Annotated in this window: 368 protein-coding genes, 3 pseudogenes and 1 riboswitch (2 of these 372 only partly in view); of the genes and pseudogenes, 162 read left to right on the top strand and 209 right to left on the bottom strand. The window is 73.0% G+C overall.

The genetic code is table 11. The features are described 5' to 3' along the window. The 9 genes from ACQ9ZG_RS32245 to ACQ9ZG_RS32205 all read right to left on the bottom strand — a co-directional run. Positions 1-4,151: the beginning of an amino acid adenylation domain-containing protein gene (locus ACQ9ZG_RS32245; RefSeq protein WP_499281520.1), read on the bottom strand. The gene continues 13,192 nt to the left of window position 1, outside the view; 4,151 of the gene's 17,343 nt are visible here — the first part of the coding sequence; the start codon lies at positions 4,149-4,151; its stop codon lies off the left edge, out of view. A gap of 286 nt (positions 4,152-4,437) precedes the next feature. After that, positions 4,438-6,480 (bottom strand): multicopper oxidase family protein, encoded by a 2,043-nt coding sequence (locus ACQ9ZG_RS32240; RefSeq protein ID WP_499281519.1) that lies wholly within the window; start codon positions 6,478-6,480, stop codon positions 4,438-4,440. Next, positions 6,477-6,695 carry an MbtH family protein gene (locus tag ACQ9ZG_RS32235; RefSeq protein ID WP_018487653.1) on the bottom strand — a complete coding sequence of 73 codons (219 nt, stop codon included), beginning with the start codon at positions 6,693-6,695 and terminating at the stop codon, positions 6,477-6,479. The genes ACQ9ZG_RS32240 and ACQ9ZG_RS32235 overlap by 4 nt, the downstream gene beginning before the upstream one ends. Before the next feature lie 154 nt (positions 6,696-6,849). Beyond that, complete coding sequence (locus tag ACQ9ZG_RS32230; protein WP_109916158.1) at positions 6,850-8,001, bottom strand: FecCD family ABC transporter permease; 1,152 nt, start codon at positions 7,999-8,001, stop codon at positions 6,850-6,852. Further along, entirely contained in the window at positions 7,998-9,062 is a 1,065-nt protein-coding gene (locus ACQ9ZG_RS32225; RefSeq protein ID WP_109916159.1) for a FecCD family ABC transporter permease, read from the bottom strand. The genes ACQ9ZG_RS32230 and ACQ9ZG_RS32225 overlap by 4 nt, the downstream gene beginning before the upstream one ends. A 101-nt stretch (positions 9,063-9,163) precedes the next feature. Further along, a complete protein-coding gene (locus ACQ9ZG_RS32220) occupies positions 9,164-10,045 on the bottom strand; it encodes a siderophore-interacting protein (RefSeq protein ID WP_109916160.1) in 882 nt (293 codons plus the stop codon). A 333-nt stretch (positions 10,046-10,378) separates the two neighbouring features. Then, positions 10,379-10,942: a type 1 glutamine amidotransferase domain-containing protein gene (locus ACQ9ZG_RS32215; protein ID WP_028417857.1), complete on the bottom strand. Its 564-nt coding sequence runs from the start codon at positions 10,940-10,942 to the stop codon at positions 10,379-10,381. Between the two features lie 57 nt (positions 10,943-10,999). After that, positions 11,000-12,091: a glutamate--cysteine ligase 2 gene (locus tag ACQ9ZG_RS32210; protein WP_499281657.1), complete on the bottom strand. Its 1,092-nt coding sequence runs from the start codon at positions 12,089-12,091 to the stop codon at positions 11,000-11,002. A 42-nt stretch (positions 12,092-12,133) separates the two neighbouring features. Continuing rightward, positions 12,134-12,361, bottom strand: a complete 228-nt coding sequence (locus ACQ9ZG_RS32205) for a DUF5133 domain-containing protein (protein ID WP_018487647.1) — start codon at positions 12,359-12,361, stop codon at positions 12,134-12,136. Positions 12,362-12,545: 184 nt separating this feature from the next. Here ACQ9ZG_RS32205 and ACQ9ZG_RS32200 point away from each other — a divergent pair, with 184 nt between their 5' ends. Beyond that, positions 12,546-12,797 carry a hypothetical protein gene (locus tag ACQ9ZG_RS32200; RefSeq protein WP_018487646.1) on the top strand — a complete coding sequence of 84 codons (252 nt, stop codon included), beginning with the start codon at positions 12,546-12,548 and terminating at the stop codon, positions 12,795-12,797. Between the two features lie 103 nt (positions 12,798-12,900). Here the strand turns inward: ACQ9ZG_RS32200 and ACQ9ZG_RS32195 are convergent, their stop codons facing one another. The 7 genes from ACQ9ZG_RS32195 to ACQ9ZG_RS32165 all read right to left on the bottom strand — a co-directional run bounded on the left by ACQ9ZG_RS32195 (position 12,901) and on the right by ACQ9ZG_RS32165 (position 18,741). Next, positions 12,901-13,104 (bottom strand): cold-shock protein, encoded by a 204-nt coding sequence (locus ACQ9ZG_RS32195; protein ID WP_003964323.1) that lies wholly within the window; start codon positions 13,102-13,104, stop codon positions 12,901-12,903. 273 nt (positions 13,105-13,377) lie between these two features. Next, positions 13,378-13,776 (bottom strand): DUF6221 family protein, encoded by a 399-nt coding sequence (locus ACQ9ZG_RS32190; protein ID WP_028417860.1) that lies wholly within the window; start codon positions 13,774-13,776, stop codon positions 13,378-13,380. A 95-nt stretch (positions 13,777-13,871) separates the two neighbouring features. Beyond that, complete coding sequence (locus tag ACQ9ZG_RS32185; protein WP_109917244.1) at positions 13,872-14,327, bottom strand: VOC family protein; 456 nt, start codon at positions 14,325-14,327, stop codon at positions 13,872-13,874. Positions 14,328-14,341: 14 nt separating this feature from the next. Then, positions 14,342-15,979, bottom strand: coding sequence for an MFS transporter (locus tag ACQ9ZG_RS32180; RefSeq protein ID WP_028417862.1), 1,638 nt, complete (start codon positions 15,977-15,979; stop codon positions 14,342-14,344). Between the two features lie 158 nt (positions 15,980-16,137). Next, positions 16,138-17,151: an NAD(P)/FAD-dependent oxidoreductase gene (locus tag ACQ9ZG_RS32175; RefSeq protein ID WP_499281518.1), complete on the bottom strand. Its 1,014-nt coding sequence runs from the start codon at positions 17,149-17,151 to the stop codon at positions 16,138-16,140. Then, positions 17,148-17,675, bottom strand: a complete 528-nt coding sequence (locus tag ACQ9ZG_RS32170; protein ID WP_109914204.1) for an isoprenylcysteine carboxyl methyltransferase family protein — start codon at positions 17,673-17,675, stop codon at positions 17,148-17,150. Before ACQ9ZG_RS32170 ends, ACQ9ZG_RS32175 begins: the two co-directional genes overlap by 4 nt. Positions 17,676-17,688: 13 nt before the next feature. Beyond that, positions 17,689-18,741 carry a type III polyketide synthase gene (locus tag ACQ9ZG_RS32165; protein WP_109914203.1) on the bottom strand — a complete coding sequence of 351 codons (1,053 nt, stop codon included), beginning with the start codon at positions 18,739-18,741 and terminating at the stop codon, positions 17,689-17,691. Positions 18,742-18,859: 118 nt separating this feature from the next. On the opposite strand from ACQ9ZG_RS32165, the gene ACQ9ZG_RS32160 reads away from it, so the two are divergent. The 4 genes from ACQ9ZG_RS32160 (at position 18,860) to ACQ9ZG_RS32145 (ending at position 24,534) form a co-directional block, all read left to right on the top strand. Beyond that, positions 18,860-19,729 (top strand): UbiA family prenyltransferase, encoded by an 870-nt coding sequence (locus ACQ9ZG_RS32160; RefSeq protein ID WP_499281517.1) that lies wholly within the window; start codon positions 18,860-18,862, stop codon positions 19,727-19,729. Positions 19,730-19,905: 176 nt separating this feature from the next. Beyond that, complete coding sequence (locus ACQ9ZG_RS32155; protein ID WP_109915429.1) at positions 19,906-22,857, top strand: CARDB domain-containing protein; 2,952 nt, start codon at positions 19,906-19,908, stop codon at positions 22,855-22,857. A gap of 121 nt (positions 22,858-22,978) precedes the next feature. Continuing rightward, positions 22,979-24,058, top strand: coding sequence for an NAD(P)H-dependent amine dehydrogenase family protein (locus ACQ9ZG_RS32150; RefSeq protein ID WP_109915430.1), 1,080 nt, complete (start codon positions 22,979-22,981; stop codon positions 24,056-24,058). Beyond that, complete coding sequence (locus tag ACQ9ZG_RS32145; RefSeq protein ID WP_018487636.1) at positions 24,055-24,534, top strand: carboxymuconolactone decarboxylase family protein; 480 nt, start codon at positions 24,055-24,057, stop codon at positions 24,532-24,534. Before ACQ9ZG_RS32150 ends, ACQ9ZG_RS32145 begins: the two co-directional genes overlap by 4 nt. An 89-nt stretch (positions 24,535-24,623) precedes the next feature. Here the strand turns inward: ACQ9ZG_RS32145 and ACQ9ZG_RS32140 are convergent, their stop codons facing one another. Continuing rightward, positions 24,624-26,267, bottom strand: coding sequence for a GMC oxidoreductase (locus ACQ9ZG_RS32140; RefSeq protein ID WP_258312161.1), 1,644 nt, complete (start codon positions 26,265-26,267; stop codon positions 24,624-24,626). 158 nt (positions 26,268-26,425) lie between these two features. Further along, positions 26,426-27,265, bottom strand: coding sequence for a transglycosylase SLT domain-containing protein (locus ACQ9ZG_RS32135; RefSeq protein ID WP_499281516.1), 840 nt, complete (start codon positions 27,263-27,265; stop codon positions 26,426-26,428). A gap of 3 nt (positions 27,266-27,268) precedes the next feature. Continuing rightward, positions 27,269-27,429: riboswitch (cyclic di-AMP (ydaO/yuaA leader) on the bottom strand. A 500-nt stretch (positions 27,430-27,929) separates the two neighbouring features. On the opposite strand from ACQ9ZG_RS32135, the gene ACQ9ZG_RS32130 reads away from it, so the two are divergent. Continuing rightward, positions 27,930-29,291 (top strand): FAD-dependent oxidoreductase, encoded by a 1,362-nt coding sequence (locus ACQ9ZG_RS32130; protein ID WP_499281515.1) that lies wholly within the window; start codon positions 27,930-27,932, stop codon positions 29,289-29,291. Positions 29,292-29,345: 54 nt separating this feature from the next. On the opposite strand, the gene ACQ9ZG_RS32125 is transcribed toward ACQ9ZG_RS32130, so the two are convergent. Continuing rightward, positions 29,346-31,958, bottom strand: a complete 2,613-nt coding sequence (locus ACQ9ZG_RS32125; RefSeq protein WP_499281514.1) for a SpoIIE family protein phosphatase — start codon at positions 31,956-31,958, stop codon at positions 29,346-29,348. A 97-nt stretch (positions 31,959-32,055) separates the two neighbouring features. Further along, a complete protein-coding gene (locus ACQ9ZG_RS32120) occupies positions 32,056-32,688 on the bottom strand; it encodes a hypothetical protein (RefSeq protein WP_499281513.1) in 633 nt (210 codons plus the stop codon). 207 nt (positions 32,689-32,895) lie between these two features. Between ACQ9ZG_RS32120 and ACQ9ZG_RS32115 the strand changes: the two genes are divergently transcribed. After that, positions 32,896-34,209: a helix-turn-helix domain-containing protein gene (locus ACQ9ZG_RS32115; RefSeq protein WP_499281512.1), complete on the top strand. Its 1,314-nt coding sequence runs from the start codon at positions 32,896-32,898 to the stop codon at positions 34,207-34,209. A gap of 114 nt (positions 34,210-34,323) precedes the next feature. After that, complete coding sequence (locus ACQ9ZG_RS32110) at positions 34,324-35,331, top strand: PHP domain-containing protein (RefSeq protein ID WP_109917187.1); 1,008 nt, start codon at positions 34,324-34,326, stop codon at positions 35,329-35,331. A 15-nt stretch (positions 35,332-35,346) separates the two neighbouring features. Here ACQ9ZG_RS32110 and ACQ9ZG_RS32105 read toward each other — a convergent pair whose 3' ends face one another. Beyond that, a complete protein-coding gene (locus ACQ9ZG_RS32105; protein WP_019761307.1) occupies positions 35,347-35,538 on the bottom strand; it encodes a DUF6381 family protein in 192 nt (63 codons plus the stop codon). A 202-nt stretch (positions 35,539-35,740) separates the two neighbouring features. After that, complete coding sequence (locus tag ACQ9ZG_RS32100; RefSeq protein ID WP_028417878.1) at positions 35,741-36,952, bottom strand: FUSC family protein; 1,212 nt, start codon at positions 36,950-36,952, stop codon at positions 35,741-35,743. A gap of 137 nt (positions 36,953-37,089) precedes the next feature. Here ACQ9ZG_RS32100 and ACQ9ZG_RS32095 point away from each other — a divergent pair, with 137 nt between their 5' ends. Continuing rightward, positions 37,090-37,272, top strand: coding sequence for a DUF6480 family protein (locus ACQ9ZG_RS32095; protein ID WP_028417879.1), 183 nt, complete (start codon positions 37,090-37,092; stop codon positions 37,270-37,272). Positions 37,273-37,362: 90 nt separating this feature from the next. Here the strand turns inward: ACQ9ZG_RS32095 and ACQ9ZG_RS32090 are convergent, their stop codons facing one another. The 16 genes from ACQ9ZG_RS32090 to ACQ9ZG_RS32015 all read right to left on the bottom strand — a co-directional run bounded on the left by ACQ9ZG_RS32090 (position 37,363) and on the right by ACQ9ZG_RS32015 (position 51,277). Further along, positions 37,363-37,755 carry a hypothetical protein gene (locus ACQ9ZG_RS32090; protein WP_028417880.1) on the bottom strand — a complete coding sequence of 131 codons (393 nt, stop codon included), beginning with the start codon at positions 37,753-37,755 and terminating at the stop codon, positions 37,363-37,365. A 207-nt stretch (positions 37,756-37,962) separates the two neighbouring features. After that, complete coding sequence (locus tag ACQ9ZG_RS32085; RefSeq protein ID WP_028417881.1) at positions 37,963-38,706, bottom strand: hypothetical protein; 744 nt, start codon at positions 38,704-38,706, stop codon at positions 37,963-37,965. 128 nt (positions 38,707-38,834) lie between these two features. Next, the gene (locus ACQ9ZG_RS32080; protein WP_018487623.1) at positions 38,835-39,029 is read right to left on the bottom strand and encodes a hypothetical protein; all 195 of its coding nucleotides are present in this window, start codon (positions 39,027-39,029) and stop codon (positions 38,835-38,837) included. A 117-nt stretch (positions 39,030-39,146) separates the two neighbouring features. After that, on the bottom strand, positions 39,147-40,037 hold the full coding sequence (locus ACQ9ZG_RS32075; protein ID WP_499281656.1) for a phosphatidylinositol-specific phospholipase C/glycerophosphodiester phosphodiesterase family protein: 891 nt from the start codon (positions 40,035-40,037) through the stop codon (positions 39,147-39,149). A 233-nt stretch (positions 40,038-40,270) separates the two neighbouring features. Further along, on the bottom strand, positions 40,271-40,510 hold the full coding sequence (locus ACQ9ZG_RS32070) for a hypothetical protein (RefSeq protein ID WP_109915412.1): 240 nt from the start codon (positions 40,508-40,510) through the stop codon (positions 40,271-40,273). A gap of 50 nt (positions 40,511-40,560) precedes the next feature. Further along, a complete protein-coding gene (locus tag ACQ9ZG_RS32065) occupies positions 40,561-41,235 on the bottom strand; it encodes an ABC transporter ATP-binding protein (protein ID WP_109915413.1) in 675 nt (224 codons plus the stop codon). Next, positions 41,228-42,229 carry an ABC transporter ATP-binding protein gene (locus tag ACQ9ZG_RS32060; protein WP_109915414.1) on the bottom strand — a complete coding sequence of 334 codons (1,002 nt, stop codon included), beginning with the start codon at positions 42,227-42,229 and terminating at the stop codon, positions 41,228-41,230. The genes ACQ9ZG_RS32065 and ACQ9ZG_RS32060 overlap by 8 nt, the downstream gene beginning before the upstream one ends. Next, positions 42,226-43,086 (bottom strand): ABC transporter permease, encoded by an 861-nt coding sequence (locus ACQ9ZG_RS32055; RefSeq protein WP_109915415.1) that lies wholly within the window; start codon positions 43,084-43,086, stop codon positions 42,226-42,228. The genes ACQ9ZG_RS32060 and ACQ9ZG_RS32055 overlap by 4 nt, the downstream gene beginning before the upstream one ends. Then, positions 43,079-44,044 (bottom strand): ABC transporter permease, encoded by a 966-nt coding sequence (locus ACQ9ZG_RS32050; RefSeq protein ID WP_026237446.1) that lies wholly within the window; start codon positions 44,042-44,044, stop codon positions 43,079-43,081. The genes ACQ9ZG_RS32055 and ACQ9ZG_RS32050 overlap by 8 nt, the downstream gene beginning before the upstream one ends. 23 nt (positions 44,045-44,067) lie before the next feature. After that, complete coding sequence (locus tag ACQ9ZG_RS32045; protein ID WP_109915416.1) at positions 44,068-45,684, bottom strand: ABC transporter substrate-binding protein; 1,617 nt, start codon at positions 45,682-45,684, stop codon at positions 44,068-44,070. Positions 45,685-45,840: 156 nt separating this feature from the next. After that, positions 45,841-46,356, bottom strand: coding sequence for a hypothetical protein (locus ACQ9ZG_RS32040; protein ID WP_109915417.1), 516 nt, complete (start codon positions 46,354-46,356; stop codon positions 45,841-45,843). A 134-nt stretch (positions 46,357-46,490) separates the two neighbouring features. Beyond that, positions 46,491-47,606, bottom strand: a complete 1,116-nt coding sequence (locus ACQ9ZG_RS32035; RefSeq protein ID WP_499281511.1) for an acyl-CoA dehydrogenase family protein — start codon at positions 47,604-47,606, stop codon at positions 46,491-46,493. Continuing rightward, positions 47,603-48,793 (bottom strand): acyl-CoA dehydrogenase family protein, encoded by a 1,191-nt coding sequence (locus ACQ9ZG_RS32030; RefSeq protein WP_084990439.1) that lies wholly within the window; start codon positions 48,791-48,793, stop codon positions 47,603-47,605. The genes ACQ9ZG_RS32035 and ACQ9ZG_RS32030 overlap by 4 nt, the downstream gene beginning before the upstream one ends. Beyond that, the gene (locus ACQ9ZG_RS32025; RefSeq protein ID WP_499281510.1) at positions 48,790-49,767 is read right to left on the bottom strand and encodes an NADPH:quinone oxidoreductase family protein; all 978 of its coding nucleotides are present in this window, start codon (positions 49,765-49,767) and stop codon (positions 48,790-48,792) included. Before ACQ9ZG_RS32025 ends, ACQ9ZG_RS32030 begins: the two co-directional genes overlap by 4 nt. A 114-nt stretch (positions 49,768-49,881) precedes the next feature. Beyond that, entirely contained in the window at positions 49,882-50,481 is a 600-nt protein-coding gene (locus tag ACQ9ZG_RS32020) for a helix-turn-helix domain-containing protein (protein ID WP_028417892.1), read from the bottom strand. 61 nt (positions 50,482-50,542) lie between these two features. Beyond that, the gene (locus ACQ9ZG_RS32015) at positions 50,543-51,277 is read right to left on the bottom strand and encodes a PIG-L deacetylase family protein (protein ID WP_018487610.1); all 735 of its coding nucleotides are present in this window, start codon (positions 51,275-51,277) and stop codon (positions 50,543-50,545) included. A 175-nt stretch (positions 51,278-51,452) separates the two neighbouring features. Between ACQ9ZG_RS32015 and ACQ9ZG_RS32010 the strand changes: the two genes are divergently transcribed. Beyond that, positions 51,453-52,028: a rhodanese-like domain-containing protein gene (locus ACQ9ZG_RS32010; protein WP_028417893.1), complete on the top strand. Its 576-nt coding sequence runs from the start codon at positions 51,453-51,455 to the stop codon at positions 52,026-52,028. A gap of 18 nt (positions 52,029-52,046) precedes the next feature. Here ACQ9ZG_RS32010 and ACQ9ZG_RS32005 read toward each other — a convergent pair whose 3' ends face one another. Further along, positions 52,047-53,339, bottom strand: coding sequence for an alpha/beta fold hydrolase (locus ACQ9ZG_RS32005; RefSeq protein ID WP_109916393.1), 1,293 nt, complete (start codon positions 53,337-53,339; stop codon positions 52,047-52,049). Positions 53,340-53,502: 163 nt separating this feature from the next. Between ACQ9ZG_RS32005 and ACQ9ZG_RS32000 the strand changes: the two genes are divergently transcribed. After that, the gene (locus ACQ9ZG_RS32000) at positions 53,503-54,666 is read left to right on the top strand and encodes a betaine/proline/choline family ABC transporter ATP-binding protein (RefSeq protein ID WP_499281509.1); all 1,164 of its coding nucleotides are present in this window, start codon (positions 53,503-53,505) and stop codon (positions 54,664-54,666) included. A 138-nt stretch (positions 54,667-54,804) separates the two neighbouring features. On the opposite strand, the gene ACQ9ZG_RS31995 is transcribed toward ACQ9ZG_RS32000, so the two are convergent. Further along, entirely contained in the window at positions 54,805-55,008 is a 204-nt protein-coding gene (locus ACQ9ZG_RS31995; RefSeq protein ID WP_136017033.1) for a hypothetical protein, read from the bottom strand. A 38-nt stretch (positions 55,009-55,046) separates the two neighbouring features. Next, complete coding sequence (locus tag ACQ9ZG_RS31990; protein ID WP_109916593.1) at positions 55,047-55,343, bottom strand: DUF2087 domain-containing protein; 297 nt, start codon at positions 55,341-55,343, stop codon at positions 55,047-55,049. Between the two features lie 38 nt (positions 55,344-55,381). Between ACQ9ZG_RS31990 and ACQ9ZG_RS31985 the strand changes: the two are divergent. Continuing rightward, a pseudogene (locus ACQ9ZG_RS31985) lies at positions 55,382-55,633 on the top strand (hemerythrin domain-containing protein); the annotation flags it as partial. 4 nt (positions 55,634-55,637) lie between these two features. On the opposite strand, the gene ACQ9ZG_RS31980 reads toward ACQ9ZG_RS31985, so the two are convergent. Genes ACQ9ZG_RS31980 through ACQ9ZG_RS31970 form a run of 3 tightly spaced genes read right to left on the bottom strand, consistent with a single transcriptional unit; the run spans position 55,638 to position 58,078 of the window. Continuing rightward, positions 55,638-56,678: an ABC transporter substrate-binding protein gene (locus tag ACQ9ZG_RS31980; protein ID WP_375138346.1), complete on the bottom strand. Its 1,041-nt coding sequence runs from the start codon at positions 56,676-56,678 to the stop codon at positions 55,638-55,640. Then, a complete protein-coding gene (locus tag ACQ9ZG_RS31975) occupies positions 56,675-57,346 on the bottom strand; it encodes an ABC transporter permease (RefSeq protein WP_028417899.1) in 672 nt (223 codons plus the stop codon). The genes ACQ9ZG_RS31980 and ACQ9ZG_RS31975 overlap by 4 nt, the downstream gene beginning before the upstream one ends. Positions 57,347-57,400: 54 nt before the next feature. Beyond that, complete coding sequence (locus tag ACQ9ZG_RS31970; RefSeq protein ID WP_084990443.1) at positions 57,401-58,078, bottom strand: ABC transporter permease; 678 nt, start codon at positions 58,076-58,078, stop codon at positions 57,401-57,403. Positions 58,079-58,226: 148 nt separating this feature from the next. Between ACQ9ZG_RS31970 and ACQ9ZG_RS31965 the strand changes: the two genes are divergently transcribed. From ACQ9ZG_RS31965 to ACQ9ZG_RS31890, 16 genes are all read left to right on the top strand, one after another. Then, complete coding sequence (locus tag ACQ9ZG_RS31965; protein WP_499281508.1) at positions 58,227-58,922, top strand: hypothetical protein; 696 nt, start codon at positions 58,227-58,229, stop codon at positions 58,920-58,922. Beyond that, positions 58,919-59,599, top strand: a complete 681-nt coding sequence (locus ACQ9ZG_RS31960) for a DUF4166 domain-containing protein (protein WP_109914826.1) — start codon at positions 58,919-58,921, stop codon at positions 59,597-59,599. Before ACQ9ZG_RS31965 ends, ACQ9ZG_RS31960 begins: the two co-directional genes overlap by 4 nt. A 137-nt stretch (positions 59,600-59,736) precedes the next feature. After that, positions 59,737-60,342, top strand: a complete 606-nt coding sequence (locus ACQ9ZG_RS31955) for a TetR/AcrR family transcriptional regulator (protein ID WP_499281655.1) — start codon at positions 59,737-59,739, stop codon at positions 60,340-60,342. Between the two features lie 103 nt (positions 60,343-60,445). Further along, a complete protein-coding gene (locus tag ACQ9ZG_RS31950; RefSeq protein WP_028417904.1) occupies positions 60,446-60,811 on the top strand; it encodes a VOC family protein in 366 nt (121 codons plus the stop codon). A 278-nt stretch (positions 60,812-61,089) separates the two neighbouring features. After that, positions 61,090-62,235, top strand: coding sequence for a tetratricopeptide repeat protein (locus ACQ9ZG_RS31945; RefSeq protein ID WP_109917345.1), 1,146 nt, complete (start codon positions 61,090-61,092; stop codon positions 62,233-62,235). After that, on the top strand, positions 62,232-63,281 hold the full coding sequence (locus ACQ9ZG_RS31940) for a polyprenyl synthetase family protein (RefSeq protein ID WP_028417905.1): 1,050 nt from the start codon (positions 62,232-62,234) through the stop codon (positions 63,279-63,281). The genes ACQ9ZG_RS31945 and ACQ9ZG_RS31940 overlap by 4 nt, the downstream gene beginning before the upstream one ends. Before the next feature lie 196 nt (positions 63,282-63,477). Continuing rightward, entirely contained in the window at positions 63,478-64,080 is a 603-nt protein-coding gene (locus ACQ9ZG_RS31935) for a cysteine hydrolase family protein (protein WP_109914513.1), read from the top strand. Between the two features lie 325 nt (positions 64,081-64,405). After that, complete coding sequence (locus ACQ9ZG_RS31930) at positions 64,406-65,572, top strand: glycosyltransferase (protein WP_032755802.1); 1,167 nt, start codon at positions 64,406-64,408, stop codon at positions 65,570-65,572. Further along, positions 65,569-67,050, top strand: a complete 1,482-nt coding sequence (locus tag ACQ9ZG_RS31925) for a sugar transferase (protein ID WP_499281507.1) — start codon at positions 65,569-65,571, stop codon at positions 67,048-67,050. The genes ACQ9ZG_RS31930 and ACQ9ZG_RS31925 overlap by 4 nt, the downstream gene beginning before the upstream one ends. A 2-nt stretch (positions 67,051-67,052) precedes the next feature. Next, positions 67,053-68,444: an O-antigen ligase family protein gene (locus ACQ9ZG_RS31920; RefSeq protein ID WP_499281506.1), complete on the top strand. Its 1,392-nt coding sequence runs from the start codon at positions 67,053-67,055 to the stop codon at positions 68,442-68,444. Beyond that, the gene (gene murJ / locus ACQ9ZG_RS31915; protein ID WP_499281505.1) at positions 68,441-70,321 is read left to right on the top strand and encodes a murein biosynthesis integral membrane protein MurJ; all 1,881 of its coding nucleotides are present in this window, start codon (positions 68,441-68,443) and stop codon (positions 70,319-70,321) included. The genes ACQ9ZG_RS31920 and murJ overlap by 4 nt, the downstream gene beginning before the upstream one ends. Then, a complete protein-coding gene (locus ACQ9ZG_RS31910; RefSeq protein WP_028417911.1) occupies positions 70,311-71,123 on the top strand; it encodes a polysaccharide deacetylase family protein in 813 nt (270 codons plus the stop codon). The genes murJ and ACQ9ZG_RS31910 overlap by 11 nt, the downstream gene beginning before the upstream one ends. Further along, a complete protein-coding gene (locus tag ACQ9ZG_RS31905) occupies positions 71,120-72,256 on the top strand; it encodes a glycosyltransferase (protein WP_070200285.1) in 1,137 nt (378 codons plus the stop codon). The genes ACQ9ZG_RS31910 and ACQ9ZG_RS31905 overlap by 4 nt, the downstream gene beginning before the upstream one ends. After that, positions 72,253-72,930: a YveK family protein gene (locus ACQ9ZG_RS31900; RefSeq protein ID WP_499281504.1), complete on the top strand. Its 678-nt coding sequence runs from the start codon at positions 72,253-72,255 to the stop codon at positions 72,928-72,930. The genes ACQ9ZG_RS31905 and ACQ9ZG_RS31900 overlap by 4 nt, the downstream gene beginning before the upstream one ends. Beyond that, positions 72,927-74,075 (top strand): GNAT family N-acetyltransferase, encoded by a 1,149-nt coding sequence (locus ACQ9ZG_RS31895; RefSeq protein ID WP_028417913.1) that lies wholly within the window; start codon positions 72,927-72,929, stop codon positions 74,073-74,075. Before ACQ9ZG_RS31900 ends, ACQ9ZG_RS31895 begins: the two co-directional genes overlap by 4 nt. Before the next feature lie 139 nt (positions 74,076-74,214). Beyond that, the gene (locus ACQ9ZG_RS31890; RefSeq protein WP_026237443.1) at positions 74,215-74,496 is read left to right on the top strand and encodes a chaplin; all 282 of its coding nucleotides are present in this window, start codon (positions 74,215-74,217) and stop codon (positions 74,494-74,496) included. 68 nt (positions 74,497-74,564) lie between these two features. On the opposite strand, the gene ACQ9ZG_RS31885 is transcribed toward ACQ9ZG_RS31890, so the two are convergent. Together ACQ9ZG_RS31885 and ACQ9ZG_RS31880 are read right to left on the bottom strand one after the other, a co-directional pair. Beyond that, positions 74,565-75,428: a tyrosinase family protein gene (locus tag ACQ9ZG_RS31885; protein ID WP_018487585.1), complete on the bottom strand. Its 864-nt coding sequence runs from the start codon at positions 75,426-75,428 to the stop codon at positions 74,565-74,567. Positions 75,429-75,519: 91 nt separating this feature from the next. Beyond that, positions 75,520-75,984 carry a tyrosinase family oxidase copper chaperone gene (locus ACQ9ZG_RS31880; RefSeq protein ID WP_499281503.1) on the bottom strand — a complete coding sequence of 155 codons (465 nt, stop codon included), beginning with the start codon at positions 75,982-75,984 and terminating at the stop codon, positions 75,520-75,522. 213 nt (positions 75,985-76,197) lie between these two features. On the opposite strand from ACQ9ZG_RS31880, the gene ACQ9ZG_RS31875 reads away from it, so the two are divergent. The 3 genes from ACQ9ZG_RS31875 (at position 76,198) to ACQ9ZG_RS31865 (ending at position 81,674) form a co-directional block, all read left to right on the top strand. Beyond that, positions 76,198-77,472 (top strand): cytochrome P450, encoded by a 1,275-nt coding sequence (locus ACQ9ZG_RS31875; RefSeq protein WP_109917343.1) that lies wholly within the window; start codon positions 76,198-76,200, stop codon positions 77,470-77,472. Between the two features lie 124 nt (positions 77,473-77,596). After that, a complete protein-coding gene (locus tag ACQ9ZG_RS31870) occupies positions 77,597-78,856 on the top strand; it encodes a glycoside hydrolase family 26 protein (protein ID WP_499281502.1) in 1,260 nt (419 codons plus the stop codon). A 262-nt stretch (positions 78,857-79,118) separates the two neighbouring features. Next, positions 79,119-81,674, top strand: coding sequence for a SpoIIE family protein phosphatase (locus ACQ9ZG_RS31865; RefSeq protein ID WP_499281501.1), 2,556 nt, complete (start codon positions 79,119-79,121; stop codon positions 81,672-81,674). Here the strand turns inward: ACQ9ZG_RS31865 and ACQ9ZG_RS31860 are convergent. The 11 genes from ACQ9ZG_RS31860 to ACQ9ZG_RS31810 form a co-directional block, all read right to left on the bottom strand. After that, the gene (locus ACQ9ZG_RS31860; RefSeq protein WP_499281500.1) at positions 81,565-83,607 is read right to left on the bottom strand and encodes an ABC transporter ATP-binding protein; all 2,043 of its coding nucleotides are present in this window, start codon (positions 83,605-83,607) and stop codon (positions 81,565-81,567) included. The genes ACQ9ZG_RS31865 and ACQ9ZG_RS31860 overlap by 110 nt on opposite strands. Then, positions 83,604-85,343, bottom strand: coding sequence for an ABC transporter ATP-binding protein/permease (locus tag ACQ9ZG_RS31855; RefSeq protein ID WP_109914087.1), 1,740 nt, complete (start codon positions 85,341-85,343; stop codon positions 83,604-83,606). Before ACQ9ZG_RS31855 ends, ACQ9ZG_RS31860 begins: the two co-directional genes overlap by 4 nt. After that, complete coding sequence (locus tag ACQ9ZG_RS31850; protein WP_499281499.1) at positions 85,340-86,713, bottom strand: nitroreductase family protein; 1,374 nt, start codon at positions 86,711-86,713, stop codon at positions 85,340-85,342. Before ACQ9ZG_RS31850 ends, ACQ9ZG_RS31855 begins: the two co-directional genes overlap by 4 nt. 13 nt (positions 86,714-86,726) lie before the next feature. Beyond that, positions 86,727-88,094 (bottom strand): YcaO-like family protein, encoded by a 1,368-nt coding sequence (locus tag ACQ9ZG_RS31845; protein WP_181398066.1) that lies wholly within the window; start codon positions 88,092-88,094, stop codon positions 86,727-86,729. After that, positions 88,091-89,665, bottom strand: a complete 1,575-nt coding sequence (locus ACQ9ZG_RS31840; protein WP_499281498.1) for a CocE/NonD family hydrolase — start codon at positions 89,663-89,665, stop codon at positions 88,091-88,093. Before ACQ9ZG_RS31840 ends, ACQ9ZG_RS31845 begins: the two co-directional genes overlap by 4 nt. Then, positions 89,662-90,534, bottom strand: coding sequence for a hypothetical protein (locus ACQ9ZG_RS31835; protein WP_499281497.1), 873 nt, complete (start codon positions 90,532-90,534; stop codon positions 89,662-89,664). The genes ACQ9ZG_RS31840 and ACQ9ZG_RS31835 overlap by 4 nt, the downstream gene beginning before the upstream one ends. A gap of 158 nt (positions 90,535-90,692) precedes the next feature. Next, positions 90,693-90,827: a streptamidine family RiPP gene (gene amiA / locus ACQ9ZG_RS31830; RefSeq protein ID WP_018487574.1), complete on the bottom strand. Its 135-nt coding sequence runs from the start codon at positions 90,825-90,827 to the stop codon at positions 90,693-90,695. A 68-nt stretch (positions 90,828-90,895) separates the two neighbouring features. Then, a complete protein-coding gene (locus tag ACQ9ZG_RS31825; RefSeq protein ID WP_084990463.1) occupies positions 90,896-91,819 on the bottom strand; it encodes an ABC transporter ATP-binding protein in 924 nt (307 codons plus the stop codon). 17 nt (positions 91,820-91,836) lie between these two features. After that, positions 91,837-92,892, bottom strand: coding sequence for a FecCD family ABC transporter permease (locus ACQ9ZG_RS31820; protein ID WP_499281496.1), 1,056 nt, complete (start codon positions 92,890-92,892; stop codon positions 91,837-91,839). After that, a complete protein-coding gene (locus ACQ9ZG_RS31815) occupies positions 92,889-93,995 on the bottom strand; it encodes a FecCD family ABC transporter permease (protein ID WP_499281654.1) in 1,107 nt (368 codons plus the stop codon). The genes ACQ9ZG_RS31820 and ACQ9ZG_RS31815 overlap by 4 nt, the downstream gene beginning before the upstream one ends. Positions 93,996-94,225: 230 nt before the next feature. Beyond that, positions 94,226-95,209: an ABC transporter substrate-binding protein gene (locus ACQ9ZG_RS31810; protein ID WP_109917556.1), complete on the bottom strand. Its 984-nt coding sequence runs from the start codon at positions 95,207-95,209 to the stop codon at positions 94,226-94,228. Between the two features lie 175 nt (positions 95,210-95,384). On the opposite strand from ACQ9ZG_RS31810, the gene ACQ9ZG_RS31805 reads away from it, so the two are divergent. Together ACQ9ZG_RS31805 and rpmF are read left to right on the top strand one after the other, a co-directional pair. Continuing rightward, positions 95,385-96,650: a hypothetical protein gene (locus tag ACQ9ZG_RS31805; protein WP_499281495.1), complete on the top strand. Its 1,266-nt coding sequence runs from the start codon at positions 95,385-95,387 to the stop codon at positions 96,648-96,650. A 146-nt stretch (positions 96,651-96,796) separates the two neighbouring features. After that, positions 96,797-96,967, top strand: coding sequence for a 50S ribosomal protein L32 (gene rpmF, locus ACQ9ZG_RS31800; RefSeq protein ID WP_109914470.1), 171 nt, complete (start codon positions 96,797-96,799; stop codon positions 96,965-96,967). An 81-nt stretch (positions 96,968-97,048) separates the two neighbouring features. Here the strand turns inward: rpmF and rpsN are convergent, their stop codons facing one another. Together rpsN and rpmB are read right to left on the bottom strand one after the other, a co-directional pair. Then, positions 97,049-97,354, bottom strand: a complete 306-nt coding sequence (gene rpsN / locus ACQ9ZG_RS31795) for a 30S ribosomal protein S14 (RefSeq protein WP_018487567.1) — start codon at positions 97,352-97,354, stop codon at positions 97,049-97,051. After that, entirely contained in the window at positions 97,354-97,590 is a 237-nt protein-coding gene (gene rpmB / locus ACQ9ZG_RS31790) for a 50S ribosomal protein L28 (RefSeq protein WP_109914471.1), read from the bottom strand. Before rpmB ends, rpsN begins: the two co-directional genes overlap by 1 nt. A gap of 69 nt (positions 97,591-97,659) precedes the next feature. Here rpmB and rpmG point away from each other — a divergent pair, with 69 nt between their 5' ends. The 5 genes from rpmG (at position 97,660) to ACQ9ZG_RS31765 (ending at position 101,285) form a co-directional block, all read left to right on the top strand. Continuing rightward, on the top strand, positions 97,660-97,824 hold the full coding sequence (gene rpmG / locus ACQ9ZG_RS31785) for a 50S ribosomal protein L33 (protein ID WP_018487565.1): 165 nt from the start codon (positions 97,660-97,662) through the stop codon (positions 97,822-97,824). 49 nt (positions 97,825-97,873) lie between these two features. Beyond that, positions 97,874-98,128 carry a type B 50S ribosomal protein L31 gene (locus ACQ9ZG_RS31780; RefSeq protein ID WP_028417931.1) on the top strand — a complete coding sequence of 85 codons (255 nt, stop codon included), beginning with the start codon at positions 97,874-97,876 and terminating at the stop codon, positions 98,126-98,128. Then, the gene (locus ACQ9ZG_RS31775) at positions 98,125-99,282 is read left to right on the top strand and encodes a CobW family GTP-binding protein (protein WP_109914472.1); all 1,158 of its coding nucleotides are present in this window, start codon (positions 98,125-98,127) and stop codon (positions 99,280-99,282) included. The genes ACQ9ZG_RS31780 and ACQ9ZG_RS31775 overlap by 4 nt, the downstream gene beginning before the upstream one ends. Positions 99,283-99,329: 47 nt before the next feature. Further along, a complete protein-coding gene (gene rpsR, locus ACQ9ZG_RS31770) occupies positions 99,330-99,581 on the top strand; it encodes a 30S ribosomal protein S18 (RefSeq protein WP_109914473.1) in 252 nt (83 codons plus the stop codon). Positions 99,582-99,647: 66 nt separating this feature from the next. Next, positions 99,648-101,285 (top strand): MFS transporter, encoded by a 1,638-nt coding sequence (locus ACQ9ZG_RS31765; RefSeq protein ID WP_109914474.1) that lies wholly within the window; start codon positions 99,648-99,650, stop codon positions 101,283-101,285. Here ACQ9ZG_RS31765 and ACQ9ZG_RS31760 read toward each other — a convergent pair. Beyond that, positions 101,273-101,716, bottom strand: a complete 444-nt coding sequence (locus ACQ9ZG_RS31760) for a subtilase-type protease inhibitor (RefSeq protein ID WP_109914475.1) — start codon at positions 101,714-101,716, stop codon at positions 101,273-101,275. The two genes, ACQ9ZG_RS31765 and ACQ9ZG_RS31760, sit on opposite strands and share 13 nt — an antisense overlap. Positions 101,717-102,116: 400 nt before the next feature. Here ACQ9ZG_RS31760 and ACQ9ZG_RS31755 point away from each other — a divergent pair, with 400 nt between their 5' ends. The 7 genes from ACQ9ZG_RS31755 to ACQ9ZG_RS31725 all read left to right on the top strand — a co-directional run bounded on the left by ACQ9ZG_RS31755 (position 102,117) and on the right by ACQ9ZG_RS31725 (position 127,365). Then, positions 102,117-103,049 carry an ABC transporter ATP-binding protein gene (locus ACQ9ZG_RS31755; protein WP_309076593.1) on the top strand — a complete coding sequence of 311 codons (933 nt, stop codon included), beginning with the start codon at positions 102,117-102,119 and terminating at the stop codon, positions 103,047-103,049. Positions 103,050-103,057: 8 nt separating this feature from the next. Then, positions 103,058-104,032, top strand: coding sequence for an ABC transporter substrate-binding protein (locus ACQ9ZG_RS31750; RefSeq protein WP_499281494.1), 975 nt, complete (start codon positions 103,058-103,060; stop codon positions 104,030-104,032). A gap of 2 nt (positions 104,033-104,034) precedes the next feature. Further along, positions 104,035-106,182, top strand: a complete 2,148-nt coding sequence (locus ACQ9ZG_RS31745) for an iron ABC transporter permease (RefSeq protein ID WP_499281493.1) — start codon at positions 104,035-104,037, stop codon at positions 106,180-106,182. A 739-nt stretch (positions 106,183-106,921) separates the two neighbouring features. Then, complete coding sequence (locus ACQ9ZG_RS31740) at positions 106,922-107,656, top strand: thioesterase II family protein (RefSeq protein ID WP_258312401.1); 735 nt, start codon at positions 106,922-106,924, stop codon at positions 107,654-107,656. A gap of 34 nt (positions 107,657-107,690) precedes the next feature. Then, positions 107,691-117,920 carry a non-ribosomal peptide synthetase gene (locus ACQ9ZG_RS31735; protein ID WP_109917251.1) on the top strand — a complete coding sequence of 3,410 codons (10,230 nt, stop codon included), beginning with the start codon at positions 107,691-107,693 and terminating at the stop codon, positions 117,918-117,920. 22 nt (positions 117,921-117,942) lie between these two features. Then, complete coding sequence (locus ACQ9ZG_RS31730; protein WP_499281492.1) at positions 117,943-125,916, top strand: amino acid adenylation domain-containing protein; 7,974 nt, start codon at positions 117,943-117,945, stop codon at positions 125,914-125,916. A gap of 147 nt (positions 125,917-126,063) precedes the next feature. Next, positions 126,064-127,365, top strand: a complete 1,302-nt coding sequence (locus ACQ9ZG_RS31725) for an IS630 family transposase (protein ID WP_181398251.1) — start codon at positions 126,064-126,066, stop codon at positions 127,363-127,365. A gap of 56 nt (positions 127,366-127,421) precedes the next feature. Here ACQ9ZG_RS31725 and ACQ9ZG_RS31720 read toward each other — a convergent pair whose 3' ends face one another. From ACQ9ZG_RS31720 to ACQ9ZG_RS31660, 13 genes are all read right to left on the bottom strand, one after another. Then, positions 127,422-128,612, bottom strand: coding sequence for an MFS transporter (locus tag ACQ9ZG_RS31720; RefSeq protein WP_499281491.1), 1,191 nt, complete (start codon positions 128,610-128,612; stop codon positions 127,422-127,424). Further along, the gene (locus tag ACQ9ZG_RS31715; RefSeq protein WP_499281490.1) at positions 128,609-128,788 is read right to left on the bottom strand and encodes a hypothetical protein; all 180 of its coding nucleotides are present in this window, start codon (positions 128,786-128,788) and stop codon (positions 128,609-128,611) included. Before ACQ9ZG_RS31715 ends, ACQ9ZG_RS31720 begins: the two co-directional genes overlap by 4 nt. 80 nt (positions 128,789-128,868) lie before the next feature. Beyond that, a complete protein-coding gene (locus ACQ9ZG_RS31710) occupies positions 128,869-130,488 on the bottom strand; it encodes an adenosine deaminase family protein (RefSeq protein WP_499281489.1) in 1,620 nt (539 codons plus the stop codon). A gap of 111 nt (positions 130,489-130,599) precedes the next feature. Further along, positions 130,600-131,175, bottom strand: a complete 576-nt coding sequence (gene ssuE / locus ACQ9ZG_RS31705; protein ID WP_109917468.1) for an NADPH-dependent FMN reductase — start codon at positions 131,173-131,175, stop codon at positions 130,600-130,602. A gap of 73 nt (positions 131,176-131,248) precedes the next feature. Beyond that, positions 131,249-132,013, bottom strand: a complete 765-nt coding sequence (locus tag ACQ9ZG_RS31700) for an alpha/beta hydrolase (RefSeq protein ID WP_499281488.1) — start codon at positions 132,011-132,013, stop codon at positions 131,249-131,251. A gap of 349 nt (positions 132,014-132,362) precedes the next feature. Next, positions 132,363-133,703, bottom strand: coding sequence for an NtaA/DmoA family FMN-dependent monooxygenase (locus ACQ9ZG_RS31695; RefSeq protein ID WP_028417947.1), 1,341 nt, complete (start codon positions 133,701-133,703; stop codon positions 132,363-132,365). A gap of 39 nt (positions 133,704-133,742) precedes the next feature. Then, entirely contained in the window at positions 133,743-134,612 is an 870-nt protein-coding gene (locus ACQ9ZG_RS31690; protein WP_109914991.1) for an ABC transporter ATP-binding protein, read from the bottom strand. Then, on the bottom strand, positions 134,609-135,526 hold the full coding sequence (locus ACQ9ZG_RS31685) for an ABC transporter ATP-binding protein (RefSeq protein WP_109914992.1): 918 nt from the start codon (positions 135,524-135,526) through the stop codon (positions 134,609-134,611). Before ACQ9ZG_RS31685 ends, ACQ9ZG_RS31690 begins: the two co-directional genes overlap by 4 nt. Further along, positions 135,523-136,416 carry an ABC transporter permease gene (locus ACQ9ZG_RS31680; RefSeq protein ID WP_109914993.1) on the bottom strand — a complete coding sequence of 298 codons (894 nt, stop codon included), beginning with the start codon at positions 136,414-136,416 and terminating at the stop codon, positions 135,523-135,525. The genes ACQ9ZG_RS31685 and ACQ9ZG_RS31680 overlap by 4 nt, the downstream gene beginning before the upstream one ends. A gap of 2 nt (positions 136,417-136,418) precedes the next feature. Beyond that, on the bottom strand, positions 136,419-137,447 hold the full coding sequence (locus tag ACQ9ZG_RS31675) for an ABC transporter permease (RefSeq protein WP_499281487.1): 1,029 nt from the start codon (positions 137,445-137,447) through the stop codon (positions 136,419-136,421). Positions 137,448-137,541: 94 nt separating this feature from the next. Continuing rightward, positions 137,542-139,116: an ABC transporter substrate-binding protein gene (locus tag ACQ9ZG_RS31670; RefSeq protein ID WP_499281486.1), complete on the bottom strand. Its 1,575-nt coding sequence runs from the start codon at positions 139,114-139,116 to the stop codon at positions 137,542-137,544. Positions 139,117-139,626: 510 nt separating this feature from the next. Then, entirely contained in the window at positions 139,627-140,571 is a 945-nt protein-coding gene (locus ACQ9ZG_RS31665) for a DsbA family oxidoreductase (protein ID WP_499281485.1), read from the bottom strand. After that, the gene (locus ACQ9ZG_RS31660) at positions 140,568-141,014 is read right to left on the bottom strand and encodes an RrF2 family transcriptional regulator (RefSeq protein WP_499281484.1); all 447 of its coding nucleotides are present in this window, start codon (positions 141,012-141,014) and stop codon (positions 140,568-140,570) included. Before ACQ9ZG_RS31660 ends, ACQ9ZG_RS31665 begins: the two co-directional genes overlap by 4 nt. Positions 141,015-141,154: 140 nt before the next feature. Here ACQ9ZG_RS31660 and ACQ9ZG_RS31655 point away from each other — a divergent pair, with 140 nt between their 5' ends. Continuing rightward, positions 141,155-141,676: a cupin domain-containing protein gene (locus ACQ9ZG_RS31655; protein WP_028417955.1), complete on the top strand. Its 522-nt coding sequence runs from the start codon at positions 141,155-141,157 to the stop codon at positions 141,674-141,676. A 304-nt stretch (positions 141,677-141,980) separates the two neighbouring features. Here the strand turns inward: ACQ9ZG_RS31655 and ACQ9ZG_RS31650 are convergent, their stop codons facing one another. From ACQ9ZG_RS31650 to ACQ9ZG_RS31635, 4 genes are all read right to left on the bottom strand, one after another. After that, positions 141,981-143,588 (bottom strand): alpha/beta hydrolase, encoded by a 1,608-nt coding sequence (locus tag ACQ9ZG_RS31650; protein ID WP_109916478.1) that lies wholly within the window; start codon positions 143,586-143,588, stop codon positions 141,981-141,983. Between the two features lie 334 nt (positions 143,589-143,922). Next, positions 143,923-144,444 (bottom strand): copper chaperone PCu(A)C, encoded by a 522-nt coding sequence (locus ACQ9ZG_RS31645; protein WP_258312279.1) that lies wholly within the window; start codon positions 144,442-144,444, stop codon positions 143,923-143,925. A 55-nt stretch (positions 144,445-144,499) separates the two neighbouring features. Next, entirely contained in the window at positions 144,500-146,812 is a 2,313-nt protein-coding gene (locus ACQ9ZG_RS31640) for a heavy metal translocating P-type ATPase (RefSeq protein ID WP_499281483.1), read from the bottom strand. Next, positions 146,812-147,036, bottom strand: coding sequence for a hypothetical protein (locus tag ACQ9ZG_RS31635; RefSeq protein WP_109914185.1), 225 nt, complete (start codon positions 147,034-147,036; stop codon positions 146,812-146,814). The genes ACQ9ZG_RS31640 and ACQ9ZG_RS31635 overlap by 1 nt, the downstream gene beginning before the upstream one ends. A gap of 255 nt (positions 147,037-147,291) precedes the next feature. On the opposite strand from ACQ9ZG_RS31635, the gene ACQ9ZG_RS31630 reads away from it, so the two are divergent. Next, complete coding sequence (locus tag ACQ9ZG_RS31630; protein ID WP_084990490.1) at positions 147,292-147,507, top strand: heavy-metal-associated domain-containing protein; 216 nt, start codon at positions 147,292-147,294, stop codon at positions 147,505-147,507. Between the two features lie 100 nt (positions 147,508-147,607). Here ACQ9ZG_RS31630 and ACQ9ZG_RS31625 read toward each other — a convergent pair whose 3' ends face one another. After that, positions 147,608-147,817 carry a hypothetical protein gene (locus tag ACQ9ZG_RS31625; RefSeq protein ID WP_028417960.1) on the bottom strand — a complete coding sequence of 70 codons (210 nt, stop codon included), beginning with the start codon at positions 147,815-147,817 and terminating at the stop codon, positions 147,608-147,610. A gap of 302 nt (positions 147,818-148,119) precedes the next feature. On the opposite strand from ACQ9ZG_RS31625, the gene ACQ9ZG_RS31620 reads away from it, so the two are divergent. From ACQ9ZG_RS31620 to ACQ9ZG_RS31600, 5 genes are all read left to right on the top strand, one after another. After that, complete coding sequence (locus tag ACQ9ZG_RS31620) at positions 148,120-148,911, top strand: hypothetical protein (protein ID WP_499281482.1); 792 nt, start codon at positions 148,120-148,122, stop codon at positions 148,909-148,911. A 137-nt stretch (positions 148,912-149,048) separates the two neighbouring features. Further along, entirely contained in the window at positions 149,049-149,636 is a 588-nt protein-coding gene (locus ACQ9ZG_RS31615) for a sigma-70 family RNA polymerase sigma factor (RefSeq protein WP_499281481.1), read from the top strand. Positions 149,637-149,980: 344 nt separating this feature from the next. Then, a complete protein-coding gene (locus tag ACQ9ZG_RS31610; protein ID WP_499281480.1) occupies positions 149,981-150,616 on the top strand; it encodes a metal ABC transporter ATP-binding protein in 636 nt (211 codons plus the stop codon). 26 nt (positions 150,617-150,642) lie between these two features. Next, positions 150,643-151,488 carry a metal ABC transporter permease gene (locus ACQ9ZG_RS31605; RefSeq protein WP_109917142.1) on the top strand — a complete coding sequence of 282 codons (846 nt, stop codon included), beginning with the start codon at positions 150,643-150,645 and terminating at the stop codon, positions 151,486-151,488. Next, positions 151,446-152,249, top strand: a complete 804-nt coding sequence (locus tag ACQ9ZG_RS31600) for a metal ABC transporter solute-binding protein, Zn/Mn family (protein ID WP_109917140.1) — start codon at positions 151,446-151,448, stop codon at positions 152,247-152,249. The genes ACQ9ZG_RS31605 and ACQ9ZG_RS31600 overlap by 43 nt, the downstream gene beginning before the upstream one ends. 49 nt (positions 152,250-152,298) lie before the next feature. Here the strand turns inward: ACQ9ZG_RS31600 and ACQ9ZG_RS31595 are convergent, their stop codons facing one another. Beyond that, positions 152,299-153,987 (bottom strand): AMP-binding protein, encoded by a 1,689-nt coding sequence (locus ACQ9ZG_RS31595; RefSeq protein ID WP_415737826.1) that lies wholly within the window; start codon positions 153,985-153,987, stop codon positions 152,299-152,301. Continuing rightward, the gene (locus ACQ9ZG_RS31590) at positions 153,984-155,768 is read right to left on the bottom strand and encodes a CoA transferase (RefSeq protein ID WP_499281479.1); all 1,785 of its coding nucleotides are present in this window, start codon (positions 155,766-155,768) and stop codon (positions 153,984-153,986) included. Before ACQ9ZG_RS31590 ends, ACQ9ZG_RS31595 begins: the two co-directional genes overlap by 4 nt. 166 nt (positions 155,769-155,934) lie before the next feature. Here ACQ9ZG_RS31590 and ACQ9ZG_RS31585 point away from each other — a divergent pair, with 166 nt between their 5' ends. Further along, on the top strand, positions 155,935-157,125 hold the full coding sequence (locus ACQ9ZG_RS31585) for an acyl-CoA dehydrogenase family protein (protein ID WP_109914257.1): 1,191 nt from the start codon (positions 155,935-155,937) through the stop codon (positions 157,123-157,125). Here ACQ9ZG_RS31585 and ACQ9ZG_RS31580 read toward each other — a convergent pair. Further along, complete coding sequence (locus tag ACQ9ZG_RS31580) at positions 157,112-158,197, bottom strand: sugar ABC transporter permease (protein ID WP_499281478.1); 1,086 nt, start codon at positions 158,195-158,197, stop codon at positions 157,112-157,114. The two genes, ACQ9ZG_RS31585 and ACQ9ZG_RS31580, sit on opposite strands and share 14 nt — an antisense overlap. Continuing rightward, positions 158,194-159,417 carry an MFS transporter gene (locus ACQ9ZG_RS31575; RefSeq protein WP_499281477.1) on the bottom strand — a complete coding sequence of 408 codons (1,224 nt, stop codon included), beginning with the start codon at positions 159,415-159,417 and terminating at the stop codon, positions 158,194-158,196. Before ACQ9ZG_RS31575 ends, ACQ9ZG_RS31580 begins: the two co-directional genes overlap by 4 nt. Positions 159,418-160,035: 618 nt before the next feature. Here ACQ9ZG_RS31575 and ACQ9ZG_RS31570 point away from each other — a divergent pair. Next, positions 160,036-161,934 carry a pentapeptide repeat-containing protein gene (locus ACQ9ZG_RS31570; protein ID WP_109914572.1) on the top strand — a complete coding sequence of 633 codons (1,899 nt, stop codon included), beginning with the start codon at positions 160,036-160,038 and terminating at the stop codon, positions 161,932-161,934. Between the two features lie 401 nt (positions 161,935-162,335). Here ACQ9ZG_RS31570 and ACQ9ZG_RS31565 read toward each other — a convergent pair whose 3' ends face one another. From ACQ9ZG_RS31565 to ACQ9ZG_RS31550, 4 genes are all read right to left on the bottom strand, one after another. Beyond that, the gene (locus ACQ9ZG_RS31565; RefSeq protein WP_499281476.1) at positions 162,336-169,625 is read right to left on the bottom strand and encodes a MupA/Atu3671 family FMN-dependent luciferase-like monooxygenase; all 7,290 of its coding nucleotides are present in this window, start codon (positions 169,623-169,625) and stop codon (positions 162,336-162,338) included. Beyond that, positions 169,622-172,963, bottom strand: coding sequence for a type I polyketide synthase (locus ACQ9ZG_RS31560; RefSeq protein WP_499281475.1), 3,342 nt, complete (start codon positions 172,961-172,963; stop codon positions 169,622-169,624). Before ACQ9ZG_RS31560 ends, ACQ9ZG_RS31565 begins: the two co-directional genes overlap by 4 nt. After that, complete coding sequence (locus ACQ9ZG_RS31555) at positions 172,963-174,219, bottom strand: MFS transporter (protein WP_109915336.1); 1,257 nt, start codon at positions 174,217-174,219, stop codon at positions 172,963-172,965. Before ACQ9ZG_RS31555 ends, ACQ9ZG_RS31560 begins: the two co-directional genes overlap by 1 nt. 845 nt (positions 174,220-175,064) lie before the next feature. Continuing rightward, positions 175,065-176,030: a pirin family protein gene (locus tag ACQ9ZG_RS31550; RefSeq protein ID WP_099220121.1), complete on the bottom strand. Its 966-nt coding sequence runs from the start codon at positions 176,028-176,030 to the stop codon at positions 175,065-175,067. A gap of 164 nt (positions 176,031-176,194) precedes the next feature. Here ACQ9ZG_RS31550 and ACQ9ZG_RS31545 point away from each other — a divergent pair, with 164 nt between their 5' ends. Continuing rightward, entirely contained in the window at positions 176,195-176,554 is a 360-nt protein-coding gene (locus tag ACQ9ZG_RS31545; RefSeq protein WP_109915335.1) for a tetratricopeptide repeat protein, read from the top strand. Positions 176,555-176,702: 148 nt separating this feature from the next. Beyond that, positions 176,703-177,395, top strand: a complete 693-nt coding sequence (locus tag ACQ9ZG_RS31540; protein ID WP_109915334.1) for a hypothetical protein — start codon at positions 176,703-176,705, stop codon at positions 177,393-177,395. A 45-nt stretch (positions 177,396-177,440) separates the two neighbouring features. Here the strand turns inward: ACQ9ZG_RS31540 and ACQ9ZG_RS31535 are convergent, their stop codons facing one another. The 4 genes from ACQ9ZG_RS31535 to ACQ9ZG_RS31520 all read right to left on the bottom strand — a co-directional run bounded on the left by ACQ9ZG_RS31535 (position 177,441) and on the right by ACQ9ZG_RS31520 (position 180,286). After that, the gene (locus ACQ9ZG_RS31535; protein ID WP_499281474.1) at positions 177,441-178,166 is read right to left on the bottom strand and encodes a TetR/AcrR family transcriptional regulator; all 726 of its coding nucleotides are present in this window, start codon (positions 178,164-178,166) and stop codon (positions 177,441-177,443) included. 40 nt (positions 178,167-178,206) lie between these two features. Next, positions 178,207-179,019, bottom strand: a complete 813-nt coding sequence (locus tag ACQ9ZG_RS31530; RefSeq protein ID WP_258311964.1) for an SDR family oxidoreductase — start codon at positions 179,017-179,019, stop codon at positions 178,207-178,209. Positions 179,020-179,217: 198 nt separating this feature from the next. Then, positions 179,218-179,985, bottom strand: a complete 768-nt coding sequence (locus tag ACQ9ZG_RS31525) for a CbtA family protein (RefSeq protein WP_109914456.1) — start codon at positions 179,983-179,985, stop codon at positions 179,218-179,220. A 70-nt stretch (positions 179,986-180,055) separates the two neighbouring features. Beyond that, entirely contained in the window at positions 180,056-180,286 is a 231-nt protein-coding gene (locus tag ACQ9ZG_RS31520) for a CbtB domain-containing protein (protein WP_018487511.1), read from the bottom strand. Between the two features lie 265 nt (positions 180,287-180,551). Between ACQ9ZG_RS31520 and ACQ9ZG_RS31515 the strand changes: the two genes are divergently transcribed. Next, on the top strand, positions 180,552-181,307 hold the full coding sequence (locus tag ACQ9ZG_RS31515) for a histidine phosphatase family protein (protein WP_499281473.1): 756 nt from the start codon (positions 180,552-180,554) through the stop codon (positions 181,305-181,307). On the opposite strand, the gene ACQ9ZG_RS31510 is transcribed toward ACQ9ZG_RS31515, so the two are convergent. The 3 genes from ACQ9ZG_RS31510 to ACQ9ZG_RS31500 form a co-directional block, all read right to left on the bottom strand. Continuing rightward, positions 181,295-182,023: a 4'-phosphopantetheinyl transferase family protein gene (locus tag ACQ9ZG_RS31510; RefSeq protein ID WP_109916797.1), complete on the bottom strand. Its 729-nt coding sequence runs from the start codon at positions 182,021-182,023 to the stop codon at positions 181,295-181,297. The two genes, ACQ9ZG_RS31515 and ACQ9ZG_RS31510, sit on opposite strands and share 13 nt — an antisense overlap. Beyond that, complete coding sequence (locus ACQ9ZG_RS31505; protein WP_181398336.1) at positions 182,020-182,994, bottom strand: metallophosphoesterase family protein; 975 nt, start codon at positions 182,992-182,994, stop codon at positions 182,020-182,022. Before ACQ9ZG_RS31505 ends, ACQ9ZG_RS31510 begins: the two co-directional genes overlap by 4 nt. Positions 182,995-183,146: 152 nt before the next feature. Next, positions 183,147-185,315, bottom strand: coding sequence for a phosphoinositide-specific phospholipase C-related protein (locus tag ACQ9ZG_RS31500; protein WP_499281653.1), 2,169 nt, complete (start codon positions 185,313-185,315; stop codon positions 183,147-183,149). Between the two features lie 133 nt (positions 185,316-185,448). Here ACQ9ZG_RS31500 and ACQ9ZG_RS31495 point away from each other — a divergent pair, with 133 nt between their 5' ends. Further along, a complete protein-coding gene (locus ACQ9ZG_RS31495) occupies positions 185,449-186,336 on the top strand; it encodes a glycosyltransferase family 2 protein (RefSeq protein ID WP_109914717.1) in 888 nt (295 codons plus the stop codon). A gap of 135 nt (positions 186,337-186,471) precedes the next feature. On the opposite strand, the gene ACQ9ZG_RS31490 is transcribed toward ACQ9ZG_RS31495, so the two are convergent. Beyond that, positions 186,472-187,701, bottom strand: a complete 1,230-nt coding sequence (locus ACQ9ZG_RS31490) for an MraY family glycosyltransferase (RefSeq protein ID WP_499281472.1) — start codon at positions 187,699-187,701, stop codon at positions 186,472-186,474. Positions 187,702-187,945: 244 nt separating this feature from the next. After that, positions 187,946-189,529, bottom strand: a complete 1,584-nt coding sequence (locus tag ACQ9ZG_RS31485; protein ID WP_109917498.1) for an amidohydrolase — start codon at positions 189,527-189,529, stop codon at positions 187,946-187,948. A gap of 214 nt (positions 189,530-189,743) precedes the next feature. Between ACQ9ZG_RS31485 and ACQ9ZG_RS31480 the strand changes: the two genes are divergently transcribed. Further along, entirely contained in the window at positions 189,744-190,688 is a 945-nt protein-coding gene (locus tag ACQ9ZG_RS31480) for a methionyl-tRNA formyltransferase (RefSeq protein ID WP_109917499.1), read from the top strand. An 18-nt stretch (positions 190,689-190,706) separates the two neighbouring features. Next, the gene (gene ddaH / locus ACQ9ZG_RS31475; RefSeq protein WP_028417985.1) at positions 190,707-191,519 is read left to right on the top strand and encodes a dimethylargininase; all 813 of its coding nucleotides are present in this window, start codon (positions 190,707-190,709) and stop codon (positions 191,517-191,519) included. Between the two features lie 1,121 nt (positions 191,520-192,640). On the opposite strand, the gene ACQ9ZG_RS31470 is transcribed toward ddaH, so the two are convergent. From ACQ9ZG_RS31470 to ACQ9ZG_RS31460, 3 genes are read right to left on the bottom strand one after another with little or no spacing between them, the layout of a single operon-like run. Beyond that, positions 192,641-193,627, bottom strand: a complete 987-nt coding sequence (locus tag ACQ9ZG_RS31470) for an NAD-dependent epimerase/dehydratase family protein (protein ID WP_109917501.1) — start codon at positions 193,625-193,627, stop codon at positions 192,641-192,643. Between the two features lie 16 nt (positions 193,628-193,643). After that, a complete protein-coding gene (locus ACQ9ZG_RS31465) occupies positions 193,644-194,957 on the bottom strand; it encodes an activator-dependent family glycosyltransferase (RefSeq protein WP_109917502.1) in 1,314 nt (437 codons plus the stop codon). A 4-nt stretch (positions 194,958-194,961) separates the two neighbouring features. Further along, the gene (locus tag ACQ9ZG_RS31460; protein ID WP_109917503.1) at positions 194,962-195,798 is read right to left on the bottom strand and encodes an SDR family NAD(P)-dependent oxidoreductase; all 837 of its coding nucleotides are present in this window, start codon (positions 195,796-195,798) and stop codon (positions 194,962-194,964) included. 226 nt (positions 195,799-196,024) lie between these two features. On the opposite strand from ACQ9ZG_RS31460, the gene ACQ9ZG_RS31455 reads away from it, so the two are divergent. Next, positions 196,025-197,281 (top strand): cytochrome P450, encoded by a 1,257-nt coding sequence (locus ACQ9ZG_RS31455; protein ID WP_109917504.1) that lies wholly within the window; start codon positions 196,025-196,027, stop codon positions 197,279-197,281. Positions 197,282-197,348: 67 nt separating this feature from the next. Here ACQ9ZG_RS31455 and ACQ9ZG_RS31450 read toward each other — a convergent pair whose 3' ends face one another. Continuing rightward, on the bottom strand, positions 197,349-197,765 hold the full coding sequence (locus ACQ9ZG_RS31450) for a nuclear transport factor 2 family protein (protein ID WP_499281471.1): 417 nt from the start codon (positions 197,763-197,765) through the stop codon (positions 197,349-197,351). Between the two features lie 161 nt (positions 197,766-197,926). On the opposite strand from ACQ9ZG_RS31450, the gene ACQ9ZG_RS31445 reads away from it, so the two are divergent. The 4 genes from ACQ9ZG_RS31445 to rfbA all read left to right on the top strand — a co-directional run bounded on the left by ACQ9ZG_RS31445 (position 197,927) and on the right by rfbA (position 201,709). Beyond that, positions 197,927-198,706 (top strand): cyclase family protein, encoded by a 780-nt coding sequence (locus ACQ9ZG_RS31445; protein WP_109917505.1) that lies wholly within the window; start codon positions 197,927-197,929, stop codon positions 198,704-198,706. A 71-nt stretch (positions 198,707-198,777) separates the two neighbouring features. Continuing rightward, entirely contained in the window at positions 198,778-199,488 is a 711-nt protein-coding gene (locus tag ACQ9ZG_RS31440) for a class I SAM-dependent methyltransferase (RefSeq protein ID WP_109917506.1), read from the top strand. A gap of 88 nt (positions 199,489-199,576) precedes the next feature. Then, the gene (locus tag ACQ9ZG_RS31435; RefSeq protein WP_109917507.1) at positions 199,577-200,686 is read left to right on the top strand and encodes a DegT/DnrJ/EryC1/StrS family aminotransferase; all 1,110 of its coding nucleotides are present in this window, start codon (positions 199,577-199,579) and stop codon (positions 200,684-200,686) included. Positions 200,687-200,818: 132 nt separating this feature from the next. Next, on the top strand, positions 200,819-201,709 hold the full coding sequence (gene rfbA / locus ACQ9ZG_RS31430) for a glucose-1-phosphate thymidylyltransferase RfbA (RefSeq protein ID WP_109917508.1): 891 nt from the start codon (positions 200,819-200,821) through the stop codon (positions 201,707-201,709). A gap of 96 nt (positions 201,710-201,805) precedes the next feature. On the opposite strand, the gene rfbB is transcribed toward rfbA, so the two are convergent. Continuing rightward, on the bottom strand, positions 201,806-202,840 hold the full coding sequence (gene rfbB / locus ACQ9ZG_RS31425) for a dTDP-glucose 4,6-dehydratase (RefSeq protein WP_109917509.1): 1,035 nt from the start codon (positions 202,838-202,840) through the stop codon (positions 201,806-201,808). 73 nt (positions 202,841-202,913) lie between these two features. After that, a complete protein-coding gene (locus tag ACQ9ZG_RS31420) occupies positions 202,914-203,348 on the bottom strand; it encodes an ester cyclase (protein WP_093751100.1) in 435 nt (144 codons plus the stop codon). Positions 203,349-203,517: 169 nt separating this feature from the next. On the opposite strand from ACQ9ZG_RS31420, the gene ACQ9ZG_RS31415 reads away from it, so the two are divergent. Together ACQ9ZG_RS31415 and ACQ9ZG_RS31410 are read left to right on the top strand one after the other, a co-directional pair. Further along, positions 203,518-203,838 (top strand): antibiotic biosynthesis monooxygenase family protein, encoded by a 321-nt coding sequence (locus ACQ9ZG_RS31415; protein WP_018487489.1) that lies wholly within the window; start codon positions 203,518-203,520, stop codon positions 203,836-203,838. Between the two features lie 55 nt (positions 203,839-203,893). Further along, complete coding sequence (locus ACQ9ZG_RS31410) at positions 203,894-204,661, top strand: SDR family NAD(P)-dependent oxidoreductase (protein WP_109917510.1); 768 nt, start codon at positions 203,894-203,896, stop codon at positions 204,659-204,661. Here the strand turns inward: ACQ9ZG_RS31410 and ACQ9ZG_RS31405 are convergent. The 3 genes from ACQ9ZG_RS31405 to ACQ9ZG_RS31395 form a co-directional block, all read right to left on the bottom strand. Then, positions 204,654-205,967 (bottom strand): activator-dependent family glycosyltransferase, encoded by a 1,314-nt coding sequence (locus tag ACQ9ZG_RS31405; RefSeq protein WP_109917511.1) that lies wholly within the window; start codon positions 205,965-205,967, stop codon positions 204,654-204,656. The two genes, ACQ9ZG_RS31410 and ACQ9ZG_RS31405, sit on opposite strands and share 8 nt — an antisense overlap. A 96-nt stretch (positions 205,968-206,063) precedes the next feature. Then, a complete protein-coding gene (locus ACQ9ZG_RS31400) occupies positions 206,064-207,011 on the bottom strand; it encodes an SDR family oxidoreductase (protein WP_109917512.1) in 948 nt (315 codons plus the stop codon). Between the two features lie 25 nt (positions 207,012-207,036). Continuing rightward, positions 207,037-207,657: a TetR/AcrR family transcriptional regulator gene (locus ACQ9ZG_RS31395; protein WP_219995648.1), complete on the bottom strand. Its 621-nt coding sequence runs from the start codon at positions 207,655-207,657 to the stop codon at positions 207,037-207,039. Positions 207,658-207,774: 117 nt separating this feature from the next. Here ACQ9ZG_RS31395 and ACQ9ZG_RS31390 point away from each other — a divergent pair, with 117 nt between their 5' ends. From ACQ9ZG_RS31390 to ACQ9ZG_RS31365, 6 genes are all read left to right on the top strand, one after another. Next, on the top strand, positions 207,775-209,601 hold the full coding sequence (locus ACQ9ZG_RS31390; RefSeq protein ID WP_109917514.1) for an ABC transporter ATP-binding protein: 1,827 nt from the start codon (positions 207,775-207,777) through the stop codon (positions 209,599-209,601). 85 nt (positions 209,602-209,686) lie between these two features. Next, positions 209,687-211,006: an activator-dependent family glycosyltransferase gene (locus ACQ9ZG_RS31385; protein ID WP_109917515.1), complete on the top strand. Its 1,320-nt coding sequence runs from the start codon at positions 209,687-209,689 to the stop codon at positions 211,004-211,006. After that, the gene (locus ACQ9ZG_RS31380; RefSeq protein ID WP_109917516.1) at positions 211,003-211,620 is read left to right on the top strand and encodes a dTDP-4-dehydrorhamnose 3,5-epimerase family protein; all 618 of its coding nucleotides are present in this window, start codon (positions 211,003-211,005) and stop codon (positions 211,618-211,620) included. The genes ACQ9ZG_RS31385 and ACQ9ZG_RS31380 overlap by 4 nt, the downstream gene beginning before the upstream one ends. Further along, positions 211,617-213,101, top strand: a complete 1,485-nt coding sequence (locus tag ACQ9ZG_RS31375; protein WP_109917517.1) for an NDP-hexose 2,3-dehydratase family protein — start codon at positions 211,617-211,619, stop codon at positions 213,099-213,101. Before ACQ9ZG_RS31380 ends, ACQ9ZG_RS31375 begins: the two co-directional genes overlap by 4 nt. 25 nt (positions 213,102-213,126) lie before the next feature. Further along, positions 213,127-214,341, top strand: a complete 1,215-nt coding sequence (locus tag ACQ9ZG_RS31370) for a cytochrome P450 family protein (RefSeq protein WP_499281470.1) — start codon at positions 213,127-213,129, stop codon at positions 214,339-214,341. 11 nt (positions 214,342-214,352) lie between these two features. Beyond that, the gene (locus ACQ9ZG_RS31365) at positions 214,353-215,636 is read left to right on the top strand and encodes an activator-dependent family glycosyltransferase (RefSeq protein WP_109914779.1); all 1,284 of its coding nucleotides are present in this window, start codon (positions 214,353-214,355) and stop codon (positions 215,634-215,636) included. A 76-nt stretch (positions 215,637-215,712) separates the two neighbouring features. Here ACQ9ZG_RS31365 and ACQ9ZG_RS31360 read toward each other — a convergent pair whose 3' ends face one another. Then, positions 215,713-217,062: an activator-dependent family glycosyltransferase gene (locus ACQ9ZG_RS31360; RefSeq protein WP_109914780.1), complete on the bottom strand. Its 1,350-nt coding sequence runs from the start codon at positions 217,060-217,062 to the stop codon at positions 215,713-215,715. A 49-nt stretch (positions 217,063-217,111) separates the two neighbouring features. After that, positions 217,112-217,948: an NAD(P)H-binding protein gene (locus ACQ9ZG_RS31355; protein ID WP_109914781.1), complete on the bottom strand. Its 837-nt coding sequence runs from the start codon at positions 217,946-217,948 to the stop codon at positions 217,112-217,114. A 306-nt stretch (positions 217,949-218,254) separates the two neighbouring features. Here ACQ9ZG_RS31355 and ACQ9ZG_RS31350 point away from each other — a divergent pair, with 306 nt between their 5' ends. Further along, positions 218,255-219,331: a nucleotide disphospho-sugar-binding domain-containing protein gene (locus tag ACQ9ZG_RS31350; protein ID WP_258312040.1), complete on the top strand. Its 1,077-nt coding sequence runs from the start codon at positions 218,255-218,257 to the stop codon at positions 219,329-219,331. A gap of 168 nt (positions 219,332-219,499) precedes the next feature. On the opposite strand, the gene ACQ9ZG_RS31345 is transcribed toward ACQ9ZG_RS31350, so the two are convergent. From ACQ9ZG_RS31345 to ACQ9ZG_RS31335, 3 genes are read right to left on the bottom strand one after another with little or no spacing between them, the layout of a single operon-like run. After that, positions 219,500-219,919 (bottom strand): ester cyclase, encoded by a 420-nt coding sequence (locus ACQ9ZG_RS31345; RefSeq protein ID WP_018487475.1) that lies wholly within the window; start codon positions 219,917-219,919, stop codon positions 219,500-219,502. Between the two features lie 38 nt (positions 219,920-219,957). Continuing rightward, positions 219,958-220,857, bottom strand: a complete 900-nt coding sequence (locus ACQ9ZG_RS31340; RefSeq protein WP_109914783.1) for an alpha/beta fold hydrolase — start codon at positions 220,855-220,857, stop codon at positions 219,958-219,960. A gap of 51 nt (positions 220,858-220,908) precedes the next feature. After that, positions 220,909-221,973 (bottom strand): methyltransferase, encoded by a 1,065-nt coding sequence (locus ACQ9ZG_RS31335; protein ID WP_018487473.1) that lies wholly within the window; start codon positions 221,971-221,973, stop codon positions 220,909-220,911. 223 nt (positions 221,974-222,196) lie between these two features. On the opposite strand from ACQ9ZG_RS31335, the gene fabG reads away from it, so the two are divergent. From fabG to ACQ9ZG_RS31315, 4 genes are all read left to right on the top strand, one after another. Beyond that, complete coding sequence (gene fabG / locus ACQ9ZG_RS31330; RefSeq protein ID WP_109914784.1) at positions 222,197-222,982, top strand: 3-oxoacyl-ACP reductase FabG; 786 nt, start codon at positions 222,197-222,199, stop codon at positions 222,980-222,982. Between the two features lie 54 nt (positions 222,983-223,036). Then, complete coding sequence (locus tag ACQ9ZG_RS31325) at positions 223,037-223,984, top strand: aromatase/cyclase (protein WP_109914785.1); 948 nt, start codon at positions 223,037-223,039, stop codon at positions 223,982-223,984. 51 nt (positions 223,985-224,035) lie between these two features. Beyond that, entirely contained in the window at positions 224,036-225,358 is a 1,323-nt protein-coding gene (locus ACQ9ZG_RS31320) for an activator-dependent family glycosyltransferase (RefSeq protein WP_109914786.1), read from the top strand. 328 nt (positions 225,359-225,686) lie between these two features. Beyond that, the gene (locus ACQ9ZG_RS31315; RefSeq protein ID WP_258312041.1) at positions 225,687-227,711 is read left to right on the top strand and encodes an AfsR/SARP family transcriptional regulator; all 2,025 of its coding nucleotides are present in this window, start codon (positions 225,687-225,689) and stop codon (positions 227,709-227,711) included. Between the two features lie 40 nt (positions 227,712-227,751). Here ACQ9ZG_RS31315 and ACQ9ZG_RS31310 read toward each other — a convergent pair whose 3' ends face one another. Beyond that, positions 227,752-228,969, bottom strand: coding sequence for a class I SAM-dependent methyltransferase (locus tag ACQ9ZG_RS31310; protein ID WP_109914793.1), 1,218 nt, complete (start codon positions 228,967-228,969; stop codon positions 227,752-227,754). A gap of 159 nt (positions 228,970-229,128) precedes the next feature. On the opposite strand from ACQ9ZG_RS31310, the gene ACQ9ZG_RS31305 reads away from it, so the two are divergent. Both ACQ9ZG_RS31305 and ACQ9ZG_RS31300 read left to right on the top strand, forming a co-directional pair. Next, a complete protein-coding gene (locus ACQ9ZG_RS31305; RefSeq protein WP_109914788.1) occupies positions 229,129-229,860 on the top strand; it encodes a class I SAM-dependent DNA methyltransferase in 732 nt (243 codons plus the stop codon). A gap of 44 nt (positions 229,861-229,904) precedes the next feature. Then, positions 229,905-230,702, top strand: a complete 798-nt coding sequence (locus ACQ9ZG_RS31300; protein WP_109914789.1) for a phytanoyl-CoA dioxygenase family protein — start codon at positions 229,905-229,907, stop codon at positions 230,700-230,702. A 70-nt stretch (positions 230,703-230,772) separates the two neighbouring features. Here the strand turns inward: ACQ9ZG_RS31300 and ACQ9ZG_RS31295 are convergent, their stop codons facing one another. Genes ACQ9ZG_RS31295 through ACQ9ZG_RS31285 form a run of 3 tightly spaced genes read right to left on the bottom strand, consistent with a single transcriptional unit; the run spans position 230,773 to position 234,237 of the window. Beyond that, positions 230,773-231,993, bottom strand: coding sequence for an acyl-CoA dehydrogenase family protein (locus ACQ9ZG_RS31295; protein WP_109914790.1), 1,221 nt, complete (start codon positions 231,991-231,993; stop codon positions 230,773-230,775). A gap of 19 nt (positions 231,994-232,012) precedes the next feature. Then, positions 232,013-232,756, bottom strand: a complete 744-nt coding sequence (locus ACQ9ZG_RS31290; RefSeq protein ID WP_109914791.1) for an NAD-dependent epimerase/dehydratase family protein — start codon at positions 232,754-232,756, stop codon at positions 232,013-232,015. Continuing rightward, entirely contained in the window at positions 232,756-234,237 is a 1,482-nt protein-coding gene (locus ACQ9ZG_RS31285) for an FAD-binding oxidoreductase (RefSeq protein ID WP_109914792.1), read from the bottom strand. Before ACQ9ZG_RS31285 ends, ACQ9ZG_RS31290 begins: the two co-directional genes overlap by 1 nt. Before the next feature lie 263 nt (positions 234,238-234,500). Between ACQ9ZG_RS31285 and ACQ9ZG_RS31280 the strand changes: the two genes are divergently transcribed. Next, positions 234,501-235,391, top strand: coding sequence for a class I SAM-dependent methyltransferase (locus ACQ9ZG_RS31280; protein ID WP_375138281.1), 891 nt, complete (start codon positions 234,501-234,503; stop codon positions 235,389-235,391). A gap of 17 nt (positions 235,392-235,408) precedes the next feature. On the opposite strand, the gene ACQ9ZG_RS31275 is transcribed toward ACQ9ZG_RS31280, so the two are convergent. The 6 genes from ACQ9ZG_RS31275 to ACQ9ZG_RS31250 form a co-directional block, all read right to left on the bottom strand. Further along, positions 235,409-236,344 carry an acyltransferase domain-containing protein gene (locus ACQ9ZG_RS31275; RefSeq protein WP_499281469.1) on the bottom strand — a complete coding sequence of 312 codons (936 nt, stop codon included), beginning with the start codon at positions 236,342-236,344 and terminating at the stop codon, positions 235,409-235,411. A gap of 76 nt (positions 236,345-236,420) precedes the next feature. Beyond that, positions 236,421-237,452, bottom strand: coding sequence for a ketoacyl-ACP synthase III family protein (locus ACQ9ZG_RS31270; RefSeq protein ID WP_109915915.1), 1,032 nt, complete (start codon positions 237,450-237,452; stop codon positions 236,421-236,423). A 10-nt stretch (positions 237,453-237,462) separates the two neighbouring features. Beyond that, positions 237,463-237,738, bottom strand: coding sequence for an acyl carrier protein (locus ACQ9ZG_RS31265; RefSeq protein ID WP_018487459.1), 276 nt, complete (start codon positions 237,736-237,738; stop codon positions 237,463-237,465). Then, complete coding sequence (locus ACQ9ZG_RS31260; protein ID WP_109915913.1) at positions 237,735-238,952, bottom strand: ketosynthase chain-length factor; 1,218 nt, start codon at positions 238,950-238,952, stop codon at positions 237,735-237,737. Before ACQ9ZG_RS31260 ends, ACQ9ZG_RS31265 begins: the two co-directional genes overlap by 4 nt. Continuing rightward, positions 238,949-240,220 (bottom strand): beta-ketoacyl-[acyl-carrier-protein] synthase family protein, encoded by a 1,272-nt coding sequence (locus ACQ9ZG_RS31255; RefSeq protein WP_109915912.1) that lies wholly within the window; start codon positions 240,218-240,220, stop codon positions 238,949-238,951. The genes ACQ9ZG_RS31260 and ACQ9ZG_RS31255 overlap by 4 nt, the downstream gene beginning before the upstream one ends. Positions 240,221-240,465: 245 nt before the next feature. Beyond that, positions 240,466-241,893 (bottom strand): dihydrolipoyl dehydrogenase family protein, encoded by a 1,428-nt coding sequence (locus ACQ9ZG_RS31250; RefSeq protein WP_499281468.1) that lies wholly within the window; start codon positions 241,891-241,893, stop codon positions 240,466-240,468. A gap of 114 nt (positions 241,894-242,007) precedes the next feature. On the opposite strand from ACQ9ZG_RS31250, the gene trxA reads away from it, so the two are divergent. Further along, positions 242,008-242,409 carry a thioredoxin gene (gene trxA, locus ACQ9ZG_RS31245; protein WP_018487455.1) on the top strand — a complete coding sequence of 134 codons (402 nt, stop codon included), beginning with the start codon at positions 242,008-242,010 and terminating at the stop codon, positions 242,407-242,409. A 114-nt stretch (positions 242,410-242,523) separates the two neighbouring features. On the opposite strand, the gene ACQ9ZG_RS31240 is transcribed toward trxA, so the two are convergent. Next, positions 242,524-242,790 (bottom strand): hypothetical protein, encoded by a 267-nt coding sequence (locus ACQ9ZG_RS31240; protein WP_028417987.1) that lies wholly within the window; start codon positions 242,788-242,790, stop codon positions 242,524-242,526. Between the two features lie 54 nt (positions 242,791-242,844). Further along, positions 242,845-243,867 carry a LacI family DNA-binding transcriptional regulator gene (locus ACQ9ZG_RS31235; protein WP_386697515.1) on the bottom strand — a complete coding sequence of 341 codons (1,023 nt, stop codon included), beginning with the start codon at positions 243,865-243,867 and terminating at the stop codon, positions 242,845-242,847. Between the two features lie 131 nt (positions 243,868-243,998). Between ACQ9ZG_RS31235 and ACQ9ZG_RS31230 the strand changes: the two genes are divergently transcribed. Continuing rightward, positions 243,999-244,466: a type II toxin-antitoxin system PemK/MazF family toxin gene (locus tag ACQ9ZG_RS31230; protein ID WP_109915731.1), complete on the top strand. Its 468-nt coding sequence runs from the start codon at positions 243,999-244,001 to the stop codon at positions 244,464-244,466. Between the two features lie 178 nt (positions 244,467-244,644). Here the strand turns inward: ACQ9ZG_RS31230 and ACQ9ZG_RS31225 are convergent, their stop codons facing one another. After that, on the bottom strand, positions 244,645-245,478 hold the full coding sequence (locus ACQ9ZG_RS31225) for a TIGR02452 family protein (protein WP_109915732.1): 834 nt from the start codon (positions 245,476-245,478) through the stop codon (positions 244,645-244,647). A gap of 148 nt (positions 245,479-245,626) precedes the next feature. On the opposite strand from ACQ9ZG_RS31225, the gene egtA reads away from it, so the two are divergent. From egtA to egtD, 4 genes are read left to right on the top strand one after another with little or no spacing between them, the layout of a single operon-like run. Further along, entirely contained in the window at positions 245,627-246,976 is a 1,350-nt protein-coding gene (gene egtA / locus ACQ9ZG_RS31220; protein WP_109915733.1) for an ergothioneine biosynthesis glutamate--cysteine ligase EgtA, read from the top strand. Continuing rightward, positions 246,973-248,340, top strand: a complete 1,368-nt coding sequence (gene egtB / locus ACQ9ZG_RS31215; RefSeq protein WP_109915734.1) for an ergothioneine biosynthesis protein EgtB — start codon at positions 246,973-246,975, stop codon at positions 248,338-248,340. Before egtA ends, egtB begins: the two co-directional genes overlap by 4 nt. Further along, a complete protein-coding gene (gene egtC / locus ACQ9ZG_RS31210; RefSeq protein WP_499281467.1) occupies positions 248,340-249,095 on the top strand; it encodes an ergothioneine biosynthesis protein EgtC in 756 nt (251 codons plus the stop codon). Before egtB ends, egtC begins: the two co-directional genes overlap by 1 nt. Then, complete coding sequence (gene egtD / locus ACQ9ZG_RS31205) at positions 249,092-250,054, top strand: L-histidine N(alpha)-methyltransferase (protein ID WP_109917670.1); 963 nt, start codon at positions 249,092-249,094, stop codon at positions 250,052-250,054. The genes egtC and egtD overlap by 4 nt, the downstream gene beginning before the upstream one ends. A 212-nt stretch (positions 250,055-250,266) precedes the next feature. Here egtD and ACQ9ZG_RS31200 read toward each other — a convergent pair. The 3 genes and pseudogenes from ACQ9ZG_RS31200 to ACQ9ZG_RS31190 form a co-directional block, all read right to left on the bottom strand. Beyond that, a pseudogene (locus tag ACQ9ZG_RS31200) lies at positions 250,267-251,163 on the bottom strand (lysophospholipid acyltransferase family protein); the annotation flags it as partial. Then, complete coding sequence (locus tag ACQ9ZG_RS31195) at positions 251,160-251,990, bottom strand: GNAT family N-acetyltransferase (RefSeq protein ID WP_109917028.1); 831 nt, start codon at positions 251,988-251,990, stop codon at positions 251,160-251,162. The pseudogene ACQ9ZG_RS31200 and the gene ACQ9ZG_RS31195, both read right to left, overlap by 4 nt. A gap of 315 nt (positions 251,991-252,305) precedes the next feature. Continuing rightward, entirely contained in the window at positions 252,306-253,559 is a 1,254-nt protein-coding gene (locus ACQ9ZG_RS31190; protein WP_028417996.1) for an extracellular solute-binding protein, read from the bottom strand. A 204-nt stretch (positions 253,560-253,763) separates the two neighbouring features. On the opposite strand from ACQ9ZG_RS31190, the gene ACQ9ZG_RS31185 reads away from it, so the two are divergent. After that, complete coding sequence (locus ACQ9ZG_RS31185; protein ID WP_018487443.1) at positions 253,764-253,979, top strand: dodecin; 216 nt, start codon at positions 253,764-253,766, stop codon at positions 253,977-253,979. 22 nt (positions 253,980-254,001) lie between these two features. Here the strand turns inward: ACQ9ZG_RS31185 and ACQ9ZG_RS31180 are convergent, their stop codons facing one another. Further along, entirely contained in the window at positions 254,002-254,490 is a 489-nt protein-coding gene (locus ACQ9ZG_RS31180; protein ID WP_109917027.1) for a phosphatase domain-containing protein, read from the bottom strand. A gap of 308 nt (positions 254,491-254,798) precedes the next feature. Between ACQ9ZG_RS31180 and ACQ9ZG_RS31175 the strand changes: the two genes are divergently transcribed. The 5 genes from ACQ9ZG_RS31175 (at position 254,799) to ACQ9ZG_RS31155 (ending at position 258,843) form a co-directional block, all read left to right on the top strand. Continuing rightward, the gene (locus tag ACQ9ZG_RS31175; RefSeq protein WP_028417998.1) at positions 254,799-255,050 is read left to right on the top strand and encodes an MbtH family protein; all 252 of its coding nucleotides are present in this window, start codon (positions 254,799-254,801) and stop codon (positions 255,048-255,050) included. A gap of 32 nt (positions 255,051-255,082) precedes the next feature. Continuing rightward, on the top strand, positions 255,083-256,234 hold the full coding sequence (gene sbnA, locus ACQ9ZG_RS31170; RefSeq protein ID WP_109916985.1) for a 2,3-diaminopropionate biosynthesis protein SbnA: 1,152 nt from the start codon (positions 255,083-255,085) through the stop codon (positions 256,232-256,234). Then, positions 256,228-257,250, top strand: a complete 1,023-nt coding sequence (sbnB, locus tag ACQ9ZG_RS31165) for a 2,3-diaminopropionate biosynthesis protein SbnB (RefSeq protein ID WP_109916986.1) — start codon at positions 256,228-256,230, stop codon at positions 257,248-257,250. The genes sbnA and sbnB overlap by 7 nt, the downstream gene beginning before the upstream one ends. 280 nt (positions 257,251-257,530) lie before the next feature. Beyond that, positions 257,531-258,151, top strand: a complete 621-nt coding sequence (locus ACQ9ZG_RS31160) for a helix-turn-helix transcriptional regulator (protein WP_109916987.1) — start codon at positions 257,531-257,533, stop codon at positions 258,149-258,151. Continuing rightward, positions 258,148-258,843, top strand: coding sequence for a response regulator transcription factor (locus tag ACQ9ZG_RS31155; protein WP_084990563.1), 696 nt, complete (start codon positions 258,148-258,150; stop codon positions 258,841-258,843). The genes ACQ9ZG_RS31160 and ACQ9ZG_RS31155 overlap by 4 nt, the downstream gene beginning before the upstream one ends. A gap of 79 nt (positions 258,844-258,922) precedes the next feature. On the opposite strand, the gene panD (ACQ9ZG_RS31150) is transcribed toward ACQ9ZG_RS31155, so the two are convergent. Together panD (ACQ9ZG_RS31150) and ACQ9ZG_RS31145 are read right to left on the bottom strand one after the other, a co-directional pair. Continuing rightward, complete coding sequence (panD, locus tag ACQ9ZG_RS31150) at positions 258,923-259,339, bottom strand: aspartate 1-decarboxylase (RefSeq protein ID WP_028418002.1); 417 nt, start codon at positions 259,337-259,339, stop codon at positions 258,923-258,925. 51 nt (positions 259,340-259,390) lie between these two features. Beyond that, a complete protein-coding gene (locus tag ACQ9ZG_RS31145) occupies positions 259,391-260,779 on the bottom strand; it encodes an MFS transporter (protein ID WP_499281466.1) in 1,389 nt (462 codons plus the stop codon). 297 nt (positions 260,780-261,076) lie between these two features. Here ACQ9ZG_RS31145 and ACQ9ZG_RS31140 point away from each other — a divergent pair, with 297 nt between their 5' ends. From ACQ9ZG_RS31140 to ACQ9ZG_RS31130, 3 genes are all read left to right on the top strand, one after another. Next, complete coding sequence (locus ACQ9ZG_RS31140) at positions 261,077-261,994, top strand: TauD/TfdA family dioxygenase (RefSeq protein WP_219995628.1); 918 nt, start codon at positions 261,077-261,079, stop codon at positions 261,992-261,994. Positions 261,995-262,062: 68 nt separating this feature from the next. Further along, complete coding sequence (locus tag ACQ9ZG_RS31135) at positions 262,063-268,539, top strand: amino acid adenylation domain-containing protein (RefSeq protein ID WP_499281465.1); 6,477 nt, start codon at positions 262,063-262,065, stop codon at positions 268,537-268,539. Further along, positions 268,536-275,759 carry an amino acid adenylation domain-containing protein gene (locus tag ACQ9ZG_RS31130; protein WP_499281464.1) on the top strand — a complete coding sequence of 2,408 codons (7,224 nt, stop codon included), beginning with the start codon at positions 268,536-268,538 and terminating at the stop codon, positions 275,757-275,759. Before ACQ9ZG_RS31135 ends, ACQ9ZG_RS31130 begins: the two co-directional genes overlap by 4 nt. 572 nt (positions 275,760-276,331) lie before the next feature. Here the strand turns inward: ACQ9ZG_RS31130 and ACQ9ZG_RS31125 are convergent. The 8 genes from ACQ9ZG_RS31125 to ACQ9ZG_RS31090 all read right to left on the bottom strand — a co-directional run bounded on the left by ACQ9ZG_RS31125 (position 276,332) and on the right by ACQ9ZG_RS31090 (position 289,664). After that, positions 276,332-278,638, bottom strand: coding sequence for a lantibiotic dehydratase (locus ACQ9ZG_RS31125; RefSeq protein ID WP_499281463.1), 2,307 nt, complete (start codon positions 278,636-278,638; stop codon positions 276,332-276,334). Then, entirely contained in the window at positions 278,631-278,927 is a 297-nt protein-coding gene (locus tag ACQ9ZG_RS31120; protein ID WP_018491019.1) for a phosphopantetheine-binding protein, read from the bottom strand. The genes ACQ9ZG_RS31125 and ACQ9ZG_RS31120 overlap by 8 nt, the downstream gene beginning before the upstream one ends. Before the next feature lie 62 nt (positions 278,928-278,989). Then, positions 278,990-280,015 (bottom strand): threonine ammonia-lyase, encoded by a 1,026-nt coding sequence (locus ACQ9ZG_RS31115; RefSeq protein WP_499281462.1) that lies wholly within the window; start codon positions 280,013-280,015, stop codon positions 278,990-278,992. Continuing rightward, complete coding sequence (locus ACQ9ZG_RS31110) at positions 280,012-281,583, bottom strand: amino acid adenylation domain-containing protein (RefSeq protein WP_109917030.1); 1,572 nt, start codon at positions 281,581-281,583, stop codon at positions 280,012-280,014. Before ACQ9ZG_RS31110 ends, ACQ9ZG_RS31115 begins: the two co-directional genes overlap by 4 nt. Further along, positions 281,577-283,928, bottom strand: a complete 2,352-nt coding sequence (locus ACQ9ZG_RS31105) for a lantibiotic dehydratase (RefSeq protein ID WP_499281461.1) — start codon at positions 283,926-283,928, stop codon at positions 281,577-281,579. The genes ACQ9ZG_RS31110 and ACQ9ZG_RS31105 overlap by 7 nt, the downstream gene beginning before the upstream one ends. 6 nt (positions 283,929-283,934) lie before the next feature. Continuing rightward, entirely contained in the window at positions 283,935-284,879 is a 945-nt protein-coding gene (locus tag ACQ9ZG_RS31100) for an ornithine carbamoyltransferase (protein ID WP_109916291.1), read from the bottom strand. 35 nt (positions 284,880-284,914) lie between these two features. Further along, a complete protein-coding gene (locus tag ACQ9ZG_RS31095) occupies positions 284,915-286,228 on the bottom strand; it encodes a diaminobutyrate--2-oxoglutarate transaminase (RefSeq protein WP_219995624.1) in 1,314 nt (437 codons plus the stop codon). A gap of 172 nt (positions 286,229-286,400) precedes the next feature. Beyond that, on the bottom strand, positions 286,401-289,664 hold the full coding sequence (locus tag ACQ9ZG_RS31090; RefSeq protein WP_499281460.1) for an amino acid adenylation domain-containing protein: 3,264 nt from the start codon (positions 289,662-289,664) through the stop codon (positions 286,401-286,403). Between the two features lie 311 nt (positions 289,665-289,975). On the opposite strand from ACQ9ZG_RS31090, the gene uvrA reads away from it, so the two are divergent. Further along, positions 289,976-292,429 carry an excinuclease ABC subunit UvrA gene (gene uvrA / locus ACQ9ZG_RS31085; protein ID WP_499281459.1) on the top strand — a complete coding sequence of 818 codons (2,454 nt, stop codon included), beginning with the start codon at positions 289,976-289,978 and terminating at the stop codon, positions 292,427-292,429. 46 nt (positions 292,430-292,475) lie between these two features. On the opposite strand, the gene ACQ9ZG_RS31080 is transcribed toward uvrA, so the two are convergent. The 3 genes from ACQ9ZG_RS31080 to ACQ9ZG_RS31070 are packed head-to-tail and all read right to left on the bottom strand — an operon-like array spanning position 292,476 to position 295,838. Next, entirely contained in the window at positions 292,476-293,222 is a 747-nt protein-coding gene (locus ACQ9ZG_RS31080) for a succinate dehydrogenase/fumarate reductase iron-sulfur subunit (protein ID WP_018487426.1), read from the bottom strand. Then, entirely contained in the window at positions 293,219-295,168 is a 1,950-nt protein-coding gene (locus ACQ9ZG_RS31075; protein ID WP_109916034.1) for a fumarate reductase/succinate dehydrogenase flavoprotein subunit, read from the bottom strand. Before ACQ9ZG_RS31075 ends, ACQ9ZG_RS31080 begins: the two co-directional genes overlap by 4 nt. A 1-nt stretch (position 295,169) precedes the next feature. Continuing rightward, positions 295,170-295,838 carry a succinate dehydrogenase cytochrome b subunit gene (locus ACQ9ZG_RS31070; RefSeq protein ID WP_109916036.1) on the bottom strand — a complete coding sequence of 223 codons (669 nt, stop codon included), beginning with the start codon at positions 295,836-295,838 and terminating at the stop codon, positions 295,170-295,172. A 131-nt stretch (positions 295,839-295,969) separates the two neighbouring features. Here ACQ9ZG_RS31070 and ACQ9ZG_RS31065 point away from each other — a divergent pair, with 131 nt between their 5' ends. After that, entirely contained in the window at positions 295,970-296,866 is an 897-nt protein-coding gene (locus ACQ9ZG_RS31065; protein ID WP_499281458.1) for a LysR family transcriptional regulator, read from the top strand. Between the two features lie 217 nt (positions 296,867-297,083). Here the strand turns inward: ACQ9ZG_RS31065 and ACQ9ZG_RS31060 are convergent, their stop codons facing one another. The 4 genes from ACQ9ZG_RS31060 to ACQ9ZG_RS31045 form a co-directional block, all read right to left on the bottom strand. After that, on the bottom strand, positions 297,084-299,258 hold the full coding sequence (locus ACQ9ZG_RS31060; protein WP_386698796.1) for a putative bifunctional diguanylate cyclase/phosphodiesterase: 2,175 nt from the start codon (positions 299,256-299,258) through the stop codon (positions 297,084-297,086). Then, positions 299,255-300,073: an SAM-dependent methyltransferase gene (locus ACQ9ZG_RS31055; RefSeq protein WP_028419251.1), complete on the bottom strand. Its 819-nt coding sequence runs from the start codon at positions 300,071-300,073 to the stop codon at positions 299,255-299,257. The genes ACQ9ZG_RS31060 and ACQ9ZG_RS31055 overlap by 4 nt, the downstream gene beginning before the upstream one ends. 237 nt (positions 300,074-300,310) lie before the next feature. Continuing rightward, the gene (locus ACQ9ZG_RS31050; protein WP_109915285.1) at positions 300,311-301,258 is read right to left on the bottom strand and encodes an SCO0930 family lipoprotein; all 948 of its coding nucleotides are present in this window, start codon (positions 301,256-301,258) and stop codon (positions 300,311-300,313) included. Between the two features lie 416 nt (positions 301,259-301,674). Continuing rightward, on the bottom strand, positions 301,675-301,923 hold the full coding sequence (locus tag ACQ9ZG_RS31045) for a hypothetical protein (RefSeq protein WP_499281457.1): 249 nt from the start codon (positions 301,921-301,923) through the stop codon (positions 301,675-301,677). Positions 301,924-301,964: 41 nt separating this feature from the next. Between ACQ9ZG_RS31045 and ACQ9ZG_RS31040 the strand changes: the two genes are divergently transcribed. The 3 genes from ACQ9ZG_RS31040 (at position 301,965) to ACQ9ZG_RS31030 (ending at position 303,644) form a co-directional block, all read left to right on the top strand. After that, positions 301,965-302,099, top strand: a complete 135-nt coding sequence (locus ACQ9ZG_RS31040) for a hypothetical protein (RefSeq protein ID WP_018487417.1) — start codon at positions 301,965-301,967, stop codon at positions 302,097-302,099. 28 nt (positions 302,100-302,127) lie between these two features. After that, complete coding sequence (locus ACQ9ZG_RS31035) at positions 302,128-302,892, top strand: bestrophin-like domain (protein ID WP_109914347.1); 765 nt, start codon at positions 302,128-302,130, stop codon at positions 302,890-302,892. A gap of 194 nt (positions 302,893-303,086) precedes the next feature. Continuing rightward, a complete protein-coding gene (locus tag ACQ9ZG_RS31030; RefSeq protein WP_499281456.1) occupies positions 303,087-303,644 on the top strand; it encodes a hypothetical protein in 558 nt (185 codons plus the stop codon). A 94-nt stretch (positions 303,645-303,738) separates the two neighbouring features. Here the strand turns inward: ACQ9ZG_RS31030 and ACQ9ZG_RS31025 are convergent, their stop codons facing one another. Next, on the bottom strand, positions 303,739-304,218 hold the full coding sequence (locus ACQ9ZG_RS31025; RefSeq protein ID WP_019763728.1) for a hypothetical protein: 480 nt from the start codon (positions 304,216-304,218) through the stop codon (positions 303,739-303,741). A gap of 348 nt (positions 304,219-304,566) precedes the next feature. On the opposite strand from ACQ9ZG_RS31025, the gene ACQ9ZG_RS31020 reads away from it, so the two are divergent. After that, positions 304,567-305,229 (top strand): class F sortase, encoded by a 663-nt coding sequence (locus ACQ9ZG_RS31020; protein WP_084990580.1) that lies wholly within the window; start codon positions 304,567-304,569, stop codon positions 305,227-305,229. Between the two features lie 63 nt (positions 305,230-305,292). Here ACQ9ZG_RS31020 and ACQ9ZG_RS31015 read toward each other — a convergent pair whose 3' ends face one another. Then, the gene (locus tag ACQ9ZG_RS31015; protein ID WP_499281455.1) at positions 305,293-306,144 is read right to left on the bottom strand and encodes a polysaccharide deacetylase family protein; all 852 of its coding nucleotides are present in this window, start codon (positions 306,142-306,144) and stop codon (positions 305,293-305,295) included. 140 nt (positions 306,145-306,284) lie between these two features. On the opposite strand from ACQ9ZG_RS31015, the gene ACQ9ZG_RS31010 reads away from it, so the two are divergent. Next, on the top strand, positions 306,285-306,746 hold the full coding sequence (locus tag ACQ9ZG_RS31010; RefSeq protein WP_028419244.1) for a universal stress protein: 462 nt from the start codon (positions 306,285-306,287) through the stop codon (positions 306,744-306,746). An 18-nt stretch (positions 306,747-306,764) separates the two neighbouring features. Here the strand turns inward: ACQ9ZG_RS31010 and ACQ9ZG_RS31005 are convergent, their stop codons facing one another. Then, positions 306,765-307,976 (bottom strand): CapA family protein, encoded by a 1,212-nt coding sequence (locus ACQ9ZG_RS31005; RefSeq protein WP_499281652.1) that lies wholly within the window; start codon positions 307,974-307,976, stop codon positions 306,765-306,767. Positions 307,977-308,255: 279 nt separating this feature from the next. Between ACQ9ZG_RS31005 and ACQ9ZG_RS31000 the strand changes: the two genes are divergently transcribed. After that, a complete protein-coding gene (locus ACQ9ZG_RS31000; protein WP_018487409.1) occupies positions 308,256-308,828 on the top strand; it encodes a sigma-70 family RNA polymerase sigma factor in 573 nt (190 codons plus the stop codon). Here the strand turns inward: ACQ9ZG_RS31000 and ACQ9ZG_RS30995 are convergent. Continuing rightward, positions 308,762-308,959: a zf-HC2 domain-containing protein gene (locus tag ACQ9ZG_RS30995; protein ID WP_084990582.1), complete on the bottom strand. Its 198-nt coding sequence runs from the start codon at positions 308,957-308,959 to the stop codon at positions 308,762-308,764. The two genes, ACQ9ZG_RS31000 and ACQ9ZG_RS30995, sit on opposite strands and share 67 nt — an antisense overlap. 113 nt (positions 308,960-309,072) lie before the next feature. Here ACQ9ZG_RS30995 and ACQ9ZG_RS30990 point away from each other — a divergent pair, with 113 nt between their 5' ends. Next, the gene (locus ACQ9ZG_RS30990) at positions 309,073-309,594 is read left to right on the top strand and encodes a hypothetical protein (protein WP_109914254.1); all 522 of its coding nucleotides are present in this window, start codon (positions 309,073-309,075) and stop codon (positions 309,592-309,594) included. 194 nt (positions 309,595-309,788) lie between these two features. Here ACQ9ZG_RS30990 and ACQ9ZG_RS30985 read toward each other — a convergent pair whose 3' ends face one another. From ACQ9ZG_RS30985 to ACQ9ZG_RS30970, 4 genes are all read right to left on the bottom strand, one after another. Then, complete coding sequence (locus tag ACQ9ZG_RS30985) at positions 309,789-311,009, bottom strand: sensor histidine kinase (protein WP_028419241.1); 1,221 nt, start codon at positions 311,007-311,009, stop codon at positions 309,789-309,791. Beyond that, entirely contained in the window at positions 311,006-312,508 is a 1,503-nt protein-coding gene (locus tag ACQ9ZG_RS30980) for a sodium/solute symporter (RefSeq protein ID WP_018487405.1), read from the bottom strand. Before ACQ9ZG_RS30980 ends, ACQ9ZG_RS30985 begins: the two co-directional genes overlap by 4 nt. Further along, a complete protein-coding gene (locus ACQ9ZG_RS30975; RefSeq protein WP_050451651.1) occupies positions 312,505-312,867 on the bottom strand; it encodes a hypothetical protein in 363 nt (120 codons plus the stop codon). Before ACQ9ZG_RS30975 ends, ACQ9ZG_RS30980 begins: the two co-directional genes overlap by 4 nt. 86 nt (positions 312,868-312,953) lie before the next feature. Then, a complete protein-coding gene (locus ACQ9ZG_RS30970; protein WP_018487403.1) occupies positions 312,954-313,706 on the bottom strand; it encodes a LytR/AlgR family response regulator transcription factor in 753 nt (250 codons plus the stop codon). 71 nt (positions 313,707-313,777) lie between these two features. Between ACQ9ZG_RS30970 and ACQ9ZG_RS30965 the strand changes: the two genes are divergently transcribed. After that, positions 313,778-314,419 (top strand): zf-HC2 domain-containing protein, encoded by a 642-nt coding sequence (locus tag ACQ9ZG_RS30965; RefSeq protein ID WP_386698799.1) that lies wholly within the window; start codon positions 313,778-313,780, stop codon positions 314,417-314,419. A gap of 97 nt (positions 314,420-314,516) precedes the next feature. Here the strand turns inward: ACQ9ZG_RS30965 and ACQ9ZG_RS30960 are convergent, their stop codons facing one another. The 4 genes from ACQ9ZG_RS30960 to ACQ9ZG_RS30945 all read right to left on the bottom strand — a co-directional run bounded on the left by ACQ9ZG_RS30960 (position 314,517) and on the right by ACQ9ZG_RS30945 (position 320,267). Beyond that, positions 314,517-315,377: an Fpg/Nei family DNA glycosylase gene (locus tag ACQ9ZG_RS30960; RefSeq protein WP_109914329.1), complete on the bottom strand. Its 861-nt coding sequence runs from the start codon at positions 315,375-315,377 to the stop codon at positions 314,517-314,519. A gap of 36 nt (positions 315,378-315,413) precedes the next feature. Further along, positions 315,414-316,793 (bottom strand): wax ester/triacylglycerol synthase family O-acyltransferase, encoded by a 1,380-nt coding sequence (locus ACQ9ZG_RS30955; RefSeq protein WP_499281454.1) that lies wholly within the window; start codon positions 316,791-316,793, stop codon positions 315,414-315,416. Positions 316,794-316,926: 133 nt separating this feature from the next. Beyond that, on the bottom strand, positions 316,927-318,993 hold the full coding sequence (locus ACQ9ZG_RS30950) for a SpoIIE family protein phosphatase (RefSeq protein ID WP_028419237.1): 2,067 nt from the start codon (positions 318,991-318,993) through the stop codon (positions 316,927-316,929). Positions 318,994-319,091: 98 nt separating this feature from the next. Beyond that, entirely contained in the window at positions 319,092-320,267 is a 1,176-nt protein-coding gene (locus tag ACQ9ZG_RS30945; RefSeq protein ID WP_499281453.1) for a DUF6777 domain-containing protein, read from the bottom strand. A gap of 192 nt (positions 320,268-320,459) precedes the next feature. Between ACQ9ZG_RS30945 and ACQ9ZG_RS30940 the strand changes: the two genes are divergently transcribed. The 3 genes from ACQ9ZG_RS30940 to ACQ9ZG_RS30930 all read left to right on the top strand — a co-directional run bounded on the left by ACQ9ZG_RS30940 (position 320,460) and on the right by ACQ9ZG_RS30930 (position 322,176). Beyond that, complete coding sequence (locus ACQ9ZG_RS30940) at positions 320,460-321,296, top strand: YndJ family protein (RefSeq protein WP_109917585.1); 837 nt, start codon at positions 320,460-320,462, stop codon at positions 321,294-321,296. Next, positions 321,293-321,805, top strand: a complete 513-nt coding sequence (locus tag ACQ9ZG_RS30935; protein ID WP_028419234.1) for a DUF1990 domain-containing protein — start codon at positions 321,293-321,295, stop codon at positions 321,803-321,805. The genes ACQ9ZG_RS30940 and ACQ9ZG_RS30935 overlap by 4 nt, the downstream gene beginning before the upstream one ends. A gap of 188 nt (positions 321,806-321,993) precedes the next feature. Further along, positions 321,994-322,176 carry a hypothetical protein gene (locus tag ACQ9ZG_RS30930; protein ID WP_109917465.1) on the top strand — a complete coding sequence of 61 codons (183 nt, stop codon included), beginning with the start codon at positions 321,994-321,996 and terminating at the stop codon, positions 322,174-322,176. Positions 322,177-322,196: 20 nt separating this feature from the next. On the opposite strand, the gene ACQ9ZG_RS30925 is transcribed toward ACQ9ZG_RS30930, so the two are convergent. Continuing rightward, positions 322,197-322,373: a hypothetical protein gene (locus ACQ9ZG_RS30925; protein ID WP_015612873.1), complete on the bottom strand. Its 177-nt coding sequence runs from the start codon at positions 322,371-322,373 to the stop codon at positions 322,197-322,199. A 381-nt stretch (positions 322,374-322,754) separates the two neighbouring features. After that, positions 322,755-324,239 (bottom strand): SDR family NAD(P)-dependent oxidoreductase, encoded by a 1,485-nt coding sequence (locus tag ACQ9ZG_RS30920; RefSeq protein WP_109917466.1) that lies wholly within the window; start codon positions 324,237-324,239, stop codon positions 322,755-322,757. A 228-nt stretch (positions 324,240-324,467) separates the two neighbouring features. Here ACQ9ZG_RS30920 and ACQ9ZG_RS30915 point away from each other — a divergent pair, with 228 nt between their 5' ends. The 5 genes from ACQ9ZG_RS30915 (at position 324,468) to ACQ9ZG_RS30895 (ending at position 329,540) form a co-directional block, all read left to right on the top strand. Next, complete coding sequence (locus ACQ9ZG_RS30915; protein WP_258312143.1) at positions 324,468-325,364, top strand: SigB/SigF/SigG family RNA polymerase sigma factor; 897 nt, start codon at positions 324,468-324,470, stop codon at positions 325,362-325,364. Between the two features lie 233 nt (positions 325,365-325,597). Then, a complete protein-coding gene (locus ACQ9ZG_RS30910; protein WP_109915259.1) occupies positions 325,598-326,830 on the top strand; it encodes a PP2C family protein-serine/threonine phosphatase in 1,233 nt (410 codons plus the stop codon). Continuing rightward, positions 326,827-328,548, top strand: a complete 1,722-nt coding sequence (locus tag ACQ9ZG_RS30905) for a sensor histidine kinase (RefSeq protein WP_258312142.1) — start codon at positions 326,827-326,829, stop codon at positions 328,546-328,548. The genes ACQ9ZG_RS30910 and ACQ9ZG_RS30905 overlap by 4 nt, the downstream gene beginning before the upstream one ends. Beyond that, positions 328,545-328,988, top strand: coding sequence for a response regulator (locus ACQ9ZG_RS30900; RefSeq protein ID WP_018487390.1), 444 nt, complete (start codon positions 328,545-328,547; stop codon positions 328,986-328,988). The genes ACQ9ZG_RS30905 and ACQ9ZG_RS30900 overlap by 4 nt, the downstream gene beginning before the upstream one ends. A 96-nt stretch (positions 328,989-329,084) precedes the next feature. Beyond that, the gene (locus ACQ9ZG_RS30895; RefSeq protein ID WP_028419228.1) at positions 329,085-329,540 is read left to right on the top strand and encodes an ATP-binding protein; all 456 of its coding nucleotides are present in this window, start codon (positions 329,085-329,087) and stop codon (positions 329,538-329,540) included. A 71-nt stretch (positions 329,541-329,611) separates the two neighbouring features. Here ACQ9ZG_RS30895 and ACQ9ZG_RS30890 read toward each other — a convergent pair whose 3' ends face one another. Further along, positions 329,612-330,787 carry a PP2C family protein-serine/threonine phosphatase gene (locus ACQ9ZG_RS30890; RefSeq protein ID WP_109915256.1) on the bottom strand — a complete coding sequence of 392 codons (1,176 nt, stop codon included), beginning with the start codon at positions 330,785-330,787 and terminating at the stop codon, positions 329,612-329,614. 86 nt (positions 330,788-330,873) lie between these two features. Here ACQ9ZG_RS30890 and ACQ9ZG_RS30885 point away from each other — a divergent pair, with 86 nt between their 5' ends. Together ACQ9ZG_RS30885 and ACQ9ZG_RS30880 are read left to right on the top strand one after the other, a co-directional pair. Then, positions 330,874-331,389 (top strand): MarR family winged helix-turn-helix transcriptional regulator, encoded by a 516-nt coding sequence (locus ACQ9ZG_RS30885; RefSeq protein ID WP_026237407.1) that lies wholly within the window; start codon positions 330,874-330,876, stop codon positions 331,387-331,389. A gap of 214 nt (positions 331,390-331,603) precedes the next feature. Continuing rightward, complete coding sequence (locus ACQ9ZG_RS30880) at positions 331,604-331,975, top strand: STAS domain-containing protein (RefSeq protein WP_375138300.1); 372 nt, start codon at positions 331,604-331,606, stop codon at positions 331,973-331,975. A 55-nt stretch (positions 331,976-332,030) separates the two neighbouring features. Here ACQ9ZG_RS30880 and ACQ9ZG_RS30875 read toward each other — a convergent pair whose 3' ends face one another. After that, entirely contained in the window at positions 332,031-332,726 is a 696-nt protein-coding gene (locus tag ACQ9ZG_RS30875) for an IucA/IucC family C-terminal-domain containing protein (RefSeq protein WP_499281452.1), read from the bottom strand. 302 nt (positions 332,727-333,028) lie between these two features. Between ACQ9ZG_RS30875 and ACQ9ZG_RS30870 the strand changes: the two genes are divergently transcribed. Continuing rightward, positions 333,029-334,264 carry a DMT family transporter gene (locus ACQ9ZG_RS30870; protein WP_499281451.1) on the top strand — a complete coding sequence of 412 codons (1,236 nt, stop codon included), beginning with the start codon at positions 333,029-333,031 and terminating at the stop codon, positions 334,262-334,264. On the opposite strand, the gene ACQ9ZG_RS30865 is transcribed toward ACQ9ZG_RS30870, so the two are convergent. After that, positions 334,234-335,610, bottom strand: coding sequence for a transglycosylase family protein (locus tag ACQ9ZG_RS30865; protein WP_499281450.1), 1,377 nt, complete (start codon positions 335,608-335,610; stop codon positions 334,234-334,236). The two genes, ACQ9ZG_RS30870 and ACQ9ZG_RS30865, sit on opposite strands and share 31 nt — an antisense overlap. Positions 335,611-335,910: 300 nt before the next feature. Here ACQ9ZG_RS30865 and ACQ9ZG_RS30860 point away from each other — a divergent pair, with 300 nt between their 5' ends. Beyond that, complete coding sequence (locus ACQ9ZG_RS30860; RefSeq protein WP_499281449.1) at positions 335,911-337,044, top strand: LacI family DNA-binding transcriptional regulator; 1,134 nt, start codon at positions 335,911-335,913, stop codon at positions 337,042-337,044. 157 nt (positions 337,045-337,201) lie between these two features. Here ACQ9ZG_RS30860 and ACQ9ZG_RS30855 read toward each other — a convergent pair whose 3' ends face one another. Next, positions 337,202-338,551, bottom strand: a complete 1,350-nt coding sequence (locus ACQ9ZG_RS30855) for an ROK family transcriptional regulator (RefSeq protein WP_386696259.1) — start codon at positions 338,549-338,551, stop codon at positions 337,202-337,204. A gap of 142 nt (positions 338,552-338,693) precedes the next feature. Between ACQ9ZG_RS30855 and ACQ9ZG_RS30850 the strand changes: the two genes are divergently transcribed. Genes ACQ9ZG_RS30850 through ACQ9ZG_RS30835 form a run of 4 tightly spaced genes read left to right on the top strand, consistent with a single transcriptional unit; the run spans position 338,694 to position 343,286 of the window. Beyond that, positions 338,694-340,004, top strand: coding sequence for an ABC transporter substrate-binding protein (locus ACQ9ZG_RS30850; protein ID WP_109915221.1), 1,311 nt, complete (start codon positions 338,694-338,696; stop codon positions 340,002-340,004). 12 nt (positions 340,005-340,016) lie between these two features. Continuing rightward, a complete protein-coding gene (locus ACQ9ZG_RS30845) occupies positions 340,017-341,027 on the top strand; it encodes a carbohydrate ABC transporter permease (RefSeq protein WP_028419219.1) in 1,011 nt (336 codons plus the stop codon). 40 nt (positions 341,028-341,067) lie between these two features. Then, positions 341,068-341,907, top strand: a complete 840-nt coding sequence (locus ACQ9ZG_RS30840; RefSeq protein ID WP_109915220.1) for a carbohydrate ABC transporter permease — start codon at positions 341,068-341,070, stop codon at positions 341,905-341,907. Positions 341,908-341,927: 20 nt separating this feature from the next. Beyond that, positions 341,928-343,286: a GH1 family beta-glucosidase gene (locus ACQ9ZG_RS30835; protein ID WP_109915219.1), complete on the top strand. Its 1,359-nt coding sequence runs from the start codon at positions 341,928-341,930 to the stop codon at positions 343,284-343,286. A gap of 364 nt (positions 343,287-343,650) precedes the next feature. Here ACQ9ZG_RS30835 and ACQ9ZG_RS30830 read toward each other — a convergent pair whose 3' ends face one another. From ACQ9ZG_RS30830 to ACQ9ZG_RS30820, 3 genes are all read right to left on the bottom strand, one after another. Beyond that, complete coding sequence (locus ACQ9ZG_RS30830; protein WP_499281448.1) at positions 343,651-345,423, bottom strand: discoidin domain-containing protein; 1,773 nt, start codon at positions 345,421-345,423, stop codon at positions 343,651-343,653. A gap of 153 nt (positions 345,424-345,576) precedes the next feature. Continuing rightward, on the bottom strand, positions 345,577-346,689 hold the full coding sequence (locus ACQ9ZG_RS30825; protein ID WP_499281447.1) for a DUF1996 domain-containing protein: 1,113 nt from the start codon (positions 346,687-346,689) through the stop codon (positions 345,577-345,579). A 518-nt stretch (positions 346,690-347,207) separates the two neighbouring features. Then, complete coding sequence (locus ACQ9ZG_RS30820; RefSeq protein WP_499281446.1) at positions 347,208-348,374, bottom strand: S1 family peptidase; 1,167 nt, start codon at positions 348,372-348,374, stop codon at positions 347,208-347,210. Between the two features lie 287 nt (positions 348,375-348,661). On the opposite strand from ACQ9ZG_RS30820, the gene ACQ9ZG_RS30815 reads away from it, so the two are divergent. From ACQ9ZG_RS30815 to ACQ9ZG_RS30780, 8 genes and pseudogenes are all read left to right on the top strand, one after another. Then, positions 348,662-349,693 carry an SCO7460 family lipoprotein gene (locus ACQ9ZG_RS30815; RefSeq protein WP_181398332.1) on the top strand — a complete coding sequence of 344 codons (1,032 nt, stop codon included), beginning with the start codon at positions 348,662-348,664 and terminating at the stop codon, positions 349,691-349,693. A gap of 379 nt (positions 349,694-350,072) precedes the next feature. After that, entirely contained in the window at positions 350,073-350,657 is a 585-nt protein-coding gene (locus tag ACQ9ZG_RS30810; RefSeq protein ID WP_109916765.1) for a DUF5709 domain-containing protein, read from the top strand. Between the two features lie 108 nt (positions 350,658-350,765). Continuing rightward, on the top strand, positions 350,766-352,208 hold the full coding sequence (gene gnd, locus ACQ9ZG_RS30805) for an NADP-dependent phosphogluconate dehydrogenase (protein ID WP_109916766.1): 1,443 nt from the start codon (positions 350,766-350,768) through the stop codon (positions 352,206-352,208). A 170-nt stretch (positions 352,209-352,378) separates the two neighbouring features. Then, on the top strand, positions 352,379-353,452 hold the full coding sequence (locus ACQ9ZG_RS30800; RefSeq protein WP_109916975.1) for a Dyp-type peroxidase: 1,074 nt from the start codon (positions 352,379-352,381) through the stop codon (positions 353,450-353,452). Next, positions 353,452-354,249 carry a family 1 encapsulin nanocompartment shell protein gene (locus ACQ9ZG_RS30795; protein ID WP_028419209.1) on the top strand — a complete coding sequence of 266 codons (798 nt, stop codon included), beginning with the start codon at positions 353,452-353,454 and terminating at the stop codon, positions 354,247-354,249. Before ACQ9ZG_RS30800 ends, ACQ9ZG_RS30795 begins: the two co-directional genes overlap by 1 nt. A gap of 83 nt (positions 354,250-354,332) precedes the next feature. After that, entirely contained in the window at positions 354,333-355,697 is a 1,365-nt protein-coding gene (locus tag ACQ9ZG_RS30790) for a type III PLP-dependent enzyme domain-containing protein (protein ID WP_181398355.1), read from the top strand. Between the two features lie 557 nt (positions 355,698-356,254). After that, a pseudogene (locus tag ACQ9ZG_RS30785) lies at positions 356,255-356,497 on the top strand (NUDIX domain-containing protein); the annotation flags it as partial. A gap of 168 nt (positions 356,498-356,665) precedes the next feature. Next, positions 356,666-357,421 (top strand): PIG-L family deacetylase, encoded by a 756-nt coding sequence (locus tag ACQ9ZG_RS30780; RefSeq protein ID WP_028419207.1) that lies wholly within the window; start codon positions 356,666-356,668, stop codon positions 357,419-357,421. Positions 357,422-357,485: 64 nt separating this feature from the next. Here the strand turns inward: ACQ9ZG_RS30780 and ACQ9ZG_RS30775 are convergent, their stop codons facing one another. Next, positions 357,486-357,839: a GNAT family N-acetyltransferase gene (locus ACQ9ZG_RS30775; RefSeq protein ID WP_084990611.1), complete on the bottom strand. Its 354-nt coding sequence runs from the start codon at positions 357,837-357,839 to the stop codon at positions 357,486-357,488. A gap of 49 nt (positions 357,840-357,888) precedes the next feature. Continuing rightward, on the bottom strand, positions 357,889-358,314 hold the full coding sequence (gene panD, locus ACQ9ZG_RS30770; RefSeq protein ID WP_018487362.1) for an aspartate 1-decarboxylase: 426 nt from the start codon (positions 358,312-358,314) through the stop codon (positions 357,889-357,891). 214 nt (positions 358,315-358,528) lie between these two features. On the opposite strand from panD (ACQ9ZG_RS30770), the gene ACQ9ZG_RS30765 reads away from it, so the two are divergent. Beyond that, positions 358,529-358,801: a DUF3253 domain-containing protein gene (locus ACQ9ZG_RS30765; RefSeq protein WP_028419205.1), complete on the top strand. Its 273-nt coding sequence runs from the start codon at positions 358,529-358,531 to the stop codon at positions 358,799-358,801. 24 nt (positions 358,802-358,825) lie between these two features. Here ACQ9ZG_RS30765 and ACQ9ZG_RS30760 read toward each other — a convergent pair whose 3' ends face one another. The 4 genes from ACQ9ZG_RS30760 to ACQ9ZG_RS30745 are packed head-to-tail and all read right to left on the bottom strand — an operon-like array spanning position 358,826 to position 363,669. Beyond that, positions 358,826-359,956, bottom strand: a complete 1,131-nt coding sequence (locus tag ACQ9ZG_RS30760) for an XdhC family protein (protein ID WP_499281445.1) — start codon at positions 359,954-359,956, stop codon at positions 358,826-358,828. Further along, positions 359,949-362,108 carry a xanthine dehydrogenase family protein molybdopterin-binding subunit gene (locus ACQ9ZG_RS30755; protein ID WP_109917326.1) on the bottom strand — a complete coding sequence of 720 codons (2,160 nt, stop codon included), beginning with the start codon at positions 362,106-362,108 and terminating at the stop codon, positions 359,949-359,951. The genes ACQ9ZG_RS30760 and ACQ9ZG_RS30755 overlap by 8 nt, the downstream gene beginning before the upstream one ends. Next, positions 362,105-363,097 carry an FAD binding domain-containing protein gene (locus ACQ9ZG_RS30750; protein WP_415743988.1) on the bottom strand — a complete coding sequence of 331 codons (993 nt, stop codon included), beginning with the start codon at positions 363,095-363,097 and terminating at the stop codon, positions 362,105-362,107. Before ACQ9ZG_RS30750 ends, ACQ9ZG_RS30755 begins: the two co-directional genes overlap by 4 nt. Continuing rightward, positions 363,094-363,669 (bottom strand): (2Fe-2S)-binding protein, encoded by a 576-nt coding sequence (locus tag ACQ9ZG_RS30745; protein ID WP_099218132.1) that lies wholly within the window; start codon positions 363,667-363,669, stop codon positions 363,094-363,096. Before ACQ9ZG_RS30745 ends, ACQ9ZG_RS30750 begins: the two co-directional genes overlap by 4 nt. A 197-nt stretch (positions 363,670-363,866) precedes the next feature. On the opposite strand from ACQ9ZG_RS30745, the gene ACQ9ZG_RS30740 reads away from it, so the two are divergent. Beyond that, a complete protein-coding gene (locus tag ACQ9ZG_RS30740; RefSeq protein WP_109914029.1) occupies positions 363,867-364,448 on the top strand; it encodes a TetR/AcrR family transcriptional regulator in 582 nt (193 codons plus the stop codon). A 309-nt stretch (positions 364,449-364,757) separates the two neighbouring features. Continuing rightward, positions 364,758-365,471: a hypothetical protein gene (locus tag ACQ9ZG_RS30735; RefSeq protein WP_109915058.1), complete on the top strand. Its 714-nt coding sequence runs from the start codon at positions 364,758-364,760 to the stop codon at positions 365,469-365,471. 31 nt (positions 365,472-365,502) lie between these two features. Here the strand turns inward: ACQ9ZG_RS30735 and ACQ9ZG_RS30730 are convergent, their stop codons facing one another. The 6 genes from ACQ9ZG_RS30730 to ACQ9ZG_RS30705 are packed head-to-tail and all read right to left on the bottom strand — an operon-like array spanning position 365,503 to position 381,604. Further along, positions 365,503-366,684, bottom strand: coding sequence for a cytochrome P450 (locus ACQ9ZG_RS30730; RefSeq protein WP_109915059.1), 1,182 nt, complete (start codon positions 366,682-366,684; stop codon positions 365,503-365,505). 52 nt (positions 366,685-366,736) lie between these two features. After that, positions 366,737-367,792: an MDR family NADP-dependent oxidoreductase gene (locus ACQ9ZG_RS30725; protein WP_109915060.1), complete on the bottom strand. Its 1,056-nt coding sequence runs from the start codon at positions 367,790-367,792 to the stop codon at positions 366,737-366,739. Beyond that, positions 367,789-369,513 (bottom strand): phytoene desaturase family protein, encoded by a 1,725-nt coding sequence (locus tag ACQ9ZG_RS30720; protein WP_109915061.1) that lies wholly within the window; start codon positions 369,511-369,513, stop codon positions 367,789-367,791. Before ACQ9ZG_RS30720 ends, ACQ9ZG_RS30725 begins: the two co-directional genes overlap by 4 nt. Beyond that, positions 369,510-371,213, bottom strand: coding sequence for a phytoene desaturase family protein (locus ACQ9ZG_RS30715; protein ID WP_109915062.1), 1,704 nt, complete (start codon positions 371,211-371,213; stop codon positions 369,510-369,512). Before ACQ9ZG_RS30715 ends, ACQ9ZG_RS30720 begins: the two co-directional genes overlap by 4 nt. Next, positions 371,203-380,583, bottom strand: a complete 9,381-nt coding sequence (locus ACQ9ZG_RS30710; protein WP_109915063.1) for a non-ribosomal peptide synthetase/type I polyketide synthase — start codon at positions 380,581-380,583, stop codon at positions 371,203-371,205. Before ACQ9ZG_RS30710 ends, ACQ9ZG_RS30715 begins: the two co-directional genes overlap by 11 nt. A 10-nt stretch (positions 380,584-380,593) precedes the next feature. Further along, on the bottom strand, positions 380,594-381,604 hold the full coding sequence (locus tag ACQ9ZG_RS30705; RefSeq protein ID WP_109915064.1) for a sterol desaturase family protein: 1,011 nt from the start codon (positions 381,602-381,604) through the stop codon (positions 380,594-380,596). 627 nt (positions 381,605-382,231) lie between these two features. Here ACQ9ZG_RS30705 and ACQ9ZG_RS30700 point away from each other — a divergent pair. Continuing rightward, positions 382,232-383,437: a cysteine desulfurase-like protein gene (locus ACQ9ZG_RS30700; protein WP_109915065.1), complete on the top strand. Its 1,206-nt coding sequence runs from the start codon at positions 382,232-382,234 to the stop codon at positions 383,435-383,437. 67 nt (positions 383,438-383,504) lie between these two features. Next, positions 383,505-384,041: a hypothetical protein gene (locus tag ACQ9ZG_RS30695; protein WP_109915066.1), complete on the top strand. Its 537-nt coding sequence runs from the start codon at positions 383,505-383,507 to the stop codon at positions 384,039-384,041. Here ACQ9ZG_RS30695 and ACQ9ZG_RS30690 read toward each other — a convergent pair. Further along, complete coding sequence (locus ACQ9ZG_RS30690) at positions 384,031-385,140, bottom strand: saccharopine dehydrogenase family protein (protein ID WP_109915067.1); 1,110 nt, start codon at positions 385,138-385,140, stop codon at positions 384,031-384,033. The two genes, ACQ9ZG_RS30695 and ACQ9ZG_RS30690, sit on opposite strands and share 11 nt — an antisense overlap. Positions 385,141-385,281: 141 nt before the next feature. On the opposite strand from ACQ9ZG_RS30690, the gene ACQ9ZG_RS30685 reads away from it, so the two are divergent. Further along, positions 385,282-386,280 carry a helix-turn-helix domain-containing protein gene (locus tag ACQ9ZG_RS30685; RefSeq protein WP_499281444.1) on the top strand — a complete coding sequence of 333 codons (999 nt, stop codon included), beginning with the start codon at positions 385,282-385,284 and terminating at the stop codon, positions 386,278-386,280. Here ACQ9ZG_RS30685 and ACQ9ZG_RS30680 read toward each other — a convergent pair. Further along, positions 386,267-387,247 carry a MerR family transcriptional regulator gene (locus ACQ9ZG_RS30680; RefSeq protein ID WP_499281443.1) on the bottom strand — a complete coding sequence of 327 codons (981 nt, stop codon included), beginning with the start codon at positions 387,245-387,247 and terminating at the stop codon, positions 386,267-386,269. The two genes, ACQ9ZG_RS30685 and ACQ9ZG_RS30680, sit on opposite strands and share 14 nt — an antisense overlap. A gap of 402 nt (positions 387,248-387,649) precedes the next feature. Between ACQ9ZG_RS30680 and ACQ9ZG_RS30675 the strand changes: the two genes are divergently transcribed. Together ACQ9ZG_RS30675 and ACQ9ZG_RS30670 are read left to right on the top strand one after the other, a co-directional pair. Beyond that, complete coding sequence (locus ACQ9ZG_RS30675; protein ID WP_499281442.1) at positions 387,650-388,246, top strand: RNA polymerase sigma factor; 597 nt, start codon at positions 387,650-387,652, stop codon at positions 388,244-388,246. A gap of 78 nt (positions 388,247-388,324) precedes the next feature. After that, the gene (locus tag ACQ9ZG_RS30670; RefSeq protein ID WP_499281441.1) at positions 388,325-388,909 is read left to right on the top strand and encodes a DUF4383 domain-containing protein; all 585 of its coding nucleotides are present in this window, start codon (positions 388,325-388,327) and stop codon (positions 388,907-388,909) included. A 152-nt stretch (positions 388,910-389,061) separates the two neighbouring features. On the opposite strand, the gene ACQ9ZG_RS30665 is transcribed toward ACQ9ZG_RS30670, so the two are convergent. Beyond that, entirely contained in the window at positions 389,062-389,904 is an 843-nt protein-coding gene (locus ACQ9ZG_RS30665; RefSeq protein ID WP_109915990.1) for a DUF1206 domain-containing protein, read from the bottom strand. A gap of 531 nt (positions 389,905-390,435) precedes the next feature. Here ACQ9ZG_RS30665 and ACQ9ZG_RS30660 point away from each other — a divergent pair. From ACQ9ZG_RS30660 to ACQ9ZG_RS30650, 3 genes are all read left to right on the top strand, one after another. Then, entirely contained in the window at positions 390,436-391,014 is a 579-nt protein-coding gene (locus ACQ9ZG_RS30660) for a fasciclin domain-containing protein (protein WP_018487340.1), read from the top strand. Positions 391,015-391,201: 187 nt separating this feature from the next. Beyond that, a complete protein-coding gene (locus tag ACQ9ZG_RS30655) occupies positions 391,202-391,717 on the top strand; it encodes a MarR family winged helix-turn-helix transcriptional regulator (RefSeq protein WP_109915988.1) in 516 nt (171 codons plus the stop codon). Positions 391,718-392,011: 294 nt separating this feature from the next. Continuing rightward, a complete protein-coding gene (locus ACQ9ZG_RS30650) occupies positions 392,012-394,162 on the top strand; it encodes an MMPL family transporter (protein ID WP_109915986.1) in 2,151 nt (716 codons plus the stop codon). Here the strand turns inward: ACQ9ZG_RS30650 and ACQ9ZG_RS30645 are convergent. Both ACQ9ZG_RS30645 and ACQ9ZG_RS30640 read right to left on the bottom strand, forming a co-directional pair. Next, positions 394,135-394,587, bottom strand: coding sequence for a DUF7144 family membrane protein (locus ACQ9ZG_RS30645; protein WP_028419185.1), 453 nt, complete (start codon positions 394,585-394,587; stop codon positions 394,135-394,137). The genes ACQ9ZG_RS30650 and ACQ9ZG_RS30645 overlap by 28 nt on opposite strands. Next, positions 394,584-395,114, bottom strand: a complete 531-nt coding sequence (locus tag ACQ9ZG_RS30640; RefSeq protein WP_028419184.1) for a DoxX family protein — start codon at positions 395,112-395,114, stop codon at positions 394,584-394,586. Before ACQ9ZG_RS30640 ends, ACQ9ZG_RS30645 begins: the two co-directional genes overlap by 4 nt. A 280-nt stretch (positions 395,115-395,394) precedes the next feature. On the opposite strand from ACQ9ZG_RS30640, the gene ACQ9ZG_RS30635 reads away from it, so the two are divergent. Next, positions 395,395-397,410 carry an NADPH-dependent 2,4-dienoyl-CoA reductase gene (locus tag ACQ9ZG_RS30635; RefSeq protein WP_084990632.1) on the top strand — a complete coding sequence of 672 codons (2,016 nt, stop codon included), beginning with the start codon at positions 395,395-395,397 and terminating at the stop codon, positions 397,408-397,410. Between the two features lie 57 nt (positions 397,411-397,467). Further along, positions 397,468-398,001 (top strand): PadR family transcriptional regulator, encoded by a 534-nt coding sequence (locus ACQ9ZG_RS30630; RefSeq protein ID WP_109917194.1) that lies wholly within the window; start codon positions 397,468-397,470, stop codon positions 397,999-398,001. A 328-nt stretch (positions 398,002-398,329) separates the two neighbouring features. Here the strand turns inward: ACQ9ZG_RS30630 and ACQ9ZG_RS30625 are convergent, their stop codons facing one another. After that, a complete protein-coding gene (locus tag ACQ9ZG_RS30625; RefSeq protein WP_499281440.1) occupies positions 398,330-399,364 on the bottom strand; it encodes a DMT family protein in 1,035 nt (344 codons plus the stop codon). Further along, on the bottom strand, positions 399,361-400,338 hold the full coding sequence (locus ACQ9ZG_RS30620) for a phosphatase PAP2 family protein (RefSeq protein ID WP_499281439.1): 978 nt from the start codon (positions 400,336-400,338) through the stop codon (positions 399,361-399,363). Before ACQ9ZG_RS30620 ends, ACQ9ZG_RS30625 begins: the two co-directional genes overlap by 4 nt. A 159-nt stretch (positions 400,339-400,497) precedes the next feature. Here ACQ9ZG_RS30620 and ACQ9ZG_RS30615 point away from each other — a divergent pair, with 159 nt between their 5' ends. From ACQ9ZG_RS30615 to ACQ9ZG_RS30595, 5 genes are all read left to right on the top strand, one after another. Then, a complete protein-coding gene (locus tag ACQ9ZG_RS30615; RefSeq protein WP_109914056.1) occupies positions 400,498-401,166 on the top strand; it encodes a TetR/AcrR family transcriptional regulator in 669 nt (222 codons plus the stop codon). A 258-nt stretch (positions 401,167-401,424) separates the two neighbouring features. After that, a complete protein-coding gene (locus ACQ9ZG_RS30610; RefSeq protein ID WP_499281438.1) occupies positions 401,425-402,207 on the top strand; it encodes an SDR family oxidoreductase in 783 nt (260 codons plus the stop codon). Positions 402,208-402,321: 114 nt separating this feature from the next. Continuing rightward, positions 402,322-403,359, top strand: coding sequence for an SPFH domain-containing protein (locus ACQ9ZG_RS30605; protein ID WP_084990638.1), 1,038 nt, complete (start codon positions 402,322-402,324; stop codon positions 403,357-403,359). Beyond that, positions 403,356-404,255: an NAD(+)/NADH kinase gene (locus ACQ9ZG_RS30600; RefSeq protein ID WP_109917144.1), complete on the top strand. Its 900-nt coding sequence runs from the start codon at positions 403,356-403,358 to the stop codon at positions 404,253-404,255. Before ACQ9ZG_RS30605 ends, ACQ9ZG_RS30600 begins: the two co-directional genes overlap by 4 nt. Before the next feature lie 184 nt (positions 404,256-404,439). Continuing rightward, entirely contained in the window at positions 404,440-404,970 is a 531-nt protein-coding gene (locus ACQ9ZG_RS30595) for a nucleotide triphosphate diphosphatase NUDT15 (RefSeq protein WP_109917145.1), read from the top strand. On the opposite strand, the gene ACQ9ZG_RS30590 is transcribed toward ACQ9ZG_RS30595, so the two are convergent. The 9 genes from ACQ9ZG_RS30590 to ACQ9ZG_RS30550 all read right to left on the bottom strand — a co-directional run bounded on the left by ACQ9ZG_RS30590 (position 404,933) and on the right by ACQ9ZG_RS30550 (position 413,534). Next, on the bottom strand, positions 404,933-406,288 hold the full coding sequence (locus tag ACQ9ZG_RS30590) for an ammonium transporter (RefSeq protein WP_109917146.1): 1,356 nt from the start codon (positions 406,286-406,288) through the stop codon (positions 404,933-404,935). The genes ACQ9ZG_RS30595 and ACQ9ZG_RS30590 overlap by 38 nt on opposite strands. Before the next feature lie 79 nt (positions 406,289-406,367). After that, positions 406,368-407,387 (bottom strand): urease accessory protein UreD, encoded by a 1,020-nt coding sequence (locus ACQ9ZG_RS30585; RefSeq protein WP_415742349.1) that lies wholly within the window; start codon positions 407,385-407,387, stop codon positions 406,368-406,370. A gap of 1 nt (position 407,388) precedes the next feature. Then, complete coding sequence (ureG, locus tag ACQ9ZG_RS30580) at positions 407,389-408,009, bottom strand: urease accessory protein UreG (RefSeq protein ID WP_018487324.1); 621 nt, start codon at positions 408,007-408,009, stop codon at positions 407,389-407,391. A 44-nt stretch (positions 408,010-408,053) separates the two neighbouring features. After that, positions 408,054-408,881, bottom strand: coding sequence for an urease accessory protein UreF (locus tag ACQ9ZG_RS30575; protein ID WP_499281437.1), 828 nt, complete (start codon positions 408,879-408,881; stop codon positions 408,054-408,056). 3 nt (positions 408,882-408,884) lie between these two features. Then, positions 408,885-410,609, bottom strand: a complete 1,725-nt coding sequence (gene ureC, locus ACQ9ZG_RS30570; RefSeq protein WP_018487322.1) for an urease subunit alpha — start codon at positions 410,607-410,609, stop codon at positions 408,885-408,887. Then, positions 410,609-411,208 carry an urease subunit beta gene (locus ACQ9ZG_RS30565; protein WP_109914229.1) on the bottom strand — a complete coding sequence of 200 codons (600 nt, stop codon included), beginning with the start codon at positions 411,206-411,208 and terminating at the stop codon, positions 410,609-410,611. Before ACQ9ZG_RS30565 ends, ureC begins: the two co-directional genes overlap by 1 nt. After that, positions 411,205-412,206, bottom strand: coding sequence for a sirohydrochlorin chelatase family protein (locus tag ACQ9ZG_RS30560; RefSeq protein WP_109914228.1), 1,002 nt, complete (start codon positions 412,204-412,206; stop codon positions 411,205-411,207). The genes ACQ9ZG_RS30565 and ACQ9ZG_RS30560 overlap by 4 nt, the downstream gene beginning before the upstream one ends. Positions 412,207-412,210: 4 nt before the next feature. Further along, entirely contained in the window at positions 412,211-412,516 is a 306-nt protein-coding gene (locus tag ACQ9ZG_RS30555; protein WP_018487319.1) for an urease subunit gamma, read from the bottom strand. A 55-nt stretch (positions 412,517-412,571) separates the two neighbouring features. Continuing rightward, positions 412,572-413,534: an urea transporter gene (locus ACQ9ZG_RS30550; protein ID WP_109914231.1), complete on the bottom strand. Its 963-nt coding sequence runs from the start codon at positions 413,532-413,534 to the stop codon at positions 412,572-412,574. Between the two features lie 262 nt (positions 413,535-413,796). Here ACQ9ZG_RS30550 and ACQ9ZG_RS30545 point away from each other — a divergent pair, with 262 nt between their 5' ends. The 3 genes from ACQ9ZG_RS30545 to ACQ9ZG_RS30535 all read left to right on the top strand — a co-directional run bounded on the left by ACQ9ZG_RS30545 (position 413,797) and on the right by ACQ9ZG_RS30535 (position 419,082). Beyond that, a complete protein-coding gene (locus tag ACQ9ZG_RS30545; protein ID WP_084990650.1) occupies positions 413,797-414,204 on the top strand; it encodes an SHOCT domain-containing protein in 408 nt (135 codons plus the stop codon). A 139-nt stretch (positions 414,205-414,343) separates the two neighbouring features. Further along, a complete protein-coding gene (locus tag ACQ9ZG_RS30540) occupies positions 414,344-414,709 on the top strand; it encodes an effector-associated constant component EACC1 (RefSeq protein WP_258311938.1) in 366 nt (121 codons plus the stop codon). After that, positions 414,706-419,082 (top strand): caspase, EACC1-associated type, encoded by a 4,377-nt coding sequence (locus ACQ9ZG_RS30535; RefSeq protein WP_109914225.1) that lies wholly within the window; start codon positions 414,706-414,708, stop codon positions 419,080-419,082. The genes ACQ9ZG_RS30540 and ACQ9ZG_RS30535 overlap by 4 nt, the downstream gene beginning before the upstream one ends. Positions 419,083-419,146: 64 nt before the next feature. Here ACQ9ZG_RS30535 and ACQ9ZG_RS30530 read toward each other — a convergent pair whose 3' ends face one another. The 6 genes from ACQ9ZG_RS30530 to ACQ9ZG_RS30505 all read right to left on the bottom strand — a co-directional run bounded on the left by ACQ9ZG_RS30530 (position 419,147) and on the right by ACQ9ZG_RS30505 (position 433,901). Beyond that, positions 419,147-419,965 carry a hypothetical protein gene (locus tag ACQ9ZG_RS30530; protein WP_109914223.1) on the bottom strand — a complete coding sequence of 273 codons (819 nt, stop codon included), beginning with the start codon at positions 419,963-419,965 and terminating at the stop codon, positions 419,147-419,149. Between the two features lie 160 nt (positions 419,966-420,125). Then, on the bottom strand, positions 420,126-422,099 hold the full coding sequence (locus tag ACQ9ZG_RS30525; RefSeq protein ID WP_499281436.1) for a hypothetical protein: 1,974 nt from the start codon (positions 422,097-422,099) through the stop codon (positions 420,126-420,128). Continuing rightward, a complete protein-coding gene (locus ACQ9ZG_RS30520) occupies positions 422,096-426,124 on the bottom strand; it encodes a vWA domain-containing protein (RefSeq protein WP_499281651.1) in 4,029 nt (1,342 codons plus the stop codon). The genes ACQ9ZG_RS30525 and ACQ9ZG_RS30520 overlap by 4 nt, the downstream gene beginning before the upstream one ends. Before the next feature lie 342 nt (positions 426,125-426,466). Next, complete coding sequence (locus ACQ9ZG_RS30515; RefSeq protein WP_415736960.1) at positions 426,467-427,699, bottom strand: ATP-binding protein; 1,233 nt, start codon at positions 427,697-427,699, stop codon at positions 426,467-426,469. Further along, entirely contained in the window at positions 427,696-433,044 is a 5,349-nt protein-coding gene (locus ACQ9ZG_RS30510) for a hypothetical protein (protein ID WP_499281435.1), read from the bottom strand. The genes ACQ9ZG_RS30515 and ACQ9ZG_RS30510 overlap by 4 nt, the downstream gene beginning before the upstream one ends. Then, positions 433,041-433,901 (bottom strand): DUF4132 domain-containing protein, encoded by an 861-nt coding sequence (locus tag ACQ9ZG_RS30505; RefSeq protein WP_018487309.1) that lies wholly within the window; start codon positions 433,899-433,901, stop codon positions 433,041-433,043. The genes ACQ9ZG_RS30510 and ACQ9ZG_RS30505 overlap by 4 nt, the downstream gene beginning before the upstream one ends. Positions 433,902-434,232: 331 nt before the next feature. Here ACQ9ZG_RS30505 and ACQ9ZG_RS30500 point away from each other — a divergent pair, with 331 nt between their 5' ends. From ACQ9ZG_RS30500 to ACQ9ZG_RS30470, 7 genes are all read left to right on the top strand, one after another. Further along, on the top strand, positions 434,233-434,367 hold the full coding sequence (locus ACQ9ZG_RS30500; protein ID WP_258312088.1) for a hypothetical protein: 135 nt from the start codon (positions 434,233-434,235) through the stop codon (positions 434,365-434,367). Continuing rightward, positions 434,364-434,453, top strand: a complete 90-nt coding sequence (kdpF, locus tag ACQ9ZG_RS30495) for a K(+)-transporting ATPase subunit F (RefSeq protein WP_019761714.1) — start codon at positions 434,364-434,366, stop codon at positions 434,451-434,453. The genes ACQ9ZG_RS30500 and kdpF overlap by 4 nt, the downstream gene beginning before the upstream one ends. 8 nt (positions 434,454-434,461) lie before the next feature. Then, positions 434,462-436,126 carry a potassium-transporting ATPase subunit KdpA gene (gene kdpA, locus ACQ9ZG_RS30490; RefSeq protein ID WP_109914946.1) on the top strand — a complete coding sequence of 555 codons (1,665 nt, stop codon included), beginning with the start codon at positions 434,462-434,464 and terminating at the stop codon, positions 436,124-436,126. Continuing rightward, the gene (gene kdpB / locus ACQ9ZG_RS30485; RefSeq protein ID WP_109914947.1) at positions 436,123-438,231 is read left to right on the top strand and encodes a potassium-transporting ATPase subunit KdpB; all 2,109 of its coding nucleotides are present in this window, start codon (positions 436,123-436,125) and stop codon (positions 438,229-438,231) included. The genes kdpA and kdpB overlap by 4 nt, the downstream gene beginning before the upstream one ends. A gap of 6 nt (positions 438,232-438,237) precedes the next feature. Next, a complete protein-coding gene (locus tag ACQ9ZG_RS30480) occupies positions 438,238-438,912 on the top strand; it encodes a potassium-transporting ATPase subunit C (protein WP_109914948.1) in 675 nt (224 codons plus the stop codon). A 70-nt stretch (positions 438,913-438,982) separates the two neighbouring features. Continuing rightward, positions 438,983-441,520 carry a DUF4118 domain-containing protein gene (locus tag ACQ9ZG_RS30475; protein WP_499281434.1) on the top strand — a complete coding sequence of 846 codons (2,538 nt, stop codon included), beginning with the start codon at positions 438,983-438,985 and terminating at the stop codon, positions 441,518-441,520. A gap of 144 nt (positions 441,521-441,664) precedes the next feature. After that, the gene (locus ACQ9ZG_RS30470; protein WP_441350819.1) at positions 441,665-443,074 is read left to right on the top strand and encodes an LCP family protein; all 1,410 of its coding nucleotides are present in this window, start codon (positions 441,665-441,667) and stop codon (positions 443,072-443,074) included. A 206-nt stretch (positions 443,075-443,280) separates the two neighbouring features. Here the strand turns inward: ACQ9ZG_RS30470 and ACQ9ZG_RS30465 are convergent, their stop codons facing one another. After that, positions 443,281-444,135 (bottom strand): isocitrate lyase/PEP mutase family protein, encoded by an 855-nt coding sequence (locus ACQ9ZG_RS30465; RefSeq protein ID WP_109916619.1) that lies wholly within the window; start codon positions 444,133-444,135, stop codon positions 443,281-443,283. A gap of 176 nt (positions 444,136-444,311) precedes the next feature. Here ACQ9ZG_RS30465 and ACQ9ZG_RS30460 point away from each other — a divergent pair, with 176 nt between their 5' ends. Then, positions 444,312-444,953, top strand: coding sequence for a GntR family transcriptional regulator (locus ACQ9ZG_RS30460; RefSeq protein ID WP_109916622.1), 642 nt, complete (start codon positions 444,312-444,314; stop codon positions 444,951-444,953). Positions 444,954-445,004: 51 nt separating this feature from the next. Here ACQ9ZG_RS30460 and ACQ9ZG_RS30455 read toward each other — a convergent pair whose 3' ends face one another. Together ACQ9ZG_RS30455 and ACQ9ZG_RS30450 are read right to left on the bottom strand one after the other, a co-directional pair. Next, positions 445,005-446,141, bottom strand: coding sequence for a bifunctional 2-methylcitrate synthase/citrate synthase (locus ACQ9ZG_RS30455; RefSeq protein ID WP_109916620.1), 1,137 nt, complete (start codon positions 446,139-446,141; stop codon positions 445,005-445,007). 76 nt (positions 446,142-446,217) lie between these two features. After that, a complete protein-coding gene (locus ACQ9ZG_RS30450; protein ID WP_499281433.1) occupies positions 446,218-447,735 on the bottom strand; it encodes an MmgE/PrpD family protein in 1,518 nt (505 codons plus the stop codon). Positions 447,736-447,946: 211 nt separating this feature from the next. Here ACQ9ZG_RS30450 and ACQ9ZG_RS30445 point away from each other — a divergent pair, with 211 nt between their 5' ends. Beyond that, the gene (locus ACQ9ZG_RS30445; RefSeq protein WP_499281432.1) at positions 447,947-449,479 is read left to right on the top strand and encodes a short-chain fatty acyl-CoA regulator family protein; all 1,533 of its coding nucleotides are present in this window, start codon (positions 447,947-447,949) and stop codon (positions 449,477-449,479) included. Here ACQ9ZG_RS30445 and ACQ9ZG_RS30440 read toward each other — a convergent pair. The 4 genes from ACQ9ZG_RS30440 to ACQ9ZG_RS30425 all read right to left on the bottom strand — a co-directional run bounded on the left by ACQ9ZG_RS30440 (position 449,473) and on the right by ACQ9ZG_RS30425 (position 452,927). Next, a complete protein-coding gene (locus ACQ9ZG_RS30440) occupies positions 449,473-450,552 on the bottom strand; it encodes an acyl-CoA synthetase family protein (RefSeq protein WP_109916794.1) in 1,080 nt (359 codons plus the stop codon). The two genes, ACQ9ZG_RS30445 and ACQ9ZG_RS30440, sit on opposite strands and share 7 nt — an antisense overlap. Next, positions 450,549-451,511 carry an ACP S-malonyltransferase gene (locus ACQ9ZG_RS30435; protein WP_109916795.1) on the bottom strand — a complete coding sequence of 321 codons (963 nt, stop codon included), beginning with the start codon at positions 451,509-451,511 and terminating at the stop codon, positions 450,549-450,551. The genes ACQ9ZG_RS30440 and ACQ9ZG_RS30435 overlap by 4 nt, the downstream gene beginning before the upstream one ends. Before the next feature lie 268 nt (positions 451,512-451,779). Continuing rightward, positions 451,780-452,004, bottom strand: coding sequence for a hypothetical protein (locus tag ACQ9ZG_RS30430; RefSeq protein ID WP_018487294.1), 225 nt, complete (start codon positions 452,002-452,004; stop codon positions 451,780-451,782). Positions 452,005-452,165: 161 nt separating this feature from the next. After that, positions 452,166-452,927, bottom strand: coding sequence for a thioesterase II family protein (locus ACQ9ZG_RS30425; protein WP_109916796.1), 762 nt, complete (start codon positions 452,925-452,927; stop codon positions 452,166-452,168). A 565-nt stretch (positions 452,928-453,492) separates the two neighbouring features. Here ACQ9ZG_RS30425 and ACQ9ZG_RS30420 point away from each other — a divergent pair. Then, a complete protein-coding gene (locus ACQ9ZG_RS30420) occupies positions 453,493-455,379 on the top strand; it encodes an AfsR/SARP family transcriptional regulator (RefSeq protein WP_499281431.1) in 1,887 nt (628 codons plus the stop codon). Positions 455,380-455,516: 137 nt separating this feature from the next. Further along, positions 455,517-456,179 (top strand): O-methyltransferase, encoded by a 663-nt coding sequence (locus tag ACQ9ZG_RS30415; protein ID WP_099218350.1) that lies wholly within the window; start codon positions 455,517-455,519, stop codon positions 456,177-456,179. Between the two features lie 42 nt (positions 456,180-456,221). On the opposite strand, the gene ACQ9ZG_RS30410 is transcribed toward ACQ9ZG_RS30415, so the two are convergent. The 4 genes in view from ACQ9ZG_RS30410 to ACQ9ZG_RS30395 are tightly spaced (at most 35 nt apart) and all read right to left on the bottom strand, a layout consistent with a single transcriptional unit that may run on beyond the window. Continuing rightward, the gene (locus tag ACQ9ZG_RS30410) at positions 456,222-457,322 is read right to left on the bottom strand and encodes an HAD-IIIC family phosphatase (protein WP_109916297.1); all 1,101 of its coding nucleotides are present in this window, start codon (positions 457,320-457,322) and stop codon (positions 456,222-456,224) included. A gap of 35 nt (positions 457,323-457,357) precedes the next feature. Next, positions 457,358-458,473, bottom strand: a complete 1,116-nt coding sequence (locus ACQ9ZG_RS30405) for an acyl-CoA dehydrogenase family protein (protein ID WP_109916298.1) — start codon at positions 458,471-458,473, stop codon at positions 457,358-457,360. Beyond that, positions 458,466-458,747, bottom strand: coding sequence for an acyl carrier protein (locus ACQ9ZG_RS30400; RefSeq protein ID WP_028419142.1), 282 nt, complete (start codon positions 458,745-458,747; stop codon positions 458,466-458,468). Before ACQ9ZG_RS30400 ends, ACQ9ZG_RS30405 begins: the two co-directional genes overlap by 8 nt. A gap of 22 nt (positions 458,748-458,769) precedes the next feature. Continuing rightward, on the bottom strand, positions 458,770-459,244 hold the 3' portion of the coding sequence (locus tag ACQ9ZG_RS30395; protein ID WP_099218362.1) for a 3-hydroxyacyl-CoA dehydrogenase family protein. 395 nt of this gene lie beyond the right edge of the window; only the last 475 of its 870 coding nucleotides appear in the window; its start codon lies off the right edge, out of view; the stop codon is at positions 458,770-458,772.

The following is a 459,244-nucleotide window of genomic DNA, read 5'->3' as shown; positions in this document are numbered from 1 at the left end:
GTGTTGATGAAGAAGCCGACGCTGTCCCGGAGCGCCTCGTCGTCCCGCCCGGCGACCGGGGTGCCGATCACCAGGTCGTCGCCGCAGCCGAGTTGGGCGAGCGTGGCGACGAACGCGGCGTGCAGCACCATGAAGGAGGTGGTGCGGGTCGAGTGCCCCAACGCCCTTATTCCTGAGTGCAGTTCGGCGCCGATGGTGAAGTCGTGGGTGCGGGCGGGGCCACCGGTCCGCTCGGGCCGGGGCCGGGCCCAGGGCAGCTGGAGCTGTTCGGGCGCCCCGGCGAGCCGGGATCGCCAGTAGGCCGCGTCGTCCTTCTCCACCGCTGCCACGACGTCCCGCTGCCAGAGGGCGAAGTCGGCGTGGTCCACGGGGAGTGCCGGGCGGTCGGCGGGCGTGCCGCCGAGCCGGGCGGCACAGAAAGCGGCAAGGTCGTCGAGGAGCGGGGGCAGGGACCACTCGTCCGCCGCGATGTGGTGCAGGACAAGGAGCAGGGTCTGGCGGTCCGGCTCCTCTTCCCCGTCCGGGACGACGGTGAACAGGGCCGCGCGCAGGGGCGTTTCGCTCTCGACGGCGAACGGCCGAGCGGCTTCCCGGACCAGATGTTCCGTCAGTTCATTTCCTGCGACGGTCTGTTCGGCCAGCTCCGGCAGGCCCGACACGGCATCCAGGATGTGCTGCCGAGGCTCTCCCCCGTCGGCGGGGAAGACCGTGCGCAGGATCTCGTGGCGTGCGGCCAGGTCCGCGAGGGCGAGGCGGAGCACGGCCGGGTCGAGCCGTCCGGTGAGGTCGAGGGCCAGCGGAATGTTGTACGAACCGTCCTCGCCGTCGCTCCGCCCGAGGAACCAGAGCCGCCGCTGCCCGAAGGAGAGCGGCAGTTCCCCGGTCCGTGGCCGCCGGGTGGGCGGGGGTACGGCGGCAGACTCCCGGGCCGCCTCCAGTACGGGAGTGAGCCGGGCCGGGGTCGGGTGGTCGAACACCGTGCGTACGGCGAGTTCGGCGCCGGTACGGGCGCGGAGCGCGGTGACCAGGCGGGCGGCGGAGAGCGAGTGGCCGCCGAGCCGGAAGAAGTCGTCGTCCGGCGAGGTGCCGGGCCGGTTGAGCACCTGGGCGAACAGCTCGCAGAGCAGCGCCTCGGCGCCGGGACGTGGATCGCGGCCCTGCCCGGGGCGGGGGTCCGTCCCGACGGCGGGGAGGGCGCCGCGGTCGGTCTTGCCGTTCGGGGTGAGCGGCAGCCCGGGCAGGGCGACGAAGTGGGCGGGCACCAGGTGTTCGGGGAGCGTGGCGGCGAGGGCGGCACGCAGGGGGTCGGCCCAGCCGCCGTCGGTACCCGTGCCGGTGTCCGCCGCCGTGGCGGTCCGGGCGTCGGTGTCCGTCTCGGTGCCGGTACCGGCGTCGGTGCCCGTAGCGGTCCCGGCAGCGGTGGCCGTCGGGACGCAGTACGCCACGAGCGTCGGCTCTCCGTGCGGGCCCGGGACCGCCGTGACCGCCGCCTCGGTCACGGAGGGGTGGGCCAGGAGCGCGGCCTCGATCTCGCCCGGCTCGACCCGGTGGCCCCGGATCTTCACCTGGTGGTCCGCGCGCCCGAGCACCTCCAGGGTGGAGTCGTCCCGGAAGCGGGCAAGGTCGCCGGTGCGGTACATCCGGGCTCCGGGCGGCCCGTAGGGGTCCGCGACGAAGCGTTCGGCGGTGAGCCCGGTGCGGCCGAGGTAGCCGTCGGCCACGCCCTCACCGGCGAGGTGGAGCTCACCGGTCGCGCCGACGGGGGCGGGGGCGAGGGTGCGGTCCAGAACGTAGGCGCGGGTGCGCCGGACCGGCCTGCCGACGTGCGGCGCGGCGGTGGCGTCCAGGGTGGTGGCGGTGGACCAGACGGTGGTCTCGGTGGGCCCGTAGAGGTTGACGAGCCCGTCCGCGTGGCGGGCGAGGGTTCGGGCCAGGTCGGCGGGGAGCGGCTCTCCCCCGCTGAGCACCCGCACCCCGCCGAGGGCGTCGGGGTCGGCGTCGGCGAGGACGCGCCAGAGCGAGGGGGTCGCCTGCATCACGGTGGGGCGGGCGGCCCTGAGCAGCGCGGCGAGGGCGAAGGGGTCGCGCTGCGCCTCCTCGTCCGCGAGGACGACGGTGGCCCCGCTGAGGAGGGGGACGAAGAGTTCGAGGGCCGCGATGTCGAAGGAGACGGTGGTGACGGCCAGCAGCCGGTCCTCACCGGACAGGCCGAGCAGCCGGCCCATGGCGGCGAGGAGATTGGCCAGCGCCCGCCGGGGCACCACGACCCCCTTGGGGCGGCCGGTGGAGCCGGAGGTGTGGATGACGTACGCGGGGTCGCCCGGGCGGGCGGCCTCGGCAGGGGCGGCGCGCCCGGCCGGCTGCGGATCGCGAGCGGTTCCGCCGGGATCGACGGTGAGCACGGGTGTGCCGGTGTCGCCGCCCGGGACCGGCCCGTCGTCGGGCGTCCGGTCGGTGACCAGCAGCAGGGGGCGGCTGTCGTCGAGCATGTACCGCAGCCGGTCCGCGGGGTAGCGCGGGTCCAGCGGCACGTAGGCGGCCCCGGCCGCCGCGACGGCCAGCAGGGTCACCAGCAGGGCTTCGCCCCGGGGCAGCGCGACGGCGATCAGGGTGCCGCGCCCGGCCCCCCGGGCCCGTAGGACTTCGCTCAACCGGCCGACCCGGGCGGCGAGTCCGGCGTACGTGAGGGTCTGCTCGCCGCAGCGCAGCGCCACCGCGAACGGGGTGCGCCGGGCTTGGTCAGCGAACCCCTCGAAGAGGTCGGGGGCGGGGGCGTCGTCGTCGGCCGGGGTGTTGAACTCCTCCAGGATCCGGTGGCGTTCGGCGCCGTCCACGAGGGCGAGGCGGCCGACCGGGGTGTCGGTGGCGCAGCGGGCGAGGCGGTCCAGCAGGGCGGAGAAGCGGTGGAGGTGGGAGTCCAGCTCCTCGGGGCCGTACACCTCGGGGTTGCCGTCCACGACGAGGCCGAGCCCGGTGAGGCCGTCCGGGCCGCCCTGCCCGCTCACGGTGACCGTCAGATCCTCCACCGCTCCGGCGGCGAGCGAGTGGACGGTCCCCTCGCACTCCCCGAAGGCGATGCGGGTGGTGAAGGGCTTGATGTTGAGCTGGGGGCCGACCAGGCGCTTGCCGTGGCCGAACAGACCGAGGTCCCGGCGCAGTTGCTCGCCGCGGTAGCGCTGGTGGCGGCGCTGCCGGCGCAGGGTCTTCACCACGCGGCGCAGGAGGTCCCCGACGGGCTCGCGTTCGTCGACGGCGATCCGGAGCGGGACGACGTTGACGGCGGTGACGGGGAGCCGTGCGAGGACGCTGCCGGTGCGGTTGCTGACGGGCAGCCCGATCACGGCTTCGCCGGTCCCGGTGAGGCGGGTGAGGTAGAGGGCCCAGGCGGCGGTGACGGCCTCCGGCCAAGTGGCGCGCGCCTGCGCGGCGAAGGCGGTGAGGCGTTCGGCGTCGGCGGCGGAGAGCCGGAGTCCGGTGCGCAGCGCCCGGTGCGCGGGCCGGGTGGGTTCGGTGCGGGCGGGGGTCGCGGGGTGCGGGCGGTCCGCGAGCAGGTCGTGCCAGAACGCGGCGTCGAGCGCGTGCTGTTCGGACTCCGCGTACCGCCGGTCCTCCTCCAGCGCGTCACGGACCGAACCGAAGGACGCGTCGGGCGGTGTGGTGCCCGCGCGCAGGTGTCCGTACAGCTCCGCGACCCGTTCCGCGAAGCGGGCGTAGCCGTAGGCGTCGAGGAGGATGTGGTGGCAGCGGTGGTACCAGAGCCACTGTCCGTCCCCGGTGCGCAGGAGGGCGTGCAGCTGGAGCGGGCCGTCCTCCAGGTCGACCGGAAGGGAGAGTTCGTGGGCCATCCACGCGTGGGCGGCGGCGTCCGGATCGTCGGCTTCGCGGAAGTCCAGCAGCGCGGGGCGGGCGGGCGGTACGGCTCCGGTCTCCTGGTGGACCGTGTCCCCGTCGGCGGTGAAGCGGACGGAGAGCCCGTCGGCCTCACCGATGGCCCGGGTGACCGCCGTGGCGAACGCCTGCTCGTCCAGCGCCCCGGTCAGTTCGACGTACTCCGCGGTGAGGTACGCCGGGTTCGCCGGGTCGAGTCGCTGCGCGGACCAGAGCCCGAGCTGGGCCTCGGTCAGCGGCAGGCGTTCGCGGTCGGTGGTCATGCGCAGTCTCCCGGCAGGAAAACTCACCGGACTCCGGTGAGGCGGACAGGGGCGTCGACAGGGCGTACGGAGGCAAGGACGTACGAAGGTCAGGGGCGGGGCGTGCGGAGGTCAGGGCGTGCGGGCGCGCCGAGGCGACCGTCGTCGGCGTGAGGACATGACGAAGGGTGAGGGGGTGGGGCCGGGCACCGCGGGGAGGGCAGGCCGGTGGGCGGCCGGGCGCGCCGGGGCCGGCCCGTGGGGCGGGCCCCGGCGTGGCGCCCTCAGGGCGCCGGTGCGGGCTCGGTCAGCCGGCGGATTTGCGGCCGTGGGATCTGTGGCCGTGGTGGGGGGCGAGCGACATGACGGCTTTCGGCTGTACGACGAAGGGGCGCATCATCATCATGTCCTCGTGCTCGTAGACGTGGCAGTGGTGCATGAACCGTCCGGGCGGTCCCTCGAAGGTGGCGCCGACGGTGATGAGTTGGGCGGGTGCGAGCGAGATGACGTCCTTGGGTCCCTTCTCCGCCGCGGTGAGGGGGGCGTGGCGGAGGTGGCGGATCGGGGTGGTGGTGCCCATCCCGTAGCCGCCGCCGTCCAGTTCGAAGGCGGTGAAGGAGCTGACGTCGTACACCTCGCGGCTCAGCCCCTGGAAGGCGACCGCGTGGAGGTGCATGGGGTGCGGGAAGGCTCCCGGGGACTTCTCCAGGCTGAGGAACCGCCACCGTTCGGTGGCGCCAGCGGCGACGGTGAAGCGCACCGGGTCGTCGAAGGTGGCGGCGACCCGCCGGAAGGTCCGTACGGTGCCGTGCTCGTCCTCGATCTGGACGATCCCGTCGACGGGCAGCGGCCCCTCGGGGGGATCGGTCTCCTCCATCTCCCAGAGTTCGGGGTCCTTGGGGTAGACGGGCGTGACCACCACGAGCCGTTCGGGGGCGGTGGCCGGGGGTCTGACCGGCTTGAAGGAGGTGGCGAGCTGCTTCGGCGGGACGAAGGAGCCCGGCGCGGCCCGGGAGGCGACGCGGAACTCCATCAGGTCGGGGCGGGCTCCGGGTTCCGGCAGGGCGTTGACCAGGCGCAGCTTCCGGCCGCGCAGAGCGGTGAAGTCCACCAGGAGGTCGGCCCGTTCGCCGGGGGTGAGCGGTACGCCCGCGGTCACCGGGTCGGGACGGGGCAGCAGCCCGCTGTCCGTGCCGATCAACCGGAAGGCGGAGGGCGGCAGTTCGGCACCGGACTCGTCGAGGATCTTGAGGAGGTAGGGCCGGTTGTTCGCGGCGTTGAGGGCCCGGAAGCGGTACCACCCGGCGTCCACGTCCAGGTGCGGCCAGATCACCCCGTTGACCAGGTTGAACGGTCCGGTGAAGGGGCGGACCAGTTCGTAGGGGTCGTTCGCGACGACGATGCCCTTGTAGAGGAGGTCGCCGGTGAAGGCCCCGGCGGCGTCCAGGTCGAGGTTGCGGTCGTAGATCACGAGCGGGATCTCGCGGTCCCCGGAGGGCAGGCGTAACCGCTTCTCCTCCTCGTCCCGGATCAGATAGGCGCCCGCGCCGAGGCCGGTCATCACGTTGAGATGGGTGATGTGCATGGCGTGGTCGTGATACCAGAGTCCGGCGGCCGGCTGGTCGTTGGGGTATTCGGCGAGCTGCGCCGAGCCCGGCAGGACGGCGTTCTCGGCCCAGCCGTCGTTGCCGCCGCCGGTGACGGCGCCGTGCAGGTGCACCACGGTCCAGGGCGGCAGGGCGGCCACGTCGGCGCGGGGCGTCGAGCCTTCGCGTCCGGGCCGGTCCCACATCAGCGGCAGTTCGGGGTCGTAGGCGAACGGGACCCGGACGGCGGGCAGCGGGAAGGCGCCGGAGAGGTCGTTCTCCCAGGCGATACGGAGCCGGCTGCCGCGCCGCGCCTCGATGGTCGGGCCCACGTGGGTACCCTCGTAGGTCCACAGCCGGGTGTGCGGGAGGCTGCGGTGGAGCCGTACGCGGGCCTGCCGCATGGTGACGGTCAGCTCCCCCTTGCGGCCGCTCAGCACCCGGGGAACGGGCAGCGGGTCGAGGAAGGGGGTGAGCGTACGGGCCGCTTCGGCTGCCCGGGCCGCCGACTTCGCGGCCTGTCCGGTGAGCCGGGGGCCTGCCTCGCGCGCCTCGCGGAGGGCGTCGGGAAGGTCGTCGAGGGGGGTGCCGAGTGCGGCGGTCATCAGGTCGGGGCGGGGCGGGGCGGGGGCTGCCACGGCCCGGCCGGCTCCGCCGGGGAGGGCGAGTCCGGTGCCGAGGGCCGCCCCGGTGCTCACCAGTCCGGCTCCGATGAGGAACCCGCGGCGGGCGACCGGGTGCGGCGGCTTCGGGGAAGGGCTCATGTCGGATCGGCCGCCATGCTCTCTATCAGGCTCTTGGGCCGCAGGTCGGTCCAGTTCTGCTCGACGTAGTCGAGGCAGGCCTGGCGGGTGTCTTCCGGGTGCGCCACGGTCCAGCCGGCGGGCACCTCCGCGAAGGCGGGCCACAGGGAGTGCTGGCCCTCGTCGTTGACGAGCACCAGATAGGTGCCGTTCTCGTCCTCGAACGGGTTGGTCATCGATCCTCCTTCAACTTAGGTAAGGCTATCTTTACCAAGCAACGATAGCGACCCTACCCACCTTGTTCTCGGTTGACTCATCGAATCCCACAACTCCCCTGCGTATCAGGAGTATGGATGGCCGAAATCGAGCGCTGCGATCCCGGCCATCCGCTCACGCGGAGCCCGTACCGCGCCGTTTGAACAGCACCCAGGCGAGGTAGACACCGCCCAGCACGGCCGTGGTGACACCGACCGGCAGCAGGTTGTTGCGCTGGGACTCCTCGACCACCCGGATCCAGCCGATCCGCTCGTCGGCCCACACCAAGGCGGTGAAGAACTGGCCGGAAGCGAGGTGCGCGGCCGAGAGCAGTCCCGCCCCCACGGCCCCCGCCGAGAGCAGGCTCACCCCCGGACTGCGGCTGATCATGACGGCGATCTGGGGGGCGGCCAGCGCGATGAACGGGATGGGCCCGGCGCTCGCCACGGCGACCCCGCAGAGCCCGATGCCCAGCACGGTCAGGGCGAGCCGCGAACGGTTCACCCGGACCCCCAGGCCGGTCGCCAGGTCGTCGCCCAGCTCCATCATCCGCAGCCGTCTGCCGAAGAGCAGCACCAGGGGAAGCAGCACGACCAGCGCCACCGCCATGGTCTGCACCGAGCTCCAGCCCCGCCCGTTCAGCGTGCCGACGAGCCAGATGTGCGCGTTCTGGGCGTCGTTGAGCGAGGACCTGGTCAGCAGATAGGAGTTGACCGAGCCGAGCATGGCGGTCACGCCGAGCCCGATGAGAACCAGCCGGATGCCGTGCAGCCCGCCCCGGCTCGCCAGCACGGAGACCACCAGGGCGGTGACCAGTCCCCCGGCGATCGCCCCGGCCGCCACGGAGGCGGCCGCCCCGCCGAACGTCACGATGACCAGGATCGCGCCGGTCGCCGCACCGCTGTTGAAGCCGATGACGTCGGGGCTGGCCAGGGCGTTGCGGGAGACGCTCTGGAAGATCGCACCGCTGATGCCCAGCGCGCAGCCGACCAGGATCGCCAGCAGCGCCTGCGGCAGCCGCTCCTGGTTGACGAAGTGGACGGCGAGCCGGTCACCCGTGCCGTAGAAGAGGGCGCGGGCCACCTCGGAGACCGGCACCGGGTAGGCGCCGACGCAGAGGCTGACCAGCAGGAACACCCCGGCCAGCAGCAGGGCGCCGACGACCACCGCGCCGGTGCGCCGGTGCATCCGGAAGCTGACCCGTCCCGCCCAGAGCCGTACGGGCCGGGCGGTCTCCGTCGTCCGTCCGACCGTCTCCCGGGCGGGCCGGACCCCGGTCGTCGTCACAACGACGCCTCCTTGCGCCGGCAGACCATGGCGATGAAGACCGGCGCGCCGATCACCGCGGTCACGGCGCCGACCTCCAGTTCGTCACCGGGCAGCGCGACCCGGCCGATGATGTCCGAGACGAGCAGCAGGACGGGGGCGAGCAGCATCGAATAGGGCAGCACCCAGCGCAGATCGGGTCCGGTCAGCCAGCGCGCCACCAGCGGAACGACCAGGCCCACGAAGGCGATCGGCCCGGCGGCCGCCGTCGAGGCGCCGCAGAGCAGGGTCACCACGACCACGGCGGCGAGCCGGGTCCGGGCGATGCGCGCGCCGAGCGCGCGGCCCAACTCGTCGCCCAGGGCGAGGGAGTTGAGCGAGCGGGCCAGCAGCAGGGCGATCACCAGACCGACCACGATGAACGGCAGGAGCTGCACGACGAGTTGGGGCTCCCGCCCGGCGAGCGAGCCGACCATCCAGAAGCGCAGGTAGTCGTAGGTGGCCGAGTCGAAGACGGTGAGCCCGGCGATGACCCCGCTCAGGCTCGCGCTCACGGCGGCCCCGGCCAGGGCGAGGCGTACGGGGGTGGGCCCGGCCCTCCCGGAGGCACCGAGGACGTACACGATCACGGTGGTGAGGGCCGCGCCCACGAAGGAGAACCAGACCAGCGAGCCGAAGCCCGCGAGGCCGATGACACCGATGCCGAACACCACGGCGGCGGAGGCCCCCGCGTTGACCCCGAGCAGCCCGGGGTCGGCCAGCGGGTTACGGGTGACGGCCTGCATCACCGCTCCCGCCACACCGAGCGCCGCACCGGTCATCAGCCCGACGAGGGTGCGCGGCAGCCTCAACTGCCGGATCACGTCGGTGGCGTAGGAGCCGTCGTCGTTCCAGATCGCCGTCCAGACCTGGCCGAGCGAGGTGTCCTTGGCGCCGATCCAGGTGCTCAGGGCGACGAGGAAGAGGAGCAGCGCCGCGAGGACGAGCAGTCCGCCGCCGCGCAGGGCGGTGCGGGCGGGGCTTGTCTCCCGTGGTTCACGGGCCGCCCGAGCAGGGCGGCCGAGGATGGACGTACCGGGCACTTCGGTCCCTCACCCACCCGTTCGGAGGCGGCCGGGCGCCGCTAACGCGCCCGGCACACGGCCCCCCGCGCTTGCCCGACGTGGCATGGTCATCACGCCCGTCACAGCCCGAGGTCGCTGAGGCGCGCCTCGTAGCGGATGGTGACGTCCTGCTCGTCGTCGGCCGGGGCGTCCCAGAGGGCCGTCAGCTCGGCGCGCACGGCGTCCGGCAGGGCCTCGTACCGCTCGTTCCAGCTGTCGGCGTTCGGTATCCAGTAGCCGACGACCTTGAACCGGGTGGCGGGCAGCCCCAGCTCCTTGCGGAGGTAACGGCGTACGGTGCGCAGCGCGTTGGTCTCCCCCGCGACCCAGATGTAGCCGCCGGCCATGTCCGTGCCCGCCGGGACGGCGGCCTCGACCAGCTCGGCCAGCCGGCTCGCCCCGTGGCCGTTGCCCCCGTAGGTCCAGGTGACCTTGGTGCCGGGGAGCGGCTGGACGGCCTCGGGGCCGGGCAGTTCGACGACCACGCGGGTGGCGACCGACTCCGGGGTGTTCTCCAGCAGACGGGCCACGGCGGGCAGGCCGGTCTGGTCCGCGATCAGCACCTGCCAGGCGAGGTCGTCCGGCGGGCTGTAGAGGCCGGTCGGGTCGTTGACCCCGAGTACGTCCCCGGGCTGCGCGCCGGCGACCCAGGTCGAGGCGATCCCGGTGTCGTGGAGCACGAAGTCGACGTCGATCTCGTTGGCCTCGGGGCGGGCCGCCCGGACCGTGTACGTACGCATCGGGGCGACGGGCGCGCCCTCGGGGGTCTCCCAGCCCTTCTCCGTGGTCAGGGGCAGGGAGACGTCCCCGCGGTCCGGGCCGTGCGGGAAGAAGAGGCGGATGTACTCGTCTCCGACCCCGGTGGACTCGAAGCCGGCCAGCCCTTCGCCGTGCAGCGTGACGCGGGTCATCGTCGGGGTGAGCGGCTGGACTCGGGCGACGACGGCTCGATGGATCGTCATGGGCGTGGCCCCTTCGTACGGAGTTCCGGGATCGACTTAGGTCAGCCTAACCTTCCATGAGGGGTTGTTCGATACCACCTGGCTCCCCCTCCTCGGGTGCGGACGCCCGCCCGGGTCCGGTATCAGCGGATGCGCGGCAGTTGCCCGCCGGACGGCACGTCCGCCGCCCGGGTTCCGCCGATGCCCGTGGTGGCCACGACCGGGAGGGCGATTACGGGATGGCGCCGTTGTCCCGGTGGACCCGTGCCGTCCCTTCCGTGCGCGGGCCGTGCGCGGGCGGACATGCCGACGGCCCCCGCCCGCGTGTGCGGGCGGGGGCCGTGGTTCCGGGCGTCAGGCCCCGGTGAGCACCGCGTCGATCTCCCGGAGGAAGTCCTCCAGGTCGTCGGGGGTGCGCGAGGTGATGAGCGGTCGGCCGCCCTCGTCGTCGCGGACCACCGGCTTGTCGACCCAGGTGCCGCCCGCGTTGGTGATGTCGGTCTTCAGGGAGGCGTACGAGGTCAGGGTCCTGCCCCGGACGTAGCCGCCCTCGACCAGCGCCCACGGGCCGTGGCAGATCGCCGCGATCGGCCGGCCGGAGGCCGCGAACGAGCTGACGATCCGGGTGGTGGCGTCCTGCAGGCGCAGGGTGTCGGCGTTGAGCGTGCCGCCCGGGATCAGCAGGAGGTCGTACGCGGCGGGGTCGACGTCCGCCAGGGTGAGGTCGGGCCGCACGGTGTCGCCGGGTTCGCGGTCGCCCACGAGGGTGCGGATCTCCTCGTCGGAGACCGCCGCCACGTCGACCCGGGCCCCGTGGTCGCGCAGGTGCTTCACGGGGACGACGAGTTCGTCCTGCTCGACCCCGTAGTTGGTGACGATCGCCAGGATCCGGCGGTCGCCGAGATCGGTGGTGGCCATGTGCTGCTCCTTTCCTCGAAGGTCGTGCGGTCGTGTCCGTACGGTGCGGCTTTCCGCTCAGCCGCCCGTGATCCGGACGCACTCCGCGACGGTCTCGCGGAGGCTGCCGGTCCGCTCCAGCAGTTCGCGCTGGACCCGGGCCCCGTTGCCGCGCCGCTCCAGGGCGGTGAGCGCCTTCTGCGCGGCCTTGAGGTCGCCGCTGTCCTCCAGGGCGTCCCGCACGTGCGCCAGCAGCGCCCGGAGTACGTCGGCGGCCGGCTCGGGCCGCAGGGTGCGGGGGTGGATGAGCCGGTCGTCGATGCCTGAGCGGGCCGCCTGCCAGGACGCCACCCGCACCAGGGCCACCTCGGTGTCCTGGGGCGGCTCCCCGGCCCGCCACTCCCGCGCGGCCGTCTCCACCAGTGCCCGGGTCAGCGTGGCGAGGAGCACGGTGTCCGCCGGGTCCAGGCAGACATCCGCGATCCTGACCTCCACTGTGGGGTAGCTGTGCGAGAGGCGCGCGTCGAAGTAGACCATCCCCTCGTCCTTGAGGACCCCGGTGGAGACGAGGGCGGCGACCTGCTGGTGGTAGCGCTCGGCGGAGCCGTGGAGTTCCACGGGCCCGGCCGAGGGCCACCGGCCCCACACCCGGCTGCGGTAGCTGGCGTACCGGGTGTCCTGTCCCTGCCAGAAGGGAGAGTTGCCGCTCAGGGCGAGCAGGACCGGCAGCCAGCCGCGGATCCGGTCGAGGATCGCGACACCTTCCTCGTCCGACTCCACGGAGACATGCACGTGGCAGCCGCAGGTCAGCTGCTCCTGGGCGGTCAGCCCGTAACGCTCGGCCAGCCAGCGGTACCGCTCCCCCGTGCCGATCGTGGGGCTGACCGGCAGCGGCGAGGTGGCCAGGGCCGCGACCGAGGCGCCCACGTCGGCGGCGTGGCGGCTCGCCTCGGCGCGCCACCGGTGCACCGCCTCGGCGATCTCGGCCATGTCCCGGCAGGGGTGCGTGGCGAACTCCAGCTGCTGGCGGTGCAGCTCCGACTCGAACGCCGAGTCGCCCTCCGCGCCCTGCTCGGCTCGGGCCAGCACGGCGGTGGAGAGGGCCCGCGCCTCCCCGCTCTCCGGGTCCACCAGCAGCAGCTCTTCCTCGACGCCCACGGTCCGCACCACTGCGTCCACCCCTTCGCTGTTCATCCTTCGGCCGCCGGTCGGTCAGGCCGTGAGGATGGAGTCGTCCTCGGGCCGGGCCCCGGGCAGCCGGTGCCGGGCGGCCACCAGGGCGCTGTCGACGTCGCCCGTGCCGGTCGAGACGCACAGGGTGTAGGCGACGTCGTCCATGCGCTGCCGCGCCTCGGTGCTGCCGCTCTGCGCGTGCAGCAGGCTCAGGGCCTCGTACTGCTCGACGAGGTTGCGCAGCACGGTGGGGTGGGCCATCAGCATGCGGGGGTCCTTCCGGGTGGTTCGTCGGGTGAACGTCCTGTGCCCGGTACGGGTGCTCGGGCACAGCCCCAGTACCCCCGCCGGTCCGGGCCACACCTGGGTGAATCGTTCCCTCGGTAAGGGGTACCCAGCAGGACGGACCCAACCTCCCGGACGTTCCGGGGCACCACGGAAGGACGCTCCCATGACCGACCGCAGGCCGGAAGGCATCGCCTACAGCGGGGCTCACCCCAGTCCGCCCCCTGTCGGGGCGGATCTGCCGGACCAGCAGGCCAAGGAGGGCGAGGACCCTCTCGACATACCGGTGCCGGAGCGGGTCGCCCGCGAGAGCGGTGACGGCCCCGATCCGGACGAGGCGGGCTCGGGCCGGGGGGAGCCGCGCAACGCCGGGGCGCACCCGGAGGAGCATCCGACCCCGGACGAGTCCACGGGGTAGCCGCCCGCCCGGGGCCGGGCCTTCCCGCGCCCGGCCCCGGAAACGCCCTTGGGCCCCCGGGACGCGGTGCGTCCCGGGGGCCCAAGGGGTGGTTCGCCCCGGATCAGGCGGTGGTGATGTTCTCCGCCTGCGGGCCCTTCTGGCCCTGGGTGATGTCGAAGGTCACCGCCTGGCCTTCCTGGAGCTCACGGAAGCCGGTGGAGTTGATGTTGGAGTAGTGCGCGAAGACGTCGGGGCCGCCGCCGTCCTGCGCGATGAAGCCGAAGCCCTTTTCCGAGTTGAACCACTTGACGGTTCCGCTGGCCATGCCTGTACCTCTCAGCAGTAAACGGATCCGCACCGCGCGGACCCGGAGGTGATCGCCCTGGTTCTCAGGCACTGCACAGCAAAACGCCCGCGCCAGGCGCGGGCAGGTACTGCGAACCACGACATCTGTCGGCGACGCTACACGGCGGGATCACTCCTCACCAGAGAGCAACGCCATTTTGGCGTGGATCTTCCCCCTCACGGTTGGCTCGAACTGTACGCACACCGTGCGATCAGGGCATTCGGCCGCGCGGGACGGGCGGGCCCGCCTCGGCTACTGGATGAACCGCGGCAGCCATCGCGCCTGGTAGTCCGGGTGCGCGGCGTACTCGGCGGCCAGCTGGCGAACGGCGAAGCCCAGTCCCACCGCACGGCCGGAGCGGAAGTCCTGCGCCGGGCGGTCGGTGTCCAGCTCGGCCACCTCCACGTACTCCCCCACCAGCACCCGGTGCGTCTCGATCCGCTCCAGGGTGCGCGCCGGGTCCTGGAGCGCGATGTGGCGGTCGAAGCCGCGGTCCCGCACCGTGAACGCGACGCCGCCCTTGCGGTCGTGGACCTCGCCGGGCACATCCGCCGGGCACCGCCATCGGTCCCCGCCGGCAGCCAGGGCGACCTGTTCCTCATCGGCGAGACGCGCCAGGACGAAGGCCACCATGTCTGTGTTGCCGGCCATTGGATGCTGCTCCCTCGTGTCCATGGATCACTGCGGTGATACGGGGAGCATTGTGGTGGACCGGAGCGGCGCGATCCACCAGGGCAGGCGGGCGGTCAGCCCGTGCTCTCCCCGTTCCCCCCGGCGGCCAGGTCGGCGAGGACCTTGTGGAGGGGTTCGGTGAGTCGGCGGCGGTACTCCTGCACGGCCCAGCCGTTGCCGTCGGGGTCGGTGAAGTACAGGAACGTGGCCCCGTCCTCGGGGGCGTACCGCTGGGGCTCGGAGACCTCGACCCCGCGGGCGACCAGCTCCGCGTGGGCGGCGTCGATGTCGGTGACGCAGAGCTGGAGCCCGTGGTACGTGCCCGGCTGCGGGTCTCCCGTGGGGTTGGGTACGCCGTCGGTGAGGGCGATCGAGCACCCCGAGCCGGGCGGGGTGAGCTGGACGACGCGGGCGCCCGGCATCACCTCGCCGTCGATGTCGACGTGGAAGCCGAGCCGGTCGCGGTAGAAGTCGCGGGCCCGGTCCAGGTCGGTCACGGGAAGCACGATCACTTCGAGGGTCCAGTCCATGGCTGCGGAGCCTTTCACTGTTCCGGGGGCGGGCGTGGGGTGTCGTCGGCCGCCTCGCGGACGGCCGGTTCCGGTTCCGTACCGTCCGGCGCGAGCGCTCCGGGGACGGTCTCCCCGGGGGTGGCGCCGCCCTGGAGCCTGGCCAGGTCGGACGCGCGCACCTGGATGACCAGCAGGGCGACCAGGGCGGCGAAGACGGCGAAGCAGGCCGCGACGACGAAGGCGCTGGAGACACCGGCGGCCAGGACCTCGTTGCCCCAGGGCGGTGGCAGCTCGCCGGTCCTGCGGAACTCCAGCAGCTGGGCCGGGGTGGCCTGCTCCAGGAAGCGCGGCACCTGGTCGGTGGCCTCGTGGCGGCTGGCCGTACCGAACATCGTCACCAGGATGGAGAGTCCGAGGGAGCCGCCGACCTGCTGGGTGGCGTTGAGGACGCCGGAGGCCGCGCCCGCTTCCCTCGGGGCGACGCCGGAGACCGCCATGAGGGTCAGGGAGACGAACTGCATGCCCATCCCGAGGCCGAAGACGAGCATCGGGCCGAGGATGGAGCCGAGGTACGTGCTGTGGACATCGGTCATCGTGAGCCAGCCGAGCCCGATGGCGGCCAGCAGCGCGCCGGTCACCATGAAGGGTTTCGGCCCCCACCGGGGCAGCAACTGGGAGGCGAGCCCCGCGCCGACGGCGATGATGACGCTGACCGGCAGGAAGGCGAGCCCGGCCCGCAGCGGGCTGAACTCCAGCACGTTCTGGACGAACAGGGTCAGGAAGAAGAACATCCCGAACATGGCGGCGGCCAGGCTGAGCATCATCGCGTAGGTTCCGGCGCGGTTGCGGTCGCGGAACATCCACAGCGGGGTGATGGGCTGCCGGGAGCGGCTCTCGATGAAGAGGAAGAGCGCCAGGAGCACGACGGCGGCGGCGAAGGCGCCGAGGGTGAGCGCGTCGCTCCAGCCGTCCTCGGAGGCGCGGATGAAGCCGTAGACCAGCAGCACCATGCCGGCGGTGGAGGTCAGGGCGCCGACGATGTCGAAGTGGCCCGGGTGGCGCTCGGACTCGCGGATGTAGCGGGGCGTCGCGAACGCGATGAGCAGGCCGATGGGGACGTTGACGAAGAGGACCCACCGCCAGTCGAGCCATTCGACGAGCATCCCGCCCGCCAGCAGCCCGATCGCGCTGCCGCCCGCCGAGACGGCGGCGAACACCCCGAAGGCCCTGTTCCGTTCGGGTCCCTCGCGGAAGGTCGTGGTGATCAGCGACAGGGCGGTCGGTGAGGCGATGGCCCCGCCGACGCCCTGGAGCGAGCGGGCGGCCAGCAGTTGCCAGGACTCCTGGGAGAGCCCGCCGAGCAGCGAGGCGAGGACGAAGAGCAGCACACCGAAGACGAAGACGCGGCGGCGGCCGAGGATGTCACCGAGCCGCCCGCCGAGCAGCAGGAGTCCGCCGAACGTCAGGGTGTAGGCGTTGACGACCCAGGAGAGGTTCTCGGTGGAGAAGCCCAGGGACCGCTGCATGTGCGGGAGGGCGATGTTGACGATGGTGATGTCGAGCACCACCATCAGCTGGCACGAGGCGATGACCAGGAGTGCCATGCCGCTGCCGCGGGACCGCCGGCCGGACGGGGCGGTGGGCGCGGGTGTCGCGTGGGAGCCCGTCATGAGTGGGTTCGTCTCTCGTTCCGAGGGTGACGAGGATGACGCGCCCCCGCAGGGGCGGTCGGCTGCCCCGCAGGCCCGGTGAGCGCGGGGCGTTCACCCGATCGACGTTATGACGGAACCCGTGACCCCGCCATTCGATCACCCGGGAGGGGGCTTCCCTACTGGAGGGCGCGCACCGCCGCGCGGAAGAGGGCGGGCGCGCGGTGGGCGGCGCCGACGATCAGGGGGCGGGCGGCGGGGTGGCCCGCCGCGCCCAGGAGCGCGTGGGTGAGCAGCCGGTAGCGGCGTGTCGCCCGGCGCCACCGGGCCGGGTACTCCTCGGGGCGGCCGGCGGCCAGGCAGCCGACGGCCGCCGACGCCGTGGCGACGGCCAGGGCGATGCCCTCCCCGGTGAGCGCGTCGGTGTAGCCGGCCGCGTCCCCGACCAGCAGGACCCGCCCGGCCCGGGGTGCGCGCGCCCGCTGCCGCAGCGGCCCGGCCCCGCGTACGGGGGTGGTCCCGGGTCCGGTCAGCCGGGCGGCGAGGGCCGGGAAGGCGGCCAGGTGGTCGGCGTAGGGGCGCCGGTCGCGGCTGAGGACGGCCACACCCACCAGGTGCTCGTCGACGGGGGTCACGTACGCCTCGGCGTGCGGGGACCAGTGCACCTCGACCAGGTCGCTCCAGGGGGCGGTGCGGTAGTGGCGGCGCAGCCCGTAGCGGCCGGGCCCGGGGACGGGGTGGTCCAGGCCGAGAGCGCGGCGCAGCGGGGAGTGGAGCCCGTCGGCGGCGATGAGCCAGCGGGCGGTGAGCCCGTCGGCGGTGACGGTGTGCCCGTTCTGGCGCACCTCCCGGACCTTGCCCTCAGCGATGCGTACGCCGAGCGCTTCGGCCCGCTCGTGGAGGGCGGTGTGCAGGGCGGTGCGGCGGACGCCGAGCCCGTACGCACCCCGGAAGGGTGCCTGGGCGGTGCGCAGCCCGTCGGTGTAACGGATGCCGCGCAGGGGGTGTCCGGCCGGGTGGACGCCGAGGGCGTGCAGGGCGGCGAGGCCGCCGGGCATGATGCCCTCGCCGCAGGCCTTGTCGACGGGTGCGGGCCGGGGTTCGACCACCACCGCCTCCAGGCCCGCCTCGGCGGCGCGGATGGCGGCGGCCAGTCCGGCCGGGCCGCCGCCCGCGATCAGGATGTCGATCACGCCCGCGCCACCGCCACCGGGAGGCGGGCCATCGCCTCGTCCTCGCACCGGACGCGGACGGCCATCAGGGCGGCGTTGAGCACGGTGAAGGCGACGGCGGTGATCCAGGCCCCGTGGACGAGAGGCAGCGCGATCCCTTCGGCTGCTACGGCCACGTAGTTGGGGTGGCGCAGCCATCGGTAGGGGCCTTCGGTGACCGGGGGCAGGCCGGGGACGACGATGACGCGGGTGTTCCAGCGGGGGCCGAGCGTGGTGACGCACCACCAGCGCAGCAGCTGTGCCGCGACGGTGACGGCGACCATGGTCCAGCCGAGGGCGGGCAGGAAGGGGCGGCCGGTGAGGTGGACCTCGGCCAGGCAGCCGGCCAGCAGGGCGGTGTGCAGGGCCACCATCGCCGGGTAGTGGCCGCTCCCCGCCTCCGTACCGCCGCGGGCCAGGCTCCAGCGGGTGTTGCGGCGGGCGACGACGAGTTCGGCGAGGCGCTCGACGGCGACGGCGAGGACCAGGGCGGTGTACCAGATCACGGTCCGTTCCTTCCTACCAGCGCAGCAGCACCAGTTCGCAGCAGAAGCCGGGGCCCATGGCCAGCAGGAGGCCGGGGGTGCCGGGTTCGGGGCGGCGGTGTTCGAGGGTGTCCCGCAGGACGTGCAGGACCGAGGCGGAGGAGAGGTTGCCGACGTCGGCCAGCGACCGCCAGGTGACGTCGAGCGCCCCGTCGGGCAGGTCGAGCACCTCGGTGACGGTCTCCAGGACCTTGGGGCCGCCGGGGTGGCAGACCCAGCGGGCGATGTCCTTCGGTTTGAGACCGTGCTCGTCGAGGAACTCCCGTACGTCGTCGGCCAGATACTGCCGTACGACGTCGGGCACGCCGGGGTCGAGGACCACGCCGAAGCCGGTGGAGCCGATGTCCCAGCCCATCACGTGCTCGGTCTCCGGGTACATCCGGCTGCGGGTGGCCACGATCTCGGGTCCGGCGACGGCCCGGCGGCCGCCGAGGGCGACGACCGCCGCCGCCCCGTCGCCGAAGAGGGCGGTGGCCACCAGGTTGGCGGGGGTGGTGTCGTGGCGCTGGAAGGTGAGGGAGCACAGCTCGACGGAGAGCAGGACGGCCACGTCGTCCGGGTGGCCGAGGAGATGGTCGTGGATCCGGGCCACCCCGGCCGCCCCGGCGACACAGCCGAGGCCGAAGACGGGCAGCCGTTTCACGTCGGAACGCAGGCCGAGGCGGTTCACCAGCCGGGCGTCGACGGAGGGCGCGGCGATGCCGGTGACCGAGGTGAACATCAGCAGGTCCACATCGGTGGGCCGCAGTCCCGCCGCGCGCAGGGCGCCGCGCAGGGCCTGGCCGCCGAGGTCGACGGCCGAGCGGATGAACACGTCGTTGGCGGCGCCGAACCCGTCCAGGCCCGCGTAGGCGTCGAGCGGCAGCACGGTGTGCCGGGTGCGGACGCGGGCGTTGCGGTGGAGCCGGTCCAGGACGCGGCGGTCGGCGCCGGGCGGCAGACAGGTGCGGGCCACCATGTCGGTGACCTCGCGCTGGGTGTGGCGGTGGGGCGGCAGGGCCCCGTGGACCGCGGCGATCCGGGTCATTGCGGCTCCTGCGTCGGGGATGTCATCGCCCCATCCTGACCGGAAAGTCCGGTGAATCCCGGTAAGGGACCCGCGCGGTCACCGTATTGACGGGCTGCCGGGTCCCTACGATCGCCCGATGGATGCCATGGACGGGGCAGCACCGGTCACGACGGCGGTCCGGTGGCCGGGCCGGGCGGCAGGGCTGGCGCTGGCCTGCCATCCGGGGCCGGTGCTGGCGGTGACCGCGCTCGCCTGCGCGCTGGCCGCCGGGGTGGGCCTCTCCCCCGGCCGGTTCGCCCTGGTGGGGGCGGCGGTGCTGGCCGGGCAGCTCTCGGTGGGCTGGTGCAACGACGCGTACGACGCGGGGCGCGACGCCCGGGCCGGCCGGCGGGGCAAGCCGGTGGCCGACGGCGCGGTGCCCGTCCGGGTGGTGTGGGGCGCGGCGGCGGTGGCGGGCGTGTCGTGCGTACCGCTCTCGCTGGCCTGCGGCCTCCTCGCCGGCACGGTGCACCTGGCCGCGGTCGCCGCCGCCTGGCTCTACAACCTGCGACTGAAGGCGACGGTGCTCTCCTGGCTGCCGTACGCGGTGGGGTTCGCCGCGCTCCCCTCGCTGGTGGCGCTCGCCGCCCCGGGTGCGCCCTGGCCCCGGTGGTGGACGGTGGCGGCGGGGGCGCTGCTGGGGGTGGCGGCGCATCTGGGTGACACCCTGCCGGACATCGAGGCGGACCGGGCCGCCGGGATCCGGGGGCTGCCGCACCGGCTGGGCGCCACGGGGACCCGGCTGCTGCTGCCGGTGCCGCTGCTCGGGGCGACGGCGGTGCTGGTGCTCGGCCCGCCGGGGCCGGTGGGCGCGGGGGCCCTGGCCGTCCTCGGCCTGGCAGGTGCGGCGGCTCTGGCGGGTCCGGCGTTGGGCCGCTGGTGGCGCAAGGCCGCGCTGGCGGGGGCGGTGGCCGTGGCGGCCGCGGATCTGGCGCTGCTGCTGGTGAGCGGCACCGCGCTGACCTGAACCACGCGCCGCCACAGCTTTTCTGACACATCGTCATATTGGCTGTCGTCATGACGTGAGCATGCGAGAACCGTTGACAAATCAGAAACAGACCAGAAATCTGTGCACCGCTGCTTGCAAAACATTGACTGCATGACTCAAATCCTGTGGAACACCCTGCAGAACAAGGGGACAGCATGAGATGGAAGCGACTCACCCGACGATCGATCACGGGCCTGCTCATAGCCGGGCTGGCCTCCGTCGGCCTTCTGCCCGTCCAGGCCGGGGCCGCTGAACCGACCGACCTGGCCCGGGGCAAGAGCGTCACCGCCAGCGGATCGCACGGCGGCTACCCCGCCGCCAACGCCAACGACGGCCAGGTGAACACCTACTGGGAGTCCAACGGGCACCCGGCGACCCTCACCGTGAAGCTGGGCGCCGACGCGGACCTCCACTCCGTGGTGGTCAAGCTCAACCCCGATCCGATCTGGGCCACGAGGACCCAGGAGTTCCAGGTGCTCGGCCGGACGCAGAGCGGGACCGGCTTCACCTCGCTCAAGGCCCGCGCCGGCCATGTGTTCGACCCGGCCACCAACGCCAACACGGTGACCGTCCCCGTCAGCGGCCGGGCCGCCGACGTCCAGCTGCAGTTCTTCTCCAACACCGAGGCGCCCGGCGCCCAGGTCGCCGAGATCCAGGTGTTCGGGACGCCCGCGCCCAACCCGGACCTGACCGTGAGCGCCCTGTCCTGGAGCCCCTCGGCCCCGTCCGAGACGGATGACATCACGGTCCGGGGGACGGTCCGCAACAGCGGGACGGCCCCCTCGGCCGCGACCACCGTCGATGTGAGCCTCGGCGGTACGGTCGTGGGGAGCGCCCCGGTCGGCCCGCTGGCGGCAGGTGCCTCCGCCCAGGTCTCGGTGGCGGTCGGGAAGCGGCCGCAGGGCTCGTACACCGTCTCGGCGCTGGTCGACCCGACCGACACCGTCGTCGAGTCGGACGAGACCAACAACAGCCGCACCACCGCCTCCCCGCTGGTGGTGGGCCAGAGCCCCGGCCCCGACCTGGAGGTCCGCTCCATCACCTCCTCCCCGGCCAACCCGGCCGTGGGCGCCGCGGTCTCCTTCACCGTCGCCGTGCACAACCGGGGCACCAGCGCGGTGAGCGCGGGCACGGTCACCCGGCTGACGGTGGGCTCCACCACGCTCAACGGCACCACCCCGGCGATCCCGGCGGGCGCCACGGTGAACGTCACCCTCGGCGGCAGCTGGACGGCGACGAGCGGCGGGGCCACCCTGACGGCCACGGCAGACGCCACCAACCTGGTGGCGGAGACCAACGAGAACAACAACACCTTCGCCCGCTCCATCGTCGTCGGTCGCGGCGCGGCGGTGCCGTACACGGAGTACGAGGCGGAGGACGCCGCGTACCGGGGCACGCTGCTCGTGGCGGACGCCGAACGGACCTTCGGCCACACCAACTTCGCCACCGAGTCCTCCGGCCGCAAGTCGGTCCGGCTCAACTCCACCGGCGAATACGTGGAGTTCACCTCCACAGGCGCCTCGAACTCCGTCGTCGTACGGAACTCGATCCCGGACGCGCCGGGAGGTGGCGGCCGCGAGGCGACCATCAGCCTGTACGCGGACGGCCAGTTCGTGCGCAAGCTGAACCTCTCCTCCAAGCACAGCTGGCTGTACGGGAACACCGACGACCCGGAAGGGCTGACCAACCGGCCCGGCGGTGATGCCCGGCGGCTGTTCGACGAGGCGAACGCCCTGCTCGACCGGACCTACCCGGCGGGCACGAAGTTCCGCCTCCAGCGGGACACCGGCGACGACGCCGCGTTCTACGTCATCGACCTGATCGACCTGGAGCAGGTGGCCCCGCCGACCTCGCGGCCCGCGGGCTGCGTCTCCATCACGGCCTACGGCGCGGTCGCGAACGACGGGATCGACGACACGGCGGCGATACAGCGCGCGGTGACGGCCAATCAGAAGGGCGAGATCGACTGCGTCTGGATCCCGGCGGGCCAGTGGCGCCAGGAGCAGAAGATCCTCACCGACGACCCGCTGGACCGGGGTCAGTGGAACCAGGTGGGCATCCGCGATGTGACCGTCCGGGGCGCGGGCATGTGGCACTCCCAGCTCTACACGCTGACCCCGCCGCACGAGGCGGGCGGGATCAACCACCCGCACGAGGGCAACTTCGGTTTCGACATCGACGACAACACGCAAATCTCCGACATCGCCATCTTCGGCTCCGGCACGATCCGCGGCGGTGACGGCAACCACGAGGGCGGAGTGGCCCTCAACGGCCGGTTCGGCAAGGGAACCAAGGTCAGCAACGTCTGGATCGAGCACGCCAACGTGGGCGTCTGGGCAGGCCGCGACTACACCAACATCCCGGAGCTGTGGAACCCGGGCGACGGCGTCGAGTTCACCGGGATGCGCATCCGCAACACCTACGCCGACGGCATCAACTTCGCCAACGGCACCCGGAACTCGACCGTGTACAACTCCTCGTTCCGCAACACCGGGGACGACGCGCTCGCGGTCTGGTCCAGCAAGTACGTCAAGGACCAGTCCGTCGACATCGGCCACGACAACAGCTTCCGGAACAACACCATCCAGCTGCCCTGGCGCGCCAACGGCATCGCGGTCTACGGCGGTTACGGCAACAAGATCGAGAACAACATCATCGCCGACACCATGAACTACCCCGCCATCATGCTGGCGACCGACCACGACCCGCTGCCCTTCTCCGGGCAGACCCTCATCGCCAACAACGCCCTGCACCGCACCGGCGGTGCCTTCTGGAACGAGGACCAGGAGTTCGGTGCGATCACCCTCTTCCCGCAGAACCTGCCCATCCCCGGCGTCACGATCCGCGACACCGACATCCTCGACTCCACGTACGACGGCATCCAGTTCAAGACGGGTGGCGGCCTGATGCCGGACGTGAAGATCCAGAACGTCCGGATCGACAAGTCCACCAACGGCTCCGGCATCCTCGCGATGGGCGGCGCGCGCGGCAACGCGACGCTGACGAACGTGACCATCACCAACTCGCGTGACGGCCATGTGCTGATCGAGCCCGGCTCGCAGTTCACCATCACTGGCACCCCGGGCGGCACCCGCGCCCAGCGCTAGTCCCCGCTGTACGTCGCCGGGCCGGTGGCCGTCCACCGGCCCGGCGACGCCCCTTACCGTGGCCCGGATTCCCCCCGTCACGGCTCTGGGAAGTGCGAGGTCCGGCCGCTACCCTCCGCGCATGATTCCCACGGTTGTCTGGGGTACCGGCAACGTCGGCCGGGCGGCGATCCGCGCCGTCGAGGCCCATCCGGCACTGACGCTCACCGCCGTTCTCGTCCACGATCCCGCCAAGGTCGGCCGGGACGCGGGCGAGTTGGGCGGACTCGGCCGCACGCTCGGCGTCGCGGCCACCGACGACATCGCCGCCGTCCTCGCCGCCCGCCCCCGCGCGGTGGTCTACGCGGCCTCCGGCGACATCCGCCCCGACGACGCACTCACCGACATCGGCCGGGCGATCCGGGCCGGGGCGGTCGTCGTCACCCCCTCCCTCTATCCGCTCTACGACCAGCGCAACGCCCCGCCGGAGCTGCGGGATCCGCTGGTGGCCGCCGTCGCGGAGGGCGGCGGCTCGCTCTTCGTCTCCGGCGTCGACCCCGGCTGGGGCAACGACGTGCTGCCGCTGCTGGTGAGCGGGCTGGGCACCGAGGTCGACGTGATCCGCTGCCAGGAGATCTTCGACTACTCCACGTACGACCAGGAGGACTCCGTACGCCATCTCATCGGCATGGGGCACCCGTTGGAGTACCAGCCGCTGATGCTGGCCGAGGGCGTCCCGACGATGGTGTGGGGCGGTCAGATACGGCTGATGGCCCGGGCGCTCGGGGTCGAACTCGACGCCTTCCGCGAGACGTTGGACCGGCGGGCGCTGGAGACGACCGTGACCACCCGGACGATGGGCGCGTTCGAGAAGGGCACCCAGGGCGCGGTCCGGTTCGAGGTGCAGGGCGTCGTGGGCGGCGAACCCCGCATCGTCATCGAGCACATCACCCGTATCCACGCCTCCTGCGCCCCCGACTGGCCCTCGCCGCCCGACGGAGTGGGCGCGCACCGGGTGGTGATCGAGGGCCGCCCCCGGATCGAGGTGACGGTCGAGGCCTCCGACGAGGGTGAGAACCGGTCGGCGGGCGGGAACGCCACGGCGGTCGGGCGGCTCGTCTCCGCAATCGACTGGCTGGTGGAGGCCGAACCGGGTCTGTACGACGCACTCGACGTCCCGCTACGGCCTGCGGTCGGCAGGCTGGGAAGGAGAACGGCATGATCATCGACATCCCGGAGGGCAAGGAGCCCATCGGCTACGTCTGGGGGGAGCTGGTCCCCGGCATCGGGACGGCCGCCGCGGCGTTCTCGATGTCCGTGTACGAGCACACCACGCTGGGGCTGCGCGAGTTCGAGGCGGCCCGGCTGCGGATCGCGCAGATCAACGGGTGTCTGTTCTGCCTGGACTGGCGGACCGATCGGGACGGGGAGAAGGTCGAGGAGGAGTTCGCGCGGGCGGTGGCCGAGTGGCGGACGGCCGAGGTCTTCGACACGCGGACCCGGCTGGCGGCGGAGTACGCGGAGCGGTACGCGCTGGACCACCACGGTCTCGACGACGCCTTCTGGCAGCGGATGACCGCGCACTACAGCCAGCCGGAGATCGTGGAGCTGTCCATGAGCATCGGCTCGTGGCTGGCGTTCGGGCGGCTCAACCATGTGCTGGGGATCGACGCGGTGTGTGTGCTGCCGGGCCATTAGGGGCGGCCCCTGGGCGGAGTCCGGGGCCGCCGGGTTGGCACTCCCGGCCCCGGGCTCTCCGTACACGCCGACCGCGGCGCCCTCGGCGCCTACAGGTCGGCGGCGATGATCCGCTCGATGTTGCGCTCGGCGAGCGCGGTGATCGTGACGAACGGGTTGACGGTGGTGTTGCCGGGGATCAGCGCCCCGTCGATGACGTACAGGCCCGGGTAGCCGTGCAGCCGCCCGTAGTTGTCGGTGGCCTTGTCGAGGACCGCGCCGCCCAGGGGGTGGTAGGTCAGGTGGTCGCCCCAGATCTTGTGGACTCCGAAGAGGTCCGTGCGGTAGATCGTCCCCTCCTTCTTGTTGATGCGGTCGAAGATGGTCTTCGCCGCGTCGATGGACGGCTGCTTCCACGCCGTCTGCCAGTCCAGCTCGGCCCGTCCCGCCGCCGCGTTCCAGGTGAAGCGGGCGCGGTGCGGGTTCTTGGTGATCGAGAGGTAGAACGAGGCCCAGGTCTCGATCCCGGTGGGCAGCGGGGCGACCTCGGCGAAGGCTCCGCCCGCGTCCCAGTTGTCGATGCCGGCGGTGGGGATGGAGGACTGCACCTTCCCCGTCGGGTCCCAGAGGTGGTTGGCCCGGCCGCACATGACGTTGCCGTTGTCGCCCCAGCCCTTGCCGATCTCGTCGTTGAGCAGCGGCAGCGCGCCGGTGGCCTTCAGCCCGACGAGGAGCTTGCTGGTGCCGACGCTGCCCGCCGCGAAGAAGACCTTGCCGGCGGTGACGGTCTTGGTGGCGGTGGTCCGGCCGGTGGTGTCCAGCTGGTCGATGAGGACCGTGTAGCCGCCGCCGGAGGCCGGGGAGACGCGGGTGACCTTGTGCAGCGGGGTGACGGTGACCCGGCCGGTGGCCCTGATCCGCTCGATGTAGGTCTTCTGGAGCGACTTCTTGCCGTAGTTGTTGCCGTAGAGGATCTCGGCGTCCAGCGCTGATCTCGGTACGGTCCCGGCGGCCTCCTGCTTCATGTAGTCCCAGTCGTAGACGGCGGGGACGAAGAGGAAGGGGAAGCCGGCGCGCTGGGCGTGCTTCCGGCCGACCCTCGCGTACTGGTAGCAGTCGACCGTGTCGAACCAGGCGGGGTCGATGGTGGAGACCCCGAGGTCGGCGTTGGCCCGGGGGTAGTAGGTGCGGTACATCTCGCCGGCGTCCACCGTCGGGAGGACGGCGGCGAAGTTCTCCCGCTTCGGGGTGACGGCCATGCCGCCGTTGACCAGCGAGCCGCCGCCGACGCCACGCCCCTGGTAGACGGTGATGCCGGCGAACTCCTCGGCGTCCAGGATCCCGGTGTAGCGGTTGACCTGTCTGTCGATCGGGAAGCCGAGGAAGTTGCTCAGCGGCTGCTTGGTCCGGGTGCGCAGCCAGAACGAGCGGTCGTCGGGCCGGGTGGTGTTGGCGAAGATCTTGCCGTCCGCGCCCGGGGTGTCCCAGGCCATGCCCATCTCGACCATGTGCACGTCCGTACCGGCCTGGGCGAGCCGGAGCGCGGCCACCGAGCCGCCGTAGCCGGTGCCGACGACCAGCACCGGCACATGGGCTCCGGAGCCGATGGGGGCCGCCGCCGTACGGGGCGCGGCCCAGACCGGGGCGGTGGGCCCGGCGAGCGCCGCGACCCCCAGAAGAGAACCTGTTCCCGTGATGAAACGTCGACGGGAGACGCCTTTCGAGACGTCGTTGTGCTGGACAGTGTCGCCCATATGACCTACCTCACTCTCGGCAGAATGCAACAGGTTCTACTGCTGATCGCGTGGTAAGTCACGAGAAACTTGGGGGTAACTTCCCGGCACGCGAGAGGGGCCCCGGACCGTGCGGTCCGGGGCCCCTCGGGCTGTCGTACGCCGGGTGCGCCCGGTGATCAGTAGGCGCCGAAGACGTTGTCGATCGAGCCGTAGCGGTCCGCGGCGTAGTTGCACGCGGCGACGATGTTGGCGACCGGGTCGTAGCTGTCGGTCGAGGTGCCGGGCACGTGGTAGGCGCGGAAGGTCGGGTCGATGACCTGGAGCAGCCCCTTGGACGGGGTGCCCTTGGCCGCGTTGGAGTCCCAGTTGTTGATCGCGTTCGGGTTGCCCGAGGACTCGCGGATGATGTTGCGGTGGATGCCCTCGTAGCTGCCGGGGATGCCGTGCTGGGCCATGACCGCCAGCGACTCCTTGATCCAGCCGTCGAGGTCGTTGGTGTACGCGGTCGGGGCGGCGGCGGCCGGGGCAGCCTGGGCGGCGGGGGCGGCGGCACGCGCGGAGCGGTCGGCACGCTCGGCCGAGGCGGCGCGGTCGGCGGTCGGGGCCGACTTGCCGGCCTTTCCGGCCTTGGCGTCTGACGGGGCGGCAGCCTTGGCGCCGACGGTGAGGGTGATACCCGGGTGAATAAGGTGCGGGTTCTCCCCGATGACCTTCCGGTTGCCTTCGTAGAGCTTCTTCCAGCCGCCGCTGACGGAATAGTCGCGGGCGATCTTGGAAAGCGATTCGCCGGACACCACGGAATGCTTGGCGGGCGCGGCCTTCGTCACGGAATTCGCCTGGGCGGTCACGGAGACGGATGTTACGGCCTTTTCCGCGACGGACGGAGCGGGGGCGGCGGAGGCGGTGGTGGCGCCGAGGACGGGAAGGGCCAGAACGGCTCCACCCGTGGTCACGGCGGCGATGCCACGGCCCAGCGAGACGGACTTGGGACGGCGGTGCTTACCCGGTGCGGGCATGGGGAATTTCCTCTCCGGCGCCTACGGGGTGAGCTGTCGGGTTCAGACGGGAGATGTCTGGCCGCACGGGACGTGCGACTTCACCCCTAGCCGCTCCGGAGACCGGATCGGCGACTTACCTGGGTCCCCCGCTCCTGCCGTACGTGAGTGGGTTGCGGATTCCCGGACGGCGGCAGGATTCGGCGTTCCATCCGGATTGACCGTGACCGTAGGCGAAAAACATCGGGCGGAACAAGCCCCGAATTCCGGATCTTCTTTTTCCGCAAGATCGAATGAGCGGAATTCCCGGCCGGCCCGGTTCCGTCACGGCGTCAACTCTCTTCACGGAGAAGGGAACCGAACGCTCCGCTTCTGCGTCCGCACCCCCGGGACGTGACGCTCACCACTCCGGGCGGAGGCGGCCGGAACGGGTAAGGCCAAAGCGACCCAAGGCACCCAATGGCCCTTTTATGGAATTCGGTAATCAAAGACCCAAATCACCCATAACGACCCGAAGAAACGGACTTATCGGGCGGTTCCGTAGGGTGGGTCGGGAGCCTCACGCGGCCTTGGCTTACCGTGTGGGGTGGACACTAGTAAGCCCACCCTTACTTGCCGCGTACTCTGTAACCTGCCCGACCTGCCTGACCTGCCCGCGTTCGCCCGCCTTAAGGATCAACACGCCATGACACGCCCCGTCCGCGTCGCCATTGTCGGAGCCGGCCCCGCCGGTATCTACGCTGCGGACGCGCTGCTCAAATCCGAGGTCTGCCAGGACCCGGGTGTCTCGATCGACCTGTTCGAGCGCATGCCCGCTCCCTTCGGCCTGATCCGCTACGGAGTGGCCCCCGACCACCCCCGGATCAAGGGCATCGTCAAGGCGCTGCACCAGGTGCTGGACAAGCCGCAGATCCGTCTCTTCGGCAACGTCAGCTACCCGAACGACATCGACCTGGACGACCTGCGCTCCTTCTACGACGCGGTGATCTTCTCCACCGGCGCCGAGGCCGACCGGGCGCTGGACATCCCCGGCATCGGGCTGGACGGCTCCTACGGCGCGGCCGAGTTCGTCTCCTGGTACGACGGCCACCCCGAGGTCCCGCGCACCTGGCCGCTGACCGCCGAGAAGGTCGCCGTCCTCGGCGTCGGCAACGTGGCGCTGGACGTGGCCCGGGTGCTGGCCAAGACGGCGGACGAGCTGCTGCCGACCGAGATCCCGGACAACGTGTACCAGGGCCTCAAGGCGAACAAGGCGCTGGAGGTGCATGTGTTCGGGCGGCGTGGCCCGGCGCAGGCCAAGTTCAGCCCGATGGAGCTGCGGGAGCTGGACCACTCCCCCAACATCGAGGTCATCGTCAACCCCGAGGACATCGACTACGACGAGGGCTCCATCGCCACCCGGCGGGAGAACAAGCAGGCCAACATGGTCGCGCAGACCCTGGAGAACTGGGCGATCCGCGATACCGGCGACCGTCCGCACAAGCTCTTCCTGCACTTCTTCGAGTCCCCGGTCGAGATCCTCGGCGAGGACGGCAAGGTCACCGCGCTGCGCACCGAGCGCACCGAGCTGGACGGCACCGGCAACGTCCGGGGCACCGGCAGGTTCACCGACTGGGAGATGCAGAGCGTCTACCGGGCCGTCGGCTACTACTCGGAGGAACTGCCCAAGCTCCCCTTCGACGTGGCCTCCGGCACGGTCCCGCACGAGGCGGGCCGGGTCGTCTCCGGCGACGAGCACATGGCCTCGGTCTACGTCACCGGCTGGATCAAGCGCGGCCCGATCGGTCTGATCGGCCACACCAAGGGCGACGCCAACGAGACGGTCGCCTGCCTCCTGGAGGACCTCGCCGCCGGACGGCTGCCCGAGCCGGCGACGCCCGCCCCGGAGGCCGTGGAGGCCTTCCTGGAGAGCCGGAACGTCCGCTACACGACGTGGGAGGGCTGGCACCGGCTGGACGCCCACGAGCAGGCGCTCGGCGCGGCCCAGGGCCGTGAGCGGATCAAGGTCGTGGAGCGCGAGGGCATGCTGGACGCCTCGGGCGCGTGATCCTCACGGCACCGGCCCCGTACGGGCACCTGACCTGTACGGGGCCGGTGCCCGTCAGGCCGGGTCCGGGGTGCTCCTCGCGCCGCCGGGACCCGGCCCGCGGAAGGTCCGCCACAGGCCGGGCGGGGCGGTTCCGGGAGCCGGTGGCGGCGGCTTCCGCGGCGGGTGCGTCCAGCGGGCCGCCAGCAGCAGGGCGATGTCGTCGGGGCGGTCCGTGGCCTGCCGGGCCTCCCCGATCACCCGGTTCGCGGTCTCGGCCAGCGGCGCGGAGCCGACCCCCTCGATCGTGGCGCGCAGCCGTTCGATGCCCTCGTCGATGTCGGTCCCGGGGCGCTCGATGAGCCCGTCGGTGAAGAGGGCCAGCATGGCGCCGGGTGCGAGGGTCAGCTCGGTGACCGGGTAGGTCGCCTGCCCGTCGATGCCGAGCACGATGCCGCCGGGCAGGTCGAGCACCTCGGTCCGGCCGTCGGCGTGGCGCAGCACCGGCTGCGGGTGGCCCGCCCGCACGGCACGGGCGCGTCCGGTGAGCGGGTCCAGCGCGATGTAGCAGCAACTGGCGAACTGTCCCGGGTCCAGGTCGATGAGCAGCCGGTTGGTGCCGCTCACCACCTCCTGCGGATCGTGGTTGCTCAGGGCGAACGCCCGTACCGCACTGCGCAGTTGTCCCATGGTGGCGGCCGCCGACACACCGTGTCCCTGGACGTCCCCGATGACCAGGGCGAGTTCGTGGCCGGTCTCGATGACGTCGTACCAGTCGCCGCCCACCTCCATGTGCTGGGTGCCGGAGAGATAGCGCCCGAGCGTGTCGACCCCCTCCGCCTCCGGCAGCCGGTGCGGGAGCAGGGCGTCCTGGAGCCCGCGGGCGAGTGCCGACTCGCTGTCGTACCGCTGCGCGCGTTGCAGGGCCTGGGCGATCAGCCCGGCGAGGGCGGTCAGAACGGTGCGCTCCTCCGGGCTGAACCCGCGCGGCCGGTCGAAGCCGAGGATGCACGATCCGACGGGCCGCCCCGAGGCGATCAGCGGCAGGAACGCCCGTGCCCCGACATCGGTCTCCATCGGGATCCCCGGGTAGGCGTCGGCCAGCCGCTGCATGGACTCGAAGAAGATCGGGCGGCCGGTGGTCAGGGTCTCCACACCCGGGATGGGGACATCGAGTCCGACCCCGTCGAACCGGTCGAGGAAGCCCTTGGGGAAGCCGGTCTCCCAGGCGAGGTGGAGGTGACGCTCGCTCAGGAGGTAGATGGCCAGCTGCCGGCCGCCGAACGCGGGCAGCAGCTCCTCGGTCACGACGGCGGAGACCTGACGGGCCGTGACCGCCTCGGTGAGCGCGATGGCCAGGGCGACCGGGCGGTAGAGCGCGGAGGAGCGGTCGGCGGTGGAGCCGATGCCCAGACCGGGCGCGGTGACGGAGCCGGGTGTGTACGCGGGCTGCTCGGTGGCCTGGAAGACCGCGCTCAGCCCGTCCTGGCCCGGGTAGAGGGAGACCGAGAGCCAGACGGAGGGGTCCCGGCGGGCGAGGAAGTGGACGGGTTCGTCGGCGACCAGGGCCGCCCGGCAGTGGTCCTCGTACGCGGGATGCCCGAACCACGGCAGCACCTCCCACACCACATGGCCCAACAGCTCCGCCCGGGGGCGGTCGAGCAGCTCCTCCGCGAGCGCGTTGGCGTAGGTGATACGGCCGATCCGGTCCAGCGAGACGATGCCCCGGGGCAGCCGGTCGGCCGCCTCCGCGATGACGGGCCCGGCGCCGAAGTCGACCACGAAGCCGGTCAGACGGCTCTCGGTGCTCCCGCCGTCCGGGTGGGTCCACCGGCCGGAGAGCTCCAGCAGGTGGTAGCGGCCGTCGGGCCCGCGCAGCCGCATCCGCCGCACCACCGGATCGGCGGATTCCACCGCCTGCCGGGCCAGTGCCCAGAGCCCGTACACGTCCTCCGGTACGAGGCGTTCCGCGAGGGCGTCGACGGTACCGGGGAACTCCTCCGGTTCGGTGCCGAAGATCGCGCACAGGTCGTCGTCGGCGGTGAGGCCCCCGGAGTACAGGTCCCAGTCGAAGCTGCCGACCCTCACGGGCGGCGCCGGGGCGGCCGGCAGCTGGACGGGGATCGGCTCGCCCTCCCAGAGGACGGGGAAGGACCGCGACTCCAGGTCCGCGAGTGCGGCTCCCAGCCGGCGGCCCAGGCGCATCAGCCGTTCCCCGACGGCCGGGGCGACCTCCTCGCCGGGGGTGGCGGTACGCAGGACGGCCAGCACCCCCATGCTGCCGTTCGGGCCGGTGACCGGGACCCAGAGCGAGCCGAAGGGGAACGGCAGCCCCGCCATCAGCTGCGGGAAGCGGCGCATGGCCTCCTCCGCGTCGGCGAGCAGCACGGGCCGCCCGGTGCGGTAGGCCTCGGAGACGGGGAACGGCCGGTTCACGTGCATCCGCCACCAGGGGCGGAACAGCGGCCCCGGCAGCCCGGCCAGCACGGCGAGGCGCAGCAGCCCGGGGGTTCCGGAGCGGAGGTAGACGCCGCCCGCGTACCCCTCGGCGGACTCGACGGCGCTCACGACCCCCTGGGCGAGTACGAGGGACAGCTCGTCCGGTACTCGGCCGCCGCCGTGGTCTCCCCCGGCCTCGGCCCCGCTGCCGGGGGAGCGGGTGGGCCGGGTCGCATCGTGCCGGGTCACACAGTCAGGATGCTCCAGGCCGAGGGGGCGGGCACGTCGGCGGACCGGCCGGGACCCCCTCCGGCCGGTCCGCCGCCCCCGTTCCGCCGCCCGCGCCTCAGTGCAGCTTGGCGACGGCGGTGGCGGTGGTCTTCCTGAACCCCTTCAGCGGGGCGGTGTCCAGGTCACCGAGCTGTCCCCACTCCAGGACGGTCACCGTGCGCCCGTCCCGGCCGACGGCGTAGAGGCCGATGTCGGTGGAGCCGGCCTCCGGGTACGAGGTGTCGATGCTGTAGACGTGCGCGCCCTCCTCCACGTTCACCCGGCCGTGGTACTTGCTGACGCCCTCGATGCCCGGGTCCTGCTCCTTCATCCGCTCCAGGCAGGTCGCCAGCGCGGTCCGCAGCTCGGCGGCGAGCGCCTTCGCCTTCGCGGTGGTGGGCGCGACGGTGATCGTCTGGCGGGCTCCGGTGTCCAGCTCGGTGCGGAAGTCCCGGTGGCGGGTGCCCGCGGCGGGGGTGGTGCCGGCCGTGCAGAAGGAGCCGTCCTCGGGCAGCCCCTTCCGTACCGGACCGGCGGTCCAGGGGGTGTGGGAGGCGGGCCACTGCGCGGCGGCGAGGAACGCCGGAGCGGCGGGGGCGGTCCGTGCCGCGGGGGCCGCGGCGACGGGCGCCGCGGGCAGCACGGTGGCGGCGAGCCCCGCGGCCGCGGCGGTCAGGAGGGCGGTGCGGAGCGTACGGGTGGTGCGCATGGTGGAACTCCCCGTTCAGGTGGTCACGGTCGGTCGGGCGGCCGGATCGACCGGCACGGCAACAGACTGGGGCGGGCGCCGGGGCACCGGCAAGGAGGACACGGGTTCCGGTCGGCACGGAACCGTCCCACCCCCGCTGACGTGGGTGTTCCCAGGGGGGTGGAACGCCCCTGGGACGGCCTGGGGAGGCCGGGAGGAGGCCGGCGGGTGTCGGACGAGGAGCGGGGCCCGGGCGGGGAGTGCGCGCGCGAGGCCCTGGCGGAGCGGCTGCACGGGCTGCGGGAGGGTTCCGGCCGGACGTACGCGTCGCTGGCCCGCCGGATCGGGGTGAGCGCCTCGACGCTCCACCGCTACTGCACCGGGCAGACCGTACCGGCGGAGTTCGCCCCGGTGGAGCGGCTGGCCCGGCTGTGCGGCCGCACACCCGAGGAGCGGGAGAGCCTGCTCCGCCTGTGGCTGCGGGCGGACGCGGAACGGGTGGAGCGGATCGAGGCGGGGGCGGAGGCGGGCGTGGGGACCGGGCCCGGGGCCCACGCGTCACCGGTGGCGGGGCCGACCCCGGGCACCGGTGCCTCAGCGGACGGGGGTCCGGTCAGGGGAGCGGGTCCGGTCACGGTTACGGGAGCGGGTGCGGGTCCGGTCACGGGAGCGGGAGCGGGTGCGGGTCCGGTCACGGGAGCGGGAGCGGGTCCGGTCACGGTTGCGGGAGCGGGTCCGGGAGCGGGTCCGGTCACGGTTGCGGTCACGGTTGCGGGTCCGGTCACGGGAGCGGGTGCGCCGTCCTCCGCCCGCCGCTGGGGCCGGGCGCTCTCGGTGTGCGGTGCGGTGGCCCTGCTGGCGCTCGCCCCGACCGGGTCGCTGCCGGAGCGGTCCGAGGGGCGGGCGGCCGTGTCGGCGCCGCCCGCTCCCCCGTTCACCTGGACCAGTGACGACCACGTCTGGAAGTACGGCTGCGGGCACTCCTACCTCGTGGCCCGGCCCCCGGCCGCCGTCCCGCCGCCCCCGGCCGAGGCCGACGCGGAGGGCTGGGCGTCGGCGCTCGGCGCGGTGCACGCGGGCGAGACCGGGGTGCGGATCACCCTCCAGGGCCGGGACGAGCGGGCGGTGGTGCTGGAGGCGCTGCGGATCCGGGTGGTCGGGCGGCGGGCGCCGGCCGACGGGCGGGTGCACCGGATGAGTTCCGGATGCGGTGGGGCGCTCACCCCGCGGACGTTCGACGTGGATCTCGACAGGGAGCGGCCCGTGGCCCGGTCGGTGCCGGGCAACGACACGGGCGAACCGATCCCGGCGGTCTCCTTCCCGTACCGGGTCTCGTCCTCGGACCCCGAGGTCCTCCTCGTCACCGCGCGCGCCGCCCGCTGCGACTGCGACTGGGTGGCGGAGCTGCGGTGGAGCGGCGGGGGCCGGTCGGGCACGGTGCGGATCGACGACGGCGGGCGCCCGTTCCGTACGAGCGGGGCGCCGGGACGGCCCGTCCACGACTACGACCACGGGGCCGGGCGCTGGGTGGTCGGCCCGTAGCAGCACGTCGGGGCCGGTGCGGTGGCCGTACGGGGTCCGGGGCGGCCATCCTGGGGGGAGGCGGCCCGGACGGGGGAACCTGCCGGGCGGCCGACGCTCCCTGTGGAGGTGCCGATGGACCCCGTCACCGCTCTCCGGCGGATCGCGTTCCTGCTGGAGCGCTCGCAGGCCGCCACGTACCGGGTGAAGGCCTTCCGCACGGCCGCCGAGGTCGTGGCCGCGATGGAGCCCGGCGAGGCGGCCGAGCGGGTGGCCGCCGGGACGCTGGAGCGGCTCCCCGGGATCGGTCCGCGTACGGCCGGGGTGATCCGGGAGGCCCGGGCGGGCGAGGTGCCCGGCTATCTGGAGCGGCTGGAGGAGGCGGCCGCCGCCGATCCGGTGCCGGAGGCGGGCCGGGAGCTGCTCGCCCGGCTGCGGGGCGACTGCCACCTCCACTCGGGCTGGTCCGACGGGGGCAGCCCGATCGTGGAGATGGGGCTCGCGGCTGCGGAGCTGGGGCACGAGTGGGCGGTGCTCACGGACCATTCGCCCCGGCTGACGGTGGCCAACGGGCTCTCGCCCGAGCGGCTGCGGGAGCAGCTGGAGGTGGTGGAGCGGCTCAACGAGGAGTGGGCGCCGTTCCGGCTGCTGACCGGGATCGAGTGCGACATCCTGCCCGACGGTTCACTGGACCAGGAGCCCGGGCTGCTGGAGCGGCTGGACGTGGTGGTGGTCTCCGTCCACTCCAGGCTGCGGATGGACCCGGCCCCGATGACGCGCCGCCTGGAGGCGGCCGTGCGCAACCCTTGGGCGAACATCCTCGGCCACTGCACGGGCCGGCTCCTGTCCGGGCGCGGCAGGCCCGAGTCACGGTTCGACGCCGACCGGGTCTTCGCCGCGTGCGCCGAGGCGGGAACGGCGGTGGAGATCAACTGCCGGCCGGAGCGGCTGGACCCGCCCCGCCGCCTGCTGCGCAAGGCGGTCGAGGCGGGCGCCCTCGTCTCGATCGACACGGACGCGCACGCCCCCGGCCAGCTGGACTGGCAGCCCTACGGCTGCGCGCGGGCCGAGGAGTGCGGCGTACCGGCGGACCGGGTGGTGACCACCTGGCCGGTCGAACGGCTGCTGGCGTGGGCGGCCTGAGCGCGCCCACGCCCGTCACTTCTGCGGATAGATGTCTCCGGCGGCCATGCCGCTCTGCTGCTCGCTCCGGTCCCGCATGGACCGGGACTTCTTCTCCAGCCGCTCGCGTTCCTGCGGGTCGCTCGCGCGTTCCGCGGCCTCCGCGAGCTGCTGGGCCTTCTCACGCATCTGCCGCGCCAGGTCGGCGGGTTCGTCGGAACCGCTCATCACCACTCCTCGGATTCTCGGGCCACATCGGTCCTTGACAGGCGTCCCGTGCTCGCTCGATCAGCGGGGACCGCTGTCCTCAGCGAACCAGCGACCGGGGCCTTCCGCATCCCGCGCGCCCCTTCCGGAACGGATCCCGCCGGGAACGGGTCACCGCCCGGGACAGGTCACCGCCCGGGACAGGCCACCTCCTTGGAACGGGTCACGTCCCGGTCCGGCTCAGCCGCCGTACCAGTGCGCGTACCCGGGGGTGGCGTGCGTGCGCCTCGGACGAGCGCCGGTCCAGTTCCTCGCCGAGCCGCTTCGTCCGCTCGTCGATGTCGAGTTCGTCCAGCACCCGGTCGATCTCCGCGAGCAGGGCCCCGTGCAGCTGCCACTGGCGCGGGTGCTCCTGGACGTCCTCCAGGAGCAGGTCGGCCACCCGGTCACGGGTGGCGCGGCTGCGGGCGAGCGCCTCGGCGAGCCGGTCCTCCGCCGCCTCGCCGTCGGTGGCGAGCGGGGTGGTGACGAGTACGGCGAAGGCCTCGATGGCGTCCGCGAGCCGGCCGAACAGCTCCTTCAGCAGCTCCGCCACATCCTCCGGGAAGAGCGTCTCCTCGGTGCGGGCCTTCGCCAGGTCGGTGAGGGTGCGGGAGAGGACGCGCAGCACGACCGCGCAGATCTCCAGAGTGTCGAGTCCGGTGCGCAGGACCACCCGGTTGAGCAGCCCTTGTCTCACCCTCGGGTTGAGGGTGAGACTCTCCTCCGCCTGGCGGAGCGAGGCGTCGACCTCGACGATGTCGTGGTCCAGCCTGCGGGCCTCGTGCAGCCGGGCCGCAGCCTGCGGGACGGGGTTGTTGCCCGTCACCTCCTCGCCCATGCTGCGGAGCATGGTGCCCATCCGGCCCGCCAGCGAGGCGATCGAGGCGCCCGCCGGCCCGACCCAGACGGGCGGGGCGAAGACCAGGTTGAACAGCAGCCCCACCACCGCCCCGATGAGCGTCTCCCAGACCCGGTCCCAGGCGGTGTCCGCGACCTGGGAGACGCCGAGCACGAGCATCGCGCTGATCGCCACCTCGGGGACGAACTCGTTGACCCGCACCAGCCGCCCGATCAGCAGCGAGGTGAAGATGGTCAGCCCGAGGCTCCACCAGCTGAGCCCCACCAGGGAGCTGAAGGCGATGGCGATGAGGACGCCCACGACGACGGAGTTCACGCGGCGGATGCCGGTGGTGAGGGTCGCGTAGAGGGTGACCTGGACGACCAGGAGCGCGGTGAGGGGTGCGGTGAGCGGGGCCGGTTCCGGCAGGGCCCAGACGGCCACGGAGTAGGCGATGACGGCGGCCGCGGTCGAGCGCAGCGTCTGCACGCCCGCCGGTTCGGTGGTGCGCTGCACGAGTTTGACGACGGGTGCGGGTGCGGAAACTGCGGGCATCCCTTGACGGTGCCCCGTTTTCGCCGCGGTCAGCGTTCTGCGGACGGGGTGCCTCCGTACGGCCCCGTACCGGTGGCGGGGCGGCGGCCGGGCCGGTACGGCGTGCGCCGGAGCGCGGACGGAGAGAGGCTGGAGTCATGGCTGTTCCGCTGAATCCCCCAGGAGAGACGCCCCCCGCCGAGGGCTCGATCGGCGAAGCCCATGAGGAGCGCCCCGACGGCGGTGTCTGGGAGCACCCGGCCGTCTGGATGGGCCTCATCGTGCTCGGTGCGCTGCTGGTCGCCGGGTTCTTCGTCGGACGGGTCTTCGGGCTGGTATGAGCGACCGGCGGGCTCCCCCGGCGCGCCGGACCGTCGCCGCGCCCGGGGCGGAGTGCGGGCCGACGGCCCGCGCCCCTGTCCCACGGACCGTCAGAGCGCCGGACCGCCGTCCTCGTCCTCGGGGCCGCCGGCCTCCACGCGCAATGCCAGGTCCTGGAGGACGTCGGCCGAGGAGACGTCCGTCTGCCCGGAGTCGTGCACCTGCGCCAGCATCGTGAAGGCGAGGGTGAAGGCGCTCACCAGTTGCTCGACCGCGCCGCCCACCTCCCGCCCGACCACGGTCACCACCTCCTCGACGGAGAAGTCGTCGGGGATGGCGATGTGGGGCATCGTCTCGTTCAGCAGGGCGGTGACGGCGCCCGCTCCCGCGTCCAGGTCATCCCGTTCGACGTCCGCCTCCAGCAGGCGCTGCATTTCGCGCGCCTCCGTGAGGATGCCGATCACGCGCTTCACGACTTCCCGTTGCTCCATGGCCGCGAGCATAGGGCGTACGGGCCGGTGACCACGTCCGATCAGCACACTCGTGGCCTGGGCAGGTGTCGCGTACGGCGGCGGGGGCCGCTCGGGACGCGCGCTCCCGCACGGTGCCTCAGCCGCTGCCGCAGGGCCGTCCGTCGGCGCGGACGGCACCGCCGCGACACACCGTGAGCCGCACCGCGGAGACGCACGGATGTGCCGGGACGGGTCCGTTCAGCGGGTCGGGGGCTTCCGGTGGCCGCGGTTCTCCACCATCGCCCGGCGGATCCGGGCCGCCGCCGCACGGGCGTGGTCCGGGTCGGCGGTGTGGCCCGCGACCGAGGTCACGAACCGGTGCAGCGGCCGGCGGCAGCGGGTGCACGGGGCGTCGGTTGTGGTGAGGTAGCCGTCCTCGCACTCCGGGTCGGGGCAGGAGCCGGGCATCAGCAGCTGCTCGGCGATCTCCTGGGCGCTCCAGCGGCGGCGGCCGTCCTCGTCGCGCTCGTTGAGGGCGTGGGACCAGCGCAGGTTCCAGCGGCGTTCGATGCGCTCGCGCAGGAGACCGGCGGTGCGCTTGCGCTCCAGCTCCTGGTGGATCAGCTCGTGGACGGTGCTCGGGATCCGGCCGCCGAGAGCCTGGACGAGCTGGTGCGGCAGGGCTTGGAGGACATAGCCGCGCGGGTTGCTCTTGGCGCTCTCCCGCCAGCGGTCGCAGCCGCAGCTGCCGTCGGGCCGCCTGGGGGCGTTGCAGCGCCCGCAGAGCCCGCGGCACTCGGCGCAGATCCCGCCGTCGAGCCCGTCCAGATGGGGCGCGGGGGCCCGGCCGCACGCCTGGCAGCAGGCGGCGCACGGCCCGCAGAGCCGCTCGTTGCCCGCCTGGGTGGTCCAGACGCGCATCTGGCAGCGGCAGCAGAGGACGGTGTTGCAGTGCTCGTGGTGGGCGGCGCCCGAGTGCCGGCCGGGGGACGGGAAGGACATCCGCCCATTGTGCTCGATCGCCGGGCGCCGTGCGGACGTCCTCGGGAGGCGCGTACCCCCGGGCCCGACAGCCCGGGGGTACGCCCGCGGAGCGGGGTCCTCCGGAGCCACGGGCCCGGGGGCGGTCGTCAGGGGTGCAGGCCGCTGACCAGGTTGGCGGTGGCGCCGATCCCGTCGTGGATGGTGGGCGCCATGCTCGTACTGGCCAGCAGGAAGCCCAGGAGGGCGCAGACGATCGCGTGCGAGAGCTTCAGCCCGCCGTTGCGGAGGAAGATCACCGCCAGGATCGTCAGCAGCAGCACCAGTGAGATCGAAATGACCACGGCCAACCTCCTCCGCCGCGCCTGATTTGCGGCATTCGGCCGCCAGTGTGGCGCAGCGGGGCGGCCGTTCGGCGCACTGGCGTGTCCGCCGAACGGGTACTTCCCGGCCCTGCGGTGTTACGGGATCCGGGGCGCCCCCGCACGGGCGCGCAGGAAGCGTTCGAGTCCGGCCAGGTCGTCGGTGTTGAGGTGGTCGGCCCCGGCGGCCAGGAGTTCGCTCCAGACGGCCTCCCGGGCGGGTCCCGGCAGGTCGGGGGTGGCCCAGAAGCGGATGCGGCGGCCCTCGTGGTGGGCGGTGGCGACGAGCGCGCGGAGCCGGTCGCGCTCGGCCCGGGGGAAGGGCCCGACGCCGGACCAGCCGAAGGTCTGGGTCCAGTTGGCGCTGATGAGGGGGGCGAAGGAGGCGGGGGCGGGCGTGCCGAGGTCGTCGAGGCGGCCGTCGTAGAACGCGAGGCGGGTGCGCTGGGCCTCCATCGGCACGCGGGCGGCGCGGTCGCCGGAGATGACGGCGGTGACGGCTCCGGGGCGGACGCGGCCGTGGTGGTAGCGGGTGAAGAGGGAGCCGTGGCGGGTGAGCTGCCGGTCGAGTTCCCGGTAGGCGGCGACGCCGTCGGCCTTGATGTCGATGAGGAGTTGGACGGGTGCGCGATGGTGCGGGTACACGCTGCCGTGGCCGGCGCGGACCAGGGCGCGCAACGGTTCGAGGTAGAGCGCGGCGAGTGTGCGGCGCGGGTCGAGTCCGGCGGGCTCGTGGGCGACGAGCAGCTCACCGTCGACGAGGAAGACGTCCGCCTCGACGCTGGTGAACCCGTGCGCGAGGGCGTCGTGGAGGGGACGGGGGTGGAGGTAGTCGTTGTGCGCGTGGGCGTGGCGCAGGGGCCGCGGGCGCGGGTGCGGCCGGGTCGCGGGGGCCGGGGACGCGGCGGCGACTCCGGCGGGGGTGGCGACGACCGCGGCGGCGGTGGCGAGCGTGACCGTGAGGGCGCGGCGGCGGGTCGGGGCGGGCAGGGCTGACGGGGCTGCCATGGGGGCTCCCTGGGGCGGTCGGCCGGGCGGAGGGCCCGGGGCGGGCCGGACGCGACGAGTATGGGGCCGGACACCCTGAAAAAGTCAGGTACCTGCCAAGTGTTGGCGCGATGGCCTCGCCCGCGTCGATCACGTCGCACGTTCTTCATGTCGCGGGCCCGGCCACCCATGGCGGCCGGGCCCGCGACCTGTGCCGGATCGGGGACCGCTCGGTCTCAGCGGCCGGAGTGGTCGATGACGTTGCCGTTGGAGCAGTTGTTCACGTGGTCGGAGACGTAGTCGCCCATGACCGGCACCACGGCGACCTCCTGGAGGCATACGGCGGCGGCCGTGAAGTTCCAGTTGTTCGCCGCGTTCACACCGCCCCCGAAGTTGGAGTCGTTGTCGGCGTGGGCCACGGGAGCGGCGAGGGACAGGGCGAGGACGGGCAGGGCCGCGATCATGATCTTCTTCATGGCCGGTCAACGATCATGGGACGGGGAGGTTCCGGTTCGGCCTCGTCCCGTCACCCCACCGGCATCCTCTCCACGCTCCGCTCGCCCCACCGGACCGTCCGGTCGCACCAGCGCTCCAGGAGGACCCGGTCGTGGCCCACGGCCAGCAGCGCGGCGCCGGACTCCGCCCGGTAGGCCTCCACCACCGCGACCAGGGCGGCGGTCGTCGAGGCGTCGAGCATCGCGGTCATCTCGTCGCAGATCAGCAGCTTCGGCCGCAGGACCAGCGCCCGGGCCAGGCAGGCGCGCTGGAGCTGGCCATCGCTCACCGCGTGCGGGCGGCGCTCCAGCAGTTCGGCGGAGAGGCCGACCAGGGAGGACAGCTCCGCCACCCGCTCGGGGACCTCGCGGCGGCGGCCGGTGGCGCGCAGCGGCTGGGCGATGAGTTCGCGGAGGCTGAGGCGGGGGTCGGCGGAGAGCCGGGGCTGCTGGAAGACGACGCCCACGGTGGTGCGCCGCTCCTGCGGGGCGCGGTGGCGCCAGCCTCGTACGACCGTGCCGTCCAGGGTCATGGTCCCGGCATCGGGGCGGTGCAGCAGTGCGGCGACCCTGGCCAGGGTCGACTTGCCGCAGCCGCTGGGGCCGAGGAGTCCGACCGCCTCGCCGTGGCCGACGCTCAGGGAGACGTCGCGGACGACGGGGTCGCGGCGGTCGTACCCGGCGGTGATGCCGGTCAGCTCAAGCATCGGCGGCCTCCTTCACGAGGGAGTGGGTGCGGCCGGTCAGCCCGTGGTGGCAGGCGAGCCGGTCCTCGAAGGCCGGGCGTTCGGCGGTGCAGCGGGCGTCCGCGCAGGCGCACCGGGCGGCGAAGGCGCAGCCGTCGGGGAGCGCGCCGAGTTCGGGCGGCATGCCGGGGACCGGCGTGAACTCCCGTTCGGGCAGGGCGTCCAGCAGCCCCTTGGCGTACGGGTGGCGGGGGCCGGGCCTGCCGAAGAACGGCCCGGCGTCGGCGATCTCCACGATCCGGCCCGCGTACATCACCGCGACCCGGTCCGCGATCCGCTCGGCCGCCGCCAGGTCGTGGGTGATGATCAGCAGCGCCCTGCCCTCGTCGGTGTGGCGGCGCAGCTCGTCCACGGTCCGCTCGACGAGGTCCCGGTCCAGGCCCGTGGTGGGTTCGTCCGCGAGAAGCAGAGGGGCGTCCCCGATCAGGGCGAGGGCGGTGGCCGCGCGCTGGGCGAGACCGCCGGAGAGTTCGTGCGGGTAGCGGTCCAGGTGGCCGGCCGGGAACGAGGCCCGGGCGGCGGCCTTCTCCGCCGCCTCCCGTACGGCCGCGGCCCCCCGCACCCCGGTCAGCTCGCGGAGGGTCTCCTCCAGCTGGGCGCGGACGGTGCGCACGGGCGTGAGGTGGGCGGCGGGGCTCTGCGGTACGAGGCCGATGCGCCGCCCCCGTACCGTACGGGCCAGCGTCCGCTCCCCCGCAGTCAGCAGGTCGGTCTCCCCGCCGAGCACGGCGCTGCCGGTGGTCCGCGCGTTGGCCGGGAGCAGGCCGAGCAGGGCGGAGGCGAGGACGGACTTGCCGCAGCCGCTCTCCCCGACGAGGGCCAGGCACTCCCCCGGCGCGACGGAGAACCGGGCGTCGGTGACGGCCGCGATGTCCCGGCCGCCGCGCATCCGGAAGCGTACGGAGAGGTCCCGGACATCGAGGACGGCGGGAGCCGGGGTGTGGTCGGCGGTCACAGCATCAGCTCCGATTTCCGGCGCGGGTTGATCCGGTCCCGCCAGGCTCCGGCCAGCCCCGCCAGGGCGAGGGTCGGGATGATCAGGAAGAGACCGGGGAAGAGCGTCGGCCACCAGTCCCCCGCGAGCAGCGAACCGCGCGCGGACTGGACGAGGTTGCCCAGGCTGGCCTGGTGGGCCGGGAGGCCGAGGCCGAGGAAGGAGAGCGCGGACTCGTGCCACATGGCGTGCGGGACCATGAGGACCGCCGCGAGCCCGGCCTGCGGGAGCACCCCGGGCAGCAGATGGCGGACGATGACCCGGCCCCGGGACGCGCCGCCGGAGACGGCCGCGTCGATGAAGGGGCGCGAGCGCAGCGAGAGCACCTCGGAGCGGACGATCCGGGCGGTGGAGATCCAGTGGGTGAGGGCCACCGAGATGATCACCGGCCAGACGCCGGGCCGGAACATGGCGACGATGAAGATGCCGAGCAGCAGGTGCGGGATGGAGGAGAGGGTGTCGACGACCCGCATCACGATCCGGTCCGGCCAGCCGCCGAACGCCCCGGCGAGCGCGCCGATGGCCGTGCCGACGACGGTGGCGGTGAGGGCGGCGACCAGGCCGACGAGCAGCGAGACGCGGAGCCCGTAGACACAGCGCAGCAGCAGGTCTCGGCCGACGTCGTCGGTGCCGAACGGGTGGGCCCAGGACGGCGGGCGGAGCTTGTTGGAGAGGTCGACGGCCTGCTCGTCGAGCTGGGCCAGCGGCGGCACGATCAGCACGGCGAGCGCGACGGCGACGACGATGGCCACGGAGGTGACCACCCGGACGCGCCGGGTGGTGCGGCCCGGTGGTGGGGCGAGCGCGGTCTCAGCCATCGAAGGCCACCCGGGGGTCGGCGAGCCCGTAGAGCAGGTCGGAGAGGAGGTTGCCGAGCAGGACGGCGGCGGTGGCGAGGACCGTGAGCGCGGCCAGCAGGGAGAAGTCCACCGAGGTGGCGGCCTCCACGGTGGCGGCGGCGATGCCGGGCCAGCTGAAGACGGTCTCGATGAGGAGTGCCCCGGTGATGAGTTCGGGGACGCGGGAGCCGATCAGGGTGAGCATCGGGAGCATCCCGGAGCGCAGGCCGTGGCCGAGGAGCACCGTGCGCTCGCTCAGTCCGCGGGCGCGCGCCCCGCGCACGGGGTCTTCCGCGAGGGCGTCGGTGACCCCCTGGCGCACGTACAGGAAGAACCAGGGCAGCTGGGAGATGCCGAGGACGGCCGCGGGCAGCACCAGGTGCGAGGCGACCTGGCCGAAGGTGACCACGTCGCTGCCCGCGTCGGTGAGCCCGCCGGCCGGGAGGACGCCCAGCTTCAGGGCGAAGAGCCAGATGGCGAGGAGGCCGAGCCAGAAGGCGGGGGCGGCCTCCAGGGTGTACGCGGCGGAGCTGACGGCCCGGTCGAGCCAGCCGCCGGGCCTGCGGGCGGCGAGGACGCCGAGCGCGGTGCCGAGGAGGATGGCGATGACGAAGGCGGTGGTGGCGAGCAGGGCGGACCAGCCCATGCGCTCGACGATCACATCGGCCACCGGCTGGCGCATCACGCTGGAGTCCCCCAGGTCGCCCTGGAGGGCCGAGGTCAGCCAGTTCCACCAGCGGGCGACGAGCGGCTGGTCCACACCGAGGTTGGCCCGGAGCTGGTCCAGGTTCTCCTGCGAGGCGGTGAGGCCCGCGGTGCCCGCGTACGCCTTGACCTGGTCGAAGGGGGACGCGGCCGCGACGGCGAAGACGCCGAAGGTGACGGTGAGTAGGACCGGGACGGCGAACAGGGCCCGCCGTCCCGTCATCCGTGCCATCGGCCCCCAGGGGAGGCGGGGCTTCACTTCTCCGTGTCTCCGGTGTTCTCGGTCTTCCACTTCTCGACGTTCCACCAGGGGCCGGAGGCCAGCCCGTGGTCGTGCGGCTCGACCTGGGTGGTGAGGGGGCCGAAACGGTCGTCGACGACGTAGAGGTGGTCGATGTGGGTGAGGAAGGTGTAGCCCGGGTTCTTCACCAGCTCGCGCTGGACGGTGTCGTACGCCTTCTTGCGCTCGGCCTTGTCCCCGCTCCTGCGGCCGGCCTCGATCGCGGCGTCGACGGCCTTGTTGTCGTACCAGGCCATGTTGTTGAAGCCGTCGCCCGCGAGGGAGGACTTCAGCAGGGTGTACTGGTCGAAGTCCGGGTCGGCCGGGGAGCCGCCGCCCGCGAGCACGGCGTCGTGCTTCATCCGGGGCTCGATGACCTCCCAGGTCCCGGCCTCGGTGCGGATGTCGATGCCCGCCTTCTTGGCGTCGGAGGCGTAGGCGAGGGCGTGCTCCTGGCGGAGCTTGTCGCCGCTGAGGTACCAGAGCGGGAAGGTGGCGCGGACGCCGTCCTTGACCCGGATGCCGTCCTTGCCGGGCTTCCAGCCCGCCTCGTCCAGGATCTTCTTCGCGGCGGCGAGGTCGTGGGTGCGCTCGGTGCCCCGGGTGAACCACTCGCTGTCGGTGGGGACCGGCCCGTAGGCGGGCTTGCCGCTGCCGTTGAGGATGGCGTCGACCATGGTCTGGCGGTCGACGGCGACATCGAGGGCGCGGCGCACGGCGGTGTCGCCCGCGACCTTGTTGTTGGTGGGGAGCGTCACCGTACGGTAGTCGTAGCTGTCGGCCGCGTAGGTCTTCCTGCCCTTGTCGTTCGCGAAGCCCTTGGCGAGGTTGGGCGGCAGGATCGCGCCGTCGAGGTCGCCGGAGCGCAGCCGGGTGGCGCGCACGTCGTCGTCCTTGATGATCGCCATGGTGAACTTCTTCACCTCGGGTTCGCCGCCCCAGTAGTGGGGGTTGGCGGTGAAGCTGAGCTTCTCGCCCTTGGACCAGTTGGTGAGGACGTACGGTCCGGTGCCGACGGGCCGGGTGGTGAAGGCGCCGGTGTTGACGTCCTGCTCGCCCGCGATGTGCTCGGGTGCGATGGGCAGGACGGTGCGCTGGGCGAAGGGCGCGTAAGGGTACTTGAGCGTGAAGACGACGGTGTCCTCGCCCTTCGCGGTGACGTCCTTGACGGCGTCCAGCTCGGTGCGGGAGGGGTTGTTGGTCTTGGCGTCCAGGATGGTCCGGTAGGTGAAGACGACGTCCTTGGCGCCGAACGGCTTGCCGTCGCTGAACTTCACGCCCTGGCGCAGCTTGTACGTGTACGTCAGCCCGTCGGCACTGACCTCGGGGAGGGCGACCGCCAGGGCCGGCTGGAGCTTCATGTCGGCGTCCAGCGCGAGCAGCCCGTCGAAGATCTTCGAGTTGCCGTCCTTGCCGTAGCCGAGCAGGGGGCTCAGGCTGTCGGGCTCGTAGGCGATGCCGACCACGGCCGAGGTGGTCGCGGTCCCGGAGCCGCTCTTGGGGCTGTCCGGGTTGGAGCAGGCTGCCGCGGTCAGGGACAGTGCGGTCACCAGCGTGGCGGCGACCGCCCCGCGTATCGCTCGGGCCGTCATACTCTGCACATCCCTGTTCAAGATCGACTGTTTTTGCGAACAGCATGCAATTAAACAGGATGTAAAAGGCCCTGGTACACCCCGCCTCGACAGACGAGACGGGTGCACCAGGGCCGGTCGGCAGGGGAGGTCCGTTCGGAGGCGGGCCTCGCCCGGCTACAGCGAGGTGTCGGCCAGGTCGACGGTGAGCAGGTTCTCGTCCCTCGTCAGGTGCTCGATCGTGATCGAACCGGCCGCGCCGACATAGGCCTCCGTCCCCCCGGTGATCGCGAAGACGTGGGACCACGGCCGGGCGTTCACCGGGGTCTCGGTCACGGCGGGAAGCGGCCGCTGGAAGGCCGTGGCCGCCGTGATCAGGCCGTCGTCGAGGCTCAGGACCAGCGTGGCCAGGACGGACGAGCCGTCCAGCCCGACGACGACCGGCAGGCAGTGCGCGCTCTCGGTGCCGACGCTGACGCCCTGTTCGTCCGACAGGTCGTACCGGACGAAGTACGGGACGCCGACCGTGAGGAGATCCGGGATGTTCGCGCCCGTGCGCCTGCCGGTCAGGACGATCCGGCGGGCCGCCCGGCGCGCCGCGTGGGCGGCCCCGCCCGCCCCGACGACCAGTCCCCCGGCGACGGCCGCCGCCGAAGTCAGCTGCAGAACGCTCCTGCGATCCATGGTCGCCATCACTCACACCCTTGCCGGTCGTGTCCGCCGGAGCGCACGCGCGCCCCACGGACCAACGCGCACCCGGGCGGAACGGGTCGCCTCCCGGGCGTACACCACCGGATCGGACGAGCGTGTCCGACGGCGGTCGCGCGTTACGGGGCGGGCAGCTCCACCAGCTCCGCGACGGCCTCACGGTGACCGCCCGCGGAGCCGAAGGCGATGGAGTCCGCCTTGGCGCGCTTCAGATACAGGTGTGCCGGGTGCTCCCAGGTCATGCCGATCCCGCCGTGGAGCTGGACGCACTCCTCGGCCGCGTGGACCGCGACACCCGAGCAGTACGCCTGTGCCACCGCGACCGCGAGCGGGGCGTCGGGGCTGCCGGTGGCGAGGGCATCGGCGGCGTTGCGGGCGGCGGCGCGGGCCGAGACGACCTCCAGCCAGAGCTGTGCCATCCGGTGCTTGAGCGCCTGGAACGAGCCCACGGGCCGGTTGAACTGGTGCCGTTCGCGGGTGTACCGGACGGTCTCGGTGAGACACCACTCGGCGATCCCGAGCTGCTCGGAGGCGAGCAGTCCGGCCCCGGCGAGCAGCCCGCGCCGTACGGCGGCGGCACCGGCCTCCGGCGGGGCCAGCGGGGTGCCGGTCGCCCCGGAGAGGGTGAGGGTGGCCAGGGGCCGGGTGAGGTCGAGCGGTACGAGGGGTTCCACCGCCGCTCCGGAGGCCGTGGCCTGGACCGCGTACAGCCCTTCGGCGGTCGGGACCAGCAGCACATCGGCCACGGCCGCGTCCGCGATCCCCCGGACCGTGCCGTCGAGCGTGGCGAGGGTGGCCGCCGGGCCCGCGGGCGGGGTGGCGAAGGGGACGGCGAGGACGGCCGTACGGGCCCCGGAGGCCAGCTCGCCCAGGAGGGCGTCGGCCGGTCCTCCGCCCCCGGCGAGGGCGAGCAGGGTCTCGGTGGCCACGACGGAGCTGGTCAGATACGGGGCCGGGGCGACGCTGCGGCCCAGCTCCTCCAGGACCACGGCGGCCTCCCGGTGGGACGCTCCCTGGCCGCCGAGCCGCTCGGGGACCAGGAGCCCGGCGGCGCCGATGCCGGTGGCGAGGGCCTCCCAGAGGCGGGGGTCGTACGGTGTGTCCGCCTCGGTCGCCGCGATCACCGTGGGCGCGTCGGCCCGGTCGGCGAGGAGGGCGCGGACGGCGGAGCGCAGGTCCTCCTCGTCCTGGGAGTAGAGCAGATCGGGGGCGGTGGGCTGGGCGGGCGCGGTCATCGGCTCAGGTCCTTCCAGGCGACGTCCTTGTCGTTACGGGGTTCGGCGGGCAGCCCGAGGACGCGCTCGGCCACGATGTTCAGCAGGACCTCGCTGGTGCCGCCCTCGATGGAGTTGCCCTTGGAGCGGAGGTAGCGGTAGCCCGCGTCCCGGCCGGTGAAGTCGACCAGCTCCGGCCGGACCATGGTCCAGTCGCCGTACAGCAGCCCTTCGTCACCCAGCAGTTCGACCTCCAGGCCGCTGATCTGCTGGTTGAGGCGGGCGAAGGCGAGCTTCATGCCCGAGCCCTCGGGGCCGGGCTGTCCGGCGACGAGCTGCTGGCGCAGCCGCTCCCCGGTGAGCCGGGCCACCTCGGCCTCCACCCACAGGGTGAGCAGGCGCTGGTGGGTGTCGTGGGTGCGCAGGTCGGGACGGTCACGCCAGGTCTGCGAGACCGGGCCGATCATGCCGCCCTCGCGGGGGATGCGGGAGCCGCCAATGGAGACGCGCTCGTTCATCAGCGTGGTCTGGGCGACCTTCCAGCCCTCACCGACCGGGCCGAGCCGGTGGCCGTCGGGGATGCGGACGCCGGAGAGGAAGACCTCGTTGAACTCGGCCTCGCCGGTGATCTGGCGCAGCGGCCGCACGTCGACGCCGGGGTCGGTCATGTCGCAGATGAAGTAGCTGATGCCCCGGTGCTTGGGGAGGTCGGGGTCGGTGCGGGCGATGAGGATCGCCCAGCGGGCCGCGTGGGCGCTGGACGTCCAGACCTTCTGCCCGTCCACCACCCAGTCGTCGCCGTCGCGGACCGCCCGGGTGGCGAGGGCGGCGAGGTCGGAGCCGGCGCCGGGCTCGCTGAAGAGCTGGCACCAGACCTCCTCCCCCACCCACAGGGGGCGCAGGAAGCGCCGCTTCTGCTCGTCGGTGCCGAAGCCGAGGATCGTGGGGGCGGCCATGCCCAGGCCGATGCCGATGCGGCGCGGGTCGTTGTCGGGGGCGTCGGCGGCGGCGAGTTCGGCGTCGACCGCCTGCTGGAGGGAGCGGGGCGCGTCGAGCCCGCCGAGGCCCACCGGGTAGTGGACCCAGGCGAGGCCCGCGTCGAACCGGGCCTTGAGGAAGTCGGTGCGGTCGGTGGTGGCGGGCGGGTGCGCGGCGAGCAGTGCGCGGGTGCGGCGGCGGAGTTCGGCGGCGTCGACGGCGGGGCTCATCGGGCGCCTCCGGCCACTCCTGCGGGCAGGACGACGATCCGGCCGGTGCTGGTGCCGTCCGCGACGCGCTGCACGGCGTCGGCGGCTCCGGCCATCGGGACACGCTCACTGACCAGCGGCTTCACGATGCCCTGCGCGGCCAGCTTCGTCAGCTCGTCGTGGCAGGCGCGGATGGCGGCCGGGTCGTGGGTGTTGTAGAGGCCCCAGTGGAGCCCGACGATCGAGTAGTTCTTCACCAGGGCGTGGTTGAGCGCGGGGGCCGGGATGCTGCCACTGGCGAAGCCGACGACGAGGACCCGGCCCTCGAAGGCGACGCACTTGACGGACTTGGCGTAGGCGTCGCCGCCGACCGGGTCGTAGACGACGTCGGCGCCGCGCCCGCCGGTGGCCTCCTTGACGGCGGCCACGATGTCCTCGCTGCGGCGGTCGATGACCAGGTCGCAGCCCAGCTCGCGGGCGACGGCCGCCTTCTCCGGTCCGCCGGCGACCCCGATGACGGTGGCGCCCGCCGCCTTGCCGAGCTGGACGGCCGCGCTGCCGACCCCGCCGGCCGCCGCGTGGACGAGCAGGGTCTCGCCGGGCTGCAGGCGGGCGCGGCGGTGGAGGCCGAACCAGCCGGTCTGGTAGCCGATGTGGAGCGCGGCCGCCTCGGCGTCGTCCAGCGCGTCGGGCGCGGGCAGCAGGGCCGCCTCGTCCGCGACGACGTACTCGGCGAAGCCGCCGTACGGCAGGGCGGGGGTGGCGAGGACGCGTCGGCCGTCCTCCGTGGTGCCGCACACCTCGACGCCCGGGGTGAACGGCAGCGGGGGCCGCACCTGGTACTGGCCCCGGCAGAGCAGGGCGTCGGGGAAGTTGACGTTCGCCGCGTCCACCCGGACGAGCGCCTGCCCGTCACCGGGGGTGGGCCGGTCCGTCTCCTCCAGGCTCATCACCTCGCCCGGCTCGCCGTTCCGGTGCACTCGCCATGCCTGCATGAGGGGGCCTCCACAACACTGTCGGCGCTTGTCGGCAGCCACCGCTGCCGCTGGGCATACTAAGCGGTCGCTTGCCTCCCTGGGAACACCCCTGCCCGGCCGACGGGAGGCCTCTCACCCCCGCTTCGGCTTCGCCCGTACGTGCATCCGCTCGCCCTGCGGCCCGAACAGGCTCAGGAACTCCACCGGCCCGTCCCCCGCGGGCCCGAACCAGTGCGGCAGCCGGGTGTCGAACTCGGCGGCCTCGCCCGGCTCCAGCACGAGATCGTGCTCGGCCAGGAGCAGCCGCAGCTTCCCGGAGAGCACGAACAGCCACTCGTACCCCTCGTGCGTCCGCTGCTCCGGCTCCTCGCCGCTCCCGGCCTCCTGCACCATCTTGTACGCCTGGAGTCCGCCGGGCCGGGCGGTCAGCGGCACCATCGTCCGCCCGTGCCGCACGATCGGCTCGGCCCGCACCCGGGGGTCCCCGACGGGCGGGGCGCCCACCAGGTCGTCGAGCGGGACCTCGTGGGCGCGGGCGATCGGGAGCAGCAGCTCCAGGCTGGGGCGGCGCCCGCCGGACTCCAGCCGGGAGAGCGTGGAGACGGAGATCCCGGTCGCGGCGGAGAGCGCGGAGAGGGTGACGCCCCGGTCCTTGCGCAGGCGGCGGAGCCGGGGGCCGACCCCGGTGAGCACGGCGTCGAGTCCGGGGTCGGCCCGGTCGTGTTCCTTCATACCGCCATTGCAGAATCGGCAACCCGCTTTGTCAATCCCGCTTCTCCGGCCGACCGCCCGGTCAGTGGGAGAAGACCTCGAAGGTGACGGCCGGACGGCCGCCGAAGCGGTCGGCCGCGGCGCCCACCATCCCCTCCAGGAAGGAGCGGCAGTACTTCTCCGGCGCCTGCTCGGTCAGCGCCTCGATGTAGGTGCGGTGTTCGAGCAGCGACTGCACGGAGCGCTCGAAGCCGGCCGTCGCGTCCACGGCGTGCGTGGGCCGGTCGCTGCCCGCCACGGCGCTCCAGCGCACCCCGCCCCAGGGCTCCAGCCCCTGTTCGGTCAGCTCCGGGAAGATCCACCGGTTGCCCGCGTCGGCCACCGCGTCCAGCGTGGCCCGGCCGACCGCCCGGTGGTCGGGGGTGTTCCAGGCGACACCGCCCCAGGTGTCGCGGTGGTTGAGGGTGACGACGAGTTCGGGGCGGTGGCGGCGGATGGCGGCGGCGATGTCGCGGCGCAGGGCGGTGCCGTACTCGATCACCCCGTCCCGGTGGTCGAGGAACTCGACCGTACGGACTCCGACGACGGCCGCGCTCGCCCGCTGCTCCCGCTCGCGCAGCGGGGCGCACTCGGCGGGCGGCAGGCTGTCGATCCCGGCCTCGCCCCGGGTGGCGAGGAGGTAGACGACCTCGCGGCCGCCGTCGGTCCACTCGGCGACGGCCGCGGCCGCGCCGTACTCCAGGTCGTCCGGGTGGGCGACCACCGCGAGGGCGCGGCTCCAGTCGGTGGGCAGGGGTTCGAGTCGCTGCTGGGTCATACGGGCAGGCTACCGACGATCATGCGAGGGGGCCGTGACCCGTGGGTCCGGGGGTACGAGAGGGGAATGCGGGTCGGCCGTACGGTGCTGGAGAAACGTAGTGGCCGGTCCGGGGACACGTACGAGTCCCCGGACCTCCCGCCGCCCGTCCGGCCGTCGAAAGGAACCCCCACCCGTGACCACCCCCGCCTCCCTCTCCCCCGCCCAGGCCGCAGCCCGTCTGGAGGAGTTCACCGTCATCGACGTACGGGCCCCCGGCGAGTACGCCGCCGGCCATGTGCCGGGCGCGCTGAACATCCCGCTCGACAAGCTGCCCGAGGCCCTGCCCGCCCTGAAGTCGGCCTCGGCACGTGGTTCGCTTCTGGTGGTGTGCGCCTCCGGGGTCCGTTCCACCCGGGCCTGCGAGATCCTGGCGGGCGCGGACATCGAGGCCGTGACGCTGACCGGCGGCACCTCCGCCTGGGAGGGCGACGGCCGTGGCCTGGACCGGCCGGAGGGTGCCCGCGCGGTCTGGCCGATGGAGCGGCAGGTGCGGCTGGCGGCCGGTTCGCTGGTGGTGGCCGGGCTGGTGGCGGGCATCCGCTTCCCGGCCGCGCGCTGGCTCTCCGCCGGTATCGGTTCGGGCCTGGTCTTCTCGGCCGTCACCAACACCTGCGGCATGGCCTCCGCCCTGTCGAAGCTGCCGTACAACCGGGCCTCGCGCTCCGGCACCACGGATCTGGGCGCCACGCTGGAGGCGCTCCAGCGCTGACGTCCGCCGCGCCGCCGGTCAGGCTTCGCCCCTGACCAGCGCCAGCAGCCGGTCGAGGACGCGCGGTCCGCCGGCCCGGACGCCGTCGTGCTCGTACTCGTTCGTCACCCAGGTGCGCAGCCCCCGGATCGCGGCGGCGGTGCGCAGCGAGTGGCCGGTGTCGACGTACATGTCGTCGTGGTAGACGGCCGCGGCGACGGGCACCTCGTTGGCGGCGAGCCGCTCGGGGTCGTAGAGGACGGGCCAGTCGGTCCGCGTCGCGAGGAGTTCGGCGGTCTCGCGCAGCGGGCGGAGCGCCGGGTCGGCCTCGAAGTGCCAGGGGTGGATGGTCTCCCCGGTGAAGAGGAGCGGCCCGCCCGCCAGGGCCGTGGCCGCGTCGAACCGGGGGAACTCGGCGCGTACGCGGTCGGCGGCCCAGCCGGTGGCGCGGGGGCCCTGTGCGTAGATCGCCTCGTGGAGCAGGGCGTAGAGCGGGTGCCCGGCGAAGGAGGTGGCGGAGCGCAGGCCCTCCTGGAAGGTGTCGGAGAGTTCGGTGCCGTGCGGGGTGCGGACGAACGCGTTCTCCAGCAGGTAGTGGAGCTGGTGGCTGCCGCTTCCGGTGCCGAGCAGGATGCCGAGCGACTGGAACAGCTCAGGGGTCAGCCGGTGGCCGGCGCTCTCGGGGCGGTGCTCGGCGAGGTGCCGGGCGATGGCACGGGCCCGGTCGACGTCCTGCGGGTAGCGGGCGTAGTGCGCGGCGACCTTCCGTTCGATACGGGGGTAGGCGGCCCGGTAGACGTCGTCCGCGTGTGCCTCCAGCGAGGGCAGTCCGCCCGTGATGAGGACCGCCGCGAGCCCCTCGGGTGCCGAGGAGAGATAGCGGACCGCGCAGAACCCGCCGAAGGACTGGCCGAGGACGGTCCAGGGGGCACCGCCGGTGACCTGCCGCCGGATGGCCTCGCAGTCGCGGACGATGGCGTCGGAGCGGAAGTGGGCCAGGTAGTCGGCCTGCTCGCGGGGGCCGCCGCGGAGCGGGAGGGTCTGCCGGTTGGCGGGGGTGGACAGGCCGGTGCCGCGCTGGTCGAGCAGGAGCACCCGGAACTCGCGCAGGGCCCGGCCGAGCCAGGCCTCGGTGCCGGTGAACCGGCGGGCGCCGAAGCCGGGGCCGCCCTCCAGATAGACGAGCCAGGGCAGGGCCTCACCGGAGCGCCCGGCGGCCACGGCCTCGCGCCCGTACACCTCGATCCGCTCCCCGCCGGGGTCGCTGTGGTCGAGGGGGACGGTGAAGCGCCGGTCGGTGAGGACGACGCCGGGCTGGCGGTAGCTGGTCACGGATGCTCCTGGGTCGGGGGCCGGGCGGTCCTGGTCGAAGGCCCAGTCCAGCACATGGCCGGTGGTGTACGGCGAAGGGGCGGCCACGGCGATGTGGCGGACGGGTGCCCCGGACGGTCCCGGCCCGTGTGCGCCGCGCCCGGGGCGCTCCTACTGTGCGGACATGATCCGGTTCGAGCAGGTCGGCAAGGTCTATCCGGACGGCACGACGGCGGTCGACGGGCTCTCCTTCGAGGTGGCGGAGGGCGAGCTGATGACGCTCGTCGGCCCGTCGGGGTGCGGCAAGACGACCACGATGATGATGGTGAACCGGCTGATCGAGCCGACCTCGGGCCGGATCCTGGTGGACGGCGAGGACATCGCCGGGGTCGACCCGGTGAGGCTGCGCCGCCGCATCGGCTATGTGATCCAGCAGGTGGGCCTCTTCCCGCACCGCACGGTCCTGGACAACACCGCGACCGTCCCCGCGCTGGTGGGCTGGAAGCGGGCGCGGGCCCGGGAACGGGCGGCGGAGCTGCTGGACCTGGTGGGGCTGGACCCGAAGACGTACGGCCCGCGCTATCCGGCCCAGCTCTCGGGCGGCCAGCGCCAGCGGGTGGGTGTGGCGCGGGCGCTGGCGGCCGATCCGCCGGTGCTGCTGATGGACGAGCCGTTCGGGGCGGTGGACCCGGTGGTGCGGGAACGGCTGCAGAACGAGTTCCTGGCCCTCCAGGAGCGGGTGCGCAAGACGGTCCTCATGGTCACGCACGACATCGAGGAGGCGGTCCGGATGGGCGACCGCATCGCGGTGTACGGGAAGGGGCGCATCGAGCAGCTGGACACCCCGGCCGCCGTGCTCGGCACCCCGGCGACCCCGTACGTGGCGCAGTTCGTGGGTTCGGACCGGGGGCTGAAACGGCTGTCGGTGACCGCGATCGAGGCGGAGGACCTGGAGGAGCCTCCGGTGGCCCGGCTGGACGAGTCGGCGGCGGTGGCCGCGGACCGGCTGCGGGCGGCGGGGGCCCGGTGGGCGGTGGTGCTGGGCACGACGGGCGAGCTGCACGGCTGGGTGGCGGCGGACGCGCTGCGGTCGGCCGGGGAGCGGGGGACGGTGGGCGCGCTGGCCCGCCGGATGGAGGCGTGGGTGCCGGTGGGCGCCCCGCTGAAGCAGGCGTTCAGCGAGATGCTCCAGCACGACGCGGGGTGGGTGGCGGTGCTGGACGGGGACCGGTTCCTGGGGGTCCTGACACCGGCGAAGCTCCATGAGGCGCTGCGCCGGTCGGTGGACGCGGACGCGCAGGGCGTGGGGCGCGAGGAGGTGGACTTCGACTCGGTGGCGGACGCGTGAGAGGGCGGCCGGCCGGGGTCCTGGGTGATCAGGGGCGGCCGGGGCGGAAGCGATCTCCGGGCTCCGGTCGCCCCTCGTGTCTCCTCTTGAGGGAGCCCTCGTGTCTCCCTTGAGGGGGGCGGTCAGTTGAGGGGGCGGTCAGTTGAGCAGGGCGCGGACGAGCGCACCGAACGCACGGCCTATCACCCCGAGCGCCCCGGTCTCCACCACGACCTCCGCCACATCGCTACCCGCGTCGGCCGCCTCCGCTCCGTGTTCCTTCAGCCGGCAACGGCGGCATACACCTCGCCGCAGCCGCCCCCGTCGCGTGCACCGGGTGCACGCCTTGCGCAAGATCCCCATGAGGTCAGGATCTCACCCGGGCCCACTGGGGCCGGACGTCACCCCACGCGCCGGTAGCTGCTGCCGTCCCGGGTACGGGCCAGCAGCCCGCCCTCGACCAGATGGCGCCGCAGCGCCGAGCAGTCCTCGTGGACGGTGAGCAGCGCCTCGTTGACCTCCCGCTCGGTGTACGGGCGGTCGGGCTCGAACAGCGTCCCGGCGAGGTGCGTCAGCAACTGCTCCAGCCGGGCCCGCCTGCGGGGGATCGTGGTCAGGCGGCCGTGCGAGAAGAGGGCGGTGACCTGGTGCGCACGGCGGACGGAGGGCTGCGGCGGGAGGGTCTCGTGGAGGGACATGCCCCGACCCTCGCAGCCGCCCGGCGAGCGGGCAACGCGTTTTCCCGGCGATGGAGGGGTACCGCCCCCACCTCCGCCCGGTCTTCGAACGGCTCCGGGAGGAGCACCGGTCCATCGCCGCCGTGCAGGCGGCGCTGGCGGCACTGCCGGCGGGAGTCGCCATCGCGGAGCCGGACCGCTTCCGCGCCGAACTGGAGCGGATGACCGAGCAGTTGACAGCTCATCTCGCCTATGAGGAGGCCGAGATCCTGCCCCTGCTGACGGACGTGCCGTGGCCGCCCGCGCCGTGAGTGCTCACTCCTTCGGGATGAGCTTCTTCGACTCCAGGTAGTTCCGCGCGACGTCTTCGGGCAGCCTGCGCCAGCTGTCGACCTGTTGGTTCATGGACGCCAGGTCGGCCGTGGTCAGGACGGTGTTGAGCCGGCCGAGGGCGTCGCGCACCCGGTCGCTCCCGGCGCGGGCCCGGTTGACGACCGGGACCACGTAGTCCGCGTTCTGGAGCTTCTTGTCGTCCGCCAGTAGGACCAGCCCGAACCGGTCGAGCGTGGCGTCGGTGGTGGTGGTCAGCACCATCTGGTCCTGGCCGTTCTGGACGGCCTGCTTGGCCGGGGTGGTGCCGACGCCCTTGGGGTCGACGGCGACGATGTCGATGCCGTACGTCTTCCGCAACCCGGGGGCGCAGTAGGGGCGTTGTACGCACTCGTCGCCCGCCGCGAGGCGCACCGGGAGCTTCGCCGCGCCGAGGTCGCTCAGCGTCCTGAGACCGTGCTTCCGCGCGTAGGAGGCGGCGACGGCGAAGGCGTTCTGGTCGACGGCCCGGCCGGGGTCGAGCACGGTGAGCCCGCGCGGGGCGGCGAGCGCCCGCAGCGCCTTCATGGTGGCGGCGAGGTCGGGCGACCCCACGGGGGTGGCGTCGGCCCCGTTGGCCTTGGCGTTCAGCCAGTCGGCGAAGGTCGCCGCGTACTCCGGCACGACGTCGATCTGACCGCTCTCCAGGGCGGGTTCGTAGATCTCCCGGTTGGTCACGGAGAGGATGTCGGCCGCGTATCCGGCGCGCTCCAGCAGCAGGGCGTAGAGCTGGGCCAGCAGGTCGCTCTCGGTGAATCCGGCCGAGCCGATGGTCAGTTCCCTGCTGTCGCCGGGCGGTGCGGTGACCTCTCCCCGGTTCTCCAGGCTGGGGCCCGTGGCACAGGCGGTGGCGGTGGCGGTCAGGACGACGAGCCCCGCGACCGCCCGCCGGGCGAGGGCGCGACTCAGGGTCGCGGCCCGGTCCGGGATCGTGGCGGGGCTCGGGGTCGTGGCTCGGTCCGGGGTCGTGGCTCGGTCCGGGGTCATACGGCCTCCCTGCCCCGGCGGGGCGCCAGCCGCTGCCCCGCCTCGAAGAGGCTCTCGACGAGCAGGGCGAAGACCGCGACCAGGATCGCCCCGGCCACCACCTGCGGGGTGGAGGCGAGGTTGAACCCCGCGGTGATGATCCGGCCGAGCCCGCCGCCACCGGCCAGGGCGGCGAGGGTGGCGGTGGCGACCAGTTGCACGGCGGCGATCCGGACGCCGGTGAGGATCAGCGGCAGGGCGAGCGGCAGCTCCACGCTCCACAGCAGTTGGCGGCCGGTCATGCCCATGCCCCGGGCGGCCCGCACGACATCGCGGTCCACCTCGCGCATCCCGACGTAGGCGTTGGTGAGCAGCGGCGGCACGGCGAAGAGGACGAGGGCGATGATCGTCGACCACTGGCCGTACGTGCCGATCGGGGTGAGCAGCAGCAGGACGAGGACGGCGAAGGTGGGGACGGCCCGGCCGATGTTGGAGAGGTTGACGGCGAGCGCGCCGCCCTTGCCGAGATGGCCGAGGACGAGGGCGACCGGCAGGGCGATCAGGCAGCTGATGAGCAGGCAGACGACGGTGAGGAAGAGGTGTTCGCCGAGCCGGCTCCCGATCCCGTCGGGGCCGGACCAGTGGGTGGCCGTGGTGAGCCAGGACCAGGTCTCGGAGAGCGTGTTCACGTCTGCCTCGCCTCTCGCGCGGCGCTCATGCCCGCCTCGCCTTCCGCCGCACGCTCATGCCCGCCTCCGCGTCCAGGGGGTCAGCAGCCGCTGTGCCCCCAGGAGGAGCAGGTCGGCGGCGACCGCGATGACGACGCAGAGCACGGAGGCGGTGAGCACCTGGGCCTTGAAGTAGGTGTTCATGCCGGAGTAGATGAGATTGCCGAGCCCTCCGTAGCCGACGATCGCCCCCACGGTGACGAGCGAGACGGCCGAGACGGTGGCGATCCGCAGTCCGGCCATGGCGGCGGGGAGGGCGAGCGGCAGCTCCACGGCGAGGAGCAGCCGCAGCGGCCCGTACCCCATGCCCCGCGCGGCCTGCCGGGTCTCCTCGGGTACGGCCCGGAGCCCGGCGAGGATGTTGCGGACCAGCAGGGTCAGCGAGTACAGGACGAGCCCGGCGACGACGAGCGCGGCGGAGAGTCCGTACAGCGGCAGCAGCAGCGAGAACATGGCCAGCGACGGGATGGTGTAGAGGACCGTCGTCAACCCCAGCACGGGACCGGCGGCCCATCGCCAGCGGCGGGCGGCGAGGGCGAGCGGGAGGGCGAGGGCCAGCCCGATGGCCACGGCGAGCACGGTGAGCTGGACGTGCTGGAGGGCAGCGTCCCAGAGGATCTCCCGGCGGCTGGAGAGGTAGGCGCCGCAGATCCACTCGTTGCGTGCGAGGCAGTCGTCCGGGGGTGCCGTCACCCGCCCATTCCAGCCCGGCCGGGGGTCCGCCGCTCCTCCTGTTCGCCCGTCCGGGGGTGGTTGAGCGAGTGCTCAACCACCTGGTAGCGTCCCGGGCACTAAGCGGTTGAGCACTCGCTCAACCCATCGCGGCCGTCGGGGGGCAGGCATGGGGCTGTACATCGAGGCGCTGATCCGCACCGATCCGGAGCTGCTGTGGGAGCGGACCCAGGAGCCCGCGCTCCACCAGCGGTGGGACCTGCGGTTCACCGAGATCAGCCCGCTCCCCGGCGGCCCCGGGGACGGGCAGCGCTTCCGTTACGCGACCCGGGTGCTGCCCTTCGTCACCGTGGCGGGGACCGGCACCAACGCGGGCGAGCGGCACCGGGCGGACGGCGAGCGGGTCTCGGCCCTGCGCTTCGCCTCTCCGCAGCGGCTCTCCCCGCTGGCCGAGGGCAGCGGTTACTGGCGCTACGTCCCCACGCCCGACGGCATCCGCTTCCTCACCGGGTACGACTACCGGACCCGCTGGGGCCGGTTCGGGGCGGTCGCGGACCGCCTGGTGTTCCGGCCCCTGATGGGGTGGGCCACCGCCTGGTCCTTCGACCGGCTGCGGCTCTGGTGCGAGCGCGGGACCAGCCCGGCACGCTCCCTCGCGTACGCCCTCGGTGAGGCGGTGGTGCGGGTGGCGCTGGTGGTGGCCGCCCTGCCGCTCGGCCCGGCCGCCGCCCTCCCCGCCGCACTCGCCGCGCTGCTCGTTCCACCGCTGCCCGTCACCCCGGCCGCCCGGCGCTGTCTGCGCAGACCGCCCGGCCGGACGGCCGCCGCACCCCCTTCCCTCCTCACCCGACTGGAGCGCCCGTGACCTCGATCTTCCGCCGCGCGATGGGCGACGACTTCGACCGGCTCCACCCCCAGCTGCGCCGGCGCTTCTCGGTCGGCCTGGAGAGCGGGGAGGCGTGCGTCGGGCGTGGTTCCATGGACCGGATCTGGCACGGCCGCGCCTTCGTGAAGCCGTTCCTGGCACTCGGCGCCACCCGCAACATCCTGGTGCCCCGGACCGGCCGCGATGTGCCGTTCACCATCGAGAACATCCCGTACGTCGACGGGTACGGCCGCGAGACCGTGACCTTCGTCCGCACGTTCGCGCTCCCCCGCGGCCCGCGCCGCTTCGACGCCACGATGGTGCACAGCCCCGAGCGGTCCTGCGTCCTCGACTACCTGGGCACCCACCAGCACCTCGCCACCGACCTGCGGCTCAGCGCCGAGCCCGACGGCTCGCTGCTGATCCGCTCGGGGGAACACCGTTTCCGCGAGGGCCCTTTCGATCTGCGGGTCCCGGAGCTGATCGGCGGCGAGGCCGAGGTGCGCGAGTCCTTCGACGACGCGACGGGGCGCTTCCGTATCCGGGTCCGGGTGGTGAACCGGCGCTTCGGGCCGCTCTTCGGCTACGAGGGAACGTTCCGCGCCCGCTACGTGGACGCGCTGCGCCACGGCGTGCGCGCCGGTCTCCGCCCCGTACGCGAGGAGGCCCGGGCGTGAGCGGCGAGGGAGGCGGGAACGGCCGGCCGGTGAAGGACGCGGCGGGGAACGGCCCGGGAGCCGCCGACGCCGGAGGGCCGGCCGGGAGCGCTCCCGGCACCAGGAGGCCGACCGGGGCCGACACCCGGGTCAAACTCCTGGAAGGCGCCCTGCGCACGCTCGCCGAGCAGGGCATCGCCAAGACCTCCGCCCGCTCGGTGGCGGCGGCGGCCGGGGTCAACCAGGCGCTGGTCTTCTACCACTTCGGCTCCGTCGACGAACTGCTCGCGGCGGCCTGCCGGTACGGCGCCGAGCAGCGCGTGGCCCTCCACCGCGACCGGCTCGCCGCCGTCACCACCCTCGCCGAACTGGTCGAGTGCGGTCGGGAGCTGCACGAGCGGGAGCGGGCGGGCGGCCAGGTCGCCTTCCTCGCCCAGCTCCTGGCCGGCGCCCAGACCCAGCCCCGGCTGGCACCCGCCACCGCGGCCGGGCTCGACCTGTGGACCGCCGAGATCGAGAAGGTGCTCGTACGCGTCCTGGCGGGCTCCCCGCTGGGCGAGTTCACCGATCCGGCGGGGCTCGCGCGCGTGGTGGCCGGGTCGTTCGTCGGCCTGGAGCTGTACGAGGGGGTCGACCCGGAGGGCGCGGTGCGGGCCTTCGACGCCCTGGAGCAGCTCGCCGGGCTGGCGGCCGTCCTGGACGAGCTGGGCCCGGTGGCGCGGCGCGCGGTACGCCACCGGCTCCGGCGCACGGGCACGGGGTAGCGGGCCGGGGCACGGCACTGCGCGGGCCGATCCGCCGCCGTACGGTGGAAGAAGGGACACACACGCCCCACCGGATACGGCAGACGGACGGCAGGTACCCGCGATGGCCGGTGAGATCTCGTTCTTCGAACTCGGGGTGGCCGATCCGGAGAAGGCCCGGGCGTTCTACGGCGCACTGTTCGGCTGGCACTTCGAGCCGGGCCCCTCGGGCGGGGGCGGTTACGCGATCGGGACGCCCAGCGGACAGGGCGGCGTCCACGGCGGCGATCCGGGGGCGGGGCCGTACCTCTTCTTTCGGGTCGACGACATGGCGGCCGCGGTGGCGCAGGTGCGTGAGCTGGGCGGCAGCGTGCAGGGCGGCGCCCCCGGCGAGGACGACGAGTCGGCCGCCCGGTTCGGGCGGTTCCGGCTCTGCCGCGACGACCAGGGCTCCCCCTTCGGCCTGCACGAACCGCCGGGCGTCCGCTGACGCCTGCGGGCCTCCACCGCGGCCGGAACACCGATGAGACGTACCGCGGAGGTTCCGGTGAAACGTGCCGGGAAGGTTCAGGCAACCTTCTGCGCGGTGCGAGCAACCCCCGGTGCCCCGCCGCCGTCTTGATCACTGACAGAACGGTTCGCCGCCCAGGCAGGGCGGCGTCCGCCCCCACCTGTACCGGGCCCGGAGAACCGGCCCACTATGCACTCCATGTATACACATGGGGCATAGTGGCCGCCGACGGCCCGGCCACCGCGCGGAAGGCCCCCATGCAGACCAAGGCACTGGCGCCCGAGTACCAGGGCGCGCTCACCAAGATGTCGGTGAACGCCTCCCTCACCGATGTCCTGGCCGAAGGCGTACGGCATCTGGAACAGGCCGAACGGTCCGGCTCCCAGGAGGAGGTGGCCCGGACCGGGCTCGCCGTGGCCGAGGCGCACCGCCGACTGGGCCAGGTGGAGGAGGCGGACCGGGCATGGAAGGCCAGCTATCGCGCCGCGCGCTCGGCCGGGGCGACCGGTGCGATGGCCTGGGCGCTGTGGAGCGGAGGCACGCTGGCGCGCCAACGGGGTTCGCTGCGGCTCGCGTTCCGGCTGCTGGGGCTCGCCGCCGAGCTCGGCAAGCAGGGCGGGGACGTGGTGGCGCGCGGCTACTCGCTCGCCGGGCTGGCCGAGACCGGGCGCATCCAGGGCGACTACGCGACCGTCGCCACCCTGCACGAGCAGCTTCTCTCGGAGGCCCGCGCCCGGGGCGAGGCGCGCCACACGGTGTGGGCGCTGGAGGGGATCGCGCAGATCCACCGCAACACCGGCCGGCTCGACTCGGCCCTGGCCATGTTCGAGGAGGCGGCAGCGCTCGCGGGCGGCGCGGACGACCGGCGGGGCCGGGCCTGGGCCCTGCGCGGCATCGCTGACATCGTTTCCCTCCGGGACGGCGGGACGGAACGCGCCCTCGCCCTGCTCTCCGAGGCCGAGGTCACCTGCCGGGAGATGAAGCTCTCCAGCGCACTCGCCTACAACCACAAGATGCGGGCGAACGTGCTCTTCCGCGCCGGGCGGTACGAGGAGGCCCGCGAGGTCTACGAGCAGGCGCTCGGGGAGTTCCGCGCGATGACCGAGCCCCGGGGCGAGGCGCTGGCGGCCCTCGGCCTGGTCAAGGCACGGGCCCGGCTCGGCCGGGACCGCGCGGCCACCGCCGCCGACCTCGACGAACTGCGCGGCAGGCTCAGCCGGATCGGGCTGCTCAACGCCCGGGAGATGGTGGAGAGGGCGTACGCGGAGCTGGGCGTGGAACGCGCGGGGGACGACGGGGACGGCGTCCCCGCCCCGGCCCGCTCCGACGCCCCCCACATCTCCGGGCGCCCCGCCCCCACCTCCTCCGCCTCCGCCGCCCACGAGGAGGCCCCGGTCCGATGACGCTGTCCACGACCCGTCAGGCGACCGCTCCCGAGATACTCGACCGGTGCCGTGAGCTGGTCCGGCCCGCGCTGGCCGAGTCGGTGCGCCGGCTCCACCCCTGGCACGCCGAGACCGCCGCCTTCTCGCTGGGGTGGAGCGGGGTCGACGGGTCCCCGGTCCCCGGTTCGCAGGGCAAGGGGGTCCGCCAGGCACTCGCGGTGCTGGGGGCCGAGGCCGCCGGGGGAAGCGGCCTGGACGGGGTCACCGGCGCGGTCGCCGTCGAGCTGGTCCACACCTTCTCCCTCATCCACGACGACATCATGGACGGCGACGAGACCCGGCGCCGCCGCCCGACGGTGTGGAAGGCGTACGGCACCGGGCCCGCGGTCCTGGCGGGGGACGCGCTCTTCGCCCTGGCCGTGAGCACCCTGGCCGAGGTCCCCGGGCCCTCCGGCCCGGCGGCGGTGCGGCGGCTGTCGGAAGCGCTGGGCGATCTGGTGCACGGTCAGGCGCAGGACCTGCTCTTCGAGTCCCGGCCGTGGACCGGGCCCGAGGCGGTGCTGCCGCACGAGTACCGGGCGATGGCCGCGCAGAAGACCGGCTCCCTGCTCGGCTGCTCGGCCGCTCTGGGCGCGGTGCTGGCGGGGGCCCCGGCGGCGACCGCCGACGCGCTGGACCGGGCGGGACGGCATCTGGGGGTGGCGTTCCAGGCGGTGGACGACCTGTTGGGGATCTGGGGCGATCCGCAGCTCACGGGGAAGCCGGTCCACAGCGATCTGCGCCGGCTCAAGAAAACCCTTCCGGTCCTGGCGGCCCTGTCCTCCCGCCACCCGGCGGCCCGGCAACTGGAGGCCGTGCTCACCGGGGCCGGCCCGCTCGACGAGGCGGGGCTGCGCCGGACGGCCGGGCTCGTCGACGAGGCGGGCGGGCGCCGGGCCACGGTCGCCGAGGCCCGGGAACACCTCCGGGCCGCCCGCGCCTGCCTGGACGGGGTGGATCTCGCCGAGGGCGCGCGGGGTGACCTGCTCACCCTGATCCCCTTCCTGGTCGACCGCACGGGGTGACGCGGGACCGGCGCGTGGTGGGCCCGGGGATGCCTCCCGGGCCCCCACCGTCTAGCTCTCCCTCTCCCCCTCCCTCTCTCCCTGGCAGCCGGGACCACCGGACGCCCCCGGAACCCCGCCCGGCTGAAAGGATGAACACCGCACCAGGAAACCCCTGCCGGAGCACCACGGACCACCACGAGAGGCCGGAGCCCGTATGAACCCCCTCCCCGCCCCCGTACAGGCTCTGATCGTGGTGGACCTCCAGTCGGCCTTCGTGGCGGGAGACCACCCGGTGCCCGACGCGCCCCGGCTGCTGGACCGGGTGGGCGGCCTGGTCCGCCGGGCCCGGGCGGCCGGGGCGCTCGTCGTCCATCTGCAGAACGACGGGCCGGACGGAGAACCCGACGAACCGCACACTCCCGGCTGGGAGTTGCACCTGCCGGTGCGCGTCGGCCCGGCGGAGAAGGTGATCCGCAAGGGCGAGGACGACGGCTTCGAGGGGACCTCACTGGCCGACGAACTGACAGCTGCCGGGGTCGGCTCGCTCGCGGTGTGCGGGGTGATGTCGGAGATGTGCGTCCTCGCGACCGCCCGCCGGGCACTGGAGCTGGGGTACCGGGTGGTGCTGCCGCACGACGCGCACGCCACGTACGACATTCCCGCCGCGCCGGGAATCAGCGAGGCCGTTCCGGCGGCCATGGCGTCCCGGGTGGCCGAATGGGCCCTGGGGGACGAGGTGGAGGTCGTCGCGCACGCCGAGGACGTACGTTTCCCGGCCATGCGCGCAGAGCCCTTTGCCGACAATAGAACTGCCTGACCGTCAACCGGATGGTGACGCCATCCACTACGGCAACCGGGCTCCCCCGAAGTGCGCGAACAGGGTGACACCTGACCGGAGCAATATTCTCCGGCCGTGCTCCGGAATTCTTGCCGAGCCCTCCCCGCCGCCCTTTGACCGCAGGAATCCGACTCCTCCCCGGCCACGCGGAGCGGCCTCGCGGGCCACCTGATCAGCGGAATCGTGTACGTAATCCTCACGTGGTCGTATGAGCGAGTCACGCGCACGATTTCGCCACATGTCTGCCAAAGTGCACTTCGGCTTTACTCACCGGATTGAACGAAGAGAGCCGTACGTGCTGCACATGCGTCGTGCCGAAGAAAGACAATTGACGGTCCTTCATTTGGTTCAGCCCGTGGACGGTGGAGTGGCCAGGGTCGTCACCGATCTCGTCAGGGCCCAGGCCGGGGCCGGACTGCGGCCCGTGGTGGCCTGCCCGCCCGGGAGCCCGCTGGCCGCCGGGGCGGCCGCCGCCGGGGCCCGGGTCCGCGGCTGGTCCGCCACCCGGGCGCCGGGCGCGCGGCTGGCCGGTGAGGTGGCCGCCGCGCGGCGGATCGTCCGCGACTGCGCCCCGCACGTGGTGCACGCGCACAGTGCCAAGGCCGGTCTGGCGGGCCGGATCGCCGTCCGGGGCAAGGTGCCCACGGTGTTCCAGCCGCACGCATGGTCCTTCGAGGCGGTGGCCGGGCGTACCGCCGAACTGGCCCTGGGATGGGAGCGGTTCGGGGCGCGGTGGGCCGATCACATCCTCTGTGTCAGCGAGTCCGAGCGGCGCACCGGACAGGAGGCGGGCATCGCCGCCCACTGGTCGGTGATCCACAACGGCATCGACCTCGACCGCTTCCGTCCCTGCGGACCGGCCGACCGCGCCACGGCCCGGGCCTCGTTGCCCCTGCTCGACGCCGTCGCCCCCGAAGCCCCCCTAGTCGTCTGCGTCGGCCGCCTGACCCGGCAGAAGGGCCAGGACGTGCTGCTCGACGCCTGGCGGCGCGTCGATGTCCCCGGGGCGCGGCTGGTCCTGGTGGGCGACGGCCCCGACCGGGCCGGCCTGGAGGGCGCGGCCCCGGCCGGTGTCCTGTTCACCGGGGCGAGCGCGGACGTCCGGCCCTGGATCCACGCGGCGGACGTCGTCGTCCTGCCGTCCCGCTGGGAAGGCATGGCGCTGGCCCCGCTGGAGGCCATGGCCTGCGGCCGGCCCGTGGTGCTGAGCGAGGTCGGCGGGGCGCGCGAGAGCGTGCCGCCGGGCGACGAGGACCGCCTTCTCGTCCCGCCCGAGGACCCCGTGGCACTGGCGGCCTCGCTCACCGCGCTGCTGACCGATCCGGAGCTGCGCGAGGCGGTGTCCCGCCGGGCCCTGCGCCATGCCCGGACGGCGTTCGACGTCCGACGGACCGCGGGGGCGGTTGCCGGTCTCTACCAGGAAATTGTCTCCCTGTCCGGCCCCACGATGAGGAAGCGCACCGAGCGATGACGATGGAGAGTGCACCGGTTCCCGGCGCCGGACAGGCAACAGCCGTACAGGCTCACACGGTTCACCCGCCGCGAAGAGGCGACGGCACCACCCGGGAGCTGGGCGGCGGGCGCTCCGCCGTGCGGCTCGGGCCCGCCGCGCGGCTGCTCGGCGCCGACGCGGCCGCACTGGCCGTGACCTTCGCCCTGTGCGCCCCGGCCGGAGCGCCCTGGGCCGTGATCGCCGCGCAGGCGGTGGTGCAGGTGCTGCTCCACGCGTACCGGGGGCTCTACCGGCTCGCGCTCTCCCCCTCGGTGCTCTCCGAAGTCCCCGCGCTCCTCGGTCTCGCGCTGCTCCAGTGGTACGTGACCATGGAGGTCCTCGACGCCTGGGCCCCCGCCCACGCGTTCGGCTGGGCGGTCCTCGCGTACGCGGCGGCGGTGCAGACCGTGCTCTGCGCCTGCGGCCGTGCGGTGGTCCACCGGCTCCGCCACCGCGCGGCGGTCCGCCACCCCCTGTCGACGCTGGTCGTGGGCCAGGGCACGGTGGCCCGCCAGGTGACGGCCGCGCTCTGCGAGCACCCCGAGTACGGGCTGCGCCCGGTCGGCCGGGTCGCCCCGTCCGCCGCCCCCGAGGAGGAGGTCCCGGCCCGGCCGGACGGTGCTCCGCTGCCGGTCCTGGTCTCCCCGCAGGAGGTGGGGCGGGCCGTGGTGCAGAACAGCGTGCGGCACGCCGTCTTCACCGCTCCGCCGGAGACCACGCCGGACGGTCCGGCCCTGTTCGCCCTGCTCACCGGCCACGGCTGCCGGGTCTGGCTGGTCACCGGCGACACCGCCGTCGCCACCCGGCCCGCCGGGGGCCGCCCGGACCACCTGTGGGGGTTCGCCGCCCACCCGCTCCAGGACGGCACGCACCGGCCGGTGAGCCATGCGGCGAAGCGGATGATGGATGCCGTCCTCGCGGCGGTCGGTCTGGTGCTGGTCGCCCCGCTGATGGCGGTGTGCGCACTGGCCGTGCGCGTCTCGGACGGGCCCGGGGTCATCTTCCGGCAGGAGCGGGTGGGGCGGCACGGGCGTCCGTTCGTCCTGCTGAAGTTCCGTACGCTGCGGCCCACCGACGCCCAGGAGTCCGCGACCCGGTGGAACGTGGCCTCGGACGGACGGATGAGCCGGGTCGGCCGGCTGCTGCGCCGCACCTCGCTGGACGAGCTGCCGCAGCTGTGGAACGTACTGCGCGGGGATATGAGCCTGGTCGGTCCCCGCCCCGAACGCCCCTTCTTCGTCGACCGGTTCAGCCGCACGCACCCCGGCTACCAGGACCGCCACCGGATGCCGGTGGGCATCACGGGGCTGGCGCAGGTGAACGGGTTGCGCGGTGACACCTCGATCGAGGAGCGGGCCCGGTTCGACAACCGGTACATCGAGACCTGGTCCCTGTGGCAGGACGCGTGCGTGCTCGCGCGGACCGCGGGCTCCTTCTTCCGGCTGGGAGGCAGCTGATCATGACCGCCACGCTCACCGCCCCGGTGCCCGGCGCCCCTCCCCGTACGGTCTCGCGGCCCCCCGCCGCCGGGTGGCTCCGGCACTGGCCGCTGCTCCCGCTGATCGCGACCGTCCTGCTGCCCGCCCTGCCGTACGGCCTGGGCGTCGGCGGCGGCGCGTCGGTCGGACCGGCCGACATCGCCTCCGGCATCGCGGTGCTGGTCTGTGCGGGGCGGCTGCTGTACCTGCGGCGGCGACCGCTGAGCGGGGCCGCCGCCCTGGTGCTGGGGCTGCCCGCCGTGGGCTTCGCGGTGGCGGCGGTGACGGCCGCCGATCCGGCCGCGGCCCTGCCGGGCCTGGTCCGCTACCTCCAGGTCTTCGTCCTGGTCCCGGCCGCCGTCTGCCTGCTCCTCAAGGACGCCCACGGATTCCGGATCGTCACCGCTGCGCTGGTGGTCCTGGCGCTCGTGCAGGGCGTGGTGGGGGTCGAGCAGTACGTCACCGGGACCGGCGCCTCGTACATGGGCGAGGAGATCCGGGCGGTCGGCACCTTCGGGCCCAGCGACATCATGGGGATGGCCACGGTCGTCGCGTACGGGCTGCTGGCCGCCGCCGCGTGCGCCCTGCGCACCCCGCGCACCGCTCCCGCCTGGCTGCGGCCCTGCGCGGCGGTGGTCGCCGTCGCGCTGATCGTGCCGCTCACGCTCTCCTTCAGCCGGGGCGTGTGGCTCGCCACGGCGGCGGCACTGCTCGTGGCGCTGGCCCTGGCCGGCCGCCGGCAGGCGCTGACGTCGCTGGCGGTGGTCGGCGCCTCGGCGGTCGTGCTGGTCGGCGGGTTCGGCATCGGCTCGCAGCTGATCACCGAGCGGGCCGCGTCCGTGACCCAGGTGACCCGGGCGCCGGACCGTTCGGTGAGCGACCGGTACGCCATGTGGAGCGCGGCGGGCTCCATGTGGCGGGAGCACCCCGCGACCGGCGTCGGCCTCAAGGGGTTCCCGGCGCACCGGGACGCCCATGCCTCGGTGGGTCTCTCGTCCGGCAGCGACACGGCGGGCGCGGGCCAGGAGTTCCGGCGGCAGGCGCTGCTCTCGCCACACAACATGTATCTGCTGGTCCTCGGCGAGCAGGGCCTGATCGGTCTGACGGCGGTGGTGGGGAGCTGGGCGGCGATCCTGGTCGGCGCCGTGCGGAGACTGCGGCACGCCCGGTCGCGCGGTGGCGCGGCCGTGGACTGCGGTCTGGTGGCGGTCGCCCTGATGACCTGGCAGTGCGTCAACTTCCTGTACTCCGACATCGGCGGGCCCACCACCGTGCTGGCCGGCGTCGTCCTCGGGCTCGCCGCCTGGTGGGCGCTGGCCGAGCCGGGGAAGGCGGGCACACCCGCCGCGCCGGGGAAGGCGGGCACCGCGTGAGCGAGACCGGTACGGGGACGGGGGCGGAGGCTCTCCCCCAGGCCGAGGCCCTCCCGCCCACCGAGGCCCTCCCGCAGACAGGGGCCCTGCCCCCGTCGGAGGCCCGCGCCCACGCCGAGCCCGCCCCTCCGCTGCTCCCGGCCCCCGGCCAGCCCCCAGGCTCCAGCCCCGGCGCACGCGGGACCACGGCCACCGGCCCCGCTCCGGACCCCGCCGACGGCGGCGAGGCACCGGGTCTCGGCGCGTTCCTCGCCCGGGCGGCGGCGGCCACGGCGGTGCTCACCGTGCTCGGGGCCGCGCTCGGGCTGGTACGGGACCAGGCGATCGCCCGGTACTTCGGCGCGAGCGACGCAAGCGACGCGTTCCTGATCGCCTGGACCGTGCCGGAGATGGCGGCCACGCTCCTCATCGAGGACGGGATGGCGCTGCTCCTCGTCCCGGCCTTCAGCCTCGCCCTCACCCGCCGCGCCGCCGGCCGGGAACCCGGGCAGCCCGACACCGGGTCCGCCGGGGGCACCGGGGAGCCCGGCGACGGGAAGGCCGCATCCGCCGAGGGGCCCGGACCCGACCCCGTACGGGAACTCGTGGCGGTCACCCTGCCCCGGCTCTGTCTCCTGCTCACGGCCGGGGCCGCCCTGCTGATGGCGGGCGCCCCCTGGGTGGTCGGCGTCCTCGCGCCCGGGCTCGCCGATCCCGGGCTCGCGGTGGACTGCACCCGGCTGACCGCCGTCACCGTTCTCACCTTCGGCATCACCGGCTACTTCAGCGCCGCCCTGCGCGCCCACCGCAGCTTCCTGCCGCCCGCCGGGGTCTACGTCGCGTACAACGTCGGCATCATCGGCATGACGCTGGCGCTGCACTCCGTGTGGGGCGTCCGGGCCGCGGCGGCCGGTGTCGCCGTCGGCAGTCTGCTGATGATCCTCACCCAGCTCCCCACCTTCCTGCGGCTGCTGCCCCTGGCCCGGCCCCGCCTCCGGCGCCCGGTGCGGCGCGGGCGGCGGGCCGCGCGGACCGCGCCGCTCCTGGGCATGACGGTCCTCGCGCCGATCGTGGTGTTCGTGGTGAGCCGCCAGTCTCAGGTACTGGTCGAGCGGTTCCTCGCCTCCACCCTCCCGGCGGGCGCGATCTCGCATCTGAACTACGCGCAGAAGGTCGCGCAGATGCCGATGGTGCTCTCGCTGATGATCTGCACGGTGACCTTCCCGGTCGTCGCGCGGGCGATGGCCGACGGGCAGCGGGAGAAGGCGCGGCGGCGGGTCGAGCGGGATCTCGCGCTGGCGGGCATGGTGGTGCTGCTCGGCACGGCGGTGGTGCTCGGCTACGCACCCCAGATCATCGACGTCCTCTTCCAGCGCGGCGCGTTCGACGCCGCCGACACCGAGGCCACCGCCCAGGTGATGCGGGTCTACGCGGCGGGGCTGCTCGGCCACTGTCTCGTCGGCGCGCTGAGCCGCCCGTTCTTCTCGTCGACCCGGCCCACCTGGTTCCCGGCGTTCGCCATGGGCACCGGGCTCCTGGTCACGATGGGCGCGGGCTACGCGCTCACGTACCGCTTCGGCGTGGACGGCATCGCCACCGCCAACGCCCTCGGGATCAGCACCACCGCTCTGCTCCTGCTGATGGGGCTCGGCACCCGGGTGGTCCCGATCCGGGCGCGGGCGGTCGCCGTGTCGCTCGGCCGCCTCGCGGGCGCCGCCCTGGTGGCCGGGGCGGCGGGATGGGCCGCCGCCCCGGTGCTGCCCGACCCCGTGCTGAGCCTGGCCGCCGGGTGCGTCCTCGTCCCCGCCGTCTTCTTCCTGACCGGGCTGGCCCTGCGCTCGCCCGAGGTCGTCTCCCTGCTGGCACTCATCCGACGGAGGTTCACTGATGGCCGCTGACCCCTCGGCGCCCTGCGCCGACGCTCCCTCGTCCCGGCTCCGCCCGCACACCCGCCGTCAGCCGTGGATCCTCACGTACCACTCGGTGACCGACACCGACGACGACCCGTACGGCATCACCGTCTCCCCCCACCGGCTCGCCGAGCAGCTGGCGTGGCTGCGGAGCCGGGGGCTGCGCGGGGTGGGGGTGGCGGAGCTGATGCGGGCCCACGCGGAGGGGCGGCGCGGGCTGGTGGGGCTGACCTTCGACGACGGGTACGCGGACTTCCTCCACGAGGCCCTGCCGGTGCTGCGCGGCCACGGCTGCACCGCGACCGTCTTCGTCCTGCCGGGGCGGCCCGGGGGCGTGAACGAGTGGGACCCGCTGGGGCCGCGCAAGCCGCTGCTGACCCACGACGGCGTCCGGGACCTCGCCCGGACCGGGATGGAGGTCGGCTCGCACGGTCTGCTCCACCGGGACCTCACCGCGCTCACGGACGAGGAGCTGCGCCACGAGACGGTCCGCAGCCGGGAGCTGATCGGTGATCTGACCGGCCGGCCGCCGGAGGGCTTCTGCTATCCGTACGGGACGCTCGACCGGCGGGTGATGGAGGCCGTCGGCGCCGCCGGGTACGGGTACGGCTGCGCGCTGGCCCCGGGTCCGCTGGTCAGCCGGTTCGCCCTCCCCCGTACCCACATCAGCCAGGCCGACCGGGGCGTCCGGCTCTGGGCCAAGGACCTGCGCCACGGGCTGCGGCACGGCGCGGTACCCGGCTCCCGGTCCCGGACCGCCTCCCCGGTGCGGGCGGGAGGCACCCGGTGAGAGCGCTGCACATCATCACCGGGCTCGGAGTGGGCGGCGCCGAGCAGCAGTTGCGGCTGCTGCTGCGCCATCTTCCGGTGGAGTGCGACGTGGTGACGCTCACCAACCCGGGCCCGGTGGCGGACGGCCTGCGGGCCGACGGCGTACGCGTCGTCCACCTGGGGATGCGCGGCAACCGGGACCTGTCGGCGGTCGGCCGGCTCACCCGGCTGATCCGCGACGGCCGCTACGACCTGGTCCACACCCATCTCTACCGGGCCTGTGTGTACGGGAGGATCGCGGCGCGCCTGGCGGGGGTGCGGGCGGCCGTGGCGACCGAACACTCCCTGGGGCGCGCCGAGATCGAGGGCCGCCCGCTGACCCGGGGCATCCGCGCCCTGTACCTCTCCACCGAGCGGCTGGGCGCGGCCACGGTCGCCGTCTCCTCCACCGTGGCCGGGCGGCTGCGGGACTGGGGGGTGCCCGCCGAGCGGATCCGGCTGGTGCCCAACGGGATCGACGCGGACCGGTTCCGCTTCGACCCGGACCGGCGGCTCGCCGTGCGGGCGGCGCTGGGGATCCCCGAGGGCGCGTTCGTGGTCGGCGGGGTGGGCCGGCTGGTTCCGGGCAAGCGCTTCGACGTGGCCGTACGGGCGGTCGCCGCGCTGCCGGACGTGTGGCTGCTGCTGGCCGGGGACGGGCCGGAGGCACCGGCGCTCCGCGCGCTCGCGGCCCGCCTCGGGGCCGCCGACCGCATCCGGCTGCTCGGGGAGTGCGGGACGGAGGGGGGCGGTCCGGTTCCCGGGGTGCCCGCGCTGCTGAGCGCCGTGGACACGTTCGTGTCGACCTCCCGTGAGGAGTCGTTCGGGCTGGCCGCCGTGGAGGCGCTCGCCGCCGGGCTGCCCGTGCTGCACGACGCCTGCCCGGCCATCGACGACCTGTCGGCCGCCCACGCCCCGGGGGCCACCCGGATCGCCGGGAGCCCCGACGAGCTGACCGCCGTGCTGCGGCGGCGGATACAGGCCTGTCCCGACCGCCGACCGCCGCCCCGGGCCGTCGGTCACTACGACATCCGGCGCAGCAGCGAGCGCCTGATGGATGTGTACGCGTACGCCCTCGACACCGCCCCACCGAACCGGAGAGCCCTTTCATGACCGACTCCCCCGAGAAGCAGCGACCCTCCGTCACGAGCCGTCGGCTGCGCACCGCCCTGACCCGGCTGCCCCAGTGGTGGCCCCTGCCCGCCTGTGTGCTGCTGGGCACCGTGTCCGGGCTCTCGTACGGGCTGCTGGCGAGCCCCCAGTACGAGTCCACCAGCTACGCCATGGCGGTCGCGGAGGACGAGACGAACCCGGCGGCCGCGCTCGGCTTCGCGCAGTCCTACGGGCGTCTCGTCACCAGCGACGCGACGCTCTCCTACGCGCAGGGCGCGGCCGGGGAGCCGGTGCGGGCACTCCGCTCGCAGGTGCGCTCCGAGACGTCCCCCGACTCGCCGATGATCGCGGTGACGGGCACGTCGGACAGGCCGGGCAAGGCGGCCGACATCGCCAACGCGGTGATCGAGGCGGTCATCGTGAGCAGCGGCCATGTCTCCAAGGACACCGGGGTGAAGCTGATCAAGTTCACCCACGCCATGAAGCCGGACCAGCCGGTCTCGCCGTCGGTGCCGCTGGGCACCGCCGTGGGGGCGGCCGCGGGCGGCCTGCTCGGCGGGCTCGTGCTGCTGGTGCGGCCCCAGCGCACCGAGCGGGCCGTCTCCGCCCCGGTGCCCGCGCCCGCCGCAGCCGAGGGCCACGCCCCCGCCGAGGAACGGGAGCTGGTGCGATGACGGCCGGCCGTGCGGGCCGTCTCTCGGTGACGCTCTGCCGGGACTTCCGGGAGTTCGGCGCGCTCGCCGGGGAGTGGGACGCGCTGCACCGGCGCTGCGCCACCGCCACCCCGTTCCAGAGCCATGCCTGGCTCCACTCGTGGTGGATCTCCTACGGCCAGGAGGGGCGGCTGCGGGTCCTGCTGGTGCGCCGGTCGGGGCGGCTGATCGGGGCCGCCCCGCTGATGCTGGTGCACCGCCCGATGCCGCTGCTGGTGCCGATGGGCGGGGCGATCTCCGACTTCTTCGACATCCTGGTGGACGAGGAGGAGGCCGGTTACGCGGTCGGGGCGCTCCAGCGCGGTCTGGACCGGGCGGCCCGGCACAGTGTGGTCGATCTGCGGGAGGTCCGCCCGGACGCGTCGGCGCAACTGCTGTTCGGCCGGTGGACGGGGGCCCGGAGCAGGCTCACGGACTCGACGTGCATGGAGCTGCCCGCTCGTCCGCTCGGCGACCTGGTGGCGCGGCTGACCGGCTCTCGCGGCCAGCGGCTGCGGGCCAAGCTGCGCCGGATCGAGGCGCTGGGGGTGGAGGCCCGCAGGATCCCGCAGGACGGGGTGCCGGCGGCCGTCGGCACGCTGCTGCGCCTCCACGAGCTCCAGTGGCGCGACCGGGGGGTCAACCCGGAGCATCTGCGGGCCCGGTTCTCCGACCATCTGGTCCGGTCGGTGGGCCGGATGGTGGGGGACGGTTCGGCCGCCGTCACCGAGTTCCGTATCGGGGGCGAGGTCGTGGCCGCCAATCTGTCGCTCCAGTCCGCGCGGCTGGCGGGCGGCTATCTGTACGGGGCGGACCCGGCGCTGCGGGAGCGGAAGGTCGATGTGTCGACCATGCTGCTGCGCGAGGTGTCCCAGCAGGCGTCGGACACCGGCCGGGAGGTGCTGAGCCTGCTGCGCGGCGCGGAGCAGTACAAGAACCACTGGCAGCCGGTGACGGTGGTGAACCAGCGGCTGCTGCTGGCCCGGCCGGGGCTGGAGCCGCTGCTGCGGCTGCGGGAGTCGCAGGTGGCGGTAAGGGAGCGGGCGGTGGAGACCGTGAAGGCGCGCTTCCCGGCGGCCCGGGACTGGCACGAGCGCCTTACCACGCTTCCGGTCATCGGGCGGTGAGGCGGGCGGCGACAGGCCGCGGGACGGCGCGGGTGATTCCGCCCGGGTGATGATCCGTTACCGTCCGGCGGCTCCCGCGTTGTCAGAGCGTGCGGGCCTCGTGCTCCGCATCAACCCCCCTTTCTCACAAGGAGTTCTCATGTCGCGTATGACGAAGGTTGCCGCTGTGATGGCGGGCACCGGTGCCCTGGTCGCCGGCGGCGCCGGCCTGGCCGTCGCCGACTCGGGCGCGCAGGCCGCGGCCATCGGCTCCCCCGGTGTCGCCTCGGGCAACATCCTGCAGCTCCCGGTCCACATCCCGGTCAACGTCTGCGGCAACACCGTCAACCTGGTCGGCGTGCTCAACCCGGCGTTCGGCAACACCTGCGTCAACGCCTCCGAGGGCCACGACGACAACGGTGACTACGGCTACGGCCGCTGATCCCCCGCTCCACAGCGCAACGGCCGGCCCCTCCGGGAGGAGGGAGCCGGCCGTTGCGCTGTGCGCGCTCAGGCGTAGCGGTAGACCTTGCCGTGGTCGAGGAGCGCGCGCGGGGTCACGTTCCAGGGGGGCATCGGATCGTCCAGCCCGAAGACGTGGCGGCGCTCCCGGCCCGGCGCGTCGGGCTTGCGGCCCGGCACATAGGCGGACTTGGGGTGCGCCTTCCGCCAGCGGTCCCAGAGCAGGTCGATGAAGGAGTGGTGGAGCCAGAAGACCGGGTCCTCGGGAGAGGCGGCCCCGGCCATCGGGCCGCCGACCCACTGGTGGACCCGGTTGTGGTTGGCGACCGGGCGCACCCGGTGGATGCCCCAGCCCTCGATCCGGTTGCGGAACCCCTCGGTGCTGACGCTGTTCCAGGGCCCGGTGTCGTAGACCGGGTCCTTCAGGGCCTGTGCCACGTCGTCGGCGGTGGGCAGGGAGACCGGGTCGCGGCCGGGCCGGCCGAAGTTGCGGGTCAGCCAGTTCTGGTCGGTGATCCCTGTGCCCACCTTCCAGTTGCCCGCGTCGTAGGCGAACGGGCCGGTCATGACGCGGCGGTCGCCGGCCCGGCCGTTGCCGCCGAGGAAGTCCTCCGCCCAGAGCGACGAGGTGGTCGAGCGGTCCTGGGTCCAGTCCCAGTAGGGCACGCTCACCCCGGGGTCGACGGCCTGGAGGGCCCGTTCGAACTCCAGCAGGTAGCGGCGGTGCCAGGGGAAGAACGAGGGCGTCATATGGGCGGGGCGCGACCGGTTCTCGGTGTCCATGACGTAGTACTCGCGGTGCATGACGACGAAGTCGTCGTAGCGGCCCGAGCGCTTGATCTTCAGGATCGCGTCGACGAGGCGGCGCTTCTCGGTCCGCGTGAGGTCGCGCTGGTTCTTGCGGGTGTACACCGGTTCTGGTCCTCCTGGTTCACATGCGGTGCGACGTTCACTTGCCGTCCGGCGCGCCCGGGGGGCGCGGTGCCTGCGTGCGGTGTGCCGCTCACCGGTGGTGCGAGGCGGGCAGCGCGAGGCGGGCGGTGCCCAGCTCGTCCACGGCGGCGCGGGCCGTCTCGCGGAGCGTGGGGAAGGACTCGTAGTGCGTGACGTCGCTGAGGTAGGTGCCGTCCGCGCGGCGCATGACGTGCAGCGGGCGGCCGTCGATGCGGATCTCGGCCACCGGCTCGGCGTGGTGCGTCCCGCCGCCCGGTCCGGCGGCCGGCACCAGGGCGCTCACGCCGCCGCGGATCTCCCGGCCCCGGTACATCTCGGCGAACTCCTCGGTCCCGGCGGCCCCCGCGGTGGTGCGGCCGGGGTCCTGTGCGGGCGCGGTGTCCTGCCGGTGGCCGTGGAGCGGGACGAGGACGGCGGCGGTGCCCGCGGCCGCGACGGCGGTGAAGCCGGTCCGCAGGAGGATCCGGCGGGACGGGCCGCGCGGTGCGTCGCCCGCATCGGTGGTTCGACTCATGGATGGCTGCCTCTCGTTGGCTCGTCCGAGGTGCTGTTGCTCGCGATGGTGGCAACGAGGGAGCGGCGAATCGGTTCTCTCGGGCGCTGCGTCGTCCGCGTTCCGTCAAACGCGTGACCGTGCACGGCCATCCGCGCCGGAGGCACGCGTCGCGCGGTCGGCCCCGCGCGCCGGAGCCGACGATGGCCTGGCGAACTCGTGGAGGTGGATGGGATGACCGTGACCGATCAGGTGTCCGACGACCGCGCGGCACACCGCGATCTCGCCGACCCGGCTTTCTGGCGGCTGCCGCGCCCGGAACGGCTGGCCGCCTTCGCCCGGCTGCGGGAGCGGGAGGCGCCCGTCCTGTTCACGCCCCGGCCGGGCACCGCCCGTACCTCCGGCAAGCCGTTCTACGCCCTGGTGCGCCACGCGGACGTGCTGACCGCGAGCCGCACCCCCAAGGTCTTCGCGAGCGCCCCCGGCGCCACCACCCCGGAGCCGGCCGGGTGGGCGAAGGCGCTGTTCGGGAACTCGATGGTGAACATGGACGGGGCCGAGCACGCGGCGCTGCGCCGGATCATCTCGCGGCGCTTCACGCCCCGGCTGCTGGCCGCCACCGAGGAGAACATCGGCCGTCTCGCCGGGCGTCTGGTGGACGAGATGATCGCCGAGCGGCCAACCGATTTCATGCCGTCGGCGGCCTCGCGGCTGCCGCTGGAGGTGATCTGCGACCTGATGGGCATCCCGGCGGAGCACCGGCCGCGGATCGCCGCGCAGATCGACCACGCCTCGGAGCAGGTGGGCGTCGAGCGCCGGGGCCGCCTGCGGATCCCCGGCCGGGGGACCGCGTCGCTCGCGATGATGCAGCTGGTCATGGCGCGGCTGGCCCGGGAGCGCCGCCGCCGCCCGCAGGACGACCTGGTCTCGGCGCTGGTGCGTGCGGACGTCGACGGCGAGGGGCTCTCCTCGCGGGAGCTGGGTGCCTTCTTCTCGCTGCTGCTGGTGGCCGGGGTCGAGACCACCCGCAACGCGATCGCGCACGGGGTGTCGCTGCTGGACCGGCACCCGGAGCAGCGGGAGCTGCTGCGGTCGGACTTCGGCCGGTACATCGGCGGTGCGGTGGAGGAAATCGTCCGCCATTCGACGCCCATCATCCAGTTCCGCAGGACCGTCGTCTCGGAATTCGAGCTGGGCGGCCGGACCTTTCTTCCCGGGGAGAAAGTCGCACTGCTCTACGCCTCCGCCAATCGCGATGAAGCCGTTTTCACCCGTCCGGATCTCTTCGACATCACCCGGTCGCCGAATCCGCACCTCGGTTACGGGGGCGGGGGCCCGCACCACTGCCTCGGCGCCCATCTGGCCCGGCTCGAAATGACGGCGCTGTTCCGGGAACTGCTCACCCGACGGACCGTCATCCGACGGACGGGCGAACCGGGACTGGTGGATTCGAATTTCGACAACCGGGTCGGTTCCCTGCCGCTCTCCATGGGCCCGACGGTCACCTGATCGGACCTTTAACGGCCGCGAAATGCGATAAATGGACCATTCTGTTCGCACGTCAGGCAGGATGGTGAAACTCTCGTCGCACCGGGCCGCACCGGCCGGAATTTCCTTTCAGCCAGGAGGAGTCATGCCGGCCAAGCGCCGACTCATCAGCACATGCATCGCCGCGGCCGTTCTCAGTCTGCTGGCAGGGGGCGGCATCGCGGGCCGGCTGCCACCGGGCACCGACTCCGTGGACAGCGCCTCCCCGGGGCCGCAGGGCAGCCGGGGACCCGGCACCACGGCCCACGGCGCCTATCTGGACTACGGGCCCGCCGGAGTGCGCAGGATGGACGAGCTGTCCCGCTGGCTCGGCGGCGCCGAGCTGCGGGTGGGCCACACCTACCTGCCGGGCGACCTGTGGGTGAACATCGAGGGCGCCCCCGAGTTCCTGGAGTCCTGGGCCGAGTGGCGCAAGGCGGACGAGGACCGGATGTTCGTCCTCAACGTCCCCATGCTGGAGCGGAACGAACAGCGCGTCCCGGACGCCCGGGTCCGCCGGCTGCTCCGGGCCGGGGCGGCCGGCGACTTCGACCAGCACTTCACCAGGCTGGCGGAGCGGCTGGTCTCGCTGGGGGTGCCGGACACGGTGATCGTGCTCGGCTGGGAGATGAACGGCACCACCTACACCCACCGCTGCGGCCCCGATCCCGCCTCCTGGAAGAGGTACTGGCAGCGGATCGTGGCGGCGATGCGGGAGGTGCCCGGGCAGGAGTTCCGTTTCGACTTCACGCCCAGCCGGGGCCTGGACGCGGTGCCCTGGACCGACTGCTATCCCGGTGACGACGTGGTCGACATCATCGGCATGGACTCCTACGACCAGCCGCCGGGCCGGACCTTCGACGACCAGGTCAACGATCCGTACGGGCTCCAGAAGCACGTGGACTTCGCGGCCGAGCGCGGCAAGCCGATCTCCTTCCCGGAGTGGGGGCTCTTCCGCAACGGCGACAACCCGGAGTACATGCGGCGCATGCTCGACTGGATCGACCGGCACCAGCCGGTCTACCAGACGATCACCGACTACTGCCCGCACGGGGTGTGGCAGTGCCGGAGCAACCCCCGCTCCACCCAGGTGTACCGGACGAAGCTGGCGGAGATGGCCGCGCCGGTGCGGCCTGCCCCGACTCCCACGCCCACGCCCACGCCGACGGCCCCGTCTCCGACGCCGACGGTGCCCCCGGTCGACCCGACGCCGCCCGCCCCGCCGACCGTGCCGCCCACGCCGACGGCTCCGCCGACGCCCGTGGGTCCCGAGCCGCCGGCGGACCGCGAATGGTGCGTCACGGTGCCGTTCGGGGACTGGCTGAGCCAGTGGCTCAAGGACCGGAAGTTCTGCTTCCGATTCTGACCGTGCCCAGGAGATACCCTCCGCGCCCATGAAAACGGCTCCGGCCTCCTCTCGGGGGCCGGAGCCGTCCACCCACACGGTCCAGCGCGGGGGCAGGGGGACAGAGCAACCGCTTGTCACTCCCCCAACGGGGCGGCGCCCTGCCGCGTCACGCCGCCGAACGGGCGAAAAGGGCCCCGTGCGGGGCCCGGTCGGCAGGCGGCCCGGTGCGCACTCGGGACGGACGCGCGACCATGGAAACCTACAGATGGTGGTGAGGTGCATGGCATCCGCCGACGAGGGCCCCCCGGCGGGGCCCGGCCCGCTGCCCTCCGCGGATCCGCGGGGCCCCGTGCGGCTGAGCGACGACGCGGTGGCCGTGGTCGCCGGGGACGGCACGGTCATCGGCTGGACCCGTGGCGCGGAGGCGCTCCTCGGGTACGCGGCGGCCGAGATCATCGGCCGCTCCGCCGCGCTGCTGCTGGCCGGTGACCCCGATCCCCGGCGCACGGCTGCGGTCGCCGCCCGGGCCCGTGGCGGGTCGGGGTGGAGCGGGCTGCTGACGCTGTGCGCCCGGGACGAGAGGCGGGTCGAGGTCGACGTACGGGTCTCCGCCTCCTTCCTCGTCGCCGGGCGCGAGGGCTTTCTGCTCTCGGGGCGGGAGCGCACCCCGCAGTGGACGGTGGAGGGGTCGGTGCTGGAGGGCTTCCTCACCCGGTCGCCGGTCGGCATGGCGGTGATGGATCCGGAGCTGCGCTACATCTGGCTCAACGACACCCTGGAGCGGTTCGGCGGGGTCCCCCGGGAGCAGCGCCTGGGGCGCCGGCCCGCCGATGTGCTGCCCGGACTGCTCGCGGCGCCCATCGAGCGGCTGATGCGGCAGGTCCTGGCGACCGGGGTGCCCGTCACGGACTACGAGTACCTGGGGTGGAGCTGGTCCGACCCGAACCGGCGCCGGGCCTATTCCAGCTCGTTCTTCCCGCTGGTGGACGCCCGGGAGAACGGGATCGGCATCGGTTACATGGTCCAGGACGTGACCGACCGGTGGAACGCGCGCAGACTGCTGGCCCTGGTGAACGAGGCGGGGGCCAGCATCGGCTCCACCCTGGACGTCCAGCGCACCGCCCAGGAGCTGGCCGATTTCGCGGTGCCCCGGTTCGCGGACTTCGTCTTCGTCGACCTGCTGGAGACCCCGCTCGGCCGGGAGCTGCCGGGCGGGCCGCCGCACGGGCCGGAGCTGCCGGACGGCGGTCCGTCGATGCGCCGGATGGGGATGAGTTCCATCCGCGAGGGATGTCCGGAGGCGGTCGTACGGATCGGCGAGAGCGTCGACTTCGTCCCGCCGCCGCACGACGCGCACTTCCTCCTCGACGGTGACCCGTACCTCCTGCCGCAGCTCGATGCGGACAGCCACCGGTGGGCCGTGGAGCAGCCGGTCCGCGCCGCCCGGATCCGTGAGTTCGGGCTGCACTCGCTCATCTCCGTACCGATGCGGGCGCGGGACACCGTCCTCGGGCTGACCACGTTCATGCGGTCGCAGAACCCGGTGCCGTTCGACGAGGACGATGTGGCGCCCGCCCGGGAACTGGTGGCGCGGGCGGCGGTCTGTGTGGACAACGCCCGCCGCTACACCCGGGAGCACACCGCCGCGCTGGTGCTCCAGGAGAGTCTGCTGCCGCACACCCTGCGCGGCGGCACGGCGCTGGACGTGGCCTCCTCCTACCTCCCGGCGGACGCGAAGGACGGGGTCGGCGGCGACTGGTTCGACGTGATCCCGCTCTCCGGGGCCCGGGTCGGTCTCGTCATCGGTGACGTGGTGGGGCACGGGATCAGCGCGGCGGCGACGATGGGCCGGCTGCGGACCGCCGTCCAGACCCTGGCCGACATGGACCTCGCCCCCGACGAACTCCTGGCCCGGCTGGACGACCTCGTGATGCGGCTGAGCGAGGAGGAGCCGGCGGCCGGGGAGGCGGACCGGGGCGGGACGACGGTGCTGGGCGCCACATGCCTCTACGCCGTCTACGATCCGGCGAGCCGCTGCTGCACGATGGCGCGGGCCGGGCATCCGCCGCCGGTGGTCGTCACCCCGCAGGGCCGGGTGAGCTTCCCCGACCTCCCCTCCGGTCCGCCGCTGGGCCTCGGCGGGCTCCCCTTCGAGGCCCTGGAGATCGAGCTGCCCGAGGGGAGCCTGCTCGGCCTCTACACCGACGGCCTCATCGAGGGCACCGACAAGGACACCGAGCAGGGCAAGGTGCGGCTGGGGCGGGCGATCTCCCGGGAGGGGCTGCCGCTGGACGAGCTGTGCGCCGCGGTCGTCAAGGAGCTGTTGCCCGTTCCGCAGCCGGACGACATCGCCCTGCTCCTCGCCCGCACCCACGCGCTCCCCGCCGACCGGCTGGCCTCGTGGGACGTGCCGCTGGACCCGGCCGCCGTCGGCACGATCCGGGGCAAGGTGGCGCGGCAGCTGGAGACCTGGGGGCTGGACGAGCTGACGATGACGACCGAGCTGATCGTCAGCGAGCTGGTGACCAACGCGATCCGGTACGCCTCGGGTCCCGTACGGCTGCGGCTGCTGCTCCAGTCCGTGCTGACGTGCGAGGTCTCCGACGCGAGCAGCACCACCCCGCGACTGCGGCACGCCCGGACGACGGACGAGGGCGGACGCGGTCTCTTCCTCGTCGCGCAGCTCGCCCGCCGCTGGGGCACCCGCTACACCCAACGGGGGAAGATCATCTGGGCGGAGCAGAGTCTGCCGTCGCCGCTGCCGGTCCCTCCGGCCGGGGCTTCTCCAGGATCTCCCCCGCCGCCCGGTCCGGAGTCTCCCCCGCCGTCCGGCTGAACAGCCTGCTGAACGTGGTGCCGGGCCCGGCCAGCTCGGACCAGGTGCCCTCCTCGACGATGCGTCCGCCCTCCAGCACGGCGATGCGGTCGGCCCGGCGGACGGTGGCGGGCCGGTGGGCGATGACCAGCGTCGTACGGGTACGGCCCTGGAGATCCGCCGCGAGCGCCCGGGCCAGTTCGGCGTCGCCCCGGTGGTCGAGGTGGGCCGTCGTCTCGTCCAGGACCAGCACGCGGGGGCGGCCGAGCAGCCCCCTGGCCAGGGCGACCCGGGCCCGCTGGCCGCCGGAGAGGGTGGCGCCGCGCTCCCCGACCGGGGTGTCCAGGCCCTGGGGCAGCGCGTCGACGACGGGGGCGAGGCCGCAGGTGCGGACGGCGGCGGCCAGCTCGCGGTCGGTGGCGTCGGGGGCGGCCAGGCGGAGGTTCTCGGCGAGGGTGCCGTGGAAGAGCGGGGCCTCCTGTCCGACCACGCAGACGGCTGCCCGCAGGTCCTCCTCGCTGAGCTCCCGCAGGTCGACGGGGTGGGCGGGGTCCCCCGGCACCAGCTCCACCGTGCCCTCCCGCGGGTCCCAGTAGCGGGCCAGGAGGTGGGCGCAGCTCGTCTTGCCCGCGCCCGAGGCTCCGACTAGGGCCACCGTCTCGCCCGGCCGGACCGTGAGGTCGAACCCGTCCAGGACGGGGGCGGCCCCGTAGCCGAACCGTACGCCGCGCAGCCGCAGCCCCAGCGGCCCCGGCGGAACGGGCACCGGCGCGGCGGGAGCGGGGGCGCCCGCGGGTGCGTTCACGGCCGCGCGGACGCGGGCGGCGGCGGCCCGCAGACTGCCCGCCCGGCCCAGCGCGGCCGCCGATTCGGCCACCGGGGCGAGCGCGCCGAGGGCGAGGGCCATGGCCGCCGGGGCCCAGGCGCCGTCCAGCCGCCCGCCGCCCGCCGCGTGGGCGGCTGCCGCGACCACCCCGATGACGGCGGCGACGACCAGCAGGTCGCGGGCGGCCCCGGCCCCCGTCTCCCAGGACTGTTCGGCCCGCTGGGCGCGGGCCAGCCGCCGTCCGCCTGAGCGCAGCCGGGCCCGGGTACGGTCCAGGGCACCCGCCGCCAGCAGTTCGCGCAGCCCGTCGACGGCCTCCGTGCTCTCGGCGGAGAGGTCCGCGAGCGCGGCCCGGGTCCGCGCACCGCGCTCGGCCCGGCCCCGGGCTTCCAGCAGGGGCGACCAGAGGAGCAGCAGGGCGACGGGCACGACGGCGAGCAGCAGCCAGGGCCCGAGGATGCCGAGCAGGGTGGCGGCCGCGGCGAAGACGAGTCCCGAGGCGAGGAGTTGGGCGATGGCGTGGGCGTAGAAGAACTCCAGCGCCTCCACGTCACCGAGCGCGGTCGAGGCGAGGTCGCCGCTCCGCCGCCCGGCGATCCGCGCGGGGGCGGACCGGGCGAGCCCGTCGAAGACCCGGACGCGCAGCTCGGCCAGGACCCGGTAGGCCAGGTCGTGCGAGAGGTCCATCTCCCGCCAGGTGGCGAGGGCTCGGAGCAGGACGAGCCCGATGAGCACGCCCACGGTCGCGGCCGAGGGCGCCCGGTGCTCGATGACCGCCGTGCCGACGGTGTGCGCCGCGAGGGTGACCAGGGCGACGAGGGCCGCCTGGTCGACGAGGGCGGCCAGGCAGGTGCGCAGGACGGTGACGCGGTGGGCACCGAGGACGGGGAGGAGGGAGCGGAGGGCACCGGTGCCGGAGGTGGGGGCGGGGGTGGTCTGGGGCGCAGGGGCGTGCGTGGCGGCGGCCACGGGGACCGACGCGGGTACGGCTGCCTTCTCCGCAGCGGCGGCGGCTGACGGACCGGGTGCGGTGGCCTTGCCGGAGGCGGCTACGGGAGCGCCACCGGGGGCCGACGCGAGTGCGGCGGCTTTCCCGGAAGCGGCGGGGGTGTTTTCGGGGGTGGTCATGCGGCGTGGTCCTCCTGGGCGGGGCGGCCGGCCGCGACGAGGGAGGCGTAGACCCCGCCGGCCGCGAGCAGCCCGCTGTGGTCGCCGGACGCCTCGACCCGGCCGCCGTCGAGGACGACGATGTGGTCGGCGTGGCGCACGGCGTCGAGCCGGTGGGCGACGACCAGGCAGGTACGGCCCCGGCTCGCGGCCACCAGCTCCCGTACGATCCGGGCCTCGCCGCGTTCGTCCACCGCGCTGGTGGCCTCGTCCAGGATCAGGACCGGCGCGTCGGCCAGCAGGGCGCGGGCGAGGGCGAGGCGTTGGCGCTGGCCGCCGGAGAGCGTGGCGCCGCGTTCGCCGACGAGGGTGTCGTACCCCTGCGGGAACGCGGTGATCTCCTGGTGGATGCCCGCCGACCGGGCGGCGCCCCGCAGTTGTGCGTCGGTGGCGGCGGGGCGGGCGATGCGGAGGTTCTCCGCGATGGTGGCGTGGAAGAGGTACGTCTCCTGCGAGACGACGGCGATCCCCCGGCGCAGCGAGGCGAGGCTGTGCGCGGTGGTGGCGGTTCCGGCGATGGTGACGCGACCCCGGTCCGGGTCGCGCTGGCGCAGGAGCAGGCTGAGCAGGGTGGACTTCCCGGCGCCGGAGGGTCCGACGATCGCCGTCGTGCGCCCGGCGGGTGCGGTGAAGGTGACGCCGCCCAGGGCGGGGCGCTCAGCGCCCGGGTGGGTGAAGTGGACGTTCAGGAAGCGGATTTCGGGGGCGGTGTCCCAGCGGGCCTCCACCGTGCCCCGGTCCGCGACGGCGGGTGGGGCGGTGCGCAGGGCGGCGATCCCGTCGGCGGCGGAGACCCCGAGATAGCCCGCGTGCCATTCGCGGGAGAGGTCCCGGACGGGGCGGAAGCACTCGGAGGCGAGCATCAGCAGGAGATACGTGCCCGTGGCGGCGGTGCGTCCGGTGGCCGCCGAGGTGCACGCCACGAGGACGGCGGCCGCGGTTCCGCCCTGGACGGCGAGGTCGGTGAGGCCGGTGTCGACGAGCGAGACCCGGAGTTTGGCGACGGTGGCCCGGTGCAGCGCCGCCGACCGCTTCTCCAGCCGCTCCCGTACGCGGCCGACGGCACCGGCCGCGCGCAGGGTGGCCATGCCCTGGAGAGCTTCCAGGTAGTCGGCGGCCAGGGCCTCGTAGGAGTCCCAGTGCTCCTTGCCGCGCCGGGCGAGCAGCCGGTCCCACCAGCGCGGTCCGAAGAGCGCGAGTACCAGGGCGAGGCCCAGCGCGAGGGCGGCGTACGGCTCGATCAGCGCGACGGCCACGAGCAGCAGCGGGGGGACGGCGGCGGTGACGAGCGCCTGGGGGAGGTAGCGGGAGACGTACGCGTCCACCCCCTCGACGCCGTCCACGAGCGTGGCGCGTACGGCTCCGGCCCGCGCACCGGTGATCGCGGTGGGGCCGAGCCCGCCGAGGCGGGCCAGCAGGGTGTCCCGGAGCCGGATGCGGACGGTGGCTCCCGCCGTGACGGCGGTCAGCCGCTGGGCGCGGCCGAGGGCGGTACGGACGAGGACGACGGCGAGCACGGCGAGGAGCAGCGGTGCGAGGGCGGCCGTGTCGCCGTGGGCGATCCGGGAGAGGACGACGGCGAGCAGGACGGCCTGGGCGAGGTGGGTGAGGGTGACGGCGGCGAGGAGCACGGTGGCCAGGCCGAGGGGACGGCGCGCGGTGCGGGCGGCGCGCAGGAGTTCGGGGTGGAGCATCATGGGCGTTCTTCCTTGCCCGACGGGGTCGGTGGGGTGGGGCGTTGGGTGCGCCGGTACGGGTGCGCGGGGGGTGCGGCCAGGGCCAGGCCGTGGATGATCCAGTCCTGGCCGGGGGCGTCACCGAGTGCGGCGCCCAGGTCGGCCTGTTGCCAGGAGCCGATGGGGCGGGAACGGAGCCCGAGGGCGGTGGCGTGGGCCTGGGCGGCACCGGCGGCGTACCCGGCGGCCAGGTGGCTGCGGCGGACCAGGGCCGGTGGGGCGTCGGCGGGGCAGCCGTGGGCGAGGAGCACCGCGCCCGCCGTGCCGATCCAGCGCTGGCCCGCCGCCCAGCTGGCGAGGGTGGGGCGGGCGTCGCCCGAGGCGAGGTGGCCGGTGGGCGTCCGGAGTCCCGGGGTGTCGCCACCGACCGCCGCGACCCACGCGGGGCCGTCCGGCCGGGCGGTGTGCGCGGTCGTCAGGACCTGGGCGAGCAGTTCCGGGGCGGGCGGGGGCGTCAGGTCGGCGGGGTCCGCGCTCCTTCGCGTACGGAGGGTGTCGTCGGTCACCGGGGCGGGCCGGTGGGCGGGGTGCCAGGTGGGGCGACTCGCCCGCGCCAGGTGGCCCAACAGGCTCTGCGTAGAAGCGAGTTCACCTGTCGGTGCGGTCCCGGCATCCGGTTGCGGCAGCGGGGCGGCGGGCCGGGGCCGGGGGTGGGCGGACCAGGCGGCCAGCGGGTCGCGTTCGCACGGGGGCGTCTGGGCCGGGGGCAGCCACAGGGCTACGAGCGGGAGTTCGGGCTCTCCGCCGGGCCGACAGGCCTCCCACTCGGCCCCCCGGGGCAGCCCGGCCGCCGCCGCGAGCTCCGTACCGTCCGCGTCGAGCGAGACCCGCACACCGCCCGGTGCGGCGGCGAGCGCCAGGGCGGCCGCCGCGTGGCCCGCGTCGAGCAGGAGCAGTGGCCAGGCGCGGTGTCCGTAGTGCGCGACGGTACGGGAGGCGACGACGGTGAGGACGGCCACGGTCCCCGGGGGCGCGTCGGCGGGGGCCGGGCCGCGCGGGTGGGCGCGGTGGGTGCGCGGGTCGTAGGCGTACCGCCCGGGCGGGAGGGAGCAGCCGGATCCGACGAGCAGGTGCGCCCGTACGGGATGGAGCGCGCCCGCCGACGGGACGGGGCGCAGACGGCCGCCCGCCTCCCGGGGGGCGGCGAGCGACAGGCGCAGGGCGCGGTCCAGATCCGCCGCTCCCCCGGGCCCGCCCAGGGGCAGCCCCGGGCCGCCCCAGGGGAGGGCGCGCTCCGGCACGTACGGAACCGTGCGCGGCACGCGGGGCGATCTGGCCTCGGCCAGGGCGCGGCGCAGGGGCGCGGAGGCTGCCGGAGGAGCCTGGGTCATGGGGCACGCTCCTTCACATGTGCGGCGGCGGCGCGAGGGTGAAGTCCGCCGGTCCGGTGGGGGGACGGGTGCGCCAGCCCCGGGTGAGGGCGGCCTCGGCGAAGCGCGGGCAGCCCAGGTAGGCGAAGGCGGCGGGGGCGTTGGGGATCAGGCCGGAGACCAGGACGCGGGCGACGCGCAGCGGGGTCTCCGCGATGTCCTCGGTGGTCAGGTCGGCCGTGATCACCCGGTGGCCGCCGGCGGCGAGCGCGGCGTCCAGGGCGGCGCGGCTGCCGGGCGCGATCCCGGTGACGGGGACGACACCGGCGGCCGGTTCGGTGAAGCGCCGGGCCAGCGGGGCCATGCGGTCGTCCAGCCACACCTGCACATGGGCGCCCAGATCCCGTACGGCGGCGAACTCCGGTCCGCAGTCGTCGAGATAGCGCCGGTCGGCCCGGTGGTCCAGGTAGAGGCCGCGAGCGAAGAGACCGGCCTCCACCGAGCGGTGGACCCAGCCGTCGGCGTCCACCGCGCCCTGGGTGAACACCCAGGTGTGCACGGCCTCCAGCACCGCCTTGCGGGCCGCCTCCGCCGGGTCGTAGCGGCAGGCGAACCCGGCGGCGTGGATGCCGCGTCGGCGGTCGTGGACCAGGGCGGCCGCGCAGGGGGCGAACTCGGAGGGCATCTCCACGATGTGGACGTCGAGTTCGGCCCCGGCGAGGTCTTCGGTGAGGCCGGGGACGCTCGCCGGGTCGATGCCCCGGGTGGGACCGTCCAGGTGCCACCAGAGCTCCAGGGCGTCGCGTTCGACGACTTCGAGCAGTCCTCGCTCCACGGCGTCGTCGAGGCCCTGGCCGGTGGCGATGCCCGCGTAGTTGAGGTGGTGGGTGCGCGGGAGTGAACGCAGTTCGCCCTGGCGCCAGTTGAGGTGCGTGAGGGAGACGGGCGCCCAGCAGGGCTCGCCGTTCTCGGTGGCCCGGGTCCACAGCGCCGGTGTGTCGGGGGTGAGTTCGGCGTACGGAAAGCGGGGGCGCCCGTACTGCCAGGAGGCATAGCGGGGCAGCGCCCCGGGTCCGTACGACCGCAGCCCCTCCGCCTCCAGTTCGGCGGCCGTGGCCCGGCGGGGTGCCTCCGGGTGGCCGGGCGGCGGGAGGCGGTTGCCGCAGTAGCGCTCGACGGCCTCCGCGACGGCGGCGATCCAGGCGCCCCGGGAGTCCCCGAAGGTCGTGCCGAGCGAGACCCGGTCGGCGGGCCAGGCACCGAGCCGCCGGGCGTCGGAGACCTCGGCGGTCATCGCGGTGTAGCGGGGCGGCGCTCCCGCGGGGTGCTCGACGGGCTCGACGCCACGGATCAGCCCGCAGACGGGATCGACCAGGGCTTCGACGGGCAGGGTGCTGGTCAACGGCATATCTCCGGTACGGGCTCGACGTAGTGGCGCCGGGCGACGACGGTCAGGTGCAGGGCGCTCCCCCGGGCCGTGACGGCTCTGCGGGAGGGGGCGAGGCGGGTCGCGGTCACCGGGTTCTCGCCGGTGTGCGGGTTGCGGGCGTGGGCGGGGAAGTGGTGTCCGGCGATCTCCGCGCGCAGCCGGGTCCCGGCGGGCAGCCGGCGGCCCAGGGTGCCGAGCGGCACGGTGATCTCCGCCGCGCGTCCCGGCGGGTCGGTGCGCCGGACGATGCCGAGGGCGAGCGGGTCCGCGCGGCCGGCCGGGTCGAGCGCGGTGAGCCGGACGGCCCAGTCGGCGCCGGGGGTGTCGGCGGTGGCGTGGAACCGGGCGGTGGCGGGTCCGGCGAGGTCGAGCGGGCGGGGCAGGGGCGGGGAGAGGAGGAGGAAGCGGTCGGCGGGGGTGCCGGCGGCGGGGGCCGGGGCGGTCAGCTCGTCGGAGCGGACCGGGCGGGCCGGGTCGGCGGTGAACTCGGCTCCGTGCAGCGGCCGGAGACCGGTGGGCGCGTCGAAGGGCCAGGTGGCGGTCCGGGTCGAGGCGCCTTCCGGGGGGCGTGGCCCGTCCTCGCGGATGCGGTGCCAACGGCCGCTGCCACCCAGGGAGATGACCCCGTGCCGTTCGGGATCCAGCCGTCCGGCGAGGGCGGCGCGGGCCCACCGTACGTACAGCGCACCGAGGTTGATGCGGTCGGCTGCTATCCCGGGCCGGTCGGCGGTGAGGCGGTGGCCCCAGGGGCCGAGCAGCAGCCGGGCGGGCCCGCCCCAGCCACGCCACAGCGCCACGGTGTCCTCGGCGAAGGGGTCGCGGGTGCCGCCGACGGCGAGCAGCGGCAGGCGGGAGGCGGAGCCGCGTGCGACGATCCTCCCGCGTACGCAGTCGTCCCAGAGCCCGGGCCAGGAGGGCAGGGGGCGGCCCAGGCGGTCGGGCAGCCGGGTGAGCGGGAGGTGTTCCAGCAGCCGGGGGTCGTCGGCCAGGGCGGAGGCCAGGGCGTCCGGGGCCGAGTCGGGGCGGTCGCCGTGGGCGGCCCACCAGCCGGCGCGCGCGCCGAGGCGTTCGGGGCCCGCCGGTTCGCGGGCGGTCTCGACGAGGCCGAGGGCGGGGACGGCGGCGATGACGGCGTCCGGGCGGCCGGCGCCGGGGGCGCCGAGCGCGGTGACCAGGGCGCAGTGGGCGGCGTAGGAGGAGCCGACCGCGACGACCGGCCCGCCACCGCTCCACCCCTGCTCGCGCACCCACGCCACGGTCGCGGCACCGTCGCTCTCCTCGTGGTCCCGGTAGGGGTGCCAGAGGCCGGGCGAGCCGTGCCGGCCGCGGACGTCCTGGGCGAGGGCGGCGAACCCGTGGGCCGCCCAGCCGCGCAGTTCGGCGTGGTGGGCGGTACGGCCGTAGGGGGTGCGGATCACGACGGCGGGGTGGGGTCCCGGCGCCTCCGGCAGGCAGAGGTCGGTGGCGAGGGGGGTGCCGTCGGCGGCCGGGATGCGCACGGTGGCGGTGCCCGTGCGCACGCCCGCACGGGGAGCGGCGCTCATGCCTTCGCCCCCGGTGCGGGGGCGGGCAGCGGGGCGACGTCCGGGACCGGGAGCACGGGGTGTTCGGTGACGGTCAGGTCGCGCAGGTCGATCCGGCGCAGCCTGCGGCGGGCGGGCAGGGCGGCTCCCCGGTGGCGCCCGTCGCCGGCCCAGGCGATCAGGTCGGCGGTGAGCAGCGCGGCGATCAGGGCGGCCGACGCCTCGGTGGGGTGCGGGCCGGTGTCGGGGGTGCGGTGGCCGGTCCAGTAGGCGGCGAGCTCCCGGTGGGCGGCGGTCGCCGCGAGTCTGCGCAGCCGTACGTGGGCGGAGGTGACGTCCCCCGGGGCGCAGGCGAGGGGCTCGATCCAGGCGTGGGCGCCCTCGCGGTGGCAGCGGAGCCAGGCGGTGCGGCGCGCGGGCAGCCGGTCCGCGTCGGCCCAGAGCCCCTCGGGGACGGGCGAGTCGAGGCACCAGACCACGGCGGTGTCCCGCCGCCCGGCGAGTCCGGCCAGGCTGTCGGCGGTGGCGGGGTGGACCTCGGCGCCTTCGGCCGCGGCGAACCGGGCGAGCGGTCCGGTGAGTACGGGGTCACCCAGGAGGTGGACGGTCCGCCCGGTGAGCGGCGGGCGGCGGGGTCCGGTCACCGCGTGGCCGGCCTCCTCGAACGCCGCTACCAGCCGGTCGAGTTCGGCGGAGGCGGAGGCGGATTCGGGGGCGGATACGGAGTCCTCCTGCGTCCCCTCCCCCGCCGTCAGCCGGTCGACCAGCTCCGCACCGCCGACGCGGCCGGTGTCGATGCGGAGGAAATGCCCGTCGGCGGTGCGGAGCACGGGCCGGTCACCGGGGACGGTGACGATCCCGGCGCCGGGAGCGAGTCGACTGCGGGTCACTGGGGGCCTCCGAGGAGCGTGGCGGTACGGGAGCGAGCGGGTGGTGCGTAACGGGACGGGCCCGTCCGGGGATCGACCGGACGGGCCCGCCACGCGAGGAGCGGGAGCCTGCCTCAGCGGCAGGTGCCGCTTAGGCCTGCCTCAGCGGCAGGTGCCGCTTACTTCTCGTCCGCGGTGTCGGCCTCGACCGCGTCGTCGAAGGGGTTCTCGACGAGGGCGTTCGAGTGGGTGGCGGAGAGGTGGGCGAGCTGGCCCTGGTCGGCGATCGGGCTGAACACCTTGTTCTGCTCCATGAGTTGAATCCTCCATATCGATGGATCGGGTGATGGTCGCGACGTCGTTCCGTGCCGCACCACAGACACTAATGAATATGATTTTCATTCCGCAATAGTTGAGGCGGGTCGAGAGGGTGATCTGGGTAACAGACGGGCCGGCCGCCTTCGGCATCGATCCCCACCCGCCCCCGCACGCCCAGGACTTCGGCCAGCAGCTGCTCCGTGACGACCTCTCCGGGCGGACCGTCGGCGGCGATGCGGCCCTCCCGCAGCGCGACGATCCGGTCCGCGAACCGGGCCGCGTGGTTGAGGTCGTGAAGCACCATCACCACCGTGAGCCGCCGCTCGGCACGCAGCCGTACGACGGTCTGGAGCACCTCCAGCTGGTGCCGCAGATCGAGATAGGTGGTGGGCTCGTCCAGGAGGAGGAGCGGGGCGTCCTGGGCCAACGCCATGGCGAGGCGCACCCGTTGGCGCTCCCCGCCCGAGAGCGCGTCCACCGGGCGGTCCGCCCAGCCGGTCACGCCGACGTCGGCGAGGGCCCGGGCCACCACCTCGTCGTCGCCGTCCCGGAGCATCCCGAGGGGCCCCCGGGCCGCGTACCGCCCCTGGCGCACCAACTGCCGTACGGTCAGGGCCGGTACGGCCGGTGCCGACTGGTGCAGCAGCGCCACCCGGCGGGCGGCGGCCCGGCGGGGCAGGCGCGCCACGTCGTCGCCGTCGAGCAGGACCCGGCCCTCGCCCGGGGTGAGCAGTCCGGCGGCCAGCTTGAGCAAGGTGCTCTTGCCGCAGCCGTTGAGGCCGACGAGGGCGACGAGTTCGCCGGCACCGACGCTCAGGTCGATCCCGCGCAGCACCTCACGCCCCGGATAGCCGAAGCCGAGCCCCTCCGCCCGGACCGCGACGGGCGCCCCCGCCGTGCGGCCGGTCCCGCCCGGTGGATCCGCCGTGCCGTTCGTCCCCGCCTCGCTCTTCGCGCCCACCGTCGTACCTCTCGTCCGTGCGGCCATGTCCGGCCTCCTCCCTGTCATCGTTCGTCCGCCCGTCGGCGCGCCACGACCAGCAGCAGCCCGGCCCCGACGAAGGTGGTCAGCGCGCCGACCGGCAGGGTCAGCCGGTCCGCGTCGAGCGCCACCGCCAGGAGCCGGGAGAGCAGTTGGGCCGCAGCGTCCGCCCCGCACACCACCACCGCGCCGAGCAGCGCGGCGCCGGGGATCGTGATGCGCAGGTCGGCGCCGAAGACGGCCAGCGCCAGATGCGGCACCAGCAGCCCCACGAAGCCGAGCGCCCCCACGGCCGAGACCGCTCCCGCCGTCAGGGCCACCGCGCACACGAGCGCGGCGGCCCGGCCCCGCCCGGCGTCCAGCCCGGCGGCGGAAGCCTGTTCGTCGCCGCAGCGCAGCAGGGTCAGCGGGGCCGCGAGCAGCCAGGCCGCCGCTCCCCACACCGCCGCCCACGGCCACAGCAGATGCCAGTGCTGCCAGACCCGGCCCTCGGTGGAGCCGATCAACCACTGCACGACACTGCCCAGTTCGCCGGGGGCCACCAGGAGGACCACGGCGGTGAGCCCGGCGAGGACCGCCGACACCAGGACCCCGTACACGGCGGTCTGCTCGGGGTCGCCCTTCTCCCGCCCCGCGAGCAGCCACAGCAGCCCGGCCCCCGCGAACCCGCCGAGGCAGGCCGCCGCGACGACCGCCGCCGGGGAGTCCCAGCCGGCCAGGCCGAGACCGGTGGCGGCGACCGCGCCGAGGACCGCGCCCGGGGTGACCCCGGTGACCTCGGGACCGGCCAGCGGGTTGCGCAGGGCCGACTGGAGGACGAGCCCGGCGACGCCCAGGCCCGCCCCGGCGACCAGGGCCACCAGGAGCCGAGGCAGCCGGAGTTGGAGGACGATGTGCTGGGCCATGGGGTCTCCGCCGCCCAGGAGCACGGCCCGAACTCCCCCGGCCGCCACACCCCGCCCCGCGAACAGGTCCGCACAGGCGACGGCGGCCACGAGCACCACCAGCACGCCCAGCCGCACGCCCGGTGAGCGCCATGCCCGCCGGGCCGTTCCGGGCGCCGCTTCCGACACGCTCATCGCTCCGCCTTCCGCAGAAGGGGTACGGACTCCGCGCCCCGTACGGGCTCCCCGGCCTGTCCGGGCACGGACAGGCCGGCATCGGATGCGGGCCCGGCGGACGCGGGCGCCCGGTCGCTCCGACGCGCAGCGCGCCGACCCCGCTTCAGCAGCACCACTCCGACCGGCACCCCGACCAGGGCCGTCCACGCCCCGACGGGCGTCTCGACGGGGGCGAGCGCCAGCCGGGCGGGCTGGTCCGCGCAGAGCACCACGACCGACCCGCACAGGGCGGACCGGACGAGCCACCCCGCCGCCCCGCCGTCCGGCTTCAGCCGCCGGGCGAGGTGGGGGGCGAGGAAGCCGACCCAGGCCACCGGGCCGCAGACCGCCACCACGGGGGCGATCAGGACGACGGCGATGCCGAGCGCGGCGACCCGGGCGCGTTCGACGCGTACGCCGAGGGCGCGGGCGTCGTCGTCACCGAGCCGCAGCACGCCGAGCACCGGCACACAGAGCACCAGCGCGGGGACGGCGACGGCCAGCCAGGGCAGCAGCCCGGTGACGTCGTCCCAGGTGCGGGCGGAGAGACTGCCCAGCAGATAGCGGTAGATGAGCTGGAGGTCCAGTTGGTCGGCCATCACCATGAGCACCAGCAGTCCGGCCTGGAGCGCGGCGGCGACCGCGGCCCCGGTGAGCAGCACGGACGACGGGCTGCGGCCGAACCCGGCGGCGACCAGCGTCAGCAGTCCGCCGAGCGCCGCCCCGGCCAGGGCCAGGAAGGGCTGGAGGCCGAGGGGCAGGGAGAGGGCCAGCACCAGCGGTGCCGCCACGCCGAGGGCGGCACCGGAGGAGACGCCGAGCATCTCCGGGACGGCGAGCGGATTGCGCAGCGCCTCCTGGAGCACCAGGCCCGCCGCCCCCAGACAGGCACCGGCGACCAGCGCCAGCACCAGGCGGGGCAGCCTCAGTTCGGTGACGACGATCCCCGCGAGGCCGTCGGAGCCGAGAGTGGCGGGGAGCCGGGCGGGGGGAACGTACGGCGTGCCGAGGCTCAGCGCGCACACCGCGCTCACCACCGCCACGACCGTCAGCGCGACCGGCACCACGCGCAGCCGCCTCACCGCGGGACGGCGCCCGCCCGCCGCACCGTTCTTCGCCACCCCACGGTGACCACTCACGGCACCGTTCTCCGCCGGGCGCCGTCCGCCCGGCGCGCCGCCCTTCACCACCGCACGGCGGCCGTCCGCCACACCGCCCTCAGCCGCAGGGCGGCGGCCTCCCGCAGCACCGTCCTTCGCCGGGCGGCCGCGGTCACTCACCGCGGCACAACCACCGTCTTCCGGAAGGCCGTTCACCGCAGTGCGGCCGTCGCCTCGTCGAGGACGATGCCCAGGGACCGGGTGCCGCGGCCCTTGGCCCAGACCTCGGAGTCGACCTCGATGACCTTGCCGTTCTTCACCGCCGGGATGCGCGACCAGAGCGGGTTCCCCGCGAGCTTGTCGGAGAGCTTGCCGTCCGGTGCGCCGAAGGAGAGCGTCTCCACGAAGAGGACGTCGACGTCCCGGGCGAGGATCTCCTCCAGGCTGTAGGAACCGTCGACTCCCCTGCTCTTCCAGGGGTACTGGGAGATCTTCGGGAAGAGTCCGGCGGCCACATCGGTCTCCGGGGTGGCGACGCCGAAGTTCTCGTCGCTGCCGAAGATGATCAGCGACGTCTTGTCGCTGCGGTTCTTCTCGGCCTCGGCCAGCCGGGTGCGGAACGTCCTCTCGGCCTTCTCCCCCTGTTCCGTACGGCCGGTGAGCGCGGCCAGGTCGCGCAGGTAGCCGACGCTGTCCTGCCAGGAGCCGGGCTGGACGGGCCAGAAGGCGGTGGCGCCCTTCAGGGCGGGGGCGAGCTTGCCGTGGGTGTCCTCCAGGCCGATCACCAGGTCGGGCCGGTGGGAGAGGATCGCCTCGACCTCGGGGCTGAGGAAGCCGCCGGGCACGACGGGGACCTTCGCGGCCTTCTCCTTGCCCAGGAACTCGGGGTGGGCGAGGACGGCGGAGTTGGTGGCGGTGGGGACCATGCCCAGCTCGACCAGGATGTCGTCGCAGAGGGCGACCAGGCAGACGATCTTCTGCGGGGGCTTCTCCAGCGAGACGGTGACGCCGTTGGCGTCGGTGATCCGGGTGGCGGCCTCGATGGGCCGCACCTCGGTGCTCGTACGGGCCTTGGCCCCGGCCGCCGGTTCGGCGGCGGACCCGGACGGCTCGCCGGTCGTGCCGCAGCCGGCCAGCAGCCCTCCCAGTACGGCGATCGCGGCCCAGCGGCGGACTCTCAGTGCGGTGCGTGGCATCGGCTGTCTCTCTCGGATTCTGTACGGCCCCGGGGAGGCGTCAGGCGCTGTGGCGGGGCCCCGGGAACCGCCCGCCACAGACCGGCACCTTACACATGATTATCATTTCCAATAAAGCGGGCCAAGACCCCGGCCCCCATGACCGAATTCCGCCGACCGACCCCAGGAGACCGCCATGCCCCAACCGCCCCGCCCGCACCCCCGCCTGCTGGTCGCCGACCAAGTCGCCGGACGCGTCAGCCTGTTGGATCTGCCGGGCGGCGAGGAGGTGGCGGCGCTCGACCACCGGCACCCGGCCGAGCACGCGGGGTTTCTCGCCCTGCCGGACGATCTGGTCGCCTGCGTGGACGACCGGGCGGGCGAGCTGCTGGTCCTCGACCCGTACGGCCCCGGCGCCGGCCGGCCCCTGGTCCGGCGGCGGATACCGGTCGCCGTACCGGCCGAGCATCTGGCGGCCGCACCGGACGGGCGCCGCCTGGCGGTGACCACCGGTCTCGGGCGGAACGAGGAGGCCTGGACCGGACTGCTGACCGCCGTCGACCTGGACGCACCGGACGGCGCCGTCGCCGTACGCGTACGGGGGCGGACCGGGGAGCCGGGCGTGACGGTCCTCGGCGGGTCGTCGCCGCTCGTGGTGCTGCGCCACCGGGAGCCCGGCGAACTCCTGGTCCACCGGCACCACGCCCTGATGGCCGCGCCCCCTTCCTGCCCTCCGGCGGAGCCCGTCCAGCGCATCGGGCTGCCGGACGCGGACGGGCACGGGGACGCCCACGACCCGGTCACCGGGCGGGTGTTCGCGGCGGCGGGCTCGGGCGTGCACCGGGTGCGGCACGAGGGCGAACGGGTCGCGCCGGAGCCGTCCCTGCCCTGGGACGCCGACGGGCGGACCGGCGGGCGCGGCTACTACCTGCGGCTCGATCCCGTGCGGCGCACGCTCTGGTCCTGCGTGCGCGGCGGACCCTCCGCGCCGGGCCAGTGGCCGGAGTGGACCAACGACGCCTGGTGGCACGGGCTCGACACCGGCACCACGGGACGGCTGGAGCTGGGGCCCGGGCTGGTGTTCCGGCTCGCGGTGACCGCCCGGCACATCGCGTACTCCCGCGTCCACCCGGACGGCGACGAGCTGATCCTGCTCGCCGCGCCCACCGCCCCCGGCACCCGGCCGCACATCGCCGCACGCCTCCCGCTGCCCGCGATGGCGGGGGCGCCGCGCCGGGGCGGCACACCGTGGGACGGCGTCCAGCGGCGGGCGATCGCCGCCTCTCCCGGCGCCGGGCTGGTCGCGGTGAGCCGGGGCGGCCACGGCGAGGTCCATGTCTTCGACGCCGACCGGGCGGAGCCGGTCACCACCCTCACCCTGCCCACCCCGCTCGACGACGGCGGGCACCTGACGCTGGTCACCCCAGGCGACGGCGCCCACGCCGACCCGGTGGGGCGGTGAGCCGGAGCTCTCCGTACCAACACCGGGCGAGCCGCGGCCCTCCACACCACCGCCGAGCAACCCCCGCACCACAACTTGGAAACGACAGTCATTTCCATATACGGTCGACGCCACCGACCGACCCCCACCACACCCAGGAGAGACCCATGGCCGTTCCGAAGCGGAAGACGTCCCGCAGCAACACCCGCCACCGCCGCGCCCAGTGGAAGGCCACGACGCCCCAGCTGGTACCGGCGACGGTCGACGGCGTGGTGCACCGGGTGCCGCAGCGGCTGGTGAAGGCGTACGAGCGCGGCCTGCTGCGACCGGAGAGCTGAACCCGCACAACAAGGAAGGGCGGGTGGTGGCGCGGCGATCGAGCCGCGCCGCCACCCGCCCTTCGGACGCTCAGACCGCTCTCACCAGGAGGACTTGGTCACCCCGGGCAGGAATCCGGCGTGCGCCTGTTCGCGCATCCGGACCCGGGAGAGGCCGAAGGTCCGCAAATAGCCGCGGGGCCGGCCGTCGACGCTGTCACGGTTGCGCACCCGCGTGGCGCTGGCGTCGCGCGGCTGGCGGCGCAACTCCTGGACCGCCGCGGCGCGTTCGGCCGCCGGAGTCGCCGGGCGGCGGATGACCTCCTTCAGCTCGGCCCGGCGGGCCGCGTACCGCTCGACGGTCGCCTTGCGCTTCTCGTTCTGCGCGATCTTGCTCTTCTTGGCCATCAGGCCTTCCCTCCCCGGGCGCGGATGCGCGCGACCGCGGCCTCGATGCCGATGACGTCGATCGCCTTGATCGCCCGGGCACTGAGGGTCAGCCGCACGTGGCGCCCCTCACCGGGCAGCCAGTACCGCTTGCGCTGGACGTTCGGGTCGAACCGGCGTGACGTACGGCGGTGCGAGTGGGAGATGGAGTTGCCGAATCCCGGCTGCGAGCCGGTCAGTTGGCAGTGGGCGGACACGGACGTTACCTGCCTCTCATCGATGCATCCATTATTGAAAATGGAAACCATTGCCATATAGTAGCGCCCATGGCTCGCAACGACGTACGCCCGGTCATCAAGCTCCGCTCCACCGCGGGGACCGGCTACACCTATGTCACCCGTAAGAACCGCCGTAACGACCCCGACCGGATGGTGCTGCGCAAGTACGACCCGGTCGCCCGTCGGCATGTCGACTTCCGCGAGGAGCGCTGAGGCCTCCGGCCCCCGCCCCGCAGCAGCCCCCGACCGCTAGGAACCCCGCATGAAGCCCGGAATCCACCCCGCCTACGGCCCCGTCGTCTTCCGCGACAAGGCCGCCGACTTCGCCTTCCTCACCCGCTCCACCCTGACCAGCGACAGGACCGTGGAGTGGGAGGACGGCCGCACCTACCCGGTGGTCGACGTGGAGATCTCCTCCGCGAGCCACCCCTTCTACACCGGTACCGCCCGCGTCCTGGACACCGCGGGCCGCGTCGAGCGCTTCGAGCGCCGCTACGGGCGCGGTGAGGCCCGGTGACGGAGGAACGGCGCCGGAAGCTGCCCGTCGTCATCGTCTGCGGGCTGCACTCCGAGGCCCGCCGCGAGGTGGTGGAGGGGCTGCTCGCCGCGGTCCCGCAGAGCGTCGCGCTCCACCACGACCTGTCGACGGCGACCGGCGGCACGGTACGCCGGATCCTGCGGGACGCCACCGGGGAGCTGTCCACGGGCGAGACGCCCCTGGTCAACGACTGCGCGTGCTGTGCGCTGCGGGAGGACCTGGTCCCCGAGCTGCGGCGGCTGGCTGACGGCGGGCTGACCCGGCTGGCCGTCCTGGAGCTGTGGGACTCCGTCGAGCCGAAGTCGATGGCCGAGGTCATCGCGGTCCACGGGGCCGACGGCTTCGAGGTCACCAATGTCATCACCGCGATCGACCCCACCCTGGTCCTGCCCTGCCTCACCAACGGCGACGACCTGGCGGAGGCCGGCCTCGCGGCGGCACCCGCCGACCAGCGGACCGTCGGGGACACCTGGGCCCGGCAGGTGGAGTACGCGCCCGTCCTGGCCCTCTCCGACAACCCGGTGGCCGACGACGAGGACCGGGCGCTGATCCGCCAGCTCAACCCGATGGCTCGTCAGATGCGTTCCGGCTCCGTTGAGCTGGCCCGGATCGCGGTCGCCGGGTTCGATGTGGGCGCCGCGGCCGCGGGCCAGCATCCAGCCTGTGCGCTGCTGCCGCAGGAGGCGGAGGAGGCCGGGGTCTCCACGCTCGTCTGGCGGCGGCACCGCCCCTTCCACCCCGAGCGGCTGTACCACGCGCTGGAGGACCTGTGCTGTGCGGCGGCCCGCAGCCGGGGGCGGTTCTGGCTGGCCGACCGGCCCGACACTCTGCTCTCCTGGGACGCGGCGGGCGGCGCGCTCTGTGTGGAGAACACCGGCCCCTGGCTCGCCTCCCTCCCGGACGCGGCCTGGGCGATGGTGGAGCCCTACCGTCGGGCCGCCGCCGCGCTGGACTGGCACACCGAGCACGGCGACCGCTGTCAGCACCTGGTCTTCGTCTCCCCCGGCCTCGACCGCGACGGGCTGACCGGGCTGCTGGAGTCGTGCCTGCTCACGGACGAGGAGTACCGGGCGGGCCGGGAGGCGTGGAAGAACCTGCCGGCCGCCTTCGACGCGCTCCTCGACCCGGTGTGAACCGGCAAGCCACCCCCGTACCCCGACCACTCACGCAAGGAAGCACGATGGCACGCAGGCAGGACCCCCGTAAGCCGCTCAAGGACCGGCCCAACCCGCTGGACGCGGCGGGGATCACGTACATCGACTACAAGGACACCGATCTGCTGCGGAAGTTCGTCTCCGACCGCGGCAAGATCCGCAGCCGCAGGGTGAGCCGGGTGAGCGCCCAGCAGCAGCGGCAGATCGCCGCGGCCGTCAAGAACGCCCGGGAGATGGCGCTGCTGCCGTACGGAACCGGCGCCGGTTCCGGGAAGTAGCCCGGCGCCAGGGGGGCGGGGGCGGCTCGGGATGCAGTGCCGTGGCAGGCCGAGCACCATGAACGTATGGGCACAGACACCTCCAAGGGGGACGGCCCGGAGCCGGCGTCGTCGGGCCCGGCGGCCCCGGGCCGCCGGGCCGGATCCCCGCATCAGAGCCTCGCTCTCGCGGCCATGCTGTTCGCCGTGTCGATGACCTTCATCGACCAGACGATCGTCGCCATCGCCGCTCCCGACATCATTCACGAACTGGGCCTCACCTCCACGCAGATGCAGTGGGTGGTCAACGCCTACCTGCTCACGCTGGCCGCGTTCTTCGCGCTGGGCGGGCGGTTGTCCGACATCTACGGGCACCGCCGGGTGATGCTGATCGGCACGCTCGTCTTCGTCATCTCCTCCGCGATGTGCGGTGCCGTGCCGGCCGGGGACTTCGCCCAGGCCTGGCTGATCGGCTTCCGCGCCGTGCAGGGCATCGGCGCGGCGCTGATGTTCCCGGCCGCGCTGGCCGTGGTCATCGCGGTGTTCCCGGTGGAGCGGCGGGGGCGGGCGCTGGCGCTGTTCTTCGGGCTCTCCGGGGCCCTGACGGCGGTGGGGCCGCTGCTCGGCGGCTGGCTCACCTCCTGGACGTGGCGCGCGATCTTCTGGGTCAACGTGCCCGTCGCCGTCATCGCCATCGTGCTGACGCTGCTGGCCCGCATCCCGGACCGGTCGAAGCGCGAACCCCTGGATCTGCCGGGGGCGGTGCTGGTCGCGGTCGGGATGGGGCTGACGGTGCTGGGCCTCCAGCAGGCATCCACCTGGGGATGGGACGCCGTCGCCACCTGGGCGTGCATCGTGGTCGGGGTGCTGGTGCTGGCGTTCTTCTGCTGGTTCGAACTGCGGGCGCGGGTCCCGCTCATCAGACTCCAGGTCTTCCGGGACCGGGCGTTCCAGATCGACACCGCGGTGCTGTTCTTCTCGATGATGGCGTTCGTCCCGGTCTTCTTCTTCGCCTCCGTCTACGCACAGGTCTCGTTGAGCGCGTCGCCCAACCAGGCGGCGCTCTACCTCCTCTACTTCTTCGTCGGTTTCGGTATCGCCTCGCAGTGGGGCGGCCGGATCCTGGACAAGCGCGGTGCCCGCCCGGCACTGAAGCTGGGCACCGCGCTCGGTGCGGTCGGATTCGCCCTGTGGGCGGGCAAGTTGACGACACTCTCCATGCACGACCAGTGGCTGTACGCGGCGTTGGCCGGTGCGGGGATCGGGTTCCTGCTGGCGCCGGCCTCGACCGACGCCGTGAACCGGGCGATCGGGGCTTCGTACGGGGAGGTCACCGGGATCACCCAGACGGTGCGGAACTTCGCGGCGAGCATCGGACTGGCCGTGTTCGGCACGGTGTTGACGCACCGGACGATCACCAACGTGGAGGGCACGCTGCGGGACAAGGGGGTGCCGGACGGTGCGGCGGGCGACGCCGCGGAGTCGGTCGCGCAGGCGGTGACCGGCCAGGCCGACACCCGGGGGCCCTCCGGGTCCGGTCCGGTGGCCGATGCGGTGAAGGACTCCATGCAGGCGATCCGGATGGACTTCGCCCAGGCCAACCAGTGGGTGTTCTACGGGATGGCGATCTGTCTGGCCGTCGCGTTCCTCTTCGCGCTGCGCCACCCGGGCACCCGGGTGACGCAGGATTCCCCGGAGGGGGCCGGCCGGGCTCAGAAGGAGTAGACGGCGCTCTCGTGCATGCTGCCGGCCAGCTCGCAGGCGTTGCCGTAGGTGGTCGAGAACGCGACGCGCCGGCCGTGCCAGACACCGTGGGCGGTGATCACGACCGGGTCCCACTGCCGGGTGCACATGCGGTCCGGCGAAGTGCGGGCGAGCGCGGTGAACTGTCCGCCCACCGCGTCCAGTTCGGCACAGGCAGCCCGGGGGGCGGGGTGGGTGCCCTCGGCGTTCGGGGCGCAGGTGAGCGTGACCGCCCGCTGGACCGTCGCCGTGAGCGGGTCCTCGCCCTGCGCCACGGTGAGCACGAGGGCGGAGGGCGCGTAGAGGCTCGCGGGCTTCGCCGGGGCCGCGTGGGCGGAGGTGGCGGCGAGAGCGCTGAGGGCGAGTGCGCCGGCGGCGACGGTTGCAAAGATTGCGTGACGGTTGTGTCGCATGAGTGAAAACTCCTCGCTCGGGTGCTGATTGCGGTCAGGAGTCTTACGCATGCGGAAAGTAGGCGCACATCGACAGCCCGCTTCCAGCCGCAGACGTTCGTTCGAGCCGACCGGATGGTCGTTCGGGCAGCTCACGCAGGGCACGGAGGGCGTCCAGCATATGGACGGCCTACGACGGTTCAACGGAAAACGACCCTCTGACCTGCGGTGATTCCCGAGTGCCCGAAAACCTCCGGAAGCCGCTTCGACCGGAAAGCGGCGCCCCACGGGCCCGATCCCCCCCAGCGGCCACCCCCGGAAGGCTTCGGGAGCAGACTCCACCCCCGCACCCCAGCCCCGGAGCTGAACATTCCGCATACCGGGTCGAGCGTCGAAATTAGGTGAGGCTACCCTCACTGTCGTGATCGCTCCTGCCCACGACCGTGAAGACAGCCCGCCGCCTCGGCCCACCGCGCCGGACGCCTCCGCCGCCCCCGACAGCAGCCCCGTCGGCCCCTCCGGCATCCCCGGCCCCAGCGGCCTCGACGCCCGCGGCCTGACCGTCGCGTACGACCGGGCCGATGTCGTCCACGGGGCCGACCTCCGGCTGGAGCGCGGTCGGGTCACCGCCCTGATCGGACCGAACGGCAGCGGGAAGTCCACGCTGCTCCGTGCCGTCGCCCGGCTCCACAAGGCCCGCACCGGCACGGTGGCGGTCCCCGGGCCGGACGGTTCCGATCCGGTCGACGCCCTCGCCCTGTCGCGCAACGACTTCGCCCGCCGCATCACCCTGCTCGCCCAGAGCCGTACCGCCCCGGCCGGGCTCAGCGTGCGGGACGTGGTGGGATTCGGCCGCCACCCCTACCGCGGGCGGCTGCGCGGCACGGACCCCGACGGTGCCCGGTCGATCGACCGCGCGCTCGCCGTCACCCACCTCACCGACCTCGCGGACCGGGCCGTCGAGAGCCTCTCCGGCGGCCAGTTGCAGCGTGTCTGGTTCGCGTGCGCTCTCGCCCAGGACACCGACGTCCTGCTGCTCGACGAGCCGACCACCTACCTGGACCTGCGCTACCAGGTGGAGGTCCTCGATCTCGTACGCGATCTGGCCGACACCCACGGCGTGACCGTCGGGGTCGTCCTGCACGACCTGGACCAGGCCGCCGCCGTGGCGGACCGGGTCGTCCTGCTCTCGGCGGGCCGGATCGCCGCCGCCGGCACCCCCGCGGAGGTCTACGACTCCGAGCTGCTGACCCGGACCTACGGCATCCGGATCGACGTCGAACCGGACCCCTCCACCGGCGTCCCGCGCACCCGCGCGGTGGGCCGCCACCACCTCCGTACCGAAAGGCCCTGAACCCCCTCATGAAGAACCAGTACCTGGCCTGGCCCGTCCTCGCCGCCACGGCCGCGCTCGTCCTCTCCGGCTGCGGCACCACCGAGGCCCCGAAGCAGGAGTCCGCCAAGCAGACCTCGGTGACGGTCACCGACTCCCGGGGCGAGAAGGTCACCCTCGACGGGCCCGCCAAGCGGGTCGTCGGCACCGAGTGGAACGTCGTCGAGACCCTGGTGACGCTCGGCGTGCAGCCGGTGGGCGTCGCCGACGTCAAGGGCTACACGGCGTACGACACCTCCGCGCCGCTCGCCGAGGGCGTCAAGGACATAGGCACCCGGGGCGAGCCCAGCGTCGCCACCGTGGCCGGTCTCAAGCCCGACCTGATCGTCGCCACCACCGACCTCTCCGACTCGGCGATCGCCCAGTTGTCGAAGGCCGCTCCGGTCGTCGTGGTGCGCTCGGCCGACGCGAGCCGGCAGATCGACCGGATGGTCGACAACGTCAACCTCATCGCGCGGGCCACCGGCACCGAGGAGAAGGCCAGGAGCGAGATCGCGTCCTTCCGCAAGGCGGTCGAGGACGGGAGGAAGAAGCTCGCGGCGGCCGGTCTCGGCGGCAAGGAGGTCGCCTTCGCGGACGGCTGGCAGGAGGGCAGCCAGGTCTCGGTGCGCCCGTACGTCAAGGGCTCTCTCATCACCGATGTGAACACCGAACTCGGCCTGGTCAGCCCGTGGAAGCTGAAGGGCGACAAGGCCTACGGGCTCGCGGCCACCGATGTCGAGGGACTGACGAAGATCGGTGAAGCGCGGTTCACGTACATCGCCAACGACGCCGACGGCGGCGACCCGTTCAAGGACGGGCTCAAGGACAACGCGGTGTGGAAGTCGCTGCCGTTCGTGAAGAACGACCAGGTCCACCGGCTGCCGGACGGCATCTGGATGTTCGGCGGCACCGCCTCCATGCGCGACTACATCGACGCACTCGTCGGCGCGCTGACCAACTGACGATGAGTACCCGCACCACTGACGCCCCGCCCGCCCCCGTGAAGCCGGCGGCGGGCGCGGCCGGTCCGGCCGGGACGCCGTCCCCGGCCGCTCCCGGCCCCCCGGCCCGCCACGGCCGGATGTTCCTCCTGGCGCTCGCCGCGCTGCTGGTCCTCACCGCCCTCGCCATCGTCCATGTGGGGCAGGGGACGGCCGCCGTCGACCTGCGCACCCTCTGGCAACTGCTCGTCGGCGCCGCCTCGGACCGGTCCGCCGACGAGCAGACCGCCGCCGTGGTCCTGGACTCCCGGCTGCCCCGGCTGGCGGCGGGGCTGCTGGTCGGCTCCGCGCTCGGCGCGGCGGGCGCCGCCCTCCAGTCGGTCTCCCGCAACATGCTGGCCTCCCCCGACACCCTGGCCGTCAACGCGGGCGCCTACCTCGCGGTGGTCTCCGTCGCCGCGTTCGGGATCACGCTGCCCGCGCTCCCGGCGGGCGGTACGGCGTTCCTCGGCGGCCTGCTGGCGGCGGGTGTGGTGCTCGGCCTGTCGCGGGCGGGCTCCGGGCCGATCCGGCTGGTGCTGGCGGGCTCGGCGCTCACCCTCGCGCTCTCCGGGCTGAGCGGGATGCTGCTGATCCTGCGCTCCCAGCAGACGACGGGGCTCTTCGCCTGGGGCAACGGGTCGCTCGCCCAGACCGGGATGCAGTCGATCGACCGGCTCGCCCCGCTGGCCCTGCTGGCCTTCGCCGGGCTGCTGCTGATGGGCCGCCGCCTGGACATCCTCGCGCTCGGGGACGACGGCGCGGCGGTGGTGGGGGTCAGTCCCCGGCTGACGCGGAGTCTCGCGGTGGTCCTCGCCGTGGTCCTGGCGGCGGTGGCCGTGACGGTGGCGGGGCCGGTGGGCTTCGTCGGGCTCTGCGCGCCCGCCGTGGTCCGGCTGCTCGGTACGTGGGTGCCGGGGCTGGTCCGCCATCGCGCGTTCATCCCGGCGTCGGCGCTCGCGGGGGTGCTCGTGGTGCTCGGCGCGGATGTGCTGCTGCGCGCGGTGTTCGGCGCGCAGGCGGGGGCGGAGGTGCCGACGGGGATCGTGACGACCTGCTTCGGCGCGCTGGTCCTGGTCTTCCTGGCGTACCGGTCGCGCGACCTGGGCACGGACGGCGGTTCCACGGCGTTCGCCCGGCTGCGCGGCCGGCGCGCGTTCGTCCTGACCGTGGTGGTCTCGGCCGTGGGACTGCTCGGTGCGGTGGTGGCGGCGACGCTGCTGGGTGATGCCACGCTGCTCCTGGGCGATGTGGTGAACTGGCTCGCGGGGCGGTCCGGGCAGTTCACGACGTACGTGCTCGACACCCGCGTCCCCCGGGTCGCCGCCGCCCTGCTGGCCGGTGCGGCGCTCGCCGTGGCGGGTGCGGTCGTCCAGGCCGTCTCCCGCAACCCGCTGGCGGAGCCGGGGGTCCTCGGGGTGGTCGGCGGGGCGGGGGTCGGGGCGGTCGCCGTCCTCACCGTCGTACCGCTGGCGAGCTTCTGGCTGATCGGCGGCTCCGCGCTGGCCGGTGCCGCGGCGGCCGCCACGCTGGTCTTCGGCCTGGCGGCCCGCCGGGGGCTGGAGCAGAACCGGCTGGTGCTGATCGGTATCGGCGTCCAGGCGGGCGGGGGCGCGTTCGTGAGCCTGCTGATCGTGCTGACGGACCCGTACAACGCGACGAAGGCGCTGGCCTGGCTGGGCGGGTCGACGTACGGGCGCACGTTCCCGGAGCTGGTCCCGGTGCTGGTGGCGTTCGCCGTCGCGCTGCCGGTGCTGGCCGTGATGCGCCGCGACCTCGATCTGATCGGGCTGGACGGCGACACGCCCCGGCTGCTCGGTGTCCGCCTGGGCGCGACCCGGCTGGCGCTGCTGAGCATCGCCGTCGTGCTGACCGCGGGGGCGGTGGCGGCGGTGGGGGTGATCGGCTTCGTGGGCCTGGTCGCGCCGCACGCGGCCCGCGCGCTGGTGGGCCGGCGGCATGTGCGGGTCGTCCCGGTGAGCGCGCTGCTCGGCGCCCTGCTGGTGGTGGTCTCGGACACGGTGGGCCGGACGGTGATCGCTCCGGCGCAGATTCCCGTGGGGCTGCTCACAGCCGTGATCGGTGCTCCGTACTTCATCTGGCTGCTCTGGCGGTCCCGGGGCGACGCCTAAAGGTTGCTGCGCTAGGCCCGGGCGATCTCCAGGTCCCACCTGCGGGCGCCGCCCGGGCCGGTGGAGAACGGTGCGCAAACGGACAGTTGATCATGTCCGGGGTGGCCGAATCCGGGCGTGATCGCCGTTGTGCAACAACCTTCAGGGGGTGTCCCGGGACTCCGGCCGACCGGAGACCCGGGACACCGTCGCCACGCAGCGTGATCACCCGGTAGCGTGCGCCGGAAGTTCCGGGGGGCCGCCCGTACCCGGTCGCCGGGCGGCGGACCGGCCGGCCGGACCCGTGACCACCCCGGCCCCACGGCGATTCACGCCCATGGGCCGGGACCGGCGCGCCCGCAATTCCTCGCGCCCCGCCGACGGGCGGTCGGCATAGCCGATCGCTCTCCGTCAGCACCTTATCAACCGGGCAGAAACTAACCCGCGAAACTTCCGGCGCGACGTACCGGCCGGTAACTCATTACCGGTTACCACCGGAAGAGGACCGGCCCACCCGATAAGAAACCCCGGACCCTCCGTGCGCACAGGGCGGACCTGGCCATTCCTCTCGCGGCTCTGCTAGCGTGCGGCTCAAGCCGTTGCAGGGGGATGCGTGTGGCAGGGGGGCCTCTATGCGAGTTATGAATAACTTCGCAGACCGTTCATATTTCAACCGGTCCGCTGTGAGAGTGTTGCCCACGGAGCCACCATGTCCCTTTCGCCGACAAAAGGGTGACGGCGAGCGCATCCGGCCGTACCGGTGAAACTTCTCTGCCTGCCCCACGCCGGGGGTACCGCGAGTCGCTATCACCGGTGGACATCCCTGGTGCCGCCGCACATCGACATCGTCCCGCTGGAACTCGACGGGCGTGGCGACCGAATGTCCCAGGGGTTCTACGCGTCTTTCGCGGAAGCCCTCGACGACCTCACCCGCCGAGCCGTCGCGGCACTGGAGCCGGGGAATTCGTTCGCGATCTTCGGCCACAGCATGGGCGCCTACCTCGCGCTGGAGCTCGAACGGCGCCTGGAGTCCCTGGGGCTCCGGGCCGACCGGCTGTTCCTCTCGGGGCGCGGCACACCGGACTACCGCCACGTCCTGAGCAGGCCCGTGCGGGAGCTGAGCGATCAGGAGCTGATCGCCGGACTCGACGTGTACGGCGGCCTTCCGGACGCCATCGCCCGCCATGAGCTGATGCGCACGCTGTTCCTGCCGATCATCCGCGCGGATTTCCACCTCCTGGAGGACGGCGCCCGCTCGATCGACGAGCACGTACCCGTACGGAGTCCCCTGACCCTTCTCAACGGCGAGGACGACGCCAGCGCACGACAGGCGCCGCCCGGCGTCTGGGAAGCACTCAGCACGTCCGGCGTGGAATTCCATTCCTACGCCGGGGGACATTTCTTCATCGATGAGAACCTGCAGAGCATCATCGAACTTATCGTGGAAAAAACAAAGAGGGGGCTGGAGAAAGATGGTGTCTCCTTCCAAGGATGACGCTGCAGCGGTTTCGTATGTCTCGGGCGGTGAGGTGGTTTCCCCGCCCCGCTGGAAGACCATATTCGGAGCCCTGGAAGAAGCCGCCGCACAAGCGCCCGGCACAAAGATTCATCTGTACGACGTCGACGGTTCGTACGACTTCACCACTTACGGCGCCCTGCACGAGGACGCCTTACGTCTCTCGCACTGGCTCACGGAACGGGCCGGGCTCCGTGCGGGCGACCACCTCATTTTCCAGCTGAACAACTCGCACGAATATCTGCGGGCCTTCTGGGCGGCCGTCCACGCCGGAATCGTCGTCGTCCCGCTCAACGTTCCCCATGTCATCGACCGGGGAAATCTGGAGGGCGTCTCCAACGTCCTCTCCACCCTCGGTTCCGGCCATGTGCTCATCGGCTCACGGCCGGCCGACGCCTACCTTCCGGCCGTCACCGGGGCCGGCGTCCCGCGCGACGCGGTCCTGGCCCTCCCCAGGGACGCCGAGCTGCCGGATCCCGGCAGCTCAGCCGCCACACCCGCCGCGGAGCCCGACGGAGCGGCGGTCATCTTCTTCACCTCGGGGAGCACGGGAGCGCCCAAGGGCGCCGTGCAGACCCATGCGGCGATCCTGGCCCGGGAGGCCGGGGTCATGCAGCTCGACGGCGGGGCCACGGACATCCAGCTCAATTGGATGCCTCTGGAACATGCCGCGGGCATTCTCATGTCGCATCTGCGCGGTGTCCGCCGACTCGGCGAACAGGTCCAGGTGGCGCCTGGACACATTCTGGCCGATCCCCTGGTCTGGCTCGATCTCATCGACAAGTACCGGGTCAATTACACGTGGGCACCGCAGTTCGCCTACTCCCTGCTCGGCAATCTCGTGCCGACCCGGAAAGATGCGTCCTGGGACCTGTCCTGCCTCCGGCAGTCCATCAATGCGGGCGAGATGCTCAACGCCCGCGCCGTGGCACAGCTGACCTCGCAACTGGCCGAGTTCGGACTGCGACCGGACGTCATCGTCCCCGTGTGGGGCATGGCCGAAACCTGCTCCGGGGTCTTCTACAACCTGGACTTCGCCCCCGCGGACGGGACTTCGGGCGTTGCCCCGGAGCCGGATGCCCGCGCGGAGGGGGAACGCGCCGGGCGCGCACCCAAGTTCGTCGCGCTCGGCCGGCCGATCCCCGGTCTGGACGTGCTCGTCGTCGACGACGAAGGCCGGGCCGTGCCCGAGGGGCAGGTCGGGCACCTCCAGGTGCGCGGGGCGTGCGTGACCCGGGAGTACTTCCGCAACCCCGCCGCGAACGGGGAGAGCTTCACCGCCGACGGCTGGTTCAGGACCGGCGATCTCGCCCATGTCCGGGACGGTGTGGTCACCATGACCGGCCGGGCCAAGCAGATCCTGATCGTGAACGGGCTCAACTTCGACCTCTCCGAGGTCGAGGCGGCCATCGAGGAACTCCCGGACGTGGAGACCAGTTTCACGGCCGCCTGGGCCCACACCGACCCCGCTACGGGCGAGGAGCAGGCCGTCGTCTTCTTCGTCGCCCGTGCCGGACGCCCGGCCGGGCCGGTGGTCGACGCCATCCGCGCCCAGGTGCTGCGCCGGATCGGGATCAGGCTGCACGCGGTCATCCCCGTCGGCCGGGAGGACATTCCCAAGACCAATCTGGGCAAGATCCAGCGGGCCAAGCTCGGCGCGGCCTACCGCGACGGCCTGTTCTCCGACCGCACGGCCGGTCAGGACGGCGAGGAGCGGAACCGTGCGGAGCTGACCGAGGCGCTGCGGCCGCTGATCGGCGCCGGGCGCTATCTCACTGCTTCCGTCCGGGAGCTGGGCCTCGGCCGGACCGCGCCGGACTCCCGCCCGGCGGGCGCCCTCGCGCTGGGCGGCCTCGGTTCGGGGTGGACCCGCAGCAGTGAGCTGGAGCACGCCGTCGACGCGGTACGGGGTGTGGCCGGCTCACGCGTCTGGACCGCCGACGTGCTGCTGCCCGGTGTGCCGGGTGCCGTCGTCGCCGTCGAGGCGCGCTCGGACCACGCCGACTACCGGGCGGCCGTCCATGAACGGGCCGTCCGGGTCCTCAAGGCCCACGGTGTCACCCACCACGCGGTCGGCTTCACCTCCGCGATCGCCTCGCACCCGGAAACGGACCTGCTCGAAGCGCTGCTCGGCGGCGCCCCCGCACCGTCCGGCCCGGCCGTGGACCCCGCCCCGGCGCGCCCCGTCGGTGTCTACGCAGACACGCTCGTCCGGGCCGACGCGGAGGCGTCCGGATCACGCCGGCCCGCCCCGGTGCTCGCGGTCCTCACGGACGACGAGCAGACCCTCACGGGCTTCCTGGGCTCCGCGGACCGGCGGGTCGTGTGGGTGCGCCCCGCCGCCCCGGGCGGGGGTGGCACAGTACGGCTGGAGAGCCGCGGCCTCCCCGGCGTGCTCACCGCCGAGGTCGACCCCGGCTCCCCGGAGGCGTACGCCCAGCTCGCCCACGCCCTGAGGGGTGCGGGCGTCGACTCCCTGGAGATCGCGCACCTGTGGGCCCTCGGCGCCCCCGGTGACGGGGACATCCTCGGCGCGCAGTCCCGGGGCGTGTTCAGCGTGCAGAACCTGCTGCGGGAGCTTCCGGCGGCCGGGGTCACCCTCACGTACGCGACCGTCTTCACCCGCGACGCGCTCGGTGTCCTCCCCGCCAACCCGGGCTACGGCTCCGCCCCGCTCGCCGGTTTCGTCCGCAGCGCGGTGGCCGAGGGGCACGCCCTGACGCACATCGACCTCTCCGGGCCGGGCGGCGACCTCGCCGCGCTCCACGAGATGGAGGCTTCTCAGCCGTACGACGGTCTCTCCACGCTCTACGTCGACGGTCTGCGCCACCGGCAGGCGGTCGAGCCGCTGGCGCTCCCCGCCACCGGGGCCTCCCTGGACGGTGAGGACGGCTTCCTCGTCGTCACCGGTGGGTTCGGCGGCATCGGAAGGATGCTCGTCGCCCTGCTGCTGCGCCGCTTCCGGCGCAACGTCCTGGTGCTCGGCCGCCGTGACGCGTCGGCGGTCCGGGACCGGATCAGCGAGTTCGAGGCCATCGCGCGCGAGCACGGCGGGGTCTTCGCCTACGCCCGGTCCGACCTCCAGGACGCCGCACAGCTCCGGGAGACCGTCCGGGACCACGCCACCACGTCCGGGCTGCCGCTGGGCGGGATCTTCCATCTGGCGGGCATGGTCCACGAGGCCCTGGTCGGCGAGCAGTCCACCGAGGAGCTGACGGAGGTCTTCAGGCCGAAGGTCGCCGGTCTGCACCTGCTGGGCGAGCTGCTCGTCCGGGAGCACCCGGGCGCCTTCCTCACCACCTTCGCCAGTGCGCGCAGCCTGGCGCCGGGGGCGACCGTCTCGGCATACGTCGCCGCCTCGGACTTCGCCGGGCACTACTCGGCCCACCTCCGCTCCCGGGGCGTCCGCGCGACGTCCGTGGCGTGGGGTGTCTGGGACGAGACGGGCATGAGCCGGAACCTCAAGGTGAACCGGGCCCTGCACCGGCGGGGCATCGAGACCGTCGAGCCGCTCCAGGCGCTCGGCGCCCTGCTCGGCGCGCTCCGCTCGGACCGGCCGAGCCTGTACATCGGTGTCGACGGCTCACGTCTCCCCCAGGGGCTGGCGGTCGAGGAGCCGGTGAACGAAACCGCCTGTGTCGTCACGGACTTCAGCGAGTTCGAGCGGCTCTTCGCGCCACACGCCGAGGCCGTGGAGAGCGCGGTCCGCGAGCGCGTCGGCGGTACGCGGCCGGTGCGGTACGCGATCCTGGACGAGCTGCCCGTGGACCGCAACGGGCAGGTGGACCGGGACATGGTCCTGGACCGGCTGGACGTGCTGCGCGGCGCGGTGACCGTCGAGGAGCCCCGGAACGCCACCGAGGAGCGCATACGCGACATCTGCCGGACGGTGTTCCGGGTCGGGACCATCGGGGTGACGGAGAACCTGTTCGACCTCGGTGCCGACTCGATCGCCACCATCCAGCTGCTCGCGAAGCTCCGGGACGACGGGGTCGCCGTGGTCTCGCACGAGGAGTTCTACCGGGAACCGACGATCCGTCACCTCGCTTCGCAGGCGGCGCCGGAGAGCGCTCCGGGCACGCCGGACGCCCTTCCCGCGACGGCCGTCGAGGTCACGGACGAGCTACCGCTCACCCCGCAGCAGCGTCGGCTCTGGTTCCTCTTCCAGGCCGATCCGACGAGCCCCTACTACAACAACACCGTCTCCATCGAGGTGTCGGGCGGTGTGGTCCGGCCGCTGCTGAAGACCGCGCTCATGACGCTGGTCGCCCGGCACGAGGCGCTGCGCGTACGGTTCCGGGAGGACGTCTCCGGGGCCGTACGGCAGCACGTCGTCCCGATCGAGGACGTGGACCTGCCGTTCGCCGAGCACGATCTGCGGGACCTTCCCGAGCACGAGCGGGCCCGCAGGCTGGACACGCTCATCGCGGACTCCGCCGCCACCCCGTTCGACCTGCTGGCCGAGCTGCCGGTGCGGGCCGCCATCGTGACGAGTACGGACGAGCACGTCACCCTCGTGCTGACCATCCATCACATCGTCTCGGACGGCTGGTCGATGGGGGTGATCCTCTCCGATCTCTCGGCGATCCACGACGACCTCCTGCACCACGGCGCACCGAAGCTGACGCCGGTGCGGGGGCTCTACGGCCGGTACGTCGCCGACGTGACCGCGTACGAGAACTCACCGGGCTACCAGCAGCAGCTGGCGTACTGGACGGACCAGCTCCAGGAGGTGGCGGTCCCCGCCGAGCTGCCGACCCGGGCGAACACGGCGGAGGCCCTTACCTCCGACGGCGAGCACCACGAGTCCACCGTGGGCCCCGAGGTGCTGCGCGGTCTGCGCAGGCTGGCGCGCGACCACGACGTCTCGCTGTACGTCCTGCTGCTCGCGGCCTACTCCGTCCTCCACCAGCGGCTGACGCTCAGTCAGCATGTCCGGCTGGGCACGCTGATCGCCAACCGGAGCCTGGGCAACACGTCGGACATGGTCGGATTCCTGGCCAACACCCTGCCGCTGGACATCGAGATCGACGACGACGCGCCCTTCTCCGCCCTGGTGCGGCAGGTCAAGCGCAAGGTCATCGGGCTGCACGACAACCAGGACGTCCAGTTCGACTCGCTGGTGCAGGCCCTGCAGCCGGAGCGGGTACACAACAAGAACCCGCTGTTCCAGGTGCTGTTCGTGCTCCAGAACGCCCAGATCGAGCGGATCTCCACCCCGCAGGCGGACTGGAGGCTGAAGATCTGGGAGAGCGACACCGCGAAGTTCGACCTCTCCGTCCAGGCCTTCGAGCGGGACGGGGATCTCGATCTCGTCTTCGAGTACCGCCGCGATCTCTTCGCCCGGCAGGACGTCGAACGCTGGGTGGAGGCCTACCACACGGTCCTGCGTGACCTCCCGTCCCTGGTGGACCCGGAGGTCGGCCGGATCGAGATCGTGTCGCCGGCCGAGCGGGAGCGCATCCTGTCGGTGAACGGCCCGCTGGACGCGCCCCTGCCGTCGTCGATCCCGGCGGTCCTCTCCGGCGTGGTGCGCGAGCGCGGTGACCGTACGGCCCTGGTCATGGGCGGGGAGTCGTACACCTTCGCGCAGCTCTGGGAGCGGTCGGCCGCCTACGCCGCGTATCTGCGGGCGGAGGGCGTCACGCCCGGCAGCCGCGTCGGGATCATGGCCCGCCGCTCGCCGCACGTGGTGATCGCGATGATCGCGGTGGCCCGGCTGGGGGCGGCCTACGTCCCCGTACGGCCGTCCGACCCGGAGGAGCGCCGCAGGCTGGTGCTCGCCGACTCCGAGGCCGTGGTCCTGCTCGACGACCGCGCGGATCAACCACTGGGTGCTGTACGACAGTTGCCGCTGGCGGTCTACGACACCCCGGACTCGGGGGCCGAGGACGGCCGGCACGCTCCGGATGCCGCGTCGACCCCGGCGTACATCATGTACACCTCGGGCTCCACGGGCCGGCCCAAGGGTGTGGCCGTCTCCGTCGAGAACGTCCTCAGGCTGGCGTACGAGCCGGACTTCGTCGAGCTCGGCGCCGGGGACGTGGTGCTGCAGACGGGTTCGCTGACGTTCGACGCCTCCACGCTGGAGGTCTGGGGTGCGCTGCTGAACGGGGCGGAACTCCATCTCGTCGACGAGCACGTGCTGTTGGACGTCACCGCGCTGCGCGAGGCGATCGACGGTTCGGGTGCGACGGTCATGTGGATGAGCGCGCCGCTCTTCAGCCAGATCGTGGACTCCGACCCGGGTGTCTTCGGCCGGCTGCGGCAGCTGCTCGTGGGCGGTGACGTACTGCCGCCCCGGCAGATCCGGGCGGTGATCGAGGCGTGCCCCGGCATCCGGATCATCAACGGATACGGGCCGACCGAGAACACCACCTTCTCCACGACGTACCGCATCCCCGACGACGTCCCGGCGGACCGGGCGATCCCGATCGGACGGCCCATCGGCCACTCCTCCGCGTATGTGCTGGGCTCCGGCGGGCGGCTCCAGCCCATCGGGGTCCCGGGTGAACTCCACGTCGGCGGGCGGGGCGTGGCGCTCGGGTACGTCAACCGGGACGACCTGACGGCGGCCTCCTTCACCGAGGACCCGTTCGCCGCGGGCGGCCGGATGTACCGGACCGGTGACCTGGTCCGGCTCAACGACGACCTGGACATCGAGTTCATCGGGCGCGCGGACCACCAGGTCAAGGTGCGCGGCTTCCGGGTGGAGCTGTCCGAGATCGAGCTGGCCGTCCGCTCACTCGCGTACGTCCGGGACGTGGCGATCGAGGCGCGGACGCCGGAGGGCGGCACCCTGCGGCTGGTCGCGTTCTACTCGGCCGACGGCGACGCGGACATCCGGGCCGACCTGGAGCGGCTGCTGCCGGACTACATGGTCCCCGCCGTCTTCGTCCGGCTCGACCAGCTCCCGCTGGACCGGAACGGCAAGGTCGACCGGCGGCAGCTCGCCACCATCGACGCCGTCGCCGGTGACACGGGCGGCGGGGCTACGGGTCCCGACGAGGACCTGGGGCCGCAGGGCGAGGAGCTGCGGCGCGTCTGGGCCGATCTGCTCGGCTTCGACACGTTCACCGCGGACGACAACTTCTTCAGCCTGGGCGGGGATTCGATCCAGGTCATCCAGATGACCAACCGGCTCCGCGGCGCCGGGTACCAGGTCTCCGCGAAGGAGGTCTTCGAGAACCAGTCGATCCGCAAGCTGGCCGCGCTGCTGGTCCCGCACGCCTCCGCGTCCCTCGCGGACCCGTCGGTGAACACCGTCGAGCGGGCGGAAACGGCCGAACTCGCCCCCGTACACGCGTGGTTCTTCGAGACGCTCGGCAACGACGACTGGCACGACCACTGGAACCTGCCGCTCGTCCTGGACCTCGACGAGGACTACCCGCTCCCCCGGATCGCAGGGGCGCTGCGGGCGGTGCAGGAGCAGCACCCGGCGCTGCGGGCCCGGTTCTGGCGGGACGGTGCCACCTGGCACTACCAGGAGGGGCTACCCGCCCACGACATCCCCGTGCGCGAGTGGACCACCGAGCGGGTGGCCGACATCCAGCCGCAGTTGACGGCGTTGCAGCAGGCGCTCAGCGTCGGCGAGGGCCGGATGCTGCTGGCGGGCAAGGTGAACGCGGGCGGCAGGGTCAAGCTCGTCCTGGCGCTGCACCACCTGATCAGCGACGGCGTCTCGCTGCGCGTCCTGGCCCGTGACCTCCGCACCGCGCTGCGCGAGGGCCCGGACGGGGTGCGGCTGCCGGCCGTCGCGGCGACCTTCTCGTCCTGGATCGCCGCCACCCACCGGCGGGTCGCCTCACCCGAGGTCCAGGGGCAGATCCCGTACTGGACCGAGGTCGCCTCGCAGGTCCGCAGCCCCTTCCCCCGTACCGTGCTCACGGAATCCGCCACGGTGGACCGGGAGTTCACGGTCGGCCCGGAGGCCACGGACCGGCTCGCCCGGATCGGCGCCTCCCTCGCCGGGGCCGAGCTGCAGCACGCGCTGCTGGCCGCGCTCACCCGGGCGTACGGCGAGGCGTTCGGCGAACCGGAGTTCCCCGTCCTCCTGGAGGGCCACGGCCGGTCGGACTCGCCCGGCTCCCCGGACATCTCCGGGACGGTGGGCTGGTTCACCAGCATGTATCCGACCGTGCTGCGGGGTGCGGGCGACGGAGGTCCGGTCGCGGACGTCCGGGCCGTGCGGGAGCAGCTGAAGGCGATACCCAACGGCGGGGACGACTACGGGGTCCTGGCCTATCTGGACCACTCCGTGCCGCCGCTCGTCTCGGCCGTGCCGGTCGCGTTCAACTACCTCGGGGCGATGCCCGGCGGGATGGAGCTGGCGAGTTCGGCGTACGGGGACTTCCGCTCGGGAGCGTCCCGGCGTGAGTGCGCCGTCGAGTTCAACATCTTCAAGTACGGCGACGACCTCAAGGTGTCGATGCGGGTGGACTACGCCTTCGCCGGCTCCCCGCAGGTGGTGGAGCTGCTGGAGGCGTACGAGCGGAATCTCCTCGCGCTCGCGGAGAGGCTCGACGGGCTCACGGCCCTGGTCCCGGCGACGGAGGAGCCGGGCGCCGCCGTGCCGGCCGCGGACCGGGAGGCCGTCCTCGCGTCGTACGGTGCCGACGCCCAGCACATCCTGCCCCTGACAGCTACTCAGGAGGGTCTGCTCTACCACCAGTTGATGCACCCGGACGGCAGCGACTACTTCGGCCAGGTGGTGACCACCCTCTCCGGGAATCTCGACCTCGCCGCGTTCGAGGCGGCGTGGAGCATCGTCATCGCCGAGAACGAGATGCTGCGGACCGTCTACGGCTGGGAGGGTCTCGCGCAACCCGTGCAGATCGTCCTGGACGCGGTGGACTTCCGGATCGACCACCGGGACCTGACGGACCGGAGCGGTGAGGCCGAGCGCCGGCAGGCGGTGGACGATCTCCTCGCCGCCGACATCGCGGCCGGGTTCGATCTCACCAGCGGCCCGCTGCTGCGGGTCACGGTCGTGCGGACCGCCGCCGACGAGCACGTCTTCGCCTTCAGCTTCCCCCATGTGTCGCTGGACGGCTGGAGCGTGTTCCGGATCCTCGCCCGGACGCTGGAGCTGTACGACGCCGGGGTGCCCGAGCCGGGCGCGGTCGAGCCCGCGCCGAGCTTCCGGAGCTACGCGGAGTGGCTGCGGAACCTCGATCTCACCGAGGCCCGTGACCACTGGGCGCGCTATCTCACGGACGCCACCCCCTGGGTGCTGCCGCCGGAGGCGCGGTCGACGGCCGAGGAGAACCGCTTCTCCCAGCTGGACCTGGTGCTCGACGAGGACGAGACCGCACTGGTGCGGGAGTTCGCGGCCGGGGCGCACTGCACCCTGAGCACCGTGCTCCAGACGGCCCTGGCCCTGACCCTGCGCATCGTGTCGGGCGCGGACGACGTGCTCTTCGGTGTCACGGTCTCCGGACGCTCCCCCGACGTGCCGGATGTGGAGCGGGTGGTGGGGCTGCTCATCAACACGCTGCCCATGCGGGTGCGGATGGCCGACGACCAGCCGGTGGAATCCCTCATGGGGCGCATTCAGACCGACGGTTTCAGTGCCATCGAGCACAGCGGGATGGCGACCACCCACATTCTGGAGAGTGCCGGGAGCGGAAAGAACCGTGCGCAGTTCAGCGTGCTGTTCATCCTGGAGAACTATCCGCTGGGTCCGGAGTTCCTGACCTCGAAGAATCTGCGGATCGGGCCGTTCGCGAGCCATGAGCGGACGAACTACGAACTGACCGTGGTCGCCATTCCGGGCGAGCGGCTCACCGTGCGGTTCTCGTCGATGACCGGCGTGGTGGAACCCACGTGGGTCTCCGCGTTCATGGGGCTGTTCCGCACCGCCCTCCACCAGGTCGCCTCGGGCCACCGGCTGGTGGCGGATGTGGACGGCGTCGACACGACGGAGCTGGCCGAACTGCTCCGGGGCGCGGAGGACGCGCCGACCGTGGAGGCCGAGCACGAGGACCAGCTGGAGTTCTTCGAGAAGTACCGCGGCCCGGTGTTCGTGCTGGACGAGAAGTCCCGCCCCTGCCCGATCGGCGTTCCCGGCCATATCCATGTGGCGGCCGACTCGGTCTCCGATCTCCCCGTCGACGGCGAATGGGCCCAGTGGATGGCGGAGGGCGAGATCGAACCCGGATTCCCCTCGGCCCACCGGCACCTCTATCCCACGGGTGATGTCGGTATGTGGACGAGCCGCGACTCCATCAAGCTTCTTGACTGATCCAAGGAAAACAGGGTTTATCATGCCGATTCGCAACACCCAGCGCGTATCCGAGCTGATTCGCCACCAGGGGCGGCGCTATCCCGTCGCCGTGGTGGAGGCACGCGTCCGGGAGGTCGCCGACGTGGCGGAGTGCGCGGCCGTGCAGCTGCGCACCGCGGGCGGCTCGACGCGTTCCGTGGCCTTCGTCCGGACGGTGTCGGGGCGGGCGCTCACCGTCGAGAGCCTGTCGGGGCTCCCGGTGGACGACGTGGTCACCGTCTCCTGCCTGCCGCTGGACGGCGGGGGCGCGGTGGACTACGCGTCACTGCGGCAGGCGGCGCTGGTGGACGCGCCGCAGCTGGCGGAGCTGGAGGCCGGGTGGCGGGAGAGCCACGGGCTGGGCGAGAGCGTCGTGCTGTACGGGGAGTCGTACGACTACGGCGCCCCGCTGGCCCGCCGCGCATACGCCCCCGCCGGCCCGGCGCCGGTGGAGGTCGGGTCCGAGCCGATACCGGGGGCGGCTGGCGCCGTGCCCGCGTACATCCAGGGGCCGCCGCTGCTGCCCGCACCCGGTGACGTGAGGACGCTGCCGGAGGCGCTGTACCGGGCCGCGCGCAGCGGTTCCGGGCGCGGGTGCCACTTCGTGGACGCGGCCGGCGGTGAGGTGTTCCTTCCGTATGCCGAGCTGCTGGGGCGGGCCGAGCGGGTGTCGGCCTTCCTCCGGGCCGACGGGGTCGCCCCCGGGGACCGGGTCCTGCTCCTCGGCTCCGGGCAGGAGGAGTTCGTCGTCGCGCTGTGGGGTGCGCTGCTGGCCGGGGCGGTGGCCGTTCCGGTGACGCCGTCGGCGGACTACCGGGAGCGCCGGGCCGAGGCCGAGAGCCTGCGGCGGATCTGGACGACGGCCCACGAGCCGCGGGTCCTGGCCTCCTCCGCGCTGGTGGAGGCGGTCCGGCCGCTGCTGGAGGGGGCTTCCCTGCTGTCGCTGGCCGAGGCCGAGCGGTGCGCCGCCGCGCCGGTCGTGGTGGACGTCGATCCAAAGTCGCCCGCGGTGATCCTGTTCACCTCGGGGAGCACCGGCACCCCGAAGGGGGTGGTGCAGTCCCATGTGAACATCGTGCACAAGCAGCGGGCGGCGGTGCAGCACAGCGGTTACGCGGCGGACGACGTCTTCCTCAACTGGCTGGCCATCGAGCACGTGGTCGGGCTCATCCACTCCCACCTGCTCCCCGTCCACCTGGACGCCGCCCAGGTCCACGCGGCCACCGACCACGTCCTGGCGCGGCCGACGCGGTGGCTGGACCTGGCGACCCGGCACCGGGCGACCATCACCTGGGGCCCGAACTCCATGCTGGCCCTGCTCGCGGACACCGTGGCGGGCGGCGAGCCGGGCGACTGGGACGTGTCGGCCCTGCGCCGCTGGATCAACGCGGGCGAGCAGGTCCACTTCACCACCTGCCAGCGGCTGTTGGGGCTGCTGGAGCGGTACGGGCTGCCCGCGCAGGCCATCAAGCCGGAGTGGGGCATGTCCGAGACGTGCAACATGGTCGTGGTCTCGGACGCGCTGGAGTACGGGAAGTCCACCGGCGTGCAGCACGTGGACCGGATCCACCCGGACGGCCGGATCACCTTCGCGGCCTCGGAGTCGACCGCGCCGAGCCGGTTCGTCGAGTGCGGCCGGGTCTATCCGGGCGTGGACGTGCGGGTCGTCGACGACGCGGGCGATCTGGTCGACGAGGGCGTGGTGGGCCACTTCCAGGTGCGCGGGCTGACCCGGCTGGTGGAGTACTTCAACAACCCCGAGGCGAACGCCGGGTTCTTCCGCTCCGACGACTGGTTCGACACCGGGGACCTGGCGTTCGTCCGGGACCGCAGGGTCACCTTCACCGGCCGTGGCGCCGACCTCATCATCGTCAACGGCGTCAACATCCAGAACGTCGACCTGGAGGCCGTCGTCGAGACGGTGGACGGCGTCCTGCCGTCCTTCGCCGCCGCCTGCTCGGTCCGCGACGAGGACGACGTCACCGACCATCTGGCGATCTTCTACGCCTCCGAACTGACCGCCCAGGACGCCCTGTTGCGGCAGATCAAGGAGATCCAAGCCGCGCTGCGCCGGGAGTTCGGCCTCTCCGCGCGCCATGTCGTGCCCCTGCCCGCCGGCGAGATCCCGAAGACGAGCATCGGGAAGATCCAGCGGAGCAAGCTGGTCGCCCGGCTCCAGGACGGCACGCTCGACGAGCGCCTCCACGCCGTCGGGCAGACGCGGGGTGCGGGGGCGGCGTTCGTGCCGCCGTGGTTCTTCGTGGAGACCGAGCAGCCGCGGGTCCTGCCCGCAGCGGACGGCCGGCCGGTGCTGCTCGACGTGGTGGGCGGCGAACCGGCGGAGCGCGCCGAGGTCACCCGCGTACTCTCCCGGGACCTTGCCGTGCAGGCACCCGGGGAGATCCCCGAGGGCACGCTCGACACGGTGGTCGATCTACGGCTGACCCGGGCCGGCTGGGAGAGCGGGGCGGTCTCCGAGCTGATCGCCGACACCACGGCGGCCGTCGCGGCACGCACCGCCGCGCGGAAGCTGCGGATCGCCCTGGTCACCGTCGCCGGACAGGCGCGGGACGATCTCGCGCGGGCCCAACTGGGCGCCCTCCAGGGCTATGTGCAGAGCGTCAACGCCGAGGCCGGTGAACCGGTGGTCGTGTGGGTCGACGCCGACACGGTCGACGAGACCAACGCGGGACTGCTGGCACGGGAGTTGGTGGCGTACGCCCCCGCCCCGGCCGTCGCGTACCGCGCGGGGACCCGTACCGAGCGGGCGCTCGCCCCGGCTCCGCGCGACCCCGGCGGGGTGGCGGCCGAGATCAAGCAGGGCGGCCGGTACCTCGTGACCGGTGGCCTCGGCGGGGTCGGGCGGGAGCTGTCCCGTTTCCTCGCGGAGAAGTACGGTGCCCGGCTCGTGCTCGTCGGCAGCACGCCGGCCGAGCGGCTCGACGAGGAGCGCGCCCAGGCGCTCAAGGCCCTGGAGGCCCGGACCGACGTCCGGTACGCCGCCGTCGACCTGGCCGCGGCCGACGCGCCGGACCGGCTCCGTGCCGCGCTGCGGTCGGTCACGGACGGGCGTATCGACGGGGCGTTCCACCTGGCCGGTCTCGGCAACTTCGGTGCGGACGAGGGGCTGGACGGGCTCGACGGCGCCCCGCGCCTCGACGCGGACCGGCTGGAGCGGTACACGGCCCTGAAGGTGCGGGGCATGGCGGCGCTGGCCGGGGAGCTGGCCAAGGACGCGCTGCTCGTCGGGTTCAGCTCGGTGAACGCCTACTTCGGGGGCGCCGGGTACACCGAGTACTCCGCCTCCAACAGCGCCCTAAACGCCTCCGTCCGGGTCCTGCGGGAGCAGGGGTACCGGCGCGCGATGTCGCTGGGCTGGAGCGCGTGGACCGGTACGGGCATGTCGGGCGGGGCCGGTGCGGGGATGCCGGTCGAGCGGCGCGGTTTCGTCTCCCTCGACGTCGACCTGGCACTGGAGTCGGTCGACATCGCGGTCCGGCGCAATCAGGCGGTCACCTACGTCGGCCTGGACGGTACGCACCCCGATGTGGCCTCGCAGGTGCGCCACAAGCCCGGCTGGGCCCTGGTGCCGCGCTACTTCTACGCGGCGGGGAGCGAGCTGCCCTCGGGTGAACTCACCAAGCTGTCAGCCGTGTTGGTGACGTCGAAGGTGGACGGGATCCCCCGGAAGGCCGACGGTCACATCGACACGGTCCGGCTGCTCCAGGCCGTCGGCACCACGGCCGCGGCCGCTCCGCCGGAGACCCCGACGGAGCAGCGGCTCGCTGCGCTGTGGGAGGAGATCCTCGGCACGGAGAACCTCGCGCGCGACGACGACTTCTTCATGCTCGGCGGCCACTCCCTGATGGCGGCCCGGCTGGCCAACGACATCCGGCGGGAGTTCGGGGTACCGATCGCGCTGCACGAGTTCTTCAGGAGCTCGCGGCTCTCCGCCGTGGCCGCCCTGATCGACGGGAAGGCGGCGGCGGACGCCCCCGAGGAACCCCGCCCCCGGGCCCGGGTGGCGGACGACGGCCTCTCCAGCGCCCAGCGGCGGATCTACTTCGCGGAGAAGGTGGAGCCCGAGCTGGCGCTCTACAACATCGTGGCCGCCTGGGAGTTGGACGGCGCGCTGGAGGCCAGGCTGCTGGAGAAGGCGCTCGTCCACGTCACCCGTCGCCATGAGTCGCTGCGTACGGCGTTCGACACGGTCGACGGCGCCCCGCGCGCCCGGCTGGTCGAGTCGCCCGCCGTCCCGCTGGACCATGTGGACCTGCGGGACCGGGAGGCGGCGGAGGCCGAGTCGGTGCTCAGGGAGACCCTGGACCGGGAGCTGGCGCACACGTACGACCTGGCGGCGGCGCCGCTCGCCCGCTACACCCTCGTAAGTCTCCCCGGCCCGAGGGACGTTCTGGTCGTCTCGCACCACCACATCGCCTCCGACGGCTGGTCGCTGAGCGTCTTCATGCGCGATGTGGTGACCGTCTACAACGCGCTGGTCTCGCAGGACATCCCGCTGCTGGCCGCGCTGCCGCCGGGCATCACCGAGGCAGTGGCCCGGCAGGACGCGGCCGGTGCCGCATCCGGGGCGGCGGCGGACCACTGGCGCGGGGTGCTGGAGCAGGCGCCCGAACCGCTGTCGCTGCCCACCGACTTCAGCCGCCCGCAGCTCCAGTCGTACGCCGGGGACACCCTCTTCCTCGAACTGGACCGGGACGAGGTGCGCCGGATCGCCGGGGCCGCCGCGTCGACCGGGGTGTCGAGCGCGGTGTTCCTGGCCACCGCCTTCAGCCTCTTCCTCTCCCGGCTGAGCGGTCAGCGGGAGTTCTTCGTCGGCATGCCGGCGATGCGGCGGGACGATCCGGCGCTGCTGGACGCGGTGGGCATGCTCGTCAACACGCTCCCCTGCCGGGTGTCGCTCGCCGACTCCGCGTCCGTACGGGATCAGTGCTCGGCGGTCCACCGGTCCATGACGGGGCTCCTGGAGCACCAGGACTATCCGTTCGACCACATGGTCACCAACTTCGCCGAGGGCCGGGACACTTCGCGCCCGCCCATCGTCCAGACCATGTTCAACTACGTCCCCCGGGAGGAGTTCCCGGAGTTCACCGGGGCCGCCCGGACGCCGCTGGACCTGCGGCACCGCATCGCCCGTTTCGACCTCTCCCTCCACGCGTACGAGCGCGCCCACGGGCTCACCCTGGCCTTCGAGTACGCGACCTCGCTCTTCCGCGAGGAGACGGTCGACGGCTGGCGCGCGCACTTCCGTACGCTGCTGTTCTCGATGGCCGACGCACCCACCGCCCCGGTACGGGAGTTGAGCGTGCTGACCCCCGCCGAGCAGGCGGAGACGGTGCGCCTGGCCGTCAACACACGGGAGGACGCACCCACCGGCTCCATCGCCGCGGCCTTCGCGGAGACGGTCCGGGCCCATGGCGACCGGACGGCCGTGGTGCACGGCGAAGAGGAGCTGACCTACCGGGAGTTGGACGCCCTCAGCTCCTCGCTCGCGGCCCGGCTGCGGGAGCGGGGCGTGGGCGTCGGTGACCGGGTCGCGGTGGACGCCGAGAAGGCCGCCACCACGGTCACGGGCATCCTCGGCGTGCTCAAGGCGGGTGGGGCGTACGTCCCGGTCGACCCCGAACTGCCGCCGGAGGTCGCCGCGTCCATCCTCCGCGCGGGCGGCATCCGCCACCGCCTCTCGGCCCGGGGCCTCACCCGGATCGACGCGGCGGGCGAGCCCGAGGGGGAGACGGTCGCGCTCCCCGTCCGGGAGACCGGGAGCGAGGCGTCCCCCGTCACCGGGGAGCACGAGGCGTACGTCATGTTCACCTCGGGCACGACGGGGCTGCCCAAGGGCGTCTCCATCGGCCAGTCGAGTGTGGTGGGGCTGGTCCGGGAGCCGGGCTGGATCACGCTCGACGAGAACGTACGGGTGCTCCAGACGGGCGCGCTCTCCTTCGACGCGTCCACCTTCGAGATCTGGGCGGCGCTCCTCAACGGCGGCACCCTGATCCTCACGGAGAAGGACACCGTCCTCGACGTCACCGCGCTCCGGCGGGAGATCCAGCTGCGCCGGCCCACCCTGATGTGGGTGAGCGCACCGCTGTTCCACCAACTGACGGACGCGGACGCCACGTTGTTCGCCGGGGTGGCGGAGCTGGTGGTCGGCGGCGACGTCGTCTCGCCCGCCCGGGTGAACCGTGTGCTGGAGGGGTGCCCCGGCATCCGCGTCACCAACGGGTACGGCCCGACCGAGAACACCACGTTCAGCACCACGTTCTCCACGGACCGGCCCGTGGACGGCGCCCTCCCGATCGGGCGCCCCTTCCCCGGCCGGATCGCCCTCCCGCTGGACGACACGGGCGCGCTCGTCCCGTACGGCGTGCTGGGCGAGCTGTACGTGGGCGGCGAGGGGCTCGCCCTCGGGTACGTCGGCAACGAGGAGGAGGCCGCCCGCCGCTTCGTGGAGGTGGCGGCCCTGCCGGGCGTTCGGCTCTACCGGACGGGCGACTGGGTCACCCTCGACCGTGACGGCCGGCTCCACTACCACGGGCGGCGCGACGGCCAGGTCAAGGTCCGGGGCCACCGCGTCGAGCTGAACGCCGTGCGGAGCGCGCTCTGCTCCCTGCCCGGGGTGCGGGACGCGTTCGTCGTCGCCGGTGCGGAGAGCGCGGGGGCCCTGACGGCCCATGTCGCCGCCGAGGGGCTGGGGGTGGCCGGGATCCAGGAGGGCGTGCGCCGGCTGATCCCGCCGTACGCGGTGCCGTCGGTCGTCCATGTCTACGACGCGCTGCCGCTCAGGAGCAGCGGCAAGGTGGATGTCGCACGGCTGCGTTCGGGAGACGCGGAAGGGGTGCCCGAGGCGCCGGGACGTTCCGCCGAACTCACCGCACGTGAAAGGGTGTTGCTCGACGCCTACCGGTCCGTCCTGGGGCGGGAGCACGTCGGCCCGGACGACTCCTTCTTCGACCTCGGGGGCGACTCGCTGCTGACCATCAAGCTGGTCTCGGTGCTCCAGGGCGAGGGCGTGCCGGTCGACCCGAAGCAGGTGTTCCTGTACCCGGAGGTCCGCGGCCTGGCGAAGGCGCTCGACGAGCGCGCGGCGGGCGGGAGTCCGGCCACGGGGGACCCCACGGCGAAGCTGGTGCGGCTCAACCCGCGCGGCGGCGACGGGCCGGGGATCGTCTTCGCACCCCCGGCCGGCGGGACCGTGCTCGGCTACATCGAACTGGCCCGCCATCTGCGGGGGTTCGGGGAGATCCACGGGGTGGAGGCGCCGGGACTCGGCGCCGGTGAGACCCCGGTCTACCCGTCGTTCGAGGAGATGGTCCAGTTCTGCTCCGACTCGGCGGCCGGGGTGGCCGGTGACGGCGTCTACATCGGCGGCCACTCCCTGGGCGGGCACATCGCCTTCTACCTCGCCACCATGCTGCTGGACCGGGGCATCAGGCCGAAGGGGCTCATCATCCTCGACACCCCGCCGAGGCTGGGCGACATCCCGGTGGCCGACGCGGACCTCACCGAGGAGGAGACCAAGGTCTTCATCCTCGCCATGGGGATCGGCGGGATGCTGGACCAGGACCGGGACGCGCTGAAGGACCTCCCGTACGAGGAGGCGAAGCAGCTGCTCCTGGACCGGGCGAAGAACGACCCGCGGGTCTCCGCATTCCTCAGCGAGGACTATCTGGACCGTTTCCTGCGGCTCCAGATGCACCAGCTGATGTACTCGCGGGACGTGGTCCTGCCCCAGCGGAAGCTGGACATCCCGGTCCATGTGTTCCGGACCAAGAACCACGCACCGGAGGTCGCGCGTCTGTTCTCGGCATGGGAGAACTACGCGGCGGGCGAGGTGACCTTCGTCGACATCCCCGGGGACCACGCCACGATGCTCAGGGCGCCCCATGTCAGCGAGGTCGCCCAGCTGCTGGACCGCCACTGCGGGCTGTCGTCCGAGGAGGGCCCGCGCGGCTAGCCGCGCGGGGCTCCCCCGCACCCTCTCCGGTGCCGTTCGGCACGACGCCGCCGACGGCACCGGAGGGGCGCCACCTCGATGGACATACGCGGCCGGGCCCGTACCCCCCACGGCCAGGCTCCGACCCAGGGACGCACGGACATTTCCATGATTGACCATCACTCCACAGCTCTGCCGGGACCGGGACCCTCGGCGGTGGCGATCGTCCTGTCCGCCGAGGAACGGGCGGAACTGAGGGCCCGCGCCGAGTGGCCGGACCGGCGGCGGGCCGAACGGGCCCGGATCGTCCTCGCGTGCGCCGACGGCATGTCGAACATGGGCGCTGCCCGGTCGCTCGGGGTCGCGGTCAAGACCGTCGCCAAATGGCGCCGCCGCTTCGCCGCCGAGGGGATGGCGGGGCTCGACGACGCCTGCCGCGCCGGCCGGCCCAAGGCCGATCTGGTGCTGGGCGAGGACGAGCGGGCGCAGCTCACCCGGTGGGCCAGGCGGGCGAAGACCGCGCAGTTCCTGGCGCTGCGCTCGAAGATCGTGCTGCGCTGCGCGGAGGGCGTGACGAACCGGCAGGCGGCGGCCGACCTCGGTGTCGACGAATCGACCGTGGAGCGGTGGCGGGCCCGGTTCATCGCCCGCCGTCTCGACGGGCTGCGCGACGAGCGCCGGCCGGGGCGGCCGCCGTCGATCCGGCCCGGTCAGATCGAGGACGTCATCGTGGCGACCTTACAGACCAGTCCGGGCGTGGACACGCACTGGACCCGGGCGCTGATGGCACAGCGCACCGGGCTGTCGAAGTCGACGATCGGGAGGATCTGGAAGAGGTTCGACCTCAAGCCTCATCTCCAGGACGCGTTCCGGCTCTCCGCCGATCCGCGGTCCGGCGCAGAGTCCGTGGGCCTGGCCGGTCTGTTCCACGCGCCGCCTCAGCGGACGGTGGTGCTCTGCGTCGGCGGGGACGGCGTCGGCGGCGACCGGACGCCGTCGCCGCCCGGTCCGCCCGGCCCCCGCCCGTACGCCACCCCTCTGCGCCACACGGTCGACCGCCTCTTCGCCACCGGGACGGCAGAGGTGGCCGGTGACGGGGTGGGCGGTGGGCGTCCGCCCACGCCGACCGCCGCGTTCCGGGAGTTCCTGGTCGCGGTGGAGCGGGCGGTGCCCAGGGGTCTCGACGTCCACCTGGTCTGCGACGGGCCCGCCGCCCGGAGCGCGCCCGAGATCGGCGCCTGGCTGGCCGAACGCCCCCGCTTCCACGTCCACCCGACCCCGGCCGGTTCGTCGTGGCCGGAGCAGCTCGACCGGTGGCTGGGCCTGCTCACCGACCGTTCCGTACCGGCGGAGTCCCTGGGGCGGCAGATCACGGCGTGGCACTCCGGCGGGACGCGCTCCCTGGGGCCGTTCGCCTGGACCGGACCGGCCGGGGAACCGCGCACGGGTTCCGGATCGCGGGCCGGGTGACGGTGTCGGTACGGTGACGGGTCCCCGCCCCCGTCACCGTACCGACGCCGTCGTCGTCACCGTGCGGATGCCCCGCCACCGGACCGGCGGAGCCCCCGGGCCAGATGGAGTCCGACCCCCAGGGCCAGGACCAGCACACAGCCGGAGAAGACCAGGCCCGCGTCGCGCAGCCCCAGCCACAGGGTGAGGGCGCCCACGCCCACCACCGGCAGCGAGATGCCCAGATAGGCGACGACGAAGAACGCGGAGACCGTGGCGGCCCGGTGCTCCGCCGGTGCCGCTCCGCTGATCGCCGTCACCGCGCCCCGGAAGGCCAGCCCCTGCCCCAGGCCGCCGCAGAGTGCCCCGGCGATGAGCAGGGGCAGCGAGGCGAGCAGCAGCGAGGCCGCCACCAGCACCAGTCCGGCGACCAGGACGAAGCACCCGCCCGGCAGGGCCCGCCGCTCCCCCACCCGGCCCATGAGCGCCTGCCCGGCCGTCGAGGCGAGGAAGACGGTGAAGACGACGAGCCCGGTCAGGGCCAGGTTGTGCACGTCGAGCGTCTCGGCCACGAACGCCGGGGCGACGGCGGTGAAGAGGCCCAGGAGGGAGAATCCGGCGAAGGCGGCCAGCGCGGAGGGGGCGAAGACTCCGCGCACCTGGGGCGGCACCGCGATCCCCTGCGGCCGGAGCCGGAAGCGCCGTACGCCGGAGGTGACCGTCTCGGGCAGCAGCCAGGTCAGCAGGGCGGCCACGGCGATCAGCGCCAGATGGGCCAGGAAGGGGAGCCGCAGGGGCCACGGCGCGTACTGGGCGAGCAGCCCCGCCAGCAGCGGCCCGCACCCGAGGCCGCCCATGTTGGCGGCGGTGGCGGCGAGTCCGGCTCGCGCCGCGCGCCCCGGCGGGGCGAGTTCCAGCACCGTGACGGTGGCGGCGCCGCTCAGCAGCCCGGCGGCGAACCCCGACAGCAGGCGGCCCGCGAAGAGGGCGGGGAGCCCGCCCTCGAAGAGGAAGCAGAGGGCGCTGGCCGCCGAGAAGCCGAGCGCGGCCAGCAGCACGGGCCGCCGTCCCGCCTCGTCGGAGACGTTCCCGGCGAGGAGCAGGGTGGCGATGACCCCCAGGGCGTAGACGGCGAAGACGATCGTCACCATCAGCTCGGAGAACCCGAGCTGTTCGCGGTAGAGGCCGTAGAGCGGGGTGGGCAGGGTGGTGCCGGCCATGCCGATCGCGAAGACGGCGGCCGCCGCCGGGTAGCCGGGGCGGCTCATGAACGCTGCGGGGGTGCGGCGGGGGTGGTCTGGCTGAGCACGCACCGCAGGTGGGCGGGATCGTCCGCGCGGCCGACGGGCACGGGGCCCGGCCCGCCGTCACGGTCGCCGTGGCCAGCGCTGTCGTCGTCACGGCCGTCCGGGGACGGCCCGGCGCGGTCTCCGCTGTCTGCCATTTTCCGAGCGTAGCCCCGGGGCGGGCGGCCCGCAGTTCATGGCCGCGGCCCGCCCGCCCCGGGTCATCGGCGGTGCCGGATCAGCGCGATCCGCCGTACCGCCGTTCGAAACCGGCGAACGCGGCCTCCTGGCGCCACTGGATCGCCGCCTTCGGGTTCTCCTCCAGGTGGCGGGCGCAGGCCGGGGCGGGCGGGGCGAAGCCCGGCCGGGATCCGGCGCAGGCGCGCACCGGGCGGTAGGCGGTGCGGCCGGGCCCGGTGGCCCAGAGGCCGGCCCCGTCGACGAAGGCGTACTCCAGCGAGGCGCGGGCCAGGTCCTTCAGCTCGGCGTAGCCCAGTCCGTAGGTCTCCCGGGCGTACTGGTACTCGTGGCTGATGTCGATGCGCGAGACGCCGGGGTCGTCGGTGGCGAGGACCACGGGGACGCCGTAGCGGCGGTAGGTGTCGAAGGGGTGGTCGTCGCCGGCCACGCCCAGGATCTGCTTGTTGCTGCTGAACGGCACCTCGACGGCGACGCGGCGCTCGGCCATCGTCCGGGCGAGGCCGCGCCAGTCGTCCTCGTGGACCAGGTCGACGCCGTGGCCGATGCGTTCGGCCCCGGCGACGAGCACGGCCTCGCGGATGTGGAAGGTGAGGTCCTCGGGCTTGACCAGGCCGGGGGTCAGTTCACCGGCGTGCAGGGTGAGCCGGACGTCCGGGTACTGGGTGCGCAGGTACTGGAGCATCCGCATCTGGAGGCTGTAGTTGCGCAGCGCGCTCTCCCCGTCCTCCGGCTGGACGAGGTTGACCGCGACGAACCGGGGGTCGCGCTCGGCGAGCCGGAGGCCGACGGCCATCTGGGTGAAGACCCGTTCCGGCGAACTGCCCCGGGAGACCTGGGAGATCCACCGTACGGGCAGCCGGCAGCCCGGTGCCGGGCGGCGGGTGTCGCACCGCGCGGCCTCGCGGAACTGGGCGTCGGCGGCGTCGGCCTCGCGGACCGCCTCGGCGACGACCTGGTCGAGCTTTCCGCCCGCGACGAGCTTGCGGTGGAAGGCGGCGAGGTCGGCGTCGTAGCCCACGGACTCGGCGAGCTTGCGCGCGCTGCCGGAGGCGGGGGTGACCAGGGTCTCCAGATAGAACTGGTTCTGGGCCACCACGGTGTCGGCGACGTTGGCGAGGAGCTTGCCCCGGTCGCGGGTCGCCTCCCCGAACTTGCCGAAGGTGTCGAAGAAGTGGTCGTGGCCGGACCGGTCGGCGGGGAAGTCCTGCATCGACCAGGCGCGGACGATGCGCAGGCGGAACTCGGCGTCCGTACGGGCGTCGGCGGCCGGACGCGTACCGGGCCCGCAGGGCGGTTGTACGGCGGTGTCCGTCGCGTCGATGCAGAGCCCGTTCTCGCCCGCGAGCTGGATCAGGTACTCGGTGGTGACCGCGCCCGACAGGTGGTTGTGCAGGTCGGCGCCCTTGGGCAGCGCGGCGAAGAAGCCCTTCAGCCGGGCGGGGTCGCCCTGCAGGGCGTCGAGCTGGGCGGAGGTCCGGCGCTCGGCCGGGGTGAGCGGGCGGTACGACACGGGCCCGGCGGCCGGGGCGGGCGGCTCCTGCGCGGGGGCGGCGGTGGCCGGGATCGCGGGCAGCACCGCGAGCAGGGCGAGTACGCCGATCCCGGCCGGGACAAGGGACTTGGGACGGCGTCGCGCCGTCCGGTTCGAGATGATCACCGCCAAATGATGGCTTCGGGTGGACGCGTTCCTCCTCCGGAGGCGGGGTTCGACAGCAAGATCCACTCGATCGGGCGGGAAGACTGTCTCATTCCCGTGGTAACGGCCTGATCAGGTGCTGGGGGCCAGCGCCGCGGCGCGGTCCAGGAGGGCCGGACGTTCCCGGAGGACCGCGGAGAACCGGTCCACCGCCTCCCCCACCGCCACCGCGGCGGCCGGGGCCAGGGCGACCGTGCCGTCGGGGCGGACGGTGATGTCCTTGTCCAGGGTGAACCACCCCGGCACGACGTGGGCGGCCCCCATCGACGTCAGGACCGGGCGCAACGCGTAGTCGATGGCGAGGACATGGGCCGTGCTGCCGCCCGTGGCGAGTGGCAGGACGGTCTTGCCGGCCAGCGCGTACTGGGGCAGCAGGTCCAGCAGCGTCTTGAGCAGCCCCGAGTAGGCGGCCTTGTAGATCGGGGTGCCGATGACCACCCCGTCCACCCGCTCGAACAGCGCGGTGGCCTCGACGACGGCCGGGTGCCCGAAGTCGGCGCCCAGCAGGGCTTCGGGGGGCAGCGTGCGCACGTCGAGGGAGATCACGTCGTGGCCCTGGTCCCGCAGCCGGTCGTCGAGGTGGAGCAGGAGGCGCGCGGTGCGGGAGGTGGCGGAGGGGCTTCCGGAGACGGAGAGAACGGTGGCCATGGGGTGACCTTTCGGGGTGCGGTCTTCGGGAACGGCTGGGGTGTCGGGGCGGTTCAGGGGCGGGCGCCCCGGCTCACCAGGCGGTGGACTCCACCGTGACGAGCGGGACGAGTTCGTTGCGCAGCGCCTCCAGGAAGCTGACGATCTCGGCGGCGACCGAGCGGTGCTGCATATCGTTGAGGACGTCGTGGTGGGCGTCGCGCACGACCGAAAGGCGGGCCCGGGGAAGGGACTTGGCCGTACGGGTGAGGGCGTCGCGGTCCGCCAGCGGATCGGCGTCGCCGGTCAGGATGAGCGCCGGGACGTCCGCCCCGCTCCCGTACGCCGCCGTGAGCAGGGCGTCCGGCACCGCCTCGTCGAGGGCGCCGCGGCGGAATCCGGAATCGCCGGTGAGCGTGGCGCGGTGGGCGGGGCAGAACGTACGGGCGTTCAGCTCGTCGTCCCAGTCGCCGGGGGCCGCGGCACGTGCCGGGAGCCCGGCGAGGACCACGGCGTCCGCCGCCGTACTCCCCCCGCCGCCCAGGAGCGCCGCCACCGCGACCGCCCCGGTGTCGGCGCCCACCAGGACCACGGGGCGGGCGACACCGTCCGGGCCGGCCGTGCCCTCGACGGCCTCCGTGATCCGGGCGCCGAACCGGATGAGAGACCCGGCCGGGTCGTCGGCGTCGAGGGGGACGGGGTCCACGACCCGGACCCGGTAGGCGTCGGCGGCGAGCCGTCGGCCCAGCCGGGCGTAGGTCTCCCGGGTCTCCCCCCGGCCGGGCACGACGACGACCGTGCCGCGGATGGCGGGCCCTTCGGGGCCGTGGTGGTCGGTGTACTCGGCGTGCTCGGTCATCTGGGGCTCCTGGCTCGGTGGGCTGCTCGGTGGGCTCGGTGGGGGGTCAGAGGACACGCGGGGGCGGGGGCGGCCCCGAGGGCCCGCGCGGCGGTGCCGGGCCGGTCCCGGCCCGGCAGCCGGTCGAGGACCGCCCGGGCACCGCCGTCCGGGAGCACGGAGCCGCGCCGGGCGACGTGCCGGTCGGGGCGGATCAGCACACGGGCGGTGCCGTGGACGGCGCGGGCGTCGGGGCCGGCGCCGGCGATGAGGACGTCGACGGTGGCTGAGGGTCTGCCGACCGGGAAGCGGGCCGTGTGGACGTCACGGCCCGCTTCCCCGTCGCGGGGAGGTCCGGCACGGCGGGGCATCAGCCGCCCGCGAGTTCGCGCTCGCGGGTGTGGCGGTTGGCGGGGATCGGCAGGCCGAGGTTGCCGCGCAGGGTGTCGGCCTCGTACTCGGTGCGGAACAGTCCGCGCTTCTGGAGCAGCGGGACCACGCCGTCGACGAAGAGGTCGAGGTCGTCGTTGTTGCGGAACGCGAGGTTGATGCCGTCGAGGGTGCCCGCGTCGTACCACCTCTCGATGGTGTCGGCGACGGTGTCCGGGGCACCGACGAACGGCGACTGCCGGAATGCGTTGGCCTCCTGGGCGACTTGACGTAGCGTCAGCTTCTGCTCCCGGGCGCGCTCGATGATCCTGGCGGCTCCGGTGCGGCCGCCCTTCTCGGCGAGGTGGGCGACGTCGGGGAAGGGGGCGTCCAGGTCGTGGACGCTGAAGTCGTATGCGCCGAAGGAGCGGCCGAGCAGCGCGAGGTTGCGCTCGAAGTCGTTGTCCTCCTCGAAGATCTCCCGTTCGCGGCGCCGCGCCTCCTCGTCGGTGGAGCCGACGACGGGTCCGCCGTGGATGAAGACCTTGATGTGGTCGGGGTCGCGGCCGTGGGCGGCGGTGCGCCGCTTGATGTCGGCGTAGTACTCCTGGGCCTGTTCCAGGGTGCCGCCGGGTGCGTAGATGCCCTCGGCGACGCGGGCTGCCAGGTCGCGGCCCTCGGCGGAGACCCCGGCCTGGAAGATGACGGGCTGCCCCTGCGGCGAGCGGGAGATGTTGAGCGGCCCGGCGACCTTGAAGTGCTCGCCCACGTGGTCGAGGGTGTGCAGCCGCTCCGGGTCGAGGAAGAGGTTCCGGTCCACGTCCGCGGGGAAGGCGTCGTCCTCGTAGGAGTCCCAGAGCCCCCGGGCCACCTGGACGAACTCCAGGGCGCGGCCGTAGCGGGTGGCGTAGTCGAGGTGCTCGTCGAGGCCGAAGTTCTTCGAGGTGCCGGTGTCGAAGCTGGTCACCACGTTCCAGCCGGCGCGGCCGCCGCTGATGAGGTCCAGCGAGGCGAAGCGACGGGCGAGGTTGAACGGTGAGTTGTACGTCGAACTGGCCGTGGCGACCAGGCCGATGTGGCGGGTGTGGGTGGCGACCGCGGACAACAGGGTCAGCGGCTCCAGGCGGTTGAGGTAGTGGGCGGGGTAGGTGGAGTTGATGAACTGGCTGTCGACGATGAACAGGGCGTCGAACAGGGCGTGTTCGGCTGCCTGCGCCTGCCGGATGTAGTAGTCGATGTCGATACTGGCGTCCTTGGCGACGCGCGGGTCCTTCCAGAGACCGTGCTGGCCGGGGCCGCCGACACCGTAGGGGTGCAGGGCGAGGTGGATTCTGCGGGACATGGCTGGTCCTTATCGTTCGTGGCTGGTTACGGGGTGCGCTCAGGCGCTCAGCAGGGCCCGCAGCGCCTCGCGTTCGGCACGGCCGGCGGGCCTTCCGCGCAGGGTGGGGGCGGAGCCGAGCAGCAGGCGGGTGTAGGGGTGCTGCGGCCGGCTGACGACGTCGCGGGCGGTGCCGGTCTCGACCAGTTCGCCCTGGTAGAGGACGGCGATGCGGTCGGCGGTCCCGGCGACGGAGCCGAGGTCGTGGGAGATGAGGACGAGGGCGACCCCGGAGGCGCGCAGCTCCTTGAGGATCTCCAGGACCTGGACGCGGTTGGCGGAGTCCAGGGCGCTGACCGGTTCGTCGAGGATGACGAGCCGGGGGCCGGTGACCAGGGCACGGGCGACGGAGACCCGTTGGCGCTGGCCGCCGGAGAGTTCACCGGGCAGTCGGCCGAGGAGGTCAGCCGTGAGGTGGACCCGGTCGAGGAAGGAGCGGGCCCGCAGGGAGGCTTCCTGGCGCCGGACGCCCTGGATGAGCAGGGGTTCGGTCAGGGAGTCCTCGATGGTGAGGTCCGGGTCGAGGCTGCGCAGCGGGTCCTGGAAGACGTACTGGATCACGCCGCGCCGCCGCAGGTCGCGCCACTGGCGGGGCCCGTGACCGCTCACGTCCTCCCCGGCGATACGGATCGATCCGGCCGACGCGGGGACGAGCCCGAGGACGGTGCGGGCCAGGGTGGACTTGCCGGAGCCCGTCTCGCCGATGACGCCGACGGCCTCGCCGGGGGCGACGTCCAGGGTGACGCCGTGCAGGGCGCGCCGGCGCTTGCGCCCCCGGCCGTAGTGCACGTCGAGGCCGGACACCTCCAGGACCGGGCCCGGCCCGTCCTCGCGTACGGCGTTCTCGGCCGCCGGTGCCGTGGTGGTCACGACGCCACCTCCGGCGCGAGGAACCTGTCCAGGCCGTAGCTGTCGTGCTCGGCGACGAGCAGGCGGGTGTAGTCGTGCTGCGGGTCGTGGAGCACGGAGCGGGTCTCGCCCCGCTCCACCACCTCGCCCTGCCGCATGACCAGGACCTCGTCGCAGAGGTGGGCGACGACGGCGAGGTCGTGGGAGACGACGACGAGGGCGAGGCCGGTCCGTGTGCGCAGCTCGTCGAGGAGGTCGAGGATCTCGGCCTGGACGGTGACGTCGAGCGCGGTGGTGGCCTCGTCGGCGATGAGGGCCCGGGGTTCGACGGCGATGGCGGCGGCGATCAGGACGCGCTGGAGCATGCCGCCGGAGAGCTCGTGGGGGTACTGCCCGTGAACAAGCTCCGGGTCGCGCAGCCGTACGGCCGTGAGCAGTTCGACGGCACGGCGGCGGGCGGCCCGCCGCCCGAGGCCCTGCTTGACCCGGATGACCTCGGCGATCTGGGCGCCGACCTTGATCGCGGGGTTGAGGTAGGAGGCGGGGTCCTGGAAGACGGCGCTGATGGTGGCGCCGCGCAGGTCCGTCCACTGCCGGGGGGTCAGCGTCGCGATGTCGGTCCCGGCCAGGTCGATGCGGCCGGCGGTGATCTCGAAGTGCGGGGGCAGGATCCCGAGCGCGGCCCGGCAGGTGAGGGTCTTGCCGCTGCCGGACTCCCCCACGATGCCGACCGCCTTGCCGGGGGGCAGTTCGAAGGTGACGCCGTGGACGATCTCCCGGTCGGTGACCCGGTCGGTGATGCGTACGTCGTGGAGGGCCAGGACGGGTTCGGCCGCCGGGGCGTCCTCGGCGTCGGCCGTCCCGGATGCGCCGGGGGTCTTCCGGCCGGTGTCGGGTGGGCGGGTGGTGAGGGTGTCGGGGGACAGCGGGCTCATCGGGAACCTCCGGCGGGGTGGGGTTCGGGGGCCGCCTCACGGCGGTTGGCGCGGGCCCTGCGGTCGTTGGCCAGCGCCCGGCCCGCTTCGCCCGAGACGTCGCGGATCGCGTCGGCGAGGAGGTTGCAGGCCCAGACGGTGACCATGATCAGCAGTGCGGGTGCCACCGGGGCCCAGGGGCGGTGGCCGAGGTAGCCCAGGTCGGAGGCGAGCAGCCCGCCCCAGGTGGGCTCGGGCGGCTGGACGCCGATGCCGAGGAAGGTGAGGCTGGAGACGATCACGAAGCCGACGCCGATGGTCTGGGCGAGCGCTACGGCGATCGGCGGGAGGACCTTGGTCCAGACGTGGCGCCGGACGATCCAGCCGACGGTGGCGCCGGAGACGATCGCGGCCTCCACGTACGGGGAGCGGGCGACGGCCAGGGTGGCGGCGCGGGAGACCCGGTAGAAGAGCGGGGAGACGAGTACGCCGGTGACGAGCATCGCCTGGGTGATGCCGTTGCCGAGCAGGGAGATCACCGCGATGGCGAAGAGCAGGAACGGCAGGGCGACCAGGGTGTCCGCGATACGGAGGGTGAACCACTCGAAGGCCCGGCCGAGGTAGACCGACAGGATGCCGGGGACCGCACCGACGACGAGGGCCACCAGGGCGACCTCCAGCGAGCCGAGGACGCTGATGCGGGAGCCGTCCAGCAGACGGCTGAGCACGTCGCGGCCGAGGTAGTCCGTGCCCAGCCAGTGGGCGCCGGAGGTGGCCGCGAGCGCGTTGTCGCTGGTGGCCAGGGGGTCCTGCGGGGCGAGCCAGGGGCCGAGGAGAGCGAGGAGCGCGATCACGGCGAGGATGGTGACGGCGATCCGTCCGGAGGTGAGTGCGAGAACGCGGCGCACCATGGTCACACCCCCCTCTGGGAGGCCGGCATCACACGGGCCAGCACCAGGTTGATGACGAGGTTGAAGGAGACGACCAGGGCGATGGAGACCACCAGGACGCCCTGGACGGCGGGTACGTCACCGGCCTGGGCGGAGTCGTTGGCGAACCGGCCGAACCCCTGGAGGCCGAAGATCCACTCGGTGACGACGGAGGCGCCGACCAGGGCGGGGAACTTCTGCCCGAGCGTGGCGAGCGTCGGGCCGAGGCCGTTGCGCAGGACGTGCCCGAAGAAGATCCGGCGCGGTCCCAGCCCCCGTACCACCGCGCCGGTCACGTAGTTCTCCCGGTAGGCGCCGACGAGACTGGAGCGCAGCTGGCGTGCCACGTCGGCGATGACGTCGAAGCTGAGCGCCAGGGCGGGCAGGGTGATGTGGGCGAGCCAGGGGCCGACTCCCTGTTCCGCCGGGACGTACCCGGCGGAGGGGAAGAGCCCGAAGCCGACGGCGAGGACCGCGACCAGCACGATGCCGACGACGAAGGCGGGCATCACCGAGACCACGGTGACGAACCCGGTGATGGCCCGGTCGACCGCGGTGGTCCGCCGGAGGGCCGCGACCGTACCGAGGACGAAGCCGACGGCCACTCCGATGACCAGGGCGAACGTGGCGACCGAGAGGCTCACCCCCAGCCCGAGGCCGATCAGGGTGGAGATGTCGGCGCCGTTGACCCAGCTGCTGCCCAGCTCACCGCGGAGCACGCCGCTGAACCAGTTCCAGTACTGGGTGAGGAAGGGCTGGTCCAGCCCCCACTGCGCCTCGATGCGGGCGATGGCCTCGGGGGTGGCGTCCTCGCCCAACTGGATGCGGGCCGGGCTGAGTCCGCTGAGTGAGCGGAGTGCGAAGGTGACGAAGGTCGCGACCAGGAAGACCGGGACGAAGATGGCGACCGACCGGGCGAGGACGGCCAGGACACGGGCGCTCGCGTGCTGTGTCCTGGCCACGGCGACCCCGCGACGGCGGGCAGGGGTGAGCGGTGGCTCGGTCGTCGTCATGGGGCTGCCCCCTCTCTGTGCGATGGGCTGACGGACAGGTGGGCTCATGGGCTGATGGGCGGTGCGGGAAGAAGTGATCGGCGCCGCGGGCAGGTCAGCCGGTGCCGGAGAGCTTCACGCCGGTCCAGTCGATGTGCCCGGGGTTCTTCGGGAGCGCGGAGAGCGCCTTCGTCTTGGCGAAGAGGTTCGGTGAGGCGTACGTGAACACCAGCGCCTTGCTCTCGAGTCCGGCCCGGGTGGCGGCCTGGAGGGTGGCGGCGTAGTCGGGCGAGTCCAGCGGGGTCTGGCGGACCTTGGCCACCGCCTCCTCGAAGCCGGCCGGCTCGTACGGGGTGGAGAGGTTGAGCGGGCCGTCGGGGCCGAAGTGCGCGGTGAGGGTCTGGACGGCGGAGTCGCGCCCGGTGGTCCCGTACAGGGAGAACGCCAGGTCCTTGGCGAAGAAGGGGGTGGACCAGTTCTTGTCGATCTTGATCGTGACCTTGATGCCGACGGCGGCCAGTTGCGACTGGACGATCTCGGCCTGCGGGTCCTCGGACGGGATGACCAGGTTCAGCTTGAGGTCACCGGGCCGGTGGCCCGCCTCGGCGAGGAGCTTCTTCGCCTTCGCCGGGTCGTAGGGGTAGGCGTTCTCGGACTTGGGGTCGTAGGCCACGTACGCCTTGGGGAACGGCTGGTCGGTCGCCTCGCCGTAGCCGAAGGTCAGCTTCCGCACGAACTCCTCGCGGTTGACCGCGTGCCGGACGGCGTCGACGACCTTGTCGTCGCCGAAGGGCGCCTTGTTGACGTTGAGGCTCAGGTTGGCGGCGTTGAAGCCGGGCTGGACGAAGACGTCGAGTCCGGCCTTCTTCGCCGCGTCCGCCTGGCTGGGGTCGATGTCGGCGAAGTTGTAGACGCCGGTGCGCAGTCCGGAGACGACCGTCGAGGTGTCGGGGGCGGAGACCAGTTCGACGTTGTCGAGGTGGATGTTCTCGGCGTCCCAGTAGTCCGGGTTCTTCTTGAGGACCGCCTTGGTACCGGGGATCAGCTGCTGGACCACGAAGGGACCGGCCCCGACCGGGTTCTGGTCCAGCTTCTCCGGGTCCTCCGCGGCCTTCGGGCTGGCGATCTGGAGCACCCGCTGACCGAGCAACTGCGGTATCTGGTAGTCGACCTGAGTGAGGTTCAGGGTGGCTTCGAGCCCCTTGGCCTCGACCTTCCCGATCGAGGTCAGGTCGCCGAAGAGGGCGGAGTTCTTCTGCTTCTGGGCGCGTTCGATGGCGGCCTTCACGGCGGCGGCGTCGATCGGTTCGCCGTCGCTGAACTTCTGGCCGGGGCGCAGCTTGAAGGTGATCCGGTCGCCCCTGTCGTTGTACTCCCAGCTCTCGGCGAGGTCCGGGACGGCCTTGCCCTCCTCGTCGGTGCGGGTCAGGGAGGCGTAGACGAGGGCGAGTTGACGGAACTGGGCGCCGCTGCCCGACACCACCGGGTCCCAGTGGGCCGGGAAGTAGGAGGAGGCCCACTTCAGCGTGGCGTTGCCGGTGGCGGAGGAGGCGCCTCCCCCGCAGCCGCTCAGGGCCGGGACGAGCAGGGCGGCGAGGGCGGCCCCGAGGGCGGGGGCCCGGAGGCCCCGGGCCCGGCGGGCGGGCCGGACGCGGAGTCCCGGGCGGAGGTTCGTCGGTCGTGCGGGCATCTCGGTGTTCTCTCTGTGATGGGCGCCGGCCGCGGTACGGGGCGGACGGAGCGGAACCAGGGCGGCCGGTGCCCGCGCCGGAGCCGGACGCGGGAACGTCCGGGCAGGCGGTGGGGCCTCGGCACGCCTCGGTGCGAGCGCGGTCCGGGACGGGTCGACGGCGGCGGTGACGGCAAACGGGGTCACGAACGGGGCGCACGGCGCGGGCCGTTGAAGGTGCGCGGGGTGGCGCAGGAGGGACGCGGAGGAGACAGGGGCCGATCGGTGCGACGACGGTCAGCGGGGCTGCCGTCGGCGATCGGGGTACGCCTGTGGGCCGAAGTGGCGGTCGGTCAGCGACAGAGAGCGCTGGAGGTGCGCCGCAGGTCCACGTAGCGGCACATCACGCCGGGGTGCGTCGTGAGCATGCGGCACATCCTGGTGCCGCGCGCCCCCGGATGTCAATGGACACCTTTTGGTGTCTCATTCGGCGGAACGGCCGCGGGCCGCAGCTCAGGGCGTTGCGGCGGTCTACTGCCGGGCGACGGGGTGGTGTTGGGCCTCGTCGGGGTGCAGCCACACGGGCCCCTGCGCGGTGTCCACCCGCACCGCGTCCGGCGGCGGCCAGGCTCCCCGGGTCAGCACCAGCCGCTCGGGGCCGGTCAGGCTCCGGTAGCGCTCCAGCGCCAGGTCCGGGGCGAGCGGCGCGGCCTCCCGGAGCAGCCCCGGGCAGAGGGCGTCGACGGCGGCCGCGTACGCCTCGTACGGCCGCCAGCCGGGCACCACGCGGTACGCGGCCGGGGTCCGGAACAGCAGCGTCGGCAGCGCGTACCGGACTTCGCCGCCGGGGGTCTCCTTCGCCGTCCCGGGGTGCGGCGACTCCTCGCGCACGGAGTGCACCTCGGGGACCGGACGGCGCGCCTCGGCCCGGTCGGCGCGCACGCTCTCCCGTACGGCGGCCGAGGCGGCGTCGCGCGCCAGCCGACCGGGATCCAGGCCCGGCACCCCGCGTGCGGACCGGAGCGCGAGCGCCTCGGTGTCGGCGGGCTCACCGAGGACGAAGACGCTCTCGCGCAGCCGCCGCAGCACCCGCTCGGCGGTCTCGGACCCTTGGGCCTCGGCGGCCCTGGCGACGAGCGAGGAGGGCCAGGAGCTGGCCGCCACCCGGCTCAGCCGGTGGGCGCGGGGCGCCCGCGTGAGTGCGCCGATGTCCGCCAGGTGACGTGCGTACCAGGCGGTTTCGGCGGCGGGATCGAGCGGCGGATCGTCCTCCGCGTCGTCGAAGAGGATGGCGTACGCACGCCGCCAGTGGACCCGGCCGGCCAGCGCCGCCCGGAGCCGGCGGAAGGCGGGTTCGGAGCCCCAGGCCCAGGGGCAGAGCGGATCGGTGTACTCCACCACCTCCAGCGGCGGCGGGCCGTCCGGGGCCGGTGCGGACTCCGGGGGCGGGCCGTCCGGGTCCGGCGTACCGCTCATGCGGCGCCGACCTCGGAACGCCGTTCCGGGGTGCCGGCGGACAGCCCGGCGGGCACCAGGGAGGCCAGCGTCAGCCCGCCCAGCACCGCCGCCGCGCCCGCCTCGATCTGCCGCCACACACCCGGCAGGGGCGCGGCGGCACCGGGGTAGCCGAGTCCGTCGAGCGGTTCGCCGCGCAGGGTGAGGACGTCGCCGTCGACGGCGCGGACCACGTCGAGGAGGGTGACCTCGTCGGCGGGCCTGCCGAGCCAGTACCCGCCCTCGCAGCCGCGCTGGCTCCGGACGAGACCGGCCCTGCGCAACTCGCCCACCACCGACTTCAGGAAACGGAAGGGAATCTCCTGCGCGGAGGCGATGGCTTCGCAGGTGAGCGGACGGCCGGGTTCACGGGCGAGTTCCAGCAGGGCCCGCGTGGCGTAGTCCGCTTTCGCGGAGATATGCATGGCGCTCATCATGCCCCAAGCCCCGTGCGGAGGCCGGGCCTCCATGGGATTGCACGCCTCTGTGTCAGCAACATTGCCGCAGATGAACCGCAAAGGACACCTCTTGACATCCTTTTCCGCGCCGCCCTAGCGTCCCCGGCATGAGCGAGCCCCTCACCACCGCGGGCGAAGGATTCCACCCGCACCTCCACGACGCCCCGGCGGAGCGCGCCACCGCCCCGCTGCACACCCGCCTGCACCACATCCGGGCCGATGCCCTGGACGGCGACACGGCCCAGACCGGCGGGATGCGCCGGTTCGCGGCCATCAGCGGGAAGACCACCGGTTCCGAGAAGCTGTGGATGGGCCAGACCCATGTGGCGCCGGCCACCTCCTCCTCCGACCACCACCACGGTGCATCCGAGACAGCCATCCATGTGGTCAGCGGGCACCCGGAGTTCGTGTTCCTCGACGATTCCGGCGACGAGCCGCAGGAGGTCCGTCTGCGCGCGTCCCCGGGCGACTACATCTTCGTCCCGCCGTTCGTGCCCCACCGCGAGGAGAACCCCGATCCCTCCGAGGAGGCCGTGGTCGTCATCGCCCGCTCGACCCAGGAGGCGATCGTGGTCAACCTGCCCCGGCTGTACGCGCTTCCGGCGGACGGGGGCGGCCGGGAGGGGTGATGCCCACCGGGCGCGGGACCGGGTCGCGGCAGGCCGGAACACGCCTCTGCGAGAGGCCCGCGTGACCTGGCAGCGGAACGGACGGGGCACACTTCGGAAGAGGTCCGCGGAACCCGGGGACGGGACACGCTTCGGAAGGGGTCCGCGAAACCCTGGGACGGGACACGCTTCGGAAGAGGTCCGCGAAACCCTGGCCGCAGCACGGACGGGGCAGGCCTCGCAAGAGGTCCTGCCCCGTCGTCAGCGCCCTCTCCGGGCCCCGGTCGCTACGACCGGGCCCACCGGCGCTGTCCCACGGCAGCGCTCAGAAGCGGTCCGGGGCTCGCTGCGGAAGCGGTGAGCCGGGGACGGTGTCCCGCTGCTGGTCCTTCCGGGCCTCCGCGTTCGACGCGGCGGTGGCGCGGCAGGTGACGTCCCTGGCCGGGAGCTTGCCGGACAGGAGGTAGCCGGTGACCGTGCCGTCCGTGCAGGAGTTGCCGCTCGGGTAGACGCCGTGGCCCTCGCCGCCGAGGACGGTGACCATCTTCGAGCGCTTCATGACGGTGTGCAGGGCCTGAGCGCTGGGCAGCGGGGTCTGGGAGTCCCACTCGTTCTGGACGATCAGGGAGTTGACCCTGTTGTCCACCTTGGTGGCCGGTTCCACCGACGCGTTCCAGAAGGCGCACGGCTTGATGCTGGAGGCGAAGTCACCGAAGAGCGGGTAGCGGCCCTTGTCGGCGATGGCGTCCTGCCGGTAGCGCTCGGGGTTCCGGGGCCAGGCGGCGGAGTTGTCGCCGCACACCACGGCCCAGAAGCCGGCCGTCATGTTGTCGTCCGGGACTCCGGCGGCCTGGCGCGCCGACCCCGCGACCCCGGTGAGGGCGGTGGCCTTCGCCGCGGAGGCGGGCCGGCCGTCCGCGGCCTTCTTCAGCTCCACGAACGCCTCGGTCGCGGACTTCGGGCTGAACACGGCCCCGCGCATCCCGCCCCGGATGTCGTCGCCGGTGAGCCGCATTCCGTCGAACTCGACGGGCTTCCGGTCGGCGCGCGCGATCAGCTCCCAGAAGGTCCGGTCGACCTTCTTCGGTGTGTCCCCGAGGCCGTACGTCTCCGAGCGCGCGGCGGCCCACTCGGTCCACCGGTCGAAGGCGGGCTCGGCGCCCTCCGCCCACCACTGGACCATGCCGCGCCAGGCGCGCGCCGGGTCGACCGCGCTGTCCAGCACGAACCGGTCGACGCGGCCGGGGAAGAGCTGGGTGTAGACGGCGCCCAGGTAGGTGCCGTACGAGTAGCCGAGGTACGAGAGCTTCTTCTCGCCGAGGACCGCCCGGAGCACGTCCAGGTCGCGGGCGGTGTTGCGCGTCGTGATGTGCGGGAGGACGCCGCCCGACTTCGCCCGGCACTTCTCCGCGACCTTGCGCGCCCAGGCGACGTCCTTGGTGAACGTCTCCTTCTTGTACGGGCGGAGCCAGTCCTCCTCCTCCAGGGTGAGGTTGCAGCTCACCGGGGAGCTCTCGCCCACTCCGCGCGGGTCGAAGCCTATGAGGTCGTACTTCCGCGTCACGGACGCGGGCAGTTCCTCCTGCAACGCCAGCGGCATGTAGATGCCCGGACCGCCGGGGCCGCCGGGGTTGGAGAGCAGGACGCCGTGGCGCTTGCCGGGCGCGGTGCTCTTGATCCGGGATATGGCCAGGTCGAGGCGCTTGCCGCCGGGGGCCCGGTAGTCCAGCGGGACCTGGATGGTGGCGCACTGGAACTCCACCGGGGCGGAGGCTTCGCACCGCTTCCACCGGGGCTTCTGCCGGGTGTAGGGGTCCAGCGCGCCCGTGGCCGTGGCCGGGGAGACGGTCGCCGACGGCGCGGAGGCCGGGGCCGCGGCGGCCGGGGTGGTGGCGAGTGCGGGAGCCAGCATGGCGGTGATGCTCACGGCCATGAGGGGCGCGAGACGTCGTCTGCGCACGATATCGGTCCTTCCGGTCACAGGGTGGGACAGAGAGATCATTCAGCAGCGGGCCGCCACTGCGGATCCCTCACCGGGCCGCACTTCCCTCCACCTTGGGAGGGATGCAACGGGCTTGCGTGATACCGGAGTTGTAGGGGGCGATGGCCCCCTTCCCGGCGTCCGGAACCGGTGGCGCTCACAGCGGGGGGCGGGTGTGGCGCGCAACCGGGTGTGCAGCGCTCCGTCCGCCGCCCGTCCGCCGTCCGTCCGGCCTGTCCGGTTCACCGGAAAGGGAGTTGGCGGAGGGGTGCGTACGGTCCCGTTATCAGGGTGGGGACCCCAGGGTGACCGGCCGGGCCACGGCGTCCACGGTCACTTCTCCGGCCCGCCGGAAGTCGAGCGTGAACGTGACGCGTTCCCCCGGTTGCCAGGCGGGGTCGGCCCCGAGGGTCACCGCCGAGCCGTGCGGCGACATATCCACCTCTCCGTACGCCGGGATGTCCACGGGGCCGGACCGTTCGCGGTAGGCACCGTTCGAGGTGTTCATGCGGTGCACGGTCAGTTCGGGGTCCCTCCCGGACCGTGCGGTGACCGAGAGGAGCCGGTCGGGGGAGCCGCCGGTGTTGACGATCCGGAAGTAGGCGTTGGTGGTCCGCCCCGGCACCACCGGCAGCAGAACCCGGCCTTCGCGCACCTCGATCCTCGCGGGGCTGCCCGCGTATCCGGCGGCGGTCCAGGCGGAGAGAGCGCCGACCGCGGCCAGGGAGGCCAGGGCCACCACCGCGCCTGTCGTCGTCGCTTCCCGTGTCCGGCGCCGGCGGGCGGAGGGGGTCGGGTCGTTCGTCACCGGACTTTTCCTCGCAGGAAGAGGGATATGAGCAGGGGTGGAGCGGTCGGGGAGGTCACGTCACGCTCCGCACGGCGGTACGGGTACGGGAGCGGGGCCGGCGCGCGGGGGCGGGCTGCCAGTTGCGCAGTCGGAGGCTGTTGGCCACGACGAGCACGGAGCTGAGGGACATCGCGACGGCAGCGACCATGGGGTTGAGCAGGCCGACCATGGCCAGGGGCATGGTCACGGCGTTGTAGCCGAAGGCCCAGGCCAGGTTGGCGCGGATGGTGCCCAGGGTGTGCCGGGCCAGCCGGACCGCGTCCGCGAGCGCCTCGATGTCGCCGCGTACGAGGGTGACGTCGGCGGCACCGATGGCCACGTCCGTCCCGGTGCCCATGGCGATGCCCAGATCGGCCCCGGCCAGAGCGGCGGCGTCGTTGACGCCGTCCCCGACCACGGCCACGCGCCGCCCCTCGGCCCGCAGCCGGCGCACCAGTTCGGCCTTGTCCTGCGGCGTGCAGCGGGCGTGGACCTCCGCGATGCCGAGGTCCCCGGCGACCGTTCGTGCGACGGCGGCCCGGTCGCCGGTGGCCAGGACGGGGCGGACGCCGAGCCTGCGCAGCCGGTCGACGGCACGGTAGCTGCCGGGCCGTACGAGATCGGTCACCTCCACCAGGGCGGCGGGGACACCGTCCACCCGCACCAGCACGGCCGTACGGGCGTCCTCGTCGGCCCGCTCGCGTGCGGTGCGCAGCGCGGTCGGCAGCTCGGTGCCGACCGGTGTCACCACCTCGACCCCGTGCCCCTCCACCGTTCCGCTCACCCCGTGCCCGGCGGTGGCGCGGAACCCGGTCACGGCGGGCAGACCGTCCTCTCCGGCCGTGCGACGGGCGTGCGCCGCGATCGCGTGGCCGAGCGGGTGTTCCGAGCCCTGCTCGACCGCGCCCGCCAGCCGCAGGACCGCCGCCGCGTCCGGCCCGTCGGGCGCGGCGGTGACCCGGCCGACGCTCATACGGCCCGAGGTGAGGGTCCCCGTCTTGTCGAGCACCACGGTGTCGATGTGCTGGAGCCCTTCGAGTGCCTGCGGCCCGCTCACCAGGACGCCCAGCCGCGCCCCGCGACCGGTGGCGGCCATCAGGGCGGTCGGGGTCGCGAGCCCCAGGGCGCACGGGCAGGCGACGACGAGGACGGCGACGGCGGCGGTGATCGCGGCCTGCCGGTCGGCGCCGGCGCCGAGCCAGAAGCCCAGCGTCGTGACCGCGAGCGCCAGGACGACGGGGACGAAGACGCCCGCGACGGTGTCGGCCAGCCGCTGGGCACGGGCCTTGCCCGCCTGGGCGTCGGTGACCAGCCGGGTGATCCGGGCCAGCTGGGTGTCCGCACCGACGGCACCCGCCCGCACCAGCAGCAGGCCTCCCACGTTGACGGAGCCACCGGTCACCGGGGATCCCGGACCCACCTCGACGGGCTCGGACTCGCCGGTGACCAGGGAGAGGTCGACGGCCGAACTGCCCTCGGCCACCTCGCCGTCGGTGGCGACCCGCTCCCCCGGACGGACGACGAACGTGTCGCCGGTGCGCAGTTGCTCGATCGGCAGGAGTGCGTCCGTGCCGCCCCGGCGTACGGTGACTTCCTTCGCGGCGAGACGGGCGAGCGAGCGCAGCGCCGCCCCGGTCCCCCGCCGGGCCCGGCCTTCCAGGAACCGGCCCAGCAGAACGAAGAGCGGTACGCCCACCGCCGCTTCCAGGTACACATGGGCCGTGCCGTCGGGTGCGGAGGGGATCAGGCTGAACGGCATCCGCATGCCGGGCAGACCGGCGCCTCCGAGGAACAGCGCGTACGCCGACCAGAGGAAGGAGGCCGCCACGCCGAGCGAGACCAGAGTGTCCATGGTCGCGGTGGCGTGCCGGAGACCGGCGAGGGCCCGCTGGTGGAAGGGCCAGGCGCTCCAGGTGGCGACGGGGGCGGCGAGCGCGAAGCACCCCCACTGCCAGTGGTCGAACTGGAGCGGCGGGGCCATCGACAGCAGGAGGACCGGAAGGGACAACGCGGCGGTGACGTACAGCCGTTGGCGCTCCTGTCGTGCGCCGTCCGCCTTCTCCCCCTCCGCCGTCGACCGCCGAGGCCCCTCCTGCGGTGGCGCGACCGGGTCGGCCGTATACCCGGCGGCCTCGACGGCCGCCGTCAACGTCTCGACCGGCACGCCGGCGGGATGGCTGACCCGGGCCCGGCCGGTGGCGAGGTTCACCTCCGCGGTGACGCCGTCGAGCCGGCCGAGCTTCCGCTCGACCCGCCGGACGCAGGCGGCACAGGTCATTCCCCCGACGGCGATGTCGGTGACGACGCCGATCCCCGTCCCGGTGGAAGGCGCCGCTTCCGCCGCCATCAGTGCCCGCTCCCGTGGTCCATCGGCGTCTCCCCGTCCCGCGCGGGTCCGTCGCCGATGAGGCCCGGACCGTGCATCCCCGGCGCGACCGGCCCCACCGCCTGTCCCACGGCACAGGCCCCCGTGAACAGGGCGCCGAGCAGGAACAGGAAAGCCCACAACGCGGGTGGCGGGGCGGACCGGGCGGCCTTCGTTCCGGGCCCGGGGGCTGCCTTCTGGTCCACAGGACGCTCCTCGCTCTGCATGCCGCCGGTGCGCGGCGGCTCCTGACGGTCCAGAAGTCGGGGGAGGTCCCGCACGAGTTCCGGGGCGTACGGGTGAACGAGGTCACAGCCCCGTACGGGTGATGGCGGGAGCGCATGCGGGCCGGCGCACGACCCGTGGAGTGACCGGCCGTCCGGAGGGGTCCGGCCCACGGCTGGTGAACACCGCCCCTTCGTCATCCGTATACGGAGGGGACCGACGACAAGGAGCAGAGCATGGACGAGAAGCGCTACCGCGTCACGGGGATGACGTGCGGCCACTGCGTGGCCGGTGTCATGGAGCAGGTGTCCGGGGTGCCGGGTGTGGAGGAGGTGCGGGTCGACCTCCTCGGGGGGACGGTCCTGGTCCGCGGCCGGGCCCTCGACGACACCGCCGTCCGTACGGCCGTCGTCGAGGCGGGATACACCGTCGCGGAACCCCTGCCGGTCTGATCCGGGGCCCTGCGGCCACGGCGGTCCGCGGGCCGTGCCGTCTCCTGCCGACGGACGGACGCGGGTCCGGGCGGCGCCGCTTCCCGGACCCGCGTGCCGGTCACGCCGCTGCGGCCGCGTCCAGGCGGCCGGCCTTGGCCTCCTCGATCAGGGAACCGAACTGGTCCGCGCTCATCTCCACCCGCTGCCCGAAGTCGTCGGTGATCACGATCCGGCGGTCGGCAGGGGCGCTCTCGTCCACGAACAGCTGCGGGCAGCCGCAGTTGCAGTTCCCACAGAAGGTGGCCAGGGGTTCGGGTGATCCGGACATCGCGTTCTCCTCAGCGTTCGTCGGCCCCCGGGCGGAGCCGGGTACCGGGGTACCGAGGTGATGCCCCGGGCCACCGGGCGGCACGCGCCTCCGGGGAGCGGCACGGGAGCACGGCGGTCCGGACGCGCGCACCTGATGCACCGGAAACCCCGGTGGCCGGGGGAACCGGGAAGCACTGCCGTACGACCACTCGGATGTCGGCCGCGCGGGACCCGGGGCCTTCGGACGGGAGACGGTCCCGGCCGGGGCACACCAGGGCCCCGGCCCGGGGAGACCGTGGGAAGGATGCCAGGATCGTCGGCATGTCGGTGGGATGGCGTCTCCGCGCCGCACGGTCCGCGCTCTTCGCGGTCGTGTGTGTGACGCTGGCCGCCCTCGGCCACGCCCTCATGTCCGATGCCCCGCTTCCCGGATGGGTTCTGGGGCTGGGCCTGGCCGGTGCGGCCGTGCCGGCCTGGCTGCTGGCCGGCCGGGAACGGGGCCAGGCCACCGTCGTCGCCCTCACGGTCGCGGCGCAGGCGTCCCTGCACGCGGTGTTCACCCTCGCCCAGACCGCTCGGCCGCCGGCAGCGGCCGACGGCGGGGGCCGCACGCCTGCGGCGCGGTGGGCCGAGGCCCTGCTCTGCGGCCCGTCGCACGACACAGCGGCCGCGGCGCGTGCCCATGACGTGGCCGCGCGGGCCTGGCCGGCCGACAGCATGCCGCTGCCCCGCCCGGACGGGGGTGCCTCGGCCATGGCGGCGCTCGGGCACACCGGCCACGGTGCCCGTACGGCGGGGACCGAAGTCGTCCTGTCCGGACACGACATGGCGGCGATGACCGGCACCGCCTCCTGGGGCATGCTCGCCGCGCACGTGGTGGCGGCACTGCTCTGCGGCCTGTGGCTGGCCCGGGGCGAGCGCGCCGCCTTCCAGGTCCTCCGCTCCCTGGCGGACCGCTTCCGCCTTCCGCTCGCCCTGTTCGAAGCCCTCCGGCCGCTCCCTTCCGCGCCTCCGGGATCCGCCGCCGACCGCTCCGTCACGCCCCCGCGCTCACGTCTGCTCGTCCACACCCGCGTCACCCGGGGACCGCCCAGGGAGATCGCTGTCCGCTGACAGCCGGATCACGTCGGCCGCTCGACCGCCGCCGACGTGCACCCGTGCGCCCACGCACCGGTGCGATCTCCCCCTCTCCGGACCGGGTACGCCCATGGGCTGCGCCCCGTCCGGACACCCGGAAGGAACCGCAGTCCATGCTTCCTGCCCAGAACGGGACCGGGGCGACGGAGGACGAAGTGACCGCCTGGGCTCTCGGCGCCGCAGCAGGCGACGCCGACGCCTTCGAGCACGTCTTCCGAGCCCTCCACCGCGACGTACGCCGCTATGTCACCGCCCTGGCCGACGACTCCCAGATCGCCGAGGACCTGGTCCAGGAGACGTTCCTGCGCGCCGTCTCCACCGTGCACCTCTTCCAGGGGCGCGGCTCGGCCCGCTCCTGGCTGCTGACGATCGCCCGCCGCACGGTGGTCGACAATCTGCGGCGCGCCGCCTCCCGGCCCCGCCTGGCCGACACCCCGGACTGGCAGTTCGTCGCGGAGTGCAGCCAGCCGCGGGACCTGCCCGGCTTCGACGAGGGCATCGCCCTGATGGCCCTGGTCGAGGCGCTGCCCGACGAGCGCCGCGAGGCGTTCGTCCTGACCCAGCTCCTGGACATGCCCTACGACGACGCCGCCCGGACCAGCGCGTGCCCCGTGGGCACCATCAGATCCCGGGTCTCCCGAGCCCGTACGGCGCTCTGCGCGATGCTCGACGAGAAGGCGGAGCCCGTACCGGTCGGCTGACCAGGAGGGCTCCCCACGGCCGCCCGGGGCGCCGACCGCGCCCCGGGCGGCGAGCCGGGAGCCGCCGAAGTCCCGGCTCCGCAAGGGCCGGTCGCCGATGCGCGGACCCGGCCGCTCCACGACGGGAACGAGGTGGACAACGCCGACGCGGACGGCGGACACCAGGAGATCGTCCCCGACGGGAAGCCCCGCCCCGCCGACCGCGCGAAGGACCGCCCTCCGCCGAACAGCACGGGAATTCGCGATGACGTACGGGAACTATGCCCTCGCACCTCCCGACTACTGGTGCGTGGGTGGTGGGCACCCGTCGCTCCGCATCGCTCGGGGCCGAGAAAGGTAGGGGGATGGGCGGGCTCGACATACGGATGAGAGGAGTGGGCTGTCGGCACGGTCGTGTCGCGGCGGTCTCCGACATCGACCTGGAGATAGCCGCGGGCGAGCGTGTCGCCCTGACGGGCACCAACGGCTCGGGGAAGTCCACTCTGCTCCGTGCGGTGCTCGGCCTGCACCGCCAGGTGTCCGGCACCATCGCGGTCGGGGGCCGGGAGGCCGGCTCCCCCGCCGCGTGGGCCTGGCGCCGCCGGGCCTGTGCCTGGATTCCCCAGAAGCCGGCCGCGGGCCGGTTCCCCCTTCTCGGCTCCGAGTTGCTGGCCAGCAGCGCGGCGCCCCGCGACGCCGGCGCGGCCGCCTCCGGGCTGGGCGTCGGAGACCTGGCCGACCGCCCGTTGCACACCCTCTCGGGCGGCCAGTTGCAGCGGATGTACCTGGCCCGGGCGATCGGCTGCGTCGCCGCGGGCGCGCGGGTGCTCCTGGCCGACGAGCCCACCGCCGCCCTGGACTTCGACGGCCAGGAGGAAGCCGCGGACGTCCTCACCTCGCTGCCGGTCACCCTCGTCGTGGTGACGCACGACCGGGCCCTGGCGAACCGCTGCGACCGCGTGCTCGAAATGGCCGCGGGCCGGCTGCGGGAGGTGCGGTGAACACGGTGCACCTGGCCACCGCGGACATGGGAGCGCTGCTCCAGCTGATGCCCGTACAGCGGGCCGGGGCGGCCCTGCTCCTCGCGGCGATCGGTCTCCCCGTCATCGGAGTGGTCATCGTCGGGCTCGACATCATGCCCGTCCGGTTCGCGATGATGCACGTGGCCCTCTTCGGCATAGCGATCGGCCTGCTCACCGGCCTGGACCCGGTGCTGTGCGCGCTCGTCGCCTGCGGGCTCGCCGGAGCCGGGGTCGCCCCGCTCGCCCGCACGCCGGACGGCCTGTCCGGGGCCATGGGCCTCCTGATGAGCCTGGCCGTCGCCGCCGCGCTGCTGCTGCTCGCCGTCTCAGGGGTCAACGCGTCCGGGGCCTTCGCCCTCCTGTGGGGTTCGATCCTCTCCGTCTCCACGTCCGACCTGGTCGTGCTCGGCGTCCTCGCGGTCGTGGTTCCCGCTCTCTTCTGGTCCCGGCGACGCGACATCGGCCTGCTCCTGCACGACCGGGAACTCGCCCAGTGCTCCGGCGTGCCCGTCCGAGCCCTCACCACCGTGCTCCTCGTCCTGGTCGCGGTCGCCGTCGCCGGGGCGATCAAACTCACCGGCGCTCTCCTCGTCGACGCGCTCACCCTCCTGCCGGCGCTCGCCGCCCGTCGGTTGGGCACCTCGCTGAAATCGATCACCCTCTGGGCGATCGGTATCGGGGTCGTCGTCAACGCGACCGGCTTCCTGCTGGCCCTGTGGCTGGACTGGCCGCCCGGTCCCGTACTCGTCCTGACGGCGGGGGCGGTCGTCCTCGTCGTGCATGCCATACCCGAACGGAGAATCAGCTCATGGCGCGCACCCGCGTCCGTATCTCTTCCCTCCTCGCACTGAGCGCGGGAGCCGCCCTCCTCGCCGGCTGCGGAAGCGGCGACGAACCCCGGTCCGCCGGCACCCCGGGGGCCCCGAAGGACAAGCCGGTCGTGGTCGTGACCACCACCTGGGAAGGAGCCTTCGCCAAGGCCGCCGGCGCGGAGGACATCCAGGTGATCGTCCCCCAGTCCGTCCACCACGCACCGGACTACGACCCCAAGCCCTCCGACCTCGCCGCCGTGGCCGAGGCGGACTTCGTGCTGTACGCCCCCTTCGAGCCCTACGCGGAGAAGATCAAGGAAGCCGCCGGCTCCCGGGCCGAACTCGTCGAGGTCAACCTCGACAACGACCCCGACAAGGTCCGGGCCGAGGTGGCGAAGCTGGGCGCGCTCTTCGGCACGGAGGACGCCGCCAAGAAGTGGGAGGCCGGTTTCGGGACCGAGTACGACCGGCTGAACAAGGAGGTCCAGGGCGCCTGGCCCGAGGGCGGGGCCCCCTCCGTCGTCTCCCAGGTCTTCACCGTCTGGGCCGCGAAGCTCGCGGGCGCCACCGTGGCGGGGACCTACGGGCCGGAAGCGGTGACTCCGGCGCAGCTCGCCGAACTCTCCGCGAAGAAGCCGGCGCTGGTGCTCGACAACGCCCACATGTCGACCGGGACCGTGCTCCCCGACTCCGGCGCCGAGCAGGTGAAGATCGTCAACTACCCGGGCGACGACCTCGATCTGATCTCCGTGTACCGCGACGCGGCCACCGAGTTGAAGAAGGCCATGGGCGCCTCCTGACCCAGGCCCGGTCAGGCCCCGGCGGCGACAGGCCGCCGGGGCCTCGGCGTCAGGGGGTACGGGCGAGAGGCACCGCCCCGGAATCACCGTGGCGCGCCGCCCCCGGGCCGCCGGTGAGGCGTTCCCGCAGGATGGCACGGTCCGGCTTGCCCGCGGCCGTCAGGGGTATCTCCGCCACCACGAGCAGCCGTTCGGGGTGCTTGCGCCGCTCCAGCCCCGCCGCCGCCAGGTGCCGGCCCAAGGCCTCCAGCGTGGGGGGCTCCTCACCCCGTGCCACCACGCAGACCGCCAGCCGTTCCCCCATCAAGGGGTCCGGGATCCCCAGGCACACCGCGTCCCGGACCTCCGGGTGGGAGCGGAGCTCCCGCTCGACCTCCGCCGGGCTGATGTTGGCTCCGCCGCGTATCACGATGTCCTTGAGGCGGCCCACGACGTGCAGGACCCCGTCGGCGTCGAGGCGGCCGAGATCTCCGGTGCGGACCCAGCCGTCGGGGGTGCGGTAGCGGGCGTCGAGGTCCGGGGCGCCCACGTAGCACAGGGGTGTCATGGGCCCGCGGGAGACGATCTCGCCGATCTCGCCGTCGGGCAGGGGTTCGTGGGTCTCGGGGGCGGCGATGCGGATCTCGGCGACCCGGGGGTCGGGGCGGCCCGCCACGGTTCCCGAGGTGCTGGTCGGGGGCACCTTGCTGCCCAGGCCCGTATGGCAGTTGACGCCGTCGGCGGAGCCGTAGAGATTGACCACGGGACAGCCGAAGGCCTCGGCGGCGGCCCGCGCGGTGGTCTCGTCGAGCGGGGCGCCGCCCAGCACCAGGGCGGTGGGGGCCGGCAGTGCCCCGTCCGTCGTGTCGAGCCGCTCCAGCATCATGCGGACCGCCGTGGGGACGCCGAGGACGTGGGTGGGCCGGTGCTCGCGCACGGCCGCGAGAGCCGCGTCGGGTGAGAAGTGGTCGAGCAGGACCAGTGTCCCCCCGTGCCGGGCCAGGGTGACGGCCGTACCGTTCGAACCGAACGCGGAGGCCAGGGGTACGAGGAAGAGGCAGCGCGGCGGCTTCCCGTCCGGGACCAGCGAGGCGAGGAAGTTCCCGCGCCCGCCGGCCAGTGCGTTGTGCGAGTAGGCGACCATCTTCGGCTCGGCCTCCGAACCGGACGAGACCAGGATGCGCACGGCGCTGTCGGGGTCGGGGCGCGCGGGGACGAATCCGCCGGGGTCGCTGCGCAGGAGCTCCGTCCACGGCGTCGTTCCCTCCGGTGCGGGGCCGGGGCCGACCGCCACCACGGTCCGCAGGGACGGCACCTTCGGGACGAGGGCCCGCAGGTCGGCCGCGTGCCGGCTGCCCCGGTGGTCCGTCGCGGCGATGACGGCGACGGCCTCGGCCCGGCGGAGCAGGCCTTCCGCCTCCAGGGGGCCGCGCCCCACGGGGAACGGCAGGGCGACGGCGCCGAGGGCGGCCAGCGCCAGATCGGCTATGACGGCGTTGCGGTTGTCGGGCAGTTGCACCCCCACCACGTCCCCCTCGGCCACGCCGAGGGCTCTGAGCCCGGTGGCCAGACATCGGACCTTGCGGTCCAGGGCGGTGTAGCAGAGCTTGCCCTTGGCGTCGAGGACGGCCGTGCGGTGCAGGTCGGCGATCTGCCGGGCCCGGAACAGGCTGTAGAGGTCGAGTCCGGGGCAGGTTCCGTCGACCACCCAGGAGCGGCGCAGTTCGGCGGGCAGCAGGTCGTTGAGGGTGAGGGTCACGCGAAGCTCCAGGGGTCGGGGACGGCAGGGGCACCGTGCGCGTCACGGCTGACGGCGCCCGGAAGGCGCGCGTCGTGGTGGAGGGTGGAGAGGTCGGTGGTGACGCGCGTGGCGGTGAGGCCGCGCTCGGCGAGGCGGGCCAGGGCGTCGCTCGTGGAGAGTGCCCGGAGGTCGTACGAGGCGGCCGCCGCGGCGCTCGCGTCGGAGGGGGCGATCCAGCCGTCGGCGGTCGGCAGCGGGTGCCGGAATCCGGCGGACCGCCTGGCGTTCCTTCCGGAGGCCGCCCGGCGGAGCGCGGGGCCGGTGAGGGTGTCGGCGGCCCCCAGGAGTGAGGACTCCACCCGTACGCCGTCGCCGGTGCGCTCGCGGGACAGCAGCCCCGCGAGTACGGCTTCGGTGCCCTGCAGTCCGCCGAGGACGTCCAGCAGGGTCATCAGCGACGGGGCGGGCGCCTCGCCTTCGGGACGGACCGCCTCGCCCACCCCGGTGCGGGCCTGCACCATGAAGTCGGTCCCCATGGGGGCGCCCTGGACCCGTCCGGCCCAGCCGCTGGTGTAGGCGTAGACGAGAGCCGGATTGACCTCGGCGAAGTCTTCCGCGTCGAGACCGAGCTGGGCGGCCTTGCCCGGGGCCCAGTTGTGCAGGAAGACATCGGCCTCCGCCGCCATCTCCCGCAGCCGGCGCCGGTCGCCCGCCGCCTTGATGTCGATCTCCACCGCCTTCTTGCCCCGGTTGAGCGCGAGCCAGCGGGCCGAGATCCCGGAACAGGCGGGGGGCATGCCCCGCAGCGGATCGCCGCCCGGCGGCTCGATCCTGATCACCTCCGCCCCCAGGAGGCCGAGGAGGTGGGCGGCGAGCGGCGCCTGGATACGCCGCCCCGCCTCCAGGACGGTCAGCCCCGCGAGCGGCCCGGCCGACGTGGGTACGGCCCGCGACCGGGAACTCGCCGGGGCCGGACGGTCGGTGAGGGGCCGGAGCGACCAGGGTGCCGCGCCGTCGTCCTCGGCGGCGCGTTCCGCGAGGGTCCGGAGTACACAGATCTCGGCGCCGGCTTCCGCGGCGGCCCGCCGGATCCGTGGGAGGGGGTGCGCCCGGGTCACGGCGTGGAGCGCTTCGGGGAAGGGTGCGCAGGCGGTGGCGTAGCGGAACTGGAACGGCCGCCAGCCCGCCCGCAGGGCGTCGGCGGGGGCGTCCAGGGCACGCCAGAACACCGCCCAGGCGGCCGGGTCGAGTGTCTCCAGTTCGAACAGCACGCCCTCGGCCGAGGTGAAGGGCGGTCCGCCCGGGGCGAGTTCGGTGGACTCGCCCTCGTCCGCCCCGGCCGCCGCGAGGTACTGGGACACCGCCAGCAGCCCGGCCCGGTCGGCGCGTGCCGTGATGTGCGGGGACGCGGTCCCCCGGGCCCGCCCGATGAGCCCTGCGAGCAGCCCCTGGACGGCGATGACGGCGGTGGCCGACGCCGTGTAGTCGACGGCGAGTCCGCGCGGGCTCCCCCCGCGTCGCCCGTGGACCGCCATCACGCCGGTCGCGGCCTGGACGGTCGCCTCGTCGACGAGCCCGCTCGCCGGATCGGCCCAGGCGACGGTGGCGCCGACCGGGCCCGGGCCGTCGCCGTCGAGCGCGATGCGGCCCGCCCGGTCTCCCCCTCCGGTCTCCTCCCCCCGTGCCCCGAGCAACCGGAGGTGGCGGGCGACGGCCTCGGTGAGCTGCGGGGGCCCTGACACGGTGAAATCCAGCCTGTCGAGCGGCCGGAGCGGCCGCCTGGTTGCGGTGGACGTCATGCCTCTCCTCTCTCGGCGCGGCCTCGGCCGTCGCCCAGGTCGAACGGGACACGGGAACTCGGCAGGGCGCTCACCCGACCAGTTCCACAGACAGAGAGTCGGACAGGGGTTCCCACAGGTTCCCGGAAATATGGGGAATGCAATGAAGAATTCAGCCATCACCCACATGAGCGCATTCCAACCGGAGTGCGAGTCGACGGAGTTGAGAGCGCGAGTCGACAGCTTCGTGCGTACGGAGGTGATCCCCGCCGAGGCCGCGCTGGACGCGGGCGGTGCGGACCGGGCCGTCGCACTCCGGGGGCTGCGTGACTCCGCCCGCGGCGCCGGGCTGTGGGCCCTGCCGCTCCCGGCCGAACTGGGCGGCGGCGGGCTGACGTTCCAGCAGTACGCGGCGTTGGCCGAGTCCGAGGGCGCCAGCGACCACGGCCCCGCCGCGCTGGGTTCGGCCCCGCTGCTCGATGTCCTGATGCTGGGCCGGTACGGCGGCGCCCGGGTACGTGAGGAGTACCTCGGAGGGCTTGTCTCGGGCGAGTTGCGCAGCTGCTACGCGATGACCGAGCCGGACGTACCGGGCTCCGCCCCGCTGCTCACCCGGACCCGGGCCGAGCCCCGGCCCGACGGCGGCTGGTCGGTGACCGGCCGCAAGTGGTTCACCTCGGGGGCCGACGGCGCCGATCTCGTCACGGTGATGGCGCGCACCGGGGGCACGGCGGGCGACCGCGAAGGGCTGACGCTGTTCGCCGTCCCGACCGGCTCACCCGGATTCCGCGTCGTGCGCGAGCTGCCCGTGTTCGGAGCCTCAGGTCAGTACGAGATCGCGCTCGACCGGGTCCTCGTCCCCGCCGACCATGTCCTCGGCAGGGGCGACGACGCTCTGGCCATCGCCGGCGAACGGCTCGCGCTCGGCCGCACCCTGCGCTGCCTGCGCTGGCTGGGGCAGGCCCAGCGCGCCTTCGAGCTGATGTGTGAACGCGCCGCCACCCGGGACGGATCGCACGGCCCGCTCGCCGGGAACCAGCTGGTCCAGCAGCACGTCTTCGACGCGCTCCTGGCCCTGCGCACCACCCGGCCGCTGGTCCACGAGGCGGTCGCCCTGATCGCGGCGGGGCAGGACGCCCGTACCGAAGTGGGTCTGGCCAAGGTCGCCGCCGCCCGGATGCTCCAGCAGGTCGCGGACTCGGCCATCCAGGTGTACGGCGCGGCGGGTCTGGGCCCCGACACCGCGCTGCCGTCCCTGTTCCGGGGCGGGCGGGCGGCCCGTATCCTCGACGGCCCGGACGAGCTGCACATCACCTCGGTGGCCCGCCGGGTGCTGCGCGACCACGGCTGGGCACCCGGTTCTCCTATACGCGGGTGACGTCGACCAGACCGTCGAGCACGGCCAGCCCCAGGGCCAGGAAGAAGTCGCCCCAGATCAGCTCATGGCGGACCGCCAGGCCCTTGGCCGCGTCGTAGCAGCCGTCGAGCAGCATGCCCGCCGGGCGCCCCGCTCCCGGTCCGGTGAGATGCTCCCCGGCCAGGCGGTCCAGGACCGCCTCCGCCCGGGCCGAGCACTCCTTCGACCACGGCGCCCCGGTGTGCGCGAGCTTCAGCAGCGCCACGGCGGTGATCGCCGCGGCCGAGGTGTCCGGCACTCCCCGGGGCACGCAGGTGTCGGCGGCCGGGACCAGCGGCCCGGTCAGCGCTCCCGTACGGTCCAGCAGCCGGCCGGCGTCCCGGGCGAGCCGCTCCGCCCGCGCGGCCGGTACCCCCGGGTCGAGCAGCGCGTCGGCGACCGCCAGCAGCATCCACGCCTCGCCCCTGCTCCAGCCCGGTGCGGGGTCGGTGCGGGGCTGCCATCCTCCTGCCGCGTCGAACCGCCAGGCCGGGTGCGGTCGTCGATCTCCCCCGGTCTCCGCCTGGCCGAGGAAGAGGCCGAGGTGGCGTTCCAGGTGCGCCGCGCCCGCGGCCGCCCCGTCGCCACCGGCTCCGGACAGCAGGGGAACCAGCCCCGGTACGGCATCCGCCCGGGCCAGCAGCCGCGGCCCGCCGAACGCCGCACCCCACGGCACGATCCCGGCCCGGGGGTCGAAGGCGGCGAGGCAGGCAAGGCCCGCCCTCGCGCGCAGCTCATCGGCCTCCGGTGTGTCGAAGGCCGGAGCCGTCCCGTACCAGAGGATCAGCCCCCGGGTGGCGGTGTCGGCCTCCACCCATGGCGCCAGCCGGGCCGTGCACCGGGCGGCGGCCAGCCGGTCCGCCGCCCGGCCCGTGGCCCGCGCGCGCAGCCACAGCAGCCCGGCCCAGAAGCCTCCGGTCCACGAACCGCGTGCGGTCGTCGTCCACCGCCCGTCCCCGGGCTCGGCGTACAACGGGAACCGCTCACCGACCTCAGCCTCGGTGACCGCCACCCGGCCGAGGACGGCCTCCAGCGCCCGGCCCCCGGCCCTCACGCCTCCTGCCCCTTCCCCGCCCGCGTCCGCCGGTCCCGTACGCCCCAGAGCAGGGCCACCACCCCGGCGGCGGCGAACTCCACCGCCACGAGCGACCAGCCCGCCCCGTAACCGGTCCCCTGGGCGAGCACACCGAACAGGGGCGGCCCCACGGCGAACCCGGCGAAGAACCCCGCCGCGACCAGCGCCGAGTCCGCTCCGGCCCGTCCGGGCGCGGCCCGCTGCATGACCAGGACCATCGACACGGCGTTCCCGGAGACGGCGAAGACCCCGACCGCGACGGCCCCCACCCACACCAGCGGCACCGCCACCAGCCCGCCCGCCAGCAGGCCCGCCGCGCCGACCGCGCCCACCGCCAGCAGCGCGGGCAGCCATTCGGCCCGCCCCGGACGGGCGGCCTTGGACCAGCAGATCCGCCCGAGTATGCCCGCCACCCCGAGGACCGCGACGAGGGCACCGGCCACGGTGGCCCCCATCCCGAGGCGCTCCGTCCCGTACAGGGCCAGGTAGGTGTTCACGGAGGCGATACCGGCGCCCAGGAAGAGGGAGAACCCCGCGAGCCAGGCCACCATCCCCCGTGGAACGTACGACGTCCGGGCGGGCGGGACCGACGCGGCGGGCGGGTCCGTTGGCAGAGCGCGCAGCACCCACACGCCGCCGAGCAGCGCCACCGCCGCGGCGGTCCAGACCGCGCCCCGCCAGCCGAGACCGCCCGCGAGCGCGGCGAGCGGCAGCCCCGCGACGAACGCCCCCAACTGCACACCGGACTGCTTGAGGCCGGTCACCGCGCCGCGCCGGGCGGGCTCGACGGTGGCCAGGATCGCCTTGTTGGTGGCCGGGTTGGCCAGAGCCTGCGGTATTCCCCCCAGGGCGACCGCCCCGAGGAGCAGCCCTGCCCCGGGAGCGGCCCCGATCAGCGCGAGGGCGGCGGCGGAGAGAAGGAACAACAGCACCAGGGCGCGCCGGGGGCCGATGCGGTCGACCATCCGGCCGCCGCCGGGCGACAGGACGGCCGCCGTGCCGAAGCCGACCGTGGTCGTCAGCCCCAGCATCGTGGGAGAGATGCCCAGCCCATCGACCAGTCGGGGCCCCAGAGCGCCGATCAGGAACAGCTGAAGCATCGAGAACGCCATGGCACAGGTCAGCAGCGCGGTCACCGTGCGGGGTTCGCGGTCCCGCGCACCGGACGAAGCCGCTGCCGTAGTTCCCTCTGCCACCACAGAAGTCTCCGTTCCTTCAGTACCAGGGGTCACGACCTACCGAGAAGACAGTCGGATGAACCGGCGCCCCGGTTCCCCCGTCCCATCCACTGGATCCGCCCGGGCAGCCTTCACCGTGGGCCGCCCTTCGGCCACTCGGCCGGAAAGGGCTCATCCCTCCGGGCGGAACAGCATCGCGCACCACATCCTCCACCTTCGGAACCGGCGGGCCTGCCGGCCACCTCGGCCGCAGCGAGCACGGCGCGGTACGGTCCAGGCCGCCGTCGGCCTGCTCCGACGCCAGCGGCCCCTGGAGCCGAGCCCGCGACGGCGGCCGTGAGCACCGGTGCTACCGACGCCCACGACACCTCACCCCGCCGCGAACGAGTTGCCTGTCCGCCGCCCGACGCCGACGCTGCAGCCGGTCCAGGCTGCCGAGCGGCCTGGCCGGCACCTCGGCGACGCCGACACCCGTGCTCGACTCCGTCTCGTCCCGGGCTCCACCGTCCCGAACGGCGACGAAGACCCTCCTCGGTGCCGGTCGATCTCGACGGGTGTGTCACAGACTCCCCGATCCGGCCCGTCGCTCCCCTCGTTCCCACCAGGCTCCCTCTTGTGACCAATCGTTTCCCTCGCCGCGTGAAGCAGGACGGCCGCCATACTCCCAACCTCTGGCCCGTCTGGCTCGTCGCCCCTGCCGCACTGCTTCTCGTCGGAGCCGCCGCCTACGGCCTCTACCACGGCGCGGAATCTCTCCTGGCCAGGGAGAGCACGGGGAAGCCGGCCAAGGTCCAGGACGTCATCAGCACCACCGTGACCACGCTGACCCTCATAGGCGCCGTTCTCGCCGCCCTGTATGCCTACCGCAAACAGCTCCTCGACGAAGGAACCTCCCACCGGGCGGATGCCACCCAGCTCACCGAGCGCTACGCCAAAGCCGCCGAGCAGCTTGGCCACGACCAGGCCGCCGTCCGGCTCGCGGGCGTCTACGCCATGGCGCGGCTGGCCGATGACTGGCCCGAACAACGTCAGGTATGCATCGACGTGCTCTGCGCCTACCTCCGCATGCCCTACAGCACGGACCCCGCCCAGCCCGGATTTCGGCATGGCGAACGCGAAGTCCGCCTGACCATCATCCGCATTATTCACGACCATCTCCAAGACCCTGCCACCAGCACCACGTGGTGCGGACTCAACCTCGACTTCACCGGAGCCACCTTCGACGGCGGTGACTTCAGTGGCTCGGTGTTCTCCGGCGGCCAGGTCTCCTTCAACGGCTCGGTGTTCTCCGATGGTCGGGTTTCCTTCAACGGCTCGGTGTTCTCCGGCGGCCGGGTCGACTTCAGCGGCTCAGTGTTCTCCGGCAGCCAGGTCTCCTTCAGCGGATCGGAATACTCCGGCGGCCGGGTCTCCTTCAGCCGCTCGACGTTCTCAGGCGGCCGGGTTGACCTCAGTGTCTCGGCCTTCTCCGGCGGCCAGGTTTCCTTCAGCCGCTCAACGTTCTCCGGCGGCGAGATCTCCTTCAGCGGCTCGGAACAATCCGGCGGCCGGGTCTCCTTCAGCGGCTCGGAATACTCCGGCGGCCAGGTCGACTTCAGCCGCTCGACGTTCTCCGGCGGTCAGACCTACTTCAGCAGCTCGGCGTTCTCCGACGGCCGGGTCGACTTCAGTGGCTCAGTGTTCTCCGGCAGCCAGGTCTCCTTCAGCGGCTCGGAATACTCCGGCGGCCGGGTCTCCTTCAGCGGCTCGACGTTCTCCGGCGGCGAGGCCGACTTCAGCTTCACGACCTTCTCCGGCGGCGAGGCCGACTTCAGCTTCACGACCTTCTCCGGCGGCCAGATCTATTTCAGCCGCTCGACGTTCTCCGGCGGCCAGGTCGACTTCAGCCGCTCGACCTTCTCCGGCGGCCGTTCCTACTTCAGCAGCTCGGTGTTCTCCGGCGGCCGGGTCTCCTTCAGCAGTTCGGAATACTCGGGCGGCCGGGTCTCCTTCAGCGGCTCCGTATTCTCCGGCGGCGAGGCCGACTTCAGCTTCATGACGTTCTCCGGCGGCCAGGTCGACTTCAACGGTTCGGAGTACTCCGACGGCCACGTTTCCTTCAGCCGCTCAACATTCTCCGACGGCCAGGTCGACTTCAGCTTCTCGACTCATTTCGGCGGCCGGGTCGACTTCAGCTTCGCGGCGCACTTCGGGGGCCAGGTCGACTTCAGCTTCTCGGAGTTCTCCGGAAGCGAGGTTTCCTTCAGCCGCTCGGCATTCTCCGGCAGTCAGGTGAGCTTCGCAGGTTCGTCGTACACCGGCGGCCAGGTCGACTTCAACGGTTCGGCGTTCTCCGGCGGCGAGGTTTCCTTCAGCCGCTCGGCATTCTCCGGCGGCCAGGTTTCCTTCGACCGATCGGCGTTCTCCGGCAGCCAGGTCAACTTTACCGACTCGACGTACACCACCGGTGTCGTCAGCTTCCGGCATTCACGTGTCCAGACGTCAGCACTGGTCCATTGGGGCCCCTTCCCTGCGATCGTTCCAGCCCCCCAGCCGTGAGCAGCTGTCCAACAGCGGCCGGCACAACGAGGCGGTTCGGTCCTCTTGGCCGTGTCCGCGTCAGGAGTTGGGCTTCGGCTCGGGCATGACGTGCCGGCGGAGGTTGCGGGACTGGCGATGCCGACGTCCGGCAGCAGCGCACGAAGCGCTGCTGCCGGACGCCACGCGGCGGCCCGCCTCGACCGGTCGCGGGCGGTGGTCGACTCCGGCCATGTGCGGGCCGCAGAAGAAGAGCGTCGGCGAAGAGTGCCCGGTCGCCCTCGAACGGTGCGCGCCCCAGGACCGCTGTCGATCTACCGGCCTTTCGAAGCAGAGCCTTCAACCATCCCGGCCGATCGCCGGAACGGAGGGCGTACGCCCTCCCGAGGAGGAGTGCGCCGGTCCGTCCCGTCGGCGGGGGACTACTCCTCCGCGCCCTCCCGCAGCAGCCGCACATAGTCCCGCGCCCACGCCTCGACCGTCGCCGGGTCCCAGAGATCCGCCGAGTACTCCACCGCTCCCTCCAGAACGTCACCAGCCGGGGACAGCACCATGATGAACTCGGACCGGGAAGCGGCAGGGGCGATCTCCGCCACCGTGATGGTGAGTCCCGGCATGTCGATGCCGGTGTCCAACGAACTCTCGTACGCCAGGCCGATGGCCAGACCCTCCGGTATGCGAATGCCCTTGCGCTGCCGCATCGCCGGGGCCACCCGGCGTGGCGGCATGGCGTGTTCCATGCCCAGGACGGTCGTGCTCGTGACCCGGTCCGTGAGCTCGGCGAAGGAGCCGGAGCGCGCGTCGCGGACCCGCAGGGCGAACCCCGTGGCCGTGCAGCCCACCAGGGACTCGAACTCACGGCTCTCCCGGCCCGCGTAGGAAATGTTCATCACCACGTCGTCCTGCTCGGCCTTCGTCGTCAGCAGTCGTCCGAGCGCGGCCGCCGCCACGACGAAGGGTGTGGTCGACCGCCGGGCCGCCAGGCCTTCCACAGCGGCCCGGACCTCGGCGGGAACCGTGAATCGGACGACTCCGCCCCGGCCGCTGAGCACGTCCGGCCTCGGCCGGTCCAGGGGCAGGTCCAGGGTGAAGGGGGCGTCGGCCAGCTCTTCCAACCAGTAGTCGGTACGGCGACCGTCGGTCGCCTCCTGATGGGCGGCCTGCCAGTGCGCGTACTCCACCTGCTGGGGCGCCACGGGTGACAGACCATGACCGGCGGCGGTGGTCGCGGCGCGGTAAAAGGCGCCGAGTTCCTTCAACAGCGTGGTCAACGCCCACCCGTCGCACGTGCAGTGATGCGTCACGAACAGCAGCACCCACTCCTCTTCACCCGTGCGCAGCAGACGGGTGGAGAGGACGTCTCCCGTGAAGGGGTCAAGGGGCGTCTCCACCGCCTGCTCCGCGAACCGGCGCAGCTGTTCACGCCGTTCCACTTCGCTGCGCGAAGTGAGGTCCTCGACGGGCAGGTCGAGCGACCCGGACCGGAGCACCTCCTGCCGCCAGGTGCCGGAGCTCTCGCGTACCAGACGTGTCCGCAGGGACTCATGACGCCGCACCAGGTCCTCCAGTGCGCCGTGCAGGGCTGCGCGGTCCAGTCGGCCCGTGAAGGTGATGCTCAGGGCCACGTTGAAGACCTGCGGCCTGGCGTGGCGGGAGTGCAGGGTGGCGAAGCGGGTCTGCTGTTCGGTGGCCGGACCCCGGCGGACCACCCGCCCCGACCGGGCCTCGTCCACGAACTCCGTCAGGGCACGGAGCGTGGGCTGCTGGTAGAGGTGTGTCAACGGGTACTCGACCCCCCACGTCTCCCGGATTCGATTGACCAGCCTCATCGCGGTCAGGGAGTGCCCGCCCAGGTCGAAGAGGGAGACATCCGGGTCGACACCCGCATCGGTGAGGTCGAGTTCGGCCGCCCAGAGGTTACGGAGTCCCTTCTCCACCGATGTGATGGCGGCATCCTCGGACGTCGGCCGGTCAGGATCACGGGTCTCACCGGTATCTGCCACGGCCGGGGGAACGGCCGGAGGGAGGAGTGCCCGGTCCAGCTTGCCGCTGCTGTTCAACGGCAGTTCAGGCAGAGTGCACCACAGGCGAGGCACCATGTACTCCGGGAGGCGGTGGCCCAGCTCCCGGGTCCATCGTTCCGTGCGGCGGGCCTGTACCTCCGGCTCTCCGGAGACCGGCTCGGTGGGCACCACGTAGGCGGCGAGAACCGCCTCACCATGGTCTCGGCGGCGGCTGATGACGGCTGCCTGGCGGACACCGTCGAGGCGGCCCAGAACCTGTGCGACCTCCTCCGGCTCCACCCGGAATCCGCGGATCTTCACCTGGTCGTCGGTACGGCCCACGAAGACCAGTCGTCCGTCCGCCGTCCAGCGGACCAGATCGCCCGTGCGGTAGCAGCGAGTCTCCCCGTCGCCTTCCGGCAGGGTCGTGAACCGCTCGTCTGTCAGGTCGGGCCGGTGCAGGTACCCCTGCGCGACGCCGGGGCCGCCGACGAGCAGCTCCCCCACCGTGCCGATGGGTACCGGCTTGTCCGAGGCGTCCACGACACGCACGGTGACGTTGTCCACGGGTCGGCCGATCGGGGCGACGTCCGCCCCGTCGACCGCGTCGGCGCTCTCCGCCAGGGGCAGGACCGTGTCGACGACGCACAGCACGGTCGCCTCCGTCGGACCGTAGACGTTGAGGGTCTCGTAGAGGGCTTCCGGCCTCGGCCGACGGTTGAGCGTCTCGCCGCCCAGCAGCAGATGGCGCAGCGGTGGCTGATCGGCCGCCGGCAGACGGAGCAGCTCCTCCCCCAGTGCCGTCGGCATGATGCTGAACGTGATCTTCTGGCCGGTGAGCCACCGGGCCAGAGCGAGCGGATCGCGGCGGGTCTCGTCGTCGGCGACCACCAGGGTGCCGCCCGCCGTCAGAGTCGGCCAGACCTCCATGAGCGATGCGTCGAAGCTCTGGCCGCAGACCATGGCGGCGCGGTATTCGTCGTCCGGCGCGCATCGTGCGTGATGCCACTGACAGAGATCCACCACCGCCCGGTGGGTGAGTACGGCCCCCTTGGGCGTGCCCGTACTGCCCGAGGTGTAGATGACGGCCAACGGGGAGGAGAGTGCGCTGTCCGGCGTCGGACGAGAACGGTGCCCCGTGTCGCCGGTCGGTACGGCGTCCGGGGGGACGACCTGCACGGACGCGGGAAGTCCCAGCTCCCGCGCCGCGTCCGGCCCGCTGACCACCAACCGGGCGCCGCTCTCCGCGATGACCTGCGCGGCACGGGCGGCGCCGAGTGCCGGGTCGAGAGGCACATAGGCGCACCCCGCCCTCGCGACGGCGAGCAGGGCGGTGACGAACTCCGGGCCGCGTGGCAGCCGGACAGCGATCACGGGTGCCGGGCCCTCGCCGGCCCCGGACTCCGTGAGCACGGAGGAGAGCCGTTCCGCTGCCTCGTCCAGCTCCCGGTACGTCAGCGCGGCATCCGCGCCCACCACCGCGGTCCGGCCGGGATGCTCGGCCGCGCGTTGGGCCACCCAGTCGTGGACGGTGGTGTCGAGGACCGGACGCAGGGGTCCTCTGCACCAGTTCTCCGGAACCTCGTCGCCGTCGGCCGGTTCCCGCGCTGTCACAGAGAGCGGTGTGCCCGGCCGCTCGACGGCAGCGGTCAGCAGATCGCGGAAGACCGCGAAGAACCGGTCGACGGTGGCCGGGTCGAACAGCTGCGCGTTGTACTCCAGATGGCACCGAATGCCCTCCGGCAGGTCGGTGAAGTAGACCGTCAGATCGGTCAGCGCCTTGTCGGGGCCCGCGTCCAGGGCCGCTGCCTCGACGCCGGGGAGGTCGAGACGGAACGGCTCGTCCGACTGGAACTCGGCAAGCGTCTGGAACACCGGTGTACGGTCCGTCCCGCGTGGTGGAGCCAGGGCTCGTACCACCTCGTCGAACGGCGTTGCCGCGTGGTCGTAGGCGTCGAGGGCCGCAGCCCGCACCCGGTCCAAGAGCGTCGCGAATGCCGGATCGCCGGTGAGGTCGACGCGGAGGGCCACCGTGTTGACGAAGAAGCCCACCAGCTCTTCGGCCCGCGCGGGCCGGTCGGAGACGGGGACCCCGATAACGATGTCCTCCTGCCCCGTGACGCGTTGGAGCATGGCCGCCCAGCCGGTCATCAGCGTCATGAACAGGGTGGCGCGGTGATGTCGGCCCAGCTGCCTGAGCCGGTCGCTCAAGCCTGCGTCGAGGGAGTGGAAGACCGCGCGGCCCTCGGAGGCCATCTCCGCCGGGCGAGCCCGGTCGGTGGGCAGTCGGAGGACGGGAAGGTCTCCGCCGAGCGCCCGCAGCCAGTACGCCAGATCGCGCTCGGTGTCGGGGCCGGCCACCGCCGCGCGCTGCTCAACGGCGTGCTGGGCGTAACTCCAGGCCAGCTCGGGCAGAGCGGCCTCGGTGCCGTCCAGCTCCGCACGGTAGAAGGCGGAGAGGTCCCGGCACAGCACGGTCGCCGACGCGGCGTCCACCACGATGTGGTGGAAGGACAGGACCAGGACGTGCTCGTCAGCGGTGGTACGGACGAGGCGGGTGACGAACAGGGGTCCGTTCTCCAGGTCGAAGCGGCGGTTGCTCTCCTGATGGAGTGCTTCGCGTACGGCGTCCTCGGCTTCCGTGGTGCCGTCCACCACGGCGAAGTCCGTTTCGCAGAAGGGCCGTACCACCTGGACCGCCGAGTCGCCGACTGCCCGGAAGACGGTGCGCAGCATCTCGTGGCGGGCGACGAGCCGCCGTACGGCGCTGCGCAGCGCCTCGGCGTCCAGGCTGCCGGTCAGCCGGATCGCCTTGACCTCGTTGTAGGCCGTGCGCCCGGGAAGCAGGCGTTCCAGGAACCAGATGCGCTCCTGGCCAGGTGAGAGAGGCGCCCCCGGCATGGACGGCTGCCGGTCCCGGTGGCGACGGCGGAGCGCGTCCAGCCGGGGCAGCCCGGCCCGCAGCTGATCCGGGCCGACGCCGAAGTCGACCAGCGCGACGATCTCGTCCGCGCCCGCGTCGGCGACCGCCTGGGCCACGGGCAGGGTGGAGTCCACGTCACCGATCAAGGCACGCTGGTCGCAGTACCGGCTGTAGGCCCGCCGGAAGACCACGTCCAGGTCGTCTTCGCTGAGCGACTTCAGGTCGGCGGTGACGCCGAGGCTGTTGGTGACGCCGCTGAAGAGGGAAAGGGACGCTCGCATGTAGCGGGCCATCGGCTCGAAGGCGTCGGCCCGGGCCGTGTCGTGGTCCGCGCCGAGGTAGGTGTGGAGCAGGACGGCGACCCGCCCGGCGTCCGGGTCGAGACCGTGGCGGGCGCGGGCCCGGCGATAGCGGGAGATGTTGTCCCTGAGCTGGTCGATGTCCTGGGTCATCAGGTTGGTCACGATGCCGAGGTCGTGCTCGGCGGCCCGTTCGTACGACTCCGGGTTGCCCACCACCGCCGTGTAGAGCGGCGGCATCGGCTGCACCGGTCGGGGGAAGAGCCGGATCTCCCGCTCTCCGTCGCCGGTCCTCCGGAGCAGGGCCTCGCCGCGCCAGAGGCGCCGCACGTCGGCGAGGCGGTCGTACATCTCCTGTTTGTGCCGTCCGAAGCGCTCGGGGAAGAAGACGAAGTCGGCGGCGTTCCAGCCGCTGGCCACACCGAGGCCGACCCGTCCACCGGAGAGGTTGTCCGCCATGGACCACTCCTCCGCCACTCGGATCGGGTCGTGGAGCGGCATGACGACCGAGCCCGCGTTGAGGCGGATGCGCCGGGTCTCGCGGGCCAGGGCCGCCGCGAGGACGGCGGGGTTGGGGAAGAGTCCGCCGAAGGAGTTGAAGTGCCGCTCGGGCATCCACAGCGCCTCGAACCCGTGCTCGTCGGCGAACCGTGCCGCCTCCATCAGTAGTTCGTAGCGGCCCTCCGGTGAGCCGGGGCCCTCCTCCGGATAGTCACCGAAGAAGTAGAGGCTGAAGTCCGCGCGTCGCGAGGGGAAGGCCGCGGAGGCGGTGGGTTCACAGGCCGGGGCGGTTCCGGTGGCAGGTGCCGCAGGAGATGTGGCCGTGCGCGCCGGGGCCGGGATTGCCTGGTTCTCCGCCGGGAGGGGCTGCCGGGTCCTGGGCCGCTGGGAAAGGGCCCTGGCCGAGTGGAAGAAGCCTGCCTGCCGCAACTCCCGCAATGACCCGCGCACGGCATCGGCCACCTGCTCGATGTCGCCGTCCGTGTGTGCCGTGGAGAGAAAGAAGTTGCGCCACTCCCATACGTGCACGCCGCGCAGCATCAGGTGGTGGTAGAGGAGTTCCATGTCGGCGCGGTGCTCGAAGCGGAACTGCGAGCCGAACCAGGCCATGCGCAGGGGGTACTCCTCGGCCTCGAAGAACCCGTTCAGCCCGGTGGCCAGGCGGGTCGTGCGCTCGTTGAGCCGTTGTTGCAGATGGGGGCTGTGGTCCCGGAGGTGGGTGAGCACGGCGTGGGCGGCGGTCATCGCCACGGGGTGCTGGAGGTAGGTCCCGCCGAAGAAGGTGGTGTCGGCGGTGGGGCCGCTGTCGTCCCCGTAACTCCAGTAACCGCCGTCGATGCCGTCCATGATGTCGGCGCGGCCCGCGACGGCGCCGATGGGGAATCCGCCGCCGAGGAGCTTTCCGTAGGTGGCGAGGTCCGGGCTGACACCATAGAGGTCCTGTGCGCCGCGCAGGGCGGGCCGGAACCCGGTGAGCATCTCGTCGAACATGAGCACGATGCCGTGCCGGGCTGTCAGCTCGCGCAGTCTGCGCACGAACTCGACCGGCTGGAGCGAGAGGTTCCTGCTCTGCACCGGCTCGACGATGACCGCGGCGATGCGTTCGGCGTCCCGCTCGATCGCGTGCAGAGCGTCCTCGCTGCCGTAGCGGAGGACCGTCAGCTCCTCGACCGCGCTGAGGGGGATGCCTCGGGAGACGGGCACGGTCTTCTCCCCGGACTGCCGGCCCAGGACCTGGTCCGCGTGGCCGTGGTAGGAGCTCTCGAAAGCGACGATGCGGTCGCGGCCGGTGGCGGCCCGGGCGAGGCGGATGGCCGCGGCGTTGGCTTCGGTACCGGAGTTGGCGAACGCCACCCGTTCCATCCCGGTCAGCTCGCACAGCAGCTCGGCGGCCTCGCCCGTCTCGACACCGCGTGGGCCGAGCCGGATGCCCCGGGAGAGGTGTTCACGTACGGCCTCACGGACGAAGTCGGGTTCGTGGCCGAAGAGGAGTACGCCGAACCCCATGGTGATGTCGGTGTAGCTGTTGCCGTCGATGTCCTCGATCCGCGCCCCCTGGGCGCGCCGGGCGGCGATCGGGTACAGCATCTCCTTGGTCGCCCTGCGGAAGCCCACGACGGCTCTGCTGTCAGCGAGACGACGGTGGTGGCGCTGGGCCAGGCGCCGGGAGGCCTCGGTCCGTGCCGTGTACCGGCGCAGAAGGTCGTCGAGGTGCTCCTGCTGGGAGGCGGGCGAGGCAGCGCCGACCATGCCCGTGCCGGGGGCGACCTCGACGCGCGGCCCGTGCACCCGGGCCTCCTCGGAGCCGCGCGCGGCGTCCGGGTCCGTGGCGGGCGCAGCGCCGGAACCCATGACCGGGGCGGCAGCGGCGACGGGGGCGGCGGCCGGTGGTCCGGCGTTCATCTGCGCGGTGACACGGTCGGCCAGCTGAGCCATCGCGGCCAGGTCGCGGTCCAGGGCGGCCGCGATCTCCTGCTGCTCGCTCATCGGGGCTCCCCGTCCCCGGCGAGAGGCGCTGCCGCGGTGCTGGCCTGGAGGGTGAGCAGTTGGGAGAGCTGGGAGAGCATCTGCAGCTGGATCTGGGACAGTTGGTGGACCCGCCGGGACAGCTCCAGGAACTCCTGCCGGGTGACGAACCCGTTGTCCTGCGGGCCGTTGACGGAACCGGAGACCGGAGCCGGGACGGCGTTCGGGACAGCGGCCGGGTGCGAGGGCTGAGCCGCGACGGAAGCCGGGGTGGCGGTGAGCGCCGAGTCGCCGGGCGGCCGTTGCTCCGGGGCCGGTGTCCGCGCGGTCACCGGCTCCGCCGCACGCGGCCGCGGGAGGGTCTCGGGCGCGCTCCCGTGCTCCCGGGGCAGCCGCGCGGCGACGAGTTCGGCGAGCAGTCGGGGGGTTCCCGTCTCGTCGAACAGCTCCCGCATGGTGACCTTGACCTGGTGCTCCTGCTCTATCTCCCGCAGCACGTTGATCATGAGGAGTGAGTCCGCGCCGAGGTCGAAGAACGGGGTGTCGGCCGCGAGCGTGGTCAGATCCTCGCCGAAGGCACGTGAGAGCACACCGAGAATGCCGTCCAACAGGTGCCGCGTTTCCATCGTCTCTGCCGTCACTGTGCGTTCCTCTCTTGCGGTGGACTCGGGTCCGGGGTTCCTGGGAGGTCTGCCGACCCAGTAGGGGCGGTGTTGGAAGCGATAGCCGGGCAGCGGGACGCGCCGCCCTCCGGTGCCCGCCAGGAAGATCTCCCAGCGGATGTCCGCTCCTGCGCTGTGCAGTGTCGCGGCGGCGCCGAAGAGCGCGCCGAGTCCGGTGCCGCGGTGCAGTGACGGGGTCACCCGCACGGTGGGCAGGGAGCGGCGGGCCAGACCGCTCAGCGTGGTGTGCGGGCCGATCTCCAGCAGGACGGCCGGCTGTTCGACTGCGACGGAACGCAGCGCGGCGTCGTAGCGAACGGGCTCGCGGGCATGGCGCAGGAAGTGGTCCGCGTCCGGAATCCAGCCCGGTTCGCGGGTCCGGCCGTCGAGTGAGCTGATGAAGCGGGTGTGTACGGGAGTGAGGGAGCTCTGGGCCAGGACCTTCCCGAACCGGTCGAGCATCGGCTCCACGGCGGCGGTGTGGAAGGCGCGGTCCACGGCGAGGCGCTCGTACGCGATGCGCCGTTCGTCGAGGACCGCGCACACCCGGCGGACCACCGGCTCGGGACCGGCCAGCACCTGGGAGCGCTCTCCGTTGACAACGGCCACCTCCAGGCCGGTGTGTGCGGCGCTCAGTTCCAGAGCGGACTCCCGTTCCAGGGCCACCGCCACCATCGTGCCCGGCTCACAGTGGTCGCGCATCAGGCGGCCTCGGTGCGCGCTGAGTTCGAGGCCGTCGGCCAGCGACAGGGCCCCGGCCGCGAAGAGTGCCGCGTACTCCCCGACGCTGTGGCCCGTCACGGCGCGGGGGCGGATGCCGGACTCCTCCCAGAGCCGGACCAGGGCGCATTGAAGGGCATACAGGGCCGGTTGCGCAGCCGCGGTTGACAGAAGACTCCCGGGGGCGTCCGTCCCATCGGCCAGCAGGTGCCGCAGCAACGATTCTCCGGTGAGGTGGCGGTGCTGTGCCTCGCAGGCATCGAGAACCTCGCGTACGACGGGGAACCGCTCGTACAGGTCGGCTGCCGCACCGGGGCGGAGAGCCCCTTGGCCGGTGAACTGGAACACCACCCCGGCGGTCCCCTCCGGCGATGGGCCGGGGTCGTCGGCGGAGGCGCGCGGACCGGGGCCGACGAGCCAGGCGTCGAGGGCGTCCGCCAGTACGGAGGGGCTCTTTCCCCTGAACGCGGCGCGGTGACGGCCGTGCGACCGGCCCAGAGCGGTGGTCGTGATCAGGTCGGCCAGCGGCAGAGCCGTCCGTCTGCGGAGGGCGTCGCGCAGGGACCGTACGTTGTCGGCCAGGGCTTCGTCGCTCGTCGCGGAGACCAGGAGGACGTCGGGCGGGGCGGCGGCCGCGTGACGCGGTAGAGGCTCGGGAGCCTCCTCCAGGACGAGGTGGACGTTGGTGCCGCCGATACCGAGCGAGGTGACCCCGGCCCGCCGGGGGGAGCCCGTCTCGGGCCACGGCCGCAAGGAGCGGGGGGCGTAGAACGGGCCGGTCTCAAGTTCGAGCAGCGGATTGGGCTCGGAGAAGCCGGCGATCGGAGGGATGACCCCGTGCTTGAGCACCAGCAGCGCCTTCACGAGACCGGCCAGGCCGGACGCCACGTCGAGATGGCCGATGTTGGTCTTGACGGCCCCGAGAGCGCAGTAGCCGGTGCGGTCCGTGTCCTGGCGGTACGCCGCCGTCGCTCCTTCCAGCTCGATGGGGTCGCCCTTGAGGGTCCCCGTCCCATGGGTCTCCAGATAGCCGATGGTGGCCGCGCTGACGCCCGCGTGGTCCAAGGCACGGCGTACGGCGTTCTGCTGGCCTCGCGCGCTGGGAGCCGCGTACGCCTTCTTGCCGGCACCGTCGTTGCACACGCCCCAGCCGCGGATCACGCCGTGCACGGTGTCCCCGTCCGCGAGCGCCCGGTCCAGTCGCTTGAGTACGACGGCCAGGACGCCGGTGCCGCCGACGGTGCCGTTCGCGGCCGCGTCGAACGCCCGCAGATCACCGGTCCTGGAGAGGATCGACCCCTTCACGTAGTGGTAGCCGAGGACCTGCGGGACATGGACGGAACCGGCGCCGACCAGCGCGATGTCGCATTCGCCGAGCAGTAGCGAGTGGGCGGCCAGCTGCACGCCGACCAGCGAACTGGAGCACGCCGTCTGCACGTTGACGGCGGGGCCGGTGAGGCCGAGCCGGTGGGCGACCCGGGTCGCGTTGAAGTCGGTGAAGTTGCCGACCATCACCTGCATACCGGCCAGCCAGTCACCGATGTCCTCGCTCGGCAGCACGTTGTTGAGCAGGTAGGACTGCATGTTGTAGAGGTGGTAGCCGGCGCTGGCGTAGACCCCGATCCGCCTCCCGCCCCGCTCGTCCGGATAGCCGGCGTTCTCCAGCGCGTGCTGCGAGCACTCCAGGAACAGCCGGTGCTGGGGGTCGGTGAGACGCGCCTCGCGGGCGCTCATCCCGAAGTGCCTGGCGTCGAAGCCGGAGATGTCGTCCAGGACGGCTGACGTTCCGATGAAGTCGTCGCGCCGGTAAAGCTCCTCGGGCACCCCCGCCGCCTTCAGCTCCTCCCGGCTGAACCGGGTGAAGCGCCGCTCTCCGTTGCGGATGACGCGCCACAGGTCCTCCGGCGTGTCCGCGCCGGGGAGCCGGAAAGCCATCCCGATGACGGCGAGGCGCGGGTCCGGTCCGCCGGTGCCCATCAGCCACGCTCCTTGCGCAGGACGCCACCACCGGGTGGTCGCACCCGGGCGTCCGGTTCGGCGGAGGGGCGGCGCAGCACGAGGTAGGCCAGCAGGGTGAGGCATCCGGCGATGGCGAGGCCGTGCAGGGAGGCGACCACTTGGAGCGGGGAGTAGCGGTCCAGGAGGAAACCGCTGACCAGCATGCCCAGCCCGAACCCGGCGTTCTCGACCGAGGCGGAGAGCCCGAAGATCCGGCCCCGCTCCGAGTCGGGCACCGTCTGGAGGCGGGACACGTAGACGACTTCGGTGAGGCCGTCCGCCGCCCCGGCGACGAGTGCCACCGCCAGGGTCAGCCCGGTCGGCAGACCGGTGAACACGACGATGAACGCCGCCGACATGACACAGGCGCCGATCGCGAAGGCCCGCTCCCCCAAGGTGCGGCCGCTCCGGCGGGTGTAGCGCGCCAGCACCTGCTGGGCGAGGATCGTGCCAACGGCCCAGGTGGCCCAGAACTGGCTGATGAAGGTGGCCGGGTGCTCGGGGTCGAGGATGCTGGAGTAGACGGGCAGCGCGACGTTGTGCGAGGACGAGCCCAGACCGTCCACGGCCCGCAGGGCGATCATCGCCATCAGTACCGGCACCGTGGCCCACAGCAGCCTGAGGGACCGTCGTCCGGCCCCGTCCCCGCTCTCCTCCGTGTCCGCGTCCTTCCCCGCCGACGCCCTCGTGCGGATCGGCAGCAGCATGAGGATGGTCGCGGACGCCAGGAAGGTGCATGCGTCCAGCAGGAAGGCCGCCGTGTAGCCCAGTTGCGCCACCACGACGCCCGCGGAGGAGAATCCGGCGATCATCGCCAGTGAACGGCCGGTCACCAGGAGGCCGTTGGCGTGGGCCCGCCGCTCGGGCCCGACGATCTCCGGGACGCTGCTCCGCAGGGCCACCTGGGAGAGCGTGGAGCAGAATCCGGTGACCACGGCGAGGCCGTACAGCAGAGGAAGCCGGCCCGCTTCCGGCGCGAGGAGCAGGGCCAGAAGCGCCACGGCCTGGCAGAGGTCCGCACCGATGATCAGGCGCTTCCGGTCGTAGGTCGAGACCAGACGCCCGCTCACGAAGCCCGAACCCACACTCGTCCCCAGCCGCACGGCCATGAAGAGCCCTGCGGCCAAAGCGCTGCCCGTGACGTCGTAGACGAAGACGTTCAGCGCCACCATGTTCAGGTAACTGCCGTACGCAGATAAGCCGTTACCGAGGACGAGCAGCCGGAAGTGCTTCATTCGCAACCTTTCGGAGACAGCGTCGGCAGCGCCACTGGCCACCCACCGGACCCTCGATAGATGCCGCAAAGACCCGGGGCGACGCCCCCTCCATACGGATCACGAGTCGTTCATGCACCTGCCAATTCCTCAAGCCATGCCCACCGGCCACGGGGTTCACACCAAGCCCTCAAAGCTCAGGCGCCACAGACTTCGCCCCCTTCCACCGGGGGCCCCAGCCGACCCCGACCGGGCGGAATGCCCTGCGCCATGGAGAGAGCGGCAGCCCTGACCCGGCAGGAGTTCAGTCGCCGGTGGTGGTCGGACAACTCCCCGGCGGCGATGGGCGGGCAGCACAGCGCGAGACAGGCCGATCGGGCCGCTCCGGCTCGCGCCCTCGCCGAAGCCGGGCATTACCGCAGCGGCCGGCTGCGACGGATGCTCACCGACGGGATACGCGCTTGCGGGCCCGGCGCAGCTCGGCGGAGTCACCCAACGACGTCGCGCCCAGCCGGCCGGACGAGTTCGCGCCCGGGCGCTACGGCACCCGGGCAGGATTCAGCACATCCGTCCGGGATGGGATTCCGGCATGTGGGCGGCAGACGGCTACCACAGCCTGACAGGTAATCAAGACAGTCAGCGGGAGGTCAGCAGGAAGTCAGCATCGATCCGATCGATCCCTGACACGCAAGCTCGAACGCGAGACTCGAGGTACCTCCTGCCACATCCACCAGACCCCCGAGCCCCGAGCCCCGAGCCCCGACCTACGGCGCCGGAGCCCGAGCCCTGGACAGCATGCGGATCGAGGCCCCGGAATGGAGTCCGCCAGTGGCGGCACGGTCAGCCCGTACAGAGGAATCTGCAGGTCAGCGCACCCTTCCGCGCGCCTTCAGCGGGGTAGCGGGCAGCTCCGGGGCAGGCAGGCGGGCACCGTCGTAGCCCTGCACCTCGCCGAACCGCGAGCCCTCCTCCCAGTCCTTTCGCGCCTGTGCGATCTCCTCGCCGGAGCGGCCGATGAAGTTCCAGAACATCACGATCTCCTCCTCGAACGGCTCGCCGCCCAGGAGCATCAGCCCCGCGTCGGAGAGGGCGCGCAACGGGAGTTCCCGGCGGCCGCAGCCCAGGTAGAGCATCGAGCCGGGCAGCACGGGTACGCCGTCGACCTCGGCCTCTCCCGACATCGACAGGACCGCGTACTCGAAGTCCGGGTCCAGCGGGAGGCGGGTCTCCGCGCCCCCGGTGAGGGCGAGGTCGGCGCCGACGATCGGGGTGTAGGCGGTGCCGGGGGACGCCGCGCCGTCCAGTTCGCCCAGGATCACGGTGGCGGTGAGGCCGGGGGCGGTGACGGCCGGGAGGTCGGTGTGGTGCTGGAAGTGCGGCTCGACATGGCGGTGCTCGTCGGGGAGGGCCACCCAGAGCTGGGCTCCGTGGAGGAACCTGGCGTGCGGCTTGGGGCTCTCCTCGGAGTGGCTGATGGCCCGGCCCGAGGTCATGAGGCCCAGTTCGCGGGGGCGTACGGTCTGGAGGCTGCCGAGGCTGTCGCGGTGCAGGACCTCGCCGTCGTGGAGCCAGCTGACGGTCTGGAGGCCCATGTGCGGGTGCGGCGGGACCTGCATGCCGGGCTCGTCCGCGATGTCGTCCGGACCGTAGTGGTCGACGAAGGCCCACGCGCCCACCATGCGACGGCCCAGGTTGGGCAGCAGCCGGCGCACCTCGGTGGACTCGCCGAGCGGTACGCGGCGGGGGGTGAGGAGTTCACGGACCGGCTCGGCGACGACGAAGCCGCGCCCTCCGCAGACGGAGGGTGTGGCCTGGCGATCGAGATTGCTCATGGCGCTCAACCTATTCCCGTACGGGCATGGAGCGTCGGCACCCACGCCGGAGCTTTAGTGGAATGTTCAACCATTATGGAGTGTTGTCACGGCTGAACGTACAGCGGGACGGCGGTTCGGGGTTCGCCCCGGGCGGGCGGACCGCCCGATGAGGAGGAGCGCACGTGAACGACACCTACTACGAGTTCGGCACGGCCGCCGACCGGTGGGACCGGGCGCAGCTGTTCTTCGAGGCCAAGGAGTACCTCACGGCCGCCCGGATTCTGGGCGGGCTCGTCGAGGAGGCGCCGGAGCAGGTCGCGCCGCGGCTGCTGCTGGCCCGCTCCTACTACCACTCCGCCCGGCTCGCGCGGGCCGAGGAGGAGCTGCGGGCGGTCCTGGAGCGCGACCCGGTGGAGAGCTACGCGCGCCTCATGCTGGGCCGGACCCTGGAGCGCCAGGGGCGGCAGGCCGAGGCGGCCACGCACCTGCGGCTGGCCGCCGCCCTCTCCGGCGACTTCGGGCAGTCGGGGAACGGAGCCTGATACGGGGAGCCTGATAGGAGGCCGGCCGCACCGGGGGACGAGGGCCGCACCGAACCGGTGCGGCCCTCGTCCCGTGCGGCCCTGTCCTGCTTTACCCGCCGGTACGAGCACCCGATAATGAGCTTTCCGGGACGAAGGGGCGGGGGACATGCGCAGATCCAGGGATGCCGCGTTACGCCGGGCGCGGGTGGCCGCGCTGATCGCATCGGCGGTGACGACGGCGGCCGTGGCCGTGTCCGGCTGCTCCGGCGGCGGCCCGGACGGGGGTGGCGCAGCCGGATCCTCCGGGAACTTCGTCGCCCGCACCCCGGGGGTGCACCGCTGGACCGGCACGCCCTGCGCACCGCTCACGGGCGAGCCGCTCGCGAAGGGGTTCGACATCGGCTCCGCCACCGACTCCGCCGACCCCGGTGTCAGGGAGGACATCGGAGAGGGCGGCGACCGGCCCCGCTATCGGCAGACGGGCTGCCTGGCCGGCCTCACGGGCCCGGACGGGGCGCCATGGAGGCTCTACACGAGCGCCGCCGTGTACGAGGAGAGCGCACCCGCCCACCGCGCGTACCGCACCAGGCACGATCTCGACCGGGTGCACGGACGTGGGCCGGAGCGGGTGCACCGGACCGCGTACGCGAAGCCGGTCCACGACCAGGGCCGCCCCGGCCGCGCCCTTCTTCTGTGGAACGGCGACCTCCTGCTCACGGTGACCGCGTACGGCCCGTACGGAAGCAAGGCCCACGACGTGCGCGAAGGGCTCCAGGGCCTCGTCGAGAACACCGCCCGCCTCATGGAGGACGCGCTGCGCGACGGCGACGCCCGCTCCCCCGTACCCTCAGCGCCCTGACCGCACTCCCTCGCCGCCCTCGGGCCCGCTCCCGCGGGTGCGGGCTCACTCCCCCGGGCGGGAGTTGGCCACCCGGTCGAGCCACTCCTTCATCAGTGCGGCCTCGGCCGTGCTCAGCCCCGGCCCCTGGGCCTCGCGCAGTAGAGCGCTCAACCGGGCCGCGGCCGAGGGGACTTCGGCCGCGGCCGGCTCGGCCGCCGCGGGTCCGGGCGGCGCCGCATCGGGGGTGAGCACGGAGGCGTGCACCGCGTCGCGGACCCGGCGGGAGACATCTGCGTCGTCGAAGGTCGCGGGGCGGGCGACCAGCATCAGCGCCACCCCGACACTGGCAGACATGATCATCTGGGCGGCCAGCTCGGGCGAGACGCGTATCCGGCCCTGGGCGGCCGCCCGCTGCAAGTCCCGGGTCAGGATGCGGTGCGACTCCAGTGCCGCGGCAGGGGGCGTCCGCATCGCCGGTGAGTTCATCAGGCGGTAGAGGTTCGGGTTGCGGACGGCGAACTCGACATGGCTGTCCCAGCCGCGACGCAGGTCCTCCACGGGGTCCGTGCTCTCGTCCCGCTCACGTTTCGTCGCGAGGTACCGCTCGAAGCCATGGTCGACGACGGCGGACAGGAGGCCCTCCTTGTCCCCGAAGTGGCGGTAGAGAGCCGGGGCTCCGACCTGGGCCGCCTCGCAGACGGCGCGCGTGGAGATGTCGCCGTCGGGCGAGCCGGCGACCAGCTCGGTGGCGACCTCGAGGATGCGGGTCCGCGTGTTCGTCGTACTCATCGGACGGACGCTATCAAGGCGGGAGCGTGGGCGGCGGGCCTCAGACGATGCCTCCGTTGGCCCGCAGGACCTGGCCGTTGACCCAGCGGGCAGGGCCTGCGAGGAAGGAGACCACCTCGGCTATGTCCTGCGGGGTCCCGAGCCGCTCCAGCGGGGGCTGGGCCGCCATCCGCGCGACGGTCTCCTCGTCCTTGCCGTCCAGGAAGAGGGCGGTGGCGGTCGGCCCGGGGGCGACGGCGTTGACGGTGATGTCCCGGCCGCGCAGCTCACGGGCGAGGATCAGGGTCATCGCCTCGACGGCCCCCTTGGTGGCGGCGTAGGCGGTGTAGCCCGGGAGGGCGAGCGACAGCACGGAGCTGGAGAAGTTGATGACGGCCCCGCCGTCGCGCAGGCGTCGCGCGGCCTGCTGGTCGACGACGAAGGTGCCGCGGACGTTGGTGCGGTACATCCGGTCGAGCGCGTCGAGGTCGAGTTCGGCCAGCGGGGCGAGAGCCATCACGCCCGCGGCGTGGACGACCACGTCGACCCCTCCGTACGCCTCCTCCGCGGCGTCGAAGAGCCCTGCGACGGCGGTCTCGTCCGCCACGTCCGCGCGGTGGGCGAAAGCCTCGCCGCCCGCGGCGGTGATGGCGGCGACGGCCGCCTCCGCCTCGGCCCGGTGGCCCGCGTAGGTGACGACCACCGCGAGGCCGTCGGCGGCGAGCCGCTCGGCGCTCTCCCGGCCGATGCCCCGGGATCCCCCGGTGACCACGGCCACGCGGCGGGGCGCGTCGGCGGCGGGAACCCGCCCGGCCGCGGACTCGCGTACGGAAGCGTGTGCGGATTCGCTGACGGGCGCGGTCTGTTCGGTCATGGCATCGCTCCTGACGAAGGGGGCACGGTGGTTCCGCGCAACCCGACGACATCAACGCTAACACCAAACAGGTAGCGACGCTACAGCTCCTTGTCCCCACGCCCGTAACGTCGCTACCCAGCCGCCACCCGGCCCCGGAAACGACGGAACCCGCCGGGCGCGCCCGGCGGGTTCCGTCTCCGTGCCGACCGCGCGCGGTCAGCCCACCCGCGCCGCCGGACGGGGCGCGTCGGCACGGGGGGCGGAGGCGAGGAGCCGCTCGGCGAGATAGCCGAAGATCAGCCCGAAGCCGGTCCAGAACGTGGTCTGGACGGCGAGCGTGGAGAGCCGGAACTTCCACAGGAGACTGGCCGGGAAGTCCTCACCGACCTCGTCGAACGAGGGCAGGAAGGCATAGGCCAGCCCGATCACCACGACGAAGCCGGCGGCCGCCGCGATGGCCGCGTTCCAGTTGCCCAGAGCGGGGGCGAGCCGCTTGCCGATGATCACGGCGGCCACGGCCAGCAGCAGGCTGAGGGCGACCATCAGGAAGAACAGGGTGGTGCGCTTCCCGATGGTGTCGGGGTTGCCGACGGCCGGCGGGTTCGCCGGGTACTTGAGGAACGGCACGACATAGACGGTCAGCAGGGCCGCCCCCGCGATCAGCGCGGCCGTGGCCCGCGGGCCGAAACCGCCGATACGGCCCAGCGCATAGGCGACGACGAGGGAGGCGATGCCGCCCGCCGCGACACCGAAGACCAGGAGCGCGGTGGCGAGCCCGCCGGTGGCCTGCATGGTGCGGCTGACGAGTTCCTCTTCCTCACCGCCGCCACCGTGGGCGGCGTGGCCCGCCGCCTCTTCGAGCGCGATGGCGGCGTCCACCTGGGACTCGCCGAGGAAGTACGCGACGGCGAGGGCCAGCGCACCCGCGATCACGCCCGCGATCATGCCGCGTACGAGCAGAGCTCTGACAGATATGGAGTTCACGAGACTTTCCCTGTTCCTGATTCCCTGGTTTCCTTGATCACTTTCCTGCCGGAGGCCGCACGCGGGCGGGTCAGTGGCAGGGGAAACCGAGCAGGTGACGGCCGTCGTGGACCCATTCGTGGACGCCTTCGCCCGAGATCAGGGCGGTGGCGCCCTGTTCGGCGCCGACGAAGTACAGCAGTACGAGCGCCAGAACGCCGACGAAGACGGCCCAGGGGGCTATGGCCTTCGCCGAGATGGGGGTGATCACGGGGGCCCCGGTCGTGGGGGCCCCGGTCGCGGGAGCGGCAGACTGCGCCATGGCAGAACCTCCTGTGGGAACACGCGTCCCTGTCGTGGTGCGCCGGACGAGGGTGCTGGGTCTGACTTCCCGCACAGGTACGGGTACACAGTGGCGCGACCGTGCCGGATTCTCACCGGACTTCCGTCACACCGTCGTCAAGGTCGACGTGACCATACCGCCTGCCCGCAGGCTCCGCCATGGTGCAATCTGCAGAGGTTCGGGCCCCGAATCGCCTGCCCGTCAAGGGCGTTGGGGTCGCTACGGAACGAGTTGAGGCAGGAACATGACAGTACGGGTGACCTTGGTCTCACCGGCGCTGAACGCGGCGCTCCGGGAGGCCCGCTTCGACGGGGACGCCTCGCTGGACCGGGCCGGTGAGCGCGCAGCGCGGGCGGCCGCTTCCGCCGTGCCCAGGGCCGGTCTGGTGCTGAACGGCCCTTCCCTGCGGTGCCGGGAGACCGCGGCCGCGCTCGGTCTGGCCACCCGCCCCGAACCGGCGCTCACCGGCTGGGACCTCGGGCGCTGGAGCGGCCGCCGCCTCGACGAGGTGGGCGCGGCCGAACCCGCCGCCGTGGCGGCCTGGGTCGGCGATCCCTCGGCGGCTCCGCACGGCGGCGAGTCACTGCGGGAGTTGGTGGAGCGGGTGGGCGGCTGGCTGGACGGGATCGGCTGCGAGGGCAGGGCCGAGCACGGGACGGGTGACCCGGGCGGGGACGGCGCCGACGGCAGGGGCGGGGCCGGTGACCAGGGCGAGGGCAGGTCCGGCGACCGGGACAGGGCCGGTAGCGAGGACGGGCGGGCGGACGACAGCGGAACCACCGCCGACGGCCGCCCCAAGGCCGGCCGCCGGACCGCAGGCGTTCTCGCGGTCGTCGAACCCGCCGTCGTTCGAGCGGCGGTGGTGCACGGTCTGGCCCTGCCCCTGGAGGCCTTCTGGCGGCTGGACGTGGTGCCGCTGGCCCTGACCGAGCTGAGCGGCCGGCCGGGGCGGTGGAACGTCCGGCTGGGGCGTCCGCTCACCGCCCCTCAGGGGCTCTGAGGAGCGTCCCCTTCCCGCCGGTCGGGCCGCAGCAGCAGCGCCGTGGCGACGATGCCGTCCTCGATCCGCCACCGTCCCTCCAGCACCGGCGGCACGGCCGGGTCGGTGCGCAGCAGCCGTGCGCTGAACGTGCCTTCGGCCGGCGGGCTCTCCGGCCCGCCGGCCGCCCGTTCGCCGTCGCGGCTCTCCCGGTGGAACGTCAGATCCGCCTCCTCGAAGTCCAGCTCGGTGAGGGTGAGCGGGTACCAGGTCTTGAAGACGCTCTCCTTGGCGCTGAACAGCAGCCGGTCCCAGTGGATGCCGCCGGCCTCGCCACCCGCCGCCGCGAACCGTTCCCGCTCCGAGGGAAGCACCACCAGCTCCGCCACACCGTCGGGCAGCGGAGCGTGCGGCTCGGCGTCGATGCCGAGCGACAGCACGTCCTCCGCGCGCGCCAGCGCCGCCGCCCGGTACCCCTCGCAGTGCGTGAGGCTGCCGACGATCCCCTCGGGCCACAGCGGCATCCCGCGCTTGCCGTGGAGCACGGCCACGGGTTCCAGACCCAGCTTGCCCATGGCCCGCCGCGCGCAGGCACGCGCGGTGGCGAAGTCGTTCCGGCGTTTGGGCACGGACCTCGCGATCAGCTCCTCCTCCTCGGGGAACAGATTCCCGTCCGCCACGGTGGCCTCGCGCGTCGCCGCGCAGGAGACGTAGGCGGGCAGCAGCCGCTCGATCACAGGGTCCCTCCGGAGGTGGCGGTGTCGGTACGGGCCGGGGGCGCGGACTCCGGGGCGTACGGGAGGATCTGGCGCAGCAGTCCGCGAGGGTGGCCCCGCTCGCGCCACTCCCTCGGGTAGCCGATCGAGACCTCCTCGAAGCGGATGCCGTCGTACCAGGTCGTACGGGGTATGTGGAGGTGCCCGTAGACGACGGCCGTGACGTTGAAGCGGCGGTGCCAGTCGGCGGTCAGTTCGGTGCCGCACCACTGGGCGAACTCCGGATACCACATGACCGACGTGGGTTCCCGGACCAGCGGCCAGTGCCCGGCGAGGACGAGCGGGATCTCCGGGTCGTGGGCGGCGAGCCGGCGCTCGGTCTCCGCGACCCTGGCCCGGCACCAGTCGTCACGCGTGGGGTACGGGTCGGGGTGGAGGAGGTACTCGTCGTTGCAGACGATGCCGGACTTGTGGGCGACGGCCAGCGACTCCTCCTTCGTGTGCGTCCCCGGGGCGCGGAAGGTGTAGTCGTACAGGAGGAACAGCGGGGCGATCGCCACCGGCCCGTCGGGGCCCGGCCAGAGGGGGAACGGGTCCTCGGGGGTCAGCACGCCGAGTTCGCGGCAGAGTTCGACGAGGTGGTCGTAGCGGGCCTGGCCGCGCAGCTGGACCGGGTCCTTGTCCAGGGTCCACAGCTCGTGGTTGCCGGGGGTCCAGATCACCTTGGCGAACCGGTCGGCGAGGAGGCCCAGCGCCCACCGGATGTCCTCGGGACGCTCCGCGACGTCGCCCGCGACGATGAGCCAGTCCGCGTCGGAGGTGGGGCGGAGGGACTCCACGATGGGCCGGTTGTCGGTGACCGCCGCGTGGAGGTCGCTGACCGCCAGCAGGCGCCCGGCCCCCCGCGGTCCGGTCCGCTGCGGGCCGGTCTCCTGCGATGTGGGTTCCTTCGACGCGGATTCCTGCGGTGCGGAGTCGCTGGAAGCGGTCATGTGCGCTGGTTCCCCGTTCTGTCGGCCGTCGTACGGCTCCGTCCGCACGGCGCGGAGAAGCCCGGAAACTCAGCCTCTCATGCGCCTCCGACACCCGCCCCGGGGTTCGTCCACGAGCCCGTCCCGCCTCGCGCCCCCCAGGTGACGCACGGTCAACCCGCTTCCCGTGCGCGGCCGGTGTTCAACTCCTCCACCGCCCCGAGTGCGTCACCCACGGTCGTGTAGTCGACGGCGACGAAATTCACCGGGCCGCCACGTTCGGCCTCGCAGGAGCGGGCCCGGTCGAGCAGCCAGTCCCGGGCGTTGATCCGGCCCGCGTCCAGTCGGCTGCCGCCTCCGTCGGTGACGAAGTGGTTGAGGAGGAAGAGGCGTTTGCCGGTGCCGCCCCGGTGGGGCGTGCAGCTCATCTCGTCCGGGCTGCGGAAGGCGAACGGGGTCTCCATCCCGTACCGGTAGAAGTTGCGGTACCAGGGCGCCGGGCCGTCCGCCTTCTCCGCGAACACCACCAGACGGCGGTCGCTGTCGATCATCTCCTTCAGCGTCGGCCACGGTTCGTCGGGGTCCTCGGCGGGAGTGTGCAGCAGTTCGTCGAGCCCGGCCTCGTGGAAGGCCTCCTCGGTCTCCTCGGCGCCGATGTCGTCCTGGATGATCAGGGTGACGATCTCGGTGGGGTTGGCGCGCAGCCAGGCGCCGATGTCCTCCAGGGTGGGGACGAGTCCGATCGCTCCGGCCCGGCAGACGCTGTGGCAGAGCCAGAGCCCTTCGCGGGGCGGGTTGGCCCGGTCGATCGCGGCGGAGATGAGCCGGCGCTGCTCCGGTGTGAATGCGGGGTCGTCCAGCCGGGCGGCGATGTCCTGGGGGCTCTCCCAGTGGTAGGTGTCCAGTTGGAGCGCGCGGACCCCGGTGTCGAGCTGGGTGGTGATGTCGGGGTCCTGGAGGGGGCCGATGAACCGGTCCGCGGTGGTGGACATGGCGTTGTGGGCGGTGAGGTGGGCCACTTCGTCGTACCGGAGGTCGCAGAGTTCGGTGCTGCCCTGGCAGCGGCGGGGGGCGGACGGGCCGAGTACGGGCGGGACGAGCAGCGCGCCTGCCAGCGCGGCGCAGGTGACGCCCGCGGCCACGCCCCGTACGGCGGTGGGGGTCGGGAGCGTGCGCGGGCGCACGAGGAAGGCCCAGCCGGTGGCGGTGAGCAGCGCCCCGCCGACGAGGGCCGTGAGGGCGGCGGTCAGTCCGGTGGCCACCGCCTGGTCGACGGCGTTGCGCTGGAGGTCCTCGACGAGCGCGGTGACGCTCGGCGGCCAGGAGGACGGGACGGCGAGGAACCGGCCCCCGGTGACCGGCCTGACCAGCAGGACGGCCGCCGCCGCGAGGATTCCGCCACCGGCGATCGCCTGCCCCAGTCCCATCAGCCGTCGGGCGGGTGCGCCGGGACCGGTCACCCAGAGGGCCGCGAGGGAGACCAGGGCCAGGACGGTGGCGAGGATCTGCAGCTGGGTCAGCCGCTGCACCCGCTCGCGGGCCTGTTCCAGGGCTGCGAGGTCGTTGCCCGCGGCCGTCAGGGTCGCGGTGAGATCCCACGTCCCCCCTTCGAGGGTGGTACGGAGATCGGCCACCGCCGTCCGTGACCCGTCGGCGAGTGCGGCCGCCGCGGTCGTGGCCAGGGCCGTCGACACGTCGCCCCGGCCGAGGGCCACGGCCACCTCGGGGCGCAGCTCCGCCCGCTCGCGCGCGGGCACCAGCCTCAGCAGGGCGTCGGTGGCGCGGGCGGCCTGGTCGTCGGTGAGCGGCAGGACGGGCAGGGTCGGCGCGCGGCCCTCCCTGAGGGCTTCGAGCGCGGCGGTGAGGTCGTCGGTGAACCGGGCGAAGTCCGGCTGCTCCTGGTCCTGGAGGCTGGCGACCAGATCACCGAAGTAGATACGGGCGAGTTCGGCCAGGTTCCCCAGCACCGGGTCGAGGTCCACGGCCAGCCGCAGTTCCTCGGTGTCGCCGCGCAGGTAGTCGGTGAGGGCGTGGATCTGCTGGTCGGTGAGCGAGCGGACCGTGGCCGGGGGCAGGACGACCTTGATGTTGGAGGTCATGAGCGCTTCGGGGACCGGCAGGCGGGCGAGCAGGTCGCGGGTGACGGGGGCGATCGCCGGGTCGACGAGCACCTCGCTGTAGAGACGGTCGTACGCCGACTCCTCGTCCAGGACGGACTGGTAGTACCCCGGCGACAGGACGGTGGCCCGGACCGTCGAGGTGAGCGCCACCGTCATCACGGCGAGCACGGCCAGGACGAACGCCCCCACCCGCACCGCCCGGCGGGTCCGGCCCGGAGCCATGGGACCGGGCTCCGGGGGGAACAGGTTGTCCGGCGGGACCAGCGGTATCGGTGTAGCGCTCACTCACTCAGCCTATGCGGATTATCGGCTTTTATGCATGAATGATGAGACTTGTGCAGTGAGGAGCCCCGCCGTGCACTCCGTCCACCTGGCCGTGCTGATGACGAGTCACAACCGGCGTACGAGGACGCTGTCGGCACTCGCCGCCCTGCACGCCCAGCGCGGGCTGCCGGCCCACGCCACGCTGGGCGTGCACCTGGTCGACACGGGCTCCATCGACGGTACTCCGGAGGCCGTCCGCCTGCTCCACCCGTCGGTCGAGGTCATGTCGGTGGGCGCGGACGTCCCCCGTAACCAGGCGCTCCGCATCGCCAGCCGCAACAGTCGCAGCGGCGGCGGAGGGGGCGGCTCGCACCGGGGCCGGCCGGGCGGGCCGAGCCACCGGTGGACGCACCAGTTGTGGCTGGACGACGGGGTGGAGCTGTTTCCGGACGCGCTCACCGGGCTGCTGGGTGCGGCGGACGAGGTCGGGGACAGGTCGGTGATCGTCGGGGCGGTCCGGGGGCCGGACGGGACCACGGTCCACTCGGGGCGGCGGGGACGTTCGCTCATGCTCGTGGAGCCCTGCGGGGAGCACCCCGAACCGTGCGACACGTACGACGGCCGCGTGGTGCTGCTCTCCCGGGCCGCGTACGACCTGGTCGGGGACCCCGACAAGGTGTTCCGCCACCGGATGGGCGACTACGACCACGGGTTCCGCGCCCGGCGCGCCGGGGTGGACGCCTTCGTCGCCCCCTCACCCGTCGGCGTCTGCGCGGAGGGGCCGGACGCGCCCGGTTCGCTGGAGCCGGGGATCGGGGTGCGGGAGGCGCTGCGCCGGGTGACCTCCGTACGGGAGCTGCCGCCGCGCCAGTGGTGGGTGTACTGCCTGCGCCACACCTGGCCCTGGGCGCCGCTGCTGATGGTGTCCCCGTACGCGCGGACGGCGGCCCGGGCGACGATCGGCCGCTGGCGGGGATGAAGGGTGCGGCCGTCCCGCCCGCCGGGGTGAGGGCCGGTGGCCGGTCGGTCCGCGGTGGCCGGTCCCGCGCCGACTGTCCGAGGTCGGCGGTCCCGGGCCGATGCTCCGGGGCCGCCGACCGGCGGTCGCGCCCGGTCAGCCGCGGTCGGCGGTGACGCCCACGGCGGGGCGGCCGGTGGGCGGCGGAGGCACGGTCGGGCGTCCGGGTGCGGTCCGGGTCGGGTCGGCGGTCGCGGGGACGGAAGCGGTGGCGGGGCTTTCGGGCGCGGCGGGTACGGGCTTGGGCCCGGGCACCGGTGAGGTGCCGGTGGGGGCGGCTCCCGCAGGGACGGTTCCGGTGGGCGGGCGGCGGCGGGTGGCCGTGACCGGCGGAGCCACGTACGCGGGGATCCTCAGCAGCGCGACGACGGCCGCCGCGCTGCCGGCCACCGGTACGAGGACGAAGGCGGGGTGCAGCGCCTCCGCGTACACCAGCGTGCCGGTCAGCGCCCCCGCGCCCGCCCACAGGCCGAGGAGGACGGCCGCTCCGGGCACGGTGACGCGGAGGCGGCGCAGCCGGTGCGTGATGTGGTCGCCGCAGTCCTGGAACAGGGGGCGCGCGGCGCGCCGGCGCGACACCAGGACGAGGGCGGTGTCCGCGAGGGCGACGGTGGCCAGCACGGGCAGCGCGGCCCACGCGGCGCGCTCCGGCGGCGCCTCCGCGAGGATCAGTACGCCGGAGGAGGCCAGGACGAAGCCGGTGAAGAGCGAGCCACCCACGCCGGGACGGATGCGGGCGGGGTGCCAGTTGTGGAGCAGGAAACCGACGAGTCCGGCGAGCAGGACGGCGGGCGGCAGGGCGGGTCCGGTCCGGCCGTCGAGGGCCGCGCAGACCAGCAGCCCGGCGGCGGTGACGGTGCCGACCACCGCCAGGGCCCCGTCGGAGGTGTCGAGCAGGGCGAAGGCCTGGGTGACGGCGACGATCCCGGTCACGGCGAGGACGCCCGCCATCGGTGTGAGACCGGCGAGGCAGACGGCGAGCGTGGCGGCGGCCGTCTGGACCACCGCCCGCAGGGGCACGCCGAGCGGCCGCACATCGTGGACGAGGCCGAGGGCGGCCATGATCGCGGCCCCGGCCAGCAGTCCGGTGACGGCCCGTCCGGACCCGCCGGCGGCGCCGAGGCCCGTACCTGCGGCGGCAGCCGCGCCGACGCCGAGGACCACCGTCGTACCGCCGAGTCTGCGCACCACCCCGGCGCGTGAAGGTCGCGCGCCGGGCGCGTGGGCGGCTCCGGCGCGGAGCGTCGCACGGCGGACGCCCTTGGCGAGTACGACCGTGATGAACAGCGCGGCCGCACCGGAGGCGATGATCCCAAGTACGTTCACCTGCCCTGCCTTTCCTCGTTCGTGAACAGCGGCGCACGGGGCGCCGGGCGACCGTGGAACACGGCGGTCCGGCGCGCGTCCGGTTGCGGTGTCGGTGGGGGACGGAGGACGCCGGCCGAGTGGCGGCTCGCCCCAACCTACGGGGCCAATGTCCCTATTCGCACCGAATAACACGAAAAAGGAGCTGATTCCCTGATCTGCTGCGCCGGGCGTGCGGGCAGCGGCTCCGCCCGGACTCTCCCCCTCAGACCCCGGCCGCCTGCCGCGCGTCGCGGCCGTCCACGTACGTCGTCACGATCTCGATGTCACCGATCCGCCCGGGATCCACCCGGTGCGGGTCGTCCCCGAGGACCACCAGGTCGGCGAGCTTGCCCGGGGAGAGGGTGCCCGCCACAGAATCCCGGTGGGAGGCGTGGGCACCGCCGACCGTGTAGGCGCGCAGGGCCTCCTCGACACCGACGGCCTCGTCGCCGCCGATGGTCCGGCCCGTCAGGGAGGCGCGTTCGACCATGAACTGGACGGCACGCAGCGGCGATCCGTCCACGACAGGGCGGTCGGAGCTGCCGACGAGGGTGACGCCGTGGTCCAGGAAGCCCCGCCCCCGGTACATCCAGCCGGACCGCCGCTCCCCCATCACCGTCGCGTAGTCGTCACCGAAGTGGCGCAGGAAGGCGGGCTGGACGACCGCGCTCACCCCGAGCGCGGCGAGGCGGGGCAGTTGGTCGGGGCGGATCAGCCCGGCGTGTTCGATGCGATGGCGGGCGTCCGGCCGGGGCCTCAGCTTCTGGGCCTGTTCCAGGGCGTCGAGGGCGAGGTCGGCGGCACGGTCCCCGATCGCGTGGACGGCGAGCTGCCACCCGGCGAGGTGGCCGTCCACGATGAGACGGGAGAGCCGCTCGGGGTCGTCCTGGAACTGTCCGGTGCCGCCGTCCGTTCCCTCGTACGGCGAGGTGAGCGCGGCCGTGCGGGCCATCATGCCGCCGTCGGTGTAGATCTTCAGGGCGCCCAGGGAGAGCCAGTCGTCGCCGAAGCCGGTGCGCACGCCGAGGTCCATGGCCTGGGTGAAGCCGTCGTCGGGGTGGGCGGCGCGGGTGCGGAGGGTGTCGCCGGATGCCATGAGCTGGACGCGCAGGGGCAGTCGGCCCCGGTCGCGGAGGAGTTGGTAGGCGCCCAGCTCGACAGGGCTGTGGCCGAGCAGCCCGCCGCCTATGCCCGCCTCGACGCAGGCCGTGATGCCTTCGGTCAGGCACTCCCGGGCGGCGTGCTCGATCGCGTCGGCCAACTCCTCCTGCCCGTACGGCAGCCGCAGCCGGCGGGCGGCGGTCATGGCGCTCTCGGCGAGGAAGCCCGCCCGGTGCTCCACTCCGTCCGGCAGCATCTCCAGGACGGCGGAGTTGACGACACAGGCGTGTCCGGAGTCGTGCATCAGCAGGATCCTGCGGCCGTGGCTGACCCGGTCCAGCTCGGCGGCGGTCAGATGGCGGCCGAGCGCCCGCTGGTCGTAACCGGCGAGATCCAGCCAGGCTCCGGGCGGCGCGGGGCTGCGAGCGGCCCGGTCCACCACGGCGAGGATGTCGTCGATCCTGGTGCACGGGGCGATGCTGGGCGTACGGGCCTTCAACCCGGCCCAGGCCAGGTGCACATGACTGTCGATGAAGCCGGGCAGCACGGTGGCGCCCTGGAGATCGACCACCTCACGGGCCGGGAGAGCGGTCACCGCATTGTCCAGGCCGACGATCCGGCCCCGCCAGATGCCCAGGTCACGGGCGACGGGGTGGTCCGGGTCCATGGTGAGGATGCGGGCGTTCGTCAGCCTCGTACAGAGCATGGGGGTTCCCTCCCCGTCGCGGTCGGACCCACGGCTCGCAGCCGGGGAGCGGGCCGGCCCAAGCTAACCCCCCACCCCCTCCCTGTCGATGTCAGGGTGCGTTTCAAGCCGACCTGATCTGTCAACCTCACTGTGAATCATGGGCCGTTGTGGTCTTAGGTAAGGCTTGCTTTACTGGGTCGCCGGTCCATCGCTCATCCAAGGAGGCACCTCCATGCGGGTCGTCATGTTCGGTTACCAGACCTGGGGGCACCGCACTCTGCAAGCGCTGCTGGACTCCGAGCACGATGTGGTGACGGTCGTGACGCACCCGAGGAGCGAGCACGCCTACGAGAAGATCTGGAGCGACTCCGTGGCCGATCTGGCGGAGAAGCACGGCATCCCCGTGATCATCCGCAACCGGCCGGACGGCGAGCTGCTGGACCGGCTCAAGGAGGTGGCCCCGGACATCATCGTGGCCAACAACTGGCGGACCTGGATCCCGCCGGAGATCTACAACCTCCCCGTGCACGGCACGCTCAACATCCACGACTCCCTGCTGCCCGCCTACGCGGGCTTCTCGCCGCTGATCTGGGCGCTCATCAACGGCGAGCCGGAGGTCGGGGTCACGGCCCACCTCATGGACGAGGAGCTGGACGCGGGCGACATCGTCGTCCAGAGGTCGGTCGCCGTTGGGCCGACGGACACGTCCACCGACCTCTTCCACCGTACGGTCGACCTCATCGCCCCGGTCACCACCGAGGCGCTGGGCCTGATCGCCTCGGGGCGGACCGAGTTCACCCCGCAGGACCGCTCCAGGGCCAGCTTCTTCCACAAGCGGGCCGAGGAGGACATCCGTATCGACTGGAACTGGCCGGCCGAGGACCTGGAGCGTCTGATCCGCGCCCAGTCCGCGCCGTATCCGAGCGCCTTCACCTTCCACAAGGGGCAGCGGCTCGACATCCTCGCCGCTGTCGTGTCCGAGGGCCGCTACGGCGGCACCCCGGGCCGGATCTTCTACCGCGAGGGCGACGGCGTCGTGATCGTCGCCGGAGCCGATGCCCGCACCGGCCGCAACCACGGTCTGGCCATCACCCGCGTACGGACCGGGGACGGCCGCGAACTTCCCGCGACCGAGTACTTCACCTCGATGGGCGGCTACCTCACCGGCCGCCCCTGACGATCGGGACCCACACCCATGCGTACCCCACGTGCCCGGCACTACCTCATGTGCCGGCCCACCTACTTCGACGTGGTCTACTCCATCAACCCGTGGATGGACCCGAAGAAGCCCGTCGACACTCCGCTGGCCATCACCCAGTGGGAGCGGCTGCGCGAGGTCTACCTGAACCTCGGGCACACCGTCGACACCATCGAGCCCGTCCGCGGACTCCCCGACATGGTCTTCGCCGCCAACGGCGCCACGGTCGTCGACGGACGCGCCCTGGTCGCCCGCTTCCGGGACGCCGAGCGCATCGCCGAGGGCCCCGCGTACCACGACTGGCTGCGCGACAACGGCTTCCCCGACCTGCGCACCGCGAGCGTCGTCAACGAGGGCGAGGGCGACTACCTGCTGGTGGGCGACCTGCTGCTCGCCGGGACCGGTTTCCGCAGCGACCCGCGCTCGCACGACGAGGCCCAGGAGTTCTTCGGCCGCCCGGTGGTCGGGCTGACCCTGGTGGACCCCGACTACTACCACCTGGACACCGCCCTCACGGTGCTCGACGAGAAGACGGTCGCCTACTACCCGGGCGCCTTCTCCCCCGGCAGCCTCGCCGTCTTGCGCCGCCTCTTCCCGGACGCCGTGATCGCCTCGGCCCAGGACGCGGCGGTGTTCGGCCTCAACGCCACGTCGGACGGCCTGAACGTGGTCCTCCCCCAGAACGCCACCGCCCTCGCGGACCAGCTCCGCGACCGCGGCTTCAACCCGATCGGAGTGGACCTCTCCGAACTCCTCAAGGCGGGCGGCAGCGTGAAGTGCTGCACCCTGGAGCTGCGGGCGGCGGGCTGACCCCGCCGCCCCCGCCTCCGTACGCCCTTCGGGCGGGTCATGGGCCCGCCCGAGGGGCCGGGCGATCGGGGGACGGGCCACCCTGCGGGGACGCCCTTCCACCGGCGTCCCTCCCGCCCGTCCCCCTTCCTGACGGGGTGGGACCCGGTGCCGATGCCGTAGCCGCGCACGTACGGGATCTGCCGCTGTTCCACAGTGTGCACATGGTGAAGATGCGCAATCGCCGGTCCGCAAAGCCGGAGGATCTCTTCGACGCGCCGGACCAGGGAGTACTGGAGGCTCCGTCGTTCGCGGACGACCGGTCCACGGTGCCCTGGTGCTCACCGACGGGGTGGGTGCGGCCTGGCACCGGCGTCCTCTCTGGGAGAGCCTGCACCGATGGGCCACCTCCCACACCGTCGCCGTCCTTCATATCCTTCCGCACCACGACTGATCACGGTCGGGCATTCCCGCCGAGCCCGCCCAGCTGCTCGCCCAGGGCGTCCGCTGCCCGAACAAGGTTCTGCTGAAGTCCGGCTCCCCCAGCTCCTCCCCGTCGGAGAGCGAGGACAGGGACGAGGCATGTGCGCTGATCCCGTGCTCAAAATCCGCAGGCGCCGGCTGGACCCGTGAACCGATCTGCTGCTCAACGGAAGGCGGGTCCGTCAGCAGGTGCTCAAGGTGTCCCCGCAGGCCCGTCTTCCCGGGCCCACGGAGTCCGCGGACACGGCCGAACCATGGCACGTCCTGATGGCGGACTTCCACACGACCGCGTCGGGGCACGCTCTCAACCCGCTCGTCCTGGTTGCCGCCGTGCCGCCGAACCGGCGTGCAAGGCAACTCCTCGCCACCGGCCTGGCTCCGGCGGCGACCGCGCGGGACCTCTCCGCCGTACGGCACGAGCGGACTGCTGGTGGGCATGGACGACCCCGTCGGCGTTTCCCATCCGTACGGCAAGATCACTTTCGACTCCCTTCCCGAGGTACGGCAGTCCCTCCTCGCTCTGGGCGAATCGCGACGGCGGAACGCCGGGTCGTCGTGGCGGCGCGCGCCCGGCTGTACGACGGCGGTGCGTAACGGCCTGGGCCGACGTTCCTCCGTGGCCCGCCGCGGCCGGTCGGCGGCGGGGCACGCCCGGGACGCTAGGGGTGTCGCCCCGGACCGACGGCCCACATGTCCCGGAGGGAATCACGCAGGCCGATCCGGGGGCGCCAATCGAGCAGCTCTCCCGCCAAGGAGATGTCGGCGCGGGTCCAGTTCCCCCCCTTGCTCTGCACCTCGGCCGTCCGCTCGCGCACCGCGTCGGCGGGGAAGCCCGATGCGGCGACGACCAGGGCGACGATCTCGCGCATCGGTACGGCTTCGCCCCTGCCCAGGTTGATCACCCGACCGCTCACCGGGGCATGCGCCGCCGCGAGGACCGCCGCCGCGAGGTCGCGGACGTCCAGGTAGTCGCGTCGGGCGTCGGCGAGCGTGAGTTCCAGGCCTTCGCGCGGGTCGGCCGCCGCGATCCGGGCCATCAGCGCGCCCAGGAAGCTGGCCTCCGGCGTGTGCGGCCCGCACAGGTTCACCGGGCGGAGGACCACACCGTCGGCCTCCCCCGCAGCGGTGGCGGCGAGGACCGCGGCGGAACCGGCGTGCTTCGTCCGCGCATAGGGCGTGACGGGGTCCGGCACGAAGGATTCGTCGATCGACACGCCCTCGTCGGCGAAGCCGTACTCGTGGATGGTACCGAGCTGGACGACCCTCGGTCTCACGGCCATCAGGGCCGTCGCCCCGAGCAGTCGCTCGACCAGCAGGACATGGGACTCGTGCATCGCCTCTTCGGTCAACACCCATCCGCCGGTGGCGTTGACCACGGTGTCCACCCCGGCGGCGGTCAGCAGTCCGGCCAGCTCGGCGGGGTCGCCGCCCGCGACGTCGAACGCGGTGAACGCGTCGCGCGGCGGGTGGTCACCGCGGTTGCGGGCGATCCCCAGGACCTCCCGCCCCGCCCGTTCGAAGGCCACACACACCTGTCGTCCCACGCATCCGGTGGCGCCGAGGACGGCGACCGTGCCGGAGCGAGGAGCCTCGGGCCCGGGGGGACCGGCGTGGGGAGAGGGGGCCGCGGAACTGTGCGCGCTCATGACGGCGGGTCACTCCTCAGCGGTGGTCGGTGCGGTGGGCTGCGGTGAGCCGTTCGAGTACGGGGACCAAATCGGCGGGGGCCGGAGCGGCGAGCGACTCCTCCCGCAGACGGGTGGCGTTCCGGGCGAACGAGGGGTCGTCGAGCACCCGCACCACCATCGCCCTGAGTTCGTCCGCGGTGAACTTCCCGGCCTGCCGGTGGAGCCCGGCACCGAGCTCCTCGACCCTGCGCGCCTTGGGGAGGTTGCACCACATGCGGGTGGGCACCATGATCTGCGGCACCCCGTGGGCGAGTGCCGTGGCCACCGTGCCCGACCCTCCGTGGTGGACGATCGCCGCACAGGTCGGGAGCAGCAGGTCGAGCGGGACGAAGTCGACAACCCTGACGTTGTCCGGCACCCGGAGCAGCGAGCCGAGCTGACCGGTGTCCAGGGTGGCGATCACCTCGATGTCGAGTGCGGCCACGGCCTCCAGCAGTGCCTGGACCGATGCCGGATCGCCGCCCACGATCTCCCGGAAGGAACGGCCGAGGGTCAGGCAGACCCTCGGCCGAGCCGGCGGCTCGCGCAGCCACTCGGGGAACGGCGACTGGCCGTTGAAGGGCACGTACCGGACAGGGGTGAAGGGCCGGTCGACCGGCAGCCGCAGGGAGGCCGGAAGCGGATCGATCGTCCACTGTCCGAGCACGGCCTCCTCCGTGAACGTGCGACCGTAGGAGCGGAGCAGGGGGTCGAGCCACTCCTCCAGCGGATCGTCCCGCAGTTCGGGCGGCCGTCGGGCGAGGTGTGCGCGGTAGTGCTGCCGGGCCCACCCCATGAGGTCGAGGCCGAACAGCAGCCGGGCGTGGGCGGCTCCTGACGCCATCGCGGCCACGCCTCCGGCGTAGTACATGGTGTCCCAGATCACCAGGTCGGGCTTCCACGAGCGGGCGAACTCGGTCAGTTCCGCGATGACGGGACGCGGGTTGGTGTTCTGGTGCACCACGTGCGTCCAGGTGGTGAGGACTCCTTGGAGGTGGTCGTACGTCAGCTTCCGCGGGTTCGTCTCCCCGATGTCCAGGACGTCGAGCCACTCCTCCTCGTCGTCCTGCTGCTCCGGTCCGGCCTCGGGTCCATCGGTGGCTGCCGGGCCGTCGGGGTTCATCCGGGCCGCGACGTCCAGGGCTCGGCCGATGGGCACGGCCGTCAGCCCGGCGTCGAGGATGTCGTCGAGGACATCGGGCTGGGTGGCCACACGGACGTCGTGCCCGGCCGACCGCAGCGCCCACGCCAGCGGAACCTGCGTGTTGACGTGGGTGGTGGCGGGGAACGGTGTGAAGAGGACCCGCACGGGCTCAGCCGGCCCGGTGGCTGAGCCCGGCCCACGAGGTGCGGGCCTCGATCCGCTCCCGCAGATCGCCCAGTGCGTCGTCGTACGCGGTACCGCCGAGCACGACGTGCCGGGGAGGGCTGACCATGCGGGAGAGCTCGAGGACGACGGCGGCGGCCCGGGCAGGATCCGCGGCGGGCTCTCCGGCCTCGCTCCAGGACTCCGTCATCCCGGCCCGCGCCTCGTCGTAGACGTCGAGTTCCTCGGTGGCGGTGGTGCCCAGTTCACCGAGTCCGGTGTCGTACTCCCCCGGCTCCAGCAGGGTCACCTTGATGCCGAAGGGCTCGACCTCCTCGGCCAGTGCCTCGCCGAGTGCGCTGACGGCGGCCTTGCCGGCGCTGTACAACCCGGTCGAAGCGGAGCCGCCGCCCGCGCCGGCGACGGACACCTGCAGGAAGTGACCCGCCCCCTGGGCGCGCAGGACGGGGGTGACCGCCTGTGCGACCCAGAGCGCTCCGAAGAAGTTGACGTCGAGATGGGCGCGGGCCTGTGCCTCGGTGGTCTCCTCGACCATTCCGTAGAGGAGCTGCCCCGCGTTGCTGACGACGACGTCCAGGCGCCCGAACAGCTCGACGGCCCGGGCGACGGTGGCCATCACCTCGTCGCGTCGGGTGACGTCGAGGGAGAGGGCCGCCAACCGGCCCTCGTGACGGTCGATCAGGGGGTCGAGGGCGGAGACGTCACGTGCTGTCGCGACGACCCGGTCCCCCGCGTCGAGCGCGGCCTCGGCGAAGGCGCGACCGAGGCCGCGTGAGGCTCCGGTGACGAACCAGACGCGGGAATCGTCGGGGGTCTGGGGCATGTCCTCACCACTCATCTCTCGAAGCTCACCTCTCACGGTCGTTCCGCACGACAGGTGCCGCGCACCGGCACGGCTCCGCCGCCCGCCGCTGCGGTCCGCCGGGCACACGGTCTGGGGCGACGTGGGGCCATGGTGACCGCCGGACATCGAGTTTGCGTTGAGTCACGCTCGAAGGGGGCCGGTCACGCTACGCGGGACCGCCGCCGTTCGAACGAGGAGCACCCGGGTGAACCCCGAAGATCACCGGAATCCGGCCACCACTGAAGCATCGCAGGTCCTGGGCGGACTGCTCGCCCCGGGACAGGACGACCCCTATCCGCTCTACGACTGGCTCCGCACCCACGAACCGGTGCACTTCGCACCCCAGTTGGGGGGTTACGTCCTCACCAGGTTCGAGGACTGCTCCTACGTCATGAAGAACCCCGCGCTCTTCCCAGCGCCGGATGCCGAAACGTTCGCCCGGTTCATGCCCGAACAGAGCCGGTACGACGCCTTCAAGGTGCTGGTGACCTCGATCGTCAACGCCAATCCTCCACAGCACACACGGCTGCGGAGGGTGGTGGGCCGGGCCTTCACCCCCCGTCGGGTGGAATCCCTCAAGAGCGGCGTGATGACCATCGCGCGGGACCATGTCGCGAAGGTCGGTGCCCGGTCGGCCGACGGCGCAGTCATCGACTTCCACCACGAGCTCTCCGTACCGGTACCGCTCCAGGTGATGGCCCGGTTGCTGGGGCTGCCGCTCGACGACGACCGGCTGCTGGCCGATCTGATTCCGCAGATCATCAACGTGGTCGACCCCAGCAGCGACACGGAGACGCTCAAGGACGCCGACGTGGCCCTGCACACGCTCCTCGACCGCCTCTGGGAGCTGGTGGAGAGGCGCCGGGCGCGACCGGCGGACGATCTGGTGTCCGCGCTGGTGGCGCCGGACGCCGCCGAGCCGGAGACGCTGACCGACGACGAGTTGAAGGCGGTCTTCGTGGCCCTGCTGACGGCGGGGTTCGAGACGTCGGCGACCGCGCTGGACATCGCCGTGCACACCCTGCTGCGCCGCCCCGAGCATCGGCCGGGGCTCGCCGATTTCGAGGGCACGTCGAGGTTCGTGGACGAGGTACTCAGGTGGGATGCGCCCGCGCCCATGTCGGCCGGCTTCCGGTACGCCGCCGAAGAGGTGCGCTTCGGCGAGCACGTGGTACCCGCGGGCTCACCGGTGCGAGTACTGCTCGGAGCGGCGAACCGGGACCCGGCGGCGAATCCGCGGCCGGAGGTGTTCGACCCGTCGCGCGAGGCGCCGCGCTCGCTGGCCTTCGGCAGCGGAATCCACCACTGCCTGGGGATGAATCTGGCCCGGATGGAGATCGCGGCGGTGCTGATGGCCATCGTGGAGGGACTTCCGGAGCTGCGTTTCGCGGAGGAGCCGGTGCGCCGCCGGTCGTTGCCGCTGCGGGACTTCTCCTCGTTCACCGTGCAACTCGGGGGGTAGCCGACGGGCGTTCCCGGCTCGCGGGGCGGGTCCGCGGGCCGGTGAGGCCCACGGACCCGCCAGAGGGTCAGGGCCGGTCGTCGCGGGTGACGCGGCGTTCCCGCACCAGGAGTTCGCCGCCCTCACGGACGAGCACGTCCTCGCACACGCACATCAGGTGCAGCCGGGGCGGGCCGCCCCGAGGTGTGGCGACGATCTGTGCGTAGCTGCGGACCCGGAGGGTGCCGTCGTCCCCGGGGTCGACGGCGGCCATGCTGAGCAGATGGCGGTGCACCTCCCCCGCCTCCGCGAGCCCGGCGGCCGCCTTCCGGGCGCCCTCCGCGAGGGCCTCGCGCCCGCGTACCGGTTCGGGCAGGGACGGCGGGTGGAAGCTGCCGTCCTCGGTGAAGGTCCGGGCCCACTCCTCGGCGGCCCCGTCGTCGAGGTACTGCATGTGCCGTGCGTAGAAATGCTGGACCTCTGCGAATAGCTGTACTGACACCACGTTCTCCTCCCCGGGCCGCTGCCCGCGCTCTCGGCTACGGGGACGATGCCGCACCGTCTTCGACGTTCCGTTGAGGCCCGGCCCCAGCCATCCTCCATCGGCCTGCGGCGAAGGCCGCGCACCATCGGGCTTCAGCGTTGTCCACGGCCCGAAGGTGACGTATGCGCCTGATCGATCTGTCCTCGCCCGTCGACGCCTCGTCCGTCGAGCCCGATCCGGTGGTACACGAGGTGTTGTCGCCGCGCGAGGGCGCCGAGCACATGAGCGCGGAGATGCGGGAGCACTTCGGTATCGGCTTCGACCCGGACGAGCTGCCCGACGGTGAGTTCCTCTCACTGGACCGGCTGTCCCTCACGACGCATACGGGAACCCATGTCGACGCCCCGTCGCACTACGGCTCCAGGACCGCCTACGGCACCGGAGTGCCCCGCCACATCGACGAGATGCCGTTGGACTGGTTCCACCGGCCCGGCATGGTGCTGGACGTGACCGACGCACCGACCGGGGTAATCGGGGCGGAACGGCTGGAGAAGGAGTTCGCCCGCATCGGACGCACTCCCGACCCGCTGGACATCGTGCTGCTCCACACCGGCGCGGACGACCGGGCGGGCACCGGGGCCTACTTCACGGACTTCGCCGGGCTGGACGGCCCTGCGGTCCACCTCCTGCTCGACCTGGGCGTGCGGGTGATCGGCACCGATGCGTTCAGCCTGGACGCGCCCTTCGGGGACATCATCGCCCGTTACCGCAGCACCGGCGACCGGTCGGTGCTCTGGCCCGCCCATGTCGCCGGGCGGCAGCGCGAGTACTGCCAGGTCGAGCGGCTGGCCAATCTCGGGGCCCTGCCCGGTCCGTACGGATTCCGCGTCTCCTGCTTCCCGGTGAAGATCCGCGGCGCGGGCGCGGGTTGGACCAGGGCGGTCGCCATGGTCGACGACTGAGCACGAAAGGCCGCCCCCGCGCGCGCCGTGGGGACCGACGAACCAACGCTGCCGACCCCAGGGGGAACGAAATGTACGGCCAGGAACTCGCCAAGGTGTACGAGATCTTCTACCGCAGTCGCGGCAAGGACTGGGCGAGCGAGGCCGAGGACGTGGTGCGGCTGGTCCGGGCGCGACGGCCCGGCGCCGCCTCCGTGCTCGACGTCGCCTGCGGCACGGGGGCCCATCTCGCCACCTTCGACGAACGGTTCGAGCACGCCGAGGGCCTGGAAATCGCCGCTCCGATGCTGGAGTCGGCGCGGCGGCGGCTGCCGGGGGTGCCGCTGCACGCCGGTGACATGCGGGACTTCTCGCTGGGCCGCACCTTCGACGCGGTCGTGTGCATGTTCTGCTCGATCGGCTATCTCGGCACGGTCGAGGAGATGCGGGCGGCCGTCTCGTCGATGGTCGCCCATCTGCCGTCGGGCGGGGTCCTGGTCATCGAGCCGTGGTGGTTTCCGGATGACCACGTGGAGGGGTACGTCGCGGGCGACCTGGGCCGGGAGGACGGGCTGACGGTGGCACGCATCTCGCACTCCACGCTCCAGGGCCGGGCCACCCGCATGGAGGTCCGGTTCCTGGTGGGTGATGTCTCGGGGATCCGGGAGTTCACCGAGATCGACGTCCTCACCCTGTTCACCAAGGAGGAGTACACCGAGGCGTTCGCCGCCGCCGGCTGCTCGGTGGAGTACCTCCCGGGCGCGCCGACCGGCCGCGGGCTCTTCGTCGGCGTCCGGGCCTGACCCCGGAGCCGTCCGCGGACCGCACGGGCCGTCCGCTTCCGACCCCGTTGACGACATGTCACGGACGACGTGTCAGAGAGGCCATCCGATGACCACGTATGTGTGGGACTACCTGTCCGAGTACGAGAACGAGCGCGACGACATCCACGACGCCATCGACACCGTGCTCCGCTCCGGGCAGTTGGTGCTCGGCCGGAGCGTGCGCGGCTTCGAGCAGGAGTTCGCCGCCTTCCACGGCGTCGGCCACTGCGTCGGTGTCGACAACGGCACCAATGCGATCAAGCTGGGACTCCAGGCGGCGGGGGTCGGTCCCGGCGACGAGGTGATCACGGTGTCGAACACCGCGGCGCCGACGGTCGTGGCGATCGTCTCGGTGGGCGCGACACCGGTGTTCGTGGACGTGGACGACGCGACCTATCTGATGCGCGTCGACCAGGTCGAGGCGGCCATCACCCCGCGCACCCGCTGTCTGCTGCCGGTGCACCTGTACGGGCAGTGCGTCGACATGGCCCCGCTGAGGGCGCTCGCCGACCGGCACGGGCTGGTGCTCATCGAGGACTGCGCCCAGGCACACGCCGCCCGCCACCACGGCCGGTTGGCCGGGACCTTCGGGGACGCGGCGGCCTTCTCCTTCTATCCCACCAAGGTGCTGGGCGCGTACGGCGACGCGGGGGCGACCATCACCTCGGACGCCACGATCGACGCCAGTCTGCGCAGGCTGCGCTACTACGGCATGGAGGAGCGCTACTACGTCGTCCAGTCTCCGGGGCACAACAGCCGGCTGGACGAACTGCACGCGGAGATCCTGCGCCGCAAGCTGCGCCGTCTCGACGGGTACGCGCAGGGCCGGCGGGCGATCGCCCAGCGGTACGCCGAAGGGCTGGGCGACACGGATCTGGTGCTGCCGGCCATCGCGCCGGGCAACGACCATGTGTACTACGTCTACGTCGTACGCCATCCGCGGCGCGACGCCGTCATCGAGGCGCTCAAGGCGTACGACATCTCGCTGAACATCAGCTACCCCTGGCCCGTCCACACCATGAGCGGGTTCGCCCACCTGGGGTGGCGGAAGGGTTCGTTGCCGGTCACCGAGAAGGCGGCCGGGGAGATCTTCTCGCTGCCGATGTATCCCTCGCTGCCCGGCGGGGTCCAGGACAAGGTCATCGGCGCGCTGCGCGACGTACTGGCCACGTTGTGAGGATGCCGCGCCGGCCGGTCCCTCGCCCCGGTGGCGGGGCCGGCGCGCTTAGTCGAGGAAACACACGTCCGCCCCGGGGCTCCGCGCACATCGAGGAGCCGTCCGCCCCGGACGGTGAGAACGGGGAACCCCATGAAGGGAATCATTCTGGCAGGCGGCACCGGCAGCCGGTTGTATCCGATCACCCTCGCGGTGTCGAAGCAGCTCATCCCGGTCGGCGACAAGCCGATGATCTACTACCCGCTCTCCGTGCTGATGCTCGCCGACGTACGGGAGATCCTGATCATCGCGACACCCGCCGATCTGCCGCAGTTCCGCAGACTGCTCGGCGACGGTTCGCAACTCGGCCTGAAGCTCAGCTATGCCGAGCAGCCACGTCCCGGCGGGCTCGCGGAGGCGTTCATCATCGGCGCCGACCACATCGGGGACGACTCCGCGGCCCTGGTGCTGGGCGACAACATCTTCCACGGGCACCGGTTCTCCGATGTGCTCGCGGAGAACGCACGGGACGTCGAGGGCTGCGTGCTCTTCGGCTACCCGGTCCACGACCCCCAGCGGTACGGCGTCGGTGAGGCCGACGAGCGGGGGCGCCTGGTCTCGCTGGAGGAGAAGCCCGCTCACCCCCGCTCCAACCGGGCCATCACGGGCCTGTACTTCTACGACAACGACGTGGTCAACATCGCCAAGAACATCGCCCCTTCGCCGCGCGGCGAGTTGGAGATCACCGATGTCAACCTGGTCTATCTGCGGCGCGGCCAGGCGAAGCTGGTGGATCTCGGCCGCGGTTCCGCCTGGCTGGACACCGGCACCCCCGAATCCCTCCAGCAGGCCACCCAGTACGTGGGCACGCTGGAGAAGCGACAGGGGATACGCATCGCGTGCGTCGAGGAGGTGGCGCTGCGCATGGGATTCATCGATGCGAGTGCCTGTGCCGCGCTGGGCATGGAACTGGCCGCGTCCGAGTACGGGCAGTACGTGATGGCGATCGCCGAGGAAGCCAGGAGCGCCACCGCGCCGGGGTGAGAGCCCCCCGTGCCCGGAGAGTGGGGGTACGGCCGTCCGTGGCCGTCCCCCCACCACTGTTCCCCTGTCCTCGACGTGATGCCGTGCGCCGACGGGTCAGCGGGCTCCCGGGCCGGCGCCCGGAGTGCCGGTCGGCCACCGGCCCTCGTCGACCGGCATCCGGTCGATCAGGGGCTCCCACCAAGCCCTGTTCCCGGCGTACCAGCGGACGGTCTCCCGGAGCCCCTCGGAGAGGTCGGTCCGGGGCCGCCAGCCGAGTTCCTCGCGCAAGGTGGTCCAGTCCAGGACGTAGCGGCGGTCGTGGCCGGGGCGGTCCGGGACGACGGTCTTCATGGAGGCGGGCAGTCCGAGTTCGTCCAGGACCAGATCGGCGATCTGCTCGATGGACGCCTCCTGCCCGGTGCCGACGTGATAGGTCCGCCCGACCTGCCCGCGCTCCAGCACGGCTTCGATGGCCAGGCAGTGGTCCAGGACGTGTATCCACTCCCGGCGGTTCTCCGTCCGGGCGTACAACTGGAGGGGCTTGCCGTCCAGCGCCGACGTGGTGAAGGCCGGTATCACCTTCTCCGGGAACTGGTGCGAACCGTAGTTGTTGGCGCAGTTGGAGATGGTGACCGGCAGGCCGAAGGTCTCGTGGTAGGCCCGGACCGCGTGGTCGGCCCCGGCCTTGCTGGCGTTGTAGGGGGTGCGCGGCCGGTACGGGGAGGACTCGGTGAACAATTCCGTCGCGTCCAGGTCCAGGTCCCCGTAGACCTCACAGGTCGAGACATGGTGGAAACGGCCCACCCCCACGCGGCGCGCGGCCTCCAGCAGGGTCTGTGTCCCGAGCACGTTGGTCAGGAAGAACTGCCCTGGTTCCAGCAGCGCGTAGGAGTTGTGGGACTCGGCAGCGAAGTTGACGACGATGTCCACCCCGTGGGAGCGCAGGACGCTTTCCATGACCGTGCCGTCGGCGATACTCGCTCTTTCGAAGACGATGTGGTCCCGCACATCGTCGAGATTGCGGAGGTTGCCCGCGTAGGTGAGTGAGTCGACGACGACGACACGGTCCCCGGGATGGGTGTCGCACCAGTGTCTGACGAAGTGCGATCCGATGAATCCGGCCCCGCCGGTGATCATGAGGGTGCCCATGCGCTCCAGGCTAGGAGGACTTCTTGGTGAGCGAGCCGGATCCCGCTGGAGACGGGCAGGGCCGGATCGGGTATCAGGGGCGCCAGCCGCCTCCTTCGGGCCAGGGCTCACCGAGCTGGCGCAGGGTGCCCTGGAATTCGGGCCAGTCCCGATGGTCGCGGATCTTGCCGTCCACGAAGCGGAAGAGGTGGACCTGCTCACCGGCGAAGCGTCGGCCGGTGGGTGCGAATCCGACCAGGTTGCCGACGTGCCGGCCGTAGAGGACGAGGTAGGCACGGACCCACTCGCCGTTCTCCTCGATCTTGACCTCTTCGAGGTGTGCTTCCTCGGAGAAGGTCATCTTCACCCACTTGACGATCATCTGGAATCCCCCCGGGCCCGGGGGGATGCCGTGCTCCTGTGTGGCCGGATTGAGATAGTCCTCGTGGAGGTACTCGGCGGCGTCCGAGGCGTCCCCGGTGTTGAAGGCGTTGATCACCCTGCGTACGGCTTCGATCTGCTCGCTCATGCGTCACGCTCCCTGGTCCGGTCGTTGGCGGGCAGACAGAACGTGGCATTCGCCGATCGCCGCCCCGTCGAGATCGGCTCGAATCCGTCGGGCGGGCTTTGAGCGGGCGACGAGCCCGCTGCTCCATGCTGGCGCGCAGCCCATCGACGTCTGCGAGAGGATTTCGGACATGACTGCCCAAGCGCCTGACGCTGGAGTCACCTTCATCAACACGTTCACGCTCTCCGCCGCTCCGGAGGAGTTCGAGGAGGCGTTCTCGCGGACCGCGGAGTTCATGGCACGGCAACCCGGATTCGTGGAACACACGTTGATGCGGCACACCACCGACGGCAGCCGCTATGTGAACATCGCGCGGTGGGACGACGCGCAGTCACTGCGACGCGCGGTCGCCCGGCCCGAGTTCCGGTCCCATGCGGAGGCGCTGCGCGCACTCAGCACCAGCGAGCCCCATCTGTACCTGCCGCGTGCGAGCGTTCGCGCCGCGGGCTAGCCCGGAGCGAGGCGGAGTCGACTCCGGTTCGAGGAGGGCTCCGCACGCTGTGCCCATGTCGAAATCCGTAGAAGAAGTCCAGACACCCGTCGTCGTGATCACCGGGGGCGGCACCGGGATCGGCCGGGCGACAGCACACGCGTTCGCCGCGCAAGGGGCCCGGGTGCTGATCGCCGGGCGGACCCGGGCGACCCTCGCCGGGACGGCGAAGGGCCACGACACCGTACGGACGGTGGTCGCCGACCTCACGCGGCCCGACGTCGGCGAACTGGTGGTCGGAGACGCGCTGCGGGAGTTCGGCCGGATCGACGTCCTGGTGAACAATGCCGCCACGTCCCGGTACGGCACGCTCGGCGAGCACACCCGGGAGGACGACGAGGCGCAGATAGCCACCAATCTGCTGGGCCCGATCGCACTGACCAGGGCCGCCCTCGACGCCTTGGGCTCCAGCGGAGGAACCGTCGTCAACGTCGGTTCCTCCGGGGCGGTGGGATCGCGCGCCTGGCCCCGTGCCGGTGTGTTCGGTGCGAGCAAGGCCGGTCTCGACTTCCTGACCCGCACCTGGGCGGTGGAGCTGGCGCCCCGCGGCATCCGGGTCGTCGGCATCGCACCGGGCGTCGTCGACAGCGGCATCGGTCTACGGATGGGCATGTCGCCCGAACAGTACGAGGGCTTCCTGGCGCAGATGGCGGGACAGTCGCCGGCGGGGCGCGTCGGCACCCCGGAGGAGATCGCCTGGTGGATCACCGAGCTGACGCGCCCCGAGGCCCACTACGCGAACGGCACGGTCATTACCGTCGACGGTGGGCTCTCACTCACCTGACAGAGGTCGTGGCGCCCGTGCGGTGGTGTGCGGTGAGCCCCTCCAGGGTGGGCACGATATCGGCGGGCGCTGGGGTCGCCCGGATCTCCCGCTGGAACCGGGCGGCCTGTCGGGCGTAGGAGGGGTCGTCGAGGATGTGGCTCAGGAGGTCGCGCAGTTCCGCGGCGGTGAACCGGTCGGGGTCCTCGATCCGCAGCCCTGCACCCGCCTCGGTCAGGAGTTCGGCCTTGCGTACGGTGTCCCAGAGCATGGCCGGAACGATGATCTGCGGTACGCCGTGGGCGAGCGCGGTCTTGAAGGAGCCCGATCCGCCGTGGTGGATGATGGCGGCGCAGCTGGGCAGCAGGGCGTCCAGGGGGACGAAGTCCACCGCTCGTACATTGGCCGGCAGCTCACCGAGGGTGGCGAGTTGGCGTGCGTTCAAGGTGGCGACGACCTCGATGTCGAGTTCGGCGGTGGCGGTGATGATCTCCTGGAGGGACGCGCGGTCCTTCCCGAACACCTCCTGCTGGGAGACGCCCATGGTGACGCAGACCCGCGGACGGCCCGGCTTCTCACTGATCCAGGGCGGAATCGTCGAAGGCCCGTTGTAAGGGACGTACCGGACCGGGAGCCGGGTGGTGGAGGTGGGCAGCGCCATGGAGGTGGGGACCGGGTCGATCGTCCACTGCCCCAGCACCGTGTCCTCGGTGAACTCGCGGCCGTAGTCACCGAGGGTCCAGCTCAGCCATTCGGCCATCGGATCGTCCCGCAGTGCGGGGTGCCGCCCGGCCAGGGCCGCCAGATGGTGCTGACGCATCCAGCCCACCAGGTCGAGCCCGAAGAGCAACCGGGCGTGGGCGGCACCGGACGCCTTGGCAGCGACCGGTCCCGCATAGGTCATCGTGTCCCAGATGACCAGGTCGGGCTTCCACCATCTGGCGAAGTCGACCATGCCGTCCATCATCACCGAGGAGAGGGAGTGGAAGATCAGCGGCCCGTAGGCGGCGAAGACGCCCTGCGCGTAGTCGTCGGTGATCCGGTCCCATGAGGTCTCGCCGATGTCCAGCAGCTCGGGCCAGGTGTTCATGTCGACGCCGTGGGGATCATCGGGTCCCGGCGCGAGATCCTCGAAGATCATGTCCTCGGCCAGGTTGAGCGGCTCGCCGACACCCACGGCGGTCAGCCCGGTGGCCTGGATGTCCTCGACCAGATCGGGCTGACTCGCCACCAGGACGTCGTGACCGGCCGCCCTCAGCGACCAGGCGAGCGGCACGAAGGCGTACATGTGTGACCTGGTGGCGAACGCCGTGAACAGGACCCGCATCCCCAACTCCTCTGCCGATGAAGCTCGTTCGCCCACGCTAGAAGGATGGGGGTGCAAGCCGCTCGCATCGCGCTGGACACCTTGCCGTCCCGTGGGTCAGCGGAAGTCGTCCACGTGGTCACGGGCCCACTCGGCGTAGGTGCGGGCGGGTCCGCCGGTGATGTCGGTGCAGGTGAGCCAGGGGATGTCCGGCTCCTCCCAGACCTGCTCCTCCGCCTCGCCATCCGCGGACCGCTGCCGACCGTCCTCCAGGCCGTCACCGGACGGGTGGTCGGCCCCCTGCTGCCGGTCCGCTCCGGTCGGGTCGGTCGTCTCCCCCGAGTAGTCCTCGAAGCCGAAGAGGAAGTCCGCGTTCTCCGCGGCCCAACCGCCCTGCACCCGGTAGAACTCCCTGGCCTCCTCGGGCTCGACCTCGTCCAGGCGCAGCGGCTCACCGAGGGCGGCGGCGATGGCGGCGATCTGGTCACGGTGGGTCAGCGCCTCGGGGCCGGCGAGGTTGTACGCCTGACCGGCGTGCCGGTCGTCCATCAGCGCGGCCGCCGCCACGTCCGCGATGTCGGCCTCGTGGATGGGGGTACCGGGGGTGTCGAGGTCGACGTCCACCACCCGGCGCTCCGCCTTGACGGAAGGAGACCAGAGGTAGAGCGAGTTGACCGCGAACTCACCGGGTCGTACGTGGGTCCACTCCAGCCCGGACCGCTCGACGGCCTGCTCGACCGGGTAGTGGTACTCGGTGTCGTAGCCCGCGGTGACGGCGGCAGACGAGAGCACCACGATCCGGCGCACCCCGGCCTTCGCTGCCAGGGCCACCACCTCGTCCACGGCCTCCCCGACCGGGAAGAGCAGCATGGTCCGCACGTCCTCCAGAGCGGGCGGCAGGGTCTCGGGGCGGGTGAGGTCGCCTTCGAAGACGCGGACCTCGGGGGGCAGTGCGGCGGCCCCCGGACGGCGGGTCAGCGCGCGGACGTCCTGCCCTGCCTCGACGAGCCGTCCGACCACATGCCGACCCACGTTTCCTGTCGCACCGGCCACCAGAATTGCCATGACGTCGTGTGTCCTCTCGATGGGCTCACTGTTCGCGGATTCCGTTCTCCAGCATGCGGACCACCGCGGTGGTGACACCGTGGCGCGGCAGGGTGCCGCGGCTCGCGGCCTCACAGCCGGTGTAGACCAGAGCCCAGATCACGTCCTGCACCCAGTCCACGTCGAGGCCCGGATCGAAGACGCCCTCGGACTGACCGCGCCTGATCAGGTCGACGACCATCGAGGAGACCGAGTCCGGAGCGGTGTCGGACTCGCCCCCCTCTCCCGGCTCCCCCGCGTCGCTCCCGCCGTCGCGCGCCGCGAAGTCCTCCAGGACGCGCGAGTCGCCGTAGAGGAAGAGCATCCGGCCTCCGGTGTCCACGATGGCCGCGACGAGCCGGCGCATCGCCTCCAACGCCGTGCCCTGGTCCACCGCGGCGTCCTGGATGGACTGCTGGATCACCAGATACGAGTCGGCCACCGCAGCGTGGACCAGGACGTCCCGGTCGGGGAAGTAGCGGTGCAGCGTACTGCGCCCGACCTGGGCCGCCTTGGCGATGTCGGCGAGGGTGGCGGTCCTGTCCCTGGCGAGCACCTCGGCAGCGGCGCCCAAGATGGCGCGGCGCGTACGGTTCCGCGTTCCGGACTCCCCGGCGATGTCACTCACGTACCCAAAGGTAGCAGAAGACCCCCACATCGGAATTCCATCATGCTAACTTGGGACATCGGTGTCCCATTCCAAGGGACAGCCTTCCCACTGAAACTCCCGCGAAAGGCCCCTGCCGTGACCGAACCGGATGTCTCCGCGACCGAGGCGCCGCCGCTGCGCTGGGCCAACCTCAGGGTGCTCTGGTCATTCGTCCGACCCCATCGATGGACCCTGCTCGTCGCCTTCGTCCTCACCACGCTCACCACTGCGGCGATGCTCACCACGCCGATGGCCACCAAGTGGATCCTCGACGGGCTGGCCGAGTCGAAGCCGATCGCCGGAGCCATCTGGCTGCTGGTGGGGCTGCTCGTGGTGGGCGCCGTGGTGGGTCTGTACCAGGCGGTCCTTCTCGGCAAGCTGGCCGAACAGATCGTGCTCGACGCACGCACCTCCATGGTGAAGAGCCTGCTCCACGCGCCCCTGGGAATCCTCGGCCGACGCTCGTCGGGCGAGCTGGTCACCCGGGTCACGTCGGACACCGTGCTGCTGCGCGAAGCCGCGGCCTCGACCGCGCTGGAGTTCTTCGGCGCGGTCATCACCATCGCCGGCGCCCTCGTGCTGATGGCTACGCTCGACTGGGTCCTGCTGTTGGTGATGCTGGGCACCCTGGTGGTCATGGCCGTCGCCATCGGCCTGCTGATGCCACCGCTGGCACGTGCGCAGGAGCGGGCGCAGGCTGCCATCGGCCGGCTCGGCGGGGTACTCGAAGGCGCGCTGCGGGCGATCCGCACCGTCAAGGCGAGCCGCGGCGAGGGCCGGGAGAGCGAGCGGGTACTCGTCGAAGCCCGGGAGTCGGCGCGTCAACGCGTACGCGCGATCCGCATCGAGTCGCTGACCTGGACACTGGCGGGCGTCGGTTTCGAGGGTGCGATCCTGATGATCCTCTCGGTGGGTGCCTGGCGGGTCAGCGAGGGGATGCTGCCGGTCTCCGCCCTGGTCGCCTTCCTCCTCTACGCGTTCTGGATCGTGGAGCCGGTGACCCAGTTGACCCAGACGGTCTCGCTGCTCCAGTCCGGTCTGGTGGCGGCCGCGCGCATCAAGGAGATCCAGGACCTGCCCGAGGAGCGACGCCCCGCCCTCGTTCCCGCCCCGGACGAAGCCGTTCCGGCTCCGGAGCGGGCGCCCGCCTCCCCCGTCCTCACGTTCCACGACGTCGTCGCGCGGTACGGACCGGACACCGGCACCGCCTTGAACGGGGTCTCCCTCTCCATCGCCCGCCGCGGCCACACCGCTGTCGTCGGCCCGTCGGGGGCGGGGAAGACCACGATGTTCTCGCTGATGCTGCGCTTCCTGCACCCGACCGGGGGAACGGTCCGCCTCGACGGTGTCCCGCTCGACCACTACGACCTCGACGAACTGCGCAGGCGGATCGTCTACGTCGAGCAGGACACCCCTCTGGTGCCCGGCACTCTGCGGGAGAACCTGCTCTACAACCACCAGGAGGCGAGCGAGGACGACCTCTGGTCGGTGCTGCGGGCCGTGCGGCTCGACGAGCGGGTGCGTGAACTGGAGGAGGGCCTCGACAGCACCGTGTCCGACACCGAGATCTCCGGCGGCGAGCGACAGCGCATCGCCCTGGCGCGGGCCCTGTTGGGCAGGCCGGAGATCCTGCTGCTGGACGAGGCGACCGCACAGCTGGACGGCCTCACCGAGTCCGCGATCCACGACGCCATCGTCAAGGTCGCGGAGGACGGAGCCGTGGTCACCATCGCGCACAGGCTGTCCACGGTGGTGGAGGCCGATCAGATCATGGTGATGGAGAACGGCCTCTGCCGCGCCTCCGGAACCCATGACGAACTGCTCACCTCCGACGACCTCTACCGGGATCTGGTCGCGGCGCTGCGGATCGCGACGGTCGGTCGGCAGCACCGGCGTCTCCAGGAGGACGGCGCGGGCGTCTGACAGCCGTGTCGTCCGTCCAGCGGTCGTTGAGCGGGCTGCGAGGCGGGTGGCCCACGCTTCGGGGCGAAAGAAGAGGAGAGTCTTGATGCGGGTCCTGTTCACGACCTTCGCAGCCACGTCCCACCTGCACATCCAGATCCCGGCGGCATGGGCGTTGCGGTCGGCCGGCCATGACGTCTGCGTCGCCAGCCAACCGGACCTCGTGGAGTACATCAGTCACACGGGTCTCACCGGTGTCGCCGTCGGCGAGGAGCTGCGTCTGGACGAGCAGATGGACGGCATGACCCGGGCGCGGGGTGCAGCCGACGCTCCCCGCGCCGCGGAAGACCTCGACTTCGTCAGCCTCACGGATCTCTCCGGGACGCGTCCGGAACGGCTCACCCACGGCTATCTCCATGATGCGTTCGAGGCTCTGACGACCTACGTCTACCCGAGCCTGTCACCGCCGTCCATGATCGACGATCTGGTGGCCTTCGCCCGCTCCTGGCGCCCCGACCTGGTCATCTGGGACTGTCAGACCTTCGCGGGACCGGTCGCCGCCATGGCCGCGGGCGCGGCGCACGCCCGGCTCCTGTTCGGCCTCGACCTCATCGGGCGCAGCCATGCGACGTTCCGGAAGTCGCTCCTGGAGCGGCCGGTCTCCGAGCGCCACGATCCGCTGGAGCACTGGCTCGGCCGGACGTTGGCGCGCCACGGTGTCGCGTACTGCGAGGAGGCGGTGACGGGGCAGTGGACCATCGACCCGATCCCCGCCTCGATGCGGGGGCCGGCCGGAGGCAACCACGTGCCCGTACGGTACGTACCGTACGGCGGAGCCTCCTCGATCCCCTCCTGGCTGTACGAGCCGGTGAAGAAGCCTCGCGTCTGCGTGACGCTCGGTCACGCCGGGCGGGACGTGCTGGGCGACGAACCCGCACCGGTCGCCGAGCTGCTGGAAGCGGTCGCCGACCTGGACATCGAGGTGATCGCCACCCTGGACGCCTCGCAACTCCCGCCCGGGGCGCGCGTCCCCGGCAACGTACGGGTGGTGGACCACGTCCCGCTGGACGCTCTGCTGCCGACCTGTGCGGCGATCGTGCACCACGGTGGCGCGGGCACCCTGCAGACCGCGCAGCTCCACGGTGTACCGCAGATCGTCTTCCCGGCCCCGCTGTGGGACGGCGCCGCCAAGCGGAGCCATCTGGAGACCAGCGGCTCGGGGATCGCGGTGCCCGACGACGTGCCGCAGACCGCAGCATCCCTGCGTGCGCTGCTGACCCGGGTGCTGGACGATCCTTCGTTCGCCCGTGCCGCAGCCGGCGTCCGCAGGGAAATGCTCGCGATGCCCGCGCCCCGGGACATCGTGCCCACCCTCGAACGCCTGACGGACGAACACCGTCCACAGCCTCATCGGAGCGAACCATGACGATCACCATGCAGTCGCGTGCCCTCGGCGTCGAGGGGGGATTCGAGTTCCAGGCCAGGGTCTTCGGCGATGATCGCGGCGTCTTCGTGTCGCCCTACCAGGAGGCTGCCTTCGTCGCGGCCACCGGACACAGGTTGTTCCCGGTCGCCCAGACCAATCACAGCAGGTCGCGCCGTGGTGTGGTGCGCGGACTGCACTACACCGTCACTCCGCCGGGCATGGCCAAGTACGTCTACTGCGCCCGGGGCAGGACACTCGACATCATCCTGGACATCAGGGTGGGTTCCCCGACGTTCGGCCGGTGGGACAGTGCGCTGCTCGACCAGGAGGACTTCCGGGCCGTGTACCTCCCGGTCGGGATGGCCCACGGCTTCATCGCGCTGGAGGACGACACGGTGGTGTCCTACATGCTCTCCGGCGAGTACGTTCCGGAGAACGAAGCGGCGCTGTCGGTCCTCGATCCGGCCCTCGGACTGCCCCTGCAGACGGACACGGCCCCGATCCTCTCCGAACGCGACCGAGTCGCCCCCACCTTGGAGGAGGCCCGTGCCGCGGGTCTGCTGCCCGACTACCAGGCCTGTCTGAAGATCGACCGGGCGCTGAGGCCCGCGTGACCGCGCCTTCCGCCGCGGGCCGGCCGGCGGTGGCGGACGACGACCTCGCGGACGTCACCCTGCGGCTCGGCGAATCGGTACGGGAGCGCGGCCGGGGTGGCGGGCCGCCGGCCGGCTTCCGGCAGTGGTTCGAGGAGTTCGGAGTACGCGCCTACACCCGGGTGCGTCCGGCGCCGCTGGCGGAGTTGGAGGGCTGGCGCCAGGAACCCGGCACGGGCAGCCTCCACCACCGCAGCGGTGGGTTCTTCAGTGTGGAGGGGCTCTCGGTCCACCGCCCGCAGGGGCCGGTCCAGCACTGGACGCAACCGGTGATCCACCAGCCGGAGATCGGTGTGCTGGGACTGCTGGTGAAAGAGTTCGACGGTGTGCTCCGGGCTCTGGTGCAGGCCAAGGTCGAGCCGGGCAATCGCAACGGTCTCCAACTCGCCCCCACCGTGCAGGCGACCCGGAGCAACTACCTCCGGGTCCACCGGGGCCGGGCCGTGCCGTACGTGGAGTTCTTCCGTGAGCCCTGGCACCACCGACGGATAGCCGATGTGCGCCAATCCGAACAGGGCTCGTGGTTCTACCGCAAGCGGAACCGGAACATGGTGGTGGAGGCGGTCGGGGAGGTTCCGCTCCTGGACGGCTTCATCTGGCTCACCATCGGGGAGATCCAGGAACTGCTCGCCGTCGAGGACACCGTGAACATGGATCTGCGTTCGGTGCTCTCCTGTCTGCCGCTCACGGGCCCCGGGCTCGACACCGTGCTGCGGTCGGACGGCAGCGGCTTCCGGGGCGCGCTGGTGCGTTCCTGTGCGACGGCGGCAGGCAGCCGCCACTCGACCGGCGAACTGCTGCGCTGGCTGACCGAGGTACGGACCCGGACCGAGGTGTCCGCCCGGCTCCGGCCGCTGGACGGGCTGGCGGGCTGGCGGCGGACTCCCGAGCGGATCGCGCACGAGAGCGGCGCGTTCTTCTCGGTCATCGGTGTGGACGTGACCGCGGGCGGCCGGGAGGTGGCGCTCTGGTCCCAGCCGATGATCCGGCAGCACGGACGTGGAGTGATCGCCCTGCTGGTCGCCGACTTCGACGGTGTGCTGCACGCCCTGATGCACGCCCGGCCGGAGCCCGGGTTCCTGGACGTCGTCGAACTCGCTCCGACCGTCCAGTGCATCCCCGACAGTCTCGCGGCGCTGCCCGCCGCGGCCCGTCCGGAGTTCCTGGACACCGTCCTCTCGGCCGCTCCGGAGCAGATCCGGTACGACACGGTGCTGTCGGAGGAAGGCGGGCGCTTCTACCACGCACTCAACCGGTACCGGATCGTGGAGGTGGCTCCGACCGGAGTCGAGCACCCCGAGTACCGCTGGACAGCCGTCCACCAGCTCACGGAACTCCTGCGGCACAGCCACTACCTCAACATCCAGGCACGCACCCTGGTGGCGTGCCTGCACAGTCTGCTGGAGCACTCGGGGAGGACAGCGAGAGTCGAGAGAAGCTAGAGGGCCCAGGCTTAATTTCGACCGCATGATTTCCACCAAGACCGACAGTGAGCTGGGCTCCCTGCTGATGTCGCTCCGGGGCATGCAGTGGATCTACGGCATCAAGGACGACCCGTACGCCCTGCTGCTGCGGGCCGAGAGCGACGACCCGCACGCTCTCGGCCGTCATGCCCGCGCACACGGCGAGGTGATGTGGAGCATGGCCGACGCATGGGTAACCGCGAGCCATGGCACCGCCGCCGGACTGCTGAAGGACCCCCGGTTCGGCGTCCGCTACCCCGTGCCGCCCGACGGCGCGGACGGCGAACCGGCCTACGAGTGGCAACTGCCGGCTCTGCACACGGTCCTGCCTCTGGACGAGGTGTACCTGGCCCAGGAGCGGAGCGAGTACCGGAAGCTCACCGCCTTGGCCCGCACCGCGGTCGGCACCGGCTTCGCGGCCGAGGTCACCGAACGGTGCGAGGACGTGCTGCGCCGGCAGGACGGCGCGTTCGACTTCATGACCGACGTCGCGCACCCGGTCACGGCGGCGTCCGTGGCGGCGCTGCTCGGTCTGCCCCCGGCCGGACGGGAGCACTTCGTGCGGTGGTCCGTCGACACCGCGCCCGCGCTGGACGCGACGGTCTGCCCACCGCGGACCCCCACGGCCCGCGCGATGATCAGCGCGGTCGAACGGGTCGGCGCACTGCTGGACACCGCGGGCGAGGCGTCCGGCACCGACGACCGGGCGCTCGCGGGGCTGTTCGCCGTCGCCGGGGTGCAGACGGCCGCCGACACCGCCGCCAGGACCGTGTCCCTGCTCCTGGACCACCCGGAGTCGTGGGCCCGGGTCCGGGAGGAACCGGGCCGCGCCGCGGACGCCGTCCAGGAGGCGCTGCGCCACTCCCCGCCGGTGCGGATGGTGAAGCTGTTCGCGTACGAGGACGTGGAGCTGGGCGGGCAGCCGATCGAGGCGGGGCACGATGTGGTGGTCCTGGTGGAGGCCGCTCAACGTGACCCCGAAGTCTTCCCCGACCCGGACCGCTTCGACCTCGACCGGCCCGTCGGAGCATCGCTGCTGACCTTCACCGACGAGCTGTTCACGGGCCCGCTGGAGCCACTGGTGAGGCCGCTGGCGACAGCTGTCGTGGCCACCGCCGTCGCCCGGCTGCCCGAGCTGCGCCGGTCGGGCGCCGAACTGCGGCGGCTGCGCTCGCCCGTGACCGGCGGCGTGCTGCACCTTCCCGTTTCCACCTGCTGAAGGGCCGAGCCATGCGCGTACTGATGACCTCCTTCGCGGAGCAGAGCCATTTCAGCGGTTCGGTGCCACTCGCCTGGGCGCTGCGGACCGCGGGGCACGAGGTGCGGGTCGCCTCACAGCCAGCACTCGCTCCCGCCATCACCGGCGCGGGTCTGACCGCGGTGCCGGTGGGCGAGAACCCGGCGCTGCACACGGTGCTCGGCGCCGTGGGCGGTCCCATGATGGCCCTGCACGACCGCGCCGACTACCTGGAGAAACGTCACGAGCGGCTCGGTCGCGACTTCCTGATGAGCCACGAGACCGTGATGACCTCGCTCTTCTACTCCTGGATCAACAACGAGTCGATGGTGGACGAGTTGGTGGCCTTCGCCCGTGCGTGGCGGCCCGACCTGGTGATCTGGGAGCCGTTCACCTTCGCCGGTGCCGTGGCGGCGCGCGCCAGCGGCGCGGCTCACGCCCGGCTGCTCTCCTTCCCGGACATGTTCATGAGCACACGCCGACTCCTGCGGGAGCACTGGGAGGGAGGAACGGAGACGGAACACGACGACGCCCTGGGCGAGTGGCTGGCCCTCACGCTGGAACGCTACGGCTGCTCCTTCGACGAGGAGATCGTCACGGGCCAGTGGTCCATCGACCAGATGCCGCCGAGCGTACGCCTGTCACTGGGACAGCCCCTGGTGCCCATGCGGTACGTCCCGTACAGCGGACAGGTGCCGACGGTGGTGCCGCCGTGGCTACGGTCGGCTCCCGCCCGGCCCCGGATCTGTGTGACGGCGGGCATGACCACGCGCTACACCGGGGCGCCCAGCACCATCCTGGTCGATGACGTCTTCGACGCGGTCTCCGGACTGGACGCCGAGGTGGTCGCCACGGTGGATCCGGCCGAACGGGAACTCATCCCGTCGGTACCGGACAACGTGCGGCTGGTCGACCACGTACCGCTGGACGTGCTGCTGCCGACCTGTGCGGCGATCCTGCATCATGGCGGAGCCGGTACCTGGGCGACCGCCGCGGCGAGCGGGGTACCGCAGATCTCGCTGGGCCGGGTGTGGGACGCGGTGTACCGGTCGCAGCGGCTCGCGGAGTTGGGGGCCGGGCTGTATCTACCGGCGGGCGGAGTGTCGGCGGAGAGCCTCCGATCCGGCCTGCTGAGACTGCTGAAGGAGCCGGAATTCCGGCTGCGTGCCCAGGAGTTGCAGGCGGAGGTGAATGCCGCGCCCAGCCCCAACGAGGTGGTGGAGGTGCTGGAGCGGCTCACCGCGCGGCACCGCAGCCGTACCGCCGCGCCCGCGTGACACGGACCGGGCCGCCGTCTCCCCGTAGGGAGCGGCGGCCCGGTCCTCGGCCGGTGCACGGTGGGCGGACGGGACTTCACGACACGGCGCCGGAGGTGTCCGGCAGCTCCGGCACCGCCCGGCTGCGCCCGAGTGCGGTGAGTCGTTCCAGTACGGGCACGATGTCGCGGGGTGCGGGGGCGGCGAGCATCTCCCGGCGCACAGCTGCCGCCTTCGCCGCGAAAGAGGGTTCGTCCAGCACCCTCAGCAGGAGCGCACGCAGTGAGTCCGCCGTCAGCGCGGCGGTGTCGCGGACGTGGAGCCCGGCCCCCGCGGCTTCGACCCGTTGCGCTTTGAGGACGTTGTCCATCATGTTCGTGGGGACGATGACCTGCGGCACCCCGTGGGCGAGCGCGGTCTGGGTGGTGCCTGACCCACTGTGGTGGATGATCGCCGAGCAACTCGGCAGCAGGGCGTCCAGGGGGACGAAGTCCACGGCACGGACGTTGTCCGGCAGCGGGGGCAGGGAGTCCAACTGGTCGGTGTTCAGGGTGGCGATCACCTCGACATCCAGATCGGCGACGGCCCGGAGCAGTTCCCCGATGTCGGCACGGTCGCCTCCCATCAGCTCCCTGAAAGAGCTCCCGAGGGTCAGGCAGACCCGTCGGCGCTCGGGCGGATGCCACAGCCAGGGCTCGACGGCGGAGCGGCCGTTGTACGGCGTGTACCGCATCGGGACGTACAGCTGGTCGACCTCCAGCCGCATCGAGGAGGGAACGGTGTCGATGGTCCACTGTCCCAGTACGGCCTGTTCGTCGAAACCACCCCCGTACCGGGCCAGCGCGGTGCCCAGCCATTCCTCGAACGGATCCTCACGCAGGACTGCGGGACGGTCGGCCAAGGCGGCCCGGTAGGTCTGGCGCATACGGCCGATGACGTCGAATCCGAACATCATCCGGGCGTGCGCGGCCCCGACGGCGACGGCGGCCACCGGGGCCGCGAAGGTCAGCGGATCCCAGATGATCAGGTCGGGCCGCCACTGCCGGGCGAAGCCGACCAGGTCGTCCATGACGCGCGGCGAGGAGATCTGCTGGAAACTCGCCCCGACCCAGGCGCTGAAGACGGCCTGCATAGAGGCGTAGCCGAGCTTCTCGGGCCGCAGCTCGCACAGGTCGAACAGCTCCCAGTCGACCCCGCCGCGCGCATCCCAGATGTTGGTCTCGTCCTGGAACTCCTCCTCGGTCAGCGGTGGGACGTCCGCCCACCGGCCGATGTCCATGGGCTCACCGACGGGTACGGGGGTGAGCCCGCTGCGGACGATGTCGTCCACCACATCGGGGTGACTCGCCACGCAGACGTCGTGCCCCGCTGCCCGCAGGGCCCAGGCGACCGGCACCTGGGCGTGCAGATGTGTGGCGGCGGCGAGGGTGACGAACAGTACGCGCATCGTTGGGCTCCGCTCGGTCACGGGAACACGGGACGGCCGGGAGGCGGGGTCACCGGAAGTCGGCCCGATGGTCGGCGGCCCAGCGGGTGAGGTCGCGGGCGGGCCGCCCGGTGATCTGTTCCACCGTCCGGTGCACGGCGGCGGGCCGGTCCGCCCAGGTCGCCTGGTGGGCGAGGATGTATTCGGCGATGTCGGTGGGGAAGCCCTGGGCGGTCATGTCCGCGCGGGCCTGGGCGGGCGAGACTTCCTCGAAGGCGATCTCGCGCCCGAGCCCTCGTGCGACGGCGAGGACCTGGTCGCGCTGGCTGAGCGCCCGGGGCCCGGAGATCCGGTGGATCGCGCCCTGGTGACCGTCCTCCAACAGGGAGGCGACCGCGACGGCCGCGACGTCGTCCTCGTGCACGGGCGCACCCATCGCGCCCGGGTAGGCGGACCGGACCACGGACCCGGTGCGGATGGAGTGTTCCCAGAGGCTGAGCTTGTTGACGGCGAACTCACCGGGCCTGAGGTGGGTCCACTCCACCCCGGACGCCGCCACGGCTTCCACCGCCTCCTCGACGTCCCGGTGCCCGCTGGGATCAGTGCCGTCGGTGACGGCGTCCGAGGAGAGGACCACGATCCTCCGCACCCCGAGCGAGGCAGCCGATCGTGCCACCTCGGCAGCGGTCTCCGCCACGGGGAAGAGGTAGAGCCGCGCCACCCCGGTGAGCGCCGCGCGCACGGTGTCGGGCCGTAGCAGATCGCCCTCGAAGACGGTCACGCCCTCGGAGAACGCGGCAGCGCCGGCATCGCGCGTCAGCGCCCTGACGGAGTGGCCGGCGGCGACGAGCCGGCGGACCACATGGCGGCCGACGTGTCCGGTCGCGCCGGTGACGAGCATGGTCATGGGTCTCCTCCACCTTGTACCGCAGCCGTGGCCCGCACCCCGGGGGATCCGGCGCGGGCCGACGGCCGGGCGGCCGTCCGCCGTCCTGGAGACCGGCGTCGGCCGGACGATCACGATGCCGGGTGCACCACGAGGTTCTCCGGTGGGCCACTGGAGCCGGGCCGGCACCGGCTTCCACCGTTCCTCGGCCGGACGGCGAGAGGTGGTTGCGACGCTCACCGAACCCAGCAGTTCGTCGACAGGGGAACCATGCGCGCGTTGTTCGTCACCTCTCCCGTACTGAGTCATGCCTTTCCGACGATTCCCGTGGCCCACGCGCTCATCGCCGCCGGACACGAGGTGCGCTACGCGCTCGGGGCTGCGCTGGAGGCCGTCACCGACGCGGGCCTGCACGCCGTCGATGTCACCCCGGGCCTCGACTACGACAAGATCTGGGTGCCCGACGGGGCCGAGGACCCGATGTACGTCAAGGACGCCGGTGTGGAGTTCCTCGCAGAGCTCTTCGGACGGGTGTCGGGTGCCGAGGTGGACGGGGTGCTGAAGGCGGCGCGCGCCTGGTCCCCCGATGTGATCGTGCATTCGGCCGCGCAGGGCGCCGGTGCGCTCGCCGCGAGTGCGCTCGGCATCCCGTGCGTGGAGCTGCCGTTGGGGCCGGCGGACAGTGATCCCCGGCTGGCCGGGTTGCTGCGGGCGGCGATGAAGGGCGACTACGAGCGCCATGACGTCGCCGGGACACCGAGGGCGACCGCGCGCATCAGCTCGGTCCCGGCCCGTCTCGCGCACCTCCTGCCGGGTGGCCAACGCCCCGATGACGAGTGGTTGATGCGCTACGTCCCCCACAACGGCGGCGGAACGCTTCCCGACTGGCTGCTCACGGTCCCCGAGCGACCGCGGATCGCGGTCACCCTGGGGTCGATCGGCGCCCAGTGGGGCGGTATCGCGATGCTCGCCCCTCTGATGGCCGAGGCGGCACGGGTCGATGCCGAGTTCGTGTTGACGTTGGGCGGCGGGGATGCGGAGCTCCTCGGCGAGCTCCCCGAGAACGTACGGACCGTGGAGTGGGTGCCGTTGGCACCGCTGTTGGAGACCTGTGCGGGCATCGTCCACCACGGCGGTTCGGGCACCTTGCTGACGGCCATGAGGCTCGGGGTGCCGCAGTGCGTCCTGCCGGACGGCGCGTACCAACAGGCCAACAGCGCGGTGCTGGTCGGCAGCGGAGCCGGGTTCGCGGCCGACCCGACCACCATCGGCACCGAGGAGTGCCGTCGGCTGCTCCTCGACGGGGAGCTGCGCGGCGCGGCCGAGGGACTGCGCCGGGAAATGGCCGACACGATGCCGACCCCGGCCGAGCTGGTGCCGCGGCTGGTGGACCTCGCCGGCTGAGCGGAGCGGTCCGTACGGGCGGGTGACACCTGCCTCGCGTACGGGACGCGGCCGCACGGCACGCGCAGCGCAGGGAGCCCGGGCCCGCCGTGAGCGGGCCCGGGCTCCCTGCCGCCCCGGTTCGCGAAGTCCGTCGGGGAACCGTCCGGCATCGGCTGCCGTGGAGGGTCAGAGCCCGTCGGGGATCTGCCCCAGGACCCGGTAGAGCGGTGCGAAGTTCATCACGTCCCAGTGCGCGGTGACGCGGCCCTGCTCGTCGAAGAGGAGCTCTTCGAGGTAGTGCCAGGTGACCGGGGCGTGCGTCGCGGGCACGCCCATGAAGTCGCCCCGGTGGGTGGCGGTGGCCGTGATCCGCAGCATGACCCGGTCGCCCTCGGCGACCACGCTCCTGGCTTCCAGGCGCAGATCGGGGAACGAGTCCAGGGTGCCCCGCATGATGTCGGCGATCCTGTCGGCGGGCATCCGGCTGCCGTCCTCGTCGTAATGGACGGCATCCGGGGCCCAGTAGGCGATGACGGCGTCCGGGTCGCCGCGGTTCCACGCGTCGACCATGCGCAGGGCGTGTGCCTTGTTCTCCTGTGGGGACATCGGGTCTCCTCGTACGGGCGCCGGATCGGGCCGGTGGGTCAGGACCGGGCAGCGGTGCGGATGTGGGCGGTGATCGCCTCGGCGAGCGGAGGGTGGACGGAGCGGGGCAGCGCGTGGCCCATGCCGGGGATCTCCACCAGGCGTGCGCCCGGGATGAGTCCGGCGAGGTGACTGCCGTGGGGCGGTGGGGAGATGGGGTCCTCCAGCGCCTGGATCACCTGGGTCGCAACCTGTACCCGGGCGAGTTCGGCGGCGCGCTCGCGGGGATGGGAGGCGAGCCGGTGGTGGGCGACCGGCTCCTCGACGGTGCCGGCGTGATCGGCGGCCTGCTCCTCCCAGCGACGGAAGTCGTCCGCGCCGAACGGCACCTTGTCGCCGGAGAAAAGCTTCGACCGCCGTACCCGTAGATCGAGTACGGCGTCGCGGCCCTCGGCCGGTTCGGACATCAGGGCCAGGGCATCCAGCAGGGGCTGCTGGGGCAGGGGCAGCCCGTCGACGGAGGGCTGCCCGTTGAAGGCCCGTTCGATGTTGCCGTCGAAATCGACGTCGAGCCCGCCGCCGAGCATCAGTGTCAGGCTGAGGAGCCGTTCGGGGTGGTCGAGGGCGAGGAGCTGTCCCATCACTGTGCCCATCGACATGGCGACGACGTGCGCGGCACCGATGCCGTGGGCGTCGAGTACGGCGACCGGGTCCCGGGACAACTCCGTGTAGCCGTAGGGGTGTCGGGCGAAGTCGCGGGTGGTGGAGCGTCCGGTGTCGCGGTGGTCGTAGCGGACGACCCGCAGTCCCTCCGCGGTCAGCAGGTCGACGAACTCCCGCGGCCAGGCCTGTGAGGACTGGTTCCCCCCGGCGATCAGCAGCAGCGGGGAGCCGGCCGGGTCTCCGAGGTCTTCACTCCACAGCCGTACGTCGTCGGTGGTCACGATCCGTTCGGGCATACCGGGTCCCTCTCGCGGGTTCACTCTGGTGTCGCTCGGGTTCCGTTCCCGTCAGTCGACGGGGGTCATCTCGATCAGGCAGAAGTCGAACGGCACGACGGGCGACGTGATCGGGGTGACCAGGGAGGTGATGGCGAGCCCTGCGGACGCCGCCAGTTCCCGCCACTCGGCCGTCGTCCGTACCCTGCCGCCGAGGAAGACCAGCATCCGCATGTCGAGGAGGCTGAAGTGGAGGTCGGCGGTGCTCGTCGTCTCGTCCGGCGAGGGTTCGGCGCGCTCGCGCAGGATCAGGGTTCCGCCCGGCTCCAGGGCGTCCCGGCAGCGCTCGAGGATGCGTCGGGCCTCGTCGTCCTGCCAGTTCAGCAGCACCATGGAGAGCAGCACCAGGTCGGCGGTGACCGGCAGTTCGTCGAAGAAGTCCCCGCCGACGACGTCGATCCGGTCGGAGAGCCCTCGCCCGGCGATCCTGGCGCGGGCCCGGTCGGCCGGGGAGGGCAGGTCGAGCAGGGTGCCGCGCACCCCGGGCAGGGCCCGCACGATCGACTGGATCAGCCCGCCGGGAGCGCCGCCGACATCGAGTACGTGTCGTACGCCGCTCCAGTCGCGAGTGGCGATGAAGCCCTCGTCGACGGCTTCCTCCTCGGTCGCCATCAGTGCGTCGAAGGACTCGCCGAGCCCGGGGTCGGCGGAGAGGTCGTCCCAGAACGGGCGCCCGTACAGCGCCTCGTAGCTGGGGCGTCCGGTCCTGACCGCCTCCAGCAGTCGGGTGAAGGCGAGGTCGGCCCGGCCGATGATCTGGTCGAGCGCCAGCCAGGAGCGCTGTTGCAGGGGGTGGCCGTCGGCGAGCAGCAGTCCGAGGCCGGTGGGGCCGAACCGGCGGGGGGCGATCTCCTCGAACACGCCCACGGCGGTGAGGTGGCGGACCAGCCGGTGCAGCGCCTCGGCGTCGGCGCCGGTGGCCCGTGCCAGTTCCCCGGGAGTGTGCGCGCCTGCGGCCATGTGGTCCACCAGCCGCAGGGTGGCGGCGACCCGAAGGGACATCGGGGTGACGAGGTCGACCAGGCGCAGGAAGCGGTCGATCGGTGTGCCGTCGTGCTGACTGCTCGTACTGCTCACGTGGGCGTCTCCCCCGGGTCGATCGGACGTCCGTGCCCCGGTGAGTGTGGTCCGCCCCTCTCGCAACCGTCTCGACGTTCGCTGGGCGGCTGCCGGAGCGGGGGTGGCGGACGGGTCAAGTGGGGCGCGAGTTTCCCCTGGCAGCGTGAGCAGCAGATGTTCCGCTCAGTGCACGCTCGGCGGACGTCCAGGGGTCGGCGAGGGCTTGAGGAACGGGGAAGGCATGACGAGCAAGGAACAGAAGGTCGCCGTCGTCACGGGTGCGACCAGCGGCATCGGCGCCTCGGTCGCCGCCCTGCTGGCCGAGCGGGGGCACCGGGTCTTCCTGTGTGCCCGGGACGCCGAGAACGTCGCCGGGACCGTCGAGCGCTTCCGCAAGGAGGGGTTCGAGGTCGACGGCCGGGCCTGCGACGTGCGTTCCACCGAGGACGTGCAGACGTTCATGACAGCCGCCGTCGAGCGGTACGGGCCGGTCGGCGTGCTGGTCAACAACGCCGGCCGCAGCGGTGGCGGCACGACGTCGGCCATCACCGACGAGCTGTGGCGCGATGTGATGGCGACCAACCTCGACGGCGTGTTCCGTATGACGCGCGAGGTGCTCACCACCGGCCGGATGCTGGAGAACGCGAGCGGCCGGATCATCAACATCGCCTCGACGGGCGGCAAGCAGGGGGTGATGTTCGGCGCCCCCTACTCCGCGTCGAAGCACGGCGTCGTGGGATTCACCAAGGCGCTGGGACAGGAGCTGGCGAAGTCCGGTGTGACGGTCAATGCCGTCTGCCCCGGCTATGTGGAGACCCCGATGGCCCAGCGGGTGCGCCAGGGGTATGCCGACTTCTGGGAGACCAGCGAGGACGAGGTGCTCACCCGGTTCGAGGCGAAGATCCCGCTGGGGCGCTACGCGACGCCCGAGGAGGTCGCCGGCCTGGTCGGCTATCTCGTCACGGACACGGCCGCGTCGATCACCGCACAGGCGCTCAATGTCTGTGGCGGGCTGGGCAACTACTGAGCCGGCCGGGAGACGACGACCGTGGCAGCGACCGGTGAGACAGAGGATAACGAGATGACTGAGCCCCGGACCCACCGCACCGAGCACCGGATCACCGTGGACGCGCCCACCGATGTGGTGTTCGCGCTGATCGAGGACGTCACCGGCTGGCCGGAGACGTTCCCGCCCTGCGTCCACGTCGACGCCGAGCGCGACGGCGACCGCGAGCGCATCCGGATCTGGGCCACCGCGGGCGGGGAGGTGAAGGGCTGGACCTCACTGCGCGAACTGGACCGGGAACGGCTGCGGGTCCGGTTCCGGCAGGAGGTGTCGGCGCCCCCCGTGGCCGCCATGGGAGGCGAGTGGGTGATCGGGACCGATCCGGCCGGCGCGACCCTGGTCCGGCTGCTGCACGACTTCCGCGCGATCGGGGACGACCCGGCGAAGGAGGAGTGGATCCGGCAGGCGGTCGACCGCAACAGCGCCCAGGAGCTGGCCGCCCTCCGCGCCGCCGCCGAGCTGCGCACCCGGCGGAGCGAGCTGACGCTGACCTTCTCGGACTCGCTGCGGGTGGCCGGTGCCGCCAAGGACGTCTACGACTTCATCGACCGGGCGGACGCCTGGGAGCAGCGGCTGCCGCACGTGTCCCGGGTGGCCCTCACCGAGGAGACGCCTCGACAGCAGGTCCTGGAGATGGATACCCGTACCGCGGACGGCTCCACGCACACCACCCGGTCCGTGCGGATCTGCTTCCCCCACGACCGGATCGTCTACAAGCAGCTCAGGACGCCCGCACTCATGTCGGCCCACACCGGTGAGTGGCTGATCCTCGAGGTCGAAGAGGGAACGGAGATCACCAGTACGCACACCGTGGTCCTGGATCCGGAGGCGATCACCGACGTCCTGGGCGCGGAGGCGGGCGTCACCGAGGCGCGCACTTTCGTCCGGGCGGCTCTCGGCCGCAACAGCACGGCGACGATGGGGTGCGCGAAGGCGTACGCGGAGGGGATCGCAGGACGCTGAGCAGGGCACCGAACGGACCGTTCGACGTCGGGGAGAGGTCGGGAGAAGGCCATGCGCGTCCTGTTCACCACCTTTGCCGCGCGCACGCACGTGCACAGCCAGGTCCCCCTGGCATGGGCGCTGCGTACCGCGGGGCACGATGTGCGCGTGGCCACCCAGCCCGATGCCGTGGAGCACGTGCTGCGGGCCGGACTGCACGCGGTGCCGGTGGGTGCGCCGCTGAACCAGGACGCGTTCGTACGGGAGCTGGACGAGCGCCGCAGTGAGGCGCTGGAGGCGGGTCGGGAGGTGCCGGAGGCACTGGACCACCTGGAGCTGACCGACATCAGCGAGGTCCGTCCCGAGCGGCTGACGTACGAGCTGATGCACAGCAGGCAGCTGGCCCTCGCGACGGGTGCGTTCCCGACCCAGTGCGACCCGGAAATGATCGATGACCTGGTGCGGTACGCGCGGTGGTGGCGGCCGGACCTCGTGGTGTGGGACACCATGACCTTCGCGGGTCCGGTCGCCGCGATGGCCTCGGGCGCGGCGCACGCCCGGTTGCTCTTCGGTCTCGACCTCATCGGACTTCTGCGCCACCACTACAACCGGGCCCTCCAGCGCCGGATACCCGCACTGCGGGACGACCCCATGGCGGAGTGGTTGGGCTGGACCCTTCAGGAGTACGGCTGCGGCTTCGCCGAGGAGGCGGTGGTGGGGCAGTGGACGATCGATCCGGTGCTGTCGACGCTGGCTCTGCCGACCGGTCTGCCGCGGGTGCCGATGCGTTACGTCCCGTACAACGGACCGGCCGTACTGCCCGATTGGGTGCTGGAGCGGCCCCGGCGGCCCCGGGTCTGCGTCACCCTGGGGTTGTCGCTGCTGGAGACCCTCGGCCGGGACCGGGTATCGGTGGCCGAGGTGCTCGAAGCCGTTGCCTCGCTCGACGTCGAGGTGGTCGCGACCGTCGGTGCGGCGCGCCGCGGCGGGCTCGGGACGCTGCCCGCGCGGGTGCGGGTGGTGGATTTCGTCCCGTTGGACGCCCTGCTGCCGAGTTGTGCCGCGGTGGTGCACCACGGCGGGGCCGGCACCTTCCAGTCGGCGCTGGCCCATGGCGTACCGCAGGTCATCCTCCCCGATGTGCTGTGGGACAGCGCGCGTCGAGCGGAGGGCCTGGAGCGGGCCGGAGCCGGGTTCCGGGTCGCCGATCCCGCCCGGCTCACCGCGGTCGGCCTGCGCGACCTCGTCGGCCGGGTCCTCGACGATCCGGCTCCTGCGCGGCACGCTCGCCGGCTGCGTCGGGAGGCGGGCACGGCGCCTGCCCCCGCCGATGTGGTCCCCGTACTCGAACAGCTCACCTCACAGCATCTCCCGGCCGCCCGCGGCGGAACCTGACTTCCGCGTGTCGCCTGCCCATTCCCTCCTTCGGACACCGTGGCCGGAAGAGATCGGTTGCCCCCACCGGATCTCGATCTCTCTGCACGCACCCCGGCGCTCCGTCAATCGAATTACCAATTCTTGACGTTCTCATTAACCAAACATTGACAAGCTTCTCGAGCAAATCTAGAGTCAACGTACAGCGAGTCGCGATGTATCGCTTCCTGGGGCCACCAACCTCGATGGGCGGTCGAATTTCGACGCACCTCGCTTCGACAGCGGATCGAGCCACCGTTGTGTGCAAATGGGGGGAACAATGGATTTCCAGGTTCTCGGACCCTTGGGGATGCTGGACAAGGGCAAGAACATTGCGCCTACAGCACCCAAGCCTCGACAAGTGATCGCACTACTGATCATGCGACGGAACGCAGTCGTCCAAACATCCGAATTGATCGACGAGTTATGGGAGGACGGACCTCCCACCAGTGCGCTGACAACGCTCCAGACCTACATATACAAACTCCGCAAGATCCTGGTTCGCCACGGGGGCGAAGAGGTTCTCCACACCCGGCCGGGCGGCTATGTCCTGCATATACCCAACTCGTCGGTCGACCTCCACCGGGCCGAAAAGGCCGTCGGCGAAGGGAAGGCGACACTCCGCAACGGCGACGCCACAAAGGCCCGCGAATTATTGGCCGAAGCGCTGGCGATCTGGCGGGCCCCCGCACTCGTCGACGTGGACAGGGGCGCGCTTCTTTCCTCGTACGCGACACGCCTTGAGGAATTTCGCTCCAGGACGCTGGAAATGAGGATAGAGGCGGATCTCCGACTCGGCCATCACAGGGAGCTGGTGAGCGAACTCAAATCACTCATTCTCACGCATCCGCTGCACGAGCATCTGCACGCCTCGTTGATGATCGCTCTGCACCGGTCGGGCCGCCGTCACGAAGCCCTTGAGGTCTTCCGGGTGCTACGGCAGAACATGGTCGAGGACCTGGGGCTCGAGCCGGGCGAAGAACTGCGCCAACTCCACCAGGCATTGTTGGCGGACGCGCCGGTCGGGCCGCCGTTCGAGACACGGCAGTCCATCCATACGGTGCCGCGGGAGGGCGCCGTATCCGGTGCGACCGGGACACGAGGTGGGCGGGCGACCGCCGTCGACCTGATGCTCGCGACGGTACCCGCCCAGCGCGAGGCCACCGGCGCCTTGTCCGAAGGAGCCGCGGGAAAGGCCGGGCCGGTGCCACCGCCGCCGCGCTCCGCCCCGGACGGGCACCGTACGGCCGGGGGTTCGACCGCACCCCCGCCGGCGGAGCTTCCCGCAGATGTGGGCGACTTCACCGGCCGGGCCCCGGTCATCGAAGACATCATGCTCCACTTCCGGCCGCCCGTGGACGGGACCGTACGGCACGCCGCGACCCGTGTCGTCGTGATCGCGGGGATGCCGGGGGTGGGGAAGTCGGCACTGGCCGTCCATCTCGCCCACCGGGTACGCCACCTCTTCCCGGACGGTCAGCTCCATGTCGAACTCCTCGGCTCGACCGACGAGCCGAGGGACGTCCGGGAGGTGCTCCACGGCCTGCTGCGGTCCCTGGGCATCCCCGACACCCTGATCCCGGCGAACCTGGAGGAGCGCTCCAAGCTGTTCCGTTCGACGACTGCGGCGCGTCGGGTCCTGCTGGTGCTCGAGGACGCGGCGACGCTGACGGATGTCCGTCCGCTGCTGCCGGGCGGTCCCGAGTGCGCGGTGATCATCACCAGCCGTCGCCGGCTGCACGGACTGGCCGGAGCGCAGAGCGTGGACCTCGACGTGCTGGACAGCGCCGAAGGCATCGCTCTCCTCGCCAGCCTGATCGGTCGTGAACGGCTCGACGAAGAACCACAGGCGGCCGGCAAACTGGTGGAGTTGGGCGGCTGGCTGCCGCTCGCCCTGCGATGCATCGGCGGGAGGGTGGCCACCATGCCGGGACTGCCGCTCACCCGGGTCGCGGACCAGCTGGCGCGTTCCGAGGACATCCTGAGCGAACTGCGCCTGGGCGACCTCGACGTGAGGTCCGGCTACGACGCGGCGTACGACCGGCTCTCCCGCAGCGAGCAGGCGGTCTTCCGGCTGCTGAGCATGTTGCCCGCCGATGAGTTCACCGCCGCCACGGTGGCGAATCTGCTCGGCTGGGAGATCCCCTCCGTGGAGCACATCCTCGACCGGTTCGTGAACAGTTACCTCCTCAAGATCGTCCACTACAACAACGACGAGCTGCACTACGCGCTTCCCCCGTTGACCTGGACCTACGCGAGGGGCCTGCTGGACTCGACGCTGAAGCAGGACCCGCGGCTCGGGGCGGACGCCTGCCAGGGGCCCTCCTGCGGGTGATGTCCAGGGCCCGCCCGGTGGACCGGGCGGGCCCTAAACATCACACCACCCGCACGTGCGGCACGTAGAGAATCCACCTGCCGCCGGACTCCCGGAACCGGGTCTCCTTGGCGATGATCTCCTCGGCGTGGTTCCAGGCGAAGAGCAGCGCATAGTCGGGATAGGGATCCTCGAACGCCGCCCGGGGGCGCACCGGAATGTGTGCACCGGGGGTGAGCCGCCCCTGCTTGTTCGGGGTGGTGTCCGAGATGAACGAGACCGTTTCGGGGCCGATCCCGCAATAGTTGGTCACGGTCGCGCTCTTCGCGGTCGCGCCGTAGCCGACCATCGTGCACCCCTCCGCCTTCAGCTTCCGCAGCAGACTCACCAACTCGTCCCGGGAGCGCTCCACGTTGCGGAAGAAGCCCTGGAGGGTGTCGAACTCGGCCAGCCTGCGGGTCTTCTCCTCCGCGAGCAGCTGCGCCACCGCGGGGGCAGGCGTGCGCCGTCCCCTGCGGGCGAGGGTGTAGCGCACCTCACCGCCGTGCACGGGCAGCCGCTCGACCCCCACCAGCTCGAAACCGAACCGCTCGGCCATGGCGGCCACCGAGGTGACGCTGAAGAAGTAATAGTGCTCGTCGTAGATCTGGTCGTACGAGGTCTTCTCCACGATGTCCGCCAGATAGGGGTCCTCGAAGACGAACACACCGTCGGGCGCCAGCAGTGCGTCGATCCCCTGGAAGATCGATTCCATGTAGGGGATGTGGCAGAGGGTGTTGGCCGCGTAGATCAGCTGGGCGGGCCCTTCGGCCTCCTTGATCTCCCGCGCGGTCGACGCCTGGAAGAACTCGGTCGTGACCCGGATACCGAGCCTGCGGGCGATGTCGGCGACGCTCTCGGAGGGCTCCACGCCCATATGCCTGACACCTGCGTCCGCGAGTGCCCGGAGCATGATCCCGTCGTTGCAGCCCAGTTCGACCGCGAACGCGCCGGGGGCGGTCAGCTCGGTCCGCAGGAAGTCCTGCGCCGTCCGCTCGAAGTGCTTCCTCATCACCGACGACCCGGACGACAGGTACGGGTAGTGGCCGTTGAACATCAGATGCCGGGGGACTTCCTCCATGAGCTGGACCATGGTGCACGAGTCGCACACTCCCAGCGCGAGCCGGAAGAGGTACTCGTCCCCGATGTAGTCGGGTTCCAGGAACCCGCTGGAAAGCGGCTGCGTACCGAAATCACCGAACTCGTGAAGTCGGCCGCCGCAGATACGGCAGCTCGTCATGGTGTACACGGTCTCCCCGGGCTCTCGCAGCCGTCTCAACAACGACTGGACCGCACCGGGCTCCAGCGGGCCTCGGTGAGGCTTCGACCCCCTCGCCCCAGCCTGATTCCGGCGGCCCACGTCCGTGAACGCGCGGACCCGCCGGCGGAGGGAGTCGGGTTGTACGGGGCAGAGGCCAGCGAGATCTACGAGCTGCTGCACCAGGGCAGGGGCAAGGACTACCGGGCGGAAGCCGAGGAGATCGTCCGCCACGTGCGGGCCAGGATGCCGGGCGCGGCGTCCCTGCTGGACGTGGCGTGCGGCACGGGGGCCCATCTGGAGCACTTCCGACCACGGTTCGACCGGGTCGAGGGTCTCGAACTGTCCGCGCCCATGGCGGAGGCCGCGCGGCGCAGGCTGCCAGGGGTCACCGTCCACACCGGTGACATGCGCGACTTCGCGCTGGACGGCTCCTTCTCGATCATCACCTGTATGTTCGGTTCGATCGGCTATCTGACCGATCCGAGTGAACTGGCGGCCGCGCTGCGCCGGTTCGCACGGCACCTCCAGCCGGGCGGTGTCGTCGCCGTCGACCCCTGGTGGTTCCCGGAGACCTTCCTGGACGGCCATGTGGCCACGGGAACGACCGTCGACAGGGGCCGCACGCTCGCCCGGGTGTCGCACTCGGTCCGGGTGGGTGATGCCTCCCGGGTGGAGGTGCACTATCTGGTCGCCGACGCCGCCTCGGGGGTGCGCCACTTCAGCGAGACGCATCTGATCTCGCTGTTCACCCGCCGCCAGTACGAGGATGCCTTCTCCGCCGCCGGCCTGGACGTGGAGTACCTCGGCGGTCTGCACAACGGCCGCGGGCTGTTCCTCGGGGTGTTCGACGCCTCCGCCCCCGTCGGATGAGCGTCCGGGCCCCACTCCCCCATCGACGCGAAGGAGAGCCGCCCATGGCGTCCCCCCGTGAACTGACCACCCCGGCGACGCTCCCCGAGGAGAGTGTCCGCCGCTATCGCGAGGACGGCTTCGTCCATGTGCCCCGGCTGCTCTCCCCGGAGGAGGTCGCCCTCTACCGGACGGCCGCCGAGAACATCCTGGCGCGGGACATGGAGGTGTGGGAGGGCGGAGAGGACGGCGCGGCCGTCGAGGTCAACTACACCACCCAGGTCTGGCGCAAGGACGAGACCCTGCGGGGGCTCGCCCTCCACCCCGCGCTGACCGGCATCGCGGCCCGGCTGGCGGGCGTCCCGCTGCGGCTCTACAGCAGTGAGGTCCTGGTAAAGGAGCCCGAGGTGGCACCACCGACCCTGCTCCACGACGACGAGGCCGGGCTGCCGATGGACGGGCTGGAGCACACCCTCACCGCCTGGGTGGCCCTGGTGGACGTACCGGTCGAACGCGGTTGCCTGAGCTACATCCCCGGGTCGCACCTGCGCGCGGACGCCGAGCGGCTGCGGCACATGACCGGCTTCGAGCAGTTCCGCGAGCCCGACGAGATCTGGCCCGACTTCCCCTGGCGGCCCCGGGTCACCGTGCCGCTGCGCGCGGGCGACGTCGCCTTCCACCACTGCCGGACGCTGCACTGGGCCGGGGGCAATGAGACCGACACCCGCCGGGTCGGTCACGGGGTCATCTACATGGACGCCGGGACGACCTATCTGCCGGGCGTGATGGACCAGTACCTCGCGCACCTGGAACCGGGCCGGCCGCTGGACGATCCCCGGTTCTTCCCGCTCGTCACCGGCTGACCCCGTACACGACGCGACGGCCCCGGGAGTGGTCTCCCGGGGCCGTCGCGCATCGCGGGCACCCGGGGTACTACCCGCGCCGGTCGGGCTCCAGCGCCCAGGCGCTGAGGTGGTCGATCGCGTCGGCGTAGGTGAACGGCTGCATGAACCATCCGGCGCGGACGTCGCGATGCCGTCGGCCGAGCGGATGCCCCGCGGTGAACGACGCGCCTCCCGCCAGTGTCATGCAGTCCTCGACGATGCCGGAGGCACAGCGGTTCACCACCAGTTTGGCCTGCTGGAAGGGGGCCATCATCCGGCGTCCTCGCTCGGCGGGGTCACCCTCGGTGCGCTGCCCGTGGTACTCGGTGCTGATGAGAGCGGCCGCCAGGGCGGACCGCAGCGTGTAGAGCTTGACGTCCATCTCGGCGACGAGGGTGCGCACGGCACTCGCCGGGGTGCCGCCCCGGCTGCGCACCCCGGCAACCGCGATGTCCCGCGCCGACTGGGCTATCCCCGCGTACACGCCGAGCAGGCCGATCGAGCTGACCGTCTGGCCGGCGAAAGCCGCGTGGTCGACCTCGCCGACCGGGCCGCGCAGGAAGAGGTCCTCCTCGGGGACCGGACAGTCGTCGAAGACCACGGAGGAGCTGGCCGAGGCCCGCATTCCCATGCCGTCCCAGTCGTCCGGCACGCTCAGTCCCGCGGTGCCGGCGGAGAGGAAGGCGGCGGCGAGCCGATCGGGCCCGGTGGTGGGCCGGGTGGGGGCCGCGACAACGAAGTGCGTGGCCACGGGGGCCATGCTGACGAGGATCTTGGCGCCGGAGAGCAGCCAGCCGCCCCGGGCCGCCGGGCGCAGTTCGGTGGTCCGCCGACCGTCCTTGAGGGCGCCGCCGATCACCGCGTCACCGGTGCCCATCAGGGTGAGGATGCGCTCGGCGAGCGCCTGCCCGGAGGGAGTGGAGTGCTCTCGCTCGTAGGACATGGTGATGCCCCGGCAGAGCTGCATGTGCAGGGAGAGTGCGGTGGAGGCGTCGGCCTCGGCGATCCGCATGATGGCCAGGCAGATGTCGTGGACGCTGCTGACACCGAGACCGCCGAACTCTACGGGCACGGTCGCGGCGAGGACTCCGTCGTCCCGCAGTGCCCGGAACACGTCCTCGGGAAAGGTGCCGGCGCGGTCGTGCTCGGCGGCCCCGTCCGCGATGTGCGGCAGATGGCGGCCGATGATCTCCAGCAGCCGGGCGCCCTCTGCGGTGATCGGTGCTCCGAGGTCGCAGAGGGGCGGACGGCTGGCGGCGTGAGGGGGCATGGTGTCGTTCTCCTCGGTGTCACGGATCCGCGCGGTCGGCCGTCGCGAGATACCGGTCGATAGCGGTACGGAAGTAGCCCGGCCCGAAGCCCAGTTCGGCCACTTCGGGCACGATCCGGTGGAGCTTGTCCACCGAGGGGCAGTGCGAGACGGTGTCGTCGGCGGGTACGCGTTCGGCGCTCAGTCCCAGGCGCAGTTCCAGGTGGTCGATGACGTCGCTGATGTCTGTGCAGTCCCCGGAGGCCAGATTGATCACCTCGTCGACCGCGCCCGCGGTGAGCAGCAGGTCCAATGCGGCGACGAACTCCTCCACGTGCAGCATGTCCCGGCGGGCGCCGCGCTGGACGGTGACGCGGCCTTCGCGGAGCCGGCGGACGAGGACGGGGAGCAGCCGGTACCCGGGCTCGCCCGGCCCCGTCACATAGCCGAGCCGGAGCACGAGATGGCGTACGCCCGCGTCCCGGACGATCTTCTCCAGGCCGAGTTTGTGCTGTCCGTAGGGGAGAGCGGGGACGACCGGTTCGTCCTCGCGGCCCCGGCAGCCGGGCGATCCGTACATGCTGACGGTGGAGAAGAAGACCATCGTCCGCCCCCGGGAGCGGCAGTGCTCCAGGGTGTTGCGGACCAGCTGCTCCTCACGGCGGTGCTCGGAGTCCGGCAGGGGATGGCGCGGTACCCCGGCCGCGAGGACGGTCACCCGCGGGTGCGCGTCGACGAGCGGCCGGAGGTGCCGGGCGAGGAATCCGGTCCCGATGATCTCCATCAGCGGGACGGAGGACGGACCGAGAGCGCGTGTCCGAAGACGCCGCGCGGGTCCCAGCGTGCCTTGGCCCGCTGGAGCCTCGGGTAGTTGTCCCGGTAGTAGAGGGTGGACCAGGGCACGTCGGAGGTGTTCCAGCGGGGGTCTGCGAGGTCGGCGTCCGGATAGTTGATGTAGCAGCCGCTGTTGTCGGCGTTCGGTACGGGAACGCCCCCGGTGTCGTCGAACACCTCCTGGTAGAAGCGGCGCATCCATTCCAGCTCGCCCGTGTTGGCGGGGTCGTCGTAGTAGAGGTCGTAGGAGACGCTGAAGAGGGAGTCGCGGTGGGGGAAGGCGGTCGCCGAGGGGGCGACGGAGTTGATCTTCCCGCCGAAGGAGTTGAGGTAGACGGAGGCTCCCCAGCGGTGGCCGTCGCTCAGGTACCTGTGGATGGTGGCGATCTGACGGTCGGTCCACCTTCTGCGCAGGAAGCTCGCCTTTGACTTGAAGGGAGTGCCGCCCGGGTGGGTCTCGGAGTTCAGGGTCTCCGGCAGCCATGCCTGTTCCGCGTGCTCGACCGTGGGTGCGACGCCGACGCCGGCGGTGACGACCCTGATGAAGTCGTCCATCAGCCGGTCCGCTTCGGCTCGTCCGGTGTCGGCCCCGACGAGGAGCTGGAACTCTCCCGCGGTGCGGTGGGGCAGCGAGAGCGCGCTGCCCACCTTGGTCTTCGGATTCCGCTCGTGCCAGCGGCCGTGGTCGCGCACGAGCGTGGTGAACGCCTGCTCGCCGATGTCGTCCCACTGCCAGGTGAGCGTGCGGCCCACGGAGGACTCGGGCGGCCGGGGCAGCAGCATCGCGGGGTCGCGGCTGCGCACCCCCGGGGAACGCAGCAGATAGCGCAGGACCACTCCGAAGTTGCCGCCGCCCCCGCCGGTGTGGGCCCACCACAGGTCTCGGTTGGGGTCGTCGGGCCGACGGGTGGCCACGACCCTGCGCGCCCTGCCCGACCGGTCCACGACCACGGCCTCCACACCGTAGAGGTGGTCCACGACCATGCCGTGCTCACGGGAGAGGGAGCCGTAGCCGCCACCGGCGATGTGGCCGCCGATGCCCACGCTGGGGCAGCTCCCGCCGGGGATCGTGACTCCCCAGCCGTAGTAGAGCGCCTTGTAGACCTCGCCGAGGGTGGCACCGGACTCCACCGAGAACGCCTGGTGCCCGGTGTCGAACGAGACCTTGTTCAACGGTGAGATGTCCAGCACGACAGCGACGTCGGCGCTGGTCACGAAGTCCTCGTAGCAGTGGCCGCCGCTGCGGACGGCGATCCGCTTGCCGGTACGTACGGCCTGGTCGATCGCCGCCACCACCTGCTCGCCCGACCAGACCAGTGCGAAGGTCTCCGGATCGGGTGTGAAACGGCTGTTGTAGCTGGTGTTGAGGTTGATGAATCTCGGATCCGTGCGGCCCACGGTCACCGGTCCCGTGACCGGTGCGCAGGTCATCGCGGACGGTGTGGCCCGAACGCTCTGTGCCCCCAGGCCGGTCAGAGCAGCGGCGCCGCCGGCAGCAGCAGTTCCTCTCAGTACGCCGCGCCGCGTCAACTCGCCCAACGTGAACACCGTTCCTTCCCCCGTCGTCCGTCCGGTACGGGCGTCACGCTAGGCAGCGGCCCTGTCCAACTCCTGGGGCCCGGCTGTAAGGGCCGTCGAGGCGGGCTCAAGGCGGGCGCGACACCGGTACGAGACGTCGTCTGCATGCTGCCCCCATGGGAGTGACAGAGGACGACACGGGAAATCTGGATGATTCGGCCTACAAGGCGGAGGTCACCCGGGCCTTCGAGCACGCGGCGGCACGGTACGACCGGCTGGGGGTCGAGTTCTTCACCCCGATGGGGCGCCGGTTGATCGAGCGGGCGAAGCCGGCGCCCGGCGAGCGGGTCCTGGACATCGGCTGCGGACGGGGCGCCGCGCTCTTCCCCGCGGCCGAACAGGTGGGGCCCACAGGATCGGTGCTGGGCATCGACATCTCCCCGGCGATGGTCGAGGAGGCCCGCCGGGAGGCCACACGCCAGGGCGCCGACCAGGTGGAGGCACGGGTGATGGACGGGGAACGCCCCGACCTGCCCGCCCGCTCCTTCGATCTGGTCACGGGCAGCTACAGCGTGATCTTCCTGCCCGACGCGCCCGGAGCGCTCGCCCGCCATGCCGGACTGCTGCGGGACGGCGGACGCATCGCCTTCACCAGTCCCGTCTTCTCCGACGACACCTTCCCCTTCCTGCCGCCGGTGTTCACCGACCTCATCCCGCGCTCCCTGCTGAGCGACCTGCCACCCCATTGGCAGCCCGAGGCGTTGCAGCGCCGTTTCAACAGCTGGCTCTCCATCCCCGCCGACCTGCGTCGGACGATGGAAGCCGCGGGGTTCACCGGTGTCGAGGTAGCCGACGAGCCGGTGGAGCTGACGGCGGCATCGGGCGAGGCATGGGTGGACTGGTCCCACACCCAGGGCATGAGGCTGCTGTGGACGCACCTGCCCGAGGCCGAGAGCCGACGGCTGCGCGAACGGTTGATCACCGCCCTCGACGCGATGCGGGACGGTGACGGGCCGCTGACCATCGACACCCCGGTGCGCTACGTCACGGCGGCGGTACGCCGGTAGCGCCCGGCCCGGTCCCCTCACCTGCCGGGTTCCGGGGCCGCACCCGGCCCGACCAGGGCCTCCCTGGCGGCGGCCACCGACGCGCGGTCCCGCTCGGGCGGCCCGGGGCGGGCGGGCAGCAGGGACACGACCACGCTGCGCCCCGACCGTACGGCCGGGTGGCGCCGGGCCAGCTGGGAGAGCCCCTGTCCCGGCCCGGTCTCCACCAGTACCGCGTCACCATCGGCGAGCAACGCGTCCAGGGCGGGCCAGAACCGTACGGGGGCGACGGGCTGGGCGGCCCAGTACCCGGGGTCCGCGGCCTCTTCGGGGCGCAGCGGGAGAGCCGTGTAACAGGAGTGGAGGGTGATCCGGGGAGGCCGGACCGGGAGCGCGGCGATCAGCTCCGTCGAACCTGCGACGGCGGGGGCGAGCACGGGGCTGTGGAACGGGCTCAGCGACGGAACCCGCCGACAGGTGAAGTCGGCCGCCAGCAGCTCCTCCCCCGTCTTCTCCAACGCCGGATCCGGCCCCGCCAGCACGGTCTGCCGGGGAGCGTTGTAGGCGCCGATGACGACGTCGCCGCCGAGGAAGGGTTCCACTTCCCGCGGCGACGCCGCGACGGCGAGCATCCCGCCCGGCGGGCCGTCGCTCAGCAGGCGGATGCGGTCGCGCATCAGGGCGACGGCGTCCGACAGGGTGAACACCCCTGCCAGCACCGCCCCCGCCAACTCGCCGATGCTGTGCCCGAGCACCGCACGGGGCCGCACGCCCCAGCTCAGCACGAGTCGGCCCAGAGCATGGTCGACGGCGAACAGCAGGGGCTGGGAACGGCTCACGTGGTCGAGTTCGACGGCCGGCTTTTCGGCGAGCCAGTCCCCCCTGAGCCGCTCCCCTTCCGCCCCCAACGCGGTGAAGACCTCCTCCATGGCTGCCGTGAACACGGGATCGGCCCCGAACAGGCCGGCGGCCATCCTGAGGTGCTGTGCCCCCTGCCCCGGCAGGAGAAGCACAGTAGATCGCCCGGCTGCCAACGTCCCCACTCCCCTCTCATGTGCGCTCCGCCCAAACGGGGCGCCGCAGTAGTTCGATCACGGCACAGGACCAGCTGAATCCGGCGCCGACGCTCACGAGCAGACAGGTGTCCCCGGCGTCGAGGGCCCCGCTGACGACGAGGTGGTCCAGCCCGGCGATCGGGTCTCCCGCGCCGAGGTGGCCCACCCCGCGGCTCCACGGCCAGGTCGTCCGCTCGGGATCGAGGTCGAACCTGCCGAAGTACCCCGCCTGGAGCCGGCGTCGGCCGAGGTGGGGCAGGGCGAAGCGGTCGATGTCACCGAGTTCGAGCCGGGCCGCGGCCAGAGCGCCCTTGACCGCGGCGTCCTGGGCGGCCCCCACCCGGGCAACCGCGTAGGAGGAGCCCGTTTCGGCGAGGAAGGCGCGTTTGCAGGCGTCGAGGTCCACCTGGGGGCGGTGGCTGAACGGCGCGGGTCCGAACGGGTCGTCGCCGCGGTGCATCCCTTCCAGCTCGGGTGCGGAGACAGTGACCAGGCTGCACAGCCGGGCGAAGCCCTCCCGGCGGGAGAGCACGAGGGCGGTTCCCCCGTCGGCGTACACCGTGCCGGGATCGCTGCGCCAGCGGTCGAAGCCGGGAGGGCAGAACTTGTCGCCCGTGGTGATCAGGGCGGCCGTCCGCGCGGGAGCGACGGCGAGGTAGGCGGAGGCCAGTTCGAGTGCGGCCATGCCGCCGTTGGAAACCTGTCTCACCTCCATGGCGGGGCAGTGGTTGCCGACCGCCGCCCGCTGGACGTACGAGGCCGGCGCCCAGAGGTCGTGGCCCTGGTGGAAGAAGCTGGCGTGCAGCACCAGGTCGATGTCGGAGGGCCCCGCACCGGAGCGTTCCAGGGCCTGGCGCGCCGCGCGGACGGCCATGTCCGGAGCGGACTCCTCGCCCGCCACGGCGACCGACGCCATGCCCGTGGTGCGGGCGAGGGGCGCGGGGCACCGGCCGTCGGCCACCGCGTCCTCGATCAGCACGCGCGGGGGCAGCCAACTGCCGGTCGCCGCAAGGTAGAGATCGTCCATCGCCGTCCCGTCAGCCGGCCCGCCCCGCCGCGGCGGAGGCCAGGTGCTCGTTGACGGCGGTCACGAACTGATGGAGCGTACGGATCTCCGCGAGTCCGCCATCGGAGAGTTCGACTCCGTACTCCCGCTTCACACGGCTCGCCGCCTCCATCAGGGCCAGCGAGTCGTATCCCAGGGATTCCAGTTCCGCCTCCCCGACGTCCCCCTCGTAGTCGGTCAGCGCCTCGTCCTCACCGGCGCACTCGCGCAGGATGTCGGTCAGTTCGGTCAGCGTCAGCTCGGTCATCGAGAGTCCTTTCGTCGCCCTGTGACGATCAGGGCGCTGTTGAATCCGTTGTGTCCGCGCGCCAGCACCAGCGCGGTGTCCCCGGTGAATGCCCGGGGTCCGTCGCGGACGAGGTCGATGTCGTGGTCGGTGGTGACCCTGGTGGTCGGGGGGATGACGCCGTCGCGGACGGCGAGCAGCGCGAGGACGACGTCGAGCGGGGCGCCACCCGAACAGAGTCGGCCGATCATGGTCTTGGGTGCGGTGACCGGTACGCCCCGGGGACCGAAGACCGCGGTCAGCGCGGCGGCCTCGGCCCGGTCCCGTTCGGGAGAGCCGTCGGCGTCGGCGAAGACCACGTCGATGTCGGCCGGGGTGAGCTCCGCGTCGCGGAGTGCGGTACGGATGGCACGGCCGAGGTTGTCGGGGCGTCCGGAGCCGGGCGGCGGATCGAAGGCGGTGCCGTATCCCACGATCTCGCCCTGGATCACCGCACCGCGCCCACGGGCGAGGGCGGCGTCCTCCAGCACGAGGATCGCGCCCCCCTCCCCCGGCACCTGCCCGCTGGCATCCGGGTCGAAGGGGAGGTAGGCCCGGCCCCGGTCGTCACGGGTGGAGAGCCGTCCGCCGGCATTGCGGGCGGCCATGCCGTACGGGCACAGGGAGGACTCCATGCCGCCGGTGAGCATCATGGCGGCACCGTTGCGGATGGCCCGGCGCGCGCCGGCGATGGCATCGATGCCGCCCGCCTGTTCGGCGACGAGCACTCCGGCCGGACCGCGCAGATCGTGGCGGATGGAGATCTGGCCGGTGTTGACCGCGTAGAACCAGGCGAACGACATATAGGCACTCACGTGGCCCGGACCATCGGCCCAGAGGTTCTGCAACTCCCGCTGGCCGAAGTCGAAACCGCCGGCCCCGGCCGCGGTGACCACACCCAGGTCGAGGCGTGACATCCCCTCGGTGTCGATCGCGCTGTCGGCGATCGCCCAGTCGGCCGCGGTGAGCGCGAACTGAGTCATGCGGTCGGTCTGGGGGATCAGTCTGCCGGGCAGGTGGTGGGCGGCGTCGAAGTCCCTCACCTGCCCGGCGAGCCGGCAGCCGAACGCGGTGCTGTCGTACCTGTCGATGGGCTCGATGGTGTCCCGGCCGCTCAGGGTCGCCGCCCAGAACGCCTCGGTTCCCAGCCCGTTGGGGGCGATGACGCCCGTCCCGGTCACTACGGCCGTGGTCACGCGGTCCCCCTGTCGGCGTCGGTGAGCACCATGGCGCTCTGGAATCCGCCGAACCCGCTGGCCACGGTCAGAACCGTCTCCAGCGGCTGTTCGCGGGCGGTCAGCGGCACGTAGTCCAGGTCCAGCTGGGGATCGGGGTGGTGGAGGTTGGCCGTCGGCGGTACGACGTGGTGCTCCAGGGCGAGCGCGCAGGCGGCCACCTCGATGGCCCCGATCGCCCCGAGCGAGTGCCCGACGACCGCCTTGATCGAGCTGATGGGCACGGTACGGGCGTGCTCCCCGAGGCTCCGCTTGAATGCCGCGGTCTCGTGCCGGTCGTTCTGCTGGGTGGCCGTGCCGTGGGCGTTGACATAGTCGACCGCCGTGGGGTCGAGACGGGCGCGGTGGAGTGCGGAGGTGATGGCGCCGGCCATCTCCCGCCCGTCGGGGCGCAGTCCCGTCATGTGGTGGGCATTGCCGTGCGAGGCGTGGCCCGCGATCTCCGCGTGGACGTGCGCACCCCGGCGGCGTGCATGCTCCAGCGACTCCAGGACCAGGACCGCCGCGCCCTCCCCGAGGACGAATCCGTTGCGGGTCCGGTCGAAGGGACGGGACGCACTGGTGGGTTCGTCGTTGCGGGGCGAGGTCGCCTTGATCGCGTCGAAGCAGGCGACGGTGATGGGGGCGATCGGCGCGTCGGTGCCGCCCGCGACCATGACGTCCGCGGCGCCCTCGCGGATCAGGTCGCAGGCGTGTCCGATGGCGTCGATGCCCGAGGTACAGCCTGCGGAGACGACAGCGTTGGGCCCTTCGGCCCCGATCTCCCACGCGACCTCGGCCGACAGGGAACTCGGCACGAAGTAGTCGTAGAGATGCGGTGAGGCCGGTGCGGGATTCACGACCCACCGCTGTCCGTCGCCGCTGAGGCGCCGGTACTCGTGCTCCAACTGCTGGGTCAGCCCGACCGCGTTGCCTATGCTGACGCCGACCCGGTAGGCCTCGTCGGGGCCGATCAGCAGTGCGCTCCCGGCCATCGCCTCCCGCGTGGCGATCATGAGCATCTGCGCGGCCCGGTCGAACCGTTCGGTCTCCGGCCGGGTCAGCCCGGCCTGATGCGGGTCGAAATCGCACTCGGCGGCGATCCGCGAGCGGAAGGGCCCCGGGTCGAAGGCCGTGATGCCCCGGGTGGCGGGCACCCCGGAGACGATGCGCTCCCAGAACGCCTTGGTCCCGGTGCCTCCCGGTGCGACCACACCGATTCCGGTAATGGCGACGCGACGTTCCCCCATGAGGCCCCCAAGACTCTCACCACCAGCCGAGAATGAACGGTTCGACGTTGCGGTGTCGCTCTCGCAGGGGCGTCGAGGGCTACTGGATCAGAGGTGCGGAAACGATGCGCGGGGGTCGGGGCAGAGCACAGGCCGCTGCATTGTCGGTCGACCCCGGCTGGTCGGCGGAAGCACCGGCGGGCCTTCCGAGGTGCACAGGCGTTGGTGGTCGCTTCACGGTTACGGCGCGTCCCGGCCGTTCGCCCTCACCCCCGGTACGTCTCCAGCAGCCGCAGCCACACCTCGCTGATCGTCGGGTACGCCGGAACCGCGTGCCACAGCCGGTCGACGGGGACCTCTCCCGCGACCGCCACGGTCGCGGAGTGGAGGAGTTCGCCGATGCCGGGGCCGACGAAGGTGACGCCGAGGAGGATCTCGCGGTCCAGGTCCACGATCATGCGGGCGCGGCCCCGGTAGCCGTCGGCGTAGAGGCCGGCGCCGGCGACCGAGGCGAGGTCGTAGTCGACGGCACGGACGCGGTGGCCCGCGTGTTCGGCCTCGGCGAAGGTGAGGCCGACGGAGGCGGCCTCGGGGTCGGTGAAGACGACCTGGGGGACGGCCCGGTGGTCGGCGGTGGCCGTGTGGGGGCCCCAGGGGGACGTGTCCAGGGGCGGGGACTGCCGGGCTCGGGCGGCAATGGCGGCGCCCGCGATGCGCGCCTGGTACTTGCCCTGGTGAGTGAGGAGGGCGCGGTGGTTGACGTCCCCGACGGCGTACAGCCAGTCGGTGTCCTCGACGCGGCAGCTGTCGTCCACCGTGAGCCAGGAGCCGGGCTCCAGGCCGACCGTCTCCAGGCCCAGGTCGTCGGTGCGCGGGGCCCGGCCCGTGGCGAAGAGGATCTCGTCGGCCTCGACGCGGGTGCCGTCGTCCAGGACGGCGGTCACCGGGCCGTCCGGTGCGGGGCGCTCGACGGCGGTGACGGAGACTCCGGTACGGATCGTGGCCCCGGCCTCCGTCAGCGCCTCGGCCACCAGCTCGCCGGCGAAGGGCTCCATCTTCGGGAGCAGGCCGCCGCCCCGGATCAGCAGGGTCACCCGGGCGCCCAGGGCCTGCCAGACCGTGGCCATCTCCACGCCGACCACTCCCCCGCCGACGACCACGAGCCGACCGGGCACCCGCTCGGCGCTGGTGGCCTCGCGGCTGGTCCAGGGGCGGGCCTCCGCGATGCCGGGGAGGTCGGGGACGACGGCCCGCGTACCGGTGCACACGGCGACGGCGTGGCGGGCGGTGAGGCGGTGCTCGGTGCCGTCGGGGGCGGTGACGGTGACCTCGCGGGGGCCGGTGAGGCGGCCCGTGCCCCGGTGGATGTCGGCTCCGATGCCCTCCAGCCAGCCGACCTGTCCGTCGTCCTTCCAGTGGCTCGTCATCTCGTCCCGGTGGGCCAGGACCGCCGGGACGTCGAGGGGGCCCTGCACGGCGGCGCCGAGGCCCGGGACGCGGCGGGCGTCGGCGCGGGCGACCACGGGGCGCAGCAGGGCCTTGCTCGGCATGCAGGCCCAGTACGAGCATTCGCCGCCGATCAGCTCGGACTCCACCACGGCCGTGGCGAGCCCGGCCGCGCGGGCCCGGTCGGCCACGTTCTCCCCCACCGGACCTGCGCCGATGACCACCACGTCGTACTCGGAAGCATTCATGGAAACAGTGTCCTCGCGGGTGTGCGCCCTGGCCACACGGGCAGGCGGAATAGCGCACATGCCGTCACCGTTGTGCCGGACGGACCGAACCCGGCACAGGAAGAGGTAGCAGGAATGAGCACCGTAGAGCTGACCAAGGAAAACTTCGATCAGGTCGTCAGCGACAACGACTTCGTCCTGATCGACTTCTGGGCTTCCTGGTGCGGCCCCTGCCGACAGTTCGCGCCGGTCTACGACTCGGCGTCCGAGCGCCACCCGGACCTCGTCTTCGCGAAGGTCGACACGGAGGCGCAGCAGGAGCTGGCCGCCGCCTTCGACATCCGGTCGATCCCGACGCTGATGATCGTCCGGGACAACGTGGCCGTCTTCGCGCAGCCGGGTGCTCTGCCGGAGGCCGCCCTGGAGGACGTCATCGGCCAGGCCCGGAACCTGGACATGGACGAGGTCCGCAAGTCCGTCGAGGAGCAGAAGCGGGCGGCGGAGGCCGGGCAGCAGGGGCAGTCCGAGCCCCAGTAGGCGCCCGCCCGGCCTTCTGATCGCCGTTTCGCCGCCGTACGGGCCCGGGGTGCCGGGCCCGCGGCGGATTCGGCGCGTCCGGGCGTCGGCGGACGCGTCCGGGCTCCGGCGTGTTCAGCCCGTCGGGCGCACTCCGTCGGCCACCTGCACCGACATGCCCGGGTCCAGTTCCTCGCCGTCGACCAGCACGGCCTCCACCGTGCGGGTCTCCGGGTCGATGTCCGCCTCCATGCCCTCCCCGGTGTACCGGGGGTAGCCCGAGGCCCCCGTCTTCCCGGTGGCGGAGACGACGGCCGAGCGGAGCGGACGTCCGGGGGCTCCGGTCCGCGTCCGGCTGTGGTCGGGGATCAGGAGGAGTTCGTAACTCTGCGGGTGGCTCATGGTCCCGACGCTAGACATCCGCAGCTGGCCGCGCATGTCGTCGCGCCGGGGCGGTCAGCTGGAGTCGCGGTGCACGGCGCCGGTGCGCAGCAGGTCCTGGTGGACGGGGGCGGTGCCCGGGTGGTGGACGAGCCGGTCGATCGTCTCGGCCAGCGGCTGGTCCATGGCCAGCTCCATCCGGACCGTGCTCAGCCGGGGCCGCAGCAGCCTGCCGAGCAGGAGGTCGTCCGCCCCGATCACCGCCGTGTCGCCGGGTATCGCGACGCCCGCGTCCTGGAGCGCGCGCATCAGCAGCATGGCGTACTCGTCGTTGTACGCGAACACCGCGTCCAGCCCCAACTCCCTCCAGCGCCCCGCGAGTTCCGCCGCCGACTCCTCCTCGTAGCCGAGCGGCAGGGGGTGCACCCGGGCCCCGGCCGGTTCGGCCGTCTGCCGGGCTCCGGCGAGGCGGGGTTCGGAGAACGGCGTGAGGCCCGGCTCCCGGGGCATCACCACCCCGATGCGGCGGCGGCCGCGCGCCAGCAGATGGGCGACCGCGCTGGCGCCGACCCGCCGCTGGTCCATGACCAGCCCGTGGGCGCCCGCCACCGGCTCCGGGCCCAGGGTGATCACCGCTTTGGCGCCGGAACGGGTGAGGACGTCCGTGCCGTGCGGGGTGAGGGTGATGCCCGGCGGTACGACGACGGCGACCGGCCGCAGTTCGGCCCAGGCCCGTACCGCCTCGTCGTCCGCGAGGCCGGCGCTGCCGTACTGGACGACGGTGTAGTCCAGGCGGCGCAGCCCCGCCTGGAGTTCCTGGAAGAAGTGCTGGTGGAGGGGGCCGGAGGGTATGTGCCCGGAGGGCAGCAGGACCAGGCGGCTGTGTCCGGCGCGCAGACTGCGGGCGGCGGCGTGCGGGACGTAACCGAGCTGGGTGGCGGCCTCCCTGACGCGGTGCCGGGTGGGTTCGCTGATCCGGACGGCGGCGTTGTTGTTCAGGACGTACGACACGGTGGCCCGGGACACTCCGGCGAGGCGCGCCACATCGGCGCTGGTCGGTACGGAGACTTCGGTGGGCTGCTTGGGTAACTGGCTCATGGCGAGCGGCAGTCTTCCAGATCCGCCGGACCGGCCGGTGCCCCGGGGGCACGCTCGCGCGGCGGCTCGCCGGGGGCCCGCCGGACGCCCCCGCTCCCCGTCCGGGGCCCCGCAGGTCATACGGTGTGGCGATGACGTTCCACCACAGCGCAGAGCGCACCGACAGCCCGTCCGTACTCCCCGGCAGCACCGGTCCGACCGCCACCGTCCAGGCCGATCCCCACGCGGTGGGCCCGGTCCGCACCTCGTACGCCCCCGACCGCGACGGCGACCCGGATCCGGGCGAGATCGTCTGGACCTGGGTGCCGTTCGAGGAGAACGACGGGCGCGGCAAGGACCGGCCGGTTCTCGTCGTCGCGCGGGAGGCGGCGGGCACCCTGCTCGCCGTCCAGCTCTCCAGCAAGCAGCACGACATGGACCACGAGTGGGTGGCGCTGGGCGCCGGTCCCTGGGACAGCTCCGGACGGCCGTCCTGGGTCGATCTGGACCGGGTGCTGCGGGTCCACGAGGACGGGATGCGGCGTGAGGCGTGCGCGCTGGACCGCGACCGGTTCGACACCGTCACCGGGCGGCTGCGGGAGCGGTACGGCTGGAGCTAGTGGCCGCGCGGCGGGGTCCGGGGCGGGCGGGAGCTCACGGCTCCCGCCCGTATCGGCCCGGTCGGCGCAGCCTCGCCGGGCCGGGCACCTGGCGGGGCCGGGGCCCGTACCGGCCGGCGGACCGCTCCGGGATCGGCGGCCGGGCGGGCAGGGCCCCGGAGGGCTCGTCCCGCCCCGCCTACCGTTCCCCGGCCCCGAAGGTCCGGGTGAAGGCCGCCCGGACCGGTGAGTCGGGGGTGCGGTCGAGGATGCCGAACACGATCTGTTCGAAGTGGGCACCGAACCGGCCGTCCCCGACGAGCAGCGCCCCGAACGCCGCCGCCACCTGGACCGGGTCGTTCCGGAAGACCCCGCAGCCCCAGGCGCCCAGCACGAGCCTGCGGTAGCCCCCGGCGGCGGCGACCTCCAGGACCCGTTCGGCGCGGGCGGCCAGGGCGGCGGGGACGCGGTGGGCCTCCTCGATGACCTGCCGCCGGATCACTCCGGCGTTGGGCGCCGGGGAGGTCAGGAATCCGGCCTCGTACGGGGTGTCGAGGAAGCCGCCCCGGTCGTCGCGGAAGACGGGGACGCCGGGCGAGTGGATCACCCGGTCGGTGTAGAAGGGGCTGCGGTCGGCGCGGTGGTGCGCGTAGTACGCGGGAGCGCGCAGCAGGGTGGTGTGAAGGGCCGAGCCCCGGCAGAGGGCCTCCTCCTGGGCCTGGGCGCCGTTCAGGTAGCCGCCGCCGGGGTTGCGGGCGGAGGCGTAGCTGAGCACGGCGACCTTTCCGGGGGCCTCCTCGGCCATCCGCCGGGCCGCCCGCAGGCTGCTCTCGCCGGTGACCTCGAAGCGGGGCGTCCGGTCGGTGGCCAGGGCGGTCACGGGCACCGGCTCGGGGCCGTAGAGCCGGGTGCCGGAGCGGGCGGCCGCCACGGCGCGCTCGATGGACACCGCGTGACCTGCGGCGTTGCGATAGTGCCCGGCCTCGACGACGGCTTCGGTCTCCCGCGCGATACCGCGCAGCCGCGCGCTCACCTGCGCTCCCCCCTCCGGTGCATACGGTGCATGCTGGTCGTGGGAGGGGTGTGGCGGCAACCGCTTTTCCGGTGGCTCAGGGGCACCCTTGTGCGATCCCTGGGTACGGGTTTGGGTGGTAGGTACGCAACTGAGAAGGAGGCGCCTCATGTCCCCGGACACACCCGGCGGCCCCGGACCGCGGCCGGAATCCTCCCCCCTCGACGAGGGCACGGCACAGGATTTACTGCGCGGCATCTGTTTCAAGACGGGCCCCCCGCGCATCGTCGGGGTGGAACTCGAATGGCTCATCCATGACCTGGAACATCCGACCGTGCCCGTGGCCCAGGAGCGGCTGGACGACGCGGTCGCGGCCCTCCGTGAACTGCCCCTGAGTGCCGCACTGACGTTCGAGCCGGGCGGGCAGCTGGAGCTCAGCTCCCAGCCGGCCGGCTCCCTGATGGAGTGCGTCGAGACGACCGCGGCGGATCTGGCCGCCGTCCGGGGTTCGCTCGGCCGGGCCGGGCTCGCCCCGGTCGGGTACGGCGTGGATCCGTGGCAGACGCCACACCGCCGGCTCCGCGAGCCCCGTTACGACGCCATGGAGGCCGCTCTCGACCGGGCGGGTCCGGCCGGTCGGGCGATGATGTGCACCTCCGCCTCCGTGCAGGTCTGTCTGGACGCGGGCGAGGAGGAGCCGGGGCCGCGCGGCTACGGCCGGCGCTGGCAGCTCACCCATCTCCTCGGTGCCGTCCTGGTGGCGGCGTTCGCCAACTCGCCCTTCCGGCAGGGGCGCCGGACCGGCTGGAAGTCCACCCGGCAGGCGCTGTGGGCCGACCTCGACCCCGTACGCACCCTGGCGCCGGGCGGCGGGCTCCCGCCGCGCGAGGCATGGGCCGCGCATGTGCTGGACACCACCGTGATGTGCGTGCGCCGGGAGGACGGCCCATGGGACGTGCCCGAGGGGCTCACCTTCCGGGAGTGGATCCGCACCGGAGCGCCCCGCCCGCCGCTGCGGGCCGATCTCGACTACCACATCACCACCCTCTTTCCTCCGGTCCGGCCGCGCGGCCATCTCGAACTGCGCATGATCGACGCGCAGAGCGGCCCGGACGGGTGGCTGGTGCCGCTCGCCGTCGCCACGGCCCTGTTCGACGACCCGGAGGCCGCCGAGACGGTGTACCGGGCCGTGAAACCCCTGGCCGAGTCGGCCGGTTCCGCCGCCGCGCCGCGTAACGCGCTGTGGACGACGGCGGCCCGCGAGGGGCTGGCCGATCCGGAGCTGCGGGCGGTGGCCGTCCTCTGTTTCGAGACGGCGCTCGACGCGCTGGACCGCATGGGGGTGAGCACCGCCGTACGGGACACCGTGGCGGACTTCCACGACCGGTATGCGGCCCGGGGCCGATGTCCGGCCGACGATCTGCTCCGACCGGGCGCCCTCGCCGAGCCGGTCCTCCTCTCCGGCGCCACCCGCGCGCCGACCGCACCGCCGTCCCCGGGAAGGGTGGCCTCCGCATGACCGACGACCGCACCCCCTCCGCCGTCGCCGCGGACGGCTTCCCGACGGGCTCCGGCGGCCACGATCCCGAGGCGCTCCGGCAACGGGCCCTCGATGCCCTGCTGACCGCCAGGGCGCGCACCACCGTCCTGACCGACAGCGTGGACGAGGGTGAACTCACCGCCCAGCACTCCCCCTTGATGTCCCCGCTGGTCTGGGACCTGGCGCACATCGGCAACCAGGAGGAGCAGTGGCTGCTCCGCGCGGTGGGCGGGCGCGAGGCGCTGCGCCCGGAGATCGACGGGCTGTACGACGCCTTCGAGCACCCGCGCGCCGCCCGGCCCTCGCTGCCCCTGCTGGCGCCCGCCGAGGCCCGGACGTACGCCTCGGACGTACGCGGACGGGCCCTGGACATCCTGGAGGCCGCCCCGCTGCACGAGGGCGGACGGCCGCTGGAACGGGCCGGATTCGCCTTCGGCATGATCGCCCAGCACGAACAGCAGCACGACGAGACCATGCTGATCACCCATCAGCTCAGGTCGGGGCCGGCCGCGTTGACCGCACCCGCCCCGCCCGATCCCACCGATGCCGTCTCCCTACCTGCCGAAGTGCTCGTCCCCGGAGGCCCGTTCACCATGGGAACCTCCGCCGAGCCGTGGGCTCTCGACAACGAACGGCCCGCGCACCGGCGGGAGGTGGCGGCCTTCCACCTGGACACGGCCCCCGTCACCTGCGGGGCGTACCGGCGGTTCATGGCGGACGGCGGGTACACCGACGCCCGCTGGTGGGCGCCCAAGGGCTGGGACATGGTCCGCGAACACGCCCTGGACGCACCGCTGTTCTGGCACCGGGACGGCGGGCAGTGGCTGCGCCGCAGGTTCGGGGTGACCGAGCAAGTGCCGGACGACGAGCCGGTGCTGCACGTCAGCTGGTACGAGGCCGACGCGTACGCCCGCTGGGCGGGGCGGCGGCTGCCCACGGAGGCCGAGTGGGAGAAGGCCGCCCGGCACGACCCCGCCTCCGGTCGTTCGCTCCGCTATCCCTGGGGCGACACGGACCCGACGCCCGGGCAGGCCAACCTGGGCCAGCGCCATCTGCGTCCGGCGCGGGCCGGCGCCTATCCGGCGGGCCGGGCGCCGTCCGGCGCGGGCCAGCTGATCGGTGATGTGTGGGAGTGGACGTCGAGCGACTTCCTGCCCTACCCGGGGTTCGTGGCCTTCCCCTACCGGGAGTACTCCGAGGTGTTCTTCGGGCCGGGGCACAAGGTGCTGCGCGGCGGCTCGTTCGCCGTGGACCAGGTCGCGTGCCGGGGCACGTTCCGCAACTGGGACCTGCCCGTGCGGCGGCAGATCTTCTCCGGGTTCCGCACCGCGAGGGACGCCTGATGTGCCGTCACATCGCCTACGTGGGCGATCCGGTGGCCCTCGGGTCCGTACTCTCCGCGCCACCGCACTCCCTGGTGCGCCAGTCCTGGGCACCACGCCGCCAGCGGCACGGGACGGTCAACGCGGACGGTTTCGGCGTCGGCTGGTACGCGAACGGCGACCCGGTCCCCGGCCGCTACCGCCGCCAGGGGCCCATCTGGCACGACGAGACCTTCACCGACCTGGCCCGGGTGGTGCGGACCACCGCGCTGCTCGCCGCCGTACGGGACGCCACCGAGCCGGGTGCGGACGGGGAGGCCGCGGCCGCGCCGTACACCTCCGGGCGGCTGCTGTTCAGCCACAACGGGGCGGTGCCCGGCTGGCCCGGCTCGCTCGCGGGGCCGGCCGCCGCGCTCCCCGCGCGGGAGTTGCTGTCGCTGGCCGCCCGGAACGACTCCGCGCTGGTCTGGGCGCTGGTCCTGCACCGCGTCGCCGCCGGGGACGATCTGCCGGGCGCGGTCGCGGAGACCGTCCGCGAGGTCGCCGAGGCGGCGCCGGGCGCCCGGCTGAACCTGCTGGTCACGGACGGCACCAGCATCGTCGCCACCGCCTGGGGCGACACGCTCTGGCACCTCCACGACCCGGGCCGCTCGACGGCCGTGGCCTCGGAGCCGTACGACGACGATCCCCGCTGGCGCGAGGTCCCCGACCGCACCCTGCTGGTCGCGACCGCCGCAGACGTCACCCCCACACCGCTCAAGGAGCCCGCAGCGTGAGCCCATTCCTGCTGACCCGCACCCTGCCGGAGGACGCCACGGACGCGGCGCTGCGCGCCGACGTCCTCAGCGGGCTGACCCGTCATCCCAAGACGCTGCCGCCCAAGTGGTTCTACGACGCGCGCGGCAGCGAACTCTTCGAGGAGATCACCCGGCTGCCCGAGTACTACCCGACCCGCGCCGAGCGGGAGATCCTGGAGGACCGCTCCGAGGAGATCGCCGCCGTCTCGGGGGCCCGGATGGTGATCGAGCTGGGGTCGGGCTCCTCGGAGAAGACCCGCCATCTGCTGCGGGCCCTGACCGGGCTGGAGAGTTACGTTCCGGTCGACGTGAGCGAGAGCGCGCTGACCGGGGCGGCCGAGTCGCTGCTCGTCGACCACCCCGGGCTCTCGGTCCACGCCCTGATCGCGGACTTCACCGGCGGCCTCGCCCTGCCCGGCACCCCGGGGCCCCGGCTCGTCGCCTTCCTCGGCGGCACGATCGGCAATCTGCTCCCCGAGGAGCGGGCGGGATTCCTGCACTCGGTGCGCTCGCTGCTCTCCCCCGGCGACACGCTTCTCCTCGGCACGGACCTGGTGAAGGACGAGGAGACGCTGGTCGCCGCGTACGACGACGCGGCGGGCGTGACGGCGGCCTTCAACAAGAACGTGCTGAGCGTGGTCAACCGGGAGCTGGGCGCCGACTTCCCGCTCGACGCGTTCGACCATGTCGCCGTGTGGAACCCGGAGCAGCGCTGGATCGAGATGCGGCTGCGGGCCCGCCGGGCGCTGAAGGTGAAGATCCGGGAGCTGGATCTGGTGGTGCCGTTCGAGGCCGGTGAGGAGGTGCGTACGGAGGTGTCGGCCAAGTTCCGCCCGGAGGACGTGCGCGAGGAGCTGGCCGCGGCCGGGCTCCGGCTCGCTCAGTGGTGGACGGACGCGGAGGGGCGGTTCGCCCTGTCGCTGGCCACAGCGGTCTGAGGAGGCGACGGCCGGGCGGGGGCGGCGGCCGGCGGCTGTACGGGAAGGGGGACGGGGACAGCGGTGGGGGCCGGGGCCACGGCCGGGGCCTTCGCCGCTCCCCGGCCCGTTGGCGCCCTCCGTGCTCCCGGCGCATCCCAGGCCGTTGGCGCCGTGAATGCTCCCGGCGCATCCCGGGCCGTTGGCGCCCTGCGTGCTCCCGGCGCTCTACGCGCCGTCGTCGCCGGACGCGCCGTCACCGTACGGTCGCTGCCGAGGACGGCGGCGCGGGCGGCGCGGGCCAGTTCGCGGCGGCCGGGCTCTCCGTGCGCGGAGACCGGGGCGTAGGCGCGTGCCGGGATGGCGGCGAGGACGTGGACCTCGGCGGTCAGTCCGGCCGCCCGCACCACCCGCCAGAGGGAGGCGGTGAGCGGGTCGTCCCCGACGAACGCGGCCGCGCCCGCTCCCCCGGTGCCGTACGTGATGCGCACCGGCCGTACGGAAACCTCGGCGTCGATGGCCGCCTGGAACACGGCGGGCCGGAACGCCCCGCCCCGCCCCCGGCCGCACCAGGTGCTGCCCTCGGGGAAGACCACGACCCGGGAGCCGGAGCGCAGGGCGGTGGCGACCGAGGCCACCGCGGCGGGCAGCGCGCGCAGCCGGTCCCGGTCGATGAAGAGCGTGGAGCCGAACCCGGCGAGCCGGCCGAGCAGCGGCCAGTCGCGCACCTCGGTCTTGGCGAGCATCCGGCCGGGCAGCACGGCGGCGACGAGCGGGACGTCCAGCCAGGAGAGGTGGTTGGCGACCACCAGTTCGCCGCCGTCGCCTCGGACGTCCGGATGCCCGCGGACCGTCACCCGTACGCCGAAGGCCCGCGGTATGCCCCGCGCCCAGTACCGCAGCAGCCGCGTCCGCGGCGCCCTGGGGAGCGACCGGACCGGCGCGGCGCAGACCACTCCCAGCAGCACCCACCCGCAGCCGGCGAGAAGCCGCAGAGCGGCGTGGAGCGGGGGCCGGGCCGCTCCGGTGTGCCGGGCGCAGGAGGCCGGGGCGCAGGGGGCGACGGGCAGCCAGGCGCTGGTGCCCGCCGGACGGGGGGCGGGCCTGTCCTCGGTGCGGGAGGTGCTCATGCCTGCGGTACGAGGGAGAGGAAGTGGCGGAGGTAGCGCGGGTCGGTCCGGCGCAGCGAGAGCAGGACGTAGAGGTCGGCCACGTTGAACTCGGGGTCGTACGCCGGTGCTCCGCAGACCCAGGCGCCGAGCCGCAGGTAGCCGCGGAGCAGCGGGGGCAGGTCCGCCCGGGAGCCGTTGCCCGCGTCGGGGTGCGCGGCGGCGTCCCAGAGGCGGTGCGGGGTGACCCAGTGCTCCTCGGGGGCGAGGTGCGCGGTGCGTACGGTGTTCCAGCTGCGGGCGGCGAGGGTGCCGCCGTCGGCCAGCGGGAGGGAGCAGCAGCCCGCGAGCCAGGTGTGGCCGGAGCGCTGCATGTAGCGGGCGAGGCCGGCCCAGACGAGGGCGATGACGGCGCCGTCGCGGTGGGCGGGGTGGACGCAGGAGCGGCCGACCTCGACGAGGTCGTCGCGGATGGGGGCGAGGCGGCCGAGGTCGAACTCGCTCTCCGCGTAGAGCCGGCCGGCCATCCGGGCGCGGTCGGGCGGGAGGAGGCGGTAGGTGGCGACGACCTGGTCCGTGGCGGTCTCGCGGACCAGGAGGTGGTCGCAGTACGCGTCGAACGCGTCGCTGTCGAGGCCGGGTTCGGGCCCTTCGAGGCGGGCGCCCAGCTCGCCGGCGAAGACCTGGTGGCGCAGGCGCTGGGCGGCGCGCACGTCCTCCGGGCCGGTGGCGAGGGAGACCCGGTAGGCGGCGGCCGGTTCCGGGGAGCGGGGAGCGGCGGCGGCCGGTGCCGGGGGGACGGGCCGGGTGGGCAGCACGGCGGGCGGGGCGGTGGGCAGCACGGTCATGGCGGTCTCCGGGGACGGATCGGCGAAGTCGGCTGCCGGGCCGTCGCGCGCGGCGAAGGCCCGGCCCCTTACTTCTTCCGTCACCGGCTGGATTCGACGTGACCGCTGTGGAGCGCGGGGATGTGCGACGGCTGAATCCCGAGGGACGCGGCCGGGGCGGACCGGGCCGGGAGCGGTTGCGGACCTGCCCGGCCCGCACCGACGACACCCGACGGCACCGGCGGGCACCCGTTCGGTACCGACTCGCAGCTGCGGCACCGAATGGTGTGTGCGCCCGCCCGGAGCGACGCCCGACCGGGCGGGCCCGGCGCTCCCTCAGCTGCCGGCGAGCATCGCCGTGATGCGCTCCGACGCCTTCTTCGCCTCCTGCTCCGGGTCGCCGCCCGTGAGCACCGCCGTCATGTACGGCTTGATCGGGTTCTCCGCCTCGACCTTGGCCCACTGGGAGGAGTTCGGGGTGGCGCGGCCCTGGCTCGCCCCTTCGGCCATCGCGGCGGTGCCCTCCTCGCCCTCGACGACATGCGCCAGGCTGGGCTTGTTGGGCACGTAGCTCATGGTGCGGGCCAGCTCCGTCTGCCACTTCTCGCTCGCCAGCGCCTTGACGACGGCGATACCGGCGCTGCGCTGGTCGGCCTTCTTCGGCACGATGAGGTCCGAACCGCCGGTGAAGACGGAGCCCGGGGACTTGGCGGACTTGCCGGGAATGGGGAAGTAGCCGAGCTTTCCCTTGAGTTCGGGGTTCTGCTGCTCGATGAGCGCGGCGCTGCCGGGGAGCGAGATGATCTGGGCGACGTTCCCCTTGGCGAATACGTCGTTCTGCGGGGGCTTCTCCTCGTCGGAGTCCATGGGCCCGTCGCCGAGCGCCTGGAGTTCCTTGTAGAAGTTCATTCCGGCGAGCGCTTCCGGGGTGTCCAGCGCGCCCCGCCAGTCGCCGCCGCCGCCCTCCGCGAGTTCGCCGCCCTCGTCCCAGATGAATCCGGCCAGTACGTACCAGTTCTGGCCGGCCAGATAAATGCCCTGGTTGCCCTGCGTGTTGAGCTTCCCGGTGTCCTCGATCCACTCGGCGCGGGTCTTGGGGGCGTCGTCGATGCCCGCGGCCTTGAAGATGTCCTTGTTGTAGATCACCACGCGGTTGGCCGCGTACCAGGGGATGCCGTACTGGACCCCGCTGATCTGCCCGGGCTGGGCGAGGCCGGGCAGCCAGTCCTCGCTGCCCAGGTCGCGCATCGACTCCAGGGTGAGGTCTCGCAGGTTGCCGCTCTCCGCGTACTGCGCCACCTGTGTGTTGCCGACCTCGATCACGTCCGGGGCGTCGTCGCTCTCCAGGGCGGCCAGGACCTTGGGGCCGATGCCGCTCCATTCCTGGATCTTGAAATCCAGCTTGACGGAGGGGTTCTCCTTCTCGTACGTGCTGGTGAACTTCTCCAGGAATCCCTGCGAGACGCTGTCCTTCATCAGCCAGACCGTGACCGTACGGTCTCCGCCACCCGAACCGGAGAAGTACCCACATCCGCTGAGCGTGACGGACGAGACGAGCGCGACGGCTCCGACGAGTATGCGGTTCTTCACGTAGTCACCTTCTGCGAAACGGCACGACGAAATCAGGACCCGGTGTGGGGGGATTGCGGGCGGCGCTCGCACGGGTAGGTGGCTGAATTTTGGTATGGACCATTCAGTAGGTCAAGGCGCGTGCTCGTCCCGGTTCGTCCCTGGTCGCCCCCTCGCGCGAGACCCGGGATTGAGGCACGGTGGTCAGCAGAGAGGAGACAGAACATGCCCAACCACACTTATCGGGTCACCGAGATCGTAGGAACCTCCGAGGAGGGCGTCGACGCGGCGATCCGGAACGGCATCGCAAGAGCCGCGGAAACGTTGCACAATCTCGACTGGTTCGAGATTAACCAAGTTCGGGGCCATATCGAGGATGGCCGAATCGCGCACTACCAGGTCGGCCTGAAGGTGGGCTTCCGTCTCGACGAAAACCCCTGATCACCCCTCGGTTCCCCTCTGGTCAGGTCCGTCCGTCCCGCTCCTGGGCGTTCTTCAGCGCCTGCGAGGGGTCGGACCAGCGGGCCCGCACCACAGGGAATCCAGCCACTTCGGCCGCGGCGCAGACCAGCTCGTCGTCGTCGACCAGCATGCGCACCTCACGCGACCGGCCCAGCCGCCGCAGGATGTCCAGCTTCGTCCGGCGGGCCGGGCGCCGGTCGTCGTTGCGCCGCATGAACAACTGCCCGCCGGGCAGCCCCTGCCGGTCCAGCCACTCCACGGTGTCCCGGCGACAGCGCTCGGGCCGCCCGGTCAGATAGACGATCTCGCACTCCGTGGCGCTCGCCCGCACGAGCGCCACCCCGTCGGCCAGCGGCGGATCGGCCGGGGCGGCGGCGAAGAAGCCGGCCCAGTCGCGCTTCGGGCCCTCCAGGAAGTGCTGTCGGTGGGCCGTGTCGGCGAGCGTGCCGTCGAGGTCGAACACGGCCAGCGGCCGGGCGTCGTCGTTCATCGGACCAGCTTAGGAAGGCTCGGCGCCCACCGCGTGCCGAACCGCTCCGGCCCTGCCCCCGGCAGCCGGCACCCACCGCGCGGCAGCGGGGGCGGGAGGCGCGCGCAGCCCACGGACCGCGGGCGCGTGCCTCCCCTCCCCCGCCCTTCCGGTGCGCGGTGCGCCCCGGGCCGGACGGGAAGGACCGGCGGGCGGCCGCCGCCGTCACCGCTGCCCGTTTGTCTCTACGGTCGGCCGATGCCAGAAGGCACTCTCACTCTGGCGCCGGTATCGACCGCGGCGCGACCACCGACCGAGGAGAGACGGCGATGTCCGACCACACCGAGAGCGTCTACCGCGTCGTACTCAACGACGAGGAGCAGTATTCGATCTGGCAGGCCGAGCGCGAGCTGCCCGCGGGCTGGCGGGCCGAGGGAACCCAGGGCAGCAAGGAGGAGTGCCTGGACCACATCGGACGGGTGTGGACGGACATGCGCCCCGCCAGTCTGCGCCGCCGGATGGAGGGCGAGGCCGCCGGGGCGGCCGCCGGTAGGGCCGGACGCCAGAGCCTCCCGGTCTGATCCGCCTACCGACACCGAGGGGAAGTCCGGCGATGAACTCCGTCTCCCAGCCGAGATACCGGTCGGCCCTCGTGGCGCAGGCTGCCGGGCCTGCGGACGAGGAAGCCCTACCGCACGACACCATTCAGCCGTCCGGCCCCGCGTCCGCCGGGTACGGCCCGGGCCGTGCGGGCGCCCTGTCGGCCGTCGGCGGGACACCGCTGGTGGAACTGACCCGGCTGGTGCCCGGCGCCCGCTTCCGGGTCTGGGCCAAGCTGGAGTCGGTCAGCACCGGCGGCAGCATCAAGGACCGTTCCGCCTACGCCATGCTGAGCCACGCCGTCGCCACCGGCGCGGTGGTCCCCGGCAGCGGCACCGTGGTCGAGTCGAGCTCGGGGAACCTCGGCGTCGGCATGGCCCAGGCCTGCCGCGCCATGGACCTGCGGTTCATCTGCGTGGTGGACCCGCGCACCAATCCGCAGAACATCGCGATCATGCGGGCGCTGGGCGCGGATGTGCACACGGTCACCGAAGGCGACCCGGTCACCGGCGAGTTCCAGCCGGTGCGGATCGCCCGCGTGCGCGAGCTGGTCGACGCGCTGCCCGGCGCCTACTGGCCCAACCAGTACGCCAACCCCCGTAACTCCTGGGCGCACCGGATCACCATGGCGGAGATCGTCGAGGGCCTGGGCACCGCGCCCGACTACCTGTTCTGCACGATCAGTTCCTCGGGCACTCTGCGCGGCTGCGGCGACCTCATCCGCGACCGCGGGCTCCCCACCCGGGTGGTCACCGTGGACGCCGAGGGCAGTGCCATCTTCCGGCCGCCGACCGGGCGCCGGCTGATCCCCGGCCATGGCGCGGCGGTCCGGCCCCCGCTCTACCGCAGCGGGCTCGCCGACGAGGTGGTGCACGTCAGCGACCTGGACAGCCTGGTGGGATGCCGCCGACTGGCGCTGCGCGAAGGGCTGTTGCTCGGCGGCTCCTCCGGCGCGGTGGCCACGGCCCTGGAACGGACGGGCGACCGCATCCCGGACGGTGCCACCTGCGTACTGATGATGCCGGACCGCGGCGAACGTTATCTGAACACGATCTACGACGACGGGTGGGTGGAGCGCCAGTTCGGCGAGGTGTCCCACCTGTGGAAGGACGAGGTGGCCGACGTGGCCGAGAACAGCGGGATGACCGGGGTGGCAGGATGCTGACGATCGGCAACGGAGACGTCCGGCGGCTTCTGGACGGCCGGGAGCGGGAGGTGCTGAACGCCGTGCGCGAGGCGTATCTGCTCCACGCCGCCGAGGACACGTCGCTGCCGCACTCGGTGTTCCTGCGCTTTCCCGACGACCCCGGCAACCGGATCATCGGACTGCCCGCGTATCTGGGCGGGGCGGAGCCGCTGGCCGGAATGAAGTGGATCGCCTCCTTCCCCGGCAACGTCGCGGAGGGGCTGGAGCGCGCCTCCGCCGCGATCATCGTCAACTCCATGCGGACGGGCAGGCCGGTGGCTCTCGTGGAGGGCTCCACCATCTCCGCCCGCCGCACCGCGGCGAGCGCCGCCCTCGCCGCGGCCGCTCTGCCCTCCGGGGACGGCCGGGAGACGGGCGTGTCGCTGATCGGCTGCGGTGTGATCAACTTCGAGGTGCTACGCTTCCTCCTGGTGGTACGGCCGGAGATCACCGACATCACCGTCCACGATCTCGATGCCCGGCGGGCTGCGGACTTCCGGGACCGCTGCTCCGCCGAACTGGCCGGGGACGGACGGGTGGTGCGGGTGGCGGAGAGCGCCGGGGCGGCGCTCTCGGCGCACCGGCTGGTCAGTCTGGCGACCACGGCCACCGTGCCCCACCTGGATCTCGACGCGTGCCTGCCGGGCACGCTGGTGCTCCACGTCTCCCTGCGGGACGTCACGGTCGAGGGCGTGCTGGACGCGGTGAACGTGGTGGACGACCCCGACCATGTCTGCCGGGCGGCCACATCGGTCCATCTGGCGGAGACCCGGGTGGGCAGCCGCTCGTTCATCGACACCACGCTCGGCGAGCTCCTGAGGGACGCGGAACCGGGTCCGCGGGACCCGGCACGCACCACCCTGTTCTCGCCGTTCGGCCTCGGGGTACTGGACCTGGCCCTGGCCGGACTGGTACTGCGCGAGGCCCGCGCGGCCGGTGTCGGCCAGGAGATCTCCGGCTTCCTCCCCGAATCGCGGGTCGCCGAGACCGTCTGAGCGGGCCGCGCCTGGGGAACGGCCCCCCATATTTCGGCCGCACCCCCACCCCCTTGGCCAAGAACCGACTTCTCGCAGGTCAGAGACGGTACCCGCCCACAGCCCCCGTGCGTTCCCGGACGCGCACGGGGGCTGTTTTCCGTTCATGGGCACCGCGTGGGCACGCGGAGGTGGGGGCGTCGCGGAAATCTGGGGGTGGTGCACCGATGTCCCGCGCGCCCTCGATCTTGATGCTCGGTGTTACCGGCGAGAGCCGTTACCGAGCGAGGAGGAGGATCCGATGAGGAATACGGTGCGGGTGAGCGTCGTCGCTGAGGACCCGGTGCTGGAGGCGGGCACCCTGAGCGCCCTGGCGAGCAGCCAGGAGGTCCTGCCCGCCGTCGGGGACGAACTCCCCGACGTGACGGTCGTCGTGGTCGACCGGGTGGCCGACCCCGTTCTGGACCTGCTGCGCCGCACCCGGGCCGCCGACCACCGTCCGGAGGTCGTCCTCGTCGCCACCGAGCTGGGCCCGCCGGAGGCACTGCACGCCATTGCCACGGGTGCCCGGGGTCTGCTGCGCCGCCGGGAGACCAGCGGCCCGCGACTGGCCCACGCCGTGCTGGCCGCGGCGAGCGGGGACTGCACGGTGCCGCCCGATCTGCTGGACGGGCTGCTGGAGCAGCGTACGGAGGACGCGGGAGCGGGTGTCGCCGACGCCTGGGGGGCGGCGGGGCTCAGTGAGAGGGAACGCGCGGTGCTCCGGCTGGTGGCCGAAGGCCACGAGACCAGCGAGATAGCCGGACGGCTCTCCTACTCGGTCCGGACGGTGACGACGGTCATGCACAACGTGACCCAGCGCTTCCGGTTGAGAAACCGCGCCCACGCGGTCGCCTACGCGCTGCGGGCGGGTCTCCTGTGAGCCCCGCCCGGGCGCTGGCCGGCGCCGCCGCGCCCCACCGTGCCGCCACCGACCGGACCGCGGTACGCGTCCATGTGCGCGCCGCGGACGACGACCTCCGCAGCTCCTGGCACCGGCGGCTGACCGGGGCGGGAATCCCGCTGGTGGAAGGCGGACGGCCCGACCCCGATCTGGTCGTGCTGGCCGCCGGGAGGACCGTGGACGAGGCGGTCGCGTCGTGCCCTGCCCCCGAGGCCGGGGGGAGCAACCGGCACGGGGTCCTGGTGGCCGCCCAGTCGGTCTCCCCGGACGGTGTGCTGCGGGCGGTGCGGGCGGGGGCCCGGACGATCCTGCGGACCACCGACGCCACTCCGGAGCAGCTGGTGGCCGCCGTGCACTCGGCCCACCACGGCGACGGCCGGCTCCCCTACGGCGTGCTGGTGCGTCTGCTCGGCGCCTCCCAGCAGTCGGGGCCCGAGCCCGCGGCGGCTCTCCCCGACGCTCCCCGGACCGCCCGGACGGCTCCGCTGACTCCGCGCCAGACGGCGGTGCTCACCCTGGTCGCCGAGGGGCACGGCAATGCGGTGATCGCCCAGGCGCTGTCCTGCTCGGAGCACACCGTCAAGAACGTCATCTACGAGCTGATGGCCCGGCTCCAGGTCAGGAACCGGGCCCATGCGGTGGCGCGCGCGGTGCGAGCGGGGCTGATCTGACGGTTCGTCCGCGCCGGAGCCGCGAACCGCGTGCGGGCCCGAGGTCGGTGACCTCGGGCCCGCACGCGGTTCCGCCGCGTCAGTGGACGAGATCACCGCGGACGGTGCCGCTGCCGGGCGCGGGCTCGGCCAGATCCGAACCGGTCGGCGCGACCTGCCGGTTGTGCTGGTCCACGTGGACGACGCTGGGCACGAGCGCCTTGGCCTCGGCGTCGGGGACGGAGGCGTACGAGATGATGATGACCAGGTCGCCCGGCTGGACCAGCCGCGCCGCGGCTCCGTTGATGCCGATGATCCCGGTGCCGCGCTCCCCGGTGATGACATAGGTCTCCAGGCGGGCGCCGTTGGTGATGTCGACGATCTGGACCTGCTCGCCGGGGAGCAGGTCGGCGGCGTCCATCAGGTCCTCGTCGATCGTCAGCGATCCGACGTAGTGCAGATCGGCCTGGGTGACGGTGGCTCGGTGGATCTTGGACTTGAACATGGTCCGGAACATGGTGTGGTCTCCAGCGTCTGTCGTACGGGAAGGGGAGGGACAGCGGGTCGTTCAGTGGGGCGCGTCGGGGCTCGCCCCGGCAGGTGTCCTGCGGGGTTCGGCGGGAGCGGGGGCCTCCGCGGGCACCGGTTCCGCGGGGGCGCTGATCGCGGTCATCGTGGCCAGGCGCACCGGGCGGGAGAAGGTGGCGGCCAGGGCCATCAGCACCATCCACCCGGCGAGCACCGCCGCGGCGGCCCGCACCCCGAAACCGTCCAGGAGCAGCCCCCCTGCCAGCGCCCCCAGCGACAGCGCGCCGTTGGCCAGCAGGCTGGACGCGCTCAGCACCCGGCCCCGCAGTCCGTCGGGGGTGACGGCCAGCTGGTAGGTGCCGACCGCCACGTTCCAGATGGGTCCGACGAACCACATCGCCGTGTAGGCGATCGCGGCCGGCCACAGCCCGCCGCCGAAGGCGAGTACGCACATGAGCAGCGCCCAGGCCCAGTTGGCGCCGATCACGAGGGAGTTCATCCGGAGCGTGCGGCCGATCCGGCCGGCGACCAGCGCCCCGAGCATCCCGCACCCCCCGGCCACGCCCACGAGTACGCCGATGGCGGCCGGACCCGCGCCCTCCTCCGCCAGCAGCACGATCATCAGCAGGAAGAGCGCGCGGAACAGGAGGTTGCTCCCGGCCACCAGGAGCGCGGTGGTCCGCAGCAGCGGTTCCCGCCAGAGCCAGGTGAGGCCCTCGGCCATCCGGCCCGCCTGCCGCCGCACCCGGGTGCGGCGGCTCTCCCCCGCCGCGGCCCCGGCCGGACCGGCCCCGGCGCGTTCGCCGGGGCGGGCCGTCTGGAAGTCCTTCCTGATGCCCAGCAGGGTGGCGAGCGAGACCAGATACGCGAAGGTCTCCAGGACGAAGGGGACCGCCCGGCCGACACCGAAGAGGATGCCGCCCAGCGGGGTCCCGATCATGGTGGCGGCCCGGCCCCGCGCCTCGTTCCCCGCGAGCGCCGCCGACAGCTGGCTGGGGTGGACCACGTTGGGCACGGCGGCGGTGGAGGCCAGCCCGTTGAGCACGGTGAGCGTGCCCTCCACGAACCCGACCACCATCACATGGGCCAGCCGGAGTTCGCCCAGGAGCAGGGCCAGCACCACACTCGCCGCGCCGACGGCACGCAGTCCGTCGCACCACATCATCACGCGCTTGCGGTTCCAGCTGTCGACCAGGATCCCGGCCGGCAGCTGGAAGACGAGGGCGGGCAGCAGCACCACGAACCCGACCAGCCCCGCGGCGGAGGGCGACCCCGTGACCGCGAGCACCAGGAGCGGGTAGGCCACCGTGGACGCCGTGGATCCGATGATCGCCACCGCCGAACCGCTCCACAGGAGCAGGAAATCCCGATTGCGCCGCAACGGCGGTGGCGCGGGTGCGGCACCCGCGTGCTCGGCGACCCTGCTCATGGATCTGTCCTCCACTCAGACACGGGAAATCCTCTCGAAGGCCGCACGGAAGACCCGGCACCACGGTCGGGGCGACCGGGCCGCACGGTGACGTCAGCGTGCCGCGCGGCGGCGGACCGGCCCAGGGAAGGACGCGCAGAATGGCACGCACCCACCGTGCCGACGACTCCGCCGGATGTTCTCTGCCCTGCCGGAGGCCGTACGCCGACCCTGGCCGGTATGACCGCAAACCCTTCAGCCCTGTTCACGCCGGCCGCGGCCGGGTCCCGGACCTCAGGGCAGACGCTTCCTCATCTGATGACGGCCGCCCCCGGGGGCTCCGCGGCGGAACGGCTGGCCGACGCCCGGCCGGAGATCCGCGCCCGGCTGCGTGAGCACGGTGCCGTGCTGCTGCGCGGATTCGGCGACGACGGCGTGGACGGATTCGAACGGACGGTCCGTGCCATCGGCGGCGAGCCGCTGACGTACGCGGAGCGCTCCTCGCCCCGCTCGACCATCAAGGGCCAGGTCTACACCTCGACCGACTATCCGCCCTCCGAGGAGATCTTCCTCCACAACGAGAACTCCTACCAGGCGACCTGGCCGCTGACGCTGTTCTTCCTCTGTGTGACCCCGCCCGACACGCTGGGCTCCACCCCGCTCGCCGACACCCGGCGGGTGCTGGCCGCGATCGACCCGCAGATCCGGGAGGAGTTCGCCGCCCGGGGCTGGATGGTGGTCCGCAACTTCACCGACGGGTTCGGCGTCCCCTGGCAGCACGCCTTCAACACCGAGGACCGGGCCGAGGTCGAGGCGTACTGCGCCCGCAACGGGGTCACCGCCGAGTGGACCCCGGGCGGCCTGCGGACCCGGGCCCGCCGCGAGGCGGTGCACCGGCACCCGGTGACCGGGGAGCGCGTGTGGTTCAACCACCTCACGTTCTTCCACGTCACCACCCTGGGGCCGGACCTCTGCGGTGCGCTGCGGGAGATGTACGACGAGGCGGACCTGCCGACCAACACCTACTACGGCGACGGCGCCCCGGTGCCGGACGAGGTGGTGGCACACCTGCGGGACTGCTACCGCGCCGAGCAGCGGCGCTTCGACTGGCAGCAGGGCGATGTGCTGGTCGTGGACAACATGCTGGCCGCACACGCCCGGGAGCCGTTCACCGGCCCCCGCAAGATCGCCGTCGCCATGGCCGAGCCCTCCAGCGGTCCGGTCGAACAGGGCTGACCCGCCGCCCGGACCCCGTACGCCGACCGCCCCACCGCCCCACCACCATCTGCCCAGGGAGACGACCGATGGCACCCGTCGACGGCGGTTATCCGCTGTCCTTCGCACAGGAACAGCTCTGGCTGCTCGACCAGCTCAGGTCGGGCGACGCCGCCGAGTACCTGATGCACGAAACCTTCCGTATCCGCGGCCCGCTGGACACCGAGGCGCTGAACGCCGCACTCACCGAGACGGCCGCCCGGCACGAGGTGCTCCGCACCCGGTACGCCGAGGAGGACGGCGTCGGCATCCAGGTCATCGACGATCCGGAGCCGGTGAAACCGGAGTCGGTCGACCTGGGCGACGTCCCGGACGAGCAGCGCGAGCAGGGCCTTCGGGAGTTCCGCGCGAGCTGGGCCGCCACGCCCCTCGACATCCGCCGGGAGCATCCCTGGCGGGTGGCCGTGGTCCGGCTGGCGCCGGAGGACTGGGCCCTGCTGCTCACCTTCCACCACATCGCCTTCGACGGCTGGTCCTGGGGTCTGCTCGCCGACGAACTGCGCGCGTCGTACGCGGCGTTCGCCTCGGGTGGCACCCCGGCGGCCGAGGAGCTGGAACTCCAGTACGCGGACTACGCGGAGTGGCAGCGCGAATGGTGGGCGGCCCAACCAGAACTGATGGATCGTCAATTGAGCTACTGGCGCGACCGCCTGACGGGCACGGTCGCACTGGACCTGCCCACCGACCGGCCCCGTCCGGCCCGGTGGGACGCCACGGGCGGCACCGTCGCCTTCACCGTGCCGGCGCCCCTCGCGGCCGGCTTCTCGGCACTCGCCAAGGAGCAGGGGACCACACTCTTCATGGCCGGGCTCACCGCGTACCAACTGCTGCTCGGGCGGTACTCCGGCGCCGAGGACATCGCGGTCGGCGTCTCCCTGGCCAACCGGGACGACGCCCGGCTGGAACGGCTGATCGGCCTCTTCCTCAACACGGTCGTGGTGCGCACGGACCTGGGCGGCGCCCCGGACTTCCGGGAGCTGCTGTCCCGGGTGAAGAGCACCACGCTGGACGCCTACAGCCACCAGGAGGTGCCCTTCGAGCGGGTGGTCGCGGCCCTCGCCCCGGAGCGGGACCCGGGGCGCAACCCGGTCTTCCAGGCCGGGTTCGCGCTGCACAACGCCCACCGCCGTCCGTTCGCGCTCACCGGCCTGGAGGTCACCCGGGTCACCGGCGGCGCGCACAGCTCCGCCTTCGACCTCTCCCTCCATCTGACGGAGCGTCCGGACGGCACGATCGGCGGCGAGTTCATCTATCCGACCGCGCTCTTCGACCGGGACCGGATGGAGCGCATGGCCGAGAACTTCCTCCATCTGCTCGGCCAGGCGGTCGCCTCGCCCGGCACCCCGGTGGACCGGCTGGAGCTGACCGCACCGGCGGAGCGGGCCGCCCTCACCTCCTGGGGACAGGGTGCGACCCGGCCCGCCGCGGAGGACAGCTCCGGCCGCGGCCTGGTCGCGATGGTGCTCGACCGGGCGGCCGCCACCCCGGACGCGACGGCCGTCGCGTACGACGGAGGCTCGGTGGACTACGCCGGGCTGGCCGGCCGGGTCACCCTGCTGGCGGTCCGGCTGCGGGAGGAGGGGGTCCGCCCCGGCACCCCCGTCGCGGTCGCACTGAACCGCGGCCCGGAGCTGGTGACGGCGATCCTGGCCGTGCTGACCGTCGGCGGTGTCCATGTGCCGCTGGCCCCCGATCTCCCCGACGTCCGCCGGGAGTTCCTCCTGTCGGACTCCGGCGCCGCCCTGGTGCTCACCGAGGAGGCGCTGCGCGACCGCTTCGGCGCGGACGTCCCGGTGCGCGCACTGGACGCCGAGTGGGCCGGGACCGGTCCGGCCGCCTCACCGGCGGCCTTCCCCCACCCGGCCGGCCCGGACGAGGCGGCCGCTGTCGTGTACACCTCCGGGTCCACCGGCACCCCCAAGGGCGTGGTGGTGACCCACGGAGGGCTGCGCAACCGGGTGCTGTGGTCGGTGGAGGCGTACGCGATGACCGCGGCGGACCGGCTGCTCCACAAGACCACCATCGGGTTCGACGCCTCCCTCTGGGAGTTCCTCTCCCCGCTGGTCTCCGGCGGCACCGTGGTGATGGCCCCGGCGGACGCGCACCGGGACCCGTCCGTGATGGCCGCCGCCATGGACCGCCACCGGGTCACCCTGCTCCAGCTGGTGCCCTCGGTGCTCCGGCTGCTGGTGCAGGAGCCCGCCCTCTCCCGCTGCACCGCCCTGCGGCTGGTCAGCTCGGCGGGGGAACCGCTGCCCGCCCGGCTGTGCGAGCGGCTGCGCGAGGCGGTGCCCGGCGTGGAGGTCTCCAACACCTACGGCCCCACCGAGTGCTCCATCGACTCGACCGCCCACCGCTACACGGGCGAGGGGCTGCCCGGATCCGGCACGGTCGCCATCGGCGCTCCGCTGACCGGTGTGGGGGTCTCCGTGGTCGACCGGGCCGACCTGCTGGTCCCGGTCGGGGTCCCCGGCGAGCTGTGCGTACGGGGGGCCGGGCTGGCCCGCGGATATCTCGGCCGCCCCGGGCAGACGGCCGAGCGGTTCGGCGTCGACCCGTACGCCACCGTGCCCGGCGGGCGCTGGTACCGAACGGGCGACCTGGTCCGCTGGCGTGCCGACGGGACCCTGGAGTTCCTGGGCCGGAGCGACGACCAGGTGAAGATCCACGGGGTGCGGGTCGAGCCGGCCGAGATCGAGGCCCTGCTGCTGGCCCATCCCTCGGCGACCGCCTCGGCGGTCGTGGCCCGGCCCGGGGCGCACGGCCAGCTGGAGCTGACCGCCTACGCCGTGCCCGCTGCCGGGACGGATCCGGCCGGGCTGCGGGCGGAGCTGCTGGCCCACCTCGCCGCGCGTCTGCCCGCCGCCGTCGTGCCCTCCCGCCTGGTCCTGCTCGACGCCTTCCCGCTGACCGCCAGCGGGAAGGTGGACCGGGGGGCGCTGCCGGGCCCCGAGGACGGCATGGCACCGCCCGCTGCCGACGGGCCGGAGCGCGCCGCCCCCCGTACGGCGACGGAACAGGCCGTCGTGGCGGCCATGGCCTCGGTCCTGGAGATCCCCGAACCGGGCCCCGATGACGACTTCTTCGGGCTGGGCGGCCACTCGCTGCTCGCCATCCGGCTGGTTCTCGGGCTGCGCCGCGCCTTCGGCATCGAGATGACGGTCGCCGACCTCTTCGCCGACCGCACCGCCGCCGCCCTGGCCGCCCGCATCGACCGGGCCGCCGGGACCTCCGAGGAGGAGGAACCGGGTCAGGCACCGGGCGGGATCGTGCCGGTGGCGCGGGACGGCGTGCTGCCGCTCTCCTTCGGCCAGCAGCGCATGTGGTTCCTGGACCGGCTGGAGCCGGGGAGCCGGGAGTACCTGATCCCGCTCGCCCTGCGCCTGCGCGGACCGCTGGACACCGGGGCCTTCCGGCGGGCGCTGGAGGAGGTGGCCCGGGTGCACGAGGTGCTGCGGACCCGGTACGCGGACCACGACGGCAGCCCGGTCCAGCTCATCGACCCGCCGGGCCCGGTCGCGTACCGGGAGGTGGACCTCTCCGGCACCGAGGACGGGCCCGTCCGTGCCCGGGCGCTGCTGGAGGAGGTGCTGACCGTCCCCTTCGACCTGGCGGCCGAACACCCCCTGCGGGTCACGGTGATCCACGCCGCTCCCGAGGACCACTGGGTGGCCCTGGCCGCCCACCACATCGCCTTCGACGCTTGGTCGACCAAGGTGTTCCTGCGCGACCTGGACACCGCGTACACCGCGCTCGCCGCGGGCCGGGAGACACCGCTCCGCCCGGGACCGGTCCAGTACGCGGACTTCGCCGCGTGGCAGCGCGCCCAGGAGGAGACCCCGGAGACCGGTCGTCAGCTGCGGTACTGGGTGGAGCGTCTCGGGGGTCTCACCCCGGTCGAGCTGCCGTCCGACCGGCCCCGCGGCTCCGGCCGCGACGCGGCCGGGGACACCGTGATCGTGGATGTCCCCGACGCGCTCGGCCGGGCGGTGACGGAGCTGGGCGAGCGGTCGGGCGCGACCCCCTTCATGACGCTGCTCGGCGCGTTCCAGGTGCTGCTGCACCACTACACGGGCCGTACGGACATCGCGGTGGGCGTTCCCGTGGCCGCCCGGACCCGGGAGGAGACGGAGGGACTGCTCGGTCTCTTCGTGAACAGCCTGGTCATCCGTACGGACCTGGGCGGGGACCCGGCCTTCACCGGGCTGCTGGAGCAAGTGAAGCGGGTCTGCCTGGAGGCGTTCGCCCACCAGGACGTCCCGTTCGAGCGGCTCGTGGACGAGCTGGCGACCGACCGCGATCTCTCCCGCAACCCGCTGTTCCAGGTGATGTTCGAGCACCAGCACATGGGCGGGCTCACCTCCACGCTCGGCGGGCTGGCGGCCGAACCGCTCAACGCCGGTCCGCAGACCGCCAAGTTCGACCTGACGCTGACCGTGAAGGAGCGTCCGGACGGACGGATGCACTGCTGGTTCGAGTACGCGAGCGCGCTCTTCGACCGCTCCACGGTGGAGCGGATGGCCACCCACTACCTGCGCCTGCTGGAATCGGTGACCACGGCGCCCGACACGGCCGTGGCCGGTCTCGACCTGATGTCGGACGCCGAGCGACGGCAGCTGCTGGACGTCTGGCCCGACCCGTACGCCGCCCGGCTGCCGGAGATCGTTCCCGAGGACGAACGCGGGCTGACCGTGCCGGAGCTGTTCGTCCGGCAGGCCGCCCGCACCCCGGACGCCACCGCCCTGGTCTTCGGCGGGGAGGAACTCGACTACGCCGCCCTGGAGGCCCGCTCCGCCCGCTTCGCCCGGCGTCTGCGCGCCCTGGGGGCCGGTCCCGAGACCGCGGTGGCCTCCTGCCAGGAACGCGGCATCGACGCCGTGGTCACCCTCCTCGGTGTGCTGCGGGCGGGCGCGGTCTACGTACCGCTGGACCCCCGCCACCCCCGGCAGCGCCTGCTGCGGACCGTCGAGGACGCCGGGGCCCGGTTCCTGGTCACCACGTCCGGGCACGCGGAGACCCTCACCGGCGCCGGCCATCAGGTGCTCACCGTGGACGCCCTGGTCGCCGAAGGCGCCGAAGGGGAGCTGCCGGACGTTCCGGCGGACCCGGAGAACCTGGCCTATGTGATCTACACCTCCGGCTCCACCGGGCGTCCCAAGGGGGTGATGATCGACCACCGCGCCTACGCCCACCACTGCCGCGTCGCCGCCGACGCGTACGGGATCGGCCCCGGTGAACGGGTGGTCCAGCTCTCCTCGCTGACCTTCGACGTGTCGATGGAGCAGATCGCCGCCCCGCTGCTGACCGGTGCCGCCGTGGTCATAGCCGACCCGCTGTTCTGGAGCCCGGCCGAACTCCCCGCCCGGCTGGCCGAACACGGTGTCACGGTCATGGAGACCACCCCGGCCTACTACCGGGAGGCGATGAACTACGACACGAGCGTGCTCACCGGGCTGAAGCTGATCAACCTCAGCAGCGACGTGGTCACCGTGGCCGACGCCCGGCTGTGGGCCGCGAGCGGGCTGCCCGGCCGCTTCGTCTGCTGCTACGGCCCCACGGAGGCGACCGTCACCTGCCTGCTGCACACCGGTCCGGCCGGCCAGGGCGGGGAACGGGACACCGCTTCCATGCCGCTGGGCCGCCCCTTCGCCGGCACCCGGGCGTACGTCCTGGACGCCGGGCAGCGCCCCGTACCGATCGGTGTGCCCGGCGAGCTCTGCGTCGGTGGCGTCCGGCTGGCCCGCGGCTACCACGGGCGCCCGGAGCTGACCGCCGCACAGTTCGTGCCCGACCCGTTCGGCGGTGCGGGCGAGCGGCTGTACCGCACCGGTGACCTGGTGCGCTACCGGCCGGACGGCACCCTGGAGTTCCTGGGCCGGATCGACCAGCAGGTGAAGATCCGCGGGCTGCGCATCGAGCTGGGGGAGATCGAGGCGGCCCTCACCGGTCATCCCGGCGTCGGCGCGGCGGCGGTGACCGCGCCCGAGATCGCCCCGGGCGACCGCCGGCTGGCCGCCTATGTGACCGGCCTGGACGGCGCCCCCGCCCCGGACCCGGAGACGCTCCGGGAGCATCTGCGGGAGGGGCTGCCCGACTACATGGTCCCGGCGCTGTGGACCGTGCTGGACTCCCTGCCGATGACCGCCAGCCAGAAGATCGACCGCAAGGCCCTGCCCGCCCCCGCCACCACGCTCGAACGCGCCTACGTGGCGCCCCGGGACCCGGTCGAGGAGGCGGTCGCCGCGATCTGGGCGGAGGCGCTCGGGGTCGACCGGGTCGGTGCCGAGGACGACTTCTTCGCCCTGGGCGGGCACTCGCTGCTGGCCACCCGGGTCCTGGCCCGGCTGAGGGAGGCCTTCGCGGTGGAACTCCCGCTGCGCCGCCTCTTCGAACACACCACCGTCACCGCCCTCGCGGCGGCCGTCACCGAGGCCGTCGAGGCCGCTATCGCCCAGCTCTCCGACGCAGAGGTCGCGGAACTGCTGAACCCGGAAGGCGCACGATGACGCACCAGACACTCGACCCCGCGGACCTCCGCGCCCGCCTGCTCCGGCAGCGGCTGCGCGGCACGGCCGCCCCTGCCCCGTCCGACGGCATCCCCCGCGCCGGGCGCGGCGGGCCGCTGCCGCTCTCCTCCGCCCAGCAGCGGCTCTGGGTGCTGGACCGGCTGAGCCCCGGCTCCACCACCTACCTCATGACGGCCGCGCTGCGGCTGCGCGGACCCCTGGCCCCCGAGGCGCTGCGGGGTGCGCTGGAGGCCCTGGTGACCCGGCACGAGGTGCTGCGCACCCGCTACGAGGTCGTCGACGGCGATCCGGTCCAGATCGTGGACGCGCCCGCCCCGGTGGATCTCGTCGAGGAGGATCTGACCGGGCTGGACCCGGCGGACCGCACGCGCCGGCTGACCGCGCTGGGAACCTCGGGGCGCCGGCCGGTGGACCTGGCCGAGGGACCCGTGTTCCGGGCCGTCCTGGCCCGCTGCTCGGCCGAGGAGCACGCTCTCTTCCTGACCGTGCACCACATCGCGGCGGACGGCCGGTCGGAAGAGCTGATGGTGCGTGAGCTGATGGCCCATTACCGCCGGTCGACCGCTGGAGAGGCTCATCCGGACCCTGCCCCGCCGGCCCTCCAGTACGCGGACTTCGCCGTCTGGCAGCGGTCCCGGCTCACCGAGGAGAAGCTCCGGGCGGGCCTCGGCCACTGGCGCGGGCGGCTGGCGGGGCTCACGCCGCTGGAGCTGCCGACCGACCGGCCGCGGCCCGCGGTCCGCGACGAGCGCGGTGCCGTGGCGCCCTTCACCGTGCCCGCCGAGGTGGCCGGCCGGCTCTCCCGGCTGGCCCGCGAGCGGGGCGCCACCCCGTTCATGGCCGCTCTCGCCGCGTTCCAGGTGCTGCTCGGCCGGTACGCGGGCAGCACCGACATCGCCGTCGGCACCCCCGTGTCCGGCCGGGACCGGACCGAGACCCAGGACATGCTGGGGCTCTTCCTCAACACCCTGGTCCTGCGCACCGATCTCTCGGGAGCCCCCGGCTTCGGCGAGGTGCTGAACCGGGTGCGGGAGGGCTCGCTGGACGACTACGGCCACCAGGAGGTGCCCTTCGAACGGCTGGTGGACGCGCTGGCTCCCGAGCGCGATCCCTCCCGTACGCCGTTGTTCGGCGCCATGTTCCTCTGGGACGGCGCCGACGGCCCTTCCTCGGAGGCGCACGCCGGGGGTGCGGATTCCCTCGTGGTGGAGCGGCTCGCGGTCGGTGAGTCGACCGCCAAGTTCGATCTGACGCTCGGTGTCGCCGAACAGCCGGACGGTTCGCTCTCGGGCGGGCTCAACTACGCGACCGCGCTGTTCGACGCGGCGACGGCCGCCCGCATGGCCGACCACTTCGTCCGGCTGCTCACCGCCGCCGTGGCCGAGCCCGACGTCCCGGTGGCCGAGCTGGAGCTGATGTCCCCGGCGGAGCTGGAGCAGGTGGTCCACCGCTGGAACGAGACCGACGTCCCGTTCCCCACCGGCACGCTGCACGGGCTGTTCGAGGCCCAGGCCGCGGCGACCCCGGACGCGGTGGCGGTGGCCGACGAGGACGGCACGCTCGGCTACGCGGAGCTGGACCGCCGCGCGGAGGCGGTGGCCGACGCGCTGAGGGCCATGGGGGCCGGTCCCGGCACCGTGACCGGGGTGTGCCTGGAGCGCTCCCGGGGGCTGCTGGTGGCCCTCCTCGGTGTGCTCAAGGCGGGCAGTGCCTATCTCCCGCTGGAGCCGGATCTCCCTGCGGAGCGCCGCCGGTACATGCTGTCCGACTCCGGCGCGCGGGTCGTGCTCACCGACACCGGGGCCGGCCCGGACGGGGTGCCGGAGGATGTCGCCGTCGTGCCCCTGGCACGCGGCGGAATGCTGCCCGACGGGGCCCCGGCCCTGCCCGGAGGCTCCTCCGGCCCGGACGACGCCGCGTACCTCATCTACACCTCCGGGTCCACCGGCCGCCCCAAGGGGGTGCTGGTGGAGCACCGGGCGATCGTCAACCGGCTGCACTGGATGCAGCGGGAGTTCGGCCTCGACGCCACCGACCGGGTGCTCCAGAAGACCCCGATGGGCTTCGACGTCTCGGTCTGGGAGTTCTTCTGGCCGGTGATCACGGGCGCCACCCTGGTGATGGCGCGCCCCGGAGGCCACCGGGATCCGGCGTACCTCGCCCGGACCATCGCCGAGCGGTCCATCACCACCCTGCACTTCGTCCCGTCGATGCTGCGCGCCTTCCTCGCGGGCCCCGTGCCGGCGCTGCCCTCGGTGCGGCGCGTCGTCTGCAGCGGCGAGGCGCTGCCCGGCGACCTGGTCACCGCGGCGGTGGAGCGTCTGGGGATCGCCCCGCACAACCTCTACGGCCCGACCGAGGCGGCCGTGGACGTCACCCACGCCCCCTGCGTCCCCGGAGAGCGCGTCACCATCGGGCGGCCCATCGCCAACACCCGTACCTACATCGTGGACGCGGCCCTGCGGCCCGTCCCGGTCGGGGTCCCGGGGGAGCTGCTGCTGGGCGGTGTCCAGCTGGCCCGGGGCTACCCGGGCCGGCCCGCGCTGACCGCCGACCGGTTCGTCCCCGACCCCTTCGGCGGGGAGCCGGGCGGGCGGCTCTACCGCACCGGTGACCTGGCCCGGTATCTGCCGGACGGCACCATCGACTACCTGGGCCGGATGGACCACCAGGTGAAGATCCGCGGCCAGCGCATCGAGCTGGGCGAGATCGAGGCGGTCCTGCACGAGCACCCCTCGGTCAGCGCCGCGGCCGTCACGGTGCACGACGGGCGGCTGGTGGCCCACCTCGTCGGCCACCCCTCGCCGGAGGCCGGCGCTCCGGACACCGACGCCGTACGGACCTGGCTCCGCGAGCGGCTGCCGGACGCCATGGTGCCCGGCGACTGGACGGTGCTCGACGCCCTGCCGCTGACGGCGAGCGGCAAGACCGACCGCAAGGCGCTGCCCGCCCCGGACCGCAGCCGGGAGAGCCGGGCCGGTGAGTACACCGCGCCCCGCACCCCGGTGGAGCGGACCATCGCCGAGGAGCTGGCCGCCGCGCTGGACCTCGACCGGGTGGGTGTCCACGACCGGTTCTTCGACCTGGGCGGCGACTCCATCCGGGCGATCCGCGCGGTGGGCGCGCTGACGGCCCGCGGCCTGGCCCTGTCGGTGCAGCACCTCTTCACCCACCCCACCGCCGCCCGGCTCGCCACCGTCGCCACCGAGACCACCGGCACCGGGCAGGGGCCCGAGCTGGTCGCCCCGTTCGCCCAGCTGGCCCCGGCCGACCTCGAACGGCTCCCGGACGGACTGGCCGACGCCTATCCGCTGGGCGAGGTCCAGGCCGGGATGGTCTACGAGCTGCTGGCCGATCCGGACGCCAACACGTACCAGAACGTCAGCAGTTTCCACTTCACCGACGACGGCCCCTTCGACCTGCCGGCGCTGCGGGAGGCGGTCCGGCGTCTCGTCGACCGGCACGAGATCCTCCGCACCTCCTTCCGGCTGTCCGGCTTCTCCGGACCGCTCCAGCTCGTGCACGAGAAGGCCGGGGCGGAGGTCGGGTTCACCGATCTGCGGGAGCTGGACCCGGCCGGACAGCGCGCCGCCATCGCGGAGTTCCGCGCCGCCGAGCAGCGCCTGCCGTTCGATCTGGAACGCGCCCCGCTGCTCCGCTACCACGTGCACCGCACCGGTGAACGCACCTGGACGCTCACCCACACGGAGTGCCACGCGATCCTGGACGGCTGGAGCCACCACTCGGTGATCCAGGAGATCCGCGCCGACTACGGCCGTATCCGCGAGGACGCCGACTGCGCCGTCACGCCCCCGCCGCGGGCCCGCTACGCCGACTTCATCGCCCTGGAACAGCGGGCGCTGGATTCCTCGGAGGACCGGGCGTTCTGGCAGAGCAGGATCGACGGCTTCCCGCGCCTGGAACTGCCCGCGCCCACCGCGCCCGCGGAGGCCGACGGGCCCGCCCACGAGGTCCGGGTCTCCTGGGCCGGGCTGGATCCGGAGCTGCGCGCCCTGGCCGCCCGTACCGGCACCTCGCTCAAGACGGTGCTCTACACCGCCCATCTCACGCTGCTGGGCCTGATCTCCGGACAGCGCCGCTTCTTCGCCGGGGCCGTCTGCAACGGCCGCCCCGAACTCCCGGACGGCGACGAGGTGCGCGGCATGTACCTCAACACCGTGCCGTTCGCGGTCGATCTGCGAGCGCCGAGCTGGGAGGAGCTGCTGCGCGCGGTCTTCGCGGAGGAGGCCGCCGTCTGGCCGCACCGCCGGTACCCGCTGCCCGCCATGCAGCGGGAGTGGGGCGCGGGGGTGCCGCTGGTCGACGTGATCTTCGGCTATCTCGACTTCCATGTGCTGGACCAGTCCGGCTCCGCCCCCGAGGCGGTCACCGACAGCAGCCCCAACGAGTTCACCTTCGACGTGTGGACCTTCCCGGGCGAGCTGCGGATGACCTGCCGGCCGGGCTGGGCCGACCGGGCCCGGCTGGAGACGATGGCCGCCGCCTTCGTGGAGGTGCTGCGGACCATGGCCGAGCGGCCGGAGTCCTCCCCTGCGTCCTTCCGCGCCACCGGACTGACCGGAGACGCGGCCGGTGCGGTGCCCCGCCGGCTGCCGCCCGAGGTGACGCTGCCGGAACTGATCGGCCGGGGCGCCGACCCGGAGGCCGTGGCGCTGGTCGACAGGGGATCGGCCGTGACGTACGGGCAGTTGGAGGAGCGGGCCAACCGGTTCGCCCGGTTGCTGCGGGCCCGCGGGGTGCGTGCCGAGGATCCCGTCGCGGTCTGCCTGGAGCGCGGCGCGGAGACGGTGGTCGCCCTCCTCGGCGTCGTCAAGGCGGGCGGCTGCTACGTCCCGGTCGACCCGGAGTACCCCGAGGAGCGGATCGGCTATCTGCTCTCCGACTCCGGTGCCCGGCTGCTGGTCACCCGCTCCGACCTGGCCGGCCGGCTCCCCGGGAACGTACCGACGGTGCTCCTGGACACCGCGCGGGACGAGCTGGAGGCGCAGTCGCCCACCGCCCCGGAGACGGGCGTCTCCCCCGACAACACCGCGTACGTCATCTACACCTCCGGATCCACCGGCCGTCCCAAGGGCGTCCAGATCACCCACCGCAATGTCGTGCGTCTGGTGCACGACGAGAACCACGCGGCGATCGGGCCGCGGGACACCGTCCTGGTGGTCTCTCCGCTGGCCTTCGACGCCTCCGCCTTCGAACTGTGGGGCACGCTCGCCAACGGAGGCCGACTGGCCTTCGCCCCGCCCGGCACTCCCACCACCGCGGGCATCGCCGAGGTGCTGCGCGAGCACGGGGTGACCGTGGCGTTCCTGACGACCAGCCTGTTCCATCTGATGGTGGAGAGCTGCCCGGACGCGCTGACGGGTCTGCGTACGCTGCTGACCGGCGGGGACGTGCTCTCCGCCGGACGGGTGCGTGCCGCGCTCGGCCACGGGCTGCGGGTGAGCAACATGTACGGGCCGACCGAGTGCACCACCTTCGCCACCGGGCAGCACGCGATCACCCTGGAGCAGACGGACCGGCCGATCCCCATCGGCCCGCCGATCGCGCACACCACCGCGCTGGTCACCGACGAGGACCTCGTACCCGTTCCGTACGGTGTCGCCGGCGAACTGCTGCTCGGCGGTCCCGGGGTGGCCCGTGGCTATCTGGGCCGCCCGGAGCTGACCGCCGACCGGTTCGTGCCCGACCCCACCGGCACCTGGCCCGGTGGCAGGCTCTACCGCACCGGCGACCTGGTGCGCCAGGACCCGGACGGCGTCCTGCACTTCCTGGGCCGCCGCGACCACCAGGTCAAGGTGCGCGGCCACCGTATCGAGCTGGGCGAGGTCGAGGCGGGGCTGAGCGGCCTGCCGGGTGTGCACGAGGCGGCGGCGGCCGTGCGTCCGGGCCCGGACGGCGACAAGCAGCTCGTCGGCTACATCGTTCCGGAGGAGCACAGCGGTTTCGACCCCGCGCTCCTGCGAGCCGCGCTCCGCGCGAAGGTGCCCGGCTTCCTGGTGCCCAGCGCCTGGGTCCGGCTGGAGGAGCTGCCGCTCAACGCCAACGGGAAGCTGGACCGCGCGGCGCTCCCGGCGCCGGACGGCGGCACCGCCGGCGAGATGGTCGCCCCGCGCACGGCGGCCGAACGGGCGCTGGCCGAGGTGTGGGCCGAGGTCCTCAACCTCGAACAGGTGGGAGTCCACGACGACTTCTTCCTGCTCGGCGGGCACTCCCTGCTGATTCTGCGGGCCATCGCGCTGCTCCGGGAACGCCACGGCCTGGAGCTGACCGTACGGGCCTTCGTGGAGCACCACACCCTGGACGCCATCGCCGCCGCGGCGGAGCGCGGCGACTACGGGGACACCTCGCGCACCGCCCTGATGTGGCTGCGCGCCGAGGGCGACCGGGCGCCGCTCTTCTGCGTCCACCCCGGCGGCGGCAGCGCCCACTGGTACCAGCGGCTGATCCCGCACCTGGCGCCGGATCTGCCGGTCGCCGCCCTGGAGTGGCCCGGCCTCCAGTCCGGGCCGGGGCTGCCGGTGCCCACCGCCTCGGAGATGGCGCAGCGGTACGTCGCCGAGATCCGCGCGGCCCGTCCGCACGGCCCGTACCGCCTGCTGGGCTGGTGCGGCGGCAGCGGCATCACCGCCGAGATGGCGGACCGGCTGCGGGCGGACGGGGAGGAGGTGACGTTCGTCCTGCTCGATCCGGGCCTGGACAGCCACGAACGGCAGGGCCTGTGGGAGGAGTTCCGGCTGATCGAGAGCTGCACCGCCAAGCTGGAGGAGCTGGCCGCCGCCGGCCCGGAGGAGGACACGGGTGCGCTCCGCGAGGAGATCCTGAAGCTGCTGGACCACCTGGTGGACGATGCCGACCCGGAGACCGGGATCGTGCTCCCCGAGCACAACGGGGCCGATGTCTGGCTTCCGTCGGCCCGGATCTGGCGCGAGGTGATGGAGATGACCCTCACCTACCGGCACCACCACGTCCCCGGCACGCTGCATCTGGTCATCAGCGACGAACTCGCCCGCGGGGAGCACGAGGTGGCCCTCGGCCAGTCGTACGAGGAGTACCTGAGCCGCTGGCGGGAGCTGAACTCCGGCGTCGAGGTCCACCGGGTCCCCGGCGACCACTTCGGCGTCATGCGGCTGCCCCACGTCACCTCCCTGGCCTCGACCCTGGCCTCGGTGCTGGACTGACCATCCCGGAGAGGAGACCGGACAGAGCCCGGCCGGAGCATGCGCTCCGGCCGGGCTCTGTGCTGTCGTCCGTGGCGGGGCGGAGGGCTCGGGGCCCGGGAGGGGGAGGGCCCGGGAGGGGGGAGGGGAGGGGCCGCGAAGCGGGAGGGCCCTGGGAGGGGAATGCCCCCGGCAGGGGAGGGAAGCCCCCAGGGGGAAGGCGGACGCCCGGGAGGGTGGCTCCCGGCCGACGAGTGGGCCGGCCTCAGCGGTCGGCCCTCGCCCACGGGCCAGCCTGTGTCCCCGGGCCCCGGGCCCCGGTCCCCCGGTCGGCCCGTGCCCACGCGCCTCGCCCGTCCGTCCGTGTCCCGAGCTGGGGCCCGTGCACCGCACCGTCCGGTCTGCGCCCTCGCCCACGCCGGACGCCCGTGTCTTCGTCCGGAGCAAGGGGAAAGGGCCCGGCAGCCCACTCCGTAGGCGGGCGGGCGGCCCGGTCGTCCGGACGAGCCTCGTACCTCGGCCCGGCCCCGGACACGACGACGGGGTGCCCGGCCGGTGCGGCCGGACACCCCGTGCGAGGGTCTTCGGTGTTCTCAGTCGTGCTGGTCGACGGCGACGAACCGGAGTTCGGAGGTGTAGGCGTTGCCCCGGTCGTCGGTCAGCCACGCGTGCTCGGGACTCGGCAGCATCTCCGTGATCGTGAGCTTCGCCTCCGGATCCTTCCGCGCCAGCCGCCGAGCGGCCTTCGCCAGGATGTTCACGTACACCGGAGCATCGAAATCCACATAGAACGGACGCGGCTCCGTCGGCGACACCACGAACACATACCGCGGCAACCCCCGCTCACCCCGCCAGTTCCGCGCCCGCACATACCGCCGGGCCTCGCTCTTCTCCTCCGCGAACCCCAGATCCCCACCCGTGAACCGCCACGACTCACGGCTCACCACCAGCTTGTCCACCATCACCCGCGGCACATGATCCGCGTCGGGGAACAGCCGGAACAGGTCCATGGCCAGGGTGGTCAGCACATGGCCGAACACATCGGTGACGGGGAACTCCGCTCCCCCGGGCAGGACGACGACCGGTCGGCCGTCGCGCAGGACGACGTGGGCGTCCGCGCTGAGCACGGTGCGGTCCCGGTGCGGGTCTGCGGTGAGCTCCATCAGCGCGACGTAGTAGTCCTCCGGCCGGACCAGCACGTTGCGCACCCGGGTCGAGAGCCGTGCCTTGTGCTCCTTGGGCAGCAGGGGCAGCAGCCGGGGGCCGGGGTGGTCCCGGCCGGTGAGCCGGAGGAGTTCCGCCGGCTCTGGGTGCTGGCTGACGAACAGCGAGGCGCCCATGGTGTTGGAGGCCAGGTGCAGTTCGCCGAGGACGAGTTCGAAGTCGCCCCTGCCGATCGCCTCGGTGTCGCGGGCGGCGATCAGCACATCGGGGCTGAGGTAGCGGGCTGCGGTCCAGGCGACCGGGACCGGGGGGAACGCCTCGGCCACCTGGGACGCGACGGCCGAGTGGGTCGCCCGCACTCGCGTCTCTCCCTCCGGCAGCGGGATGATCCGCGCCCAGCGGCGCTGGAACTCCGCCAGCACCTCCTGTGCGTCGGTGACCGCGTCACCGTGCAGGATCGGCATGGAGGCGAACCAGAAGTCGGCGAGGTTGACCCGTTCCTCACCGGAGGCGGCGGACAGCTTCTCGTAGACCTCTACGGCCCGCTGCTCCACCCGGGCGCCGAGCCGGCCCATGAGCCACGCGGCGCTGGTCATCAGCGGGTCCAGGGGCGCCATGGCGTCCAGGACGGTGCCGCCGATCCGGGCGGTGGCGGAGCGGCGGGTGTCGGAGTGGACCAGCGACCGGTTCGGTGCCGTACCGCTGCCCTTGGCCCGCTGGGACGCGGTGTCGGTGATCCGGGTGAAGTCCTCCTCCAGCGCGGCCAGCGCCTCGCACAACGCCTCCGCGCCACGCCCGGCCGCCTCCACCCGCTCACGCCCCCGCTCCAGAACCTCCAACGGCTCCAGCGCACCACGCCGCAGCTCCGCATCCCCCACCCGCTCCAGAACCGCACGCAGCTCCCGGTCCGGACGCGCACCCGACGGCACCTCCAACCGCCAGCTCACCCACCGACGACGCACCAGCTCGGTGAGCCGGGAGGTGACCTCGTCGAGTGATGTGCCGAGGATCCGGGCGAGTTCGTGCGGTGAGCGGCGGCCGTCCGCGAGCCGGAGCAGAGCCACCAGATGGGGCGGCGCCTGCTGGGGGCGGCGGCCGGGGACGTGGACGGGGCCCTCGTCGGACTCGGCGCGGATAAAGGGCAGCCGTCGTGGGGGTATCCAGGCCATCAGCCGCTCGTCCGCCGACAACGTCCGCGCCAACGCATCGATCGACCAACTCGAGAAGAACACCGACGACGACGCCGTCAACCCCTCCCCCGGATCAACCTCCACACCCCCCACCGAACCATCCACACGACCCCAGCCCACCGGACCGAAAAACCCGATCGTGTCATTCTTCACACAGAAACGCTGCCAATAATGCGCCACCAACTCCTCACGCTGACGCGGCATACTCGACCGCCCCGAAGCCGAAGGAACCCACCCCAGAAACGGCCGCAAACCCGTCCGCAACACCGTCCGGTTCTGCCACGCCACCGCCGCAGTGAAATCCGAAGAACCCGCAACACCCTGCAACCTCACCGCAGTACGCGCCGCAACCTCCCCGAACACCCCCTCGAACTCCTCCCAATCAGGACCCGACAACACCCCACCGGCAAACTTGTCCGCATACACCGACACATCCACCGGAGCCAGATCCAACACACCCCCCACCGGAAAACCCGGCCCACGCAACGAAAACTGCTCCCACAACCGCCAACGGCGGCCCAGCAGCAGCGCGCCGTCGTCACTCATGGGTCGCACCCGCCGGGAGGTCGGCGAGTTCCTCGGCGACGACCTCGGCCAGTTCGGCGGGGGTCGGGTAGGTGAAGACGAGGGCGATGGCGATCTCCGTGCCGACCGCCTCCTGGATGCGCCCGGTGATCTGGAAGGCCGTCAGCGAGTCGCCGCCGGACTCGAAGAAGTCGGCGTGCTCGTCGAGGCCTTCGTTGCCCAGCGCCTCCTGGTAGAGGACGGTGATGAGTTCGGTCAGCCCGGCGACGCTCCGGAGGTCGCGCGCGAGGGTCTGGTCCTGGACGGTCATGGTGACTCCTTCGAGTAGGGAGGAAGTGGTGTCGGAAGCAGCGGAGTGGACGGGGACGGGCGTCACGACAGGACGGAGACGGGAGGGGCGGGGAACGGCGGAGCCTGGTCGGCCGTGGCGGCCGCGCCCCTCCCGGCTCCCACTCCCATGGCGGCCAGCGCCGACGGCGAGTTGCCGCCGGAGACCACCACGGCCGTACGTCCGTGGAAGCCGCGCCGGAGCGCGCCGGCCAGGGCCACGCTGCCGCTGGGTTCGGCGGGCAGGCCGGCCCGGTGCAGCAGCTCCATGGCGTGGAGGACCTCGTCGTCCCCCACGGCGATCAGTTCGTCGACCCGTGCCCGGATGACGGGGAAGGTGATCTCGCCGGGCCGCTGGCCGCGCAGCCCGTCGGCGACGGTCCTCGACGCGGGCAGTTCCACCGGGTTCCCGGCCGCGAGGGACACGGCGTAGCGGCGCGCCTCCCGGGGTTCCACGCCGATGACGCGCGGAGGGCGCACGGCGAGACCGGCCGCGAGGCAGCAGCCCGCCAGCAGCCCGCCGCCGCCGACCGGGACGAAGAGCAGATCGAGGTCGGGGGCCTCCTCCAGGATCTCCAGGGCGACGGTGCCCTGGCCCGCGATGACCCGCTCGTCGTCGGAGGAGTGCACCAGCAGGGCGCCGGTGTCCGCCGCCAGCCGCCGGGCCAGCTGGTCCCGTGCGGCCACACCGCCCTCCGCGGTCACCACCCGGGCGCCCAGCCGGCGGATGGCGTCGGCCTTCTCCCGGCCGGCTCCCGCGGCCATCACCACGGTGGCCGCGGCGCCGGTCCGGCGCGCCAGCGCGGCCACGGCGATGCCGTGGTTGCCGGAGGACCCGGCGACCACGGTCGCGGTGTCCCGGCCGAGGAGCGCGTTGGCGGCGCCCCTGGCCTTGAACGAACCGCCCCGTTGCAGGTGTTCGGCCTTGAGCAGCACTCCGCGGAGCCCGGCCTCCGCCAGTCCCGGCAGCGCGTCGGCGGCCAGCAGAGGCGTTCGGCGGACCGGGCCGCGGATCCGTTCGGCGGCCGCCCGGACGTCCCCCGCGCCGAGGCGGGTCCCGGCGGCGGTCATGGTGTGCGGTCCGGGACCGGGGCGACGGTGCGGCGCAGGGCCGCCCGGTCCGTCTTGCCCGTACGGGTGGTGGGCAGCCGCTCGATGCGGTGGAACGTACGGGGCATCATGTGCGGCGGCAGGGCGGTCGCGAGGTGCCGGCGCAGCGCCGCGTCGGTGACCTCGTCGAGGGCGCCGGTGACATGGGCGTACAGGAACACCCGCCCCTGCTCGTCCGGCTCGGCCGTCACCACGGCGCCGGTGACCCGGGGGTGGCCGAGCAGGACGCCCTCGATCTCGGCCGGGTCGACCCGGTAGCCCCGGATCTTCACCTGCCGGTCGGAGCGGCCCAGGTACTCCAGGACGCCGTCCTCACCGGCCCGTGCCAGGTCTCCGGTGCGGTAGGCCCGGGCGCCCGGTGGCCCCCCGGGGTCGGGGCGGAAGCGGTCGGCGGTGAGAGCGGGACGCCCCAGGTAGCCGCGGGCCACGCCGATGCCGCCGAGGACGATCTCACCCGTGCCGCCCGGGGGCACCTCGTCGCCGTCGGGTCCGGTCAGACGGACCGTCATCCCGTCGATGGGGGTCCCGACCAGGTCGCGGGTGGGGTCCGGTTCGGGGGGCACCGCGTACCGGGTGGCGGTCATGGTGCATTCGGTGGGGCCGTACTGGTTGACCAGGCTGCCGGGCAGCAGGCGGCGCGCGCCGGAGCGGAGGAAGGGCAGCAGCGACTCCCCGCTGGTGACGACGAGGCGCAGTCCGCTGAGATGCTCCTCGGCCAGGTCCTGCCGGGCCAGGAAGGTGAGGAAGGACGGGGTGACGCTCAGCAGGGTGTTGACGCCCTCGCGGCGCAGGGTCTCCGCGAAGCTGTCGGCGCGCAACAGGGTGCCGCGTTCCGCCAGGACGACGGTGCCTCCGGCGACCAGCGGGGCGAAGGTGTCGCGGATGGAGGCGTCGTAGCCGAGGGGTGCGACCTGGAGCGCCACGGTGTCGGGGCCCAGGCCGTAGTCCCGGGCGATGAACCCGAGGTACGAGTCGAGGCCCGCCCGCTCGATCAGGACGGCGTTGGGTGTGCCGGTGGAGCCGGAGGTGTGGCTGACGTAGGCGAGCTGCCGCCCGGAGCCGGCCGGTGTGGTGCCCGGCGGTTCCGAACCGCCCGGTCCGCCCGGTCCGCCCGGTCCGCCCGGTCCATCCGGTCCGTCCGGTTCTCCGACGTCGTCGAGGTCGATCACCGGCCCGTCGACGGTCAGCCCCGTCCTCTCCCGCACCGCGCCCCGGGTGATCAGGACGGTGGCGCCGCCGCTGCGGACCATGGCGGCCAGCCGGGGCGGCGGCTGGGTGACGTCCAGGGTGAGGAAGGCTCCTCGGGCGCGGAGGACGGCCGCGACCGCGACCACGCTCTCCGGGCCCGGCTCCAGGGCCAGGGCGCAGACCCGTTCGGGTCCGACCCCCTGGGCGGTCAGGAGGTGGGCCAGCCGGTCGATCCAGGTGTCGAGCTGCCGGTAGCTGACGATCCGGCCGGGGGCGCGCAGCGCGGTGGCCTCCGGGGTGCGCGCGGCGTGGTCCCGGATGGCGTCGAGGAGGCTCACCATGAGGGGACGCCTCCCTGCTGGTGTTCCTGGTCGACGGCGACGAAGCGGAGTTCGGAGGTGTAGGTGTTGCCTTGGTCGTCGGTCAGCCACGCGTGCTCGGGACTCGGCAGCATCTCCGTGATCGTGAGCTTCGCCTCCGGATCCTTCCGCGCCAGCCGACGAGCGGCCTTCGCCAGGATGTTCACATACACCGGAGCATCGAAATCCACATAGAACGGACGCGGCTCCGTCGGCGACACCACGAACACGTACCGCGGCAACCCCCGCTCACCCCGCCAGTTCCGCGCCCGCACATACCGGCGGGCCTCGCTCTTCTCCTCCGCGAACCCCAGATCCCCACCCGTGAACCGCCATGACTCACGGCTCACCACCAGCTTGTCCACCATCACCCGCGGCACATGATCCGCGTCGGGGCGCAGGGCGAAGCGGTCCATGACGCGGTTGGTCAGGGCGTGGCTGAAGACGTCGAGGACGTCGAACTCGCTGCCGTCGGGCAGGACGGCGGTCAGCCGGCCGTCGTGGTCGGTCACCGTGACGTCGGCGCTGAGCACGGTGCGGTCCCGGTGCGGGTCGCTGGTGTGCTCGGCGATGGCGACGAAGTAGTCCTCCGGGCGGTCCAGGGCGGGGCGGCTGCGGGCCGACCACTTCAGCGGCAGTTCCTTGGGCAGCATCGGCATCAGCCGGGGTCCGGGGAAGTCGCGGTCGGTCTCGGCGATCAGCTCCTCGACGGCGGGGTGCTGGTTGACGAAGAGCGAGGCGGCGACGGTGTTCATGGCGATGTGCAGTTCGCCCAGGACGAGTTCGAAGTCGCCCCGTTCGACCGCGGCGGCGTCCTTGGCCATGATGAGCACGTCGGGGCTCACATAGCGGGAGAGCGACCAGCCGTCGCGCGGTCCGTCGAACTCCTCGTGGACCCGGTCGGCGATGTCCGCGGAGGTGAGCTGTACGCGGCGGGCGCCTTCCGGGGCGTCGATGATCCGGGCCCAGCGCTCGCGCAGTTCGGCACCGATCCGGTCGGCCTCCGGCATGGAGGCGGCGTGCGGGGCGGGCAGGCAGGCGAACCAGAGCGAGGCGAGGTCGGTGGTGGGCCGGTCGCCGCGCACCTGGTCGAAGCTCTGCCGGATGTGCGCGCGCATGGACTCCGCGTACCGGCTGGTCAGCCAGCCCACGGCCGTCAGGCACAGGGAGAGCGGGGTGAGTTCGTCCAGGACGGCGGGGCTGAGCCGGGCGGTGGCGGAGCGCCGGGTGTCGGAGTAGACCAGCGACCGGTTCGGTGCCGTACGACTCCCCTTGGCCCGCTGGGACGCGGTGTCGGTGATCCGGGTGAAGTCCTCCTCCAGCGCGGCCAGCGCCTCGCACAATGCCTCCGCGTCACGCCCGGCCGCCTCCACCCGCTCACGGCCCCGCTCCAGAACCTCCAACGGCTCCAGCGCACCACGCCGCAGCTCCGCATCGCCCACCCGCTCCAGAACCGCACGCAGCTCCCGGTCCGGACGCGCACCCGACGGCACCTCCAGCCGCCAGCTCACCCACCGACGACGCACCAGCTCGCGCAGGTGCTCCTCGGCCGGTCCTGCGGGGAGCGAGAGCTCCCGGGCGAGGTCGCCGAGGGTGCGGCGGCCGTCGACCAGTTCCAGCATCGGCAGCAGCTCGTCGGGGACGGGCTGTTCGGGCCGTCCCGGGAGCTGTACGAACGCCCCGCCGTCACCCCGTCCGATACGGGCGAACGGAGTGCGTCGTGGGGGGATCCAGGCCATCAGCCGCTCGTCCGCCGACAACGTCCGCGCCAGCGCATCGATCGACCAACTCGAGAAGAACACCGACGACGACGCCGTCAACCCCTCCCCCGGATCAACCTCCACACCCCCCACCGAACCATCCACACGACCCCAGCCCACCGGACCGAAAAACCCGATCGTGTCATTCTTCACACAGAAACGCTGCCAATAATGCGCCACCAACTCCTCACGCTGACGCGGCATACTCGACCGCCCCGAAGCCGAAGGCACCCACCCCAGAAACGGCCGCAAACCCGTCCGCAACACCGTCCGGTTCTGCCACGCCACCGCCGCAGTGAAATCCGAAGAACCCGCAACACCCTGCAACCTCACCGCAGTACGCGCCGCAACCTCCCCGAACACCCCCTCGAACTCCTCCCAATCAGGACCCGACAACACCCCACCGGCAAACTTGTCCGCATACACCGACACATCCACCGGAGCCAGATCCAACACACCCCCCACCGGAAAACCCGGCCCACGCAACGAAAACTGCTCCCACAACCGCCAACGCCCACCGGGCAGATAAACGGCTTCCTGGTATTCCGCGTGCTTTTCCGCGCCCATGACGCTCTACCTCTCGGAGCTCCGGTCGGCCCCGCACCATTCGAGAACGGCGCGGGCGCTGTGGTATTTGTTCTCGGCCTGGTCGAAGGCGATGCTCGCCGGACCGTCGAGCACGTCCGCGGTCACCTCTTCGCCCCGGTGGGCGGGGAGGTCGTGCATGAAGACCGCGTCGGGGCTGCTTGCCATGGTTTTCTCGTCGACCTGGAAGGGCGCGAAGACCTCGCGCCAGTCGGGGGTCGGTTTGGCGGTGCCGGTGGTCTGCCAGCGCGTGGTGTAGACGACGTCGGCGGCCGGCAGGTCCGCCATGTCGTGGCGCTCCTCGATCCGGGCGCCGCTCCGCCGGGCATGGGCCGCCGCCCGCTCCAGATAGGCGGGGGCCAGTCCGTACCCGGGCGGGGTGCGCAGCGTGAGCCGCGTGCCCGGGAAGCGGGAGAGCGCCAGGGCCAGGGCGGAGGCGGTGTTGTTGCCCTCTCCCACGTAGACCACGTGCAGGTCCTCGATGCGCCCGAACGTGCGGAGCAGCGTGGTCAGGTCGGCCAGTGCCTGGGTGGGGTGCTCACCCTGGCTCATCGCGTTGACCACGGCCATCCGCCGCTGGTCGGCGTAGGCGCGCAGTTCGCGCTCGGGCCCGGCGGTGCGCGCCACCAGGACGTCGATCATGCGGGAGAGTACGGCCGCGCTGTCCTCCACGGTCTCCCCGGTGTTCTCCTGGAGGTCCCCGGGGCCGTATGTGATCAGCCGCGCGCCCAGCCTCAGCGCTCCGGCGGAGAAGGCGGTACGGGTGCGGGTGGAGGTCTTGCGGAACAGCACGCCGACGACGGTGTCCGCCAGGGGGCGCGCGTCGTCGGCGGCGCCCGCGGAGAACTCGGCGCCGCGCCGGGCGATGTGCAGCAGTTCGTCGTCGGAGAGGTCGTCGATGGAGATCAGATGGCGGCGTTCGGCCTGGGGCATGGTGCTTCCTCCTGGGGGGAGCGGTCGGTGCGGTCTCAGCGGCCGAGCAGGGCGGCGCGGAGCACGCCGATGCCGTGGTCCAGTTCCTCGGGGGTGACGGTCAGCGGCGGCAGGATCTTGATCACCTCGTCGTCGCGGCCGGAGAGCTCGACGATGAGCCCGTGCTCGAAGGCGTACCGCTGGACCTCCTCGGCGCGCATGCCGCCGCCGGCCCGGCCGAGGTCGATGCCGAGCACCATGCCGCGGCCCCGGACGGTGATCTCCGTTTCGGCGGCGGTCAGTTCGGCGCCGAGGGCGGTCAGGGAGCGGGCCGGCACGGGCAGCCGCTCCACGAACTCCGGGTCGCTCCACAGTTCGGCGGCGGCGGTCGCGGCGACGAACGCGAGCTGGTTGCCGCGGAAGGTGCCGGTGTGCTCCCCGGGCTCCCAGACGTCCAGCCCGGGCCGGAAGAGGGTGAGGGCCAGCGGGAGGCCGTAGCCGCTGATGGACTTGGAGACGGTCACCATGTCCGGGACGATGCCGGACTCCTCGAAGGCGAAGAAGGTTCCGGTACGGCCGCATCCGGACTGGATCTCGTCGCAGATCAGCAGGATGCCGTGCCGTTCGGTGACGGCACGCAGCCGCCGCAGCCAGTCGGCGGAGGCCGGGTACACACCGCCCTCCATCTGCAGGGGCTCGACGATCACCGCGGCGGGCGCCTCGACCCCGGAGGAGGAGTCGGCCAGCAGCCGTTCGATGAGGGCGATGGAGTCGAACGGGCCCTGGGGGCCGTCCTCGTAGGGGATGAAGGTGACCTCGTCCTGGCCGTGCACTCCCCCGGCCCGTCGGGCGCGTCCGTTGCCGGTGACGGCCAGCGAGCCCCGGGTCATCCCGTGGTAGCCCCCGCCGAAGGCGAAGACCCCCCGGCGGCCGGTGGCCTTCCGGGCGAGCTTCAGGGCGGCCTCGACGGCGTCGGCCCCGGTCGGGCCGGAGAACTGCACGGTGTAGTCCAGGCCGCGGGGGCGCAGGATGTGCTCGGTCAGGGCCTCCAGGAAGGACCGCTTCGCCGCGGTGTACATGTCGAGGCCGTGCATCATGCCGTCGGAGGCGAGGTAGTCGGTGATCCGCGCCTTGATCGGGTCCGGGTTGTGGCCGTAGTTGAGGGAGCCGGCGCCGCAGAAGAAGTCGGTGAAGACCCGGCCGTCCTCGGCGTACAGCCGGGCGCCCTTGGCCCGGACGAAGACCGCCGGGAACTTGCGGCAGTAGCTGCGGACGTGGGACTCGTACCGCTCGAAGACGTCCACGTCGGGTGCCCCGGCCGCGCCGAGGGACGGGACGACGACGGGGGGAGGGGTGAAGGCGATGGTCATGGTGGTCGGTGGTCCTTTCGGTTCTCGCCCGTCGTGCCGGTCCTGATCCGGGACGGCACGCCCCGGCGGGACGGCTGCGTGGGGCGACTGGCGGCGGTGTGCGGTGGCGACGGCCGGGGGACGGCCGGCATCGGCGCCCCGGTGGGTTCCCGAGGGCGGTCGGAGGGAGCCCTCAGGAGCGGGCGTCCGCCACGGGGCGGCGTGTGCGCCGCCGGGCTCCCAGCACCGGCGCGGACGCCGAGGAGGCGACGGTGGGATAGCCGGGCAGGGCCGCGGCCAGCGCGGCCACGGTGGGGTGCTCGAAGAGGGCCCGGACCGGTACGTCGATCCCGAGGGCGGCCCTGAGCCGTACCGAGACACGGGTGGCGAGCAGGGAGTGGCCGCCGAGCTGGAAGAAGTCGTGGTCGACACCGATCTCCGGGATGCCGAGCACGTCCTCCCAGACCGCGGCCACCGCGCGTTCGCGGTCCGTACGCGGGGGTGCGCCCGTGGGGCCGCTGACGACGCCCCAGTCGGCCACCGGCGGCAGCGCCAGGCGGTCGACCTTGCCGTTCGGAGTCCGGGGCAGCGCCTCCAGGGTCACGAAGGCCTCGGGCACCATGTAGTCGGGCAGGGTGGCCAGCAGGGCCGTCCTCAGCTCGTCGTGGGAGGCTGCCGCGGCGGCCTCCCGCATCACGAGATAGGCGGCCAGCCGCTGGTCGCCGTCCGGGTGCGGCACCGCGCGGACCACCACGGCCCGGATGCGGCCGAGGGCAAGAAGCGCGGACTCGATCTCACCCGGCTCGATCCGGTGTCCCCGGATCTTCACCTGGTGGTCGGCCCGGCCCAGGATCTCCAGGGACCCGTCGGGACGCCGGCGCGCGAGATCGCCCGTGCGGTACAGCCGGGCGCCGGGGCGGTCGGCGAAGGGGTCGGGGACGAAGGCGGCGGCGCTCTGGGCCGGCCTGCCGTGGTAGCCCCAGCCCAGGCCGGTGCCGCCGATGTGGATCTCCCCGACGGCCCCCTCTGCCACGGGCTCCCCGCGGGCGTCGAGCAGCACGAGGCGGGTGTTGCCTCGCAGTCGCCAGTCCTCCGGGCGCCCTCGGGGGTCGAGCCGGGACGTGGTGGACCAGACGGTGGTCTCGGTCGGGCCGTAGAGGTCCCACACCCGCGCGCCGCCGTCCGCCAGCCGTACCGCGAGATCGGTGTGCAGCTTCTCGCCACCGCTGAGGATGTCGAGTCCGGCGCCCGGCCGCCAGCCGCAGTCCAGCAGCATCCGCAGGGTCACCGGGGTGGCCTGGACCAGGGCGGTGCCGGCGCCGTCGATCAGGGCAGCCATCCGCTGGGGATCGCGGGCCTGTTCGCGGTCGGCCAGCAGCAGCCTTGCCCCGGTCGTCAGCGTAAGGCACAGCTCCATGAGGGACGGGTCGAACGAGACCGTGGTGATGCCCAGGAACGTGGCACCGGGGCCGATCGGCAGACGGCCGGCCATGGCCGCCAGGAAGTGCGTGAGCGACCGGTGCTCGACGAGCACGCCCTTCGGCTGCCCGGTGGAGCCGGAGGTGTAGAAGATGTAGGCGAGTTCGTCCGGGCGCGGACGGTGCGGCGGCCCCGGGCGCGAGGCCCCGGGCGCCCGGGGGGCCTCGTCGTCGTCCAGGAGGAGGGTGCGCGCCCCGGACGTACGGCCGCCGGCCGTCTCCGCCAGACGGCCGGTGAGGGCCCTCTCGCTGACGATGATCCCGGCTCCGGAGTCCTGGAGCAGATGGCCGATCCGGGCGGGCGGGTAGTCCGGGTCGAGCGGAAGGTAGACGGCGCCGGCCCGGTGCACCGCCAGCAGGGCCGTCAGCAGACCGGGGCCCCGTTCCAGGAAGACGCCGACCGGAACGCCCGGGCCGGCTCCGGCGTCGGCGAGACGGTGAGCCAGCCGGTCGGCCAGGGTGTCCAGTTCGCCGTACGTGAGGGAGCCGCCGGGACCGCTGACCGCCACCGCGCCGGGGGTGCGGGAGACCTGCCGGGCGAACAGCTCCGTCCAGGGGACGTCGGGCACGTCCAGCGCCGTGTCGTTGCCCTGGGCCAGCAGTCTGCGCCGCTCGCGGGCGGGCAGCCCCTCGATCCCTTCGGTGAGCCGGGCGAGCGGAGCGTCCGGTTCGGCCACGGCGGCCGCCAGCAGGGTGACGAAGGCGGCACCGATCCGCTCGGCGGTGTCGGGGTCGAAGAGCGCGGTGGCGTACTGCATCCGGCCGGAGATCCGGCCGTCGGACCGGGAGAGGAGGTCGAGCGCCAGGTCGAGGGCGGTGCCCGACGCCGGGGTGGAGACCATCCCGGCGTCCAGGCCGGGGAGGTAGTCCGGCTCCTCGGGGAGGGGAAGCAGCTGGAAGGAGACCTGGAAGAGGGGGTTGCGGGACAGGTCGCGCCGCTGGGCCAGTTCGGTGACGACCCGCTCGAACGGCAGCTCGGCGTGGGTGAGCGCGGCCAGGGTGTCCGCGCGGACCCGGCCGAGCAGTTCGGCGAAGGACGGGGAACCGGTCAGGCTGGTGCGCAGCACCACGGAGTTGACGAACAGCCCGATCAGCTCACCGAGCGGGGGCCGCCCCCGGCCACTGACCGGGGTGCCGACGGCCACGTCGTCGCGGTCGGCCAGCCGTCCCAGTGTGGCCTGGAAGGCGGCGAGCAGCACCATGAAGCGCGTGGCCCGGTGTTCCCTGGCCAGCCGGTCGACCTGGGCGGCGAGTCCGGCCGGAACGGTGAAGCGGGCGATGTCGGCGGCGCCGTCCCAGATGGCCGGTCGCGGCCGGTCGGCGGGCAGCTCCAGGGGTTCGAGCCCGGCCAGCCGCTCACGCCAGTAGGCGAGTTGGCGCTCGCCCCGGGGGCCGGTGAGGCGCGCGGCCTGCTGGACGGCGGCGTCCGCGTACTGGAGGGGCAGCGGCTCGGGCTCTGCTCCCCCGCCTCCCGTGCGGGCCCGGTACCCGGCCGCCAGTTCCCGGGTGAGGACGGGCCAGGAGAAGAAGTCGAAGGCGATGTGGTGGACCACGATCAGGAGCAGGTGCTCCTGGTCGCCGAGGCGCACCAGCGTCAGCCGCAGCGGCGGCGCGGTGTCCAGCGGCAGCGGCCTGACCAGTTCGGCGGCGATCAGCGCGGTGAGCCGCGACTCGCGCTCCCGGGGCGGCAGGCTGCCCAGGTCCCGGTGGTCCCACGGCACCTCCACGACGGGCTCCACCACCGCCACCGGCTCGCCGTCGACGGAGGGGTAGCGGGTCCGGAGCACCTCGTGCCGGGCGATCACGGCTTCGAAGGCCCCGGTCAGGGCCTTCTCGTCGAGGTCCCCCCGGACGCGCAGCGCCAGCGGCAGCAGGTCGTCCGGCGTCCCGGGGCGCAGGCTGTCCAGAAACCACAGCCGTCGCTGTGCGAACGACATCGGCCGTCCGGAATCCGCCGTCCGGGCATCTGCGCTGTCCACCGGTCACCTCCATGGATGCGGTCTCGTCCGGGCCTGGGACCGGCTCCGGCATCTGCGAGTCTCCGCGTCCGCCCGGTCCGCGCCCAGAGAACTTCCGGCAGCCGCGTCGGCGGCCCACTCCTGCCCGGCACTCCCTTGCTGCTCCCGGCGGCCGTCGCGCGTGCCGCCCTTCGGTGCGGCTCACCGCAGAGGAGACAGGTTCCGGACCGGGCGGCCGACCGGGCCGCCGGCTGCTCCGGCCCTCCCTGCCCCCGGCTGCGACCGCGCCTAGAATCGAACCGTTTGTCCCCTCACGTACGGAGCCCCGCCCCATGCACACCCCCCACGATCCGTACGTCCGGGTGCGCGGCGCGCGCGAGCACAACCTCCAGGACGTGGACGTCGACATCCCGCGCGACACCCTGACGGTCTTCACCGGGGTCTCCGGGTCCGGCAAGTCGTCGCTGGCGTTCGGCACGGTCTACGCCGAGGCCCAGCGCCGCTACTTCGAGTCCGTCGCCCCCTACGCCCGCCGGTTGATCCACCAGGTGGGCGCCCCCGCCGTCGGGGAGATCACCGGGCTGCCGCCCGCCGTGTCGCTGGAGCAGCGGCGCTCCGCCCCCGGGGCCCGGTCGTCCGTGGGGACGGTGACCACGCTCTCCAACTCGCTGCGGATGCTGTTCTCCCGGGCCGGTGAGTATCCGCCGGGGGCCGAGCGGCTGGACTCCGACGCGTTCTCCCCCAACACGGCGGCCGGGGCCTGCCCCGAGTGCCACGGGCTCGGGCGCATCCACCGTACGGACGAGGGGCTGCTGGTCCCCGATCCCTCGCTGTCCGTCCGGGAGGGGGCGATCGCGGCCTGGCCGGGGGCGTGGCAGGGGAAGAACCTGCGGGATGTGCTGGACGCCCTCGGCTACGACGTCGACCGGCCGTGGCGCGAGCTGGACGCGAAGGACCGGGAGTGGATCCTGTTCACCGACGAGCAGCCGGTGGTGACGGTGCATCCGGTGCGGGAGGCGGGACGCATCCAACGCCCGTACCAGGGAACGTACATGAGCGCCCGGCGCTATGTGCTGCACACCTTCGCCGACACCAGGAGCCGCACGCTGCGGGCGAAGGCCGAGCGCTTCCTGACCAGTGTGCCGTGCCCGGTGTGCGGCGGGAGCAGGCTGCGCCCGGAGGCGATGGCGGTGACCTTCGGCGGGCGGACCATCGCGGAGCTGGCCGCGCTCCCCCTGTCGGAGCTGGCCGAGGTGCTGGCCGGGGTCCACGGCGTGGCGCACGGCGGCGGGGCGGGGGCCGAGCCGGTGGGCGGGGAGGAGACGGCCCGGGTGCTCGGCGCCGATCTGCTGGCCCGGATCGGAACGGTGACCGAACTCGGGCTCGGCTATCTGAGCCTGGACCGCACGGCCCCCACCCTCTCCTCCGGCGAGCTGCAACGGCTGCGGCTGGCCACGCAGTTGCGCTCCGGACTCTTCGGTGTCGTCTACGTCCTGGACGAGCCGTCGGCCGGTCTGCACCCCGCCGACACGGAGTCCCTGCTCGGGGTGGTCGACCGGCTCAAGGAGGCCGGGAACTCCGTCTTCGTCGTGGAGCACCACCTCGATGTGGTCCGGCGGGCGGACTGGCTGGTGGACGTGGGCCCGCTGGCCGGGGAGCACGGCGGGCGGGTGCTGTACAGCGGGCCGCCGGAGGGGCTGGCGGAGGTGCCGGAGTCCGCGACGCGGCGGTTCCTGTTCGACCGGGCCCCAGCGCCGGCACGGGAGCCGCGCACGCCGACCGGGTGGATCCGGCTCACCGGGGTCGAGCGCCACAATGTGCGCGGGGTCGACGCGGCCTTCCCGCTCGGGGTGTTCACGGCGGTGACCGGGGTCTCGGGCTCGGGCAAGTCGACCCTCGTCGGCCAGGTGCTCGCCGGCGTGTCGGCCGACCGGCAGTCGGCCGAGGAGGCCCCTGGAGCGGGCGCGCGGTTCTGCGCCACCGTCACCGGGCTGGAGGCGGTGGACCGGCTCGTCGAGGTGGACCAGAAGCCGATCGGGCGGACGCCCCGGTCCAACCTGGCCACGTACACCGGGCTCTTCGACACCGTACGGAAGCTGTTCGCGCAGACCGGGACGGCACGTGAACGCGGGTACACGGCGGGGCGGTTCTCGTTCAACGTACGCGGCGGGCGGTGCGAGACCTGCCAGGGCGAGGGGTTCGTCCCGGTGGAGCTGCTCTTCCTGCCGAGCACGTACGCCCCCTGCCCGGACTGCCATGGCGCCCGCTACAACCCGGAGACCCTGGAGGTCACCCTGCGCGGGCTGACGATCGCTCAAGTCCTGGATCTGACCGTGGAGTCGGCCGCGTCGTTCTTCGCCGGCACCCCGGCCGCCGAGCGCGCCCTGTCCACCCTGCTCGATGTCGGGCTCGGCTATCTGCGGCTCGGGCAGCCCGCCACCGAACTGTCCGGCGGCGAGGCGCAGCGGATCAAGCTGGCGTCGGAGCTGCAGCGCACCCGGCGCGGACACACCCTGTATCTGCTGGACGAGCCCACGACCGGTCTGCATCCGGCCGATGTCGAGGTGCTGATGCGGCAGTTGCACGGGCTGGTCGACGCGGGCAGCACGGTGGTGGTCGTGGAGCACGACATGGCCGTGGTCGCGGGTGCGGACCATGTGATCGACCTGGGACCCGGGGGCGGCGACCGGGGCGGGCGGATCGTGGCGGCCGGGACGCCCCGGGAGGTGGCGCGGGCGGCGGGGAGCCGTACGGCCCCCTATCTGGCGCGGGCGCTGGGCGGTTGATCCCGTACGGCCCCGAGCAGGGCACCGTACGGGATCAACTCCCGCCTCAGCGGCGGACTTTACGGGTCGCCCGCAGCCACTCCTTGTTCATCGCCGCGATCGACGGCAGCGGGATGCCCTTCGGGCAGGCGGTCGCGCACTCGCCGGTCAGCGTGCAGCCGCCGAACCCCTCCTCGTCCATCTGGGCCACCATGTCGAGCACCCGGGTCTCGCGCTCCGGGGCGCCCTGCGGCAGGACGTTGAGGTGGTTGACCTTGGCCGAGGTGAAGAGCATCGCCGAGCCGTTGGGGCAGGCGGCCACACAGGCTCCGCAGCCGATGCACTCGGCGTGCTCGAAGGCGAAGTCGGCGTCCGGCTTGGGCACCGGGGTGGCGTGCGCGTCCGGGGCCGTGCCGGTCGCGGCGGAGATGTAGCCGCCGGACTGGATGATCCGGTCGAAGGAGGAGCGGTCCACGACCAGGTCCTTGACGACCGGGAAGGCGGAGGCGCGCCACGGCTCGATGTCGATCGTGTCGCCGTCGGAGAAGGACCGCATGTGGAGCTGGCAGGTGGTGGTGCGCTCGGGGCCGTGGGCGTCGCCGTTGATGACGAGGCTGCACGCGCCGCAGATGCCCTCGCGGCAGTCGTGGTCGAAGGCGACCGGTTCGTCCCCGGCGAGGATGAGTTCCTCGTTGAGGGTGTCGAGCATCTCCAGGAACGACATGTCGGCGGAGATGTTGTCGACTTCGTAGGTGGCCATGGCGCCGGGCGTCTCGGCGTTCTGCTGGCGCCAGACGCGCAGGGTGAGCTTCATGCGTAGCTCCGCTGGGTGGGGTGGACGTACTCGAAGACGAGGTCTTCCTTGTGCAGGACGGGGGCGCCGCCGGTGACGGTGAACTCCCAGGCGGCGGCGTACGAGAACTCCTCGTCGCGCCGCTCGGCCTCGCCGTCCGGGGTCTGGGACTCCTCGCGGAAGTGGCCGCCGCAGGACTCGGCGCGGTGCAGGGCGTCGAGGCACATCAGCTCGGCCAGTTCCAGGTAGTCGACGATGCGGTTCGCCTTCTCCAGCGACTGGTTGAACTGTTCGCCGGTTCCGGGGACCTTGATGCGGCGCCAGAACTCCTCGCGGATCTCCGGGATGCGGGCGAGCGCCTTGCGCAGTCCGTCCTCGGTGCGGGCCATCCCGCAGTACTCCCACATGAGTTCACCGATCTCGCGGTGGAAGGAGTCGGGGGTGCGGTCGCCGTCGACGGAGAGCAGCAGATTGAGCCGGTCCTCGGTCTCGGCCACCGCCTCGGCCACGGCCGGGTATTCGGCGTCGACCTTCTCGGTGTGCGGGTTGCGGGCGAGGTAGTCGTTGATCGTGGACGGCAGGACGAAGTAGCCGTCGGCGAGGCCCTGCATCAGGGCGGAGGCGCCGAGCCGGTTGGCCCCGTGGTCGGAGAAGTTGGCCTCGCCGATGGCGAAGAGGCCGGGGATGGTGGTCTGGAGGTCGTAGTCGACCCAGAGGCCGCCCATCGTGTAGTGCACGGCGGGGTAGATCCGCATCGGGACCGTGTAGGGGTCCTCGTCGGTGATCCGCTGGTACATGTCGAAGAGGTTGCCGTACTTGGCCTCGACCGCCTTGCGGCCCATCCGCTGGATGGCCTCCGCGAAGTCCAGGTAGACCCCCTGCCCGCCGGGGCCGACGCCGCGCCCTTCGTCGCAGACGTTCTTGGCGGCGCGGGAGGCGATGTCGCGGGGCACCAGGTTGCCGAAGGCCGGGTAGATGCGCTCCAGGTAGTAGTCGCGCTCGTCCTCGGGGATCAGGTCGGCCGGGCGGTCGTCGCCCTTGGCCTTGGGGACCCAGATGCGGCCGTCGTTGCGGAGCGACTCGCTCATCAGGGTGAGCTTGGACTGGTGGTCGCCGGTGCGCGGGATGCAGGTGGGGTGGATCTGGGTGAAGCAGGGGTTGGCCAGGTAGGCGCCGCGCCGGTGGGCCCGCCAGATCGCGGTGGCGTTGGAGTTCATGGCGTTGGTCGACAGGTAGAAGACGTTGCCGTAGCCGCCGGTGGCCAGGACGACGGCGTCGGCGAAGTAGGTGTCGACCTTCCCGGTGACGAGGTCGCGGGCGACGATCCCGCGGGCCTTGCCGTCGACCACGATGAGGTCCAGCATCTCGGTTCGGGCGTGGAGTTCGACGCCGCCCGTGGCGATCTGCCGGGAGAGCGCCTGGTAGGCGCCGAGGAGGAGCTGCTGCCCGGTCTGGCCGCGCGCGTAGAACGTCCGGGAGACCTGGACGCCGCCGAAGGAGCGGTTGTCGAGGAGACCGCCGTACTCGCGGGCGAAGGGGACGCCCTGGGCGACGCACTGGTCGATGATCTCCACCGAGATCTGCGCGAGCCGGTGGACGTTGGACTCGCGGGCGCGGAAGTCGCCGCCCTTGACGGTGTCGTAGAAGAGCCGGTGGATGGAGTCGCCGTCGTTGCGGTAGTTCTTCGCCGCGTTGATCCCGCCCTGGGCGGCGACCGAGTGGGCGCGGCGGGGCGAGTCCTGGAAGCAGAACTGGACGACGTGGTATCCCTGTTCGGCCAGCGTCGCGCCGGCCGATCCGCCGGCCAGTCCGGTGCCCACGACGATGACCGTGTGTTTGCGCCGGTTGGCCGGGTTCACGAGTTTGGCTTGGAAGCGGCGGGTGTCCCAGCGCTCGGCGACGGGGCCCTCCGGGGCCTTGGTGTCGACGACGGGATCGCCGGTGGCGTAGTTGGTGTAGTCGGGCATGTCAGCTCACCACTCCGGTCATGACGGCGACGGGTACGGAGACGAAGCCCAGGGTCAGCACCGCCGCGAGGACGCCTGCGAGGGTCTTCAGGACGCGGTCGCGGGTCGCGTTGCCGACGCCGAGCGTCTGCGCGGCGCTCCAGAATCCGTGCTGGACATGGAGGCCCATGGCGAGCACGGCGACGATGTAGATGACGTTGCCGTACCAGGTGGAGAAGGTGTCTATGACGTTCTGGTACGGATGCCCGGCCTCGAAGCTGGTGTGGACGGTGCCGGTCGTCAGGTCGAGGATGTGCCAGACGATGAAGAGCGCGAGGATGATGCCGCCCCAGCGCATGGTCCGGGTGGCGTAGCTGGCACGGGGCCGCTTGTGGACGTACCCGGTGGGGCGGGCCCTGATGTCGCGGCGGCTGAGCTGGTACGCGCAGACGCCGTGCAGCACGACGGCGGCGACGAGCCCCACGCGGACGATCCACAGCGCCCACTCGTAGTGCAGGATCGGTTCGCCCATGGTGCGCAGCCAGTGGGCGTAGCCGTCGAACTCACCCGGCCCGAAGAAGATCTTCAGATTCCCGACCATGTGGGCGACGAGGTACCCGAGCATGATCAGACCGGAGACGGCCATGAGGGTTTTCTTGCCGACGGTCGAGTCCCAGAGCGTACGCGTCATCGACGGCCGTCGGTCCGTCCGCGTTGCCAATGCCATGGACACGACGGTAGGGGCGGGCGGCCCATCAGTCCAAGAGATGGTCTGGCTGATCTTCATAGCCTGTGCCTATCGAAGGCGGTAGCGTAGTGGTTATGCACTTCCAGCAGCTGACCTATTTCGTGGCCGTGGCCGAGACCCGGCACTTCACCCGGGCCGCCGAGGCCGTGCACGTGTCGCAGCCCTCGCTCTCCCAGCAGATCCGGGCGCTGGAGAACGAGCTGGGCACCGAGCTGTTCAGCCGGGCCCGGGGCAACATCACCCTCACCGACGCGGGCGAGGCGCTGCTGCCGCTGGCCCGGCGGATCCTGGCGGACGCGGAGACCGCCCGCCACGAGGTACAGGAGCTGGTGCAGCTGCGGAGCGGCCGGGTGCGGCTCGGGGCGACGCCGAGCCTCTGTACGGGGCTGCTGCCCGATGTGCTGCGCGCCTTCCACGACCGCCATCCGGGGGTGCGGCTGCTGCTGGAGGAGGGCGGTTCGCACGACCTCGTACGGCAACTGGCGCGCGGGGCGCTCGACCTGGCGCTGGTGGTGCTGCCTCTGCCGGCCGCCTCCCCCGCGCTGACCACGGTGGAGCTGCTGCGGGAGGACCTGGTGGTGGTGTCGTCCGCCGACGGGCCGGCGCCGGGACGGGGCGGCCGGGTGCGGATCGCGGATCTCGAAGGGGCGCCGCTGGTGATGTTCCGGCACGGCTACAACCTGCGGGAGCTGACGCTCGCCGCCTGCCGGGCGGAGGGGTTCGAGCCGTCGTTCACGGTGGAAGGCGGCGAGATGGACGCGGTGCTCGGTTTCGTACGCGCGGGGCTCGGCATCGCCGTGGTGCCGAGCATGGCCGCGGGCCGGGCGGGCCACGATCTGCGGAAGACCCCGCTCGCCGGGCCGGGCCTGCGCCGCACGATCGCCCTCGCGCACCGCAGCGACGTGGCCCCGCCCCGGGCGGCCCGGGAGCTCCAGCGGATGCTGCTGGAGCACGGGCCGGAGGCGGGGTGACCGGGAGCGCCGGGGACGGGCCGGAGAGCCGACCGGCCGGGTGCGCGGCGGAGGTACCCGGACGGGCCGGCCGGCAGCGGACCGTACGGGAACGGGGTGCCCCGGGAACGGGGCGGCCGGACCGGGGGCGGCGTGCCCCGGGAGCAGGATGACCCGGAAGCAGGATGACCGGGAAGCAGGATGACCGGGACGCGCGGCGGACGGGCCGCGCGCCCGGTCACACCGCGTCGGCCAGGAGCAGCGAGTGGATGCGGTCCGGGGCGCCGGGGCGGGCGTAGTACCACCCCTGGGCCGTGTCGCAGCCCAGCTGCCGCAGCTGCTCGGCCTGCGCCCCCGTCTCCACGCCCTCCACCGTGACGGCCAGTTCCAGGCTGTGGGCCAGCGAGACGATCCCCTCGACGATCTTCAGATCGACCGGGTCGGCCGGGTGCTGCTGCATGCCCCGGGTGAAGGAGCGGTCCAGCTTGAGGACGCTCACCGGGAGCCGCCGCAGATTGGCCAGGTTCGAGTAGCCGGTGCCGAAGTCGTCGAGCGCGATGTCCACGCCCATCTCGGCGAGTTGCCGCAGCGGCTTGAGGAGGTCGTCGTCGGCGCCGATGAGGGCGGACTCGGTCACCTCCAGGCAGAGCGCGCTCGGCTCCAGACCGGAGCGTTCCAGGACGTCCACGGTCTCGGCCACCAGCCGCGGGTGGTGCAGCTGGGTCGGTGAGAGGTTGACGTTGATCCGCAACGGGCCGCCGTCGCTGTGCCGCTCCTGCCAGAAGTTGGCCTGCCGGACGGACTCCTCCAGCACCCAGCGCCCGAGTGGCACGATGAGCCCGGTGTGCTCGGCCAGCGGGATGAAGCGGTCGGGGCCGAGCACCCCGTGCTGCGGATGGCACCACCGTACGAGCGCCTCGGCGCCGTGCACGGTCCCGTCGCCCAGGTGGACGAGCGGCTGGTACTCGATGAAGAACTCGCCCCGGTCCAGCGCGGCGGGCAGGGCGGTGGTCAGCCCGTGCCGGGTGATGGCCCGGGCGTCGGCCTCCGCGTCGGCCAGCTCGAAGCGGTTGCCGCCCGCCGCCTTGGCCCGGTACATGGTGATGTCGGCGCTGCGCAGCACCTCCGCGGCGCCGCGCTCCCCCGAGGGGCCCTCGACGACGCCGATCGAGCCCCGGACGGTCAGCTCGCGGCCGTCCAGCCGGATCGGGGTGGTGAGCACGTTGAGGATGCGCCCGGCCAGTTCGTCCACCGCCTCCGCGCTCCGCGTCCCGGTGGTCAGAGCCACGAACTCGTCGCCGCCGAGCCGGGCCACCATCTCGCCGGGCGCGGTGGCGCAGCTCTGCAGCCGGTCCGCGACCTCCACCAGGAGCCGGTCACCGGCCGCGTGGCCGAGGCTGTCGTTGATGGCCTTGAAGCCGTCGAGGTCCAGGTAGCAGAGGCCGAAGCGGGTGCCGTCCTTGGCGGCGAGGACCTTCTCCAGCCGCTCGAAGAACAGCGTCCGGTTGGGCAGCCCGGTGAGCGCGTCGTGGGTGGCCTCGTACCGCAGCCGCAGGTTGAGCAGGCGCCGCTCGGTGGTGTCCTCCATGAGCGCCAGCTGGTACTGCGGGCGGCCCTCGGGGTCGCGCAGCAGCGAGACGGTGAGGTTGGTCCACAGGACGGTGCCGTCGTTGCGGTAGTACGCCTTCTCGACCCGGTAGTGGTCGCGTTCCCCCCGTACCAGCTCGTTGTAGTACTTCCACACCTGCGGTGAGTCCTCGGGGTGGACCCACTCGTTCACCTTGTGGCTGCGGACGTGGTTCTCCAGGCCGCCGAACATCTTGGTGAGCGTGTCGTTGATCTCCAGGATGTTGCCGTCCAGGTCCGCGATGCCGATGCCGACGGCCGCGTCCTTGAAGACCGCCCGGAAGCGGGCCTCGGTGGCGTGCAGGGCCTGTTCGGCGTCCGAGCGGGCGGTGAGGGCCGAGCGGGCGATGGCCTCCTGCTCGGCGAGGGTCCGCTCGCGCAGGGACTGGGAGAAGCCGGCCGCCAGGGTGTGCTGGATCCGGGCGCACCGGGCGCGGGCGTCCTCGGTGGAGAGTTCGCCGGGGCCGTTGCCGCCGCAGTAGAGCACGAGGTAGGAGTCGACGACGCCGAGCGTGGCGCTGAGGGCGTCCGGGTCGGTGCAGTGCGCGTCGACCAGGGCCGCGCCGATCCGGGCGGCGGGCGATGCGTCGAACGGGTGGGCGTGCAGGGCGAGGCTGAGTTCGCGGGCGAGCGGCAGCAGGTGCCGTTCGAACTCGGGGCGGGTCAGGGAGGTGGCCGTCAGGGGGAAGATGGCCCGGCTCCAGATCGTGGCGAATCGCCGGAGCCGGCCCTCGGGGCCGTCGGGTTCCGCGTCCTGCTCGCCGGAGGACTGGGCGGGAATGCTCACGCCTTACGCCCAACCCCGCCGAAGCCCGAGAAGGCGTACGGGTCTTCCTGTCCGGGCGACTGCGGGGTCTCCGGCCGCCACTCGGGCATCGACACCAGCCCGGGCTCGATCAGTTCGTACCCCTCGAAGAACCCGGCGATCTCCTCGTGCGTGCGCATGATGAGCGGGTTGCGGATGTTCCGGTAGACGCCGACCGTGCCGTCCGCCTCCTGCCGGGAGAGCGGAATGCCGTCGTACGCGGCGTGGGTGAGGATGACCAGGCTGCCGGGGGCCAGTGCGTCACGCAGCTCGGCGACGGCCCCGTACGGGTCGTCGGCGTCCTCGATGAAGTGGAGGACCGCGACCAGCAGCAGCGCCACCGGCCGCTCCAGGTCGAGGAGTCCGGTGATCTCCGGGTGGGCGAGGATCTCCTTGGGCCGGCGCAGGTCGGCGGCGGCGATCACGGCGCGGTCGTTGCCGTCCAGCACCGCCCGGCTGTGCGCGACGGCGACCGGGTCGTGGTCGACGTACGCCACCCTGGCGCCGGGGTGGGCGGCCTGGGCGACCTCGTGGACGTTGCCGAAGGTCGGGATGCCGGAGCCGATATCCAGGAACTGGTCGATGCCCCGGTCGACGGCGTACCGCACGGTCCGCCGCATAAAGGCCCGATTGGCCTGCATGATCTTGGGAAGGCCCGGGAGGAACTCCATGGCCTTCCGCGCGGCTTCCCGGTCCACCTCGAAATTGTGCGATCCGCCCAGATAGAAGTCGTACATGCGGGACACGCTCGGCACCGAAATATCTATGCCTTGCGGTGCCCAGGCGGGACGCTCCATCGATGTCTCCAACAAGTTCGCCACGGCGATCCGGCCATGTTCATGGTCAGTGTTGACCAGAGGCTACTGATCGGCCGCCAAGAGAGCGAGTGGAAACGGAAATTAGCGATCCGTTATTGGTCACACTCCGGTGGCAACAACGGCCGGTCCGTCGCTGCGCGTACACATCCAGCGACGGACCGGCATGTCACTCGTCGATTCCCGGCGGTTCGGGGCCACTTGGGAGCTACTGGGCGGTTACTTCGCGGTCTTGACGAGCTTGGAGTCCGGGGAGACCGCGAACCAGGTGCCGCCGACTCCCTGCCCGTTCACGTCCCCCGGCTTCTCGTCCCCGGCGAACGTATAGAGGGGCCAGCAGTCGATGGTCTGCTGCTTGATGCCGTCGGGGCGGTCGAAAGTGACAAATCCCTTCTTGGTCACGCCTTCCACCGAGTTTTTGGACACGGGGGCGACTACCGGCCACTTCTTCAGGCACTCCCCGGAGCAGGCCGTCTTCATCGGCCATGCGGAGTCCTGGGTGAAGCGGTAAACCGTCATACCGCGCTTGTCCACGACGATGTCACCGAGTTCGGGGTCCTTGCGGACCGAAAGCCCCGCCGCGTCGGCCGGTTCGGCCTGTTCTCCACCGTCCGCGCCGTCGGCGCCGGCCGCCGCCTTCTTCCCGTCGGGGGCGGCGGCGAACCAGGTGCCGCCGACGCCCTGGCCGTTGGTCTGGCCGGGCGCGGTGTCCTTCGCATACCGGTACATCGGCCAGCCGTCGACGGTGAGCTGCTTGGAGCCGTCGGTCCGCACGACCTCGCCGAGCAGGGAGGCGTCGGTCCCGGCGGCGGCCGTGACATCGCCCGCGGGCACCACCGGCCAGGCCTTCTCGCAGTCGCCGTCGCAGTTCGACTTCGGCGGCTTCGCGGTGTCCTTGTCGAAGCGGTAGAGCGTGAACCCCTCGCTGTCGGTGAGCACCTTCCCGAGCTTCCGGCTGTCCTGCACGCCGAGTTGACCCGCCGCCTTGGGGGCCGGGGCGTCCGCCCCGGAGCCGTAGCCGCTCTCGGCCGGCTGCCGCGCCGGGGCCGCGTTGCCCACCGCCTGGCCGTTGGGCGAGGCCGTGCCCTGCTCCTGACCGCACGCCGTCGTCAGCGTCAACAGGGCCGCGGCGGTGACCGCGAGCGAGGCGTTGCGCCAGGTATTCATGTCGACTCCCGTAGTACGTCGTCGTGTTGTGCGCTCGGATGCGGCGCGGAGCCGCGCCGTCCATGGCCCTAGGTACGGGGCGTGGCGGGGGTCGCGTTCAACGCGGGCCGGGAAGAATTCGGCCGCCCTCCGACGGGGGCGGGCGGGCACCGGACCGTCAACCTGGCGCAAACATGAACGGCGGATTGTCCCACCATCAGGCGAATCCGCGCGGAGTCGCGTGTGTTGCCGCCCGGCGTCGATCATGCTCCGGGTCGTGTACGGATCCCGCATCGGGCGGCTCTCGACAGCCGCCGCACTCGTCTGGCTGGTCGCCGTACCGCCGTCGGCGCACGCCGACAGCTGCGCGGTGGCCGTCGTCGGGCCGGGCGACGGCAGTACGGCGGTCGCGGTGGCGGGGAGCAAGGGCTGTGCGGTCACCCCGCCGGAGCCCCCGCCGCCACCGCCTCCGCCGAAGCCCTCGCCGCCGCCTCCTCCTCCGCCGCCCTCCCCGGAGCCGCCACCCGCTCCGGAACCGCCGCCACCGCCACCGCCTCCTCCTCCGCCGCCTCCGGAACCGGCGCCGCCGCCTCCGCCTCCCCCGCCCCCCGCTCCGAAGGCCGTATCCGTGCCAGCGCCACCACCTCCGCCCGCACCACCGCCCCCGCCGGCGCCGAAGCCGTCACCCGCCCCGTCGGTGACGCCGAAGCCGCCGGAGGCCCGGCCGGTGGCGCTTCCCACGTACCGCAAGGCGACCCGCAAGGAGCCCCGGAGCGGGCCGTCCCTGGTGTCCACGACCCTGCTGATCACCGCCCCGGCGGTCTTCGCCGTCGCCGTGCTGCGGCCCCGATCGTCCCGTTGACACCGTCCCAGCTGACGAGGAGATATCCATGTCCGAATGGCTCGTCCTGAGCATTGCCATGGCGTCGGCCTGTGCGGTCGTGCTCACCATCGCCGTGCTCAACAACCGACGGGTCGCCGCCGACGACGATCCGTCCCAGACGCCGGACGTCATCGAGTACATGACGATGATGATCGGCGTGGTCTACGCGATCGTGCTGGGCCTGGCCATCGCCGGGGTCTGGGAGGGCCGCAGCGCCGCGCAGGAGTCCGTACGGCTGGAGGCGCAGGCACTGCACGAGGTGCGGGAGCGTTCTTCCGTCTACCCGGCAGAGGTCCGCGACACGATCCGCGCGGACCTGGACGCCTACGTCGCCCATGTCGTCGGCAAGGAGTGGCGGGTGATGGCCGAACAGGGCACCCTCACCGAACGGGGTACGGAGCTGCTGGCCCGGGTCCGGGCCGACGTCACCGACTACGAGCCGCGGACCGAGCACGAGGGGCAGGCGTACCAGCCGCTCGTGGACCAGGTGGCGGCGGCGGACGACGCCCGCAGCTCACGGGGGGAGAACGCGGGCGAGACCATGCCCGCGCTGGTGTGGTTCGGCCTGATCATCGGGGCGCTGGTGACGGTCGGGCTGATCTTCACCCTGCAGATCCGCAGAACCTTCCGGGAACTGCTGCTGGCCGGGCTCTTCAGCGCGCTGATCGCGTTCCTGCTCTTCCTGATCTGGTCCTTCGACTCACCGTTCGGCCGGGGCATCTCGGCCACCGCCTCCCCCTTCATCGACCTGTTCCCGGGGGCCGGCGGCTGACCTCTCCTCCCGGACGGCGGCGCCTCCCACCGGGGCGGCGGTGCCGCCGTCCGGGGCACAGGATGACCCGTTCGCCGGACCCCGATAGCGGCCGGTCCTCCCCGCTCCTAGCGTGTCGCGCATCGAGGTGCATTTTTCCTGCTATGTGGAAATTCGTTCCGCAGCTGCCCCTCGGGGAACCCGGAGGATCCACCATGCGCGCGATACGTGTCGCACCCCTCGCACTCCTGGGCACCGCCGCCCTCACCCTGCTGGCCCCGCCCGCCGCCCATGCCGCGCCGGACGGGGCCATCAACACGTTCAACCCGACCATCACCCCCTCGGTCGTCGCACCGGGCGGCCGGGTGACCCTGGGGGGCGGCGGGTGCACCGGCGAGACGACCGTCACCTCGGGCATCTTCGACACGACCGTGATCCCGAGCGGCAGCACCACGGCGACTGCGACCGTCGACACGGACGCCCGCCGGGGGGCGGTCTACGCAGTGACGTTCGCGTGCGGCTCCACCGGCACCACCCGCAACGTGAACCTCACCATCACCGCCGGAGCCACCGTCACCCCCACACCCACCACCACGACGACCCCCACCGTCAGCTCCACGGCCATCGCGCCGAGCGGGGTGCGCGGCGGGCTCGGCGGCAGCGCCGGGACCACGGACACCGTGCAGATCGCGGCGGGCGCCGCCCTGGTCCTCGCGGCCGCCACCGGCACCCTCTACTTCGCCCGCCGCCGCTCCACCGGCCGCCGGCACTGACGGCCACGTGATGCGGCCGCACGGCAGTCGCCCCGGGTCCTGATCCAGGACTCGGGGCGACGGGCGTATCGGGCCGGGCGGGAGGTCGGACGTCCTAGAACGCCGCATGGCTCGTCCGCCGACGCCGGACGAGGAAGACCGCGCCACCGACAGCCGCGGCGGCCACCAGACCGCCGCCGACCTGCATCTCCACGGAGCTCGGGCCCATCGAGCCGCCGAGCCCGCCCTGCGCGCCGTTGCCGGCGAGCACGGTGAACTTGTGCGTGGCGATCCGGTCGTTGTCGCTGCACTTCACGGAGAGGTGGTAGTGCCCCGGCGTGGTGTTGTGCCGGATGTGGGCGGTGGCGTAGTTGGTGCCGCCCGCCGACAGCTCGGTCGTCGGGAAGGCGTTCGACCAGACCTTGCCGCCGTGGCCGCAGCCCTGCGCGGTGACCTTCATGGTCGCGCCCTGGTGGACCGACTGCGGGTTGACGCTGACGTTGACCGGGCCGTTGGTGGCGGCGGCCATGGGTGCGGCGAGCCCGACGGCCGCGAATGCGGTCGCGGTGACCGCGAGAACGCGTGAAGCACGCATTGTGTGGACCTCCAGCGGGGGACGCCCCGGAGGCCTGTCCTCCGGGATGGATCGACGTGAACGCCTCCCATGACGAACACTCACCAGTCCGCTCCCGGCTCGCACTTCGGCACTGCTCCACCCCGGTGACGCGACACGCCGTACGGGAACCCCTGGATCTGACGGAGCCGCAGGTCACAGGGTGTCAGAACTTTTATCTGCTCATTACTCCGAAGGGCAGTCACCTCGGGAGCACCCCGACCGCACGCCCCGGAGGCCGGTCCGCGCCCGCCACCCGTTCGCCTCTCCCTGCATGCCGCCGGACCGCACCGCCCCTAACGTTCCAAGCGTCGCGACGAAGGGAGCACCATGGGCCAGGACTACGCTGCCGCCGAGCGGACCAGACGCGTGCCGTGGGGTGCCATCGCCCTGGTCATGCTCACGGGCCTCGCCCTGCTGCGCAACGGGGCGGAGTTCGGGGAGGCGGGCCCCCCGCAGCCCGCGGCCGCCGCCTCGCTGGATCTGGGCAGTGACACCGCGGGGCCGCCGGTGGAGGGCGAGCCGGTGCAGCCGCTGCCGTACGCCCCCGCCTCCCGGGTGCGGATCCCCACCATCAACGTGGACGCCCCGATCATCGACGTCAACCTGGACGCCGACGGCTGGATCGACGCCCCGCCGGCCGAGGACCCCAACCTGGCCGGCTGGTACCAGAACGGCATCTCCCCCGGGGAGCGCGGCACCTCCGTGGTCGTGGGCCATGTCGACAACACCTCGGGCCCGGCGGTCTTCTACGGCCTGGGCTCGCTCCAGAAAGGGCACCGGGTCGAGGTCGAGCGGTACGACGGCCGGATCGGGGTCTTCGAGGTGTACGGGGTGGAGGTCTTCTCCAAGAACGACTTCCCCGGCGCCCGGGTCTACGGCGACACGGGCCACGCGGAGCTGCGGGTGATCACCTGCGGCGGCTCGTACTCGAAGGCGGGCGGCTACGAGGGGAACGTGGTGGTCTTCGCCCGGCTGGTGGAGACGCGCTGACGGTGGCGGTGCTGCGGTGCCCCCGGCGGTGGTCCGCCGGGGGCACCGCCGTGCGCGCGGGTCTCAGACGCGCTGCGGCACCGTGATCCGGTACCCCTCGTCGATCAGCCGGGGGAGGTAGCGGCGCAGGGCCGCCACGCTCTGGGAGCGGTTGCCGCCCGCGTCGTGGGAGAGGACGACGACCCCGGGGGCCGCCCCGTCGAGCACACGGCGGACGATGGTGTTCGTACCCGGGGTCTTCCAGTCGAGGGTGTCGACGGTCCAGGCCATGGGCTCCATGCCGAGGTCGGCGCCGATCTCGAAGGAGTTGCGGTTCCACGCGCCGTAGGGGGCGCGGTACCAGAGCGGCGCGGCGCCGAGCGTGGTGTCCACGACCTCGCTGGTGCGCCCGAGTTCGTCGCGGATCGCGGCGCGCGAGAGCCCTGGGATCAGCGGGTGCGACCAGGAGTGGTTGCCCACCACGTGTCCGTCGTCGGCCATCTCGCGCAGCAGGTCGCGGTGGGTGTCGGCCATCTCGCCGCAGACGAAGAACATCGCGCGGACCCGGTGCTTGCGCAGGGTGGCCAGGATGTCGGGGGTGTAGCGCGCGTCGGGGCCGTCGTCGAAGGTGAGCACGATGGAGCGGCCGAGGTCGGGGAGCTTCTCGAAGGGCCGGGTGCGTACGGGAGGGACGGCGGGCCGGAAGCGCGGCGGGGCGGCCGCCGTCATGGGCTGGAGGCGGTACGCGGGCGGGCGGCCCGGTAGCCCGGCGGGCGGCCCCGCGGCCGCGGCGGGCGGGGTGCCCGCGGCGCGTGCGGGGCGGGTGGGCGTGGAGGCGGGGTCGGCGGCGAGCAGATGGACGGTGGCGGCGGCCCCGAGGCCGAGGGCGACCTTCAGCAGGGTGCGGCGGTCGGGCCGGAGGTGATCACTTCGCATCACCAACTGCTCGCACGGCCGGGCGTCCTCCCCGGTCGACGACACCGAGGGGCGCCCGATTTGTACCCGTTCGCCGCAGCGACCGGCGGAGGCCCGGGGCCTCCGTCCGCGCCTCCGCTCCACCGGTTAGCCTCGGAAGCGTGACAGAGCAGCAGTCCCACCGGTTCGAACGGGGTACGGACGGACCCAAGGTGATCGTCGCAGGGGTCGACGGCTCCGACTCGTCCATGCGCGCCGCCGCCTACGCCGCCGGTCTCGCCCGGCGGCAGAACGCCCGGCTGGCCCTCGTCTACGTCCAGCCCGTGATCCCCTCGGGCGCCGCGCTGGGCGTGCCCGTCGGGGGGACGACGGACGAGGTGGCGCGGGAGCTGGCCGACGAAATCCGGGAGTCGGCGGAGCGGCTGAAGGACACCTGGGACGTGCGCTGGGAGTTCCACACGTTCCGGGGCGACCCCTACAACGGGCTGATGTCGGCGGCCGACGAACTGACCGCCGACGCCGTGGTGGTGGGGGCCTCCGAGTCGGCGGGGCACCGGTTCGTCGGCTCGGTGGCCGTGCGGCTGGTGAAGGCGGGGCGCTGGCCGGTCACCGTGGTGCCGTGACCTCTCGACGGCTTCCGCCTACTCCCCCATCACCAGCCCGTCCTTCGCCGCGCCCCGGCCGAGGGTCACATCCCGGATGCGGTCGCGGACCGGGCGGTGGTGGTCGGCCCCGGCCTTGATGGAGGCGTTGAGGTCGACGGCGCGGCCGGTGGTGGTGTCGTACCACTGCGGGACGAACTCGGCCTTCGTGACCGTCCACCGCTCGCCGGGCCGCACGGGCGGGGCGAAGGTGAAGCGGCCCAGCGTGCCCTGGTTGCCGCGCGGATCCTGGACGCCCTGGTAGTTGATCATCGCGCCGGCGATCTGGTCGCCCATGCCGTAGACGACCCAGGTGCCGTTGACCTTCTCGTACGCCTGCGGGACGTGGGCGTGGGTGCCGATGATCAGGTCGATGTCGGGGCGGCCCCCGTCCTGGGAGGCGGTGAGGCGGTCGGCCAGCTCCAGTTGCCGGGCGTCGGGCGCGTCCTGCCATTCGGTGCCCCAGTGCGCGGAGAGCACGACGACGTCGGCGCCCGCACGCCGGGCGGCCCTGGCCTCGGCCACGATCCTCCGTTCGTCGATGAGGTTGACCGCCCACGGCTTCCCGGCGGGCAGGGGGATGGCGTTGGTGCCGTAGGTGTACGCGAGGTGGGCGACCTTCGCCGCACGCTTCCCGGGCCCCGCGGAGAGGATCGTGGGCTGCGCGGCCTCGGCGGCGGAGCGGGCCGATCCGGCGTGCCGGATGCCCGCCGCGTCCAGGGCCCCGAGCGTGCGGACGATCCCGTCGGCGCCGTCGTCCAGGGTGTGGTTGGAAGCCGTGGAGCAGGAGTCGTAGCCGGTGGCGGCGAGGGCGGTGGCGACCTCGGGCGGTGACGTGAAGGTCGGGTAGCCGGTGTAGGGGCCGCCGTCCTTCCCGTACACCGTCTCCATGTGGCAGATGGCCAGGTCGGCGCGGGAGACGACCGGCCGGACCCCCTTGAGCATCGGGGCGAAGTCGTAGCCCCGTCCGCCCGAGTCGGCCGCCGCCCGGTCGATGACGGAGGAGTGCGGCAGCACATCGCCCGAGGCCAGCAGCGTGAACGGACGCGGTACGTCGGTCTCCTGGCCGCCCGCGCCCGGTGCGGCGGAGGACGGCGCGGCCGGGGGCGCGCTCGGGGCGGGTGCCGGGGGCGGCTGCCCGGTGCAGCCGGTGGCCGCGGCGAGCAGGAGGGCGAGGGCGGCCACGGCGCCCGGTCGGGCGCACGACGACATCTGCATCTGCTCGACTCCATGTTCGGACGATGACGACGATCCGACTACACAGATCGTCATACCGCCGAAGCAAGGATCATTGCCGCATACCTAGCTGAACTGGTCGTACCGTCCGACCCCGACAGCCCCTTGACCGTTCGCCGCACCATTCGCCGCACTGTGCGACCGCTCGTCGCACGCCTCGGTGCACCGGGTGTTCCTGCGCCGCCGAATGCGTTCGGATACGCCAGGCGGCAGCGAGGCCGCCAGGGGGCCTCCCGCGGGAAAGGACGGACGTTCATGACGACCACGACGACGACCGATGAGCGGGCCATCGCGGAGTTGCAGCGGGAACACGGCCCGGCCCTCTTCCACTTCCTGCTCGGCCTCACCTTCGGGGACCGGCAGCGGGCCGAGGACCTGGTGCAGGAGACCCTGGTACGCGCCTGGCAGCACCCCGAGGCCTTCGACGCGCCCTACGACTCGATGCGCCCCTGGCTCTTCACCGTCGGCCGCCGCCTCGCCATCGACGCCCGGCGCTCCCGCCAGGCGCGCCCCACCGAGGTCAGCGACCTGGTGCTGGAGAGCACACCCGCCGAACAGGACACCGCCGACTCGGCCGTCCGCGCGCTGGACGTCCGCGAGGCGGTCCGCACCCTCAGCCCCGAGCACCGCGCGGTGCTGGTGCAGCTCTACTTCCGGGGGCTGAGCGTCGGCGAGACCGCCGAGACGCTGGGCATCCCCGCCGGGACCGTCAAGTCCCGTTCGTACTACGCGCTGCGGCTGCTCTCCCGCAATCTGCCCGGCTACTCCCCGAGGTCCTCCGCCCGCAGCAGGGCGAGCAGGAGCGAGGCCTCCGCCGTCTCCACGTAGTCGCGGGCGCAGGGGTCGCAGGACCGGAGGTGCCGGGCGACCCGGCAGGTCTCCTCAGGGTCCAGCGCGTCCAGGACGTACGCGCCCAGCAGCAGGCGCACATGCGGGTCATCGCCGGGGTCGGTGGTCATTCACAAGCCTCGCATCTCCTGGGCGATCCTCCGCTTCTGCCCACGCGGGGCGTCCGCCCCCGGTTCAATGCTGCGTAAAGCCCGGTAACGAACAAGGAAAGAGGCGAGACGGGATGCGTCCCGAGGATACGGATGGGGCCGGAGGGGACGGGCTGCCGGTGCCGATGGCCTGGCTGTGCACGGAGTACATCGCGGACGAGCTGTTACGCACCGGCGATCTGATGGAACCGACGACGCTGGAGTTCCGGGCCGGGCGCGACGCGCTCGCGCTCACGATATTCCTCTCCGGCCTCCTGGGGAACGCCCCGCTCCCCGGTGTGCTGTCCGAGGCGCGCGTCGACGAGCTGCGACTGCTCACGGCGTACGGGACCACCTGGCGGAGCTGGATCTGCGAGCGCCTCGCGGAGTCGGAGCGGGCGGCCGGACCGGGCGACCCGGACCTGACGCTGGCGCGGGCGGCCTGGCGGTGGCTGGAGGGGACCGAGCTGCTCGCCGCCGACCTCGACGCGATCGTGACCGCGCCCCGGGAGGCGGTCGCCGGACGCGGGCACGACAGCGAGGGGGAGGTCCAGGTCTGGACCCCGGCGTGGCAGCTGGGTCTGCCGCTGGGGCACTTGGCCGTCCATCTGTGCTGAGGAGGCCGGGCACGGGCCGGGACCGGGGTCGGGCGGGGCGCGGCGGCCGGGGGCGGCCCGGGGCAGGGCACCGAGCGCGGGACCAGAACTGAGGGCACAGGACCCAGTGCTCAGGGCTCAGGGCAAAGGCCCCACGGCCCAGGGCTCAGGCCCCACGGCTCGGGGCTCAGGGCTCAGGGCTCAGGGCTCAGGGCTCATGAACCGTGCACGCCCGCGCGGTACTTGGGCAGCCGGAGGGTGATCTTCATGCCCGCGCCGACCCCGGTCTCGATGACGAGCCCGTACCCGTCCCCGTACACCTGGCGGAGCCGCTCGTCCACGTTGAGCAGGCCGATGCCGGTGGAGGGGGTGGTGGCCTCGCCGCGCAGGACGCGGCGCAGCCGTTCGGGGTCCATGCCGCCGCCGTTGTCCTCGATCACCACCTCGGCCTCCGATCCGGCGTCGAGCGCGCTGATGGTGATCCGGAACGGGGTGTCCGCGGAGTGCTCGCGGGCCGGGGTGACGGCGCCCTCCAGACCGTGTTTCACCGCGTTCTCCACCAGGGGCTGGAGGCAGAGGAAGGGCAGGGCGACGGGCAGCACCTCGGGGGCGACCTGGAGGGTGACCGAGAGGCGCTTGCCGAAGCGGGCCCGGACGAGCGCCAAGTACTGGTCGATGGAGTGGAGTTCGTCGGCCAGGGTGGTGAACTCGCCGTGCCGCCGGAAGGAGTATCGGGTGAAGTCGGCGAACTCCAGGAGCAGTTCGCGGGCCTGCTCGGGGTCGGTGCGGACGAACGAGGCGATGGCGGCCAGGGAGTTGAAGATGAAGTGCGGGGAGATCTGGGCCCGCAGCGCCTTGATCTCGGCCTCGATCAGCTGCGTACGGGAGCGGTCCAGCTCGGCCAGCTCCAACTGGACGCAGACCCACCGCGCGACCTCCCCCGCCGCACGGGCCAGCACCGCGGACTCGCGCGGGGCGTAGGCGACGAGTGCGCCCAGGACCCGGTTCTCGACGGTGAGGGGCACGGCGACCGCCCAGCGCAGCGGGCAGTCGAGGTCGGCGCAGCCGCTGTCGAAGGCGGTGCCGCGCCCGCCCTCCAGCAGCTCCCCGACATGGTCCAGCACGTCCTTGCCGTGGTGGTGTCCGGCGCCGTCCCAGACCAGGACGCGTTCCCGGTCGGTGAGGCAGAGGGCGTCGGTGCCGAGCAGGGAGCGCAGCCGCCGGGCCGAGCGCCGGGCGCTCTCCTCGGTGAGCCCGGCCCGGAGCGGGGGCGCGGCGAGGGAGGCGGTGTGCAGGGTCTCGAAGGTGGCGTGTTCCACGGGGGTGCCGACATCGCTGGGGCGGAGCGGCCGGGCGGTCCGGCGGCCCAGCAGGAACCCGGTACCGAGCAGCAGCGCCACCAGGACGGTCAGGACGGCGATCCCGGCCCCGGTCATCGTTCCCTCCCGGGGGCCCGTGCCGAGGTGAGGGCCTCGGGGAGGTGGAAGCGGGTCATGGCCGCGTTGGTGCCGGGCGGTATCCGCCCCGGCGTGGCGAGCGAGACGAGGATCATCGCGAGGAACCCCACGGGGACGGACCAGACGGCGGGCCAGGCCAGCAGCGCGTGCGGCCAGCCGGGCGGGGTCACGGCCCCGCTCACGGTGATGGCGACGGCGAGGAGGGCCGAGCCGCCGCCGAGCAGGAGCCCCGCCACCGCGCCCGGCGGGGTGAGGCGGCGCCACCAGATGCCGAGGACGAGCAGCGGGCAGAAGGAGGAGGCCGAGACGGCGAACGCCATGCCCACCGCGTCGGCCACCGGCACCCGGCTGACCAGCAGCGATCCGGCCAGCGGCACGGCGATGGCGAGGACGGTGGCAAGCCGGAAGGAGCGCACCCCGCGCGAGGGCAGCACGTCCTGGGTGATGACCCCGGCGACCGCCATGGTGAGCCCGGAGGCGGTGGAGAGGAACGCGGCGAACGCCCCGCCCGCGATCAGCGCGCCCAGCAGATCGCCGCCGAGCCCGCCGATGACCCGGGCGGGCAGGAGCAGCACGGCCGCGTCCGCGTCCCCGCCGTGCCGCAGCTCAGGGGCGTACAGCCGACCGAGCGCCCCGTAGATGGGCGGCAGCAGGTAGAAGAGGCCGACCAGGGCGAGGACGGCGACGGTGGTGCGGCGGGCGTCGCGGCCGTTGGGGCTGGTGTAGAAGCGGACGACGACGTGCGGCAGCCCCATGGTGCCGAGGAAGGTCGCCACGATCAGTCCGTACGTGGCGTAGAGCGGGTGGTCGGCACGGAAGACGGCGAACTGGTCGTCGAAGCTCACCCGGGGGCGGCCGTCGCCCTGCCAGGCGAGGACCAGGAAGAGGGCGGGGACCAGCAGCGCGGTGAGTTTCAGCCAGTACTGGAAGACCTGGACGAAGGTGATGGAGCGCATCCCGCCCGCCGCCACGGCGGCCGCCACCACGGTCGCGACGAGCACGTCGCCGAGCCAGCCGGGCGCCCCGGTGAGGATCTTCAGCGTCAGCCCGGCGCCCTGGAGCTGCGGGACGAGGTAGAGCCATCCGGCCCCCACCACGAGAATGCTCACCACGCGCCGGACATGGAGCGATTCGAGCCGTCCCTCGGCGAAGTCCGGCAGGGTGTACGCCCCCGAGCGGCGCAGCGGCGCGGCGACGAAGACCAGCAGCACGAGATAGCCGGCGGTGTAGCCGACCGGGTACCAGAGCATGTCCGGGCCGTGCAGCAGGACCAGCCCCGCAACCCCGAGGAAGGAGGCGGCGGAGAGGTACTCCCCGCTGATCGCGGCCGCGTTGAGGCGGGGCCGCACGGTCCGGGAGGCCACGTAGAAGTCGGAGGTCGTACGGGAGATGCGCAGGCCGAAGCCGCCGACGAGGACGGTGGCGAGGACGACGAGGGCGACCGCCACCCAGGACGCCGTGTGGTCGGGGGTGCTCACGGTGCGGGGCGGCCCTCCACCAGCCGGGCGAAGTCGCGTTCGTTCCGCTCGGCCCGGCGCACGTACCACCAGGCGGCCAGGGTGAGCGGCGGGTAGGTGGCGAAGCCGAGCAGCGCCCACACGAGGGCGGAGCTGTTCAGTGCGGCGAAGAGGAGCGGCAGGGTGCCCGCGACGAGGGCCAGCACGGCGAAGACGGTGAGCCCGGCCCTGAGCTGGCTGCGCATCAGCGAGCGGACGTAGGCGCCACCGAGCGCGGTCTGCTCCTCGATCTCCGACTGGGTGCGGTAGCGGGGCAGCGGCCGCACCCGGCGGGGCTCTCCCGTGACGACTTCGCGCCGGGGTGCGGTCTCCTGTGACATGGGCCCGGAGTCTAGGCGGCGGTGGGCGGCGGTGGGAAGGTTTCGCCGAAGGGGCCGCAGGTCACGGGGTGGGTCCGGGGCTCGGGTCAGCGGCCGCTCTGGCGCATCAGCAGATCGCGCAGGGCCCGGGTGTGGCGGCGGCTGACGGCCAGCTCGGCCTCCCCGATACGGACGCTCATGCTCCCCGCGTCGAGCCGCAGCTCGTCGATGCGGCCCAGCGCCACCAGGTGGCGGCGGTGGATCCGGACGAAGCCGCGTGAACGCCAGCGCTCCTCCAGTGTGGTGAGCGGGATGCGGACGAGGTGGCTGCCGTTCGCGGTGTGCAGCCGGGCGTAGTCGCCCTGCGCCTCGGCGTACGCGATCTCGTCGATCGGGACGAAGCGGATGACCCCGCCCAGCTCGACCGGGATCTGGTCGGCGGAGGTGTCGTTGACCGGTGCCGACCGGTCCCCGACCTGTTCCGCGACCCGGCGCACGGCCTCCGCGAGCCGTTCGCGGCGGACCGGTTTGAGGACGTAGTCGACGGCCTTGAGGTCGAAGGCGTGGACGGCGAAGCCCTCGTGGGCGGTGACGAAGACGATGAGCGGGGGCGCGGCGAATCCGGCGAGGAGCTGGGCGACGTCCAGGCCGGTGAGGCCCGCCATGTGGATGTCCAGGAAGACGACGTCGATGGCGGAGGGGTCGTCGGGGCCGGCGTCCACGGCGCCGCCGATGCGGCGCAGCGCCTCGGTCGCCCCGGTGGCACCTTCGGCGCTGCGGACCCGGGGGTCGGCGCGCAGGAGGTAGAGCAGCTCCTCCAGGGCGGGTGGTTCGTCGTCGACGGCGAGTACGCGCAGCATGAGCCCGGAGTTTAGGGGCTCCGGGGCCTCCTGGCTTGAGTGAATCCCGGCTTGTTCCCGTACCGCAGTACATGCAGACGACCGAGCCCCACATCCGGGTGGGGGCCTATGCGCTGGGCGTGCTCGGGAGGGCCGACGCCTTCCGGTTCGAGGAGCACCTGGAGGAGTGCGGCCCGTGCCGGGCCAGGACGCGTGAGCTGGCTCCGGTGACGGCCCGGCTGGCGGTGGCCGGTCCGGTGGTCCGGCCCTCGCCCGGCCTCGCGGACCGGCTGGTCGCGGCGGTGGCGGCCCGGCGGCGACGGGCGGGCCGCCGGCGGGCCGCGCTGGTGGCCGCGGCGGTGGTGCTGGCGGTGGCGGGCCCGTTGGCGGTGGCGGCCGGATCCTCGGGCGGTCCGGCCGAGGGGGCGGTGGTGGAGCGGTGGGTGGGGGCGGATCCGGGGTCGGGGGCGGCCGCGGTGGTGACGGCGACGCGACGCGAGTGGGGTACGGCGGTGGCACTGGAGGCGGTGGGGGTGGAGGCGGACGGGGTCTGCGCGCTGGTCGCGGTGGGCCGGGACGGCAGCGAGGAGACGGTGAGCAGCTGGTCGGCCGGGGGTGCCGGGGCCGGGGGTCCTGTGGAGGTGGCGGGCGGGGCGGCGCTGCGCCCGGAGGGCATCGACCGCTTCGAGGTGCGGACGGCGGAGGGGCGGCGGCTGGTGACGGTGGTGCGGTGAGGGCCGGAGCCCGTACGGAGGGAGAGCCCGGGCCTCACCCCAGGAAGCCGGGGGCCCGCTTCAGGAACCAGGGGCCCTGCTTCAGGAACCCGGGGTCTCACTTCAGGAACTTGGACGTCCGCCGGTCGGCCAGGGGTTTGCCGCCGGTCTGGCAGGTGGGGCAGTACTGGAGCGAGGAGTCGCTGAAGGAGACCTCCAGGATGGTGTCGCCGCAGACGGGGCAGGCCTCCCCGGTGCGGCCGTGGACCCGCATTGCGCTCTTCTTCTCGGACTTGAGCTTTCCGGCCTCCACCCCGCCGGTGCGGGCCACGGCGTCCGTCAGGGTCGCGCGCATCGCGGAGTACAGGCGGGTGATCTCGTCCTCGTCCAGGTCGGCGGTCCGTTTGAACGGGGACATCTTCGCCACGTGCAGGATCTCGTCGCTGTAGGCGTTCCCGATGCCCGCGATGAGCCCCTGGTCGCGCAGTGCCCCTTTGATCTGGCGGCGCGCACCGGCGAGGACGGCGGCGAACGCGTCCCGGTCGAAGGCGTCGGCCAGCGGGTCGGGGCCGAGGCGGGCGATGCCCGGAACGTCCACGGGGTCGCGGACGAGGTGGACGGAGAGGCTCTTCCTGGTGCCCATCTCGGTGAGGTCGAAGCCGTCGCCGTCCGCGGTGACCAGGCGCAGGGCGAGCGGGCTCTTGCCGGGGCGCGGCGGGGCGGCGGGGAAGGAGTCCTTCCAACGGAGCCAGCCCGCGCGGGCCAGGTGGGTGCAGAGGTGCAGCCCGCCCGCCTCGATGTCGAGGAACTTGCCGTGGCGGGCCACCGAGGTGACGGTGGTGCCTTCGAGAGCGGTCGGCGGCGGGTCGTACGTCTTCAGGACGCTGATCGCGAGCGGGAGGACGCGGGCGATCTCCTTGCCGACGAGGTGGGCGTCGAGAAAGACCCGCAGGGCTTCGACTTCGGGCAGTTCGGGCATGGTTCCAGCCTGCCGCAGGCGGCGTACGGCTGCCTGTCAGGTGACCGGCTCGGGCACCCGGGCACCCGGCCGGAGGCCCCCCGTCACCAGAGCCTCCAGCTCCGCGAACTCCTCCGCCACCGCCTCGGCCAGCCGGTCCAGGTCCGGCAGCGCCTTGCCGTCCGCCACCAGGCCCACATGGACCCGGCCGCCGTACGTCGAGAGGGCGACGGCCAGCGACTGGCCCCGGGCCAGCGGGGCCATCGGGTAGAGGGCGCTGAGCGGGCAGCCGCCGAGCGAGAGCGCGGAGCGGGGCAGCGGGACGCTGGTGACGAGCAGGTCGAAGAGCATCCGGGCGGCGTTGGCGGCCAGGGGCGCGCCGAACCGGTGGGCCAGGGGGTGGAGTTGGTCCGCCAGTACGGCGACGGCACCGGCCCCCTTCAGCGGTCCGGCCGCCTTGTTGCGGTCCATCGCGGCGCGGACGGCCCAGAGCCGCTCGCGGGGGTCGGCCGCGCCGACGGGGAGGTCCAGCAGATACGCCGAGAGCCGGTTCCCGGTGATAGCGACACCCGGCCTGCGCCGGGAGACCGGGACCAGGGCGCGCGGGTCGGCGCCGGGGAGGGTCTCGCCGCGCCCGGCCATCCAGCGGCGCAGGGCCCCGGCGACCACGGCGAGCAGGATGTCGTTGGCGGTGCCGCCCTCCGCGCGGCGGATGCGCTGGAGGGCGGTGGCGTCCAGGTCGGCGGTGGCCAGGCGCCGGGTGCCGCTGGAGGGGGCGGTGAGGGCGGTGGGGCGCAGGTCGAGGCGGCCCGCGCGGACGACGGAGGCGCCGACGCCCAGGGCGCGGCCGACCTCACCGATCCGGCCGAGCGCCAGACCGGCCAGCGCGCGGGGGTCGGGGAGCCGGGAGCGGGGCGGGACCGCGGGGCCGCGCGGGGTGGGCCGGGCCGTGGCGGCGGCGACCTGGTCGAAGATCCCGGCGCCGATGGCGACCGCCCGCATCCCGTCGGCCAGCGCGTGGTGGAGCTTGACCAGGACGGCGAAGGGACCGCCGTCGCCGCCGCCGATCAGATACAGCTGCCAGGGCGGCAGCCCGCGCTCCAGCGGCTGTTCCATCAGCTCCCCGGCCAGCCGGGTGGCCCCGGTCATGAAGTCGCCGTCCGGCACCGCCACGCGGCGTACGTGCCGGTGGACGTCGAAGTCCTTGTCGACGGTCCAGGCGGCGCCGCCGACCGGCAGCAGGACGTCCCGTACGCACATGCGCAGCCGGGGGACGGCGGCGGCCCGGGTGCGGAGCAGCTCCAGGACGTGGTCCGGGGTGGCGCCCGGGCCGGGCGGCGGGGCGAAGACGGCGAGGGCGCCCAGGTGCATGGGGTGGGCGTCGGATTCGAGGTGCCAGAAGGCCAGGTCGAGCGGGGCCAGGAGTTCGGTACCCAACAGGGGCCTCATGTCGTCGGGGGCGGAGCGGCCGTACCTCCGCAGTCAATCGTTCGAGGTCGGTTACGGTCAAGCACAGACATGTTACGTACTGTTACGGAACCGGTCCCCCGTGCATCCCGGCCGTCCGGGCTCACGACCGGTCGGGGATCAGGAACTCGCACCAGACGCACTTGCCGCTCCCCCGGGATTCCACGCCCCAGACGTCGGCCAGCCGGTCGACGAGCATCAGCCCTCGCCCGGAGACCCCGTCGGAGCCCGCGTCCCGGCGCCGGGGCAGGGCGCTGGAGCGGTCCTCCACGTCGACGCGGAGCCGGCGCTCGGAGCCGGCCATCACCCGGATCGTGACCACGGCCCCGCCGTCGGTGTGCATGAGGGCGTTGGTGATCAGCTCGTCGGCGGCCAGTTCGATCTCGTCGGCCCGCTCCTTCGCCCCCCAGGCGCGTACCGCGGCCCGGATCATCTGCCGGGCCGAGCTGAGCGCCTCGGGGTCGTTCTGGGCGACGTGCTGGCGGAGCCTGCCGCCGGGCTGCGGGGCCTGGGCGGCCCGGCGGCGGAGCAGCAGGAGCGCCACGTCGTCCTGGCCACCGCGCACGTCGACGGCGTCGCAGAGGTCGTCGGCCAGTCTCTGGAGGTCGTGGGGGCCGTTGGAGACGAGCGTGGTCAGCAGTTGCATGCCCTCGTCGAGGTCGGAGCCGGGCAGCTCGACCAGACCGTCGGTGAAGAGGATCATCGTCTGGCCGGGGTCGAGCTCGGCCGTGGAGACCGGGTACTCCAGCCGCCCGAACTCCGCCGAGAGCCCCAGCGGCAGCCCGCCCTCGGCCGGCATCCGGCGGCAGCTCCCGTCCACGTCCCGTACCAGCGGGTCGACATGGCCCGCGCGGACCACCTGGACGACCCCGGTGGTCAGGTCGACCTCGGCGTAGGTGCAGGTGGCGAAGCGGTCGGTGTCCAGCTCGTGGAGGAAGACGGAGGCGCGGGCCATGACGGTGGCGGGGCTGTGCCCCTCGGCCGCGTAGGCCCGCAGCACGATGCGGAGCTGCCCCATCACGGCGGCGGCGTGGGTGTCGTGCCCCTGGACGTCCCCGATGACGGCGCCGACCCGGCCGCCGGGCAGCGGGATGAGGTCGTACCAGTCGCCGCCGATGTCCCGGCCGAGCCGGGCCGAGCGGTAGCGCACGGCGACCTGCGCGCCGGGGACGGAGGGGATCCGGCGCGGCAGCATCGCCTGCTGGAGCCCCTCGGCGAGGTCGTGCTCCTGCTCGTAGAGCATCGCGCGCTGGAGGGACTGGGCGATCGAGGTGCCGAGCGCCATGAGGAGGTTGCGCTCGTCGGGGGTGAAGCCGGCCTTGTCCCGGTAGAGCAGTCCGAGCGCGCCGATCGGGCGGGCCTGGGCGATCAGCGGCATATAGGCGGCTGAGGTGATGCCCAGGTGGCTGATGTTGGGCCAGAGGATCGGGTAGGAGGTGGCGAAGTCCTCGGCGGACTCGATGAAGCGCGGGGTGAGGGAGCGGACCACCTCGCTCATCGGGTACTGCTCGTCCACCCGGGTGAACCGGGTGCCGGGGACGTAGGCACCCTCGGGCCCGTCGGCCACCAGGTGGATGCGCCCGGACTCCAGCAGCCCCATGACCAGGCTGGTGGCTCCCAGGTGGGCGAGGCCCTGGGAGTTCTTGAGGACGGCGATGACGTCCTTGACCGTACGGGCGTGGGCCAGGGCCGCGGTGGTGCCCTCGACCAGGCTGGTGCGGTGGCGGCGCTCCTCGTCCAGCTCGCGCCGGGCGTTGGAGTCGGCCAGTTCCTGGGTGGCGTCGCGGACGATGCCGATGATCCGGTGGGGCCGGCCGTTCTCGTCGCGGCGGACGAAGCCCTGCGTGTGGGTCCAGCGCAGGGTGCCGTCCCGGCGCTGGATGCGGAAGTAGGCGCCGTAGGTGGTCCGGCCGCTCTTGAGCGCCTGCGAGACCATGCCGTCGAGCCGCTGGGCCTCGTCGGTCGGCACGCGGTGGGCGAGGGAGGCGGGCCGGTTGTCGTACTCCTCGGCGGTCAGGTCGAGCACGTCGAGGGCGGCCCGGTCCATGTGCATGAGGCCGGTGTCCAGATCCCAGTCGAAGCTGCCCATTCGGTTCAGGGCGAGGCTGAGGTCCGGGTGGGCGGGCCAGTCGTCCGGGAGTGACAGGGCACCCGCTACCCGATCATCCATGGAGGCCACTCTGCCACCATTTGTCCGATTCTTCGAGCGATCCGTACGCCGTCCGGAGCAGACACCGGAGAGCCCGGCGACGACTCCGGGGCGCCCGGTCAGCCGGCGAAGGGCTCGGGGGCACCGGCGTCCGCGTACATCGGCTCGTCCGGCCCGCCGAAGTCGTCGGGCTCCCCCGTCCCGTCCGGGTCGCCGGGGAGGACCTGGGTCGGCTCCGGCACCACGCCGGGCTCCTCCTCCCACCCCCACGGCCCGTCGCTCGGCGCCTCGTCGAAGTCGTCCGGCGTCTCGGTGCCGGGGTCGGGTTCGGGCTCCAGCGGCGGCGGGCAGCCCGGGGGCGGTTCGGCGGGACCGCCGGTGGCCGAGGGGTCCGGGCAGGTGGTCCCCTCGGGCCGGGCGGGGGCCGACGGGGTGCCCGGCGGCGGTACGGGGTCGGAGGGACGGGCGGGCGAGGGGAAGAGCAGGTCCTCGCTCGGCTCGAAGGGCGGCGGATGGGCCGGGGCCCGGTCGCGCTCGCCGTCATCTCCGGCGGCCCGCTCGATCCAGGTGTTGTCGTCGGCGTCCACGATGACCAGGGCGGTGAGCGGCTGTACGCCGGGGTCGATCGCCAGGATCCGGGCGGGGTCGTAGCCGGGCCAGCGCTCGCCCCGGTGAGTGGCCCCGCCCTTCGCCGCCACCGGCCGGTCCAGCGGATTGCCGCAGGTGCAGCGGACCCGGGGCAGGCCCCGGCTGTCGACCAGGACGGCGGTGCCCGCCTGGAGCACGGCCTGGAAGGCGGTGGTGGCGCCTGCGCTGAAGCCGTGGTTGGTGACCTGGGCGTCGGCGCGCAGGACCACCGGGGTGAGCGAGCGCAGATAGCCCGGGATCTGCACGGCCTCGACCCCCGCCACCTCGGCGAAGGCGCGCGCCCGGTCCTGGTCGGCGGTGAGCAGCCGTGCCTGCTGCTCGACGTCGCAGGCGGCCTCGGAACGGACGCCGCCGTAGAGCCCGGGGAGAGCGCCCGAGACCCGATGGGCCGTCCGGGTGGCGGCCCCGTCGCCCTCCTGCGGCGAACGCGTGACCGTGGGCGAGGGTGCCGGCCGTGCCGTCGACTCCGTGAACGGCCCGGGGCCAGGCTCGCCGAGCGGCTGGAGGAGGACGTCCTCGGCCTCCGCCGTGCCCGTGGTGCCCTTCGTGGTGCGGTCGACGGCACTCTCGCAGCCGACGACGGCGAGCAGGACCCCGGCGGACAGCGCGACGAGCGCGCCGCGCCGGAAACGTCTGGGTGAGCGCACGGGGCTCTCCTGCCTGTCCATGGCGAACGGTCCGATCCGGTGGACCCGAAGGTCCGTCACCATCTGTGCCGCACCGGACCGCGGCCCGCAAGCGGACAGCGGCAGCCGGGACGAGACCCGTCTTGAACGCGTTCAAGAGAACCTCTAGGCTCACTCCAGAAGTTGAACGCGTTCAACACTGGGGGTGGGGTCATGACCGTGCTGGTCAACGTGATCGTGATGGTGGGCATGCTCCTGGTGGTCCCGGCCGGGCTGCGGCTGACCGGACTGGCGGAGCTGGACCGGATCCGCCGGCTCTGGCCCCTCTTCGCCGCGCCCGGCACGGTGGCCCTCTGGCTGCCACGCGGTCCCACCGCCACCGCACTGGCCCTGTGCTACGCACTCGGCACCGTGCTCCTCGCCCTGCACGCCCCTCGCCGCGCCCTCCGGGGCCGGGACCGCTCCCCCGCCGGGATCGCCCTGCTCACCGCGCTCGTCACCCCGGCCGTCGCCGCGCTCGCCCTGGTCGCGGAGCGATGGGGCCACGAGCTGTTCGGCTTCGGGCTGGAGATCCTCGCGCTGACCGTGCCGCACTTCCACTTCGCCGGATTCGCCGCCGCCCTGGTCGCCGGGCTGGTCTGCCGGGTCGACGACGGGCCCGCGGGCCGGTTCGCCGCCCTGAGCGTGCCGCTGGGCACCCTGCTCGTCCTCGTCGGCTACTTCATCGGGGACTGGGCGGAGCTGGCCGGCGCCGCGGTCCTGACGGCCGGGATGTGGACCGTCGGCCTGCTCACCTGGCGGCTGGGGCAGGCGGCGGGACGGGACCGGACGACCCGGCTGCTGCTGTTCGCCTCGGCCGCCGTCCTGGTGGCGACCATGCTGCTCGCCCTGAGCTGGGCGGTCGGCGAGGCCACCGGACTGCCCCACCCGACCCTGGCCTGGATGGCCGCCACCCATGGCCTGGGCAACGCGCTGGGCTACGCCCTCTGCTCGCTCCTGGCCTGGCACCGCATCCGCACCCTCCACCCTTCGGAAAGCAGGACCGCATGAGCACCCTCACCTACCCCGAGACCGGCGCCACCCGCCTCGGCCCGCTCCCCCGGGGCTACCACCACCTGCACCACCGCACCCGCGTCGGCCGGGGCGCGGACGACTTCGCGGCGGCGGGGGCCGCGGTCACCGAGTGGCGGGTCCACAGGGCCTCGGGGGTCCGGATCGACGCCTCGGCCGCACGCGCGGAGCCCGGGGCCTCCGTCCGGGTGTCGCTCGGCGTGGGACCGATACGGGCCACCGCCCCGTGCGAGGTCGTCTGGACGGCGTACGGGGAGGAGGGCCGCACCGGGTTCGCCTACGGCACCCTCACCGGCCACCCGGAGCAGGGCGAGGAGTGCTTCGTGGTGGAGCTGGCGGACGACGGCACCGTCTGGTTCACGGTCATGGCCTTCTCCCGACCCGCCGCCTGGTACACCCGGCTCGCCGGACCGCTCGTACCGCCCGTCCAGCACTGGTACGCGCGGCGGCTGGGGCGGACGCTGCGCGGGCTCGTCGCGGCGGGCTGAACGCCGGCGCCGGGCCGGTACCGGCGGGGACGCGGTGGTCCACCGCCGACGGCTCCCGGCCCAGCGGGCCGGTCCTCCGGCGGACGCCGGCCCCGATACGCCCGGTCGCCCTCCTCGTCGCCGCCCCGGGCGCCGTACCTGTCGATCGTCCAGGTGGGGCAGGTCTGCTACGGATTCGGCCGGAAGTCATGGTCGAGGTCACTGCCGACCGGGTCCCGGGCGAGAACACCGACCGGCCGGGGTACGGCTCGCGCGGCCGGGCGGCGTACGGCGGCCGGCGGGACCGCACCTGCGTCGGGGAATGGTTGCGGCCCGCCTCCCGGCCGCTCCCGCCGGAGCGGGAGGACCGGGAGACGGGCCGTGGGACGTGATCCGTGCCCGGGCGGGCGGGTCAGTCGATGCCGGGCAGGATGTGGGGCTCGGCCAGGTCGTCCTCGTAACCGGCCAGCCGGATCGGCGCGGACCGGGCCCACACCTCGATGTTCCGGAGCTTCTCGGGCCGGGCCGTCCGCTCCCCGTACCGTTCGGCGGGTCGCTTCTCGCGCATCGTCAGTTCTGGTGTCGTCACCGCGCACTCCTCTGTGTCGCGTCACCCAGGGGGTCGCCGACGCTCCGGCTGCGACACCGGAGATCGACCGCCCTGTGGTGGGGCAGGGGCTGGGGATATGTCGGTCGCGGTGGCGCCGTGTCGGGGCGGGACGGCGGTCGGGTTGCAGACCTGTCCCGGGACGGTCGGGGAGTTTTCGTGGGCTCCTCGATGGCGTCCGTTCGCCTCAGAGTAACCAAATGAGCGGCTTCACGCTCGATAGAACGTGTGGAGTGGGTCACTTTCGGCCACTTCGAAACGCGCAGACCCGGCCCAGGGCGGATCCTGGGCCGGGTCTGCGGCCGTCACGCGGAAGGTGCGCTTCCGGTTGAGCCGGTCGGGTGGCACCGGCCGAAGCCGGGCCTACCAGTTCGCGGGGGCGTAGTCCTTGAGGAAGCAGCCGTAGAGGGCCTCGCCGCCCTCACCGCGCACGATCGGGTCGTAGACCCGGGCCGCGCCGTCGACGAGGTCCAGGGGGGCGTGGAAGCCCTCCTCCGCCAGCCGCATCTTGTCCGGGTGCGGGCGCTCGTCGGTGATCCAGCCGGTGTCCACGGCCGTCATCAGGATGCCGTCCTTCTCGAACATCTCCTGGGCGCTGGTGCGCGTGAGCATGTTGAGCGCGGCCTTGGCCATGTTGGTGTGCGGATGGCCCGCGCCCTTGTAGCCGCGGCTGAAGACGCCCTCCATCGCGGAGACGTTCACGACGTAGGAGTGCCTGGCCGCGGTGGCGGCCATCGCCGGGCGGAGCCGGCTGATCAGGATGAACGGCGCGGTGGAGTTGCAGAGCTGGACCTCCAGCAGCTCGATCGGTCCCACCTCGTCCACCGTCTGGATCCAGCTGTTGGTGTGGTGCAGGTCGGGGACGAGCCCGCCCGCGTCGATCGCGGTGCCCGCGGCGATCCGGGCCGGGGAGGCGGAGCCGGTGACCAGGGCGAGGTCGGTGACCTCCTGGGCGCTCAGCCCCTCGGTGCGGGCGCTCGGCAGCGCGGCGACGCGGTCGACCGTACCGCTGTTGAAGGTGCCGATGACCTCGGCGGGGGGCAGCACGCCCGCCGGCAGCGGGGCGGACTCGGCGGCGACCAGCTCGCTGTAGGCCTGCGGGGAGCGGCGCACGGTCTGGGCCGCGTTGTTGATCAGGATGTCGAGCGGGCCCTCGGCGGCGACGGAGTCGGCCAGCGCGACGACCTGGGCCGGGTCGCGCAGGTCGATGCCGACGATCTTCAGCCGGTGGATCCACTCGTCGCTGTCCTCCATCGCCTTGAAGCGGCGGATAGCGTCGTTGGGGAAGCGGGTGGTGATCGTGGTGTGGGCACCGTCGCGCAGCAGCCGCAGCGCGATGTACATGCCGATCTTCGCCCGGCCGCCGGTGAGCAGCGCCCGGCGTCCGGTGAGGTCGGTGCGGGCGTCGCGGCGGGCGCGGTTCTCCCTGGCGCAGGACTGGCAGAGCTGGTGGTAGAACGCGTCCACCTCGACGTAACGGGTCTTGCAGATGTAGCAGGAGCGGGGGCGCCGGAGTATCCCCGCGATCTCCCCGACGGTGGAGGAGGAAGGGAGGACGCCCTGGGTCTCGTCGTCGATGCGCTCGGCGGAGCCGGTCGCGGTGGCCTCGGTGACGGCCCGGTCGTGCGCGGTCTTCGCGGCCCGGCGCTCCTGGCGGCGGCGCTGCTTCACGGTGCGGTAGATCCCGGCGGTGGCCCGGCGGACGGCGATGGCGTCCGGGTGGTCGACCTCGATGCGGTCGAGCTCGTCGAGCACGCTCAGGCAGACGGCGAGCCGCTCCGGGTCGATTCCGGGACCGAACTCGTCGATTCCGGGAGCGAACTCCGGGCTGTCCTCTGTCACCGTCATTGCCGTTCCTCTGCCGTCTCCATCTCGCCGCGGGTCGGTATCACCGCAGGCCGAAACACCCGCTCAAGTCTGCCATGCGCGCGAGGCTGCTCCGTTCGGACGGGTTCCCGGGGCCCGGGAACCCGAGCCGAAATCCTCCTCGAAACTTTTCCGGACCAGGGAGGCATGACTTCGAGATGGCCGGGAAGACGACCGTCCGACACATTGGGTAGCAGGGAGGGTGACACCATGACGGCGATGTCAGTGCGAGCCACTGGAGCGACGGCACCGCTGAGCGACGAACTGGTGGACACGCGGACGGACGCCGGTACCGAGGAGCTGCCCTGGGTCGAGGACGCGGGGAAGGTCGCTCCCAAGGACGCGCGGGCCCTGTCGAAGGTCTTCTTCGACCGCCTCCAGGTGCTGGAGGAGGGGACGCACGAGTACCAGTACGCGCGCAACACCCTGATCGAGATGAACCTCTCGCTGGTCCGGTTCGCGGCCTCCCGGTTCCGCAACCGCGGCGGTGACGACACCGAGGACATCATCCAGGTGGGCACGATCGGGCTGATCAAGGCGATCGACCGCTTCGACCTCTCGCGCGAGGTGGAGTTCGCCACCTTCGCCGTCCCCTACATCGTGGGTGAGATCAAGCGGTTCTTCCGCGACACCACGTGGTCCGTGCACGTCCCGCGCCGCCTCCAGGAGCTGCGGGTCGAGCTGGCCAAGGCGAAGGAGCAGCTCTCCGCCGAGCTGGACCGCGACCCCACGGTCAAGGAGCTGTCGGCCCATCTCGAGCTGCCGGAGGAGGAGATCATCGAGGGGCTCGTGGCCGCCAACGGCTACTCCGCGGGCTCGCTCGACACCCCCTCGGCGGACAGCGACTCCGGCCAGGAGCAGCGCGCGTACGCCGATGTGCTCGGCGAGGCCGACCCGGCCATGGAGACCGTCGAGAACCTGCACACCCTGGCCCCGCTGCTGGAGCAGCTGGACGAGCGGGAGCGCCGGATCGTGCAGATGCGCTTCGGGGCGGAGATGACGCAGGCGCAGATCGGCGCGGAGCTGGGTGTCTCGCAGATGCATGTGTCGCGGCTGCTGAGCCGGATCGTGAAGCGGCTGCGCGAGGGAATGAGCGTGGAGGCGTGAGGCGACTCACGCCCCGCGGCTGAGCCGCGGACCGCGTCAGCCGTTCGGCCGGGCGCCCAGACGGGCACCCGGCCGTTCCCCTGTCCGTTTCCTGTTCCGCAGGACGGCCCACGGCATCGGCCGGGGCCGTCGATCACATATGCTTCCCGACGGTCGGCCGGACGGTTCGATGCCGGTCGCACGAGGAGGTGGAGGGGTTGGCCGAGTCACCCATGGGCACGTCTCTCACACCTGTGGGCACCACCGGCATCCCCCAACAGCAGGACACCCCTCTCGACTCCTCCCCCGGCTCCCTCCTGTGGAACCTCGACGCCACGATCCTCCTCGTGGAGGACGACGCGGGCGACGCCATGCTCGTCGAGGAGATGCTCACCGACAGCGAGCTGGACTCCGCGCTGACCTGGCGCAAGACGCTCGCCGAGGCCCGTGCCTTCCTGCGCACCCGCACCACCCCGGTCTGCGTACTCCTGGACCTGCACCTCCCGGACGTCCACGGCCTGGACGCCGTACGCCAGATCCTGGAGTCCGACAGCGACGCCGCGATCGTCGTCCTCACCGGCCTGGAGGACTCCGGCACGGGACTGCGGGCGGTCGCCCAGGGTGCCCAGGACTACCTGGTCAAGGGTCGGCTCGACCCCGAGATCCTCTCCCGGGCGATCCGCTACGCGCTCCAGCGCAAGGAGGTGGAGCGGGCCGCCGCGGCGCTGCGTTCCAACCAGCTGATCGCCCAGGAGAACGCCCGGCTGGAACGTGGCCTGCTGCCCGTCCCGCTGCTGCGCGACGGGCGCTTCCACGCTCGCGCCCGGTACGAGCCCGGGCGGGTCCACGGACTGCTGAGCGGTGACTTCTACGACGTGGTGCAGACGGCCGACGGCGCGGTGCACGCGGTGATCGGCGACGTCTCGGGGCACGGCGCGGCGGAGGCGGCGCTCGGGGTCTGCCTGCGGGTGGCCTGGCGCACGGCGGTGCTGTGCGGGACCTCCCAGCTGGAGCAGATCGAGCTGCTGGAGGAGATCCTGGTCGCCGAGCGCTCGGACGCGCACGTCTTCGCCACGATGACCTCCCTGAGCTTCACGCCCGACGGGCGCGGCGCCAGGATCGTCCGGGCGGGCCACCCCGGTCTGCTGCTGCGCCGGGGCGACGAGGTGCACTGGGTGGAGCCGGAGGGCGGCATGGCGCTCGGGCTGCTGCCGGGCATGGGCCGGTGGACGACGGTCGACCTGCCGCTGGTCCCCGGTGACGGCCTGGTGCTCTTCACCGACGGACTCTTCGAGGGGCGCGACGGCCCGGACAGCCGCCTCGGGGAGGAAGGGCTGCTGGAGATGGCCCGGGCCCACACCCGGCTGCCCGGCCTCCGGTTCGTCGACGCGCTGGTGGCGGGAGCCGCCGAAGGAGCCGCCCCCTACGGCGGTCTCGCGGACGATGTGGCCGTACTGCATCTTGGCTGGGGATCGGAACTCTCATGAGCACGGAACAGCCGGCGCGCGGGGAGCACTCCCCGCGCACGGAACAGAGCATCCGCACGGATGACATCCGCCGTCCGAAGGGGGCCGCGGCCACGGACGAGCGGGCGGCCCCGGCACGCCCCGGGTGGGCCGCACGGCTCTCCGTGCAGAACTGGGTCCACCTGCTCCTCGGCGGATTCGTCGTGGTCGTCTGCGGCTGTCTGGTGATCGGCGGGCTCGTGCTGGCCCGGATGTCCGACCACACCACCGAGCTGGTCGACCGAATACAGCCCGCCCGGTCGGTCTCCTTCCAGCTCCAGAACGCCCTGCTGGACCAGGAGACCGGGATCCGCGGCTACGCCCTGACCGGCGACGCGTCCTTCCTCGAACCGTACGAGGCCGGGCAGGCCGCCGAGCGGGACCGGCTGGCGCGGGCCCGGCAGCTGATCGGCGGGAACCAGCAGTTCGCGGCGGACCTCGACGCCATCGACACCGCAGCACAGCGGTGGCGTGAGAACAAGGCCGAACCGCTGCTGCGGCTGGTCCGCGCCGAGGGCCCGAACGGGCCCGCCGCCAATGCCCTCCTTCAGGGCAGCAAGAACGACTTCGACGCGCTGCGGCAGGCCTACGGCACCCAGCAGACGCACCTCTCCGAGGCCCGCGACTCCGTCCGGGCCGAGCTGAACGACGCGCGCACCACCCGCGACCAGGTGCTGTTCGCGCTGGTGGCCGTCCTCGTCCTGACCGTGGTGGCGCTCAGCGTGCTGCTCCACCGGGTGGTGGGCATTCCGCTGAACCGGCTGCGGACCGCCTCCCAGCTCGTCCGGTCGGGCGCCTTCGACCGGCGGATCGAGGTCGACGGGCCGTCCGACGTACAGGCCGTGGCCGGGGCGGTCGAGGACATGCGGCGCCGGCTGGTCGACGAGCTGGACGCGGCCCAGGCCCGCGAGACCCTCCTGGCGGAGCAGACGCAGGAGCTGCGCCGCTCCAACTCGGAGCTGGAGCAGTTCGCGTACGTCGCCTCGCACGACCTCCAGGAGCCGCTGCGCAAGGTCGCCTCCTTCTGCCAGCTGCTGGAGAAGCGGTACGGCAAGGAGCTGGACGACCGGGGCAAGCAGTACATCGCCTTCGCGGTGGACGGCGCCAAGCGGATGCAGGTGCTCATCAACGATCTGCTGACCTTCTCCCGGGTGGGCCGCGTCCACGAGGGGTGGAAGCCGGTCGATCTGGGCCGCTCCCTGGACCGGGCGCTCGGCAATCTGGCCGCGGCGGTCGAGGAGTCCGGGGCCGTGGTGGAGCGGCCGGACGAGCTGCCGGAGCTGGTCGCGGACTCCACGGCCCTCACGATGGTCTGGCAGAACCTCATCGGCAACGCGGTCAAGTTCCGCCGCCCGGACGTGGAGTGCCGGATCACCGTCGGCTGCGTCCGCGAGGGCGAGGACTGGCACCTGACCGTCGAGGACAACGGGATCGGGATCGCGCCGGAGTTCGCGGACAAGGTCTTCGTGATCTTCCAGCGGCTGCACGCGCGCGACGAGTACGACGGCACGGGCATCGGCCTCGCGCTCTGCCGGAAGATCATCGAGTTCCACGGCGGCCGGATCTGGCTGGACGCCGGAGCGGGCGAGGGCACCCGCATACACTTCACCCTGCCTGCCGCGCCCGAGGCGCCCCAGCACACCACGGCGGAGCTGCTCGCTCCGGCACCTACCACCAGCAAGCCGGGAGACGCTTCGTGAACAGCCCCGTACAACCCATCGAGGTGCTCCTCGTCGAGGACGATCCCGGCGACGAGCTCATGACGCGTGAGGCGTTCGAGGACAACAAGATCCGCAACACCCTGCACGTCGTACGCGACGGCCAGGAAGCGCTGGACTTCCTCTACCGGCGCGGCGACCACCCCGACGCTCCCCGCCCCGACCTGGTGCTCCTCGACCTGAACCTGCCCAAGTACGACGGCCGGCAGGTCCTGGAGCAGATCAAGGGCGACCCGGAGCTGTCGCTGATCCCGGTGGTCGTGCTCACCACCTCCTCGGCCGAGGAGGACATCCTGCGCAGCTACAAGCTGCACGCCAACGCCTATGTGACCAAGCCGGTGGATCTGGACCAGTTCATCGCGGCGGTCCGCCAGATCGACGAATTCTTCGTGACCGTGGTGCGGCTGCCCGGACGTGCGTAGGATCGGTGCGGACCGCCTGGAGTGGGATGCTTCGACGCGGGTAGACGAATGGCAAAACAGGGTCATGGACCTCACTGCGGCGCCTGGCTGGAGCACATGAACACAGAGGTCACCTCGCCCCCCGAGGAGCCGGACCAGGGTCTGCCGTCCACCGAGGTACTGCTCAGCGCCGAGGTCTTCGACGGCGAGCCGGGCTGCATCGCGCTCGCGCGCGGCCTGGCGGACCGTTTCCTCACCCGTCTCGCGGTGGAGTGCCTGGCCCCGATCGGTGACCACACCCGCAGCGATCTGATGCTGGCCGTCAGCGAGCTGGTCACCAACGCCGACCGCTACAGCCACGGCCCGTACCTCCTGGAGCTGGAGGGGAACGCGGAGCGGATCAGCGTCACGGTCTACGACAGCAGTACGGCGATGCCCGTGCTGTACGGCCCCGATCCCTCCCGGCTGGGCGGGCACGGCATGGAGATCGTGGTGGCCCTGTGCGACCGGCTCATCGCGGAGCGGGTGCCGGTGGGCAAGCGGATCCGCGCCGAGTTCCAGCTCTCCATCTGACCCGGACACGCCGGAGGCCCTGGGACGCGTGCCGCGTCCCAGGGCCTCCGTACGGTCCCGTACCCGTCGGCTCAGCCCCCGTCCTCCTGGCGGCCGAACCAGTCCAGGCAGAGCACCAGCGCGTCGTCGAGCGTCTCGGTCACGCGGTACTCGGACAGTTCGCCGAGGATCGCGCGCGGGACGGTGGCGGCGGGGAGCAGGCGCGTCGACTGGATGGACCGGGTGAGCGCCCGTTCGCCGTACGCCTCACCCGCCGGGGAGACCGCCTCGTAGACGCCGTCGCTGAGCAGCAGCAGGCGGTCGCCGGGCTCCACGTGGAACTCCTGGACCGTGTAGTGCGACTCCTCGAACATGCCGAGCGGGAGCTGGGCGTCCAGCTCCATCCGCCGGACCGTGCGGCCGCGCTGGATCCACAGTTGCGGGGATCCGGCGTCGACGACCCCGACCCGGCCGGTCGCCAGCTCGAAGCGGAGCAGCAGCGTGGAAACGTGCGACGCTCCGCGGTGCTGGTCGTACAGCGCCTGGTCGGCCAGGGCGGCCTGGTCCGCGATGCCTATCCCGGCCCTGCGGGCGTTGCGCAGGGCGTTGACGGCGAGGTTGGTGAGCAGGGAGGCCTGTATCCCCTCGCCCATGCCGTTGGTCACCGCGAGGGTCAGCGTGTCGCCGTCCGCCGCCCAGTCGAAGTTGTCGCCGTGGATGGAGTACGCCGGTTCCAGCTGGGCGCCGATGGCGAACTCCGCGGCGGTGCAGGCCCTGGCCGGGAGCAGCTGCCACTGCATCTCGGCGGCGAGCGTGAGCCGGGTGGTGCGCCGGGCGCGCTGGTAGACGTCCGTATCCCGTTCGGCGACCAGGATCTCGTGGCCCAGCAGATCTGCCACGTGGGTCAGCTCCCCCACCATCTCCGGGGTCGACCGCTCGGCCGGAAGCCGGACGGTGAGGATGCCGAGGCGTTCGCCGCGTACGGTCACCGGAAGGTAGTGGTCGACCGCGTCGCCGTGCCGCACCTGCTGTTCGCGGGGCTCCTGGCTGCCGAAGGCCCGGCCCTCGGCGCTGTTGTGCAGGGAGAGCGGCTCCTCCTCGCCGTCGGGCCGGTCCAGGCGCTTGAGGACGCGCAGACCGTAGTCGGCCAGGTGCAGTTCCACCGCCAGGGCACCGTAGGCGTCGGCCAGTATGGTGCGCAGCGTCGTCAGCAGGGCATGGGGAGCGGCGGCCCTGACGGCGGTCTCGATGTCCGGTCTTCTGTTCACGGTCTCTCGTGCATTCTTCGTCCTGCGACGTGGTAGGGGCCTGGGCCGGGCTGACAAGTGGGGCCGACGGATGACAGAGTGGACGGATGCCCCACCGTGCTCGCCGCCCGCGCACCCGCGCTGAGGTGTCCGCCGACGCCTCCGCCGCCTCGGAGCTGCTGGAGGTGCTCTGGGGCCGTGGCCAGGAGGCGGCCGCTTCGGGCACCGTATCGCCCTCCCAGCTCCGGGCCCTGCTGGTGATCGAGAGGCAGGAGGGCACCAATCTGCGCTCGCTGGGCGAGGCGCTGGGCTCCCGTCCGCCGTCGGTCAGCCGACTGTGCGACCGCATGGAGGCGATGGGGCTCGTGCAGCGGGCGCAGAGCCCGACGAGCCGGCGTGAGGTGGAACTCCGGCTGAGCCTGCGTGGCCGGACCCTCCTCGAAGAATACCGGGAGCTGCGGGCGCGCGAGGTGAGCGCCGTGCTGGAACGGATGGAACCGGCCGCGGTCGCCGCGCTGGCGGAGGGCCTGGCGGCCTTCCACGCGGCCGCTTCGGAGCGGCTCTCGCCGGAATCGGCCACGGCCGGTCCCCTGCTCCGCGAAGATGTCGCCGACAGCGCCTAGCCTCATCCAGCCCCTGCTTCCGCTTCTCTCGGTGCGTCACCGCAGACGGCTGGTCCTTCAACCGTTGCGGATCAGATTGTTACCCAATGGAGAATGTTGTCAAATGGCAACTGTTCCTTCTATCGTTGTGCTTGTACCCCGCCGTGAGCAGGGACGGAACGAGGCCGACCCGTCCGGCACACCGGCGTCCTCCGCCCGCCCGATCCCGCCCGAGGTGCCTTCCGTGCAACCACCGCCCAGCGAAGACAGAGCAGTCAGCGTCATCTCCCGTCGGGAACGGGGTGCTCTGGTCCTCACGGTGTCGGGTGACCTCGATATCGACAGCGTCCCGCCGCTCGGCCGGGCCCTCGGCAAGGCGGCCGAAGAGGGTTCCGGTCCGGTCGTCGTGGATCTCTCGCGGGTGGGCTTCGCCGACTCCACCACGGTCAACGTGCTGCTCCAGGGACAGACGGCCCTGGGCAGCCGGCTGCGGCTGGCCGCGCCCTCCCCGTTCGTCCAGCGGCTCATCGGGATGATCGGCCTCGACAGCGCGATCCCCGTGCTGCGCGATGTGGACGAGGCCATAGACGCCGCCCTGCCCTCCTGACCGGCCTCCGCCCGCGTCAGCCTCGGCGGGCGGTCCGGCCGGGCCCCCGCCCCGGCTACCGCGCCGCCTCCGGCGCGCGGTCGAAGACGCAGTCGCCGCAGAGCCCGCCGCCCGGACAGCGCCAGTAGAGACAGCAGCTGCGGCGCCGGAACGCCGGAGTGTGCGGGGAGCCGGTGGCGGACAGGTCGGGGTGGTCGAACAGTTCGGCCCCCAGGGCCCTGGCCCGGTGCGCCACGTCGGGGCGGTCCTGCCCGCGCGACCAGGTGACCAGCTCCCGTACGGCCCCGGCCAGCGCCGAACCGGCGTTGCCCCACAGCAGCCGCGGCGAGATGTTCCCGTCCCGCCGGAAGGCCTCGGCCAGCGGCACGAGGTGCCCGTGCTGCACCTGCTCCCGGATCCGGTCGGCCGTTGCGGGCAGCTCCTCCTGGTCCGCGAGCCAGAGGTCGTCGGGCGAGGTGCGCTGCGGGTCCCAGTGCAGGGTGTCCGGTACGAGGGCGGGGAAGCGGCCGAAGAGCGCGGCCGGGCCCAGCGCCAGCGACCAGAGCCGGGCGGCCAGCCCGAGGTGGGCGATGGAGGCGGCGACCCGGCGCTCGGGCGCGGAGAGCCGGGCGGCGACCTTGTCCACCCGCGCGCTCAGGGGCCCGGTGCCGCCCGCGTACAGCTCCGCCAGCGGCCGGTGGGCACCGCCGGGAACGGGCTCCGTCCGTACGGCGAAGAATCCGCCCACCGACGCCGCCTGTGCCAGGTCCATGCCCCGCTCCTCCCTCGCCGTGGCCACCGGTGGTCCGACTCGCTCCGGCCGGCCTGTGGGGTCTCCGTGTGCGGTCGTCCGGTCACCGGTGGTGCGCCGGAGCGCGACCCGCCCCGGGCGACCGCGTGTACCGGCTGCGCTGCTCACCGTATCCGCCGGTCCACAACTTCTGACGGCAGGGCCCGGCGGAGCTACCGTCGAAGGGAGGACCTCGGTCCCACGCCCGTACTACCGGGGCAGTACGCGGGATTGACGTCTCAAGGACGATGACGCGCCACCCCCGACAGGACATCGTGGTGTACATGAGCCCCCTCGCGCTGTCTGTGCTGCTGTCTCTGGTCTCCGCGGTCGCCTACGCGGCCGGGGCGATCGTCCAGGAGCGGGTGGCCGCGCACGGTGACAACTCCCCGTACGCCCTCGTGCGCACCGGCGTCTGGTGGGTGGCCGTGGTGCTCAACGGGGTCGGCGCGATCCTGCACGTGGCGGCTCTCGCCTACGGTCCCCTCAGCCTGGTCCAGCCCCTCGGCGCGCTGACGATCGTCTTCGCCCTGCCGATGGCCGCCCTCTTCGTCGGGCGCCGGGCCGGGGCGCGGGCCTGGCGGGGCGCTCTCATGGCGACGGCCGGGCTGGTCGGGCTGCTGGCCCTCACGGGCAGCACCGACCCGCACACCCTGCGCGGCCCCGAGCAACTGGCGCTGGCCACGGTGACCTTCGGGGCGGTGGGCGCCCTGCTCCTGCTCGCCAGGGCGCTGAGCCGGCCGGTGCTGCGGAGCGCGGTGCTGGCCACGGCGGCAGGCGGGGCCTTCGGTATGGCCTCGGTCTTCACCAAGACCGTGGCCGTCGAGTGGACCTCCGGGGCGGTGCGCTCGGGGCTGCCGACCCTGTTCGTGATCGCCGCCCTCGCGGCCGCGGGCCTGCTGCTCTCCCAGGCCGCCTACCGGGGCGCGGGGCTCGCGGCTCCGCTGGCGACCGTGACGGTGGTCAACCCGGTGGTCGCCGCCGCGATCGGGCTCACGCTCTTCGGCGAGCACTTCCGCCACGGCACGGCGGGCACGGCCCTCGCGCTCGCCTGCGGGGCCCTGGCCGCGGGCGGTCTGGTCCTGCTGACGAAGGAGCGGCTCGGCGCGGAGCAGGCCCGTGCGGGGCGCCCGCGACCCGAGGGCGCGGCGGGTGCGGGCGGGGCGGCGGGGAGCGTCGGTGTGGTCGGGGCGGGGGCGACGGGCATCGGGAGCCAGGGGGGCGCGGGCGTGACGACGACGGCCGACGGCGCACCCTGCGTGGACGCGGCGGCGGTGGCCGCCGACGCGTGGTCCGGCGGTGCGCCGACGAGCGGGGCGCCACGGCCCGACGGCGCGCGGACCGGCACCGGGTCCACGTACGTACCGCCGCTTCCGGCACCCCTGCGGCCGGGCGACGCGGTGCCGCGCCTGGAGTTCGGCGGTCCGCGCCGGGCGGGCCGTGACCGGCGCGGCGAGCCCGCCTCCGCCGAGCGCCCGGAGCGGTCCGTTCAGACGCTGACGCCACCCGCCCTGAGGTAGGCCAGCGGGTCGATGTCCGACCCGTAGGCGGGGCCGAGGCGGACCTCGAAGTGCAGGTGCGGGCCGGTGCTGTTGCCCGTGGAGCCGGAGCGGGCGATCCGCTGTCCGCCGGAGACCGACTGCCCCTCCTTCACGTGGAGCGCGGAGAGGTGGGCGTACTGGCTGTACTTGCCGTCCTCGTGGCGGATGACGACCTCGTAGCCGTACGCCCCCGCCCAGCCGGAGGAGACGACCCGGCCGGGGGCCACGGCCTTGACCGAGGTGCCCGTCGGAACGGGGAAGTCGACGCCCGTGTGATAGCCGCTGGACCAGCCCCCGGCCTGGCGGTACGCCGTGCCGGTGGAGGCGGCGACGGGGGCGCTCATACCGGCGCGCTTCGCGGGTGCCTGCTTGGGCGGCTCGGGTGCGGCCTTCCTCGCCGCCGCCTCGGCCTGCGCGGCCGCCGCCTTCTTCTGCGCGGCCTTCTCCGCCTCGGCCTTCTTCCGCTGCTCCGCCTGCCGCTGCTCGGCCTTCTTCTCGGCGGCCCTCTTCTCCTCGGCGGCTTTCGCGAGGGCCGCCGCCCGCTGGTCGGCCGTGCGCTGCTCGGCCTGGGGCGGCGCGGTCTTCCGGGGCGTGGCCTGCTTCTCGGGTGCCGGGCGCGGCGCGGTCCTCCCGGCGCTCGCCCCGTCCCCGCCGCGCGGGGTGAGGCTCAGCCGCTGGCCGGGGAAGATCAGGTCGGGGTTGTCACCGACGACCGTGCGGTTGGCCGCGTAGAGCTTCTGCCAGCCGCCCCGGACCCGCTGGGCGTCCGCGATGCCGGAGAGCGAGTCGCCGCTGGCGACGGTGTACGAGTCGCGCTTCCCGGGCACATGGGTCGGTGTCGCCGCGGCGGGCAGCGCCCTCGGTTTCCGGGGCGGGGCGCTCTGCGGCGCCGCGGCCTGGACGGGCCGGCTGCCCGCGCTCTGCGGGGCGGCGTCGGGGGCGTCGCCGCCCCGGGTCAGACCGGCCTTCACGGAACACGTCGGCCACGCGCCGGGGCCCTGCCCTTCGAGCACCCGCTCGGCGACGGCTATCTGCTCCTCGCGGGTGGCGAGGTCCGCGCGCGGCGCGTACTCCGTACCGCCGAAGGCCGCCCACGTCGCACCGCTGAACTGCAGTCCGCCGTAATACCCGTTGCCCGTGTTGACGGCCCAACTGCCGCTCGACTCACAGGCGGCGACCTTCTCCCAGACCTCACCGGAGGCGGCCCCCGCCGAGGCCGCGGTGATGAGCGGGAGCGCCAGGCCCGCGCCGCCCGCGGTCACCGTGAGCGAGGCACGGTTGATCCGGCTGGGCTGATATCTGCGGTGCCGACCGTTTGCGGCCATGACTGGGCTCCCCCACTGGCGTTGGAACTTGTCGCAAGCGGCAAACGTAGGGCGGCGCGAAGTCTGATCACAAGAGAAACGTGATACTCGGCCGCGGCGGTCGGAGGTGTGGCCGGATTCCGCCCCTATGAGTCGATCGCACGAGCGATGGACCAGGCCTCATACACAGCTACTTCGGGGCGAGACGACCCATTTCGCCGTGAGCACCGGACATATGACGGCCCGCCATTTCCCGCGCGTCCGGAGCGGAGTCGCGGCCACCGATGGAGAGCGCTCTCCGCCAGTGCTATAAAGGCGCTCATGACGGATGATCGGCGGTCGGCCGGAGCACCCACCCTGGAGGACGTGGCCCGCGCGGCGGGCGTCTCGCGTGCCACCGTCTCACGGGTCATCAACGGTGTGCGCAACGTCGACCCGGCGATCCAGGAGGTCGTGCGGCAGGCGGTCTCGGTCACGGGGTACGCCCCGAACCGGGCGGCCCGCTCCCTGGTCACCCGGCGGGCCGACGCCGTGGCACTGGTGGTGTCGGGCGCGGGTGTCGAGGCGGAGGCGGAGGCGGGCGTCGGGACCGGAGCGGGGGCCGGGGCGGGTGCGGGCCGGGCGGGGGGCGGCTCGCGTCCGGCGGCCGGGGGCGGGGGCTCCTTCACCGCGCAGGTGTTCGCGGACCCCTTCTTCGGCCGGGTGGTCACCGGGGTCGTCGACTACCTCCGGCCGCGCGGGATGCACCCGGTGCTGATGTTCGCGGAGACCTCGCGGGCCCGGGACGAGGTCGTGGCGTATCTGCGGCAGGGCAGCGCGGACGGGGCCCTCGTGGTCTCCACCCACGCCGAGGACCCGCTCCCCGGTCTGCTCACGGAGGCGGGGCTCGCGGCGGTGCTCTTCGCGCGCCCCGCCCGGCCGGTGCCCATCAGCTACGTCGACCTCGCCCACCAGGACGGCGCCCGGCTGGCCGCCGAACATCTGCTGGCCCGGGGGTGCCGTCGGATCGCCACGGTCAGCGGCCCGCTGGACGTGCCGGCGGGCCGGGCGCGGCTGACCGGCTTCCGGGACGCGCTGGCGCGCCACGGGCACGCGTACACCCCGGTCGCCGAAGGGTGGTTCACCCAGGAGAGCGGGGAGGCGGCGATGGCACGGCTGCTGGCGGAACACCCGGATCTGGACGGGGTGTTCGCCGCCAACGACCTGATGGCCACGGGCGCCTGCCATGTGCTGCGCGAACACGGCCGCCGGGTGCCGGAGGACGTCGCGGTGGTCGGCTTCGACGACAGCAGCGCAGCCCTGGCGTGCCGCCCGCCGCTGACCACCGTCCGCCAGCCGGTGGAGGCGATGGCCGCCGAGATGGCCCGCCTCCTCCTCGACCGCCCGCCCGGCCCGTCCTCCCCCGCCACCTCGGTCATCTTCGAACCGGAGCTGGTGGTTCGCGCATCGGCGTAGGAGCGGGACCCGGCCCCGCGCCCGGCCCGCCGCCGAACGGCTCCGGCCCCGCGATACCCGGCCCGCCGCCGCGGAGCACCGGGCCCCACTCGCCCCGCCGTCGCCGTACGGCTCCGGCCCCGCACCCGACGGCCACCGCGGAGGGCCGGGCCCGTGCTCATCCCGCCGCCGTACGGCTCCGGTTCCGTACCGTCTCCGCGGCCGTACGCGCGGGGGTGCCGCTGCCGTCCGGGAGGCGGGCCCCGGTGGCCGGGCGGCTGCCGCCGCGGGTCAGGAAGTCGGCCAGGGGGAGGGTGGCGGCGCCGACGGTCACCGCGTCCGGGCCGAGGCGGCCCATCTCGACGGTGGTGCGGGCCGCCGCGTGGCGCAGGGCGTAGGCGTCCGCGTACCGGCGGATCTCGGGGAGCAGGTGGGGGCCGAGCAGCAGGCCCGCCCAGCCGCCGAGCAGGATGCGTTCGGGCAGGAAGAGGTTGATCAGGTCGGCCAGTGCCGCGCCGAGGCATTCGGCGGTCTCGTCGAGGAGGGAGAGGGCGACCCGGTCCGGGGCGGGTCCGCCGGGGGGCGGGTAGGCGGCCGCGAGAAGGGCGGCGAGGGCCGTCTCGTCGTCGGCGTCCTCGGGGAGCGGGCCGCCCGCCTCGCGCCACCGTTCGCGCAGCGCCTCCGCGCCGGCGTACGCCTCCAGGCAGCCGATCGAGCCGCAGCGGCACCGGCGGCCGCGCAACTGGACGGTGGTGTGGCCCCATTCGAGCGCGAGGCTCGTGCGGTCCTCCGCCAGGATGTCGCCGTGGTCGACGCAGGCGCCGACGCCGGAGCCGATGAGCGCGACGGCGGCGGTGCCCGCGCCCCGCCCGCCGCCGAACCACATCTCGGCCCGGCCGAGCGTCTTGGCGCCGTTGTCGATGAAGAAGGGCACTTCGGGGGGTACGTCGACGGCCTCGCGGAGCAGGTGCTCGAAGGGGACGGCGTGCCAGCCGATGGTCTGGCCGTGGACGACCGCGGTGCGCCGCCCGTCGGGCCCTGCCGGTCCCTCGCGCTCGATGATGCCGGGCACCCCGATGCCGATGCCGAGCAGCCGCCGCGGATCGGCGCCCGCGTCGCGCAGGACGTCGGCGACGCCGGTGCGGACATGGGCGACGATGCGGTCGACGTCGTATCCGTGCTGGGCCAGCAGCCTTTCGGTGCGGGCCAGTTCGGTGAGGGAGAGGTCGAACAGCTCGACGCGGACCCGGGTCTCGCCGATGTCGATGCCGACCAGGAGCCCGCCGTCCGGGGCGACGCGCAGCAGCGTACGGGGACGGCCGCCGTCGGAGTCGACGATGCCGGCCTCCTGGAGGAGTCCCTCGGCGGCGAGTTCGGCCACGACGTTGCTGATGGAACCGGAACTCAGCCCGGTGGCCGGGCCCAGCTCCTGACGGCTCAACGGGCCGTCGAAATACAACCGTTGCAATACCCTCGCCCGGTTGCCCCGCCGCAGGTCACGCACGGTCCGTCTGTCGCGCTCGGCCATGTTGCTCCTTCCCCTCCAGGAACATACCTGGTCCCAGACCTTGACGCGACCTTCCCTCACCTCTTAAATCACGGCATAAATTAAGTCATGGAGGCCGTTCGGTTCCCGAACGCAGCCATCCCCGGAAAGGGGCCACCTCTTCATGCGCCACGTCAGAGCCGCAAGCGCCGTCACCCTCGCCCTCGCCATCACCGCAGCCGCCACCGGCTGTGGCGGCGGGACGACCGGCACGGGGTCCAACGAGTCCCCGAAGACCCTCACGTACTGGGCCTCCAACCAGGGCCCGAGCATCGAGGCCGACAAGGAGATCCTCACTCCCGAGCTGAAGAAGTTCGAGAAGGAGACCGGGATCACGGTGAAGCTGGAGGTCGTGCCGTGGGCCGACCTGCTCAACCGGATCCTCGCCGCCACCGCCTCCGGCCAGGGTCCGGACGTGCTGAACATCGGCAACAGCTGGTCGGCCTCGCTCCAGGCGACCGGCGCGCTCCTGCCGTGGGACGAGAAGAGCTTCGACGAGATCGGCGGCCGGGACCGCTTCGTCGACTCGGCGGTCGCCTCGGCCGGCAAGGAGGGCGAACCGCCCGCCGCCGTACCGCTGTACTCGCTCGCGTACGCCCTCTACTACAACAAGAAGATGTTCGCCGAAGCGGGCATCGAGAAGCCCCCGGCCACCTGGGACGAGCTGGTCGCGGCCGGGCAGAGGATATCCAAGGGCGACAAGTGGGGCCTGGGCGCCGAGGGCGGCAACCTCTCCAACAACATCCACCAGGTCTTCGCCCTGGGCCAGCAGCACGGCGCCGACTTCTTCGACCAGGACGGCAAGGCGACCTTCACCTCCGACGGTGCCGTCGCCGCCGTGAAGCAGTACGTCGACTTCATGGCCAAGGACAAGATCATCGCCCCGGGCAACGCGGAGTACGCCCAGAACCAGTCGCTCACCGACTTCGCCAAGGGGAAGACGGCGATGGTGCTCTGGCAGGCGGCGGCCTCCACTTTCGCCGCCCAGGGCATGAAGCCCGACGAGTGGGGCGCGGCCCCGGTGCCGGTCCCCTCGGGCGCCCCGGGCACGGGCAAGCAGGTCAACTCCATGGTCGCGGGCATCAACATCGCGGTGTTCAAGAACTCCAAGAACCTCGACGGCGCCAAGAAGTTCGTGAAGTTCATGACCGGCGACGCCCAGCAGAAGCACCTCAACAAGACCTACGGGGCGATCCCGCCGGTCAAGGCCGCCCAGTCCGACGCGGCCTTCGGCGCCCCCGACCTCAAGGTGCTCCGCGACACCCTCGCCACCAGCGCCGCGCCCCTCCCCCAGGTCCCGAACGAGTCGCAGTTCGAGACGGCCGTGGGAACCGCGGTCAAGGAGCTGTGGGCGGACGCCGCCGCCGGGCGCCCGGTGACGGAGGAGTCCGTCCGGGCGCGCCTCGAAAAGGCCCAGCAGACGATGCAGCAGTGAGGCCCTGACTCCATGACCGCCACCGTCACCAGCCCCGAGGCCGGCACACCGGCCACCGGGGGGACGAGCCGGGGCACCGGGGGTGCGCGCAGACGGCTGCCGCGCATCCCCGACCGGATCCGCCAAGGCGGACTGCCCTATCTCCTGCTCCTCCCCGCCGTCCTGCTGGAACTCCTCATCCACATCGTCCCGATGGTCATCGGGATCGTGATGAGCTTCCGTCAGCTGACCCAGTTCTTCATCAACAACTGGGGTGCGGCGCCCTGGACCGGCCTCGACAACTACCGGATCGCCGTCGACTTCGACGCGCCGATCGGTGAGGCCCTGCTCCACTCGTTCCTCGTCACCTGTGTCTTCACGTTCTTCTCGGTCGGCTTCGCCTGGCTGCTCGGCACGGCGGCGGCGATCCTCCTCCAGGAGAGCTTCCGCGGCCGGGGGATCCTGCGGGCCGTCTTCCTCGTCCCGTACGCCCTGCCGGTCTACGCGGCCGTCATCACCTGGGCGTTCATGTTCCAGCGGGACAACGGCCTGATCAACCACGTCCTGCACGACCAGCTCGGGATCACCGACGAGCCGTCGTTCTGGCTGATCGGTGACAACAGCATCTACACGCTGATCATCGTGTCGGTGTGGAAGGGCTGGCCGTTCGCCTTCCTCATGCTGATGGCGGGCCTGCAGAACATCCCGCGTGAGCTGTACGAGGCCGCCTCGATCGACGGCGCCGGGATCTGGCAGCAGATCCGGCGGATCACCCTGCCCTCGCTGCGCCCGGTCAACCAGGTGCTGGTCCTGGTGCTCTTCCTCTGGACGTTCAACGACTTCAACACGCCGTACGTCCTGTTCGGGAAGTCGGCACCGGAGAGCGCCGACCTCATCTCGATCCACATCTACCAGTCCTCCTTCGTCACCTGGAACTTCGGCACCGGCTCCGCGATGTCCGTGCTCCTGCTGCTCTTCCTGCTCGTGGTGACGGCGGTCTACCTGTTCCTCACCTCGCGCGGAAGGAAGGGCTCCGATGTCTAGCCTCACGCGGACCCCCAGGGCTGCCCGGCCCCGCTCCCCCATGGCCGCGCCGCAGTCCTTCCTCTGGACCCGCCGTATCGTCCTCACACTGCTGGCCAGCTTCGTCCTGCTGCCGGTCTACGTGATGGTCAGCAGCTCGCTGAAGCCGCTCCAGGACGTGTCGGGGAAGTTCCAGTGGATCCCGTCGACCGTGACCGTCCAGCCCTACTTCGACATCTGGAAGACCGTCCCGCTCGCCAAGTACTTCGTCAACTCGCTGATCGTGGCGGTCTCGGCGACGGTCCTCTCGGTGACCATCGCGGTCTTCGCCGCGTACGCGGTCAGCCGCTACGCCTTCCGGGGCAAGCGGGTCTTCACCGTCACCGTGCTCTCCACACAGATGTTCCCGGGCATCCTCTTCCTGCTCCCGCTGTTCCTCATCTTCGTGAACATCGGCAGCTCCACGGGCGTGGCCCTCTACGGTTCACGCGGCGGTCTCATCCTCACGTACCTGACGTTCTCGCTGCCGTTCTCCATATGGATGCTGATCGGGTACTTCGACTCCATCCCCAGGGATCTCGACGAGGCCGCGAAGGTGGACGGCTGCGGACCGGTCGGCGCCCTCTTCCGGGTGGTCGTGCCGGCCGCCGTACCGGGCATCGTCGCCGTCTCCGTCTACTCGTTCATGACGGCCTGGGGCGAGGTCCTCTTCGCCTCGGTCATGACCAACGACGCCACCCGCACCCTCTCCGTCGGCCTCCAGGGGTACGCGACGCAGAACGACGTCTACTGGAACCAGGTCATGGCCGCCTCGCTCGTCGTCAGCGTCCCCATCGTCGTCGGCTTCCTGCTCCTCCAGCGCTATCTCGTCGCCGGACTCACCGCCGGAGCCGTCAAGTGACCCCCGCAGAAAGGCAGCACGTGACCGACCTCAACGCCCTCCCGGCGGACTTCACCTGGGGCGTCGCCACCGCCGCGTACCAGATCGAGGGCGCCGTCGCCGAGGACGGCCGCTCCCCCTCCATCTGGGACACGTTCTCGCACACCCCCGGCAAGGTGGACGGCGGCGACACCGGCGACGTGGCCTGCGACCACTACCACCGGACCGCAGAGGACATCGGCCTGATCAAACAGGTCGGCGCGGACGCCTACCGGTTCTCGATCGCCTGGCCGCGCGTCGTGCCGGGTGGCGACGGGCCGGTCAACAAGGCGGGCCTGGACTTCTACGACCGGCTGGTGGACGGGCTGCTGGAGGCCGGGATCACGCCGTTCGCCACGCTCTACCACTGGGACCTGCCGCAGGTGCTCCAGGACCGGGGCGGCTGGACCGTGCGGGAGACCTCCGAGCACTTCGCCGCGTACGCCTCCCATGTCGTCGAGCGCCTGGGCGACCGGGTCAAGGACTGGGCGACGCTCAACGAGCCGCTCTGCTCGGCGTGGATCGGGCACCTGGAGGGCCGGATGGCCCCGGGCCTCACCGACCTCACGGCCGCCGTCCGCGCCTCGTACCATCTGCACCTGGGCCACGGCCTCGCCGTCCGGGCCATCCGCGCCGCCTCCTCCGACGCCCGGGTCGGCATCGTCAACAACCTCAGCCCGATCGAACCGGCGACCGCGAGCCAGGCCGACCTCGCCGCCGCCCGCCGCGCCGACGGCCACATCAACCGCTGGTGGCTGGACCCGGTCCTGGGGCGCGGCTATCCGCAGGACATGGTCGAGCTGTACGGAGTCGAGCTGCCGGTGCGGGCGGGCGACCTGGAGACGATCGCGGCCCCGCTGGACTGGCTGGGCCTCAACTACTACTTCCGGCAGTTCGTCAGCGACGACCCCTCGGGCCCCGCACCGGGGTTCACGCAGGTCCCGGCGGCCGGCGGACGCCACACGCACATGGACTGGGAGGTGCACGCGGAGGGGCTGGAGCAGTTGCTGCTGCGGCTGACGGAGGAGTACGGCGTCGAGCGCGTCTACGTCACCGAGAACGGCTCGGCCTACCGGGACACGGTCTCGGCGGACGGCTCGGTCCACGACCCGGAGCGCGTGCGCTATCTGGAGGAGCACCTCGCCGCCTGCGCCCGCGCGGTCGCCAAGGGAGCACCGCTGGCCGGGTACTTCGCCTGGTCGCTGCTGGACAACTTCGAGTGGGCGTACGGCTACGACAAGCGGTTCGGCCTGGTCCACGTGGACTACGCGACCCAGCGCCGTACGGTGAAGAGCAGTGGGCGGCGGTACGCGGAGCTGATCGGGGAACACGCGAACCGGCGCACTGGGCTGGTTGCCTGAGGGATCGTCCGTCCGTACGCAGGCCCCCGGCCGTGGTGGTTCGCCACTGCGGCCGGGGGCCTTTCGCCGCTCTACGGGTGAGGCGCGACGAGCACGTCCCGCAGACGGGCGGCGGACGCCCGGGGGCGCGGTGAGGCCAGGGGCCCGCGGTGAGGCCGGGGGTCCAGCTGGGAACTCGGCCACCCGGGTGTCCCCCGCCGGGCCGGCCCATCGGCGGCGACGGGGGAACCGGGGTCACGGGACAGACGGAGAGCCCGCGGCGGCCACGGATGTCCGTGGCCGCCGCGGGCCGTCCCGCCGTACCGGCAGCGGGGTGGAACCGGTGCGGCAGGTCGTGCCGTCGCCGACCGGGGCGACGGCCGGGTCAGTTTCGGTAGACGCCGAACTCGTAGAGCGAGTTGCCCCACGGGGTGCCGCGCTCCGACGTGTTCACGCGGACGTAGCGGCCGCTCGCAGCGACCTGGATGTCGTCGATGCCGCCGTTGCCCGCCGTCTCGGTGTGGACGGTGGTCCAGTCCTGGCCGTTCTGCGAGGTCTGGACGGTGTAGCGCTTGGCATAGGCCGCCTCCCAGGCCAGCTGGACGTAGTCGAAGGAGGTGGTGGCACCCAGGTCGACCTGGATCCACTGCTGGTCGGACCAGTCACTGGCCCAGCGGGTGTCGAAGGAGCCGTCGACGGCGTTGGCGGCCGGGCAGGGGCAGCCGACGCTGTCCGGCTGGAAGGAGGAGGCCGTGGCAGGCCTGCCGAGGGCCAGGTTCGTCCCCTGGACCGGCGGCGGCACCACCTTGAAGGACTTCGTCTCGATGCCGACGTTGCCGCGTCCGTCGGTCGACTTCAGGTAGACCTTCCAGACGCCGAGCCGGTCGGGGGCGGTCACGTCGAAGGTGCCGTCGCCGCGGTCGGTGAAGGCCGCCTCGGTCAAGTGGCCGCTGTCGTCCACGTACTTGGAGCTGAACAGCACCTGGTGGCTGAGCGCGTCACCGTCCGGGTCGGTGACGGAGGCGCTGACCCGGAACGTCCGCCCGGCCGGCACGGCGGTGGCGTTGTCGACGCTCAACCCGCTGATGACAGGAGGGGTGTTGTCGCCGGAGGTGGAGGCGCCGAACGCCTCCTTCACCGCGTAGTACGAGAGCCGCTTCTGGCCCGCCGGCAGGAGGTTGAACCAGACACCCCCGAAGTCGTACTCGGTGCCGTAGTGGAAGAGCGTCGCCCCGAGCGAGACGCCCGAGTGCCCCTGGACGCAGTCCCAGGCACGCTGGTAGCCCGCGGCCTTCGCCACGTCGGTGGGCTCCTCCGGCACGCCGTTGACGTCGTCGGGCACCTCCCACTCCCCGGCGGGCCCGGCCTCGGTGACGATGTAGGGCTTGTCGTATCCGCCCTGCTCCCAGGTGGAGCGGATGTCGCAGACGGCGTCGTAGGAGTTGACGGCGTACAGGTCGAGATCGGGGGCGTTCTTCTTGTAGTACGGCCAGGCCCCGGTCCAGGCATCGGTGGAGGTGACCGGGTGGTTCGGGTCGACCGCCTGGATCCGCTGGGCGATCTCGTTGACGAACGTCGTGTACGCGTCGCGCTGCCGCTCCAGGGCCTCGCCGCTGTAACAGTTCTGCAGGCCGAGTACGGACTCGTTGCCGACGTTCCACATGAGGACGCCCTCATGGTCCTTGTACGTCTCCACCCAGCGGGGGAACTCCGCGAGCATGTCGTTCTTGTAGGCGGTGTCCGTCAGGTAGTCGACACAGCCGCCGCTGCCCGGGCCGCCGCCGGGCTGCAGCCAGAAGCCGGCGATCACCTTGATGCCGTGGGCCGCGGCGGTGTCGAGGAGAGGCCTGGTGGTGGCGTCGGTGCCCCACGTACGGATGGTGTTGACGCCCATCGACCTCACATCGGGCATGTACCGCTCGGCGTCCGCGACGGACGGGCCCCAGGTCAGGCCCTTCACGGTGTACGGCGAACCGTCCACGGTCAACTGCCAGTTGCCCTGGGATCCGGTCACCTGGACCACGCTGCCCGCCGCGTGGGCCGCGGGGGCGGGCAGGGCGGCCACGGCCCCGGCCAGGAGAGCCGCGGCGGCGACGCGTGCGGTGGCCCGGCGGCCTGGGCGGGCCACCGGGGAGCGTCGGAGGGGGGAGAGGTTCATGGGGGAAGGGCTCCTCGGGGGTGTGCGGGTGGGGAAGGTGGCGGGAGACAGCGGAGACAGCGGGAGAGCGCTCTCCCCTCAGGGCAGGGTTCACCCCGGGAGGAGAGCACTTCCCCGCCTGCCGGTCGGGCGATCAATCGACCGGCGGGCCGGTCAGGGCAGTTCGTAGTTCTCGTCCAGGACGGCGCCCCGGTCCGGGTTGGCCTCGTCGTAGCCGCGGGCGTTGCACTGGAGACCGCCGACGACACACTGGTCGACCATGGCCTTCAGCGTGGCGTCGTCCCAGGCGTTGAAGAAGTCGTAGTGGAAGGAGTGGCCGGCCCCGCTGGCCAGTCTCACCTGCGACATGTCCCCGTTGACCGGCCACGCCATCTTGAACTCGATCATCGGCAGGGCGACCGGGTGGCTCGTCGGGCAGACGTCCTGGTTGGCGCCCATCACGACGGGATAGGCCATGTGGGACTGGTGGTCGGGGGTGTCCAGATACTTGCCGTCCCAGCAACTGGGCGCCTGCATGCGCAGGTTGAGCTGGGTGTCCGGGCTGGTGGGGCAGGCCGCCGGGAACGCGTAGTTGTGGTAGCTCTCCCCGCACTCGTACCCCTCGACCATGCCGGGGTGGTTCCTGAACTGCTCGGGGGTCTGGGTCGGGCTGCCCACGACGAACCGCAGCCCCTTGGGGAAGGGCCGGACCGTGCGGTAGTCGGTGACTCCGGCCTTGTAGTAGATGGTCTGCGGTCCGGTCGGGCGGATCTCCCTGTCGCCGTTGTAGAGGGTCGGCATCCAGTACGCGGAGAGGTCGCCGCGCGCCAGGCACGCCGTCCCGCCCGCGCTCAGCGAGGCCGTGGTGCTGCTCGCGTTCGTGGTGTCGTTCCCCATGAACGTGTGGTCGTGCGAAGCGCCGGCCCGGCCCGGGTAGACGATCGGGTCGTCCGGGGCCGTGTGGGTGACCGAACAGTTCGCCTGGAACTCGTGGAAGTAGCGGTGCGGGGGGATCTCCTGGGAGGGTTCCACCCCGGTGACCGGCGGGTTCGCCGGGATGTACCCGTCACCGTCGGGGTCGTCCCCGAAGGCGACGGGCTTGGCGTCCGCCATCGTGTGCCCCTGCATGACGTGCGACGCCGCGGCGGGCGGCCCGGCCGCGGGGGCGGCGCCGGGCGCGGTGGCCCCGGCGTTCGTGATCGCGGTCAGCCCCAGGGCCACCAGGGCCAGGGCGGTCGCCACGATCAGGGCGGATACCAGGGTCGTGCTGCTGAATCTTGTCGCCATACGGACCTCCATGCCGCTCTGCGTCCATGCACATCGGGTGCACGGTGGGGGGAGAGTTGAGCCGGGCGGTGCAGCCGGGGAAGGCGCCGCTCCCTGGCGCCGGCGGGGCCGGGGCACGGCCGGAAACGGATCGGGAGAGCGCTCTCCAAGGCGGTGTCAGTGTTGCGCCGACGCTGAGAGGGTGTCAATAGCCGGTAACGAAGCGCCGGAACAAGGCGGTTGGGGCCGGGCGCCGCGACCCCTCGGCGGCGGGCAGCGCGGGCGGCACGTCGGAGCACGGAAGCGGCCGCGCGGGTGGTCGTACGGATGGCCGTACGGGTGGTCGTACGGAGGCAGACCCGCGCGCGGGCATATGAGACGCGCGGGATGCGGAACACGCGGCCCTACGGAACACACGAGCCCACGGAGCACGCGGGCATACGGAAGCGGCCCCGCCCATGGGCGGGGCCGCTCGGCACCTCTCGTACACCATCACCGTCGGGAGCCGGCCGCCCCGCCGGACGGCCGGCTCCCGCGGATCACGCGGTGTGGAGCCTCAGGCCGTACCGGTTGAGGATCTCGTTGACCGGCTGGTACCAGGTCTCACCGCCGCTGGAGCAGTTGCCCCAGCCGCCCGAGGTGACACCCTGGGCCTGGTCGCCGCTGATGAACGAGCCGCCGGAGTCGCCGCCCTGGGCGCAGACGCTCGTCTTGGTCATCTGGTGCACGGCGCCCTGGCTGTAGTTGACGGTCTCGTTCTTGGCGAGGACCCGGCCGCAGTGCCAGCGGGTGGTGGAGCCGGAGCGGCAGATCGAGGCGCCGATCGGGGCCTCGTTCGAGCCACGGACCAGCTGGTCCGGCACGGTGCCCCAGCCGAGGACGACGGGGACGGTCCACCAGCCGCTGCCGACGTTCACCCAGGCGTAGTCGTTGCCGGGGAAGGACGAGCCCTGGAAGTTGCCGATGTACGAGTTGTCCCAGCCGCGGACCTGCTGGCCGACGCCACCGCAGTGGCCGGCGGTGACGAAGCCGCCGTGGACCGAGAAGCCGATGGAGCAGCGGACGTTGCCGGTGTAGTACGGGTCGCCGCCGACGGTTCCGGCGGCGAAGGTCTGCGGGGCCTCGGCCGTCCGCTCCACCGTCACGGGCCCGGCCTTGCGGGCCTGGGCGACGAAGGAACGGACATCGTTGTCACCCTGTGCGGACGCGACGACGTTCACGACGACGCGGCTGGTCTCGGGGTCGACACGCCAGCTGGCCACGCCCTCGGGCGCGCTCAGTGCGTCGATGCGCTTCATGGTGGCGTCCAGCTGGGCGGCCGAGTGCTCGACGATCCGGGTCTGCGCGCCCGCGGCCCGCACGGCGGCGGCCTTGCCGGCGTCCGTGACCGCGACGGTCAGCTTGCCGGTCTTCGCGTCGAACCAGGATCCGCCGTAGGCGGCGCCCGCGGCGCGCTGGGCCTTGGGCTCCAGGGCCGTGGCCGCCTTCTCCTCCGCCAGCCGCGTGCGGGCCTGGCCCTCGGTCAGGCCGAGGTCGCGCTGCATGGCGGAGAGCAGGGCCGGGGAGGCGGGGAGTTCCGCGGCGGAGGGGGCCGAGGTGGCGGAGTCGACGGGGGCGGCGGAGGCGGTCGCCGGGCCGACGGCGGTCCAGGCACCGACGACCAGCAGCGCGGAGAGGGCGGTCCGCAGGGCGGTTGCGTGTCTCAAGGGAGTGACCCTTCCTGTTGTTCCAACGACGTGGGGGTGGAACGGGGTACATCCGGGAGCGCGCCGGGATCAAGCCATTGAGAGCGCTCTCAACTGGCGCCGTCCCGGACTGTAGCGGAGCCGTGTCATCAGGTCCATGCCAATGACAGAAACGGCCGGAGCAACTGGGCGGAGAGCCTGCGGTGCCACGTTTGAGTAGGCGTACTCATCCGGAGCGCCGGGCCCGGTCCTACTGTCACAGGAACACGGGACACGACGGTCGGCACGACTTTTCGGAGGAGCGGATCATGGCCGGAACACGCCGCAGGGGGTGGAGAGCCGCGGCGGCCTGCGTGCTGACGGGTTCGCTGATGGTACTGGCCGGCGCGTGCGGGGTGCTGGACACCGACGACGACCGCCGGGCGGCGGAGGAGTTGGCCGACAAGCACCTTCCCGGGCAGCTGAAGGCGATCGGGGCCCGCACGCTCTTCCCGGGCACCGGGGGCTCCGAGGTGACCTTCGCGGTGGCCGACGACCGGGACGCGGTCGTGCGGCTGCGCATCGACAAGTCCAAGGGCAGCTGCGACGGCAAGGCGTGCGCCGGGGTACTGACGGAGGCGGTGGCGCGGGCCCGGACGGACGCGGCGGAGTTCCGTACCCTGCGGGACGCGTTCGACAGCTGCGGTTACGAGGTGATCGCGCTCGGCACCTCCGGCGCATCGCCCCACGTGGTGGCCGAGCTGACCAACGACACGGTGGAGAAGGTGATCTCGGAGATCGGCGGCTGCGTCCAGCGGTGGGTCGCGGCGAGCGGGCCGGAGAGCCGGATGGGCGGGGCGAAGGCCTCGCACGTGAACGTGGTCTCCCCCGCCGTCGCCGCCGAGCGCAAGCGGGGCAAGGACTCCTGGCCCACCCTGATGCGGCTGACCCGGAGCGATCTGGTCGGCTCGCTCACCCGGCACACCCACCACTCGATCAGCTACGAGATCGAGGCCGGGCAGGTCGACACGGCGGGCCGCGCCCGGGTCGTGCGCCCGTTCGAGCAGCGCCAGGAGTTCGGCAGGACGGTCCAGAAGGCGGTGGCGGACGAGCTGCGCGCCACCTACCCGGACGTGGTCGTGAGCGACTACCAGTGGGTGTGGCGCCTGGAGCCCGGCCGGATGGACCGGCAGACCGGCTATCTCCTCTTCTGCCCCCGGCCCGACGAGCGGGGACGCTGCGTGAACAGCGACGACGCGGTCCTGGTGACGACGGACGAGCGCGGCAACCCGGTGGAGAAGCTCCGCATCGTCCACGACGTACGCGACGGCACGGGGGCGCTGCGGCTGCCGCCGTACTAGGCCGTGCGCGGTGATCGGTCGGTCGGGGTGGCGGGGGCCCGGGAGGGTGCGCGAGGTTCAGGGCTGGGGGGGCTGACCGGTCTCCTCGGCAGGGTGGCGGCCACCCACGTGCACGCCCCGACGTCCTGAGCGCCGACAGGGCCGGCAGCTGCCGCCGGATACGGGTCTTCCTGGGCGGCCACCGCATCGCGCACAGCACCCGGTGGTACGGCTTCCGGTCCCGGTACGGCAAGGGCCCCGCCCCTCCGCGCGCGCCCGGCGGTCCCCCGCGGCGCACCGCGCGGGACCGCCGGAATCCGATCTTCCCTTTGCGGCCGGAGCGGGACCGGAGTGGAATTGCGTACAGGGGACAGTGGTTCTCCCGAGGAAAGGACGCGCCATGAGCGACACCGACTGGGGGGACGACGTCTACCAGCCCCAGGAGCCGGAGGCCTCCGACCCCGAGGAACAGCTGGGCGCCGAGGACACCCTGCTGGATCCCTCCGGCACCGGCGACCCCCTCGACGAGGGCTACTCACCGCCGGACCGGCCCTGGGTGGTGGAGGGACTCGGCACCACCGCTCCCGAGACCGTCACGGGTGAGTCCCTCGACACCCGGCTGAGCAGGGAGGTTCCCGAGAAGCCGGGTTTCGCCGGCGACGGGGTGGGCGATCTGGCAGGCGGTGACGGCGAGCTGTGGAACGGCGAGGTCGGCGTCGCCCGTGCCGGGCGGCTGACCCAGCAGGCGGACGGCCGGGTACCGGCCACACTCACCGCCAGCGACGTCGGCATCGACGGGGCCGCGGCCTCGGCCGAGGAAGCCGCGATGCATGTGATCCCGGAGGACGGGGACGACGAGAGCCTGCTGGACGGCTCGCTGCCCGACGGCGTGTTCGTGGACGGCGCCTCGGCCCGCGAGGCCCGCGAGAACCGCGCGACCGGCCCCGAGGAAGCCTCCGGCGGCTCTCCCGCCCCGGACGCGTGAACGCCGCCGCGCTCCCTCCCGTACTCCCTGGCCCACCCCCTGAGTACCCCCTGCCCCCTCCCCGAGCTCTTCCCGACCGAACGCCCCCGGCCCCGCAGGAGCAGACAGATGAGCGGCACCGCCCAGATCGGCGTCACCGGACTCGCGGTGATGGGCCGCAACCTGGCCCGCAACTTCGCCCGCAACGGCTTCACCGTCGCCGTGCACAACCGCACCACCTCCCGCACCGACGCCCTGGTGAAGGAGTTCGGTGACGAGGGGAACTTCGTCGCCGCGCACACCCCCGAGGAGTTCGTCGCCGCGCTGGAGCGCCCCCGGCGCCTGGTGATCATGGTGAAGGCGGGGGATCCCACGGACGCCGTGATCCAGGAGTTCGCGCCCCTGCTGGAGGACGGCGACGTCATCATCGACGGCGGCAACGCCCACTTCGAGGACACCCGCCGCCGGGAGCAGGAGCTGCGCGAGCGCGGTATCCACTTCGTCGGCGCGGGCATCTCCGGCGGCGAGGAGGGCGCGCTGCACGGCCCGAGCATCATGCCGGGCGGCTCCGCCGCGTCGTACGCCTCCCTGGGCCCGATGCTGGAGCGGATCGCCGCCCGGGCGAAGGACGGCACTCCGTGCACCGCGCACATCGGTCCCGACGGGGCCGGCCACTTCGTGAAGATGGTCCACAACGGCATCGAGTACGCGGACATGCAGCTCATCGCGGAGGCGTACGACCTGCTGCGCAGGGTGGCGGGGTACTCGCCCGCGCGGATCGCGGAGACCTTCCGGAGCTGGAACACCGGGCGGCTGGACTCGTATCTGATCGAGATCACCGCCGAGGTCCTCGCCCACACGGACGCGGCCACCGGAAAGCCGTTCGTCGACATCGTGCAGGACCGGGCGGAGCAGAAGGGCACCGGGCGCTGGACCGTGCAGATCGCGCTCGACCTGGGCGTTCCCGTCTCCGGGATCGCGGAGGCGGTCTTCGCGCGCTCCCTCTCCGGCCACGCCGACCTGCGCTCGGCCTCCCGGGAGCTGCCGGGGCCGGTGGCAGAGCCTCTGGAGGGTGCGGAGGCGTCGGCGTTCGCGGACCGGGTCGAGCAGGCGCTGTACGCGTCGAAGGTCGTCTCGTACACCCAGGGCTTCCACCAGATCCGGGCCGGGAGCGAGGTGTACGACTGGGGCATCGACCTCGGTTCCGTCGCGGCGATCTGGCGGGCGGGCTGCATCATCCGGGCGGCGTTCCTGGACCGCATCCGGGCCGCCTACGATTCCCGGCCCGGGCTGGTGAGCCTGCTCTCCGACGAGGAGTTCGGGCGGGAGGTCGGGGCGGCGCAGGACGACTGGCGCGCGGTGGTGGCGGAGGCGGTGCGCCAGGGGGTGCCGACGCCCGGATTCGCCGCCGCGCTGGCGTACTACGACGGTCTGCGCGCGGACCGGCTGCCCGCGGCGCTCACGCAGGGGCAGCGGGACTTCTTCGGGGCGCACACCTACCGGCGTACGGACCGCGAGGGCTCGTTCCACACGCTGTGGGCCGGCGACCGGTCGGAGGCCGAGGCGGGCTGACGGGTACGGGGGCGACCCGGGCGGGGGTCCGTACCCCCGCCCGGTCCACCCCGCGTGCGGGCACCCGCGGGGCGTGGCTGAGTGGAGTGCGGGCCCGTTACCGCGGCCCGCCCGGCTCCCCGCGGCCCGCCCCCTGCGGCCCGCCCGCCCCGATGTCTGGAGTTGCGCGCATGCCCGATCCCGTGCCCGACCCCGTCTCCGTCCAGCCCGTCGTGGCCCCGCTCACCAATGCGGCGCTCTTCCTGGTCGGCACGGTCGAGCCGGGTGGCGAAGAGGCGGTACGGGAGGTGCTGCCGGACCTGGCGGCCGTCGCGCGCTCCCTGGGGTTCCGCTACCCGGACGCCGGTCTGGCCTGTGTGACGGGGTTCGGCTCCGCCGTCTGGGACCGGCTGTTCGACGGGCCGCGCCCCGCCCGTCTCCACCCGTTCCCGGAGCTGCGCGGCCGCCTCCACCACGCCCCGGCGACCCCGGGCGACGTGCTGCTGCACATCCGGGCCGAGCGGATGGACGTCTGCTTCGCCTGGGCGGCGCAGCTGCTCGACAAGCTCGGCGGGGCGCTGCGGATCGTGGACGAGACGCACGGCTTCCGCTATCTCGACCACCGGGATCTCCTCGGCTTCGTGGACGGTACGGAGAACCCGGTGGGCGACGACGCCCGGGCGGCCGCGCTCGTCGGGGCGGACGACGATCCGGAGTTCGAGGGCGGCAGCTATGTCGTCGTACAGAAGTACCTGCACGACCTGACCGCGTGGAACGCGCTCTCCGTCGAGGAGCAGGAACGCGTCATCGGCCGCACGAAGTTCGACGACGTGGAGTTCCCCGACGACGAGAAGCCCGCCGACTCGCATCTGGCGCTCAACACGATCACCGACCCGGACGGCACCGAACGCGACATCCTGCGGGCGAACATGCCGTTCGGGAACTTCGGCCAGGGCGAGTTCGGCACGTACTTCATCGGATACGCGGCCGACCCCGACGTCACCGAACGGATGCTCCGCAACATGTTCCTCGGCGACCCGCCCGGCACGCACGACCGCATCCTCGACTTCTCCACGGCGGTCACCGGGGGCCTCTTCTTCGCGCCCCGCGCCGACTTCCTCGACGACCCGCCGCCCCCGCCCTCCCTGGTCCGCCCGGACGACCGGCCGGAACCGGTGTCCGCACCGGTCCGGCGGGAGCCCGTGCCGGCCGGGTCGGACCACGGTTCGCTGCGCATCGGCAGCCTGCAAGAAAGCGCCCAGTGATGAACAATCTGCACCGCGAACTCGCACCGGTCACCCCCGCCGCCTGGGCCGAGATCGAGGAGGAGGCCCGCCGGACCTTCCGCCGCCATGTGGCGGGCCGCCGCGTCGTCGACGTCTCCGATCCGGACGGGCCGACGCTGGCCGCGGTGGGGGACGGTCATCTGCGCGACATCGACCCGCCGGCCCCGGACGTGCTGGCCCGGGCGCGTACGTCGATGCCGGTCATCGAGTGGCGGGTGCCGTTCACGGTGAGCCGGCAGGCCGTGGACGACGTGGAGCGCGGCTCGGCCGACAGCGACTGGCAGCCCGTCAAGGACGCGGCGCGCACCTGTGCGTTCGCGGAGGACATGGCGATCATCGACGGCTATCCGGCGGCCGGGATCACCGGTCTGCGGGACGGCTCCTCGCACGACCCGCTGCCGCTGCCCGCCGACGCGCGGGACTATCCGGCGGCGGTCAGCCAGGCGGTGACGCGGCTGCGGCTGGCCGGTGTCGACGGACCGTACCGGCTGCTGCTCGGCGCGGACGCGTTCACCGAGGCCGCCGAGACGTCCGACCACGGGTATCCGGTCAAGACGCATCTGAGCCGCATCGTGGACGACGAGATCCTGTGGGCGCCCGCGGTCAAGGGCGGGGTGCTGCTCTCCACCCGGGGCGGGGACTTCGAACTCTGCCTGGGCCAGGATCTGTCGATCGGGTACGCGGACCACGACGCCACCGACGTCCACCTCTACTTCCAGCAGGCGTTCACGTTCCGGATGCTGACGGCGGAGGCGGTGGTCGGGCTCCTCGCGTGAGGGGCCCGCTCTCACCACCCGGGGGCGGCCCGCTCGTATCCTCGGCCGTGGACCTGTACCGCCGCAGACCCGTGGGGGCAGCCATCACCGAATCCGCCCGTACGACACCGCCGGCCTCGCTCACCCCTGGCCGCCCCGCCGTCCGCTTCGACGCGGCCGTCCGGGCGGCCGTACGCCAGGGGCTGCTGGGCGAGTCCCGCCCGGTGGCCGGTTTCGTGGACACCGACGGGGTGCGGTCGTCCGTCGCGGCGCTGCGGGAGGCGTTCGCGCACAGCCCCGGTGTGCTGCACACCTTTGCCGCCAAGGCCTGCTCCCTGATCCCGGTCCTGCGACTGCTGGCCGACTGCGGGATGGGGTGCGAGGTGGCGAGCCCGGGTGAGCTGCGGCTCGCCGTGGAGGCCGGATTCGCGCCCGGGACGATCGTGCTGGACTCCCCCGCCAAGACCCGCGAGGAGATCCGTCTGGCCCTCGCCCTCGGGGTGGCCGTCAACGCCGACAGCCTGGACGAACTCCAGCGCATCGACGCGCTGCGCAACCGGGACTCCGCCGCCGTCCTCGGTCTCCGGGTCAACCCGCAGGTGGGGGGCGGCTCGATCGGGGCGATGTCCACGGCGACGGAGACCTCGAAGTTCGGGGTGGCACTCGGCGATCCGGGCGCCCGCGAGGCGGTGGTACGGGCCTTCGAGGCGCGCCCGTGGCTGACCCGGCTGCACGCCCATGTCGGCTCCCAGGGCTGCCCGTTGGAGCTGATCGCGGCGGGCGTGGCACGGACGTACGAGCTGGCCGAGGAGATCAACGAACGCCTCGGCACCCGGCGGATCACCAGCCTGGACATCGGCGGCGGGCTGCCCGTCAACTTCACGGACGACACCACGCACCCGACGTACGCGGCGTACGTGGACGCGCTGACGGCGGCGGCCCCGGGCCTGTTCTCCGGCCGGTACGCGCTGGTCACCGAGTTCGGCCGGTCGCTGCTGGCGAAGAACGGCTTCATCGGGGCGCGGGTGGAGTACACGAAGGACGCGGGCGGCCGCCGGATCGCGCTCACCCACGCGGGGGCGCAGACCGCCACCCGTACGGTCCTCATGCCCGGCGCCTGGCCGCTGCGGATCGGGGCGTTCGCGGCCGACGGCACCCCGAAGGACGGCCCGCGGCTGGCTCAGGACGTCGCGGGCCCGTGCTGCTTCGCGGGCGATGTGGTGGCGCACGGCCGGGAGCTGCCGGAGCTGGCCGAAGGCGACTTCGTCGTGCTCCACGACACGGGCGCGTACTACTTCTCCACCCCGTGGGCGTACAACAGCCTTCCGCGCCCGGCGGTCTACGGCTTCCGCGCGTCGGCGCCGGAGGGCGAGGTGGTGTTCGCGACGGTGCGGGAGGCGCAGACGATGGACGCGATCGCCGCCGAGGCCGGCCTGGCGTACGCGGACGCGCTGACGGTGCTGGGCTGAGCGGGGTCCTCCCGCGTACGGGGACCCCGCTCCGCCTGCCCCGGCTCCGCTACGACCCGGCGGGCTCAGGCTGCGGCTCCGGGTCCGGCACGGGGTCGGGTCCGGGTGCCGGGGGCTGCGGGATCGGGTCCGGTGCCGGGCCGGGCGGCACCGGGGCGGGGCCCGGCGGCACGGGCGGCGGGCTCGGTACGGGGGTGGGCGGACCCGGCACGGGCGGAGGCGTCGGCGAGGGCGGGACGGGGTCGGGGTACGGGTGGGTCATTTCGATCCTCCACAACGACGTGAAACGGACAGATGGAGCTTTCCTCCACCGTCTCCCGGTGCGGCTGCCCGCGCCTGCCGAGTCCACACGTACGGGCCGGGGCCGTCCCGCCCTTCACCCGCCGGGCTGGTCCCCTGCCGAACCCCCCGCCCCGCTGCCCGCCCGGCGCTACGGTCGCCCCGTGACCGACCAGCCGCCTCGCCCGCCCGAGGCCCCCGTACCCGTCCCCGGCTCCCCGGCCGCCGAGCCGGTCAACGCCTCGGCGCTCGTCCGCAACGACGCCGGGCAGTACCTGATGCACCTGCGCGACCATCTTCCGGGCCTCATCTGGGAGCCGGGCGCCTGGTCGCTCCTGGGCGGCGGCCGGGAACCGGAGGACCGGTCACTGGAGGAGACGGTCCGGCGGGAGCTGCTGGAGGAGGCGGGCCTCGACCTGCCCGTACTGGAGCCGTACGCGGTCGAGATCGCGACGGGCACGGACAGTGCGCCGGTCCCGGTGGCCGTCTACTCCGGCCGGTGGAACGGGGACCCCGAGCAGCTCACGCTGACGGAGGGGGTGATGCTGCGCTGGTTCGCCCCGGAGGTCCTCCACCGCCTCCGGCTGAGCCGCTCGACCCTCGACCTGGTCCTGCGCCACGCGGCCGAGGCACGGGGTGCCTCTTCCTCGACGGGTGAGGCGGCAGCCCCGCCCCCTCCCCTGCCGAGCGTGCTGGCCGTGCACGCGCACCCGGACGACGAGTCCCTCTTCTCGGGCGGCGTACTCGCGCGGCACGCGGCGGCCGGTGCGCGGACGGCGGTGGTCACGGCGACCTGGGCGGAAGGGACCCACCGGGCGGAGGAGCTGGCGCGGGCGCTGGAGATCCTCGGTGCGGGACCGCCCCGGCTGCTCGGCTACGCGGATGCCAAGGTTCCGGAGTCTGCGCCCGGCCGCCCCCGGTTCCTGGACGCCCCGCTGGACGAGGCCGTGGGCGCCGTGGTGGCCCACATCCGCGCCGTCCGGCCCCAGGTGGTGATCGCCCCGGACCCGTACGGGGGCATGACCGGCCACCCCGACCACGTACACGCCCACCGGGTCACCGCCCTGGCCGTCCGGGCCTCGGGGCTGGCCCGGCTCCACCCCGAGGCGGGCGCCCCCTGGCAGCCGAGCGCCCTCTACCTGGCCACACATCCGCGCTCGGCCGCCGAGGTGGTGGGCGCACGGTTGGGCCGACGGGGGCTGCCCGTCGACGCGTTCCTCGTCTCCGACGACGCATGGATCACCACGACGGTCGACGTCACCCCCTGGCTGCCCCGGAAGCTGGCGGCGATCCTGGCCCACCGCAGCGAGGTGGTACGGGGCGCCGCACCCGGCCGGATCGCCGCCCTGTCGCCGGACGACCGGCATCTGGCGCTGAGCACCGAGTGGTACATCCGCCGGGACCTGGCCCTCCGGAGCGCGACGGACACCGCGCTGAGGGCCTGAGGCGGGCGGGGTGCGGGAGCGCGAGGCCGTGGGGGCGCGGGTGGGCGTCCGCGCCCCGCACGCCTCAGAACAGCTCGGGGTGGTCCTTGAGCTGCCGTTCCGCTTCCCGTACGAGCTCCTGCGGAGCCGCGGGCGCCTCGTCGGGGTGGCGCTGCGCCCACGCGGCCGCGTACGGGCACAGCGGCACGACGGGCACCCCCGCCTCGGCGGCGAGGGCGTAGAACTTCCGGACGAGCGCCCCGGCGATGCCCTTGCCCTCGTGCTCGGGCCGGACGACGGTGTGCACGGCCACGAGCGCGCCCGGGGCGGGCTCCAGGACGAAGTACGCGATCGTCCCGGCGGCCTTCCCGTCCTCGTACGCCGTGAGCGTGCCGCGTTCCCGGTCGTCCCTGATCTCCACTGCCGCGTTCTCCGCCATGGGCCTCTGCTCTCTCTTCGCTCGTGGCGCCCTGTACGAGCCGGCCGGCTCAGCCGCGCGCGGCGACCGCCTGCGGGCTCCGTTCCGTACGGCTCCCGGGGACCGGCTCCGACGCGTCGCTGCCGAGCGCCACGATCCGGTTGTCCGCGTCGACGTGGACGACCTTCGGGGTGAGCGCACGGGCCTCCGCGTCCTCGACCTGGGCGTAACTGATCAGGATGACCAGGTCGCCGGGGTGCACGAGATGCGCGGCAGCGCCGTTGATCCCGATGACACCGGAGCCGCGCTCGCCCTCGATGACGTACGTCTCCAGGCGGGCGCCGTTGTCGATGTCCACGATATGGACCAGTTCGCCGGGCAGCAGGTCGGCGGCGTCCATCAGGTCGGCGTCGATGGTCACGGAGCCGACGTAGTGCAGGTCGGCCTGGGTGACGGTGGCGCGGTGGATCTTGGACTTGAACATGGTGCGCAGCATCGAGAAACTCCCGGAAATAGGCTCCCTGCCTGCGTTCTTGCAGGTCAAGGGCTGTCCCCACACCCTACAACGCGTCGCCTGTCCGGGCAGCGGCCCCGGCTCCTTCGAGACCCCTTCGTGAGGACGGTGAACCGGGGACACGCACAGCCGGTCACCGCGGAGAAGTCGCCGCGGAGAAGAGGAGGAGCGGTCGGGCGGGTGCGACACTGGCGGCATGGACGCCAGCGGTGACCAGCAGGTTCTCCGGCTGGAGCGGGCCATCCTGGAGTTGCTGGACGGGCGTGCGCCCACCGCGACGATCTGCCCCTCCGACGCCGCGCGAGCGGTCTACGACGGGGACGACGACGGGTGGCGCGCGCTCATGGAGCCCGCCCGCCGGGCGGCACGTCGGCTGACGGAGGCCGGGGCGGTGGAGATCACCCAGGGCGGGCGCCGGGTCGAGCCGGACGAGGCACGTGGCCCGGTCCGCGTGCGCCGGGTGCGCTGAGGCACCGCACCGGCCGACGCCCTCTCAGGCCGCCGTCCGGTCCAGGTCCCGGTGGATGGGGTCCGCCCGTCCGGTCAGCGGGAGGCCCGTCCCGCCCTGCCGGACCGCGACGATCTCGGCGGCGATGGAGAGTGCGGTCTCCTCCGGTGTACGGGCCCCGAGGTCCAGGCCGATGGGGGACCGCAGCCGCGCCAGTTCGTGTTCGGCCAGCCCTGCTTCACGCAGCCGCCGCAACCGGTCGTCGTGGGTCCGGCGTGAGCCCATCGCGCCGACGAAGGCGACCGGCCTGCGCAGCGCCTCCGTGAGCAGCGGCACGTCGAACCGGGCCTCGTGGGTGAGGACGCACACCACCGTGCGCCCGTCGGTGCGGGTGCCGCGCAGATAGCGGTGCGGCCAGTCGACGACGACCTCGTCCGCCTCCGGGAAGCGGGCCTCCGTGGCGAAGACGGGCCGGGCGTCGCAGACGGTGACGTGGTGGCCCAGGAACTTGCCGGCCTTCACCAGGGCCGCGGCGAAGTCCACGGCCCCGAAGACGATCATGCGGGGCGGGGGCGCACTGCATTCGACGAGCAAGGTGAGTCCGCCGGGGCAGCGGGAGCCGTGCGCGGAGAGGGTGACGATGCCGGTCCGGCCGGCATGCAGAAGCGCCCGCGCCTCGGCGGCCGCCGTGCTGTCCAGCCCGGCGTCGCGGCCGAGCCCGCCCTCGGAACCGCCGTCGGGGCGGATCAGCAGAGCGTTCCCGAGCAGCTCGGCCGGACCGTCCACCACCCGGGCGAGGGCCGCGGCCTCGCCGGAGGCGGCGGCGGCCAGCGCGGACCGCAGCACGTCGCGGACCGGTGATCCGGCCCGGACCGGTGTGACCAGGATGTCGATGACGCCGCCGCAGGTCAGGCCGACCGCGAAGGCGTCGTCGTCGCTGTAGCCGAAGCGTTCGCGCACGGTGCGGCCGTCCTGGAGGGCCTGCGCGCACAGCTCGTAGACGGCGCCCTCCACACATCCACCGGAGACCGAGCCGATCGCGGCGCCGCCGCTGTCGACGGCCAGGGCCGCGCCGGGCCCGCGCGGGGCGCTGCCGTCCACGGACACCACGGTGGCGACGGCGAACTCCCGGCCCTCGGCCGTCCATTGGCGCAGCGCGTCGGCGATGTCAAGCATCGGCCGCCCCGCCGTCCGGTGCGGCCGGTGCGGCCGGTGCGGTAAGGATCCGGTCGGGACGGATCGGCAGGTTCCGGTGACGTACGCCGGTGGCGTGCCAGACGGCGTTGGCGACGGCGGCGGCCGCGCCCACGATGCCGATCTCCCCGACGCCCTTGATGCCGACGGGATCGTCGGGGTCGTGGTCGTCCACCCAGTCCGCCTCAATGTCCGGGACGTCCGCGTGCGTGGCCACGTGGTAGCCGGCGAGGTCGGGAGAGTAGTGGCGGCCGGTGTTCCGGTCGCGGACCGCCTCCTCGTGCAGGGCCATGGAGATGCCCCAGATCATCCCGCCGACGAGCTGGTTGCGGGCGGTGAGGGGGTTGACGATGCGGCCCGCCGCGAAGATGCCCAGCATGCGGCGGACCCGGACTTCGCCCGTGGCGGTGTCCACGGCGACCTCCGCGAACTGGGCGCCGAAGGAGTGCCGTTCCTTCTGTGCCAGGGCGCCGAGGGCCGCGGTGGAGTCGGAGCGCACGGTGATCCCCTCCGGCGGGATGTCCGAGGCGCCCGCGAGCCGTTCCAGGAGTTCGGACGCGGCCTCGGTGATCGCCCAGGCCCAGGAGCGGGTGCCCATCGAGCCGCCGGCGATCATCGCGGGGCCGAAGTCGCTGTCGCCGATCCTGACCCGGACCCGCTCGGGCGTGGTCTCCAGGGCGTCGGCGGCGATCAGGGTGAGCGCGGTGCGGGCTCCGGTGCCGATGTCGGCGGCGGCGATCCGTACGGTGTAGGAACCGTCGGCCTCGGCCGTGACGAGGGCCGTCGAGGGCATGGCTCCGGCGCCGAAGGACGCGGAGGCCATGCCCGTGCCGAGCAGCCAGCGGCCGTCGCGGCGGAGCCCGGGGCGCGGGTCCCGGTCGGCCCAGCCGAACCTGCGGGCGCCCTCCCGGAGACAGGCGGCCAGGTTGTTGGTGCTGAAGGGGAGGCCGGAGACGGGACCGGCCTCGGGCTCGTTGCGCAGGCGCAGTTCGACCGGGTCGACTCCGGCGCGTTCGGCCAGTTCGTCGAGGGCCGCCTCGATGGCGAACGACCCCGGCGCCTCCCCCGGCGCCCGCATCCATGTGGGGGACGGCACGTCGAGGCGTACGACGTGGTTGGCCGTGTGGTGGGCGTCGGCGTCGTACAGCACCCGGGCGACGCCCGCGCTCGGCTCCACGAACTCGTACACCGTCGAGGTCTGGTTGAGCGAGCGGTGCTCCAGGGCACGGAGCCTGCCGTCCGGGTCCGCTCCGAGCCTGACCCGCTGGGCGGTGGGGCTGCGGTACCCGGCGAGCGAGAAGGTCTGACGCCTGGTCATGACCACGCGCACCGGCCGCTGGAGGGCGGTGGCCGCCATGACGGCGGACACCTGGTGGGCGCGGAGCCCCTTGCTGCCGAAGCCGCCGCCGATGTGTTCCGAGCGGACCCGCACCGAGGACGCGTCGAGCGAGAACAGGGCGGCCAGCTCGGACCGGACCCAGCCCGCGCCCTGGTTGGAGTCGACGACCTCCAGCCTTCCGCCGTCCCATACGGCGGTCGCCGCGTGCGGCTCCATCATGCTGTGCTGTTCCTCGGGGGTGGTGTACTCCTCGTCCAGCACGACGGCGGAGGCGGCGAGTTCGGCCTCCAGGTCACCCTTCCCGGTCTCCGCCGGCATGTGGCCCGCGGCCGCGTAGGCCGCCGGGTCGTCCGTGGTCAGCACGGTGGTGTGCGGCTCCTGTTCGTAGGTGACCACCAGGGACTCGGCCGCCTCCCTGGCCTGCTCGGGGGTCTCGGCGACGACCAGGGCGACCGGCCAGCCGGCGAACGGCACCCTGTCGCCCTGGAAGACGGCCGCGGCGGGGTCCGGCGGCGTGCCCAGCATCCCGATGTAATCGGTGTGCAGGCGCGGGGCGTTGCCGTGGTGGAGCACCGTGAGGACGCCCGGCAGCGCGAGGACGGGGGCGGTGTCGATCGAGGCGACGCGTCCCCGGGTGACGGTGGAGAGCACCAGCCAGCCGTGAGCGAGGCCGGCGAAGGGGATCTCGCCCGCGTAGCGCGCGGCTCCGGTGACCTTCTCCCGGCCCTCGACCCGCGTGCGGGCGGTGCCGACGGCCGCGTGCAGTGCCCGGGGGCCGGGCGTGGTGGTGGTCATCGGGCGCCGCCTTCCGCCAGTTCGGTGAGGACGGAGACGATGAGATCGCGCATGAGGGGCACCTTGTATCCGTTGTCGGGCAGCGGCCGGGCGGCGGCGAGTTCGGCGTCGGCGGCGGCCGCGAAGGTGGCGCCGACGGCCGGCGCGCCGGTCAGGACGGCTTCGGCCGCGCGGGCGCGCCAGGGGTGCGAGGCGACGGCGCCGAGGGCGAGCCGGGCTTCTCGTACGTGCCCGTCCCCGATGTCCAGCGCGGCGGCCACGGAGCCGATCGCGAAGGCGTACGAGGCGCGCTCGCGCACCTTGCGGTAGCGGGAGCCGGCGGCGCCCGGCGCGGCGGGCAGCGTGACATGGGTGATCAACGCGCCTGGAGGCAGGGCGGTTTCGCGGTGCGGGGTGTCGCCCACGGGGAGGTAGAGATCGGTGAGGGGCATCTCGCCGGGCCCGTCGAGGGTCTCGTAGGCGACCCGGGCGTCGAACGCCGTGAGGGCCACTCCCATATCGGAGGGGTGCACGGCCACGCACCGGCCGGAGGCGCCGAGGATCGCGTGATTGTGGTGCTCGCCGTCGATGGCCGGGCAGCCGCTGCCGGGGACGCGCCTGTTGCAGGGGGCGCTGACGTCGGTGAAGTAGCCGCAGCGGGTGCGCTGGAGCAGATTGCCGCCGACGGTGGCCATGTTCCGCAGTTGCCCGGACGCCCCGGCGAGGACCGCCTGGGACAGCGCGGGAAAGCGCCGTCGGACCTCGGGGTGGGCGGCGAGGTCGCTGTTGGTGACGGTCGCCCCGATGCGCAGGCCGCCGTCCGCCGTGGGCTCGATCCGGTCCAGGGGCAGTTCGCGCACGTCGACGAGCAGGGCGGGCCGTTCGACGCCGGATTTCATCAGGTCGACCAGATTGGTGCCGCCGCCGAGGAACCGCGCGTCCGGCCGGCCCGCGAGCAGGCCCACCGCACCGGTGACGTCGGGGGCTCGCCTGTAGTCGAACTCCTTCATGCGGCGGCCTCCTCGGCTGTTGCCGTACGCGCCTCGCCACGGGCCTCGGCACCACGGGAGACGGCTTGGACGATCGAGACGTACGCGCCGCAGCGGCACAGGTTTCCGCTCATCCGCTCGCGGATCTCGTCGGGCGTCAGGGGCGGCGGCTCCGGCGCGCCGACGTCTTCGGTGACGGCGCTCGGCCAGCCGGCCGCGTGCTCCTCGATGACGGCGATGGCGGAGCAGATCTGACCGGGCGTGCAGTAGCCGCACTGGTAGCCGTCGAGGTCCAGGAAGGCCTGCTGGACGGGGTGCAGGTCCTCCCCTTCGGCGACGCCCTCGATGGTGGTGATCTCGCGGCCCTCGGCCGCCACCGCGAGGTTGAGGCAGGAGACCACGCGGCGGTGGTCGACCAGGACCGTGCAGGCGCCGCACTGTCCCTGGTCGCAGCCCTTCTTGGTACCGGTGAGGTCGAGGCGCTCGCGCAGGGCGTCGAGCAGGGTGGTGCGGTGGTCGACGGACAGGTGGTGCTTCTCGCCGTTGATGTTCAGGGTGATCGAGCTGCTGGTCGACGAGGATGCTGGGGCCATGATCAGCCTTCTTCGGTGTCCGGTGACAGGAGATCGGCGCAGCGGCAGCGGACCGGGTGAGCCACCGGGTGCACGCCGGGGGCAGGGCGCGCTAAGGTTGCCCTAACCGGACTACTGTCCGCTTCGCTCATCAACGTAACGGACAGCTGTCCGGTTAACAAGGACGGGATTCGGCCACGGACCCGTGAGGAGGATGTGTGTCCCAGCCGAAGAAGGACGCCCCCGCACGCTCGGACGCGGTGCGCAATCGGGAACGGATCCTGTGCGTCGCCACGGCCGAACTCACCGAGCGCCCGGACGCCCCGCTGAGCACCATCGCCAGGAAGGCCGGCGTCGGGCAGGGCACGTTCTACCGCAACTTCCCCAACCGCGAGGCCCTCGTCCTGGAGATCTACCGCTACGAGATGCAGCAGGTCGCGGAGGCGGCCGCCGAACTGCTGCGCACCCGCGCGCCCGCGGTGGCGCTGCGCGAGTGGATGGACCGGCTCGCCCGGTTCGCCATGACCAAGGCGGGCCTGGCGGACGCGATCCGGCTGGTCACCAGCGCGCCGGGCAGTCCGGACAAACCCGGGCCGGCACCGGTGACGGAGGCGGCCGGCACGCTGCTCCGGGCCAGCGAGGAGGCGGGCACCATCCGCCCCGGGATCACGCCGGACGACTTCTTCCTCGCCATCGCGGGCCTCTGGCAGCTCGATCCGCAGGAGGAGTGGCAACCACGGGCGGCCAGGCTCCTCGATCTCGTGATGGACGGACTCCGGATGGGCGCACCCGGCCGCTGAGCCCAGGAGCACGCCCCCACCCGCACCGGGGCGTGCGGACGCCCGGCGGCTGCCTCCTGCCGCCGCCGCACCACCCGCCCCGAACGGGCCGGAGGGCGCCGACGGGGAGGCCGCCGGGGGCGCAGGCCGTCACAGTCGCGCTACGACCCCTTCTCGACTGGGCCACCGTCAGACGCCTTCCGGGCACATGAAGCGACGCAGGGCAGGGTGATTGTCATATGTATGCCCTCTTTTGGGGGGTCGGGCGGGGCGTCGTGCACGCCCGCCACCGCACCCCGGGCACTCACAGGCGGCTCTTAGGCTGCCCTTATGCACTACACCAAGAAGCTCATCGGACTGGCCGCTGTCGGCATCCTCGCGGTCGGCTGCGGCTCCGGGAATTCCTCCGGCACCACCGTCACCCCCGCCGCCGACTCCAAGCCGGAGGCCACGCAGGAGACGAGTGCCGCGCCGGAGGCCGCCCCGCTGGCCGTCGCCGTGGACGGACCGCAGAAGGACGTGCTCGACAGTTCGTCGGACGGACAGCTCAAGGTCCTCCCCAAGCCGGACAACAGCGCCCCCTTCACCGAGCGGGTGGAGCACAAGCTCCAGGAGCAGGTGCTCGGCCGGGTCAAGGTGCCGGGCAAGACCAGCGCCGAGTGCCCGGACGGCGTGACCCAGAAGGCCGGGGCCGTCAGCACCTGCAACGTCACCTACGAGGGCGCTGTCATTCCGTACGAGGTCAAGATCAGCGACTCGTACAAGGAAGGCAGCTTCATGACCTTCTACAACGCCAAGCCGCTCAAGGGGCTCATCGTGGCGAAGGTCGTCTACAACCAGCTGTTCCAGCAGTACGGCAGCCGGTCCGACGCGACCAAGCTCGCCTGCGAGGAGTTCCCCGCCGCCCAGTCCGTCGACTTCGAGGCCGACTCCGGTCTGACCTGCCAGTACTGGAGCAAGTACGGCAACCAGGGCGACGGCGGCTACGAGACGCTGCGCGTCAAGGCCGGGACGTACGGGCCGAGCTTCGAGCAGGTCCGCTGAGCCCGGCTGCGTAGCCACCCCTACGGAGGAACTACCAGCTCACCGTCAGCCTCCGCGGGCTCCGTGACGTCGTCCCGGTCCGCCAGGTGACCCGCTCCACCGGCTCCGCCAGCCGCAGCTCCGGGAAGCGCGCGGCCAGGCGGTGCAGGGCGAGCTGGAGTTCCGTACGGGCCAGCCAGGCGCCCAGGCAGTAGTGGGCCCCCGCTCCGAGCGAGAGGGTGGGGGCCTCCAGCGGGGCGAACAGGTCGTCGAGCGTGTGGCGGGGGAAGACGTCCGGGTCCCGGTTGGCGGCGCCGCAGTCCGCCAGGACGATGGCGCCCGCCGGGATCGTCACCCCGCCCACCTCGATGTCCGCGGCCGCGTGGCGGGCCGTCCCCCGGTCGTCGCCGAGCGGGACGAGGTGGATGAGCCGGTCCGCGACCCGGCCGGCCGCCTCCTCGTCCGCGCCGATGCGGGGCCAGCTCTCCGGGCGTTCACCCAGGAGGTAGAGCAGCCCGTTGCCCAGCATGGTCATCGTGCTGTCGTGGCCGCCGACGACGAGCCCGCACACCAGGCTCACCAACTGCGCCTCGGGCAGCCCGCCTTCCTCGTCGGCCGCCCGGACCAGACCGCTGACCAGGTCGTCGCCGGGGGTGTGCCGCCGGGTCGCGAGGAGGTCCGCGCCGAACGCGCTGAACTCCTTGAGCACCGACTCCACCTCCTCCCCCGCGTGCGATCCGTCCGAGAAGGCGTGCTCGCTCCAGTGCCGCATCCGGTCCCGGGCCGAACCGTCCAGACCCATCAGCCGGCTGATCACGGCCACCGGGAGGGGCAGGGTGAACTCCCGCACCACGTCCGCCGGCCGGGGCCGCTCCTCCAGCCGGTCCAACAGCTCGTCCACGATCGCGGAGATCCAGGGGCGCCAGCGGGCGACGGCCCTCGGGGTGAACGCCCGGCGCAGCGTCCGGCGCAGCCGCAGATGGTCGGGGCCGTCCTGGTTGAACATGAGGTCGGGGTTGTTGACGAGGTCCGGTACGCCGGAGAGGGCGGGTGCGTCCTCCGCGTACAGCCGGGACCGGCCGAAGCACGGATCGGAGAGGACCTGGCGGACGTCGGCGTACCGGCTCACCAGCCAGGCGGGGGCGCCGGTGGGCAGCTCGCCCGGGCGGGGCGGGCCCGGCTCCTCGAACCGCAGACGGTGCAGCGGGATCAGGGACGGGTCGGTGGTGGTCATCGTCGGCTCCCGGGCCGGAGGGGGCGGTCGAGGGGGGTGGTGGCGGTGGTGGTCACAGGGCGACCAGCACCTTGCCCCGGCTCTCCGCCCGGTCGCCGTAGAGACTCCGGTAGGCGGCGGGGATGGCGTCGAAGCCGTGGTGGAGGGTGTGGTCGCAGACGACCTCGCCCCGGCGGACCCGGCTGCCGAGGTCGGTGTGGAGGTCCTTCCAGTTCTGTTCGGTGAACCACTCCAGCGAGAAGATCCCCCGGACCGTGGCGCGCGGGAACATCAGGTAGGGGAGCAGGCGCGGGCCCGTCCCCTCGTTGCCGACCTGGGTCGCCCACTGCCAGCAGACCGCGACCTGGCTGCCGACGTTGAGCATGGAGAAGACCACGTCGGTGACGGTTCCGCCGAGGTTGTCGAAGTAGCGGTCGACGCCGTCGGGGGCCGCCCGGGTCAGCGCCTCGCGGACGGTGCCGGCACCGTCCGTGTGGCGGTAGACCACGACCGTGTCGAAGCCGAGGCCGAGGAGGTACTCCGCCTTCTGCGGTGAGGAGGTGGTCCCGACGACCCGGGCGCCCGCCAGGGCGGCGAGTTGGCCGACGAGGGCGCCGACCGCGCCGGAGGCCCCGCTGATGACGAAGGTGTCCCCGGGCCTCACCGTCATGTACTTGGCGAGGGTGCCCCAGGCCGTCATGCCGGGTCCGCCCATCACGCTCAGCGCGGTCGTCAGCGGCAGGGCGTCGTCGTACCAGCCGGGGTCGAGCCTGCGGTAGGCCGGGAAGACCATCGGGAAGGTGCCGGTCTGCCAGGGTTCGGCCGCGCCCGTGGAGACGACGTGGGAGCGCCATCCGCCGAAGCCCTGGACGAGGTCGCCGACGCCGTGGGCGGCGCGCGGTCCGGCCGCCACCACCTCCATGATCGAGTCGGCGCCCATGTGCGAACCGATGGGGGTGTCGAGGGCGATGCCCTGGAGGTAGGGGTCGACGGAGACGTACAGCGTGCGGAGCAGCATCTCGTCGGGGGCCAGGGTCACGTCGACGTTCTCGACGACCTTCTCGTAGACGCGGTCGACGTCCGGCACGCCTTCGACGTGCTCGCGGACGACCCATTTCTCGATCTTCATGTGCCCTTCCCTGTCGTGGTCGCGGCGGCGGTGCCGCGGCCGGTCGGTACGGGGATGACGCGGTGGGTGGGCGGGGGTGCCGTCCGGTCCAGCGACGCGGTGAAGGGTCTTCCGTCGTCGCGGCAGATGAACTGCATGACGTGGCGTCCGGCGGCGGCGGCCCGGATCAGGCCGCCGGTGGTGGCCCAGACGCCGGACTGGTAGAAGTTGGCGAGGCCGGGCAGTCCGGGACCGTGCTTCTTGATCAGCTCTTCGAGCTTCTCGCCGCTCTCCACGAAGGGTTGCCAGCCCAGCACCGTGCCGTCGTAGTTGCCGGTGTAGCGCACCTGGGTGAGGGGGCTGGAGACGTCCCGTACGACGATGGCGTCGCGGATGCCCGGGAAGCGCTCCTCCAGGAACTCCACGAGCGTCTCGCGCGCCCTCCGTTTGGCCGCGTAGTAGCCGCGGCCGTGGCGTACCGGCAGGGTGTGCAGTTCCTGGCCGCCCCGGGTGCGGGTGACCTGCTCGGGGCCCTCGTCCAGGGCCCGCCAGGGGGCGATGTCGCAGAAGTAGGTGGCGTAGACGACGGTGGTGCCGTCCGGGGAGAGTTCGGGGTAGTGGCTGCTGCGGAACTGGACGTTGATGCTGGCGTGGCGGATGCCGGTGAGCTGCGCCGCCGTGGCCTCGTCGAGCAGGTACGTCGTGCAGGGGTCGCCCTCGGGAAAGGGGCGGGAGAGACCGAGGAAGAGGGTGAAGTAGCCGGGGAAGACCATGCCGGGTTCATGGATGGTCTCCGTGTAGAGCTTGCGGTACTCCTCCCCCAGATAGGCGCCCTTGAGGAACTTCATGGTCGTGGTGTAGCCGTCGCAGGCCGACACCACGATGTCGGCGCGCAGTTCGCTGCCGTCGCTGAGCCGGACGCCGACCGCGCGGTCGTCCTCCACGATCACCGTCTCGACCTTGGTGTTGTACGAGATCTCCCCGCCGAGGCGCCGGTAGCGGGCCTCGATCGACCGGGCGAGGCCGAGCGAACCTCCCTCGGGCACACCCGCGGAGAGGTTGGCGTGCGAGGCGAGCTGGAAGTGGAAGGGCAGGACGGGGAAGTTGGGGTGCTTCTCGTACAGGATGAAGTTGAACGCCTCCCGCAGCAGCGGGTCCTGGAACTTCGCGGAGTACTCGGTCATCAGGACCGTGATCGTGGTGCGTACGGCGTTGACGTACGGGACGAACGAGGCGAGCATCCGCCACCGCTCCAGCCGGCCCATCAGTCCGACGGGTTTGAGGAACGGGTAGACGGCGAGGGCCTTGCGGAAGCTGCGCAGTTGGTTGCAGAACCTGCGTACGGTACGGGCGTCGGCGGGCGAGAGCGCGATGAGGTGGGCTTCCAGGCGGTCCGGGTCGGAGTAGAAGTGGACGGCCCGCCCGTCCTGTCCGCGCACGATGTTGAACACGTCGAAGTGGCGGATCTCCTTGCCCTGGAGGGCGCCCAGCTCCAGCCAGATCTGGTGCATCTCGTTGCCGGGGCCGCTGCCGAGGAGCCAGCTGACGCAGGCGTCCAGGGTGAAGCCGCCGCGCTCCCAGGCCGTGCAGCAGCCGCCGGGCAGTTCGTGCATCTCCAGGATGCGGGTGCGGTAGCCGTTCATCCGGGCGTAGCAGCCGGTGGAGAGGCCGCCGAGCCCGCCCCCGATGATGATCATCGATTCCCTGGGCTCCCGGGGGGAGCCGGTGGTCCTGTGGGTCATGAACCGGTGTCCTCCCGTGCCGACCAGCGGTCGAGCTGGGGCAGTTCGCCCAGCATCCCGGGGTGCCAGGGTTCGGCGCCCCCGCTCTCCCAGGCCCGGAACTCCAGGCCCAGTTCGCGGCAGAGGTACTGGACGGCGAAGCGGCCGGTGGAGGCGGCGCGGATCAGGCCGCCCATGCCGACCCACTGTCCGGCCATGGAGAAGCCGCTCAGGCCGGGGAGCCGCATGCGGTCCTTGCCGACCAGGCGGGCGGCGACGTCGTCGGCGTCCGAGAAGGCCTTCCAGGCGAGGATCGAGCCGTTGTGGTTGCCGGTGTAGCGGTGGGTGGTGGCGGGCGATGCGATGTCGACGAGGTCGATGCGGTCGTTGATGCCGGGGTGGCGGTGCTCCAGGAAGGTGCGGACGAAGTCGGCCACCTCGTGCTTGCGGCCGCGGTACTCCCGGCGGCTGCGGGTGCGCAGCTCCTTCCAGTAGGCGTAGTCGCTGAAGTAGGTGCAGTGCAGGACGGAGCGGCCCGGGGGTGCGAAGCCGTCGGAGTAGCGGGAGCGGGCCTGGACGACCAGGCTGTTCTGGAGGGCACCGGGGAGGCGCCTGCCGTCCTCGTCGGTCAGGAGGTGGGTGGTGCTGTGGGCCTCGCCGGGGTCGAAGTCGCCGCGCAGTCCGACGAAGGCGGAGACGACCGCGGGGAAGAGGGTGCCGGGGCGCTCGATGAGGTCGTGGTAGAGCTTGTCGATCCGGGGGCTGGTGTACCGGCCGTCGAGCAGGTGGTGGACGGTGGTGCGCCCGTCGCAGGCGGAGACGATGTGCTCGGCGAAGTACCTTCTGCCGTTGCGGAGTTCGATGCCGATCGCACGGTCGTTCTCGACGAGGATCTTCTCCGTGCGGGCCCGGTAGGTGACCTCTCCGCCCAGGCCCAGGTAGCGGTTCTCGATCGAGCGCGAGAGCCCGAGCGAACCGCCCTGGGGGAAACCGGCGTTGAGGTGGTGGGCCGCCGCCATGTTGAACAGGTACGGCAGCAGCGGGAAGCCTTCGGGGTCCTGGAAGAAGATGTTGCGGAAGGCCCGGCGCAGCAGCGGGTCCTGGAACCTGTCGGCGAAGACGTGCATCGGGGTGGCGGCCGTGCGCCAGAAGAGCCGGAAGGCCGGCAGCACCGTGCGCAGGGTCGCGGCCCGCTCCCGTACGGTCCGCAGGGCGGGGGCGGTGAGGAACGGGTACAGCTCGATGTCGATGAACCGCCGCAGGTCGCGGGTGAAGGACCGGATCAGCGGGGCGTCGGCGGGTGACAGGGCCAGCAGGTGGGCCTCCAGCCGGTCGGGGTCGTTGTAGAAGGTGACCGAGCGGCCGTTCTCGTCCTCGACCTTGTTGAACAGTTCGAAGTTGGTGACGGTCTTGCCGTCGAGCGCGCCCAGTTCGCGCCAGACCCGGTGGGCGTCGTTGCCGGGCGCGGTCCCGATGAGCCATTCGATGCAGTAGTCGAAGAGGTAGCCGTCCCTCGACCAGGCGGTGCAGCAGCCGCCGGGCAGCACGTGCTTCTCGAAGATGCGGGTCCGGGCGCCGCTCATCCGGGCGTAGCAGCCGGTGGAGAGGCCGGCCACGCCCGCGCCGACGACGATGACGCGGGGCGGGGTGCCGGGGGTGCGCTCGCGGCTGCTCCAGTCGTCGTCGGTGTCCTTCGGGATGGTGGTGGTGTCAGTTGCCATGGGCCGCTTCTCCCGTCAGCACGGTGCGGATCAGGGCGGCGTTGCGGGGGAGGTGTTTGGGGTCGAGCATGTCGGCGTGGAGTCCTGAGCCGCGCAGGACGACGGTGGTGGCGGTGGAGCTGCCGTGCCAGGTGCCGTGCTGTCCGGCCGCGTAGAGGGCGGCCTTCTCCTGGTCGGTGATCACGCTGACCGGTGCGTCGACCGTTCCGGTGTTGGGGGTGCGGCCGCAGAAGGTGAGGTATTCGGCGGCGTGCGCGAGGGTCTCCCGGGCGACGGCCTCCGATCCGGTGTGCTTGCGGAGGTGGTCGGCGAGTTCGGCCTCGAAGTGGCGGATGCCTTCGTCCCCGGGTTCGTAGCGCTCCATGATGCGGCGGGAGTCGAGGATGACGACGTGGCCCACCCGGCGTCCGCGCCGTTCCAGTTCCTTGGCGGTCTCGAAGGCCAGGTTGCCGCCGAGGGAGTAGCCGAGGAGCAGGCAGGGGCCTTCGGGGCGGGCGGTCTCGACGAGGTCGGCGTAGCGGGCCACCTTGTCGTCTCCCGGGAGGTAGTTGAAGCCGATCACGGCGTACTCGGGGAGCTGGGCGGCCAGCCCCCGGTAGACGAGTCCGTGGCCGCCCGCGGGCGGGAAGCAGAAGAGGGGCGGTGACTGGCCGGCGTTGAAGGTGAGGGAGGGCAGTTCGTCGGTGCTGGTGCTGTGCAGGACCTCCTGGACGGTGGCGGCCATGCCGTGGAGGGTGGTGACCTGGTAGAGGCGGCTGACGGGGACGCTGACGCCGAACTCGGTGCGCAGCAGGTGGAGCAGTTCGACGAGCTTGATGGAGGAGCCGCCGATCTCGAAGAAGTCGTCCTCCAGTCCCACCTGTTCGAGGCCGAGGAGGGTCCTCCAGTGCCGGGCCACGCCGATCTCGTAGAGCGTCACCGGCTCCTCGTGGCTCCGCTCGCCGGTCTCGGCCCGGGGGGCGGGCAGTGCGGCGGTGTCGACCTTGCCGTTGGCGGTGAGCGGCAGGGCGGGCAGCTCGACGAAGTACGCCGGGATCATGTACGAGGGGAGCGCCCCGGCAAGATGGCGGCGCAGGGCCCGGCGGTCGAGCCCGGCGCCGGGGGCCGGTACGCAGTAGGCGCAGAGCGCGGCCTCTCCCCCGGTGTCCGTGGTGACGGTGACGACGGCGCGGGCGAGCGGGGGCCACTGGGCGAGGTGGGCCTCGATCTCGCCGATCTCGATGCGGTGGCCGCGCAGTTTGACCTGGCCGTCGGTGCGGCCGAGCAGGTGGACGCGGCCGTGGGCGTCCCAGCGGGCGATGTCGCCGGTCCGGTAGAGCCGTTCGGGCCGGGCGTCGGGCCGTTTGCCCAGCGTACGGGTGATGAAGCGGTCGGCCGTCTGCTCGGGCTCCCCGGCGTATCCGAGGGCGACGCCGTCGCCGCCGATCCAGAGTTCGCCGGGGACGCCGGGCGGGACGGGTTCGCCGTGGGCGTCCAGGATGTGCAGGGTGCTGTTGGGGAGGGGGCGGCCGATCGGGACCATGAGGCCGGGTTCCAGGTCGTCGACGGGGCCTTCGAAGCAGGCGCTGTCGATGGTGGCCTCGGTGAGGCCGTAGGAGTTGACGAGCCGGGTCGCCGGGCCGCACAGCTCGCTCAGCCGCCGGTACTCCGCCACCTTCCAGGCGTCCGAGCCGACCACCAGCAGCCGCAGGAAGTCCAGCCGCAGCCCCTCGCGTTCACAGTGGTCCATCAGTCCGCGCACGACGGCCGGGACGAACTCGGCGCAGTCGACCCGCTCCTGACGCATCGTCCGGTAGAGCCGCGGGGTGTCGAAGAGCAGGTCCCGGTCGGCCAGGACGAGGCTGCCGCCGGAGCAGAGCGCGCGGACCAGGTCGCCGGTGAACACGTCGAAGGAGGGTTCGGCCATCTGGAGGTGCGTCCGGACGTCCGTCTCCAGGCGGTACTCCTGGCGCCAGGCCTCGTAGGCGGAGGCGAGGTTGCGGTGGCTGACGCGGACGGCTTTGGGGCGGCCGGTGGAGCCGGAGGTGGTGATGACGTACGCGGTCGAGTCCGGGGCCGGGTCCGGCGGGGGCCCGTCGGGGTGCGGCTCGGTGGCGTGCAGGTCGTCGAGGGTGAGGGTGACCGCCGGGAGCGCCGCCGTCTCCTCGCGCGCGGGTTCGCCGGAGACGATGACGACGGTGGCTCCGGTGGCCCGGACGAGGTGGGCGATCCGGTCGGCGGGCTGGTCGGGGCGGAGCGGCAGATAGGCGCCGCCGGCCTTCAGCACGGCGAGCAGGGTGACGATCAGCTCGGGTGACTTGTCGAGGCGGACGACGACCACCGAGCCGTCCCCGACGCCCAGCGTGCGCAGCCGGGCGGCCGTGTCGGCGGCCCGCCGCTCCAGCTCCGCGTAGGTGAGCCGGCGTGCTCCGCCGCCCGGGAGCGGCATGGTCACGGCGACGGAGGCGGGGTGGGCGGCGGCGGCCTCGCCGATCAGCGCGTGGACCGGGGTGAAGGGGGCGTCCGCGGTCTCCGACGGCAGCGCGGGGCGGCTCCACTCCCCCACCAGCTGTTCGCGCTCGCCGTCGTCGAGCATCTCCAGCCGGGATGCGGGATGTTCGCCGGGCACCCGGGTCATGTCGTCGAGCAGGCGGGTGTAGTGGGCGGCCATGCGGCGCATGGTCTGCGGGAGGAAGAGGTCGGTGTTGTACTTGAGGACACAGTGGAAGCGGTGGTCCGAGTCGTCCTCGTAGGCCGAGAGGGTGATGTCGAACTGCCCTTCCTCTTCGGGGAGTTCGATGTACTCCAGCCGGTAGCCGTACTGCTCGGTGGCGACCTTGTGGGTGAGGAGGATGAACATCGCCTGGAAGACGGCCGAGCGGCTGGGGTCGTGCTGGAGCCCCAGTTCGTCGACGAGCAGGACGAACGGGTACTCCTGGTTGTCCAGTCCGCCGAGGACGGTCCGGCGGACCTGCTGCAGGAGGTCCGCCACGCTCGGGTCTCCGGTGAGGTCGGCGTGGAGCGGGAGCGGGTTGACGAAGTAGCCGTAGACGGAGGCGAAGTCCTGGCGGGTGCGGCCGGTCACCGGGGAGCCGACGACGATGTGGTCCTGGCCCGAGTAGCGGTGGAGCAGCAGGTAGTAGGCGCTGAGCAGCACCATGAACGGGGTGACGTGGTGGGCGCGGGCCAAGGCGTGGACACGGGCGCTGAGTTCGGGGTCGAGCGCGAAGAACTCGGAGGATCCGTTGTGGGTCTGGACGGCCGGGCGGGGCTTGTCGGTGGGAAGGTCCAGGAGCGGGACCTCGGCGGGGAGGTGGGAGCGCCAGTAGTCGAGCATTCCGGCGGCCTCGCGGCCGGCGAGGAAGGCGTTCTGCTGGTTGAGGAAGTCCAGGTAGCGGGCCTCGACCGGCGGCAGTTGGGGCTCCTGTCCCTGCCGCAGGGCCTCGTAGATCTGGAAGAGCTCCTCGATGAAGGTGAAGGTGGAGATGGCGTCCGAGACGATGTGGTGGACGGCCTTCATGATGACCCAGCGGTCGTGGCCGCGCTTGAAGAGCCGGAAGCGGACCAGCGGGTCGCGGGCGAGGTCGTAGGGCTTGCGGTACTCGGCGACGATGGTGGCGTGGACGGTCTCCCACTCCTCGCCCTGGACGTCGTGGAGGGCGAGGTCGGGCACCACGTCCTCGGAGACCTGCTGCACGGCCTGCCCGTCCGCCAGCACGAAGTTGGTGCGCAGGGCGGGGTGGCGGGCGATGAGACGGCGTACGGCCTCGAACATCAGGTCCGGTTCGAGGGCGACGTTCACCTCGACGGCCCCGCCGATGTTGTAGGCGTAGCCGTCGGGGTTGAGGTGCTTGAGGAACCAGAGCGCCTTCTGGTTCTGGGTGAGCGGGTAGCGGGCCGGGTCGTCGTGGCGGGTTACGGCCCGGTCGGTGGCGTCGGTGTCCTCGGCCGTGGCCAGCTCCAGCAGGCCGTCGTGGAGCTGTGCGGCCAGTTCGCCCGCCGGGGTTCCGCTGAGGAGGGCGACCACGGGCAGGGCGACGCCGAGTTCGGCGTGGATACGGGCCCGTAGCTCCATGGCGAGCAGCGAGTCCAGGCCCAGTTGGCCGAGGCCCTCGGCCGGGTCGATGCGGTCCGGGCCGGTGCGCAGGACGGCGGCGGAGAGCGCGGCGAAGCGTTCGGCCACCAGGGCGCGGCGCCCCTCCTCGCCGGCGGTGCGGAAGGTGTCGAGGAAGCCGCTGCCCCGGTCGGTGTCCGGAGGCGGGGCGGCGGCCGCGGCGAGGGCGGTGACGAGCGGGGGCGGGGCGGGGTACCAGGCCAGGAAGGTGGGCCAGTCGACGACGGTGGCGATGACCAGCTGGGCGTGGTCCTGGCCGAGGACGCGTTCCAGGACGGCCATTCCGGCGTCGGGGGCCAGGGAGCTCATGCCGCGGCTGTGCAGGTAGTGGTCGACCAGGCCGAGTTCCTCGATCATCCCGGTGGCCCAGGGGCCCCAGTCCAGGCTGAGCGCGGGCAGTCCCCGGGCCCGGCGGTGGTGGGCGAGGGCGTCGAGGAAGGCGTTGCCCGCCGCGTAGTTGGTCTGTCCGGCGGTGGTCAGCAGGGAGGCGACCGAGGCGAAGAGGACGAAGTGGTCGAGCGGTTCGTCCCGCAGGTGGCGGTGGAGGAGGTGGGCGCCGACGGTCTTGGGATCGTGGACGGCGTCGAAGGCGGGCCGGTCCAGGTCGGTGACGAGGGTGTCGCGGACCTGTCCGGCGAGGTGGAAGACCCCGCGTACGGGCGGGTGTCCGGCGCGCCGGTAGCCGTCCAGCCAGCCGGTGAGGGCGTCCTCGTCGGTGATGTCGAGCGGGGCCAGGACGGCCTGGGCGCCGAGCGTCTCCAGCTCGCGGAGGAGGGCCACCGCGCGGCCCTCGGCGGTGGCGGGGTCGGTGGAGCCCCACTTCTCCCGGGCGGGCACCGGCGTACGCCCGATCAGGACGATCCTGCGCGCCCCGCGCCGGACCAGGGTGCGGCAGAGCAGCCGGCCGAGCGCCCCGAAGGCTCCGGTCACCAGATAGCTGCCGTCGGCCCGCAGCCGGGGCGGGAGGGGCCGGGTGAGGCCTTCGGCGGGGCGGAGGCGGCTGGTGCGGCGTACGCCCGCGCGCAGGGCGATCTCCTCCTCGTCGTCGGCCAGGGCCTCGCGCAGGAGGGCCTCGGCCTCGGCCCTGGCCCCCTCCGGTCCCGGCCTGCGCTCGGGGTCGAGGTCGATCAGTTTGCCGGGGTGGTCGGTCAGCTCCTGGTGGCGCAGGACGCGGCCGACGCCCCAGGCGGGTGCCCCCAGGGGTTCGACGGGTTCCTCGGGCAGGACGGGCTGGGCGCCCCGGGTGGCGATGTGCAGCCGGCCGCCGCCGCCCCGGGCGAGCAGGGTGCGGGCCAGGGCGACCAGGGAGTACGAGCCGGGGCCCGTGTGGTCCCGTACGGCCTGCCGGTCGCAGTCGGCGAGGGCGGGGCGGTCCAGGTTCCACAGGTGCAGAACGGTGCCCCGGAAGGGTTCGCCGTCCCGGTCCAGCTCCGCGAAGAGGCGCTCGAAGTCGTCACAGGAGCCGGGGTCGACCGTGTACGGGCCGTCCGGTCCCGCTCCGGCGTACGCCTCGCCCCGGCGCACCAGGTGGCAGCGTTCGCCCCGGGCCTCGGCGAGGGCGGCGAAGGCGTCCGCGACGCCCTGGGTGTCGGCCAGCAGGAGCCAGTCGTGGGTGCGGGCCGCTATGACTCCGGGCGCGAGCGGTTCCTCCTCCCCGAGCGGCGGGCACTCCGTCCAGACGGTCTCCGCGAGCCAGGAGTCGATGGTGGTGCGGGCGACGGCGGTGGCCGCCTTCTCCACGTCGGCGGCCCGGAACCCCTCGATCCGGCCGAGCGGCGTGCCGTCGTCCCCGTACAGGGCGAGGTCTCCGAGGGTGGTGTCGGCGTCGGCGGGGCGCAGGGTGGCGTGCACCCAGAGCGGCTGGTCCCCGATCGGTTCGAGGGCGACCTCGGCCAGCGAGAGCGGCAGTCTGATGCCCGCGCCGGGTGCCGGTTCCTGGAGGAGCTGCGGGGTCAGCAGCGCCTGGAAGCAGGCGTCGAGGAGGACCGGGTGGAGGTGGTGGCCGGCGGCGTCGACCGTCGCGGGCGGGCGGATCCGGGCGAGGACCTCGCCGGGGCCGGTCCACACCTCCTCGATGGCCCGGAAGGCGGGTCCGTAGTGGTAGCCGAGCCCGGCGAGGGCGGTGTAGCACTCGGGGCCTTCGAGGTGGCGTACCGTACGGGCGCGGATCGCGTCGGCGTCGAGCGGGGGGCCGGTCCTGCGGCGCCGGCCGGTGCGGACGATCCCGCCCGCGTGGACGGTCCGCTCGCCGTCGTCCCCGGCGGCGGGCGAGGCGATGGTGAAGGCCGCGTCCTCCAGGGAGAGCGCCACCTCCACGGTCCGGTCCTCGCCGTCCGGGAGGAAGAGGGCCTTGCGCAGGTCGATGTCGGCGAGGACGGCGGAGGTCCCGCCGGTGAGCCGCAGCACGGCCTGGGTCGCCATCTCGACGTAACCGGCCGCGGGGAACACCACGGTGTCCTGGATGCGGTGGTCGGCCAGGTAGGGCAGGGACTCGGTGTCCAGTCGGGCCTGCCAGGCCGGTTGGGTGCGGTCGGTGCGGCGGCCGAGGAGCGGGTGGTCGATGTGGCCGAGGCGGACCTGTGCCACGGCCGGGGGTTCGGTCCAGTGCCGGTCGCGGCGGAAGGGGTGCGGGGGCAGGGTGACGGGCCGCCCGGCGGGGTGGAGGACGTCCCAGTCGATGTCGGCGCCCAGGTTGTGGAGCGAGGCGAGGGAGAGCGCGAACCGCTCGCTCTCGTCCTCCTGGCGGCGGATCGAGGGCAGCGTCACCCCGGACGCCCCGGCGGTCTCCAGGCACTCGCGGACGGCATGGCCGAGGACGGGGTGCGGGCCGATCTCCAGGAAGACGTGGTGGCCGTCGGCGGCGAGCCGGTCGACGGCGGCCCGGAACCGCACCCGTTCGCGGACGTTCCGCCACCAGTAGGCGGCGTCCAGCTCATCGCCCCGGGCCAGGCCTTCGGCTCCGGTGAGGTAGAGCGGGAGCCGCGCGGGGCGGGGGGCCAAGGGTGCGAGGGAGGTGAGCAGTTCGTCCTTGATCCGCTCCATCCCGACGCTGTGGTAGGGGACTTCCACGGTGAGGAACTTGGCGAACAGCTGCTCGGCCCGCAGTTCCTCGGCCAGGAGGGCGAGGGCGTCCGCGTCCCCGGCCAGGGTGAGGGAGGTCGGGCTGTTGACGGCGGCGATCGAGACCCGGTCCCGGTGGGGGCGCACCCGCCGCTCCGCCTCGTCCTCCGTGAGCGCCACCGCGAGCATGGTGCCGGTCCCGGCCAGGGTCTGCTGGAGGCGGCTGCGGTGCACGGCGATCCGGGCGGCGTCACGGAGGGAGTAGACGCCCGCCTCGTAGAACGCGGCGATCTCGCCGGTGCTGTGTCCGACGACGGCGTCCGGGCGGACGCCGTACGCCTTCCACAGGGCCGCGAGACCGACCTGCAGGGCGAAGTTGGCGGGCTGCGCGAGCCAGGTCTCGGCCATGCGGGAGGCGGGCTCGTCGGCGGTCAGCTCCTCGATCAGGGACCAGTCGGCGAACTCCCGGAGCGCGCGGTCGCAGGCGGTGACCGCTTCCCTGAAGACGGGCTCCTCGCGCAGGAGTTGGCGGCCCATCCCCCACCACTGGGGGCCCATCCCGGTGAAGACCCAGGCCAGGCGGCGGGCTTCGGCGTCCCGTGCGCGGTCCTGGACGATCCGGGGGTGGCTCTCGCCGCGCGCGTGGGCGGCGAGAGCCTCGTCGAGGGAGGCGCGGGAGGTGTGGACGACGGAGAGCCGGTGCGGGAGGTGCTGGCGGCGGTGGGCCAGGGTGTGGCCGAGGTCGGGCAGCGCCACGGGCGGCCCGTTCTCCCCGGCCAGCTCGGCGCCGATCCCGGCGGCCAGTTCCGGGAGGGCGTCGGGGTGGCGGGCGCTGAGCGGCAGGATGCTCCAGGCCCGTCCGGCGGGCGGGGCGGTCTCCCGTACGGGCTGCGGGGCTTCCTCCAGGACGACATGGGCGTTGGTCCCGCCGAACCCGAACGAGTTGACGCCCGCCCGGGCGGGCCCGTCGTGCTCGGGCCAGGGGGTGGGCCGGGTGGGGATCTCGTACGGCAGGGAGGCCTGGTCGATGGCGGGGTTGAGGTGCTCCAGGTTGATGTGGGGCGGGATGTGGCGGTGCTTGAGGCTCAGGACGGTCTTGATGAGCCCGGCGATCCCGGCAGCGGACTCGGTGTGGCCGATGTTGGTCTTCACGGAGCCGACGTACGCGCGGGCGCCCGGCCGGCGTCCGACGGCCAGGGCGCGGGCCAGGGCCGCGGCCTCGATCGGGTCCCCGACCGGGGTGGAGGTGCCGTGGGCCTCCATGTACTGGAGTTCGCCGGGCTGGATACCGGCCTCGGCGCAGACGCGACGGATGAGGGAGACCTGCGCGTCGGGGTTGGGCACGGTGATGCCGTTGGTGTGGCCGTCCTGGTTGACCCCGCTGCCGAGGATCACGGCGTGGATGCGGTCCCCGTCCCGGACGGCGTCCTCCAGCCGCTTCAGCGCCACCAGGCCGACGCCCTCGGCCCGTACGTAGCCGTCGGCGCCCGCGTCGAACGTACGGGAGCGGCCCTCGGCCGAGAGGAAGCCGCCCTTCGTCTCCGCGATCGTGTACTGGGGGGCCAGGTTCAGCAGGGTGCCGCCGGCCAGCGCGAGGTCGGTCTCGCCTCCGGCCAGGGCCTGGCAGGCGAGGTGGACGGCGACCAGGGAGGAGCTGCACGCGGTGTCGACGGAGAGGCTGGGGCCGCGGAAGTCGAAGCAGTAGGAGATGCGGTTCGACACCATCGTCATCATGGTGCCGGTCGCGGTGTGCGCGGCCAGTGTGGTGAAGCCCAGGTCCGCGAACTGGAGGATCTTGTAGTCCAGGGTGAACGCGCCGACGTAGACGGCGACGTTCTCACCGGCCAGGTCGGCCGGGCGCTGGCCGCCGTCCTCCAGGGTCTCCCAGGCCACCTCCAGCAGCTTTCGCTGCTGGGGATCCATGTGGTCGGCCTCGCGGGGGCTGATGCCGAAGAAGGCGGGGTCGAACGTGTCGAAGCCGTCGATGTATCCCCCGCGGCCGCCGACGAGGCGGCCGGGTTTGTCGCGGAACCGGCTGCCGAGTGCGGTGACGTCGTACCGGTCGGGCGGGGTGGGCGTGATGCAGTCCTTGCCCGCCATCAGGTTCCGCCAGAACGTCCGGTGGTCCGAGGCCCCGCCGGGGAAGCGGCAGCCCATCCCGACGATCGCCACCTTCTGACGTGACGTGCCGGTGTTCGTCTCGATCGCTTCGGCCATGTCTGACTCCTCACGTCGTGGTGGGGCTTCGGGGGTGGTCGTCCGGTCCGGCCCGGTCGTCCGGTGGCGGGCGGCGCCGCCACGGGTGCAGGGTGCTGGCGACGATCTCCCCGGTGGCGGGGAAGGAGGCCGGGTCGTGGAGGCCGACGGCGGCCGGTTCGCGGCCGGGGTGCCAGGTGAAGCTGCCGAAGAGGTGGTCCCAGCACGAGAGGTCGGAGCCGTAGTGGCCGGCTTCGGACAGGTCGGTGCTGTGGTGCAGGCGGTGCTGCTCGGGGCTGGCCAGCAGGTGGTTGAACCGGCCGATGCGGACGTCGATGTTGGCGTGCACGAAGTACCCCTGGGCCACGACGAAGAGGCCGGTCACCAGCACGGCCGAGCGGGAGAATCCGGCCAGGGCCAGGGTCAGCTGGACGAGGCTCTGGGCGAGCACGATGTCCAGCACGTGGTTGACGCCGTTGTTGGCGACGTTGACCTTCCGGGGGACGTGGTGGACCCCGTGCAGCCGCCACAGGAGGGCGCTGGTGTGGCCGAGCCGGTGCACCAGATAGCTGACGAGCGATCCGGCCAGCAGGGCGCCGGGGATCTCGGCCCAGAGGTGGTGTCCGCGCTCGTGGGCCGCTATCCACCCCACCGCCGCCGTGACCAGAAGTTGCGCCAGGCCGCTTCCGGCCATGGTGAGCAGAAAGTAGACGCCGTACCAGCGCCACTCGTCCTTTCCCGGGTGCCAGCTCCGCTCATAGGGAATCAGCTGCTCGAGAATGGCCAGATATATCAGGGTACCGACGAGGAAAAGCGGGCTCACGATGGCCGGATCCCAGCGCAGAGACAGGGCGGCCGCCCCTACCGAGACAACAGCCAGCAGGAGCAGCGGGTAGGCGACCAGGCGAAGTGCCCGGGCCGCGACGATTCCCACCGCGCCGACCGCTCCGTTCTCGCCATTCCGGCCGTTTCCGGAATTTGCTCTGCCGGCACGGCCGACCGAATCGATCTCGCCATCGGCGGACCGTCCGCACTCGTCCATCCGTGACCCCCCACAGGTGATGTGATCTGGGAAAGAGCACCCGCTCGCATCGCATCGGTGCAGTTCAAGGGCGCCTAGGGGGGTGGTGGACACCCCGGGGCGTGAGCGGAGGCCCGGGCACCGGACGCTGCGGACACCCGGCTCCGAAGGAATCGGGCCTTGGCGTGAACCGATCCCCCCAGCTCCATCGGCCCAGATGATTCATTTCCGATTCCGGGGCCTTTAACCACGGACTCGACGTCGAATTACCGGGCGCACCACCGGCACTCGAAGCGGAATGCGGGAAATCCCTTACAGAGCATTGGTGAGTAAATTTATATGAGGAATTCCCTCATAGGATCATCCCGGTTTCACGGGACCGGCGCACGCAAATGCGCCGGGAATCCCGCCCGTACGCGAAGGAGCGTGATCGGGCGATGCCGTGCGCGGTCGGCGGCGGCAGCACCCTGCGGGCCGGGGGCGGTGCGCCCGCGCATACACCAGCGCGTGGAGCCCTTTCCCGGGTGCGCCCACCCTGCGATGATCGGCGCCGGACCGCGCACCCGCCCCCAGGACGGAACCGCGGTGAGGCAACTGTCGGCGCCGCGACCGTGACCCGGCCCGGGCGCCTTGAGCGAGGGAGTCTCCTTGACGTACGACGTCAGCACAGTGCGCGCGCAGTTCCCCGCCCTCCGGGCCGGCACGGCACACTTCGACGGACCCGGCGGCACGCAGACCCCGGCCCCCGTCATCGCGGCCTTCACGGAGGCGCTGACCCGACCGCTGTCGATCCGGGGCACCACCCTGCCCGGGGAGGTCCACGCGGAGACCATCGTCGGTGACTTCCGGCAGGCGCTGGCGGATCTGCTGGGCGCGCAGCCGGGCGGGATCGTCTTCGGACGCAGCTCCACCCAGCTCACGTACGACATCTCCCGTGTGCTGTCGCAGAGTTGGGCGCCGGGTGACGAGGTGGTGGTGAGCCGGCTCGACCATGACGCCAACATCCGGCCCTGGGTGCAGGCGGCCGGGCGGGCCGGGGCCGTGGTGCGGTGGGCGGAGTTCGACCCGGCCACCGGGGAGCTGCCCGCCGAGGCGGTCGGCGCGCTGCTGACCGAACGGACCAGGCTGGTGGCGGTGACCGGGGCCTCCAACCTCATCGGCACCCGCCCCGGCATCCCTGCCATCGCGGAGCTGGTCCACCGGGCCGGAGCGCTTCTCCATGTGGACGGGGTGCACCTGACGGCCCATGACTTCGTGGACGTGGAACGGCTCGGTGCCGACTTCTTCGTCTGCTCGCCGTACAAGTTCTTCGGCCCCCATCACGGGGTGCTGGCCGCCCGCCCCGAACTGCTGGAGACCCTGCGGCCCGACAAGCTGGTGCCCTCCACGGACGCCGTCCCCGAACGCTTCGAGCTGGGCACCCTGCCGTACGAGGTGCTGGCAGCCACCCGGGCCGCCGTCGACTTCATCGCGGAGCTGGGCTCGGCCCCCGCTGAGGCCGGGCGGCGGGAGCGGCTGCGCTCCGCCTACGCGGCGATCGGCGCCCACGAGAGCGCCCTGCTGGATACCCTGGAGAAGGCACTGGCCTCGCTGGGCGGGGTGACGGTGCACTCCCGGGCCGCCGAGCGCACGCCCACGCTGCTGCTCACCTTCGAAGGCCGGGACGCCTCGGACGCGTACCGCTTCCTCGCCCGCTCCGGCGTCCACGCCCCGGCCGGTTCCTTCTACGCCCTGGAGGCCTCCCGCCACCTCGGCCTCGGTGACGACGGCGGGCTGCGCGTGGGGCTGTCGCCGTACAACGACACGGACGACGTCGAGCGGCTGCTGGCGGGGCTGGCGGAGTTCCTGCGCTGAGGGGTCCCCTTGAAGGAGTCGGGTGGGGGCGGCGGGGGCGGTGCCGACGGGTCGTAGGGTGCGGCTCATGGAATCGTTGATCGGCGCCGTCCGCGCACAGGACGAGGCCGCCCGTCTTCTCTCCTGGCCCGGCGACTTCGAGCTGGACCGGAGCGACCACGTCGAGGAGGTCCACCTCGCCTCGGGTGCCGCACTGGAGGGCTTCGCCGGTGACGGCTCCGGGGGCACGTACTTCTTCTGCGGGGAGGACGGCGAGGAACGTCCGGTCCTCTACGCCGACTCCGAGGGGGGTGCCGCCCTCGTCGCCGTCGGCCTGCCCGAGCTGCTGCGCCTGCTGCTGGTCGCGCCGTGGTGGCGCGACTGCCGGGAGTCCACCGCCGAGGAGGTCCGGGAGTCGGCGGCCGAGTACCTGGCGGACATACCGGATCTCGTGGCCCGCCGGGACCGTGCGGCGAAGTCCCTCGGCCTCACGCTGCCGTCGGCCGCGGACGCCCTGGAGCGGCTGCGGGAGGTGGCGGTCGGGATGAGCGGGGACTTCGTGCTCGTCCTGACGTCGGAAGGGCACTCCTACGAGCCCCTGTTCGGCGGCCGGGCTACGGGCTGAGCTGTTCGACGGTGATGTGCGGGGACAGCGCCCGGAGGAAGTCGGGGGCGTCGAACATCTCGCCCGCCGAGGCGACACCGACCGCGCGGGTGCGTCCCGTCAGGACCCGCTCCACCGCCTCCACGACCAGGGGCGCGGTGACGGCGTAGATGTCCTGCCCCCGGGCGACGACCCGCCGTTCGGCCCCGCCCGAGCGGACGACGACATCGACGAGGAACGTCTGGTCGGAGCGCCCCCGCCCGTCGACCGCCGCCGGTGCCGGTGTCTCCGGGGCGGCGAGGTCGCGGGCCGCCCCGGCCGTCATGTAGGTGCGCACCTCGGGGACGACCAGATGGCTCGGTACGGTCACGACGTCGGCCATCGTGAACTCCCCGATCACCGTGCGGGGGCCGAGCGGTTCGGGGAAACGCCACTCCAGGGTGGGCGGGGCGTCCTCGCGGTGCTCCAGCCGCCCGCCCGTATAGCGGATGCGCCGGCCGGCGCCCCTCCGCTCCAGGGAGACCGCGCCCGCCGTACGGGTCCCGGCGGTGGGATGCCAGCTGCTGAGCCCGTAGGCGATGTGCACCTCGTCGGCCGCCGTCCAGTCGCCCATCGCGGCGGTGGCCAGCAGGTCACCGAGGCCGCCGAAGAAGGCCATCGCCGGGACGATCAACGCCCCTGCCTCACGGGCCCGTTCGGCGTAGTGCGCGAAGGTGTCGAGGTTGGCCTCGATCTCGGCCGCCACATCCAGACAGGGGATGCCCGCGCGGAGTGCCGCCTCGATCACGGGGGCCGCCGTGGTGGCGAAGGGGCCGGCGCAGTTGATGACGGCCGCCGCGCCGTCGAGGGCCCGTCCGATGGAGGCGGGGTCGTGGACGGACGCGGTACGGATGTCGGGTGGGGTCGCGTACGTTCCGCTCGCGCGCTCCGCCGTTCCGTACGCCCTGGTCCCTGACGCGCCCGTTCCGTACGGCTCCCCTCCGTACGCCAGCGCCTTGAGCTTGTCGGGATCGCGGCCGACGAGGACGGGGCGGAGTCCGCGGGCCCTCAGCTCCGCCACCACGAATCGCCCGGTGTGTCCGTAGGCGCCGAAGACCGCCACCGCCCGGTCCGTTCCCATGAGCCGTCCCCTTGCCGTCGTCCGTGGATGATCCGCGGCCGTGGCTTCTCACCGCCCCCGGCCTGCTCTCACGGACATCCTGACCGGGGCCTGCCGTCCACCGCGACGGTCCGGAACGCCATGGCCCGTACACTTTCGGACATGACCGCTGTCGCGCTCGCCGCCACCGACGGCATGCTGCACTTCGAGCTCGCCCTGGCCTGCGAGGTCTTCGGGTCCCACGCCCCCGACGGGGCCGACTCCTGGTACCGGCTCTCGCTCTGCGGGCCGGACGCCGCACGGGCCGGGCGGTTCCGGCTGGAGCCCGACCGGGGACTCGACGGGCTCGTGGGCGCCCACACCGTGATCATCCCCGGCTGGGCCGACATCGACCGGGCCCCTCCGGCCGAGCTGGTCGACGCCGTCCGCGCGGCCCATGAGGCCGGGGCGCGGGTGGCCTCCCTCTGCACCGGCGCCTTCGTGCTGGCGGCGGCCGGGCTGCTGGACGGCAGGCGGGCGACCACGCACTGGGCGCACACCCGGGTGCTGGCCGAGCGCCACCCCGGGGTGACGGTCGACCCGGACGTCCTCTACGTGGACGACGGCAGCGTGCTCACCTCCGCGGGGAAGGCCGCCGCGATGGACCTGTGCCTGCACCTCGTCCGGCTCGACCACGGCTCGGCGGTCGCCAACACCCTCGCCCGCCGCCTGGTCGTCCCGCCCCACCGGGACGGCGGGCAGGCGCAGTTCGTCACGACACCGGTGCCCGCGCGGGGCAGTCATCCGCTCGACGGCCTCTTCCCCTGGGTGATGCGGCGGCTGGACCGGCCGCTCACCGTGGAGGATCTGGCGCGGCAGGCACGGATGAGTTCGCGGCACCTGGGCCGTCACTTCAAGTCGGCCACCGGTACCACCCCCTTGCAGTGGCTGCTCACCCAACGGATCCGCCGCGCCCAGGAGTTGCTGGAGACCACCGATGACACCGTGGACGCCATCGCGACGGCCACGGGCATGGGCACCGCCACCACCCTGCGCCGCCACTTCCACCGGACGGTCGGTGTCGCGCCGGACGCCTATCGCCGCACCTTCCGCGCCCGGCCCCCAACCCGCCCCGGGCCGGAGGCCCGACTCGGAGCCGTAAGGGGGCTCACCGGCGGCTGATGACCGCGAGCGCCTCCAACGCCTCGGCCAGACCCGACGGATGGCCTACTCCCGGTGGCAGCTGCCCGGCCCACCCCGGTCCCGCGGCCAGGACGACCGGCCGCCGCCGGGCTCCCCGTACGCCCCACTCGATGGACTCCACCCGCGCCACCAGCGCCCGGCTCGCGGTGGCCCGGGACTGGGCCCAGAGCACGACGGCCGAGGGGCCCGTACGCCGTACGGCCTCTTCCATCGCCTCGACGGGCAGGGCGGCGCCGAACATCCTGACGGGCAGACCCTGTTGGGCCAGTGCGGCGGCGAGCGCCTCCAGGGCGAGCGTATGGCTCTCCGCCGGGGTGCAGGCCAGGAGGGAGACCCCGGCGCCGGGGCGGGGCGACCGCTGCGCGGCGGCCCTGCGCAGCGTGCTGGAGACATGCCAGGACAACAGGTGTTCGACCTCGATGTACCGCTCGCCCGCGGTCTCCCACTTGCGTCCGACGGCGTGCAGCGTCGGCATGATCACCGACTCCCAGGCCGTGAGGAGCCCGTACCGCTCGATGGCCGCCGTCAGCAGCTCGTCCATCGCCTGCGCGTCCAGCCGGACGGCCGCCCTGGCCAGCCCCCGGCATTCGCGGCGGGCCCGGCCGACCGGTAGCGCCCCCGGGGCGCGGGAGGCCCGCTTCCCGTCCCCTCCCGGCCGCTCACCCGGACCGACGGCGGGCCGGGAGGTGGTCGCCAGGGCGGCGCGGGCGGCCTCGGCCGGGGGCATTCCCGCGCTCGTGAGGCCGCACATGCACTCCAACAGCCGAATGTCGTCCGACGTCCACCGCCGGTGCCTGCCGCCCTCCCGGGAGGCCGGGCCGATGCCGTATCGGCGGTCCCACGAGCGCAGGGTCGTCGGCGCCACCCCCAGCAACCGGGCCACCGCCCCGGTGGTAAGGCCCCCGACGGCGGGTTGCTGGGTGAGCGTGGAGACGACGTCGTCCATAGAGCCACCATACGACGCAGAAACGATGCGTGTTGCCCGGAGCTTCACGGCCCGGTTGGCTGGTGATCACGGATGACGGGCCCGCCGCGAAGGCGCCCCGTCCACCCGACCGACGCGCCTGGCGACCGCACGGGCGGCAGCCGGCCCGCGGCGGACCAGCGGAGAGGACGGAGAGACATGACGGCGCTCCTGAGCCCGGCCGGCCCGGTGGCGGTGGTGGCCCCGATGCCCGTGACCTACTCGTCGGTCGCGATGCCCGTCGGCCGCTCGGCGGGTCACGGCCCGGACCGGACTGCGGGCCACACCGCGGACCGAAACGCGGACCGGGCCACGGGCCGGACCGCGGATCAGGCTTCGGGTGGCACTTCGGACAGGGCTTCGGACCGCGCCTCGGACCGGGCCTTGGACCGGGCTTCGGACCGGGCCGAGTCGGAACGGCTGGCGGCGGGGTTCGTGCGCGGCGACGAGGAGAGTTTCGCTCTCGTGTACCGCCGCTGGGGCACGCTGGTGTACTCGCTGGCCGCACGGTCCCTGGGCGACGCCCGGGAGGCCGAGGACGTCGCCCAGCAGACCTTCCTCGCCGCCTGGCGGGGCCGCCACGGGTACCACGCCCTCCGCGGACCGCTGCCCGGCTGGCTGGTCGGCATCGCCCGCCGCAAGATCGCGGACGCCCACGCGGCCCGCTCCCGGCGTACGGAGCTGGCCGCCGCCCACGCGGCGCGCGGGTCCGCCGACACGCCAGGGACGGCCGAGCCGCCCGAGGCGGCGCTCGACCGGGTGCTGGTCTCCCAGGAGCTGCGCAAGCTGCCACCGGTCCAGCGGGACATCCTGCACCTGGCGTTCTACGACGATCTCACCCATGTCCAGATCGCCGAGCGGACCGGGCTTCCGCTGGGCACAGTGAAGAGTCACGCCCGGCGCGCGATGGCGCGCATCCGGCGCTCGATGACGGACGGTTTCGCGGCGGACGGTTTCACGGCGGACAGCTCCGCCGCATAGGGGCGGTCCGCGCTCCCTCCGGTCGGGCCGGCTGGAGGGGGAGGCCCATCAACAGGGGGGTCATGAACAGGAGACGGCATGAAACTGAGCGACGAACTCCCCCTCGACCACCGGCTGGCGACCGTCTACCGGATCGGAGCGGGGCTCTGCGGAGTCATCCTCCTGGTCTTCGGCATTCTCGGCTTCACCAACCAGCTGGGCTTCTTCGACACGAACGGCTCACACGTGGCCGGGCTGTCGACGAACGGCCTCCTGAGCCTGATCTCCGTCGTCGTCGGCCTGGTACTGATGGCCGGAGCGGTGATCGGCGGAAACGTCGCGTCGACGGTGAACATGACCGTCGGCACGCTCTTCCTGCTCAGCGGGTTCGTCCACATCTTCATCCTGGACAAGGGCGCCAACATCCTGGACTTCGGCATGTCCAACGTGATCTTCAGCTTCGTGATGGGGCTGCTGATCCTGACCTTCGGGATGTACGGGCGGGTCACCGGCGGGCTGCCGCACGACAACCCGTACTGGCGTCGCCGCCACCCCGAGCAGGCCGCGCGTGAGGACGCGGCCCGCCGCCGGGGAGCGGCCGGCGACGGGCCGCCCCGGCTGACCGGCGGCGCGGGGCCGCGCCCGGCCACCCGGTCGGCCGGCCCCCGGCTGCCCGGGGCCTGAGGGATTCGAAGCACTGCGGCCCTGGGGTCCCGGGGCTCCAGGGCTCCAGGGCTCCAGGGCTCCAGGGCTCCAGGGCTCCAGGGCTCCAGGGCTCCAGGGCTCCAGGGCTCCAGGGCTCCAGGGCTCCAGGGCCAGCGTGCCCGACCGCGTGCTCACACCTTGCGGTAGCGGGCGTTGAACCAGGAGAAGACACCGAAGGCGGCCAGGCCGACGGCGATGACCACCAGGAGCCACGGTCCGACGGGCGTCTCGGTGAAGGAGCGCAGGGTGTCGTCCATCCCCTTGGACTGGTCGGGGTCGTGCTGGACCGCGGCGGTGATCGCGAAGCCGCCCGCGGTGGCGAAGACGGCACCCCGAGCCGTACCGCCGAAGACTCCGCAGATGTCGAGCGCGCGGCGCACCTTCTTCGACATCTCCGTCATCTTCAGGTGCTTGTGGTACTTCCGCATGATGGCCTGCACCGCGATCCAGATCCCCGCGCAGGCGACCGCGATCCCGCCGATTCCCACGATCCACTGTCCGCCGGGCCAGCCCAGCACCTTGGCCGTGATGTCCTGCGACTGCTGGTCGGACGAGCCGCCGCCGCTGCCCGACTCACCGGCGGCGAAGGAGAGGACGGAGTAGGCGGCGAAACCGTAGAAGACGAAGCGCCCCGCGGCCATGGCCCGCTTGGAGGGCTTGTCGCCGTCGGGGCCGGCCTGCCCGAAGAGGGCCTCGGACAGCCGCCAGAGCGCCATGCCGACCAGGCCGATCCCGAGCAGCCACAGCGCGATCTGGCCGAAGGGCTTCTCCGATATCTCCGCGATCGCGCCGCCCCGGTCCGCCTGTTTCCCGCCGCCCCCGGAGAGCGCGATCTGCAGGGCGAGGGCGCCCACGAGGACGTAGATGACCCCACGGGCCCCGAACCCGGCCCTGGCCCCGGCCTCGACCGCGGTGCTGTTGGCGGCCCGCCGTGCCTGGCCGCGCCCCTGTGATGCTACTGAACGGGTATTCATGTCATGCCGGTTGCCCCGGTCCGGCGGATCAACTCCTGCCGGCGCGGCGCGGGGCCGGGGAGGGCCTTCGGGGCGGGCAGGGAAACGCCGTACGCGAATATCCCGACCGTTCCACGAATATGTACCGAATACGCATCCGACCGGCACCCGGCGGATAGCCAGGCGACGTCACTCACGCAGCCGACTGGATGATTCTTAAATCACTCGAAACATGGCCCTTAATAGAGCACAACGAATTACTTCATCTCACGGCACGAACCGCCCCCGGCCCCATGATCTCCCTCGTCAGGCCAGCATGCCCGCCGCATCGCTTCTGCGTCGAATCAGGGCCGGGCGCTGGCATCCGGCCGGACGACGGTATTTTATTCCGCCCGGAAAACCCTTGCCCAGCATCCCTCAAAACCAATTTCCCTTACCCTTCCGTACGGGGCCCCATTTGACCCCGGTGACCTTCTGTGGACTACTGGGATTACGGCTCGCCATGGCCGTACGGCGTGAATATCTCACCCTCACCCCGCCGGAGGAGACATCATGACCATCACCCGCCTGCAACGCACCGCCGCGACCGCCGCCGCGCTCGCCTTCCCCGCCTCCATGGTGTTCTTCGCGCCGCAGGCGCAGGCCCAGGCTCCGGCGGAGCCGTTCGGTCCGGCCTGCGCGTCCGTGCCGATGGAGGGCGCGGGCAGCCTCGAGGGCATGGCGAAGGACCCGGTCGCCACCGCCGCGTCCAACAACCCCGAACTCACCACCCTGGTCAGCGCCGTGAAGAAGGCCGGCCTCGTGGACACGCTCAACAACGCCGAGAACATCACGGTGTTCGCGCCGACGAACGCCGCCTTCGAGAAGATCCCGAAGGCCGACCTGGACGCGCTCCTCAACAACAAGGAGGAGCTGACCAAGGTCCTGACGTACCACGTGGTGGGCGAGAAGCTGACGACGAAGCAGTTGGAGGACGGCACGTACAAGACCCTCCAGGGCAGCGACCTCACTGTGAAGGGATCCGGTTCCGACTTCACGGTGAACGACTCGTCGAAGATCGTCTGCGGCAACATCCCGACGGCCAACGCCACCGTGAACCTGGTCGACACGGTGCTCATGCCGCCGTCGTGACCCCGACCGGATCCGTGGGCGACGCCCGGAGATCCGGTACCCCGAGATCCGATGCCCGGAGAACGGTGCCCGGACCGTGTGACGGTCCGGGCACCAGCCATGCGCACCGGTCGTGCGCGCCGGCCGGGCTCACCGGTCTCGGACACCGGTTCTCCGGCCATGGGCTGCGGTTCTATACGCTGAGTACGTGACCAGCGCTGACAGCCGACAGACCCGGAACGGCGCCTCGGACCCCGCGACGGCCCCGGAAGCCGGATCCGCCGCCGGTCTCCAGGCGTTCGCGGTCCAGCTCCGCCGGATGAACGGCGAGATCAACCGGATGACCCACGGCTTCGCCGCGCACCAGCAACTCCATCCCACGGACGTGAGCGCGCTGGCCGCCATCCTCGACTCCCCCGCCCCCCTGACCCCGGGCGCGCTCCGCGAGCACCTGGGGCTCACCTCCGGCGCAGTGACCGCCTGCCTCGACCGCCTGGAGCGGGCCGGTCACATCCGGCGGGCCCGCGAGAGCAGCGACCGCCGGGTGGTGCACGTCTACTACGAGGCGAGTGCCCGGCTGGCCGCCCGCGACTACTTCATGCCGCTCGCCGAGGCCACCGAGCGGGCGCGGGCCCGCTTCAGCGAGGCCGAACTGACGACGGTCCTGCGCTTCCTCACCGCCATGAACGAGGAGCTGTCCGAGGCTCCCCCGGCGCGCGACTGAGACCTGGCCCGGCCTCGAAGCGCCCTCCGGACCAGTGCGGTGGACCACTGCGGCCCCTCGCCCCGGAGCGCCTGAGCAACCGTCGGACGTGCATGGCGCGCCGCCGCGATTCCCGGCCTCCGGGTGCATCCATGAGGGGGCCGCCCGCAGAAGCACCCCGTACGCGCCCCTCCCCCGCTCTCCGCTCCCCCGGAGAGGGGCCCGCGCGACCACGCTCCGCAGGCCCTCCGCTAATGTATTTCAACGATTGAGATTATTGGTCATTGAGATACTCCGCGCACCCCCGGGAGAGGCATGTTCACCCCTGCACGGTCGGCCCGTTGGCTGATCCCCGTCGTTCTGCTGATCGCCTGGCTCGGTATCGGCGGCGGGCTCGGCCCGTACGCGGGCAAGCTCGGCGAGGTCGCCACCAACGACCAGGCCTCCTTCCTGCCCCAGAACGCCGAATCCACCCAGGTCATCGACGCGCAGAAGGCGTTCCAGCAGAACGAGACCGTGCCGGTCATCCTCGTGTGGACGTCGGAGGACGAGGGTTCGCCGGTGAGCGAGGCCCAGCAGGAGGCCGCCACCGGTGCCCTCGCCTCGCTCTCGGGGACCGAGGGCGTCATCGGGAAGGCCTCCCCCGCGCTGCCGTCCGAGGACGGCCTCGCGCTCCAGGGCATCGTGCAGCTCAGCCCCGGCCTCGGGGACGAGTTGCCGACGGTGTTGGAGAAGGTCCAGGAGGCCGGTGCGGAGGTACCGGGCACCACGGTGCAGCTCGCCGGACCGGCCGCGAGCCAGGCCGATCTGTCCGACGCCTTCGCGGGCATCGACGGGCTGCTCCTCGGCGTCGCCCTGATCACGGTGCTCGTCATCCTGGTGCTGGTCTACCGCAGTGTGCTGCTGCCCTTCCTCATCATCATCGGTGCCGTCTTCGCCCTCGGCCTCGCCTGCGCGATCGTCTATGTGCTGGCGGACCACGACATCGTGCGGGTGGACGGCCAGGTGCAGGGCATCCTGTCGATCCTGGTGATCGGCGCCGCGACGGACTACGCACTGCTGCTCACCGCCCGGTTCCGGGAGGAACTGGCCATCCAGGGCGACCGGGTCGCCGCGATGCGCATCGCGCTGCGGGAGTCCTTCGGGCCGATCACGGCGAGCGCCGCGACGGTGGCCGCGGGTCTGCTCGCGCTGCTGCTCAGCGACCTCACCAACAACCGGGCGCTCGGCCCGGTCGGCGCGATCGGGATCGTCTGCTCGGTCCTGAGCGCCCTCACCTTCCTGCCCGCCGCCCTGGTGCTGCTGGGCCGCAAGGCGTACTGGCCGGCCAAGCCCCGGCCGGCCGAGGACGGGACCGGCGGCCACGGGATCTGGAGCAAGGTGGCGGCCCTGGTCGACCGGTCTCCCCGCAAGGTCTGGGCCATCACGCTCGCGGCCCTGGTCGCCTGTGCCGCGTTCGCCCCGACGCTCACCTCCAAGGGCGTGCCGCTGGACGAGATCTTCGTCAACGACGCCCCCTCCGTGGCCGCCCAGGAGACGCTGAGCGAGCACTTCCCCGGCGGCTCCGGCAACCCGGTGGTGATCATCGCGGCGGCCGACCGGCTGGACGCGGTGAGCGAGGCCGCGTCCGGCACCGACGGGGTGGCCTCGGTCTCGGCGGTCAGTGAGGGCGGCCGGCCCGGAGGTGACCCCCTCGTCGTCGACGGCAAGGTGCGTATCGACGCGACCCTCAAGGACGCGGCGGACAGCGACAGCGCCAAGGAGACGGTGGCCGCCCTGCGCGACGCGGTGCACGCGGTGCCCGACTCCGACGCCCTGGTAGGCGGCTACACGGCCCAGCAGTACGACACCCAGCGCACGGCCGAGGCCGACCGCACACTGATCGTGCCGGTCGTACTGGCGATCATCCTGGTGATCCTGGTCTTCCTGCTGCGCTCGCTGCTGATGCCGGTGCTGCTGGTGACCACGGTCGCGCTGAACTTCCTGGCGACGCTGGGCATCTCGTCGCTGGTCTTCACCCATGTGTTCGGCTTCAGCGGTACGGATTCCTCGGTGCCGCTGTACGGGTTCGTGTTCCTGGTGGCCCTGGGCGTCGACTACAACATCTTCCTGATGTCCCGGGTCCGCGAGGAGTCCCTGCGCCACGGCACCCGGGAGGGCATCCTGCGCGGGCTGACCACGACCGGCGGGGTCATCACGTCGGCCGGTGTCGTGCTGGCGGCCACCTTCGCCGCGCTGGGCGTGATCCCGCTGGCGTTCCTCGTGCAGATCGCGTTCATCGTCGCCTTCGGTGTCCTGCTGGACACCCTGGTCGTCCGCTCGCTCCTGGTCCCGGCGCTGGTCCGCGACATCGGGCCCACGTCCTGGTGGCCGGGGGCGCTGAGCCGCGAGGGCGCGGACGGCGGCGGGGAGGGACGTACGAAGAGCGGCGCGGACGGTCAGCGGGGTGCGACCCCGGCGGCCTGAGACCGGTAGGCGACCAGGGCCCAGATCACGAAGATGTCCAGCCCGATCATGAGCACCGACCACACCGGCGCGTACGGCAGGAAGAGGAACTGCGCGAAGAGGGTGAGGGAGGCGAGGACGATGCCGGTCACCCGGGCCCACCCCGCGCCCTTGAGGAGCCCGGCGCCGGTGATCACCGCACAGAGGCCGATCACCAGGTGGATCCAGCCCCAGCTGGTGAGGCTGAACCGGTAGAGGTAGTCGCCGACGGTGCCGTAGACGTCGCTGTCGGCCAGGGCGGCGACGCCCTGCAGGGCCGCGACCACGCCCTGGCACAGCATCAGCACGCCGGCGAAGAGGACCCCTCCGGTGACCCAGGCACTCTCCGGGTCGGGCACCGGAGGGGCGCCGGCGGAACCGTCGTACAGGCGCGGGTCCTCGCTCATCGGCCCGGCTCCCGCTCCTCGTCCGCCTGACCCTTGGCCCGCTTGCCGACCACCGCCGCCGCCGCGACAGCGCTCCCCGCGAAGGCGAGGGCCACCATCCAGGGGCGGTCGAAGACGTGGCAGGTGACGTGGTCCACGGAGTAGCGGCCGGGGCCGGCCAGTCCGACGGCGGCGGCGGTGAAGCCGAGGAACGCCGGGTACTCGTAGCCGCCGCCCTGGGCGAAGAAGCCCGCCGGGGCGTGCACGGCCACCGCGCCCGCCATGGCGCCCGCCGCCGCGGCCCCGGCGGCGGGCGTGGCCAGGCCCAGCGCCAGCAGCACCCCGCCGCCCGCCTCACCGAGTCCGGCGGCGACCGCGCTGTGCTTGGGCGGATGGAACCCCATGGCCTCCATCGCGGCCGTGGTGCCCTGGATGCCGCCGCCTCCGAACCATCCGGCCAGTTTCTGGCTGCCGTGGGCGGCGAGCACCGCGCCGGTGCCGACGCGCAGGGCGAGCAGACCGAGATCACGCCGGTTGACGCAGACCATGAGGACTCCCGGGGTGGGGGTGCGTGCGGTACGGCTCCCACTCTCCTCGGCGGCCACCGGGCGGGCGCGGCCGGTTACGCCGTACGGGGGACGGGCCGGGCGCCGCAAGGGATGCAGGCTGGTGGGGCAGGGGCCGGGGCCGCGATGGATGCGTACGGGTGCGAGGCTCCGCGCGGGCAGGACGGGCTACCGATGCGACGTACGCCATTGTGCAACTTGTTGCATAAGCGGCTCGGCTTGGTCTACAACTGACGCGACGCCCCCTGCCGAGGAGACCCGGATGAGCCTGTACCCGAACCTGCTGAGCCCGCTGGACCTCGGGTTCACCACCCTCCCCAACCGGGTCCTCATGGGCTCGATGCACATCGGCCTGGAGGAGGCCGAGCGCGGCTTCGAGCGGATGGCCGCCTTCTACGCCGAGCGCGCCCGGGGCGGCGTCGGCCTCATCGTCACCGGCGGCATCGCCCCCAGCGAGCGGGCGTGCTCCTTCCCCGGCGGGGCGAAGATGACGACCGAGGCGGAGGCGGAGCAGCACCGGGAGATCACCTCGGCGGTGCACGCGGCGGGCGGCCGGATCGCGATGCAGATCCTGCACTTCGGCCGGTACGCGCACCACCCCGACCTGGTGGCCCCGAGCGCGCTCAAGGCCCCCATCAGCGGGTTCACCCCCAACGCCCTCACCGACGAGCAGGTCGAGGAGACCATCGAGGAATTCGTCCGTGCCGCGGAGCTGGCGCGGCACGCGGGATACGACGGCGTCGAGATCATGGGCTCCGAGGGCTACCTGATCAACGAGTTCATCGTCTCCGCGACCAACCACCGCACCGACCGCTGGGGCGGCTCCTACGAGAACCGCATCCGGTTCCCCGTCGAGATCGTCCGCCGGGTCCGCGAGCGGGTCGGCCACGACTTCATCCTGATCTACCGGCTCTCCATGCTGGACCTGGTGCCGGGCGGCTCGACGCTGGAGGAGGTCGTGACGCTGGCGAAGGAGATCGAGGCGGCGGGCGCGACGATCATCAACACCGGCATCGGCTGGCACGAGGCGCGCATCCCGACCATCGCCACCTCCGTGCCGCGCGCGGCCTTCACCTGGGTGACCGAGCGGGTGCGCGGCGCCGTCTCCGTACCGCTGGTGACGAGCAACCGCATCAACACCCCGCAGGTGGCCGAGGACGTCCTCGCCTCCGGCCGGGCGGACATGGTCTCGATGGCGCGGCCCTTCCTGGCCGACCCGGAGTTCGTCGCCAAGGCGGCGGCCGGGCGGGCGGACGCGATCAACACCTGCATCGGCTGCAACCAGGCGTGCCTGGACCACATCTTCAGCCTCCGGATCACCTCCTGCCTGGTCAATCCGCGCGCCTGCCACGAGACCGAACTCGTCCTGAGCCCCACCCGGACCCGCAAACGCGTCGCCGTGGTCGGTGCGGGTCCGGCGGGCCTCGCCTGCTCGGTGACGGCCGCCGAGCGGGGCCACGCGGTGACGCTCTTCGACACGGCGGACGAGATCGGCGGCCAGCTCAACGTGGCCCGCCGGGTGCCGGGCAAGGAGGAGTTCGACGAGACGCTGCGCTACTTCCGTACGCGACTGGCGGAGCTGGACGTCGAGGTGCGCCTCTCCACCCGGGCCGACGCCGGGACGCTGGACGGCTTCGACGAGGTCGTGCTCGCCACCGGTGTCGAGCCGCGTACCCCCGCGATCCCCGGCACCGACCACCCGAGCGTGGTCAGCTACCTGGACGTGCTGCGCGACGGGGCTCCGGTCGGCGACCGGGTCGCGATCGTGGGCGCGGGCGGCATCGGCTTCGACGTGGCGGAGTTCCTCACCGACGGCGGAGACGCGGCGAGCCTGGACGCGGAGACGTTCTTCCGCCAGTGGGGCGTGGACACGGCCTACGCGGACCGGGGCGGACTGCGCGCCCCCGAGCGCCCCAAGGTCCCCCGCACCGTCCACCTGGTGCAGCGCAAGACGACCAAGGTCGGTGCGGGCCTCGGCAAGACGACGGGCTGGATCCACCGCACCGAACTGCGCCACCGGGGCGTCGAGATGATCGCCGGCGCCTCCTACGACCTGATCGACGACGAGGGCCTCCACCTCACCGTGGAGGGCGAGCGGCGGGTGCTGCCGGTCGACACGGTGGTGCTCTGCGCGGGCCAGGAACCGCGCCGCGAGCTGTACGAGGAGCTGCGCGCGGCGGGCGGCCCGGTCCATCTGATCGGCGGCGCGGACGTGGCGGCCGAGCTGGACGCCAAGCGGGCGATCCGCCAGGGCACGGAGCTGGCCGCCGCCCTCTGAACCCGGCCCGCCCGGGGGCCCGGAACCCCGCCCGCCCCCGTCCTTAGGATGCACGTCATGTCACTGCCGCACGCGATTCTCACCGCCCTGCTGGAGAAGCCCTCCTCGGGCCTGGAGCTGACCCGCCGGTTCGACCGGTCGATCGGCTACTTCTGGTCCTCGACCCACCAGCAGATCTACCGCGAGCTGGGAAAACTGGAGCAGGCGGGACGGATCAGGGCGCTGCCCACCACGGCACCGGCCCGGGGCCAGAAGAAGGAGTACGAGGTCCTGCCCGCCGGCCGGGAGGAGCTGGCGACCTGGGTGGCGCTCCCCGAGGACCCGCGCCCGGTCCGCGACCCGCTGCTCCTGCGGATGCGGGCGGCGGCGGTCGTCGGGGTGAACGGCATGGGGACCGAGCTGCGCCGCCATCTGGCCCTGCACGAGAGCCAGTTGGCGGAGTACCGGGAGATCGAGGCGCGGGACTTCACCCCGGCCCCCGAGGCGGACGCCGACCGGCTGCGCCATCTGGTGCTGCGGGGCGGCATCGACCTGGAGACGTTCTGGATCGGCTGGCTGACGCGGGCGATCGGGGATCTGGAGGCGGGCTGAGCCGCCGGGAGGGCGGCCGGCCGTCGCGGGTGGAGCGGCCGACCGTCGCAGGTGGAGGCGGACGGGCGTCGCGGGTGGGGGCGGACGGGCGTCGCGGGTGGGGGCGGACGGGCGTCGCGGGTGGGGGCGGACGGGCGCCCGCTGCGCGCTGACCCGATGGTCGGTCGCTGCAGGTTCGACCGGGCAGTCACCGCTTACGGGCGCCGCCGGGCAGTCGCGCGATACCGGTGCGGCAGACAGTCACCCCCTATGGGCGCGGCCGGGCGGTCACCCGTTGCCAGTGCGACCGGGCAGTCGCCCGTTACCGGTGCGGCTGGGCAGTCGCCCGTTACCGGTGCGGCTGGGCACCCGCCTGTACGGGATGAAGTTCCGCGCCCATGGTGAAGGGGCCTGCCCCCAGGGGCTCGGCGCCCGCGCCGAAAGCGCTCGCGCCCAGCGGCGTACCGTCGGCGCGCCGGGGGCTGCCGATCACGACCCTGGAGGCGACCGGGTCCAGCGGGCCGGGGGCCTCCTGCGCCCCGCCCCGATCCGTGCCGCGTGCCTGGGCCCGGCTGAGCAGGATCACCCCGCGTACGGCGGCTGCCGTACCCAGCAGTGCCAGGGCCAGGCTGACCGGCCCGCCCTGGAGGCGTTCGCCGAGGAGGGCCAGGCCGATCGCGGCGGCGGCGACCGGGTTGGCGAGGGTGACGACGGCGAGGGGCGCGCCGAGGCCGCCCCGGTAGGCGGTCTGGGAGAGCAGCAGGCCTCCCATGGCGAAGGCGGAGACGAGCAGCGCCACCGTCAGCAGCCGCCAGTCGAACAGCGGGCCGCCGGAGGGGTCGGTGACGGCGACGGTCAGGGTCTGGGTGAGCGCGGAGGCGACGCCCGACGTGATGCCGGAGGCCGCCGCGTGCCGCAGCCCCGGGCGGGCGCCCGGCCTGCTCAGCCCGGCGACCACGGCCATGGTGGCCGCGCCGACGCCGAGGGCCTCGGGGAGGGTCAGGGTGTCCTGCGGGAGGGTGCCGCCGCCCGTGGTCAGGAGCAGGGCGCCCAGGCCGAGCAGCGTGAGGACCGTGCCCCGCCATTCGGTGCGCCCGACCCGGCGCCCCGCGGCACGCGCCCCGAGCGGCACGGCGGCGACGAGGGTGAGCGCGCCGAGCGGCTGGACCAGGGTGAGCGGGCCGTAGTTGAGCGCGGCGACATGGAGGAGCGCTCCCCCGGCGTTGAGGCCGACCGCCGCCCACCAGGCGCCCCGGCCGAGCAGGCGCAGGACCCCGGTGGAGGGGTCGGTACGCGCGGCCAGCCGGGACTGGGCCACGGCGGCGGAGGCGTAGGCGCCGGCGGAGACGAGGGAGAGCGCGACGGCGATCAGCGTGGCGTTCATCGGCCCGCCCCGGTGTCGGCGGCGGCCCGCACGGGGCTCTCTGCGGCGGCCCGGACCGGAACGGCGTCCCCGGCGGGCGTACGGGCGGGCGGCGAGGCGGCCACGTACGAACGCGCGTCCCCCTCCGTACGCAGGGCGTCCCGGCGCATCCCGTCCGTGCGCGCGCCCCGCTCCGTACGCACGGCGTCCCCGCGCATCCCGTCCGTACGAGCGCTCATGCCCGTACGCGCGCCCGGACCCTTGCCGCTTCCCGGTATCCGCAGCACGGCCAGTGTCACCGCGAGCATCGCCACGACCACGATCGCGTCGAGCCAGTAGTGGTTCGCCGTGGCCACGACGACAAGCAGGGTGATCGCCGGGTGGAGGAGCCAGAGCCACCGCCACCGGGAGCGGGTGGCGGCGATCAGGCCGAGGGCGACCATCGCGGCCCAGCCGACGTGCAGCGAGGGCATCGCGGCGAACTGGTTGGCCATCGTGTCGGTCGCGGGCGTCGCCCCGTAGACCGTCGGCCCGTAGACCTGGCCGGTGTCGACGAGTCCGGCGGCCGGGAGCATCCGGGGCGGGGCGAGCGGGACGACCAGGTGGAGCACGAGGGCGCCACCGGTGAGTACGGCGAGGACGCGCCGCGACCAGAGGTAGTGGAGCGGGCGGCGCCAGTAGAGCCAGACCAGGAAGAGGGCCGTGGCGGGGAAGTGCACGGCGGCGTAATAGGTGTTCGCCGCCTGGATCAGGGGCTGGCTGTGCAGCAGCAGGCCCTGGACGGCGCCCTCCCCCGGGAGGTGCAGGGCGCGTTCGAGGTCCCAGACGTTCCCGGCGTTGCGGAACGCCTCCTCGACATGGCCGTTGGCCGCCCGGCGGCCGAGCTTGTAGGCGAGGAAGAGTCCGGCCACCAGAAGGAACTCGCGAACGAGGGGCGGTCGGGCACGTATGTCCGGCTCCTGGTCCGTGGGCTCGGTGCGGGCGTACGTCGTCACCCGGTGCCCCCTTGGATGCGAAGCGGTATCAGGACGGCACGGTCTCTCCGTGCCGAATCGATACGCCAGTGTACCGATACGTTGACGTATCGGTACACGCGCGTATCGGTACACTGGCGTATCGAGAACCTCGCCGCACCGCCGCAGGAGGGACACCCCATGCCGTCGCCCGATTCCGTACGTTCCGTACCGGAGCCGGCCCCCGCCTCACGCCGGTCGAAGATCACGCCGGAGCGGGCGCAGGAGCTGTACGCGGCGGTGCTGGACCTGCTGCGGGAGAGCGGCTACGAGTCACTGACCATGGAGGGCGTCGCCGCCCGGACGCGGTGCGGCAAGTCGACGCTGTACCGGCAGTGGGGCACCAAGCCGGAACTGGTCGTCGCCGCGCTGCACGGCACCCGGCGGATGCGGCTCCCGGAGATCGACACCGGGTCGCTCGCCGGGGACCTCCTGGAGGCGGCCCGGGCGATCGGCGAGGCGTCGGAGCGCGACACCCCGCTGATGCACGCGCTCAGCCATGCGGCGCTGCAGAGCCCCGAGCTGCTGTGCGCGCTGCGGGAGGCACTGATCGTCCCGGAGGTCGCGGCGATCGACGCGATGGTGCGGCGCGCCCAGGAGCGCGGCGAGATCGCGGCGGAGGTGCCGGGCGCGGAGTACGTGGCGGCACAGCTGCTCGGCGTGATGCGCGCGCGGCCGCTGCTGGAGGGGCGGTACGCCGACGCCGCCTATCTCGGCAGGTTCGTCGAGAAGGCGATCCTGCCCGGACTCGGGCTCGACCCCGGAGGGGAATCCGGCCCCGGACCCACGGCGGGGACGCCGGAGTCCTGAGAGACGTGGACCGCCCGTCCCAGCGGATGGGGACGGTACACCCGGCGCCGCACCGTGGGGACGGGGGCGGCGCGACGCCCGGGCGGCCGGTGACTTCTCCGGAGGTCACCGGCCGCCCGTGTTCGTCTCCCGCGCACCCCAGAGGACGCCCCCCCCGCCCGCTCGCCGCACCTATCGCACCTAACAAACGATTGGTAGATTCGCCGGACGCGCACGAGAACCACCGGGACCACCGGGACCACCACCGAGGGGCGGACCATGGAACTGGCCGATCCGATCGACTTCACCGGGCGGGCGGTGATCGTCACCGGGGGCACCAAGGGCATCGGCGCCGCGATCGCGGAGGCCTTCCTCGCGGCGGGCGCGGAGGTCGTGGTCTGCGGCCGCGGCGCACCCACCGCCCTCCCCTCGTCGGGCGGGCGGAGCGCCGCCTTCCACGCCGCGGACGTCCGGGATCCGACGGCGGCGGCCGGACTCGTCGCGGCGACGGCCGACCGGCTCGGCCGGCTCGACGTCCTCGTCAACAACGCGGGCGGCTCCCCCGACGCCGACGCCGCCACCGTCTCCCCGCGCTTCGTCGAGCGGGTCGTCGCCCTCAATCTGCTCGCCCCCTTCTACCTGGCCCAGGCCGCCAACCTGGTCATGCGGGAACAGCCGGAGGGCGGGGCCGTGATCAACATCGGCAGCGTCTCCGCGCACGACCCGCAGCCGGGCACCGCCGCGTACTCGGCGGCGAAGGCGGGGCTCCGCGGGCTGACCCGGGCGCTGGCCCTGGAGTGGGCGCCACGGGTCCGGGTGAACCACATCACCGCGGGCCTCGTCCGCACGGCGGACGCCACCGCGCTCTACGGCGAGGACGGCGGCGCCGCGGTGGCGGGCGTCGTACCGATGGGGCGGCTGGCGGTCCCGGCCGACGTGGCGCACGCCTGCCTCTGGCTCGCCGGGCCGCACGCCGCGTACGTCAACGGCGCCGACCTGGCGGTGCACGGGGGCGGCGAGATCCCGGCCAGGCACCTGGCGCGCCGGGCGCCACGGTCCTGACCCCACCCCTTCTCGTCACCTTGACCATATAAGGCTCGACCCCTTATCGTCCTCATGACGAGATCAGGAGCGCGTGCGAGTCCCCCGTACGCGTCCGAGTTCAAGGGGGTCCCCATGGCCGACATCACCCGGCGCTTCGGCTGGCGGCATCTGCGCTCCGCGCCCACCGCCCACATCCGCCACCACAAGCGCGGCACGCTCGCCCACGACGGCCGGGGGCTCAGCTTCTGGTACCGCTCGCTGTCGGCGGCGCTCTCCGAGGTGCCGGTCGACGACCGGGAGCTGGCCATGGCGTTCCACGCCCGTACGGCGGACTTCCAGGACGTCACCGTCCAGGCCACCGTGACCTACCGGGTCAGCGACCCGGCCCTCGCGGCCGACCGGCTGGACTTCTCCGTCGACCCGGACACCGGGAGCTGGCGCGGGGCGCCGCTGGAGCAGATCGCCACCCTGCTCACCGAGACCGCACAGCAGCACACGCTGGACGTGCTGGCCCGCACCCCGCTGGCCGAGGCCCTGGTGGACGGGGTCGCGTCCGTACGGGACCGGGTCGCCACCGGTCTCGCCGCCGAGCCGAGGCTCCCCGCCACCGGGATCGACGTGGTGGCCGTGCGGGTCGTGGCGATCCGCCCCGAGGCCGAGGTCGAGCGCGCCCTGCGCACCCCGGCGCGCGAGCAGATCCAGCAGGAGGCGGACCGGGCCACCTACGAGCGGCGCGCGGTGGCCGTCGAGCGCGAGCGCGCCATCGCGGAGAACGAGCTGGCCAGCCAGATCGAACTGGCCCGGCGCGAGGAGCAGTTGGTCGACCAGCGCGGCACCAACGCCCGCCGCGAGGCCGAGGAGAAGGCCGCCGCCGACGGGGTCCGGACGGAGGCCGAGGCGGCGCGCAAGGTGCGCCTGGCGCGTGCGGAGGCGGAGGCGGCGCGGGCGACGGGTGCGGCACGCGCCGAGGCGCAGGCGGCCTGGCTGCGGGTGCACGGCGAGGTCGACCCGGCCACGCTGCACGCCCTGGCGGCGACCCGGCTCGCGGAGAACGTGCCGCGCATCGAGAGCCTCACCCTCTCGCCCGACGTCCTCACCGGGCTCCTCGCGAAGCTCGGCCGTCCGGAAGGCGGGGCGGCAGGCCGTCCGGAAGGCAGGGCGGGAGCGTGAGTCTGGCGCCCCGGGCCGTCCTCGTACACCGCCGGACCGAGTACGAGGAGCTGCTCGCCCGGCACGGTACGCACGGTCAGGCCGCGTTCTTCCTCTCCAGCCGGGGCCGCTCGATCGACGAGGTGGCCCGGCGCCACGAACGTACCCGGCAGGCCCTGCGGGACGTGGCGGCGGCCGTGCCGCTGACCTGGCGCTCCACCCGGGTGGAGCGGGCGGACCTGGACCGGTTCCTCTTCGCGCCGGAGGACGTGGTGGTCGTGGTCGGCCAGGACGGGCTGGTCGCCAACGCCGCGAAGTACCTGTCGGGGCAGCCGGTGGTGGGCATCGACACCGACCCCGGCCGCAACCCCGGCGTCCTGGTCCGCCACCGGTGCGCCGACACGGCCGCCCTGCTGCGCGCCGCGACGGCGGACGGGGGCACGGTGGAGGCGCTGACGATGGTCGAGGCGGTCGCCGACGACACCCAGCGGCTGGTCGCGCTCAACGAGATCTACCTCGGCCCGCCCGGCCACCAGACGGCCCGCTACCGCCTCGCCTCCGACGGCGACGGCTCCCCGGGCGAGGCCCAGGCCTCCTCAGGGGTCCTCGTCGGCACCGGAACGGGCGCCACCGGCTGGCTCCGCTCCCTGTGGCTGGAGCGCGGCAGCACCGTGCCCCTGCCCGCGCCGTGCGACCCCCGCCTCCTCTGGTTCGTCCGCGAGGCCTGGCCGTCCCCGGCGACCGGCACCTCGCAGGTCTCCGGCCGGCTGGGCCGGGGTCAGGGGCTCCGGCTCACCGTGGAGTCGGACCGGATCGTGGTGTTCGGGGACGGGATGGAGGCCGACGCGCTGGAGCTGACCTGGGGTCAGAGCGTACGGCTGGGCATCTCGGCGACGGCGCTGCGGCTGGTGGTCTGAGCGGCGTCCGCCCCGGCACCGGCAGGCGCACCGGGCCCGGGGCCGGATCCGGCCCATCCCCGCGCCCGGCGGCCGGGGGTGTCGTTACGGTGTCCCCGTACGACCGACGGCCCGGCGTCTCCCGGAGACGATCCCGGAGACCGGAGCACGCCGGAGACCATCCCGGAGAGCGGAGAGCAGCACGATGTCCACGGAGACGGCCGAAGCCACCGGCCCCCTCCCCCGCCCCTCCCGCAACACCCGCCCGCCCACGGCACAAGCGGCCCTCGGCGTCGGCGTCATCGTGACGGACGGACGGGGGCGGGTGCTGCTGGGGAGGCACCACAGCGGTACGTGGGAGCTGCCCGGCGGCAAGGTCGATCCGACGCACGAGTCGGTCGCGGCGGCCGCGGTGCGCGAGCTGCGCGAGGAGACCGGTCTGGTCGTGGACGAGAGCGCGGTGGACGTCTTCGCCATGGTCCACGATGTGATCGGCGGGATCAACCGGATCAGCATGGGAGCGCTCGTACGCCTGGGCTCCGGGGTCCCGGAGGTGACCGAGCCGGATCTGATCAGCGCCTGGCGGTGGACCGCCCCCGAGGAGCTGCCCGCGCCGCTCTTCGACCCGTCGGCCCAGATCCTGGCGGCCTGGCGCCCGGATCTGGAGGTGGCCCATCCGCCCGCGCACGTACTGCCGATCAGCGCGAGGCCTGACGGTCCCGCAGCAGCCGGCTGATCTGCCGGACGATCTCCTCGTCGCTGGCGGCGGAGGCGGTCCTGCCCGCGACGATCTCCTCCAGCCGCCCGGCGGTCCGGAAGTCGTACGCGCGCTCCTCCTCCTTGCCGGGAACGCCCTCGTACTCCTCGGTGGCACGGAACCCGACGGTCCGGTCGACGGCCTTCGCGATGAGCCAGGTCAGGACGAAGGAGAACGCCATCACCGCGACGATCGCCACGAGCTGCTTGCCCAGCAGCGCCCAGCCGCCGCCCTCGAAGAGCCCCTTCTGACCGCTGATCCGGGCGGTGGCGAAGAGGCCGACCATGATGAGCCCGATGAAGCCGCCCACACCGTGCACCCCGACCACGTCGAGGGTGTCGTCGATGCCGAAGCGGTACTTGAGGGTGACGGCGAAGGCGCTCACCGCGCCCACGACCAGGCCGGTGACGACCGCGCCCAGGGTGTCGATCTCCCCGCAGGCGGGCGTGATGGCCACCATGCCGGCGACGGCGGAGGAGACGACGCCCATCGTGCTGACGCCGCCCGTCCGCCACTTCTCCACCAGCGGCCAGGTCACCATGGCGCCCGCGGCGCCCAGTTGTGTGTTGATGAAGGCAGCGGCGGCGGTCCCCTGGTCGGTCAGCGCGGAACCCGAGTTGAACCCGAACCAGCCGAACCAGAGCAGCCCCGCGCCCACGACGACCAGCGGGATGTTGTTGGGGCGCTCCTCGCGGCGGGCGAAGTCGCGCGGCGCCCTCAGCACCAGGGCGACGGCCAGACCGGCGACCCCGGAGTTGAGTTCCACCGGCAGCCCGCCCGCGAAGTCCAGGGCGCCCAGGTGCTTGACAATCCAGCCGTCCTCGTCGAACACCCAGTGCGCGAGGGGTACGTAGACGATCAGCAGCCACAGCACGACGAAGACCAGCCACCCCCTCATCGTGGCCCGGTCGGCGATCGCACCGCTGATGAGGGCGACGGTGATGATCGCGAACCCCATCTGGAAGGTGGCGTAGACGTAGGTGGGGATGTGGCCGGTCAGCGTGGTGAGCCCGATGTCGTTCATGAAGACGTGATCGAGGTTGCCGATCAGCCCCGCTCCCCCGACGTCGGGCCCGAAGGCCAGCGTGTAGCCGACGGCCCACCAGACCAGCGTCCCGAAGGCCAGGGCGGCGAAGCTCATCTTGATCATCATCAGGACGTGCTTGGTGCGCACCATGCCGCCGTAGAAGAACGCCAGCCCCGGTGTCATCAGCAGCACCATGGCCGTGGCGGCGAGCAGCCAGGCCGTGTCGCCGGAGTCGTAGGCGGGTGGCATCGGTGCGGGAGCGGTGATCATCGGCGGGATACCTCGCTGAAGGGCTCGACAGGGCGGGCGGGAGGGACGGCGCGGAAGGCGGGCGTCGGGGCGGTCGGCGCTAGGGCTTGCGCACCGGTGGGGCCGGGTGGCCGGTGAGAAGCCGGTGCACGGCGGCCCAGGCGGCGGTGTGCGCGGCGGCGACCCGGACGGGGCTGTCGTCCAGGAGCCGCAGCCAGGCGCCGCACTCCCGGGGCAGCACGCTCACGCCGTAGGTGACCCCGTGCCCGGCCACCGCCTCGTGCAGGACGTCGGCGACCTCGGTGGCCGGGGCCCGGTCGGTGACGGCGTAGAGCGAGCTGACGTGGTCGTGGCCGGCGAACACGGCCGGGCCGAGGACCCCGGCCCCGTCCGCGTCCGGGGACAGCCGCTGGGTGTCGACGGCCAGGAGCGTGCCGTCGGGCCGGCCGATACGGAGATCGGCGGCGAAGACCCGGTAGGCGTGCCGTTCGCCCCGGGCGAGCCGCCCCGCGGTCACGGTGTCGCCCAGGACGACGGTGGCACCGGGGGCGACGGTGACCTCGGTGCTCTGGTAGAAGCGGGACCCCTCGAACGGGATCACCGGGTCCGGCAGGTACTCCACGTACGCGCCCTCGTCGGCCGTCAGGTGGACCCGCTGGGCGGCGTAGTCGTGTTCCATCCGGAAGACCTTGGTCGCGGCCTGGGTCGTCAGATGGACCTCGGTCCCGGGGCCGCACCGGAAGTCCATCCGGTAGCGGTCGGCCTGCGCCACCCCGCCCCCGGTGGCCATCAGGCAGACGTAGGTCATGCCGGGCAGGGCGGGGTCGGTCCAGAGCGGGCGGATGATCTGGAGCGGCGACTTCTGGTACCGCTCCACCAGTTCGGTACGCCCGCCCCGGACCGCGAACCCCAGATCGAGGATGCCGACCTTGGCCGGGGAGCCCGGGGCCAGCGTGTCCGGCGCGGAGCCCAGGGCCGCCACCTCCGGGGGCAGCCGCTCGACGCCGTAGTACCGCTCGTCGAGCCGGTCCGGGCGGGTCGTCGCCCTGGGCGTCCCGGTGACCGTCGGCGACGCGGGCGACGTCGGTGTCCTGGCCTGCGACGGCGGCACGGTCGTCATGTCAGATCAGCACCTTGCGGCGGGATTCGAGGAAACCCAGCACATCGGCCACCCCGGCGCCCGTCAGGCAGTCGGTCAGGAGGACCGGGCGGTCCTCCCGGACCCGGTGGGCGTCGGACTCCATGACGCCGAGGTCGGTGCGGACGTACTGCGCGATGTCGGTCTTGTTGATGACGAGGAGATCCGAGTCGGTGATGCCCGGTCCCCGCTTGCGCGGCATCTTCTCGCCCTCGGCGGTGTCCAGGACGAAGACGAAGACGTCGGCGAGGGCCGGGCTGAACGTCAGGGTGAGGTTGTCGCCGCCGGACTCGTAGAAGAGGGTGTCCGTGTCGGGGAACCGCTCCAGCAGCTCGGCGCCGGCCGCGAGGTTCATCGTCGGGTCGTCGCGGACCGCCGTGTGCGGGCAGGCACCGGTCTCGACGCCCACCACCCGCTCCGGCTCCAGGACCCCGGCGAGGGTGCGCCGGATGTGCTGGGCGTCCTCCTGGGTGTAGATGTCGTTGGTGACGACGCAGGGGCGGCGGCCGTTCGCGATCATCAGCGGCACCAGCGCCTCGATGAGCGCGGTCTTGCCGGATCCGACGGGTCCGCCGATACCGATGCGCAGTACGTTGTCGTCCATGGGGCTTCTCCCTGGCTCGGGGGTGATCGGGGTGGGGGAACGGTTCAGCTGGCGAAGAGGCGGGCCTCGGCCCGTTCGTGACGGCCCGACATGATGTCGGAGGCGAAGGCGGTGGCGCCGACGTCGGCGAGTTCGCGCCGCAGCGCCGCCTCGACGGTCCTCTCGACGGCGGGCGCCACCGCGTGGAGCATCACCTGGGCCCGCCGGTGGTCGGTGAGCCGCAGCCGCAGGGCCGCGCCCGCGAAGCTCGCGCAGAACGCGAACAGGTCGCAGGCGACGGCCTGGCGGACCGGCACTCCGGTGGCGGCGTAGGTGATCCCGGCGGCCACCGCCTGCGTACCGGGCACCTCACGGCGTACGACCCTGGCGTGGTATGCCGCGATCTCCGGGCGGCCGTAGACCTCGGCGGCCAGGTCGAGGAGCTGCCGGCCGGTGCGGGTGGCGGCCCGGCGCATCTCCTGCCCCAGCTTGGTGGCGAAGAGGTGCTCGTCCACCCGGGCCACGGCCTCCGGCCGCCCCTCCCGGGTGGCCCGGTGGGCGAGCGCGAGCGCGGTGGCGTCGGCCGGGCCGACCCCGTGGACCAGCAGCGACTCCAGCAGTGCGGGCAGCGTCTCGGCGTCCACCGCCCGCGCCTGGGCGAACCCCTCCAGGCTGTGCGACAGGGTGTAGAAGCCGCTGGGGAAGGCGGAGTCGGTCAGCTGGAGGCCGACCAGCAGGTGCGCGAGCGCCGGCCCGGCGTCCCCCGCCGGCACGGCGGGGGCGGAGGCCTGCGTGCGACTGCCGGATGTCCGCGTGCCGGGGCCCGGGGCGCTGGTTCCGCTGCCGGATGCCCGCGGGCCCGGCCCGGTGGTGTCGTGGTCTTCCCGGTACATCGCCTAGACCAGGAAGTAGAGGTGGTTGAGGGGCAGTTCCTCGGCCGGGTCGATGGTGGCGACCTTGCCGTTGAGCGTGACCTTGAAGGTCTCCGGGTCGACCTTGATGTCCGGCAGCGCGTCGTTGCGGACCATGTTGTGCTTGCCGATGGTCCGGGTGCGGCGGACGGGCAGCACCGTGCGTTCCAGGCCGAGCGCCTCCGGGACGCCCGCCGCGATGCCCGCCTGCGACATGAACGTGACGTGCGTGGCCTGCTGCGCCTTGCCGTACTGCCCGAACATCGGCCGGTAGATCACCGGTTGCGGGGTGGGGAGCGAGGCGTTGGGGTCGCCCATCTGCGCCCAGGAGATGATTCCGCCCTTGATGACCATCTTGGGCTTGGCGCCGAAGGAGTGGATGGGCCAGAGCACGATGTCGGCGATCTTGCCCTTCTCGATCGAGCCCACATGGTCGGCGATCCCGGTCGCGATGGCGGGGTTGATGGTCACCTTGGCGAGGTAGCGCAGCACCCGCTGGTTGTCGTTGCGCGCCGAGTCGCCCTCCAGCACACCGAGCTTGTCCTTGCAGTGGTGGGCGGTCTGGAAGGCACGGGTGAACGACTCCCCGACGCGCCCCATGGCCTGGGAGTCGGAGGAGAACATGCTGATCACGCCGAGGTCGTGGAGCACGGTCTCGGCGGCGATGGTCTCGGCGCGGACCCGGCTGTCGGCGAAGGAGACGTCCTCGGGGATGTCATGGCTGAGGTGGTGGCAGACCATGACCATGTCCAGCAGTTCGTCCACCGAGTTCTTGGTGTACGGGAGGGTCGGGTTGGTCGAGGACGGCAGGATGTTCGGCTCGCCCGCCACCCGGAGGATGTCGGGGGCGTGTCCGCCGCCCGCGCCCTCGCTGTGGAAGGTGTGGATGGTCCGGCCGTCGATCGCGGAGCGGGTGTCCTCGAAGAACCCGCTCTCGTTGAGGCTGTCGGTGTGGATGGCGACCTGGACGTCGTGCTCGTCGGCGACGCTCAGCGCGTTGTCGATCACGGCGGGGGTCGCCCCCCAGTCCTCGTGGACCTTGAGGGCGCAGGCGCCGGCGAGGACCTGCTCGTTCAGCGCCTCCGGCAGGCTGCCGTTGCCCTTGGCCATGATGCCGAGGTTGACCGGGATGCTCTCCGAGGCCTGGAGCAGCCGGGAGATGTTGTACGGGCCCGGGGTGCAGGTGGTCCCGTTCGAACCGTCCGACGGGCCGGTGCCGCCGCCGATGAGGGTGGTGATGCCGTTGGTGAGGGCCTGTTCGGCCTGTTGCGGGGCGATGAGGTGGACGTGGGTGTCGATGGCGCCCGCCGTGGCGACGAGGTGCTCACCCGCGATGGCCTCGGTGCCGGGGCCGATGATGAGGCCCGCGTCGACCCGGTCCTGGGTCTGCGGGTTGCCGGACTTGCCGATGCCGACGATGAAGCCGTCCTTGATGCCGATGTCGCACTTCACGACGCCCACGACGGGGTCGATGACCACGACGTTGGTGATCACGGTGTCGAGCGCTCCCTGCGCGCTGGTCGCCTGCGGGTCCGACGCCATGCCGTCGCGCATGGTCTTGCCGCCGCCGTACAGGACTTCGTCCCCGTACTGGCCCTCGCTGTAGTCCTTCTCGACCTCGACGACGAGGTTGGTGTCCCCGAGGTGGAATCGGTCGCCGACGGTCGGACCGAACATGTCGGTGTACTGCTTGCGCGGCAGGATGGGCATCAGCGCGACCCCTTCTTCTGCTGGGAACTCTTCGGCTTGGCACTGTTGTTCTGGGAGCTCTTCCGCTGGGAGCCCTTCGGCCCGGGCCTCTTCGCGGTCTCCGTCTTCTCCGTCTTCTCCTCGGACTTCTTCGTCGTCCGGTCGGGGCTCTTGCGGTCGGGACTCCTGCGGCCGGGCTTCTTCCGCTCGGGGGAGGCTTCCTCGTCCGTCCCGTCCTGTGCGCTGTTCCGCGCGCCGGCGAAGCCCCGTTCGATCGCCTTGCGGACCGCCTCGACCTTGGCCGGGTGCGAGACGAGGCTGCCGTTGAGGAGCCCGCTGAAGCCGACCAGCCGCCCGGTGCCGGCGTACTCGCACAGCTCCACCTCGCGCGTTCCGCCGGGCTCGACGCGTACGGAGGTGCCGGCCGGGATGTTGAGGTGCATCCCGAGCGCCCGCTGCCGGTCGAAGGAGAGGGCGGAGTTGACCTCGAAGAAGTGGTAGTGCGAGCCGATCTGGATCGCCCGGTCGCCGGTGTTCTCGACCGTGAGCCGGACGGTCCTGCGCCCGGCGTTGATCTCGATGGGTTCCTCGCCGTACAGGTACTTCTGACGGAAGCTCATGCGGTGCTCCTGATGACATGTGCCGCGCTGGGGACGTGGGGACGCCCGTGGTCGTGGGGACCCGCGCCCGGGAGGTGGGTGTGTCCGTGCTCCGCGCCCGAGGCGTGGGGGTGGTGATGACCGTGACCGTCGCCCGGTGGGTGGGAGTGGTGGTCGTGGCTGGGGCCGTGCCCGTGATCCGCGCCCGGCGGGTGGGAAGGGTGGCCATGGTCGTGGCCGTGATCCGCGCCCGAGGTGTGGGAGTGGTGGTCGTGGCCTTCGCCCGGCGGGTGGGTGTGGTGGTGGCCGTGGTCGTCTGCGGCGGTGAGCCCGCCCGCGATCCCGTCGTCCCGGTGTGCGCTCCACCGCTGCCGGGCGTCGGCCACCCGTTCCGCCAGGACCCTGGCCAGTGCGGCGCGGGAGACCGTCCAACCGGCGGAGACCACCGTGACGCCCGGCACGTCGGGGGGCTCCACGGGGGCGAACCCGGCGGTCAGCAGCGCCACCTCCGCCGCGCCGAGGAGCCCGCAGCGCCGTACTCCTTCGGCCGGGTCCGGGTCCCCGCCGATGAGGGCCACCTCGACGAGCCGGTGGACCCCGTTGCCCCGTACGAGCCGGGCGATCCGGTACAGCCCGGCGTCCTCGAACAGCCCTCCGGACGGGGCGGTGACGAGGAGGGCCGATGTCTCCGGTACCCGGTTCGCCGCCGCCCGCAGCCAGGCGATCAGATGGCGGTCGGTGCCGAACGGTTCGGCGAGCAGGGTCCCGAGAGCCTGTCCGGACGGCAGGGCCCGCAGCGTGCGTGCGGTGTCCGCGACGAGTTCCGGGTCCCTGCCCAGGGTCATCGGGACGACACAGGCACGTTCGCCCGAGCGCCGCAGACCGGCTAGGGCGCGGATCAGTTCGCGCCCGCCCGTGACCACGAGGACGTCGGGACCGACGAGGTCGTGCAGAGCCTCGCCGTAGCCGGCTTCGTGGCCGCACACGGCGACCGTACGGCAGAGGTCGTGACCGGCCACGGGATCAGCCGCCGATGGGGTCGTGGCAGGAGACCAGCTTGGTGCCGTCCATGAAGGACGCCTCGACCTGCAGCAGCCCGAGCATCTCCCGCACACCCGGCATGGTGTCGTCCTCGGAGACGACCTGGCGGCCCAGTTCCATGCAGTCCGCCACGCTCCTGCCGTCCCGGGCCGCTTCGAGGATCGCCTCGGTGATCAGCGCGACGGCCTCGCTGTAGTTGAGCTTGAGGCCTCGGCCCTGGCGCTTGCGGGCCAGGTCGGCGACCACGTAGACCAGCAGCTTGTCGATCTCGCGGGGGGCGAGGTTCATCGTCGTACCTTCCTCAGGGTGTCGTGCCGGGGGAACGGAGGGGCGGAGAGCCGGGTCAGTCGCTCCGGCGGAGGCGGGGCAGCAGGGGGACGGCGGCCATGAGCACCCAGGTCGTGAGGATGAACGGCCAGGTGAAGGTGTGACCGCCGAAAGGCTTGAAGAGTGAGGTCAGCGACGCGGTGAGACCCGTGCTGACGGCGGCTCCGAAGAGCGCGTAGGCACCGTTGGCGGCCGTTCCGGCGAGGAAGACGGCTCCCAGGGCGATGGCGACCAGCACGGCGTTGTAGCCGTAGATGCCGTTCCTGATCAGCTCGGTGGGAGCACCGAGGGCCCAGGCGGTCACGATCCCGGTGACGCTTCCGGCCGCGGCGGACAGGACCACCCGCGCCCCGGCACAGGCCAGCCCGGCGAGCATGATGAGCCCCACGTACCACTCGTCCACCAGGAAGACCTGCGACACGTTGGTGAAGAAGGCGTGCCAGAGGTCGTCCCAGGTGATGGCGGTGTCCCCCGTGGTGGGCGACGGGACGGGGTCGGGGGCCCCGTTCCAGATACGGCTGAAGGACGGTGCGCCGAGCACCATGACGCCCGACACGAGGCAGAAGGGCGCGGTGAGCGCGGTCAGTCCGTACGGGCCGAGCAGCGTGGTCAACGCCGCGGTGAGCAGGGTGCACACGATCGCGCCGACGACGGCGAGGATGTACGTGGCCGGGTGGTGCCCCAGCGAGACGACCAGCGCGATGCCGGTGAGGCACCCGCTGTAGCCCTGGAGGCCGACGGCGATGCTCGACCGGTCCACGCCCAGGGCGTAGGCGGTGGCCGTGGAGACCAGGGTGCCCAGGGTCGCGAAGAGGCCGATCTTCCAGCCGGCGCTCCACAGCGCGGCGAGGATGAGGAGGCCGGTCCAGATCAGGGGCTGGAGGTCCACCTGCCCGACCCCGCGCAGCGAGGCCAGGAGGAGACCCGACGGCTCCCGCTTCTGCAGTTTCGCGATGATGTCCGGTTCAGCGACGGGCACGAACGACTCCGGCATACGAGGAGAGGGCCGGGCCTCAGCGGGCCCGTCCCTCCGGTGCGGACCTGTGCTCAGGAGGTGACACAGCCAGAAGACGCCGGGTCCGTGGCCGGTGCCACGTTTGACTAGGCCGTTCAGGACCGGCGGCCCCGGCCTCCGGCGTCCCCCGCCCACCGGAGGCTGTCCGCACGCGTACGGCGCGGATGCGGAGGAAGGGGACCAAGCGTATGAATAAGGGATCGACGGCTCGAACGGAGTTGGCCCCATGGACGATTACCCGCTCCTGAACCTCTTCCTGACCATGCTGTACCTGTTCCTCTGGGTCATGTGGTTCTTCCTGCTGTTCAAGGTGGTGACGGACCTGTTCCGCGACCACACGCTGAACGGCTGGGCCAAGGCCGGCTGGCTGATCTTCGTCATCCTGCTGCCCTACCTGGGCGTGCTGATCTACCTCATCGTGCGGGGCCGCAGCATGCACGAGCGCGACGCCAAGGCGGTCAAGGACTCGGAGGCGGCCTTCCGGCAGTACGTGAAGGAGGCCGCGGGCACCTCGGGCGGCGGCTCCGGCGGGAGCGACCACGTGAACGATCTGGCCAAGCTCGCCGAACTCAAGGACAAGGGCGCGCTCAACGAGGACGAGTACGAGCGGGCCAAGGCGAAGCTCCTGGCCTGAGGGACCGGGTGGCCCGGCAGACCGCGTCGGGCCACCCGCGTACCACCGGTCGCCGCGATACCGCCTCCACGCACCCCGGCGTGGATAGACTCACGCCGAATGGCGCAGTCGCACAGGCACGGTGACCGGGCGGGTGGGGATGAAGTTTCGCATTGCGGGGGACGGCGACGAGGAAGCCCTCGTGGACCTTCGGGCATGGCTGGCCGATGACCCGGGCACCACCCGGCTGGAGGTCTCCGTCGTCGCGGACCAGGGCCCCACCATGAACACCCTGGAGGCGCTCGACATCCTCCTCGGCAGCGCGGTCGAGGTCGCCAACTTCGCGCTCGCGTACGTGACCTGGCGCTCGGTCAGGAACGACGGCCGGAGCGGTTCGGGCGAGGGCGGCGGCAGTCGCCTGGTGCACGGCGACACCACGGTCGAGATCGGCCACCTCTCCCCCCAGGAACTGGCGGATCTGTTGCGCCGCCTCGACGACGACCCGCCACCGGCGGCAGACGCGTGACGTCCGGCGCGGGCCGGTCCCGCGCGGTGCTGTTCGGCGTCCACGCCTACGACGAACTCTCCGCCCTCGACGGCGTCCAGCACAATGTGCGGAACCTGCTCCCCCTCCTGACCAGCAAGGACGTCGGCGGTCTGGCGGAGGAGGACTGCACGGTCGTACCGCACGACGCTTCGCAGCAGGAGTTGCTGGACGCCCTCCACGACGCCGCCGACGAGGCCACCGACCTCCTGCTCGTCTACTACGCGGGGCACGGCCATTTCGGCGGCCGCGACCGGTCGTTCTTCCTCGCCACCCAGGCCTCGAGTGTCCGGCGGGCCTACCACTCGGTGAAGTACAACGACGTCCGTGACCTCGTCGCCGGGTCGGCCGCCCGGCGCAAGGTGGTCATCGTCGACTGCTGCTTCAGCGGCCGCGCGCTCCCCATGTCGTCGGACGAGAGGACGGACGAGGGGGCCCCGACACAGCTGGACATGGAGATCACCGGGGCCTGCGTCCTCACCTCCGCCGCCGAGACGGAACGCTCCCTGTGCCTCCCCGAGGGCAGCGTCTTCACCCTGGAGCTGACGGCGCTGCTCCGCGAAGGGCTGGCGGGTGAGCTGACCGGCGGGCGCCGGGGCGAGCACCTGCCCGAACTCACGATGACGGACGTCTTCAACGCTCTGCACGGCCGGTTGCAGGGCAGAACCGTGGACAAGTTACGCGTCCCCCAGCCGAGGATGAGCACCCGGGATCTCGGCCATCAGATCGTGCTCGCCGGCAACCGGGCGTTCACGGGAAGTCCGGAGGACGCCGACGACACCGCGACGGCATCCGCGCTCGAGGACCACGCATGGGTGAGCGCGACCCGCGACCACCCCCTGTGGAACTACGCCGCCGACGAGCGCGGGCTCTCCCTGCTCCGGGACACGGCGACGGCGCTCGTGGCACGAGCGGCGGGTGAGGCCGGGCAGGACGGCGCGGGCCCCGTGGACGACCCGTGGCACTCCCCGTCGTACACCGACCGCGTGGCGGAGTGGACCGACAGCCTGCTGCTGGACAGCAGCCTGCGGCCCGAGGAACTGGAACTATCCGCCGCCGAGGTGTTCCTGCTCGTGACCCACCCGTACCTCCACGCCGTGTTCTGGAAGCGGAACGCGAAGCGTTACCACGGGGTGGGGCCGACCGACCTCACCGACCAGCAGAGCACGTCCTCGGCCCGGCGCGACTACGAACGGTTCCTCCAGGGGTATCCGCGGCTGGTGAGACGGGCCCTGCGCACCTCGGGCGAGGGCGCGTCCGACGCCATCGGCTGGTGGCTCTTCCACCGCTGGCTCATCCGTCAGCCACGGCTGTACGAGGCGTCCTCCGTGGAAGCCCTGCTCGACGGCCTCGCCGTACCCCTGGGCAAGGCCTCCGCCCGGGAGAAACGCCTGGTGGAGGAGGTCCTGGAGCCCGAGCTGGTGGTCCAGCTGCTGCGCGCCCCGCAGCTTCCCGGGCCCCAGGAGGAGGGGAGGGCCAGGCCCCGGACCGTCGGCGTGGCGGAGACCGCCCAGCGGGTCCGGGTCCACCAGCTGGCCGACCTGCTGCGCATCGCGCATCTCTTCGCCATCGACCCCGTCGCCCTCTCCGAACTGGTCGTCGACCACATCGGCATCGGCTACGCCGTGGACCTTCCGGGCCTGCACAGCACCCTGGACAGGGCGCGGTGGGAGTCGAACGGACGGACCCGGGTCCTCAGCGCGACCTGTGACCATCTGGCGGTCGACCTCGGTCTGCGCGAGCACGCCGCCACGCTCGACACCCGACTGACCCGGATCGACATCAGCACCGGCGTCGAGGAACGGCCTGCCCTGCTGCGCAACCTGCCGCTGCACGTCACCTCCGAGCAGGTGACCCCGGCGACCGAACCGAGCGGGCGCCCGGTCTACGCGTCGACCGAACTGCGTTTCCGGCTGGCGGACGACCGCATCCAGGAACTGCTGATGGGCGAAGAGCTGTACGGGGATCCGGCGCTGGCGATCCGTGAGCTGTACCAGAACGCCCTGGACGCCTGCCGGTACCGCGAGGCGCGGACCCGGTACCTGCGCGCCACCGGGGTCGAGACCGCCCCGTACGAGGGCAGGATCTCCTTCACCCAGGGGGTCGACGAGGCGGGGCCCTATCTGGAGTGCCGTGACAACGGCATCGGTATGGGAGAGGTCGAGCTGCGGGACGTCTTCTCGCACGCCGGTATGCGCTTCGCCGACCTGCCGGAGTACATCGAGGAGCGGGCCAGATGGGAGGAGCACGGCATCACGATGCATCCCAACAGCCAGTTCGGCGTCGGGGTGCTCAGCTACTTCATGCTGGCCGACGACATCACCGTCACCACATGCCGCCTCTCCCAGGACGGCCTGCCGGGCCAGCACTTACGCGTCGAGATCGCGGGGCCCGGTTCCCTTTTCCGTATCCAGCCGCTGGACCGGTGCGCCGAGGCGTACACGAGCGTCCGCCTCCGGCTCCGGTCGTCCGGTGCCACGTCCTGCGTGGACGTGCTGCGGCGCATCCTCTGGCTGTCCGAGTTCGAGGTCACGGCCAGGGAGGGTGAGGGCGAGCCGACGGTCTGGAGGCCGGACGTCCTCTCGGAGGTGGCGCCCCTGGGAACTCCCAACCCCCTCAGGGCGGGCGCTGCACGCGCGGAGGGATCGCGCACAGTGGGTACCTCCACCCCGGAGGTCTGGTGGTGCAACACCATCGGCGCCGTGCTGGCTGACGGCCTGTGGGCCGGCGAGAGCCTGTTCGGGGCCGTGGTCAACCTGTCGGGCGAACGGACTCCCCGGCTCACCGTCGACCGACGGCGAATCATCGGACTCGAGCTGAGCGACATCGAGCACCTGCTCCGGCAGGAGATTCCCGCGCTGCTGGCCGCGGGGTCGGAGATGTTCCGGCCGGATTGGCTTGAGAATCTACTCGCAGAGAGCCGTGTCATCGCCGACGAGATCTTCGCCGAAGCGGTACGGACACGTTTCAGCCCCTGGCGGATCGCCGGCCGTGACGTGGACATCACCAAGTCCGGTTTTCTCGCGGCGGATGACAGACTGGGGATCCCAGGCGACGACACGGACTCCTCGTCGCCCGCCTTCCACGCTCCTGCACGGGCCAAGGAGTTCCGGAGGCGCCATCTGGCCGGTGCCGGATACTTTCCGGGATTCACTACCGCTCCGGTTCCGCCCCACACCCTGCCGATCCCGTCGGACAGTTTGATCCTCATGCCGCAGTGGTCCCCTGGGTACCACTCATCGTGGCGGGAATCGGTCTTCCACGAGCGCGGCCCCGTCGGTGCGGGAATGCTCGACAGCGCGACTCATGCGGGCCGGTCCGTCGAGGAGGTGGCCCGCCGACTCGAGGATCTGGGATTCCTGGTACCCGCCGCGTCCCTCCTGCCCCTCGTCGAAGTCGATCTACTGCTGCTCAGCCTCAACATCGACGGCGCCGGTCCCTGGCTCCCTCCCGCTGAGCCGGTCCACCCCGCACACATCATCCGCGCCGCCAACGGGACGGGCCTCACTCCCGAGTACGTCACCGGGCGGCTGACCGCCCTCGGCTACCGGCTCCCGAAGCACCCGGTGCCGCTCCCGGAGCCGAACGATCTCTACATCCTGAGTGTCGACCTGGACAGCATTCCTCCCTGGCTCGCTCTCGAGACGCCGGTGGATCCGGCGCACCTCGCGGAAGCGGCCCGGGGAAGGGGCCTCGCGGTCGAGGACGTGGCGGCCCGGATCGAGGAGCTCGGACTTCCGGTGCCGGACCCGCACCTTCTCCGGTTGTCCGAAGCCGATCTGCGGATCATCCATGCGGACCCGCGTACCGGCGGTCAGTGGCTCGTCCCCCAACAGACGGTCCCTCCGGCACACATATTGCGGGCGGCCGCGATCACGGGGCATCCCGTCTCCGAGATCGCCGCCCGGCTGGCTTCTCTGGGATACCAGCCCCTGTCCCTCCCGTTGCCCGCGACGGGTCCCGACGACATGCGCGCGCTCAGCCTCAACTGCGATGGGCACGCGCCCTGGCTGCCCGTGGACGAGCCGGTCCGTGCCGTGCACATCTCCCTGGCCGCAGGCGTACTCGGCTGCACCACCGACCACTTGGCATCCCGTCTCCAGGCGTACGGATACCGCCTGCCCGATGCCGCCCCACCGGCCCTGGGACCTGACGACATGCTCCTCCTCAGCAACCGCCTCGACGGGAAGGCTCCATGGCTGGCCCACGAGCGACCCGTCTCACTGCCGCATGTCACGCGAGCCGCCACCGCCCTGGGTCTGCACCCCCACGCAGTTGCCGACCGGCTGGAGGCCCTGGGCTACCGGCTGCCCGACTACGCGGTCAGGACCACCGAAGCATCGGGCCGGAAGTGACAGCCACCATCACACCCGACGGGGTCTGACTCCCGGCGAGGAGGCTGTGCCCGGGGCGAGCCGGTCACCCCCGCTCGCACCCCGCCCGGCCGGCGACCGCGTCGGCCAGGCCGGCCAGGAGGTCGGCGTCCGGGCGGAGGGCGTCGCGGCGGGGTCCCTCCTTCCGGCCGGAGAAGTGTCCGACCTGGACCAGGGTCGGTCTGCCCGCGCACGTCAGCAGGGTGGACCGGCCCTGGTCGTCGGCTCGGTGCACCGCGACCAGGGCGGGTTCCTGGGTGACGGTGAAGTGGACGAGGCTGTGGCGGTCCTCGTCCGAGGCTGCGAGGACGCAGCTCCAGAGGCGGAGGTCGCCCCCGGTCACGGCCTGCCGGAATCCGCCGTCGGCCGATGCCCTCAACGGGGCGAATCCTTCGAGGCCGCATGCCCGGGCGGGGTCCAGCTCCTCGTGTTCGAGCAGGGTCGGGGCCCCGGCCCCGGGTGGAGTCCCGGGGGCGGGGCCGGAGCAGCCGTGGGTCTCCGTCAGCCGGTCCGCGGCGGTGGTGAGGACAGCGGACATCCGCTGTTGCAGAGCGCCGCTCCGCCAGGTGTCCTCCTGGTCGTTCGTCACCTGGATCTGGAGATAGGGCGTGGGCTTGGCCAGGGCGTCGGCGCAGTCGGCGGGCAGCAGAGCCCCTGCGAACGTCCGGTTCACCCACCCGGGCACACCGGGTATCGGAGCCCTGACCGGGGACTCGGCGGCGACCTCGTCGGCGGTGCCCCAGATGCTCCCGGCGGAGCGCAGGGATTCGATCGTCAGCGTGAACTCGTCGTCCACCTCGCAGTGGGCGGGTCCGGAGTCCGCCGCGCCGTTCTCCTCGGACGTGTACCGCCCGCTCGGTTCCACGGTGAGCGCGGAGACGTCCTCGCGGGTGAGGCTGCCCCAGCGGAAGGAGGTCTGCGGGGCGGGGCGGCCTCGCCGCTCCCGCGCAGGGACAGGGCGAGCGTGCCACCGCCCACGAGGAGGGCGACGGCCGCCGCGGCGACGGTCTTCGTACGGCGGGTCCTCACCGGCTGCTTCCGGTTCCGGCGGGCCGGGACGCGGTGGCGGCGTCCGCGGGGCTCTCGGCGGGAGTCCCCGGGCCCGGTCCCCAGGCCGCCGCGCACAGGGATTCGGCGACGGCTGCGGAGTAGCGGGCGGCGGCGAGCCAGTGGGTGGCGAAGCCGTCGGTGTCGGCGGGGAGGAGGCGGCCGAAGAGGTCGCGTTCGCGTTGGGCCGCCGAGGCGCGGAGGGCGGTGAGCAGTCCGGCGGCCGTGGGGAGACCCCCGTGGCGCAGGCGGCGGGCCTCGGCGGTGACGTCGCCGAGCAGGCCGAGGGCGGCACGGCCCGCGGGGACGGTCTGTTCGACCCGGCGCTCCAGGAGGTGGAGCGGCGACTCCGCGCCGGGGCCGCCGGGTTGAAGCGGGGCGGGGTGCGCGGGCGCTCCCGGGTCGGGGAGGTCGGCGCGGCGCAGTCGGTCGAAGCCGAGGTCGACCGTGCCCTCCCCGGTGGGGTGCGAGCAGGCGAGCAGGGTGAGCCGGGGGTGCTGGGCGGGCACCAGGCGGCCGACGATCCGCAGCCGTGTCCCCGGTGCCGTGGCCAGGAGCATCAGGTTGTCGCGGTGGGCCAGCCCGGGATCGTCGTCAGCGACGATGAGGCGCACGAGGACCCCGCCGTCGCAGCGTGCGAGCAGGCAGGCACCGCCGGATTCCCGTACCGCGCCCAGGAGTTCGACGTCCAGGAAGAGCAGGTCGCTGCCGCCGCCGTCCGGTTCGGCGTAGCGGGAGACGGACCGCAGGGCGCGGGCCGCCTGTTCGGCCGGCGAGGGCTCCCACAGGGCGGCGAGCGGCGGTTCCGTCCACGCGGCGCCCCGGGCGGTGACGGCCTTGACGCCCTTCCCCGCGCCCAGTCTGCCGTCCGGGGAGACCGTCGCTCCCGCGACCGCGAGACCGGCCCGGCCCAGCTCCCGGTGGGTGAGAGCGGTGTCCCCGAGACGCACGGTGCGGTCGGCGACACCCAGGGCGCGCCCCACCCCGCCGGGTGCCACGTCCCCCACCGTGCAGAGCCGGCCGTCCGGGGTGGCGACCCAGGTGCGGGCGCCGCCGTGCCCCGACTCGGTGACCACGGGTTCGGTGAACAGTCCGTACAGGCGCAGGGAGCCGTCCGGGCTGTACGGGCGGCGGGCACGGCCCCGAACCGCTGCCAGCTCGGCACCGGTTGCCGTCCCCACCCGGTGCGCGGTGCCCAGGAGTTCGGCCAGGGCGGTGACGAGGTCGGCGGTGCGGTACGAGGGATCAGCGGCGCGGGCCGCGCGCAGCAGGGTGACGACGGACAGCGCGGCGGACGCGGCGCGCGGCAGTTGCCGGAGCCGGGCGGTGTGCGCGGCACGCAGCAGTGCGGCCTGGGCGACGGCACCGGCCCCGTCCACGCCCGCCTCCAGCACGGCGGCGCCCGCCGACCAGAGGCCGGCAGCCGCCTGACGCTGCGCCGGGCTCGCCTCCTCGGGAGCGGGGGCCGGTGCCGAGGTTGCCGGGGCGGGGTCGGTCGTGTGGGGCGTCGTCGTGAGGGGGGTGGAGCCGGCGGGCGTCGTGGCCGGTTGCGCGGCGGGGTCAGGGGCGGGTGGGCGAGAAGTGCCGGGGGTGGGTTCGAGGGTCGGGTCCGCCGCGGGATCGGGTTCGGCGGCCGCGTCGGGGACGGGTTCGGAGGGCGGGTCCGCCGCGGGGGCCGCGCAGGCTGCGGCCGCGCGGTGGAGGCAGGCCGGGGCGAGGAGGCAGCCGCAGGTGATGGCGTCCACCGTGGCCACCACACCGCCGGGGGCGTGGAGGCGCAGTTCGGTGTCGTCGTCGACCGCGACCGTCACCGTGTCCCCGTCGCGGTGCGTCGGGCGGGCTGCGAGCTTGGTGACCGACGCGTCCAGCCGCTTGCGCAGCCGGGGCGAGAGGTCCTCCACCAGCGTGGCCGTGACCTCCGGCGCGACGGGGGGCAACTGGGCGGCGGTCATGCGGTCTTCTCCCCTATCCAGCGGGCGAGTTCGAGTGGGCTGAGGGCCGCCACGGGCATACCGGCGGCCACGAGCTGCCCGGCCACACCCGTCGAGTAGCGGGGCCGGCCGGCGTCGTCGAGGCTGGCGCATCCCAGGACATGGCAGCCGGTGGCGACCAGGGCCCGTACCTCTGAGAGCAGTCCGCCGAGCGGGGCGCCCTCCTCGAAGTCGCTGATGACGACGACGAGCGTGCGGCTGGGCACCGTGATCAGGCTGCGCGCGTGCCGGAGCCCGGCGGCGATGTGCGTGCCGCCGCCCACGCTCACCTCCAGGAGGAGCGAGAGGGGGTCGTGCACATGGCCGGTGAGGTCGACGACCTCCGTGGAGAAGGCCAGGAAGTGGGTGCTCAGGGTCGGCACCCCGGCCAGTACGGAGGCGGTCAGGGCGGACCAGATCGTCGACGCCTCCATGGACCCGGAGACGTCGGTGACCAGGATCAGCCGCCAGTCGGCCGACCGGCGGGCACGGCTGCGGAACACCGGCTTCTCGGGGACGACCCGGACCGTGCCGTCCTCCGCGCGGCGGGCGGTTGCCAGATTGGCGCGCAGCGTACGCGGCAGGTCCAGCCGTCCGCCGGGGCGACGGGTGGGCCGGGCCTGCATGGTGCCGGTGAGGGCGGGCCGCAGCCGGGTGGCCAGTTGCCGGGTCAGCTCGTCGACCAGGCGGCGGACCAGCGGGCGGAGCGCCGCGAGGCGCGCCTCGGGGAGGCCGCCGGCGTACCGCAGGACCGTGCGGAGCAGCTCCACGGAGGGGGTGGCGGCGGCCGGGTCGAGTTCGGTGAGCACGTCCTGCCGTCCGGTCGCGGCAGCGGCGGCGAGGACTTCCTCGCGGACACCGGGGCCGAAGAGCGCGGCGAGTTCCTCGGACCACTCGCGGACACCGGGGAACGACGCCTCCCGCCCGCCTCGGCCCTGGCCGGGCATGGGCAGGCCGCCACGGGAACCCTCGCCCCGGCCCGCCCCGTACAGCTCGTCCAGCGCGGTGGCCAGGCGGGCGGCCCCGGACGGCAGTTGGTCGGGGCGCCGGCCGAGGACGAGCCGCCACCGGTCGGCGGGCGCGAGGGTGGGGGCGCTCCCCCCGGTGGGGGCGGGGGCGGGCCGTTTCCCGGCCCGGGTGGCTGTGTCGGAGCCGGTCCCGGGCCTTGCACCGGGGCTGGTCTCGGGGCTGGGAGCTTGGCCGGCGCCGGTTTTGGTGCCGGTCTTGGTGCCCTCCTCCGGAGTACGGGGGTGCGGGTGCCCCGAGCCGGGAGGAGACGGGGTGACGGTGGCGCAGGTCGCGGGCGGGGTTGTGGCGGCGGAGGCGGTTGTCGGCGCGGGTCCCAGGGGGTGGGTGGCAGGCGCGTTCCCTTCGGGGCCTCCGGGGGACGGGACGGGCAGGCCGAGGCGGGCGAGAAGGTCGCGGGCCGCGAGGTCCGCGACCGCACGGCGTGCCAGCTCGGCCGGGTCGTCGGCCCCGGCCAGGTCCACCCGTTCGCCCAGGCGCTCCTCGACGGTGTCCAGCAGCCGGTCCCGAGCCGCCGGGCTCAGGGTGTCGAAGCCGCCGCGCAGAGCCGGCAGCCGGGCCAGGAACGCGGCGTCGTCCAGCTCGACGACCCGGTGGAGCAACGGGTCCAGGGCGGCGACGCCCACGGTCAGGAGTGGGCCCGCCGCCGTCAGGACGCCGGTGAGACGGGATACGAGGGCGGCCCGGGAGGGGCCGTCCACCGCGGCGTCCACCCAGGAGGCGACGCGCACCCCGAAGGTGTCGGCCTGCTCGTGGCCGGTGAGCACCCGGACCGCTCCGGCGGCCGCTGCGATCAGCGGAGTGCCGTCGGCGGCGAGCCGGGCGAGGGCGTCGGCGAGCCGGATGCCGCCCACCCGGTCGGCGCGCTGCGCCAGTTCGAGCAGCGCCCGGGCGTCCTCGGGCTCCTCGGAACCGGTGAGGCCGTCGACCTGCCGGACCGCCGCCGAGGTCAGGAGTTCCACCGCGTGCGCGAGGCGGGCGGGGAGGGTGGCGGGGGCGTCCGGGGTGTCGGAGGGCGCGGGGGCGCGCAGCGCCGCCAGGCCGGGCAGGTGCCCCGCGGCGACACGGTCCAGGAGGTCGAGCCCGGCGAGGAGTTCGGGCAGGGTCCCGCTCGCGGGGAGTACGGCCGCCAGCTCCGCGAGGCGCTCCTCGGCCAGGGCGGGGAGCCCGCACTCCGCGGCTTCCGTCAGGCCGCGCACGACCTGCGCGGCCGTGGGACCGCCCTCCGCGCGCTCGGCCGCGTGCCGCCCGCGCAGCACTCCTTCGGCCGCCTGGGCGGGGGTGACACCACGGGCTCCGGCCGCGGTGAGCATCGCGGCCGTGGCCGGGGTCCACCGCACCTGCCAGCGCGTGGTGAGCCCCTCCGAACCCGCCGCGCCGGTCACCTCCTGCTCCTGCGCGTACGGGATGCCGCACACCGTCAGCCGGCGCAGCAGCAGTTCACGGCGGCCGTCGAGGGCGGAGCGGGCCGGGTCGAGCCGGAGGTCACGGGGGGTCTTCTCGGCCGCGTCCGCCGGGCCGGGAAGGGACAGCACCTCGGTCTCGGCCTCCACGGCGGGGCCGAGGCCGCTGCGCGGGGCGGCGGGTGTGGGGCGTCCGGTACGGGAGCCGACGAGGACGCGTTCGAGCGCGTGGGCGACGGCGCGGCCCGTGCCGTAGGTCTCGCCCCGGCCGAGCACCGTCTGTACGGCCTCCAGGAACTCACCGCGCCCGGCGGCGGGCAGGTCGCGCAGCCGGGCCAGGTCCCCGGCGACCCGCACGACCTCGCGGCCGTCCGCCGGGCCGTAGGGGTGGCCCTGTTCGCGCAGGGCGGCACAGACGCGAACCGCCGTGCGGATCAGGGCCTCGTGCAGGGCGGCCGGGTCCCCTGCGGCGTCCAGGACCGTGTGCTGCCACTCCGGGTCCCGGATGCCCGCCGGGTAGCCGGAGCGGGAGTCGAGCAGGGGGTAGGTGTACGGGATCAGCGAGACCGTGCAGGCCGCCCCCGTCGACCCGGCGTCCGGCTCGACGGCGGGGATCGACGACGCACGTGCGGGAACGTCGGGCGTGTCGACGGAGGCCTTGGACGCGTCCGCAGGGGCGTACGTCATGTCCGCCGGAGCCCCGGATGTGCCGGCCGCGCCCGGTACGGCCGCCTCCGGGGCCGAGTTCGTTCCGGTCCCGGCGGACGGCAGCAGCGCCGGGGTGTGGAAGGCGCCCACCACCACGGCGGGCCGCTGACCGTTCGCCAGGGCTGCGGCGATGTGGTCGCGCATGCACGCCTCGCGGACGAGGTCGGTGCCGTCCACGCCGTACCGCGCCTCGGCCTCGTACCGCAGGGCCCAGCCGGTGAGCAGGGCGGCGCGGCGGAGCGCCTCGGGTGTGGAGCCGGGGGCGGGGGCCTCCACCAGGCGGTCCCACAGGTCGTCGCCGTCGCGGCCGGTGAGCCGGGACCGGAGGGCGGTGGACAGCCCGTGGCCCTCCCCCGGTACGCGTACGGAGTCGGCGCCCGGCGCGGGCGCGGGGCCGTCCGGTCCGCCCCGTGCCCAGGCCCGGTCCGCGAGCGGGAGGTCGCAGGCCACGGCCGGGACCCCGTGGCGGGCCGCCCAGCGCAGGGCGGCCAGCTCGGGCGAGAAGTCCGCGAACGGGTAGAAGGCGGGCCCCCGTTCGCCGCCCGCTCCTGCCGCGGGCACGGCGGCCAGCGCCACCGGGGCCCGGGTCTCCTCGTGGGCGAGCCAGCCCAGCCAGGGCTGGAACTCGGCGGGCAGTTCGACGAGGAGCACGTCCGGGGCCGCCGCGTCCAGCAGGGCCGGGACGGCGGCCGCGAGGGAGGGTGCGTGGTGGCGCACCCCGATCAGGAACGGCAGGCCGGGCCCGTCCGCCGCGAGCGCCGCGACCGCGGCCTCCGGGGTGACGCCCCCCGGCTCCGGGTCCTGCGGCGGGGCGGCGCCCGGCGCCTCGGAGGCCGGCCGCCGTCCCGTCCCGGTGGCCCGGCGCGCCATCTCGGCAGCCGGCCGTTCCGTCCCTGCGGTCCGCCCCGTCGCCTCGGCAGCCGACCGGGTCGGCCCGGTGTCCGGGCGTACCATCCCGGCATCGGGCAGCGCCGTCTCGACGACGGCCATCCCGCCGTCCGGAGCGGCCTCCCGCTCCGCAGGGGCGCCCGCCTGCTCGTCGGGGCCAGCCGTCAGCGGCTGCGGGACCGTCCCCGGCGTCTCGGGAGAAGTGGCCGCGGCCTCGGACACGGCCAACCGCTCCTCAACCGCGCCCGTCCGCACCTCCGGGGCAGCCCCCCGCCCCACCGCCATCGTCGCCCGCGACGCGGGCCTGGTCGACTCGCTCATCCGTCAGTTCTCCAGCACCGCGCGCAGGTCCCACAGGGCACGCCAGGTGGCGGACCCCTGCTCGGCGCGCCTGCGGACCGGGCCGTCCCAGTACCCCAGCAGCCGTGCCGCGTCGGCCGGGTCGTCCTTGCGGACGACGCCGAGCAGATGGCCGGGCAGGAGGGAGAGCACGTCCCGGTCCCCCGGGAAGTAGGCGGCGGCCAGGCCGAGGGAGCCCGCGACGGAGACCGCCTCCGCCGTGCTCATGACCGTGGAGGGGCGCTCGACCTCCCAGCCCTCCGAGGAACGGCCCTCGCGCAGGTCCCGGAAGGCCGTGACCAGCGCTTCGAGGACGGCGTCGTCCACCTGGTAGGCGGCGCCCGCCCGTTCCACGGCGGCGCGCGACTGGCGGCGGACGAGAGCGGTCTCGGCGTCCACGTCCCCGATCGGGCCGACCGTCTCGAAGTTGAAGCGCCGCTTCAGAGCGGCGGACATCTCCGAGACGCCCCGGTCCCGCAGGTTGGCGGTGGCGATGAGGCTGAAGCCGGGGGCCGCGTGCACCTGGGCGCCCTCGCTGCCCGCGAGTTCGGGGACCGCGATGCGCCGCTCGGAGAGCAGGGAGACCAGCGCGTCCTGGACCTCGGGCAGACAGCGGGTGACCTCCTCGACGCGGGCGACCGCGCCCCGGGTCATGGCCGTGAGCACCGGGGAGGGCACCAGGGCCTGTTCGGTGGGGCCCTGGGCGAGCAGGAGCGCGTAGTTCCAGCCGTACTTGAGCTGGTCCTCGGTGGTGCCCGCGGTGCCCTGCACGGTGAGCGCGCTGGTGCCGCAGACGGCCGCCGACAGCAGCTCGGAGAGCATCGACTTGGCGGTGCCGGGCTCGCCCACCAGGAGCAGTCCGCGCTCCCCGGCGAGGGTGACCACACACCGTTCGACCAGGGCGCGTTCACCGACGAACTTCTGCTCGATCACCAGGCGGCGCGGCACCCCGGCGTCGGGCCGGGCGGCCTTCGGCAGGCTCAGCGCCTCCCCCGCGCTGCCGGTCACGAAGGTGACGACGGCGCGCGGGGTGAGCCGCCAGCCGGGCGGGCGGGGGCCGGTGTCCTGGGCGGCGAGGAAGGCCAGTTCGGTGGCGTACCGGTCCTCGGGCGGGGTGACCTGGCGGTGTTCCCGGCCGGGCGCCGCCGCCCGGTCCGGGCCGCCGGGCACGGTGGTGCTGTCCATGTCGCTGCTGCTGGTGGTGGTGTCGCTCGTCATCGGCGGCGGCCCTTCCGGGAGGTGCGGGTGTCCAGTTCTTCGAAGGCCGGGGCGTCGCCGCCGCGCACCCGTGCCCAGGCGGCCGCGAACAGCGCTGGCAGGGGGAGGTGGGGCATGGTGCGGACGCTGCCCACCACCGGGTACAGGCCTTCCTTCCAGGTCTCCAGCGGCAGCGCGGGGGCGTTGCGCTCGATCCAGCCGCACGGCAGGAAGAGGGTGCGGCCGGCCCGGGAGCGCTTCGCCTCCACGACGAGGTCGGTGGCGGCGAGTTCGGCGCGTGCCTTCTTGACGCGGGCCGGCTTCCACTCCGTCCAGCGGACGCAGTTGCGGTCCGTCGGGTCGGGCAGGGTGAGCAGCATCAGGTAGAGGGCGGCGGCGTCCGCGCTCAGGCCGAGGGAGCCGGCCGCCTCCGCCACCAGTTCCGGGACCGCGCGGGTCGGGTCCTGCGCCGGGTAGTACGGCAGGTGACCGGGGTGCGGGGCGCCTTGGGAGGACGTGGCGGCTTCCGGAGGGGTCGTACCCCCGGTGGCCGCGGAGCCGTCGGGGAGGCCCGCCGAGACCAGGGCCTCGGTCTCCTCCTCGAGCAGGGCGCGCAGGGCGAGGAAGTCGCCACCGGCGCGGGAGGCGGTCGTCCCCTCGACGAGGCCGAAGGCCGGGTCGTCGGGGCCCGTCAGACCGGCCGGGCAGATCAGGAGCTTCTCGTGGTTGCCGTAGCCGTGGCCGGGGCCGAGGAGCAGCGCCGCACCCGCCCGGACCAGTCCGTCCGCGTCCGCCCCGCCAGACTCGGGGAGGCCGAGGGCGGCGCGGATCGGGACGCCGATCGGCTTGCCCTCCTCCGTCCAGTCCAGACCGAGGTCCAGGACCAGCGCCGGGTCGGCGAGGCGGGAGCGCAGGGCCGCCAGTCCTGCGGGCAGGTGGGCCCGCAGGGGGTGCCCGTACGGCAGGGTGTAGGCGAGGGTCCGCAGCGCGGTCAGGGCGGAGGCGACCGAACCGCGTGCGCCGACCCGCCGCAGGGCGGGGCGGCCGGTCCCGTCCGGGACGTCGGTGCCGTGGGTGAGCCAGTTGCGGGAGCCCGCGTTGAGGACCAGGTCGACGGCGCCGGGCGTGGTGCCCGACAGGTCGAGGTCCAGCTCCTCGGGGACGCGGACGAGGGAGCCCAGACGCTCCCGCCAGACCTCGGCGGCGGCCTCGACGTCCGGGCCCTTGGTCCACAGCTCGGCCGGGTCCGTGGGCAGCAGCGCCCTGAGCAGGGCGTGCCGTTCGTCGCCCGGCAGGGCGTCCAGCCTGGCCTGGGCGGCTTCGAAGGCCCGGGTCTTGGAGCCGAGCAGGGCGAGCGCGTCGGCTCCGGGCTCCGCGACGGCGGCCGAGAGCAGGGCGACGGCCTGGAGCGGTCCGATACCGGTGGCCGCGTGGAATTCCTCGGCGGCCTCCGGGCGCCAGGGCGCGGGGCCCTGTTCCCTCAGGAGGGCGGTGAGCCGGGTCAGCCGGTCAGGGTTCATGCCCTCGTGGAGGACGCGCTCGCGGTCGAGGGTGAAGCCGGCGACGGGTCCGAAGACTCCGGTCGGGTCGTGGTCCAGGGCCAGCCAGCGGGCCACGTCTTCGTTGATGTTCCGGCCGCGTTCGGCGATGACCACCACCGTACGGGCGCCCTTGCGCAGCACTTGGCCGAGGCGGTGCACGGGCCCCCGGCGTCCCTGCCCGGGCGTGCCGCTGTACGGCTCGATGAGGTCCACCTGGCGGACGGTGCCCGCCGGGTCGGCCAGCGGGCCCGCCGCGAGGGTGTCCAGCAGGACCAGGAGCCCGGCGCGGTGCTCGGGGGACAGCGCCGACGAGGCGGCCCGGTAGGCGAGTTCGGGCAGCTGGCCGAGGAGGGAGGTCCAGGACAGCGAGCCCGCGGGCACGGTGAACTCGTCCCGCTGCCAGCCGTCGACCGGGGTGAAGGGGGCCGTGGACGGCACGGGCTGGCCGAAGGCCGCTTCGCCGCCCAGGACATGGTTGACGCCGAGGATCTGCCGGACGATGGTCCAGCGGAGCCCGCCTCCCCACCAGCCGCCGTACAGCCGCTCGGAGCCGAAGGCGGTGGCCTCCCGCAGGGTCGTGTCGTCGCCGTGCTCGGGCGCGTGGTCGAAGAACATGCCCTGGGTGCGCGCGGTGTTCCGGGGGGTGACCGGCTCTGCGGGCTCGGGCGGTGTCACGTACCGGACGGCCGCGGCGGCTCGGTCCACCGCGTTGCGGACGAGGCCGGTGACTCCGGCGAGGAGCCGTACGTCGGTCACCTCCGGCAGGGCCCGGGCGACGGCCTCCTCGCTCATCTTCCGCGACGAGGGTCCGGTGTACTCCTCGACGGCCCGGCTGGCCTCACGGTGCCGGGCGACCGCGGCGGCGACCTCCTTGAACAGCTCCCCCGCCCGTGAGTCCGTCAGGGCCCGCAGGGCGGCGGAGCCGTGCTCGTCCCTGGGGCGCAGGGCATGCCAGTAGGAGACGGGCGGCACGTAGGGGGTGCCGGCCGCGTCGTTCCCGCCGGAGGAGTCGGGGGTGACGGACCACAGGGTGCCGCCGGTGCCGTCGGTGTCGGCCGGACGCGCTTCGACGGACCGGTGGTGCAGGGCCAGGACCGGCAGCGATCCGCCGGGCAGGGCAAGGGCGCCGAGGGGCACCGGGGCGCAGTCGGCGCAGAGCGGGTACGGGAGGGTCACCGTGCGGCCGTCGGGGGTGCCGGCGACGATCCGGTGGCCGTCCGCGGGGGCGGCGGCGCCGGGCTCGGTGACCGTACGGCGGACCCAGCGGCCCAGGACCGTGCCGTCCGTGCCGAACGGGGTGTTCTCCAGACCGGGCTGGAGGGGCAGCACCTGGCAGTGCTCGGTGAGCAGCCGGGTGCCGTCCTGGACGCCGGAGCGGAGGAAGGCGGGCAGGGAGGCGCGGCCGTGGGTGCCGGTGGCGGGGTCGTACTCCAGCCAGACGCGCTGCTTGCCCTGGTGTCCGTCGCGCCAGTGGCCGGTGCCGTCGGAGATGACGGCACGCTGCGGCGGAAGGGAGGTGTCGCCCGCGTGCAGGGCCTTGCCGCCCGTGGCGCGGCCGCCGCCGGGCAGCGGGAGGCAGACCTCGTCGGAGGCGCCGGAGTGTCCCCAGCGGGGGATCTGCTCGCCGCCGACGGTGAAGACCTCGGCGGGGCGGTGCGACCAGTAGCCGCGCTGGTTGCCGTCCTCCCACCAGATGACGAGCAACTCGCCGTCGACGTAGCGGAAGCCGAGGGTGCGCCAGCGGTCCAGGGTGGCGGGCAGCCGCAGGGTGTGCCGGAGCAGGACGCCCTCGGGGCCGACGACGACGGCGCGTTCGAAGGTGTTGAGGATCAGCGCGGGCCAGGCGCCGGTGACCCCGACGCTCTCCGTGCGGTGGCGCTGGCCCGCGGAGGCGGCGTCGGCCTCCGCGGCGAGTTCGGCGTACGTCTCGTCCAGTGCGGGCCAGCCCATCTCGTCCGGGATGCCGGTGCGCAGGGTGGCGGCGAGCAGGGGGACCACGTCGTGGGCCTTGAGGTGGCGCACCGCCTCGGGGGCGACCTCGGCGGCCACGGGGCGGAATCCGGAGAGCTTGTTGAGGGCGGACTGCAGTCCGGGGAGTCCGCGGGAGGCCGTGTACTCCTCGGCGCGGGCGGTCAGCCACTCGCGCAGGACGACGGAGAGCACGGGGTGCGCGGCCAGCCGGGCCATGCCGGTGTCGCTCACCCGCTGGCCGCGTCCGCCGCCGAGCTGGCCGACGGTGCGGCTCAGCAGGGCGCGGAAGGCGGGGTGTCCGTCGAGCGCGGTGAGGTCCCGCGCGCCGGGGGCTTTGTCGGTCAGCCAGTTGTCGAGGGGGAAGCCCGGGGCGTAGCCGCCCTGGTCCTCGTCGTCCGGCTCGGCGACCGGGACTCCGGAGGCCAGGCAGAGGTCGAGGATGTCCAGGTCGGCGTTGCGCTGCCAGCGGCCCTGGAACAGTTCGACGGGGCGTCCGTCGGCGCGCAGCCGGTCCGCCGCGCGGGCGACCAGCGCGAGGGTCTCCGGGCTCCGGCCGACGGTGGCCCGGTTGCGGCGGCGGTGTGCCTCCCAGCGGGCGAGCCAGTCCGCCGGCGAGACGGCGGGGGCGCCCTCGCCGGGCGAACCGGGAGGACCGGAAGCGCCGGAGGCGGAGGCGACAGCGGTTCCGGGGGCGCCGGAAGCGGCGGGGAGGGCCGTGAGCAGGTCCTCGGCGCCGGACTCGGCCAGCAGGGTGAGCCAGCCCCGTTCGGCGTCCGCGCCCCGGCTGCCGTTCTCGGTGAAGGTCTCCGGGAAGAAGCCGAGGAGCCGGGCGCGCACGGCCGGGTCCCGCTGGGCGAGGGCGACGACGGCCGGGCGGTAGGCCGTCCAGAACGAGGCGGGGGCCCGCACGACTCCCGGGGAGCCGATCAGGTCGGCCACCAGGTCGCGTTCGGCGCTCTCGCGGTCCAGTCCGGCGGCCTTGACCAGGGCGCGGACGTCCTGCGGCAGGGCGGCGTAGGGCGGCATGCCCGCGGCACAGCGCTCGACGAGCAGCCGGCGGAACTGCGCCCAGGCGTCCGCCGGGTCGAGCCGGGCGGCCAGGTCGCGCACGTACTGCCGCAGCGCCTTGACGGTGAGCGCACCGGCGAAGGCGAACTCCAGGAAGACGGCCCGCTGCCGGTCCTCGTCCACGACGAGACCGTGGACCCGTTCGGCCTCGCGGGCCTTGCCGAAGAAGGAGGCCGCGTAGACGGTGTTCTCGGCCTGGAGGAAGAGGCGGGCGACCTGCTCGTAGTAGGTGGGGAGGAAGTGGGGCACGGCCCGGCCGAGCCGGGTGCCCAGCTCGTCGAAGCCCTCCTTGGCGGCGCCCGCCCGCGTCCTGGCCTGCCGGCCCAGCCGCTCGATGTCCTTGACCAGGGCCAGGGCGTGGTGGCCGTTGGCCGGGTCGTTGACCAGGGCCCAGGCGGGGAAGCCCAGCGTCTCGCGGCGCACCTGGCCCACGACGGGGGCTTCGGCGGCCCGGGAGAGCCCGAGGAACTCCAGGGCCAGGTCCTCGGCCTCACCGAGGGTGGCGGGCACGAGGCGGACCACGGGACGGTCGCCGAGGGCGGGGTGTGTGTAGGTGCGGGCGGTGAGCGCGTCGGCGTCGTCCCGTCCGCTGGTGCCGGCCGGGAGGACGGCGCCCGCGTCCAGCAGGGCCGCGGCGCGGGCCTCGGCGGCGGGGTCTCCGGTGGTGCGGCCACGGGCCTGGTCGCCCGCCTGGGCGGGAAGCACCGCCGCGGCCGCCCCGGTGCCGCTCCCGGTCTCGGTGTTCATGGTGCCGTTCGCGTCGTTGTCCGTCGTCGTGGTGCTCATGCCGCCCGCTCCTCGTCCTCCACGTCGCGACCGGCGTAGAGCGCCGCCGCCATGCGCATGCCCTCGGACCACGCGACGGGGCCGACCTCGGCGGCCGTCAGCGTGCGCCCCGAGGGGTCGGTCCAGCCCAGGGGGCCCGTCTCGGTGTCGTACTCGCCGTATCCGTCGTGCTCGCCGATCCAGATGCGCGCCTCGACGGTGGTGCCGTCCTCCACCACCGGGCAGACCGCGTAGCCGCCGCGCGACCGGTAGCCGAGCTGGGTGACGCGGCCGTGCAGGAACCGCAGTTCCTTGAAGGCACCGCCCGCGTAGGTGTCCACGGAGACGGTGTCCGGGGCGAGGCCGGGCGGGCGGCGCCACACCTCGCGGAACAGCTGCTCCACCCGCTGGCTCACCTCCAGCTCGACCGCGAACTCCCGCAGCTCGTCCAGGTCGTCGAGGAGGACGGGGTGGGGAACGCTCACCACGTCCGGGGTGATGCGGACCGTGTCGCCGTCCAGGTCGACGAGACCGAGGCCGCGGTCGGGGTCGACGTCGCGCAGGAACCCGGCGACCCCGCCGTCCGCGCCGGTCACCACCACGTCCCGCAGAGCCGCCTGCCACGCCGGGTCGGGCCAGACCCGGGCCAGGACGGCGGTGGGGACGGGCAGCGAGCGCACCATCCACTGCTCGACATCGGTCAGGCACCGGCGTTCGTGCCGGTCCAGCCACTCGGTGAGCTGCCGGAGGCCGACGACCGCCGGATCGTCCTTCAGTTTGGCCGGGACGGACTTCAGCCGTCGGCCCTTCCCGTTGCGGCAGACCACCTTGCCCGCCTCCAGGGCGACTTCGTAGTCGCCCGCCGGTACCCACCCCATGCGCTGTTCTCCCCGTGTTCCGTACGGCGCCGCCGGGCGGCGGCACGCTGATGAGACCCGCCGACGGCAACGCACCGTGACGAGTGAGAGAGACTCTAGGCGCCCCCACTGACAATCCGGCCGGGCCCCGTCGGTCCTCCCCCACGGCCCCGGCTCCCCTTCACCGGCCCTCCTCCGCCCCGAGGGCTGGGACACGCCTTTCACGCGATGCGGAGAGTGACGTCCCGTCGCGCTTGGCGAGGAATGGCGTCAGGCCGGCGTCAAGAATATCCCCGCCCCGTATGAGCCCCGTCAAGATGGTCAACGACGGGCTTGGAGCCGAGGTTTGCTTATGCCGGCCGACCGGCTGATTTCTTTCCTCTCTTCATCCCAGGAGCTCGCGATGGCCGATCTGGCCTTCGTCGCCACCACGATCGCGGTATTCGCACTGGTGGTTCTCGTCGCCCGGGGGGTGACCAAGCTGTGACCGCCGAGAATGTCGTCGGCCTTGTCGTGGCCGTCTCCCTGGTCGGGTATCTCGTTCTGGCCCTCCTCTACCCGGAGAGGTTCTGAGTGCCGGCATGAGTTCCCAGACCGCTGGTGTGCTCCAGCTGCTCGCACTGATAACCGCACTCGCCCTCGCCCACCGTCCACTGGGCGATTACATGGCGAAGGTCTACTCCTCCGAGAGGCATTACCGCCCGGAGAGGTGGATCTACCGGATCATCGGTGCCGATCCGGCCGCCGGGATGCGGTGGCCCGCCTATCTGCGCGCCGTTCTCGCCTTCTCGGCGGTGAGCGTCCTCCTCCTCTACCTGATCCAGCGTGTACAGGGCTCGCTGCCCGGTTCGCTCGGCTTCTCCTCGATCGACCCCGACCAGGCGTTCAACACCGCCATGTCCTTCGTCACCAACACCAACTGGCAGTCCTATTACGGCGAACAGGCCATGGGGCACGTCGTGCAGACCGGCGGCCTCGCGGTACAGAACTTCGTCTCCGCGGCGGTCGGCATGGCGGTCGCCGTCGCACTCGTACGGGGCTTCTCCCGGTCCCGTACCGGTGAACTCGGCAATTTCTGGACCGATCTGGTGCGCGGGACCGTCCGTGTCCTGCTCCCGATATCGGTGATCGGGGCGGTCGTCCTGGTCTCCTGCGGGGCGATCCAGAACTTCTCCGGCATTCACGAGGTCGGCCAGTTCCTGGGCGGCCCGCAGGAATGGAACGGCGGTGCGGTCGCGTCCCAGGAAGCCATCAAGGAACTCGGCACCAACGGCGGCGGCTATTTCAACGCCAACTCCGCCCATCCCTTCGAGAATCCCACTCCCCTGTCCAACCTCTTCGAGATCTTCCTCATCCTGCTGATCCCGTTCGCGCTGACGCGGACCTTCGGGCGGATGGTCGGTTCGCCGAAGCAGGGGTACGCGATCCTCGGCGCGATGGCCGTCATCTGGATCGGGTTCACCGCACTGATGATGTGGACCGAATTCGCCCACCGCGGGCCCGCGTTCGAGATGGCCGGTGGAGCCATGGAGGGCAAGGAGACCCGCTTCGGAATCGCCGGGTCGTCCCTTTTCGCGGTCGCCACGACGCTCACCTCGACCGGTGCGGTGAACTCGTTCCACTCCTCGTACACCGGGTTCGGCGGCGGCATCACGATGCTGGGCATGCAGCTCGGCGAGATCGCCCCCGGCGGTGTCGGCTCGGGGCTCTACGGCATGCTGATCATGGCGGTCATCGCGGTGTTCGTCGCCGGGCTGATGGTGGGCCGCACCCCCGAGTACCTGGGCAAGAAGATCGGCACCCGTCAGATCAAGCTCGCCGCCTGCTACATCCTCGTCACTCCGGCCCTCGTCCTCGGCTTCACCGCGGTGGCCCTGGCCCTGCCCACGCCCGCCGACTCGATGACCAACACCGGCGCGCACGGCTTCTCCGAGATCCTGTACGCCTACACCTCCGGCGCCAACAACAACGGCTCCGCGTTCGCCGGACTCGACGCCGACACCCCGTGGTTCAACACCACCATCGGCATCGCGATGGCGCTCGGCCGCTTCCTCCCGATGGTCTTCGTCCTCGCGCTGGCCGGCTCGCTGGCCGAGCAGCGGCCGGTGCCCACGACCGCGGGCACGCTGCGCACCGACAAGCCCCTCTACGCGGGGCTGCTCGTCGGCACCGTCACCACCGTCACCGGACTCACCTACTTCCCGGCCCTGGCGCTGGGTCCGCTCGCCGAAGGGCTCGCCTCATGAGCACCGTCACCCCCACCCGCGCTCCGCACCGGGACTCGCCCCCGACCGGCGGCGCAAGGTCGGCCGCCCGTGTCGGCGGCGGCCTGTTCGATCCGAAGCAGCTCCTCACATCGCTCCCGGACGCGCTGCGCAAGCTCGACCCGCGCATCATGATCACATCACCCGTCATGTTCGTGGTGCTCGTCGGCTCGGTGGTCACCACCGTGCTCGCGATCACGGACCCGACCGACTGGTTCGGCTGGGCGATCACCGGATGGCTCTGGCTGACCACCGTCTTCGCCAACCTTGCCGAGGCCGTGGCGGAAGGCCGGGGCAAGGCCCAGGCCGACACCCTGCGCAGGGCCAGGACCGGTACCGTCGCCCGCCGCGTCGTCGGCGCGGCCGAGGAGCGCGTCGCCGGAACGGAGCTGCGCGTCGGGGACCTGGTGGTCTGCGAGGCCGGAGACGTCATCCCCGGCGACGGAGACGTGGTCGAGGGCGTCGCCTCCGTCGACGAGTCCGCGATCACCGGAGAATCGGCCCCGGTCATCCGCGAGTCCGGCGGTGACCGCAGTGCGGTGACCGGCGGTACGAAGGTGCTCTCCGACCGTGTCGTCATCAGGATCACGACGAGGCCGGGCGAGACCTTCATCGACCGGATGATCAGCCTGGTGGAGGGCGCGGCCCGGCAGAAGACGCCCAACGAGATCGCCCTGAACATCCTGCTGGCCTCCCTCACCATCGTCTTCCTGCTCGCGGTGGTCACCCTGAAGCCCTTCGCGATCTACGCGGGCGCCGACGACCAGACCTCGCTGATCGTGCTCACCGCCCTGCTGGTGTGCCTGATCCCCACCACGATCGGGGCCCTGCTCTCCGCGATCGGCATCGCCGGGATGGACCGGCTCGTCCAGCGCAATGTGCTGGCCCTGTCGGGTCGTGCGGTGGAGGCCGCGGGTGACGTGTCGACGCTGCTTCTCGACAAGACCGGGACGATCACCCTGGGCAATCGGCAGGCGGCGGAATTCCTGGCGGCCGAGGGCGTGGCGGAGGCCGAACTCGCCCGCGCGGCCCGGCTCTCCTCGCTCGCCGACGAGACCCCCGAGGGCCGGTCGGTCGTCGTGCTGGCCGAGGAGCGGTACGGGCTGCGGGAGCGGGACCGGGGCGAGCCGGACGGGGCCGCCTGGGTCGCGTTCACCGCGCAGACCCGGATGTCGGGCGTCGACCTGGACGGGCGGAAGGTCCGCAAGGGGGCGACGGGTTCGGTCGTCGCGTGGGTGAGGGAGCGGGGCGGGGCCGTCTCCGCGGACACGCACGCCCTCAGCGAGCGGATCTCCCGGGCCGGCGGCACGCCGCTGCTGGTCGCCGTGGAGGACGACCGGGGCGCCCGGGTCCTGGGAGTGATCCATCTCAAGGACGTGGTGAAGGACGGTATGCGGGAGCGGTTCGGGGAGCTGCGCCGGATGGGCATCCGTACGGTGATGATCACGGGCGACAACCCGCTGACCGCGAAGGCGATCGCCGAGGAGGCGGGGGTCGACGACTTCCTGGCCGAGGCGACGCCCGAGGACAAGATGGCCCTCATCAAGCGGGAGCAGGCCGAGGGGAAGCTGGTGGCGATGACCGGCGACGGCACCAACGACGCCCCGGCCCTGGCCCAGGCGGACGTCGGTGTGGCGATGAACACCGGTACCTCCGCCGCCAAGGAGGCCGGGAACATGGTGGACCTGGACTCCGACCCCACCAAACTCATCGAGATCGTCGAGATCGGCAAGCAACTCCTGATCACCCGGGGCTCGCTGACGACGTTCTCCATCGCCAACGACATCGCGAAGTACTTCGCGATCATCCCCGCCATGTTCACCGTGGCGTATCCGTCGCTGGACCGGCTCAACATCATGGGCCTCTCCTCGCCCGAGTCCGCGATCCTCTCGGCGGTCGTCTTCAACGCGCTGGTCATCGTCGCCCTCGTGCCGCTCGCCCTCAGGGGCGTCCGCTACCGGCCCGCGAGCGCCGACCGGATGCTGCGCCGCAACCTCGGTCTGTACGGAATCGGCGGCGTCGTCGCCCCGTTCGCCGGCATCAAGCTCATCGACCTGCTCCTCTCCCTCCTCCCCGGAATCGGCTGATCCGCCATGACCCACCACACCGTCGGCACCACCGTGCGCGTCCTCGGGGCAGGCCTCCGCGCCCTGCTCGTCCTCACCCTCGTCTGCGGGCTCCTCTACCCCCTCGCCGTCACGGGCGTCGCCCAGGCCCTGTTCCCCGGCAAGGCCGACGGCTCCGAGATCAGGGACGCGAGCGGGCAGGTCGTCGGCTCCTCCCTCATCGGGCAGCGTTACGACCTCCCGCCGGAGCAGGGCGGGGGCGCTCCCGCCCCGGACCTGAGGTGGTTCCAGCCGCGCCCCTCAGGCGGGCTCGGCACCAACAGCGTCAACACGCGGTACGCGCTGCTCCTCTCCGGGGCCACCAACCGCTCCGGCGACAACGAGGAACTGATCCGGTGGGTGCGGGACGCCAGGGCCGCCGTGGTCAGGGACAACTCCACCGCGTCCTACCGGGTGGCCCCCGGTGACATACCGGCCGACGCCGTCACCTCGTCCGGCTCCGGCCTGGACCCGCACATCTCACCGGCGTACGCGAAGCTCCAGGTCCACCGGGTCGCGGAGAGGAACGCTCTCGGCGTCGCGGAGGTGGAGCATCTGGTCGCCGACCACACCGCCGGCCGGGTCCTCGGATTCCTGGGGGAACCCCGGGTGAACGTACTGGAGCTGAACACCGCGCTCAGGGACCTGACCCGGAACGGATGAGTCCAGCACGCGGGAGCCGCCCGGCCCGCACGGAACGGCAAGGCACGCTACGGAACGGCAGGGAACGGTCATGGGACGCGGCAGACTGCGGATCTACCTCGGTGCGGCGCCGGGCGTCGGCAAGACGTACGCGATGCTCTCCGAGGCCCATCGGAGGATCGAGCGCGGCACCGACGTGGTGGTCGGGTTCGTGGAGCACCACGGGCGGCCCCGGACCGAGGTGATGCTGCACGGGCTGGAGACCGTTCCGCGCCGGGCGCTGGAGCACCGGGGAGCCGCGTTCACCGAGATGGACGTGGACGCGGTCCTCGAACGGGCTCCGGCCGTGGCCCTGGTGGACGAGCTGGCCCACACCAACGTCCCCGGCGCCCGCAACGCCAAGCGCTGGCAGGACGTCGAGGAGCTGCTCAGGGCCGGGATCGACGTCGTCTCCACGGTCAACATCCAGCACCTGGAGTCGCTCGGCGATGTCGTGGAGTCGATCACCGGCATACGGCAGCGCGAGACGGTCCCGGACGAGGTGGTGCGGCGGGCGGACCAGATCGAGCTGGTCGACATGTCGCCCCAGGCGCTGCGCCGCCGGATGGCGCACGGCAACGTCTACCGGCCGGACAAGGTGGACGCGGCCCTCTCCCACTACTTCCGCCCCGGCAACCTCACCGCCCTGCGCGAGCTGGCCCTCCTGTGGACCGCCGACCGGGTCGACGAGTATCTGCGGCAGTACCGGGGCGAGCACGGCATCCGGACCACCTGGCAGGCCCGGGAACGCATCGTCGTCGGGCTGACCGGCGGGCCCGAGGGCCGTACCCTCATCCGCCGCGCCGCCCGCCTCGCGGAGAAGGGGGCCGGGGGCGAGGTGCTGGCCGTCCACATCGCCGCGAGCGACGGTCTCAAGGCAGTGTCGCCCGAGGAGTCGGCCGTGCAGCGCACGCTGGTCGAGGATCTCGGCGGGACGTTCCACCACGTCATCGGTGAGGACGTGCCCTCGGCGCTGCTGGACTTCGCCCGCGGGGTCAACGCCACGCAGATCGTGCTGGGGGTCAGCCGCCGCAGAGCGTGGCAGTACGTCCTCGGGCCCGGGGTCAGTGCCACGGTCGCCCGTGAGTCGGGTCCCGACCTCGACGTCCACATCGTCACGCACGACGCCGCGGCCAAGGGCCGCGGGTTGCCGGTCGTCCGGGGCGCCCGGCTCGGGCGGGCCCGGATCGCGGGAGGCTGGCTCGTCGGCGTCCTGGGACCCGCCCTCCTCGGTCTGCTGCTCAAGACCGTCGTGCCCGATCTCGGGCTCGCCAACGACATGCTGCTCTTCCTCACGCTCACCGTCGCCGGCGCCCTGCTCGGCGGTGTGCTTCCCGCCCTCGCCTCGGCCGCCGTCGGCTGCCTGGTGCTCAACTACTACTTCACCACGCCGTTCCACCGGTTCACGGTCTCCGACCCGAAGAACATCGTCGCCATCGTGATCTTCGTCGGTGTGGCCGTCTCCGTCGCCTCGGTCGTCGACCTGGCGGCCCGCCGTACCCATCAGGCCGCCCGGCTGCGCGCCGAGTCGGAGATCCTGTCCTTCCTGGCGGGCAGCATCCTGCGGGGCGAGAACTCCCTCGACGCCCTGCTCGAACGGCTCCGGGAGACCTTCGCCATGGACTCCGTCGCCCTGCTGGAGCGGGACGGCGAGGCCGAGCCCTGGTCGTGCGCGGCGGCGGTCGGCGGCACTCCGGCCGGCCGTCCCGAGGACGCCGACATCGGCATCCCCGTGGGGGACGACCTGGCTCTGGTCCTGAGCGGCCGGGCGTTGCGGGCCGAGGACCGCCGGGTCCTGGGCGCGTTCGCCGCCCAGGCCGCCGTGGCCCTGGACCGGCAGCGCCTGGTCGGGCAGGCCGAGGAGGCGCGCGAGCTGGCGGAGAGCGACCGTTTCCGCACGGCCCTGCTCGCCGCCGTCAGCCATGACCTCCGCACGCCCCTGGCCGGGATCAAGGCATCGGTCACCTCGCTGCGCTCCCACGACGTCACCTGGTCGGAGACCGACCGCGAGGCCCTCCTGGAGGGGATCGAGGAGGGGGCCGACCGGCTGGCCGCGCTGATCGGCAACCTTCTGGACATGTCCCGGCTGAACACCGGCACGGTCGTCCCGATGATCAGGGAGACGGATCTGGACGAGGTCGTCCCCATGGCCCTGAGCAGTGTGCCCGAGGGCAGCGTGGAACTGGATATTCCGGAGACCCTGCCGATGGTCGCCGTCGACCGCGGTCTGCTGGAACGCATCGTCGCCAACATCGTCGAGAACGCCGTCAAGCACAGCCCGGAGGGCTCCCCCGTCCTGGTCTCCGCCGGCAGCCTGCACGACCGGGTGGTACTCCGCGTCGTCGACCGGGGCCCCGGCGTCCCCGACACGGCCAAGGAGCACATCTTCGAACCGTTCCAGCGCCTCGGTGACGCCCCACGGGGTGCGGGCGTCGGGCTGGGCCTGGCGGTCGCGCGCGGCTTCACCGAGGCGATCCGGGCCACCCTCACCGCCGAGGACACCCCCGGCGGCGGCCTGACCATGGTCCTCGCCCTGCCCCGGGCCGCCGCCGGACCACCGGCGCCTCCGGCCGGCCGCGGCGCCGGGTGAACCCAGGGGCGCGAACCGGAGAGGGGGACCCGCCATCCGTATATCTACAGGACTGTAGAGTTCTCCCAGCCGCACGGTGCGGTGGCGGCCCCGGACCGACGCGTACGCGAGGCGGCGGGGCGGGGCGAGACGTCGGAGGACAGTGTGGGGACGGGGGGCCGAGGACGGCGAGGCCGTACCGCGCAGCGCCGTGGCGGTCCGCGCGGGGAGCGCGGCCACAAGAAGTCGCTGACCCGGCGTGGCCGGATCCTGCTGTGGACGGCCGGGGTGCTGGCCGTGCTGGTACTGGGCGCGGCCGGAGCCGGGGCCTGGATCTACGGGGAGTTGGACGGCAACATCCACGCCGCCGACGTCGACGACCGGATCGGCGGTGAGCGCCCCCGCAACATGAGCCCCGGCTCCAAGAACATCCTGGTGGTCGGCTCGGACAGCAGGGCGGGCGGGAACGCGGCGTACGGCAAGGGTCTGGAGACCATGCAGTCGGACACGCTGATGGTCCTCCACCTGGCCGCCGACCGCGAGTGGGCCACCGCCGTCTCGCTCCCGCGCGACTCCTGGGTCCGCATACCGGCCTGCGACCGGGGCGACGGAACCAGGTCCGCACCGCACCGCTTCAAGATCAACGCGTCGTTCGCCATCGGCGGTACCGGTGGCGATGTCGGGACCGCCGCCGCCTGCACGATCAGGACCGTCGAGCAGAACACCGGACTGCGCATCGACCACTTCGTCTCCGTGGACTTCCAGGGGTTCAAGGGGATGGTGAACGCGCTGGGCGGCATCGAGGTGTGCCCGGAGGAAGCCATCCATGACGAGAAGGCCCGCCTGGATCTCGAAGCCGGCTGTCAGACCGTCAAGGACGAGGACGCCCTCGGCTATGTCCGTACGCGCTACAGCGTGGGCGACGGCTCCGACATCGGACGCATCGGGCGCCAGCAGGAGTTCATGAAGGCGCTGGCCGCCAAGGCCCAGCAGACGCTGACCAGCCCTGCCGACCTCTACGGCTTCCTCGACTCCGCCACCAGGTCGATCACCACCGACCGGGCCCTGGCCGGGATCAAGCCGCTGTCGGCGCTCGCCTCCGAGGTCAAGGGCATACCGGCCGACCGGCTCACCTTCCTCACCGTGCCCAACTACGCCCGCGAGGCCGATGTGCCCTCCGACCGGGCCAACGTCGTCTGGCAGTACCCCCAGGCCGCCGATCTCTTCGACGCGATGGCCGAGGACCGCGAGCCCGACAAGAAGGCGCTGGAGGCCGCGGCCGCCGACCCGGTCCACGCCCGGTCGGTCCAGGTCCAGGTGCTCAACGGGACCGGCGTCGCCGGCCGGGCCGCGCAGGCCGCCGAGGAGTTGCGCGACCTCGGCTACACCGTCGTCGGTACGGGGAACACCCCCGATCCGGTGGATCGTACGGCCGTACTGCACGCGCCGGCCATGGCGGATCACGCGCGGGTGCTCACCTCCCGTCTGGAGGGGGTCACGGCGCGTCCGGACGAGCGGGGTGGGGGCCAGGTCCTCACCCTGGTCGTCGGGCCGGACTACCCGGGCGCGGCCTGAGGCTTCGCCGGTGCCGGTACGGGCCCCGAGCGCACCCCGCGCCGGAAGCGGAACCGGCCCGTACCCGGCTGGGGAGAAGCCCGGTTCGGCCGCCTGCCGATCGGGGCGCCGGGTCGGAGCGGCTCCCTGTTCCACGCCGCCGGGCCGGACGCGTCGGTCCTCACGAGCGGGGCGCCGGCCGTGGCGGCAGTCCTGCCCGGCGCCCGTCAGGACCCGATGGCGAGGTACTCGGCCGTGCGCACGATCCGCTCGCGGTCGGCGAAGGAGGCCAGGTCGTCGCGTACGGCACCGCTGTCGCCGTCGCGGTTGATGGCTTCCAGCGTCCGCCGGACCGCGGTGATCACGGCGCGCTGGAGGTCCGAGGGGATGATGACCAGCCGGTAGCCGAGTTCGCGCAGGCGCTCCTTGGGGACGAGCGGGGTCTTGCCGCCGTGGAACATGTTGATCAGCTTCGGCTGGGGGATGCGCGCGGCGATCTCCTCGATCTGCTCCACGGTCCGGGGCGCCTCCACGAAGATCACGTCCGCGCCCGCCCCGGCGTAGGCGTTCGCGCGCTCGATCGCCGCGTCCAGGCCCTCGGTCGCGATGGCGTCCGTGCGGGCGATCAGGACGAAGTCGGGGTCGGTGCGGGCCTTGCTGACGGCCTGGATCTTCCGGACCATCTCGTCGGTGCTCACCAGGGACTTGTCGTCCAGGTGGCCACAGCGCTTGGGGAAGGTCTGGTCCTCGATGTGCAGGCCTGCCACACCGATGCGCTCGTACAGGGCAAGAGTCCGTACGGCGTTCACCGCGTTGCCGAAACCGGTGTCGGCGTCCGCGATGACCGGGAGGGTCGTCACGTCGACCATCTGCTCGATCCGCGCGGCCACCTCGGTGAGGCCCAGCAGGCCGATGTCGGGGACCCCGCAACTACGGGCGATGGCACCGCCGCTGGCGTAGATCAGTGCGCTGCCGCTCTCCTCCACGAGGCGGGCGCTGAGCCCGTCGTACGCGCCGGGGGCGACGTGGATGCCGTCGCCCTCGATCAGCCGGCGGAGGCGGGTGGTCGGTCGCTTCGGCATGGTGACTCCTCGGATCGGGGCTGCCGGGTGGCGGAAGCCCCCTCGGTCGCTGGTCGTGGGGTGGGCGACGCCGGACTCCTGTATACAGAGTGTATGCACGCACGGTCCGGGTGGGACCGGCGAGAGGCTCGCGGGAGGTACGGATGGGTGCGGCGGCGGGGCGAGGGGACGGATCGGTGAGCCAGAGCACGCACGCCTACGAGCGGGTGAAGGCGGAGATCGTCGCCGGTGGGCTGGGCCCCGGGACGCACCTCAACGAGGTGCGGCTCGCGGAGCGGATCGGCGTCTCCCGTACGCCCCTGCGGGCGGCACTGCAACGGCTGGACCGGGAAGGGCTCGTGAGGACGGTATCCGGGCGGGGGGCTTTCGTGAGCGAGCTGTCCCTGTCCGATGTCCGCCACCTCTTCCAGCTGCGGGAGGCCCTGGAGACGCACGCCGCGCGGCTGTGTGCCAGGTCCGCGCGACGCGGCGAGTTCGGTGGGCTGGAGCGGGAGTTCACCGAGCAGCACGCGGTGCTGGCCCGTGACACGGGTGGCTCCCGGCTGGACGGCTACTACGCACTGGCCGAGGAACTGGACCGCAGGATCGACGAGATGGTCGCCAATCCGTATCTGACCGGGGCGATGGCACCCGTCCGCGATCAGCTCCGCAGGCTGCGCCGGATCGCGCGCCGGAGCCCGGAACGGGTCCTGCGGTCCGCCCTGGAGCACGCGGCGGTGTGCCGGGCCATCGCGGACGGCGACGAGGACGCGGCCGCCGCCGCATCGGCCCGGCACATCGGCAACAGCCTGCGGCACATCCTCGACACCTCGGTGTAGGAGCGGACGGGCCGCTCGGCCCCGGTCGTCCTCGGCCCCCGCGGCCGCCCGTCAGGAGGCGGCGGGCACCGGGCGCTGTTCCCGGCCGTCGTACGAGGCCAGTGGTCTGATCAGGGCGTTGTGGGAGAGCTGTTCGGTGATGTGGGCGGTCCAGCCGGTGATGCGGCTCATCACGAAGATGGGCGTGAAGACCGGGATGTCGAAGCCCATCAGGTGGTACGCGAGCCCGGCCGGATAGTCCAGGTTGGGGTGGATGCCCTTGCGGGCGACCATGGCGTGGCGCAGCGCCGCGTGCAGGGTGGCCAGGCGGGTCGCCTCCGGGTCCCCGGCGCGGGAGACCAGGCGGTCGAGGGCTTCCTGCATGATCGGTACGCGGGAGTCGCCGTGCCGGTAGACCCGGTGGCCGAAGCCCATGATCTTCCGCTTGGAGGCCAGCGCCTCGTCCAGCCACTCCCCCGCCCGCCGCGGGTCGCCGATCTCGTTCAGCATGTGCATCACGGCCTCGTTGGCGCCGCCGTGGAGCGGCCCCTTCAGCGCGCCGATGGCCGCCGTCACCGCGCTGTAGAGGTCCGAGAGGGTGGAGGTGACGACCCGGGCGGTGAACGTCGAGGCGTTGAAGCTGTGTTCGGCGTACAGGGTCAGCGAGATCTCGAAGCAGCGCACCACCTCGGGGTCGGGCACCGTCCCGAAGCACATGTGGAAGAAGTTCTCCGCGTACCCCAGCTCCGGGTCCGGTCCGATCGGCGCGAGACCCCGGCGGCGGCGCTGGTCGGCGGCGACCACGGTGGGCAGCTTCGCCAGCAGGGTCAGGGACTTGGCCCGGTGGGCGGTGAGGCTGCCGTCGTCCTCCAGCGGGTCCTCCGCGCCGAAGAAGCTGACGGCGGTGCGCAGCACGTCCATCGGGTGGCAGGTCTCCGGCAGCCGGGTCAGCAGCTCCAACGTGCTGCGGTCCAGGGGGCGCAGGGCGCACTCGCGGGCCCGGAAGTCCTTCAGCTGGGCGGCGTCGGGCAGTTCGCCGTACCAGAGGAGGTGGGCGACCTCCTCGAAGGAGCGGTGGGCGGCCAGGTCCTGGACCGCGTAGCCCCGGTAGGTCAGGGAGTTGGTCTCCTGGATGACGGTGGAGATCTCGGTGGTGTCGACGACGACACCGGCCAGGCCGCGGTGGATCTCGGGTGCGGTGGCGGTCATGGGGTGTGCCTCCGGATCGTCGGTGGCGCCGTCGGGCGCGCGCTGCGGGGGTGCGGGGCGGTACGGGGGCGGGCCATCAGAACAGGCCCGTGGGGAGCGTGGCGTCGTACGCGGCGACCGCATCGGTGTCCACGGCCGGGAAGAGCCCGTCCAGGCCGGTGGTGGACAGCTCGGCCACGCGCTCGGCGGCCGACAGGAAGCGGTCCTGGGCGTCCGGGGCGACGATCCCCTCGGCAAGGGTGCGGAACTTGCGCGCGTACGCGGGGCGGTCGAAGGGGCGGGCCCCGGCCGGGTGGGCGTCGGCGACGGCGAGTTCGTCCTCGACCACCGAGCCGTCCGCCAGGGTGATCACGACCCGGCCGCCGAAGGCCCGGCGCTCCGGGTCCGGGTCGTGGTAGCGGCGGGTCCACTCCGGGTCCTCGACCGTGGTGACCTTCCGCCACAGCTCGACGGTCTCCGGTCGGCCGGCGCGCTCGGGGGCGTAGGAGCGCTCGTGGTGCCAGCCCCCGTCCTCCAGGGCGACGGTCAGGATGTACGGCGCCGAGTGGTCCAGGGTCTCGCGGCTGGCGGTGGGGTCGTACTTCTGCGGATCGTTCGCACCGGAGCCGATGACGTTGTGCGTGTGGTGGCTGGTGTGCAGCACCACGGAGCGCACCTTCTCCAGCGGCCCGGTCTTCTCGCGGAGCCGCCGCGCCAGGTCGATCAGCGCCTGGGCCTGGTACTCCGCGGAGTGCTCCTTGGTGTACGTGTCCAGGATGGCGCGGCGGGCCTCGCCGGGCCCGGGCAGCCGCACGGTGTAGTCGGAGTCCGGACCGTTCAGCATCCAGGCGAGGAACCCGTCCTCGCCCTCGTAGACCGGGGAGGGGGACGTCTCGCCGCGCATCGCCCGGTCGACGGCCTCGATGGCCGCCTTTCCGGCGAAGGCGGGGGCGTACGCCTTCCAGCTGGAGATCTCGCCCTTGCGGGACTGCCGGGTGGCCGTGGTGGTGTGCACCGCCTGCTGCACGGCCTGGTACACCGTCTCGGTCGGCAGCCGGAGCAGGGCGCCCAGCCCGCAGGCCGTGGCCGCGCTCAGGTGGGCGACGTGGTCGATGCGGTGCTCGTGCAGGCAGATGCCCTTCACCAGCGCCACGTGCACCTCGTAGGCGGCGACGATCCCGCGCAGCAGGTCGGCGCCGGAGCGGCCGGTGTGCTGGGCGACGGCGAGGAGCGGGGGGATGTTGTCGCCGGGGTGGGAGTAGTCGGCGGCCAGGTAGGTGTCGTGGAAGTCCAGCTCCCGTACGGCGGTGCCGTTGGCCCAGGCCGCCCACTCGGGCGAGATCCGGCCGGTGGCGCCGAAGACCGACGCTCCGGGCGTGGCGGCGGAGTGCGCGAGGGCCTGGGCGCGGGCGACGGCGACCGGGCGGCGCACCAGGGAGGCGACCGCGACGGACGCGTTGTCGATGATCCGGTTGGCAGCCATGGCCGCCGCCTCGGGGTCGAGTTCCCCGGCCTCCTGGGTGCCGGTGGCGACGACGGCCAGCTTCCAGGCGAGCTGCTCGTCGCGGGGCAGCCGGGCGGCGCTGGGGTGGACGCGTACCTGGTGGTCGATCACGGGACTCCTCGCAGAGCAGGGTCGGTGCGGTCTGAGCTGCTGCCATGGACAGTGCCCGCTCCGCCGCTCCCGCACCACCCGTCGAAGCTGTGAAGCCCCACCAGGAATGAGCTGCGAATCCGCGAATGTTGCGAAGGGCGCGGATGCTATGTTCGCAAGAACGTGCGCCGGTGTACGCCGCCTTCGGAAGGCGCCCGACCAGGAGGGACCCGTGGCCCGACGAGCGACCGAGCACAAGGTCTACGCCCACGCCAAGCTCCGCCGGCTCCGCCGCGAGCGGGGGATGAACCAGGTCGACATGGCCCGCGCGCTCGGCATCTCCGCCAGTTACGCCAACCAGATCGAGCTGGGGCAGCGGCCGCTCACCGCGAGCGTGCTCCTCCAGATCGCGAAGGTCTTCGGGGTGGACGCGGAGTTCTTCTCCGAGGCCGCCGGAGACCGTCTCGCGGCCGACCTGCGCGCGGCCCTGGCCGACGAGGCGTGCGGGGTGGCCGTCCCGGCCGTCGAGGAGATCGCCGAGGCGGCCCGGGACCACCCGGAGGTGGCCCGCGCGCTGGTGGCCCTGCACCTGCGCTACCGGGAGACCGCCGAGCAGGCCGCCGCCCTCGCCTCACCGGAAACGGGACAGACCCTGCTGCCCCCGGCCGAGCCGCACGACGAGGTACGCGACTTCTTCTACGCCCACCACAACCACTTCGGCCCCCTCGACACGGAGGCCGAACGCACCGCGGAGGCCCTGGAGCTGCGGCCGGGACGGGCCGCCGACCCCCTCACGGAGCTGCTCGCCGAACGCCACGGCGTCCATGTCGTCCAGGCCGCACCGGGCCGGGCCGCCGACGCCCGCCGCTACGACCCCGACACCGGCCTGCTCTTCCTCTCCCCCTGGCTCAGCGACGGCCAGCAGGCCTTCCAGCTCGCCACCCAGCTGGCCTTCCTGGAGCAGCGCCCGCTGATGGACGAACTCGCCGACAGCGCGGCCGAGCTGACCTCGCCCGAATCCTCCGCCCTGGCCCGCATCGGCCTCGCGAACTACTTCGCCGGGGCACTGCTCATGCCGTACACCGCCTTCCACACCGCGGCCGAGGCCGTGCGCTACGACATCGAGCTGCTGTCCGCCCGCTTCGGCGTCGGCTTCGAGACCATCTGCCACCGCCTGAGCACCCTCCAGCGCACCGGCCGCCGCGGGGTGCCGTTCTCCTTCCTCCGGGTCGACCGGGCGGGCAACATCTCCAAGCGGCAGTCCGCGACCGACTTCCACTTCTCCCGGCTGGGCGGCACCTGCCCGCTCTGGACGGTGTACGAGGCGTTCTCCGCCCCCGGCCGCACGCTGACCCAGGTCGCGGAGATGCCGGACGGCAAACGCTACTTCTGGGTCGCCCGCACGATCACCCGCGGCGGCTACGGCCACCACGCCCCGCGCGCCGAGTTCGCCGTCGCCCTGGGCTGCGAACTCCGCCACGCCCACCGCCTCGTCCACGCCGAGGGCGTCGCCCTCGACGACCCCCGGGCAGCGACGCCGATCGGCCTCGGCTGCCGCATCTGCGAACGCCGCGACTGCGCCCAGCGGGCCCGGCCCCCGGCCGGCGGCCGGCTGGCCATCGACCCGGACCGGCGCACGTATGTGCCGTACCCGGTGGAGGGTGCCGGGTTCCGCGAGCCGCGCACCTCCCGGGGCGTCCGGCGCCCGACCGGGGACCCCGCCCCGGGAACACCCGCCGAACGGCCCGGGGCTCCGCGTCAGTAGAGGCCCTCGGGCGAGGAGTTGGTGATCTGGAGGGGGCGGATGTTGGCGACGCCGTCGGTGGGCCAGTGGTCGGTCGGGTGCCGGAGGGCCTGGTCGCGCTCCAGGATGTTGGGGAGGAAGAGGTCCTCGTGGAGGACGGTGAGGCGGACCCGGCCGACCGTGCCCGGGGCGACCGTGGTCGAGAGGTCGCCCCGGTCGACCACCGCCATGGTGATCTGCGGGTAGTTCGGGACGTAGCTGATCAGTTCGCCGTCCTGCTCGATGTCCAGGCAGGCCGCGTTGCCGAAGGTGTTGCCGTAGGTCAGTCCGCAGATCCCGCCCCGCAGGGCGGAAGTGAAGGTCCGGTACATGTCGGCGCTGATCTGGGTGCCGCTCAGGCGGACGCCGTCCAGGGCCGCGACCAGTTCGGGCCGGTGCCGGCAGAGGGCCTGGAGGAGGGCCGGGGTGGTGTTGAGGTAGTGGACCCGGCCCTGTCCGAGGACGTCGGTGATCTGCTCCAGCAGGTGGGTGGTGTAGTCGTCGACCTCGGCCAGGCGCCCGGCCCGGATGAGGCGCTTGACCCACCGGGGATCCATGTCCACGGCGTACACCTGTCCGGCGTGGAGTTCGGACACCTCCCGGACGCCGTTCCCGATCAGGTGCGGCCCGGTGGGAGTGGCCTGCAGCCAGGTGCGGCCGGGGGCGAATCCCTCCCGTACGAAGGACCAGCGGCGCCAGACCGCCCGGTGCAGCAGCATGTCGGGGGTGTAGAACGCCCGGCAGGGGGTGCCGGTGGTGCCTCCGCTGTCCCAGACCCGTCCGGCCAGCGGCCTGGGCACGGACAGCGGGACCAGGTCCGCGGGGTCCTCGTGGCGCAGCCGGTCGAGCGGGAACGGGCCGAAGGCCCCGAGCTGGTCGTAGCGGGTGATGTCGCGGGGGTCGAAGTCCAGCCGGGGGGCCTGGCCGAGCCAGTAGGGACTGCCGGACACCGGGTCGAAGTGCCTCCGGACCACGGTGCGGGTCCAGGCGTCGAGGTCGGTGTCCAGCCATCGTGCGATCCGGGCGTCGGGGTCGGCGCGGGTGGCGGCGGTCACGGCAGGGCCGGGGCGCCGGAGAGGTCGATGCCGAGGTCGTAGGCGGTGGTCAGGGCCTGCTCGATGTGCTCGGGCCGCTCGATGTGCACCACGGGGAAGGGGAACGCGAGGATGCCCTCGGGGATCGAGGGGCCCATCACCAGTCCGAGCCGTACGCCCTGCTCCCTCATCCCGCCGTAGACGTCTACCAGGCTGATCGGGTTCGTGGAGTTGCGCTGGAAGAGGTCCCTGACGTCGGCCGCGGTGCGCAGGACCTTGGGCTCCAGGCAGGAGAACAGCGGGAGTTCGGGGTCGGTGAAGGGGATCGCGTCGATGCGCGGGGCCATGAAGTCGCGGTAGGGGCGGCGCAGCGGGGTGTGGACGGCGATGGTGCGTCCGGGGAGCGGTACGACCGTTCCCGGTGGGGCCTCGGCGGCGAGCGCGCCGAGTGCTTCGGCGTGGCCGGCGAGCATCATGATGCGCCGGGTGCCGTCGGCCGTGGGCCCGAAGTCGCCCGCCAGGTGGATGCCGGGGACGTTCTCGCCCGGGTGGGAGGGGGCGTCCTCGGCGAGGGAGCCGAAGGCGATGGCTATCCCCTGCCGCGGGTCTCCGGCGGGCGGTTCCGGGGCGTCGCGGGAACCGGCCAGCATGTCGAACAGGTCCCGCCGCCCCAGAGCTCCGGCGAGACAGCTGGCGGTCATCGCGCCGAGGCTGAGCCCGCCGATGGCCGCGGGGCGCAGGCCGAACGAGGCGAGTACGTCGTGTACGCCGATCGCGAGGGCGGCCTCGCGGACGGTGCCGACGCTCTGGCGCTCCTCCTGGGCGGTCGGGAGGTCCTCCTCCAGGATCTGTCCGACCGTCAGCCCGGTCCATGCGGAGACCTGCTCGTACCAGCTCCGCACGGTCTCGTAGGTCCGGTAGAGCTCCTGGCCCCGCGGCTCGGTTCCGACGCCACCGCCGAACAGGTACCCCAGACTCATGACAGCTCCTGTGGATTGGTGTGATGGGAGGGGCAGTGGTGCGGCCCAGGTGCGGTGCAGCGCGGTGCGGTGCAATGGACGTGTACCTGACAGTTTCACGGCACAGAATACGGCGCTCGACCGGGCGGCCGGGAATCTGTCGCACGGCGCGATATCGAGACGCTATCCAGGTCTGGGAAAATCTTCGGCAGTATACCGGCGGAGCGCGTTTCCCGCCTTCGGAAAGGAACTGTTCGGCTCTTTCTCCCGGACTCTTCGACGCCCTCCCCTAGGATTCAAGGAATTCCGGGAGGACATGGGGCGGCCATGCGCCGACGCTCAGCACTCCGAGCGAGTGCGCACGGGAAATCAGAGCGGCTCGGTTCGCGGCCTGGAAATGGCGCATCATCAGCCCGATGCGGTACTCGACGCCCTGTCGGCTCAGATAGAGCGACGCCGCGAGCCGGACGGTCGGGGTGCCGACCGCGACACCTTCCAGGATGCGGACGTCCACGGCGGTCAGCCGCCGGAGACCCGTGGCGGCGGGTGGTTCCCCGCCCGCCGGACGGGCGCCGCCGGCGGGCTCGGACCTCGGCGGCCGCGGTGCGGGCTTGATCTCTTGAGAGGTCGCTGACGGGGTCACTCCCCGGTCCCCCTTCCCTGTCGTCCGTCGTCTCAGGTGCGCAGCGTGCCGGTGAGGTGGTCACGGAGCATGGCGGTCACCTCGTCCGCCCGGCTGCTGAGGTAGAAATGCCCGCCGGGGAAGACCCTGAGGTCGAAGGCGGCCGTCGTGCGGTCGCTCCACTGCGCGGCCTCGGGGACGGGTGTCCACGGGTCCTGGTCCCCCACCACGGCGGTGACCGGGCAGGTGACCGCGGCGTCGCGGTCGGCCCGGTAGGCCGCCAGGGCCCGGTAGTCGCCGCGCAGTGCGGGCAGCACCATCCGCAGCAGCTCCTCGTCCTCCAGGAGCCGGGCGTCGGTGCCGCTCATGGCCCTGACCTCCGCCACGATGCCCTCGTCGTCGAGCGGGCCGGAGAGCTCGGGTCCGTCCGCGGACGGACCCTTGCGGCCGGAGACGAAGAGGTGGTCGATCCGGCCGCCCGCGCGCTCGATCCGCCGGGCCACCTCGAAGGCGACGAGCGCGCCCATGCTGTGCCCGAAGAGCGTCAGGGGGAGGTCGTCCCAGCGGCGCAGCGCTTCGGTCACACCGTCGGCCAGGCGGTGCAGGTCCTGGACCGCGGGCTCCTCCCGGCGGTCCTGTCTGCCGGGGTACTGGACGGCCAGGAGGTCGACCGGTCCGCGCAGCGCCGCGGACACCGGGAAGTAGAAACTGGCCGAGCCGCCGGCGTGCGGAAAGCAGACCAGGCGGCGCGCGGCCGTCGGCGAGGGATGGAAGCGGCGGCACCACAGGTCGCTGTCCAGGGAAAGCGGGGTCATGTCGGCCTTTTGATCCTTTCTCGAATTGTCCGCGCGGGGCCGGCGAGCGGTGCTCGGTGATCGCCTGGCACATCTCCGCGCCGGTGGGTCGGCCGGTACGCGCTAATGCGGGGAGCGCCGAGCGGCGGTGATCGGCGAGTCGGGGCACCGCATATGACAGCCTGCCATGCCCCTCGGAATGTCAGCAAGTACGCATCTGAGCATATCCGGCCATGCAGGTTCGCGTTCAATTCCCGCTGCTTCTCCGGTAATTGGCGAGAAAGCTGCGGTCCGGACCAATCCTGGGGGGATTTGCTCGGGGCCCGCTCCGCGGCGGCGGACCGGGCGGACCCGGTGGGCGGCGGACCCGCCGCCTCTCCCCTGCGGCCACGGCCTCCGGCCGCCCGGGAGCGGCGGAAGCGGAGCCGCCGTCCCGGTGCCGCGCAGCGTAAACCCGGCACGAGCGCAAGACCCCTCGCTCTAGGAATACATCTAGACACGACAGGAGCGCGTTGACCCCTCCATGGTCACCTAAGACGCTGGAAGCAGCCTTGCCCACCCGTCGTGCGACGAAGAGGACTCCCCCTTGAACTTCCTGCTGCTGGGCCCGCTTTCCGTCCGGCTGAACGCGCGTGAGGTGCACGTGTCGGCGCCGAGGCAGCGCGTGGTCATGGCGGCGCTCCTCCTCAACGCCAACCGGGTGATCTCGGTCGACCGCATCACCGAGTACGTGTGGGACGGCGCTCCGCCGCCGAGTGCCGCCGCGACCGTCCGCACCTACGTGATGCGCCTGCGGCAGTCGCTGGGCGAGCACGCCTCCGCCCGGATCCTCACCCGGGCGCCCGGCTATCTCCTCGAACTCGGCGAGCACGAGAGCGATCTCGGCCAGTTCACCGCCCACCGCAGACGCGCGGCGGAGCTGGCCGAGCGCGGAGACCTGGAGAGCTCCTCCGCCGAGCTGGCCGAGGCACTCGCCCTGTGGCGCGAGGAGCCGCTGGCGGACATCCCGTCACGGACGCTGCGCGATGTGGAGGGCCGCTACCTCCACGAACTCCGGCTGCAGACCATGGAGCTGCGGTTCGACGCCGAACTGGCTCTCCTGCGGCACGCCGAGATCGTCCCGGAGCTGGTGCGGCTGGTGCGGGAGCATCCCTTACGGGAGGCCCTGGTGGGCAAGTTGATGCTGGCACTCTTCCGCTCGGGACGGCAGTCCGAGGCCCTGGACCTCTACCGGCGCACCCGGGTCCTGCTCGTGGAACAGCTCGGGGCCGAGCCGGGCGCGGATCTGCGCGAGGTCCACCGGCGCATCCTCTCGGCCCACCACGACCGGCCCCGTACGCCCGCGCCCCGGGCGCAGCCCGCACCGGCCCCGGGGACAGCCGCCGCACCGGCCGCCGCCACGGTCCGGGAAAGGTCCGGCTGGCCCGATCCGGCACAGCTTCCCTCGGTGCCGCTGCCGCTGGCGGCCCGCTCCGACGCGCTGGCGCGGGTACGGCACTTCCTCACGACCGGAACGATGCCCGCGGGCATGGTGGCGACGGCGGTGGTGACCGGCCGGGGCGGGGTCGGCAAGAGCGCCCTGGCCCTGCACGCTGCGCACACCATGCGCGACTCCTCCGTACACGGCCAGCTGTACGCGGATCTCGGCGGGGCGGAGCGTCCACTGACCGCACGGGAGGTGCTGCCCCGGTTCCTGGCGGACCTCGGTGTGCCCCGGGACGAGATCCCCGGGGAGGAGTCGGAGCGGGAGAGCCTCTACCGCTCGCTCACCGCGGGCCGCCGTCTGCTGGTGGTGCTCGACAACGCCTCCGGCTCCGCGCAGGTGCGGCCGCTGATCCCGGGCAGCGGGGGCAGCAGGCTGCTGGTGACCAGCCGGCGGCGGCTGGCGGATCTGGAGGGGGCGCGCACCCTGCTGCTCGGCCCGTTGGACGAGGCCGGGTCGCTGGAGCTGCTGGGGGGCATCGTCGGCACGGCCGGGGTGGGGGGCGAGCCGCGGGCGGCCCGTGCGGTGGTGACGGTCTGCGCGGGGCTGCCGCTGGCGATCCGGATCGCGGCGACCCGGCTGCTGGAGCGCCCGCACTGGAGCATCGGGCACCTGGCCCGGCGGCTCACGGAGGCCCCCCGGCTGCTGGACGAGCTGTGCGCGGGCGATGTCGGCGTCCGGCCCTGCCTGGACGCCGAGGTGGCCGGGCTCCGGCGGACGGCACCGGGCGGGATCGACCCCGCCGAGGTGCTGGCCGCACTGGGCACCACCGGGGCGTCCTCGGTCTCCAGCGGCGAGGTCGCGGTGCTGTTCGGCTGCCCGGAGGCGCAGGCCGAGGAGGCCCTGGACTCCCTGGTCGTGGCGAATCTGCTGGATGCGCCCGCCGGGGGCCGCTACCGGCTGGACGCGCTGCTCCGGGCGTACGCGCGCGAGCGGGCGCAGGAGGCCGCCGTACGAGGGCACGGCCGCTCCTACATGCGCGCCGGGTGACGGCCCCCGCGCCCCTGCCCCGCCCATCCGCCCGCCCCTCTCCGATCCGATCCTTCGCGATCCGGTCTCCTGCGCGCCCCGATCCTCTTCGCCCCGAACCCCTTCGCCCTGATCCCCTTCGAGAGGAACTCCGCACCATGGCCGACCAGACAGCAGCCACCCACGACCTGCTCGCCTACGTCCGCGAGGTCTCCCTCCGTGACGACGACCTCCTCAGGGAGCTGCGCGAGACCACCGCGGGGCTGCCGGGCGGGAGCGCCCTGCAGGTGATGGCGGAGGAGGGCCAACTCCTCGCCCTGCTCGTCGGGTTGACGGGGGCGCGGACGGTGCTGGAGATCGGCACCTACACCGGCTACAGCACCCTGTGCATGGCCCGCGCGCTCCCGGCCGACGGTCTGCTGGTGTCCTGCGACATCGACGACCGGTGGCCGGCCATCGGCGCCGACTTCTGGAAGCGGGACGGGGTTGACGCACGGATCGACCTGCGGATCGGCGATGCCGCCGCGACCCTGGAGGCGCTGCTGGCCGAGCGCGGGCCGGAGAGCGTCGACCTGGTGTTCATCGACGCGGACAAGGCCAACTACCTCCGCTACTACGAGGCGTCGCTCGCCCTGCTGCGCGCCGGGGGTCTGATCGTGGTCGACAACACCCTCTTCTTCGGCCGGGTCGCGGACCCGGCCGCCGTGGACCCGGAGACCGCCGGGGTCCGGGCCCTGAACCGGGTGCTGCACGAGGACCCCCGGGTGGAGCTGTCGCTGCTGGTGATGGCCGACGGGATCACCCTCGTCCGCAAGCGCTGAGGGCGGCGGGCCGGAGCCCGGGAGCACCGGCCGCCGCGGCGGTCACGGTGTTCCCGGGCCCCCTTCCGGCGTGCTCAGGTCGGGTGCCTCCACGTCCATGACGGTGGACACCACGCGCGGGCCGGGGGCCAGGTGCAGCCGCTCCAGTCCGGTGTCCGCCGCGGCCGGTACGAGGACGGCGGCGCACGGGCACGGGGCTTCGGCCAGGCCCTCGAAGCCGGCGAACCGGTAGGCGATCTCCATCATCCGGTTCCGTTCGGTCGCCCGGAAGTCCGCCACCAGGTGGACCCCGGACCGGGCGGCGGCGTCGGCCAGCCAGTTCAGCAGGGTCGCGCCCGCCCCGTAGGCGACGACCCGGCAGGAGGTGGCGAGCAGCTTGAGGTGCCACAGGCCCGGGTGGCGCTCCAGCAGCAGGACCCCGACCGCGCCGTGCGGGCCGAACCGGTCGGTGAGGGTGACCACCAGGACCTCGTGCCGGGGGTCGGTGATCAGGCCGCGCAGCACCGCGTCCGGGTAGTGGACCCCGGTCGCGTTCATCTGGCTGGTGCGCAGGGTGAGTTCCTCGACCCGCGACAGCTCCTCACCGGTGGCCCGGCCGATGCGCATCCGCAGGTCCAGGGAGCGCAGGAACTCCTCGTCGGGGCCGGGTGCGGCCGCCCGCTCGGCCTCGCGGCGGAAGCCCGCCTGGTACATCTCACGGCGGCGCCGGGAGTCGACGGTGCTGGTCGCGGGGGTGAACTCGGCGAGGTCGGGGAGGGCCAGGACCCGGTCGGCCGGGTAGCACCGTACGTCGGGCAGGTGGAAGGCCACCTCGGCCCGTTCGGCGGGCCGGTCGTCGAGGAAGGCGATGGCCGTGAGCGCGAAGTTCAGCCGGTCCGCGATCCGGCGCACCGCGTCGGACTTGGCGCCCCACCCGATCTCCGGCAGGACGAAGTACTCGGCCACGCCGAACGCCTCCAGCCGGGCCCAGGCGTGGTCGTGGTCGTTGCGGCTGGCGACGGACTGGAGGATGCCGCGGGAGTCGAGCTCGATCACCACCTTGCGCACCTCGTCCGGCAGGTGCACCTCGCCGTCCTCCAGCAGGGTGCCCTGCCAGAGGGTGTCGTCCAGGTCCCAGACCAGGCACTTGACGGTCTCGGCCATGTCGTCCTTCCTCGTCTCGTCGGACGCGGGCCCGCTCACGGTGCCCCCGGGGCGGAGAGGGCGTGCTGGGCCAGCATCAGCCGGCACAGTTCGTTGCTGCCCTCGATGATCTCCATCAGCTTGGCGTCCCGGTACGCACGGGCCACCGTGTGCCCGTCCCGGGACCCGGCCGAGGCCAGTACCTGGACGGCCGTCGCCGCGCCCCGCGCGGCCTGGGTCGCGCTGACGTGCTTGGCCAGTACGGTCGCCACCACCTGGTCCGGGGAGCCTTCGTCCCAGCAGCGGCCGGCGTACTCGCAGACCCGCGTGGCCACCTGCTCGGCCGTGTAGAGGTCGGCGATGTGCCCGGCGACGAGCTGGTGTTCGGCGAGCGGTCTGCCGAACTGCCGCCGTCCGGCGGCGTGCGCGGTGGCCGCCGCCAGACAGGCCCGCAGGATGCCCACGCACCCCCAGGCGACGGACATCCTGCCGTAGGCCAGCGCGGTCGTCACCAGGAGGGCGGTCGGCAGCCCGTGGCCGCCCAGGACGCTGTCGGCCGGCAGCCGCACCCCGTCGAGGTGGACGTCCGCGTGCCCGGCCGCGCGGCAGCCGAGCGGGTCGGTGATCCGCTCGACCCTGACGCCGGGTGTGCCGGTGGGCACCACGACGGCCACCGCACCGTCCTCGTGGCGGCCGACGACGACCAGCAGGTCGGCGTAGTGGGCGGCGGTCACCCACTTCTTGTGACCGTCGACGACGACCGTGTCGCCGTCGCGGCGGACGGTCGTCGTCATGGCCGCGAGGTCGCTGCCCGCGCCGGGCTCGCTGAAGCCGACCGCCGCCAGCGTCCCACCGGTCAGCCGGGGCAGGAGGCCGGCCGACTGCTCGGCGGTGCCCAGGCGCTGGATGGTCCACGCCGCCATGCCCTGGGAGGTCATCACGCTCCGCAGCGAGCTGCACAGGCCGCCCGCGTGGGCGGTGTACGCGCCGCTGCTCAGGCTGCTGAGCCCCCAGCCGCCGTAACTCTCCGGGACCTCGGCGCACAGCCGGCCCTCGGCTCCCAGGTCGCGGAGCAGCTCCGGCGGGATGAGGCCGGTGCGGTCCCACTCCCCCGCCAGGTCACCGACCCGCAGGGTGAGGGAGGTCATGGCACCGCTCAGGTCCTCACCCATGCCGGCCCCCGGCGGCGGGCACCCGGAGCCGGTCCACCAGCTCCGCCATCCGCCGTACGGTGCGGAAGTTGTCCAGCCGCAGGTCCGCCCCCCGGATGGCGATGCCGTACGTCTTCTCCAGGTGCACCACCACCTGCATGGCGAACAGGGACGACAGGCCTCCGACGTCGAACAGGTCGGTCTCGGCGTCCCAGGCGGTCCCGGTGCGTTCCTCCAGGAATTCCAGCAGTTCCTTCTCCAGGTCGTGGATGTCGGGCGTGTTCGCTGCGGTCATGGCCGTCTCCTCGTGGGGGTGATCAGGTGTAGTCGTAGAAGCCGCGCCCGGACTTGCGGCCCAGCCGTCCCTCGCGGACCAGCCGGAGCAGCAGTCCGGTGGGACGGCAGCCGTCGTCGCCGGTGCGTTCGTGGAGCACGGTCAGGGAGTCGACGAGGTTGTCGATACCGATCAGGTCCGCCGTGCGCAGCGGGCCGGTGGGGTGTCCCAGGCAGCCCTGCATCAGGGCGTCGACGTCCTCGGCGGTCGCCGTGCCCTCCTCCACGACCCGGGCCGCGTCGTTGATCATCGGGTGCAGGACGCGGCTGGTGACGAAGCCGGGGGCGTCGCGGACGACGACGGCCCGCCGCCGTACCGCCGTGAGCAGGGCCGCCACGGCGGCCATCGCGGAGTCGCCGGTCCGGGGACCGCGGACCACCTCGGCGGTGGTGATCAGGTAGGGCGGGTTCATGAAGTGGGTGCCGACCAGTTCCTCCGGCCGTTCCAGGGCCCCGGCC

It is taken from the genome of Streptomyces araujoniae (assembly GCF_050871195.1).
In the GTDB taxonomy this organism is placed as follows: Bacteria; Actinomycetota; Actinomycetes; order Streptomycetales; family Streptomycetaceae; genus Streptomyces; species Streptomyces bacillaris.
Note: the sequence above shows the minus strand (reverse complement) of the source record. Positions and strands in the feature narration are given on the sequence as shown.

Bases quoted from the DNA above. Each gene is read 5' to 3' on its own strand.
- ACQ9ZG_RS32240 (WP_499281519.1), bottom strand. From the start codon at position 6,480: ATGAGCCCTTCCCCGAAGCCGCCGCACCCGGTCGCCCGCCGCGGGTTC.
- ACQ9ZG_RS32235 (WP_018487653.1), bottom strand. From the start codon at position 6,695: ATGACCAACCCGTTCGAGGACGAGAACGGCACCTATCTGGTGCTCGTC.
- ACQ9ZG_RS32220 (WP_109916160.1), bottom strand. From the start codon at position 10,045: ATGACGATCCATCGAGCCGTCGTCGCCCGAGTCCAGCCGCTCACCCCG.
- ACQ9ZG_RS32215 (WP_028417857.1), bottom strand. From the start codon at position 10,942: ATGGCCACCACCGATCTCGGCGACCGCCGGATCCTGGCGATCGTCACC.
- ACQ9ZG_RS32205 (WP_018487647.1), bottom strand. From the start codon at position 12,361: ATGCTGATGGCCCACCCCACCGTGCTGCGCAACCTCGTCGAGCAGTAC.
- ACQ9ZG_RS32200 (WP_018487646.1), top strand. From the start codon at position 12,546: ATGACCGACCGCAGGCCGGAAGGCATCGCCTACAGCGGGGCTCACCCC.
- ACQ9ZG_RS32195 (WP_003964323.1), bottom strand. From the start codon at position 13,104: ATGGCCAGCGGAACCGTCAAGTGGTTCAACTCGGAAAAGGGCTTCGGC.
- ACQ9ZG_RS32190 (WP_028417860.1), bottom strand. From the start codon at position 13,776: ATGGCCGGCAACACAGACATGGTGGCCTTCGTCCTGGCGCGTCTCGCC.
- ACQ9ZG_RS32185 (WP_109917244.1), bottom strand. From the start codon at position 14,327: ATGGACTGGACCCTCGAAGTGATCGTGCTTCCCGTGACCGACCTGGAC.
- ACQ9ZG_RS32180 (WP_028417862.1), bottom strand. From the start codon at position 15,979: ATGACGGGCTCCCACGCGACACCCGCGCCCACCGCCCCGTCCGGCCGG.
- ACQ9ZG_RS32165 (WP_109914203.1), bottom strand. From the start codon at position 18,741: ATGACCCGGATCGCCGCGGTCCACGGGGCCCTGCCGCCCCACCGCCAC.
- ACQ9ZG_RS32160 (WP_499281517.1), top strand. From the start codon at position 18,860: ATGGATGCCATGGACGGGGCAGCACCGGTCACGACGGCGGTCCGGTGG.
- ACQ9ZG_RS32155 (WP_109915429.1), top strand. From the start codon at position 19,906: ATGAGATGGAAGCGACTCACCCGACGATCGATCACGGGCCTGCTCATA.
- ACQ9ZG_RS32150 (WP_109915430.1), top strand. From the start codon at position 22,979: ATGATTCCCACGGTTGTCTGGGGTACCGGCAACGTCGGCCGGGCGGCG.
- ACQ9ZG_RS32145 (WP_018487636.1), top strand. From the start codon at position 24,055: ATGATCATCGACATCCCGGAGGGCAAGGAGCCCATCGGCTACGTCTGG.
- ACQ9ZG_RS32140 (WP_258312161.1), bottom strand. From the start codon at position 26,267: ATGGGCGACACTGTCCAGCACAACGACGTCTCGAAAGGCGTCTCCCGT.
- ACQ9ZG_RS32135 (WP_499281516.1), bottom strand. From the start codon at position 27,265: ATGCCCGCACCGGGTAAGCACCGCCGTCCCAAGTCCGTCTCGCTGGGC.
- ACQ9ZG_RS32130 (WP_499281515.1), top strand. From the start codon at position 27,930: ATGACACGCCCCGTCCGCGTCGCCATTGTCGGAGCCGGCCCCGCCGGT.
- ACQ9ZG_RS32120 (WP_499281513.1), bottom strand. From the start codon at position 32,688: ATGCGCACCACCCGTACGCTCCGCACCGCCCTCCTGACCGCCGCGGCC.
- ACQ9ZG_RS32110 (WP_109917187.1), top strand. From the start codon at position 34,324: ATGGACCCCGTCACCGCTCTCCGGCGGATCGCGTTCCTGCTGGAGCGC.
- ACQ9ZG_RS32105 (WP_019761307.1), bottom strand. From the start codon at position 35,538: ATGAGCGGTTCCGACGAACCCGCCGACCTGGCGCGGCAGATGCGTGAG.
- ACQ9ZG_RS32100 (WP_028417878.1), bottom strand. From the start codon at position 36,952: ATGCCCGCAGTTTCCGCACCCGCACCCGTCGTCAAACTCGTGCAGCGC.
- ACQ9ZG_RS32095 (WP_028417879.1), top strand. From the start codon at position 37,090: ATGGCTGTTCCGCTGAATCCCCCAGGAGAGACGCCCCCCGCCGAGGGC.
- ACQ9ZG_RS32090 (WP_028417880.1), bottom strand. From the start codon at position 37,755: ATGCTCGCGGCCATGGAGCAACGGGAAGTCGTGAAGCGCGTGATCGGC.
- ACQ9ZG_RS32085 (WP_028417881.1), bottom strand. From the start codon at position 38,706: ATGTCCTTCCCGTCCCCCGGCCGGCACTCGGGCGCCGCCCACCACGAG.
- ACQ9ZG_RS32070 (WP_109915412.1), bottom strand. From the start codon at position 40,510: ATGAAGAAGATCATGATCGCGGCCCTGCCCGTCCTCGCCCTGTCCCTC.
- ACQ9ZG_RS32065 (WP_109915413.1), bottom strand. From the start codon at position 41,235: ATGCTTGAGCTGACCGGCATCACCGCCGGGTACGACCGCCGCGACCCC.
- ACQ9ZG_RS32055 (WP_109915415.1), bottom strand. From the start codon at position 43,086: ATGGCTGAGACCGCGCTCGCCCCACCACCGGGCCGCACCACCCGGCGC.
- ACQ9ZG_RS32050 (WP_026237446.1), bottom strand. From the start codon at position 44,044: ATGGCACGGATGACGGGACGGCGGGCCCTGTTCGCCGTCCCGGTCCTA.
- ACQ9ZG_RS32045 (WP_109915416.1), bottom strand. From the start codon at position 45,684: ATGACGGCCCGAGCGATACGCGGGGCGGTCGCCGCCACGCTGGTGACC.
- ACQ9ZG_RS32040 (WP_109915417.1), bottom strand. From the start codon at position 46,356: ATGGCGACCATGGATCGCAGGAGCGTTCTGCAGCTGACTTCGGCGGCG.
- ACQ9ZG_RS32035 (WP_499281511.1), bottom strand. From the start codon at position 47,606: ATGACCGCGCCCGCCCAGCCCACCGCCCCCGATCTGCTCTACTCCCAG.
- ACQ9ZG_RS32030 (WP_084990439.1), bottom strand. From the start codon at position 48,793: ATGAGCCCCGCCGTCGACGCCGCCGAACTCCGCCGCCGCACCCGCGCA.
- ACQ9ZG_RS32025 (WP_499281510.1), bottom strand. From the start codon at position 49,767: ATGCAGGCATGGCGAGTGCACCGGAACGGCGAGCCGGGCGAGGTGATG.
- ACQ9ZG_RS32020 (WP_028417892.1), bottom strand. From the start codon at position 50,481: ATGAAGGAACACGACCGGGCCGACCCCGGACTCGACGCCGTGCTCACC.
- ACQ9ZG_RS32015 (WP_018487610.1), bottom strand. From the start codon at position 51,277: ATGACCCAGCAGCGACTCGAACCCCTGCCCACCGACTGGAGCCGCGCC.
- ACQ9ZG_RS32000 (WP_499281509.1), top strand. From the start codon at position 53,503: ATGATCCGGTTCGAGCAGGTCGGCAAGGTCTATCCGGACGGCACGACG.
- ACQ9ZG_RS31995 (WP_136017033.1), bottom strand. From the start codon at position 55,008: ATGGGGATCTTGCGCAAGGCGTGCACCCGGTGCACGCGACGGGGGCGG.
- ACQ9ZG_RS31990 (WP_109916593.1), bottom strand. From the start codon at position 55,343: ATGTCCCTCCACGAGACCCTCCCGCCGCAGCCCTCCGTCCGCCGTGCG.
- ACQ9ZG_RS31980 (WP_375138346.1), bottom strand. From the start codon at position 56,678: ATGACCCCGGACCGAGCCACGACCCCGGACCGAGCCACGACCCCGAGC.
- ACQ9ZG_RS31965 (WP_499281508.1), top strand. From the start codon at position 58,227: ATGGGGCTGTACATCGAGGCGCTGATCCGCACCGATCCGGAGCTGCTG.
- ACQ9ZG_RS31950 (WP_028417904.1), top strand. From the start codon at position 60,446: ATGGCCGGTGAGATCTCGTTCTTCGAACTCGGGGTGGCCGATCCGGAG.
- ACQ9ZG_RS31945 (WP_109917345.1), top strand. From the start codon at position 61,090: ATGCAGACCAAGGCACTGGCGCCCGAGTACCAGGGCGCGCTCACCAAG.
- ACQ9ZG_RS31940 (WP_028417905.1), top strand. From the start codon at position 62,232: ATGACGCTGTCCACGACCCGTCAGGCGACCGCTCCCGAGATACTCGAC.
- ACQ9ZG_RS31935 (WP_109914513.1), top strand. From the start codon at position 63,478: ATGAACCCCCTCCCCGCCCCCGTACAGGCTCTGATCGTGGTGGACCTC.
- ACQ9ZG_RS31930 (WP_032755802.1), top strand. From the start codon at position 64,406: ATGCGTCGTGCCGAAGAAAGACAATTGACGGTCCTTCATTTGGTTCAG.
- ACQ9ZG_RS31925 (WP_499281507.1), top strand. From the start codon at position 65,569: ATGACGATGGAGAGTGCACCGGTTCCCGGCGCCGGACAGGCAACAGCC.
- ACQ9ZG_RS31920 (WP_499281506.1), top strand. From the start codon at position 67,053: ATGACCGCCACGCTCACCGCCCCGGTGCCCGGCGCCCCTCCCCGTACG.
- ACQ9ZG_RS31910 (WP_028417911.1), top strand. From the start codon at position 70,311: ATGGCCGCTGACCCCTCGGCGCCCTGCGCCGACGCTCCCTCGTCCCGG.
- ACQ9ZG_RS31900 (WP_499281504.1), top strand. From the start codon at position 72,253: ATGACCGACTCCCCCGAGAAGCAGCGACCCTCCGTCACGAGCCGTCGG.
- ACQ9ZG_RS31895 (WP_028417913.1), top strand. From the start codon at position 72,927: ATGACGGCCGGCCGTGCGGGCCGTCTCTCGGTGACGCTCTGCCGGGAC.
- ACQ9ZG_RS31890 (WP_026237443.1), top strand. From the start codon at position 74,215: ATGTCGCGTATGACGAAGGTTGCCGCTGTGATGGCGGGCACCGGTGCC.
- ACQ9ZG_RS31880 (WP_499281503.1), bottom strand. From the start codon at position 75,984: ATGAGTCGAACCACCGATGCGGGCGACGCACCGCGCGGCCCGTCCCGC.
- ACQ9ZG_RS31875 (WP_109917343.1), top strand. From the start codon at position 76,198: ATGACCGTGACCGATCAGGTGTCCGACGACCGCGCGGCACACCGCGAT.
- ACQ9ZG_RS31870 (WP_499281502.1), top strand. From the start codon at position 77,597: ATGCCGGCCAAGCGCCGACTCATCAGCACATGCATCGCCGCGGCCGTT.
- ACQ9ZG_RS31865 (WP_499281501.1), top strand. From the start codon at position 79,119: ATGGCATCCGCCGACGAGGGCCCCCCGGCGGGGCCCGGCCCGCTGCCC.
- ACQ9ZG_RS31860 (WP_499281500.1), bottom strand. From the start codon at position 83,607: ATGACCACCCCCGAAAACACCCCCGCCGCTTCCGGGAAAGCCGCCGCA.
- ACQ9ZG_RS31855 (WP_109914087.1), bottom strand. From the start codon at position 85,343: ATGATGCTCCACCCCGAACTCCTGCGCGCCGCCCGCACCGCGCGCCGT.
- ACQ9ZG_RS31850 (WP_499281499.1), bottom strand. From the start codon at position 86,713: ATGACCCAGGCTCCTCCGGCAGCCTCCGCGCCCCTGCGCCGCGCCCTG.
- ACQ9ZG_RS31840 (WP_499281498.1), bottom strand. From the start codon at position 89,665: ATGAGCGCCGCTCCCCGTGCGGGCGTGCGCACGGGCACCGCCACCGTG.
- amiA (WP_018487574.1), bottom strand. From the start codon at position 90,827: ATGGAGCAGAACAAGGTGTTCAGCCCGATCGCCGACCAGGGCCAGCTC.
- ACQ9ZG_RS31825 (WP_084990463.1), bottom strand. From the start codon at position 91,819: ATGGCCGCACGGACGAGAGGTACGACGGTGGGCGCGAAGAGCGAGGCG.
- ACQ9ZG_RS31820 (WP_499281496.1), bottom strand. From the start codon at position 92,892: ATGAGCGTGTCGGAAGCGGCGCCCGGAACGGCCCGGCGGGCATGGCGC.
- ACQ9ZG_RS31810 (WP_109917556.1), bottom strand. From the start codon at position 95,209: ATGCCACGCACCGCACTGAGAGTCCGCCGCTGGGCCGCGATCGCCGTA.
- ACQ9ZG_RS31805 (WP_499281495.1), top strand. From the start codon at position 95,385: ATGCCCCAACCGCCCCGCCCGCACCCCCGCCTGCTGGTCGCCGACCAA.
- rpmF (WP_109914470.1), top strand. From the start codon at position 96,797: ATGGCCGTTCCGAAGCGGAAGACGTCCCGCAGCAACACCCGCCACCGC.
- rpsN (WP_018487567.1), bottom strand. From the start codon at position 97,354: ATGGCCAAGAAGAGCAAGATCGCGCAGAACGAGAAGCGCAAGGCGACC.
- rpmG (WP_018487565.1), top strand. From the start codon at position 97,660: ATGGCTCGCAACGACGTACGCCCGGTCATCAAGCTCCGCTCCACCGCG.
- ACQ9ZG_RS31780 (WP_028417931.1), top strand. From the start codon at position 97,874: ATGAAGCCCGGAATCCACCCCGCCTACGGCCCCGTCGTCTTCCGCGAC.
- rpsR (WP_109914473.1), top strand. From the start codon at position 99,330: ATGGCACGCAGGCAGGACCCCCGTAAGCCGCTCAAGGACCGGCCCAAC.
- ACQ9ZG_RS31765 (WP_109914474.1), top strand. From the start codon at position 99,648: ATGGGCACAGACACCTCCAAGGGGGACGGCCCGGAGCCGGCGTCGTCG.
- ACQ9ZG_RS31760 (WP_109914475.1), bottom strand. From the start codon at position 101,716: ATGCGACACAACCGTCACGCAATCTTTGCAACCGTCGCCGCCGGCGCA.
- ACQ9ZG_RS31750 (WP_499281494.1), top strand. From the start codon at position 103,058: ATGAAGAACCAGTACCTGGCCTGGCCCGTCCTCGCCGCCACGGCCGCG.
- ACQ9ZG_RS31745 (WP_499281493.1), top strand. From the start codon at position 104,035: ATGAGTACCCGCACCACTGACGCCCCGCCCGCCCCCGTGAAGCCGGCG.
- ACQ9ZG_RS31730 (WP_499281492.1), top strand. From the start codon at position 117,943: ATGCCGATTCGCAACACCCAGCGCGTATCCGAGCTGATTCGCCACCAG.
- ACQ9ZG_RS31725 (WP_181398251.1), top strand. From the start codon at position 126,064: ATGATTGACCATCACTCCACAGCTCTGCCGGGACCGGGACCCTCGGCG.
- ACQ9ZG_RS31720 (WP_499281491.1), bottom strand. From the start codon at position 128,612: ATGAGCCGCCCCGGCTACCCGGCGGCGGCCGCCGTCTTCGCGATCGGC.
- ACQ9ZG_RS31715 (WP_499281490.1), bottom strand. From the start codon at position 128,788: ATGGCAGACAGCGGAGACCGCGCCGGGCCGTCCCCGGACGGCCGTGAC.
- ssuE (WP_109917468.1), bottom strand. From the start codon at position 131,175: ATGGCCACCGTTCTCTCCGTCTCCGGAAGCCCCTCCGCCACCTCCCGC.
- ACQ9ZG_RS31700 (WP_499281488.1), bottom strand. From the start codon at position 132,013: ATGACCGAGCACGCCGAGTACACCGACCACCACGGCCCCGAAGGGCCC.
- ACQ9ZG_RS31695 (WP_028417947.1), bottom strand. From the start codon at position 133,703: ATGTCCCGCAGAATCCACCTCGCCCTGCACCCCTACGGTGTCGGCGGC.
- ACQ9ZG_RS31685 (WP_109914992.1), bottom strand. From the start codon at position 135,526: ATGAGCCCGCTGTCCCCCGACACCCTCACCACCCGCCCACCCGACACC.
- ACQ9ZG_RS31680 (WP_109914993.1), bottom strand. From the start codon at position 136,416: ATGGTGCGCCGCGTTCTCGCACTCACCTCCGGACGGATCGCCGTCACC.
- ACQ9ZG_RS31675 (WP_499281487.1), bottom strand. From the start codon at position 137,447: ATGACGACGACCGAGCCACCGCTCACCCCTGCCCGCCGTCGCGGGGTC.
- ACQ9ZG_RS31670 (WP_499281486.1), bottom strand. From the start codon at position 139,116: ATGCCCGCACGACCGACGAACCTCCGCCCGGGACTCCGCGTCCGGCCC.
- ACQ9ZG_RS31665 (WP_499281485.1), bottom strand. From the start codon at position 140,571: ATGAGCGGTACGCCGGACCCGGACGGCCCGCCCCCGGAGTCCGCACCG.
- ACQ9ZG_RS31660 (WP_499281484.1), bottom strand. From the start codon at position 141,014: ATGCATATCTCCGCGAAAGCGGACTACGCCACGCGGGCCCTGCTGGAA.
- ACQ9ZG_RS31655 (WP_028417955.1), top strand. From the start codon at position 141,155: ATGAGCGAGCCCCTCACCACCGCGGGCGAAGGATTCCACCCGCACCTC.
- ACQ9ZG_RS31650 (WP_109916478.1), bottom strand. From the start codon at position 143,588: ATGGCCGTGAGCATCACCGCCATGCTGGCTCCCGCACTCGCCACCACC.
- ACQ9ZG_RS31640 (WP_499281483.1), bottom strand. From the start codon at position 146,812: ATGGCGGCGGAAGCGGCGCCTTCCACCGGGACGGGGATCGGCGTCGTC.
- ACQ9ZG_RS31630 (WP_084990490.1), top strand. From the start codon at position 147,292: ATGGACGAGAAGCGCTACCGCGTCACGGGGATGACGTGCGGCCACTGC.
- ACQ9ZG_RS31625 (WP_028417960.1), bottom strand. From the start codon at position 147,817: ATGTCCGGATCACCCGAACCCCTGGCCACCTTCTGTGGGAACTGCAAC.
- ACQ9ZG_RS31620 (WP_499281482.1), top strand. From the start codon at position 148,120: ATGTCGGTGGGATGGCGTCTCCGCGCCGCACGGTCCGCGCTCTTCGCG.
- ACQ9ZG_RS31615 (WP_499281481.1), top strand. From the start codon at position 149,049: ATGCTTCCTGCCCAGAACGGGACCGGGGCGACGGAGGACGAAGTGACC.
- ACQ9ZG_RS31610 (WP_499281480.1), top strand. From the start codon at position 149,981: ATGGGCGGGCTCGACATACGGATGAGAGGAGTGGGCTGTCGGCACGGT.
- ACQ9ZG_RS31605 (WP_109917142.1), top strand. From the start codon at position 150,643: ATGGGAGCGCTGCTCCAGCTGATGCCCGTACAGCGGGCCGGGGCGGCC.
- ACQ9ZG_RS31600 (WP_109917140.1), top strand. From the start codon at position 151,446: ATGGCGCGCACCCGCGTCCGTATCTCTTCCCTCCTCGCACTGAGCGCG.
- ACQ9ZG_RS31590 (WP_499281479.1), bottom strand. From the start codon at position 155,768: ATGACGTCCACCGCAACCAGGCGGCCGCTCCGGCCGCTCGACAGGCTG.
- ACQ9ZG_RS31585 (WP_109914257.1), top strand. From the start codon at position 155,935: ATGAGCGCATTCCAACCGGAGTGCGAGTCGACGGAGTTGAGAGCGCGA.
- ACQ9ZG_RS31565 (WP_499281476.1), bottom strand. From the start codon at position 169,625: ATGAGCGAGCAGCAGGAGATCGCGGCCGCCCTGGACCGCGACCTGGCC.
- ACQ9ZG_RS31560 (WP_499281475.1), bottom strand. From the start codon at position 172,963: ATGGGCACCGGCGGACCGGACCCGCGCCTCGCCGTCATCGGGATGGCT.
- ACQ9ZG_RS31555 (WP_109915336.1), bottom strand. From the start codon at position 174,219: ATGAAGCACTTCCGGCTGCTCGTCCTCGGTAACGGCTTATCTGCGTAC.
- ACQ9ZG_RS31550 (WP_099220121.1), bottom strand. From the start codon at position 176,030: ATGAGCAATCTCGATCGCCAGGCCACACCCTCCGTCTGCGGAGGGCGC.
- ACQ9ZG_RS31540 (WP_109915334.1), top strand. From the start codon at position 176,703: ATGCGCAGATCCAGGGATGCCGCGTTACGCCGGGCGCGGGTGGCCGCG.
- ACQ9ZG_RS31535 (WP_499281474.1), bottom strand. From the start codon at position 178,166: ATGAGTACGACGAACACGCGGACCCGCATCCTCGAGGTCGCCACCGAG.
- ACQ9ZG_RS31530 (WP_258311964.1), bottom strand. From the start codon at position 179,019: ATGACCGAACAGACCGCGCCCGTCAGCGAATCCGCACACGCTTCCGTA.
- ACQ9ZG_RS31520 (WP_018487511.1), bottom strand. From the start codon at position 180,286: ATGGCGCAGTCTGCCGCTCCCGCGACCGGGGCCCCCACGACCGGGGCC.
- ACQ9ZG_RS31515 (WP_499281473.1), top strand. From the start codon at position 180,552: ATGACAGTACGGGTGACCTTGGTCTCACCGGCGCTGAACGCGGCGCTC.
- ACQ9ZG_RS31505 (WP_181398336.1), bottom strand. From the start codon at position 182,994: ATGACCGCTTCCAGCGACTCCGCACCGCAGGAATCCGCGTCGAAGGAA.
- ACQ9ZG_RS31500 (WP_499281653.1), bottom strand. From the start codon at position 185,315: ATGGCTCCGGGCCGGACCCGCCGGGCGGTGCGGGTGGGGGCGTTCGTC.
- ACQ9ZG_RS31485 (WP_109917498.1), bottom strand. From the start codon at position 189,529: ATGCTCTGTACGAGGCTGACGAACGCCCGCATCCTCACCATGGACCCG.
- ACQ9ZG_RS31480 (WP_109917499.1), top strand. From the start codon at position 189,744: ATGCGGGTCGTCATGTTCGGTTACCAGACCTGGGGGCACCGCACTCTG.
- ddaH (WP_028417985.1), top strand. From the start codon at position 190,707: ATGCGTACCCCACGTGCCCGGCACTACCTCATGTGCCGGCCCACCTAC.
- ACQ9ZG_RS31470 (WP_109917501.1), bottom strand. From the start codon at position 193,627: ATGAGCGCGCACAGTTCCGCGGCCCCCTCTCCCCACGCCGGTCCCCCC.
- ACQ9ZG_RS31460 (WP_109917503.1), bottom strand. From the start codon at position 195,798: ATGCCCCAGACCCCCGACGATTCCCGCGTCTGGTTCGTCACCGGAGCC.
- ACQ9ZG_RS31445 (WP_109917505.1), top strand. From the start codon at position 197,927: ATGCGCCTGATCGATCTGTCCTCGCCCGTCGACGCCTCGTCCGTCGAG.
- ACQ9ZG_RS31440 (WP_109917506.1), top strand. From the start codon at position 198,778: ATGTACGGCCAGGAACTCGCCAAGGTGTACGAGATCTTCTACCGCAGT.
- ACQ9ZG_RS31435 (WP_109917507.1), top strand. From the start codon at position 199,577: ATGACCACGTATGTGTGGGACTACCTGTCCGAGTACGAGAACGAGCGC.
- rfbA (WP_109917508.1), top strand. From the start codon at position 200,819: ATGAAGGGAATCATTCTGGCAGGCGGCACCGGCAGCCGGTTGTATCCG.
- rfbB (WP_109917509.1), bottom strand. From the start codon at position 202,840: ATGGGCACCCTCATGATCACCGGCGGGGCCGGATTCATCGGATCGCAC.
- ACQ9ZG_RS31420 (WP_093751100.1), bottom strand. From the start codon at position 203,348: ATGAGCGAGCAGATCGAAGCCGTACGCAGGGTGATCAACGCCTTCAAC.
- ACQ9ZG_RS31415 (WP_018487489.1), top strand. From the start codon at position 203,518: ATGACTGCCCAAGCGCCTGACGCTGGAGTCACCTTCATCAACACGTTC.
- ACQ9ZG_RS31410 (WP_109917510.1), top strand. From the start codon at position 203,894: ATGTCGAAATCCGTAGAAGAAGTCCAGACACCCGTCGTCGTGATCACC.
- ACQ9ZG_RS31405 (WP_109917511.1), bottom strand. From the start codon at position 205,967: ATGCGGGTCCTGTTCACGGCGTTCGCCACCAGGTCACACATGTACGCC.
- ACQ9ZG_RS31400 (WP_109917512.1), bottom strand. From the start codon at position 207,011: ATGGCAATTCTGGTGGCCGGTGCGACAGGAAACGTGGGTCGGCATGTG.
- ACQ9ZG_RS31385 (WP_109917515.1), top strand. From the start codon at position 209,687: ATGCGGGTCCTGTTCACGACCTTCGCAGCCACGTCCCACCTGCACATC.
- ACQ9ZG_RS31380 (WP_109917516.1), top strand. From the start codon at position 211,003: ATGACGATCACCATGCAGTCGCGTGCCCTCGGCGTCGAGGGGGGATTC.
- ACQ9ZG_RS31370 (WP_499281470.1), top strand. From the start codon at position 213,127: ATGATTTCCACCAAGACCGACAGTGAGCTGGGCTCCCTGCTGATGTCG.
- ACQ9ZG_RS31365 (WP_109914779.1), top strand. From the start codon at position 214,353: ATGCGCGTACTGATGACCTCCTTCGCGGAGCAGAGCCATTTCAGCGGT.
- ACQ9ZG_RS31360 (WP_109914780.1), bottom strand. From the start codon at position 217,062: ATGCGCGTACTGTTCGTCACCCTCGCCGCCGCCACACATCTGCACGCC.
- ACQ9ZG_RS31355 (WP_109914781.1), bottom strand. From the start codon at position 217,948: ATGACCATGCTCGTCACCGGCGCGACCGGACACGTCGGCCGCCATGTG.
- ACQ9ZG_RS31345 (WP_018487475.1), bottom strand. From the start codon at position 219,919: ATGTCCCCACAGGAGAACAAGGCACACGCCCTGCGCATGGTCGACGCG.
- ACQ9ZG_RS31340 (WP_109914783.1), bottom strand. From the start codon at position 220,857: ATGCCCGAACGGATCGTGACCACCGACGACGTACGGCTGTGGAGTGAA.
- fabG (WP_109914784.1), top strand. From the start codon at position 222,197: ATGACGAGCAAGGAACAGAAGGTCGCCGTCGTCACGGGTGCGACCAGC.
- ACQ9ZG_RS31325 (WP_109914785.1), top strand. From the start codon at position 223,037: ATGACTGAGCCCCGGACCCACCGCACCGAGCACCGGATCACCGTGGAC.
- ACQ9ZG_RS31320 (WP_109914786.1), top strand. From the start codon at position 224,036: ATGCGCGTCCTGTTCACCACCTTTGCCGCGCGCACGCACGTGCACAGC.
- ACQ9ZG_RS31315 (WP_258312041.1), top strand. From the start codon at position 225,687: ATGCTGGACAAGGGCAAGAACATTGCGCCTACAGCACCCAAGCCTCGA.
- ACQ9ZG_RS31310 (WP_109914793.1), bottom strand. From the start codon at position 228,969: ATGACGAGCTGCCGTATCTGCGGCGGCCGACTTCACGAGTTCGGTGAT.
- ACQ9ZG_RS31300 (WP_109914789.1), top strand. From the start codon at position 229,905: ATGGCGTCCCCCCGTGAACTGACCACCCCGGCGACGCTCCCCGAGGAG.
- ACQ9ZG_RS31295 (WP_109914790.1), bottom strand. From the start codon at position 231,993: ATGCCCCCTCACGCCGCCAGCCGTCCGCCCCTCTGCGACCTCGGAGCA.
- ACQ9ZG_RS31290 (WP_109914791.1), bottom strand. From the start codon at position 232,756: ATGGAGATCATCGGGACCGGATTCCTCGCCCGGCACCTCCGGCCGCTC.
- ACQ9ZG_RS31285 (WP_109914792.1), bottom strand. From the start codon at position 234,237: ATGACCTGCGCACCGGTCACGGGACCGGTGACCGTGGGCCGCACGGAT.
- ACQ9ZG_RS31280 (WP_375138281.1), top strand. From the start codon at position 234,501: ATGGGAGTGACAGAGGACGACACGGGAAATCTGGATGATTCGGCCTAC.
- ACQ9ZG_RS31275 (WP_499281469.1), bottom strand. From the start codon at position 236,344: ATGGCCGCCGGCCTGTTCGGGGCCGATCCCGTGTTCACGGCAGCCATG.
- ACQ9ZG_RS31270 (WP_109915915.1), bottom strand. From the start codon at position 237,452: ATGGACGATCTCTACCTTGCGGCGACCGGCAGTTGGCTGCCCCCGCGC.
- ACQ9ZG_RS31265 (WP_018487459.1), bottom strand. From the start codon at position 237,738: ATGACCGAGCTGACGCTGACCGAACTGACCGACATCCTGCGCGAGTGC.
- ACQ9ZG_RS31255 (WP_109915912.1), bottom strand. From the start codon at position 240,220: ATGGGGGAACGTCGCGTCGCCATTACCGGAATCGGTGTGGTCGCACCG.
- ACQ9ZG_RS31250 (WP_499281468.1), bottom strand. From the start codon at position 241,893: ATGAATGCTTCCGAGTACGACGTGGTGGTCATCGGCGCAGGTCCGGTG.
- trxA (WP_018487455.1), top strand. From the start codon at position 242,008: ATGAGCACCGTAGAGCTGACCAAGGAAAACTTCGATCAGGTCGTCAGC.
- ACQ9ZG_RS31240 (WP_028417987.1), bottom strand. From the start codon at position 242,790: ATGAGCCACCCGCAGAGTTACGAACTCCTCCTGATCCCCGACCACAGC.
- ACQ9ZG_RS31235 (WP_386697515.1), bottom strand. From the start codon at position 243,867: ATGAGCCAGTTACCCAAGCAGCCCACCGAAGTCTCCGTACCGACCAGC.
- ACQ9ZG_RS31230 (WP_109915731.1), top strand. From the start codon at position 243,999: ATGACGTTCCACCACAGCGCAGAGCGCACCGACAGCCCGTCCGTACTC.
- egtA (WP_109915733.1), top strand. From the start codon at position 245,627: ATGTCCCCGGACACACCCGGCGGCCCCGGACCGCGGCCGGAATCCTCC.
- egtB (WP_109915734.1), top strand. From the start codon at position 246,973: ATGACCGACGACCGCACCCCCTCCGCCGTCGCCGCGGACGGCTTCCCG.
- egtC (WP_499281467.1), top strand. From the start codon at position 248,340: ATGTGCCGTCACATCGCCTACGTGGGCGATCCGGTGGCCCTCGGGTCC.
- ACQ9ZG_RS31195 (WP_109917028.1), bottom strand. From the start codon at position 251,990: ATGACCGTGCTGCCCACCGCCCCGCCCGCCGTGCTGCCCACCCGGCCC.
- ACQ9ZG_RS31185 (WP_018487443.1), top strand. From the start codon at position 253,764: ATGCCCAACCACACTTATCGGGTCACCGAGATCGTAGGAACCTCCGAG.
- ACQ9ZG_RS31180 (WP_109917027.1), bottom strand. From the start codon at position 254,490: ATGAACGACGACGCCCGGCCGCTGGCCGTGTTCGACCTCGACGGCACG.
- ACQ9ZG_RS31175 (WP_028417998.1), top strand. From the start codon at position 254,799: ATGTCCGACCACACCGAGAGCGTCTACCGCGTCGTACTCAACGACGAG.
- sbnA (WP_109916985.1), top strand. From the start codon at position 255,083: ATGAACTCCGTCTCCCAGCCGAGATACCGGTCGGCCCTCGTGGCGCAG.
- sbnB (WP_109916986.1), top strand. From the start codon at position 256,228: ATGCTGACGATCGGCAACGGAGACGTCCGGCGGCTTCTGGACGGCCGG.
- ACQ9ZG_RS31160 (WP_109916987.1), top strand. From the start codon at position 257,531: ATGAGGAATACGGTGCGGGTGAGCGTCGTCGCTGAGGACCCGGTGCTG.
- panD (WP_028418002.1), bottom strand. From the start codon at position 259,339: ATGTTCCGGACCATGTTCAAGTCCAAGATCCACCGAGCCACCGTCACC.
- ACQ9ZG_RS31145 (WP_499281466.1), bottom strand. From the start codon at position 260,779: ATGAGCAGGGTCGCCGAGCACGCGGGTGCCGCACCCGCGCCACCGCCG.
- ACQ9ZG_RS31140 (WP_219995628.1), top strand. From the start codon at position 261,077: ATGACGGCCGCCCCCGGGGGCTCCGCGGCGGAACGGCTGGCCGACGCC.
- ACQ9ZG_RS31135 (WP_499281465.1), top strand. From the start codon at position 262,063: ATGGCACCCGTCGACGGCGGTTATCCGCTGTCCTTCGCACAGGAACAG.
- ACQ9ZG_RS31130 (WP_499281464.1), top strand. From the start codon at position 268,536: ATGACGCACCAGACACTCGACCCCGCGGACCTCCGCGCCCGCCTGCTC.
- ACQ9ZG_RS31125 (WP_499281463.1), bottom strand. From the start codon at position 278,638: ATGAGTGACGACGGCGCGCTGCTGCTGGGCCGCCGTTGGCGGTTGTGG.
- ACQ9ZG_RS31120 (WP_018491019.1), bottom strand. From the start codon at position 278,927: ATGACCGTCCAGGACCAGACCCTCGCGCGCGACCTCCGGAGCGTCGCC.
- ACQ9ZG_RS31115 (WP_499281462.1), bottom strand. From the start codon at position 280,015: ATGACCGCCGCCGGGACCCGCCTCGGCGCGGGGGACGTCCGGGCGGCC.
- ACQ9ZG_RS31110 (WP_109917030.1), bottom strand. From the start codon at position 281,583: ATGGTGAGCCTCCTCGACGCCATCCGGGACCACGCCGCGCGCACCCCG.
- ACQ9ZG_RS31105 (WP_499281461.1), bottom strand. From the start codon at position 283,928: ATGGGCGCGGAAAAGCACGCGGAATACCAGGAAGCCGTTTATCTGCCC.
- ACQ9ZG_RS31100 (WP_109916291.1), bottom strand. From the start codon at position 284,879: ATGCCCCAGGCCGAACGCCGCCATCTGATCTCCATCGACGACCTCTCC.
- ACQ9ZG_RS31095 (WP_219995624.1), bottom strand. From the start codon at position 286,228: ATGACCATCGCCTTCACCCCTCCCCCCGTCGTCGTCCCGTCCCTCGGC.
- uvrA (WP_499281459.1), top strand. From the start codon at position 289,976: ATGCACACCCCCCACGATCCGTACGTCCGGGTGCGCGGCGCGCGCGAG.
- ACQ9ZG_RS31080 (WP_018487426.1), bottom strand. From the start codon at position 293,222: ATGAAGCTCACCCTGCGCGTCTGGCGCCAGCAGAACGCCGAGACGCCC.
- ACQ9ZG_RS31075 (WP_109916034.1), bottom strand. From the start codon at position 295,168: ATGCCCGACTACACCAACTACGCCACCGGCGATCCCGTCGTCGACACC.
- ACQ9ZG_RS31070 (WP_109916036.1), bottom strand. From the start codon at position 295,838: ATGACGCGTACGCTCTGGGACTCGACCGTCGGCAAGAAAACCCTCATG.
- ACQ9ZG_RS31065 (WP_499281458.1), top strand. From the start codon at position 295,970: ATGCACTTCCAGCAGCTGACCTATTTCGTGGCCGTGGCCGAGACCCGG.
- ACQ9ZG_RS31055 (WP_028419251.1), bottom strand. From the start codon at position 300,073: ATGGAGCGTCCCGCCTGGGCACCGCAAGGCATAGATATTTCGGTGCCG.
- ACQ9ZG_RS31050 (WP_109915285.1), bottom strand. From the start codon at position 301,258: ATGAATACCTGGCGCAACGCCTCGCTCGCGGTCACCGCCGCGGCCCTG.
- ACQ9ZG_RS31035 (WP_109914347.1), top strand. From the start codon at position 302,128: ATGTCCGAATGGCTCGTCCTGAGCATTGCCATGGCGTCGGCCTGTGCG.
- ACQ9ZG_RS31030 (WP_499281456.1), top strand. From the start codon at position 303,087: ATGCGCGCGATACGTGTCGCACCCCTCGCACTCCTGGGCACCGCCGCC.
- ACQ9ZG_RS31025 (WP_019763728.1), bottom strand. From the start codon at position 304,218: ATGCGTGCTTCACGCGTTCTCGCGGTCACCGCGACCGCATTCGCGGCC.
- ACQ9ZG_RS31020 (WP_084990580.1), top strand. From the start codon at position 304,567: ATGGGCCAGGACTACGCTGCCGCCGAGCGGACCAGACGCGTGCCGTGG.
- ACQ9ZG_RS31015 (WP_499281455.1), bottom strand. From the start codon at position 306,144: ATGCGAAGTGATCACCTCCGGCCCGACCGCCGCACCCTGCTGAAGGTC.
- ACQ9ZG_RS31005 (WP_499281652.1), bottom strand. From the start codon at position 307,976: ATGTCGTCGTGCGCCCGACCGGGCGCCGTGGCCGCCCTCGCCCTCCTG.
- ACQ9ZG_RS31000 (WP_018487409.1), top strand. From the start codon at position 308,256: ATGACGACCACGACGACGACCGATGAGCGGGCCATCGCGGAGTTGCAG.
- ACQ9ZG_RS30995 (WP_084990582.1), bottom strand. From the start codon at position 308,959: ATGACCACCGACCCCGGCGATGACCCGCATGTGCGCCTGCTGCTGGGC.
- ACQ9ZG_RS30990 (WP_109914254.1), top strand. From the start codon at position 309,073: ATGCGTCCCGAGGATACGGATGGGGCCGGAGGGGACGGGCTGCCGGTG.
- ACQ9ZG_RS30985 (WP_028419241.1), bottom strand. From the start codon at position 311,009: ATGACCGGGGCCGGGATCGCCGTCCTGACCGTCCTGGTGGCGCTGCTG.
- ACQ9ZG_RS30975 (WP_050451651.1), bottom strand. From the start codon at position 312,867: ATGTCACAGGAGACCGCACCCCGGCGCGAAGTCGTCACGGGAGAGCCC.
- ACQ9ZG_RS30970 (WP_018487403.1), bottom strand. From the start codon at position 313,706: ATGCTGCGCGTACTCGCCGTCGACGACGAACCACCCGCCCTGGAGGAG.
- ACQ9ZG_RS30965 (WP_386698799.1), top strand. From the start codon at position 313,778: ATGCAGACGACCGAGCCCCACATCCGGGTGGGGGCCTATGCGCTGGGC.
- ACQ9ZG_RS30960 (WP_109914329.1), bottom strand. From the start codon at position 315,377: ATGCCCGAACTGCCCGAAGTCGAAGCCCTGCGGGTCTTTCTCGACGCC.
- ACQ9ZG_RS30950 (WP_028419237.1), bottom strand. From the start codon at position 318,993: ATGGATGATCGGGTAGCGGGTGCCCTGTCACTCCCGGACGACTGGCCC.
- ACQ9ZG_RS30940 (WP_109917585.1), top strand. From the start codon at position 320,460: ATGACCGTGCTGGTCAACGTGATCGTGATGGTGGGCATGCTCCTGGTG.
- ACQ9ZG_RS30935 (WP_028419234.1), top strand. From the start codon at position 321,293: ATGAGCACCCTCACCTACCCCGAGACCGGCGCCACCCGCCTCGGCCCG.
- ACQ9ZG_RS30930 (WP_109917465.1), top strand. From the start codon at position 321,994: ATGGTCGAGGTCACTGCCGACCGGGTCCCGGGCGAGAACACCGACCGG.
- ACQ9ZG_RS30920 (WP_109917466.1), bottom strand. From the start codon at position 324,239: ATGACGGTGACAGAGGACAGCCCGGAGTTCGCTCCCGGAATCGACGAG.
- ACQ9ZG_RS30915 (WP_258312143.1), top strand. From the start codon at position 324,468: ATGACGGCGATGTCAGTGCGAGCCACTGGAGCGACGGCACCGCTGAGC.
- ACQ9ZG_RS30905 (WP_258312142.1), top strand. From the start codon at position 326,827: ATGAGCACGGAACAGCCGGCGCGCGGGGAGCACTCCCCGCGCACGGAA.
- ACQ9ZG_RS30895 (WP_028419228.1), top strand. From the start codon at position 329,085: ATGAACACAGAGGTCACCTCGCCCCCCGAGGAGCCGGACCAGGGTCTG.
- ACQ9ZG_RS30885 (WP_026237407.1), top strand. From the start codon at position 330,874: ATGCCCCACCGTGCTCGCCGCCCGCGCACCCGCGCTGAGGTGTCCGCC.
- ACQ9ZG_RS30875 (WP_499281452.1), bottom strand. From the start codon at position 332,726: ATGGACCTGGCACAGGCGGCGTCGGTGGGCGGATTCTTCGCCGTACGG.
- ACQ9ZG_RS30870 (WP_499281451.1), top strand. From the start codon at position 333,029: ATGAGCCCCCTCGCGCTGTCTGTGCTGCTGTCTCTGGTCTCCGCGGTC.
- ACQ9ZG_RS30865 (WP_499281450.1), bottom strand. From the start codon at position 335,610: ATGGCCGCAAACGGTCGGCACCGCAGATATCAGCCCAGCCGGATCAAC.
- ACQ9ZG_RS30860 (WP_499281449.1), top strand. From the start codon at position 335,911: ATGACGGATGATCGGCGGTCGGCCGGAGCACCCACCCTGGAGGACGTG.
- ACQ9ZG_RS30855 (WP_386696259.1), bottom strand. From the start codon at position 338,551: ATGGCCGAGCGCGACAGACGGACCGTGCGTGACCTGCGGCGGGGCAAC.
- ACQ9ZG_RS30850 (WP_109915221.1), top strand. From the start codon at position 338,694: ATGCGCCACGTCAGAGCCGCAAGCGCCGTCACCCTCGCCCTCGCCATC.
- ACQ9ZG_RS30845 (WP_028419219.1), top strand. From the start codon at position 340,017: ATGACCGCCACCGTCACCAGCCCCGAGGCCGGCACACCGGCCACCGGG.
- ACQ9ZG_RS30840 (WP_109915220.1), top strand. From the start codon at position 341,068: ATGGCCGCGCCGCAGTCCTTCCTCTGGACCCGCCGTATCGTCCTCACA.
- ACQ9ZG_RS30830 (WP_499281448.1), bottom strand. From the start codon at position 345,423: ATGAACCTCTCCCCCCTCCGACGCTCCCCGGTGGCCCGCCCAGGCCGC.
- ACQ9ZG_RS30825 (WP_499281447.1), bottom strand. From the start codon at position 346,689: ATGGCGACAAGATTCAGCAGCACGACCCTGGTATCCGCCCTGATCGTG.
- ACQ9ZG_RS30815 (WP_181398332.1), top strand. From the start codon at position 348,662: ATGGCCGGAACACGCCGCAGGGGGTGGAGAGCCGCGGCGGCCTGCGTG.
- ACQ9ZG_RS30810 (WP_109916765.1), top strand. From the start codon at position 350,073: ATGAGCGACACCGACTGGGGGGACGACGTCTACCAGCCCCAGGAGCCG.
- gnd (WP_109916766.1), top strand. From the start codon at position 350,766: ATGAGCGGCACCGCCCAGATCGGCGTCACCGGACTCGCGGTGATGGGC.
- ACQ9ZG_RS30800 (WP_109916975.1), top strand. From the start codon at position 352,379: ATGCCCGATCCCGTGCCCGACCCCGTCTCCGTCCAGCCCGTCGTGGCC.
- ACQ9ZG_RS30795 (WP_028419209.1), top strand. From the start codon at position 353,452: ATGAACAATCTGCACCGCGAACTCGCACCGGTCACCCCCGCCGCCTGG.
- ACQ9ZG_RS30775 (WP_084990611.1), bottom strand. From the start codon at position 357,839: ATGGCGGAGAACGCGGCAGTGGAGATCAGGGACGACCGGGAACGCGGC.
- panD (WP_018487362.1), bottom strand. From the start codon at position 358,314: ATGCTGCGCACCATGTTCAAGTCCAAGATCCACCGCGCCACCGTCACC.
- ACQ9ZG_RS30765 (WP_028419205.1), top strand. From the start codon at position 358,529: ATGGACGCCAGCGGTGACCAGCAGGTTCTCCGGCTGGAGCGGGCCATC.
- ACQ9ZG_RS30760 (WP_499281445.1), bottom strand. From the start codon at position 359,956: ATGCTTGACATCGCCGACGCGCTGCGCCAATGGACGGCCGAGGGCCGG.
- ACQ9ZG_RS30755 (WP_109917326.1), bottom strand. From the start codon at position 362,108: ATGACCACCACCACGCCCGGCCCCCGGGCACTGCACGCGGCCGTCGGC.
- ACQ9ZG_RS30750 (WP_415743988.1), bottom strand. From the start codon at position 363,097: ATGAAGGAGTTCGACTACAGGCGAGCCCCCGACGTCACCGGTGCGGTG.
- ACQ9ZG_RS30745 (WP_099218132.1), bottom strand. From the start codon at position 363,669: ATGGCCCCAGCATCCTCGTCGACCAGCAGCTCGATCACCCTGAACATC.
- ACQ9ZG_RS30735 (WP_109915058.1), top strand. From the start codon at position 364,758: ATGCACTACACCAAGAAGCTCATCGGACTGGCCGCTGTCGGCATCCTC.
- ACQ9ZG_RS30730 (WP_109915059.1), bottom strand. From the start codon at position 366,684: ATGACCACCACCGACCCGTCCCTGATCCCGCTGCACCGTCTGCGGTTC.
- ACQ9ZG_RS30725 (WP_109915060.1), bottom strand. From the start codon at position 367,792: ATGAAGATCGAGAAATGGGTCGTCCGCGAGCACGTCGAAGGCGTGCCG.
- ACQ9ZG_RS30720 (WP_109915061.1), bottom strand. From the start codon at position 369,513: ATGACCCACAGGACCACCGGCTCCCCCCGGGAGCCCAGGGAATCGATG.
- ACQ9ZG_RS30715 (WP_109915062.1), bottom strand. From the start codon at position 371,213: ATGGCAACTGACACCACCACCATCCCGAAGGACACCGACGACGACTGG.
- ACQ9ZG_RS30710 (WP_109915063.1), bottom strand. From the start codon at position 380,583: ATGGCCGAAGCGATCGAGACGAACACCGGCACGTCACGTCAGAAGGTG.
- ACQ9ZG_RS30705 (WP_109915064.1), bottom strand. From the start codon at position 381,604: ATGGACGAGTGCGGACGGTCCGCCGATGGCGAGATCGATTCGGTCGGC.
- ACQ9ZG_RS30695 (WP_109915066.1), top strand. From the start codon at position 383,505: ATGGAATCGTTGATCGGCGCCGTCCGCGCACAGGACGAGGCCGCCCGT.
- ACQ9ZG_RS30690 (WP_109915067.1), bottom strand. From the start codon at position 385,140: ATGGGAACGGACCGGGCGGTGGCGGTCTTCGGCGCCTACGGACACACC.
- ACQ9ZG_RS30685 (WP_499281444.1), top strand. From the start codon at position 385,282: ATGACCGCTGTCGCGCTCGCCGCCACCGACGGCATGCTGCACTTCGAG.
- ACQ9ZG_RS30680 (WP_499281443.1), bottom strand. From the start codon at position 387,247: ATGGACGACGTCGTCTCCACGCTCACCCAGCAACCCGCCGTCGGGGGC.
- ACQ9ZG_RS30670 (WP_499281441.1), top strand. From the start codon at position 388,325: ATGAAACTGAGCGACGAACTCCCCCTCGACCACCGGCTGGCGACCGTC.
- ACQ9ZG_RS30665 (WP_109915990.1), bottom strand. From the start codon at position 389,904: ATGAATACCCGTTCAGTAGCATCACAGGGGCGCGGCCAGGCACGGCGG.
- ACQ9ZG_RS30660 (WP_018487340.1), top strand. From the start codon at position 390,436: ATGACCATCACCCGCCTGCAACGCACCGCCGCGACCGCCGCCGCGCTC.
- ACQ9ZG_RS30650 (WP_109915986.1), top strand. From the start codon at position 392,012: ATGTTCACCCCTGCACGGTCGGCCCGTTGGCTGATCCCCGTCGTTCTG.
- ACQ9ZG_RS30645 (WP_028419185.1), bottom strand. From the start codon at position 394,587: ATGAGCGAGGACCCGCGCCTGTACGACGGTTCCGCCGGCGCCCCTCCG.
- ACQ9ZG_RS30640 (WP_028419184.1), bottom strand. From the start codon at position 395,114: ATGGTCTGCGTCAACCGGCGTGATCTCGGTCTGCTCGCCCTGCGCGTC.
- ACQ9ZG_RS30635 (WP_084990632.1), top strand. From the start codon at position 395,395: ATGAGCCTGTACCCGAACCTGCTGAGCCCGCTGGACCTCGGGTTCACC.
- ACQ9ZG_RS30630 (WP_109917194.1), top strand. From the start codon at position 397,468: ATGTCACTGCCGCACGCGATTCTCACCGCCCTGCTGGAGAAGCCCTCC.
- ACQ9ZG_RS30625 (WP_499281440.1), bottom strand. From the start codon at position 399,364: ATGAACGCCACGCTGATCGCCGTCGCGCTCTCCCTCGTCTCCGCCGGC.
- ACQ9ZG_RS30615 (WP_109914056.1), top strand. From the start codon at position 400,498: ATGCCGTCGCCCGATTCCGTACGTTCCGTACCGGAGCCGGCCCCCGCC.
- ACQ9ZG_RS30610 (WP_499281438.1), top strand. From the start codon at position 401,425: ATGGAACTGGCCGATCCGATCGACTTCACCGGGCGGGCGGTGATCGTC.
- ACQ9ZG_RS30605 (WP_084990638.1), top strand. From the start codon at position 402,322: ATGGCCGACATCACCCGGCGCTTCGGCTGGCGGCATCTGCGCTCCGCG.
- ACQ9ZG_RS30595 (WP_109917145.1), top strand. From the start codon at position 404,440: ATGTCCACGGAGACGGCCGAAGCCACCGGCCCCCTCCCCCGCCCCTCC.
- ACQ9ZG_RS30590 (WP_109917146.1), bottom strand. From the start codon at position 406,288: ATGATCACCGCTCCCGCACCGATGCCACCCGCCTACGACTCCGGCGAC.
- ACQ9ZG_RS30585 (WP_415742349.1), bottom strand. From the start codon at position 407,387: ATGACGACCGTGCCGCCGTCGCAGGCCAGGACACCGACGTCGCCCGCG.
- ureG (WP_018487324.1), bottom strand. From the start codon at position 408,009: ATGGACGACAACGTACTGCGCATCGGTATCGGCGGACCCGTCGGATCC.
- ACQ9ZG_RS30575 (WP_499281437.1), bottom strand. From the start codon at position 408,881: ATGTACCGGGAAGACCACGACACCACCGGGCCGGGCCCGCGGGCATCC.
- ureC (WP_018487322.1), bottom strand. From the start codon at position 410,609: ATGCCCATCCTGCCGCGCAAGCAGTACACCGACATGTTCGGTCCGACC.
- ACQ9ZG_RS30565 (WP_109914229.1), bottom strand. From the start codon at position 411,208: ATGAGCTTCCGTCAGAAGTACCTGTACGGCGAGGAACCCATCGAGATC.
- ACQ9ZG_RS30555 (WP_018487319.1), bottom strand. From the start codon at position 412,516: ATGAACCTCGCCCCCCGCGAGATCGACAAGCTGCTGGTCTACGTGGTC.
- ACQ9ZG_RS30545 (WP_084990650.1), top strand. From the start codon at position 413,797: ATGGACGATTACCCGCTCCTGAACCTCTTCCTGACCATGCTGTACCTG.
- ACQ9ZG_RS30540 (WP_258311938.1), top strand. From the start codon at position 414,344: ATGAAGTTTCGCATTGCGGGGGACGGCGACGAGGAAGCCCTCGTGGAC.
- ACQ9ZG_RS30525 (WP_499281436.1), bottom strand. From the start codon at position 422,099: ATGACCGCCGCCCAGTTGCCCCCCGTCGCGCCGGAGGTCACGGCCACG.
- ACQ9ZG_RS30520 (WP_499281651.1), bottom strand. From the start codon at position 426,124: ATGGCGCGCCGGGCCACCGGGACGGGACGGCGGCCGGCCTCCGAGGCG.
- ACQ9ZG_RS30515 (WP_415736960.1), bottom strand. From the start codon at position 427,699: ATGACGAGCGACACCACCACCAGCAGCAGCGACATGGACAGCACCACC.
- ACQ9ZG_RS30510 (WP_499281435.1), bottom strand. From the start codon at position 433,044: ATGAGCACCACGACGACGGACAACGACGCGAACGGCACCATGAACACC.
- ACQ9ZG_RS30505 (WP_018487309.1), bottom strand. From the start codon at position 433,901: ATGGGGTGGGTACCGGCGGGCGACTACGAAGTCGCCCTGGAGGCGGGC.
- ACQ9ZG_RS30500 (WP_258312088.1), top strand. From the start codon at position 434,233: ATGCCGGCCGACCGGCTGATTTCTTTCCTCTCTTCATCCCAGGAGCTC.
- kdpA (WP_109914946.1), top strand. From the start codon at position 434,462: ATGAGTTCCCAGACCGCTGGTGTGCTCCAGCTGCTCGCACTGATAACC.
- kdpB (WP_109914947.1), top strand. From the start codon at position 436,123: ATGAGCACCGTCACCCCCACCCGCGCTCCGCACCGGGACTCGCCCCCG.
- ACQ9ZG_RS30480 (WP_109914948.1), top strand. From the start codon at position 438,238: ATGACCCACCACACCGTCGGCACCACCGTGCGCGTCCTCGGGGCAGGC.
- ACQ9ZG_RS30475 (WP_499281434.1), top strand. From the start codon at position 438,983: ATGGGACGCGGCAGACTGCGGATCTACCTCGGTGCGGCGCCGGGCGTC.
- ACQ9ZG_RS30465 (WP_109916619.1), bottom strand. From the start codon at position 444,135: ATGCCGAAGCGACCGACCACCCGCCTCCGCCGGCTGATCGAGGGCGAC.
- ACQ9ZG_RS30455 (WP_109916620.1), bottom strand. From the start codon at position 446,141: ATGACCGCCACCGCACCCGAGATCCACCGCGGCCTGGCCGGTGTCGTC.
- ACQ9ZG_RS30435 (WP_109916795.1), bottom strand. From the start codon at position 451,511: ATGAGTCTGGGGTACCTGTTCGGCGGTGGCGTCGGAACCGAGCCGCGG.
- ACQ9ZG_RS30425 (WP_109916796.1), bottom strand. From the start codon at position 452,927: ATGACCCCGCTTTCCCTGGACAGCGACCTGTGGTGCCGCCGCTTCCAT.
- ACQ9ZG_RS30415 (WP_099218350.1), top strand. From the start codon at position 455,517: ATGGCCGACCAGACAGCAGCCACCCACGACCTGCTCGCCTACGTCCGC.
- ACQ9ZG_RS30410 (WP_109916297.1), bottom strand. From the start codon at position 457,322: ATGGCCGAGACCGTCAAGTGCCTGGTCTGGGACCTGGACGACACCCTC.
- ACQ9ZG_RS30405 (WP_109916298.1), bottom strand. From the start codon at position 458,473: ATGGGTGAGGACCTGAGCGGTGCCATGACCTCCCTCACCCTGCGGGTC.
- ACQ9ZG_RS30400 (WP_028419142.1), bottom strand. From the start codon at position 458,747: ATGACCGCAGCGAACACGCCCGACATCCACGACCTGGAGAAGGAACTG.